The organism is Paenibacillus sp. FSL M8-0334 (assembly GCF_038000405.1).
GTDB lineage: Bacteria > Bacillota > Bacilli > Paenibacillales > Paenibacillaceae > Paenibacillus_AQ > Paenibacillus_AQ campinasensis.
In genome coordinates, this window is the sequence record NZ_JBBOCH010000001.1 from 1,555,731 (window position 1) to 2,017,103 (window position 461,373).

At 53.3% G+C, this 461,373-nt stretch carries 398 protein-coding genes, 1 tRNA gene, 3 pseudogenes, 2 riboswitches and 1 other annotated feature (2 of these 405 running past the window's edge); of the genes and pseudogenes, 122 read left to right on the forward strand and 280 right to left on the reverse strand.

Features of this window, described 5'->3' with window-relative positions; all coding sequences use genetic code 11:
* On the forward strand, positions 1-939 hold the 3' portion of the coding sequence (locus MKX64_RS06750) for a BaiN/RdsA family NAD(P)/FAD-dependent oxidoreductase (RefSeq protein ID WP_095398571.1). Its footprint begins 336 nt before the window's first position; 939 of the gene's 1,275 nt are visible here — the last part of the coding sequence; its start codon lies beyond the left edge, outside the window; its stop codon occupies positions 937-939.
* A 35-nt stretch (positions 940-974) separates the two neighbouring features.
* Here the strand turns inward: MKX64_RS06750 and MKX64_RS06755 are convergent, their stop codons facing one another.
* A complete protein-coding gene (locus tag MKX64_RS06755; protein WP_341035572.1) occupies positions 975-2,267 on the reverse strand; it encodes an ABC transporter permease in 1,293 nt (430 codons plus the stop codon).
* Positions 2,268-2,286: 19 nt separating this feature from the next.
* A complete protein-coding gene (locus tag MKX64_RS06760) occupies positions 2,287-3,018 on the reverse strand; it encodes an ABC transporter ATP-binding protein (RefSeq protein ID WP_341035573.1) in 732 nt (243 codons plus the stop codon).
* Positions 3,019-3,277: 259 nt separating this feature from the next.
* Between MKX64_RS06760 and MKX64_RS06765 the strand changes: the two genes are divergently transcribed.
* Entirely contained in the window at positions 3,278-3,739 is a 462-nt protein-coding gene (locus MKX64_RS06765) for a MarR family winged helix-turn-helix transcriptional regulator (protein WP_095265997.1), read from the forward strand.
* A gap of 27 nt (positions 3,740-3,766) precedes the next feature.
* Here the strand turns inward: MKX64_RS06765 and MKX64_RS06770 are convergent, their stop codons facing one another.
* From MKX64_RS06770 to MKX64_RS06820, 11 genes are all read right to left on the reverse strand, one after another.
* A complete protein-coding gene (locus tag MKX64_RS06770) occupies positions 3,767-4,822 on the reverse strand; it encodes a glycoside hydrolase family 53 protein (protein WP_445670818.1) in 1,056 nt (351 codons plus the stop codon).
* A gap of 165 nt (positions 4,823-4,987) precedes the next feature.
* Complete coding sequence (locus MKX64_RS06775; protein ID WP_095265995.1) at positions 4,988-5,866, reverse strand: carbohydrate ABC transporter permease; 879 nt, start codon at positions 5,864-5,866, stop codon at positions 4,988-4,990.
* Between the two features lie 23 nt (positions 5,867-5,889).
* Positions 5,890-6,780, reverse strand: coding sequence for an ABC transporter permease (locus MKX64_RS06780; protein WP_095265994.1), 891 nt, complete (start codon positions 6,778-6,780; stop codon positions 5,890-5,892).
* 346 nt (positions 6,781-7,126) lie between these two features.
* Positions 7,127-8,815, reverse strand: a complete 1,689-nt coding sequence (locus tag MKX64_RS06785) for an extracellular solute-binding protein (protein ID WP_095398568.1) — start codon at positions 8,813-8,815, stop codon at positions 7,127-7,129.
* 102 nt (positions 8,816-8,917) lie between these two features.
* The gene (locus tag MKX64_RS06790) at positions 8,918-10,549 is read right to left on the reverse strand and encodes a response regulator (protein WP_155618794.1); all 1,632 of its coding nucleotides are present in this window, start codon (positions 10,547-10,549) and stop codon (positions 8,918-8,920) included.
* A complete protein-coding gene (locus tag MKX64_RS06795) occupies positions 10,546-12,318 on the reverse strand; it encodes a sensor histidine kinase (RefSeq protein WP_341035574.1) in 1,773 nt (590 codons plus the stop codon). Before MKX64_RS06795 ends, MKX64_RS06790 begins: the two co-directional genes overlap by 4 nt.
* Before the next feature lie 277 nt (positions 12,319-12,595).
* Positions 12,596-14,146, reverse strand: coding sequence for an MDR family MFS transporter (locus MKX64_RS06800; RefSeq protein WP_341035575.1), 1,551 nt, complete (start codon positions 14,144-14,146; stop codon positions 12,596-12,598).
* 163 nt (positions 14,147-14,309) lie between these two features.
* Positions 14,310-15,950 carry an ABC transporter ATP-binding protein gene (locus MKX64_RS06805; protein ID WP_341035576.1) on the reverse strand — a complete coding sequence of 547 codons (1,641 nt, stop codon included), beginning with the start codon at positions 15,948-15,950 and terminating at the stop codon, positions 14,310-14,312.
* Positions 15,951-15,956: 6 nt separating this feature from the next.
* The gene (locus MKX64_RS06810) at positions 15,957-16,487 is read right to left on the reverse strand and encodes an ECF transporter S component (RefSeq protein ID WP_095266052.1); all 531 of its coding nucleotides are present in this window, start codon (positions 16,485-16,487) and stop codon (positions 15,957-15,959) included.
* A gap of 190 nt (positions 16,488-16,677) precedes the next feature.
* A complete protein-coding gene (locus MKX64_RS06815; protein WP_095398564.1) occupies positions 16,678-17,436 on the reverse strand; it encodes an energy-coupling factor transporter transmembrane component T family protein in 759 nt (252 codons plus the stop codon).
* Positions 17,437-17,455: 19 nt separating this feature from the next.
* Positions 17,456-18,037: a GNAT family N-acetyltransferase gene (locus tag MKX64_RS06820; protein WP_341035577.1), complete on the reverse strand. Its 582-nt coding sequence runs from the start codon at positions 18,035-18,037 to the stop codon at positions 17,456-17,458.
* A 372-nt stretch (positions 18,038-18,409) separates the two neighbouring features.
* Here MKX64_RS06820 and MKX64_RS06825 point away from each other — a divergent pair, with 372 nt between their 5' ends.
* Positions 18,410-19,414, forward strand: coding sequence for an alpha/beta hydrolase (locus tag MKX64_RS06825; protein ID WP_155617633.1), 1,005 nt, complete (start codon positions 18,410-18,412; stop codon positions 19,412-19,414).
* Between the two features lie 97 nt (positions 19,415-19,511).
* On the opposite strand, the gene MKX64_RS06830 is transcribed toward MKX64_RS06825, so the two are convergent.
* Positions 19,512-19,817 carry a hypothetical protein gene (locus MKX64_RS06830; RefSeq protein WP_095265986.1) on the reverse strand — a complete coding sequence of 102 codons (306 nt, stop codon included), beginning with the start codon at positions 19,815-19,817 and terminating at the stop codon, positions 19,512-19,514.
* A 208-nt stretch (positions 19,818-20,025) separates the two neighbouring features.
* On the opposite strand from MKX64_RS06830, the gene MKX64_RS06835 reads away from it, so the two are divergent.
* The gene (locus MKX64_RS06835) at positions 20,026-20,517 is read left to right on the forward strand and encodes a GAF domain-containing protein (protein ID WP_095398562.1); all 492 of its coding nucleotides are present in this window, start codon (positions 20,026-20,028) and stop codon (positions 20,515-20,517) included.
* Positions 20,518-20,593: 76 nt separating this feature from the next.
* Positions 20,594-20,959, forward strand: coding sequence for an AMP-dependent synthetase and ligase (locus MKX64_RS06840; protein WP_155617632.1), 366 nt, complete (start codon positions 20,594-20,596; stop codon positions 20,957-20,959).
* Positions 20,960-21,067: 108 nt separating this feature from the next.
* On the opposite strand, the gene MKX64_RS06845 is transcribed toward MKX64_RS06840, so the two are convergent.
* From MKX64_RS06845 to MKX64_RS06855, 3 genes are all read right to left on the reverse strand, one after another.
* Entirely contained in the window at positions 21,068-21,646 is a 579-nt protein-coding gene (locus MKX64_RS06845) for a hypothetical protein (protein WP_341035578.1), read from the reverse strand.
* Positions 21,647-21,822: 176 nt separating this feature from the next.
* Positions 21,823-22,581, reverse strand: coding sequence for a C40 family peptidase (locus tag MKX64_RS06850; protein WP_341035579.1), 759 nt, complete (start codon positions 22,579-22,581; stop codon positions 21,823-21,825).
* Positions 22,582-23,005: 424 nt separating this feature from the next.
* Positions 23,006-23,788 carry a pirin family protein gene (locus tag MKX64_RS06855; protein WP_095265981.1) on the reverse strand — a complete coding sequence of 261 codons (783 nt, stop codon included), beginning with the start codon at positions 23,786-23,788 and terminating at the stop codon, positions 23,006-23,008.
* A 259-nt stretch (positions 23,789-24,047) separates the two neighbouring features.
* On the opposite strand from MKX64_RS06855, the gene MKX64_RS06860 reads away from it, so the two are divergent.
* From MKX64_RS06860 to MKX64_RS06885, 6 genes are all read left to right on the forward strand, one after another.
* On the forward strand, positions 24,048-24,749 hold the full coding sequence (locus tag MKX64_RS06860; protein WP_095265980.1) for a response regulator transcription factor: 702 nt from the start codon (positions 24,048-24,050) through the stop codon (positions 24,747-24,749).
* Entirely contained in the window at positions 24,746-25,741 is a 996-nt protein-coding gene (locus MKX64_RS06865; protein WP_341035580.1) for a sensor histidine kinase, read from the forward strand. Before MKX64_RS06860 ends, MKX64_RS06865 begins: the two co-directional genes overlap by 4 nt.
* Before the next feature lie 112 nt (positions 25,742-25,853).
* Positions 25,854-26,624, forward strand: a complete 771-nt coding sequence (locus MKX64_RS06870) for an ABC transporter ATP-binding protein (protein WP_095265978.1) — start codon at positions 25,854-25,856, stop codon at positions 26,622-26,624.
* Positions 26,599-28,539, forward strand: a complete 1,941-nt coding sequence (locus tag MKX64_RS06875) for an ABC transporter permease (RefSeq protein ID WP_155617629.1) — start codon at positions 26,599-26,601, stop codon at positions 28,537-28,539. Before MKX64_RS06870 ends, MKX64_RS06875 begins: the two co-directional genes overlap by 26 nt.
* A 55-nt stretch (positions 28,540-28,594) precedes the next feature.
* Complete coding sequence (locus tag MKX64_RS06880; protein ID WP_155617628.1) at positions 28,595-29,206, forward strand: DedA family protein; 612 nt, start codon at positions 28,595-28,597, stop codon at positions 29,204-29,206.
* A gap of 61 nt (positions 29,207-29,267) precedes the next feature.
* Complete coding sequence (locus tag MKX64_RS06885; protein WP_095265975.1) at positions 29,268-30,107, forward strand: undecaprenyl-diphosphate phosphatase; 840 nt, start codon at positions 29,268-29,270, stop codon at positions 30,105-30,107.
* Positions 30,108-30,254: 147 nt separating this feature from the next.
* On the opposite strand, the gene MKX64_RS06890 is transcribed toward MKX64_RS06885, so the two are convergent.
* The 7 genes from MKX64_RS06890 to MKX64_RS06920 form a co-directional block, all read right to left on the reverse strand.
* Positions 30,255-31,073: a carbohydrate ABC transporter permease gene (locus MKX64_RS06890; RefSeq protein WP_095265974.1), complete on the reverse strand. Its 819-nt coding sequence runs from the start codon at positions 31,071-31,073 to the stop codon at positions 30,255-30,257.
* Positions 31,073-31,939 (reverse strand): carbohydrate ABC transporter permease, encoded by an 867-nt coding sequence (locus MKX64_RS06895; protein ID WP_095265973.1) that lies wholly within the window; start codon positions 31,937-31,939, stop codon positions 31,073-31,075. Before MKX64_RS06895 ends, MKX64_RS06890 begins: the two co-directional genes overlap by 1 nt.
* A 92-nt stretch (positions 31,940-32,031) precedes the next feature.
* Positions 32,032-33,252, reverse strand: coding sequence for an ABC transporter substrate-binding protein (locus MKX64_RS06900; RefSeq protein ID WP_095265972.1), 1,221 nt, complete (start codon positions 33,250-33,252; stop codon positions 32,032-32,034).
* 198 nt (positions 33,253-33,450) lie between these two features.
* Entirely contained in the window at positions 33,451-34,317 is an 867-nt protein-coding gene (locus MKX64_RS06905) for a transporter substrate-binding domain-containing protein (protein WP_095265971.1), read from the reverse strand.
* 331 nt (positions 34,318-34,648) lie between these two features.
* Positions 34,649-36,616, reverse strand: coding sequence for a methyl-accepting chemotaxis protein (locus tag MKX64_RS06910; RefSeq protein WP_095265970.1), 1,968 nt, complete (start codon positions 36,614-36,616; stop codon positions 34,649-34,651).
* Positions 36,617-37,035: 419 nt separating this feature from the next.
* Entirely contained in the window at positions 37,036-38,073 is a 1,038-nt protein-coding gene (locus MKX64_RS06915; RefSeq protein ID WP_341035586.1) for a lytic polysaccharide monooxygenase, read from the reverse strand.
* A 471-nt stretch (positions 38,074-38,544) separates the two neighbouring features.
* Positions 38,545-38,844: a hypothetical protein gene (locus tag MKX64_RS06920; protein WP_095265968.1), complete on the reverse strand. Its 300-nt coding sequence runs from the start codon at positions 38,842-38,844 to the stop codon at positions 38,545-38,547.
* Between the two features lie 189 nt (positions 38,845-39,033).
* Between MKX64_RS06920 and MKX64_RS06925 the strand changes: the two genes are divergently transcribed.
* Positions 39,034-40,464 (forward strand): NAD-dependent malic enzyme, encoded by a 1,431-nt coding sequence (locus MKX64_RS06925; RefSeq protein WP_095398556.1) that lies wholly within the window; start codon positions 39,034-39,036, stop codon positions 40,462-40,464.
* Positions 40,465-40,581: 117 nt separating this feature from the next.
* On the opposite strand, the gene MKX64_RS06930 is transcribed toward MKX64_RS06925, so the two are convergent.
* From MKX64_RS06930 to MKX64_RS07025, 20 genes are all read right to left on the reverse strand, one after another.
* On the reverse strand, positions 40,582-41,349 hold the full coding sequence (locus MKX64_RS06930; RefSeq protein ID WP_155617627.1) for a MerR family transcriptional regulator: 768 nt from the start codon (positions 41,347-41,349) through the stop codon (positions 40,582-40,584).
* Positions 41,350-41,561: 212 nt separating this feature from the next.
* On the reverse strand, positions 41,562-42,686 hold the full coding sequence (locus MKX64_RS06935) for an acyl-CoA dehydrogenase family protein (protein ID WP_413773594.1): 1,125 nt from the start codon (positions 42,684-42,686) through the stop codon (positions 41,562-41,564).
* A 221-nt stretch (positions 42,687-42,907) separates the two neighbouring features.
* Positions 42,908-45,577 carry a Tn3 family transposase gene (locus MKX64_RS06940; protein WP_155617626.1) on the reverse strand — a complete coding sequence of 890 codons (2,670 nt, stop codon included), beginning with the start codon at positions 45,575-45,577 and terminating at the stop codon, positions 42,908-42,910.
* 310 nt (positions 45,578-45,887) lie between these two features.
* Positions 45,888-48,086 carry a heavy metal translocating P-type ATPase gene (locus MKX64_RS06945; protein WP_341035587.1) on the reverse strand — a complete coding sequence of 733 codons (2,199 nt, stop codon included), beginning with the start codon at positions 48,084-48,086 and terminating at the stop codon, positions 45,888-45,890.
* Between the two features lie 197 nt (positions 48,087-48,283).
* Positions 48,284-48,658 carry an ArsR/SmtB family transcription factor gene (locus tag MKX64_RS06950; protein WP_095265962.1) on the reverse strand — a complete coding sequence of 125 codons (375 nt, stop codon included), beginning with the start codon at positions 48,656-48,658 and terminating at the stop codon, positions 48,284-48,286.
* Positions 48,659-48,763: 105 nt separating this feature from the next.
* Positions 48,764-49,183 carry a hypothetical protein gene (locus MKX64_RS06955; RefSeq protein ID WP_095265961.1) on the reverse strand — a complete coding sequence of 140 codons (420 nt, stop codon included), beginning with the start codon at positions 49,181-49,183 and terminating at the stop codon, positions 48,764-48,766.
* Between the two features lie 164 nt (positions 49,184-49,347).
* On the reverse strand, positions 49,348-50,556 hold the full coding sequence (locus MKX64_RS06960; protein WP_155617624.1) for a TraB/GumN family protein: 1,209 nt from the start codon (positions 50,554-50,556) through the stop codon (positions 49,348-49,350).
* Positions 50,557-50,655: 99 nt separating this feature from the next.
* Complete coding sequence (locus MKX64_RS06965) at positions 50,656-51,960, reverse strand: ABC transporter permease (RefSeq protein WP_155617623.1); 1,305 nt, start codon at positions 51,958-51,960, stop codon at positions 50,656-50,658.
* A complete protein-coding gene (locus MKX64_RS06970) occupies positions 51,953-52,855 on the reverse strand; it encodes an ABC transporter ATP-binding protein (RefSeq protein WP_095265958.1) in 903 nt (300 codons plus the stop codon). Before MKX64_RS06970 ends, MKX64_RS06965 begins: the two co-directional genes overlap by 8 nt.
* A 16-nt stretch (positions 52,856-52,871) precedes the next feature.
* Positions 52,872-53,774: an ABC transporter ATP-binding protein gene (locus MKX64_RS06975; protein WP_095265957.1), complete on the reverse strand. Its 903-nt coding sequence runs from the start codon at positions 53,772-53,774 to the stop codon at positions 52,872-52,874.
* 2 nt (positions 53,775-53,776) lie between these two features.
* Positions 53,777-54,178, reverse strand: a complete 402-nt coding sequence (locus MKX64_RS06980; protein WP_330163936.1) for a GntR family transcriptional regulator — start codon at positions 54,176-54,178, stop codon at positions 53,777-53,779.
* A 70-nt stretch (positions 54,179-54,248) separates the two neighbouring features.
* Positions 54,249-54,980 carry a hypothetical protein gene (locus MKX64_RS06985; RefSeq protein WP_330163935.1) on the reverse strand — a complete coding sequence of 244 codons (732 nt, stop codon included), beginning with the start codon at positions 54,978-54,980 and terminating at the stop codon, positions 54,249-54,251.
* A 200-nt stretch (positions 54,981-55,180) separates the two neighbouring features.
* Positions 55,181-55,645 carry a DUF420 domain-containing protein gene (locus tag MKX64_RS06990; protein ID WP_095265955.1) on the reverse strand — a complete coding sequence of 155 codons (465 nt, stop codon included), beginning with the start codon at positions 55,643-55,645 and terminating at the stop codon, positions 55,181-55,183.
* A 24-nt stretch (positions 55,646-55,669) separates the two neighbouring features.
* Positions 55,670-56,575, reverse strand: coding sequence for a cytochrome c oxidase assembly factor CtaG (ctaG, locus tag MKX64_RS06995; protein ID WP_095265954.1), 906 nt, complete (start codon positions 56,573-56,575; stop codon positions 55,670-55,672).
* Positions 56,576-56,673: 98 nt separating this feature from the next.
* On the reverse strand, positions 56,674-56,994 hold the full coding sequence (locus MKX64_RS07000) for a cytochrome C oxidase subunit IV family protein (protein ID WP_095265953.1): 321 nt from the start codon (positions 56,992-56,994) through the stop codon (positions 56,674-56,676).
* A 3-nt stretch (positions 56,995-56,997) separates the two neighbouring features.
* The gene (locus MKX64_RS07005; RefSeq protein WP_095398548.1) at positions 56,998-57,621 is read right to left on the reverse strand and encodes a cytochrome (ubi)quinol oxidase subunit III; all 624 of its coding nucleotides are present in this window, start codon (positions 57,619-57,621) and stop codon (positions 56,998-57,000) included.
* Positions 57,618-59,465, reverse strand: coding sequence for a cytochrome c oxidase subunit I (gene ctaD, locus MKX64_RS07010; protein WP_176475580.1), 1,848 nt, complete (start codon positions 59,463-59,465; stop codon positions 57,618-57,620). Before ctaD ends, MKX64_RS07005 begins: the two co-directional genes overlap by 4 nt.
* Before the next feature lie 83 nt (positions 59,466-59,548).
* Complete coding sequence (gene coxB / locus MKX64_RS07015; protein ID WP_095265950.1) at positions 59,549-60,598, reverse strand: cytochrome c oxidase subunit II; 1,050 nt, start codon at positions 60,596-60,598, stop codon at positions 59,549-59,551.
* Positions 60,599-60,986: 388 nt separating this feature from the next.
* A complete protein-coding gene (gene map, locus MKX64_RS07020; protein WP_095265948.1) occupies positions 60,987-61,742 on the reverse strand; it encodes a type I methionyl aminopeptidase in 756 nt (251 codons plus the stop codon).
* Positions 61,743-61,928: 186 nt separating this feature from the next.
* Complete coding sequence (locus tag MKX64_RS07025) at positions 61,929-62,117, reverse strand: hypothetical protein (protein ID WP_095265947.1); 189 nt, start codon at positions 62,115-62,117, stop codon at positions 61,929-61,931.
* 341 nt (positions 62,118-62,458) lie between these two features.
* Between MKX64_RS07025 and MKX64_RS07030 the strand changes: the two genes are divergently transcribed.
* From MKX64_RS07030 to MKX64_RS07045, 4 genes are all read left to right on the forward strand, one after another.
* Positions 62,459-63,481: a serine hydrolase domain-containing protein gene (locus MKX64_RS07030; RefSeq protein ID WP_095265946.1), complete on the forward strand. Its 1,023-nt coding sequence runs from the start codon at positions 62,459-62,461 to the stop codon at positions 63,479-63,481.
* A 101-nt stretch (positions 63,482-63,582) separates the two neighbouring features.
* Positions 63,583-63,858, forward strand: coding sequence for a transposase (locus MKX64_RS07035; RefSeq protein ID WP_095265945.1), 276 nt, complete (start codon positions 63,583-63,585; stop codon positions 63,856-63,858).
* A gap of 71 nt (positions 63,859-63,929) precedes the next feature.
* Positions 63,930-65,882, forward strand: a complete 1,953-nt coding sequence (locus MKX64_RS07040; RefSeq protein WP_341035588.1) for an electron transport protein — start codon at positions 63,930-63,932, stop codon at positions 65,880-65,882.
* A 111-nt stretch (positions 65,883-65,993) separates the two neighbouring features.
* Positions 65,994-66,332, forward strand: coding sequence for a DUF4870 domain-containing protein (locus tag MKX64_RS07045; RefSeq protein ID WP_095265943.1), 339 nt, complete (start codon positions 65,994-65,996; stop codon positions 66,330-66,332).
* A gap of 178 nt (positions 66,333-66,510) precedes the next feature.
* Here the strand turns inward: MKX64_RS07045 and MKX64_RS07050 are convergent, their stop codons facing one another.
* The 6 genes from MKX64_RS07050 to MKX64_RS07075 form a co-directional block, all read right to left on the reverse strand.
* Positions 66,511-67,875, reverse strand: a complete 1,365-nt coding sequence (locus MKX64_RS07050) for a nucleobase:cation symporter-2 family protein (protein WP_341035589.1) — start codon at positions 67,873-67,875, stop codon at positions 66,511-66,513.
* A gap of 34 nt (positions 67,876-67,909) precedes the next feature.
* Positions 67,910-68,479: a xanthine phosphoribosyltransferase gene (locus tag MKX64_RS07055; RefSeq protein ID WP_095265941.1), complete on the reverse strand. Its 570-nt coding sequence runs from the start codon at positions 68,477-68,479 to the stop codon at positions 67,910-67,912.
* A 146-nt stretch (positions 68,480-68,625) separates the two neighbouring features.
* Positions 68,626-68,726, reverse strand: a riboswitch (purine riboswitch).
* Between the two features lie 242 nt (positions 68,727-68,968).
* Positions 68,969-70,072, reverse strand: a complete 1,104-nt coding sequence (locus tag MKX64_RS07060; protein WP_196426402.1) for a metallophosphoesterase — start codon at positions 70,070-70,072, stop codon at positions 68,969-68,971.
* 55 nt (positions 70,073-70,127) lie between these two features.
* Complete coding sequence (locus tag MKX64_RS07065; RefSeq protein ID WP_095266050.1) at positions 70,128-70,430, reverse strand: hypothetical protein; 303 nt, start codon at positions 70,428-70,430, stop codon at positions 70,128-70,130.
* Positions 70,431-70,618: 188 nt separating this feature from the next.
* Positions 70,619-71,467, reverse strand: coding sequence for a TrmB family transcriptional regulator (locus MKX64_RS07070; RefSeq protein WP_155617619.1), 849 nt, complete (start codon positions 71,465-71,467; stop codon positions 70,619-70,621).
* Between the two features lie 91 nt (positions 71,468-71,558).
* Positions 71,559-72,341: a zinc ribbon domain-containing protein gene (locus tag MKX64_RS07075; RefSeq protein WP_095265938.1), complete on the reverse strand. Its 783-nt coding sequence runs from the start codon at positions 72,339-72,341 to the stop codon at positions 71,559-71,561.
* Between the two features lie 391 nt (positions 72,342-72,732).
* Here MKX64_RS07075 and MKX64_RS07080 point away from each other — a divergent pair, with 391 nt between their 5' ends.
* Complete coding sequence (locus MKX64_RS07080; protein WP_095265937.1) at positions 72,733-73,113, forward strand: hypothetical protein; 381 nt, start codon at positions 72,733-72,735, stop codon at positions 73,111-73,113.
* 174 nt (positions 73,114-73,287) lie between these two features.
* On the opposite strand, the gene MKX64_RS07085 is transcribed toward MKX64_RS07080, so the two are convergent.
* The 3 genes from MKX64_RS07085 to MKX64_RS07095 form a co-directional block, all read right to left on the reverse strand.
* A complete protein-coding gene (locus MKX64_RS07085) occupies positions 73,288-74,142 on the reverse strand; it encodes a M15 family metallopeptidase (protein ID WP_095265936.1) in 855 nt (284 codons plus the stop codon).
* A 431-nt stretch (positions 74,143-74,573) separates the two neighbouring features.
* A complete protein-coding gene (locus tag MKX64_RS07090; RefSeq protein WP_341035590.1) occupies positions 74,574-75,320 on the reverse strand; it encodes a hypothetical protein in 747 nt (248 codons plus the stop codon).
* An 88-nt stretch (positions 75,321-75,408) separates the two neighbouring features.
* A complete protein-coding gene (locus tag MKX64_RS07095; protein ID WP_341035591.1) occupies positions 75,409-78,510 on the reverse strand; it encodes a DEAD/DEAH box helicase in 3,102 nt (1,033 codons plus the stop codon).
* A gap of 222 nt (positions 78,511-78,732) precedes the next feature.
* Between MKX64_RS07095 and MKX64_RS07100 the strand changes: the two genes are divergently transcribed.
* A complete protein-coding gene (locus MKX64_RS07100) occupies positions 78,733-78,927 on the forward strand; it encodes a PLDc N-terminal domain-containing protein (RefSeq protein ID WP_095398542.1) in 195 nt (64 codons plus the stop codon).
* A 106-nt stretch (positions 78,928-79,033) separates the two neighbouring features.
* Here the strand turns inward: MKX64_RS07100 and MKX64_RS07105 are convergent, their stop codons facing one another.
* Both MKX64_RS07105 and MKX64_RS07110 read right to left on the reverse strand, forming a co-directional pair.
* Complete coding sequence (locus MKX64_RS07105; RefSeq protein ID WP_095265933.1) at positions 79,034-79,414, reverse strand: RidA family protein; 381 nt, start codon at positions 79,412-79,414, stop codon at positions 79,034-79,036.
* An 84-nt stretch (positions 79,415-79,498) separates the two neighbouring features.
* Positions 79,499-80,170 carry an NAD(P)H-binding protein gene (locus MKX64_RS07110; RefSeq protein ID WP_095398541.1) on the reverse strand — a complete coding sequence of 224 codons (672 nt, stop codon included), beginning with the start codon at positions 80,168-80,170 and terminating at the stop codon, positions 79,499-79,501.
* 414 nt (positions 80,171-80,584) lie between these two features.
* Between MKX64_RS07110 and MKX64_RS07115 the strand changes: the two genes are divergently transcribed.
* Complete coding sequence (locus MKX64_RS07115) at positions 80,585-81,076, forward strand: AraC family transcriptional regulator (RefSeq protein ID WP_341035592.1); 492 nt, start codon at positions 80,585-80,587, stop codon at positions 81,074-81,076.
* A 53-nt stretch (positions 81,077-81,129) separates the two neighbouring features.
* Here the strand turns inward: MKX64_RS07115 and MKX64_RS07120 are convergent, their stop codons facing one another.
* The 4 genes from MKX64_RS07120 to MKX64_RS07135 all read right to left on the reverse strand — a co-directional run bounded on the left by MKX64_RS07120 (position 81,130) and on the right by MKX64_RS07135 (position 84,159).
* A complete protein-coding gene (locus MKX64_RS07120) occupies positions 81,130-81,333 on the reverse strand; it encodes a CsbD family protein (protein ID WP_095266048.1) in 204 nt (67 codons plus the stop codon).
* 271 nt (positions 81,334-81,604) lie between these two features.
* Positions 81,605-81,814, reverse strand: a complete 210-nt coding sequence (locus MKX64_RS07125) for a twin-arginine translocase TatA/TatE family subunit (RefSeq protein WP_095265930.1) — start codon at positions 81,812-81,814, stop codon at positions 81,605-81,607.
* 87 nt (positions 81,815-81,901) lie between these two features.
* Positions 81,902-82,447, reverse strand: a complete 546-nt coding sequence (locus tag MKX64_RS07130; protein WP_095265929.1) for a RidA family protein — start codon at positions 82,445-82,447, stop codon at positions 81,902-81,904.
* 101 nt (positions 82,448-82,548) lie between these two features.
* Complete coding sequence (locus MKX64_RS07135) at positions 82,549-84,159, reverse strand: flavin monoamine oxidase family protein (RefSeq protein WP_095265928.1); 1,611 nt, start codon at positions 84,157-84,159, stop codon at positions 82,549-82,551.
* 274 nt (positions 84,160-84,433) lie between these two features.
* Between MKX64_RS07135 and MKX64_RS07140 the strand changes: the two genes are divergently transcribed.
* From MKX64_RS07140 to MKX64_RS07150, 3 genes are all read left to right on the forward strand, one after another.
* Complete coding sequence (locus MKX64_RS07140; RefSeq protein ID WP_095265927.1) at positions 84,434-84,685, forward strand: MerR family transcriptional regulator; 252 nt, start codon at positions 84,434-84,436, stop codon at positions 84,683-84,685.
* Positions 84,686-84,716: 31 nt separating this feature from the next.
* Positions 84,717-85,493 carry a twin-arginine translocase subunit TatC gene (tatC, locus tag MKX64_RS07145; RefSeq protein WP_095265926.1) on the forward strand — a complete coding sequence of 259 codons (777 nt, stop codon included), beginning with the start codon at positions 84,717-84,719 and terminating at the stop codon, positions 85,491-85,493.
* Between the two features lie 489 nt (positions 85,494-85,982).
* Entirely contained in the window at positions 85,983-88,892 is a 2,910-nt protein-coding gene (locus tag MKX64_RS07150) for a WIAG-tail domain (protein WP_155617615.1), read from the forward strand.
* Positions 88,893-89,009: 117 nt separating this feature from the next.
* Here MKX64_RS07150 and MKX64_RS07155 read toward each other — a convergent pair whose 3' ends face one another.
* Both MKX64_RS07155 and MKX64_RS07160 read right to left on the reverse strand, forming a co-directional pair.
* On the reverse strand, positions 89,010-90,071 hold the full coding sequence (locus MKX64_RS07155) for an NAD(P)-dependent alcohol dehydrogenase (protein ID WP_095265924.1): 1,062 nt from the start codon (positions 90,069-90,071) through the stop codon (positions 89,010-89,012).
* Positions 90,072-90,192: 121 nt separating this feature from the next.
* Complete coding sequence (locus MKX64_RS07160) at positions 90,193-90,732, reverse strand: GNAT family N-acetyltransferase (protein WP_155617614.1); 540 nt, start codon at positions 90,730-90,732, stop codon at positions 90,193-90,195.
* Between the two features lie 134 nt (positions 90,733-90,866).
* On the opposite strand from MKX64_RS07160, the gene MKX64_RS07165 reads away from it, so the two are divergent.
* Together MKX64_RS07165 and MKX64_RS07170 are read left to right on the forward strand one after the other, a co-directional pair.
* A complete protein-coding gene (locus tag MKX64_RS07165; RefSeq protein ID WP_095265922.1) occupies positions 90,867-91,436 on the forward strand; it encodes a 5' nucleotidase, NT5C type in 570 nt (189 codons plus the stop codon).
* A gap of 3 nt (positions 91,437-91,439) precedes the next feature.
* The gene (locus MKX64_RS07170) at positions 91,440-91,670 is read left to right on the forward strand and encodes a hypothetical protein (protein WP_095265921.1); all 231 of its coding nucleotides are present in this window, start codon (positions 91,440-91,442) and stop codon (positions 91,668-91,670) included.
* Between the two features lie 60 nt (positions 91,671-91,730).
* Here the strand turns inward: MKX64_RS07170 and MKX64_RS07175 are convergent, their stop codons facing one another.
* The 10 genes from MKX64_RS07175 to MKX64_RS07220 all read right to left on the reverse strand — a co-directional run bounded on the left by MKX64_RS07175 (position 91,731) and on the right by MKX64_RS07220 (position 105,689).
* On the reverse strand, positions 91,731-92,006 hold the full coding sequence (locus tag MKX64_RS07175) for a phage holin family protein (RefSeq protein ID WP_095265920.1): 276 nt from the start codon (positions 92,004-92,006) through the stop codon (positions 91,731-91,733).
* 229 nt (positions 92,007-92,235) lie between these two features.
* On the reverse strand, positions 92,236-93,264 hold the full coding sequence (locus MKX64_RS07180) for an ABC transporter ATP-binding protein (protein WP_095265919.1): 1,029 nt from the start codon (positions 93,262-93,264) through the stop codon (positions 92,236-92,238).
* The gene (locus MKX64_RS07185; RefSeq protein ID WP_095266047.1) at positions 93,257-94,342 is read right to left on the reverse strand and encodes an ABC transporter ATP-binding protein; all 1,086 of its coding nucleotides are present in this window, start codon (positions 94,340-94,342) and stop codon (positions 93,257-93,259) included. Before MKX64_RS07185 ends, MKX64_RS07180 begins: the two co-directional genes overlap by 8 nt.
* The gene (locus tag MKX64_RS07190) at positions 94,342-95,586 is read right to left on the reverse strand and encodes an ABC transporter permease (RefSeq protein WP_330163934.1); all 1,245 of its coding nucleotides are present in this window, start codon (positions 95,584-95,586) and stop codon (positions 94,342-94,344) included. Before MKX64_RS07190 ends, MKX64_RS07185 begins: the two co-directional genes overlap by 1 nt.
* 2 nt (positions 95,587-95,588) lie before the next feature.
* Positions 95,589-96,587: an ABC transporter permease gene (locus MKX64_RS07195; protein ID WP_155617611.1), complete on the reverse strand. Its 999-nt coding sequence runs from the start codon at positions 96,585-96,587 to the stop codon at positions 95,589-95,591.
* A gap of 124 nt (positions 96,588-96,711) precedes the next feature.
* Positions 96,712-98,721 carry an ABC transporter substrate-binding protein gene (locus MKX64_RS07200; protein ID WP_341035594.1) on the reverse strand — a complete coding sequence of 670 codons (2,010 nt, stop codon included), beginning with the start codon at positions 98,719-98,721 and terminating at the stop codon, positions 96,712-96,714.
* A 76-nt stretch (positions 98,722-98,797) separates the two neighbouring features.
* A complete protein-coding gene (locus MKX64_RS07205; RefSeq protein WP_196426401.1) occupies positions 98,798-99,832 on the reverse strand; it encodes a LacI family DNA-binding transcriptional regulator in 1,035 nt (344 codons plus the stop codon).
* Positions 99,833-100,149: 317 nt separating this feature from the next.
* The gene (locus MKX64_RS07210; RefSeq protein ID WP_095265915.1) at positions 100,150-101,724 is read right to left on the reverse strand and encodes a catalase; all 1,575 of its coding nucleotides are present in this window, start codon (positions 101,722-101,724) and stop codon (positions 100,150-100,152) included.
* A 387-nt stretch (positions 101,725-102,111) separates the two neighbouring features.
* On the reverse strand, positions 102,112-103,947 hold the full coding sequence (locus MKX64_RS07215) for an ABC transporter ATP-binding protein (RefSeq protein ID WP_341035595.1): 1,836 nt from the start codon (positions 103,945-103,947) through the stop codon (positions 102,112-102,114).
* Positions 103,944-105,689 (reverse strand): ABC transporter ATP-binding protein, encoded by a 1,746-nt coding sequence (locus MKX64_RS07220; protein WP_341035596.1) that lies wholly within the window; start codon positions 105,687-105,689, stop codon positions 103,944-103,946. Before MKX64_RS07220 ends, MKX64_RS07215 begins: the two co-directional genes overlap by 4 nt.
* Before the next feature lie 312 nt (positions 105,690-106,001).
* Here MKX64_RS07220 and MKX64_RS07225 point away from each other — a divergent pair, with 312 nt between their 5' ends.
* Positions 106,002-106,460, forward strand: a complete 459-nt coding sequence (locus MKX64_RS07225) for a DinB family protein (protein WP_095265913.1) — start codon at positions 106,002-106,004, stop codon at positions 106,458-106,460.
* Between the two features lie 161 nt (positions 106,461-106,621).
* Positions 106,622-106,744, forward strand: a complete 123-nt coding sequence (locus MKX64_RS07230; protein ID WP_255223038.1) for a hypothetical protein — start codon at positions 106,622-106,624, stop codon at positions 106,742-106,744.
* Positions 106,745-106,848: 104 nt separating this feature from the next.
* Here the strand turns inward: MKX64_RS07230 and MKX64_RS07235 are convergent, their stop codons facing one another.
* The 3 genes from MKX64_RS07235 to MKX64_RS07245 all read right to left on the reverse strand — a co-directional run bounded on the left by MKX64_RS07235 (position 106,849) and on the right by MKX64_RS07245 (position 108,644).
* A complete protein-coding gene (locus MKX64_RS07235; protein ID WP_095265912.1) occupies positions 106,849-107,307 on the reverse strand; it encodes an SAM-dependent methyltransferase in 459 nt (152 codons plus the stop codon).
* Positions 107,308-108,155: 848 nt separating this feature from the next.
* Positions 108,156-108,227: transfer RNA gene (locus MKX64_RS07240), tRNA-Thr, on the reverse strand.
* 111 nt (positions 108,228-108,338) lie between these two features.
* On the reverse strand, positions 108,339-108,644 hold the full coding sequence (locus MKX64_RS07245) for an MTH1187 family thiamine-binding protein (RefSeq protein ID WP_095265911.1): 306 nt from the start codon (positions 108,642-108,644) through the stop codon (positions 108,339-108,341).
* Positions 108,645-109,495: 851 nt separating this feature from the next.
* Here MKX64_RS07245 and MKX64_RS07250 point away from each other — a divergent pair.
* Complete coding sequence (locus MKX64_RS07250; RefSeq protein WP_155617605.1) at positions 109,496-111,829, forward strand: ribonucleoside-diphosphate reductase subunit alpha; 2,334 nt, start codon at positions 109,496-109,498, stop codon at positions 111,827-111,829.
* A 632-nt stretch (positions 111,830-112,461) separates the two neighbouring features.
* On the forward strand, positions 112,462-113,493 hold the full coding sequence (locus MKX64_RS07255) for a ribonucleotide-diphosphate reductase subunit beta (protein WP_095265908.1): 1,032 nt from the start codon (positions 112,462-112,464) through the stop codon (positions 113,491-113,493).
* A 168-nt stretch (positions 113,494-113,661) separates the two neighbouring features.
* Here MKX64_RS07255 and MKX64_RS07260 read toward each other — a convergent pair whose 3' ends face one another.
* Positions 113,662-114,432 (reverse strand): AAA family ATPase, encoded by a 771-nt coding sequence (locus MKX64_RS07260; RefSeq protein ID WP_413773591.1) that lies wholly within the window; start codon positions 114,430-114,432, stop codon positions 113,662-113,664.
* A gap of 259 nt (positions 114,433-114,691) precedes the next feature.
* Between MKX64_RS07260 and MKX64_RS07265 the strand changes: the two genes are divergently transcribed.
* Positions 114,692-115,951, forward strand: coding sequence for a cytochrome P450 (locus tag MKX64_RS07265; protein ID WP_341035597.1), 1,260 nt, complete (start codon positions 114,692-114,694; stop codon positions 115,949-115,951).
* Between the two features lie 415 nt (positions 115,952-116,366).
* Here MKX64_RS07265 and MKX64_RS07270 read toward each other — a convergent pair whose 3' ends face one another.
* Both MKX64_RS07270 and ssuE read right to left on the reverse strand, forming a co-directional pair.
* Complete coding sequence (locus tag MKX64_RS07270; RefSeq protein ID WP_095399076.1) at positions 116,367-116,957, reverse strand: AAA family ATPase; 591 nt, start codon at positions 116,955-116,957, stop codon at positions 116,367-116,369.
* 81 nt (positions 116,958-117,038) lie between these two features.
* Positions 117,039-117,587 (reverse strand): NADPH-dependent FMN reductase, encoded by a 549-nt coding sequence (ssuE, locus tag MKX64_RS07275; protein ID WP_095399080.1) that lies wholly within the window; start codon positions 117,585-117,587, stop codon positions 117,039-117,041.
* Positions 117,588-117,951: 364 nt separating this feature from the next.
* Between ssuE and MKX64_RS07280 the strand changes: the two genes are divergently transcribed.
* Positions 117,952-118,854 (forward strand): SDR family oxidoreductase, encoded by a 903-nt coding sequence (locus MKX64_RS07280; protein ID WP_095265905.1) that lies wholly within the window; start codon positions 117,952-117,954, stop codon positions 118,852-118,854.
* Positions 118,855-118,906: 52 nt separating this feature from the next.
* Positions 118,907-119,377, forward strand: coding sequence for a hypothetical protein (locus tag MKX64_RS07285; RefSeq protein WP_095399075.1), 471 nt, complete (start codon positions 118,907-118,909; stop codon positions 119,375-119,377).
* Positions 119,378-119,739: 362 nt separating this feature from the next.
* On the opposite strand, the gene MKX64_RS07290 is transcribed toward MKX64_RS07285, so the two are convergent.
* The 4 genes from MKX64_RS07290 to MKX64_RS07305 all read right to left on the reverse strand — a co-directional run bounded on the left by MKX64_RS07290 (position 119,740) and on the right by MKX64_RS07305 (position 123,196).
* A complete protein-coding gene (locus tag MKX64_RS07290; protein ID WP_141235870.1) occupies positions 119,740-120,018 on the reverse strand; it encodes a hypothetical protein in 279 nt (92 codons plus the stop codon).
* A 414-nt stretch (positions 120,019-120,432) separates the two neighbouring features.
* On the reverse strand, positions 120,433-122,232 hold the full coding sequence (locus tag MKX64_RS07295) for an NAD(P)H-hydrate dehydratase (protein WP_341035598.1): 1,800 nt from the start codon (positions 122,230-122,232) through the stop codon (positions 120,433-120,435).
* A 50-nt stretch (positions 122,233-122,282) separates the two neighbouring features.
* The gene (locus MKX64_RS07300) at positions 122,283-122,915 is read right to left on the reverse strand and encodes an NAD(P)-dependent oxidoreductase (protein ID WP_095265901.1); all 633 of its coding nucleotides are present in this window, start codon (positions 122,913-122,915) and stop codon (positions 122,283-122,285) included.
* Between the two features lie 77 nt (positions 122,916-122,992).
* Entirely contained in the window at positions 122,993-123,196 is a 204-nt protein-coding gene (locus tag MKX64_RS07305; RefSeq protein ID WP_341035600.1) for a hypothetical protein, read from the reverse strand.
* Between the two features lie 392 nt (positions 123,197-123,588).
* Between MKX64_RS07305 and MKX64_RS07310 the strand changes: the two genes are divergently transcribed.
* The gene (locus MKX64_RS07310; protein ID WP_095265900.1) at positions 123,589-124,509 is read left to right on the forward strand and encodes a hypothetical protein; all 921 of its coding nucleotides are present in this window, start codon (positions 123,589-123,591) and stop codon (positions 124,507-124,509) included.
* 298 nt (positions 124,510-124,807) lie between these two features.
* Positions 124,808-125,701: a hypothetical protein gene (locus MKX64_RS07315; protein ID WP_341035601.1), complete on the forward strand. Its 894-nt coding sequence runs from the start codon at positions 124,808-124,810 to the stop codon at positions 125,699-125,701.
* Positions 125,702-125,861: 160 nt separating this feature from the next.
* Here the strand turns inward: MKX64_RS07315 and MKX64_RS07320 are convergent, their stop codons facing one another.
* From MKX64_RS07320 to MKX64_RS07335, 4 genes are all read right to left on the reverse strand, one after another.
* On the reverse strand, positions 125,862-126,086 hold the full coding sequence (locus MKX64_RS07320) for a YezD family protein (RefSeq protein ID WP_095265898.1): 225 nt from the start codon (positions 126,084-126,086) through the stop codon (positions 125,862-125,864).
* Between the two features lie 136 nt (positions 126,087-126,222).
* Positions 126,223-127,086 (reverse strand): sulfate ABC transporter permease subunit CysW, encoded by an 864-nt coding sequence (gene cysW / locus MKX64_RS07325; protein WP_095265897.1) that lies wholly within the window; start codon positions 127,084-127,086, stop codon positions 126,223-126,225.
* 21 nt (positions 127,087-127,107) lie between these two features.
* On the reverse strand, positions 127,108-127,956 hold the full coding sequence (gene cysT / locus MKX64_RS07330; protein WP_341035602.1) for a sulfate ABC transporter permease subunit CysT: 849 nt from the start codon (positions 127,954-127,956) through the stop codon (positions 127,108-127,110).
* A 35-nt stretch (positions 127,957-127,991) separates the two neighbouring features.
* Positions 127,992-129,032 carry a sulfate ABC transporter substrate-binding protein gene (locus tag MKX64_RS07335; protein ID WP_341036269.1) on the reverse strand — a complete coding sequence of 347 codons (1,041 nt, stop codon included), beginning with the start codon at positions 129,030-129,032 and terminating at the stop codon, positions 127,992-127,994.
* Positions 129,033-129,532: 500 nt separating this feature from the next.
* On the opposite strand from MKX64_RS07335, the gene sleB reads away from it, so the two are divergent.
* Complete coding sequence (sleB, locus tag MKX64_RS07340; protein ID WP_230875614.1) at positions 129,533-130,138, forward strand: spore cortex-lytic enzyme; 606 nt, start codon at positions 129,533-129,535, stop codon at positions 130,136-130,138.
* A 241-nt stretch (positions 130,139-130,379) separates the two neighbouring features.
* On the opposite strand, the gene MKX64_RS07345 is transcribed toward sleB, so the two are convergent.
* Positions 130,380-131,432: a lactonase family protein gene (locus tag MKX64_RS07345; RefSeq protein ID WP_095399067.1), complete on the reverse strand. Its 1,053-nt coding sequence runs from the start codon at positions 131,430-131,432 to the stop codon at positions 130,380-130,382.
* A 272-nt stretch (positions 131,433-131,704) separates the two neighbouring features.
* Between MKX64_RS07345 and MKX64_RS07350 the strand changes: the two genes are divergently transcribed.
* Complete coding sequence (locus MKX64_RS07350) at positions 131,705-132,082, forward strand: cytochrome-c oxidase (protein WP_095265895.1); 378 nt, start codon at positions 131,705-131,707, stop codon at positions 132,080-132,082.
* A gap of 166 nt (positions 132,083-132,248) precedes the next feature.
* On the opposite strand, the gene MKX64_RS07355 is transcribed toward MKX64_RS07350, so the two are convergent.
* The 3 genes from MKX64_RS07355 to MKX64_RS07365 all read right to left on the reverse strand — a co-directional run bounded on the left by MKX64_RS07355 (position 132,249) and on the right by MKX64_RS07365 (position 134,586).
* Positions 132,249-133,625 carry a DUF4179 domain-containing protein gene (locus MKX64_RS07355; RefSeq protein WP_341035603.1) on the reverse strand — a complete coding sequence of 459 codons (1,377 nt, stop codon included), beginning with the start codon at positions 133,623-133,625 and terminating at the stop codon, positions 132,249-132,251.
* On the reverse strand, positions 133,618-134,145 hold the full coding sequence (locus tag MKX64_RS07360; RefSeq protein WP_095265893.1) for a sigma-70 family RNA polymerase sigma factor: 528 nt from the start codon (positions 134,143-134,145) through the stop codon (positions 133,618-133,620). Before MKX64_RS07360 ends, MKX64_RS07355 begins: the two co-directional genes overlap by 8 nt.
* A 249-nt stretch (positions 134,146-134,394) precedes the next feature.
* Positions 134,395-134,586, reverse strand: a complete 192-nt coding sequence (locus MKX64_RS07365) for a hypothetical protein (RefSeq protein ID WP_095268211.1) — start codon at positions 134,584-134,586, stop codon at positions 134,395-134,397.
* A gap of 352 nt (positions 134,587-134,938) precedes the next feature.
* Between MKX64_RS07365 and MKX64_RS07370 the strand changes: the two genes are divergently transcribed.
* The 8 genes from MKX64_RS07370 to MKX64_RS07405 all read left to right on the forward strand — a co-directional run bounded on the left by MKX64_RS07370 (position 134,939) and on the right by MKX64_RS07405 (position 142,625).
* Complete coding sequence (locus tag MKX64_RS07370) at positions 134,939-135,658, forward strand: MBL fold metallo-hydrolase (protein WP_095268063.1); 720 nt, start codon at positions 134,939-134,941, stop codon at positions 135,656-135,658.
* Positions 135,655-136,230, forward strand: coding sequence for a TetR/AcrR family transcriptional regulator (locus MKX64_RS07375; protein ID WP_095268062.1), 576 nt, complete (start codon positions 135,655-135,657; stop codon positions 136,228-136,230). The genes MKX64_RS07370 and MKX64_RS07375 overlap by 4 nt, the downstream gene beginning before the upstream one ends.
* 101 nt (positions 136,231-136,331) lie before the next feature.
* Positions 136,332-136,823: a CcdC family protein gene (locus tag MKX64_RS07380; RefSeq protein WP_095268061.1), complete on the forward strand. Its 492-nt coding sequence runs from the start codon at positions 136,332-136,334 to the stop codon at positions 136,821-136,823.
* 324 nt (positions 136,824-137,147) lie between these two features.
* Complete coding sequence (locus MKX64_RS07385; RefSeq protein ID WP_095268060.1) at positions 137,148-138,371, forward strand: cation:proton antiporter; 1,224 nt, start codon at positions 137,148-137,150, stop codon at positions 138,369-138,371.
* 43 nt (positions 138,372-138,414) lie between these two features.
* Complete coding sequence (locus tag MKX64_RS07390; RefSeq protein ID WP_095268059.1) at positions 138,415-138,924, forward strand: cation:proton antiporter regulatory subunit; 510 nt, start codon at positions 138,415-138,417, stop codon at positions 138,922-138,924.
* Positions 138,925-139,113: 189 nt separating this feature from the next.
* A complete protein-coding gene (locus MKX64_RS07395) occupies positions 139,114-140,865 on the forward strand; it encodes an alpha-glycosidase (RefSeq protein WP_095268058.1) in 1,752 nt (583 codons plus the stop codon).
* Positions 140,866-141,089: 224 nt separating this feature from the next.
* Positions 141,090-141,569: a DUF6530 family protein gene (locus MKX64_RS07400; protein WP_095268067.1), complete on the forward strand. Its 480-nt coding sequence runs from the start codon at positions 141,090-141,092 to the stop codon at positions 141,567-141,569.
* A 114-nt stretch (positions 141,570-141,683) separates the two neighbouring features.
* Positions 141,684-142,625: a helix-turn-helix transcriptional regulator gene (locus MKX64_RS07405; RefSeq protein ID WP_095399063.1), complete on the forward strand. Its 942-nt coding sequence runs from the start codon at positions 141,684-141,686 to the stop codon at positions 142,623-142,625.
* A gap of 230 nt (positions 142,626-142,855) precedes the next feature.
* On the opposite strand, the gene MKX64_RS07410 is transcribed toward MKX64_RS07405, so the two are convergent.
* Both MKX64_RS07410 and MKX64_RS07415 read right to left on the reverse strand, forming a co-directional pair.
* Complete coding sequence (locus MKX64_RS07410; protein ID WP_095268056.1) at positions 142,856-143,185, reverse strand: antibiotic biosynthesis monooxygenase family protein; 330 nt, start codon at positions 143,183-143,185, stop codon at positions 142,856-142,858.
* A 137-nt stretch (positions 143,186-143,322) separates the two neighbouring features.
* Positions 143,323-144,042, reverse strand: coding sequence for a Crp/Fnr family transcriptional regulator (locus MKX64_RS07415; protein WP_341035604.1), 720 nt, complete (start codon positions 144,040-144,042; stop codon positions 143,323-143,325).
* A 381-nt stretch (positions 144,043-144,423) separates the two neighbouring features.
* On the opposite strand from MKX64_RS07415, the gene MKX64_RS07420 reads away from it, so the two are divergent.
* Positions 144,424-145,509 (forward strand): Gfo/Idh/MocA family protein, encoded by a 1,086-nt coding sequence (locus MKX64_RS07420; protein WP_095268055.1) that lies wholly within the window; start codon positions 144,424-144,426, stop codon positions 145,507-145,509.
* 32 nt (positions 145,510-145,541) lie between these two features.
* Positions 145,542-146,381 carry a Gfo/Idh/MocA family protein gene (locus MKX64_RS07425; RefSeq protein ID WP_341035605.1) on the forward strand — a complete coding sequence of 280 codons (840 nt, stop codon included), beginning with the start codon at positions 145,542-145,544 and terminating at the stop codon, positions 146,379-146,381.
* 162 nt (positions 146,382-146,543) lie between these two features.
* Here MKX64_RS07425 and MKX64_RS07430 read toward each other — a convergent pair whose 3' ends face one another.
* From MKX64_RS07430 to MKX64_RS07450, 5 genes are all read right to left on the reverse strand, one after another.
* On the reverse strand, positions 146,544-147,278 hold the full coding sequence (locus tag MKX64_RS07430) for an ABC transporter permease (protein WP_095399062.1): 735 nt from the start codon (positions 147,276-147,278) through the stop codon (positions 146,544-146,546).
* 1 nt (position 147,279) lies between these two features.
* Positions 147,280-147,996: an ABC transporter permease gene (locus MKX64_RS07435; RefSeq protein ID WP_341035606.1), complete on the reverse strand. Its 717-nt coding sequence runs from the start codon at positions 147,994-147,996 to the stop codon at positions 147,280-147,282.
* Positions 147,993-148,907: an ABC transporter ATP-binding protein gene (locus MKX64_RS07440; protein WP_095268065.1), complete on the reverse strand. Its 915-nt coding sequence runs from the start codon at positions 148,905-148,907 to the stop codon at positions 147,993-147,995. Before MKX64_RS07440 ends, MKX64_RS07435 begins: the two co-directional genes overlap by 4 nt.
* A 233-nt stretch (positions 148,908-149,140) precedes the next feature.
* Entirely contained in the window at positions 149,141-150,577 is a 1,437-nt protein-coding gene (locus MKX64_RS07445) for a sensor histidine kinase (protein ID WP_095268051.1), read from the reverse strand.
* Positions 150,574-151,248, reverse strand: coding sequence for a response regulator transcription factor (locus MKX64_RS07450; RefSeq protein WP_095268050.1), 675 nt, complete (start codon positions 151,246-151,248; stop codon positions 150,574-150,576). Before MKX64_RS07450 ends, MKX64_RS07445 begins: the two co-directional genes overlap by 4 nt.
* Before the next feature lie 571 nt (positions 151,249-151,819).
* Here MKX64_RS07450 and MKX64_RS07455 point away from each other — a divergent pair.
* Positions 151,820-152,851: a LacI family DNA-binding transcriptional regulator gene (locus MKX64_RS07455; protein ID WP_095268049.1), complete on the forward strand. Its 1,032-nt coding sequence runs from the start codon at positions 151,820-151,822 to the stop codon at positions 152,849-152,851.
* Between the two features lie 209 nt (positions 152,852-153,060).
* On the opposite strand, the gene MKX64_RS07460 is transcribed toward MKX64_RS07455, so the two are convergent.
* Positions 153,061-154,107 carry an EAL domain-containing protein gene (locus MKX64_RS07460; RefSeq protein WP_095268048.1) on the reverse strand — a complete coding sequence of 349 codons (1,047 nt, stop codon included), beginning with the start codon at positions 154,105-154,107 and terminating at the stop codon, positions 153,061-153,063.
* 369 nt (positions 154,108-154,476) lie between these two features.
* On the opposite strand from MKX64_RS07460, the gene MKX64_RS07465 reads away from it, so the two are divergent.
* The 6 genes from MKX64_RS07465 (at position 154,477) to MKX64_RS07490 (ending at position 159,237) form a co-directional block, all read left to right on the forward strand.
* The gene (locus tag MKX64_RS07465; protein ID WP_341035607.1) at positions 154,477-154,863 is read left to right on the forward strand and encodes a VOC family protein; all 387 of its coding nucleotides are present in this window, start codon (positions 154,477-154,479) and stop codon (positions 154,861-154,863) included.
* A gap of 252 nt (positions 154,864-155,115) precedes the next feature.
* Positions 155,116-155,227, forward strand: a riboswitch (TPP riboswitch).
* Between the two features lie 113 nt (positions 155,228-155,340).
* Positions 155,341-156,384, forward strand: a complete 1,044-nt coding sequence (locus tag MKX64_RS07470) for an ABC transporter substrate-binding protein (RefSeq protein WP_095268046.1) — start codon at positions 155,341-155,343, stop codon at positions 156,382-156,384.
* A 21-nt stretch (positions 156,385-156,405) separates the two neighbouring features.
* Positions 156,406-156,699: an MTH1187 family thiamine-binding protein gene (locus MKX64_RS07475; RefSeq protein WP_095268045.1), complete on the forward strand. Its 294-nt coding sequence runs from the start codon at positions 156,406-156,408 to the stop codon at positions 156,697-156,699.
* Complete coding sequence (locus MKX64_RS07480; RefSeq protein WP_341035608.1) at positions 156,696-157,451, forward strand: ABC transporter permease; 756 nt, start codon at positions 156,696-156,698, stop codon at positions 157,449-157,451. Before MKX64_RS07475 ends, MKX64_RS07480 begins: the two co-directional genes overlap by 4 nt.
* A 52-nt stretch (positions 157,452-157,503) precedes the next feature.
* Positions 157,504-158,373 carry an ABC transporter ATP-binding protein gene (locus MKX64_RS07485; RefSeq protein ID WP_230875599.1) on the forward strand — a complete coding sequence of 290 codons (870 nt, stop codon included), beginning with the start codon at positions 157,504-157,506 and terminating at the stop codon, positions 158,371-158,373.
* 39 nt (positions 158,374-158,412) lie between these two features.
* Positions 158,413-159,237, forward strand: coding sequence for a TatD family hydrolase (locus MKX64_RS07490; RefSeq protein WP_341035609.1), 825 nt, complete (start codon positions 158,413-158,415; stop codon positions 159,235-159,237).
* 23 nt (positions 159,238-159,260) lie between these two features.
* Here the strand turns inward: MKX64_RS07490 and MKX64_RS07495 are convergent, their stop codons facing one another.
* Positions 159,261-159,437 (reverse strand): aspartyl-phosphate phosphatase Spo0E family protein, encoded by a 177-nt coding sequence (locus MKX64_RS07495; protein WP_095268042.1) that lies wholly within the window; start codon positions 159,435-159,437, stop codon positions 159,261-159,263.
* Positions 159,438-159,705: 268 nt separating this feature from the next.
* Complete coding sequence (locus tag MKX64_RS07500; RefSeq protein ID WP_341035610.1) at positions 159,706-161,070, reverse strand: helix-turn-helix domain-containing protein; 1,365 nt, start codon at positions 161,068-161,070, stop codon at positions 159,706-159,708.
* 330 nt (positions 161,071-161,400) lie between these two features.
* On the opposite strand from MKX64_RS07500, the pseudogene MKX64_RS07505 reads away from it, so the two are divergent.
* Positions 161,401-161,567: pseudogene (locus tag MKX64_RS07505) on the forward strand (IS256 family transposase); the annotation flags it as partial.
* A 681-nt stretch (positions 161,568-162,248) separates the two neighbouring features.
* Here the strand turns inward: MKX64_RS07505 and MKX64_RS07510 are convergent.
* Positions 162,249-162,413 carry a hypothetical protein gene (locus tag MKX64_RS07510; RefSeq protein ID WP_230875598.1) on the reverse strand — a complete coding sequence of 55 codons (165 nt, stop codon included), beginning with the start codon at positions 162,411-162,413 and terminating at the stop codon, positions 162,249-162,251.
* A 15-nt stretch (positions 162,414-162,428) separates the two neighbouring features.
* The gene (locus MKX64_RS07515) at positions 162,429-162,734 is read right to left on the reverse strand and encodes a helix-turn-helix domain-containing protein (RefSeq protein WP_095399056.1); all 306 of its coding nucleotides are present in this window, start codon (positions 162,732-162,734) and stop codon (positions 162,429-162,431) included.
* A gap of 247 nt (positions 162,735-162,981) precedes the next feature.
* Between MKX64_RS07515 and MKX64_RS07520 the strand changes: the two genes are divergently transcribed.
* Positions 162,982-163,503: a cysteine hydrolase family protein gene (locus MKX64_RS07520; protein ID WP_095399055.1), complete on the forward strand. Its 522-nt coding sequence runs from the start codon at positions 162,982-162,984 to the stop codon at positions 163,501-163,503.
* 152 nt (positions 163,504-163,655) lie between these two features.
* Here MKX64_RS07520 and nfsA read toward each other — a convergent pair whose 3' ends face one another.
* On the reverse strand, positions 163,656-164,396 hold the full coding sequence (nfsA, locus tag MKX64_RS07525; RefSeq protein WP_095264574.1) for an oxygen-insensitive NADPH nitroreductase: 741 nt from the start codon (positions 164,394-164,396) through the stop codon (positions 163,656-163,658).
* A 425-nt stretch (positions 164,397-164,821) separates the two neighbouring features.
* Positions 164,822-165,025 carry a copper ion binding protein gene (locus MKX64_RS07530; RefSeq protein ID WP_095264573.1) on the reverse strand — a complete coding sequence of 68 codons (204 nt, stop codon included), beginning with the start codon at positions 165,023-165,025 and terminating at the stop codon, positions 164,822-164,824.
* Between the two features lie 311 nt (positions 165,026-165,336).
* On the opposite strand from MKX64_RS07530, the gene MKX64_RS07535 reads away from it, so the two are divergent.
* The 6 genes from MKX64_RS07535 (at position 165,337) to MKX64_RS07560 (ending at position 172,770) form a co-directional block, all read left to right on the forward strand.
* A complete protein-coding gene (locus tag MKX64_RS07535; RefSeq protein WP_341035611.1) occupies positions 165,337-165,960 on the forward strand; it encodes a DUF5317 domain-containing protein in 624 nt (207 codons plus the stop codon).
* A gap of 265 nt (positions 165,961-166,225) precedes the next feature.
* Positions 166,226-168,067 (forward strand): bifunctional diguanylate cyclase/phosphohydrolase, encoded by a 1,842-nt coding sequence (locus MKX64_RS07540; RefSeq protein WP_095264571.1) that lies wholly within the window; start codon positions 166,226-166,228, stop codon positions 168,065-168,067.
* Between the two features lie 76 nt (positions 168,068-168,143).
* Positions 168,144-168,374, forward strand: a complete 231-nt coding sequence (locus tag MKX64_RS07545; protein ID WP_095264570.1) for a hypothetical protein — start codon at positions 168,144-168,146, stop codon at positions 168,372-168,374.
* 186 nt (positions 168,375-168,560) lie between these two features.
* Positions 168,561-169,661 (forward strand): ArnT family glycosyltransferase, encoded by a 1,101-nt coding sequence (locus MKX64_RS07550; protein WP_230875597.1) that lies wholly within the window; start codon positions 168,561-168,563, stop codon positions 169,659-169,661.
* 94 nt (positions 169,662-169,755) lie between these two features.
* On the forward strand, positions 169,756-170,538 hold the full coding sequence (locus tag MKX64_RS07555) for an ankyrin repeat domain-containing protein (protein WP_341035613.1): 783 nt from the start codon (positions 169,756-169,758) through the stop codon (positions 170,536-170,538).
* A 99-nt stretch (positions 170,539-170,637) separates the two neighbouring features.
* The gene (locus tag MKX64_RS07560; RefSeq protein WP_095264567.1) at positions 170,638-172,770 is read left to right on the forward strand and encodes an ATP-dependent helicase; all 2,133 of its coding nucleotides are present in this window, start codon (positions 170,638-170,640) and stop codon (positions 172,768-172,770) included.
* 177 nt (positions 172,771-172,947) lie between these two features.
* Here the strand turns inward: MKX64_RS07560 and MKX64_RS07565 are convergent, their stop codons facing one another.
* The 9 genes from MKX64_RS07565 to MKX64_RS07605 form a co-directional block, all read right to left on the reverse strand.
* Positions 172,948-173,403, reverse strand: coding sequence for a GNAT family N-acetyltransferase (locus MKX64_RS07565; protein ID WP_095264566.1), 456 nt, complete (start codon positions 173,401-173,403; stop codon positions 172,948-172,950).
* A gap of 161 nt (positions 173,404-173,564) precedes the next feature.
* The gene (gene asd, locus MKX64_RS07570) at positions 173,565-174,650 is read right to left on the reverse strand and encodes an aspartate-semialdehyde dehydrogenase (protein WP_095264565.1); all 1,086 of its coding nucleotides are present in this window, start codon (positions 174,648-174,650) and stop codon (positions 173,565-173,567) included.
* A 202-nt stretch (positions 174,651-174,852) separates the two neighbouring features.
* Positions 174,853-175,115, reverse strand: a binding site (T-box leader).
* A gap of 115 nt (positions 175,116-175,230) precedes the next feature.
* A complete protein-coding gene (locus tag MKX64_RS07575) occupies positions 175,231-176,430 on the reverse strand; it encodes a hypothetical protein (protein WP_341036270.1) in 1,200 nt (399 codons plus the stop codon).
* Between the two features lie 208 nt (positions 176,431-176,638).
* Entirely contained in the window at positions 176,639-177,361 is a 723-nt protein-coding gene (locus MKX64_RS07580) for a DUF1961 family protein (RefSeq protein ID WP_095264563.1), read from the reverse strand.
* 117 nt (positions 177,362-177,478) lie between these two features.
* Entirely contained in the window at positions 177,479-180,136 is a 2,658-nt protein-coding gene (locus MKX64_RS07585) for an exo-rhamnogalacturonan lyase family protein (RefSeq protein ID WP_341036271.1), read from the reverse strand.
* Between the two features lie 227 nt (positions 180,137-180,363).
* Complete coding sequence (locus MKX64_RS07590; RefSeq protein WP_095399049.1) at positions 180,364-182,718, reverse strand: cache domain-containing protein; 2,355 nt, start codon at positions 182,716-182,718, stop codon at positions 180,364-180,366.
* Positions 182,719-183,065: 347 nt separating this feature from the next.
* Complete coding sequence (locus tag MKX64_RS07595) at positions 183,066-184,613, reverse strand: extracellular solute-binding protein (protein ID WP_155617649.1); 1,548 nt, start codon at positions 184,611-184,613, stop codon at positions 183,066-183,068.
* A gap of 192 nt (positions 184,614-184,805) precedes the next feature.
* Positions 184,806-185,687 (reverse strand): carbohydrate ABC transporter permease, encoded by an 882-nt coding sequence (locus MKX64_RS07600; protein ID WP_095399048.1) that lies wholly within the window; start codon positions 185,685-185,687, stop codon positions 184,806-184,808.
* A 15-nt stretch (positions 185,688-185,702) separates the two neighbouring features.
* On the reverse strand, positions 185,703-186,683 hold the full coding sequence (locus MKX64_RS07605; RefSeq protein WP_413773590.1) for an ABC transporter permease: 981 nt from the start codon (positions 186,681-186,683) through the stop codon (positions 185,703-185,705).
* Positions 186,684-186,997: 314 nt separating this feature from the next.
* Here MKX64_RS07605 and MKX64_RS07610 point away from each other — a divergent pair, with 314 nt between their 5' ends.
* Both MKX64_RS07610 and MKX64_RS07615 read left to right on the forward strand, forming a co-directional pair.
* The gene (locus tag MKX64_RS07610; RefSeq protein ID WP_095264559.1) at positions 186,998-187,408 is read left to right on the forward strand and encodes a VOC family protein; all 411 of its coding nucleotides are present in this window, start codon (positions 186,998-187,000) and stop codon (positions 187,406-187,408) included.
* A 557-nt stretch (positions 187,409-187,965) separates the two neighbouring features.
* Complete coding sequence (locus MKX64_RS07615; protein WP_341035614.1) at positions 187,966-189,480, forward strand: MDR family MFS transporter; 1,515 nt, start codon at positions 187,966-187,968, stop codon at positions 189,478-189,480.
* Positions 189,481-189,607: 127 nt separating this feature from the next.
* Here the strand turns inward: MKX64_RS07615 and MKX64_RS07620 are convergent, their stop codons facing one another.
* The 3 genes from MKX64_RS07620 to MKX64_RS07630 all read right to left on the reverse strand — a co-directional run bounded on the left by MKX64_RS07620 (position 189,608) and on the right by MKX64_RS07630 (position 191,646).
* Entirely contained in the window at positions 189,608-190,438 is an 831-nt protein-coding gene (locus MKX64_RS07620; RefSeq protein WP_095264557.1) for an aldo/keto reductase, read from the reverse strand.
* Between the two features lie 149 nt (positions 190,439-190,587).
* Positions 190,588-190,959, reverse strand: coding sequence for a hypothetical protein (locus tag MKX64_RS07625; RefSeq protein WP_095264556.1), 372 nt, complete (start codon positions 190,957-190,959; stop codon positions 190,588-190,590).
* Positions 190,960-191,061: 102 nt separating this feature from the next.
* Positions 191,062-191,646, reverse strand: a complete 585-nt coding sequence (locus MKX64_RS07630) for a nitroreductase family protein (RefSeq protein ID WP_155617586.1) — start codon at positions 191,644-191,646, stop codon at positions 191,062-191,064.
* A gap of 338 nt (positions 191,647-191,984) precedes the next feature.
* Between MKX64_RS07630 and MKX64_RS07635 the strand changes: the two genes are divergently transcribed.
* Entirely contained in the window at positions 191,985-194,027 is a 2,043-nt protein-coding gene (locus MKX64_RS07635) for an alpha/beta hydrolase family protein (RefSeq protein ID WP_095399045.1), read from the forward strand.
* A gap of 536 nt (positions 194,028-194,563) precedes the next feature.
* Here MKX64_RS07635 and MKX64_RS07640 read toward each other — a convergent pair.
* From MKX64_RS07640 to MKX64_RS07685, 10 genes and pseudogenes are all read right to left on the reverse strand, one after another.
* Positions 194,564-195,475: a transposase gene (locus MKX64_RS07640; protein WP_155617585.1), complete on the reverse strand. Its 912-nt coding sequence runs from the start codon at positions 195,473-195,475 to the stop codon at positions 194,564-194,566.
* Positions 195,476-196,036: 561 nt separating this feature from the next.
* The gene (locus MKX64_RS07645) at positions 196,037-197,251 is read right to left on the reverse strand and encodes an asparaginase (RefSeq protein ID WP_095264547.1); all 1,215 of its coding nucleotides are present in this window, start codon (positions 197,249-197,251) and stop codon (positions 196,037-196,039) included.
* Positions 197,252-197,671: 420 nt separating this feature from the next.
* Positions 197,672-198,859, reverse strand: a pseudogene (locus MKX64_RS07650) (right-handed parallel beta-helix repeat-containing protein); the annotation flags it as partial.
* A 1,196-nt stretch (positions 198,860-200,055) separates the two neighbouring features.
* Positions 200,056-200,700 carry a hypothetical protein gene (locus MKX64_RS07655; RefSeq protein WP_095399231.1) on the reverse strand — a complete coding sequence of 215 codons (645 nt, stop codon included), beginning with the start codon at positions 200,698-200,700 and terminating at the stop codon, positions 200,056-200,058.
* 96 nt (positions 200,701-200,796) lie between these two features.
* Positions 200,797-201,642 carry a hypothetical protein gene (locus tag MKX64_RS07660; protein WP_095399230.1) on the reverse strand — a complete coding sequence of 282 codons (846 nt, stop codon included), beginning with the start codon at positions 201,640-201,642 and terminating at the stop codon, positions 200,797-200,799.
* Positions 201,632-202,171: an RNA polymerase sigma factor gene (locus tag MKX64_RS07665; protein WP_095399229.1), complete on the reverse strand. Its 540-nt coding sequence runs from the start codon at positions 202,169-202,171 to the stop codon at positions 201,632-201,634. The genes MKX64_RS07660 and MKX64_RS07665 overlap by 11 nt, the downstream gene beginning before the upstream one ends.
* A gap of 276 nt (positions 202,172-202,447) precedes the next feature.
* Positions 202,448-203,869, reverse strand: coding sequence for a sucrose-specific PTS transporter subunit IIBC (locus tag MKX64_RS07670; RefSeq protein ID WP_341035615.1), 1,422 nt, complete (start codon positions 203,867-203,869; stop codon positions 202,448-202,450).
* Positions 203,866-205,362, reverse strand: a complete 1,497-nt coding sequence (locus MKX64_RS07675; RefSeq protein ID WP_341035616.1) for a glycoside hydrolase family 32 protein — start codon at positions 205,360-205,362, stop codon at positions 203,866-203,868. The genes MKX64_RS07670 and MKX64_RS07675 overlap by 4 nt, the downstream gene beginning before the upstream one ends.
* Positions 205,363-205,535: 173 nt before the next feature.
* Positions 205,536-206,528, reverse strand: coding sequence for a LacI family DNA-binding transcriptional regulator (locus MKX64_RS07680; protein WP_095264540.1), 993 nt, complete (start codon positions 206,526-206,528; stop codon positions 205,536-205,538).
* 178 nt (positions 206,529-206,706) lie between these two features.
* The gene (locus MKX64_RS07685) at positions 206,707-208,110 is read right to left on the reverse strand and encodes an MATE family efflux transporter (protein WP_341035617.1); all 1,404 of its coding nucleotides are present in this window, start codon (positions 208,108-208,110) and stop codon (positions 206,707-206,709) included.
* Between the two features lie 158 nt (positions 208,111-208,268).
* Between MKX64_RS07685 and MKX64_RS07690 the strand changes: the two genes are divergently transcribed.
* Together MKX64_RS07690 and MKX64_RS07695 are read left to right on the forward strand one after the other, a co-directional pair.
* Complete coding sequence (locus tag MKX64_RS07690; protein WP_095264538.1) at positions 208,269-209,138, forward strand: helix-turn-helix transcriptional regulator; 870 nt, start codon at positions 208,269-208,271, stop codon at positions 209,136-209,138.
* A gap of 164 nt (positions 209,139-209,302) precedes the next feature.
* Positions 209,303-209,464, forward strand: a complete 162-nt coding sequence (locus MKX64_RS07695; protein ID WP_176475643.1) for a hypothetical protein — start codon at positions 209,303-209,305, stop codon at positions 209,462-209,464.
* A 513-nt stretch (positions 209,465-209,977) separates the two neighbouring features.
* On the opposite strand, the gene MKX64_RS07700 is transcribed toward MKX64_RS07695, so the two are convergent.
* From MKX64_RS07700 to MKX64_RS07745, 10 genes are all read right to left on the reverse strand, one after another.
* A complete protein-coding gene (locus MKX64_RS07700; RefSeq protein ID WP_095399228.1) occupies positions 209,978-211,579 on the reverse strand; it encodes a response regulator in 1,602 nt (533 codons plus the stop codon).
* On the reverse strand, positions 211,554-213,485 hold the full coding sequence (locus MKX64_RS07705) for a sensor histidine kinase (RefSeq protein WP_095399227.1): 1,932 nt from the start codon (positions 213,483-213,485) through the stop codon (positions 211,554-211,556). The genes MKX64_RS07700 and MKX64_RS07705 overlap by 26 nt, the downstream gene beginning before the upstream one ends.
* A 177-nt stretch (positions 213,486-213,662) precedes the next feature.
* A complete protein-coding gene (locus MKX64_RS07710; RefSeq protein ID WP_176475642.1) occupies positions 213,663-215,327 on the reverse strand; it encodes an extracellular solute-binding protein in 1,665 nt (554 codons plus the stop codon).
* 110 nt (positions 215,328-215,437) lie between these two features.
* Complete coding sequence (locus MKX64_RS07715) at positions 215,438-216,319, reverse strand: carbohydrate ABC transporter permease (protein WP_095264535.1); 882 nt, start codon at positions 216,317-216,319, stop codon at positions 215,438-215,440.
* Between the two features lie 18 nt (positions 216,320-216,337).
* Complete coding sequence (locus MKX64_RS07720) at positions 216,338-217,339, reverse strand: ABC transporter permease (RefSeq protein WP_095264534.1); 1,002 nt, start codon at positions 217,337-217,339, stop codon at positions 216,338-216,340.
* Between the two features lie 383 nt (positions 217,340-217,722).
* Positions 217,723-218,943: a multidrug effflux MFS transporter gene (locus tag MKX64_RS07725; protein WP_095399226.1), complete on the reverse strand. Its 1,221-nt coding sequence runs from the start codon at positions 218,941-218,943 to the stop codon at positions 217,723-217,725.
* Between the two features lie 274 nt (positions 218,944-219,217).
* Entirely contained in the window at positions 219,218-219,454 is a 237-nt protein-coding gene (locus tag MKX64_RS07730) for a cold-shock protein (protein ID WP_095264532.1), read from the reverse strand.
* 119 nt (positions 219,455-219,573) lie between these two features.
* Positions 219,574-219,774 (reverse strand): cold-shock protein CspD, encoded by a 201-nt coding sequence (gene cspD, locus MKX64_RS07735; RefSeq protein WP_006207896.1) that lies wholly within the window; start codon positions 219,772-219,774, stop codon positions 219,574-219,576.
* A 303-nt stretch (positions 219,775-220,077) separates the two neighbouring features.
* Complete coding sequence (locus tag MKX64_RS07740) at positions 220,078-220,554, reverse strand: pyridoxamine 5'-phosphate oxidase family protein (RefSeq protein WP_095264531.1); 477 nt, start codon at positions 220,552-220,554, stop codon at positions 220,078-220,080.
* Between the two features lie 28 nt (positions 220,555-220,582).
* Positions 220,583-221,797, reverse strand: a complete 1,215-nt coding sequence (locus MKX64_RS07745; protein ID WP_095264530.1) for an acyltransferase — start codon at positions 221,795-221,797, stop codon at positions 220,583-220,585.
* A 184-nt stretch (positions 221,798-221,981) separates the two neighbouring features.
* On the opposite strand from MKX64_RS07745, the gene MKX64_RS07750 reads away from it, so the two are divergent.
* The 5 genes from MKX64_RS07750 (at position 221,982) to MKX64_RS07770 (ending at position 225,660) form a co-directional block, all read left to right on the forward strand.
* The gene (locus MKX64_RS07750; protein WP_095264529.1) at positions 221,982-222,710 is read left to right on the forward strand and encodes an amino acid ABC transporter ATP-binding protein; all 729 of its coding nucleotides are present in this window, start codon (positions 221,982-221,984) and stop codon (positions 222,708-222,710) included.
* A gap of 27 nt (positions 222,711-222,737) precedes the next feature.
* On the forward strand, positions 222,738-223,589 hold the full coding sequence (locus MKX64_RS07755) for an ABC transporter substrate-binding protein (RefSeq protein WP_095264528.1): 852 nt from the start codon (positions 222,738-222,740) through the stop codon (positions 223,587-223,589).
* A gap of 116 nt (positions 223,590-223,705) precedes the next feature.
* On the forward strand, positions 223,706-224,320 hold the full coding sequence (locus MKX64_RS07760; RefSeq protein ID WP_425320434.1) for an amino acid ABC transporter permease: 615 nt from the start codon (positions 223,706-223,708) through the stop codon (positions 224,318-224,320).
* A 46-nt stretch (positions 224,321-224,366) separates the two neighbouring features.
* On the forward strand, positions 224,367-225,017 hold the full coding sequence (locus tag MKX64_RS07765; RefSeq protein ID WP_341035618.1) for an amino acid ABC transporter permease: 651 nt from the start codon (positions 224,367-224,369) through the stop codon (positions 225,015-225,017).
* Between the two features lie 199 nt (positions 225,018-225,216).
* Positions 225,217-225,660, forward strand: a complete 444-nt coding sequence (locus MKX64_RS07770; RefSeq protein ID WP_095264525.1) for a DUF6376 family protein — start codon at positions 225,217-225,219, stop codon at positions 225,658-225,660.
* Between the two features lie 116 nt (positions 225,661-225,776).
* Here the strand turns inward: MKX64_RS07770 and MKX64_RS07775 are convergent, their stop codons facing one another.
* The 18 genes from MKX64_RS07775 to MKX64_RS07860 all read right to left on the reverse strand — a co-directional run bounded on the left by MKX64_RS07775 (position 225,777) and on the right by MKX64_RS07860 (position 247,935).
* Positions 225,777-226,910: a hypothetical protein gene (locus MKX64_RS07775; protein WP_341035619.1), complete on the reverse strand. Its 1,134-nt coding sequence runs from the start codon at positions 226,908-226,910 to the stop codon at positions 225,777-225,779.
* 213 nt (positions 226,911-227,123) lie between these two features.
* Positions 227,124-227,750, reverse strand: a complete 627-nt coding sequence (locus tag MKX64_RS07780; protein WP_095399224.1) for a nitroreductase family protein — start codon at positions 227,748-227,750, stop codon at positions 227,124-227,126.
* An 18-nt stretch (positions 227,751-227,768) separates the two neighbouring features.
* Entirely contained in the window at positions 227,769-228,170 is a 402-nt protein-coding gene (locus MKX64_RS07785; RefSeq protein ID WP_095399223.1) for a DoxX family protein, read from the reverse strand.
* Between the two features lie 346 nt (positions 228,171-228,516).
* A complete protein-coding gene (locus tag MKX64_RS07790) occupies positions 228,517-229,746 on the reverse strand; it encodes a glycosyl hydrolase family 8 (protein ID WP_095264522.1) in 1,230 nt (409 codons plus the stop codon).
* Positions 229,747-230,342: 596 nt separating this feature from the next.
* Positions 230,343-231,254, reverse strand: coding sequence for an L-serine ammonia-lyase, iron-sulfur-dependent, subunit alpha (gene sdaAA, locus MKX64_RS07795; RefSeq protein ID WP_095264521.1), 912 nt, complete (start codon positions 231,252-231,254; stop codon positions 230,343-230,345).
* The gene (gene sdaAB, locus MKX64_RS07800) at positions 231,251-231,934 is read right to left on the reverse strand and encodes an L-serine ammonia-lyase, iron-sulfur-dependent subunit beta (RefSeq protein WP_341035620.1); all 684 of its coding nucleotides are present in this window, start codon (positions 231,932-231,934) and stop codon (positions 231,251-231,253) included. Before sdaAB ends, sdaAA begins: the two co-directional genes overlap by 4 nt.
* A gap of 201 nt (positions 231,935-232,135) precedes the next feature.
* A complete protein-coding gene (locus tag MKX64_RS07805) occupies positions 232,136-233,482 on the reverse strand; it encodes a hypothetical protein (protein WP_095399221.1) in 1,347 nt (448 codons plus the stop codon).
* A 224-nt stretch (positions 233,483-233,706) separates the two neighbouring features.
* Positions 233,707-235,323 carry a Na/Pi cotransporter family protein gene (locus tag MKX64_RS07810; RefSeq protein ID WP_095399220.1) on the reverse strand — a complete coding sequence of 539 codons (1,617 nt, stop codon included), beginning with the start codon at positions 235,321-235,323 and terminating at the stop codon, positions 233,707-233,709.
* A gap of 445 nt (positions 235,324-235,768) precedes the next feature.
* The gene (locus MKX64_RS07815) at positions 235,769-236,227 is read right to left on the reverse strand and encodes a RidA family protein (protein WP_095264517.1); all 459 of its coding nucleotides are present in this window, start codon (positions 236,225-236,227) and stop codon (positions 235,769-235,771) included.
* Positions 236,228-236,257: 30 nt separating this feature from the next.
* A complete protein-coding gene (locus tag MKX64_RS07820) occupies positions 236,258-237,421 on the reverse strand; it encodes a M20 family metallopeptidase (RefSeq protein WP_341035621.1) in 1,164 nt (387 codons plus the stop codon).
* 94 nt (positions 237,422-237,515) lie between these two features.
* A complete protein-coding gene (locus MKX64_RS07825) occupies positions 237,516-238,670 on the reverse strand; it encodes an alanine racemase (protein ID WP_341035622.1) in 1,155 nt (384 codons plus the stop codon).
* Between the two features lie 425 nt (positions 238,671-239,095).
* On the reverse strand, positions 239,096-239,764 hold the full coding sequence (locus MKX64_RS07830) for a helix-turn-helix transcriptional regulator (protein WP_095264550.1): 669 nt from the start codon (positions 239,762-239,764) through the stop codon (positions 239,096-239,098).
* A 553-nt stretch (positions 239,765-240,317) separates the two neighbouring features.
* Positions 240,318-241,535, reverse strand: coding sequence for a M20 metallopeptidase family protein (locus MKX64_RS07835; RefSeq protein ID WP_341035623.1), 1,218 nt, complete (start codon positions 241,533-241,535; stop codon positions 240,318-240,320).
* Between the two features lie 20 nt (positions 241,536-241,555).
* Positions 241,556-242,974: an aspartate ammonia-lyase gene (gene aspA / locus MKX64_RS07840; RefSeq protein ID WP_341036273.1), complete on the reverse strand. Its 1,419-nt coding sequence runs from the start codon at positions 242,972-242,974 to the stop codon at positions 241,556-241,558.
* Positions 242,975-243,259: 285 nt separating this feature from the next.
* Positions 243,260-244,174: a polysaccharide deacetylase family protein gene (locus MKX64_RS07845; protein WP_095264508.1), complete on the reverse strand. Its 915-nt coding sequence runs from the start codon at positions 244,172-244,174 to the stop codon at positions 243,260-243,262.
* Complete coding sequence (locus MKX64_RS07850) at positions 244,146-245,474, reverse strand: MFS transporter (protein WP_341035624.1); 1,329 nt, start codon at positions 245,472-245,474, stop codon at positions 244,146-244,148. The genes MKX64_RS07845 and MKX64_RS07850 overlap by 29 nt, the downstream gene beginning before the upstream one ends.
* Before the next feature lie 384 nt (positions 245,475-245,858).
* Positions 245,859-246,455 (reverse strand): TetR/AcrR family transcriptional regulator, encoded by a 597-nt coding sequence (locus tag MKX64_RS07855; RefSeq protein WP_155617571.1) that lies wholly within the window; start codon positions 246,453-246,455, stop codon positions 245,859-245,861.
* 31 nt (positions 246,456-246,486) lie between these two features.
* On the reverse strand, positions 246,487-247,935 hold the full coding sequence (locus MKX64_RS07860; RefSeq protein WP_230875613.1) for an MDR family MFS transporter: 1,449 nt from the start codon (positions 247,933-247,935) through the stop codon (positions 246,487-246,489).
* Positions 247,936-248,381: 446 nt separating this feature from the next.
* On the opposite strand from MKX64_RS07860, the gene MKX64_RS07865 reads away from it, so the two are divergent.
* The 5 genes from MKX64_RS07865 (at position 248,382) to MKX64_RS07885 (ending at position 253,700) form a co-directional block, all read left to right on the forward strand.
* Positions 248,382-249,293, forward strand: a complete 912-nt coding sequence (locus MKX64_RS07865) for a transposase (protein ID WP_155617570.1) — start codon at positions 248,382-248,384, stop codon at positions 249,291-249,293.
* Positions 249,294-250,194: 901 nt separating this feature from the next.
* Positions 250,195-250,632 carry a GAF domain-containing protein gene (locus MKX64_RS07870; protein ID WP_095264497.1) on the forward strand — a complete coding sequence of 146 codons (438 nt, stop codon included), beginning with the start codon at positions 250,195-250,197 and terminating at the stop codon, positions 250,630-250,632.
* Positions 250,633-250,651: 19 nt separating this feature from the next.
* Positions 250,652-252,280, forward strand: a complete 1,629-nt coding sequence (locus MKX64_RS07875) for a thiamine pyrophosphate-binding protein (RefSeq protein WP_341035625.1) — start codon at positions 250,652-250,654, stop codon at positions 252,278-252,280.
* 76 nt (positions 252,281-252,356) lie between these two features.
* Positions 252,357-252,698 carry a hypothetical protein gene (locus MKX64_RS07880; RefSeq protein WP_341035626.1) on the forward strand — a complete coding sequence of 114 codons (342 nt, stop codon included), beginning with the start codon at positions 252,357-252,359 and terminating at the stop codon, positions 252,696-252,698.
* 12 nt (positions 252,699-252,710) lie between these two features.
* Entirely contained in the window at positions 252,711-253,700 is a 990-nt protein-coding gene (locus MKX64_RS07885) for a ketoacyl-ACP synthase III (RefSeq protein ID WP_341035627.1), read from the forward strand.
* A gap of 148 nt (positions 253,701-253,848) precedes the next feature.
* On the opposite strand, the gene MKX64_RS07890 is transcribed toward MKX64_RS07885, so the two are convergent.
* Complete coding sequence (locus MKX64_RS07890; protein WP_095264499.1) at positions 253,849-254,319, reverse strand: DinB family protein; 471 nt, start codon at positions 254,317-254,319, stop codon at positions 253,849-253,851.
* A 295-nt stretch (positions 254,320-254,614) separates the two neighbouring features.
* Between MKX64_RS07890 and MKX64_RS07895 the strand changes: the two genes are divergently transcribed.
* On the forward strand, positions 254,615-254,875 hold the full coding sequence (locus MKX64_RS07895; RefSeq protein ID WP_095264489.1) for a DUF4181 domain-containing protein: 261 nt from the start codon (positions 254,615-254,617) through the stop codon (positions 254,873-254,875).
* A 278-nt stretch (positions 254,876-255,153) separates the two neighbouring features.
* Here MKX64_RS07895 and MKX64_RS07900 read toward each other — a convergent pair whose 3' ends face one another.
* From MKX64_RS07900 to MKX64_RS07930, 7 genes are all read right to left on the reverse strand, one after another.
* Positions 255,154-257,244, reverse strand: a complete 2,091-nt coding sequence (locus tag MKX64_RS07900) for an amylo-alpha-1,6-glucosidase (RefSeq protein WP_341036274.1) — start codon at positions 257,242-257,244, stop codon at positions 255,154-255,156.
* A gap of 130 nt (positions 257,245-257,374) precedes the next feature.
* A complete protein-coding gene (locus MKX64_RS07905; RefSeq protein ID WP_095264486.1) occupies positions 257,375-258,199 on the reverse strand; it encodes a carbohydrate ABC transporter permease in 825 nt (274 codons plus the stop codon).
* Positions 258,200-258,203: 4 nt separating this feature from the next.
* Positions 258,204-259,145, reverse strand: a complete 942-nt coding sequence (locus tag MKX64_RS07910) for a carbohydrate ABC transporter permease (protein ID WP_341035628.1) — start codon at positions 259,143-259,145, stop codon at positions 258,204-258,206.
* Positions 259,146-259,228: 83 nt separating this feature from the next.
* Complete coding sequence (locus MKX64_RS07915; RefSeq protein WP_095264482.1) at positions 259,229-260,467, reverse strand: ABC transporter substrate-binding protein; 1,239 nt, start codon at positions 260,465-260,467, stop codon at positions 259,229-259,231.
* Between the two features lie 178 nt (positions 260,468-260,645).
* On the reverse strand, positions 260,646-262,208 hold the full coding sequence (locus MKX64_RS07920) for a response regulator (protein ID WP_341035629.1): 1,563 nt from the start codon (positions 262,206-262,208) through the stop codon (positions 260,646-260,648).
* Positions 262,209-262,225: 17 nt separating this feature from the next.
* Positions 262,226-264,025: a cache domain-containing sensor histidine kinase gene (locus MKX64_RS07925; RefSeq protein ID WP_341035630.1), complete on the reverse strand. Its 1,800-nt coding sequence runs from the start codon at positions 264,023-264,025 to the stop codon at positions 262,226-262,228.
* 44 nt (positions 264,026-264,069) lie between these two features.
* On the reverse strand, positions 264,070-264,825 hold the full coding sequence (locus MKX64_RS07930; protein ID WP_095264476.1) for a helix-turn-helix transcriptional regulator: 756 nt from the start codon (positions 264,823-264,825) through the stop codon (positions 264,070-264,072).
* A 110-nt stretch (positions 264,826-264,935) separates the two neighbouring features.
* On the opposite strand from MKX64_RS07930, the gene MKX64_RS07935 reads away from it, so the two are divergent.
* Entirely contained in the window at positions 264,936-267,242 is a 2,307-nt protein-coding gene (locus MKX64_RS07935) for a glycoside hydrolase family 65 protein (RefSeq protein WP_341035631.1), read from the forward strand.
* Positions 267,243-267,294: 52 nt separating this feature from the next.
* A complete protein-coding gene (pgmB, locus tag MKX64_RS07940) occupies positions 267,295-267,972 on the forward strand; it encodes a beta-phosphoglucomutase (protein ID WP_095264472.1) in 678 nt (225 codons plus the stop codon).
* A gap of 199 nt (positions 267,973-268,171) precedes the next feature.
* Here pgmB and tnpA read toward each other — a convergent pair whose 3' ends face one another.
* Together tnpA and MKX64_RS07950 are read right to left on the reverse strand one after the other, a co-directional pair.
* Entirely contained in the window at positions 268,172-268,645 is a 474-nt protein-coding gene (gene tnpA, locus MKX64_RS07945; protein ID WP_341035207.1) for an IS200/IS605 family transposase, read from the reverse strand.
* A gap of 350 nt (positions 268,646-268,995) precedes the next feature.
* Positions 268,996-269,856, reverse strand: coding sequence for a helix-turn-helix transcriptional regulator (locus tag MKX64_RS07950; protein ID WP_155617566.1), 861 nt, complete (start codon positions 269,854-269,856; stop codon positions 268,996-268,998).
* 126 nt (positions 269,857-269,982) lie between these two features.
* Here MKX64_RS07950 and MKX64_RS07955 point away from each other — a divergent pair, with 126 nt between their 5' ends.
* Complete coding sequence (locus MKX64_RS07955) at positions 269,983-271,275, forward strand: Gfo/Idh/MocA family oxidoreductase (RefSeq protein WP_095264468.1); 1,293 nt, start codon at positions 269,983-269,985, stop codon at positions 271,273-271,275.
* A 77-nt stretch (positions 271,276-271,352) separates the two neighbouring features.
* Here the strand turns inward: MKX64_RS07955 and MKX64_RS07960 are convergent, their stop codons facing one another.
* The 24 genes from MKX64_RS07960 to MKX64_RS08075 form a co-directional block, all read right to left on the reverse strand.
* Entirely contained in the window at positions 271,353-272,591 is a 1,239-nt protein-coding gene (locus MKX64_RS07960; RefSeq protein ID WP_095264466.1) for an MFS transporter, read from the reverse strand.
* A 313-nt stretch (positions 272,592-272,904) separates the two neighbouring features.
* Positions 272,905-273,594 (reverse strand): PDZ domain-containing protein, encoded by a 690-nt coding sequence (locus tag MKX64_RS07965; protein WP_341035632.1) that lies wholly within the window; start codon positions 273,592-273,594, stop codon positions 272,905-272,907.
* Positions 273,594-274,451 (reverse strand): PDZ domain-containing protein, encoded by an 858-nt coding sequence (locus MKX64_RS07970; protein WP_341035633.1) that lies wholly within the window; start codon positions 274,449-274,451, stop codon positions 273,594-273,596. The genes MKX64_RS07965 and MKX64_RS07970 overlap by 1 nt, the downstream gene beginning before the upstream one ends.
* 18 nt (positions 274,452-274,469) lie before the next feature.
* Complete coding sequence (locus MKX64_RS07975; RefSeq protein ID WP_341035634.1) at positions 274,470-275,663, reverse strand: NAD(P)/FAD-dependent oxidoreductase; 1,194 nt, start codon at positions 275,661-275,663, stop codon at positions 274,470-274,472.
* Positions 275,664-275,769: 106 nt separating this feature from the next.
* Entirely contained in the window at positions 275,770-276,294 is a 525-nt protein-coding gene (locus MKX64_RS07980) for a hypothetical protein (protein ID WP_095264459.1), read from the reverse strand.
* An 83-nt stretch (positions 276,295-276,377) separates the two neighbouring features.
* Positions 276,378-276,827, reverse strand: a complete 450-nt coding sequence (locus tag MKX64_RS07985) for a 3-hydroxyacyl-ACP dehydratase FabZ family protein (protein ID WP_179292078.1) — start codon at positions 276,825-276,827, stop codon at positions 276,378-276,380.
* Positions 276,828-276,833: 6 nt separating this feature from the next.
* Complete coding sequence (locus MKX64_RS07990) at positions 276,834-277,280, reverse strand: 3-hydroxyacyl-ACP dehydratase FabZ family protein (protein WP_155617562.1); 447 nt, start codon at positions 277,278-277,280, stop codon at positions 276,834-276,836.
* A complete protein-coding gene (locus MKX64_RS07995) occupies positions 277,273-277,623 on the reverse strand; it encodes a cupin domain-containing protein (protein WP_095264453.1) in 351 nt (116 codons plus the stop codon). Before MKX64_RS07995 ends, MKX64_RS07990 begins: the two co-directional genes overlap by 8 nt.
* A 34-nt stretch (positions 277,624-277,657) precedes the next feature.
* Entirely contained in the window at positions 277,658-278,398 is a 741-nt protein-coding gene (locus MKX64_RS08000) for a class I SAM-dependent methyltransferase (protein WP_155617561.1), read from the reverse strand.
* 43 nt (positions 278,399-278,441) lie between these two features.
* Positions 278,442-279,095 carry a helix-turn-helix transcriptional regulator gene (locus MKX64_RS08005; RefSeq protein ID WP_095264449.1) on the reverse strand — a complete coding sequence of 218 codons (654 nt, stop codon included), beginning with the start codon at positions 279,093-279,095 and terminating at the stop codon, positions 278,442-278,444.
* Positions 279,096-279,397: 302 nt separating this feature from the next.
* On the reverse strand, positions 279,398-279,874 hold the full coding sequence (locus tag MKX64_RS08010) for a DinB family protein (RefSeq protein WP_155617560.1): 477 nt from the start codon (positions 279,872-279,874) through the stop codon (positions 279,398-279,400).
* A gap of 126 nt (positions 279,875-280,000) precedes the next feature.
* Entirely contained in the window at positions 280,001-281,731 is a 1,731-nt protein-coding gene (locus tag MKX64_RS08015; protein WP_341035635.1) for a CRTAC1 family protein, read from the reverse strand.
* Entirely contained in the window at positions 281,716-282,762 is a 1,047-nt protein-coding gene (locus tag MKX64_RS08020; protein ID WP_095264443.1) for a DUF1702 family protein, read from the reverse strand. The genes MKX64_RS08015 and MKX64_RS08020 overlap by 16 nt, the downstream gene beginning before the upstream one ends.
* A gap of 3 nt (positions 282,763-282,765) precedes the next feature.
* Positions 282,766-282,999, reverse strand: coding sequence for an acyl carrier protein (locus MKX64_RS08025; RefSeq protein ID WP_095264441.1), 234 nt, complete (start codon positions 282,997-282,999; stop codon positions 282,766-282,768).
* Between the two features lie 18 nt (positions 283,000-283,017).
* Positions 283,018-283,737, reverse strand: coding sequence for a 3-oxoacyl-ACP reductase FabG (gene fabG, locus MKX64_RS08030; protein ID WP_330163930.1), 720 nt, complete (start codon positions 283,735-283,737; stop codon positions 283,018-283,020).
* Between the two features lie 51 nt (positions 283,738-283,788).
* Positions 283,789-285,045 carry a beta-ketoacyl synthase N-terminal-like domain-containing protein gene (locus MKX64_RS08035; RefSeq protein ID WP_155617557.1) on the reverse strand — a complete coding sequence of 419 codons (1,257 nt, stop codon included), beginning with the start codon at positions 285,043-285,045 and terminating at the stop codon, positions 283,789-283,791.
* Entirely contained in the window at positions 285,042-285,896 is an 855-nt protein-coding gene (locus MKX64_RS08040) for a beta-ketoacyl synthase N-terminal-like domain-containing protein (protein ID WP_341035636.1), read from the reverse strand. Before MKX64_RS08040 ends, MKX64_RS08035 begins: the two co-directional genes overlap by 4 nt.
* A complete protein-coding gene (locus tag MKX64_RS08045; protein WP_341035637.1) occupies positions 285,896-287,041 on the reverse strand; it encodes a beta-ketoacyl-[acyl-carrier-protein] synthase family protein in 1,146 nt (381 codons plus the stop codon). The genes MKX64_RS08040 and MKX64_RS08045 overlap by 1 nt, the downstream gene beginning before the upstream one ends.
* Positions 287,042-287,046: 5 nt before the next feature.
* On the reverse strand, positions 287,047-287,754 hold the full coding sequence (locus tag MKX64_RS08050; protein WP_341035638.1) for a tetratricopeptide repeat protein: 708 nt from the start codon (positions 287,752-287,754) through the stop codon (positions 287,047-287,049).
* 128 nt (positions 287,755-287,882) lie between these two features.
* Positions 287,883-288,542, reverse strand: coding sequence for a helix-turn-helix transcriptional regulator (locus MKX64_RS08055; RefSeq protein WP_155617554.1), 660 nt, complete (start codon positions 288,540-288,542; stop codon positions 287,883-287,885).
* A gap of 261 nt (positions 288,543-288,803) precedes the next feature.
* Entirely contained in the window at positions 288,804-289,658 is an 855-nt protein-coding gene (locus MKX64_RS08060; protein ID WP_155617553.1) for an RnfABCDGE type electron transport complex subunit D, read from the reverse strand.
* A 96-nt stretch (positions 289,659-289,754) separates the two neighbouring features.
* Positions 289,755-290,537, reverse strand: coding sequence for an RnfABCDGE type electron transport complex subunit D (locus tag MKX64_RS08065; RefSeq protein ID WP_230875595.1), 783 nt, complete (start codon positions 290,535-290,537; stop codon positions 289,755-289,757).
* A gap of 215 nt (positions 290,538-290,752) precedes the next feature.
* The gene (locus MKX64_RS08070; RefSeq protein WP_095264392.1) at positions 290,753-291,772 is read right to left on the reverse strand and encodes a Gfo/Idh/MocA family protein; all 1,020 of its coding nucleotides are present in this window, start codon (positions 291,770-291,772) and stop codon (positions 290,753-290,755) included.
* Between the two features lie 181 nt (positions 291,773-291,953).
* Complete coding sequence (locus MKX64_RS08075) at positions 291,954-292,724, reverse strand: sugar phosphate isomerase/epimerase family protein (protein WP_095398236.1); 771 nt, start codon at positions 292,722-292,724, stop codon at positions 291,954-291,956.
* A gap of 137 nt (positions 292,725-292,861) precedes the next feature.
* Here MKX64_RS08075 and MKX64_RS08080 point away from each other — a divergent pair, with 137 nt between their 5' ends.
* The gene (locus tag MKX64_RS08080; RefSeq protein ID WP_179292073.1) at positions 292,862-293,731 is read left to right on the forward strand and encodes a helix-turn-helix domain-containing protein; all 870 of its coding nucleotides are present in this window, start codon (positions 292,862-292,864) and stop codon (positions 293,729-293,731) included.
* A gap of 161 nt (positions 293,732-293,892) precedes the next feature.
* Here the strand turns inward: MKX64_RS08080 and MKX64_RS08085 are convergent, their stop codons facing one another.
* The 5 genes from MKX64_RS08085 to MKX64_RS08105 form a co-directional block, all read right to left on the reverse strand.
* Entirely contained in the window at positions 293,893-294,765 is an 873-nt protein-coding gene (locus tag MKX64_RS08085; RefSeq protein WP_095264388.1) for a carbohydrate ABC transporter permease, read from the reverse strand.
* 18 nt (positions 294,766-294,783) lie between these two features.
* Positions 294,784-295,659 carry a carbohydrate ABC transporter permease gene (locus MKX64_RS08090; protein WP_095264386.1) on the reverse strand — a complete coding sequence of 292 codons (876 nt, stop codon included), beginning with the start codon at positions 295,657-295,659 and terminating at the stop codon, positions 294,784-294,786.
* Between the two features lie 44 nt (positions 295,660-295,703).
* A complete protein-coding gene (locus MKX64_RS08095) occupies positions 295,704-297,032 on the reverse strand; it encodes an extracellular solute-binding protein (RefSeq protein ID WP_095264383.1) in 1,329 nt (442 codons plus the stop codon).
* A gap of 95 nt (positions 297,033-297,127) precedes the next feature.
* Complete coding sequence (locus tag MKX64_RS08100) at positions 297,128-298,696, reverse strand: response regulator transcription factor (RefSeq protein ID WP_095264381.1); 1,569 nt, start codon at positions 298,694-298,696, stop codon at positions 297,128-297,130.
* A complete protein-coding gene (locus MKX64_RS08105) occupies positions 298,693-300,504 on the reverse strand; it encodes a cache domain-containing sensor histidine kinase (RefSeq protein WP_095264379.1) in 1,812 nt (603 codons plus the stop codon). Before MKX64_RS08105 ends, MKX64_RS08100 begins: the two co-directional genes overlap by 4 nt.
* A gap of 563 nt (positions 300,505-301,067) precedes the next feature.
* Between MKX64_RS08105 and MKX64_RS08110 the strand changes: the two genes are divergently transcribed.
* The 4 genes from MKX64_RS08110 (at position 301,068) to MKX64_RS08125 (ending at position 308,303) form a co-directional block, all read left to right on the forward strand.
* Complete coding sequence (locus MKX64_RS08110; RefSeq protein ID WP_095264377.1) at positions 301,068-302,690, forward strand: SWIM zinc finger family protein; 1,623 nt, start codon at positions 301,068-301,070, stop codon at positions 302,688-302,690.
* Positions 302,687-305,689 carry a DEAD/DEAH box helicase gene (locus MKX64_RS08115; protein WP_095264374.1) on the forward strand — a complete coding sequence of 1,001 codons (3,003 nt, stop codon included), beginning with the start codon at positions 302,687-302,689 and terminating at the stop codon, positions 305,687-305,689. The genes MKX64_RS08110 and MKX64_RS08115 overlap by 4 nt, the downstream gene beginning before the upstream one ends.
* 388 nt (positions 305,690-306,077) lie before the next feature.
* Positions 306,078-307,943, forward strand: coding sequence for a rhamnogalacturonan lyase (locus MKX64_RS08120; RefSeq protein WP_445670832.1), 1,866 nt, complete (start codon positions 306,078-306,080; stop codon positions 307,941-307,943).
* 195 nt (positions 307,944-308,138) lie between these two features.
* A complete protein-coding gene (locus MKX64_RS08125; RefSeq protein WP_176475541.1) occupies positions 308,139-308,303 on the forward strand; it encodes a hypothetical protein in 165 nt (54 codons plus the stop codon).
* A gap of 366 nt (positions 308,304-308,669) precedes the next feature.
* Here MKX64_RS08125 and MKX64_RS08130 read toward each other — a convergent pair whose 3' ends face one another.
* From MKX64_RS08130 to MKX64_RS08205, 16 genes are all read right to left on the reverse strand, one after another.
* A complete protein-coding gene (locus MKX64_RS08130) occupies positions 308,670-311,408 on the reverse strand; it encodes a carbohydrate-binding protein (RefSeq protein ID WP_341035640.1) in 2,739 nt (912 codons plus the stop codon).
* A gap of 39 nt (positions 311,409-311,447) precedes the next feature.
* On the reverse strand, positions 311,448-312,722 hold the full coding sequence (locus MKX64_RS08135) for a glycoside hydrolase family 125 protein (RefSeq protein ID WP_155617548.1): 1,275 nt from the start codon (positions 312,720-312,722) through the stop codon (positions 311,448-311,450).
* Positions 312,723-312,747: 25 nt separating this feature from the next.
* Positions 312,748-313,635: a carbohydrate ABC transporter permease gene (locus MKX64_RS08140; RefSeq protein ID WP_095264365.1), complete on the reverse strand. Its 888-nt coding sequence runs from the start codon at positions 313,633-313,635 to the stop codon at positions 312,748-312,750.
* 15 nt (positions 313,636-313,650) lie between these two features.
* Positions 313,651-314,541 (reverse strand): ABC transporter permease, encoded by an 891-nt coding sequence (locus MKX64_RS08145; RefSeq protein ID WP_095264417.1) that lies wholly within the window; start codon positions 314,539-314,541, stop codon positions 313,651-313,653.
* A gap of 85 nt (positions 314,542-314,626) precedes the next feature.
* Positions 314,627-316,264 carry an extracellular solute-binding protein gene (locus MKX64_RS08150; RefSeq protein ID WP_095264364.1) on the reverse strand — a complete coding sequence of 546 codons (1,638 nt, stop codon included), beginning with the start codon at positions 316,262-316,264 and terminating at the stop codon, positions 314,627-314,629.
* 184 nt (positions 316,265-316,448) lie between these two features.
* Complete coding sequence (locus tag MKX64_RS08155; protein ID WP_244908116.1) at positions 316,449-318,086, reverse strand: sensor histidine kinase; 1,638 nt, start codon at positions 318,084-318,086, stop codon at positions 316,449-316,451.
* A 12-nt stretch (positions 318,087-318,098) separates the two neighbouring features.
* Positions 318,099-318,809 carry a response regulator transcription factor gene (locus tag MKX64_RS08160; RefSeq protein ID WP_095264362.1) on the reverse strand — a complete coding sequence of 237 codons (711 nt, stop codon included), beginning with the start codon at positions 318,807-318,809 and terminating at the stop codon, positions 318,099-318,101.
* A 15-nt stretch (positions 318,810-318,824) separates the two neighbouring features.
* On the reverse strand, positions 318,825-319,910 hold the full coding sequence (locus MKX64_RS08165) for a glycoside hydrolase family 76 protein (protein WP_230875593.1): 1,086 nt from the start codon (positions 319,908-319,910) through the stop codon (positions 318,825-318,827).
* Positions 319,911-319,982: 72 nt separating this feature from the next.
* On the reverse strand, positions 319,983-321,047 hold the full coding sequence (locus MKX64_RS08170; protein ID WP_179292071.1) for a glycoside hydrolase family 76 protein: 1,065 nt from the start codon (positions 321,045-321,047) through the stop codon (positions 319,983-319,985).
* Between the two features lie 17 nt (positions 321,048-321,064).
* Positions 321,065-321,991, reverse strand: coding sequence for a carbohydrate ABC transporter permease (locus MKX64_RS08175; RefSeq protein ID WP_413773592.1), 927 nt, complete (start codon positions 321,989-321,991; stop codon positions 321,065-321,067).
* 28 nt (positions 321,992-322,019) lie between these two features.
* Positions 322,020-322,907: a carbohydrate ABC transporter permease gene (locus tag MKX64_RS08180; protein ID WP_095264360.1), complete on the reverse strand. Its 888-nt coding sequence runs from the start codon at positions 322,905-322,907 to the stop codon at positions 322,020-322,022.
* 27 nt (positions 322,908-322,934) lie between these two features.
* A complete protein-coding gene (locus MKX64_RS08185; RefSeq protein ID WP_095264358.1) occupies positions 322,935-324,212 on the reverse strand; it encodes an ABC transporter substrate-binding protein in 1,278 nt (425 codons plus the stop codon).
* A 331-nt stretch (positions 324,213-324,543) separates the two neighbouring features.
* Positions 324,544-325,728 carry a GntR family transcriptional regulator gene (locus MKX64_RS08190; RefSeq protein WP_095264356.1) on the reverse strand — a complete coding sequence of 395 codons (1,185 nt, stop codon included), beginning with the start codon at positions 325,726-325,728 and terminating at the stop codon, positions 324,544-324,546.
* Between the two features lie 225 nt (positions 325,729-325,953).
* On the reverse strand, positions 325,954-326,805 hold the full coding sequence (gene dat, locus MKX64_RS08195) for a D-amino-acid transaminase (protein WP_095264355.1): 852 nt from the start codon (positions 326,803-326,805) through the stop codon (positions 325,954-325,956).
* A gap of 168 nt (positions 326,806-326,973) precedes the next feature.
* Positions 326,974-327,750: an AraC family transcriptional regulator gene (locus MKX64_RS08200; protein WP_095264353.1), complete on the reverse strand. Its 777-nt coding sequence runs from the start codon at positions 327,748-327,750 to the stop codon at positions 326,974-326,976.
* 15 nt (positions 327,751-327,765) lie between these two features.
* A complete protein-coding gene (locus MKX64_RS08205; protein ID WP_095264351.1) occupies positions 327,766-328,350 on the reverse strand; it encodes a LysE family translocator in 585 nt (194 codons plus the stop codon).
* A gap of 236 nt (positions 328,351-328,586) precedes the next feature.
* Here MKX64_RS08205 and MKX64_RS08210 point away from each other — a divergent pair, with 236 nt between their 5' ends.
* Complete coding sequence (locus tag MKX64_RS08210) at positions 328,587-329,090, forward strand: DinB family protein (protein ID WP_095264349.1); 504 nt, start codon at positions 328,587-328,589, stop codon at positions 329,088-329,090.
* Between the two features lie 429 nt (positions 329,091-329,519).
* Here the strand turns inward: MKX64_RS08210 and MKX64_RS08215 are convergent, their stop codons facing one another.
* The gene (locus MKX64_RS08215; protein WP_095264346.1) at positions 329,520-329,711 is read right to left on the reverse strand and encodes a hypothetical protein; all 192 of its coding nucleotides are present in this window, start codon (positions 329,709-329,711) and stop codon (positions 329,520-329,522) included.
* Between the two features lie 30 nt (positions 329,712-329,741).
* Complete coding sequence (locus MKX64_RS08220; protein WP_095264345.1) at positions 329,742-330,596, reverse strand: helix-turn-helix domain-containing protein; 855 nt, start codon at positions 330,594-330,596, stop codon at positions 329,742-329,744.
* Between the two features lie 112 nt (positions 330,597-330,708).
* Here MKX64_RS08220 and MKX64_RS08225 point away from each other — a divergent pair, with 112 nt between their 5' ends.
* A complete protein-coding gene (locus MKX64_RS08225; RefSeq protein WP_095264344.1) occupies positions 330,709-331,860 on the forward strand; it encodes an epoxide hydrolase family protein in 1,152 nt (383 codons plus the stop codon).
* A 300-nt stretch (positions 331,861-332,160) separates the two neighbouring features.
* On the opposite strand, the gene MKX64_RS08230 is transcribed toward MKX64_RS08225, so the two are convergent.
* Both MKX64_RS08230 and MKX64_RS08235 read right to left on the reverse strand, forming a co-directional pair.
* Entirely contained in the window at positions 332,161-332,895 is a 735-nt protein-coding gene (locus MKX64_RS08230; protein WP_095264343.1) for a hypothetical protein, read from the reverse strand.
* On the reverse strand, positions 332,888-333,445 hold the full coding sequence (locus tag MKX64_RS08235; RefSeq protein WP_176475543.1) for an RNA polymerase sigma factor: 558 nt from the start codon (positions 333,443-333,445) through the stop codon (positions 332,888-332,890). The genes MKX64_RS08230 and MKX64_RS08235 overlap by 8 nt, the downstream gene beginning before the upstream one ends.
* 387 nt (positions 333,446-333,832) lie before the next feature.
* Between MKX64_RS08235 and MKX64_RS08240 the strand changes: the two genes are divergently transcribed.
* On the forward strand, positions 333,833-334,561 hold the full coding sequence (locus tag MKX64_RS08240) for a type II toxin-antitoxin system prevent-host-death family antitoxin (protein WP_095264341.1): 729 nt from the start codon (positions 333,833-333,835) through the stop codon (positions 334,559-334,561).
* Positions 334,562-334,871: 310 nt separating this feature from the next.
* Here the strand turns inward: MKX64_RS08240 and MKX64_RS08245 are convergent, their stop codons facing one another.
* Positions 334,872-335,462, reverse strand: coding sequence for a TetR/AcrR family transcriptional regulator (locus MKX64_RS08245; protein ID WP_095264340.1), 591 nt, complete (start codon positions 335,460-335,462; stop codon positions 334,872-334,874).
* Between the two features lie 170 nt (positions 335,463-335,632).
* Between MKX64_RS08245 and MKX64_RS08250 the strand changes: the two genes are divergently transcribed.
* Positions 335,633-336,568 (forward strand): ketopantoate reductase family protein, encoded by a 936-nt coding sequence (locus tag MKX64_RS08250; RefSeq protein ID WP_095264339.1) that lies wholly within the window; start codon positions 335,633-335,635, stop codon positions 336,566-336,568.
* A gap of 103 nt (positions 336,569-336,671) precedes the next feature.
* On the opposite strand, the gene sstT is transcribed toward MKX64_RS08250, so the two are convergent.
* The gene (sstT, locus tag MKX64_RS08255) at positions 336,672-337,901 is read right to left on the reverse strand and encodes a serine/threonine transporter SstT (protein WP_095264338.1); all 1,230 of its coding nucleotides are present in this window, start codon (positions 337,899-337,901) and stop codon (positions 336,672-336,674) included.
* A 285-nt stretch (positions 337,902-338,186) separates the two neighbouring features.
* Here sstT and MKX64_RS08260 point away from each other — a divergent pair, with 285 nt between their 5' ends.
* Together MKX64_RS08260 and udk are read left to right on the forward strand one after the other, a co-directional pair.
* Complete coding sequence (locus tag MKX64_RS08260; RefSeq protein ID WP_095264337.1) at positions 338,187-338,498, forward strand: YbjQ family protein; 312 nt, start codon at positions 338,187-338,189, stop codon at positions 338,496-338,498.
* A 278-nt stretch (positions 338,499-338,776) separates the two neighbouring features.
* A complete protein-coding gene (gene udk / locus MKX64_RS08265; protein WP_095264336.1) occupies positions 338,777-339,412 on the forward strand; it encodes a uridine kinase in 636 nt (211 codons plus the stop codon).
* 173 nt (positions 339,413-339,585) lie between these two features.
* Here the strand turns inward: udk and MKX64_RS08270 are convergent, their stop codons facing one another.
* Complete coding sequence (locus MKX64_RS08270; RefSeq protein WP_095264335.1) at positions 339,586-340,506, reverse strand: proline dehydrogenase family protein; 921 nt, start codon at positions 340,504-340,506, stop codon at positions 339,586-339,588.
* Between the two features lie 154 nt (positions 340,507-340,660).
* On the opposite strand from MKX64_RS08270, the gene pruA reads away from it, so the two are divergent.
* The gene (gene pruA, locus MKX64_RS08275) at positions 340,661-342,208 is read left to right on the forward strand and encodes an L-glutamate gamma-semialdehyde dehydrogenase (RefSeq protein WP_095264334.1); all 1,548 of its coding nucleotides are present in this window, start codon (positions 340,661-340,663) and stop codon (positions 342,206-342,208) included.
* A gap of 115 nt (positions 342,209-342,323) precedes the next feature.
* On the opposite strand, the gene MKX64_RS08280 is transcribed toward pruA, so the two are convergent.
* The 8 genes from MKX64_RS08280 to MKX64_RS08315 form a co-directional block, all read right to left on the reverse strand.
* Entirely contained in the window at positions 342,324-343,499 is a 1,176-nt protein-coding gene (locus tag MKX64_RS08280; protein ID WP_244908114.1) for an SGNH/GDSL hydrolase family protein, read from the reverse strand.
* A gap of 27 nt (positions 343,500-343,526) precedes the next feature.
* Complete coding sequence (locus tag MKX64_RS08285; RefSeq protein WP_095264333.1) at positions 343,527-343,898, reverse strand: MerR family transcriptional regulator; 372 nt, start codon at positions 343,896-343,898, stop codon at positions 343,527-343,529.
* Between the two features lie 74 nt (positions 343,899-343,972).
* Positions 343,973-344,284 (reverse strand): thioredoxin, encoded by a 312-nt coding sequence (gene trxA, locus MKX64_RS08290; protein ID WP_095264332.1) that lies wholly within the window; start codon positions 344,282-344,284, stop codon positions 343,973-343,975.
* Positions 344,285-344,650: 366 nt separating this feature from the next.
* Positions 344,651-345,487 (reverse strand): carbohydrate ABC transporter permease, encoded by an 837-nt coding sequence (locus MKX64_RS08295; RefSeq protein WP_095264331.1) that lies wholly within the window; start codon positions 345,485-345,487, stop codon positions 344,651-344,653.
* Entirely contained in the window at positions 345,487-346,359 is an 873-nt protein-coding gene (locus MKX64_RS08300) for a carbohydrate ABC transporter permease (protein WP_095264330.1), read from the reverse strand. The genes MKX64_RS08295 and MKX64_RS08300 overlap by 1 nt, the downstream gene beginning before the upstream one ends.
* A gap of 233 nt (positions 346,360-346,592) precedes the next feature.
* The gene (locus MKX64_RS08305) at positions 346,593-347,858 is read right to left on the reverse strand and encodes a sugar ABC transporter substrate-binding protein (RefSeq protein WP_341035641.1); all 1,266 of its coding nucleotides are present in this window, start codon (positions 347,856-347,858) and stop codon (positions 346,593-346,595) included.
* Between the two features lie 198 nt (positions 347,859-348,056).
* Complete coding sequence (locus tag MKX64_RS08310; RefSeq protein WP_095398257.1) at positions 348,057-349,016, reverse strand: LacI family DNA-binding transcriptional regulator; 960 nt, start codon at positions 349,014-349,016, stop codon at positions 348,057-348,059.
* Between the two features lie 280 nt (positions 349,017-349,296).
* Positions 349,297-350,931: a glutathione ABC transporter substrate-binding protein gene (locus tag MKX64_RS08315; RefSeq protein WP_095398258.1), complete on the reverse strand. Its 1,635-nt coding sequence runs from the start codon at positions 350,929-350,931 to the stop codon at positions 349,297-349,299.
* Positions 350,932-351,122: 191 nt separating this feature from the next.
* On the opposite strand from MKX64_RS08315, the gene nikC reads away from it, so the two are divergent.
* From nikC to MKX64_RS08340, 5 genes are all read left to right on the forward strand, one after another.
* A complete protein-coding gene (gene nikC / locus MKX64_RS08320; RefSeq protein ID WP_413773589.1) occupies positions 351,123-352,028 on the forward strand; it encodes a nickel transporter permease in 906 nt (301 codons plus the stop codon).
* An 18-nt stretch (positions 352,029-352,046) separates the two neighbouring features.
* A complete protein-coding gene (locus MKX64_RS08325; RefSeq protein WP_095264326.1) occupies positions 352,047-352,970 on the forward strand; it encodes an ABC transporter permease in 924 nt (307 codons plus the stop codon).
* 134 nt (positions 352,971-353,104) lie between these two features.
* A complete protein-coding gene (locus MKX64_RS08330; protein WP_095264325.1) occupies positions 353,105-354,118 on the forward strand; it encodes an ABC transporter ATP-binding protein in 1,014 nt (337 codons plus the stop codon).
* Positions 354,115-355,116: an ABC transporter ATP-binding protein gene (locus MKX64_RS08335; protein WP_095398261.1), complete on the forward strand. Its 1,002-nt coding sequence runs from the start codon at positions 354,115-354,117 to the stop codon at positions 355,114-355,116. Before MKX64_RS08330 ends, MKX64_RS08335 begins: the two co-directional genes overlap by 4 nt.
* A gap of 363 nt (positions 355,117-355,479) precedes the next feature.
* Positions 355,480-356,028 (forward strand): hypothetical protein, encoded by a 549-nt coding sequence (locus MKX64_RS08340; protein WP_244908113.1) that lies wholly within the window; start codon positions 355,480-355,482, stop codon positions 356,026-356,028.
* A gap of 58 nt (positions 356,029-356,086) precedes the next feature.
* On the opposite strand, the gene MKX64_RS08345 is transcribed toward MKX64_RS08340, so the two are convergent.
* From MKX64_RS08345 to MKX64_RS08355, 3 genes are all read right to left on the reverse strand, one after another.
* Positions 356,087-356,629, reverse strand: coding sequence for a hypothetical protein (locus MKX64_RS08345; RefSeq protein WP_095398262.1), 543 nt, complete (start codon positions 356,627-356,629; stop codon positions 356,087-356,089).
* 535 nt (positions 356,630-357,164) lie between these two features.
* On the reverse strand, positions 357,165-358,463 hold the full coding sequence (locus MKX64_RS08350) for an FtsW/RodA/SpoVE family cell cycle protein (RefSeq protein ID WP_155617534.1): 1,299 nt from the start codon (positions 358,461-358,463) through the stop codon (positions 357,165-357,167).
* A 7-nt stretch (positions 358,464-358,470) separates the two neighbouring features.
* Positions 358,471-358,800: a PadR family transcriptional regulator gene (locus tag MKX64_RS08355; protein ID WP_095264320.1), complete on the reverse strand. Its 330-nt coding sequence runs from the start codon at positions 358,798-358,800 to the stop codon at positions 358,471-358,473.
* 293 nt (positions 358,801-359,093) lie between these two features.
* Here MKX64_RS08355 and MKX64_RS08360 point away from each other — a divergent pair, with 293 nt between their 5' ends.
* From MKX64_RS08360 to MKX64_RS08395, 8 genes and pseudogenes are all read left to right on the forward strand, one after another.
* Positions 359,094-359,795: a dihydroorotate dehydrogenase electron transfer subunit gene (locus MKX64_RS08360; protein ID WP_095264319.1), complete on the forward strand. Its 702-nt coding sequence runs from the start codon at positions 359,094-359,096 to the stop codon at positions 359,793-359,795.
* Complete coding sequence (locus tag MKX64_RS08365; protein WP_095264318.1) at positions 359,776-360,708, forward strand: dihydroorotate dehydrogenase; 933 nt, start codon at positions 359,776-359,778, stop codon at positions 360,706-360,708. Before MKX64_RS08360 ends, MKX64_RS08365 begins: the two co-directional genes overlap by 20 nt.
* 120 nt (positions 360,709-360,828) lie before the next feature.
* A complete protein-coding gene (locus MKX64_RS08370) occupies positions 360,829-361,758 on the forward strand; it encodes an FMN-binding protein (protein WP_341035642.1) in 930 nt (309 codons plus the stop codon).
* 37 nt (positions 361,759-361,795) lie between these two features.
* The gene (locus tag MKX64_RS08375) at positions 361,796-363,646 is read left to right on the forward strand and encodes an FAD-dependent oxidoreductase (RefSeq protein WP_095264316.1); all 1,851 of its coding nucleotides are present in this window, start codon (positions 361,796-361,798) and stop codon (positions 363,644-363,646) included.
* Between the two features lie 40 nt (positions 363,647-363,686).
* Complete coding sequence (locus MKX64_RS08380) at positions 363,687-364,121, forward strand: hypothetical protein (protein ID WP_155617530.1); 435 nt, start codon at positions 363,687-363,689, stop codon at positions 364,119-364,121.
* 13 nt (positions 364,122-364,134) lie between these two features.
* Positions 364,135-365,145: a polyprenyl synthetase family protein gene (locus tag MKX64_RS08385; RefSeq protein ID WP_155617529.1), complete on the forward strand. Its 1,011-nt coding sequence runs from the start codon at positions 364,135-364,137 to the stop codon at positions 365,143-365,145.
* A gap of 98 nt (positions 365,146-365,243) precedes the next feature.
* The gene (locus MKX64_RS08390; RefSeq protein ID WP_155617528.1) at positions 365,244-366,470 is read left to right on the forward strand and encodes a PCYCGC motif-containing (lipo)protein; all 1,227 of its coding nucleotides are present in this window, start codon (positions 365,244-365,246) and stop codon (positions 366,468-366,470) included.
* Positions 366,471-366,633: 163 nt separating this feature from the next.
* Positions 366,634-367,765, forward strand: a pseudogene (locus tag MKX64_RS08395) (transposase).
* A 115-nt stretch (positions 367,766-367,880) separates the two neighbouring features.
* Here the strand turns inward: MKX64_RS08395 and MKX64_RS08400 are convergent.
* From MKX64_RS08400 to MKX64_RS08425, 6 genes are all read right to left on the reverse strand, one after another.
* The gene (locus MKX64_RS08400) at positions 367,881-368,315 is read right to left on the reverse strand and encodes a hypothetical protein (RefSeq protein ID WP_341035643.1); all 435 of its coding nucleotides are present in this window, start codon (positions 368,313-368,315) and stop codon (positions 367,881-367,883) included.
* 170 nt (positions 368,316-368,485) lie between these two features.
* Positions 368,486-369,277: an energy-coupling factor transporter transmembrane component T family protein gene (locus MKX64_RS08405; RefSeq protein ID WP_341035644.1), complete on the reverse strand. Its 792-nt coding sequence runs from the start codon at positions 369,275-369,277 to the stop codon at positions 368,486-368,488.
* A 35-nt stretch (positions 369,278-369,312) separates the two neighbouring features.
* Complete coding sequence (locus tag MKX64_RS08410) at positions 369,313-370,377, reverse strand: ATP-binding cassette domain-containing protein (protein ID WP_095398273.1); 1,065 nt, start codon at positions 370,375-370,377, stop codon at positions 369,313-369,315.
* Positions 370,326-371,222 (reverse strand): ATP-binding cassette domain-containing protein, encoded by an 897-nt coding sequence (locus tag MKX64_RS08415; protein WP_341035645.1) that lies wholly within the window; start codon positions 371,220-371,222, stop codon positions 370,326-370,328. Before MKX64_RS08415 ends, MKX64_RS08410 begins: the two co-directional genes overlap by 52 nt.
* Positions 371,223-371,240: 18 nt before the next feature.
* A complete protein-coding gene (locus MKX64_RS08420) occupies positions 371,241-371,786 on the reverse strand; it encodes a Gx transporter family protein (protein WP_425320433.1) in 546 nt (181 codons plus the stop codon).
* Entirely contained in the window at positions 371,770-372,150 is a 381-nt protein-coding gene (locus tag MKX64_RS08425) for a NusG domain II-containing protein (protein ID WP_341035646.1), read from the reverse strand. Before MKX64_RS08425 ends, MKX64_RS08420 begins: the two co-directional genes overlap by 17 nt.
* 150 nt (positions 372,151-372,300) lie before the next feature.
* On the opposite strand from MKX64_RS08425, the gene MKX64_RS08430 reads away from it, so the two are divergent.
* Together MKX64_RS08430 and MKX64_RS08435 are read left to right on the forward strand one after the other, a co-directional pair.
* Positions 372,301-373,359: an FAD:protein FMN transferase gene (locus tag MKX64_RS08430; protein WP_155617521.1), complete on the forward strand. Its 1,059-nt coding sequence runs from the start codon at positions 372,301-372,303 to the stop codon at positions 373,357-373,359.
* 259 nt (positions 373,360-373,618) lie between these two features.
* Positions 373,619-374,371 carry a Crp/Fnr family transcriptional regulator gene (locus MKX64_RS08435; RefSeq protein ID WP_095264305.1) on the forward strand — a complete coding sequence of 251 codons (753 nt, stop codon included), beginning with the start codon at positions 373,619-373,621 and terminating at the stop codon, positions 374,369-374,371.
* A gap of 260 nt (positions 374,372-374,631) precedes the next feature.
* Here MKX64_RS08435 and MKX64_RS08440 read toward each other — a convergent pair whose 3' ends face one another.
* From MKX64_RS08440 to MKX64_RS08455, 4 genes are all read right to left on the reverse strand, one after another.
* Positions 374,632-377,742: a beta-galactosidase gene (locus tag MKX64_RS08440; protein WP_341035647.1), complete on the reverse strand. Its 3,111-nt coding sequence runs from the start codon at positions 377,740-377,742 to the stop codon at positions 374,632-374,634.
* A gap of 236 nt (positions 377,743-377,978) precedes the next feature.
* The gene (locus MKX64_RS08445) at positions 377,979-379,340 is read right to left on the reverse strand and encodes an alpha-L-fucosidase (RefSeq protein ID WP_095398279.1); all 1,362 of its coding nucleotides are present in this window, start codon (positions 379,338-379,340) and stop codon (positions 377,979-377,981) included.
* A gap of 396 nt (positions 379,341-379,736) precedes the next feature.
* Positions 379,737-381,260: a DUF3502 domain-containing protein gene (locus MKX64_RS08450; protein ID WP_095264301.1), complete on the reverse strand. Its 1,524-nt coding sequence runs from the start codon at positions 381,258-381,260 to the stop codon at positions 379,737-379,739.
* A gap of 126 nt (positions 381,261-381,386) precedes the next feature.
* The gene (locus tag MKX64_RS08455; protein ID WP_095398280.1) at positions 381,387-383,663 is read right to left on the reverse strand and encodes a helix-turn-helix domain-containing protein; all 2,277 of its coding nucleotides are present in this window, start codon (positions 383,661-383,663) and stop codon (positions 381,387-381,389) included.
* Between the two features lie 472 nt (positions 383,664-384,135).
* Here MKX64_RS08455 and MKX64_RS08460 point away from each other — a divergent pair, with 472 nt between their 5' ends.
* From MKX64_RS08460 to MKX64_RS08470, 3 genes are all read left to right on the forward strand, one after another.
* Positions 384,136-385,062, forward strand: a complete 927-nt coding sequence (locus MKX64_RS08460; RefSeq protein ID WP_095264299.1) for an ABC transporter permease — start codon at positions 384,136-384,138, stop codon at positions 385,060-385,062.
* A gap of 36 nt (positions 385,063-385,098) precedes the next feature.
* Positions 385,099-385,980, forward strand: a complete 882-nt coding sequence (locus tag MKX64_RS08465; RefSeq protein WP_095264298.1) for a carbohydrate ABC transporter permease — start codon at positions 385,099-385,101, stop codon at positions 385,978-385,980.
* A gap of 555 nt (positions 385,981-386,535) precedes the next feature.
* Positions 386,536-389,337, forward strand: coding sequence for a glycoside hydrolase family 3 protein (locus MKX64_RS08470; protein ID WP_341035648.1), 2,802 nt, complete (start codon positions 386,536-386,538; stop codon positions 389,335-389,337).
* Between the two features lie 188 nt (positions 389,338-389,525).
* On the opposite strand, the gene MKX64_RS08475 is transcribed toward MKX64_RS08470, so the two are convergent.
* Positions 389,526-389,993: a VOC family protein gene (locus MKX64_RS08475; RefSeq protein WP_095398338.1), complete on the reverse strand. Its 468-nt coding sequence runs from the start codon at positions 389,991-389,993 to the stop codon at positions 389,526-389,528.
* A 433-nt stretch (positions 389,994-390,426) separates the two neighbouring features.
* Between MKX64_RS08475 and MKX64_RS08480 the strand changes: the two genes are divergently transcribed.
* From MKX64_RS08480 to MKX64_RS08490, 3 genes are all read left to right on the forward strand, one after another.
* Positions 390,427-390,960, forward strand: coding sequence for an RNA polymerase sigma factor (locus MKX64_RS08480; RefSeq protein ID WP_095398282.1), 534 nt, complete (start codon positions 390,427-390,429; stop codon positions 390,958-390,960).
* On the forward strand, positions 390,947-392,593 hold the full coding sequence (locus MKX64_RS08485; RefSeq protein WP_095398283.1) for a DUF4179 domain-containing protein: 1,647 nt from the start codon (positions 390,947-390,949) through the stop codon (positions 392,591-392,593). The genes MKX64_RS08480 and MKX64_RS08485 overlap by 14 nt, the downstream gene beginning before the upstream one ends.
* A 199-nt stretch (positions 392,594-392,792) precedes the next feature.
* Entirely contained in the window at positions 392,793-393,239 is a 447-nt protein-coding gene (locus MKX64_RS08490; protein ID WP_095398284.1) for a carboxymuconolactone decarboxylase family protein, read from the forward strand.
* On the opposite strand, the gene MKX64_RS08495 is transcribed toward MKX64_RS08490, so the two are convergent.
* The gene (locus MKX64_RS08495; protein ID WP_095398339.1) at positions 393,208-394,161 is read right to left on the reverse strand and encodes a sigma-70 family RNA polymerase sigma factor; all 954 of its coding nucleotides are present in this window, start codon (positions 394,159-394,161) and stop codon (positions 393,208-393,210) included. The two genes, MKX64_RS08490 and MKX64_RS08495, sit on opposite strands and share 32 nt — an antisense overlap.
* 252 nt (positions 394,162-394,413) lie before the next feature.
* Here MKX64_RS08495 and MKX64_RS08500 point away from each other — a divergent pair, with 252 nt between their 5' ends.
* Positions 394,414-395,763 carry a sodium-dependent transporter gene (locus MKX64_RS08500; protein ID WP_095264293.1) on the forward strand — a complete coding sequence of 450 codons (1,350 nt, stop codon included), beginning with the start codon at positions 394,414-394,416 and terminating at the stop codon, positions 395,761-395,763.
* 160 nt (positions 395,764-395,923) lie between these two features.
* On the opposite strand, the gene MKX64_RS08505 is transcribed toward MKX64_RS08500, so the two are convergent.
* The 8 genes from MKX64_RS08505 to MKX64_RS08540 all read right to left on the reverse strand — a co-directional run bounded on the left by MKX64_RS08505 (position 395,924) and on the right by MKX64_RS08540 (position 407,287).
* Positions 395,924-397,309 (reverse strand): MATE family efflux transporter, encoded by a 1,386-nt coding sequence (locus MKX64_RS08505; RefSeq protein ID WP_095264292.1) that lies wholly within the window; start codon positions 397,307-397,309, stop codon positions 395,924-395,926.
* A 233-nt stretch (positions 397,310-397,542) separates the two neighbouring features.
* Entirely contained in the window at positions 397,543-399,744 is a 2,202-nt protein-coding gene (locus MKX64_RS08510; protein WP_095398285.1) for an alpha-L-rhamnosidase-related protein, read from the reverse strand.
* A gap of 31 nt (positions 399,745-399,775) precedes the next feature.
* Positions 399,776-400,621 carry a carbohydrate ABC transporter permease gene (locus tag MKX64_RS08515; protein WP_095398286.1) on the reverse strand — a complete coding sequence of 282 codons (846 nt, stop codon included), beginning with the start codon at positions 400,619-400,621 and terminating at the stop codon, positions 399,776-399,778.
* A 15-nt stretch (positions 400,622-400,636) separates the two neighbouring features.
* Positions 400,637-401,533, reverse strand: coding sequence for a carbohydrate ABC transporter permease (locus tag MKX64_RS08520; protein ID WP_095398287.1), 897 nt, complete (start codon positions 401,531-401,533; stop codon positions 400,637-400,639).
* A 53-nt stretch (positions 401,534-401,586) separates the two neighbouring features.
* A complete protein-coding gene (locus MKX64_RS08525; RefSeq protein ID WP_095398288.1) occupies positions 401,587-402,894 on the reverse strand; it encodes an ABC transporter substrate-binding protein in 1,308 nt (435 codons plus the stop codon).
* Positions 402,895-402,915: 21 nt separating this feature from the next.
* The gene (locus MKX64_RS08530; protein WP_095398289.1) at positions 402,916-405,246 is read right to left on the reverse strand and encodes a glycoside hydrolase family 65 protein; all 2,331 of its coding nucleotides are present in this window, start codon (positions 405,244-405,246) and stop codon (positions 402,916-402,918) included.
* A 122-nt stretch (positions 405,247-405,368) separates the two neighbouring features.
* A complete protein-coding gene (locus MKX64_RS08535; protein WP_095398290.1) occupies positions 405,369-406,379 on the reverse strand; it encodes a LacI family DNA-binding transcriptional regulator in 1,011 nt (336 codons plus the stop codon).
* A gap of 65 nt (positions 406,380-406,444) precedes the next feature.
* Entirely contained in the window at positions 406,445-407,287 is an 843-nt protein-coding gene (locus MKX64_RS08540) for a MurR/RpiR family transcriptional regulator (RefSeq protein ID WP_341035649.1), read from the reverse strand.
* 195 nt (positions 407,288-407,482) lie between these two features.
* On the opposite strand from MKX64_RS08540, the gene MKX64_RS08545 reads away from it, so the two are divergent.
* The 5 genes from MKX64_RS08545 to MKX64_RS08565 all read left to right on the forward strand — a co-directional run bounded on the left by MKX64_RS08545 (position 407,483) and on the right by MKX64_RS08565 (position 414,215).
* A complete protein-coding gene (locus MKX64_RS08545) occupies positions 407,483-408,364 on the forward strand; it encodes a cell division protein FtsQ (RefSeq protein ID WP_095264290.1) in 882 nt (293 codons plus the stop codon).
* A complete protein-coding gene (locus tag MKX64_RS08550) occupies positions 408,357-410,315 on the forward strand; it encodes an ABC transporter ATP-binding protein (RefSeq protein WP_341035650.1) in 1,959 nt (652 codons plus the stop codon). The genes MKX64_RS08545 and MKX64_RS08550 overlap by 8 nt, the downstream gene beginning before the upstream one ends.
* A complete protein-coding gene (locus tag MKX64_RS08555) occupies positions 410,290-411,108 on the forward strand; it encodes an energy-coupling factor transporter transmembrane component T family protein (protein ID WP_095398293.1) in 819 nt (272 codons plus the stop codon). Before MKX64_RS08550 ends, MKX64_RS08555 begins: the two co-directional genes overlap by 26 nt.
* 55 nt (positions 411,109-411,163) lie before the next feature.
* Positions 411,164-411,952 (forward strand): PHP domain-containing protein, encoded by a 789-nt coding sequence (locus MKX64_RS08560; protein WP_095264287.1) that lies wholly within the window; start codon positions 411,164-411,166, stop codon positions 411,950-411,952.
* Between the two features lie 340 nt (positions 411,953-412,292).
* Positions 412,293-414,215 (forward strand): beta-N-acetylhexosaminidase, encoded by a 1,923-nt coding sequence (locus MKX64_RS08565; protein ID WP_341035651.1) that lies wholly within the window; start codon positions 412,293-412,295, stop codon positions 414,213-414,215.
* A 121-nt stretch (positions 414,216-414,336) separates the two neighbouring features.
* Here the strand turns inward: MKX64_RS08565 and MKX64_RS08570 are convergent, their stop codons facing one another.
* The 32 genes from MKX64_RS08570 to MKX64_RS08725 all read right to left on the reverse strand — a co-directional run bounded on the left by MKX64_RS08570 (position 414,337) and on the right by MKX64_RS08725 (position 455,765).
* Positions 414,337-415,317 carry a hypothetical protein gene (locus MKX64_RS08570; protein ID WP_341035652.1) on the reverse strand — a complete coding sequence of 327 codons (981 nt, stop codon included), beginning with the start codon at positions 415,315-415,317 and terminating at the stop codon, positions 414,337-414,339.
* Positions 415,314-415,805: an RNA polymerase sigma factor gene (locus MKX64_RS08575; RefSeq protein WP_095264284.1), complete on the reverse strand. Its 492-nt coding sequence runs from the start codon at positions 415,803-415,805 to the stop codon at positions 415,314-415,316. Before MKX64_RS08575 ends, MKX64_RS08570 begins: the two co-directional genes overlap by 4 nt.
* 139 nt (positions 415,806-415,944) lie before the next feature.
* Positions 415,945-422,277 carry a 5'-nucleotidase C-terminal domain-containing protein gene (locus MKX64_RS08580; RefSeq protein ID WP_341035653.1) on the reverse strand — a complete coding sequence of 2,111 codons (6,333 nt, stop codon included), beginning with the start codon at positions 422,275-422,277 and terminating at the stop codon, positions 415,945-415,947.
* A gap of 254 nt (positions 422,278-422,531) precedes the next feature.
* A complete protein-coding gene (locus MKX64_RS08585) occupies positions 422,532-423,485 on the reverse strand; it encodes an ABC transporter permease (RefSeq protein ID WP_095264282.1) in 954 nt (317 codons plus the stop codon).
* 4 nt (positions 423,486-423,489) lie between these two features.
* Positions 423,490-424,545: an ABC transporter permease gene (locus MKX64_RS08590; protein WP_095264281.1), complete on the reverse strand. Its 1,056-nt coding sequence runs from the start codon at positions 424,543-424,545 to the stop codon at positions 423,490-423,492.
* Positions 424,542-426,071 carry an ABC transporter ATP-binding protein gene (locus tag MKX64_RS08595; protein WP_095398298.1) on the reverse strand — a complete coding sequence of 510 codons (1,530 nt, stop codon included), beginning with the start codon at positions 426,069-426,071 and terminating at the stop codon, positions 424,542-424,544. The genes MKX64_RS08590 and MKX64_RS08595 overlap by 4 nt, the downstream gene beginning before the upstream one ends.
* A 138-nt stretch (positions 426,072-426,209) precedes the next feature.
* Positions 426,210-427,331: a BMP family lipoprotein gene (locus MKX64_RS08600; RefSeq protein WP_095264279.1), complete on the reverse strand. Its 1,122-nt coding sequence runs from the start codon at positions 427,329-427,331 to the stop codon at positions 426,210-426,212.
* 379 nt (positions 427,332-427,710) lie between these two features.
* Positions 427,711-427,905, reverse strand: coding sequence for a hypothetical protein (locus MKX64_RS08605; RefSeq protein WP_095264278.1), 195 nt, complete (start codon positions 427,903-427,905; stop codon positions 427,711-427,713).
* Between the two features lie 209 nt (positions 427,906-428,114).
* A complete protein-coding gene (locus MKX64_RS08610; protein WP_095264277.1) occupies positions 428,115-429,113 on the reverse strand; it encodes an SPFH domain-containing protein in 999 nt (332 codons plus the stop codon).
* A gap of 20 nt (positions 429,114-429,133) precedes the next feature.
* Positions 429,134-430,063, reverse strand: a complete 930-nt coding sequence (locus MKX64_RS08615; protein ID WP_341035654.1) for a TPM domain-containing protein — start codon at positions 430,061-430,063, stop codon at positions 429,134-429,136.
* The gene (locus tag MKX64_RS08620; RefSeq protein ID WP_095264276.1) at positions 430,063-431,097 is read right to left on the reverse strand and encodes a TFIIB-type zinc ribbon-containing protein; all 1,035 of its coding nucleotides are present in this window, start codon (positions 431,095-431,097) and stop codon (positions 430,063-430,065) included. Before MKX64_RS08620 ends, MKX64_RS08615 begins: the two co-directional genes overlap by 1 nt.
* Positions 431,098-431,127: 30 nt before the next feature.
* Positions 431,128-431,886 carry a PspA/IM30 family protein gene (locus tag MKX64_RS08625; RefSeq protein ID WP_176475545.1) on the reverse strand — a complete coding sequence of 253 codons (759 nt, stop codon included), beginning with the start codon at positions 431,884-431,886 and terminating at the stop codon, positions 431,128-431,130.
* 746 nt (positions 431,887-432,632) lie between these two features.
* Entirely contained in the window at positions 432,633-434,444 is a 1,812-nt protein-coding gene (locus MKX64_RS08630) for an ABC transporter ATP-binding protein (RefSeq protein ID WP_155617511.1), read from the reverse strand.
* A gap of 145 nt (positions 434,445-434,589) precedes the next feature.
* The gene (locus MKX64_RS08635; protein WP_095264273.1) at positions 434,590-435,084 is read right to left on the reverse strand and encodes a lasso peptide biosynthesis B2 protein; all 495 of its coding nucleotides are present in this window, start codon (positions 435,082-435,084) and stop codon (positions 434,590-434,592) included.
* A complete protein-coding gene (locus MKX64_RS08640) occupies positions 435,081-435,377 on the reverse strand; it encodes a lasso peptide biosynthesis PqqD family chaperone (RefSeq protein WP_095398301.1) in 297 nt (98 codons plus the stop codon). Before MKX64_RS08640 ends, MKX64_RS08635 begins: the two co-directional genes overlap by 4 nt.
* 44 nt (positions 435,378-435,421) lie before the next feature.
* The gene (locus MKX64_RS08645; RefSeq protein ID WP_095264271.1) at positions 435,422-436,591 is read right to left on the reverse strand and encodes a nucleotidyltransferase family protein; all 1,170 of its coding nucleotides are present in this window, start codon (positions 436,589-436,591) and stop codon (positions 435,422-435,424) included.
* Positions 436,592-436,609: 18 nt separating this feature from the next.
* Positions 436,610-437,947: a UDP-glucose dehydrogenase family protein gene (locus tag MKX64_RS08650; protein ID WP_341035656.1), complete on the reverse strand. Its 1,338-nt coding sequence runs from the start codon at positions 437,945-437,947 to the stop codon at positions 436,610-436,612.
* Between the two features lie 79 nt (positions 437,948-438,026).
* On the reverse strand, positions 438,027-439,403 hold the full coding sequence (locus MKX64_RS08655) for a sugar phosphate nucleotidyltransferase (RefSeq protein ID WP_095264269.1): 1,377 nt from the start codon (positions 439,401-439,403) through the stop codon (positions 438,027-438,029).
* A 2-nt stretch (positions 439,404-439,405) separates the two neighbouring features.
* A complete protein-coding gene (locus MKX64_RS08660) occupies positions 439,406-440,545 on the reverse strand; it encodes a glycosyltransferase (RefSeq protein ID WP_095398304.1) in 1,140 nt (379 codons plus the stop codon).
* Complete coding sequence (locus tag MKX64_RS08665; protein ID WP_341035657.1) at positions 440,545-441,738, reverse strand: glycosyltransferase family 4 protein; 1,194 nt, start codon at positions 441,736-441,738, stop codon at positions 440,545-440,547. The genes MKX64_RS08660 and MKX64_RS08665 overlap by 1 nt, the downstream gene beginning before the upstream one ends.
* Positions 441,735-442,922 (reverse strand): glycosyltransferase family 4 protein, encoded by a 1,188-nt coding sequence (locus MKX64_RS08670; RefSeq protein WP_095264266.1) that lies wholly within the window; start codon positions 442,920-442,922, stop codon positions 441,735-441,737. The genes MKX64_RS08665 and MKX64_RS08670 overlap by 4 nt, the downstream gene beginning before the upstream one ends.
* Entirely contained in the window at positions 442,888-444,075 is a 1,188-nt protein-coding gene (locus tag MKX64_RS08675) for a glycosyltransferase family 4 protein (protein ID WP_095264265.1), read from the reverse strand. Before MKX64_RS08675 ends, MKX64_RS08670 begins: the two co-directional genes overlap by 35 nt.
* Positions 444,076-444,124: 49 nt before the next feature.
* Positions 444,125-445,207, reverse strand: coding sequence for a glycosyltransferase family 4 protein (locus MKX64_RS08680; RefSeq protein WP_095398306.1), 1,083 nt, complete (start codon positions 445,205-445,207; stop codon positions 444,125-444,127).
* 50 nt (positions 445,208-445,257) lie between these two features.
* Positions 445,258-446,601 carry a lipopolysaccharide biosynthesis protein gene (locus MKX64_RS08685; protein WP_341035658.1) on the reverse strand — a complete coding sequence of 448 codons (1,344 nt, stop codon included), beginning with the start codon at positions 446,599-446,601 and terminating at the stop codon, positions 445,258-445,260.
* 14 nt (positions 446,602-446,615) lie between these two features.
* A complete protein-coding gene (locus MKX64_RS08690; protein WP_341035659.1) occupies positions 446,616-447,791 on the reverse strand; it encodes a glycosyltransferase family 4 protein in 1,176 nt (391 codons plus the stop codon).
* Between the two features lie 2 nt (positions 447,792-447,793).
* Positions 447,794-449,218: an O-antigen ligase family protein gene (locus MKX64_RS08695; protein ID WP_341035660.1), complete on the reverse strand. Its 1,425-nt coding sequence runs from the start codon at positions 449,216-449,218 to the stop codon at positions 447,794-447,796.
* Complete coding sequence (locus tag MKX64_RS08700; RefSeq protein WP_341035661.1) at positions 449,197-450,126, reverse strand: glycosyltransferase family 2 protein; 930 nt, start codon at positions 450,124-450,126, stop codon at positions 449,197-449,199. The genes MKX64_RS08695 and MKX64_RS08700 overlap by 22 nt, the downstream gene beginning before the upstream one ends.
* A 17-nt stretch (positions 450,127-450,143) precedes the next feature.
* Entirely contained in the window at positions 450,144-450,842 is a 699-nt protein-coding gene (locus tag MKX64_RS08705; RefSeq protein WP_095264260.1) for a sugar transferase, read from the reverse strand.
* Between the two features lie 8 nt (positions 450,843-450,850).
* On the reverse strand, positions 450,851-451,747 hold the full coding sequence (gene galU / locus MKX64_RS08710; protein WP_095264259.1) for a UTP--glucose-1-phosphate uridylyltransferase GalU: 897 nt from the start codon (positions 451,745-451,747) through the stop codon (positions 450,851-450,853).
* A gap of 323 nt (positions 451,748-452,070) precedes the next feature.
* Positions 452,071-452,712, reverse strand: coding sequence for a CpsD/CapB family tyrosine-protein kinase (locus MKX64_RS08715; RefSeq protein ID WP_095264258.1), 642 nt, complete (start codon positions 452,710-452,712; stop codon positions 452,071-452,073).
* The gene (locus tag MKX64_RS08720) at positions 452,693-453,436 is read right to left on the reverse strand and encodes a YveK family protein (RefSeq protein ID WP_095264257.1); all 744 of its coding nucleotides are present in this window, start codon (positions 453,434-453,436) and stop codon (positions 452,693-452,695) included. The genes MKX64_RS08715 and MKX64_RS08720 overlap by 20 nt, the downstream gene beginning before the upstream one ends.
* Before the next feature lie 358 nt (positions 453,437-453,794).
* The gene (locus tag MKX64_RS08725; RefSeq protein WP_155617504.1) at positions 453,795-455,765 is read right to left on the reverse strand and encodes a glycosyl hydrolase family 28-related protein; all 1,971 of its coding nucleotides are present in this window, start codon (positions 455,763-455,765) and stop codon (positions 453,795-453,797) included.
* Between the two features lie 229 nt (positions 455,766-455,994).
* On the opposite strand from MKX64_RS08725, the gene MKX64_RS08730 reads away from it, so the two are divergent.
* The 4 genes from MKX64_RS08730 to MKX64_RS08745 all read left to right on the forward strand — a co-directional run bounded on the left by MKX64_RS08730 (position 455,995) and on the right by MKX64_RS08745 (position 459,744).
* The gene (locus MKX64_RS08730; RefSeq protein ID WP_095264255.1) at positions 455,995-456,417 is read left to right on the forward strand and encodes a VanZ family protein; all 423 of its coding nucleotides are present in this window, start codon (positions 455,995-455,997) and stop codon (positions 456,415-456,417) included.
* A 139-nt stretch (positions 456,418-456,556) separates the two neighbouring features.
* Positions 456,557-458,506 carry an asparagine synthase-related protein gene (locus MKX64_RS08735; protein ID WP_341035662.1) on the forward strand — a complete coding sequence of 650 codons (1,950 nt, stop codon included), beginning with the start codon at positions 456,557-456,559 and terminating at the stop codon, positions 458,504-458,506.
* Between the two features lie 62 nt (positions 458,507-458,568).
* Positions 458,569-458,694: a paeninodin family lasso peptide gene (locus MKX64_RS08740; RefSeq protein WP_141235837.1), complete on the forward strand. Its 126-nt coding sequence runs from the start codon at positions 458,569-458,571 to the stop codon at positions 458,692-458,694.
* 102 nt (positions 458,695-458,796) lie between these two features.
* Positions 458,797-459,744, forward strand: a complete 948-nt coding sequence (locus MKX64_RS08745) for an aldolase (protein ID WP_095398313.1) — start codon at positions 458,797-458,799, stop codon at positions 459,742-459,744.
* A gap of 105 nt (positions 459,745-459,849) precedes the next feature.
* Here the strand turns inward: MKX64_RS08745 and MKX64_RS08750 are convergent, their stop codons facing one another.
* Together MKX64_RS08750 and pelA are read right to left on the reverse strand one after the other, a co-directional pair.
* Complete coding sequence (locus tag MKX64_RS08750; protein WP_095398314.1) at positions 459,850-460,305, reverse strand: Hsp20/alpha crystallin family protein; 456 nt, start codon at positions 460,303-460,305, stop codon at positions 459,850-459,852.
* Positions 460,306-460,556: 251 nt separating this feature from the next.
* Positions 460,557-461,373 carry the 3' portion of a pectate lyase gene (gene pelA / locus MKX64_RS08755; protein ID WP_095398315.1) on the reverse strand. Its footprint extends 149 nt past the window's final position, so 817 of the gene's 966 nt are visible here — the last part of the coding sequence; its start codon lies off the right edge, out of view; its stop codon occupies positions 460,557-460,559.

Consider the following 461,373-nt stretch of genomic DNA (forward strand, 5'->3'; position numbering starts at 1 on the left):
GTCGTGAACGCCCTGATCGGCAAAGTGAAAGAGCTCGGAACCGCCATTCGCACCCTCAGCCCGGTCAACCGGGTGCTGTATGAGCATGGCCGCGCGGCAGGAATTGAGCTGAAATCCGGCGAAGTGCTGTCCTCCGCGTGCGTCATTGTCGCCACAGGCGGACAATCCGTTCCGCAGACCGGCTCTACCGGTGACGGTTATCCGTGGGCGCAAGCGGCCGGGCATACCATTACCGAGCTGTACCCAACAGAGGTCCCGATCGTATCCACAGAGCCTTGGATTGCTTCGAAGGAGCTTCAAGGGCTGTCCTTGCGCAATGTTGAACTGTCGGTATGGAACCCGAAAGGAAAAAAGGTGATCGCCCATCAAGGGGATATGCTGTTTACGCATTTTGGCGTATCGGGCCCCATCGCCCTGCGCTGCAGCCAGTTCATACGCCAGGTCCAGCGGAAATTTGATACGGTGAATGTCGATATGGCCATCGACTTGTTCCCTGAACAATCGCAGGCCGAGGTAGAGACAGAGCTCAGAGAGCGTCTGGAAGAAGAGCCGAGAAAGAGCCTTAAAAACATGCTGAAAGGATGGCTTCCGGAGCGCTTGATCCCCCTGATCCTGTCCAAAGCCTCCGTCGATGCGGAGCTCGTATGCAGCCACGTGTCCAAAGCCTCAATAACCACACTGGCTGCCACGGTAAAAAAATTAATGTTTCGCGCCTCGGGCACGCGCTCTTTAAAGGAAGCTTTTGTGACTGGCGGCGGGGTCAGCTTGAAAGAGATCCAGCCGAGAACGATGGAATCCAAGCTGATGCCGGGACTATTCTTCTGTGGGGAGATTATGGATATTCACGGGTACACCGGTGGTTATAACATTACAGCTGCATTCTCCACCGGCTACACCGCCGGCAAATTCGCGGCTGAAGCGGCGGTGGGCAGTCGCTGATACAGCAGGTCAAGCCGCTTCAGGGCAGCCGAACGCTAATCATTAGCTTCGGCTGCCCTTTTGTTTACTGATTGGATTCCCCGCTCCTCCTTATACAGCGGCCAAGCGGTCAGACTCGGAACGACCCACACCGACAAGGCGGCAAGAACAAGTCCAGCCAGCAGTCCCAGAAGCGGAGAGAACATCGTCATGCCCGCTGTAACCCCATACACTGCAGCAGGAATTGCCAGGAGAGTGCCTGCTGCCAGTTTGCCAGCGCTCCGGAACTGGTCATTGCTGAATGGCAGCACCGCCACGAAGTCCGATTTGGCAAAACGCGCCCAGCTCGTATTCAGCCAATACGACATCATCAGCAGCAGGGCAGCAAGCACGATTAGCTTAATGATAGGCGGAGGCAGCCAGATAGCCGGAATGCCAAGCGCCGTAATCTGAATATACATGAGCAGACTTTCCGGATTTCGCAGCAAAGCCTTGATCCCTGCACTGGCCAGCCGCTTATCCGCGCCTCTGCTATACAGTCTGCCTGACTTTCGGAACAGCCATGGCTTGCTGCGTATACTCGGCGGTTTTCCGACCGCCTGGGTCAGCAGCTTTTCGGTCAGCTGCACCCGCACCTTGGCATCTTCACGGACATCCGTCAGGAAGGTGGCGCGAAGCCTTACCCGCATCCGGACGAGCAGGAGCAGAACGGGCACCAATATCGCAATCGCCCCCCACATCAGCCCTGGCCGGTCGCTGCCCCACGTCGCGACCAGAATATATCCCCACAGCGAGACGATCCGGGTGATGCCAGCCCACAGGCGGTGCCTCCAGCCCTTATAGCTGACGGCAATCATCCGGAACGCAACATTGGTGCACCAGGAACAGACGGCCGCAAGCGCCAGCAAAGAAATCAACGTCCCGATGCTCAGTCCGTAGGCTGCCATCAATACGGGAAGAATAAGCGCCGTCAGCAGCATTCCCCTTAAAGTGGACACCAGCTGGCTGTAGATGATCCCCCGAATCATCAAGCCTTTCATCCATGCAGGGTGTTGACGCAGAAACAGGACATCAGCTTCTTCCATAAACAGCAGCAGCCGTCCGGAGAACAGCAGCAGCAGGACCGCTGCCGCCCCCTGGAACGGAATAAGCTCTATCCAAGCAGGAAGAGGCCTCGTCAGAAAGTCACGATAAAGCCTGATCCCGAGCAGCAGCCCGGGAATGAGTATGTACAGCATGATGACCCAATCCACAACAGCGCCGATATTGGAGCGCTGGTAAGACCAGTGGGATACAAGCCGGCGCCGGAAGATCGCGTTCGGGCTGGCAATCCTCTTGTTCGTAGTCATACGCTTCTCCCCCCGTCCGTCATGTCAGCACATCGAAGCAGTCAAACAATGATCCCTGCGGCAGGCCGGCTGCCTCACGGATGTGCTCCAGTGATCCACGGGATGCAATCTGACCGCCTGATATGAGGATGAAGGAATCGCATATTTTCTCCGCTGTGTCCAGCACATGGGTGGACATCAGCACCCCTGCGCCCCGGCGGCGTTCATCATCCAGCAGGCGCAGAAAATCCCGGGTCGCTCTCGGGTCGAGCCCGATAAACGGCTCGTCCACGATATAGACATCGGGCTTGGCCAAAAAACCGATCATCAGCATCATCTTCTGCCTCATGCCTTTGGAGAACCCGTTCGGAAGGTCATGCTTCACCTTCTCCATATCGAATTGCCGCAGAAGGGCTGTCGCCTGCTCCTCAAAATCCTGATCGCCCATGCCAAATGCAGCGGCAGCCAAATCAAGATGCTCCCATAACGTTAAATCCTCGTAGAAGACCGGATGCTCAGGGACATAAGCGTATCTTGGCGGGTCGCCTGCGATGCTGACCTCGGCCTTGCAGTTTTTCAGCAGGCCCAGAAGCGCCTTGATCGTGGTGCTCTTCCCGGCCCCGTTAGGCCCGATCAGCCCCAGCAGCTGACCGCGAACGACATCAAAAGAAATATGATGGATGCGAGGCTTGCCAGGCTCATAGCCAGCCTCATCGATATGTACCTTCAGAACCGTTTCAGCAGACATGCTTGCTGCAAGTCCATCATGCATATATAGAAACCTCCCGGATGATCGATTGTGAGAGTGATGCTTCTTCTTATTTACGTTCGCTGTGCCGAATGGTTGCATTATGGACACCCGTTGGTACGCTTGCAGGTCATATAGAAGCCCCGGTTTTTAATTTTCAGGATTTTCGTAAATTCGTCCGCTGAATGTGACAAATCACATGTTGCCGCCCGGCCCTTCTGTCGTAAGGTTAAAGTAAATTATCATTCAGGGCGATAAGTCCGGAAAAAAGGCGGGAGAACGCATGAGTGTGTCACATGAAAGAGAGACGCAGTTTTCTTTACACCTGTATCGGGTGTTTGCCAAATCATTCAAAAGTGTCAGCACACATGTGGCAAACGGAGCTAGAATTGACGGTCTGAATCCGACAGCCTTTGCGGTGATGGAGGTTCTGTACAGCCAGGGTCCACAGCCCATCCAGCAGGTCGGAGCACAGCTGCTGCTGCAGAGCGGCAACGTAACCTATGTGGTGGATAAGCTTGAAGCTAAAGGGTATGTACGGCGCAGGCCATGCCGTGATGACCGGAGAGTGATCTTTGCCGACCTGACCAAAGCAGGAAGAGCGCTGATGGATCAATTGTTCCCTCATTATACGGAACAGATCCATACAGCGCTCAGCGGATTAAATGAAGCGGAGAAGTCAGAGCTGCTGACTCTGCTGAATAAGCTGGGGGATAGGGCTGAAGCGGTATCGCATCCATTGTGAGCGCTTTAGCTGCGACCCGTGATTCGATTAATCCCTGAATCCCTCCAGCGCCATTGTGGGTCTGCCGTCAGATTGCCAGGCCCCTTTGTTATATCCTCCATTATACCCGGGCACGGCTTGCGGCTCCCAATAGAACACACCCAGCCCCGTGCCTCCGGGTAATTCGCGAACCTTGGTTTTGATGCTGCTGATGAAGCTTTTTGCGGCAGCAGCCTGATCGTAATCCATCCCGATCTCGGTTATCATGATGCTTCTGCCATAATTCGAAGCCAGTTCCTTCGCGTTGGCAATCGTCTGATCCACCTTGGTTGCCCAGTCCCCAGCTTCCGGATACAAGGACATTCCGATCAGATCGAAATGGGCTCCGTGATTGATCAGTCCGCCGATATTCCAGTGATACAATTCGCGATCATAGCCGTTGGACAGATGGACAATGGTCCGTGTTTCCGGGTTTACAGCTTTCACCGCATTGTGCCCCGTATTAACCAGCCAGGCATAATTTCTCATATTTCTCGAAGCTCTTCCATCCTCCCAGAGCATGCCGTCATTCGTTTCATTTCCGATCTGCACCCACGCCGGAGTCACGCCATGCTGCTGCATCGTATTCATGACATACACGGTGTGGGCGTAAACCGCATCCATCAGCTGCTGAAAATTAAAGCTGCGCCAGGCGTACGGTTTGTTCTGCTGTCCCGGGTCCGCCCAGGAGTCGCTGTAATGCAGAGTGAGCATGATTCTCATGCCTTTATCCTGAGCCCGGCGGGCAAGCCGCGCCGCCTGTTCTGCATTCATGTATCCGTTCATATAGTCGTTCATGTTCGGATTCACCCAGACCCGAATGCGGGCTGCGTTGATCTGATAGTCCTGTCTCAGAATGTCCAGAATATCCCGCCTAACCCCGTTCTTGTCCCGCCAGCTGTAGCCCTGGGCTTCCATTCCGGCTACCCAGCTGATGTCCGCGCCCTTCACAAATGCATCCGCTGCGTTCAGCCGTTCACCATCCATGAACCCGAAGGATGAGGCCAGCATACCCAAACATAACACCATCTTAAGCCATACCCCTTTCTGCAGCCTGATTACCATTACCCTACCTCCTGAATGAATACAATTTTCCGGCCGGTAATTGTATTGTAAGCGCCGTCCATGCAGATCTACATGGCATTATGTTAACAAACAGGCTGTTTTCCCAATAAAAGTAACCCGTGGGACGCGCCTCCCGCCTTTGCATCCCCGGCATGAAGCTGAGCCTTATTCTTTCACAGATCCGAGCGTCATCCCTTTCACAAAAAATCGCTGCAAAAAAGGATACACAAGCAAAATCGGTGCTGCCCCGATAAAGATCTGTGCCGCATTGACCGTTGTTTGCGACAGCAGCTCCATCTCTTTCGGGCTCATGCTCATCGTGCTCATATCCTGCTGGATGATCACCGTCTGCAGGAAAGTCGCCAGCGGAAAGTCGCGGGAATTGTTTAAATACAGCAGCCCGTCAAACCAGGAATTCCAGTGAAACACCATGCTGAACAGCGCAATTGTGGCGATCGAGGGGAGCGACACCGGCAAATAGATGCGAAACAGCGTCTTGAAATGCCCCGCTCCGTCAATATATGCCGCCTCCTCCAGCTCCTTCGGAATCCCTCTGAAAAAGTTCAGCATCAGGATCACCAGAAACGTATTCACCGCACCTGGCAGTACAAGCACCCAGAACGAATTGATCAGCCCCAGCTTCTGGATCACGATATAGAAAGGGACCAGCCCCCCATTAAACACCATGCTGAACACAAACAGCCAGGAGTACACACTGCGGCTGGCGAACACGCGCCGTTCTTTGGACAGCGGGTACGCCGCCAGGAAAGTTATGGCCAGCGTAAGCGCGGTTCCAAGCACGGTTCGGGCCACCGATATCCAGATGGAGCGCAAGAAGGCCGGGTTGTTCATCGTTTTCTTATAAGCTTCAAGCGAGAAATCAACCGGCCACAATCCGATGAGGCCAGCATCCGCTGCCGCTTTGGAACTGAATGAAATGGCCAGCACATGAATCAGCGGAATGATGCAGAGCACGGCCAATAAGACCAGCAAACCGATATTGAACACGTTAAAGATGCGATAGGGTATCGTTTTGTGATACACCTGCGGACCCTCCTCTCAGCGGACTAGAATATACGGTAGCCTGCCCATTTGTAAGCCATCCGGTAAGAAATCAGAATCAGGATCATGCTGATTACAGATTTGAACAATCCGATGGCTGTTCCGAATCCCATCTCCCCGTTCAAGATAGCTGTACGATAGACAAACGTGTCGATAATGTCTCCTTTTTCATACACAAGCGGATTATACAGGTTAAAAATCTGATCAAACCCGGCGTTTAAGATGTTGCCCAGCGCCAGCGTGCCGACAACGACCGTAATCGGGAGCAGCGACGGCATCGTGATGTGCAGCGTCTGTTTCCACCTGCCAGCACCGTCGATTTCGGCCGCCTCATACAGCGTCGGATTCACCCCGGCGAGCGCGGCCAGAAACACAATCGTGTTGTACCCGAATTCCTTCCATACATCCGATACAATGACCGTAAACCGGAACCAGTCGTTATCCCCCAGGAAGAAGATCGGCTGAACGCCCACTGAGGCAAGCACCCGATTCACAAATCCGTCCACGGCCAGCATTTCGATCAGAATTCCGCCCAGAATGACCCAGGACAGAAAATGCGGCAAATACACCATCGTCTGAATCGTCCGCTGCAGAGCCCGCTTTCTTATTTCATTGAGCAGAATCGCAAAGCTGAACGGTACGAGAAGATTAAACACAATTTTGAGGACCGCGATAACCAGGGTGTTCCAGATCACCTGGAGGCTGTCCTCCCTCTCAAACAGATAGCGGAAGTTGTCCAACCCCACCCAGGCTGAGCCCTGAATGCCCTCCCATGGCTTGTAATCCTGAAATGCCATAATGATCCCCGTCATCGGCAGGTAACTGAACAGCGCCAGGCAGATCAGCGCCGGCAGCAGCATGAGGTGAAACGGCCACGTTTTTCGTAAATTTTTCATGCGGTTCCTCCCGTTAAATCGATCTACAACCTCATTATAGGGGCCCCTCCTGCCGCGCAGTAGCTCACAAAACCAACATTCATGGCACGATCCCAATCAAAATTGCCGGGGCCTCGGAAACACCCCGATTCCGAGCATGTCGTGCAGATGCAGCGTGATGCAGTCACCACCTCGCCGAAGGCAGATAGCGTTACAGTCATAAGGCGGTTCACGTTCCGTTTAAGGGCGGTTGGCGATAAAATAAGGGCGTTAGCAATACCAGCCCCAGGCGGTCGGCATGACAGCCAAAGGCAGAACAGGGCCTATAACGCCCGCATCGCTGCGGAACGCTAAGGCCCTGCTACCGTTATTTCACGCTCTGATACCACTCGTTCACCTCTTGGGTGATTTGATCCCCGCCTCCGCCTTTCCACGACTTGACGAAGGCGTCAAAGGAATCCAGCGGCTGCTTTCCGTATATGATCTCATTCAGCGCCTGATTCTCGATTTTGTTCAGATAATCCCATTTCGATTTCATCGTTGTTGTGACAGGCCCTGTGAACATGTCCTTCTTGGAGATGTCCTCCTGGGTCAAGAGAACCTGTGCCGCGGCCGGCGTATCCTTGCCGTAGTTGACGGCGACATCTCTCTCCAGGCGCGTCTCAGGCGTGCCGCCATCCGCCAGCTTCATCAGCGCCTGCATCTGCTGGTCAGGAATGCGCGCGCCGTCCCGGACCAGCAAGTAACGGACGACATTGACGTAACCGCCCTCGATCTGATCATTAGGCACCATTTCACCGTTCCCATCCAGCTCGTAATCATAGCCTTCAAACATGCCGTATTCGAATTCCCCGCCCGGCTTGGAGACAGCGAAGTTGTCAAACAGATAGTTCTGATAGGTGAAAAAGGCTTCCGGATGCTTCATATCCTTATGAATCAGCGTGACTCCGTTCGTGTAGTGCGTGCCGTGCCGCATCGCCGTTCCATCCGGACCGGTCGGAATCGGAATTGGCTTCCATACCGCCCCCGGAGCATTCTTGACCGTGTCCTGCAGCGGCCATCCGCTCATCCAGTACGGACCTGGAATGATGCCTGCTGTTCCTGCCACAGCCGGTTCGGCCGTCTTGTTCTCATCCCACAGCGCCGCTTCCTTCGGAATGTAGCCGCTATCCATCCATGATTTGAGCTTCTTGAGCCCCTCCTTCATCCCCGGATGAACGGAGCCGTACTCCAATGTGCCATCCTCGGATTCATTCCACTGCTGCGGCAGCGTGCCGTATGCGCCGAATACCCAGGACGGGTCTCCCATCCAGGTGTTCATGGACGTCTTGAATCCGATGCTCAGCGGAATGACCTTGTCCGGGGCAAGCCCATCCGGATTCCGGTTCTTGAATGCATCCATCAACTGCTCCAGCTCATCCAGCGTCTTCGGCTCGCTCAGACCGAGCTTATCGAGCCAGTCCTGGCGAATCCACAAAATATAGTCATGGTTATAGGCAAAGTCCAGTACCGGAATTCCCATCCTCTTTCCATCGCGCGTATAAGGATTCCAGACATTCGGATCCTGGTTCATCGCATCCTTCCAAGTCTGTGAGGCATACTGGTCAAACAGCGTGCCGACTTCCGCAAACATCCCCGAATCGATCAGATCCTGGGCAAGCTGGTTGTTCTCCGTGCCGAGCGTAACCACCTCCGGCATCTCCTGACCCGAAGACATGGCCAGCCGGAGCTTGGTCGCAAAGGCGCCGTTGGTATCCGTGATCGACCACAGCGACTTGATATTAATGCCGAATTTCTCTTTGGCCCAGCGTGTGGCTACATTGTTCTCAATCGTCTCTCCGTTCTTGAATTTCAATGTAGGATCAACGCCCCACACGGTGGTGATCGTAACTTCCGGCTCGTATTTCTCTTTGTAGGCGTTTACAGGTTGGTTCTCCTCAGGCGCTGCTCCCTCTTCACCGCCGCTGCCGCTGCCTCCGCCTGCGCATCCGGCCAGGCTTCCTGCCAGCAGAATCGACACCGCCAGCAGCTGCAGCCAGCCCTTTCTTACCCACATATCTACTCCCCCTTTGGCTCACGACTTTATAATTTCATTATAGAGGGACGCGGCCCGCACAGCCTATGTCACGAATCGAACATTTCTGCACCTTTGGCAACATCATTGCTCCCTGTACTCATGGGGTGTCATTCCATACAGCTTGCGGAACATTTTGCTGAAGTACTGCGGGTTCTGGTAGCCAAGCTCAGCTGTAATTTCGTATATTCGTTTGTTCGTATGCTTGAGCAGATAAAGCGCCCGTTCCATGCGCTTCCGGATAATATAATCGCCCAGCCCTTCGCCGGTCTCGCTTTTGTAGATCTTAGATAAATAGACGGGATGCAGATAGACTCTGTCTGCAATCGTTTTGACGGAGAGCTCATGACCGTTCTCGGCTGCCACCATGTCCTGTACCTGACGCACGATGCGGCTCTTGTGGCGCTGGTCCTGACCCGAGTCAATCTGGACCAGCTTGTCCAGCATGTCCAGGGACCATGCCCGAAGTTTACTCACCGATTGAATAAGCTGCTGAATATACAGCGGGTCCCAGCCGGCCTGGTCAAGCTGGTGAATTAAATATCCCTGCTTGTGTGCGATATACATATAAGCATTGCTTATGTGCAGAAACACCCCGTACAGCTGCGCTTGTCCGATGCAGGCCTGCTCCAGCACGGCAAAAACAGCTTCCAGCTTGCCGCGGGCATCCTCCCATTGCCTCGTCTCCAGCAGCTGATACAGGGCTGGCGGCTGGTCCAATTCCGCCACGGCTTGGATCAGCACTTCGCTTGAAGCTGCCGCTTCATTCATAAACCGGATTTCGCCGCGGTCGCTCTGGTCCAGCACATACAGCGATGACAGTGCCGAGCGATAAGTATCGGCCACGCCGCCGGGGAAGCGGAACATCGGCGTAACGAGCACCGAAATCTCCCCTTTCAAATAGCTGCTCACATGGTGCTGCAGCTGCTCGGCATACCCTTGCAGCAGCACCTCGGCCGGCTGTGTTCCGCTGCCGGCTGCCAGCCCCTGGCCATCCTGCCTCATCTGAGCCAGAAGAATCATGCAGTGATGAGGCGCCTTGCCGCACCATATGTGGAAGCGGTCCTTAAATACCTCTTCCGCCATATTCACGAGGGCATATTCCATCAAACCGGCCGAATGCTCATCCAGCCCCGTAAATCTGCTGCCTAGCTGAATGAGCAGCATCGCTGTATCCCGGTTCATATCGAAAGCGATTTCATATTCATTAAGCTTGGTTGTTAACATGGGAACAGAGAGCTCCCTGCCGAGTGCCAAGTCCTGCAGCAGCCGCGTCCTCAAGTGGCCAAGATCCGACTTCCAGCTGTGCAGCAGCTTGTAATAGCGTTCAAGCTCCATCCGCTCCTCCTGAATGGACCGGATCGCAGCCGCAATGCTATGGATGAACTCCCGGTCATCCACCGGCTTCAGAATATAGGCCGAAGCCTGCAGCTGGACGGCTTGCTTCGCATATTCAAAGTCCGAGTAGCCTGTCAGCAAAATGCAGCGGATATGCGGCCAGCGCTCCGTAATCGTCCCGATCAGCTCCAGGCCCGACATCTCCGGCATTCGGACATCCGTCACCACGATGTCAATATCCAGCTCCTCCAGCCTGTCAATTGCCATGAAGGCCGAGGAGGCTTGATACACCGCCTGAATGCCGATTTCATCCCAGGGAATCGTCTCCCTCAAGCTTTCGGTGACATAGCTCTCATCATCAACCAGCAATATATTCATCCGCTTCCTAACCTCCTCTGCTCCCGCTGTGCTTCAGCGGGCTGATGGTCCATCGCAACCGGCCAGTACAGCTCTGCCCTTGTTCCTCCCAGCGGAGAATTGCTGAAGCGCAGGCCGGCCTGTTCTCCATACCTGAGCCGCATTCGCTGATGGACGTTCCAGACACCACAGCCCATATTCTCATCCATAGGCCTGTTCATGCGGGCCTCAAGCTCCGCAAGCTGCCCGTCACGCATGCCGACCCCGTTGTCATCCACGATGACAACCGCCCTGCCGTCTTCCACCCGAAAGGAAACCTCGATTTCTCCCGGGCCTGCCTGAGGCTCGATTCCGTGCAGGACCGCGTTCTCGACAAGAGGCTGGATCACCAGCGGCGGAATCTCTATCGCCTGCTCCAGCGCATGCGATGCAATGCGATAGGTGAGACGATTCATCCGCAGCGTCTGAATGTTCAAATAATGAGAGACAAACTCCAGCTCGTCCGCAATCGGCACAAGCTCCCTCTCCTGCCGGGTCGTATAACGGAAATAGCGCGACAGACTATGGGACATGGCGACGACCGCCTCGTATTTTTTCAGCTTGGCCATGCTCGTAATGAACGAGAAGCAGTTATAGAAGAAATGCGGATTGATTTGCGACTGGAGCTGCTTCAGCTTCGCTTCCCGGACATGGATTTTCTCCAGGTACACTCGCTCGAACAGCTCTTGAATCTGCTCGACCATGGAGTTAAAACGGGCGGCCAGAAAGCTGAATTCATTCTTCCCCTTCACCTGCATCCGTACTGAATAGTCCCCGATCTGAAGCCTGCGAAACACATGAACCAGCTGTTTGACCGGCACCTGCACCTGGGAGTAGAGCAAGTAAGCGGTCACACAACCCATCATAAGCAAGGCTGCAATCGAGAGGTAAAACCGTTTGTTGGAGGTCATAATCGGCTGCATAATATCGGACAAGGGCAAATAATCGATCAGGTACCAGCCTGTCGCCTCCGACATCACGAGACTGACCGAATACGTTTTACCGTCCACCTTCTTGACACGGTTCTCCACCTTGTGCAGCGGCTCGCTGCTCAGCTCTGACAGAATGCTGCTGATCCGGTCCCGGTCAGCGGTCCGATTATAGATGACGCCGGTGCCCGGCTTGTAGTAAAACGGATCCCCTCTTCCGTCGCTTTTGAATCGATCCAGCATATCCTGAATGTTCGTGCTGTCGAATTGAACCTTCGTCACGGTGTTGTACCGGCCTGACATCGAGGAATACGGAGCGGCGGCATACCAGGAAAAAAGAAAGCGCTGCTCGCTTCCTTCCATATAAGAGGACACCTGCCAGCCCGGGGTCAAATGGCTCTCCAGCTCCGTATGGGAATAATAGCCGGCATCATTCTCTGTCACCACCCTGCCAAGAGACGGCGAATACACCGCCAGATGGCTGCGCCAATTCGAGGAGCTCTGCTGAAGACTCAGCTTCGTCTGAATCTGCTTGACCAGATTGATCGCGTCGAGGTTCAGATCATCGTCCTCCAGGTAAATTTCCCGGAAGCTTGAAATATCGGGATCATGCAGCAGCAGATTGGGCCATGAAGCCAGAATGTCGATGTCCGTGTTCACCTGATTTTGAAAAAAGACGAGCTGGTTCGTATTCGAAGCGCTCAATTCCCTGCTCAGCACCGTGGTTGTTGTTTTGTTGGAGTATAGATACAATCCCATAATCGGAATCAGCATCAGAAAAATAAACAGCACCATTTTGCGATACAAATTAAATCCGGACATTCAAAACATCCCCTGTTCCCCTATGGATGCGGACAGCATGCCAAATACGTTTATTATAATGGAGCAAGTCCTGGCGGCATACGGCATGATGACAAGGTTTTATGATGTTTTTGCAGCCAATTGACTTGAATTCATGAAAAAAGGTCTGTGATCAACCTGGAAGCTAGAAGCCCCGAACACAAATGCTTCATCCACGCAGCACGGCCTGCCAGCATTCATCACCCATCGGGTCATGGCGTGGCAGGCCGTGCGTTGACAATCGGCGCGCTAATGGCAATTACCGCTTCCGCTTCGGATCGGAAGTAGAAGTCTGAACTTCCGTTTCCGTCTCCCAGCCCTCCTCCGGTGCAGGCGGCCGGTTGCGGAAGGCCGCAACAATGAACAGCGTGAGCACGGCCATGCCTGCCATCACCATAAAGAGCGAGTGCAGGCTTCCCTCCAGCACCTGGCTCAATACACCGCCCGCGCCCTCAGGTAGCTCCGCCGCCTCGTGAGGAGACAGCAGCTTGTTGATATCCTCACTCGTAATGGCTGCAGCTTCCGGGCTGGCAGCAATCCCCTTGGCGATTTCGGCGTTGATCCACAGCCCGAACACAGCTACCCCCACCGTCTGGCCAAAGGTGCGGATGAAGGAATTCAGCGCGGTCGAGGCCCCGCGAACCTGATAACCGACCGAGGACTGGGCGATAATCTGGAACAAGGTGGAGATATACCCGAACCCCACGCCATATATGAATGTATAGACGAACAGCAGCCCCATCGGGGTGTCTTTTTGCGTGCTTACCAGCCCGGCAGCCCCGATGATCAGAGCGATCGTGCCGATGATGGCCGTCACGCGGGAACCGATTCGCGGAATGATCCGGCCGCTGATAATGGAGCCGATCAGCCAGCCGATCGACATCGGCGCCAGAGCCAGACCGGACTGAGTCGCATTTCCTCCTCGGACCCCTTGTATCCAGAGCGGCAGGTAGGTGCTGAGCCCGATAATGAGCGCGCTGACAAAGAGATTGGCAGCTGTGGACACCGCGATGTCCCGGATTTTGAACAGCCCGAGCGGCAGCATCGGCTCCTGCACCCGGCTCTCTACATATAGAAATGCCCCCAGCAGCGCGATCGAAGCGAACAGCAGTGCCAGCATGAAGGGCGAGGTCCAGGCATAGGTCTCTCCGCCGACCGCAAGGGCAAACAGCAGCGCCGTCGTTCCTACCGCGAACAACCCAGCTCCCGCATAGTCAATCGAAACTGAGCGCGGGCTGCGCTCTTCCAGAAAGTATTTATAGATCAGCCAGATCGACAATAATGCAAAAGGCACGTTAAACACAAAAATCCAGTGCCAGGATAAATAGTCCACAAAATAGCCGCCCAGAAGCGGACCGATCAACGAGGAGATGCCCCATACCGAGCTGATCATCCCCTGTACCTTGCCGCGCTCCTCCAGGTTATAGATGTCCCCGATAATCGTGAACGTCACCGGAATGACAGCACCCGCACCGATCCCCTGGATGGCGCGAAACACGATCAGCTGGGTCATGGACTGCGACAAGCCGCACAGGAGAGAGCCAATCAGAAATACCAGCGAGCCATAGAGGAATACCGGCTTGCGGCCATACAGATCGCTGACCTTTCCGAAGATCGGGGTGGTTACGGTCATCGTAAGCAGATACGCGGTAAAAATCCAGCTCATCAGGCTGACGCTGCCAAAGCTGCTGATAATGGCCGGACCGGCAGGCCCGACAACCGTTCCTTCAATGGCAGCCATAAACGTGGACAACAATAACCCTGCCAATATATAGCCGCGCTTGTCATGTTTTACTGTACTCAAGTCCATATACGCCCCTTTATTCTGTACGAGCCGCGGCTGCATCCCTATGTAAGTTCCGCCCCGCAAAAGGATTGACGACGAAGCTCTCGCTCCACCGGGACACAAATGCGGCCTACAGCATAAGAAGCCCTCCTGTACAGGAGCGCTTCCAACTTGTGTAATATTTCTATTATACTGTTTGCCCTGCCGGATGGGGAGTCTTGACTTTTCCGTCCTCCAGATGGAGGATACGCGCGGACGCTTCCTGCACCCAGCCGGGATCATGTGTGATCATGAGCACGGCGGCGCCTTCCCCGATTACAAATCGGCACAGATGGTTCACGCGGTCTATCGCCGCATAATCCATGCCCGAGGTCGGTTCATCCAGAATATACAGCGGCTTGGGGATGACAAGCTGGCTGATCAGGCTGAGCAGCCGCTTCTCACTCTGGCTCAGCAGATAGGGGGATATCTGCTCGCGCCCAACAAGGCCGGCCGCTTCCAGCAGAAAGCTTGCCCGCTCCAGCTGATCGCCGGCAAGCCCGGTTCTGTCCCGGCTATGCGCTCCCGCATGGAGCGCATAGACCAGCTCATCCCATACGGTCCAGGCGGTAAAGGTATGCTCCGGCTGCTGAAATACGTAGCCGATATGCTCTGCTCTCCGGTAAACCGGCAGCGCGGCCATATCCGCTCCCTGCCAGTACAAGCTGCCGGAATGTGCAGGCAGCAAGCCCATGATGAGGCGGCTGAGCGTGGTTTTGCCCGAACCGTTCTCCCCGGTGAGGAGCACCCATTCGCCGGGATATAGGCGAGCGTTTACGCAGTCAAGCGCCCTTCGGCCGCCGGGATACGCGAAGCTCAGCTCGCGTATGTCCAGCAGTGCCGAAGATGCGCCAGCGGCGGGCGATGCGGCGCCCGGCCCGCCCTTGGCCGAGGTGGCCGGGGCGTGTAATGCCCCGGCGCCGGAGGCCAGCGGCGGAGCGGCCGCTGGCGAAGCTGCCGCTTCCAGCGCGGCAGCTCGCGCCCCGGCGGCAGGCGGGGCGGCCATCGGCCCGCCCGCCGGGCCCGCGCCCCGGGAGCCTGCGGCCCGGGGCAGCACGCCCAGCTGCGCCAGCTGCTCACCGCAGCGGCGCAGCAGCTCCTCCGGCGGCGCGTCCAGCACCGCGCGGCCGCCGTCCAGGACGATGACGCGCTGCGCTGCGCGCGCGACATCGTCAAAGCGGCCGGACGCGGTGATGAGCGTCCGGCCCTCGGCCTGCAGCGTGCGGCACAGCTGCAGGAAATCCGCCTGCGCCGCAGCGTCCAGGCTGGCGCAGGCGTCGTCAAAGACGAGCAGCCGCGGCTTAAGCGCCAGCACCGCGGCGATCGCCGTCCGCTGCCGCTGTCCTCCGGACAGGCTGCGGACGGGGTCTGCGCGGCGGTCCAGCAGCCGGACCGCCTGCAGCGCTTCCTGGACCCGCCGCTCGATTTGCTCCGGCGGGACCCTCATGTTCTCAGGGCCGAACGCCACCTCGTCCTCGACAATGCCTTGGACGAGCTGGGCATCCGGGTCCTGAAACAGCACCCCCGCCGCCTCCGTTACCGCCGAGAGCGGCGCATCCTTCGGGTCGATTCCGTCCAGCTGTACCTGACCCGCCCGAACTCCGCCCCCGCTTCGGGGCAGAAGCCCGTTAAGCAGCTGGCACAGCGTTGATTTTCCGCTGCCGCTGGGGCCGACAATAGCCACCCATTCTCCTGAGCGGATGGCCATCGTTACGCCTTCCAGGGCTGGCCGCTCTTCTCCGTCATATGTAAATCCGAGCTCGGTACAGATGACCTCCGTGCCTTTCATACCGGGTTAACTCCGCGCCCCGGCCGCAAACCGCCGCAACAGCCCCGATTTGACGAGCGCGTCGCCAAGCACCTTCGTCAGCAGGCCGCACACCACAATGCCGCTGGCAATCCGGACAACAAGCGCAGCGCCAAGCACGCCAATCGGCCAAGCGGTATAACCGAACATGATCGAAGCAAACAGGAACCACAGCGGCACCATCGCGCCTCCTGTCAGCATCATTACGCCCGCACTCCAATTCCTGTAACGGAAGATGGCAAAGATCGCCTCTGCCACTACCATATAACAACCAGCGGCTACAAAGCATGATGCGATGCCGTAAACCGTTCCCGTTAAGGCCTGAATGGTTCCTCCTATGGCAAATGTCAGCACGGCCGTACCCGGCTTGCGGATGATGTAATAGGCCAGCAGACCGTAAACCATATAAATTCCGGTCGTTGTCGAGGTTGCAATCGGCCCCCCGAGGCTGGTGAGCAGCTTGTTAACCGGACCGATGTACACTGTGATCACCGCATTGACCGCAGCCAGCATCGCCATCAGGATAATCTCCTGGGTTGTAAACGAGAACCATTTATGATGGGTAGAAGCGGATGAAGACACTTGAACTCCTCCTTGAACTGCACTTCCCTTGCTTCTTCGGAAGTGTTTCACTGAATTTTGTTACTCTAGTATTTTGCCTTCTCCGATCCGAAACGTCAACCTATTTTATTAATTTAAGGTTAACAATTTAGACAATCCAGCACACAAGCAAGGTCAATAGCACGCCAGCTGCAGCCGACCACGGGCTCCACCAAGGAATCGTAACCGCTTTGCGAAACGTCCGATCCGGGAAAGCGCCGAAGCCTTTGCTTTCCATCGCTCCGGCCGTCTGCTGGACCCGCCGCAACGCATTCAGCAGCACCGCGGTGACAAACCGCCCCCACCAGCGGATGCGCCCCGTTATCCCTTTCGGCGGACGATGCCCCCGCACCTGATGGGCGGCCAGGATCTGGGTGCCCTCTGCCTCAAGCAGCGGAATGAACGTCAGGGCGGCCGAGATGCCAAAGGCGAACCGGTACGGCAAACGAAGCCTCACCACCATTTCTGTCACAAGCGCTCTTGGATCGGTGGTCACGATGTACACCAGCGACGACAGGAACAGCACAATCATGCGCAGCGACATTGCAGCGGCGGCATTCAGCGCCTCGGCGGTGAATGCAAGCGGCCCCCATGCGAGCACAACCGTCTCGCCCGATGCCGTAAGGCTCGTAAGTACAAAATACGGAACAGCCACAATCGCAATCAACCGGATGCCCCTGGCAATCCGCATCCATGACAGACCTGCAAGGCCGCGGGCTGCCGCGATGCACAATAGCAGCAGCCCGGCCTGATGCGAGAAATGATCCAGCACCATGGCCATCACCGCCACGCAGAACAGCACCGTCATTTTGCTAAGAGGATCCATTCTGTGCAGCAGCGTATTTCCGGTTTCAAATTGAATCAACACATCCAACAACTCCTAGCATCTAAGCCTTGGTCTGCGGCGGAAGAGCATTCCACTCCCTGCGCAGTATGGACAGGACCACCGCATCCACAGCGCCTCTGTCCGAGTAACGATATTCCCGCAGCGTCCCTTCAAGGACGAAACCCATTTTGTGAAAAAAAGCGGTCGCTCGCCCATTATCCCGGTCACAGTATGCCTCGATCCGGTTCAATTCCATCTGCGAGAAACCATAATCGATACATAGAGACAGCGCTTCTTGCATATAGCCTTGGCCCCAGTAGGCGCTGGCGAGCTCACAGCCGATCTCCCCGCGATACACCCCCTGCAGCTGCCACAAATTGTAGCCGCAGCTGCCGATCAGCGTTCCCGTCTGTCGCAGCTCAATGCCCCAGCGCAGCGCTTCATCCTCTTCAGCCAGCTTGTTCAGCGAAGCGATTAAAGCGGCGGCGGCCTCCGCCCCATTGATCGCCGGGATCTCCAGGAATCGAGCTGTTTGCGCATCCGCCCAGCACGCATACATCGCTCGTCCATCCGAAGGCTCCATCCTTCGGAGTCTGATTCGCTCCCCTGTCAGCTCGGGAATATCGCCTTGACAGCGGTACACAGGCATCTCTCCTTTTTCGGCTCATCAGAATCCGTGTTTGGCTTCCAGCAAGGCATGCGCTGCGGGGAATGAGGGAACTGGCCATTTACACGGAAGTTGGGCCTCTCAATTTTTGATCATCAGGAGTGGCAAACCTTATTTTCGGTGATACTACCCGTTGTCAGCTATTCGCAGCATGCGATTCCAGCCGCTTCCGGGTACAATATAGAGGAGTATAGGCAGCGTTCGTATCGATGAACAGCCTGCTATTCGATTAATCCTAGAACCCTCGTTGTGGAAAACAACCTTACAGCTATATTGATTCATCCGAAGCACTCCCGTCAATACTGCATCCACGCATGCATAACCGAAACAAGGAGGCCAAGTGTAAAGATGTACATTACTATCTCCATTCTGCTGGTTATTGTGATTCTTGCTGCCGCGATTACACAACTCGGATATTTGCAAATTACGAGAATGAGAGTAAGAAATGATCACCTTCTGTTCTCCATTCTGGAAAAAGCCGGGTTATACAGCAGGGAGCGTTATGAGGCGCTTGAGAAACAAGAGGTCGTGATCACCAGCTTCGACGGCCTGAGGCTGTGCGGAGACGCTGTGGAGCGTCATCCCGGCTCCAAGCGCTGGGTTATCGTCGTTCACGGCTACACTGGATCAAGGGCGTTTTCTACTCAATTTATCGATATGTTCGTGGAGGAAGGCTGCAATGTCCTGCTGATTGACCAGCGCAGGCACGGCAGAAGCGAGGGGCGCTTTACCACTTACGGATATTACGAAAAATATGATGTGCAGGCATGGGTTCGCTGGCTTACCCGGGAATACGGAGCGGATATCAGCATCGGACTGCACGGTCAATCACTGGGCGGCGGAACAGTGCTTGAATACTTGGCGATCGCCGACCCTCAAGTCAAATTTGTCGTTGCCGACTGCCCTTATTCCGATCTGACCGAGCTGCTAAGGCATCAGTTGACCACGCTGAACAAAATCCCTTCCATTCCGTTTCTGTCCTGGGTGGCCTCCCGCATCCGGCGCAAAGCAGGCTTCAGCGTAGAGCAGGTGAGCCCGATCCGCGCCGTGCGGGACAGCCGCATCCCGGTTCTCTTCATCCATGGCACGGACGACAACTACGTTCCGACCCGGATGAGTATGGAGATGTACGAGCAGAAGCCCGAACCGAAACGACTGCTGCTCATTAACGGAGCCATTCATGCCAACGCCTATCATGTCGATCCGGCACTGTATCGGTCCGAGGTGCAATCGTTCACCCGGACTTATATCGGATCGCCGGATCATGTTCGTTCCGCTGTCCCATCATCGGAATCCGAACCGTCCGGCTCAGGTTCAGGCACATCGGTTGAGAACCGCATTGCCCCGGCCTGAATCGCAACAGACAACACAACAGCCCTCCCTGACGGTAACTGCCAATGCAGCTTCCTTCCGCCAGGGAGGGCTGCTATTCTGTTCACATCTTAGCGTCTTAGACCGCCGAATCGGCCTTCTTCATCTTGACCGGCTTCAGCACGAGATCGACGAGTTCACCCAGCTTGCGCTGGATCTCCTTGAATTCCTCAATGCCTGCTCCGGTTATGCTGTAGCTATCGCCGTGGGCGGTCAGGAAATTGTCCTGTGTCAGCCGCTCAAGCTCCAGCTTGACCTCTCGGTCTGCCACCTTGTATCCTTCCCGTTCCAGCTCCTCCTGCATGCCGCTGATCGTAAGATCCTGCTCATGGGCACGGTATAGCATGTAGATGCCGATTAACAAGTTTTGCACGTCTGCCCGCATGTTTGCTTCTCTCCCTTCCGGTTCAGTGTAGCGAACGACCATTCAATGTTCATTACCCTTCCACCTGCAACCGGAATCACGGCCAGCCCTCCTTGCTTGGCTCCGTACGTTAGAGCCATGCTTGACGAACCCGTCACCATGTACTATCTTGGAGCATGGATACATCTGATATCATCAGCCATACTATACGGAAAGGCGGGATTTCGCCGTGTTTCAAAATATACCTTACGAGGGCACCCGAAGCGAGCAGCAGGCTCAGGTGCTTGGTCAATTAAAAGCTCTTATCCACGACGAACCAAGCGCCATTGCCAACCTGGCCAATGCGTCGGCGCTGCTTGGACATTTTCTATCCGATATTAACTGGGTCGGCTTCTATCTGTACGATGGCAAAGAGCTGGTGCTCGGCCCGTTCCAGGGACTTCCAGCCTGCATCCGGATTCCGCTGAACCGCGGCGTATGCGGAGCAGCCGCCTCACAGCGATCAACCGTGGTCGTCGAAGACGTCCATGCCTTCCCCGGCCATATCGCCTGTGATGCTGCTTCCAACAGCGAAATCGTTGTCCCGATGATCGTGAACGGCGAGCTGTACGGTGTGCTTGACATCGACAGCCCGCTTAAAGGACGCTTTGATGAAGAGGACCAGGCCTTCCTGGAACAATTTGTGCGCCTGCTCGAAGATCAGCTTTCGGTCCAGAATTAACAAACCCTGCATGTTTTTGTGTATTCCTCCACACACTAATCTGGGCCTGACCCAACATCACTTAGGAGGAATACACATGTATCAGAATCAATCGCAAATCGCCAGCCAGATCCGCCAATGTGAACAAATGATCCAGCAGCTGTCCCAGCAAACGCAGCAAGCGACCCAAATGTATCAGCAGCTTCTGCATCAGGAGCAGCAGAACGCCATGCGTCTGGAGGAGCTGGCTCAACGTGAGCGGCAGGCGGTTCAGATTATCCAGACCGCGCTTCAAGGTCATCAGCAGGCGATGCAGCAGTATCAGCAAATGTCCCAGATCGTCAGACAAGTAGAAAGCTCTGCCGCAACGCAGAACATCTCGCACATTCAGCCGAACTTCGGGCAAACCTCGCCAAATTCACATCAGCCATTCCCGGGTTCGTCCAACGGCGGATTTCAATAAACGATACTGAGGAACGGCAGCATCACAAAAAGAGCGATTATCGCAGCAAAACCCTGCGAATGATCGCTCTTCTTTCTATCGATTCGGGCTTCTCTCTGCGAGCTTGCCTCACTTCACAACGAACTCGATTTCCGTTGTCAGCTTGTATACATCGGGCGCTTCGGCTTCCCCTTCTATCTCCGGTGCCTGAACGAGAAAATCGGCAGACCCGTATACGACATAACGCCCTTCCGGAAATCCGTTGTCGAGCGACTTAATAAATTGCTTGTACGCATCGCTATCCTCGCCATTATAACCATACGCGCCCTTGTAATATTCGCGTAACGGCTCGCCCTTCTTGAGCGTCGTATGAAGCAAAGGCTCATTCATCCCGTAGGAAATGTCATATTCCCGGGTCAGTTCACGGATCGGAAACCAGAATGGAGATGCGGCATGCGATATCGTGATTTCGTCCTCTTCCCCTGTATATTCCAGCTCAGCATACAATTGCACCTGTTCCCCTGCAGCATATTCTCCTTGTTCACTGACCAACCGGTAGACAAAATCTCCTTCGACCCTCTCCGAGCGGCTCTCGCGAGCGGGCTCCTCCGTGTCCGGGACAGACGACGGCACCTCGTGCGCGACCTGGCCTGTGCAGCCTGCAAGGACTAACAGAAGCATCCATATGGACCATAGTGACTTTTTCATATTCATCACCTCACCTACCAGACGAGTGAACGAGAGGCAAGGTTGCAGCTATTCCGTTCGCTCAGACAAGCAAAAAGCTGCCCCCGGCGGCCAGCGCCGCTCCGGGGACAGCTTGTGTACATAATACATGCAGCTTGCGTATGTGAATAACCGTTCTTTCACGAATTCTGTCTATGTTACAGCACACTTCCGCCAAACAGGAAACGATGCTGCCACGAAGAACTGAAATCTCCAACCAGAACGCCTCCGGATTGCTTGGAGTAAGTATGCAGAAGCTTGCCGTCGCCAAGGTAAATGGCCACATGAGTAATCCGCTGCTTGGACTTGTCCACTCCAGCGTATGCGGATGCCGAAGAGCCTCTGTAGCTCATGAAGAATACAAGATCCCCTCGCTTCAATTCACTCAGCCTGTACACATCCGTTCCTTTATCCTTGATCCAGGCACCTTGGGTGCGGGAATTGCTCGGCAGTGTAATGCCTGCCCCTTCAATGAATGCACGGCGCACGAAATCCGAGCAGTCAAACGTTCTGGTGGAGCTGCGGTTAGAGCCGAACTCGTAAGGCGTGCCCAAATATTTCATCCCGGCATTGATCACTCTCTCAACCGCTGCGTTGGTGGCCGGAGCCTTGCTGCCGGAACTGCCGGAACCGGAAGATGTTCTTTGAGCCGTAATATATTTCGCCGAAGCATAGCCCTGATTGCCTTTCGAATCGACAATTCTATACCAGCTGGAATTGCTGGCCAGAATCCGAACATTGTCACCCTTGTACACTCTGGCTACAACCTTGCCCGAAGTCGAAGGCTGACTTCTCATATACACATTGGAGTTCGCAACTCCTGTAGTTACAGACTGCGTGGAAGCGGCTTGGACCGGACTTGTGAATCCAGGGCCGTAAGAACCTACAACAACTGCCGACAGTAGCGTCCCAGCCAACAACTTTTTGAAACCTTTTTTCGTAAGAATGGTTGATCTCCCCCATCTGGCATGATTAGAATTACGAACCCATCTCGTAATCCCGCACTCATTATAGCCAGCCTGTCCACCGGGACGCATGCTACTATATGCACAAATGGGTATGCCAACTATTGCCAAGAAGGAGGACTTTTGTCGCTTTTCCAACATAAATTTAGTATAAATAGATTAATTTGTATTCAAAATTTGGGGGATACTTCCAGGTGATTGAAAAATGGGAATGACAAATCCAGAGCCTTCGGAGAATGATAGGTCCTTCGTTGGGGGATTATGGTTAAACAACGGGGAAATCCATAAAAAAAGTCTGCCCTCTAATAATACCGAGGTACAGACTAAAGTCTAGCGCACGTTGCGCCCGGACTTCCACTACAATATTGTCATATTTTCAGGGGCGTTTGGCGTAGAGCGGGTAGCCCGGATCACGAGGAACGTCGATCAGAATCATCCGGATATCGTCTGAAGCCAGCAGGCTCCAGCCTTCCGGCCCCTCTGAGCCATGCTCGATCACCATAAAATCACGATGGAGAAATGGCAGCATGCTCCCATCATTTTCCGAATCCCTATACCAGACACCGCCGCCTCTTACAGCAAGGGCCGCCAGCATCCGTCCCGGCTTGAGCTCATAAGCAGCCTTATGTCCGGCCAGCACTTGCAGATCGATCATATGTACATCCACCGAGACGTCTACCGGCGATCCGTCACCGATAATTATTTTGCGGGAACCCCCGTCGAACGGAAGGACCGGCAGCTGGTCGGAGATATATTGGCGGCAGGCCGGATTCTGCTTCAGCGCATTGCGAAGATGCGGCTCCAGCCAGATCTGAAAGCCTTCGGCGTCCGGGCCCGTATACCATTCTTCATGCTGTATTCCCGAGCCTGAACGCATAAGCAGCAGATCGCCTGCCACCGCTTCCTTATGCCCGCTGTACTCATCCTGATGAACGGTCTTCCCCTGGATCATATAAGTCACGACTTCAAAACCTTGGTGGCGGTGCATCGGGGCATGCCCTTCCAGCGGCACCCCGAGCCAGGACCAGTAAAAAAGCGGGCCTACCCGCGTCACCGCTCCTCCCTCGCCGGAGAGTGCAATCGGCCTCAGCTCTATTATTCTCCCGTCATCCATCACACTTCTCCCCTGCTTGTCAGGTGTATATACTTCCCCCCTCATATTCCGCCTCCTTCGGTTGGACATCCATTTGTGACTATTCTGTGAATCCTCTCTCATCTTATCTCTAACTTAAGACGATATCAACGTTTCATAATTATCGTCTCTGCAATCGCTTCTCCATACACTGCATCAGCCGCTGAAGGCGAGGGATGATGCGTCCCGGGAAAGACGCGCCCCGTATTTCCGTTTAACGCTCTCGTTCTGCAATTTGGTACAATACAATCGGTACTGAATGTATATAAAGAAGGGATTTTACAATATGTTCAAAATCTTGATCGTTGAGGATGACGCCGCACTTGTCAGTCTGCTGACAGAGCATCTGCACAGATTCGGATATGACACGCTAGCCATCGATGATTTCGAAACCGTGCGTGCACAGTTCGAGGCCTATGAGCCGCATCTTGTTCTCCTGGATGTCAACCTGCCGAAGTATGACGGCTACTACTGGTGCCGCCAGTTCCGCAGCCTCTCCACTTGTCCGATTATTTTCATTTCTGGCCGGGACGGCAAGATGGATCAGGTGATGGCAATCGAGAACGGCGCGGACGATTATATGACGAAGCCTTTTGACTACGAGATCGTTATGGCCAAAATCAAAAGCCAGCTCCGGCGCGCCTATGGCTCCTATGCAGCCGGACAGAACGAACGGACGCTGTCAGTCGCCGGCCTCCTTCTCGACATAGAACGCCTGACCCTGTCATGGAAGGATAACCGGGTCGAGATCAGCCATACCGAAGCGATCATCCTGGATGAACTGATGAAAAAAAGCGAGCAGGTGGTTAGCCGTGACCGGCTTCTGGAGAAAATATGGGATGATCAGGCTTTTGTGGATGACAACACGCTCAATGTATATGTGACCCGGGTCCGCAAGAAACTCGCCGCGCTCGGCATCCATGACGGTCTGCAAACGGTGCGCGGACGCGGATACCGGCTGGTGCCGAACTGGGGGGATACACCATGAAGCTATTCCTGCAGGATCAGCGTCCGCTGATCCTTGTATATATAGGTCAACTGCTTGTCGTGACGCTCATCTATCGCCTGGGTGGATTCCAGAATACGTCGGTTAGCTTGTATGCCGTGCTGATCAGCATCCTGCTGCTCGCAGGTTATCTGATCTTCCGGTATGTAGCCAATCGCTCCTTCTATAAGCGTCTGGAGCAGGCGCATCGGCCCGATGGGCCGCTGACCGGCGAATCTCGCCCGGAGACTTCGCATACGCCGATGGCCGAGGCGCTGCATCTGCTCCTGAGAAGCCAGTTCCGTTATTATGCGACTGAGCTGGACAGCTACAAGGTTCGAATCGAGAACCATATCCGCTTCATTAACCAATGGGCGCATCAGATGAAAACACCGCTGGCTGTCATCCATCTCATCATTCAGGACGAGGATGATCACCGTTTTGCAGCGATCGCAGATGAGCTGGACCGGCTCAAGAAAGGGCTGGAAACGGTGCTCTACACCGCGCGTCTGGATACCTTCGAGCGAGATTTTTATGTGGAGAGCCTGCCCCTGGAGAGCATCGTCCGTTCGGTCACCTCCGAGCAGAAACGGCTGTTTATCCGCAGACGCATCTATCCGTCGATTCGTATAGACGCTGATCTGAAGGTGACCACCGATGAGAAGTGGCTTTCTTTTGTTCTTACCCAGCTCGTCACGAACGCAATCCGCTATACCCCTCATGATCAGGGAACCATTTATTTTGAAGGCTTTCGGCGGGAGCATCAGACCGTGCTGGAGGTGCGGGATGAAGGCATCGGCATCCCTCCGAGCGATTTGCCCCGCATATTCGAGCCCTATTTCACCGGGGAGAACGGACGCCGTTATCAGGAATCCACCGGCATGGGGCTGTACCTTGTCAAAGAAATATTGACCAAGCTGGGGCATGACTTTCAGGTGGAGTCCCAGGTGAACGAAGGCACCACATTCCGGATTCTATTCGCGGAGGACACTTGATTCCCTTTATAGAAACCTTACAAGGTTGTAATGCAACTGTAAGTTAGCAACATGGCCCGAGGGGAAAGGGCTGATCTACAATATAAGCATCGGACGTGAGGAGTGAAGAGCGATGCCGATTCTGGATGTCAGGCATTTATCAAAAATCTACGAGGGCAAAGTCGCTCATCAAGCGCTGCATAATATCCGATTCACGGTGGAGCAAGGCGAATTTGTCGGCATTATGGGGCCTTCAGGCAGCGGCAAAACGACGCTGCTCAATCTGATCGCCACGATGGACCAGCCTACCGCCGGGGAAGTGATGATCAACGGGCGCAATCCCCATCTGCTGAGCAGAAACGAAGCCGCCTTGTTCCGGCGCCGGGAGCTGGGCTTTGTGTTTCAGCATTTCAATCTGCTGGACACCTTGACGGTGGAGGAGAACATTGTGCTGCCATTAATGCTGGAGAGCGCTCCGCTGAACATGATGGAGGACAAGGTGAAGCACATCGCAGCGCAGCTTGGGATCGAGTCGATTTTGCCTAAACGGACCTACGAAATATCAGGCGGACAAATGCAGCTTGCGGCCATTGCCCGAGCGCTCATCCAGGAGCCCTCTCTTATATTGGCCGATGAACCGACCGGCAACCTCGATTCCAAAGCCTCCAGGGAAGTGATGAGCACGCTGTCTGCATCAAGCCGGGAGGCTTCCGCCACCATCCTCATGGTTACACATGACCCGGTAGCTGCCAGCTACTGCGACCGGGTGCTGTTCATTAAGGATGGGCAGCTGTATAACGAGCTGTACTGCGGCGATCATCGCCAGGCGTTCTTCCAGCGGATCATCGATATGCTTGCGCTGCTGGGAGGGAAGAGTCATGACCTTTCGACAATTCGCTTCTAGCAATGTGCTGCGGAACAAGCGCACGTATGCCGCTTATTTTCTGTGCAGCGCGTTTTCGGTCATGATTTTTTTCATATGCACGTTGTTTATATACCATCCGGAGCTTCGGCAGCAGATTTTCTATCCGGTCGTGGTGCAGGCGATGGCGGGAGCGGCGCTGATCATGTATGTGTTCTCGTTTTTCTTTGTGCTGTATTCGGTTGGCGCCTTTATGAACACACGGAAACGCGAGTTCGGCATTCTGCTCATGCACGGCATGACAGATCGTCAGCTTGGCAATATGCTGTTTCTCGAAAATATGATTATCGGCGTCAGCGCCATCGCAACCGGGATCGTGTCCGGCATCATTACAGGAAAGCTGTTTCTGATGGCCGGGTCGGCCTTTCTCGGCATCTCGCCGCTGCCGTTCCGTCTGCCAGCCGGCGCGCTCGGCCTGACCGCCGCCAGCTACGCCGTCTTGTTCATCATCATTTCATTGTGCATTCCATGGCTGCTCCGGTCGAAGAAGCTGATCGATCTCGTTCAGTCCGGACAGCCGCTTCGCCCGGAGCCCGGTGCTTCCCGGGGCTTGTCGGTCCTCGCCGTCGTTCTGCTTCTGCTAGGTTATGGTCTTGCAGCGACATCAACTGCTCCCACACTGACATACCGCATGGTTCCCGTGACATTGATAACCATTGCCGGCACCTATCTGTTTTACACCCAGCTGGGGGTGAAGCTCGTCGGACGGATCGCCCGCAGCCGCCCTTTTGCCTGGAAGCAAACGAACCTGATCTCGCTGGCAGGCCTCCATTACCGGCTCCGGGATCATGCCCAGCTGTTCTCGATCGTAACGGTCGTGCTGGCGATCTCCTTCTGCTCCGTCGGGGTCTTCGTCTCTATTCCGGTGCTTAGCAAGCAGTTCGAAGAGGACTTTCCCGCCGCGGTCGGTTATATGTCCAAGGAGGGAAACTCGCTGGATGCTGCGCATCTGTCCGAGATCAGCCAGGAGCTTGGGAGTCGAAGCATTCCATTTGAAGCGCTGACGCTTCCGATCAAGTATGTGCAGGCGCAGCCCTCAAGGGCTGACAGCCAGCCCGGCCATCTGCTCACCTTGATGTCATACTCCGACTACAAGCAGGCGGTGCTCATGTCCGGTCAGCCTCTGATCGACGAGCCCCCCGCCCGGGAGGAAGCGCTTGTGCTGGTGGCCTCACAGAACGACAGAACCTACCTGCGGGGAAGGAAGCTGACTTCGCATGTGCTCACATCCGGTCTGACGCTTCAAGAAACCCGGTACACGAAGCATGTGGCGGTTCCGGAATATTTGCTGCCGGACCTGGAGGACGAGCATATTAGCGGTCTGGTCGTTCATGACGAAGTGTTTGCGGAGCTGTCTCACACGCTGCAAACCGATCTCTATACCGGATTTTATGTGGAGGATTACAGGCAGACCGAGGCGCTCGTGCCCGAGCTGGCACCCGGCGGAAGCGTCCGTTACACTGAAGGGCTGCCTTACGCACTGACCGTCAGCGGAACCCTCTATTCCATGAGGGACAGCCTGTACAGCATTCTGCTGTTTGCAGCACTGCTCGTCGGCACCGTATTCTTCATTGCCGCCGGGAGCTTTCTCTATTTCCGCCTATATGCCAATCTGGATGCGGATCAGCGGCATTACGCAACGTTATCGAGGCTGGGTATTACGGACAGCGAATTCAGCCGGATTGTGACCGGTCAGCTCGGACTGCTCTTTTTTGTCCCGATCGGGCTTGCGATTGTACACAGCATCTTTGCATTTATCGCCCTCCAGAGCTACTTTTACTTATCGATAGCGGCCGAAATGGGCGTGGTGCTTGTCAGTTTTCTGATGATGCAGGTTGTTTATTTCTTTTTTATACGGAGCCAATATTTGCGAAAGCTGAGAAAGTCGATGGTATAATCGTCGAGTTTCCGATCGCTTAAATCGCTAAGCTTATCTAATTGAGGTGTTATCGTTGGAGAATTGGATTACAGATATCATGGAGCAGTTTGGCTATATCGGTGTTTTTCTCATGATTGCACTCGAAAATATTTTTCCGCCGATCCCCTCTGAAATCATACTGACCTTTGGCGGATTTATGACCACCTACACATCCATGACCGTGCCCGGCGTGGTCGCTGCGGCAACGCTCGGATCGGTAGTCGGCGCCGTCATCCTGTACGGAATCGGCCGATTGCTCGATGTTGAGCGGCTGGAGAAGATTGTCGAGCGCTGGGGACATATCCTCAGAGTGAAAAAAGAAGACATCCGCAAGGCGGACGCCTGGTTTGATAAATACGGGTACTGGACGGTGCTGTTTGGACGGATGGTGCCGCTCATTCGCAGCCTGATCTCCATCCCTGCCGGGATGTCCAATATGAAATTTGGCATGTTCCTGCTCTTCACGACGATCGGAACCTTGATCTGGAATGTTATTCTCGTCACCGTAGGCGCCATGTTGGGCGAATCCTGGGAGGATATTGTCGCCTTTATGGATGTGTACTCCCATCTTACGTATGCGGTTATTGCCGTGGCTCTCGTCGTGCTGCTGTTCCTGTTCTTCCGCAAGCGGAAGAAATCGGCATAGCCTTTCGTTTACGCCGCTTTTCGCGCTCACTTGAATTTATGAATGAAGGAGTATGTCGGCTATGGATTTTCTAACGATTCTGAAGGCGATTATTCTCGGCATTGTCGAAGGCCTGACTGAATTCGCCCCGGTCTCCTCAACCGGCCATATGATCATTGTGGATGACATGTGGCTGCAATCGGAGGAATTTCTGACCAAGTATGTGGCTAACACATTCAAGGTCGTCATTCAGCTCGGCTCCATTCTGGCTGTGCTGGTTGTATTTAAGGACCGCTTTCTCGATCTGCTCGGGCTAAAGCGCTTGAAGCAGGAGCAAGGGCAGCCCGTGCAGGGCAGCAGGCTCAAGCTGACTCAGGTTATCGTCGGCCTCATTCCGGCCGGGGTGCTCGGCCTGCTGTTCGAGGACTATATTGACGAGTATCTTTTCTCCACCGGAACGGTGCTGATCGGGCTTGTGCTCGGTGCCATTTTCATGATCATTGCCGACCTCCTCAGCAGAAAGAAGCCGCAGGTGTCCTCGGTTGACCAGATTACGTACCGGCAGGCTTTTATGGTAGGACTGATTCAGTGTCTGTCACTGTGGCCCGGCTTCTCCCGCTCCGGCTCGACGATATCCGGCGGGGTACTGCTCGGGATGAGCCACCGCGTGGCGGCCGATTTCACGTTTATTATGGCGGTGCCGATCATGTTCGGGGCAAGCTTCCTGTCTCTGCTGAAGAACTGGGAGTATTTCACGCTGGAGGCTCTGCCGTTCTTCATCGCCGGCTTTGTGGCCGCCTTTGTGTTTGCCCTCATCTCGATCCGGTTCTTCCTGAAGCTTATTAACCGGATCAAGCTGGTGCCATTCGCTATCTATCGGATCGTGCTGGCGGCCGTCATTTTTATAGTGATCTATCTGTAAACGATGGACACTTCAACAATAACGGAACTGGAAGACGTTATTCCCGGGATCGACAGGATGAATTTCGACCCGGAAATCAGCGCATCCAGTTCCGCTTCCTCATGATCAGCTTAACGCCACCACGACCTTGGTCAATCCACGCTCTGTTTACTTCACAGCCCCCTGCGTAATCCCGTTAATAATCCATTTCTGGGCAAACAGATAGATGATAATCATCGGCAGCATCGCCATCAAATAAGAGGCAAACGCCAGGTTGAAGTCGGTATTGAATTGCCCCTGGAAAATATACTGCACCAAAGGCAGTGTATAGGAGTCGGTGTCGCTAATGATGATGAGCGGAAGCAGAAAATCATTATAGGTCGACAGGCAGATCAGGATGCCGATCGTGGCGTTAATCGGAGCCATCATCGGGAAGATGATGCGCCAGAATGTGCCCCAGGTCGAGCCTCCGTCCACCCGCGCCGCTTCCTCCAGCGCCACCGGTATGGATTTGATATAACCTACATACACAAATACGTTGAACGCCAAGGCATATACCGTATGCAGAATGGTCAGTCCGACCAGATTGGTCATATTTAGTCCCGCCGCCAGCTTAACCAAGGGCAGCATAATAATCGGAAACGGAATGAACATCGCACTAATAAAATAAAAATACAGGCCTTTAAAAAACTTGCGATCCATATTGCGCGCGATGGCGTAAGCCACCATCGAATTCGTGAGCAGGGTCAGAATCACTGTGGCGGTTGTCACAGCCGCGCTGTTGCCCAGGGCATTGAAGAAGTTGGTCATTCTGACCGCATTGGCAAAGTTCTCAAACCGAAGCTCTGTTGGCAGGCCGAAGACGGAAACCAGCATGTCCTCCGGCGATTTCAGAGCGATGGTCATAGTCATGTATAGCGGAAACAGAATGAAAATGGTGCCGAGTGCAATCAGAAGCATAACGATCCAGTTCGTTTTGGTTCGCATTACATCTCCGCCTCCCTTCTCTGCAGAAACCGGATTTGAAGGATTGAAATGCCCGCGATCAGAACGAAGTAAAGCACCGAGTTCGCAGACTGGTAGGCAAATTCTCCTCCTTCAAAGCCACCGGTATAGATCAAATGCGATATCGATTGAGTCGCCCGGCCTGGACCGCCATTAGTCAAAGCCACGATCTGATCGAACACCATCAGCGAGTTTTTCATCGCCAGCACCATGTTGATCGTAAAGAACGGTGCAATCAAAGGAAACGTAATTCTCCAAAATTCCTGCCATCGGTTAGCCCCGTCGAGGTTCGAGGCCTCGTACAACGTCTGGTTGATCGTCTGCAGCCCGGCCAGATACAGAATCGTGTTATACGCGATGCCCTGCCATACCGCCACGATGACAATCCCGATCCAGGCATGCTGCTCGCTCCCGAGAATATTGGTGGAGAGCCAGCCGATACCGAGATTTTGCCCCCAGATTGTGAATACGTTCGAAAACAGATAATTGAATATGTACCCGACAATCAGCACACTGAGAATATTGGGCAGGAAATATATGCCCCGAAAGAAATTTCTCGCTTTGATCTTGGCATTCAGCCCCATCGCAATCAGCAGACTGAAAAAATTAATGAGAATCGTTACCACAACCGCAAACTTGAACGTGAACCAGTAAGCGTTGCCAACGTTATTGTCTTTAAACAGGTTGACATAGTTTTTGATCCCGATGAAATCAAAGCGGTCGCCAAAGCCGTTCCAGTTCGTGAAGGAGTAATACACCCCTTGCAGCGCCGGCAGCGTGAGAAAGACAAAGAACAGCACGACCGCCGGTATCGTCATGAGATAAAATGTCGTGAGCCGTTTGTTCATGGGAACCTCCTAAAAGTTTTCGAGGGTAACTACTATGAAATTACTGCGAGAAAACTCGCTTCGGAAGCGCAAACCGTGTTTTCTCCCATCCGTCAACGCCTGTCAGCCACCTTGTCCCATTCGGTGTCCAGCCTTCTCAAATAGGCGTCAATATCTCCGTTCTGCAAAAAGGATTGGACAATTGAGCTTAGCTGAACGGCTGCGGGAATATAGTGATCCGCAAAATCCACAACCCGTCCCTGTTCAAGGTACGGCTGGAGCTCCGCTACCGCCGGGTCATCCTGCTTGACCCCCTTCACGGTGGAGAACAATGTCTGCTCCGTAATGTACTGCTCACTATTTTCCGGCTCAAGCAGAAACTCGATGAACCGCAGCGCTTCTTCTTGATGAGGCGAATCCTCCGCTACTGCCAGCAATGTGTCAACACCTGAGATCAGTTTGTTCTGCTGTGGGTCATTGCCGGTCGGAAACGGGAAGAACCCAATCTCGATATCCGGATTCGACTTCCTGATCTCCGGAATCGCCCAGGTGCCCTGGATGTACATCACCGACTCTCCTCTGGCGAAGTCCCGGTTTCCATCGGCATAGCTTTTCCCAAAGTTATCTCCATGGCCGTAATCCATCAGCGCCAGCTGCTTCTCGGCCACCTCGCGATAGCGGTCTGCAAAGGTCACCTGATCTTCACGCCGCTGCAAATAAAACTCGATCCCCTCCAGATTCGAAGCCAGCGCATTAAAGGGAAGCACGGTCTGCCAGTCATCCTTGTACGTAAAATAAAACGGGATCTTCCCCTCATCCTTTACCTTTTGGGCAACGGCGAGAAGTTCATCCCATGTCTCCGGGACCGTCAGCCCCATCTCTTCAAATAATTGTCTGTTATACATAATGCCGTTTGCATTCGTAGAGAACGGGATTCCCGTGACCTCCTCCATGCCTGACACATCCTTGAGCATTTGTACATAGGTGGCGTCAACCTGTTCCAGAAGCGGGCTATTCGTCACATCCATAAAAATGCCGCTTTGCGCCAGCAGCGAATATGTATCCGTAGCTCCCATGCCAATAATGTCTGGAATATCATTCTTGACAACCCTCGTTTTCAGTACAGTTTCCGCATCCGGCGGATTAACCTGAATGACGGTAATGTCGGACTGGGACTGATTAAATTTATCCACCAGCGCATCGAACGTCCCCTTCGCTTCCGGCTTGTTCTGAAAAAATTCAATCTGCACCCGGCCGGTGTCCGCCTGACTGCTGCAGGCAGTCAGTGCGATGAGCAGCAGCAAGCCGCTTATGATCCTTACTCCGAGTCTCATCAGCAAAACCTCCGTTTCATGTCTAAGTTCGGCAAATGCTGACGCCTGTAGTATGTAATACCCTGTACGCTTGGTTGGTAAACGCCCGAGATCACGGCACCCGATCAGCAAGCCGCACGGGCAGGCATTAAAAAAAGCAGACCAGGCGTTATCTCCTGATCTGCTTCGGCTCTTGCTATAGGTGAGTAAGCTTACGGCCTACTCAAGCCATTTTTTCTCGATTTCTGCAAATCTGCCTTGCAGCTTCATTTCGTCCATCCACATTTCCAGGAAACTCGCATAGGCGAAGTCTCCACGAGGAATCATGTAGCCTTTCTCGTTGTTGGTGAACGGTGCGTCTGTCAATGCAGCATACAGTCTGGAATCAGCTTTGGCATACGTGATCGCCTCGATTGTATCGGTGATCATCACATCGTATGTACCGTCAGCTACCAGATGCGGAATGTCCAGGTTGTTCGGAACGACTGTTACGTTAGCTTTGGTCAGGTGCTGGCGAACGAAGACTTCGTTCGTTCCGCCCGGATTCACACCGATGCGAACGGTCGGCTTGTTAATATCTTCAATGGTCAAATACTTGTCTTTGTCTTCTTGACGGATCAATGGAGCTTTACCGAAGGACATGTAGCCTTGAGATACATAAGCTGTTTTTTGTCTGTCCGTGTTACGGGTAACTCCACCCACCGCGATGTCGAATTTGTCATCCAGCAAATCCTTCATCATTGTAGACCAGGAAGTCTGCACGAATTGAACCTCCACACCCAGATCCTTACCAAGCTCCAGCATAGCGTCTACATCATAGCCTTCATATTCATTCGTTTCAGGATTCAGGTATGTAAATGGCTTGTAGTCGCCGGTCATACCTACGCGAATGTAACCTCTTTTGATGATTTCATCAAGCTGAGATTGTTCCTGCTGTTGCTTCTTTACTTGACCCGGTGCATGGGATGCTGCAGATTTTGCACTTACGTCTGGCGTTCTCAGAACCTCATTTGCAGCAAATCCTGTTGCTACCAGAGACAAACTCAAAACCCCAGCAATAAGTCCTTTTTTCCAATTTTTAGCCATTTAGAATTCCTCCCGTATTTCATGTTGTAAATCCGAAGCTTCCTAACGCCGCCTTGAGCTGGTCCATGTCAGACCTCACTCTTACACCTCTTGATGTTCCGATGGGAGCCGTAACCCGCGACGGGGAATCCCCCCTGATGAACAGTGCATTCGAAGCATGGACAACAAGAAGTGGCAGCGTTATCGTATTCTCCTTGTTACATGCTCAGGATGAACCATGCGTCATCGTGCTGATTACAGCTCCGGCTTTCTCTCCTGGTGGCATCCCCCCTCTCCAGTTGCGATGAATCAGGCTCGCTTGCAGGCGAGACGATCAACGTATAGAGGGTGATTACAGCTTGAATTTGGCAAGCTCTTTGCGAAGCTCGCTCACAACCGATTCCAGCTGACTTACAGAACCGGAGATTTGCTGGATCGTTGCTACCTGTTCCTCGGCAGCCTCGGCCACGTTCTTCGCATCGTTCGAGGTCAGATTCGCAATCGACTTCAACTCCTCGACAGAGGCAGTGACCTGCTCGGAACCGGCTGACATCTCTTCAGATGCCGCGGAAACCTCAAGGATATGATCCGCTACATTGCGGGTAGCCTGGAGAATATTCGCGAATTTCTCCCGTACATCCTCGATAAGGGCCACACCTTCGCGCACGTCCTGACGGCTGACATCCATCACTTCCACCGCATTGAGTGTGTCTTGACGGATCTCCGTGATCAGCTGTGCGATTTGGTCGGTAGAGCTCTCCGATTGACCTGCCAGCTTCTTCACTTCCTCTGCAACAACCGCAAAGCCGCGTCCATGCTCGCCCGCTCTCGCCGCTTCAATCGACGCGTTCAGCGACAGAAGACGGATTCTGGATGTAATTTCGGTAATGAAATTCAATATTTCTTCAATCTGCATCGACCGCTCATTCAAACGCTCGATCGCCGATCCCACTTTCTCGGTGCCTTCCCCGATGCTGCCGATCTGCTTCACGGCCTGTTCCACAACGACAGACCCCGTCTCTGCATGGCTTGCCGCTTCCTGAGCAGCCTCAGATACCATGGAAGAGGTTTCGGCAATTTTAACGATGCCGCTTGCCATATCGCTCATCGAGGTTGCAATCTCGTTGGAGCTCGAGGCATGCGCATTCGCGCCTTCTGCAATCTGCTTAATGGAAGAACCAATCCGGTCCACGCTGTCCTTCGCCGTTTCCACGCCGCTGGCTACAACGCCGGTGACCTTCATGACTTCACTTGAGGAGCTGTTCACACCCTCTACCAGATGTTTCAAGTGAGATACGGTCTGGTTAAAGTCGCTAGAAAGCACGGCGATTTCATCCTTGCCGTCTACCTTGATCGTTTTCGTCAGATCCCCTGCCGCTACGTCCTTCACTGCCTCATTCAGTTGACGGATCGGCTTCAGCACTGTCGCCGTCAGCCAGGAGGCTGCCAAGATGGACAATACGAGAGCTGCTGCTGAAATCAGTGTCAGCGTGATCGTAAGCTCATTGATCGGAGCGTGGAGCTCCTTCGTTGGGGCTGTTACGAACACACCCCAATTCAGGTTCGAGGTCGCGTGGGCGGCGGTATATTGATTTCCGTCCATAACATAATCGAAATAGCCGGTTTCACCCGTTTTAACTTTCTCAAAAGCATTGGAGATCTCTGCGTTATCCAGATCCGAGACATTCTGTTCAAGGCCGAGCTCTTCATTCGGATGCCACATAATGGTTCCGGCAGCACTGAGCAAGAATGCAAATCCGGAATCTCCGAAGGTCAGGTCAGACACTTTCTGCTGAACCTCGTTAATCGGAAGTGTGGATCCCATATATCCATACTGCTTGCCGTCTTTCATAAGCGGAAGAATCATCGTTACGATGTTGTTACCTGTACGCTTGGACAATACCGGATCGGAAACTACAATCTTTCCTTCCCCTTTGCCTGCTTCCTGGTAGTGAACCCGGTCGGATACGTCCGTCACTTCTCCCAGAAAGTTAATGACATTCTTGCCTGTTAAATCATGTGAGAAGAAGAAGGTCTCGAATTCAGGATGCTGTTCCTGTGCTTTCTTAATAATGGCCAGGTCCTCATCCTTGTTTCCTGTAAGGAATTTACCTACGGCGTCCAGTTTGGCGATTTCCGATTCCATGAAATCGTTAATCGAACTCGCGAGGTTCTCTGCACTGAGCATCGCTTCCTTATTCAGGCTATTCTTCAGCAGATCCGACGATTCGCTGTAGCTAACCAAGAATACGGAGCCAAGGCTTAGCAGCAGCACAAGGCAAATCATGAAAATCATTTTCAGCTTAAGACTTTTTAGCATGCCGTAATTCCTCCCCGAAGATGGTCCTAGGGTCCTATCCGCTTTTCCTGCCTCTCTCTTTTTCAGGTCTCTTTTTTTCTGTAAGAGTCTGGATACTTACATCAAAAAACAAACAAAATTTTGAAAAATGTTGGCTATTTCAGGTCGGTAAGGCTCCCTCTTACATTATCGGCAGCATAGTTATAGTTTTTGAGTAGCAAATTCGATATTTTTCGCCATTGATTTACATAGTCTTTTATACATAGAGATTTCCTGAATAAATAGTCTTTAAGGCATGCTATGAAATGTTTTACACACTACCTTTAGTCCTGTTTTACTATATATTCCTTTAAAGATATCATGATCCACTACATACAGAAACGGACAGCATAAAAAACCGACAGCCCGAGGGCTGCCGGTTCGTTCTTCTATTCTCGTCGTTATGGAATCTGCATCCACACATAAGCGCTGCCTGGTGTTTCGCCAAGCGTCCACCATCTGGCTTCATAATTCAGGCCGTTATAGGTGACGCGGTCGCCGCCCCAGTAAGTGGTTGTCGCGCTCCATGCCGGATAGGTTGTTGAGCTGCCGGTCGTGGATACCGTTAACGGTGCCGAAGCCGCTGATTTGCTGCCTGCGCTGTTGACCGCCACCACGGTATAGGTGTAAGATGTGCCCGCTGCCAGGCCGCTGTCCGTATAGGAAGTCGATGTGGACGTTCCTACGAGCGAACCGCCGCGATAAACTTCATATCTGGCTGCTCCGGACGAAGCATTCCACGCCAGGGAGATGCTGGAATTCGTTCTGGCAGTCGAAGTGAGTCCTGTCGGCGCTTGCAGACCCGGATCCGGATTGCCGCCGCCGCCAACAAAGTTAACATCAATCACGTTGTAGAAGGCGTTCGCGGTATCTGCGACTTCCCATACGGCAAGGATCACATGATAGCCAGTTTTGGCCGGTACATTACAAGTCGAAGCATAGTTTGCCGGTGGTCTTACACCGCCGTAATCAATGGAGCAGAACGGCGTCAGATCGAATGAAGCTCTGCTCAGCGGTGCATTCGGATTCCATCCGTCTTTCGTAATATAGTATTTCCAGCTGGCCGTTGCATGTGCAGCAGTCAGTCTCCATTGGAAGGTTGTCGTGCCCGGGGTGATATTCACTTTAGCCCAGCGTGTCGAGGACTGCTCGTCAAGTTTCGGGAACAAGCCGCCTGCGCTCGCAATTTGTCCGTCAGCAGGGCCTGCATTCGGCCAGCCCTTCGGGGCTTCCAGGCTCTGCGGCTCATATATGATGTTTCCACAATCCGAGTTCTGCCCTTCCTTACACAGATATGCACGGCTCGCTGGCGATTCAACATATCCGTGGGCGGACACTTTGTCCGCAAAAATGACCATGATTACACCCATCAGAATCGTCATCAAACCTACGGCCACAAGTTTCTTCATCCAAGCTTGATTCGGCAACCTTAACGTCATATAATACTCTCCTCCTTTTGGATATGGGTTGTGACAAAAACCAAGACGGCTCGAGCTTCATTCGTCCCGTTTCCCACCTCCCTTCCTTGCAGACCCGGAAAGCAGATATTCATGATCGTCTCGCCCTACAGAGGTCCAGCTCTGCATTCCACCCATTCACATAAAAACCAATCACCCAGAACTGGACCTAACATTTACCAGTTCTATCATTATTGTATAAGATCATTCTCACAGTTCCCATAATACAAAACAACGATTTATTTCACATTTCAATGACGTTCAAAAAATATATAACATAATCCGTAATTAATAGATTCATATAATGATATTAATTCTAACAAACAAGCTTGATACTACATAAAAAAGCCCCCTGCAAGTTAACCGCCTAACAATCACGTGCGGCCTTCTGCAGTGAGGCTTCAAATCTCGAAATAATATTAACACCTGATGGATAAGGAACATGACCTGACGCTATTCAACGCCATCCTTGAAGTGCTTGCTGTAATGCTTATCCCCTTTATGCTCCAAATCCTCGACGGTCAGCTCCAGCGTCCGGACAACCTCTTCCTTGGCTTTCGCTAAGGTATCGTAAAACACACTTTCTTCCTGTCCGATGATCCGAACACCGCTGAGTGCCTGCATAGCTTGATATACCCGATGATGCTCGGCAAGATCATCAATGGCTTTCAGAGTATGCTTCATTTGAAGAAATAAATCCCTGTGCTGCTGTGTGGCCAGCCGCTTCTCCAGCGCCTCGATTCTGGCATTCATGTATCATCATCCCTTCACCTTGTAATCAACATCAATTATACCCACTGCCATTAAGTTTAACCATCGTGGGAAAAGCCTTTATTTTTTTGAATGAAACAGGAAAATGAACTGCCTGCCTAGAACAATGTTACACGGGCACGCTTAAATCTCTTGGCTATATCCACATAAACCATTTTTCGGAGGTACCTCATGGAGAAAAACAGTAGTCTTGGAAATGGGCTCGGGGGCAAAAGCATCATTCTGCGACTGGAGATGAACACCAAGGAAATCAAATTTGGGCAAGTGGCATCGGCCATCTTCGAGGCTGGCGGGGACATGGTCGCCATTGACGTCATTCAAGCCAGCGGCGATGTGACGGTTCGCGATATTACGATCACCGTAACAGACAGCGTCGATGTGCAGAACGTGACTTCCCGCATTCGCAGTCTGAAAGGGGTTCGTCTGGTCAACGTCTCGGATCGTACTTTCCTGATGCACCTGGGCGGCAAAATCGAAATTCAGCCGAAGGTGCCGATTCATAACCGCGATGACCTGTCACGGGTATATACACCTGACGTGGCCCGGGTGTGTGCAGCCATTCAGGAAGATCCCAAGAAAGCCTATACCCTGACCATAAAGAGAAATACGGTCGCCGTCATCTCCGACGGCAGCGCAGTGCTCGGGCTTGGGAATATCGGTCCTTACGCGGCCATGCCGGTCATGGAGGGCAAATCGATGCTGTTCAAGGAACTGGCCGGGGTAGACTCCTTCCCGATCTGCTTGGACACGCAGGATACGGAAGAGATCATCGCCTGCATCAAAGCGTTAGCTCCAGCCTTTGGCGGCATTAATCTGGAGGATATCGCCTCCCCTCGCTGCTTCGAAATCGAAGCCCGATTACGCGATGAGCTCGACATTCCCGTATTTCATGACGATCAGCACGGCACCGCTGTCGTACTGTACGCCGCATTGATCAATGCCTTGAAAATCGTCGGCAAATCGCTGGACAGCATCAAGGTTGTCGTCTGCGGAATCGGAGCTGCCGGGGTCGCTTGCAGCAAAATTCTGCTGGCCGCGGGCGTGAAGAACATCGTCGGTGTTGACCGAGAGGGAGCGCTTGTTGCGGGCAATTCTTATGCCAACTCCATGTGGGAGTGGTATGCAGAGCATACGAATCCGGAAAGGCTGCAAGGATCCCTGAAGGATGTAATTCAGGGAGCAGATGTGTTCATCGGCTTGTCCGCCGGCGGGATTCTGAGCCGCGAGGATGTGCAAAGCATGGCTGACCAGCCGATCGTATTCGCCATGGCGAACCCGGTTCCGGAGATCAAGCCTGAAGAGGTTGAGGATATTGTCGCGGTGATGGCTACTGGGCGTTCGGACTATCCGAACCAGATCAACAACGTCCTGTGCTTTCCTGGCATCTTCCGCGCCGCATTGGACTGCAGAGCGACAACAATCAATGAAGAGATGAAGCTTGCCGCAGCGGAAGCAATCGCCTCGGCCGTGTCGGATGAAGAGCGGAATCCGTCCTATATTATTCCGAGTGTATTTAATCAGAATGTAGTGAAAGCCATTCGCGAGCTTGTTGTCAAAGCTGCGATCGATTCCGGCGTAGCCAGAAAAATCCCTCGCGAATAGCCAAGCTATAGACGCCGTTCTGGTCGCTTGGGTTTCGCATCGTTTGAAAGCGCATACTCGCCTAATATGCCAATGCCTCCCGGCAGACATCATTCGTCGCCGGGAGGCATTGTTCGTTTACGCCTTATCGGTCTGTGTGTAGATCACGATAGCATCTCGCAGGAAGCGGGCAGTTCCCGGCTGCTCCTGATCATAGTAAGCAGTGAACCGCTCATCATCCACGTACATTTGGGCCAGCCCCGCATGGGCTTCCTTGCTGTAATCGTTCCAGAAATAAGTCAGCCATTGCTTATGCAACTCGGCCGCCTTCTGAGCCAGTTCGCTCCCGGGATCGCCTTCGACAAAAGCCTGCGCCAATGTGCGCTGAAGCTCCTCCGACAATCGGGTCACCTCGTCATGCTGCTCCTGCGTCATGTTCTTTACCAGCTCGTTCGAACGATTTATTGTCTCATCCCCATATTTCGCACGAACTTCAGCCCCGTATTGCTGTTCGTTATCCGCAATCAGCTTCTGCTTGAAACCTTCAAATTTCTCTTGATCGGTCATCGTCATTCTCCCTTCAGCGGAGGCGATCGTCTTCTCGACATTCGCGATCAGCGCCTCCAGTTGTTGTCGGCGGTCAAGGAGCTGCGAATGGTGCTGTTTAAGCGCATGAACCCGGTCATAGGATGGCGAAGACATGATTTCCTTGATGTGCTCGAGCTGCAGGCCAAGCTCCCGGTAGAACAAAATTTGCTGAAGCTGATCCACCTGCTGCTGGCTGTATATCCGATAGCCTGACGAGTTGACTCTGGCCGGCTTCAGAAGGCCAATCTCGTCATAATATCGCAGCGTGCGAGTACTGATCCCTGCCAGACGTCCAAGCTTCTGCACCGTATATTCCATTCCTTTCACCTCCTGACAAACTCACTGTACACCTTGACGCAACGTTAAGGTCAACAGCTTTCAAACAAATCATTCGAATTCTACAAAAAAACTGCCCGATCGGGCAGTTCATCTACGCTCTTCACGCACAAGGCAATCATGCTCGGCGAGCAGCGAGCGAGTGATGCCTCCCTTCTTGCACCGAACAGCATGACAAGGCTGAGCGGCCTGTCTCAATCGCCCCGCATCTCGTGAATCGCCCGGTCAGCCAGATTGTTAAGCACGATGTCATCCATCGGCGGGTTATGCAGCCCGGCCCGAACATCTCTGTACATTCGCTCCAGCGGAAGCTTACGGGACAGACTGAGGCCGCCCACGATCCGCATCGCCTGATCTACGATGCGGATTGCCGCATTGGTGGCCATATATTTCGCCAGGCCAAGCTCCGGCTTGAGGGCCGCGCGCTGCCCGACCTCCCGATCCCATCGGTCAGCCACCTGGTACAGATAACTTCGAGCCGTAATCCAATCGACCTCCATCTGGGCAATTTGCCGTTTGACGTTCGGTAATTCCGCAATTGGGACCGTTGTGGAATTCGGCTGGTGACGGCAGGCAAAATCAATAGCAAAGCTTCGGGCAGCATAGGCGATGCCGAGATAACAAGCCGGTATGTGAAGCAGCGCCGCTTCGGTAGGAACAGGCGCGCTCTTCTCAGCAGCATCCGCCCCCCGAATCACCTCGTCATCCGGTACAAATACGTGATCAAGAATGACGTCATGGCTCCCCGTTGCCCGCATCCCGAGTGTGTTCCACGTCTCCTCTATGCGAACCCCGGGTCCGCGGCGGATGAGAAACAGCCCGGGTCTGTCGCAGCCCTCAATCGCTGCTGTGACCGTGAATATTTTCAAAATAGGGCTTAATGTGCTGAAGGTTTTACGGCCTTGAATGATCCAGCCCCCTTCCGCCCGGGTCGCGGTCGTCTGCGGTCTCCCTCCCCGGCTGGGGCTCCCGGTTGCCGGCTCACTCGCCAGCTCATTCATGACGACACCTTGCTCAACGATGTCTCTGCACAGCTGCTCAAACAACGGCTTCGGCCAGGCATCGGACAGACGAAGCTGAAGCAGCATTCCGATATGCCAGCCGACCGCCAGCGCCGTGGAACCATCTCCCCTCGCCAGCCGCTCCTGAGCCAACACCATCTCATATACGGAGGCTTCATCCCCTCCATAAGCCTTGGGTACGGTCAGCTTCAAATAACCGGCTGCGCTCAAGTCATCGAAGTTCTCAAACGGAAACGAGCCCTCTGCATCATGCAAGGGGGCTCTGTCTGCAAACACGGAAGCCAGCTTGTCGGCCATTGCTGCAATGCTTGCTTCGCGTTCATTCCGGATAAACGGATCTATGATTCCAGACTGATCCAAGTCCGACTCCCCCTTCTTCATCAATCACCTGTATTCCGATCATGTTTTAACCGATTGTAGCAGCGATCATTCGGCGTGTCAATGAAGGGGAAGGCCCTGGGGCGTTCCCGGGCAACGTTCGCCGGCTGCCTCCTCATGGCGCTTCTCCGCGATCAAGGTTACGACTGCAGCATCAGATGCCCGCCATACCGGGGGGACACCTGGCTAAGCATTGCTTCATCCAGCTTTCCGGATGCCATAAGCTCTTGGGCGGACTTTTCCAGATAGACCGTATTCCACACGATAACGGCATTCACGATAAAACTGTTCGCCAGCGCGAACAGGGTATATTCCTCGGCGCTTCTGCCATTATAATTCCATTCCTCCTGCGGTATCAGCTGCTTGTTCAGCGCATTCATCTCCTGCCAGCGGAGCGAATCCCGCTCGATCCCTGCATGCAGCTCATTGGACCGAAGGAACTCGATGAAGAACAATGATTTCTCAATGCGGCCAATATCGCGCAACGCCTCATCCGCATCCTGCTGTGAACGAAGCTTTTCATATAATAGACTGGGCGGAACGCCGCCCGCTCTGACGGCATCCCTCGCCTGCCGGAGCGCCGTACTCGCTTCACGGATTACACGCGTGTTGATAAGCCCGGTTCTCATAAAAGGCAGCATCTTCTTCTTGTCAATTTGATATAACCGGGTGCTCTGGAAACGGTCCAGTCGAGGGATGAGCGGAATGCCAAGCAGATGGGAAAATCCAAACAGCCGATCCACATATCCGGAATAATGGCAGTAATGCCGCGCATAAGAGGAATCCTGACCCGTCGTTCCTTCAAGCAGGAACCCTGGCTGCGCATAATGGGTTATGCGGGTGGAGACAATCATCGATTGTTCGTTCATACAACGGTACAAATAGTATCGATCCGTCGTGTCAGCCCCCTGAAAGGCGCCTTCCGAAGACCGGGTGACCGGTACGCGAAGCAGATCGGAGGAGGTTCCGTAGGCTTCCGCCCAGATAGCTGCAAGCGGCAAACGCTTCTGAAACGCTATCATTTCCCGCTGCGCCTGCGCGATCGCCTCTTCGTTCACCCGCCATTGAAGCGTATTCATATATTGGCGGTACGTTCCGGAGGGTAGCTGGGCGATAGGCTTCACGCCGGTCATCGTACCGAGTCCGACCAGAAGGGACAATATCCGGTCCTTCTCCTCTTGCTCCGGCTCCCGCCGGGTCGTTACATGCACGAATTGATCCGTAAACCCAATCCAGCTATCCACTTCCTTGAGCAAATCCAACAAACAAATAGCCGGAAGACGGCTGTGAAGATAGGGATTCAAACGCCCGGACTGACCCGGGTGCCGGGAACGCAGCGGCATGGACCGGATCACGTAACCATGCGGGATACCGGTGCTGTGGGAGACCAGCGGCAGGCTTTCCGTCAACAGCCGTTGACGGTCTTGCAAATATGTATTCATTCGGTTGCCTTCGGGACAATCCGTTGAACCCCTTCCGGAATCGGGAAGCAGGTATGCCGTGTAAGGCTTGTGCAGCACGCTGCCATCCACCCATACATGGCCGGAACGAAGCTGGTTGCGAAGCTCCACCAGCACCGCCAGTTCATAGATGTATCCGTATACCCCGCCGCGATCATTCAGCAGCAGCCTCCGTCTTTTTCTCGGTACAAAATTGAGCATCGCTTCGGTAGGATCAAGGTGACGCTGCCCGTTCTCATGCATCTGGCGCAGCATCCGCACTGCTTCCAGCAGCGGCGCGGCGGAGTCGCTCCCTTGAAAATCCAGCAGCTCTAGCAGCACCGGCGCGTACTTGCGCAAACGGAAGAAGCGCTTCTTGAAGAGTGCACGGAACGCTGGAGTCAGGGCGGCATCCTCAGCCGGCGTCCTCTCTTTCTCCTTCTTGCGGTGCTGTCTCATGTCGGCGATAAATCGGGTAATCAAGCCGTCATGGATACGAATGGCCTCATCGATATAAGCCGATCGCAGCATCTGAAGATGAAGGGCAAGCAGCCCATACTTTTTCTCGGGGCGAAGTTTTTTGTATAGATGGGAGTCATACGAGCTGGCCATGCGGGTCACTTTCTGCAAACGTTTCGCAGGGATGCTCTCTGTATCTACACGGAGACCGAACTCGCTGAGGCAACGTATACGTTCTGCCACCTTCAGAAATCCTTCTGGCGAGCAGACTCCCGCCCCATCCCTCAACCAGCTAAGCGATTTGCGCATCTTTCCTTCCATAATGCCGTCAAGCAAGCTCTTCTGCTCTTCTGTAACAGCGGCACCCAGCATGGCATACATATGATGCTCTGCCCGGTGCATCGCCTCCCATATCATGCCCTCGATCGTAGAGATCGCCGGGAATATGAGCTTGTGCTCGCGAAGCCAGCCAACCGCTGCCGTCATCAGCACAACCGGATTGTCATCTTCCCATGCACGGTGATACAGCATGTCTGCAAGCGTGCGTTGATGCTGCTTCGCGAATCTCGCATAGCCATACGTTCTGCGGATCTCCTCCAGATGCTCCCTTCGGGTCGGCTCTCGTTTAGCATAATCGGAAAATACATCGGGCGATACGTGAATTTGCGAGGCTATATAGGCAAGGGTGGACTGCGGAATCGTTTCGTAGTGTAGAAGCGGCCAGCCTGGATAGGTGACCAGGGCCAGCTGCACAGCGAACCCTAAGCGATTATGATCTCGCCTATGATGTAGAATATGGTCCAGCTGTTCCTGAGTGAACGTGTAGTATTGCACAGCCTTCGGATCGTTTGCTTCGGGTATGCTTTTAAATCGTCTTCGCTGCTCCTGGGTTAACACTTCCTTAGCGTTCATGTATCCCACTCTCCTGTCCGCAGGCGGGCCTCTCCCCTGATGCAGCTGACAACAAATCAACAAGGCCGCTAAACCATAATTTTAAGATGGTAAAAATGTAAAAATTCCCCTCGTGATATTGTAAAACCAGTTGCTAAACCTGTCAAATGACTACAGGATATTACAGCGGCGCCGATGCTGGCACAATATACAAATCAACAGGTGACCATCCGTGTCCATCGGCCAGCCTAGACGCAAAAAAGAGCCGGTACCGGCTCTTTATAAGTTGCTTTCGATGATCTCGCGCCCCTGTTGTTGGATCATGCCGGAGTTAGCTCCGCAGTATGCGTGCTGCATTCAGCACGGCCAGCAGTGTGACGCCCACATCCGAGAAGACCGCCTCCCACATCGTGGCGATATCGAATGCGCCCAGCACAAGGAATATGGCTTTCACTCCTAGTGCAAACACGATATTCTGCCATACGATGCGTCTTGTCCGCTTGGCCACCTGAATGGCTGCCGGGATCTTGGACGGCTCATCGGTCATGATGACAATATCCGCAGCTTCAATGGCCGCATCCGATCCGAGTCCGCCCATCGCCATGCCGACATCGGCCCGCGCCAGCACCGGCGTATCGTTGATGCCGTCACCGACGAAGATGATTTTCTCCTTCGGTGATTTCTGCTGATCCAGCTTCTCGATCTCCTCGACTTTATGCTGCGGCAGCAGCTCGGCGTGCACCTGATCGATTCCGAGCTGGCGTCCAACCGCTTCGCCCACGGTCTTTGAGTCTCCCGTCAACATGACGGTCTGCTTGATCCCGAGCTCCTTGAGCGCACGGATCGTCTCCGCAGCATCCTCTTTCACTTCATCTGCGATCACGATATATCCGGCATACGCCCGGTTGATGCTAATGTGAACGATCGTTCCCGGATCTGTCGGCTGTTCAAACGGAATACGTTCACGGTTCATCAGCTTCGCATTGCCTGCCAGCACTTCGGTTCCTTTCACGTTCACCTGAATGCCGTGCCCGGATATTTCGTTATAATCCGATAGCAACGCTTCGTCGATCTCCTTGCCGTAGGCCGCCCGGATCGACTCGGCAATCGGATGGGTGGAATGCAGCTCTGCATAAGCCGCAGCTTCAAGCAGCTCCTCCTCCGAAACCGCACCTGCCGGCTGAATTCGGGTAACCGTAAATGCGCCTTTCGTCAGCGTTCCGGTCTTGTCAAAGACAACATATTTCACGTCGTTCAGCGCTTCAAGATAATTGCTGCCCTTCACCAGCACACCCCGCTTGGATGCAGCACCGATGCCGCCGAAAAATCCGAGCGGAATCGAGACAACCAACGCACAAGGACAGGAAATGACGAGAAATACAAGTGCGCGGTAACCCCAGTCCGCGAACGTCGCACCACTGATGAAGAGTGGGGGAACGAGTGCTAACAGTGCCGCAGCAATGACGACAACCGGCGTATAATAGCGGGCGAATTTCGTAATGAAATTTTCGGTTGGCGCTTTTTTGCTGCTTGCATTCTGTACCAGATCCAAAATTTTCGATACGGTGGACTCGCCAAATTCCTTGGCAACCTCGACGGTAAGTACACCATTCTTGTTAATAAAACCGCTCAGCACATCCTGCCCCGGCCCCACTTCCCTTGGCACCGATTCGCCAGTAAGCGCCGAAGTGTCCATGGCAGAGTAGCCATCTATAACTTTGCCATCCAGGGGCACCTTCTCACCCGGCTTGATCAGAATAAGATCGCCAACTGCCACTTCCTCGGGCGTTACCCGTCTCGTCTCATGGCCCACCTTAAGGTTCGCATAATCGGGCCGGATATCCATCAGCGAGCTAATGGACTTACGAGAACGATTAACGGCGATGCTCTGGAACATTTCCCCGACCTGGTAGAACAGCATGACTGCTACCCCTTCGGGATATTCGCCAATGATGAACGCCCCGAGCGTGGCGATGGTCATCAGAAAATGCTCGTCAAACACCTTGCCGCGAATGATATTCCGAGCTGCCCGCAGCACAATGTCTCCACCTATGATCAGGTATGCAATGAGAAAGAGTGCCAGTTCAATATATGCATAATCATAGTATATCGACGTTAGAATGGCGGCAGCGCCGATGCCGATCCCGAGCAGCAGCCGGGTCAGCAACCGTTTCGTACTGCCGGCGCCATGGTCATGCCCATGAGCATGGTCGTGGTCATGATGGGACTCGTGCTGATTATGAGTTTCCCCGTGGTTATCCTGCTGATGAGCCACCTTCGATCTGGAGCTTCCTTTTTCCAGGACGCGAATGTGCGGCTCCAGTTGCTTCACCTTCTGCTTGGCCTTTGTTACAATGTCCGTATCTCGATCCGGGTCGGTTTCCATCGTCAGCGTTTTGGTTACAAAATTAACGGAGCATGAAGCAACACCTTCAATTTTACTAACGCCGTTCTCAATTTTCATGGCACAGTTCGCACAATCGAGCCCTTCCAGGATAAGCTCTTTCTTCACTTTCTGCCGTGCTTGCATATCCAGCTCTCCTTCCCCATAACCATCGCATCAACATATGAGCAATTGTTCATATATTATCTACATCCATTATATGCACGTACCAAGATTGTTGTCAATCATGAAATATAAGTATTCCATCGCGCGCATGGACATTGAAATCAACTGGATGCCAAAAAAATAAAAACACCTACAGCGCGAGCTGCGGTGCTTTCATATTATTCACCATGCATCGTATGTTGAAGCGTCTGGGTAAAAATTTGCTCGATATGGGCATCATCCAACGAATAATAGACGGTTTTGCCGACTTTGCGCCGCTTTACAATCCTCATATTGCGAAGATACCGCAGTTGATGGGAGATCGCGGATTGCCCCATGCCCAGCAGCTCTGACAGATCGTGAACGCACAGCTCGCGCTGCAGAAGCGCATGAATCAGCTTTACCCGGGTAGGATCGCTAAATGCCTTGAACCAGTCGGCCACCTGCACAGCCGCATGTTCATCAATCAGCGCCGCCTTCACCGGCTTCAGATCCGTTTCTGTGCCCGCGCATGATGTATCACAATCTTCAGTCAACGGTCCTTTCTGCTCCATTCCGTAATCACCATCCTATTTTTACGCAATTACTATTTATTGTATAGCAATCGCACCAAAAACGAAAGGATTACGATTAAGGAGAGGGCCATGAAAATTCTTTCTCTAGTCATCACTCATGATTAGTTTCGTGTGAAGATATCCTTTGGACGTTTTAATGAGTAGAAGTAGTTTGTTGGAGGTATCTGTTATTTCGTGTATCCCATCTCCGGGTTTGAATAAAAATTCAGCATCCTGATTTTCAACACCAACATCTCCATCTTCTTTAACCATCGAATCAATGCCTTTGATTTCTCCGATTTGTTTTCCGATTCTATTCTTAAATACCTCTTCGTCCACTACCTCTGAACTTATTCCATAAAGCCTGCCATTAAAGTATAAAAATTCACTGTATTCCGACGACGGATTTGCTGTGGCAAAGTTCAATTTTTCAATATACTTATCGTTCTCATGGTTACATGCCATCAGAAGAAAAATTGCACAAATGCCGCAAAGCAGCATGAGGGATCGACATCGCGTATACATGGTTCATTCTCCCCCTATAATATTCGTTTTTTTCAAGCTTCTCTTCTTCAGGGCCAAATCCATCTTGTTGGCTGATTTACTACAAACAAAAAAGGGCAGAATAATCTGCCCTCATATGGTTAACGCTTGTAAGTGCCAAAACGTTTCCTATTTAATTCTAAACCTTACTTCCTTACCACTGTATATCCTTTATCCTCAAGCAGCTTAATGATGCCATAGTCGCCAAGGTAGTGAGCAGCGCCGACAACGATGAAATATTCTTCGTTGTTGCCGTTTTTCAGGTAGCCGTCGATTTTCTCGGCCATCTCAATGTTTCTGTCCACCAGCATCGCCTGATGATATTCAGGCTCCTCTTCCATGCTGCCAGTCAGCTCCAGCAGCTGCTCCTCATTGCCTGTCTTCCACATTTCGGCCATCTGATGAATCTCCTGATCCAGAAGCTCGAAGTGTTCCAGAATGGTATTCAGGTTCTTCTCCTGCAGCTCAAGCGAGAACCCGCTGAGCATTCCCAACTGGGATTCGTAGGACTCCAGCTCCAGAATTGGAATGTTTCGCTCGATCGCCTTTTGAGAGAAATACAGGTCGATGCCTGCCGTCGCATCATATCCGGACACCGTCATTTGCAGGTTGCTGATCATGACCTCCGCTACCCAAGGCTTGAATATATCCAGTGCATTGGGCTCCAGACCGAATTTCTCCAACGCTTCGCCAAGCTTGGCATAGGTGTCAGCCGAGATATGATCCTTCAAAGTCGTACCGTCCGTGTACATGCCCTTCTCCAGCATCAATCTCTGCTGCTGCTCATCCTCAGCTTTGGTCAGATCAATTTCCACGCCCAGATAATCCGCTTCGGCAAACGCCTCTTCAAATTCTGCACGCAGCGGGTAGAAGCTGTCATCAGCCACATGCATCGAGCCTACGAGATATACCGTATTCCCGTCATGCTCCACTTGCCAGAGGAAACCGCGCGCGCCTGTCTCCGCCGCTTCCTTGGAGAACAGAACTACCGTACGGGATGAAGCGTCCCAGCGAACCTCATAGCCTGCTGCGTCCCCAACAACCCGGATTGGCGCATAGGTCACGCCATTGATAACTTTCAGACTGCTTTTCAGCGTGATGGTCTGCCCGTTGACAACAGCCTGAATGATGCCGTCTTTCGCGCTTGTCAGCTGCCCATCCAGCGCCTGCAGCGTGCTTCTCAGCGGAACATAGGTTGTGCCTTTCTCAATGAGCGGAGCGCCTCCAGCATATTCAACCTGCTGATCATTGACCTTGATGTCCGGCTGGGCTGGACCAGCCATCACTGGCGTAGCCGTAGCCAGCAGCCCTGCGGAAATCATTACAGATAGCAGTGCCCGTGTCCATTTTTTCATGTTCATATCTCCTTTGGTATATAGAATAATGATGAATTGCTGCGTCTAAGAAAAAGCTAACCGGGATGTCTGTCTTGTTGTCTGTTGTCTTGCCGTCATTTACATCTTGTATGCCTTCATCGCCTTCATCAGTTCCTTGAAGGATGGACGCTTGCCGTACAGCAGAACGCCAGTCCGGTAAATCTTGGCCGAGAGCCAGCCAAAGGCTAGAATTGATACGATCAAAATGACCAACGATGCCGCTACTTCCCACATCGGTACATCGCCAAGTCCTACCCGCACCAGTATCGTTGTCGGCGAGGTAAATGGAATGAAGGAGGACACCTTAAGCAAGGTGGAGTTCGGTGTCGACAAGCTGAAGATCGCAATATAGAACGCAACCAGCGAGACCATCGTCAGCGGCATGATTGCTTGCCCGAGATCCTCCGTACGGCTAATAATTGAGCCGACGGCTGCATACAGTACCGCATACAGGAAGTAACCCAGGATGTAGAACACGAGCCCCAGAATCAAGAGCGCTGGATCGATCGCCGAGATATCCAGATTCAGGTCCTTCAGCACCTCAATATTATGCGGCAGCATCAGGTTAATCGCCACGACCACACCGAAGGACAAGATTTGAAACAATCCGAGCAGCAGCATGCCGATGACCTTGCCGAACATCTGGCTGAGCGGCGATACGCTGGTAATGAGAATCTCCATAATCCGGGAGCTCTTCTCCGTCGTTACCTCGGAAGCAATCATATTCCCTGTACTCATCAGCGTGAAGAAGAACAGAATCACCAGTGCGTATACCAGCACATAATCCATCGCTTCAGCGGAAGAGCCCGGGATTGCACCTTCTCCCTCGGCATCGCCAGCATTGCCTGCATCGAGACTCCGCGATTCGATCTGTACCGGGGTATTAATCTCGGTAATTTGCGCCTCCGTCAAGTTTAACCCTTGCGCGATGCTGCGCGTTTTAATAATCTGGAGCGCGGCCTGAAGATTGGATTGAAGCTCCAGCTCCATTCTGTCTTCGCCTGCTGTGTAGACAACCGCCGGGAACAGTCCGCCCTCCTGCTCCTCGAACTTCAGATACCCCTCAATAAGGCCATTGTCCATATCCTGGCTCAGAAGCTGCTGATCCTCTGTCTCATAAGGGATAAGCTCATAATTGGTAGTCAGCTGGCCCCAGGAAGACTCCAGCTCGGTCGCGAGCTCCTGCTGTTGACCATATACGAGTCCGATCCGCTCAGCTGACTTGCTTCCCGAATCCCCGTCTCCTGTGAACAGTTGGATCAGGTATGGAAGATTGATGCCGACGGAGAGAAGTATGGCAAATATCAGGGTGGTGACAAGAAAGGACTTCGTCTTGACCTTGTTCATGAATGTAAATCGGATTACGGTCCATGTATTATTCATTGGATTCACCTACCGCTTTAATAAAGATTTGGTTCAATGTCGGTTCCTTCACTTCAAACTTATGAATGACGCTTTGGGACATCGCTGTATTCAGAATGCTCTGGGCCGCTTCCAGCTCGCTGATGCGGATCAAATATCCTCCCTCGGTGCGCGTCACTTCCGTGACGCCTGACAGCTTGTCAAGGCCCTGCACTTCCCCTTCCGTGCCGAGCACAACCTCCTCACGCGGATAACGGGACTTGATCTCCTTCAGGTTCCCTTTCACCACGGTGTTGGAACGATGCAGAATCGTAATGTTCCGGCACAGCTCTTCCACATGCTCCATCCGGTGAGTCGAGAATAGAATGCTGGCTCCGTTATCCCGCAGCTCCTTCACCGTGGACTTCAGCAGCTCGACATTGACCGGATCAAGACCGCTGAAGGCTTCGTCCAGAATCAGAATTTGCGGGTTGTGAATGACCGCGGCAATAAAGCCCATCTTCTGCTGATTCCCTTTGGACAGCTCCTCGATTTTCTTGTCATAGTAATCCGGTACTTCGAACTTCTCGAGCCAATATTTGAGACTCTTGTCCGCTTCCTTGGCCGACATTCCCCGCAGCTGACCCAGATACGTGATCTGCTCGCTTACCTTCACCTTCGGGTACAGTCCGCGTTCTTCCGGGAGATATCCCATCAGACGGCGAAGCTCCTTGTTGTACGGCTTGCCATTGTACAGAATCTTTCCTTCGTCAGGGTAGATCAGGCCGAGAACCATGCGCATCGTTGTGGTCTTACCCGCACCATTGGCCCCCAGCAAGCCGTAGATCTCCCCTTCCTCCACTTCAAGCGAAATCCGGTTGACCGCGGTTTTGTCAGCATAAATCTTCACTACATCTTCCAATTGCAATCGCAGCATACGTCAATCTCCTCTCTTATTTCCTCATACCGGCAGGACTATAGCCATCAATCCACAATCCGAGCACTTCATCCAGTTCGAGCGACCGGGTCTGAATAAATCCGATCCCGGCGGAATGCAGAATTCGTTCCACTTCCAAGCATTCGGTCGTTATGAACGAGATCGTGCCTGCAGACTCCTGTCTGCTGCTTACGATGCCTGGCAAATCTTGCAGGATTGCTGCATCCTGAGCGACCCAGCATTCCTTCCAGTTATCCAGCAAGGAATCCTTCTCGACCATACCCAGCTGTTTTCCGTGATGCATCAGCACCACATAATCCGCCAAGCGCCGAATCTCATCCACAATATGGGTGGACAGCAGGATGCTCGTATCCGCTGTTCGCATGCATTTGTGGAGCTGCTCGATCATCAATTTCCAGGCAAAGGGATCAAGCCCCGACGACGGTTCATCAAGTATGAGCAGCTTCGGCCTCGGGGCCATTGCAGCAGCAATTTCAAACTTGCGCCGCTCGCCCTTCGACATTTTGGTCAGCCGGACTCCCCTCGGAACATCGAAGCGTGACAGCAGCTCATCGAATAAATACCCGTCCCAATTGTCATACCAGATCGATCGAAAGGCCGCTGCCTCATCTACCGTCAAATTCTTCTCTTCCAGGCTCAACTGTTCAGGAACAAAGCCGATCTGCTGTCTGACCGACACCGGCAGTCCATCCGGATAGGCTTGACCGAACCAGCTGATTTCTCCCTCGTCAGGAAACACCGTTTGCATAATCATATTAAGCAGCGTGCTCTTACCCGATCCGTTAGGCCCAACCAAAGCCACGATGTATCCTGATGGAATCGACATATCGATAGGACCGATGGTTTTGGTTCGCCGTCGCTTATGAATATTACGGAATGAAATCACATCCGGTTCCATAATCATACATCCCCCTTCGGTTGATATTTCTTTCGCACAATCTCGTTAAACAACTGAATCAGCTCGTGTTGTTCAAGCTTGACGGCCAGTCCCTTCTCAATAGCGGCTGTCAGCGCCTCAACAACCTCTTTCTTCTTGTATTGCTCTCTTTCCTCTGCTCCGACACCGGCGACAAATGTGCCGGTTCCTTGCCTTGTGCGAAGCAGCCCCTCATTCTCTAGATCCTGATACACTCTGCGAACCGTGATGACGCTGCAGTTCAGATTTCCGGCGAATTCTCTAATCGATGGCAAAAGTGTCCCCTCCTCGATCTGACCGCTAATAATGAGCGAACGCAGCTGTGTCTCAATCTGGTGATACAAGGGCTCTGCACTGTTTTCATTAATTTGAATAGGAATTCGCACCTCTATCACCTCACTTATTCAGAAACGATCCGATGGGAACCTCTCTCATTCCCCAAACTTCCAGATTCGTTCATGCCAAATCTCGCTTGTTCTTCAGCATATGCAGCGTCCGTCTCCCTAACAGCAGGAAAGTCCCCAACCCGATAATCAGCGATCCCCACATCACTGGCGATAACAGCTTCCAGCGCATGGCAGATTCGGCCGAGAATTTGAAAAGGCTAAATCCCATCATGCTCATCGATACGACTGCAATCGAGGTTATCAGAATGAGCAGTAACGCCCTGTGGAAATATGCCTTGCCGCTAACCATGAACTCCCAGTAAATGTAGAAGCCTGAGACGAGAAATCCTATCCCCTGCCATATCCCTACAAATGCAAGGTAACTCGGAATGTCCATAATCGCTCTCGTGGCGGGCGAAATCAGATAGATGCTGCCATAGTAGATCAACCCGTTAAAGAGAAATGCCATCAGCCCCATGATGAGACGGCTATACACAATGACGGGCACCGGAATCGGAAGTGTCCGATAATAATACAGCATCTGGGTGTATGAATCCTCGTTAAGATAACGGAATGAACGTCTGGAGAACCAGAGGCTCATCATCGGTACATAGAAAAACAATATAAAGTCCACGAAAGGAAAAACGTTGCCCAAATCCTCAAACTGCTGCCCGATTGTAATGCCGGTGACGAGAACCATATACAGCGTGAATAGGAGCGTCCACAATACTTGAAACTTATCACTGCGAAAGTCCTTCTCAATGATGTTCATCGCCATTCGAATGTTATGCAAGCTACTCACCTTCCCTGGTCGTTAACGTTATCTAATCGAAGTTGTTGCATATAAGAAACACTGTGCTTAGTGTGATTACTGTGCTCACTGTGTATATCTTTATACACAGTATATAGTGTGCTTCTTCCACTGTCAATTCCCCTCCGAAAATTTTCCGCTGCAAGAAAAAAAAGCACCTGTCAGATTCCTCTGACAAGTGCTTGTGTTACTTATATCCCGAATATGACTTCCCATACCGGCTTCGTATGTCCGCCAGGGTACAGCACATACAGCAGTGTGTATACCGCGACCCCTGTAATGGCAGTGAAGAACCAGATGACCGATGTCACTCGGCCCCATTTCCGGTGCTTCGCATATTTCTCCTTGAACCCAAGGACAAGCGTTGTAATCCCGAACACAGCTGCCACTGTAGCCAATATAATGTGGAACACAAGGAAAATCTGATAATAAAGCTTCAGATCATCCGGCCCGCCCCACGTCGTGTTCCCTACGAATATCGTACGGGACGAATAAATAATAAAGAAAATAATCGCTGCGATTGCCGCCCATATCATCACTTTCTTATGAGCCTCGCGCTTTCCCTGAATAATCAGTCTCCAGCCAATCGCCACCAGCACAGCGCTGATGACGATAAATGCTGTACTAATCGTGGGAAAGATCGTATAAATATCCATGCCTGTCCTCCTTCAGTAACCCGCTTACGCTTGATTCAAATTTCCAGGCGGGATGTCTCCCGGCAATGGATCATCTTCCTTGTTCTCTCGCTTATACCAATGGAAGAACACATAAGCCAGCATCGAAGCGAAAATGATCTCCTGGAAAAACTTCATAATAATACCTCCTACCCGCTGATCAATGAGCGGATCCAGATATCCGAAATCCTGCGGACCGCTGAAGCTTGTCAGAAGTGTAGAAGTATCCGAAACACAGTACCCCATCGCTTTCGCCCATACAGCCGGATCGCTGAAAGTCGCATACATCGGATGGCTTGAGAAAATAATAAGCGCACAGGCTGGCGTTAACAGCACCATGTTCAGAAAGATGTACGCCATTTTCATCAGGCCCGACGACTTGTCCTTTTCCGGGATCGGATTCAGAATCGCCCACCACATGAGCATTGAGGTGATGAACAGAATTAGGAAATATATTCTGTGCACCGTGAAATTGAGCATGACAAAGTCATGTACAACCGGAATATGGTAGAACGAGAACAAGCCGTTGAACACCACAGCCGACACAATCGGCCGCGCCAGGAACCCGAGCTTCCTGAACGGATTCACCCGGTCAAAGGCCCGCCACAACCATACCGGAATACCCAAAATGATCAGCGGTACCGCTACCAGATAGGACAAGGCCATGCTGATCATATGAAAAGAGAACATCATGTGCCCCAGCAGTTCAATCGGTCCGCCTTGGGCCAAGTAATAAGCAGCCATGCCGCTGACAAACAGCACCTTGCGGCCCGCCGATACCGGAGCGCTGCCTTCAAAGCGGCTGCTGAGCGGTCCAACAATCAGGAAGTAGACCGCCGTCAGAACCAGCATGAAAGCCAGGAACAGCGGACTCCATTTATCTGCGAAAGTAAAATATTCTAAGCCCAGCATTCGAAAACCTCCCCGAAACGGGTTAAATTCTGTCGATATTGTGACATATGTCCACGATTTAAAAAAAGAGGGGGCTTATTAGCCTCCTCTTTTTCATTTTACCACCAAACCCAGAACAACGCCATGACAATCGCCGTACTCGCTACGAAAAAGCCGCCGATCATAAACAGGATCGGCATCAGATGCCCCTTATCCTTCAAGTGCATCCAGTATCCCATCTGCACGAACACCTGCAGAACTGCCATCACGAGCAGCAGAATTACAGCAAACGTGGCATTTACTCCGCCAGCCATCACCGCCGCAAATGCGATTGCAGTCAGAATGATCGAGAAGATGAACACCAAAATGTGCTTTTCCGGGCCTTCCGGACGATGACGATGCTTCACAGTAACTTCATTAGATTGTTGATTTGCAGTCATTTCTTAGGCCACCTTTCCAAGAAGGTATACGACCGAGAAGATGAACACCCACACAACGTCGATAAAGTGCCAGTACATCGCAGACACATATACCTTCGGCGCTGTAACAACGTTCAATCCTTTTCTATACAGCTGGCCGATCAAAATTCCAATCCAGGCGACACCGAATGCTACGTGAGCGCCGTGAAATCCGACAAGGGTATAGAATGCGGACGAGAAAGCACTTGTCTTCATATCAAAGGATTCATGAACGATGTACTCGTAAAACTCATAAATTTCAAGACCCAGGAACGCGAGGCCGAGACCAACGGTTACGATCAGCCAGTTGATCAACGATTTCACATTATGGCGATGCATCGCCTGAATCGCGAACACCGAGGTCAAACTGCTGACAAGCAGGATCAGCGTTGCAACGGCTGTAATCGGCAGCGAGAACAGTTCACCCGCCGTCGGCCCTTCGTTATTCTGGTTGCGAAGCGCCAGAAACGTTGCGAACAGTGTTCCGAAGAGCACGGCTTCACCGCCAAGGAAGAGCCAGAAGCCCAGGACCTTATTACGGCCCTCCAGCGTTGCTTTTTCGGGCTCATGAGGAAGTTCGCCGTTTACATGTTCAGCGTGTGATGTCATGCTTTCCCCTCCTCTTCCAGTTCTTCAACTTCAATATGATAGCCGTGATCATCGTACAGGGAACGTGCAACCATAGCCGCAAAGGTGATTACAAGTCCGACAATCATAACGATGTATTTATTGAAGATCAGGCTCATGAATGCGTTGGAGAAGTCCTCCGTACTGAACATGAAGCCAAGACCCGCGATGAACAGCCCCACCGACATCACAAATGGTAGGATGCTCGGAGACGGCATATGAATCGGTCCTACCGGTTCAGCAGGCGTCATGCCTTTGTTGCCAGCCATCTTCTCTTTCCAGAATGCGTCGATACCGCGCACGAGCGGAATCTGCTTGAAGTTATATTCCGGCGGAGGAGATGGAATGCTCCATTCCAGGGTACGACCGTCTTCCCAAGGGTCGTTCGCAACACCGGCTGGCTTCTTCGTTGTCAGCACCACGTTCACCAGGAACAGAATGACACCGACACCCATCAGGAATGCGCCGATCGTACTGATCAAGTTGAGCGTATCAAAGTGCTGATTCGGCAAGTAGGATACAATCCGCCGCTGCATACCCAGAAGACCAAGGAAATGCTGTACAAAGAATGTCAGATGGAAGCCGATTGCAAACGTCCAGAACGTCCATTTACCAAGTCTTTCATCCAGAATGCGTCCGAACATCTTCGGCCACCAGTAATGCAGACCCGAGAACAGGCCGAACACCAGACCACCTACGATAACGTAGTGGAAGTGAGCAACAACGAAATACGTATCATGGAACTGGAAGTCAGCCGGAGCCGAAGCAAGCATAACCCCGGTTACACCACCCATGACGAATGTTGGGACAAATCCGATCGCGAACAAGTTCGCGCTTGTGAAACGAATCTGACCGCCCCACATCGTAAACAGCCAGTTGAAGATCTTGATCCCTGTCGGAACGGCAATCAGCATCGTTGCGATGGAGAAGAGCGCATTCGCAACAGGTCCGAGACCAGTTGTGAACATATGGTGAGCCCATACCATGAAGCCGAGGAAGGCGATCAGGATGGTTGCAAACACCATGGAGCTGTATCCGAACAGACGCTTGCGCGAGAAGGTCGGAATAACCTCTGAAATAATACCGAAGGCCGGCAAAATCAGAATGTATACCTCAGGATGGCCGAAAATCCAGAAAATATGCTGCCACAATACGGGGTTACCGCCAGATGCGACATCGAAGAAATTCGCGCCAAGCAAACGATCAAAGCTGAGAAGTACAAGTCCTACCGTAATTGCAGGGAAAGCAAACAAAATCATCGCCGATGTAATGAACGCCGTCCAAGTGAACATCGGCATTCTCATGAAGGACATTCCCGGTGCGCGCATCGTAATGATGGTCACGAGGAAGTTGATACCGCCGATCAGGGTGCCGAGACCGGCAATCTGCAAGCCGATCGTATAGAAGTCGACCCCTCGTGTCGTCGAATACTCCGTGGAGGAGAGCGGCGTGTACGCCGTCCAGCCCGCATCCGGTGCACCGCCCATAATCCAGCTCAGGTTAAGCAGAAGTCCGCCGAACAAGAATGTCCAGAAGCCGAGCGAGTTCAGGAACGGAAACGCAACGTCCCGCGCGCCGATCTGAAGCGGTATGATCGCATTCATCAATGCAAAGATGATCGGCATGACGCCCAGGAAGATCATCGTTGTTCCGTGCATCGTAATCAATTCATTGAATACCTGTGCGGAGACGAAATCGTTCATCGGCTTGATCAGCTGGATCCGGATCAGAATTGCCTCGATACCGCCGATGCCAAAAAAGAAAGCTCCCGCAAGCAGGTACAGTATTCCGATTTTCTTATGGTCGACGGTCGTAATCCAGTCCATCAACCCCGTGTAGCGTTTTACGCTATGGCCGTGAGCATGAGCATGAGCCAAGGTGTGTACCCCCTTTAAAAGTTCTTGCTGTATTAATAATCCAACTTATAATTGGCCAGGTATTCAGCAATCTGCTCGATTTCCTCGTCGCTGAATCCGAGATCCTTAGGATCAGGCATCGTGTTGCCAGGTTTAACAGCCTGTGGGTCCATCAGCCATTCCACCAGGTTGTCTTTTACCGGCTTGCTGCCCTCTGCGCCGCTTATATCGTTCAGCAAGATACTTGCTATGGTCTCACGCGATCCGATGCCGGTCAGGCTCGGTCCAATCGGACCACCTTGGTCGCCCACAGCGTGGCAGGAAAGACAGTTGGTTCTGAATTTCTCAGCAAGCTCCGTATCTGCAGGAAGCACGGCCGGCTGTTTGAATGCATTAACCCATGCATCAAACGTAGCATCATCAACCGCTTTCACCCGGAATTCCATATAAGCGTGAGACGCACCGCACAGCTCCGCACACTTGCCAATGTATGTATTCTCGTTATCGGCAATCAGCGTCAGGTAGTTCACTGTGCCCTCCGTATTCGTGTCTCTCTTACCGCCAAGAGATGGAACCCAGAAGGAATGAAGCACATCGTTTGTTTTCAATTGAAATGCAATTTTCTTGCCTACAGGAATAACAAGCTCCTGCGCTGTTCTGATATCATGGTCAGGATAATAGAATTCCCACCAGAACTGGTGTCCTGTAACCTCTACCTTCACGGCCTCCGGATCGTTCCAATCAATCTGGTCGTATGCAAATACCTTTTGAATGGTAGGAACTGCAAGGATAAGCACGAGAAGCAGCGGAATCGCCGTCCAAATCACTTCCAGTTTGAAGTTCCCTTCAACCTGTTCAGGTACTTCGTCTTGTCCCTTTTTTCTGCGGAATTTTACAAGTACGTAAGCAGCAATTGCAAATACCACAACCATAACGACAACCATGATCGAAATGGAGAGCTTAATTAAATCCAGCTGGCCCTGCGCTACCGGGCCTTGTGGTCTCAAGACCGACAGATCCTCGCGACCGCAGCCGGATAACACCAAAGCAAACATGGCTAACAAGGGAAGAAGACGCTTTACTGCCTGCCACCGTTTCATCATTGATCTACCCCACTTTTCGATTTTCGTAGACTACCATCCGGCGCAAACAGCGGTAATCTACCTGCACAATCACGGATGAAGTAATCCTGTCAATTAAAACAATCACTTATTAAATATAAGTTCATGGGTAACTTTTGTCAATCATTCACAGGGAATTCACAAATTGTTCGAAAAGTCGTCAAAGTCGCGCCAGACGCGGGTTTGCAATCGCTTCCACCCTCGATCCAACCCCCTTTTCGCCTTTTTTCGACATTCGTTTCTTCCTTTGATTGCCCTTTCACTGTTTACCCGAACTTTCGCTCCAGCAATCATAGAGCAAGGAGGGTCTTCTCGCCCCATAATCGGCACTGAAGATCCTCCTATTCATTATGCTATATTTTTCATCATCTTATAATCCCGTTAAGATGATGGGGCCATTTCTCGTCACGGCGACGGTATGCTCATATTGAACGCCGACGCTTCCGTCCGCGGACGTGATCGTCCAGCCATCATCGCCCCAGTATACAGCTCCTGTCGGACCGAGCGTAAATACGGGCTCCACGGTGATGACCATCCCCTCTTTCAGCATGAGCCCCTTCCCCGGTGTTCCAAAGCTCGGCACATCCGGCGGCTCATGCAGGCTTCGACCGATGCCGTGTCCGACCAGCGCTTTAACGATACCGTAGCCTTCCTCTTCTGCCACGGTCTCCATTGCATGACCGACATCACCCAGCGGAACGCCGTGGCGCACCTTCTCGATACCTTTGTACATCGCTTCCTTGGTCCGGTTCATCAGCCGCTTAACCTCCGGTGCCACCTGTCCAACCTCATAGGTCCAGCCCGAATCGGCCAGCCAGCCGTTCTTGTTCACCACAATATCTATCGTTACGACATCCCCGTCCGCCAGCGGGCGATCATCCGGAAAACCGTGGCACACCACTTCATTGACCGATGCGCAGGTCGCGAAGCGATACCCTTTATATCCCTTCTGCTCCGGATAAGCCCCTTCACGCTCCAGGTACTGCTCCACCAGCCGGTCGATTTCCAGTGTTGTCACCCCCGGCTTGATTCGCTTGGCGATCATCTGATGGCATGCCGCCAGTAAGGAACCTGCCTGCCGTATATAGCCGATCTCCTCCGCACTCTTCAGCGTTACTTTTCCCATGTTGACTTGCTTCCCCTCGCCTTCTGAATTGACTTCTAACCAATATATGCAAGGAAAAAGCAAAAAAACCGTTTCCAGGGCATTCACCCCAAAAACGGTTAACCATATTCAAGACCAAATGGTTCAAACCATAAAATCAATGTCTACATGATGCTTTCAGCGATGCTTATCCAGGTGCAATCAATATTACGAAACAGAGGAATTTAATTTACCCAACTCGTTCTCCACGACGAGAGTGAGCTCTTCTTCGTACCCTCCCATAATATGATATTTCCGGACGTACTCCTTTACAAATTTTTTCGGATCTTTAGGCCGGAAAATTCGTGTCATTTCCCGCAGACTTTCCTTTACCTCATTGTGACCTTTCGTTGCCATGATGGATCCCTCCCAAAACGTGGAAATAAACTGCTCCGTTTAGAGAATGCCGAAAAGATCTACCTTAAATTGAGTTGTGAAGCCTTACTGCAGTTCTTGTGGTGAACGATTAGGTTGATATTCAGCAACTTACCAATGCACCTGACACTACAATAACCTGAAAGCAAACAGCTGAATCATTAATTTATTGTATCATATTCTTCGGATTGTTTCATCTTTCCCAAAAAATGTTTTTCCAGGCTGATTTTTTTAGATCGGCATCCTATGCAAGCATTCAGCCGTCTTCTGGTTAAGATATGGCTAAGAATTGCCCAAGCCTGCAATCGGAAAGGAGGTTCATCATGGATGCTCCCAGCCCTTTATTCATCTGCCCTCCGGAGGCCGTCCCCTCTATTTCGTGTGCGGATCCAGAGGAATGCGCTGTCGATCGCCGCATGCTGGACAAGACCGATGCGCTCATCCATGAGCGTTATCCCCGTATGCGCAGCTTCCTGCTCATCCGCCACCGCAAGCTGATTTATGAGCGCTATTATGGCGGTCATGCGCTCGCTTCCCTGAATGATCTCCGATCAGCGACCAAAAGCGTGACATCCCTGCTTGCCGGTATTGCAAATGCACGCGGAGAGCTTCCGCCACTGGAGAAATCCGTCTCTTCCGTACTATCAAGGTTTGTGCCGCCGCACGCCTCGCCCATGCTCGGCCGGATTACGATCCGCCACCTGCTGACCATGACCTCCGGCTTCGCCTGGCAGACGGGCACCAAACTCGGCGAGCCGCTCATCCGCCGCTTTCACCGCTCCCGGAACTGGACAGCCTTCGCTCTGTCCCTCCCGATCCAGGAAGCGGAGATCGGCCAGTTCCAGTACCGCAGCATCGACTCCTATCTGCTGTCCGTTGTCATTAGCGAGAGCACAGGCATTCCCGCACACGCCTATGCGACCCGGCATCTGTTCAGCCCCCTCGGCATTCGCCACGCCGTCTGGTCCCCGAGCCCGGAAGGGCACTCGATGGGTCATGTTGGCCTGTATCTGACTTCAAGAGATATGGCCAAAATCGGTGTATGCTGCCTGGAGGGCGGTCGCTGGAATCAGCAGGCCGTCATCCCCTCCGACTGGCTCGAGGAAGCCCTTGCGCCTCAAACCAAAGGGTACGGCGCTTTCGGCGATTACGGGTATCAATGGTGGAACGGACAGCTCTCAGGGTTCAGATATGCCCTGGCCCACGGGCATGGCGGTCAGCAAATGTATCTCTTTCCGGAGCTGGACGCTGTTGTTGTTTTCACAGCCGACAGCAGGGTCAGCCGCTGGAGAAATCCGAGAATGCTGCTGGAGCGGTATATTTTGAAAGCCATGCAGCCTGATTGAGCTCCGGCATGGCTTTGAGCGGATATTAATGCTCCATTATGGTTACTTTATGCCATATATGATTTCTTTACTTTATAAATGAATGAGAGGAGTTTGATAACATGTCCGGTAAAGATAAAGATCTGCCCCCGATTTCACGAGATGAGGTTGAAGTTGACGGCACCTACACGAATGAGTGGGGCCGGGAACAATATTTGAAGCGCGGGGAGAGATTCCCGTTTGATCCACAGGGAGGGTCAACCGCTTGGCATCTGACCGAATACGATTTTGAGAACCACCATGAAGGAAGAACCGACGAACGTCTGGTCCGCAAAGAAAAAGGACCGGATACGCAAGTCAACGCAGAATCTCCAATGCGTCATGTTGAAGTGGACTAGCTCTTCTCGATCAAGGAACAGCAGAGCGTTCACACGATACGCATAAGCCTGCTTACAAAGGATGATCCGATATGAGAAAATCCAGATGGCTGTGGCTTATCGTCCCGGTACTGGCTATAGGCGCAGTCTGGCTCACTCTTTATCTGCTGGAACCTGAATATTCCTACACCCCTCCTATCGGCAAGCTGGAGAACAAGCCTGAGCTTCGCTCATCGCAGCATGGCCCGGTTAGGCAATTCGATGTCTGGGGCAAGTCGGTCAAGCTTCACGCGAACTCCCGGCAGCCCTCTCCTTCCTCACTGTCTCCCGACGATGGCGCCGTTGAAATCACCCCCGATATGCTTGAGCTTGGCCGAAAGACACTGTACGAGCAAACATTCGGCAATGAGATCTTTCTCTCCGATGTGCTTGGCATCGTCAGCGGTCCGTTAACGATCAAGAGCATCTCGAAGGCGATTGCCAAGCTGAAGGGGGCGGGAACGAGCAACCTGGAGGTAGCGCTGGAAGAAGATATTACAGTTGGAGGCCTTTCCTTTAAAAAAGGAGATATCATCAAGACCGGATTCGATGTGGCAAAAGGCTCCTATATGCCGGTCGGCCTGACCGTAAAGTATCAGGAAGGCCGCGTCAAGGTCGGCGTCACCTGCATGGCTTGTCATGCGACGGTGAACGACGAGACAGGGCGCTTGGTCGAAGGCGCCCCCAACGCCGATCTGAATCTGGGGCTCGTTCTTGCACTGGCACCGAATAGCGCCGCTTTTTTCACGCATACCGATGTTGACAATCTGGTCCAGTATGTAAAGGACTCCAGCCCTTTAATTCCCAACTCCAAAGGCGGGAAGGAAGCGCTGCCGGATGCCCAGCTGCTGGAGAAGGCCGTTGACGACAATCTCGTGAAATGGGCGCCGGGTTACTTTGACACAACGGTGGATTTGATCAGCGATATTACGCAAATTCCCGATATGTTCACCAAGGGCGACTATCCGTACAGTTGGAGCGGATTTGCCGCGATCGGCCCGTTCAAGGGGCTCAGCTCGTTCACGAACAATGTGCATGCCCAGAACACCGATTCGCTAAGCCAGATGGATGTCAGCGACAGCTTTTTTGGCATAGATAAAGAGGTCTATGTGGGCACGATTCTGCAGAATGCCGCCAATCCGAAATACCGATACGATCCGAAAAGCGGTATGAAGCCTTCGGTGTTTTTTGATACGCTTGACCCCAACCCGGGCACCGCCGGGGCCAATGAAGTCATCAAAATTCCGAATTACCCGAAAGTATCGGCGTTTGCCCCCAATGGTCTGTACGTCAACACGCCCGGCTACAAGGTCGGCGAGCAGGTGAACGCTATGTCCGCCTACCAGAACGTCATCAGACCTCCTGTGCCGAAACAAACACCCAAGCCTGAGACGCTGGCGCTTGGCAAGGAAATTTTCCGGAAAGCGCAGTGCATCACCTGCCACGCAGGAGACGCCTTCAACAACCACCGGATATTGCCGGTCAAGGAAATCGGCACGGAACCCGCCCGTGCGCGGGCATTCTTTCCGACAGAGAACGATTTCGGCAAGTCCCTGTTCTATCCTCCGGACACACCGGTGCCCCTGCCAAAGGATGCCAAAGTGGTTGAGGTGCCATCCGGGGATGTCGAACCGGACCAGCTGACGCTGGGGCTCGGACACAAGAACACCGGCGGTGGCTATAAAGTCAAGGGCCTGATCGGACTGCGTTGGTCCGCACCCTATCTTCATGACGGAGGCGTAGCGGTCGGTCCGGAATTGACGCAGGTGGGGGTTTCCGCAACCCTGATGAAAGGAATCTCCCCCGATCCCTACAACAGCCTCAAAGCGATGGTGGACAGAAACCTGCGCGAGCTCGTAGTGAAAGCCAACCGTGAGGATCAACGGCTGAAGGATACGAGTGTCACCGGGCAGGGGCATGAATATTGGGTGGATGAAACCACGGGGTACACGAAGGAGCAGCAGGATGCGCTCATTCAATACCTGCTCAACCTGAAGCTCAAGTAGAACTCGGAGCATAGGCCTTCAGCATATCATCATACTTTGTCCGACACGCTCATATGGTTAAGGTATAAGACTTGCCCTATGAAGTGTTCTAAAGACAAGGAGCTGGTATGAATGTCACCCTTTAAATCGTCCACAGGGCTTCCCGAAAACCTGGCGGCTGCACTATGCTATCTGTTCCCGATGGTCGGAGGGATACTGTTTCTTTCCCTTGAAAAAAGAAGCCGCTACGTCATGTTCCATGCCCTGCAATCCCTGTTCGCCTACGGCATACTGGGCATGGCCCACGTACTGGCCGGCGCCGTGCCGATTATCGGCCTGCTGGCCTCGGCGCTGCTCGCCCTGCTTGGCGTATTAATGTGGCTCATCCTTATCTTCAATGCGCTCCAGGGCAAATGGTTCAAGCTGCCCTGGATCGGCCCCTTCGCCGAGCAGCAGATCCAGCGGTTATAGCAGCCGCATGCCCAGGATGCGGCGATGGACAAACAGCACTTTCTTCTTCCCTCTTCAGGGTGAACGCACCCGGGTGAACACAGAGAAGCCGGCAGAACGAATTCTGCCGGCTTCTGGCCGTTCTCCGGTTAGGCAGGATTCGCCGAACCGGTATGTCTTACAGCGCCTGCTCGTGCCTTCAGGCTACTTTCCCCTCCAGCGCTTCCTCATCTTCCTTGCGGACAGGCGGCGTTGATTTGAGGCCGTTAAAGAGCAGGTTCAGCACGATCGCTGTGACCGTTCCTGCCACAATTCCGTTATCAGCCAGAATGCGAATCCAATCCGGCAGTTTGGCGAACAGTTCCGGCACGGTGGTCACACCCAGGCCGACGCCGACGGAACAAGCGATAATGAACAGATTCTCATGACGGTTCAGGTCCACCTGATCGCCCAGCATGCGGATTCCGGAGGACACGACCATCCCGAAGAGGGCAACCATCGCGCCGCCCAGAACCGAAGATGGAACCAGGTGCGTCAGCGCAGCAATTTTCGGGATAAGTCCGATCAGCACCAGCACGCCGCCGGCCACCACGATGACGTCGCGCGTTTTTACGCGGCTCATCTGTACAAGCCCGACATTTTGCGAATAGGTGGTGTACGGGAACGAGTTGAACAAGCCGCCCACCACAATGGCAATCCCTTCGGCGCGATAGCCGCGGGTCAGATCCTTCGAATTGATGTCGCGACCGACGATTTTGCCAAGCGCCATAAATACGCCTGTCGACTCTGCCACGCTGACAATCGCCACGAGAATCATGGTCACGATCGGCATCAGCTCAAATGTCGGCGTTCCGAAGTAGAACGGCTGCGGAGCGCGGAACCATCCGGCTTCCTTCAGCGGAGCAAGATCCAGCCCCCCGAACACAGCAGCCGCGAGCGTCCCCAGAATCAGTCCGATCAGGACGGAGATCGAGCGCAGGAACCCTTTAGCAAAACGATTCATAAGGATGATAAACAGCAGCACGCCAAAGCCGAGGGACAGATTCAAGGCGCTCCCGAACTCATCGCCGGCATTCTGGCTGCCCCCAAGATCCGTCAAGGCCACCGGAATGAGCGTCAAACCGATGATCGTCACGACCGATCCGGTCACGACCGGCGGGAACACCTTAATCAGCTTCCCGAACAAGCCGGAGAATAACACCACAAACAATCCGGATGCGATAATCGCGCCATAAATCGCCGACATTCCGTACTGCGTGCCGATGATAATCATCGGACCGACCGCCTGGAATGCACAGCCGAGCATCACGGGAAGCCCGATGCCAAAATATTTGTTCCCAAACACCTGCAGCAGGGTCGCTACCCCGCAGGCAAGCAGGTCAATCGCGATCAGGTAGGTCAGCTGCTCGGTCGTCAGTCCGAGGGCATTGCCTACAATCATCGGAACGATAATCGCTCCGGCATACATGGCCAGCACGTGCTGGATCCCGAGGGAAATGGTTTTGCCCGGTGCACGATTCTTATCAAAAATCGGTTCTGTCACCGCTTGCTTCGCTTCTTCCATGATTTCTTAACTCCTTCTGAATGAAATGGTTGGATTATGCAAATGTCACTTTCCCATCCTCAAGCGATGCAATACGGACCAGGGACTCGACACGATAACCGGCTTCGCTCAAGAGACGTCCGCCCGGCTGAAATGCTTTTTCGATGACAATCCCGATGCCCACAACCTCTGCGCCCGCCTGCTCCACGATCCGGGCCAGACCGAAAGCTGCCTCGCCGTTGGCAAGAAAGTCATCCACGATCAGCACCTTGTCGCCGGGATTGATGAATTTCTTGGAGACGGTAATTTCGTTGCTCTCCTGCTTGGTGAATGAGTACACCTTCTCGACATATATATCTTCACGGAGCGTCAGCGACTTCTGCTTGCGCGCAAAGATCAGAGGCACGTTCAGCTCAAGCGCGGTCATGATGCCCGGTGCAATACCCGAGGACTCAATGGTCAATACCCGCGTGACGTTGTGCTCCTTGAAGCGCTGTGTAAACTCTTTGCCCACCTCCCGCATCAACACCGGATCCATCTGGTGATTCAGGAACGAATCGACCTTCAGAACCTGATTGCTAAGCACAATACCTTCCTCTTTAACTTTGTTTTGCAGTAATTGCATGATGCTCCCCCTTCATCCTTGTCCACATTCCCAAAAGCAAAAAAGCCCATCTTCATCCTCTCCGTCTCCGAAAAAAGGAATCCATGGGCTAAAGCAGACACAACGGCTGATCCACACGAAGCCCGAAATACAAGGCTGCCGCTAATCGCCGCGCTGCAATATCCCGTAGTCCAATCATTTCCGGTGATCGGGTAGAAACATGCAGGCCAATCCCTGCACATATACGAGAAGATGTACTATTATGATAGAGCTTTAGATTACAACCTTGCTCTCATCGCTTAAAGTAACAGAACGTGTTATATCCGAATGAAAGAAGTATACCGCTTCTCTATGAATAAATAAAGTGAAAATTTGCGAAAACCATCTTTCCAAACTATTCCACACAAAAAAAGAAACCGCTTCTTAAGCCATAAAGGAGCACAGCCCCTAGGCCAAAGAAACGATTTCTTATCTTCCCGATAAACAATCGGTCCGTTCTATACATCAACGCTATCCTTCAAACGCAACCTGGATCATGACAATCTCCGATTGCGAACCGAGCCGAATCGGCGGCCCCCAGAAGCCGTATCCCGAAGTGACAATCGAATGAAACGATCCCTGCTGCATATAGCCGTAATCGTTCTCGAACAAGGCTCGGGTAATCAGATGAGCCGGGAAGACCTGGCCGCGATGCGTATGGCCGGAAACGATCAGATCGGCGCCCTGCTCTCTGGCCTCCTGCAGCGCATTCGGCTGATGGTCGAGCACAATCACCGGTTTCGACAGGTCCACATCCTGCATCAGCGTCGCCATATTAGACCGGTTACGATCCGAGTAGTCCTTGCGTCCGACCAGCGTCAATTGATCTTCCACCACAAGCGATTCATCATAGAGCACCGTCATCCCGCTGCGTTCCAAAGTGTCAATCAACGCTTGCATTCCAATCGGATCACGGTCGTGATTGCCTAGAGAAGCATACACGCCGTACCGGGCCTCAAGACCCGTCAGAACCTCGTCAATGCCCTGGCGCAAATACGCGTCCAGATCATCGTCGATAATGTCCCCGGGGAACAGGATGAGATCCGGCTGAAGGGCGTTGATTTCCTTCACCATCCGCTCTGCATGGCTTTTGCCCGAGAGCAGGCCAAAGTGCATGTCCGAAGCAAGGACAACGTTCAGATTGTCCAGCCCCCCTGCATTCTTCTCAATCTTCACTTCATATGTACGCACGACCGGGCTGTAGGCATTGTAGGATCCGTAGCTGATCAGGCCGATCAGCAGCACCAGCACGGCGTAGCCTGCGGCCTTCTGCACCGTATGTCTTGGCAGCGTGGTCAGCTTGAGCAGCAGCAGCACAATATGCATAACCGGTATCAGAATGATCAGCAAATAGAACACCGCCATCCAGTACGAGCCGATCATGCTTAGAAGCGGTACGCTCCCGATAAAGCGGCCTGTAATAAACGAGGTCGCCACCACGGTCAGAACCACCGCATAAATGATCTTCAACACCAGGGATGGACGCGGGTTCACCCACTTCCATACGCTTCGACCAACATAATAGACAAGCAGACCGTAAACAGCAAGCATTGCAATCGCTATAAATATAAACATCTCCATCTCCTTCCGCCAATAAATATTATATCAAAGAAGGCGGAGGAGATCATCTTTACAATCCTCTCTGCTTGGGCAGCAGATTATTCAATATCGCTTTGAGATTGCGGTCTTCCGTGTATTTCTCCTGACCCATATCCAGCTCGTTCACCCGAATCGAATGGTAGGTCTCATTCGAATTCACAGGCTTGAACAACAGCTCGTCCTGCTCATCGGGCACGACCTCATATTCCAAATCACGAAACATATCCAGCAGCTGGTCCGTGCTCGGCGCTTTTCCCTCATCAACGAAAATAAGTCCGCGCAGCTTCTTCGGCCCTTCTGCATGGTTCACTGTAAAACGGACGATGCATTCCATGTTGTATAACAGCTCCCTTCCTCTTCCAGTGTCCATCCCTATTCATGATCTCCTGCCGGCGCAGCGTTCATTCAGGGAACATGGGGCGAATCCCGCACAATTCCAGGACCGGTTCCCAGCTATATTCCCCTATACCCAGCATACGCTATAAAAAAGCAACTGGAAGTGACAAAAGTCACTTCCACGCTTCATTCCTCAGATTCTGTTTCTGCCGGTTTATCAGATCGCTGATCGATACCGCGGTCCTCCACAAAACCGGACGAGATATACTCGCGCTGGATGTTTTCAAAATTCGGGCCGTAGCGCTCTTCCAGCTCTTCTCCCATATCCTGCTCCAGATGGAACAGCACCATCTGTTGCGTGAAGTGATGCAGGAGCAGCTCCGCCATGACCGGATGCTCGGTAATGACCGCGCCGGTCTCCTGTTCTCCGCCGCGCATGCCGAGCATGCACCAGCTGCGGTCCACAACGAACGAGAACTTTCGCCCGCCGCGGCTCCGCGCACCCAGGTCATCCCAGCCGGACCAAGCCAGCGTCCGGGCCAGTCCGTGGTCCGGACCGTCGCAGGCCCAAACCACCCTAACCCCCCGGGATTCCGCCTCGGCAAGCGGTTCGCGAAGCAGCTCCGCTTCCTCCCGCCATACGTCCACGATAATTTCCCGCTTGGCACGTCCAATCTCGCGGGACAAAATATCGAGCACCGCCTTGTCCCCTTCCATGCTCAGAAACGGCGCTCCGGCTCCCCGGGGCAGGCTCTTCTCCACGAATGCGAGCGACGCTTCCACCCGCATCGAGATCGTCCGGGTCAGCTCCTCGGGCTTGAGCGCCCGGTAACGAAGCGGTTCCCCGGACATGCGCTCCAGCGCTCCCTGACGCTCCAGACGCTGCATGGCCGCATATACATTCGAGCGGGAAGCGCCAAGACGCTTGGCTACCTCGTAGCCTCCGGCCGGTCCATGCTCAGCCAGATCGACCATAATTTTCGACTCAATTTCGGTAAAACCCAGATTGCGCAAATGATGCAGTAGTTGTTCCATTAACCCAGTCCCCCCAAAGATGCTTGAACGCCAACTTCACCCGCACACACCGCTCGTGCTAGCTGCGCAATATGGCTGTCCCCGTTACCGCTCAGATCTGTTCCGCCCCGCAGCGCGGACACCATTTGGAGCCTTTGGCCAGATCAACGCTGCAAATCTGGCATTTCACCGTATCGCGCGCACTCTCCTCGTCCGGCTTCTGGTCCTGAAACTGATTGTTCTCCTGCCAGAAACGGATGCGGCGATCCAATTCCAGCTGCCGCTCCCGCTCCCGCTCAAGCTCCTCAAGGTGACGGCGTTCCCGTTCGCGTTCTTCCTCTTCTCTGAAGAGCTGCTCCGGATCGACCTCAACCTCCGGATCGATCTCGGCTTCCGGCTCTGCCGGCCCTGACACCGGACGGTATTCAAATCGCTCCTGCACCGCATGTTCTTCCTCATGCTCATGCTCATCCTCAAACGGAAGCACCCGCTCCCGTTCCCTCTGCACCGGCTGCGCCTCAGGCTTAGGCTCGTTTCTCGTCAGCTTCTCGAGCTTGTTCCCGCAGTATGGGCAGAAGTTGGCATCCAGTCCAACGACACGCCCGCACTCGCACAGCCGCTCGTTTTTCATAATGGCAATCCGGTTGCGCAGCGTGTGAATCTGCTCCTGCAAACCGTCACAGACCTGTGCCAGTTCAACCATTTCTTTCTCGGCGACCGACATATCCTGGGATCGGTAGCCCTCATAAAACACTTTGCCCATCTCTTGAAAATAAGCGTTCTTCTGTTGCTCTATTTCAGCGATCTGACTGTTCATTTTGTTGATTTCCACCACATGCTGCGCTTTCTCCGTCGCTTTATTGGCTCCATCCTTCAGTCTTTGCAAAATTTTCATCCGTCTCATCCCTTTCTATCGCTAGTCCGTTTCTCCAATATTCTCCGATATATGTTCGGTCTTATTTACATATTCCAGGCAATCACTTCAATTTCGATTCGGGCCGCTTCAGGCCAGATCAGACAGACGTACTGAATCGCCTCGCCTATCGCTGCCGATGGGAAGCCCACTGGTCATCATCCGTCATTTTTCCCGTAAAAATGCCAGACCCGAAGCTGCGGGGCTTTTCCGTGTACCTATCATACCAAATTTGCTTCCCGTTTGGAAAAAGGGAGGGATTCCCAGGCAAGCCGACAAGCATCCCCGTGCCACTTTCGCTGATTCAGCCCTGCGCGATTGCGTGTAAACATATACAAACCCATCGACAGATGCGGAAATGGAGGGATTTGATATGAATTACGAGAAAACGACCTATTATGTTTCGGTCAAACATAACTTAATCCAAGAAACTCCGCATGAATCCGTTGAATTTGTCGTCCGATTGAGCGAGGATGAGCTGACCAGGCTTCGCGATCTGCTGAACGATGTGGCAAAAAGCGACAAATACGCCTTTCGGCGCACCTTTGTCCCCTATAAGTCCGCAGATCATGATGATGCGGCCAAGCAGTTCGACGACCGGACGATCGAGCTGTACAGCTTCCTCTATGAGCATGGCGATGAGAACAGCCGCAAACTGATTAATGATATGAACATCATCGACAAAATGAACGATACCGGCTATGACCATCCCGGCTACGCCGGCTCACCGACGAACAAACCGCCGGAGAATTGAAAAAATCCCGGAGCGGATGCTCCGGGATTTATGACAGTTCAACACGTTCATATGCCCGAACCTTGCGGATTCCAATTCAACATTAGCGATTGAACAAGAAGACCGCAAGTACATAAAGTCCCTGATAAGGGTAGACTTCAGTCCCTTTTTCCATACAGTTCTTCGGACCTGGAATTACAGTTTGATATTCGACTCGTCGAAATACTCCTCCAGCGTCAATCCGCTGTCGGCAATATCTGGCGCAAGATCCTTTCCGACATATCGTATATGCCAAGGCTCGTACACGTAGCCGGTAATGCCTTCCTTGCCTTCCGGATAACGAATAATGAATCCGAATGCCGCCGCATGCTCGGCGAGCCACCGGCCCTCCGCTGAACGTCCGAATACTTCTTCCAGCGCATTGCCGACACTCGGGCTGGATACATCAATGGCAAGTCCCGTCTGATGCTCGCTCGTCCCCGGAACTGCACTTACGCGCGACGCCTCTTCCTCACCCTTGGTCCGCACATTGTTCTCATATATCACCTTCTGGCGCTCATAGGAGCGATAGCCGGACACGGCGCGAAGTTCAATGCCGTCGGCCTGGGCAGCTGCAAACAGCTCCTCCAGCGCCTCAGCCGCTTCCCGGCGCATGTGGCGCTTCTCATGCGCTTCGTCAAAGGAGAATGGCACATTCGGCTCTACCAGATCGCTCGGCGCATAGCCGTCCGGCAGGCTCCGCTGCTTGTTCACCACAACCGGGATCGCTTCAGCGTTGATAACGACCTGCTTGCCGCCTTCTTCCTTCACGGTAGCCTGGAGCGCATTCTCGGTCCGCTTCGCCATCACCGGATCGGACGGCACATCGTCCGCTCCTGCCTCACCCTCAGGGATCGTATTCTCCTGCTGCTCCCCGGCAGGCGACTGAAGCTCCTGTCCCTGCTCCTGCCCTGACCCGGCATCCTTCGACTGACAGCCAGCCAGCACCATTCCCGCTACCAGCAGCGATGACAGCAGCAGGGTTGTCCAACTTGTTCTTCTTGCGCTCATCTGCCGCTCTTCCCTTCAAAATGAATTGTTTCCTCTCCCCATTGTACCTCATATCGAAATGTGAGGACAAACCATCATTTCATGTCATTGATGGGCTCTAGCGGGCTGGGGAGAGGCGGGGGGCACGCGGGCCGCGTTGCCAGCGCATGGGCGCCGGGCACACCTGCGGCATGGGCGCCGAGTGCACATGGGCCGCGTTGCCGAGGCCGTTCAGCCCCGGGCGTACCTGCGGCATGGGACCGCGTTGCCAGCGCATGGGCGCGGGCACTCCTGCGGCATGGGCGCCGAGTGCACGTGGGCCGCGTTGCCGAGGCCGTTCAGCCCCAGGCGTACCTGCGGCATGGGACCGCGTTGCCGGCGCATGGGCGCCGGGCACTCCTGCGGCATGGGCGCCGCTCCCGGCCCTCGCGGCGCGGACCGCGAAACGGCGGTCAGTCGCCGTTTCGCGGCAGCTGGCGGCGCAGCTGCTCGGCCCGGGCCGCCGTCTGGCGGACCACCAGGCCGAGCGCCTTGGAGGCGCCGCGCACGCCCGGCAGCAGCCCGGCCCAGTCCCCGGCCGGGCGCAGCTCCTCCGGTGGAGGCGGCGGCGAAAGCCGCACCTCCACCTCATCCAGCTGCGGGCCGGGCCGGTGCAGCCGGCCCTCGGCCGCCGCCTCGGCCAGCCACTCGCCTGGAGAAGGGAGCGGCGCTCCCTTCTCCTTGGCCCGTGCGGCCGCCTCGTCGGCGGAGCCGCCTGCCGCGTTCCCGGCCGTCTGGCCCCAGGCGTCGTAGACGCCGGCCAGCAGCGCCTCACGCGGCAGCCCCAGCAGCGCCAGCCGCTGGAGCGGCTCCGCTGCCAGCCGCTGCCGTGCGGCATCCAGCACGGCGGCGGCATGGCTGCAGGCAGCGCGCCCGCAGGAGCAGCGCGCGGCCGATCCATCGCCTTCAAGCGAAGGCGATGGAAGCCCGGCGTCCGCCTCGGCGGCCGGACGCCCGGCAAGCAGGCGGTACAGCGTCAGCGGCCGAAGGCCGAGACGCTCCACCAGCGCCTGCTTGGCTTCCGGTGTCAGCACGTCCACCGGAACCTCCACCAGCGCCGATTCGGTTTCATCATCCGCGCGCTGAACTGCCCCTTTGATCAGACCTGGGGTGAAATCCAGCTTCACCTGTCCCCGCTCAGGGGCTTCCTGCTGCTCCATGGTGGCACAACCTCCTCTTAAGCTTCCAGGCACTCCTCTCGGGGCCTGGGTTCTACCGCTGCCAGAAGGCTCTTGCCTTCACTTGCAGCTACAGCCAATCCTGACTTTGCAGCTCGATCAATTCGCGCAGTTCACGGTCCGACATCTCGGTCAGCCAGGTTTCGCCTGACCCGACCACCTGCTCAGACAGCGCCTTCTTCTGCTCAATCAGCTCATCAATTCTTTCCTCCAGCGTTCCCTGGGCAATCAGCTTGTGCACCTGCACATCACGATGCTGCCCGATCCGGAACACGCGGTCCGTCGCCTGATTCTCCACCGCCGGATTCCACCAGCGGTCATAGTGAAGCACATGGTTGGCCCGGGTCAGGTTGAGCCCGACGCCGCCGGCCTTCAGGGACAACACGAAGAACTCGGAGCCCTCGCCCGCCTGAAAGGCCCGAACCATCTCGTCGCGGTCCCGCTTGGCTACGCCGCCGTGCAGGAAATGCGGCCGCTTCCCGTACCTCCGGGTGAGCACGCTGACCAGCAGTTCTCCCATCGCAACATACTGGGTGAATATAAGCGCCGATTCGCCTACATCGGCAATGCTGTCCAGAATCTCCAGCATCCGCTCCAGCTTGCCCGACTGCTCGATGCGTACAGTGCGGCTGTCCTCCCCGCGAATGAGCTGCGGGTGATTGCAGATCTGCTTCAGCTTGGTCAGCGAGGACAGCACCAGCCCCTTCCTCGCCAGACCTGTCCGATTCTCGATCTGCCCCAGCATTTCGTCGACGACCGCCTGATACATCGCCCCCTGCATCTCGCTCAGCCTGCAGTAGGACTTTACCTCCAGCTTCTCCGGCAGATCCTTGCGGATGTCCGGATCACTCTTCAATCTGCGCAGCATGAAGGGCGAGATCAGCCTGTGCAGTTCCCGCAGCCGCTCCTGCTGCCCGTCGCCTGCGGCGTAACGCTGCCGGAATCCGTTGAAGGAGCCGAGATAACCGGGGTTGAGAAAATGAAAAATCGACCACAGCTCGGCCAGCCGGTTCTCCACCGGCGTACCGGTCATGGCGATCCGGTGAGGCGCTGACAGCTTCATGACACTCTGCGCCTGCTTGGTCCGGTAATTCTTAATGTACTGCGCTTCATCCAGCACGATGCTCGACCAGGATACGGCTGCCAGATCACTACCGTCCCGCCCTGCCAAATGATAGGTCGTCAGCACAACGTCGTACTCCCGGACCTCCTCCTGGAACACCTCCCCCTTCAGGCGGCGGGTCCCATGATGGATATACAGCGACAAATCCGGGCCGAAACGTTGAAACTCCCGCTGCCAGTTGCCAAGCAGCGAAGTCGGACATACGATGAGCGCCGGTCCCCGGCCTGCAGCAGTCCTTGTACTGTCCAGCAGACAGGTAATAACCTGAACCGTCTTTCCAAGTCCCATATCATCTGCCAGGCAGACCCCGAATCCCATATCGCGCATCAGGCTGAGCCACTGAAAGCCGCGTTCCTGATAAGGCCTTAGCTCCCCGTGCAAGGAAGCCGGAACAGGTCGTTCCGGAAGCTCGCGCAAGCCATCGCCGGCCAGCAGCGAAGACAGCAGTCCTGTCGTCTCCAGCTCCTCGATCAGCAGCCCCTTCCAGATTCGCTCCCCGTCCTGTTCGGCGGCGAGATGGACCCATTCGGCCAGCTCCATTTCCCCCTGCTCATGACGCTTCATGAACCGGAGGACCTGGTTGATCTCCTTCAGGTCCACCTCAATCCATTCTCCCCGGAACTGCACGTACGGCAGGTTTTGCTGCACCAGCGCTTGCAGCTCTTCCCGGGTGATGGGCTGCCCGCCCATTGAGGCCGAGATCTGGAATTCCACGAGATGCTTCATTCCGAGCACCGGCCTTGCGCCTTCCTCCCCGGTCAGCCTCGCATCCGGCTGCATCTTCAGGGACAGTCCGACGCGGCGGCGGCCTTCTCTGGTCCACCTGGAAGGCATCTGGATCTTCACTCCCCCGGCCGTCAGCTGCGGAACTGATTCCTTCATGAAAGACGCAAGCCGGCCAAGCGGAATAACGACACCTTCGGGTGCCGGTCCGAATAGGCCCTCCGCGAGATCCGGGGCCTGCTCTGCCGCCTCGCCAAGCCTCATTAAATACTGGTCGCGCACGCTGCGGTACACCCGTCCCCGAATCATCCGATCCGGCTCCTTCCCGCCCCATATGCTTCGGGCAGGCAGCCAGACGCCTTCATCCTCCACGCTGCCAGCCCAGAACGAGATCCGCCACTCCTCGGCCCCAGGTTCAAGCGGAGGCTCCAGCCTCAGACCAAGCCGGAGGGTTCCGTCCTCAGGAGGCAATTCCTCTCCCTCCATATAAGGCATGCCCGCCTGGCTTACTTCCTCCACGCTGCTGACCAGCCCGCCGATCTCTTCCGGCGTTCCCTGAACGGGAATTTCCCGGCTGACCGTAAGCAGACTGTTCCACCACAGCTCGACCAGCGGGGATTGTCCCCGCCTGTAGGCAGCGAGATGAGCGGACAGCTTGCTCTCCAGCTCCTGCACCGATTGCCTGGATTCACTGTCGATGATCGCGCTCAGGAAAGAATGCAGCACGATGGCCCCCGCTTCTTCCCGGCTCGCCGGCTCGTGACCCGCAAAGGCCGCCGGGGCCCCCAAGCATATCGGCGGCATATTGGCTGCAAGCTGCAGGAACCGCTCCCGATCCTCCCCATCAAGCTGCGGTCTCCATACCGCCCGAATGCTCTCGGTTGATGTTCGGCGCCGGCCGGTAGGGCGCACCTCCGCCGAGGATGGCGCCAATTTGCCGCGCAGCAGCAGCTCCATCGCAAATTGGCTCGCCTTGACCCAAAATCGCATCTCCTCCCCCGTCTCCAGGCCCTGGCTTCTATAGTAATCGCTGTCCAAGAACAGCAGCATCCGGAATGCATCGGCAGGCGAAAGCGCCAGTCCTTCCAGCATGCGTCCGCCCAGCAGCTTACGTTCCGGCCGCCTTCCGTTTTTGGCCTCCATGGTCTGCAGCGGGTACCTCAGCTCGGCCAGCCGGAGAACAGCGCCTGTATAAGGACGGCTTCCGTCCTGAAGGCGAAGGGCCTTCACCACCCGGCTCCATGCATCGACCCGCGGCTCTGACACCTCGCCCGAAAAACAAAAGAATACGTCACCTAACCATACGCCATAAAGCGGTTGATTCATGATAGTCTCCCGTCTTTTCCTGCTTTTTAGATATTATTACTATCTTATACGATCACCGCCTATTTTCAAAACATTCCAGGACATTCTGCCGATAAAAAGATGATAAAGACCGTCTTCCGCAGCAACAAAGGCGCCGTGCTGTTCGGTTACAAATGCAACCTGATGTGGGATGATACGTATCCTTTTACAGATATGAACGAGAGGATTAGGGGGGGATGTAACATGGCGGTTATGTTTAGCTTGGGATTATTGATTATTCCTTTATTATTTCTTCTTCACATTGCCATTTGTATTTGGGGTTATAACGATGCACGCCGGATGGGACGGAGCCCGGAGTTCGCTCTTCTGGTCGTTCTCGGCATGCTGTTTTTCCCTGTCGTCGGCCCGATTATCTATCTGCTGATTCGCAACAGCTAGCGTCAGGATATGGCATGCAGGAGAATCGCCCGTCAGGCACAAAAAAGAAGCTCTCCGCGCGGCTATAAGCCTAACGCCAAGAGCTTCTTGATCATGCGTGTGATCATTACTTCTTAACGGCAATTACCTCAATCTCCACGAGTCCATCCTTCGGCAGACGGGCCACTTCCACGGCACTGCGCGCCGGATACGGCTCGGAGAAAAAGCTTCCGTACACTTCATTCACCGCTGCAAAATCGTTCATATCCTTCAAAAACACCGTCGTTTTGACCACTTGGTCCAGGCTTGCTCCGGCCGCTTCGAGAATGGCCTTCACATTTTGCAGCGACAGCTTGGTCTGCTCCTGCACATCGGCTCCAAATTCGCCCGTCTCCGGATTCAGGCCAAGCTGACCGGATGTGTAGACGAACCCGTTGATTTCCACCGCCTGGCTGTAAGGCCCGATAGCGCCTGGTGCACTTGAGGTCGAGATTATATTTTTGCTCATCCGTATTCCCCTTCCCTATTCAACAACTTGTACGTATTCTCATTGTAATCCCATCGGCATACCTTGGCAAACGACTTTGAACATTTAGCCTTCCGAACCGAGCACATGCAGCACTTCGTTCGTATATACATGGCTGCCGGATACATTCGACAGACCGATCACCACCATCGACCGGGCAACCTTGCTTGCAGGGATCGCCCGATAAGGCGCCAGCCTCGGCGTTCGAAAGACGACATCCAGCGACGTCATCAGCACAGCTGCCAGTCGCTCACCGAATCGTGTATCTGTCCTCTCCCCCAGAAGCAGCGACGGCCGAAACAGATGCAGCCCGCTAAATCCGATGCTGGCGAGCCCCTCTTCCATCTCGCCCTTCGTGCGAAGATAGAAATTGCGGACCTTCGGGCTTGCGCCCGCCGAACTGACCGCCATAAATTGACGCACCCCGCTTCGTTTGGCAAGCTGCGCCGTCTTCAGGACATAGTCCAGATCCACCTTGCGGAACTGCTCCTGAGAACCCGCTTGCTTAATCGTCGTTCCGAGGCAGCAGTACACACTATGAACATCCGCAAAAAACGCAGTATACATCTCGAGCCGATCCCAGTCGATCTGCATCACCTTCAGCTTGGGATGCGTCATCTCAAACGGCCTGCGAACCAGAGCGCGAACCTCCACAATTTCCTCCTGCTGCAAGAGCTCCTTCACAACAAGTCCGCCGACAAGTCCTGTCGCTCCCACCACAAGTGCAATTTGCCCCATAGCGCCTAGCATCCCCCTTTCCCCAATCGTTCCGAACACGGTCACCACCGCCAAGCAGGCCCTATGTATCATCAGCACGGAATCAGCATGGCCTGCATCTTGCTCTCCGACTCATTCTACACCGCATCCCCTGCTACAACAAACATGACCTGGCATGTCAGGCTACGCCAAGTCATCTGTCTACCCATCCGCTATTCATTGCCCATCCCATACTATTCGCCTTAACCCGGAAGATCACCTGCCGGGAAGAGGGGGGTCGCGATAAACTAATGGCAGGCAAGTCATCATTACCTCACGCCTGTCATTGCAATGAATAATTGTGGATGATTTTAAAAATTAAGGTCGTTTTTGGTTTTATAACATGTTAACTTACAGAGGAACGTTAACTTACTGGGGAAAAGGGGATAGAAAATCATGGAGATTCGATTCGAAAGATGGCCTTCCTGGCGCATAGCCTACATTCGGCGCAGGGGCCCTTATGGCGCTGGAAATATCCAGACCATGGAGGCGTTAAAAGGGTGGGCCCGAGCGCACAAACTGCTTCATCATTCGACTGCGATACTTGGAATCGCGCAGGACAATCCGGACATCACTCCACCGGAACATTGCCGCTATGATGCAGGGATAATTCTTCCGGACGCAGATTCAGACGAAGGCCGTCTTCTTTCAAAGGAAATTCCGATGCCGTGGGATGATCACATTCACCAAGGAAAGCTGGCGGAAGGAGAATATCTGGTGTGCAAAATCAAACATACGGCCGAACACATCGAACAGGCCTGGAAGCGGATCTTTCAAGCCGTGGAGCATCATGGTTACCGTATGGATCATAAACCAGTTATTGAACGTTATTCCGAGGATCTCGTGAGCGAAGGCTACTGTGAGCTATGCGTCCCGGTTACCGGATAAAAACAGCCGGGCTGAGGGGCATCTCTGCACCTCAGCCCGGCCACATCAACCGGTTAATCGCGATAGCGATCGGTCCATTCCATATATTCACGCTCTGCCGCATCCTTGGAGCGGCCGTAGCGCTCCTGGATTTTGCCTACGAGCTTTTCTCTCTCACCGTCGATGACATCAAGGTCATCATCCGTCAGCTTGCCCCACTGTTTCTTGGCTTCACCCTTCATCTGTTTCCATTTCCCTTTGAACACGTTGTTATCCATGATCATCAGTCCTCCTTGTAGAAGATGGTGTACCTCTCATCAGAGATCTCTTGTGCGCCTCCGGGGAAGTCTGCATGTCTATGCCCCGATTCATGACCATCCCTGATGGTCCATGTTCGTTATGGGCAACATCGATGCCTATGCTGTTTTTGTGCTGATCAGCGTCTACTCGTCTTTACCCGCATCTCCCCGTTCTGAATCGACATCGAACAGGCAGAACAGGCGCAGGCGGCCCGGGGAGCTTCCCCTGACCGCCTGCGCCTTTCAAACATTACCCTTTCAACTTAAGGACCGACGACTCGCCCTCATTCTCCTTCTCCTGCTCCTTATCATCGCCCACCAGTTCCCTGGCCGAGGACTTGAACTCCGACAGGGTGCGCCCCACCGCTCTTCCCAGCTCCGGGAGCTTGGAAGGACCGAACAGAATGAGCACGACCACCAAGATCATCATGATGCCGACGAAGCCAACATTTTGAAACATCGCTATCCTCTCCTTTCACCATTTCCGAAACATCTGATCCACACATCATGCGACAGCCTGCCTGCACAGCTAAAGTGAGGTTCTCTCTTATTTACTCGGATACACCGCAACCGCCTCGATCTCGATCAGCCAATCTGAATTAACCAGGCTTGCCACGCCCACCGTAGAGCGCGCAGGCTTCACCGGGTTCTGTTCATTGTTGAAGAACTGGGCATAAGCCTCAAACCAACCATTGTAATCAAAAGCACCATCCATCGCAGCATCAGGCGTTAGATAGGCCCGCAAATACACCACATCCTTCATGGACAGCCCCTGCTCCTTGAGCTGCCGCTCAATCGCCTTCAACGTCCCGATGGCCTGTGTCTTCGTATCGCCATACCGCCCGTACACCGTCTTCCCATTCCTGTTAATGACAGGCGGAACGGTGCCGCTCGTGTATAGATAGGCTGCGCCTTCAGGAACGATCACACCACTTGCGATAGATGAGGTCGGGCTGCCATAAAATATCGGCGGCGAACCTGCCGCAATCGACGGCTTCTCCGCCACATCGGAAGGCGAATCAGCATAAGCGACCATGCTGACAGCGCTGAACATCAAGGTCAGAAGGGCTATAGATCTCCATTTACGTTTCATTATAAAAAAACACTCCTCTCTTCATTAAACCAGGGTAGGATGCCCGCCGCCATGCGCCGCCTCTGCACCGATTTGTCCGGTCCAGTAACGACAGCCTGCTGTTAAGCCTGCATGACGCGTTGATGAATATCGCTCACCACCACCCTTGCCGACTCCATGGCTCCCGCCTGCCACGCAGTAATGTAGCTGATATGCTCGCCTGCCAGATAAATCCGGTTGTCCGGCTTGCACAGCGTCTTGTAGAAGGTCTGGCGATCGTCTGCGGAGTAGGACACCCATCCGCCTTCTTGGTACGGCACTCGCTTCCAGTCAATTGAAAAGGAAGCGTCAAACTCCTTCATATACTGCGGATGAATCTTCGCTCCTTGGGTCAGCGCAAGCTTCTCGCGCTCTTGATAGGACATCCCGCCAAGCTTATCTGCAATGCCGCCGTAAGCGTAATAACCGAGCAGAATTCCCTTTTTGCTGAAATAATCGTTGGACGGATAATAGATTTGCGTAATGTCCATATTGGTCAGGCTGCTGCCGCCGTACAGATGCTCATCCTCCTCCCAGAACCGGCGTTTGAACTGCAACCCGATCTTGCCTGCAGAGGCATAACGTGTACTGTTAATGGCCTTGGCCATGTCCGGGGAGAAATCAGCGGGGATTTTTTTGAGGACAGATAACGGGATGGTGCAAATGCAGTAGTCACCGGCAATCTCATGCTCCTGCTTGGTCGCCAGATCCTTGTATACGACGCGCACGCCGGATGCAGACTGGCGAATCTCCTGCACCTCGGTCCGGTATTTGATCCGGTCCCCGACATGCTTCTCGAAGGCTTTAACAATCGCATCCATGCCGCCAACGGGATGGAACATGAGCATCTGCTGATCGTAGCTGTATTCGTTGCTGAAATAGTTACCGAAGCCTGAATTCACAATGGACTTCAGATCGAACGGGTCACGACGCACACCGGCATCGAGCCGGCTGGCCGGCTCGGTCTTGTAGCCGCCGCGGGATGACCCCTTGTAGAACAGGTCCGGGCTCAGATCTCCCTCCGCCCGCAAATACTCCACCAGCTTTGCCTTTTCCTCGGGTCCAAGCGGCAGATCCAGCGCTTTCTGATCGACCGCCTTGGCGAGCATCTCCGCGACATACCCGCGCATATCCGCCTTGGCTGCACGCTTGGGCACACGCTGGCCGGACAGAGGCCCTGCATTCTCGTTATAGTAATAGCCGCTCTCATTCACATTGTTGAACGGCTCGATGGCCACCCCTAAAGTGCGGCAGTATTCCATCGTGACATGAAACTGCGGAATCCGCATCGGCCCGGCATTGAAATACAGTCCCGGGTCATTGTCGAAGCGGGCGATCTGAAGACCCGTGCCGATCTCACTGGCGGCCGTTCCCTTACGGATGGTCCAGCATCGTCCGCCGGCATGACCTTTCGCTTCCAGCAGCGTGCAGTCGTAACCAGCCAGTCCCAGCTCATAGGCGGCGGTCAAGCCTGCAATGCCTGCCCCGAGTATGATGATTTTCTGGCCGGTGCGTCCGCTTAGCTGAAGATCATTTCGACCGGGAGGCGTAAATTCAGCCGCCTTCAACGTTTGGGGAGTGAGAAGGCCCATCGTGCCCATCAGGCTGAAGACAGCGACGGAGCCGCCCAGCTTGCCCACGGTGTTCAAAAACTGTCTGCGGGTCATCTCTTTTGACTGTTCCTTTGTTGCCATCGCGATCACTCCTCGGCTATGTAGTCAGGTTATGAGCCGATATTAACAAAGAAAATGGGTTTTGACTTAAATATTGTCAGGATTTCTTACACAATTTTTATTTTTTGAAAAACAATTGCTTTTTTTAACCGTTTTTCATAAAATCAATGTCATAAAATCTTCCGCTAACAAGCGTTGACATCCACATCCTTATCAACCAGCTTTCAATTCGGTGTACTCCCCAAGCATTACGCTTCCGTTTGGGTTAATAATAGTTACACAGGAGGTAATATGAATGGAAAGTAAGGTCATGAGCATCGGGGTAGTGTGTGAGTTAACCGGGCTGTCGGAAAGGCAAATTCGTTACTACGAGGAGCGAAAGCTGGTATTTCCAGCCCGCACGAAAGGAGGGAATCGGCGCTATTCCTTTGAGGATGTGCAAAAATTGCAGGAAATCCACCAAAAGATGCAGGAGGGATTTAATACATTTGAACTGAAAGAAATAATCTCGCCAAAAACCAAGCGCTGTGCGCCGGCGTACCGCTGAAAACTGAAAATGATAAAGGAGGGAGAGCCTGATGGAGCACAACAAAACGATGACGATCCTGGAGCACATCGCCGAGCTTAGAAAGCGGATCCTGCTAATCCTGCTGGTGTTCGTGCTGTCGATGGGCATCGGGCTGGCTGCCGCGCCGCATCTTCTAAGCTTTCTCAAGCTGCACTCGCCCGCCTTTCAGGTGAATTGGAATGCCTTCTCCCCCTGGGACGGCCTTCGAATCTATATGAGCATTGCAATGGTGCTCTCGCTGGCCCCGACCCTGCCGTTTGCATTCTACCAGACCTGGCGGTTTGTACAGGAGGGCTTGAGCAGGCAGGAGAAGTCCGCAACACTGCGCTTTGTTCCGTTTTCGGCTGTGTGCTTCGTGGCCGGGATTTCTTTTGCTTACTTTGTCGTTTTCCCGATGAGTCTTGCCTTCACGGGCAGCATCAACGCCCAGCTGAACCTAGCTGAAACGTACGGGGTGTCCCAGTACTTCGGCTTCATGATCAGCATTGTGATTCCGCTGTCCCTTGCGTTTGAGCTGCCGGTCGTCGTGCTGTTCCTCACCCGGATCGGTCTGCTTCAGCCCGCGCTTCTCAGAACGATGCGCCGTTACGCCTACCTGGTCCTTGTCATCATCGCCGCGCTCATCTCGCCACCGGACCTGGTATCTCATCTGCTCGTCGCCATACCGCTAATCGCCCTGTACGAGCTGAGCGCCTGGCTGGCACACAGAATGCACCGCAGGCAGATCGCACGGGAGCAGTTGCAGCTGCAGCCGGATCCGGCCGATCATGCGGGTCAAACCGCATAGATTCAGCGGAGCATAAGACCCCGATTTGCTTTTTGAGCAGAGTATAGTGTATAATAAGTAATTGTTATCCGAAGTTTAACCCCGTAAGTTCCTCAACAAGGTTAATTCTATAACTATCACGAAGTGTAAAATTCCTATTTAATAACCCAACAAGTATGAGTTTTATTGGAACGTTTTCTGATTCACACTGGAGCGGTCATCGGAGCCGCAAGGACGAAAGAGAGGCAGGGCTTTTGTTGTTTTGGAAGCTGTCTTCCTGATATGAACTTCTAACACGGAACCGTCTGAACACCCGTCATGGGAGGGGCAGGGGTTAAATTTCATAGCGCATGGATAAGCGCAACATGCTGGACCCGGCGAATTCGCCGGGTCCTTTCATTTTATAAGTGGAAAATTATGAATATATGCGAGTTCCTCACGGTGACAGCGGCCCACTAGCGTGCATATGATACCGAAGATAACCGTATTTTCGAAAAGGAGCGAGCAGCCTTGAAAAAAAGAAAAAAGCAGAAGCCCTCTTCGGCCTCAACGCCAGATAAACGATATATCGTCGATGCCAATACAAGGGAGTTGGATTTTCTGGGCAATGGAATGACACCGGTCCATAGACAGGAGAAGCCTGCAAAGATTATGGGAGCGGCCGTAGCCGAAGAGCAGGTTGTCGAGCATGAACATTTCGACAATGAATCGGGTATTGGGTTCGATGTAAGTATACTAGACAGAGACCGGAGCGAATCCAAATCAGTTCTGAACCAGGAGGCGGAATCCGCGGTAGAAGGAGAGAAGCCGGTCCAAAAGATACTGGCTGAGAAACAAATGCCAGAGCTGAAGGAAGCTTTCATATTCACCGAGGATATCGGCGAGTTTGCCGTCACCGAGAGCCGAATCGCTCCCCATGCAATTTCTGCGTCAAAATTAGCGCCCGGGGCCATTGGCTCAGAAGCAATCCAAGATTATGCGATCACCAGCGTTCATTTAGCCGAAGGCACGATAACATCCGGGAAAATCGCTCCTTTGTCCATTTCGGGTGAACATATCGTTGACGGATCCCTATCCACTCGCAAACTTCGGGACAACTCGATTAACACAAGTAAAATAAAGGATAGCAGCATCACCTCTCAGAAGCTGGCAGACCGCGCCGTCACGGGGGACAAAATCGCTGACGGCAGCATTACCGCCCGTCATATCAGCCAATTGCTTATTACAAGCGAAATTCTGGATGATCAAGCCGTAACCAACGACAAAATCGCTTCGAGCGCAGTGGAGACACGCCATCTGGCAAACGGGGCGGTCCATAACTCCAAGCTCGCAGAACAGGCGGTAACGACCTCCAAAATTCGCGACTTCGCCGTAACCGGGGACAAAATCGAACCGGGAGCTATCGGCAGCAGCCATATTACGGCTCAATCCATCCATGGAGACCATCTTGGGCATGGCGCCGTGAACCGCGAGCACCTGGCTCCCGAATGCATCGGTCCGGCGCAAATAGCCGAGGAAGCCGTGCAATCCCCTCACATCCAGAACGGAGCCATTCAATCCGTCCACCTGGCCAAAGGATCCATCGGACCTGAACAAATTCAGAAGGGCTCGGTCGGTTCGGAGCAAATCAGCAACGAGGCCATACTCAGCAGTCATCTCGGAAATGCCAGCGTGACGAGTCCGAAGCTGGCGGATCAGTCCGTCGGAACCATTAAGTTGGTGGAGCATGCGGTAACAGCTTCGAAAATTGCCGACCAGAGCATTCTGCCGCAGAAAATTGCTAACGAAGCGGTTCAAGCCCGACATCTGGCCAAAGGATCGGTCGAGGCCGCCCATATAGCGCCGCAATCGATTCAGACTCAGCACTTGACAGTAAACGCAATCGGCTCTGCCCATATCGCCGAGGGAAGCCTTCTTCCGGCCCACTTCGGAAATAATAGCGTCAATAGGAACGCCATTCAGCCAAAGGCGATTGAAGAGCGCCACATCGCGGATGCAGCTATAGCCGACCAGCACCTTAAACAAGGGGCCGTCAGCGAAGATAAGCTCGCCTCGGGAAGTGTGACCGCCAGCAAGCTGGCTTTCGGATCCGTCGGTGGAACTAATATCGCTCCAGAAGGCGTCACCTCAGAGCACATCACTAAGCAATCCATCAAGGAACATCATCTGAACATCGGCAGTGTCGGCTCGGGTTCGATTCAGGAGCAGGCTGTGCAAGGGTGGCATATCGCAGACGAGACCATTGAAAGCCGGCATATGCAGCAGGGGAGCGTGAAGACCAGTGCGCTTGCCGACGGCTCGATCACCTCAGAGAAGATTTCGCTTGGCGCGGTTACGGAATCCCTGATTGGGGAGGGTGCTGTATTTCCGCGTCACCTAACAGATTATGCAGTCACTTCCTTGAAGCTGTCCCCGGAAAGCGTATCAACCGACAAGCTTGCCGATCTGGCCGTTACGTCCTCCAAGCTGGCAGAAGGCAGCATTACTAAAGACAAAATAGCCGCCCATGCGATCGAAGGCACTCACCTGTCTGCGGAATCTGTCGCTGGAGAAGCGATTCGGAACGGTGCAATCAGCTCGGATAAAATCGCTCCTCAAGCCGTGAACGGCAGCCATATCGAAAGGGAAGCCATCAGCGGAGCGCATATTGCACAGAACTCCATCAGCGGCCCCCACTTACAGAAGCAAGCCATCACCTTGGAGCACCTTGCCGATGAGCTTCGTTCTCCAGAGCATTATGCCGATGCCAGCATACAAGGAACTAAGCTTGCACCTCAGTCGATCTCGAACATCCACCTTTCCCTTGGATCTGTGGCTGAAGACAATCTGCAGGACCATGCTGTCAGCAGCGGCAAGATCCGTCCGGGCTCGATAGCCTCAGAGCATCTGCAAGCAGGCAGTGTGTTCTCCCCGCATATTGGAGACCAATCCATTATGGCTCAGCATGTGCAAGACGGGGAGATTAAGGATAACCATATTGCAGCCGGGGCGATCCAAGCCCATCACATGACAACAGGTACCGTTACGTCGCAGCATATATCCGAGGGAGCTGTCGACAGCAAGCATCTGGCAGAAGGTGCTGTATCCGGCCAGCATCTGAACAAGGGTATCGTTTCCTTCGAACACCTAACCTTCCCTCCTATCCGCAGTACAGCTGGGGGGCAGGCAAAGCTCCAGCAGTTCGGCATTACACCGTTTGTTCTGACTGGAACAGAAACTCAGATCAACGTAAACGTGAATTTTGATGAGCCTTTTGCAGACATCAATTATGTTATCGTTGGGATGAGCAATAGTCTTGGCTTCCAGTTCTCTATCAAATCTCAACACAAGCACACCGCAGAACTGGAGGTTGTACGGCAGCCGGACTGCAATCTATCCTATGGGTTTATCTCCTGGATCGCTGTCGGTCCCTGCTCATGACATCCTAAAGTAACAGGCATGCTTCCTTTTTTGGAAGCATGCCTGTTACTTTTATATCTAGGATTCAGCAATCGCTAGCAAGCTCACGTATCGAACCTCTTCCGTTCGTCTCTTTCGTCATGAAGTTGAATGAGGGTAGATCATCACCTTCACACTGCTGTCCTTCTGGGTTCTGGCAAGCTCGATCGCTTCCTTGATCTCGTTCAGCGAAAATTGATGTGTAATGATATCTCGAATCCGGTGACTACCGCCTTCCAGCATCCGGATCGCAGCAGGGTATGTGTTCACATAACGAAACACGCCGTGCACGTCCAGTTCGGCATCGACCAGCGCGCCGATATCCACGGGAATGGCATCCCGGGTCGGCAAGCCGACCAGCACGATCCGGCCTCCGCGATTGACATAACCGATCGAGCCTGCAATCGCTCCCGCATTGCCCGATGTCTCGATAACCAGGTCGATGCCCCCGCCGCCGGTTACTTCCTGGATCCGTTCGCTCACATCGTCTTGCTGCGGATCGATGACGCCGGCCGCTCCCATCTGCAGCGCCAGCTTCCGGCGGAATTCCACCACATCGCTGCCGTACACGGCCGATGCGCCAGCCATCCGGGCAGCCTGTATGGCAAGCAGGCCGATCGGGCCTAGGCCGAGCACCAACACCCGATCCTCAGGGCGTATGCGGCCCCGCCGCACCGCATGGATGCCTACCGAGAGCGGCTCCAGCAACGCCCCTTCCTCAAAGCTCATCTCATCCGGCAAGCGGAACAGGAAATCGCTTCGTACCGCAACATATTCCGCCCACGCCCCATCTACAGGCGGGGTAGCCATAAAGACAACGTCGGGGCACAGGTTATATCTTCCGCTTTTGCAATATGAGCATCTCCCGCAAGTAACACCTGGCTCTACGGCTACCCGGTCTCCAGGCGCAACGTTCGTCACGTTCTCCCCTGTCCGAACAACGACCCCGGCCAGCTCATGCCCTAGAATAAGCGGTTCCTTCACTTCATATCTTCCAATTCGTCCATGCTCATAATAATGGACATCCGAGCCGCAGATGCCAATACAATGGACCCGTATCAGCGCCTCGTCAGGCTTTGGCTCAGGAACAGGCACCTGCTTGACTTCGATCGACAACGGACGGTCAAGCACCGCCGCAGACATCATTGGTTGCTGTGACATACATTCCCCCACCTTTCGGTAAAGTAATCGCTTTCTTCTCCATTCTACACGATCCGGATTCACTTCGTCAGACTTGCGGCTTGCCTTGCGAAATCACGCCCCGGCATCGGAACGTTCTATCCTATCCTTGCAGCTGAAGCCACTCCTCCCGCAAAATCCCCATCCGGATCGAGTCATAGTAATGTCCGTTGTAATAACGGACTTTGCGAATTCTGGCCTCCATCTGCATGCCCAGCTTGTCTCCAACCCGCATCATTCGCTCATTGCCTGACCAGGTGGTAATGCCAACCCGAACCAGCGGCAATGTCCGGAACAAATGAGCCATCCATAACTTTAACGCCCGGGTTCCCAGTCCTCTTACCCATGATTCATTCTCATAGAGTACAATGCCCATCTCCAGCCAGCGGGAGGGCTCGTGCTCCCAATAATAAGAGACGGTCCCCCTGACTGCGCCGTCCACTTCAATAACCCAGAAATCGTCGGCCTGTACCCATTTGTCGGCAGAGGTCAGAAATTCTTCATAGCTCATCGTCTTATGCGGGTAATAGGGAGCATCCCATTTCTTCCACTCCGGCTGTTCTTCCTTATAGATTAAGGTCCATAGATGATATAAATCCGGCTCGCCGATCGGGCGGATAGTCAATTCTTGATCTGTATACATGAACTCTCCTTTAGATATACTATTCTCTCAACTCATGTATTTCATTATATCAGACAACGTTTGCCTTTGGTCTCTTCCATCCGTTACAATAACGGAAAATCACCATTATGTTGAGTTATTACAGGAGCGTAATTATGAGTAAAAAAATCGTGGCCATCGACATGGACGATACGATCTGCCACCTCATCCCGAAAGCGATCAGCTATCACAATGCCCAGTACGATCAGCCTCAGCTGGCCATGGAACACATTACAAGCTTCAACCTGCATGGCATCTGGCATCCGCAGTGCACCGAGGATGTGTTTTTCGGCAGACCCGGACTGTATGAGGAGCTCGACATATTTGATGAGCATACCGTAGAGGAAATTCGGAAGATGATGACCGACTATGATGTGATCGTCATCACCGCCGCGCGCCCGTCCTCGGTTCCCGAGAAGTGGAAATGGATGCAGCAGCACCTGCCATTTATTCCGTATGACAATTTTTTTGTAGCCAAACGCAAATATTTAGTTGATTTCGATCTTCTCATTGACGACGGTCCTCATAATGTGATCGCCGCCAGAGAGGCCGGCAAGCAGACTATCCTGATTCCGAGGCCGTGGAATGCGCATATCCAGAAGGATTATGTGCTCAAAGACTCGTGGGACGGCATGTATGAGCTGGTCGGGGAATTGCTGTCCGAGAAGCCGGACGGGAGGGAGTAAGCGATGACTATAGAGCGCAATGGCCAATACCTCTCGCAGGATATTCACTTTTTTACCGCCGCGCTGTCGGAGACGCTCGTTACGGTCTGGGAGGAAGACCCCGCAGGTGTATATATCGAAATCGAACGCGGCTTTATCGAAGGCTATTCCTCCGAAGTCGTGCATGTACGAAATGTGGCATCCGGCTCCCGAACAAGCTATAACCGTGACACCGTCATGTTTCAGCGCATCTAGCCCCTGTCCAAAAAGCGCGCAGATCCCTGCAGGATCGCGCGCTTTTTGTGCTTGCCGGTGCTATTTTCTTAGTCGGGTGATCGCTTCCGCCGTCTGCTTCACCGCCTGATGACCAAACACCGCAAAAGCCCCCGCAAGAATGCCTTGTATAACGCTCTCCACGCTCCAGCCGATCAGTTCGACTGTAAGCAGAATCGATACGATGATCACCACATAAACGATGCTCCAATTCGGAACTCTCGGTGTCTGCTTCAGCACATAACCGATAACCCAACAGGCGGCAACCACCATGAACAGCCGAGGATCAATCAATTGAAAGATAATGCCCCATTCCATCGGTATCCCTGCCCTTCTATGCCTTGAGTCTCTTCATATTCTATGCGGCAAAACTATCGTTTGTCCGAATAGATATCAGACTATTAGTAGAGTATGCGGAACCTTGGCGGGATTATTCCGAATTTTGATAGAAACAGGACGCTGGACCGGCCATCAATCCGTTTCCTCATGGTCGCCACCCGGCGAACATACAGTCCGAATACAACATAACCGGCTGCCTTATTACAGCTTATCCTGCTTCAGAGGTCACGTTCTCTTTGACTTGTTCATGGGTGCTGCGAAGCATCAGTTCCTCTGCATAATGGCATGCTGCCAGATGCCCTGGGGCAATCTCCCGCAGCTTCGGCTGCTCCAGCGCACAGCGCTCGGTCCGGTAGCTGCAGCGCGGATGGAACGAACAGCCGGACGGGGGAGCGGCCGGATTGGGCACTTCCCCGTCAAGCAGAATCCGCTCGCGCTTGCCGTCTGGGTCCGGAATCGGCACCGCCGACAGCAGCGCCTCGGTATAAGGATGTCGGGGTCTTGTGAACAGCTCCGATTTCGGGGCCAGCTCCACAATCCGTCCGAGATACATCACCGCAACACGGTCGGACAGATGCTCTACAACCGACAGATCATGCGAGATGAACAGGTAGGTCATCTGAAGCTGCTCCTGCAGATCCTTGAGCAGATTCATAATCTGAGCCTGGATCGAGACGTCCAGCGCCGATACCGCTTCATCACACACGACCAGCTTCGGATTGGTCACGAGCGCCCGGGCGATGCCGATGCGCTGCCGTTGACCGCCGGAGAAGGCGTGCGGGTACCGCTGCAAGTAGGACGGATTCAAGCCGGTCTTCTCGGCGATGGAGGCGACCCGCTCCTCCAGCTCGCGGCGGCTCAGCTTGAAATTGGCCCGCAAGGGCTCGCTAATAATATCAAAGACGGTCATTCGCGGGTTAAGCGAAGAGTACGGGTCCTGAAAAATCAGCTGGATGTCCTTGCGCACCCGTTTGAATTCCCGATGACCTGCAGACACAATATCGACAGGCGCGCCCTCCTCCGGATAATACATGCAGCGACCCTCGCTCGCCTTCAGCCCGCGGACCAGACAGCGGCCAAGCGTTGTTTTGCCGCAGCCGGACTCTCCGACGAGGCTGATGACCTCCCCTCGTCTAATATCGAAGGATACGTCCGATACCGCCCGAATCCATTCGGATCTGCGCTGTCCCCGGTACTGTTTCGTCAGCCCTTCCACTTGAAGCATCCTATCATTCATGCGGATTGTCCCCTTTCTTCTCCGGTTCGCTGTACAGGAAACAACGGACCTTATGTCCAGGGCCGGCATCACTCTCCGGCACATCCTGCCGGTTGCAGACCCCCTCGATGCGCTCGGAGCAGCGCTCATAGAAGCCGCACATCGGCGGGCGATTGAGCGGAAGCGGCACCGTGCCCTCAATCGAGGCGAGCCGGCCTCCGACGCCGCCGATGCGAGGAATGGAACGCATCAGCCCTTTCGTATACGGGTGCTTCGGATTGCGGAACAGCTCTCGCACCGGAGCGCGTTCCACAATCCGTCCCAAGTACATGACAGCCACTTCATCCGCCGTTTCCGCCACAACGCCAAGATCATGCGTAATGAACAGAATCGCCATGCCGAGCTCATGCTGAAGCTGCTTCATCAGCTCCAGCACCTGCGCCTGGATCGTCACATCCAGCGCCGTGGTTGGCTCGTCGGCAATCAGCAGCGCCGGCTGACAGGACAGCGCCATCGCAATCATCGCCCGCTGGCGCATCCCGCCCGAGAATTCATGCGGGTACTGATCAAGCCGCCGCTGGGCATTGCCGATGCCGACCCGCTCCATCATTTCCAGGGCAATGCTCCGCGCTTCCTTGCGGTTCTTCGTGCGATGCAGGAGAATATTCTCCATGATCTGGTCTCCAATCGTATGCAGCGGGGACAGCGCCGTCATCGGCTCCTGAAAGATCATCGAGATCAAGCCTCCGCGCACGTGGCGCATCTCCTTGCCGCCAGGCTTGAATTGGAGCAGGTTGAAGGAGCCGTTCTCGCTGCTGGCACGCAGCCTTCTATCCAGCTGTGCTTCTTGCCGTCCCGGCGTCAGCCAGATCTCTCCCGACACCTCGGCATGCTTCGGCTGCAATGCCATCAGTGCCCGCCCTGTCACGCTTTTGCCGCAGCCCGATTCCCCTACCAGCGCCAGCGTACGCCCGCGCTCGATCTCCAGATCAATGCCGCCGACAGCCTGAACCATGCCCTCCTCCGTAGGAAAGCCCACCCGGAGGTTTCTTACTTCCAGCGCCTTCCTTGCTCCAGGCAGGGGCGATGCTGCCCGCATTAGGCTGCCTGATTGTTGTGCTTCCGTTTGAACCATCTGCGCTTCTCCTTTCCCTTGACGGATGCCGGCCTATGACTGTGGCTGTGCGGGTCGGCCGCATCGCGCAGCCCATCCCCGAGGAAGTTGAACGCCAGCACCGTCATAATTACGAACAGCAGCGGAATCAGCTTCCACGGATACAGGGCCACATTTTCAATCTGCTGTGCCTCCTGCATCAGCACCCCCCAGCTCGTAGCCGGAGAACGAATGCCCAGGCCGAGAAAGCTCATTGCCGTCTCCCCGATAATCATGCCGGGAATGGCCAGCGTAGCCGCTACGACCAGATAGCTGATAAAGCCTGGAATCAGATGCACAAAAATGATTTTAATATCGCTGACACCCGCAATTTTCGCTGCGGCCACATAGTCCTCACCCCGGAGCGCGATGAATTTGCTTCGCACGACCCTCGCAAGCCCCGTCCATTCAATAAAGGCCATAATGATGGTGATATAGAAGAACATCTCCACCACCCCAACGCCGGGCGGAATCGCCGCAGCCAGCGCCATCCACAGCGGCAACGTCGGGAAAGAGCGCACGATGTCAATGAAACGCTGAATGACCGCATCCACGCGCCCACCCGCATAGCCCGATATGCCCCCGATCAACAGACCGAGTATAAAACTGATGCTGACGCCAACGAGCGGCACCGTCAGCGAGACCTGACTGCCGAGCACAACCCGGGAGAAGAGATCGCGGCCCATGCCGTCTGTACCGAACAGAAAGATTCTTCCCGGTTCTTCCACGCCGAACAGATGGATATCTGTCCGGAACAGGCCGAGGAAGGAATAGCTTTCCCCTCTGCTGAACAGCTTGATCTTGTACTTCTCGGATGTGTCCTCAACGAACCGCTTGCGAAGCGTCTCCGGATCACGCTCGGATTTCAGGCCGTACACAAAAGGCTGCCAATGAAATTTGCCTTGCTCATCCACAAACCGGACCTTGGTCGGCGGGCTGTTCATATACTCGCTGTTGTAGCTCTCCAGTCCCTGCGGTGCGATAAATGCGCCGAACAGCGCCACGGTATAGAGCGCAGCCAGCACGATCAGACTGATGCGGGCCAGCTTGTGGCGTTTGAGCTCGCGCAGCATGAGCCTCCAGTGGGACGCGTTGCCCAGTTCTTCGCCCGGCTTTCCGTTCAAGCCGTCTTGTCCGGTCTTGCGGTGATGTCTGCCCTGCCAGCGTTGTATCAACTTCAACTGTGCCACCGTTATGCCTCCTTCCGATCCAGCCGGATTCGTGGGTCCAGCCAGGCCAGCAGTATATCCGACAACAGGGTGCCAATCAGGGTGAATATCGCCATCAACAGCAGCCAGCTTCCCGCCAGATACATATCCTGACTGAGCAGCGCCCGGTGCATGACTGGCCCTTGGGTCGGCAGATTCAGCACAATAGCCGTAATCGTCGAGCCTGTAAAGATCGTTGTAAGCGACCACCCGATCGTGCTGATCACCGGATTCACCGCTGCACGCATCGAATATTTGAGCAGGATCTTCCACTCGGGAAGCCCCTTGGCACGCGCGGTCACGATATGCGGCTTGGACATCTCATCCAGCATCTGCCCCCGCATGACCCGAATCAGCTCGCATGTGTTGGACGTTCCGATCACGATGACTGGAATGATCATATGTTTCAGCAAATCCATCCATTTCGCGGCCGTCCACGGCGCATCGGCAAATTCGGGAGAGAACAGTCCCAGCATCGGATCGCCCCACCATTGAAAGGATAGGAACATCAGAATGATCGCAAACAAAAAGTTTGGCGTCGCCATGCCCAGGAATCCGACCCCGGTTGCGAAATAATCAAAAAAGGAATACTTCTTAACAGCACTTAGAATGCCGATCGGAATAGCAACCACGTACGTAAAAATCATCGTTGCCAAAGAAATAATAACGGTGATGCCCATGTACTGGCCGATAATCTCCGACACCGGACGGTTATAGCTCAGGGAGTATCCAAAGTCACCGCTGGTCAGAATCCCCCATATCCAGGAAAAATATTGCGTATACCACGGCCGATCCAGCCCATAGTTTTCACGGAGCTTCGCGAGCGCCTGCGCGTCCATCACTTCTCCGCTAGCCGACATTTTCGCTGCATAACCGCTGATAAAGTCTCCCGGAGGGAGCTGAATGATGAAGAAAACAATCATGGAAACTGCAAGTGACACAGGGATCATCACCAGCGTGCGCTTGGCAATATACCGAATCATAGGGGGCTATGCCGCTCCTTTCCTTACATCTCGTATTTCAAAAAAATCAGCCAGGGAGAAGAACATGCAGCCGCCTAAGCTGTAGCTCTCCCTGGCTTGTAGTTATTCGGTTAGACGAAACGAATTACTTCAGGAAGAACTGGGCCGGATGCGCATGGCCGATGCCGCGGAATTCATCCGAGAACACAAGCGAAGGCACGTTTCTCAGGTTGTTCTTAGCCACGACGAGCACCGGTGTAGGGCCGCTGTAGCCGATGACCCACTGGTTCTTCTGATGCAGCTTGACGATTTCGTCAGTCCACTCCTGAACTTCTTCTCTCGTCTTGGAGCCCTTGACCTTATCCCACAGTTCCAGAATCTTCGCAACATCGCCTTCAGGCTTAACCCCTTCCTTGCCTCCGGAAGACGTGAACAGTCCGTAATGACCGAACCAAGGCGTAATGACGCGAAGCGGAACCAGCTCGTCCGGACGGTAAGCCAGGCTTACAATGTTGACCGACTTGACGGATACCGGAATTTTATTGGCATATTTCAGATCAAAATAACTTCCCTGATCCACAATTTTGACATCTGTGCGAATTCCAACCGCCTGATAGTACTTGCGCAGCAGTTCGATAAACCGCGGATCATCTGCCGTATCTTCCTGATAGATGGTTAACGTCAGGTTCGATCCGTCCGCGAATGTGCGGAATTTGCGCTCCGCATCCCATTTCAATCCGATGTCATCCAGCAGCTGCTCTGCACGCGCCGTGTCGTATTCCGCCCACTGCTGCGCCCATCCTGCCTGCTCGTTCGGCAGCCCTTCCGACACCGAAGCCTGGATCGGCTCACCGAGACCGTTAGTGATCATCTCCGAAATTTCCCTGCGGTCCACCGCTACCGACAGCGCCTCACGGAAACGGATGTCCTGGAACAGCTCGCGCAGTTTCGGATCTTCTGTCGTCTGATTCAATTGCACGCCCGTGCTGGACCAGCTTGAGGTGGTCCATTGAATGACCCGATAGTCGCCTTTTTGCTCATTTTCTTTAAGCACCGTGAAATCCGTAAAGCCAAATGTTGTAATCTCTATCTTGCCGGCCATCGTCTCAAGCAGCTTATGGCTCGGATCTTGCATTTTCGTCAGGACAATGCGATCCATATACGGCAGTTGATTGCCTGCGGCATCCACTTTGAAGAAATACGGGTTGCGCTCCATAATAAACCGGTCGCTGTTCATATCGTTTTTGGCTACCCATGCGCGAAGGGTTGGACGCTGCGGGTAGAGCCAGTAGTAGTAGCCTGTCCACATGCCCAGGGTGTTCAGGTCCTCAAACCCGTATTCCTTGGCCACTTCCAGCGCCTTCTGCTCCCCGATGAACTCAGGAAGAACGGTTTTGTAATAATGCGCCGGAGCAAAGAACCATTTGTTATCAATTGCCAGGCGCTCCAGGAACATGACATTCGGATGCTTGAACGTCACTTTGACCGTGTAATCGTCCACTTTAGTTACGTCAGCGCGCGCTTTCTCGCCCGTCACCGGATCCACCGAATAGTAGCAGTCATACAGCGCTTTACTGAACGTCTCAGGAATCAGCATATGCTCCCAGTAGAACACGACATCATCGGCCGTAAACGGCACGCCGTCGGACCATCTCATGCCTTCGCGAAGATAGATCGTGAACTCGGTTGAATCCGCATTGACATCATAGCCTTTCGCTACGTTCGGCTCCACGCCGCTGCCGTCCTCCGTAAAGCGGAACATCGCTTCCTCGGTGGCCATGCCGATTCCCCACTTGTCATCCGGCCCGTTCCATGGGAAGTTCCACTCTCCGCCGTACTTTCCGATTTCCTCGTATACCGGCTCGATCATAATGTCCTCTTTAACCGGCATCCGTGCCTCAACCGGCTCCAAAGTACCGGCCTGGACCAGCTCGGCCAGCATTGGAGCTTCCTGGAAGCTTGTCAGCTCCGCCGCGCTCTTAATGTCCGGAATTTGAGCTGTGGCAGCTTCCGCCGTAGCGGTTGTATTATCAGTCTGCTGGCTTTCCACCGTGCTGTTGTTGCCTGCCGTTCCGCTGTCTCCGCCCATACAGGCAGTCAATGTGGAAAGCATCAGCAGTACAACCAAACCGATTAAGCTTAACTTTTGACGCAATTGAATCTCCCTCCCAATATGCATTGATTGAACTTATCTATTTTCACGTCGAGCTGCTCCACCAGGGCAGGGTAAGTCAGACGGGAAAACCTTGCTTAATCGGGCCGCAGGACGCCCGGAGCACGAGCCTGCTCTGAATGGTTACCTGCTTCACCAGCTTGTTCTTGGCCACCAGCTGCTCAATCAGCAGCTTGGCTGCCTCCTGCCCCAAAATCTCGCCATTGAGCTCCACGCTCGTTAATGGGGGATGGAATTCGCCAGGATATACGGTATCGTTGTTAAACGCAATCACCGACAGGTCATCCGGTATGCTTAGGCCCAGTTCCATCGCCGCCCGGTATACGCCAAGGGCAATCTGGTCTGTGTCCGCAATCACCGCCGTAATATCCGGGAACTTCTCCATCCATTTCATCACCGTGCGGTATCCGAATTCCGCCGAGCTTACAGCATCATCGCGATACACGATCAGTTCCTCATCCGGCGACAAGCCGCGCTTGCTGTATGACAGCATGAATCCGGCTTTGCGGTCCTGGCTCACGGTATGCTTCTTCACGGCATTAATCATCAGGATGTTCCGATGCCCCAGCTCCAGCAGATAGGATGTTGCCGTTTCCGCTGCCTGAACATTGTCGTTGTTCACATAAGGAAGCGCGGCTTCGTATTTACGCGGCGGTTTCCCGATGATCGTCATCAGCCGTCCGGACTTCACCCGCTCCTCCACACGCTCGTCCACCGTAAGCGGGTCCAGAATGATCTCCCCGTCTACCGGCTCCGAAGTCATCTGCGTCACCTTGTTGCGGAACGAGCTGGGGAGTGTATCGATCAACAGTCTGTAGCCCTGCGAGCTGCATTCCCGGAGCACGCCGTTGATGAACGACAAGTTGTACTGGTTAAACTTGACCTTTCGGCTGTCCATGACCAGCCCGATAATTCGCGTTTCCTTCGTCACCATGCTTCTCGCAAAGTAATTGGGCCTGTAATTCAGCCGATTGGCCGATTCAAGCACCCGCTGTCTCACCGCCTCACTGATCGAACGTTTCCCGCTAAACACATTGGATACGGTGCTCTTCGATACACCGGCATCTTTTGCTACGTCACTCATGTTTGCCATAACATTATTTTCCTCCACTTCGCTTTCCATATTAAACTGGTTTTGTAAATCCCGTGTTTTCAGAATGTTTATCTAGTTCAATTCACCGTAAAATTTGCAGCATAACTATTGCTTCATTTTGTAAACTAGTTTCATTGAGAAAAGCATGGTCTCAGGTGGAATCGTTGCTGTAACAAAGGTTTGTCCAGATGCTGCCATGACGGAAACAAACGTAAACGCCGTGCTTCCCGCAAACGACAAAAACCGCCAGGGAATATCCCTGACGGTGGGGTTGGTATGATCACCGGTACCGGTTCACGTTTCATTTAAGCCGATGCTTAATACGGATCAGCTTCCTTGCCTTTCTCATGCGACAGATCGACACCCTGCTGCGGGTCGATCTGGCCGCTTTCGATATCGCCCACGTTCTCCAGGCCTTCCTTTACACGGCGTCCGTATTCCGGATCGGCCTGGGTAAAGTAGGAAATCATCCGCTCGCGAATATCCTGCTTGCACTGGCTGAGCGCATCCACCAGGTTCGCAATCAGCTCATCCTGCTCCCATGGCTCGAAGGAGCGATACGTCTCACCCGCCTGACCGAAGTTGTTCTGACGGTCAATCGGCTCACGCACAAGTCTGGCGTTATATTCCGGCTCATGGTCTTTGCCTGGCTTAGGCGCCTCCTGAAGCCCGCCCATAGAAGACGGCTCATAGTTGACATGCGGGTTCTGGCCTGGCGCGCGATCGACCTTATACTGCATCTGTCCACCGCTTTGGTTCGTGGCCACATGCGTCTTCGGCGCATTGATCGGCAGCTGCAAATAGTTGGCGCCTACCCGGTAACGCTGTGTATCCGAGTAGGAGAATGTGCGGCCCTGCAGCATTTTGTCATCCGAGAAGTCCAGACCGTCCACCAATACGCCCGTACCGAACGCAGACTGTTCCACCTCCGTGAAGTAGTCCTCGGGGTTGCGGTTGAGCGTCATCTTGCCGACTGGCAGGAACGGAAACTTGTCCGTTGGCCACAGCTTCGTGTCATCCAGCGGGTCAAAATCCAGCTCCGGATGCTCTCCGTCCTCCATAATCTGAACGCACAGCTCCCATTCCGGATAGTCGCCGCGCTCAATCGCTTCATAAAGATCAAGCGTAGCATGATTGAAGCTCTTCGCCTGAATCTCATTCGCCTCGGCCTGGGTCAGGTTTTTGATGCCCTGCTTGAGCGGCTCCCAGTGGTATTTCACCAGCACGGCCTTGCCTTCCGCATTGACCCATTTGTAAGTGTTGACGCCGGAACCCTGCATCTGCCGATAGTTGGCTGGAATTCCCCATGGCGAGAACAGGAAGGTAATCATATGGGTCGCTTCCGGGCTCATTGAAACAAAATCGAAGAAGCGCTGCATATCCTGAACATTCGTAATCGGGTCCGGTTTAAAGGCATGCACCATATCCGGAAATTTGAGCGGATCACGGATAAAGAAAATCTTCAGGTTGTTGCCAACCAGATCCCAGTTTCCGTCCTCCGTATAAAATTTGGTAGCAAATCCGCGAGGATCACGCAGTGTTTCCGGGGAATGCCCCCCATGAATAACGGTCGAAAAACGCACAAAAACAGGCGTTTCCTTGCCCGCCTCCTGGAACAGCTTTGCACGTGTGTATTTGGAGACCGGTTCGTCTCCTACCTTGCCATAGGCGGTAAACACGCCATGAGCACCCGCACCCCGCGCATGGACCACCCGCTCTGGAATACGCTCGCGATCAAAGTGCGACATCTTCTCCAGAAAGTGATAGTTCTCCAGCGTGCTTGGGCCCCGATTGCCAACGGTCCGGATATTTTGATTATCCCGTACCGGATGGCCCTGTCTCGTGGTTAATGTCAGATTGTCCTCATCCTGCTTTGGTTTGTTACCATCCACGTGAAAATGCTCCTCTCATTTGGGATTCGATTGTTAGATTATGTTTATTAGCATCTATACTACAAGTAGTACACTAATTGTCCGAAATTTAAACCTTCCCATGACAATCGTTGATGGCAGCCCATAAACACGAAGGACAGGGAGGCTTGGATCAACCACCAGCAGCTAAAAAAGCCCCGACCCTTTCTGCCTAAGCAGGAGTGATCGGGGGCTATCTCGAGGCGGAAGAGAACGCCCTTCCGAACCGGTATACTTCTGACTTGGATTATCACCTCCTGTCATATCTAAAAAGCGGCCTTCCCCCGGGCTCGGGGAAAGGCCGCTAGATCCGTCATATACTGATGATGATAGGATATGGTGCCGTTCATATTTCACATAATGATTCACTTAGCTATTCACTTTCACCTTGCCTGGATCTTGCGCGTCCGGGACACCAGGCGTGCTTTCACCGGACGTCTTCTCGTCCGACAGCTCGCCGTCCCACAGCAGCCGCATCTCCTCGCTTGAGGCAAGGAGCTCATTCAGGCTGCCTTCCGCTTCGATCCGGCCGTCCTTCAGGACGATGATATGATCCGCCTTGGACAATGCCGCCCGGCGGTGGGATACGGCAATACAGGTGACGTCCTGCTCCCGAAACAGCCCTTCCCACACCTGCTGCTCTGTCTCCACATCCAGCGCGCTGGACAGATCATCGAAAATGTACAAGTCTGCGCCTGTCATCAGCATCCGCGCTGTCGCCGACCGCTGGATCTGTCCGCCTGACAGCATAACGCCCCTCGGCCCGACAAACGTCTCAAGCCCCCGGTCCAGATCGCGAATATCCTTATCCATGACGGACAGGCGGATCGAGCGTGCAAGCTCCGCTTCTGCATCGCCCTGTTTCCCTTGCACAATGTTCTCTCTGAGCGTATCGCTGAATAGACGCGGAACCTGCGGAGTATAAGCCGCTCTCGGCGGCATCAGGAACCTCGCCGGATCCACCTCATGTCCGTTCCAGCGAATGGAGCCCTCCTGCTTCGGCAGCAAGCCGAGTAAGGTCCGCACGAGCGTCGACTTGCCTGAGCCGATGCGCCCGGTTACTACGAGGAACTTGCCCCGCTCCAGCTGGAAGCTGATATCGGTAATCCCGTTATCCGATCCCGGGTAGCGGTAGGACAGTCCGCTGACCTCCAGACTTTGCAGCCGGTCCTGTGGCTCCCTGACGGAAACCGCAGGCTGCGGCGGCTCCTTGGACAGATAGGTCTCCCTGAATTCCATGATCATGTCCTCTTCGCCAGGCCGGAACAGCTTCCGCATCCGGTCAAACGACACCTTGAGCCGCTTGTGCTGAAACACCATGTAACCGAACAGCGAGATACTGAATCCGATGTTGGCCAGATAGGTCGTGAACAGTGCGAAATCCCCGACACTAAACCGCCCGGCCTGCATTTCGGATGCGCACATCAGCAGGATAAGTCCCGTAGAGATCGCAATCACATGCTGATTGAGTGACCTCATCCACTGCTTGAACAGATTGTCCTTGAGGGCCGCCTGCCGCCGGTCTTCGTTCAGCTTGGCAAAACGGTCATGTACCCGATCCTCCGCCTGACCCAGCTTCAGCGCCTGTACCGCACCGAATGTTTCCGCGATGAAGCTGGTGATCCGCCCCGTCGCTTCCCGGTTCATCTGCCCATAACGCCGCGCCCGGTTGCCGGACAGATTGTTCAGCATTGTAACAATGACGAGCGGCAGAACGGATACGAGCATAATCTGCCAGTTAATATTAGCCATAATGATCACGGACACGACCGCAAACACGAACCGCCCCCAGAAATCCACCCATGATTCTACATACTCTACCACTTCCTCGACATCATCGCGGAACCGACTCATCGCTTCCCCCGGCGAAGCCGGCAGGTTGCGTCCCGGCCAGCGCATAATGCCGGCCAGCATATTCGTTCTCAGAATGGCCTGGATATGATAGATATAGGTCACCCATTCATAGAACGCCGCAAAAAACGCACCGACCCGTACAAGCCTCACAGCAGCGATCATAATCAGCGGCACAGCCAGCCACATGTATGGCGTCGTATCTGTGCTCGCCGCGACTCGGTCGAAAAACCACTGCATCCCGAGGCCGATCGCCAGCGGCAGGGAATGGAATATGCACCACAGCACGCCGTTGATCAGAAACAACAGCGGCCGAAACCGAAATAAACGGCCGATAAAACCGGCAACCGTCATGCAAGCTCCTCCTCTCTTCCACTGGCCAGCAATCTGGCATAATGTGAATCCGGGTTATTCGCAAGCGCCTTGCGGTCACCGAATTCGAGAATCCGCCCATCGCCAAGCACCATAATTTTGTCCACTTGCTCCAGTGTCGCAAGACGGTGGGCAATCACGATCCCTGTGCACTGGCTCATCAATCGCTCTACCGCTTCCTGAAGCACGCTTTCCGTAGCTGCATCCAGCCGGGATGACGGCTCATCCAGAATGACCAGACTCGGCTGGGTCAGAAAGACCCGGGTCAAGGCGAACAGCTGCGCTTCCCCGGCAGACAGCGAGGCGCCGCCCGCCGCCAGATGAGTATCCAAGCCCTCGGGCTGTTCGTCAATCCAGTGACGCAGGCCAAGCTGCTCCGTCGTTTCCAATATATACGCATCCGGAATGTCGCTGTTAAACAGCGTCAGATTGTCGCGCAGCGTCCCATCAAACAGCTGCACGTCCTGCGTCACCATCCCCACCCGTTTATACAGGGCAGGAAGTTTCAGCTTCGTGATATCCGTTCCGCCGACCCGAATGACTCCGCGGTCGATGTTATACAGACGAAGCAGCACCCGGCTGAGGCTTGACTTGCCGCTGCCTGTGCGCCCGATAATGCCCAGGCGCTCACCCGGCTTCACAGTGAACGTAACGTCCTGCAGAACCGGTTTATCCTCGTTATAACGGAAGTGAACTCCTTCAAACTCCAGGCCAAGTGGACCCTCCGGCAGCTCATCCAGCTCCCCGTCCACAATCTCGCTCCGATTCGCCAGCAGCTCTCTGGAACGAAGCATGCCCGACTTCGCCTTCTGGAACTCCTGAACCTGATCGCCAAGCATCTCAATCGGATCATTCAGCATCTGGGTGTATTGGTAGATCAGAAACAAGGTGCCCAGCGTGAGTTCTCCAATAATGTAGTTGTGCACCCCGAGCAGTAGCACGGCCGTCACCGACAGCGCAAACAGCACGACGGTTGTATTCCACGGCACCACACGCAGCATCCACGCTTTGCGCCCTCGCAGAAATACCGTACGCATCAGGCGATGAAATCGATTCATCACATACGGCACATGGCCGTTGGCCTGAACATCCTCAATTCCGGCAATGCGCTCCTCGATCAGCCCGAAGAGTGAAGCGCTCGCCTCGCGCTCCGACTTCGAGGACTGCACTCCCAGATTGCGGATAAACATCATGAACAGCACCGCCGCAAGTGTGAATACCGTCATCACCAGGGCGATCGGCACATTAACGGTAAACATGAAGCCTAGGATGCCTGCAAGCAGCACAAAGCTTCCGATGACCTGAACAATAAACATCGCAAAAAAGTTCGAAATATTCGTAACATCTCCGTCAACCCGTTCAATCATTTCCCCTGGCGTTTTCACGTTGTGAAACCGCATATCCAGCTTCAGGCAGTGCCTGAGCAAATCACCGCGAAGCCGGTTCGTTGCCCGCCACGATACGTCGTTGCCGAGATAGCTGACCGCTACCGTGATCAGCTGGTTCACCACCGCCACTATCAAGAACAGGCCCGCAAGACGAAGCAGGATGGGCATCCCATCCCCGCCGACAGCCGAATCGATAAAGCGTTGAATAATCTGCGGATGAATCAGCTGAAGTCCGGTGGAGGACAGCAGCAGAATGAGCAGGATCGTCAGCCTGCCCTTAACCGGCTTTAAATACCGAAGCAGCCATGACATCGACAGCTTCTCTTGTTTGGGCATATCGCCCACCCCCATATGTATGCAAAATAGTGCCGGCTCTCCTTGTTGTCATAAAGCCGAAATTATGATCAGTCTACACGATAGCCGGTAACATTGAATAGGTAAAAAATAATTATGAACATTTTCTCCGATCGATGCTCCAGCTAAAGCGAGACTGTTGAAGCCTTTACCGAGCGGAGGGCATACCGCCCCCCAGTGGTTTCCATTCATTATAGCACATACGTTCGGTTTTGTAGAAGTGATCTTGCTATGTGACTTTGCCGTGTTCATTTGATAGAATGAGACTCAAATCATATTCCCAGGAGACTAAAGATGAACCTTTCAAGTTTCTTTCCTTATCGCAACGATGCTCGTAAAGTGCTTATTCCTTATTTGCAGCTGCTCAGCGAGGACCAATGGTATGCGGTGCATCGCGACCATCCGAACTCCATTGCATGGATCATCGAACATATCGCTCGCAGCGAGGACGATTGGATTCATGTCATTGGGCTGCAAGGGGAGTTAACGCTACCCGGAAAACTGGACACCCCCGAGCAGCTGCTTCAAGCCTATATCGATATCCGGCATCGAACCGATCGTGTGCTTGACTCACTCAAGTTCAGCGAATCCGATCCCGTCCTCCCCCTGCCGACTTACTCAGATGGATGGCAGCCGCCATCCCCGCCAACGATGCGCTGGATCTTCCATCATATCTATGACCATGAGACGTATCACATCGGTCAAATCGGCCTCATCGCCCGGTTAAATGGCTTTGGCGGTCCACTGTTCTAGCTGTATAGCAGTGCTGTAAGTCGTAAACATTTCTTCAGGCTGGGTGAGGACGAAGCGGTCTTTTTTCCGCCACCTTCTATTTGAATCTACGTATGGATATGAATAGAATAATGTCAATCTTCTACGAACCTGCTGCATCCAATTCAAAGCAAGGGGATGAGATGATGAAGTGGAACTGGAGAAAGTTTAACAGAGCGTGGGTGGAACGATGGGGCGATTACACCACCATCATTTTAGAAGCGGTAACCTATATACCGCGGTGGATTATGAAGCTGCTGAAATGAGGCATCAGCAAAAAAAGTGATCGCGCTAAAGCTCTGTAGCTGTAGCGGTCACTTTTTTTACTGTCATGCTCAGAGTAATGTCGCACCCTGCTATATCCCTGTGGTTACTCCCAGTAGCGTTTCATAATTTCGGTAGCCCAGTCCGGCTGTCTAATGTCGCCCTTCGGAAGAAACTCCTTCATCACAGGCTTGATGTCCACAACCGGGGTGCCGTCAATCGCGTCAAGCCCCTTCACGAACACCGAGCGCCCTTCTCTTCTGACCACTTCCACCATCGTTGCCCCCAGCTTGTTAGGACGGTTCTTGCCACGTTGTGCGAAGATGCCCACCTTGGGGAAGCTTTCGTTATTCCTCGGATGTCTGGCCGTGTATTGAATGCTTTCGTCTTTCACAAGATGAAACCTATAGAAAATTTCCAAATGGCTAAAGCTTTCAATGCCATCCAGACAGCTTTCCTCCCAATGATCATCAAGTTTGATCTCGGAAATGATATTTCCCCAGTGATCATCCTCTACCGCTTTTCTTTCATTGTAGACCGTTCCAATCGGCTGCATTTCAAACATCACGCGTCCTCCTTCAGTCACTTAGCATTTACTATCATGATACATGGAAAAAGAATCGGGGATCCGACTCTTCCAGATTATAACATGAATTGAGGTTCTGTTTGGGGTGGTTACGATTGGTAAATATAATCACATACAATAATTACTCGCAGCACTCGCAGCATATATGTAGAAGCTTCTCAGTATTTTGTGTTAGGTTCGTTCTAGGGTAAACACACTCGCAAGCAGGCTTATATTTTCGTCATCCGAGAAAAAGAAAAAGCACCCGAAGGTGCTTAATGAGAATCAGTGTGAACTGAAAGGATGTCCTAATAATCACAGAATGTCTTAGCGTGTGATGCGTAGCGTTTGATAGTACCATTAGCTATGTGACCATTTAGGCAGAATTGAGCCGAATCATATTCAAAAGTTCCCCAATACATGTAATCGACCGTCTTTTAGCAGATTTTACTCCGCATATTTAAACGTACACGCTGCGTGATGATACCGTAGTCTCCCATCCCATGCTATTCTCCGTAGAATTCACATTTCTGATATTACAGTGGGAGTTGTATAAAGATGCCGTTAAGAAATCCTATAAACTTGGCAGAGGATTCTCCGTCTCGCACAGTGAACAGTTTAGATAATGGCTATATTTTACTATACTTCCTCTGAGCATAAAACGAAAAAGAACCCTTCACGCGGGTCTGTCCCCATAATAAAAAACCTTCTACGTTATTCGTAGAAGGCTCCGTATTTTGACGCAAATTAGCACCGACGTTCGTCCGTTTTATGGCGGGGAGTGCGTAGCCCTACCGACAACCCTAACAGTACATTCAACGCTGACTTTGCGCGGTATTAACGTACAATGCTGGTGAAGGGAATTGAACCCCCGACCTACGCATTACGAGTGCGTTGCTCTACCCCTGAGCTACACCAGCAGGCGTTGCTTCTCGCCGAAACAACAAAAATTATTATAATACTTTGGTGCGAAAATGCAATACCTTTTCCGTGAAGAAAAATAGACCGGATAAACCCCGGGTTTAGCTTGATCAGCCGCCCAGTTTCTCCTGCACCGACTGCAGCTTCTGCTTGCTGGACGAGGCCCGGTCCCGGCGGTCATCGATTTTGACCGAAGTGGATACCCGCTTCGCCCCGGACAGAAAAGGCGCCTCATGCAAAGCCTCAATCGCCCGCCATACAAATGTCAGCTCTCCTTCAATAATGGTGCTCATCGAGGTGAGCTCGTAGGTAATGCCGTCCTGCTGCTCCAGGACACGCTGCATTTCAGCAACGTATGAACTCAAGCTCGTTGATGCGGTTCCGATCGGTATCACCGTTACCTCCGCGATTGCCATCACCACAACCTCCTTTATTGCATTACTTGTATTATTATTTCAATTTTCTGTATTTTACAACATTCAATCTTTATCCGATTCCTATTATAGACGAGCTCATTCCCATATTGGATGTCCTGGTCCACTACCCTTTATATAAAAACAATCCCATCGACTCATCTTTTGCAATGAGTTTATACGCAAATACACCGGTGCTTGCACCATGACTTTGGCATCATTTTTTGCAGGTTTGGTCAAATGATAATATAGGCGGAATCAGCGAAGAAATCGTCGCATTTGCTCACAATTGGGGGAATGTTACAGCCATTTACCGAATCAAATAGTGGCGTGATTGGGGCTCGTTTGCTATAATTCTCAATGCGTCTAATTTTAAGTTGGTTGTTTACAAACACAATATATTGGGTTACATTATAGAAGCGGTAACCAAATATAGTGTATACAGGTGCTAAGGCAGCCTACCAGTCGATCTAGCCCAAGTAAGGTAGATAGGGAGAATCGACCGCGAAGCGCCACTGTGTAGGCTTGCGGCTGCTCAAGGAAGCGGCCAAGCAGCTGGGCAACCTGCTGTGTTAGCTGACGAGATCCACGCTCGGAAGACACCAATCTTGCATAACCCAAGTCAGGAGACTTGCCTGTATACCCGACACCGATTCCTACTGGTTCATCTGGGAAAGTGTCCGTATACTTGCGCGCCTGTACATACCAGACTGCCAACCTCTTTTTGGCTTTCTCCGCTTGAGAATCGCAGCGTATGGACATTTTCAAGCCACTTTTGGCTTTCGAAAATGTTTTTTTCATCTTATTTCATCTTTATTTTTTATAACTTCCCCCCAGAAAGTGAGGAATTATTTATGCCACAACTGGTAGTTAAACCGAACAACCGTCAACTTGCCTTTGATGAAATCCGCTTGTCTGTCTATGCCGACCGGATTCTGAAGGACCTGGAGGCGCTCGATAAAGAACGTCTTCTTCGTGGTGTTAAGGCAAAATTGCGTGGTGATCAGGTGACCGGCGAGGAAATCAGCAGCGCCTTTACGATGTCCGCCCTGGAGCTCGTATCCAAGGAGGAACCGAACTGGAAGTTTGCAGCCGCACGTTCATTCCTTACTTCTTTATATAAAAAAGCAGCATACAACCGCCGCTACAAAGCTTACCCGGAAGAGCCGTACGGGGCCTTCTATCCGCTCATTAACGAGCTGGTTCAAAAAGGAATATACCGTGAGGAGCTTCTCACGTGCTATACAAAAGAAGAAATTGATGAGCTCGGTGAGTTCATCGATCCTAGCTGTGACCTGCTGTTTGACTATATCGGCCTGTTGACGCTGGCTGAGCGTTACCTTGCAACCGACTTCGACGGCCGTGTCATGGAGCTTCCGCAGGAACGCTACATGGTCATTGCCATGTATCTGATGCATAACGAGCCAGCAGACAAGCGTGTGGAGCTGGTTAAAGAAGCGTACTGGGCAATGAGCAACCTGTACATGACAGCTGCTACGCCAACGATGTCCAATGCAGGCAAAAAAGTGGCAGGCCAGCTCTCCAGCTGCTTTATCGACACCGTGGACGACTCGCTTGAAGGTATTTTCGACTCCAACACGGACGTTGCTCGTCTCAGCAAAATGGGCGGCGGCATCGGAGTCTACCTCGGCAAAGTGCGTGCGCGCGGCTCCGATATCCGCGGTCACAAGAACACCAGCTCCGGCGTCATCCCTTGGATCCGCCAGCTGAACAACACTGCGGTGAGCGTAGACCAGCTTGGCACTCGCAAAGGCGCGATTGCAGTATATCTTGATGTATTCCATAAAGATATTTTGTCGTTCCTGGATCTGAAGCTGAACAACGGTGACGAGCGCATGAGAGCGCATGACGTGTTCCACGGCGTATGCTTGCCTGACCTGTTCATGGAAGCTGTTGAGAACCGCGATGAGTGGAGTCTCTTCTGCCCGCATGAAGTGAAGAAAATTATGGGCTGGAAAGACGAGAACGGCCGTCCGCTCGGGCTGGAGGATTTCTACGACGAAGAGAAAGGCAAAGGCTCCTTCCGTGAGAAATATGCCGAAGCCGTCGCGAACCCGGATCTGCCGCGGATTACCGTTCAGGCGATTGACATCATGAAGCGGATTATGAAATCCCAGCTGGAAACCGGAACACCGTACATGTTCTATCGTGATACGGTTAACCGGGCGAACCCGAACTCGGCTCACGGCATGATTTTCTCGTCCAACCTGTGCACGGAAATTATGCAAAACCAGTCTCCGACTGTCGTAGAACAGGAAGAGCTGGTGACAAAAGACGGCCAGACCCGTATCGTCATCTCGAAAATTCCTGGCGATTTCGTTGTGTGCAACCTGAATTCCATTCACCTGGCTCGCGCAGTACCAGCTGGTGTGCTGGAGCGTCTCGTACCTATCCAGGTTCGCATGCTGGACAACGTGATCGACATTAACAACATTGAGGTTCTGCAAGCTCAATATACGAACAGCCAGTACCGCGCGGTCGGTCTCGGAACCTTCGGCCTGCACCATCTGCTGGCCCTGGAAGGCATTCGCTGGGAGTCCGACGAGGCGGTTGAATATAACGACAATCTGTACGAGCACATTAACTATCTGCTCATCAAATCCAGCATGGAGCTGGCTCAGGAGAAGGGCCATTATCCGAAGTTCAAAGGCTCTGACTGGGAGTCCGGCAAATACTTTGAGTTCCGCGGCTACACTGATGGCGAGCATGAAGGCAAGTTCGTGACGGCCGAGCAGTGGCGCGAGCTTCAGAAGCAGGTGCAAGAGAACGGTATCCGTAATGCATGGCTGTTTGCTATCGCACCGAACGGCTCCACCTCGATTATCGCGGGCTCCACGGCGAGCATCGATCCGCTGTACGAGCTTCTGTCCTACGAAGAGAAAACGACTTACAAGGTAGCGAACCCGGCTCCGGATCTGAACGAGAAAACGATCTGGTACTACAAAACGGCGTTCCTGATCGATCAGCATTGGTCCATTAAAATGGCGGCTGCCCGTCAGCGTCACGTTGACCAAGCGCAAAGCTTTAACCTGTATGTTCGTCCGGACATCAAGGCGTCTGAATTCCTGGAGCTGCATCTGCACGCTTGGAAGGCCGGTCTCAAGTCGACTTACTATGTACGCAGCCGTGCGCTGACGATTGAAGAATGCGAGTCGTGTGCCAGCTAAGATCGAACCCACCCAAACCCTCCCTTCCAAGGGAGGGCCCCAAGGGCTCTGCCCTTTGGATACCCGGAAATGGGGCAAAAGTGAGGTTGAGGGGCGCGTCTGAGTGACTAGCGGTGGTCGGAGCGCTGTCTCCCTTCGGGAACGCTGGAATGTGGCGTGGTGACGGAAGAGTTGGAGAGTGCCTCGTCCTGCTACTGATGCGGAGGGCCCGCTCTCCCTTCGGGATTCGCTTTACGTTTGTGCATAGACGGGGGCGCTACGGAGAGGGTTATCTTCTACTTCCTGCTTGGAGCGCTCTCCCTTCGGGATTCGCTTTACGTTTGTGCATGGACGGGGGCGCTACGGAGGGGGGATCTTCTACTTCCTGCTTGGAGCGCTCTCCCTTCGGGATTCGCTTTACGTTTGTGCATGGACCGGGGCGCTACGGAGGGGGGATCTTCCACTTCCTGCTTGGGGGCTCCAAGCAGGGCATGAAACAACTCACTAAAAAAGACTACAAGGGTAAGGGTATCCGGGCGGAAGACGCCTTTGGGAGCCCTTTGCCACCCTTTTATATAAATCAAGCAAAGGGCGGACAACAGCGGCTGGAGAACGGATACCCGCCCTACTATAAATGCAAGGAGAGAATGGGAATGCAATTGCAAAAAATATTCAACACCGAGGCGCCGAACCGGTCCACTCGGATCATTGAAGGTGAATGCTCAGGGATTCTGAACTGGAACGACATTCGGATGCCTCATATGTATAAGCTGTACAAGGTGTTGCTGCTGAACCACTGGATCGCGGATGAAATCCCGATGTCCAAAGATGCACAGCAGTTTCCGCTTCTGGATCCGGAAGAACAGCGTACCTTCAAAATCAACATCTCCCTGCTTGCTGTTCTCGACTCCATGCAGACGATGTTTGTCGGCGATGTGAAGCGTTATTTCACCGACTCGTCTCTCGAAGCGATCTCCGCGATCATCGGTCAGCAGGAGGTTGTGCATAACCAATCTTACTCTTACGTTCTGTCCTCCATCGTTTCCGAGCAGGAACAGAAGGAGATTTTTGAATACTGGAAGCATGATCCGGTGCTGCTGGAGCGCAATCAGTTCATCTCCAACATCTATCAAGGATTCCGCGACAATCCGACGCCGCAGACGTTCTTTGAATCGATGGTGGCTGACCTGATTCTGGAAGGGGTTTTCTTCTACAGTACGTTTGCGTTCTTCTACAACCTGGCTCGCGATCAGAAGATGATGGCCACCAGCCAGATGATTTCATACATCCAGCGGGACGAGAACCAGCACTGCTACTTCTTCGCGGAAGTGTTCAAGCAGCTGCTGAAGGACTTCCCGGAACTGAACACCAAGGAGAACATCGATTACGTATACCGTACGATCGATCGTGCGGTAGAGCTCGAAACGAACTGGGCGCATTATACGCTCAGCAAGGTTCGCGGCATCGATCTTGGCGAGCTGTCCGATTATATCAAATACATCGCCAACCGCCGCATTACGATGATGGGTCTGGAAAAAGCGTACGAAGGCGTGGACGTCAACTGCATGCCTTGGATCAAGCCTTTCTCCGACGAGGCGCTTAACGCGACCAAGACTGACTTCTTCGAAGCGAAGTCCCGTAACTATGGTAAAGTTGGGGACGATAACGGCTTTGATGATCTGTAAGTCGGTAAACGGTAAGATGCATAAGGTGTGTTGATTTGTAGAATCCTTAAGCTTTCGCAATATATAGAATAGAGCGATCATTCATCGGGGAATACACCGTGAATGATCGCTCTATTTGTTATGAATGCATCACGTAAAGCGGGCAGGCTCTTGTTTCCTCTGGGCGCTTCAATCGTCATCAGACAGCAGCTCCCGCAGCATAGCCTCGCGGTTATTAATAAACTCTTTCGTAATCATATAATGATCGGTTTCCTCCAGCTGACAGGTCTCAATGCCCTCCGGGGTCAGCTTGTAGATACAGGCGTCCGGATAGGCCATAATAATCGGCGAGTGGGTAGCGATAATGAACTGGGAATGTTCGTGAACCAGATCATGAATGCGCCGGAGCAGCGCCATTTGGCGGAACGGGGATAATGCCGCTTCCGGCTCGTCCATAATGTACAGCCCATGTCCGCTGAACCGGTTCATAAAGGTAGCGAAAAAGGATTCGCCGTGCGATTGATCATGCAGAGATTTGCCCCCGTACGATCCAAACGCCTGCAGGGCATCGACCTCGGTCGCCACGTTGTAGTAACTCTCCGCCCGGAAGAAGAAGCCATCCTTCGGCTTGCGCACGCCGCGCACGGTCCGAAGGTACTGGTACAGCTCGGAATGTGACTCCCTGGTGGCAAAATTAAAGTTTCGGGTGCCGCCCTCCGGGTTGAACCCCAGCGCCGCCGCGATGGCTTCCAGCACCGTTGATTTCCCCATGCCATTCTCCCCTACGATGTAGGTCACCTTCGGATGAAACTCAAGCTCATCGAGGGCAGACACGGCAGGCAGATTAAACGGATATTCCGAAAATGCCGGAACCCGCTCCTTCAGCAAAGTCACCGATCGCAAATAGGAATGCAATTTGGAAATATCGATTGTCCCATCCTCCTTCCATACGAAATCCACTTGTGACAGAACGTCACTTTCCTCCTTCTACTATAGCTTATTTTCCAGGCCGGCCCAACTTCACGATGCTTACGCCCAGAGCGGCAGTGCCTGAAGCTGGACGCGGCTCTCCGCTATGGATCTCGGCTATGGATCTGGCTATAGATCTGGCTATGGATCTCAGCTCCAGATCTGAGCAGCGAATCTAGCCTCCCAGATTCGCTGCATCCTCCATTGGATACATAAAAGGTATAAACGATATGGCGAAGGAGATATTCGGATGAGAGATACGTTACCGCAGGATCATAGCCTGGATAGCAGTCTTGATCTCATGACCGAGGGATACTCGTTCATTATGAACCGGGTCAAGCGCTATAATACTAACCTGTTTGAAGGCCGTCTGCTCGGGGAGCGTGTAATCTACATGCACGGGCACGATGCCGCCAGACTATTCTACGATACGGATAAATTCCAGCGAAAAGGAGCTGCTCCCAAGCGCATTCAGAAGTCCCTGTTCGGTGTCAATGCGATTCAAACGATGGACGGCGGGTCACATCTTCATCGCAAGCTCCTGTTCATGTCTTTGTTGACGCCCAGCCACCAGCACAGGCTGGCTGAGCTTGTATCCGAGCAGTGGCTTGCGTCGGCGACGCAGTGGGAACGGGAAGACAGCATCATGCTGTTTGAGGAAGCCAAGGCGCTGTTATGCCGGGTGGCGTGCGGCTGGGCCGGTGTTCCGCTGCCGGAAGAGGAGGTTCGGGCGCGCGCAGAGGACTTCTATGATATGGTCGATGCCTTCGGCGCTGTCGGCCCCCGGCACTGGAAAGGAAGACGTGCACGAACGAAGACCGAAGCATGGATCCGGAAGATGATCGAGGACGTGCGGGCCGGGCATCTCCAGGTGGATCGCGAGTCGGCCCTGGGGCGCATCGCGTATTATCGGGATGAGCACGATCAGCCGCTGGATGACCATATGGCCGCGATCGAGCTGATCAACATCCTGCGTCCAATCGTGGCCATCGCCACCTTCATCACCTTCTCTGCCCTGGCTTTGTATGAATATCCTGTCTGGAGAGACAAGCTCGCGTCCGGCGGCCCTGAGGAACGTGAGATGTTTGCTCAGGAGGTGCGGCGCTATTATCCCTTTGCCCCTTTCCTCGGGGCCAGGGTGAAGCAGGATTTCGTCTGGAAGGACGTGGCGTTCGAGGAAGGACGGCTCGTGCTCCTTGATATCTACGGCATGCATCATGACCCGGATATTTGGGAACAACCGGATGTATTTGATCCGGAACGGTTTCGGAACGGGAATGAAGACCCTTACCGCCTGATTCCTCAAGGCGGAGGCGATCCGGCCCAAGGGCATCGCTGTCCCGGCGAAGGGGTCACGGTTGAAGTGATGAAAGCCAGCCTGGATTTTCTGGTAAACCGGATCGAGTATGACTTGCCTGAGCAGGATTTGAGCTATCCGTTAAACCGGATGCCAACGTTCCCGGGCAGCGGATTCATCATGAACAACATCCGGCTTCGCCGCCCCGGCTAACCTGCCTTACGGATCGTCGGCTGATGTACAGGTTCCAGGTGGATGCGGAAGGCTGCTTGGTTTGCCGTACCCCAGGCGCAGGCAGGGCCGGGCTGGGAGGATTACGGACAATAGACCGGCATAGAACTAGAACCAGCTGCCTATGGCTCTGCGCAGTGGAGAGCCATTTCTGCACCGTGCGCAGAGTGTCTCTGTGGGCACGTGCCAGGTCGGCAGGTCGGGCATGCCTAGATGCTTGCAGGGCCGGACCCGATGCCGCGCGCTGAAAGCACGCGGGCCGAAGGGATGAGCTGTAACCAAAAAAGAGCGCTCATGGTGCCGAAAACTCGCGGTGTGCACCCATGAACGCTCTTTTATTGTATCCGGATAACAAAATCCGTTCCTTACAAGTCCCCAAACGTTTCCCGGGAAATGCCTACTCAGCTGCAATGAACTGATACAGCTCCTCCACCTTCTCCTCCGTCAAGGAGCCGCTATTGTCGAATACCTTGATCGCCGACTCGGGAATGTCCCAGTTAATCTCAGGCACAAAATCGACCCGTTTCTTGAAATCATCCCAATGGTCCAGCTTCCACTGGTCACGCTCGGTCTGACGGTCAATGATCCGCTCCTTCTGCAGGTCCATATCCTTCAGCGTCACGACGATGACTTTGACATCCACTTCGTTCTTGGTCAGGCCGGCGGATGTGATGACCTCTTCGATCCAGGCGCGGTTTTTGAGCTCGGCCGTAAACGGCGAGATCATGAACACATTCTGTCCGGCATTCAAATTCTCGATGCAAATGTCTTTGGTCGTATCGTACTCCAGATCGCGCAGATGCTCCTTGTAAAAGGAGGAGTCGCGGTCATTCGGGTCAAGCCCGTTGCTCTCCAGAAACTTCTCCACGAAACGTCCGCCTACCGTATCCCGATCCAGAAAGGCCGCTGGAATTCGGGCCGCCAGTTTTTTGGCTACCGTCGTTTTGCCTGTACCTGCCACTCCTACAAAAAATACCAGCTTCTGCAATGTAGTATCCCTCCGTTTTCTCAATGCCATGCTTCGTCAAACTTCACCAATTCACAAGCTCATGCTTCGCTTCCAAGGAAATCAGCTGTTGCGCTCAGCCCGGTACCGCGTTTCCAGCACCAGCTCGTCCAGCGCGGCATTCAGCCGCTCCACAAGCACCTCATCCATATCGAAACCTCCCTGCTCCGTGCGGGCTACCTGTGCGTCTACCGCATACACACCGCCCAGTATGTGCCGGGCTCCCATCGACGAAAGCACCGGCTTCAGGGAATAGTCAATGGACAAGAGATGTGCGAGGCTGCCGCCGATAAACAGGGGAAGCACGATTTTGCCGGCCAATCCCTTCTGCGGGATCAGATCAAGGAACGTCTTGAGCACGCCGGTGAACGAGGCTTTATATACCGGACTGGCCACAATGACCGCATCGGCTTCGGCTACGAGACCGTTCGCTTTCACAATCGACTCGCTCTCAAATTTGGTATGTATCAAGTCTTCAGCCGGCAGGCTGGATACGTCGATCCGTTCCACCTCGAAACCGGCATTCGTCAGCATCTGCTCACTGTGCGCCATCACCGCCGTTAAACGTGAACCGGGTGTGGGACTTCCGTTAATGATGACCGCTTTTGCCATCTTCATCACCTCTGTTTTCATAAGAATTCTAGAAAAAAAGACCTTACATTCACCCTGCAAAGTCCCTGTATCCGCGTCTAACAACATGGTTAATTCATAGAAATCTTGTCAGATTTATTTCATCGTATCAATCTGCCGCGGCAATTGTCAATACAAACCGGGCGCCTGCGCGCCCCTTCCTTACGGACATATCCGGCTGTGCGCTGTTCTTAGAGTCCCCTGTCCCCTTGCCGATGAACAGGCAGTCAGCCCTCCGCATCTACCCAGTTTCTCCACGGGAGAAGCGGCACCCTCTGCTGGGCGAATGCATAGAGATAAAGCATCACCAGGAACGTTCACCGTCCTAGATCATCAAGGAGGAATTATGAAAAATCCGATCCCTTATTACGGCAGCAAAACGGTCTGTGAAGAGCAGCCGATCGCTTTTCCGCCCCAGCATCAGGATTGTCAGCCTGGGCTAGAAAGCCTGATGACCCCGCGTCCCCTCTACGAGGACCCGAATTATTACGGCAGCTGCAAGCTCGAAGGGAAGGTCGCGATTGTCACCGGGGGCGACAGCGGCATCGGACGGGCAACGGCCATCGCATTTGCCAAGGAGGGCGCCGATCTGGTCATCCCGTATCTGTACGAGACTTCGGACGCGGAGGAAACGAAGCGCCGCATTGAACAGCTCGGCAGACGCTGCCTGATCATCAAGACCGATCTGCGCTACAAAAAAAACTGCTTCGAGGTAGTGCAGCTGACGCTGCGAGAGTTCGGCCGGCTGAACGTGCTCGTGAACAATCATGCCGTACAGTACGTCCAGAACAGCATTCTGGACATTACGGAGGAGCAGCTGCATCATACGTACCAGACGAATATTTTTCCGTTCTTCTTCATGATTCAAGCGGCGCTGCCGCATATGAAATCCGGGGATTCGATCATTAACGTCTCATCCATCACCGCCTATGAAGGCCATGAGAGATTGATCGATTATGCCTCCACGAAAGGCGCGATCGTTACGCTCACTCGCTCGCTTGCCCACTCGCTTGCCGGACAGGGCATTCGCGTGAACACCGTAGCGCCAGGACCGATCTGGACGCCGCTTATTCCCGCCAGCTTTCCGGCGGAGGACGTGGCCGTGTTCGGTACGGAGACCCCGATGAAGCGGGCGGGGCAGCCTTATGAGCTGGCTCCGGCTTTCGTTTACCTGGCGTCAGCGATCGATTCCTCCTACGTCACCGGCCAGACCTTGCATGTGAATGGAGGCAATATGGTCACCTCCTGATGACGCCAATAGGAGAGCTGACCGCTCAGCAAAAGCAGAGGGTGAAGGACTTATGAACTTCGAACATCAACGACGGCCACAACGCGCCAGCCGGATGGATGTCGGCGCCTATGCGTTAAGCAAGCTTGCAGGGGCAGGTGCCCTCCTCATGCTGCTCACCGCATTTTTCTGGCTGCTGCCGCTAGGAAAGAACGAACTGCTCGCCGCGCTCGGCGTATCCGGCATTCCGCTTGAGCATATAGTGTACGGTTATGCCATGACGGCCTCCCTCGTCGCAGACGCGATCACCTCCCTGCTCCGCATCCGAAGCCGAGCCGCCCAGGCAGCGCTGTACGCAGCATGCGGCCTGCTGTTCTTCGGCGGCTTCATGGCAGGCAGTTCGCCGGAGCTATGGCTGCGGGCTGCGACAGGAGCCCTGCTGCTGCTCGGCATGCGGTGGGGGAAGGAGCTGTTCTCGAAGCCAACGCTGTGGGTTCCTTTCTTTGCGCTGATTGTGCCGCTGGTTTGCGTGGTCTTGTATTAAAGCTTGTCGCGAGGCCTTCTTCGGGGGGCAGGGACACGAGGCACACGAGGCATATGAGGTATATGAGACACATAAGACACACGAAGCACACGAGGCATATGAGGCATATGAGACACATAAGACACAAGAAGCACATGGGCACAGCAAATAAGCCCCGCCTGCCATACTTCAAGCATAGCGCCGGGGCAATTCTCGAGATTTGAGTTGTCGCGGGTTCTCTTCGTTCGCAACCGATTCGCATCAGATTCTTGTCAGCCACCTCCGTTTAAACGACCGATCATGCAGTGTGCTGCAGGCAGCCGGGACCGGCTGCCGGGCAGCTCCTTAAGGACACGAACGCCGATCATGCCTTGCTAACAGGATCAATGGATCATAAAAATAACACAGACCGCGGATAAAAAGGATAGTGTGGACGCTCTGCTCAGTAACCTGGCATGCTGCGGAACGTTCTTCCGAAGATTCACGTTCACGATGCTATGCAGATAGAAGAACAGGGAAGCACCCACCACCCAAACGAGCAGGCTAAAGGCCCCTCCGTCCCCTAAGTGGATCATATGAAAGAGCAGGGCTGAGAAGTAGTACCACAGAAAGGCAAAACCAATGCCGAAGGCCAAGGCGACGGTAAATTTGCACTTCATCATATCCCCTCCCACGAATTCCATTTATATACACATCATACGATCTCATGAACTCAATATCAAACAGGCAAACGATCTACCGGCAAAATGATTCATACTGTCCCTGAGATAAGCTCAGGGAACAGGCATATGCGTCTACACCTGGCTTCATGCCGTGAGCAGCCCTGCCACTAATGCTTCGGCCAACGCCTATAGCATGCGCTATGCGTGTGCCACGGACATGCACCCCCTAGACATGCGCTATGGGCGTGTCTCGTGGACAGGTCCCCTTGGACATGCGCTATGGGCGTGTGCCATGGACATGCGCTCCTAGACACGCGCTATGAGCGTGTGCCTGCATCATGGACCAGGGCGGCCACTGTATGAAGTGCCACAGCTGCCAGCAGACGGCAAAGAGCCGTAAGCGGCCAAAGCCGCCTACAGCTCGTCAATGATGTCGCTGGCGATGACGGCGGCAGGATGCCCCCGGCGGAGCCCGGCGCGCTCTCCGGCCAGGCCGTGGAGCCATACGCCGAGCGCTGCCGCTGCCCCCGCGCTATACCCCTGGGCCAGCAGCCCGGCGATAATGCCGGTAAGCACATCACCGGAGCCGCCGGTGGCCATGCCGGGATGACCTGTGGTATTGATGTAGGCCGAGCCGTCCGGCAGGGCAACCACGGTGCGGGCCCCCTTGAGGACCAGCGTCACTCCTTGCGCAGCCGCATACCGCGTCGCACAGGCGATGCGATCCCGCTGCACTTCGGCTGTAGACAAGCCGGCCAGCCGCGCCATCTCACCCGGATGCGGCGTCAGGATCGTGTCCGCCGCGCGCCGGGGCCAGGCATGCGCATCCTCGGCTGCAGCCAGCATGTTGAGCGCATCCGCGTCGATGACAAGCGGGCCCTGCCACTCTTCCCATATGCGGCGCAGCCAGCGTGTATCGCCATCAAAGCGTCCCATCCCGGGGCCGACCGCCAGCACATCCCTGCTGCCCGCGAGCTCGAGAATCCGGTCTGCAGCGGATTCATTCCAGTATCCGCCGTCGGCGTTCGCATCGGCCTCGTCCGTGCCCGGCGCCAGCATCAGCTCGGGCGAGGCTCCTGCCAGCGGCAGCACCAGGGCCCCAGGCACCGCCCAGGTCACAAGCCCGCTGCCTGCGCGCAGCGCCGCCCGGGCGCATAGAAGGCCCGCGCCGCTCATCGTGCGGCTCCCGGCCACCGCAAGCACATGCCCGTAGGTGCCTTTATGGCCCTCGGGCTGGCGCGGGCGCGCCGGGTCGGCCCCGAGTTCGCTCCGCAGCACCTCCGGCGTCAGCAGATGCGTGCTGACGCCCTGCTCGCGGCCGAGCGAACGGGGGATGCCGATGGCGCGCAGGACGACCCGGCCGGCGGCCTCCGCGCCGGGGCACTGCACGAGGCCTCGCTTCAGAAACGCGAGGCATACCGTCACCGCCGCCCGGATGCAGGGCTCGTGCAGCGCGCCGGTATCGGCGTCCAGTCCGCTCGGAATGTCCGCGGACACAATCGGCAGGCCGCTATCATTCGCGGCCTGAATGAGCGCGGCGTAAGCGCCGCGGGGCGCGCCAGCCGCGCCCGTGCCCAGCAGCGCGTCCACGATGCCGGTGAACGCGCCCATGTCCACGGCGTCCGCGCCGTGGACCCGAGCCGGGATGCCGAGCGCTGCCGCGGCATCCCGCTGGAGCGCCGCCGCCCCCGCCAATGCGGATGGCTCGGCGGCGAACAGCAGCGTGACGCGCACGCCGGCGTCACGCAGGTGCCGGGCGGCGACCAGACCGTCGCCGCCGTTGTTGCCCTTGCCGACCAGGATGAGCCAATGCTCATCCTCGGCCAGCGCGGGGTCAAGAAGCGCATCGTCCTCCACCGGAAAGCCCGTCCGATACTGCGCTTCGTATGTATCCCTCTGTAGGCGTAGGCGTGCCTGCGCCTCGCTGTACGCGGAGGAATGCGCAGCTTCCTGCGGAGGGGGCCAGCCCGGACGCGCAGCGGTTGGAACAGGCGCTGGCTGATCCGTGCGCGCATCCGCTGCGAATGCACTCGCTCCATTCACGAGGGCGCGGCGGACACTGGCTCCGCCGCACCGCATCTCGCGGCACAGCTTCAGCACCTCCTCGGCAATCGCTTTTCCCGCGCTCTCCATTAATGCCACCGCAGGGATGCCCAATCGGTCGATGGTATAGGCATCCAGTGCTCTCATCTCTTCTGACGTCACTACATACATGAAGGCCCTCTCCTTTCCTTCATTCCATTCAAGCTCCAGCGAGCCCCTGACTAGTATGCCACTGTGAACCGTGCCCGGATAAACTGCGGATCCTCCAGCTCATCCAGCATCGCTACCGCGTAGTCTTCCGCCGAAATCCGGCTCTCTCCGCTCTCATCGGTCACCAGGCGATCCATGCCAATCCGGAAGAAACCCGTGCGCTTTCCAGGCTCGATAATCGCAGCCGGGCTGAGATAGGTCCAGTCCAGATCCGCTTCCTTATAGATATTGTAAGCATCGGCATGCGCTCTGGCGAGCGTCCGAATCTCCTCCGGAAAACCGGCGGTCTCCATCAGCGGAACGCCCTCATCGGTCAGCAGGCTTCCTGCGCCTCCCACGATCAGCAGACGGTTCACTCCGCCGCGGCGGGTACCTTCCACAATCGTGCGGGCAGCGGCCACCAGCTCCTCCTCCCTTCCGAACAGGGGCCCGAACGCGCTGATCACGGCATCATGCCCCTGGATCGCCTGCTCCAATGAAGCCGGGTCCATCACATCCGCCTGATGTGTGTTCAGCTTGTCATGCTCAAATTCCAGCTGCTCCGGATTCCGGGATATCGCCGTCACTTCATGCCCGCGCCGCAGCGCTTCCTGGGCAATCCGGGTTCCAATCGTTCCTGTCGCTCCAATCAATGCAATCTTCATATAGTTAAGCTCCTTTTCATCTCTGAATATAAAACCTGAAACCAGACCATTACTATACCATTTTCGATGCTATGAGGTTATTTTCTTTTTGCCACAAAAATCAGGCTCATATCGGAAATCCATGTATGACTTCCAGCAGTGCATGACTCCGAAGTATGCCTCTCGGGAATTGGAGCAGACTTTCGATCGCTCTTGCCCCCAGATTTCTTCTGTCCTTCATTCACCACCTCATCGGTTGAAATCAGGGACAAAGGCGCGGGCTTTACTTCGTTTTGCTCCATTTTGCTCCATCAACTCCCTGTCCTCTATTCGCTTCAAATCCGTTGGTAATATCAAGCACTGCTCATTAGTGTAATCCAAACATGATCCTTCTTATTACTTATCCCACTCACGCATAATAAAAACCTGCTATGATTCTCATTTTTAGAAATAACAGGTACTACAGACCCATGCCAAAACCATCCAATTCCTTCATTATTATATATAGACAAGTGCTTATTCGCGAAAAACACAACGTCATACCCTTGTATCAAGTCGTAATTATGTCGAATCAAGTCACCTCACGTCAAAAAATAGGTCCTCGCCCTTAGCCCGGCTGCACTATGCCTGGTCCAGTTTTTTATCGTGTGTATGACTCCACTTATTATAACGGTTAAAGGAGATCACCAAGTCAATGCTAAGCAGCACATTCCGCATCGTTGCTCTCTGTCTTATGAACTGTCTTTATTTGGTCAGCAGCCCGGTTCAGACGTTCATGCACGCGCCCGCCGAAACCATGACTACTGTAAAATCAGTCGATACCGAGTCCTACACCAGGGCCACCTGGCTGTGGAACACTGACATCATCCGGGAACAGAGGGAAGAGATCTTGTCCTTCGCGGCAAGTCAGCAGATCCATGTGATCTACTTGCAGATGAACCCGGACATCCGCCGGGAATACTATCACCAGTTTATCCGCGAAGCCGGCAAGCATGGCATCGAGGTGCACGTCCTGAATGGCGCGCCCGCCTGGGCATTAACCTCCGAGCGTCCGAAGCTTTCATATTTTATGGACTGGGTTGCCGATTATCAGGTGACAGCCGCGCCGGAGGAGCGATTTACCGGTATCCATGTCGATATTGAACCCCATGTATTGAAGGAATGGACAACCAGCTACGATTCGCTGATCAAACAGTGGCAATCCAACGTGCAGTATTTGGTGGACCGCGCCGGCAAGCTGGATTTGCCGATCACGGCCGACATCCCGTTCTGGCTGCATAAATATAGCGTGCCCGGTGAATCCGTCACCGTCAGCCGATGGATGATGGACAAGTTCGACGAAGTAGCGATCATGGCCTACCGCGATCAGGCCGACAACATATACAGCGTCGCTGCCCCCGAGCTGAAGGAAGCCGACGCTGCCGGTGTCCGGGCCATCGTTGCCATTGAGACCAAGGAAAGCTCCGAAGGCGCCTTCATTACCTTCCACGAGGAAGGCATCGAGTATATGGAAGAGCAGCTGGAGATTGTGGAGTCGCTTGCCAGCCAGCATCCATCGTATACCGGCATCGCCATTCACGAATACCGCTCGCTTAAGCAGCTTGCGGAGCGATAACGATCTCAGCACAGACCGCATCCCCTCAGGCTGCCAACAGAAGCAGAAGCACATACACAGCCGTTAGCAGCAGCCTGTGGGTCGGTGCGCTTTTCAAGTGGAATTCCATCCTTCCCTCATCCTTTCCTGAGCCTTGAATTGCCTGCATCTTGAATTTTTCCCTTAATCAACATTATTTCCCTTAAGCAAAAATGGTGACAGCGCTCAGCACGGTTGCAAGCCCATTTTTCCCTGTCGCTTGAAATCCCTTCCTTCTTGTGCAATAGTTGAAGATAGAACACTGAAGGAGGGATTCCGCTTGTCCCTTACGGATTGGATAGCGCGTACGTTCGGTTCCATGGAAGGGCTGGTGGCTGTTCTTCTGGCTGCCGCCATCTTCATCGGCTTATACATATACAGCGCCTCCCGGCTCCATCAGGCACGCCTGGAGGCGATTGATCGCATTCGGCAATCCCTGAGCCTGTACACAAGGCTCGCCGGAGCCCTTGACGACCGCATGAATGGCGGGAGCTCAGGACCGCTTGTGAACGAAAGTCTGACTGCTCTCGTGCAGGAGTGTAAGGCTGCTGACCGGCTCACCATCGATTTGCAGGAGCATCTGGATACCTTCCTGCGCGACCAGGATGAATCCCGGCTCGGGATGCTGCACCGCGCGCTTGAGCGGGAGATGAACCGGCTGATCGAGGAGCGCACTGAAATCATCCGCCGGGTAGAAAGCCCCGGCTGGGGAATGGGGCTGTGGCTGCTGCTGAAGCCGGCTGTTCCTGCCATCGCCCTGGGGGCTGCCATCGTCTGGACAGCCGAAATGGTCATTCGGCTGCGCGAGCCTTCGGCATGGCTGATGCCCGAGGTATGGAGTCTGTGGCTCACGAGCATGATCGCCACGGTGTCCTTCTACCGGCTGCTGATGGACGGCAAGCGCAAATCAAGTGGCATCATCATCCATATGCTTCATCTGCTCATTGCAGCCGCTGCCCTGCCGGGCTGGATCTGGCTGGAGGCCGCGCCTTACGTCCTGATCCTCCAGCTGCTCCTGTATCTGGCCGGCTTCCGGTTTACCGCGAAACGCCGGCGGCGCGAGCGTCCTTATGCCGGCCATCCGGACATGATGAAGCAGCTTCCGGCCGCTCCGGAGGCTATGGCCATGGATGAAGCGGCTTCCCCCGAGCCAGGTCCGAACACCCGCAGCTGACATACGGGCTGCTTCGCGCCGCCTGCCTGGACAGCTTATGGAACGAACACAGCGAAATTCACATCAAAAAGAAGCACTTCCCGGGTTGATGAGATCATTCCATCGCCTATCTAGGGAAGTGCTTCTATGTCGTTCTCTGTGCAGTCACCGCAATATTCGTCTATCTTGATCCCGCTCTTCGCTGCTGTTGCTGAGCTGCTCGGGACCCGCCTTGGTTTTTCCCTGTACCAGAGGCTGTATTCTCAAAACGTTTGCGTTCTGTACGCTCCATCTGCACGATCTGACCCTCATGCACGACAATCTGCAGCGAACCGAATTCCATGTCATTCAGAAGACCTGCAATGCGTTCCAGCCACGTGTCATCCACCTTCAAAGGTTTAGCCATGGATACCGCCTCCTCACCGGGCATAGGTAGGCCCATATGTTCTTATCTGTTCCGGGAGAATTGGCTCCTCCCGTCTATTCACCCTTTTCCAACCAGTATAGTATGAATTAACATTAGCATGGAATAAAAAGCACTGTCAATGTGCATTTTTTCGCGTCAGCAAATTTTTAATGAGCAGCGTGGCCAGCGCTAATAACAGAAGCAGCGAAGCGACTGCAAACGATGCCGAAAACTGATATTCATTATATAAAATCTCCACATGCAGCGGCAGTGTATTGGTCTCTCCGCGAATATGGCCCGAGACGACGGAGACCGCCCCGAACTCGCCCATCGCCCTGGCATTACACAATATAATGCCGTACAGCAAGCCCCAGCGAATGCTTGGCAGCGTCACTTTCCAGAACACCTGCCAGCCGCTCGCCCCAAGCGTGACGGCCGCTTCCTCATCCTGGGTGCCCTGCTCCTCCATTAACGGAATCAGCTCCTTGGCTACAAACGGGAAGGTGACAAACAGCGTGGCCAGCACGATGCCCGGAACTGCAAAGATGATCTTGATATCATGCGCCTCCAGCCAGGGGCCAAACCAGCCCTGACGCCCGAATACGAGCACGAAGATCAGGCCGCCGATCACCGGAGAGATTGCAAACGGAAGATCGATCAGCGTAGTGAGCAGCTTCTTGCCCTTGAATTGGAATTTGGTAATCGTCCACGCTGCCATGACGCCAAACACCGTGTTCAGCGGCACGGTTATTGCCGCAACCAGCAGTGTTAGACGAAGGGCGGCACGGGCATCCGGATCGCTTAACGCCGCCCAGTAGACATCGATGCCTCTCTTCAACGCTTCGGACAGCACCGTAACCAATGGAAGCACGATCAGCCACAGCAGCACGAGGCCTGCCAAGCCGACCAGGCTCCATTTGACCCACGGCTTCTCCACCGCTGCCGGTGAGGCCGGCGCCACAACCGACGAAGTGGCTCTGCCAGGTACAGTTCCAGCCATGTTCCTCCTCCTCTCCTTCGGCTACCGGGCGGTCTTACGCGCCCAATGTTGAAGTATGTTAATGCCGAGCAGCAGCAGAAAGGAGATGAGCAGCAAGAGCAGCGCCACCGCGGTAGCTCCGGCATAGTCAAACTGCTCCAGCTTGGACATGATCAATAGCGGTGCGATCTCGGTCTTCATCGGCATATTGCCGGAGATGAAGACAACCGAGCCGTACTCCCCGATCCCGCGGGCAAAAGCAAGCGCAAACCCGGTCAGCAGCGAAGGCACCAGCGTCGGCAGAATGACAGCGCGGAACGTGCGCCAGCGGCCGGCACCGAGCGTAGCCGCTGCCTCTTCGACATCCCGCTCCGCGTCCTGCAGCACCGGCTGCACCGTGCGCACCACGAACGGAATGCCGATGAACATCAGGGCGATCGTGATCCCCAGAGGCGTAAATGCCGCCTTGATGCCAAGCGGGGCAAGCAGCGAACCGATCCACCCGTTCGCAGAGTATATCGCGGTGAGCGCGACCCCGGCCACGGCGGTCGGGAGCGCAAACGGCAAATCAATGAGCGCGTCCCACAGCCGCTTGCCCGGAAAATCGTACCGCACAAGCACCCAGGCCAGAAGAAGGCCGAGCACGGTGTTCACCCCTGCGGCAATCGCAGCAGTGCCCAGGCTGATCCGATACGACGCCAGCACCCGGGGATCTGTAGCCACGCTCCAGAACTTATCCCAAGTCAGCCCTGTTTTATTCAGCAGCAGCGCCGATAGCGGGACCAGCACCACCAGACTCATATAAAAAACCGTGAACCCCATCCCCATTCCAAATCCGGGCAGCACCCGCCGTGCCGCCCTGTTGTTCTGCTTGTTGGCTACCGCCATCATTCTTCATCCTCCCTGCCTTCGGAGTGCCCCTCCGATCAGCTGCCCGGCACGTAAATCTGGTCGAAAATACCGCCATCATTAAAATGCTTGTTCTGGGTTTCCTCCCATGTGCCAAAAACATCTCTCAGCGTAAACAGCTCAATCGCCGGGAACTGCTCCTGGTATTTCTCGCTTACGCTGTCCAGCGTCGGGCGGTAATAGTTATCGGCTGCAATCGTCTGCCCTTCCTCGCTGTACAAATAGTTCAGATAGGCTTCCGCGACTTCCCTCGTGCCGCGCTTATCCACCACTTTATCTACAATCGCCACCGGCGGCTCCGCCAAAATGCTGACCGACGGATTCACAATCTCGAATTTATCGGGGCCAAGCTCGTGAATGGACAGGTACGCCTCATTCTCCCAAGCCAGCAGCACATCGCCGATCTCCCGCTCGACAAACGTCGTTGTCGCCCCGCGTGCACCGCTATCCAGCACCGGCACATGGGTGAACAGTTCCTTGACAAACTCCTGCGCTTTCGCCTCGTCATTGCCGTTGGCCTTGAGCGCATACCCCCATGCCGCCAGGTAGTTCCAGCGCGCGCCGCCGGATGTCTTCGGATTCGGCGTAATGACTTCGACCCCATCCTGAACCAGGTCGGGCCAATCCTGAATGTTCTTCGGATTGCCTTTGCGCACCAGGAATACGATGGTGGACGTGTATGGAGAACTGTTATGCTCAAATTCCTCTTCCCAGCCTTCCTCAATCAATCCAGCCTCGCGGATGGCGTCGATATCATAACCGAGCGCGAGTGTCACCACATCCGCTTCGAGGCCATCAATGACCGAGCGGCTTTGTTTACCCGACCCGCCATGAGACTGCTTGAAGGTCACCTTCTGTCCTTGGGTCTGCTCCCAATAAGCGGCAAAGGCCTTATTGTACTGATCATATAGCTCCCGGGTCGGATCATAGGAAACATTGAGCAGCTCTACGCTCTCCTTGCTCTCCTTGCTCTCCGAATCGGCGGGAGAAGCGCTGCCCGATGGACTTGCGGACGAACCCGTTGTCTGTGATCCGCAAGCGACCAGCGTCAGTGCCATCACCGCAGCCAGACCTGTCAGAACCCCTGTTTTTTATCCTCTTTTTCATATCCATATCCCTTCCCCACTTGTTCTTCTGGTCTTCACTAAACAGGCAGGAGTACGAAAAAAAGACAGAGAAAGCCCGGAGAATGAGGTCAAACCGGACGCATCCGTGCCTGCTTCATCCTTCGAGCGTTCCTCCGTCTGTACGGTTAGAACGAATCTTATAATTCCTACCTGTTTAGTAAGTTATATAGGCTATTGTAAAAGAGGTTGTTGCTGCTGTCAAACCTTTTTTTCAAAATAAAGGCAGCCGGTCCCAAGGTGCTTCCAGGGAACCATTTTATAGCTGAAACCCAAGGCTGCGTATGGATTTCCATATCCTGATGGTTGTACACCACTGTTTCCATCTTTATAATTCAACCCGAAAGGAGAGGATCAACATACGCAGTTTGAATGGGACAACGTTGTTGAAGCAGACTTGTACACGAACATTCATCACTTCTTTAGTGGTCATCATGCTGGCATTCCTTCCTGGGTTTGCCCAGAAGGCGGAGGCAGCTCCTTTGCTCAAGTCTGGCAGCACTGGCGGTGATGTATGGGACTTGCAGTATCGCTTGAGAACGCTCGATTTCTACACGCAGCCTCTGGATGGACAATACGGCCCGAATACGGCAGCTGCCGTCGCCCGTTTCCAGAAGGAGTATGGGCTCAGCCCTGACGGAGTTGCCGGACCGCTGACCTGGAGGCAGCTGAAAAAATATACGCTCAATCAACCGGAAATGGACATTATGGCCCGCGTCATCTACAGCGAAGCGCGCGGAGAGCCTTACACCGGCCAAGTCGCCGTCGGCGCGGTGGTCATGAACCGCATTCAGTCAAGCGAGTTCCCGAACAACATCCGGGACGTAGTGTTCCAGCCGCGGGCTTTCACAGCGGTGGACGACGGCCAATACTGGCTGACGCCCAACGAGACAGCCTACCGCGCCGCCCTGGAAGCGGTGAAGGGCTGGGACCCGACCTACGAATCCTTGTATTACTTCAATCCGGATACGGCCACCAGCGCATGGATATGGACCAGACCGCAGGTAGTCAAGATCGGCAAGCATATTTTCGCCCATTAACGGATGACGTCCATCGAGACTCAGCTTCTCCTGAATGTAGACGCGCCAAATGAGATGCAGGAGATCCCCAAGGATCTCCTCGTCCGTTGAAGCATCGCCTGTCTTCGTATTCGATTCCATGTTACGGATCGATGGACGCCGGATTGGCCCGAACGGTTAATGAATAGAGCAAAAAGCATCCGCAGCTTAAAGCCGCAGATGCTTTTTTTTAATATGTGGATAAGGTGTGGATTTCTCTTGCTTAGGCCTTTTCAATAGGACAGATGCAGACCGGACGCTTCACCTCCAGCGTGAAGCCGGTGGCAACCAGATTGCCTGTATCCGGGTCTATGCGGTAGCTGGCAATCACATCGCTGTCCTGATTGGCCGAGAGCAGAAAGCCGCCCGGCAGGATTTGAAAGTGACGCGGTGTTTTGCCGCCGGAAGATACCCAGTTCACCGGGCGCAGCTGACCGCTCGCTTCATCGATGACATACTGAACGATGCTGTCATGCCCCCGGTTTGAAGCATACACATAGCGTCCGCATGGGGATACCACAATATGGGAGGACGTATTGTCATCCACGGACGCATCCGCCGGAAGCGTCGCGCTATGCTGAAGCAGTTTCAAATCTCCGAACGTGCTGTCATACGCATAAGCGGCGACCGTGCTGTTCAACTCATTCGTGCCGTACATCCATTGTCCCGACGGATGAAAGGCTGTATGCCGCGGACCTGATCCAGGCGGCAGACTGATCTTCTTATGCGTAACCAGCTTGCCTTCCTCGAGCCGGTACAGATTGATTTCATCCATCCCGAGGTCGCTGACGAGCACATACTGGCGGTCCGGCGTCTCGTGCGACGAATGCGGATGCGCCTCGGACTGGCGGTCATCCCGAAGGCTGCGCCCGACATGGCGAACTTTCGAGACCACCTCTCCGACCCTGCCGTCATCCTCGATTGATAGCGCTGCAATATGCCCGTCGGTATATCCCGTCACGAACATCCGCTTGCCATCCCTCGAACGCGAGACATGACAGGCCCCCGACACACCTGCCGGAGTGCGGTTCAGCTCAGTCAGTTCACCGGTCTCCGGATTTACAGAGTAAGCCACCGCTTCGCTGACACCGATCTCGCTGATGGCATACAACACGGAGGACGCCTCATTGAAATCAAGAAATGTGGCGTTTTCAATGTCTGCCGTGCCGCCCAGCAGCCGAAGTTCGCCGGTGTTTCGGTCCATCGCTCCCCAATGTATTCCGTTTTCGTCCCTGGAACCGTAGGTTCCTATGTAGAAAATAACTTCGTCCCGCATATCCACCCGCTCCTTTTATTGTGAATCTTAACTTAACTTCATGCGCCCTCAGGTATCTTTTACCCGGTCCGCTCCCTTCATTAAACATAGGCCTTGCATCGGAGCCCCATCCTATCGCAGACTCCGATTGGAAGTTTTTCTCTATTCTACATCGGATTCGACGAGAATCACAGGGGTCGCCATCGAATGGTGAAAGCTTGTTCCCTTGCCAGGTCTACTTTCCGCTTGTACCACATACATCATAGTAGCACCCCTAGGAAGGAGGCTTTCGATTGGGCATTCAATTGATCAAAATTGCAGCGGTATATTTTTTCATCGGCATTCTGCTCGGGATGTACATGTCCATCAACCATACTTACAATTACTCTTCTATTCACGCGCATGTGAATCTGCTCGGCTGGGCGTCGCTCGGGCTTGCGGGCGTCATCTACCATCTGTTTCCGGCTGCGGGCGAGTCGATCTTTGGCAAGGTCCACTTTTGGCTGCACAATATCGGTCTGCCGCTGATGATGACAGGATTGTTCCTGCTCGTACACGGCTATGAAGCCGTGGAGCCGGTCATCGCCGCCGGCGGCATTCTGGTCACATTGGGTGTGCTGTCGTTCCTGTACACCGTGTTCACCAATATCGGGACGCGGCACGATAAGTAATTCACCGAACCGGCATGAAACGGGGCCTGACCTCATCATCCTGGATTGAACAAGAACGTCAGGTCCCATGTACGCGGGTAATGGGCCGAGGCTGCGGACTGACCGTTTGCCGCCGATAGCTCCCCGCAATGATCATAACAGGGAGCGACTTTGTCCCGATTCCTTCTTATTGCAGGGGAATTTCAATAGCCTTCACAATCGCTCCGGGATAGCTGCTCAGCTCAAATGTCAGCGGCTGCGGATAAGCCTGCGGCTTCAGGTAGATGTATTGGCGGATGATCTTGGCCCCCGCGTCCATGGAGGAGGTTGTCCGGGACCCGGCCTCTTCCCTTGGCGTATGCCGCCGCCCCTCTCCATCTACAAACTCAGGCTCGAAGGACACGCTGCCGAAAAGTCTCTCGTCCTCCTCACGATACTCCAGCACCAGCACATGATCCTCGTAGCTGCCAAACTGCATGCCACCGTCGGGCGAATGAATGACCTCTCCCTTCTCCGTATCCACAACAACTTGCATGGTCGAGGGATCCACAGCCAGCAGTCCCCCTGCTTTCAAAGTAAGGGATTCCGGCTGATCCAGTATGTTGCTGTCAAAAAAGTATGTCATTTGGCCGTCTTCCCCTGGTAAAAAGGCTCCCCGACTGGCAAGCCGTACCACCTCTCCGTCTATAACCGATTCTACATAAGGCTCCACCAATCCGGTTACCTTCATCGTATTGCTGTTAGGCACATTGGCTTTCACCACAATGCCCGCAGGGGATAATATCGCTTGCTCCACATCATATCGTTGCCCCTCTATCTCCAGCATCTGGTTTAGCGGGGTGACGGTCGTAAATTGACTTGAAATGCCCAGATCCAAGGAAATATCGACGTCAAGGCGTATTTCATTCTCGGCTTCCGTGGCATGGGCAATGTTCGTTGAATATGGGGCCACGGCGAAGGAAACGGTAATTTCATCCGCCAGCTGGCTTGCATTCTCCAGACGGATATCCAGCCATGAGCGGTGCACGCTCTGATCTGGCTCCGCGTAGAGGGACATTACGGAAAAAGACTCCAGCGGGATGTCCGATCCCGTGCGCTCAATATCCGTCCGCAGAAGCTTCATAGGCTGACCCGAGTGGTTCTCCAGCGTATAAAATATGACCAATTGCTGAGAGCCGACTAACACGCCGTTGATATTAGCCGTATAATCACCCTCGGATACGGACTGATGGACCGGCTGAATCAGCCCATGTGCGTTCGCAGCGTTCAGCGTAACATCCTCGCCAAAATCAAACCCTGTAAGCGGCGGGTACGGCCCTTGGATAGACTGCGCACGCTGCGGGACCAGGCTCTCCCAGCTCCATCCCATCATGAGCAGGACCAATGCGCAGGCGCCTGCCAGGGCAAAAAGACCTTGACGGCGTCGTTTCGTGCGCTGACGGCCTTGGCGAATACCGCTTCGGATGGCCGTATCCAAGGCGTCATCCGGGGTGGTCTCTGCTTGCGCTTTGTCAGCTGCATCCCTGCCCATCTCCCTCAGCCATCGTTCCTCGCGCTCAAACATCGAACAGCACCCCTTTCGATTCGATTTTTTGCCTCAGCAGCTTGAGCCCCTGATGCAGTCTTGTTTTGACTGTCCCTTCCGGGCAGTCCAATATTTTAGAAATTTCAGGCACCGTCATATCCTCATAATATTTAAGAATCAGGACATGGCGATATTTCGGCTTCATCCGGCGGAGGGCCTGCTCCAGATCCAGCTTGCTGTCGCTTACCATTTCTGCCGCCCCTTCCCTGCGGCTGATGTCCTCAACCGGAATCATTCGTTTCCTTCGCTTCTGCTCATCGACACAGCAGTTGATCAGAATACGAATCAGCCACGGTACGAACGCCTCCGGCGCTTTAAGCTTTCCGCGCTTCATCCACGCCCGGCAGACCGTCTCCTGCAGCACGTCCAGCGCATCGCTTTCATTGTGCAAATAGCTCCAGGCTATGGTATACAAGCGCCGCCTGTGAAGCGATACCAGGGCATAGAATGCCTCCTCGTCCCCTTTGCACGCCGCATGAGCCAGCTCGATTTCCTCCATTCCAGCTTTCCTTCCCCTCATTCATTTCTGCCTAGAAGATAACGCAACACTACCATTAAAGACGGGGGAGAGCCACCAATCGTTTTTTTTATTTTTTCGGCTCAAGGTCCGATATCATCAGCCGCTTGCCTCGAGCCAATAAAAAAAACGCCCACCCCAGCGGGGTGAGCGTGACGCATGACGATCAACTTACGGTTGCTTCGCACAGCACCGGTTCGAAGCAGCGGGCTTGCCACATCCAATCAGGCATCAGCCTCTCTTCTTGCGAGCACGATAAAAGTAATGATGACCTATATAAGCAATACCGCACAGAAGGAGCAGCAATGCCGATATCCAAATGACAGGAAGCAGATAGGGAGCATGGTCGCTGGCCACAAAAAGCAAAAAGCCCGACGCTGCATACATCACCAGCAGCATTGCGATGCGTCTGTACAACTGCATTGGACTCGCCCTTTCTCACAGTATAAATATGGATATTTACCCATTTTTCCGTATGGTTACTATGTTAACCGATAATGCAGTAATTTGCACTCAAATTATGGAAAAAATATTAATTTTTTATTCATCCTCCGCATTTCTGAGATTCATGTCCGATTGCCCTGACCGCGATCTGCGTGTCGCCGCCGCTCGCCTCTCAGCACTGGGATAACGCCTATCCTGAACTTGGGCTTGCACAAACTAATAATATTAGTTAATATACTAATATGGTTAGTTTATTAACTAATGACGCTGCGATTGCCACACTTGCTGGCGCTCATGTTGTAAATTCCGAAAGACAGGAAGGAGAAGCCTTATGCTTGCAACCACAGTGGATCAAGTAACCCAGCTTTCATTCATGCCTCGATTGTTTCCGGTCAATGTGTATTTGGTGGAGGAAGAGGATGGTCTTACCCTCATCGATACCGGCATGCCCTTCTCTATCAAGGGCACCCTTGCCGCGGCCTCATCCGCAGGCAAACCGATCCGCCGCATCGTGCTGACTCACGCCCATGGCGATCATGTCGGCGGGTTGGACGGACTGAAGCAGGCATTGCCTGAGGCAAAGGTATATATATCGAAGCGGGACGCGAAGCTTCTGCGGGGCGACGTGAGCCTGGAGTCCGGAGAACCGCAAACGCCCATTCGCGGCAGCGTCCCGAAGACCATCCATACTACGCCGGACATTCTGCTCCGGCACGGAGATTTCATCGGCTCGCTGAAAGCCATCGCCACACCGGGGCACACGCCGGGGCATATGGCGTTTCTTGATCAGCGCAGCGGCATTCTGATCGCCGGGGATGCGCTCCAGACCCGCGGCGGATTGGCGGTATCCGGCAAGGTCAACCCCTGGTTTCCTTTCCCGGCATGGGCCACCTGGAACAAGCCCGCCGCAATCGAAAGCGCCAAGGCGCTCACAGAGCTGGAGCCAGCCCTGCTCGCCGTCGGGCACGGGCCGATGCTGGCGTCGCCTCGGACCCGCATGCAAGAGGCGATTGCCGCGGCGGAAGCCCGACTGGGGAGGGAGACGCCATGAGCCCAAGACCCGGATTAGACCAGACGGCTGTCGTTCAAGCTGCCGCCAGGCTTGCCGACCGGGACGGATTCCATGCCGTCACGCTGGCATCGCTGGCAGCCGAGCTCGGGGTGCGCTCCCCTTCCCTGTACAATCATATTAACGGTCTTCCCGGCCTGCACGCGGCCCTTACCCTTCATGGCCTTCGCACCCTCCTTCAAGGGCTGATGAAGGCGGTTGTCGGGAAGTCCGGCGAGGATGCGTTGCGCCAGGCCTGTCTGGCGTATGTTGAATTTGCCCGAACACACCCCGGACTGTATGAGGCGGCCCTGCAGCCCATCGCCCCCGAGCAGACCGAGGTGATCCAGGCCGGAGACAGCGTGGTGGAGCTGCTGCTGCAAATTTTGACACCCTACAAGCTCACCACCGACGATGCGCTCCATACCGTGCGGTGCATTCGCAGCTTCTGTCACGGCTTCTGTTCGCTGGAGCGTTCCGGCCAATTCGCCATGAATCTTAATCGGGACGATAGCCTGGCCTTTATGATTGATGTGTTCATCCAGGGGATGAACCTGAAAGCCGGCGAAGTCTGAATCGCCGCAGCTTCGTCTGATTTTGCCAGAGCGCGGATTATGCTATAATCGAAGGACAATACTTAATATGTGCTATTTTTTATAGAAAGAGGTCCTGAATTGTGGTAGATCTGAATTCCCCAATTCTTCAAATAGGCTCTACGATTGCCATGCTGGTGATGGCGGTAACGGTCATCATCATTCGCATGAAGGCCAGTCACCGTCCGGTCACGGTCAGGAAGATCATCATTCCTCCCATCGCGATGAGCACCGGTTTTATCATGTTTGTGGAGCCGCAGGTTCATATTCCGCTGTGGTGGGGGGCGGTCGCCTTTTGCGTGGGATGGTTTATATTCTCGTACCCGCTCATCCGCAGCACCAAGTTTGAGAAAGTGGAGGGGCAGGTATTCGTGCAGCGTTCCCGCAGCTTCGTGTATATTCTGATCGGCATTCTTGCCGTCCGGCTGCTCCTGCACGGCTACATCGAACAGCATATTTCCATTCCGCAGACCGCTGCGTTGTTCTTCCTCCTCGCCTACGGCATGATCGTCCATTGGCGGATCTCGATGTATCGTCAGTATCAGAAGATTACAGGTCCGGAAGTGGTGGCCTGAATCCCGATGCTGGTCCTGTTTCGACAGGATCTCCCGGCTTCGGACAATCCCCCAAGCTCCAATCTTCATGAAAGAGTGAATAGCAAGCACACAACCTGGAAGCCGTATTCATACGGCGAAAGCTTAAGCTGTCCGGTTCCTTATCTCCATCCGAAGGATATCCGCCAGCTTCACGTGTGTGCTGATGCTTTCACTCTTTTTTTTGTGCAACCAAACGCTCGTCCAGTTATTTAATTTGCATTAATTTACAGAATATTTGTAATATTACGCATACTACGATACGATAGAAGTGATTGCAAAAAAAGCAGATGAAGGAGGTCTTCAATGCACGACATAATGTTCGAGGTTGGCACCGCCTTAATTTTGGTTGCCATCGCCTCCGTAATTGCCGGAAAGCTTAAGTTTTCCATCATCCCTTTTTTGATTGTGCTTGGTATGTTGGTTGGGCCCCACGCGCCAACGATCGGTATCTTTGACTTCAAGTTTATTGACAGTCAAGGCATCATTGATTTTCTAGGGCAAATCGGTATCTTATTTCTGCTCTTCTATCTGGGGCTGGAGTTTTCCGTGCAGAAATTAATCAAATCCGGGCGAAATATCGTTGTAGGCGGGACGGTATACGTGACGCTAAACTTTGCGCTGGGGCTGGCTTACGGCTTTATCGTCCAAATGCCGCTTTACGAAACGCTCATTATTGCCGGTATGCTCTCCGTCTCTTCCAGCGCAATTGTCGCCAAAGTGCTCGTCGATTTACGACGAACCGGGAACTCCGAAACCGAGCTGATTCTGGGCATGATTTTGTTCGACGATATTTTTCTTGCCGTGTTTCTATCAATCATGTCCGGCTTGCTGCTCGGTGGCGCTACCTCCATCGGGGCCACGCTGCTGTCGGTATGCATTTCCATCGGCTACATGCTGCTGTTCTTTGTCATTGCCCGCAAGGGCCCGCCGCTATTGAACAAATGGCTGCGAATTACGTCTAACGAGATCTTCATCATCGTTGTATTCTCCGTCATGTTTTTTATTGCTGGCTTCTCGGAGAAATTGCACGTGGCCGAGGCAATCGGCGCGCTTCTCTTTGGCCTGGCGCTCTCCGAAACGGAGCATGGCGAACGCATCGAGCAGCTGGTCGTGCCATTCCGCGATTTCTTCGGCGCTGTCTTCTTCTTCAGCTTCGGGCTGAGCATTGATCCGACCACGCTTGGCGATGCCTTCTGGCTGGCGATCGGCGCTGTGGTACTTACGATTATCGGCAATTTGGTTGCAGGTATGATCGCTGGTCGCAGGGCCGGACTATCGCATAAATCATCCCTTAACATTGGACTGACGATCATGGCGCGCGGAGAGTTCACCATCATCGTGGCCAATCTTGGCGTCGCCGGCGGCCTATCGGCCATGATCAAGCCATTCTCGGCGCTTTACGTATTGATATTGGCCATACTTGGGCCACTGTTGACCAAGGAGTCGAAGCATATTTACCGCGGCATTAACCGGATCTTCCGCTGGAGCTCTCCTGAAGAGAAGGTTAAGAGGCGGCAATCAGAATAGCCACTCGCAAGCTGATGTTCATTGTATGAGAGGAGGAACTTATATGAGTTTTATTCGCGAGTCCGAATTACCGGGTATCGGTAAAAAATTTCTTATTCAGACCCGATCGGGAGACAGGCTCGTTGTGATCATCCACAATGATGGCCGAAGAGAGATGTACCATTTTAACGACGATGATCCTGAAGAAACGATATCGCAAATCTCATTGGATGATGATGAAGCCAGACAAATTGCCGCGATTGTCGGCGGCATGGTCTACAAGCCTCAAGCGCTGGAATCCATCGAGGTGTCGGTGGAAGATTTGATCATCGAATGGATCCGCGTGGAGGCCCATTATGACGGTGCTGGCAAGTCGATTGCCGAACTGGAGATTCGCAAGCGGACGGGAGCCAGCGTCCTTGCGATCGTTGGGCGGCAGAACCGTGTCATTAATCCGGGACCCGAGCACATCTTTGCTGCTGGCGCAACCATTGTACTGGCCGGGGAACGGCAGCAGATCCGGAATTTCAAAGAGCTTCTGATCGGCAAACCGTCTAAAGCGACCGAGGACTAGATATTCGATTTAAATATCCTTCGGGCACGCTTGTGGAAGGGCCGCGAGTCTGTTATATTTTTAGTGAACAGATTTTCCAATCCATAATTTAAAGGCAATGTTATCTTGTTGAAGGTACAACCTCGGCGATTTCAAACCGGGTTGTGCCTTTTTTATTTGCCCGCAGCGGCATTAAGGAGGATTGATCTTATGTTTCTGGAAGCTGTGTATCACCGTCCGCGCAAAAACTGGTCCTATGCGTACAACGGCACCACCGTTCATCTTCGGATCCGCACCAAGAAAGACGACATGACCGCCGTCTATGCTCTCGCCGGTGACAAGTACATGTGGGACCACACGATGGAGTATGTCCCGATGACCAAGCTGGCGACAGACGAGCTGTTCGACTACTGGGAATGCGAGGTGACCCCGCCGTACCGAAGAGTGAAATACGGGTTTCTGCTGCAGCAGGGTCATGAGAAGCGCTGGATGACCGAGTATGATTTTCTGACCGAGCCGCCGGCCAATCCCGACCGACTGTTCGAGTACCCGTTCATCAACCCTGTCGATGTGTTCCAGCCGCCGGCATGGGTGAAGGATGCCATCTTCTATCAAATTTTCCCTGAACGGTTTGCCAACGGGGATACCCGCAATGATCCCGAAGGCACGCTGCCATGGGGGAGTGCCGATCCGACGCCAAGCTGCTTCTTTGGCGGTGATCTGCAAGGCGTCATCGACCACCTCGATCATCTGAGCAAGCTGGGCGTGAACGCCGTATACTTCACCCCGCTCTTTAAGGCAACCACCAACCATAAGTACGATACGGAGGATTATTTTCAGATTGACCCGCAGTTCGGGGACAAGGATACGCTGAAGAAGCTCGTAGATCTGTGCCATGAGCGCGGAATTCGCGTCCTGCTGGACGCCGTGTTCAACCATTCCGGCCGAACCTTCCCTCCCTTCGTTGATGTCCTCAAGAACGGGGAGAAGTCCAAATACAAGGACTGGTTCCATATCCGCTCCCTGCCGCTTGAGGTGGTGGACGGCATTCCGACGTATGATACCTTTGCCTTTGAACCGCTGATGCCCAAGCTCAATACCGAGCATCCGGAAGTGAAGGAATACTTGCTGAAGGCCGCGGAATACTGGATTCGCGAAACGGGGATCGACGGCTGGCGGCTCGATGTTGCCAATGAGGTGAGCCACCAGTTCTGGCGCGAGTTTCGCCGGGTGGTGAAGCAAGCGAACCCCGATGCCTATATTCTGGGCGAGGTATGGCATGAATCGTCCATCTGGCTCGAGGGCGACCAGTTCGATGCGGTGATGAACTATCCGTTCACCAACGCCGTCCTTGATTTCTTCATTCATCAAATCGCCGATGCCGAGAAGTTCTCCTTCATGCTCGGCAAGCAGCTTGCCGGGTATCCGCGCCAGGCCAGCGAAGTCATGTTCAACCTGCTGGACAGCCATGACACCGCCAGATTGCTGACCCAAGCGGATGGCGACAAGCGGAAGATGAAGCTGGCGGTGCTGTTCCAGTTCACCTACTTCGGCACCCCGTGCATCTATTATGGGGACGAGGTCGGCCTTGATGGCGGGCATGACCCGGGATGCCGCAAATGTATGGAATGGGACGAGACGAAGCATGACAAGGATCTGTTCGCGTTCTACCAGACGGTCATCCGGCTCCGCCAAGCTCATGCTGCTCTGCGCACCGGCACCTTCAAGTTCCTCACGGCCGAGAAGAACAGCCGGCAGATTGCTTACCTGCGTGAGGACGACCAAGATACGATCTTGGTCGTCATGAACAACGACAAGGCGGGCCACACGCTTACGCTGCCTGTCCGGCATGCACAGTGGACCCATCTGTGGAACGACGATGTCCTGACCGCTGCTCACGGACAGTTGACCGTGAAGCTCCCGGCTTACGGCTTTGCCGTGCTGAAGGCCTCATCCGATTGATCATCATGAGGGCGCCCTCCGTTCACTGCGATACACGCAGCCGAGCAGCGGGCGCCTCTTTTTGTCGCTCCCCCTCCTTCCCTTGACATGATGACATTGACTTGACCCGGTATGAACGTTATAATGCTCATGAGTTCAGTTATTTAGTAAATTAGTAAATTATAAATTTAGTGAACAATTGAGCTGCATGTCATTGAAATCATGAGAACTGGAAGGTGATCCGCTTGAAAATACCGACAACGTTAAAGCATAAACCTGTCATCGTGTCCGAGAACTATGAGAACATCGATGGCCGATACGCCTATGATTCAGATGCGAAGGGGCTCTCTCTGGGGCTTGCGCAGTGGAACGACCGGGGAAAAGTGGATATTTCCGCGAAAGTATGGAGACATACGGGCGGCAAATGGTCCAGGCAATCCGAGGAGCTTCCTCTCCACCGGGTGATTGACCTTGCGATTTTGATTTGCAGAGCCAAGCTCCATTTTCAAGAGGCCTACCGATATGATCATTTATATGATCCCGACAATCCCGTCATAGACCGGGTAGGGCTGCAAGGGGATGCCATGACGGTATCCGTATCCACCGATAACGAGCATATCCATGAAGATATCAAGCTGTTCAATCAGGCGCTGAGCGAGGATGGCGAACTGATTGGCGAAAGATTGCGCACACTGTCCCGGATGTTGAAGGAGATGGGGTATTAACACTTAGCGTTACCATCCCCGCGGCTAAACTGTTCATGCTTCTATTGATTCATGCCCTGAATCCGTTATGCTATGAATAATAGACCATGTGAACGCTTATAGGAGGATGACGTCATGACCCTTCACTGGATCAAGCAGGACATCGCCGAGTGCACGCGCAGGGGGATCGTATATTTCACATCCGAGCTGGAAATGATGAGCGGCCTTCCCTGCAAAATGTACCGGATCAACGAGGATTACGGGAGCATGTCGGATCATATGCACGACTATTTTCAAATCTGGTACGTTCGCCGCGGCGAGTTTGATCACACGATGGGCGGGCGTAAATACAGCGTCGTTCAGGGCGATATTGTGGTCGTTCCTCCCTACTGCATCCACCGGGTCGAAATGCTTCCCGGCCGGGAGCTTGAGGTGATCGGGTGTGAGTTCACGCCCGGATTCATCAATGAGCAGCTTGCCAGCCCCGAAGAGGGATCCAGGCTGTTTGACCAAGCCTTTATCGAGGCTTTTGTCGCTCCAGAGCATGAGATTCCGCCGAAAATCCCCCTGTCCGGCAGCAGTGATCTGGCCGCGCAGGAGCTGTTGAATGAAATGCTCGGCGAGTACAGCAGGCGTAGCCCCTGCTTCGAAATGCTGCTGAAGGCCAATCTGCTGAAGCTGATGATGATTGTGAACCGGGAACATGACGCCGCCTCCGCTCACGCCAGACCTGCGGGCGGCCAGTACCATGAGCAGATGCTTGGAGCGATTCAGTTCATCCATCAGCATTACGATCAGCCGCTAAGGCTGGAGGAGCTGTGCAGCATGACGATGATGTCGCGCACGAACTTCTGCCGCCACTTCAAGGAGATCACCGGCCGCACCTTCAGCCAATACGTAGCCAGCTATCGCATTCGCATGGCGATGAAGCTGCTGACCGAGCCGGAGCTGACCGTAACGGAGGTATGTTATAAAGTCGGGTTTAACGAGCTGCCCTACTTCTGCCGCATCTTCAAGAAATATACCGGAACGACCCCGGCCTATTACAAGAAAAATAGCGACCGGAGCAGTCGCTAGCATAACGGAACCATCATCGGGAATCGTCTTCACCCAGATTCGACATAGCAGTGGAAAAAATTCGTCACAGAATGAAACTCAGGCAGAGAGCTGGTATTGACTCCTCTGCCTGATTATATACATGGGCTTAGTAGGAAATTAGCCTAAAGCGACATCTCTATCCCTTCTGATTCAAGGTCAGACTTGAGCCATACCGCCATCTACGAACAATTCGACGCCGTTGAACGTCATCACGCATTCGTTATTTGACTTCCCCATTCGCCCTTCGGCTCTAACCAGCTGACGCTTCTATCCACAATTAAATCGCCCAGTATTCTTTCGTAATTCTTACGGTAGGGTTTAATAAACTCTTCCGCAAGCCAGCTATCTCTGGTGCCCTGCCATGTTTCATAAATGATCAAGTCATCCGGCTGATCCAGATCGTCTGAAACAATGGCGCTAATGAATGCCTTCTCGGATGACATCTCTTCAATAAGGGAATATAGCTCCTTGCGGAATTCCTCTTTCTTCCCTGGTTTAGCTTTGAATCGAATATTCAGTTGAACCTGTTGATTGGACATGGCTACTCCTCCTATAAGTTTCATATTTGCAGGGTTTCCGCTGCGGCATTTATCATAACGCTAGATGAATAATTCGTCAGTAATTTAGATTACGTTGAAAAGCATGCAATCGAAAGGAGATTCATACGGATCATGAATCAAGACAGCTCTTGCATCGCTTTTTCGATATGAATCATGACCATTCTACGGCTGGTCACGATAATACCTTCATTGGATAGCTCCTGTAAGGTAAGCGATACCGCTTCTCTTGTGGCGCCGATCATATTGGCCAATTCTTGATGAGTCAGGGGAATATCGATTTTCTGGTATCCATTTTCTTCTATTCCGAACTTCTTAGATAGTCGGTTGAGAAAGTAGAGCACTTTGCCACGCAAATCTCGAAAAACCAATTTCTCCACCAATTCATCCTGATCTCGCAGGCGTTTGCTTAGCTCCGATAGAAATCGTAAAGACAATTCAGAATACTTGACTAAAAGCGGTTCAAATTGTTCAGCCGGAATCGAAAAAACAATCGAGTCTTCCATCGTCTCCACATAAGTCCCTCTTGTGCTCAAGGAAAACGTTTCAACTTCGCCAAACATACCGCCCTCACTTAGGATGCAAACTGTATGTTGTTTGCCGGCCGAATTGGTTTTGTATAACCGAAGTTTACCGGCGATGACGAAAAACAAGCCATTCTTTTCATTACCGGGCGACTGAAGAATTGTGTCATTTGAAAGTTTATACGTATTTGATCTTGTTACCAATTGTTCGATTTCACGGATAATTTCTGCCGGAAGCGATTCAAATATTTTTATTTGTGGCAAAAATGAGGTTACTCTTTCCATTGTCTCATTCATCGTCTCATCGTGTAACATGGTGCTCCTCCTTTCCATGCTGCGAACGACAATCACTCGACTCGCTGCAATCATTAGTCCTCATATAACATAATCTATAGCCGGAATGTTACATTCATCATAAACCACCCTTATTTCCTCTTCTGTAACCCAGATTACAAAAGCTTCTGACATAGAACCCTAAGAAAAACAAGAACCTATACCCCTACAAATACTTACGACAACTTATGCTTTAAATTAGCCACTCCCCCGCCCACCTCTGTACGATAATCCAATAAAAAAACACGATAGTGAAATCGAGACCTATCCGCACCATGATATACTCTTGGCAAAACATAAGCTATATGCATTTTCGAAAGGTATCGTATGTTTTCAACTCTACGTGATGATGGAGGGAATATAATGAACAAAATTACAATCGCTGTCATCGGCTGCGGCACCATCGCCAACAGCGCACACATTCCGGCGTACATCGCCAATCCGGATGCCGAGATCAAGTACTTCTGCGACGTTCAGCTGGACCGGGCGGAGCAAGCTGTTACGAAATATGAGTGCGGACAAGCGATCGCTGACTACCGTGTCATTCTGGAGGACCCGGAAGTAGACGCGGTGTCGATCTGCACGCCGAATGATGTGCATGCCTCGATTACCATCGCTTGTCTTCGCGCCGGCAAGCATGTCCTCTGTGAAAAGCCCGCCGCAAGAACCTACGCCGAAGCGCTCGAAATGCAGAAGATCCAGCATGAAACCGGCAAGATTCTTAACATCGGTGTCGTGAACCGTTACAACGAAAGCGTGAACCGGATTAAGAAAATGATCGAAAACGGCGATCTGGGCGAGCTGTATCATGTGTATGCCAGCTTCCGCGCTCACCGCTCCATCCCAGGACTTGGTGGAGCTTTCACCACCAAAGCGATCGCCGGCGGCGGCGCTCTGATCGACTGGGGTGTGCATTTCCTGGATGTGGTCATGTACTGTACCGGCGACCCGCGCCCTATAACCGTATCCGGTCAGGCATACTCCAAGCTCGGCAAGGATATGGAGAACTATACGTATCTAAAAATGTGGGCCGGCCCGCCGAAGGTTGACGGCACCTATGATGTGGATGACTTTGTTACCGCCCTCATTCGGACCGAAGGGCCGACCATCTCGCTTAACGGTGCCTGGGCCCAGAATATCGGGGTCGAGGAAATGTTCATCGACTTCCTTGGCGACAAAGGCGGCATCCGCCTGAAATACGGGGCGGAATTCACGTTCTACACCGCCCAGGACGGCGCTTTGATTGAAACGACGCCGAAGTTCAACCTCGGCAGCATGTTCCAGAACGAAATCGACGGTTTCATCCGCTCGATCCAGACAGGAGAGAAGCAGCCATCACACATCGACACGGTTATCCTCTCATCGCAAATCATCCAGGCTATCTACGACTCCTCCGACAAAGGAGCGGAAATGTCCCTCCTGTCGGCAACAGCCGAGACCAATCGCTAAGCCAGCTCAAATCGCCAGGGAGGCTATCAGATATGAAGACCATCGGATTTATCGATCTCCATCTTGACCAGTTTCACGCGAACAAGTATCCGGGCTGGATTGAACAGGCCAGCGGCGGGAGCATGAAGGTGGCCTACGCCTATGCCAAGCAGGACAAGGAAGGCGGCAAGACTAACGAAGCCTGGTGCCGGGAATACGGCGTGCAGCAGCTATCCTCCATCGCCGAGGTGGTGGACAGAAGCGACTACCTGATCGTCCTGTCCCCGGACAATCCGGAGTATCATGAGGAGCTGTCCCAGCTTCCGCTCGCTTCCGGCAAGCCAACGTATATTGATAAGACGTTTGCGCCTGACCGGGACGCCGCCCTTCGCTTGTTTGATCTGGCGGCAAAGCATGGCACGCCGATGTATTCCACATCCGCCCTCCGCTTTGCCAGCGAGTACGCAGAGCTGAAGGCGGGGGACATCCAGACCATTAGCAGCTGGGGCCCCGGGACTTTCTCCAATTATTCGATTCATCAAATCGAGCCGATTGTTCACCTGATGGGCCCAAGCCCGAAACGGGTCATGTTCACCGGCACGCCGGAGTCCCCGTCCCTGTTGATTGATTTCGGAGAAGGGCGGCAGGCGAATGTGAATCATTTAGGCGACAACTGCCCGTTCACCCTTGGAGTGAGGTACACCACCGGGGATTTCAAGCAAGCTTCAGCGCAGTCCAATTTCTTCACTGCCTTCATCGACAATCTCGTTCACTTCTTCCATACTAGCGAGCCTGCCGTTGATCCGGCAGAGACCGTGGCTATCGTCACGATCATTGAGTACGGTTTAAAGGCTGCTGACACACCGTATCGCTGGGTGGAGCTGCCCGTATAACAGACATTGGACAGCTTTAAGGTCGAAGCACCTTCTATCATGATCAGGGTTCACAGCAAAAGAGCCGCTCTCCCTGGGACGATCCGTCCCGGGACAGCGGCCTTTGCTATTTCAAGGGGCATGTGGCGAATGAACAGGCAGGATCACACACACTGTTGTCCCCTATATCTCCTTGCGCTGAAAATATAGAAGCCCCGCCATAAAGAACAGTAGGAATCCGCCGACCACGACCAGCATAAGACTCTCAAACGGCAGGTTGAAGGCTCCGAAATCGGCGCCTCCGGTCGGCATCATAGCCAGCAGCGGCTGGGCCCACGGATAATAAGGCGCATACGTCGCCGAATTGGCAACCAGCATATTCGGAATCGTGAAGACCACATTCAGCGCAAGCGGTGCCGCAAAGCTGCTCCAGGCCGTCGATACGGCAAGCTGAAGAGCTGCCAGCGGCAGGCAGGCGATCCAGCCGCCAGCAAGGCACTGCAGCAGCATCCCCCACGGAATTGGCTCTGCATAGCGATTCACCACGCCAACCAGCAGCAATCCACCTAGGAACAGCAGCTGAATCACCGCCAGCAGAATGCATACGACAGAGAACTTGGACAGATACACCGCCCCCCGGGAGACCGGAAGCACGAGCAGCTGCTTCCATCCGCCGCCGGCATGCTCATATCTGCATACCATCGCACTGAAGACCCCCGTCATAATCGGCAGAAACAGCATCGCGTGGAGAATGCTCATCGTGGTTAAGGTTCTTTCCCAACGAAACGCCCCCACCTCCCTTCCATCAAGGATGCCGAGCAAGGTGGATGCTGCGATGCAGAGCAGGATTTGCAGCCATAGTCTGGACCTGGCCAGCTTCAGCCATTCGGCTGACAAGGCTCGGGTATAGGATGACATATCAGTTCACGTCCCTTCGGTTAAAATGAATCAGGCCCATCAGCGAAATGACGAGACCCAGACACAGACCGGCTCCGACCACCTTCACTTCGCCCGGACCAACATAAGCAAGTACTGGCCATTTCAGCGGCATCCAGTTGGGGAACTGGTACGTGAAGACAGACACAACCGATGCCGTAATCCCTATCCCGACAGGCATCCCCTGGTTTTTGAGCGTCATCGACATCCAGAGCTGAATTGCCAGCAACGGGATCGCGGCAAGCATCGGCGCGAAGCCAACTCGCGCCAGATCGACATAGGGTATCTCCTGCGGGGACATGCCGAGCAGAAGTCCAAGGACTGCCGTTCCTGCGGAGAGCAGAATGCAGGATACGGTCAGGAGCAGGAACGCCTGCACGAACTTGGCGCTGAATACCGCCGTTCGGGAAATCGGCAGTGCCAGCAGCTGCTTCCATGAACTGAGCTGGTGCTCTACATTCGCCATCAGCGAGCTGATCAGCGTGATGCCGAGAAACAGCGCAATCGGTACAAAATTCGCAATATTATGAAGCAGCCCGTCCCACGGGTCATCCGCATATTGATTCATCAGGTAATCATACCGCAGGCCAAAATTCAAGCCCTGCATCGCCACCAGCCCGATGGGGCCTAGCGCAGTCAGAAACCAGATCCCTTTGCCGCGGATTTTCATCCAGTCTGCAGACAGTGCGCGGAGCATCATATCCGGTTCCCCTCCCCGACAATCTGCATGAAAATATCCTCCAGCGATCTGCGCTTCTCCTCCACCCGATAAACCGCATGCTGATGCTCGACCAGCCGCTTGACAAGCAGCGCCACCTTCGCATCGCTCATGGCCCCAAGCTCCATCATTCCGCGATTCAGCACGCCGGAGCAGCCGAGCTCAAGCGCGTGCATCAGCGCCGCTTCCGGCTCAGAGACCGACAGGCGGAAGCCGCTCGACGCGGCAGCGGTCAGATTGGTGATCGTATCCTGATACACCAGCCGCCCCTCGCGAATGATGCCTACCTTGTCGGCCATCAGTTCCACCTCGCTGAGCAGGTGGCTGGATACCAGCACTGTGATGCCGAATTGACGCGGCATCTGTTTAATGAGCTCGCGGATTTCCTGAATCCCCGAAGGGTCCAGTCCGTTGGTCGGCTCATCCAGAATGAGCAGCTCTGGATGATTCAGCAGCGCTGCAGCAATGCCGAGCCGCTGCTTCATGCCGAGGGAGTAGCCCTTGACCGGCCGCTTGGCTTCCTTGGTCAGCGAGACGATGTCCAGCACCTCAGCGATGCGAGCTTTGGGCCCGCCCGTAATGCGGCGGATCGTCTCCAAATTTTCAATCGCGGTTAAATGCCCGTAATAGGACGGGTATTCGACCAGCGAGCCTGTCCGCCGCAGAATGTCCATCTTCTCCTTTTTCAAATCCTTGCCGAACAGATGGATGGAGCCGCGCGTTGGCTGAATCAGCCCGAGCAGCATGCGGATTGTCGTTGTTTTGCCCGCTCCGTTCGGTCCGAGAAACCCGTAAATGTCGCCGCGCGCGATTTCCAGGTTGAGATCCTCCACCGCTGCGCGTTTTTTGTACAATTTATACAATCCTTTTGTCTGTATGACCATGTCCGTCACATCAATCACCTCGAGAACTATCCTACCTGCCCCAGGTTAAATGACGGTCGCCCCGAAGTTTAAATTTGATTTAAACAAATAGCTTTCCAAGTCGGTTCACCCCTTCGGGCGCACAAAAAAGGCGATCTATCCCCGGCCCTACCGGGAACAAATCGCCGTATAATGCCCCGCACCGCTGTCCTCATGACGTGTTCGAGGACCTCGTGACAGGCTGTTCACTGTGTCTTGATCAGTTACAAGGAAGTGTCATCAGACGCAGCATTCGTCAGAAGGGGATTCGACTTCCGCCACACCCTTACCGCCGAGCCCGCAGCCGAGCTGACGATCTCATAGTCCAGCCCCATCTCTCTGGCAAGATGTTCAACGATGGCCAGGCCGATGCCTGTACCCTTGTGCTCGGAGTCCGCATTCATCCCAGGCCCTCTGTCCGAGATGACCAGCATCCGCTCACCGTCCTCACGCCCGGCCATTCGAATGCCGATATAACCTCCCGCTTTAGCGTGACGCACAACATTTTGGAACAGATTATCCACGATGCGCCGGAACCACAGTTCATCTACATCCCACACGACCGGCTCTCCTTCAAGGTCAATGTCAGGCTCAATCCCCGACTTCTCCCATACCGGATACCAGGCTGCCGCGCTCTCCCTCACCAGCCGCAATATATCCACCGGCGAAAGCTTCAGCTCAATCCGGCCGCTGGTCAGCAGATTATAGGACAACAGATTGTCAATCAGCTCCCCCAGATCCCCGATCTTCGATTCCATCAGCGCCAGTGACTCCTGCCCTTTCTCGCTCAGCTGCTCCTTCCCAATCGAAAAAATATGGCTTCGTATCACAGTGAGCGGCGTCCGCAAATCATGGGACAAATTGGCGATGAGCGCTTTGCGCAGCTCCTCTTCCTCACGCTGGCGGCGCAGGCCAATCTTCAGCTGCTGCACCATATCGTTATACCCTTCCTCCAGCTGGCCGATCTCGTCCCGCTTCGTGAGTTGAACCGGCTGCGGGATGCCCGTCTCAGAGTGCGGCGATGTCATCGCCTTGCGCAAGCGGATCAGCCTCCTCCGGATGCCAACGAAGAACAGCCAGGAGACAAGAATGAACAATAGCGACAATCCGGCCATGAAGGCGGCATAGATGGTCGTCTCACTGGCAAAAGGCTGCTGAACGCTAATATATTGTCTCGGAATCCGCATCACCATGAACCCCTGGCCGCTGCCCTCGTCGCCCCCGATAAAAGCCACCACCGTGAACGGATCGTTGCCCACGGCGGTCTTCATGAACTGCACCGTATACTCGGCACTCCATGTATCAGGGATATCCGGCTGTTCCGGGAGCTCGACCCTTACTTCATTCCGGGCGTCAACCCAGAGGATGGACAACTCCGGATATTCCTCTCGAAGTTCACCAAGCCTCTGACCGATGTGCTCCGCGGACGCGCCGCCGAGCTTCGCCGCTTCGGCATGCCACATCTTGACCAGCGGCTCACCGCTCGTATACTTCGCAGTTGGCACATAGACCGTTCTGGAGAAGGTGTCATTCACGAACCAGTAGAATACGGAGGCCAGCGGCATCACGATCGGCATAAACATCATCGCAGCCATAATCAGCAGCAAATACCGGGAAGTCAGCGAGTTGCGAAATCTCCCCTTGGTTTTCCGCCACTTCATGCTCTCACCCGGTACCCGAGCCCGCGGACGGTCTCAATAATGGCCGGAGCTGCCGGATCTCGCTCCAGCTTCTCGCGGAGGTAGCGAATATGCACCATCAGCGTTTTGTCTCCTTCGATGTAGGACTCGTTCCAGACCGCCTCATAGATCTGCTCCTTCGTCATGACCCGCCCCCGGTGCTGCAGCAAATACATGAAGATATGATACTGCTTCCCTGTCAGCACAATATCCTCTCCCGAGTCCATATTCACTATCCGGTTCTCCTTTACATAGATGCGGAGATGTTCGATCTCGACCGCTTCCTCGACGTGGGCCGCCGAACGGCGCAGCAGCACCTCGACCCGCGCTGCCAGCTCGTCAGGATGAAACGGCTTCGTCAAGTAATCGTCGGCGAATTCGAGTCCTTGAAGCTTGTCATCAATCGACGTACGTGCAGACAGCATCAGAATCGGCAGAACCGGACAAGCCTTCTTGATTCGCTGCCCCACCGTGAAGCCGTCAAGCCCCGGCAGCATCACGTCCAGGATGACAACGGCACAGTTATCCGCTTCCTCCACAGCACGTTCCCCGCTGGTAAGCCACGTGACGCTGTACCCCTTTTCCTTCAGAAACTCACTCACCCATTCGCCTATTTCACGGTCATCCTCAATATATAAAATGCTTGCGCTCAAGTAATCTCTCCCCTTCATCCCAAGCTTGTCCGCCGGGCGTCCCTCCGGCTCCTGTTGGCATTCATTGTATCATGAGCAGACCCGCCCTTAAAACGGGTGCTTCGTTTCGCCATTACGTTGTAACCTTGTCACCCAGCCTTTTCACTCAGCTATTCCCTCCAGCTACTTTCTCAAGCCATTTTCTTCGGACTACTTTCTTCGGACTACTTTCTCAGGCTACTTCCTTAAGCTGCATCCTTAGCCATTCCTCAACCCCCTCTCTTACGCCACTCTTTTCCGCCGCTCTCTCTGCTAATTCCCCCCTAATATTGTGCAAACGTTTGACTTCAATCGGGATTTTTGGAGAAAAAGAACCCCCTGATCGTGGATCGTCCCGCCTTCCTGCTGTTGCACAGTATATTTACAAGCACACCGTTTAACGTTAATATAGCAGTTGTAACCGTTTAACTCTATCTGTGCCAAAGGATTGGTTAAACCTTTAACACTATGGATCCGGACCGTATTAAATGGAGCCTGCTTCACGATTTTCTTCCATTTAATCAAGCAAACGGTTCCACAGGAGGTCCTTGTTATGAATGTAACGATTAAAGATGTTGCCAAACGGGCGGGAGTATCCCCCTCCACGGTCTCACGCGTGCTCTCCAATCACCCGAGAATCAGCCGCGAAACATCGCAGAAGGTTCGAGACATTATGGAGGAGATGGGCTATCACCCGAATATGATGGCCAAGAGCCTGGTGTCCAAAACGACGGAAACGATATGTGTCATTCTGCCCAAGCCCGCCGAGGAACTGTTTCTGAATCTGTTCTTCATGGAGCTTATCCGCGGCATCGTCACCCAGGCCAACCGTTCCGGCTATGATGTGCTGATCAGCTCGGGCGGCAGTGAGAAGGAAGAAGTTGAAGCGGTGTCCCGCTTGCTCAATGGCCGCCGTGTGGACGGAGCTATCCTTCTGTATTCCAGGCAGGACGACGCGGTCGTTGACTACCTGAAGGCGAATGAATATCCGTTCGTGCTTATCGGGCGCAGCGAGAAGTATCCGGATCTGCTGTCTGTCGACACGGATAATGTACAGGCCGCTTATGATGCGACCAAACACCTGATTACCTTCGGCCATGAGCGGATCGGCTTTGTCAGCGGGCCACCGAATCTGATGGTGTCCCAGGACCGCCTGAAGGGGTATGGCCAGGCATTGGCAGATGCCGGGCTGACCATGCGCAAGGAGTGGATCGTGGAAGGCGAGTTTCTGCAGGAAAGCGGCTATCGTGCGATGTCCTTTTTTATGAATTTGCCGGAGCGTCCAACAGCGCTTGTTATCGTGGATGACATCGTTGCCTTCGGGGTACTGCGGGGATTAAACGAGCTTGGGTATAAGGTGCCCCAGGATGTATCCATCATCAGCTTCAACAATATTTCGTTGTCCGAATTGTCCAATCCGCCGCTCAGCAGCGTGGACATCGGCATCTATAACCTCGGCTACACCGCTTCCCAGGCATTGATCCAGAGCATTCGCAATCCTAACGAGAAGGGCCGCCCAAGCCGCTATATTATCCCGCACCGGCTCATGATTCGCGAATCTTCGATGCACTCTGCCCCGAAGTAGTGGTGCATCGCTTTATTCAATCGTTTGCACATAAGCCGGTTGCTGCTGGATGCGACCTCTTATACCACCCTGCTGCAAGCTCAGGAGAAGTGCTTCCCTGGGCTTGCTCCCTATAAAGCTTTCAATCACACAACTATCCTGATAAATAAAAACGAAGGGAAGTTTCCTCCCCCTCGATCATTTTCCATATCATATGAATGTTGAATCCCTTAACATAGCATCAGTTGCGACTGGGGTCCCTTGAGCGGTCTTTCCGCCGGTTTCCCAAATAAATAGCCCTGGGCTAGTTCGATGCCGATCTGCCGGCAGTATTGGAACTCCTCACGGCGTTCTATTCCTTCTGCAAGCACCTTGGCCCCGAATTCATGGGCCGTTCGTGTAATCATCTGAAGCTGTTGTTGTTTCACACTGTTCTGCTCGCAATGGTCAATCAGGCTGCGGTCGATTTTGACATAATCGGGCTTCAGCAGCACCATCTGCTCCAATGTGGAGTATCCGGCGCCCACGTCATCCATGGCTAAGGAAATGCCGTGTTTACGATAGGTATCAAAAATCGCCTGGAGATGCTGAATATCATCAATTCTTTCCGTCTCAACAACCTCGAACACGAAATCGCACGGGTCCAGATGATGGCTCTCCAGCACGCGAAACGTCTGCACCAGCGATTTCTTCGGGTCCGAAATCGAGGAAGGCAGAAAGTTGATAAACCGCTTTACACCACTCGGCAGCCACTTGGCGCTGGCCTCAATGGCCGCATTGCGGGCTTCACGGTCCAGAAAATAATGCAGACCTGCACGTCGTGCTGTATCAAAGAGCCTCTGGGGAGGGAATGGCCTGCCGTTCTTAGCCGGACGCAGCAAAAATTCATAAGCCACAATCTGCTCGCAGCGGTCTACAATAGGCTGCATATGGCTCGTAAATTGTTGATCCAGGATAATATTCAGCATATCGCATTGATCATTCTCCGGCCCGAGCTGCTCGGCCATCGTCCACGGATGGTGCTGCTGTGGAGTCGCTCCGTCCATGATGCGGAAGCTGATCTCTTCCCTTGATCCATTCGGAAGTCCCCGAAGCAGCCGGATTAGCGATACCAGCTCATCCCGCCCCTGATAGCTGACAGCACACCCTTCGCGGGTATTGCGCACGGTGCCGCCCCACCCGTCAAGCAGATGAAGAAGCTCTGCGTAAGCTGGTCTGATCTGAACAATTCCCTGGTCCTCAAACGGTTCAAAGGTGCTGCGGTTGTCGCACAACATGTTCATCCCCCTCGGCAAGCTTTCACTAAGCTTCTTATCGGCATTTGGATATGAATTCTTTGTATAATATGCTTTTTTGTAATGAATATGTAAAACAAAACAATCAAAGTTAATCATTTGCATTATGTCTGACAAGCGTTGAAGCAATAAAGAAGAAGGGGAACGCGGCCCGCCCACTTTCGTGATCCCATGATTTATGTAAACCTTGCTGGTGCAAAAGGATTAAAAATCCATCTATAAATCATGATACTTTTCACCCATTAAAATGTAAAGAAAAGTTAAGCGAGAACATATATACCCACTTGACAGGTAGGAATTATATGTTAAGATGTGATTCAAATTGGACGAACAGGAAAGGATGTGGCCAGTATGCCATCTCATAAACGGCTCGATCATGTCGGAGTTATGGTGCGGGATCTTGAGGCGACCATCGACTTCTACACGAAGGTTGTCGGTCTTGAATTGAAGGATCGTGTCAAGCATACGAACGGGGTGATCGAACTTGCCTTCCTCGGCTTTAACGGCAGCGATGAGACCGAAGTGGAGCTTATACAAGGATACAACGACAGCCTTCCGGCTGAAGGAGCGGTACATCACTTTGCAGTGAGCACAGACCAGATCGAGGCGGAGTACGCCCGGGTTCAGAAGCTCGGCGTGCCGCATCTTGATGAGGAAATTGTGACGCTGCCAAACGGCTACCGTTATTTCTTCCTTCATGGGCCAAACGGAGAATGGATTGAATTTTTCCAGCGCTAAAAATGATTCCCCCGCGCGATCACGACGAGGCGAGGCTTTAGTATACGAGTCTCGTCTTTTTCGTATTGCTTCATCGATGCGATATTCAGCGCCCATGCCCATCGAGTCTGGCGAATGCAGCTGTTTGGGGGCTGGATATGATCAAAGACGAGCATCCCGCCTGGAAATAGTCCGGCTCTCTCTCATCCCGCACAAGCTGGACAGCTCCAGCCATTAGGTCTATAATAACGGTTAGTTAAGCCTATAACTTCATCATACTTACAGGGGAGCTGGAATCGGCCGGCTGAGAGTGTATCCCATCAAGATACTGACCCTTACACCTGATCTGGGTAATGCCAGCGTAGGAATCCTGACACTGCGGCTCGATATGGATGCCGTGGAATACTTACGCCGTCATGCGCCCCGAGATCCTCGGGGCGTTTCTTATTATTGTGAAGTCACAGGCAGCTAGAATGAAGATGAGGGAGAGAGAAGAACATGATTAAACCGAAATGGACCGCGTTATTGCTCGCATGCATGCTGCTTCTTGTCGCGGCCGGCTGCGGCACAGACAATCAGAAGAGCGGCAGTACGCCGAATCCGAATGATGCTGGCAACAGCGGGGAGACCGCGGAGGCGCCGCGCGATATCCAGCTGATGCTGGATTGGTCGGCCAATACCAATCATACGGGACTGTACGTCGCCAAGGAGCTCGGCTATTACGAAGAAGAAGGACTCAACGTAAGCATTGTGCAGCCGGGCGCCGGCGGCACGGATACGCTGGTCGCCTCGGGGAACGTGCCATTTGGCATCAGCTATCAGGAGGGCGTGACACTTGCACGGACGCAAGGGCTTCCGCTCGTGTCGATTGCGGCAGTCATTCAGCATAACACCTCCGGATTTGCCGCTCCGGTCGACCGGAATATCAAGACCGCAGCTGACTTTGAAGGCAAGGCCTACGGCGGCTGGGGCTCGCCGGTGGAAGAAGCCGTCATGAAATCCATAATGGATATCGACGGCGCTGACGTCAGCAAGGTGAACATCGTCAATATCGGGGATGCCGATTATTTTACGGCGGTTAAACGCGACATCGATTTCGCCTGGATCTTCTATGCCTGGACCGGGATCGAGGCAGAGCTTCGGGGAGAGCCGCTGGACATGATCTATGTGAAAGACTACTCGGACAAGCTGGACTACTACACCCCAGTGATTGTAACCAACGAAACGCTGATTCAGGAAGATCCGGAGCTGGTTAAAGCGTTCATGCGCGCCACGGCAAAAGGATATGAATATGCGATCAACCACCCGGAGGAGGCTGCCGATCTGCTGATCAAGGCCGTTCCGGAGCTGGATGCAGAGCTGGTGCTCGCCAGTCAGAAATGGCTGAGTCCGCGCTATCAGGACGATGCCCCTCGCTGGGGAGAGCAGAAGGCCGAGGTATGGTCCGGCTATGCCGAATGGATGTTTGAACGCGGCCTGCTGGACCAGGAGCTGGATGCGGACAGCGCGTTTACGAATGAATTTTTGCCGGATACCCCTTAATTAACGAAAGGAAGATTGCTCATGGCCAACACACTGTTAAGCATTCAAGTCATCCCGAAGACACCGGACGGCGGGGACAGCATCCCCTATGTCGACGAGGCGATCAAGGTCATCCAGGAATCGGGCGTCAAATATGAGGTGCACCCGCTGGAGACGACGATGGAGGGCGAGCTGTCCGAACTGCTGCAAATTGTCGAACGGATGCATGAAGCGCTCGTCAAGGCAGGCAGCCCAGGCATTATATCTCAAGTCAAAATCGCACACTATCCAGACGGCATCAGTATGGACAAGCTAACGGAGAAATACCGTCCATGAGAAGCTGGTGGAGCTTGATATGGCCGCCCGTGGGGGCGGTCCTATTCTTTTTGGTGCTGTGGCAGGGCGCCGTGTGGCTGTGGGATATTGAACCGTATATTCTACCTGCCCCTTCATCCATCGGGCTTGAGATGGTATCCGGCTCACCAGTGCTGCTGAATCATACGCTGGCCACCCTGCGGCTGACCCTGATCGGCTTCCTGATCGGAACAGGCACCGGCATTGTCATTTCCCTGGCGCTGCATCTTATTCCAATGCTTCGAAAGGCACTGTATCCGCTGCTTATTCTCAGTCAGAATGTGCCTACCATCGCGCTGGCCCCGCTGCTCATGATCTGGTTCGGGTTCGGGATGCTGCCCAAAATCATTGTCATCACCCTCGTCTGCTTCTTCCCCCTAGCGGTGGCTGCCCTGGACGGGCTGGCCCGGACAGACCGGACGATGTTGAATTATATGAAGATGACCGGGGCGGGCACCTGGCAAATCTTCACCAAGCTGGAGCTGCCTCACGCCCTCCCTTCGATCTTCTCGGGGCTACGGATCGCCGCCACCTATTCGGTCATGGGCGCGGTCATTGGCGAGTGGATCGGAGCTGACCGGGGCATCGGCTACTATATGATGCTGCAGAGAGCCGGCTACCGCACCGACCGGGTCTTCGTTGCCATTCTGATCATCGTGCTGCTCAGCCTGCTGATGGTGGCGCTGATCGCCCTGTTGGAAAAACGGCTCATTCGCTGGAGCCGCAAGTCATGAAGCCGGCGGGAAGCCCAGTCACTTACATGTCTATAGAAAGGAGATCCACCGCATGCGTGTGAACAACATGAACGACACCCCTTCTAGCTCCCCGGAGTTATCCGGGACATCCACCCCGGCACGGTCTGACTCTACGGATAATCCCGCACTTGAGGTCCGTCATATTCGCAAGGCGTTTCGTCAGCGGCGCGGGGAGATGCAGGTGCTGGACGATCTGTCGCTCGCTGTACAGCCAGGAGAATTCGTCTCCATTATCGGTCCCTCCGGCAGCGGAAAAAGCACGTTGTTCCACATCATCGGCGGGCTGATGCCTCCGGGTGCCGGTTCTGTTCATATGGACGGCCGGGACGTAACGGGCCAGAAGGGCCTCATCGCCTACATGCCCCAGCAGCCTGCACTGTTTCCGTGGCGTACGGTCGAAGACAACGTCATGCTGCCCGAGGAGCTTCGCGGCGTATCCAAAACGCAGGCGCGGGCGAATGCGCGCCAATGGATCGAGCGGGCCGGGCTCGGCGGCTTCGAGAAGGCCTACCCGCATACGCTCTCCGGGGGCATGCAGCAGCGGGCCTCCTTCCTGCGCGCCCTGATGAGCCCGCAGGAGGTCATGTGCCTTGACGAGCCGTTCAGCGCCCTGGATGCGCTGACCCGGAGCGAGATGCAGCACTGGCTGCTGGACATCTGGGAGGATACGAGGCGCTCTGTGCTGATGATCACGCACCATATCGAAGAAGCGCTGCTGCTCTCCGACAGCATTTATATATTGTCAGCCCGGCCGGGCACCGTGCTCCAGAAGATCGAGGTGCCGTTCCCCCGCCCAAGGCGGGAGGATATCTTAACCGATCCTGCGTTCCTGGCGCTTAAGTCTGACATCTCGTCCATCATGCGACAGGAACAGCAGAAGAGGCAGCAGGTCTCGACGTGACGGGTCTCTTCAGAAATAGAAGCCGAAGGGAATGAGAATATGAGTTCAATCGTGAACCACAAGGGTGGCGGCCCCCTCGCTCCATTGATCGACACGCATATACATCTGGACAGCTACCCGGAAGATATCGGCCTTGCCATTGCGGCCGACCTGGCGAACAGCGAGGTGCAGTCCGTCATCAGCGTGTCGATGAACCTGCCTTCCTGCAAGCGGAATCTGGAGCTGGCTCGCCTGTATAACGGCGGGATCAGACCCGCATTCGGCTATCACCCTGAGCAGCCGCTCCCGTCTGCGACAGAGATTCAGGAACTGCTGCAATGGATGGAGGTCCATAGCGAGGAGATGGTCGCCGTAGGAGAGGTCGGGCTTCCCTACTACACCAGGCTTGAAGCAGCTACCCGAGGCGAAGCATGGGATGATCAGCCCTATGTGGAGTTGCTGGAGACGTTTATTGCGTTTGCCGCAAAGCACAAAAAGCCCGTCATCCTCCATGCGGTCTACGAGGATGCGGAGATGGCCTGCGATCTGCTTGAGCGATACAGCCACCCGCTTGCCCATTTCCACTGGTTCAAGGGAGCGGAGAAGTCGCTGCAGCGTATGGCCGAACAAGGCTACTATATCTCCTTCACCCCCGACATTGTATATGAGGAGGAGATCCGCCGCATTGCGCTTAGGTATCCGGAGCATCTGGTCATGTCGGAAACAGACGGCCCCTGGCCGTTCGAAGGCCCCTTCACCGGGCAAACGACCCATCCGCGCATGACGTCGAGCGTGGCCAGCGCCTGGGCCGAGCTGCGCGGTATACCGCTTCTACAGGCCCGCAAGCAGCTGTATGACAATGCCGCCAGGCTATACGGCATATAAGCATGTTCAGAGCAGTTTAGGGCTTACTTGGCAGCAGAGCTTGTGCTCTTCAAGCTTATGAAATATTGATTGATCAGTTCATCAAGCAGCACGGACTGCCGCAGCACGACCGGATGGTTGAAATCCCGGTAATGTCGTTTCATCTGATGCAGTTTGCTTCTTTCTTGCTCAATGGTATATTGAATCCTCGCCGTGTTCATTATGAATAGCCTCCTTATACAAGGGATTTTATACTTTAATGTAAAATTATAGAATAATAGAGTTATGGCATCAGGAACTAAGACAAAAAAAGGGGCGTCTCCGAATAACGGAGACGCCTGAAGTGGTTGGTTATTTATGTATCTATATTCTCCCCGAACCCATGACCTAGAGGTTGTACAACTACCGGATTAGAATCAGTTGGAAGAGTAGGTATGAAACTTATGAGAGCCATAGAAATTGAGAAAGCGACTAAAAATAGTTTTTTCATCATTGGATGTTTCGAACCTCCCTTATTAATTCCTGATATTGAATTATGTCAGTTTCATCCGCTTTGTCCCGATATTGCTCGAATAGTGCCACACTTTTAATTATATTCCTTTTATTGTTTATCTCAATAGAAAACTCCAAAGATTGTAAGAGAATTTTTATTCCTTCGGTTTTTCCTCGACTCAAGTGGTACACAGCCATCTCACTTAAATAACGGGCATACTCGTCAGCATGAATCTGTTCATTATATTTACCGAACATTTCCTTAAACTTTTCATAAGAGACAAACAAGGAGAACTGATCCAAGTACTTGTCTACATTCCAGTTATGATGATTGGCAGCTTCAAGAATGTAGAAAATTGCCCTTAGTGTGAATACATCATCGTTTTGGGCTGATACATACTCTACATATTCAGGTAAACTATCATACTCCCCTGACATCAATTGACATAAGAGAGAGTTCGCTATGGCCCACTCCTGAAATTGAGTAATGGTGGCTCGTGCCTCTGGAGTGTCTTCCAGAATCCAATCTCCATTAGAATACCGGTTTATATAGTATTTCATTCCTTTGTAGTCTCGATTATGCTCGCATACAGTGGATCGAACCAAGTAAGAATACAAGATATAATAATATAAAGGTTTCTCCAGTATACTATTCTCTTCTTGTTGTTGAAGAAAAGATTTTTGCTTGTATAAGAGAGTTCCAATTCTATGCATCTCCTGAGCCATCAAATCCACTTTATCCCAGCGATGCAAAGATCCATAAACATGCGCCAGATGGCGATAAGCATCCAATTGATATGATGGGTCCAATCGCTCTACATAACCTTCAAACAGCGTTGCCGCTCTCAGATTCGCATCCTGATCGTTCCCAATCGAAATCAAGAACAGTCTGTACTGGCATATGGCCAGCCGTTCGGAATGCTGATATTTCTCGCTTGTGCTCACATGCTTGTACAATATGGCAGCGGCCGCCTTTTTTCCTTGGTGGAACAGTTCTTCTGCTGTCTCAAACAGCATCGGTGTGTAGGCAAGATTGTCAAGCAACGTAGTAACCACACGTTCAATACAATCCAGGCGATCCGTGTCGGCACAGCGAAACAGAAACGGTCTTAATCTTCTCCAGGTTGGTGTCCCGTTAAAGAAACATTCCTCGATGTACATCTCATAGAAATGATCCGTAGGAAGGTTCAGACCGGATGTAATTCGCTCAAGCTGCCCCATAGAGATCGGCTGCTTCTGACTAAGAATTCTGCTGAGTGTTCCGGAGTTCACACCGGATATATTCGCAAATCGGTTGATGTTCATCCCGTTCTGCTCAATGTAATCTTCTATGTGATCTCGAATCGTCGTTTTTTGCGCCATATTTCCACACCCTCTTCCATATACCAATAAATAGGAAAATATTATAATCTATTCTAAGTTATAATATTACAGCGGTCAATAAAGACGAAAAACTAGAATCCGCCCCTGCCCCCGGGATAAATCTAGAAGTATTAAAACACTTCCCCTAAGAAAAGAACAGTCAGCGATTGTCAAAATCAAAAACCGGACCCTAGGGTAACTATCCCTGCGAATCCGGTTTACTGTTCCAATGGAATATAGAGGCCTATGTCTTTCTTCGCTCCGGTCTCAGCTTCCGCGCTCCCATTCGGGTTTCGGTTAAATAGTATTTGGTCAGCTCGCTCAAGAACTCCTGAGATCCGCAAACTCATCTACACCACAAATATGATTGAGAAACGCTCTATCTGGCCACGATAGATGTGACACGCAAATGGACAGGCCTCGTCCAAAACTGGGGACAGATGCTGCTCCAGCTTTCGGTCTTCTTTCCGGATCGGGTCAGCAACTACTTACGTTGAATGCAATCGACAGCGCCTTAAGAAGTAACTTTTTCAACCTTTAATTTTTAGTTTGAGCCCTTTTTAAATTAAAAAATTTTACTAGCAGAGCAACAAAAAAAATAAAAGTTATCATCGCAAAATATGAACTCAGACCATTCAACCATGTATATTTTTCAATTAAGAAAAACAATTCTGTTATATTCTCTTTAGAGGACACTGAGAGTTTACTTGATAAATTTTCAATTTTGAAGATGCTCCAAATTGCAATTGATGCTAACAAAAGATCTGTCAACAAAATAACAATAATGGAAATTTTAATATTTCGTTTGTTCGAAATAAACTCATTTATATGTTCTGAATATATCCAGAAAGCAATAATAAAAAGCATAACTAAAAGAAATTTAACTAAAGAAGGGAAACTCGTTATGTAAATTATACTGATCACAAAAAAAGAAAAAACAATAAGCAATATTCCATTTTTCACATTAATCACCATACTTTTTGCTCATCATTCTAAATGAATCTGAAATAATTGCAAGAGTAATTTAATTATTTCCATGTTCATCTCTCTCCATTAATTCAATAAAAAAATCATACGTTTCTTTTGAAAGATCCATATCATAATATTTCAATGTAGAATCGTTGCTCGTTCTTCTATTTTACGGAGAGAGAAAAGTGTGTCTCTTTAACATTTAAAGGTCAATTTAACAAGCGATACTGGCATAAAGCCAGCCGCTCGGAGTGCTGATACTTCTCACTCTCGCTAACCAGTTCATACAGCAGAGCTGCTGCCGATTTACTGCCGCGATGATACAAAGCCTCGGCAACCTCGAACAGCTTTGGAACATAACTTAGATTGTCCAAGAGATATCGTGCTGCCTAATCGATGCAATCCAGCCGGCCAAGCTCTGCGCAGCGGAGCAGAAACGGGTGCAGCCTCCTCCAAGAAGAAGCGGAATAATAGAGACATTCGTCAATGTATAAATGAAAGAAATAGTCTTCAGGCAGATTCATGCCAGATGTAATTCGCTCCAGTTGCCCCATCGATATGGACTGCTTATGGTTGATAATTCTGCTAATAGTTCCTGAATTCAAACCTGTCCTGTTAGCAAACTGATTGATCGTCATCCCATTGCACTGCAAGTACTGTGCCAAATGATCGCGAATTGTAGCTGCTGCCTCCATAGGCCGCACCTCCTGACATTACATACAACTTGCTTTCATAGTAAGTAAATATATGGAATCGATCAATAGAAATCTACTTTCTTCCAAAGCTCAGGTTGTCAAAGCATGCGAAAAGAGCTAACTTATTGATAAGGAGTGAGCATCCATATTGAATATAAAGCCGATTCCGTGGTTCATATCGCTTCTCATGATCGGATGAGCTCCAAAAGCGACAGTATTATTAATTTAATGGATAAGGAGATATACGATGACACAACAGGCACTGCTCGTCATTGATGTTCAAAACGGAATGTTCCAGGAAGGAAATGCCGTATACAACGGAGATCAGCTGCTGCACCATGTGAATGAGCTATTAGCTAAAGCGCGTTCCAAGAACATTCCTGTCATCTACGTCCAGCATCAAGAGGCAGCCGGAGAACCTCTGGAATACGGAACCAGGGACTGGGAAATCCACCCTGATATCGCGCCTGCCCCGGATGACATCATCATTCATAAGAAAACGCCGGACTCTTTCCTTCATACTCCACTGGATGAGGAACTCAAGAAGCTTGGCATTGAGCATGTCATTCTCACGGGAATCCAGAGCGATCTCTGTGTGGATACCACCTGCAGAAGAGCATTCAGCATGGGATACAAAGTGACTTTAGCCTCGGATGCGCACAGTACGTGGGGCCATGAAGATATGACGGCAGCTCAAATTATCAGGCATCACAATGAAGTGCTGCGCTGGTTTGCCCGGGTCTGCCCAAGCGAGGAAATTGTGTTCTGATTCCACAATAAAACCGGACGGCAAGGAGGCCACCTCCTTGAATCCGTCCGGTTTCTTTCGTTCACATAAAGCAAGCTTCTCTTGCTCAGCCTCAGCGGCGGCGAAAGGCCTGCTGCCCATCCATCCGCCCGTTTACCTTGCTTCATCCCACATTACCGCTTCATAAACCCTTTCTGCTTCAGAAAATCCTGCATATGCAGTCTGACAGGCTCTGCGAGCCGCTTGGCCATCAACTGGGACCACGGCGCGGTGTTCGCACCATTCGTGCGCTCGGCCAAATAGGCCGAGGAGATCTCGTCATACGTCTTCACTTCCGCAAGCGCCCCCGGATCATAGCGATCCCGATGGAGCACCGCTGGCTGAGGAAGCCGCGGACGAAGTCCCGGTTCCTGGTCCGGATAGCCGAGGCACATGCCGAACACCGGGTAGACAAGCTCCGGCAGCTCCAGCAGCTCCGAGGCTTCGGCAATCGCATTGCGAATTCCGCCGATGTACACGATTCCCATGCCGAGCGACTCGGCGGCAACTGCTGCATTCTGCGCAGCCAGGGCGGCGTCCACCGTCGCCACAATGAAGTTCTCCGTCGAATCTTCATATGTCGGGCTGTCCCCCAGATGCGGCTCCGCACTCTTTTTCAACCGATACAGGTCCGCGCACCATACTAGGAATACCGGGCATTCCACGATATAGGCCTGATTTCCAGCCAGTCTGGACAGCGCCTGCTTCTTATCCGAATCCGTCACCGCAATCACGGTATAGGCCTGCACGTTGCTGGAGGTGGATGCCATTTGCCCCGCGGCCACAACAGCAGCCAGCTGCTCCTCGCTCACCGGCTTGTCCGAATATTTGCGGATCGACCGATGATTCATCAGTAATGCCAGCGTCTCATTCATCGCCAAACTTCCTCCTTCACCATATCACATTTCATATTGTAACAAGGGACACCTGCCGCGCAGGTGATTGTATCTTGCTCTTTGACTTACTCATTTATTATGAAACGCGGGCCCCGCTAGTGCAACTTCCCGCATCTGTCGGAAAGGGCTTTCATATTTCCTGCGCGCCCGGACCTATAGAACCAGGAACGCTGAGCTACCCATCCCTCCCCGCCTCGTTCCGGAGAACAAAAGCCCCCAACCGCCATAGTCCCCCATGACGCCTTGTTCGTTCCGGGCAAGCTCAAAATAAAATATACTCTGCACTCCCCTGCCCAGCAGAAAGGATCGGAGCTTAAAAAAACGGTGCAAAAAAACCGGCTGGCTGGATCAGCCACGGCCGGTTCATATGTCGAAAATTGGAGTTGTTGATAAATGTCGAAATATCAGGAAACGACGTCGTAGCCTTGTTCTTCGATAGCTTCCTTGAGCGAATCCAGACTCAGCTTCGACTCGTCGTACTCTACGGTTACCGTCCCCGCTGCCAGATCGACCTTGCCGGTTGCCCCCGCTTCCTTCAATGCGCCTTCAACGGAAGCTACGCAGTGATTACAAGACATCCCTTCCACAGTCAATGTCACCTGTTGCATGATGGTTTCCTCCTTGTTTCAAAGATTTAAGCTACTCCCACTGTACTATACCCCCCATAGGTATGTCAAAAGAAACAAGGACTATAGACTGCCTGTTTCTGAATTCTAAAAACACGAAAAAAGTAGGAAGATTTATCCTTTGTCCATGATATAATGATACATAAATCGCTAGATTTCTTGCTGATTATCCATTTTTTATAATTTTACCCTATCGAAATCCATCTCTATAATCGGATGCTGCTGCAGGAATTGCAAACCCGTTGTCGAACCTTCTATAACGAACACATGAAAGTTGAAAGTAGGAATCGATTATGGTCTTTGACGGCATTATTCTTGGATTATTTGTCGGATTGATCCGAGGCGGCCTCCGCCACGGCTTGCAGCAATTCAGCAGAATTCGCCTTAAGGGCGGCTTCATCTTCCCGATCCTTCTGATCGTACAGCTGCTGATCTTCCGATTCCAAGACAATTACGACTGGCTTGCATTAGCTAGTGGCTATGTTTTTATGCTGATTTACATTTTTGGCATGCTGTTTCTCTGGCTGAACAGAGAGCAGAAAGGCTTCTCCAGCATTCTGGCTGGTGTATTTCTGAATTTTCTGGTTATGGCTGTCAATGGTGGCAGAATGCCCGTATCCATCCAAGCCGTCGAAGCGGTCCTTGATCCGTATTATGTGGAAATCTTGCGCAACGGCTCGACCGTTACCAAGCACTATTTAATGGATGCTTCTACACGCCTGGCCTTTCTTGGTGACATTATCCCTCTGGCTCCGCCCTATCCAAGAAGACAGGTGATCAGCATCGGGGACATCATTATGAATATCGGCATCTTTATCTACTTCGTGAACCTGATGACATCCGGCAAGAATGCCGCTGCAAAGACGCTGAGCCGAACCCCTGATCGCTCTGAACATGCTGAACCACAAAATTTATAATACATCATACCAAGTTGAAGGGAGGGAAATACGAATGAAAAAACTTGACCAGATTAAATATTCCCGCATTGTCATCAATGCGATCATCGTGGCTTCCGTAGTCATCGCACTGACTTCCGGTTACAGATTGGGAGGCGCTATGTGATCCAGGAAGAAACAGGCTGGTCTCTCAGCCTGTTTTTTTACGTCTTTAGCGTTGTCTTGCCGCCCAATATACCTTAAAATGTGGAGAAAAACCATTGCACTTTTTGAGGAGAAATCATTTATGTCCATTCTGAAGCGTCCACAAATCGCAGGACAATTGTACTTCGTTTTTATTTCTCTAATGGGCTGTCTGATATTTGTATTCATGCATCGAGGAGAATTTCTCCACTATACCCCATCTCAGTGGGTCTGGGTATATGCAATGCTGGGCGCTGCCATGATTCTGAACTATTTTACGTTTCAGCTCCCTCCCGAAGGGAATTTGCAGTCCATGGATTCTTCGATCTATCTGGCCTGCATCTTTATATATGGTGCCCCTTTTGCCCTGACCATCATTCTGTTTAATACGGTGGCAATGGCGTTATATGACCGGAAAATTCCCGTTTGGAAGCATTTCGTAAATTTTTCGATATACACGCTCATGATTGCCGGCTCTGCGCTGATCTTTCAGGCTGCAGGCGGAATCACCGGGCCTATGGTCAACGACAAGTTCGGCGCTTATCTCGCAGCGCTGCTCGTATATTTCCTTATTAACGTATTCCTCATCGGATTTTACTACTACTTGCTGTACCGTGGATCTTTATATGACATTCTTAAAAATTTCATGAAAGATACCCTGCTTGTCTATTTGAGCACCCTGATTCTCTCACTTGTATTATCCGTGCTTATTGTGCACAACGGCATCTTCGGGCTTGCGCTGTTCATCGGGCTGAGCGTGATGCTCTCCTATTCCTTCAAGCAGCTGTTCAGCATGTACAACGAAGCCCAGGAAAAAGCCATCAAGGATCAGCGCACGGGCTTATACAACCACAGCTATTTCGAAAGCCTGCTGGATGCGGAGATCAAGAAAGCGACCGCTTCGAATACTGCACTATCGCTGGCTATGATCGATATCGATGACTTCAAAAAATACAACGACCAGTTCGGGCATCTGAAAGGCGACATGCTGCTCGGTTTCCTTGGCAGTTTTCTGAAAAAAGAATGCAAGGTTGCGGAAGTGGTCGCTTCCCGCTTCGGCGGCGAGGAATTTACGATTCTGATGCCGGGATACGATGAGAAGCATGCGGGCTTGTTCATCAATCGGCTGCGCAAAAAGCTCAATGACACTTATTTTGACGGTGTAGAGATTTTTCCTTCGGGATGCCTCTCCTTCTCGGCTGGTGTCGCCACGTATCAGGTCGATATTCATGACAAGTCCCAGTTCGTTGATCTGGCGGACCAAGCGCTCTATTATGCCAAGAAGCAGGGGAAGAACATCGTCCATGTTTACGGCAGCGCCTCCAAAAAGGAGTCCGAAATCGACTTCACCGAAGATGTGCGGGACATTGAACAACAGCTGAAGCTGTTCCTGTATAAAGACGTTGACACATTCAAGCATTCGAAAAGGGTGTTCCGCTATGCCATGGATATGAGCGAGGTTCTCGGGCTAACGAATACGGAACGGCGCAATTTTGTGCTTGGCGCTCTGATCCATGATATCGGCAAATTGGAGATCCCTTGGGGGATTCTGAATAAAAAGGACAAGCTCACGCCGGCGGAATGGGAAACGGTCAAGCGTCATGTAAGCTGGGGCAAACGCATTGCGGAAACCAACGACAGATTTAAAGAACTGGTGCCGTTTATCGAGCTTCATCACGAGCGTTATGATGGCCATGGATACCCGCATGGCTTCAAGGGCAAACAGATTCCGAAGCTGTGCCGGATGCTGACCATTATCGATTCCTTCGACGCCATGACCACCGAGAGACCGTACCAGAAAACGAAGACGTTCGAGGAAGGCATTGCCGAGCTGCGCCTCTGTGCAGGCACCCAGTTCGATCCCGAGCTCGTCGAGCTGTTCATCGCTTATATCGAGCAGCGCAGTTTGGAGCGTCAGGAGCCTGCTGCCGGTGCGGAAGTGTAATCATCTGCTTCCCCCATGTTTGAGCCGCCTCAAAAAAAGGTATAAAGGTAGTATCAACGGTAAATGAGGTGAGATCATGGCTGAGCATAAGAAGGATCTTCCACTGGATAACGGGCCGGGCAACCGGGACCATCCGGAACAGTACCCGACTGAGAAGGAAAGCCTGTTTGACAAATTCGAGAGCGAGCAGCACGTCGATCCGATCCCGATGGAGGATGTCATGCTGGAAATGGAAGAAGAACAGCAGCGCGATGGCACTTCCAAGAACCGTTCTTCCAGTCCTGCCAAGTACAACCGCGGCTTTTGAGGATACACAGCCGACCGTGAAAGCGAATCATTCGGGACTCCGTGTAATGCGGAGTCTTTTTATTTTCTTCATTTTTCATTAATATAGAAGAGCGTAATACCATCAGTTCCATAATCGAAATGTCTTCACGATAAAAATAAAGAGTGGAGTGGAGCAACTTTGTTTTCCATATGGACGCTAAACCGAATGCAGCGAAAAATGCTGTTTTCGCTGATTGCTATTGTCCTTTGCATGTCTTTCCTGCTCGTCCTGACCGGCAGAAACAGCAGCTCCTACGATGTCAGCCGGGTCATGGAACAACGCTATATCGACAGCGCGGCATTGATCAGCCATTCCCATAGCAGCGATATCGATCTTGCGACAAGCGTCATGCCCGGTGTGCCTCTCATCATCGCGGGGCTTACCGCCCTCATTGGCAGCACCAGCAAAGCCCTGGTCGCGTACCAGCTGCTGCAGTGTCTGCTGCACGCACTGTCGGTGTACCTGGTCTTTGTACTGTCCAGGTATATGTTCAATCCGAGAATCGCCTTTCTGGCCTGCCTGATCTATGCGCTATACTGGCCTGCCTATGGAGCCGTCCGGCTGATCTTGCCTGACATTACGATGCAGGCGCTGATGCTGCTGCTCGTCTGCGCAGTCATCGGCGCACTTGAGCTGAAACAGGCGGGCTGGTATGTCGTCGCCGGAGCGCTGACTGCATTCATGGCCTGCTACAACCTGCAGGCGCTGCTCTATCCGGTCCTGTTCGTCGCCTTCTGGATCAGATACAGAAGTCCGCTCAAGGTGGTCGCCGGAGGCACGCTGCTGATTCTCGCCGGGTATGTCATCATCATGTCCCCCTGGCTATTGAACATCCCGCTATTGAATAAGTTGAAGGTTCTTCCAGGTCCGTGGAACCTCGCGCCGCTGTGGGTGGAGGCCCGCTATCTCGGCGAGCACACATTCACCCATCTGTACCGCAGCATCTTCGGAGGCCACACGACCCGCTACGCCAGCTCATTCGGGGATGAAGAAGCCCGCCGCGTCATGCAATCGGCGCTCGATGCCGTACGGCTGCTGCTGCTCTATATCGGCGTGGGCGGCATCGTCTGGACCCTTTGGATGTACCGGCTCAAGCGCCAGCTGCCGGTGCTGCTAACGCTGCTGTATTTTCTGGCAGCCGAGTGGATGGTCCCTAGTCTGGACGGAACCGGCTTTCCGTATGCGGTCTTCCTGCTTCTCTATACCGCTTATTTGGCAGACAAGGCCATTCTGTATGCTCATAAGTCCAGGCTGCTGCGCAGCTGACCGATCCCGGTAGAGAATATTTCTCGCACCGGGATTTCTATGTTATGGTATATTATGGATTCCTTATATTCTGAAATAGATGGAGGTTGGTATTGTGAAGAAAAAATGGACGACCGTTCCTAGCTTTGTGCTAGGTGCCGTGGTCGGAACGGCATTAACGGCAGGAACAGCCGTTGGAGCAGCCTATTATTTGAAAGCGGTTCCGTCAGAAATCGCTGTAGTCGTTGACAACGAAGAGGTCAAGCTGTCTGTACCGCCGGTTGTCATTGATAACAAGCTGTATGTACCGGTTCGTGAGTATTCGAATGCGCTCGGTTATCGGGTCAGTTCCGTCCAGTCCGATCAGATCGGCATAGTGAAAGAGGAGGGCCCAGAGAGCTCTGTTTCAGCCCCAGCATCCGATTCCCCGCCGCCTTCCTCTTCATCCTCGTATTCCCCTTCCGCGCCAAGCAGCCTTTTTGAAAGACAAATCGTGAGTGATTTAGGAGACCGGTTGAAGGTTAACGGTGAAATCATCATCGAGAAGATCTTTCTGATGGTTGCTGCCGGGGAAATTACGCTCGTGTCCAAGGACGAAGCGACAGGCAACGGCCTGCTGCATTACATCATCATGAGTGAGAACGAATCTCTCTACGAACCTGTCGTGAACCTCGACGGACAGGCTGGCAATCTGGATTATAACCTGCGCAATCTGGAGGGGCAGACGCCGCTTCATATGGCCGTTATCCATCAGAGCGACTTCTATCTGGATAAACTGCTGAACGTGCACCAGGTCGATGCCACCATCAAGGATGCGCACGGCAAGACGCCGCTTGATTACGCCGACAAAGGGAGCGCGATCTACGAGAAGCTAGAGAAATATCTCACCTCCCGCTAAGTTCTTCCCTTCCGGCGCATAATCCGTTACACTGGGTAAGCATGTCTTTGAACAGGCCTGTACTCTCGATTTACATATCACTTTTGATTGGTGAGTTTCATGACATCTAACCCTTTTTATAAACGCCCATACGGCAGTATTAGCAGAAGTATCCCTTTTGCGAAGCTGGCTTCGAGCGAAACGAGCAGAACCATCCTTCGCGATGACGAGCCGGACGCTTCTTTCTTCCGCGGTCTGGAGTCGGCGGGCCTGCACCTGAACCGAGCGCAGCTGCAGGCCGTTCGGCATCTGAACGGTCCGCTGCTGACCCTGGCCGGAGCCGGATCTGGCAAAACCTCCGTTCTGGTCAGCCGAACGGGCTATTTAATTGCATGCGGGAACGTGGACCCCGCCTCTATTCTGCTCGTGACCTTCTCCTCCAAGGCAGCTGCCGAGATGAAGGAACGGATTCTGTCCCTGCCCGGGCTGAATTCATCCGACGCCAGCAAGGTGACGGCCAGAACTTTTCATTCCTTCTTCCTGTATTTACTGCGTACACGCGGCTACAGGCAGAAAATACTCAGCAGTTCGCGCCATCAGCAATTCATCATCAAGATGATATTGCGGGAGATGGGGCTGCAGGACAGCTATGATGCCGAAACGCTGCTCTCCCTATGGTCCGCTTATCGCATGAATATGGTCGGTCTGGATGAACTGACTGTGAAGACGCCGGCAGAGGTGGAGCAGAAACAGATTTTTGCCCGCTATGAGGCCTGGAAGCAGGAGCATGAGCACATGGATTTTGACGATATTCTGGTCTGGTCCTACCAGCTGCTGTCCACGGACGATCGGCTTCTCTCTTCCTTGCAGCGGCGTTTCCGGTATGTGATGGTGGATGAGTTCCAGGACACGGGGCTGCTGCCTTATGAGCTGCTCAAACGAATCGTAGCCCAGCACCGCAACCTGATGGTGGTCGGGGACGATGATCAGACGATCTACAGCTTCAACGGGGCACGCAACGAGTTCATTCTCGAGTTTGACCAAACCTTCCCGGGCGCCAGAATCGTCACGCTGGATACCAACTACCGTTCTCTCTCCTCGATTGTCGGGCTCGGCAACGAGCTGATCCGGTTCAATCAGAAGCGCCGTCCGAAACAGCTGCGCTCCACCCGCAAAAGCAGCAGCGTGCCGTTATATGTGCGTCCGGAGGACCCGGACCGGGAAGCCGAGTTGCTGCTGGCCCATATTACAGACCAGGTCAAGGAGCATGGCCGGTCCTTCCGGGATTTCGCCGTGCTGTACCGGACGGGCAATGACAGCCGCGCCTTCTTCGAGCAGCTGGTGATGCGCGAAATTCCGTTCATTCATTACGAGCACACCGAGCTGTTCTACGAGCAGTGGATCGTCAAGCCGGTGATGGATCATCTGCGCCTGTCGCTTCATCGGCGCAATTTCACCGCGATGGAGGGCCTCATCCATACATTGTACATCAACCGCGATGCCGGGATGTCGTTCATTCGCGAGAAGGACGCGCCAAGGCCGAAGAAAGGGCCGCTCGCCCATCTGCTCTCTTATCCGGGGTTGAAGCCCTATCAGATCGAGTCGATCCGGGCAAGATTGAAGCTCATTCGCACGCTCCATGCTCTCGCTCCGGTGGATGCGATCAAGGAGATCCGACTGCGATTTTACAACAAGTTTCTGGAGGCGGACGAGCGGCAGGAAGCTACGCTGCATAAAGAATTTATTCAGGAGAGTCTGGACGAGCTGGAGGCATCTGCCAAACGATTTGAGCGTGTGGAGGACTTTGTGGAGTTTGTTGACCGCCTGATCGTGGTGCACCGGGAGATGGCAGCCATGAAACGGGATGAAGACGCCGACGCCATCAAGCTGATGACGATTCATAAGTCCAAGGGGCTCGAGTTCCCGTCCGTCTGTCTGATCGGCGCGTCAGAAGGCATACTCCCCCATTCATCGGCGCTCCATGCCGAGAAGCTGGACGATCATCACCCGCTGGCCAGCAAGGAGGAGAAGGCCGCAGCGGCGCTGGAAGAGGAGCGGCGGCTGGCCTATGTGGCGGTCACCCGGGCCAAGGATGAGCTGATCATCAGCTCCCCGGCTTACTGCCGGGGACGCAAGACTGAGGTATCCCGCTTCTTCCGGGATGTCTTCGCCCGGGATGAGCAGCGTGAAGAATCAGCCGCTGCCGTCCGGCAAACGGCTGCTTCCTCCTCGAAAGCCACACTTTCCACCTGACATAGGAAGAGGAAGACCAATAAGCCCAACAGCGATTGCTGTTGGGCTTATTGATTTCATCCCCGGTATAGGTTGATTAACCAAGGGGGCGAACCATCTAGTGGTGAATGAGGCGCCGGGAGAGCTTCGAGGTCGAGGAAGGACCATCAAACTCTAACGGCTGCGGCCCTGCGGCAGCTACAGCACTTTGGTCATAAACACACTGTTCGGGTCCGCTTCATAGTCTGCAAACGGGTCACAATAGGAAAAGCCGAAGCTTTCATACAATCTGCGCGCCGCGTCAAAAGCCTCCATCGAGCCTGTCTCCAGGCTCACCTGACGGTATCCGCGCTGCCGCGCTTCTTCCAGCAGATGGGCGAGCATATGGCGGGCGACACCTTGTCTGCGATGTGCGTGAGCCGTACGCATCGATTTGACCTCGCCATGCTCGCGACCCAGTTCCTTGAGCGCGCCGCAGCCAGCCAGCTCCCCCTCGATCCAGAGGCTCCAGAACGTGACGTCCGGTTTCTTCAGCCCTTCCAGATCAAGGGCATGCACGCTTTCCGGCGGAGAGGTCTCAAACATATGATGCAGGTGCTCGCTAATAAGGGCCCTGATTTCCGACCCGCTTAAATCATCCCGTCTGATTTCCATGTCATGTTGGCTCCATTCTATTTCATGTCAGGCTGGGCGCCTGCTGTCTTTCCACCACCCTTAGCACCATTATCCCTTTGGTTCAGGGAGAAGCCTGATCAAACGGCATCATCATCATGCTAAGGCTGAGTCTCCGGACGCGAGTCCGCGTTCCCGCGCCCTTACTTCGGCTGAATGTAACCTTCCGCCTTCAGCAGCTCGGCAATCAATACCGCACCGCCTGCGGCGCCGCGCAGCGTATTGTGCGACAGCCCGACGAATTTGTAATCATACAGCGTATCTTCGCGCAGACGGCCTACCGAGACGCCCATGCCGCGCTCAATGTCGCGGTCCAGCTTCGTCTGCGGTCTGTTCTCTTCCTCGAAATAGGTGATGAACTGCTTCGGTGCGCTTGGCAGCTCCAGCTCCTGCGGTCTTCCTTTAAACTGGCGCCAGCGATCGATAATCTCATCCTTCGTCGGCTTGTTGTCAAACGAGACAAACACGGTCGCCAGATGGCCATCGGTAACCGGAACCCGAATGCATTGGGTCGTGATAATTGGCGAGCTCGCTTTCACAATCTGGCCGTTGTCAATGCTGCCCCAGATGCGCAGCGGCTCCTGCTCACTCTTCTCTTCCTCGCCGCCGATGTACGGAATTACGTTGTCCAGCATTTCAGGCCAGTCGTTGAAGTTCTTCCCGGCCCCGGAAATCGCCTGGTACGTAGAAGCCACCACATTCACCGGCTGATACTCCCGCAGCGCGTGCAGCGCAGGCACATAGCTTTGAATGGAGCAGTTCGGCTTCACCGCAATGAATCCGGTTTTCGTCCCCAGACGCTTGCGCTGCGCTTCAATGACCTCGATATGGCCGGGGTTGATCTCAGGAACGACCATTGGCACGTCCGGCGTCCAGCGGTGAGCCGAGTTGTTGGAGATCACCGGCGTGCCTGTTTTGGCATAAGCCTCTTCCAGCGCTTGAATCTCATTCTTCTTCATATCGACCGCGCAGAAAATAAAGTCAACGCCTTCAGCGACCTCTTCCACCTTGGAAGCATCCTGAACAACGATCGATTTCACGTTCTCCGGAATCGGTGTATCCAGTTTCCATCTGCCTTGAACAGATTCCTCATACGTTTTGCCCGCCGAGCTGCTGCTGGCAGCAATCGCGGTCACTTCAAACCAAGGGTGGCCGTCCAGCAGCTGGACAAACCGCTGCCCCACCATTCCTGTTCCGCCGACAATTCCGGCTTTTAGCTTTTGAGACATATCAGTTCATTCCTTTCCTCTATGTGTATTTCATGATTCGCCTGTTCCTTCAGCTGTTGTTCGTCTGATCCGACTTCGCACGATTCCTTCTACTAGAACACTATTCCGACGGCAAGCCTGCGGTGTGTGTTCTCTCCTGAAGTGTGCTGCATTTTTCCATTTCATGATCCAAATAAAAAAATCCCACCCCCAAGACCGCGGTCTTAGGGACGAGATCGGATCCTCGTGGTACCACCCCAGATTTGCCAATATGTCACCATATTGACCTCATCGAGTACGGCATTTCTTCAGCAATGCATAATACTCTAGCTCTGTAACAGGAGCTCCTGTCACACCATCCCTGCTCACAGTTCCGATGTGCTGCTCAGAGGCTTTATTCAATAATGAGTTCTTTACTCCTTCCCAGCTGACCGGAGCTCTCTGCAAAAGAAAATCATTATCTACTCATCTCGTCATCGCATTTATTACAATTATAATATACAAGAAAGCCGTCCGGGGCAAACATTTATTTCTGGATATTGCAAAAATATCGGACCGAACCGCTTCCCGCACAGCCGATCAACAGCGCGCATAAAACACCCTATCTTGCTCCATATTCCCCGCCAGGATACAGTGTGGAGTGGGACAGCCGCTTCGGCTGCGGCAGCGGTGTGCCTGACGGCGGGGCTGCCGGATCGATGGGGCTGCTCGCGTAAATGGCCGCGACCGCATCGGTATAGACAATGACCTGCTCTGTCTCCAGCCCAAAGATCGGACCATGAACGACATATCCATCCAGCGGAAACTCGGCCACCACGTTCATAAACCCGTCATACAGCGAGGGATGGACCCCGCCGCCGCGCCGGTAGGCCAGGATGTAATCCGGTGCATCCGCGCTCCAGCGGCTGAGCGTCTCGGCGATGGTGAGCCAGCCGCTCGTCGATCTCGCTTCCTTCCACAGTTCCCGTCCCTGCTCATCCAGCAGGAAGAGCGCATCCTTGCCCTTCAGCCCTTTGCCGTCATCCTCGCGGGTGATCCGGTCGAGCCCGACAATCTGCAAGCCAGGCAGGTCGGTGCGGAACTTACCAAGCGCAATATGCTGGGATTCCACCGAGCCCTCGTACCGCCACAGCTCGCTGCCGTTTCGGTCGTACATCACCGTCACACTGCCGCCGATCACCAGCTCCGGCTCGCCGTCCCCATTGACGTCGCCAACCCAGATGCAATCCGCATGGTCGTCCAGGTTCCGGCAGGACCAGCGCAGCCTGCCGGTGTGATCCAGCAAATCGTAGCCCGCCATAACCTCGTCGTATCCGTCGCCATCCAGATCGTACACCCAGGGGTAGTGGCCGACATTTCCCTTATGTGTCCACAGCACCTCTCCGTCGCGATTCAGCGCCCACATGCGCTCATAACGGTCCTTCAGCAACAGATCCGAGGCATGCGCTTCGCCAGAAAGATTGGCAACGATAATGCAATCATGGGCGTGCGGATCCGGAAGCAGAAATGACGATTTCACACGCCCGGTGGCGCCATCGAGCATTTGCAGTCGGCCATCCATGACGCAGAGCACCTCCAGCGCGCCGTCTCCGTCAATGTCGTAGATTTGCGCCGGGTAATCCGAGCCCGGGCTGCCGGCCGTTTCGCTCGGCGTCCCGTGCTGCCACAGCAGGCGGCCGCTCAAGTCATAAGCCGTTAGGCACTGCACCTGATGCGGAATATACCGCACATCCTGCCGGTCGTCCGGCTGGACCAGCAGCATCTCCATCCGCCCGTCTCCGTTCAGGTCTCCCAGCAGCATTTTGCATCTGGGCCCGGCGGCGGATATATCCACCTTGGCAATCTCGTAGACTTCCTTCACCTAGCTCATCCTCCTTCATTCGTTGGAATTCGTTGTATGAATCGCATGTGTGTTCGTGGGACCAGAAGTTATGCCTCTCAAGCACCCGCACCGCAGTACTTAAACCGTTGAACGCTCAAATACGCCAAGTTCCCCTTACCCTATGCCTCTATGTCACCTCATAGACTGTCAGATTGGCGTATTCCGCTATGAGCGGGGCCATCTGGCGGAACCCGACTCTCCCTCCCGCCAGCGGCGGGCCATAACGGGCCCCGTCATCCATCCAGGAGAACACCTGCAGTCCGTTGACAGAGAACGTCACCTGTGCGCCTTGCTTGAGCGCCAGCAGCCGGTACGGCCCTGCGGCATCGGCCGTGCCCGGGATCGGGTCGGCCCCCTGGGCAACGAGGTGAAAGCCGTAACTTTTGCGGAAATTGCATGTATGAAAGCTTCGCTCCTCCGGCCACCGCCGCCGAAAATAGGAAATATGCAGCGCATGCATCTCTCCATGATGATACTGCTCATACACTCCCGTTCTTGGCGCCAGTACAGGATCGAACAGATCCCGCCCCCCGGCGCCTACAGCCGCCAGAAACATGATAGCAAGCCCGGGCTCGCGGATCGGCCAAAACTCCCATGTAATAGCAATATCAGGCGGGAACTCCTCCGGGCACCAATACACAAAGTTGGCCTTCTGGCCTTCCTCCGCCTGACGGACACTTTCCAGGCGCATCCGCCCCAGCGGAAAAGTGACCGCCCCCGCCCCCTCCATCCGGAAGCCAGCAATGCAATCCGGCGAATGGAGCGGGTTATGATACAGGAGCTTCCAATTGTCAGGCACCGTTTGGTGTGCCTGAGATGATGAATGATCCGTTTCATATGGGGTATCCATGCAGCTCCGCCTCCCTTAATACACAAGTTGAAACGACCGGCGATACGCATGCGGTGCGATCGGTGATACACCATGCTGGTGTGACCGGCAGCACACATGCGATGCGACCGGCTGCGTTTATGCCCGGCTAAGCTGATCCGCCAAAGCCGCCGCTTCCTCCAGCTTCTCCGGCAGCGAATTGCCGATCAGCTCCAGGCTGATGATCGTGTTCAGCGACCACTGCGAGGCTTCGTTCGTATTCATCCAGTCAATTTCCCGCAGCTCCCGTACATGGGTTACCAGCTGCTCCTTCTCTTTCAGATCGGTCTGGCCGAACGGATTGCCAAGCAGAATCGACCAGCAGCGCGCCGCCGTTGCGGCATGGTTGCGGTAATAGGCTCCGTAAGCGGCGATGGCCACGCTCAGCACCGGGTGCTCGAACCGCAGCGGCTCGCCGGTGATCACGCCATTGGTCAGGGCTGATTTCTCCTCGGATGGCAGGTTGTAGAATACGCCGAACTCAGCCAGCATATCCTCCCATTCCGGGTCCTCCAGCATTTCGGCCAGCTCGAACCACACCTGCGGTCCGCCCATGCAGATCGCCAGATGGCGGCCCCAGTTGTCATCGCCCATGCCCGTCAGCACTCCCGTCTTCGGATCGTAACCATACGTCGGGCCTGACAGCAGCCGGAAATTCGCCTGCTTAATGCTGTTGATGCCAGTTATGATTTTGTCCCTGTATGCCGTGTCGCCATGCCGCTCCCACCAGGTCATCCAGTTCGAGCTGAACGCTGCCCAATCCGGCCCCACCCGAATGTGCGTCGGGAATTCATCCTTGGGAAAATAAGCGCGCATCGGGTCCAGCGTGACCGTAGCGTAATCCGCGTCTCTGACTTCGTCCATGATATCGCCGATCCGCTCGTCGGCCGTCAGGTAGTAGTAATAACGGTGCAGGCCTGCCATAGCAATTCTCGCTTCCTTGCAGCCACAGCCCCAGTGCACCACATTATGCCTGGAGCCAAGCCCGGCGTATTCTCCAAAATGGTACACGTCCACCTCGCTCGTATGCCGCGTCATCGCCTCTGCCAGCCGGAACACGTCTTCCCTTCCGGAGCGGAGGAACATGTACCAGAGCCACATATTCGGCGCAAGCTCCGTGTTCTGCCAGGCACAGCCCCCTAAATCGTAATTCCACACATGCCGGACCGGGTCATAGCTGTGCATGAAATCGCCATAATCCCAGAAGCCGTACCATCTGCGCTGCTCCGCCTCACGCTGGTAGTACGCGATAATGCCATCCAGCCGGTCCTCCAGATAAGCCTTTACCGGCGTGCTGCGATCCGGCAGGCTCCACGGCCCAAAAGCCCGGGTATCGTGATAATGCTCCGGGGTGCATACCAGCTGCGGCGGACGCGCTGCCGCTTCGGCCAACCGCCGCAGCTCGTCCTCCCCGGGTGTATCGGCCGTGCACCACAGTATTAGCTCGTGGGTATTCGCAATCCCGTACGGCGTGGCACGCAGCTCCTCTGCCCCTTCATAGGCGGATTCCACATGCGTCTTCGTATCGTAATGTCGCAGATCCATGCGCGGCGCTTCCGGCGACCAGAACCAGGCGGTGAAGCGGGCGCTGCCACCCGCCGGAACCGTTGCTGCTTCCACTTCCAGCCCGGCCGGATGCTTCTGCCAGAAATCCTTCATCCCGACCGATAGCCCCCCGCCTTCGCCGCCCAGATACCCGATGCCGCATGCCCGCCTTCCTTCCGCTGCCTTCACCGCACTGCAGCCTGCTTGCGTCCGTTTCGAGATTCGGTAATGATCGGCGGAGGCTTGCACTAGGCTGAAGCTGTCCCACTGCGCCGAATCATCCAGCAGCCCGAGGAAGTAGGCATCGTCCTCCGGCGTGAAGCTCACGATGCGCCCTGCCGTCTGATCCCGATACAACGCCAGATAACGGCCTTTGGTACGGCGGGTATGGAGCGACTTCGGTGACTCGCTGAATATCCCCGTATCGCCGCCGAACCGGATATGCCGATTGTACAGTTCACCTCGCATCGGGACGCTAAACACCATCCCGAGCCCCCGAATATAATCCTCCGCCGGGTTGCCGTCATAGTGAAAGGTATGGACCATCCGGATCGAGTCCAGCCCAGCATAGAAATACAGCCGCAGCGAATACGGCAGCCAGGCGCGAGATCCGCTCCGGGAGCGATGCCTTCCCTCCAGCTTGATCACCGCCCGTACGGGCCCTGCCTGCTCCAGCTTCGCCCGCAGCGTCTCCCCTTCAAAGCGCTCCTGCTGCAGCGTCGTAAGCCCGGTGACGCCGCTCTCCTTCTCCCGGATCGCGACAAGCCGCCCGCCGCTGCAGATGTCGCGGCCTTCCCGGACGATCCGGTCGATGATCCCCGGCCCCTGCTTAGGCACGCGGCAGGTGATCACCCCGGTATCGACGATGTATGCCTCCGGCGTATCGCGCACCAGCACGCCCCGGCGGCCGGCCTCGGGCTTATCCAAGGCCCCTTCCGGCGCTGAAGCCAAGGCCAGCCTGTAGCCGGAGGGAGCCGGGCGCTGGCATACCGCTGCATGCGCCGACCATTTGATGCTGCCGTCAGGCCAGAAGGCAGCCGGCCAGCTCTGCACCTGATGCCGCTCGGGCTCGCCGGACGCCTCCTCCAGCTGCAGGAGTGCAAGCTGCTGCTTAGACAACTCCCCTTTTTTCCATGGAACTCCCCATGTTACACCGGTCGCCACCTCCGGCTGTGTCAGCCAACGCAGATCGATGGATACTGGCGAAACCATTCGTGCCTTCATCCCTATCATCTCCCGTCTCAGAGTCGTACCCCCAGTGTAGAAGGCCCCGGGCTTGCAGGCAATTGGACTTTCTTGCGCATACCGCCGTGCGCTGCGGCCCTTTGCTTGCACATTTTTATCCGCTTTGGACATTATTGTCCGGTGGATTTCGGGATCGTTCAGCCTGACTCCGGACAAAAAAATAACCGGCGCTATGTGCCGGCCATCGCTGCAATCTATGGAGAGGACATACCGTCATACTGGCTCAGCTCCCGGTATTGGGTCGGGGTGATGCCCTCTTGTTTTTTGAATATCCGGTTAAAATAGCTGTGCTGATACCCCACCTGCCCGGCCACGTCGCATATGCGCATCCCCGTGTCCCGAAGCAGCTCCTTCGCTTTGTCCATCCGCAGTCCGGTCAAATAATCGATGAAGTTCTTGCCGGTTACCTGCTTGAAGGCTTTGCTCAGGAAGAACGGGTTCGTCCCGATATGATCGGCACAGCTGTCCAGCGAAATATCCTGCATATAGTGCTGCTGCATGTAAATCATCGCCTGTTCGATGAGCATCTTGACGCCGCCGTCTGCCCGGTCGGCCAGCTCCTGCATATACGGAGACACCACCTTCTCCCGGAACCAGCTTCCGATCAGCTCGGGCTCCCGGATTTCCGACAGCGCCTCGTACATGTTGACGCCCTTGAACAGTCTGCCCGGCTGAATCCCGGACACCATCATCGCATGCTGAACGCTGCCCAGTAGATGCAGCATGCCCTGCTGCACCTCCATCGCTTTCGCACCGCCCGCTCCAAGAACGGCCAGAAATTCGTCCAGAATCCGGAAGGCCTCCTCCCGCTGCCCTGTCCGCAGCGCCTGGATCAGCTCCCGCTCCAGCGTGAAGGAATACCGCGGCTCGGTATCGTAAACCCCGTCCCGGTCCAGCTCGCTCATGTCGATCAGCTGATTGTCGCTCCCGAACAGCCGATGGCTTGCCGCCTGCTGCGCGGCCTCGAATACGAGCGGAATCTCGCTGACCCGGGTCACGGGCGGGCTAAAGGCGGCGGTAACTCTCAGCCTCAGTATGCGGTTGATCGTATCCGTCAGCTCCCCGCCGAAGCGAAGCACCTTCTCCCGGATGGGCGGGCCGCTCGGAAGAATGAGCAATAGACCGGCTGTAAGGTCATGAAAGTTGATCACGTCCGATTGGCCGAACTGCTGCTCTGCCAGCTCGCGGACGATATTCGCGGATGCGTAGGAGACGAGCCCCTCGTCTCCGGTCTGGAACTTGCCGTCCAGCCGGGTCATTCCGGACAGCTGTATATACATCACCACCAGACAGTGGTCATCCAGCGTCCATTTGAAATGCGCCATCCGGCTGCGCAGCTCCTGCTCCGAATAGGCGGACAGATATCCGAGCAGCAGCTGGTGCAAGAAGCTCTCCTTCACATGCGGCAGCTGTTCGGTCAGCTTCCGCTGCAGGTCATGGCTCTCCCAGTGCAGATGCTGCCACTGCCGCTCGATCAGCGTGAATTCGTCGTCCCGGCCGCCGGCGTTCATCTGCTCAGGCAGCAGCTGCTGCAGCAGTCTTCTTACCGGGGAGTACATTTTGCGGGAAGCCAGCCAGGACAGAATGCCGGCCACGATCAGGGCGCTGGCGCTGACGGCGAAGATCAGCTTCGATATGAACACAACCGGCATCGTAATGCTGCTGATCGGCGCGGCCGACACATAGTTCCAGTCCGCCGCAATCCGGGAGAACGAGCCGTAGGTTACCGTATACGTCGCGCCGTCCCAGTTCATGAAGAAGGATGTCCTGCTCCCCGCCTCCCGCGCCGCGATGCTGCTTCGCAGCGCCGTCACCAGCGCCCCATCGCTGCCGCTGCCGCTGGCCGAGGCGAACAGCTCGCCCCCGGTCTCCACCAGGAACGTCTCGCCGTCATTGTACGGCGTCATCGTCCGCAGCATGGCTGCAACCTTCTGCGGGTCCATGCGTATCAGCAGCGCGCCGAACGGCTGCTGGCTTCCGCCGGGGATATGATGGACCAGCGTCAGCTCCTTCACCGCCGGACGCTTCGGGTCAAATACCCACTCGGTCCAGTACATGCTCTGCTCACTCTCCAGCAGCCTGCCGTATTGGCGACTAAGCTCGCCCAAGGCGATCTCCCCGTACTCGGGATTGAACAGAATCGGCTGCTCCTCGGCCAGATACAGCTCCACCTGCTTCACCATCGTATTGGAGCCCTGCATGACCAGCAGCGTCTTCGTAATGTCCCGCGACCGTTCGAAGGCCAGCTTGAAATCAAGACCGCTGAGGCTGTAATCAAACTTGGGATCAAACGCCCAGTGCGCCAGCATCAGCTCCAGATTCGAGAGCTGTTCGTTAATGTTGGCCGCCCGCTGTTCAATCTGGTCATGATGCATCTTGAGCAGCTCCGCTTCGAGGCGCCCTCCCGCCATCCAATACAGCAGCCCGGCCGTAATCAGCCCCGGGATGGCAGAGACCACGAGCATCATGATCAGGCTGCTGCGATAATATTTTCCCCCGCGATGGAACAGCCGACGGGGCTTCAACTGCTGCAGGCTCAGGATTCGCATGATCTCACCAACCGAAATGATTTTTTGAGGACTTCTATCATCCTAACCAATAATCACCGACTTTTCCTTCTATTGCATAATTAGAATGTAAACGCATTCAATTTGAAATACAAGGTTTTTTCCGCTTCTTTTTTTGTTTGATCGGAGATTTGTCCGGAGATTTAATCAGGGATTTGTTCAGGGAACCGAGAAATGACGGTACAGAAAGAAGGCTCTTCCGTACCGTCATGATTCAGCGATATCGATGGCTCAGGCTGCAACAGGGAAAGGCCCCTGCGCCTGGCTGGCTGCGAGGCAGACCAGCTGCCTGATGCAGCTATGAATGGGTGGACATTTACGAATGTTGGTTAAGGCGCGGCCTGACTGTACAGCTCGTTCATCTCCTCAATCAGCTCGCTTCCGCCGGTGTTGCGCCATACTTGGAATGCCGATTGCAGCCCGGCCTCATCGATCTGTCCGACGATATACTTGATCCGGGCATCATTGATGATGTTATCAAGCTGCGCGCCCTTCTGCGTGTATACGGTGGAGATGAACGGCTCGGCCGGATTACTGACAATGAACTCCTCGTTAGCCTTCTGCACTTCCTCCTGCTTGATCCGAAGCGGTGTCTGCTTCACCTTCCTCCCCTGGTCCATCGGTATAAAGGTCAGCATCTGGTTCAGCCCCTCCACCTCCGATTCCAGCAGCACCGTATCCTTAACCGGCACAACATGCTCGCCCTCCAGCGTGTAGTGCGTCCCTTCCAGGCCGAAGCCGAGCAAGGTCTGCAGCTCCGGCTCATTCAGCTGGTCCAGGAAGGCCAGCACCCGCTTGAACTCCTCCTCGCTCTTGACCGTCGATTTCGGGATGGCCAGCATGCCGGCGAACCCGGAGGTTGGCAGTGTGCGCAGCTGTCCGTCGCTTCCGGCAACAGCGCCCACTACATCCATGTAGTGCTCGCCTTCGGGAAGCTCCTTTCCTTCTTGGGCAGCCGCGGCCTTGATTCGGTCATCAATCCGGGCCGCAGTATCCACGACGTCGACAATGACCCCGGCCGTGCCGTTTACAATCGGGTCATTCCACTTAGCGCTGTCCATCACGGCAAAATCCGCATTTATCAGCTTCTCGTCATACAGTTTCTTCATGAATTGAAGCGCTTCCACATACTCTGGGAATTCATGCTCTGGCATAAGTTTGCCGTCCTGAAGGCCCCATTTGTTCGGGACACCGAACCACAGCTTCATAATATCGAAGCCGCTGGCCCATTGACCGGTCCATTTGACCAGCACCATGCCGTACGTGTCGTCCTTGCCATTTCCGTCAGGGTCTTGTTCCTTAAAAGCCTTCAGCACATTATAGAAGTCATCGATCGTCTGCGGCGGCTCAAGTCCGACATTCTCCAGCCAGTCCTTGCGGAACACCACCCCGTTACGGCCCAGCACGCGGCCGCGGTAGATGCCGTAATTCTTCCCTTCAATCGAGGAATTTCGGAGAATGACTTCATTGGCCTGGCTCAGGTTCGGGTAATCCTTCAGATAAGGCCCCACTTCCCAGAAGGCTCCGGATTTGGCCGCGCTGACAAAGCTGGATGCCTTAGCATCCGGAACGTACATAATGGTCGGCAGCTTGCCTGAGGCCAGCGTAATATTAAACTTGTCAGTATAGGATGCATTCGGCACCCATTCCAGATGAATGCGGGTGTTGGTCCGCTGTTCAAGCTCTGCTACGACCGGGCTTCCGTCCTTGGGATAATTCGTCTTGAAGATCGGAAGCATGATCGTCAGGTTCAGCGGTTCCTCCGTCTGCTCACCTTCATTCGGCGTAGGCTCGTTCCCGGAGCCCGGGGTTTCGGTCGCCGCAGGCGCTGATCCGCCGCATCCGGCCACCAGCAGCAGGACCATGGCCAGCAGCATGGCCAGCCAGCTTCTTCTGTTCCATCGTTGCTTCACTTGTCCTTGATACCTCCTTCTTATTTCGGAAAAAGTTGGATATAGTTACACCGACAGCTGTTCCAGCACTCGCAGCCATAAGGCCAGGGCAGGGCACGGACAGGACCGGTGCAGTTCCCTCAAGCTGAATTGATGAAGACGCTGAGCTGCAATACGCTAGCCCTTGATCGACCCGAGCAGCACCCCTTTGGCAAAATGCTTCTGCAAGAACGGATACACGCACAGGATCGGCAGCGTACCAACCACGATGACCGCCATCTTGACCGACTGCTCCGGCGGCGGCACAAAGCTCGGGTCCATCGACGTGATGTCCCCGGCCGACTGGGACAGCATGACAATCTGGCGAAGCATGACCTGCAGCGGCCATTTCTCCGGATCATTGATATAGAGCAGCGCCGAGAAGAAGTTGTTCCAGTGGCCCACCGCGTAAAACAGCGTAAAGGTCGCAAGCACGGGCTTCGAGAGCGGAAGCACGATTCTCCACAGCAGCCCCAGCTCGTTGCAGCCGTCAATGCGGGCGGCCTCCTCCAGCCCCGGCGGAAGCTCCTGGAAGAAATTTTTGACAATGATCAGGTTAAAGGCACTGATGGCGCCCGGAATAATCAAGGCGTTCAAGGAGTCGAGCAGATTCAAGTCCCGAATGACCAGATACGTCGGTATCATTCCGCCGCCAAACAGCATCGTGAAGATGACCAGGTTGAGAATGAGATTGCGGCCCATCAAACCTCGCCGGGCGAGCGGATAAGCCATCGTCACCGTAAAGATCAGGTTGACGATCGTGCCCACCACCGTGACATATACCGACACCCCGATGCTGCGCAGGATCGTGTCTGTGGAGAAGATGAATCGATACGCATCCATGGAGAAGGTGGAGGGAATCAGGAACACGGCTCTTTTGGTAATTTCGGCATCAGTGGCAAAGGAGCCGGACAGGACAAAAATAAACGGGAGTACCGCCAGCAGGCCGAACAAGCCGAGGAAGACGTAGTTAAGCAGATCGAAGACGGTGCCGCCCGCGGTTCTGTAATGCTTCGTCACCGCATTCCCTCCTTTCTAATAGAGTCCAGACTCGCCGAATTTTTTGGCCAGCCAGTTGGTGCCGACCACGAGAATGACGCCGATCACCGATTTAAACAGGCCGACCGCCGTACTGTAGCTGAACGCCCCCTGCGTGATGCCAAGCGTGTACACATAGGTGTCAAACACTTCAGCGACCTCACGGTTGAGCGCATTCATCATCAGGAAGATCTGTTCAAACCCGTTATCGAGAATGGAGCCCATCCGCAAAATGAGCAAAATGACAATCGTGCTTCGGATCGCCGGCAGCGTAATATGCCATATCTGCCTCCAGCGGTTCGCTCCATCCACAATCGCCGCTTCGTACTGCTCCATATCGACGCCCGCCAGCGCCGCCAGGAAGATGATCGTTCCCCATCCGCTCTCTTTCCAGATGGTCTGGATAATGATCAGCGGCCGGAACCAGTCCGGATCGGACAGAAATTCGATCTTTCGCCCTGTAAACGCATACAACAATTCGTTGATGACGCCGCCTTCGGTGGTCAGCAGCACATAGGTGAGGCTCGCGACGATAACCATCGAGATAAAATGCGGAACATACAGCATCGTCTGGATCGCTCTTTTGTAAAAGGAACGACGGATTTCGTTCAGAAGAATCGCCAGGATGATCGGGGCAGGAAAGAAAAACACAAGATTGTACAAGGACAGGATCAGCGTGTTGCGCAGCAGCATATAGAAGTCCGGATTTTGAAAGAACACCCGGAAATGCTCAAAGCCTACCCAAGGGCTGTTCCAGAACCCGACAAAGGGCTGATAATCCTTGAAGGCCAGCAGCACGCCCCACATCGGCACATATTTGAATATCAGGAAGTACAGCAGGCCGGGAATTAGCAAAATGTACAGCCATTTATCCCTTCTCAGCCGTCGTAGCTTCACCCCCCGGGGCGTGCCCGGCCCCTTGCTTGTCTTAAAGCGCTCCCCGTTCACAGCGGCCTTCGGCGCTGCGGCTTGATTCACCTCATTCACCTCCGTATTCTAAAAGCGCTGGTTGTTGTTCTGATGTAGATTTTATTATGGGTCAGCAGGCATTTTCCGGCAATTGGACTTTCTTGCTATTCGCAGAAAATGCCGCCGCGCAGGGTCCGCTCAAAAAAGTGCAAACCGGCCAAAACAATGCTAACGGCGAGCAACCTCCAGGGATTGACGTTGTCACTAGAGGCGGTTGTCAAAATGTATTGGAAGCGGATACAGTTAAAGGTACAATAGGAAGCAGGGATATGCCGATGATGGTGTAAACAGCCCTAGCGTTTACCTTTGGGAGGGGATATAGGATGAAGATCAAGCAAATTGCGCACCTGGCCTTTGATGTGGCCGATATGGAGCAGTCGCTGCATTTTTACTGTGATGTGCTGGGGTTCACCCGGGCCTTCGATATTCGGGATGATCAAGGCAATCCATGGATTGAGTATATTAAGGTGACGGAAGGACAGTTTGTGGAGCTGTTTTACGGCGGACGCGACAAACCAGCCGCCCCTCCTCGCCCGGTCGGTTTCTCGCACTTGTGCCTGGAGGTGGAGGATATCCATGAGACGGCAGAACACCTGCGGCGCCATGGCGTGAAGCTGGATGTGGAGCCGGTGAAGGGAAAGGATCACAATTGGCAATGCTGGGCCAAGGACCCGGACGGCAACCGGATCGAATTTATGCAGCTTGATCCCAGCTCACCGCAGATGAACTGCTGAGCAGTAGTTAAACGCCAACTGATCGCACATAGACTGCTGGGCAAGCATTCAAGATCAACGGTTGGCTGAAAGTGGTCAGCACCGGACGCCAGAGATGAACTGCTGAATAGCAGCTCTTACACCGGACGTAGATAAACTGACGAATAGCAGCTCTATCAACGGTCGCTGATGGGCTGCTGATTAGCAGCTCTAACATCGGTCGCTGATGGACTGCTGAATAGCAGCTCTAACATCGGTGCAGATGGACTGCCGAATGTTGGCGGGTTGACGACTGCCACCATGCGGGGTGCCCCCCGTGCCCGCTCCCGCGCCTTGAAGAGCGCGTTGAGGGGGCACATTGTCAACCGCCCGTACTAGGAAGTCAATGCAAGAATCCGCTCCTTCGGCTGCGGGTTCTTTTTTACTTCTACGACGGCCTCCCGCCTCCAGCTGCTTGCTGTGCTGCCCTTCGGAACCCACCTTGCCAACATCTGTTAATCGAACTACAATATAAACATCGTGACGTTATGTACGTTTTGAAATATACAACCCTGAGACATTAAAGGAGCATCCATTACATGAATGCACAGCAAAGCAATATTAAGCTTGTCGTTGCCGGGCTATTGCTTGGTATTTTTATGGCCGCCATCGACAATACCATCGTCGCGACGGCCATGCCCACCATCGTTCGGGATCTGCAAGGTTTTGAACAGTTCGTCTGGGTGACATCTGTGTATATGGTAGCCGTGATGGCAGGAACGCCGATCTTCGGCAAGCTATCCGACATGTACGGTCGGAAGCGATTCTTTATATTCGGGCTGATCGTGTTTCTGATCGGTTCGGCGCTGTGCGGAATGGCCGGGAGTATGACACAGCTCATTATATTCCGCGCCATCCAGGGCATCGGGGGCGGAGCGCTCATGCCGATTGCCTTCACGATTGTATTCGACCTGTTTCCGCCAGAGAAGCGCGGAAAGATGACCGGCCTGCTCGGCGCCGTCTTCGGCACCTCCAGCATTATGGGGCCGCTGCTCGGCGCGTTTATTACCGACAGCATTGGCTGGGAGTGGATTTTTTACGTCAATGTGCCGATCGGGATCATCTCTTTCATCCTGATTCTGACCGCATACAAGGAGACGGTCTCGACTCGGAAGCTGCGCATTGACTGGACTGGGGCTACCACGCTTGTCGGCGCTGTCGTCTGCCTGATGTTCGGGCTGGAGCTCGGCGGCCACACGTTTGCATGGGATTCTCCGCAAATTATAGGCCTGTTCGCCGGGTTCGTGCTCCTGTTCCTTGTGTTTCTGTTTGCCGAGACCCGCGCCAGCGAACCGATCATTTCCTTCGAGATGTTCCGCAAGCGGCTGTTCGCTTCCAGCAACCTGGTCGCCTTATGTTACGGTGCAGCCTTTATCGTGGCTACCATCTACATCCCGATCTTCGTCTCCGGCGTCTATGGCGGCTCAGCCACCAATGCCGGACTCATCCTGATGCCGATGATGCTGGGCAGCGTGGCCGGAAGCCAGGGAGGCGGCCTGCTGGCCACCCGAATCCCGTTCCGGAGCATTATGCTCCTGTCGGTGGCCTGCTTTATTGCCGGCATATTCTGCCTCAGCACCATCGGACCGGAAACGCCGAGACTGCTGCTCACCGCCTATATGGTGCTGACCGGCTTCGGCGTCGGCTTCTCGTTCTCTGTCCTGAGCATGGCCGCCATCCATAACTTCGATGCCCGGCAGCGCGGTGCAGCCACATCGGCGAACTCGTTCCTGCGCTCGCTTGGGATGACGGTTGGCATCACCGTCTTCGGCATCATTCAGCGCAACATTCTGAGCGGGACAATGGCCGATGCAGCCGCCGCTGGCAGCTGGCCGGAAGGGCTTAACGTCAGCGCCGATGACGTGCTTACGCCGGAAGTGATGGCGACGATTCCGCCGGACATCCGCCAGCAAATTGTCACCTCGCTCGCCGGCTCGATTGCGGATACGTTTATGTGGGCCCTAGTACCGGCAGTTCTGGCGCTCGTCTTCATTCTGATGATGGGCGGCGAGCGGGTCACGGTGCAGCGTAAAGCCAAGCAGGCCCCGAATTAAACCGAGGGGCTGGCAAAGCCGCATCCCCTGATCAATGTAGAACGGTGCACGTCCCTTATAATAGAAAAGCGAGCGTGACCTGACATCAGGTTGCGCTCGCTTTTTTCTATACATCGATGGTCTTCAATTAGAACAGGAATTCGCTCGGATTCGGACCAAAGCGCTTGTTCTCGTTCAGGCTGTCAATTCGGGCCATATCTTCTGCGGACAGTTCAAAATCGAAAATGTCAGCATTTTCCCGAATCCGATGCTCTTTGATCGACTTCGGAATGACGATGATGCCGTTCTGAATGTCCCAGCGCAGGATGACCTGAGCGATGGTCTTGTTGTACTTCTGGGCGATCTCAGCCAGCACCGGCTGATCCAGGTTGCCCTGCATGAGCGGGCTCCACGCCTCAAGCACAATGTTGTTCTCCTTGGCATACTGCAGCAGTTCCTTCTGGGAAAGCAGCGGATGCAGTTCCACCTGGTTCACCACCGGAACGACGCCGGAATCTTCAATAATATCTTGCAGGTGATGAACATGGAAGTTGCTGACGCCGATAGAACGGACGTAGCCTTCTTGTTGCAGGTGGATCAGCGCCTTCCATGTTTCCTTATATTTATCCTTGCCAGGCCAGTGAATGAGGTACAGATCAATCACATCCAGCCCCAGCTTCTTGCGGCTGGTCTCGAAGGCCTTCAGCGTCTTGTCGTAACCCTGGTCTTCGTTCCACACCTTCGTGGTGATGAACAGCTCATCCCGGGAAACACCGGATTCCCGAATGGCTTGTCCTACGCCTTCTTCATTTCCGTAGATGGCAGCTGTATCGATACTGCGGTATCCGGCAGCAATTGCCGATTTGACGGCATGGATTACCTCTTCTCCCTCTTTGGTTTTCCATACGCCAAGACCCAGCCATGGCATAGCCACCCCGTCATTCAGCGTAGGTCCGGCAGTAAATGGTTGATTGGCCATTCTGAAAATCCCTCCTGGTTTATGTAAATCTCAAGAAAGGCGGCACGAAAGCCGCCTCCTCAAGTATATCAAATTCCTATTATTCCGCTCAAGTTGACATGATATACATTCCAAACCGATACAAGCAAGCCAACACGGCTCCCTGCAGGCTACAGTCTGCGTCTGAATATCCCAAAAGTCAAAAGCCCGCACGCCACCATAAACAGGTACGGTCCTGCCCCGGCTCCCCTGACGGTCTCTCCGAAGAAATCAACCGTCTTGGAATTAACAAACATGGCCGTGAAGATGACGGCTAGAAGGGCAAGTATATATCCGACCAGTTTATTTAATGGCTTGTCACGCAGCACCTGCACAAGCGGATAGATAAAGCACAGAAAAAAGAACACGCCTCCTTGAGCAAAGCCGTTCTCCGTCGCGATCCCAATGTCCAGCCAATTAAAGAACAAGGAAATCAGCGCTATGCCGGACGCAATAAATATGAACTTGCCCCCGAGGTCCCACTCGTTGAATCGAAGCTTCACAAACTACACTCCCCTTGGTATGTCTGTTGCCAACAAGGCGGATGCCTTCCGGCAAAACTTAGGGTTTATTATACCGAAAAGCAGCCGATAAGGATAGACGGATTACAGATCCGCCGTGCTGTTCAGCCACACCGTTTTGCTGGCGGCGCTTTGTCTGCGCCCCGGCTTCGGCTCCATGTCGGGATAGCCAAGGTAGAGGAAGCCCAGCATCTTGTCATCCGGCTGCAGCCCGAATGCCTTGTTCATCAGCTCATGGAAGCAAGGCTCCCCTGTTCTCCATACCGCTGCGAGTCCAAGTGCATGGATTTCAAGCAGCATGTTCTGGATAGCGGCAAACACCGCGCCATATTCCTCCAGCTCAATCACCTTCGGATCCTTCGACGGCTGGACTGCCACACCGATGACAACCGGTGCCCGGTAAGCCTTAATGCGTCCCGACTCCCTAGCGGCCGCGATCGCTGCTTCGCTTGTGTCGCCGGCATTCGCGGCCTGAATATCGCCGAGTGCATTGCCCAGAATATCGCGTCCTTCCCCTTGCATGACATAAAACTTCCAAGGCTCCGTAAGCTTGTGGTTCGGTGCCCATGTTCCGGCTTCCACAATTTGTTCTATCATCTCTTGAGGCACTTGGTCGGGCTTGACTTTACCAATACTCCGACGCGTGCGGATCGCTTCACTAACGTTCATCTTCCGATTCCTCCTCTATGATCATGGTTCCATTGTACTCCTAATTGAGAGTCTATCTCAATTATAACAAATAGATGGAACGACTGCGCTCTCTCGGAGAAAATAACAGACCCTGATTCGATGCCCGCACCGTAAGATTAGATCTTTGTAATAATTGACCCCTTGATAATTAATCTGCTGAATTTCTTACAGCCTAAATTCTGATATCCCGTAATATGTAAGCATGATGATAGACATAATGAACAAGCGATCGTTTACCCCTGCACTTTTCTCTGGATTTTCGTACCATAATCTAGCATAATGAGATTTAACCTTAACCAAGATTAGGAGGAACCCTTATGACTGCGAAACGACTGATCACCCCAGAAGACTTGTATCGGATGCACTGGGTTAACGACCCCGTCGTCTCTCCCGCTAGTGGAGCGATTGCTTATGTACATAAATCGGTCAAGAAGGAGATTGACGGCTATACCTCCCATATTCGCCTGCTTCACCCGGATAACCATAAGGATACTCCTTTCACTTCCGGCGAGAATGACTCCTCGCCTGCCTGGTCCCCAGACGGATCTCAGCTTGCCTTCCTGCGGAAGAAAGGCGACAAGCCACAAGTATGGACGATCCCTGCTGACGGCGGGGAAGCGCGCCCTGTAACCGATCTGAAATACGGCGTCAGCGCTTTTAAATGGTCGCCGGATGGAACGCAGCTGCTCGTCCGAAGCGAGGTATCCGAATCGGATGGCACCGACCAGGACCAGAACACAAGCAACGCGAATAACAGTAACGACAACAACGGAAATAACGGAAACAACGGGAGCAAGAAGCTGCCTGAAGAGGCGATCTACGACCGGATTAAATATAAAGGCGACGGCATCGGCCTGTGGAATGGCCGCCGCGCTCATCTATTTCTTATTAACCTGGCAACGGAAGAAAGCAAGCAGATCACTTCCGGCGAGTTCCAGGTGGGCAGCTTTGACTGGTCGCTTGATGGCTCCAGCGTCGCTTACACTGCCAGTATTTCGTCCGAGCAATATCCGGACCCGGATCTGCGCCTGACGAACGATGCGTTCATCCTGAATGTCCAGGACGGCTCCGTACGCCAGCTGACCGAAGGCACGCATTCCATCTACACGGTTGCTTATACGCCGGACGGACAGTCGCTGCTTATGCTTGCCAGCGATCTCTCCTGCGGATTCGCCACCTTGGCGCGCATTCATCTCATTGCCCTCGCAGACGGACAAGACCAGGTGCTGTACACCGATATGGATGTGCAGCTCGGACATGCTGCGGTCAGTGATATGAGAGCCAGTGCAGGCACGCCTCCACTGTTCAGCAAGGATGGCACATCGGTATACCTCCAGCTTAACCAGGATGGCGGTGTCCACATCGGCCGGTTCGCTCTGGATGGCTCCTCGTATGAGCTTGTGCTCGGCGGCGAACGTGAAATCTATCAGTTCGCCTTGACGCCGGAGGAGAATATTGTGTTTGCGGCGGCTGACCCGCTGCAGCCAGGCGACTTGTTCGCATATAGTGCATCCCTTAAGCAGGAGCAGCGGCTGACCAACTGCAACGAGGAACTGTGGAACGAGCTGAATTTAAGCGAGCCGGAGGTGTTCACGTTCCAGACCGGGGACGGCTGGACGATCCAAGGCTGGATGATGAAACCGACCGAGTTCACGGAGGGCAGCAAGGTGCCGGCCGTACTGGAGATCCACGGCGGTCCTCAAGCGATGTATGCCCATACATTCATGCATGAATTTCAGCTGCTTGCGGCTGCAGGCTATGCGGTAATCTACACCAACCCGCGCGGCGGGCACGGCTATGGGCAGGTTCATGTCAATACCGTACGCGGCGACTACGGTGGCCGGGATTACCATGATCTGATGGAAGCCGTCGATTATGTACTGAACACCTACTCCTTCGTGGACGCTTCACGCCTTGGCGTAACCGGCGGCAGCTACGGCGGCTTCATGACGAACTGGATCGTAGGCCATACCGATCGCTTCAAAGCTGCAGTAACTCAGCGCTCGATCTCGAACTGGATTTCCTTCTATGGGGTCAGCGACATCGGCTACAACTTTACCGAAGACCAAATTTGGGGCAACCCTTGGGACGATCTGGAGAAGTTGTGGAAGCATTCTCCGCTCGCCTACGTCAAGGAAATCAAGACCCCGCTGCTCATCCTGCACGGGGAGCAAGACCTGCGCTGTCCGATCGAGCAGGCCGAGCAGCTATTCACAGCCCTGAAGCGTCTGGGCAAGGACACCCAGCTGATCCGCTTCCCGGGAGCGGACCACAATCTGTCCCGAAGCGGTCATCCATACCTGCGCGTCAGACGTCTCAGCCATATCGTGCGCTGGTTTGTCGAGCATATTGAAAGATAAATAAGGAACTCATGATTTCATATCTATGATTAAAAGCGCCCCTGCCGAAATGTTCACTGGATGCGAGTTACTTGTCCAATGAGCGCGGCAGGGGCTTTGTCTGTTAGATACTTGCCAACTACTTGTCAACTACTTACCAACCTCAAGCCTTGCACCATTATCCCGTTTGATCAGGGAACGCAAAAAAGACAAAACAGAAGGTAAATACGCTGCCCGACCTATTCACTCGAAAGCTAATCTACAATTCAATACATCTCTCCTATTACAGGTTTGCTGTCGGTAGGATTGTTTGTGGATTTTCGCCGGTACCTTGGCATGCTGCTGTGAGGAAGAGGAAGAACAAAAACAAAAACGAATATACCGTAACTTCTACTTCAATCCAATGTCAAACCATCCAACCCTGTCAACACTTGCACTGTTTAACGCGGAAGTATGCGAATAATGTTCCACGAGCGAAATCCGACAGTCATATTCATCCTCCGCCCCCTCTCGTCAAACTATCCTCTCGCTTCCACCCTCTCGCATCCAGCCTTCGCTCAGGCTGCGGCTAAGGCGTTCTCTAAGGGCCGATCCGGCTGACGGGCGATCAGCTGGCAGTAGGAGAGGCCAGGGATCGCGATGCACATCTGCAGCAACTTCTGCCTCATCGACTCCGCCGTTCCGGACACGCGAAGCCAGCGGCGTCCTGTGAATTCATTCAGATACGCCTGCAGATGCTTCCTCCCCAACGCACCATATGTATTCTTCAGCGATACCCACGCCTCTCTTACCACGCTCCGCAAAGGGGCGTACAATCGAAAAGCTTGCGTGGACAACTGGACTTCGGATGCAAGGCGATCCACGTGCTCATCGATGAATGCGGTTAGATCGCGGCGAGAGGCCCTAGTATCGGTTCCTCGGCTCTGCGGCAACAGGCGGATCTTGACCTGCTGCGGTTCACCGGCCTCATCGATCGTACAGCCAGCGACAATTGCTGAGGCATGCGGATGCGAAACCGCACATCGGGAGGGATTGCGGCCGTACTGATCGCTGTTCACCTTCACGTCGCCGTAGAGCAGCTCCTGCGCATCGAAGTGAAGGGCAGCATGGCGAATTTTGTGCAGCATTAACCAGGCGGTCTTGTAAGTGACGTCAATCACTTGACTGAGCCGCAGCGCCGAGATGCCGTCCGGGAGCAAGAACAGATCCAGAGCCATGAACCACTTGAGCAAGGGCAGCCGGGTTCCTTCGAAAATCGTGCCCACCAAAGCCGATGTCTGATGCTTGCACCGTCCGCACTCGAACAATGGAACACGCCGGGAGTTCAGACGACTGCACCCGGTATGGTCACAGCGAGGGCAAACGAAACCGTCTGGCCACTTCATCGCGATCAACGCCTCCATGCAGGCTTCCTCGCTGTGGTAACGGCTGTGGAATGGTTGAAGCACTGTCTCCTCACGAAACTCCATATCTGCTCATCCTCCCGAACTCGAAATTCACGTACATATGTTCGTTTTCTCCTATATTATACCAAACATACGTTCTGTTTTCAACGAAAACCGCCAATTTGTTATCTATTATTTTCCTGCAATCCTTTATATCAATCTGTCCTTACTTGCTCCCTTACTTGCTCCCTTAAATGCCCCTGTTCTCTAGGCTCCTCACGCCCTCTCGTCCTCTTCGCATCCCCCCCTTAACCCTGAACAAAAGGGATAATCATGAAAAGATGTCACAACAGAGTATAGGGCAAGAGTAACGAACAACGAGTGATGAGCCACAGATAGTTGGGACAGGTGATTGGAACGGGCGAACAGCAACGAACAACGGGTACTGGGCAAAGAGCAATTGCAACGAACGGCGGTTAACGGGCGATGGGTAATGGACAACCGGTAATGACAATAAGTAATGACGATAGGCAATGGGCAAGAAAAAAAGACCGCCAGGGCAGCCCTGGCGGCAACAATATATAGGAATAAGAGGAAGGAACTACAATTAGATCATTAAGCAAGTATCCACAACCAATGTATGAATCAAACTTCCGGTGTCCCGTAAGTTTCAAACCAACCTTTGATGGTATCGAAATCCTTAGTGAAGGAAAGCGAGAGCAGAAGCAGTACCCGTGCCTGCTGAGGGCTCAGATTATCACCAGAGATAATCCCTTCACCGCTGCTGTACACACTGCCCGATCCGGTGCGCGTCGTCGATACGAAGATAACGCCCTTCTCAATGGCTTCCCTGCGGGCTGCACTCATGTCTCGCGAGATGCCGCCTGCACCGGTTCCAGCGGTTACGATACCTTGTGCTCCGTCAGCTACAAAGCCTCGAATCGCGCCGCCGCCAGCTTCCTGATAGGAAACGGCGATCTCCACCTTGGCCAGATCCTCTTTGGAGATTTTCGACAAGTCGAAGACCGGTTTACCTTCTCCCTCAGGGAGTGTCACACGTTTTGGAGCGCGATAGATGCGGATGGTCTTCTCATCAACATATCCGATAGCACCCAGCATTGGAGTCTGGAAAGTGTCCATACGGTTAGCATCGGTTTTCGTCACACCGCGAGCAGGATGAATCGTGTCATTCAGCATGAGCACCGTTCCGAACGATTCTGTCCGTCCGCTGGCAGCCAGCTTGATCGCGTTGTACAGATTGGCCTGGGCATCGGAGCCCACCACCGTCCATGGTCTCATGGCGCCTGTAATAACTACCGGTTTGTCGCTCTGAACGGTGAGATCCAGGAAATACGCGATCTCCTCCATCGTGTCCGTGCCTGTCGTGACCACTACGCTGTCATACACTTCGAGCGCTTTGTCAACCGTCAACGATAAGTCGTACAGGTCATTAAACGTATAGGAGCCTGATCCAGCGTTGCCGAATTGGAGCGTGCTGACGTCCGCCATTTTATCCTTGTCCGGAAGCTCATTCACCATGTCTTCAATCGCCAGCGTACCCGCCCTGTAGGTCTGGAAACTGGTAGCATCCGTCGATTGCCCCGCAATCGTTCCGCCGGTGCCAATGACGAGCACGTTTGGACGCTGGGACTGCTTGAAGGCATCCAATAGCGGAGGAATGGTCGTATTCCGAACCGGGCCTGCTGGTGCCGGAGGCGCTACTACGGTTGCTGTTCCCTTCACTTCCGTTACGGTTGCGGCCTGTGCCGTGTAAGCCCCAACAGGGGACACCGAGATCATCAATGCCGCCAAGGCTGCCGTGCTCCATACGGCCAGAGGATGTTTTGTGCTTTTCTTCATGTACGCTCACTCCTTGATGTTATGTAAGTTTTTATTACGCGAAAACCGGTATGAATGTAAATTCATTGTATTTAACGTCAGTTATTATGACAAACTTGACATCAATAAGGGAATCCGCTTTCAAATTAAGAATATTAGAGATATCCCATTATTTTCATTCGTTTTTGAGTATATATAAGAAAAAGTTGGCAATGTCATTCCCAGTAATCTTAGTTTATCTACCGAACCATTATGTTATAAAACATTACATAAATGCGGAGGGCGCTATGGGGATCGCGAGCTTGAGACACACACAAGCCACCTCATGTTACAAAAACACCACCGGGAGCACCCAGTTTCACAAATGAGTGGCACTCTCCGGTGGTGTACGTTATGTTCTTCGATCGTCATAATATGGGAAGGACCCCGACTTGCATCCCGCTATCTCGGGAAGCGTGCTCCAATATCTGTCCCTGCCGGCGTTCCTGCACCTTTCAGGCTGCTGCTGCCGGTCAGCTGCAGGAAGCCGCCAATGACGGGAGCGCCGTTAGCATCGCGGCTGACCGTTGGGATCAGGCTGATAAAATCCGATGCGGTTACCTTCAGGTTTTTGGCATTCTGACTGCCTTTCGTATTGTGCCACCACAGGTTGGAACCGTCGATATCCGTGCTGCTCGCGTACTTGTCGCTTGACGAGGCTTCGAACGATAGGTTATTCGCGAACAGATGCGTGCCTCTGTCAAAAGCGAAATTGCTGCCTGATCGGGTCCCGTTATTCCAGCTCGTATTGTTGGTCATCGTAATCGAACCCGGGTTGCTGTTGTAGGTGAATCCATGCTTCTTGTTGCCAAACGCCATATTGTTCTCGACAATATGGTTGACTGGAATATTCGAGCCGCCCAGCTTGAACCCGTTACCGTCGCTGTTGGAGGTGGAATGGCCGCCTTCGGTCGAACCGTTGTTGTATGCGATGCTGTTGCGGATAATGACAGGGTAGATGGCACCGGTGTCACTCTTGGTGTAAAGGTCCCAACCGTCATCGACATTATAGGCGGCAATGCACCCGTCGAACACGTTGCCTGGACCGGATGTCAGCTTGGCCGCAAAACCGTCGGCGTCCTCTCCGTCGTCCGGGTCATAGTTGTTATGGGAGTAAACATTAATAATTTCGTTGTAACTAGGCCACTCGTCGCGTGTGGCGGAAGAAGAATAGCGGGAAATTTGCAGACCGGTGTCTTTGTTATGATGGGTTTCCACATTTTCGATTCGATTGTAATTGCCACCGATAAATATGCCGTTATCCCCGGCCTCCTTAACCTCAATTCCTTGAACATGCCAATAGTGGCCGTTAATCTGGAGACCGCGGTTCATCGGATCGAACGCTTGGGCTGAGAAGTCCAGAACAGGCTTTTCACCGTTGTAGCCTACAATGCGTTTACGCGCTCCTTCCAGTCCGTTGTTGCCACGCTCGATCAACACCGTCTCGCTGAAGGCATAGGTGCCGCCGCGCATATAGATGGTCCGTCCGGGCTGAATGCGCGTAATGGCGGATGTCAGCGTGGTCGGTTGATTCAGGGTGCCGGGGTTACCCTCCTGTCCGTTCGGTGCCACAATAAGATCGCCTTCTGCAGGCTCTGGTGCCGGACCGGGATCCTGTGGATGACCCGGGTTAGGATTCGTGCCCGGATCAGGACTGCCAGGGTCTGGGTCTGGGTCTGGACCTGTACCTGGATCTGTTCCCGGATCGGGGGTGCCTGGGCTTGGTCCCGGCCCCGGATCTGTGCCTGGATTGCTGCCGCTATACACGTACAGATTATCGATGTATTGACCGATTGTCGGACTGTTCTGGGAATAGATCTTCAGGCGCTGCACCTGAGCTGCGGAGGTCGAAGCAAAGTTAGCCTGTTCCAGCTTCAGCTCACCGTTAACGTACGTATCAACCTTTTTAGTATCGGTATTCATCACGATATTGAAGCGGTACCATGTGTCCGGGGCAAAGTCGGTAACAAGCAGATGATGTGTACCGTTAACGGTTTGGGCTAGATGCCGTCCGCCGTCACGGGTCTGAATTTCGACGATCGTAGTTGAAGAGGACTCGGAAGCAGAGGAGAAAATCTTCATCGGACGAAGCGAGCTAGCACGCGCGTTTCCTTCGTGGTACCAATCAAATTGTACGGTTACCATGCCTGTGAGCGGCTGTTCCAGTTGGCGAATGAGCTGAGTTTGAGCAGAAGAAGAGCGATCCTCGATGTAAAGCGCGTGACCGCTGCGCTGGGGAGCAGCTGCTACCGTCACTTGATTGTGGGCGGTGGAAGGGCTTGGAGAGACGATATAGCCGCTTGGCGGCTGTCCGACAGGTTCGGAATCGAAATCGTCCTGCACTGCGTAGAGAATGTCAGCGCTTACATAATTCGTCGAGCCAAAGGCAGTCCAGGATCCCGTCTGAATTAGCAACAACAAACACAATAGCAGGGACAGCATCGTCACTTTCGGCCTTTTCCTTGTTCTTGGACAAGGGGGGTTACCTTCTGTCTTTAGCATCAGCATACCATCATCATCCTCCCGAACTTATAATATTGCACGCTCACCTCTTCCTACCGAGTATCATTACTTCATGTTATCGATGAAAGCGCCCCTTAAATTTACATAAATACCAGGATAACCACAATAATCATTATCTTAGATATTCTAAATTTTAAGCCGTTCAGGAACTGTGAGCAGCAACTTTACGTCCCAAATCCCCTTCTGCGCTTCGTCTACCGAGCTGGTCCAAAGAGGTATGGAATCTTTTCGGTGAGGCTTAGCGAAATAAAAAAAAGGGGCGGTTAATCCGCCCCGGCTGGGTACTCCATTGCATTCTCTTCGGTCTTCCAGTAGGTCATGATCTGGTCTTCGACGACATGATGCACATAAAACTCCTTGGCCACATCCCCGTCGAGCATGACCATGAGCTGAGCCCGCATCTGTCCGCTCGTCAGGCCCTCGATATCTACAGCGTTCACCTCGGAATCAAACCGGTACCCTTCCTCCGCAAAGTCATATCTCCATGCTGTGAAGCCCGGAAGCTTCTCAACAGCCGACGGTTCACCGAACATCGCTTGAATTTCAGCTGCTGGCTTGCCCAGAATCGGCTGCTCCTTCAGCGAATCGGCTGTGTACATGCCGGCATCATCATTTGAATTCTCCGGCACAGGTGTCCCGGCGTCCTCCGTTCCCGCTGTTTCCTTATCGCTTCCTTCCGAGTTGCCTTCCTTTGCTGGACCGTTATCGTCAGCTCCGTCCTCCGGCTCCGCCACTGCCGGATCATCGACTTCCCCACGCTCCGACTCTGGCAGCGTGATATCGATTCCCTGCTCGCCTCCTGGACCTCCAACCTCTTCAGCAGGCGCTTTGCCTTCCCCGCTGCAGCCACCCAATACCAATGCGCCGATCATGGCGATCACAATCCCAATTCCAATTCGTCTGTTCATATGGTTATGCTCCCTTCCATTCACCTTGTTTTATCGTAACACGTTCCCTGTCAATGTTCACTCATTTACTCTGATACTCTCCGACATTTACCTTGGTTACTGTGGCGGCGCTGAACCCGTAATATAAAACTCCTTCATCATATGATAAAATCTCGCTCCGTAACCTTCCGAAGCTTCAAGGAAATAATGCTGCTTCACGATGAAGCTGCCTCCCTGCTCGTTATCAAACACATAGTAACGGATCACCGGATCATCCCATTCCTGTCCGCCGCTGCCGCCAATGGCGCGCACTTCCCATCCCTGGACAGGCTCTTCAATCGATTGAGCCTCCAGTTTAGGATAATCCTTGAGCTCAGCCTGAAGCTGCTCAGCCACAGCTTGAGGGGCTTCATTCCGCTGGCTGATCTCCATGTACACTTCCGGATAGCGATCATCCTCCGGCTTCTCCTTCGGCTCGATCCGGTCTATCCCGTCTCCATGAATCATCTGGAACCAGCTTTCGTCAATGTAGACGACATAGTCACTGTTTGCCCCTTCATACAGCGAATTCTCGCTGCTCTCCGGCATTCCTTCTATTTCCTGCTGCACCTCCTTCTGAGGAGCGAACCACGCCTTCACCTGATCGAACCACGCCTGGACCGGCGCGCTCTGAAAATTCAGACCGACCCATATGGACGCCGCCACCGCCGTCGTCAGCAGAAGGAGTCCTGCACGTTTGCCAGCACGGGAGCGTCCGCGGCCCCTCCGTGTTCCGCGTGCTCTGAATGTTGGCTCCTTCGAGCCGGGAACGGCCGACTCCTTGCTATTCGCCTGACCATCCATCCGCTCTTCTTCAATGCGTCCCTTGATCGCTGTCCAAATTTCCTCTTTGTAGCGAAGGGCATCCTCTGTCCCTTTTTCCAAATCGTCTTTCAGCTGCTTGTCAATGTGTTCACGAGCCATGAAACTCCCCTCCTCTATTCAATACCCATTCCTTCAGCTTCTTCCTCGCCTGAAACAGCCTTGACTTCACCGTGTTCACATTCAGATCCATCAGCTCGGCGATATCCTTCTCCGCCAGGTCATTCAAGTATTTCAGGATGACGGGAATGCGATGCTTGTCATCCAGCTGCTGAACCATTTCATACACCTCGCCGTGGCGATCAAACTCGTAAGTGTCCGTCTCCGAAGGAAGATCCTTTTCCTCCGAAATTTCCGAGGGCACCATTCTGGCCTGCTTCTTTAAATAACGATTGCACTCATTATAGAGAATCCGATAAAACCAAGGCTCAAACGGTCTGTCCAGATCATAGGAGCCCAAATTGCGGTATACCCGGATAAACGTCTCCTGCACAACATCCGCGGCACTCGCCGCACTGCCGGTAATCGCTGCTGCCGTACGGATCGCACGATCCGCATACAGCCGGTATAGCTGTTCAAACAACTCATCACTGTATTCCTGTTGTAATCGTACGATAAGGTCGTGTTCCAACCGTGCTGCCTCCTTTCCAATTGGCCAATCACTTACAATACCCGGCATGGAAACGAAAAGTTTTAATTTATTTTATTTTCTCATATTGTGGGGGCCATGCAAAAATTGGCTGGTGAAAAGCAGCCCCCGCGATCTAGCAGCACGAGCTCCTTGTCATGTGCCCCCTGCCTGCAGCAGCGCGGAACGGCTGCCAACAACAAAAAGGCGCCTTCTCCCGGGTGGTAGACCCGGCGAAGACGCCTTGCACATGCTTGCTCATAGGCTATTTCACGCTTGTTATTTCGACTCTGTCTTTACTTCATCCATCATTTTATCGTTAAAGCCGAACATCCAGGTAAGGACAAAGGCCACCGCCATCGCGGTCAGATTGCATAGGATGTAAATCGGCAGCTGGCTGTTCAGATACAGCAGTGTGCCTGGAATCACCGTAATCGCCATGCCGGTCGCCGCCAGGTTGAAGATCGAGGCCATGAAGCCCCCGATGCCTCCGCCGATGAGACCCATAATGAACGGCTTCACATAGCGCAGATTCACCCCGAATATCGCAGGCTCCGATATGCCGAGAAATGCGGAGAACGAGGATGGCAGTGATAATGCTTTCAGCTTCTTGTTTCTCGTTTTCATGCCGACAGCCAGACAAGCTGCGCCCTGTGCCGCCATAGCACTGGTGACAATGGCATTAAACGGATTGCGCCCTGTCTGCTCCAGCAGCTGGATTTCCAGGAAATTAAAGATATGATGAACTCCCGTTACAACAATGATCTGATTAAAGAAGCCGATCAACAGTCCCGCGATACCAAACGGAAGATCAAGGAGGTAGATGATCGCACTCAGAATGACATCTTCAAGCGAATGGAAGATCGGACCGATCGCGAACAGACCGAGCAGGATCATGACCAGTAATGTGACAAACGGAGTAACAATCAAATCGATCGCATCAGGAATGCGCTTTCTTAGGAAGCGTTCGAACTTCGCTCCGAGCAGCCCCATGAAGAACGCGGGCAACACCGACCCCTGATAGCCAACCACCGGGATAAAACCAAACATGATCAGTGCTTCTTCAGACCCGTTGGCTACGTTGTAGGCATTGGGCAAGGCCGGATTGACAAGCATCAGGCCAAGCACGATGCCCAGCACCGGGCTGCCCCCGAACACTCTGAAAGTTGACCAGGCCACCAGGGCAGGCAAAAACGCAAATGCCGTGTCCGTCAGCACCTGGGTGAACATGAGAAAGTTGGCCGAAATATCGTCCGGCGCCATCCCGAACCAGTCGAGCACCGTCTCCTGGGTCAGCAGCCCTCGAAGTCCCATGAACAGTCCCGTCGCCACCAATACCGGAATGATCGGGACGAACACGTCACCAAACGTGCGGATCGCGCGCTGAAACACGTTGCCTGATTTTTTGGCCTCGGATTTCAGCGCTTCGGTACTGGTGCTCTCCAGCCCGAGTTTCTCCACAGCTTCAAAGATTTGATTGACGGTACCGGTACCGAAGATGATCTGATACTGACCGGCGTTGAAAAAAGCCCCTTTTACCTTGTCGATATTCTCAACCTTCTTCTGGTCGATCTTCTGCTGATCGTGAACCATAATACGAAGCCGGGTTGCACAATGCGCGAAAGAGGCGATATTCTCCCTGCCGCCGATGGCTTCAATGACCTGTTTAGCAATCTCCTGGTTGCTTGCTGCCATGCTCATTCATTCCCTTCCATATCATTTACGGCCTGCGCCACGTCCCATTGGACGACCTTCAGACGGGCACTGCCGTTATTGGCAAAAAAGCGAATTTCTGTACTGTCCGGATGTGGAAAGATCCGGCTTGTAAACACCTCTTCCCCATCATTCACAAACAGTTCCACCGAGGAGGTGTCCACAAACAGATGGAGCTTGAGGCGCTTCGCCTCCAGCCTGCATGAGCGGGTCGAGCCGTGCGTGCTGTCAATCATCGCCCCGGCCTCCGAACGGTCAAGCGTTAACGTTCGCCGGACCGTGTCATAATGAATGACGGTCCGCTCCGCCCCCGCCGCCCGGAATTCGATTCCTACTGCTTCCGCATCGATCTCATCGAACTCGCCTATAAGCTCAAATGCAGTGCCGCTGACACCTGCATAAGACTTTTTCTCATTGGTTATAGTGTCCTGAACCTCACGCTGCTCTCTTCTCAGCTTACCCAGCTCCTCAACCGGCTGCTGCACCAGCTTGCCGCCTCGAAGCTCCAGCGTTCTCGGAATGGTCAGGCAATGTGCCCAGCCATGCGCATCCGTCGGATAACCGATCTCCGCCTGCCCCAACCAGCCGACGAGAATGCGGCGTCCTCGTTCATCCACCATGGTCTGCGGCGCATAGAAATCAAAGCCCCTGTCCAACTCCTGAAAGGCGCCATGCTCAAACGCCAGCGTCTCCCGGTCCAGCGGCTGACCTGTCAGGTAGCCGGATTGATAAATATTTCTGAACTGTTCTCCTTCTGGCGCAATGCCCTGCGGACAGAACAGCAGGACTCCCTGACCATCCAGTTCAAAATAATCCGGACATTCCCACATGTAGCCAAAATGCTTCAGCTTCGTCTGGATCTCCCCGACGAACTGCCATTCCAGAAGATCCAGAGACTCATACATTACGGCAGTTCCCGTAGCGTCCACCCGCTGAGCACCGATCACGCACCGATACCTATCCTTATCCTTCCACACCTTCGGATCGCGAAAGTGCTCGGTGTACCCCTCCGGCACATGGTCAATGAGCGGCTCGGCCAGCTTGGTCACTGTCCCATTCGCATCCATCACAGCCATGCACTGATAGGAGCGCCTGTTCCAGTTCCGGTCCCTGGCATTGCCCGTGTACATCAGATACAGCTGGTCATCCTTTACGATGCCGCTTCCTGAATAAGCCCCATACTGATCATACGGCTCCTTCGGCTCGATGGCGATGCCGGCATTGCGCCAGAAGACCAGGTCCTTCGATGCCGTGTGGTACCAATATTTAAGCCCGTGGTAGGCGCCCAGCGGGAACCATTGATAGAACAGGTGATACTCACCTGCGTAATAAGCAAATCCGTTCGGGTCGTTCAATAGGCCGGTAATCGGCTGAATGTGATACGTCTGCCTCCAGACGCTATCCCTCACCTTCTTCCTCAAGTCCGATATTTCTTCGGGAGAAGCCTGTTCCAGGCGGCGGTATTTCTGTTCTCTGTTCATATCCTTCTCCTTACTGAATGAGTTGTGGCGGCACGAAACACCAACGATGAAACAGCTAAAACAACACCTTGGTTGGAACCGGTTCCAGTGAATAGTAAAAATAATGAACACAGTTCCAAAGAGGCGTTTCACCATATTGGAACCGGTTCCGTTTGATTAGAGTATAAAGGATGTTATTTCCGATTGTCAACGCTTTCCCGCTCCATAAATTCATAGGACAATACGGTAAGCGGATCAACATGCTCCTCCTGGACCAGCTTGATGACATGCCGGGCCGCCAGACGGCCCGCCGCTGCATAGCCATATTTGATGGTGGTCAGACCGGGATGAATGACTTCGGTCACATCGTAACCCCCGAAGCCTGTAACCGAGATATCCTCCGGAATCCGGATTCCCCGCATATGGGCTGCCTTCATCACCCCAAGGGCAATGTTGTCGGTTGCGCATACGATCGCTGAAGGCTGCCGGTCACGGCTGCCCAGAATGTCAGAGGCCGCTTCGACCGCTGCCGACATTCGAAACCCGCTCTCATAAAAGTCGGCCGAAGCCCCCCCATGCTCCTTGAGCGCCTGTTGAAATCCAAGCTTGCGCTGGACTCCTACGGCCACGTCCTTCTCGGTTACTCCTAAATATGCGATATCCCGGTGCCCTTTGGCTAAAATATACCGGCCAATATCATATCCCGCCGCGAAATCATCATAAATAATGCTGTGGACATCCTGATGCTGTTGACCGAGTAGAATAACGGGGATTCCGATTTCCTCAATCGCCGTCAGGTGAGACGTTGTGATCTGTGTAGCAAATAAGACGATCCCTGATATTTTCTGCCTGGCGAGGTCATATAATGCCTCGATCTCCCGTGACAGATCCTGGCTCGTGTTGATAATAAGCAGCTGGTAGCCGCTCTCCCGCAGCGCTTCGTCCATGCCGGTCACCGTCTGGGATGAAGCGAAGGAATCAAGCCGGGGCACCACCGCACCAATCATGCTGGTCTTCTTCGCTTTCAAGCTCTGGGCAAAGGAGTTCGGGATATATCCCGTTTCCTTGATGACATGCTCGATTTTCCGCCGGGTTGCCTCGCTGACCGAACCGCCGTTCAAGTAGCGCGACACCGTGCTTTTGGCCACACCCGCGATTTTTGCAATATCTGAAATGGTATTCTTCATATTATCCTCCGTGAACCTTATCCAAGGCCTGTCCTGCCTGAAGGACGGGACATCTTATCTGCAAGGCAGCACACTCATCCGATCCTCACTTGCATTCTAAATATAACATGCAGGCAGGTTAGCAGGAAACCAAGGACCTGATCCGTCCGTACCGGACCAGGTCCCATCGCTTAATAGGTTACACACCCGCAGCTGCAACCGGTTCTCCCGGCTTCTTCACGGCATCTGCCGGAACAGCTCCGTCCGGATTCTCTGCCTTCCGCAAGTACTTCTGACCGCGCCAACGAAGATATGACAGCGCGCCACGCAAGTATTCGTCAGCAATCATACAGGAGTAGATGCCGATCAGTCCCCAGCCCAGCCGGATGCCCAGCACATAGGACAGGACCGTCGCCACAATCCACATCGAGCCGAGCGAGATATACATCGTGAACCGGGTGTCGCCCACTGCGTTCAGCGAGTTGCCAAGCGCCATGTTGATCATTTTGCCCGGCTGCAGAATCAGATTCATCCCGAGCAGGGATGCGCCAAGCGCAATAATCGCCGGGTCACTCGAGAACAGACCGAGCAGCTGTTTGCCGAACACATACAGAATGAACGCGTTCACGACGACATAGATTAGCCCGAACCCCAGCGCCCGGTAAGCACTCCGGTATGCTTCGCGGATGCGGCCTTCCCCGTACAGATGCGCAATCTGAATCTGGGCAGCCATAGCAATCGAGGAGCCAAGCAGGAAGCAGAACGACTCCAGCGTGTTCATATAGGTTCTTGCCGCCAGCTCCGTCGCTCCAAGAGTCGCGATGAAGGCGTAAATGATCAGCTGCGAGAACACCCAGCAGGACAGATTGACGCCAAGCGGCCAGCCAATTCTCAGAATTTCGCCGAACAGCGGGCGATCAAAGACTTTGAATTCACGCCATTTGATCCGGTATTCAAACGACCGCAGGAACATGTATATCAGCAGCAGCACCGCCAGCAAACGGCTGGCCACCGTAGAGATCGCCACACCCGCCAGTCCCCACTCCGGGAACCCGAACGCACCAAAAATAAACCCGTAGTTCATAATCACATGAATGATGTTCATGCCAATCGCCACATACATCGGCCCGCGCGTATTGCCCGTGTTGCGAATGACCGTGCTCAGCGTGGACATCATGGCAACCAGTACCATGCCCCCGCCGACGATGGAAATATACGTTCCTGCCAGCGGCAGCAGATGCTCCGGCATTTGCAGGACCGAAGCAATCGATTCGGGCATGACATGCAAAACGACGCTGCATGCAATCCCGATGATCGTTGTCGAGCTAACCGCCATAATCGCGATGATTCGTGCATCGCCAGACTTGCGGGAGCCGAGCTTCTGGGCGATCAGGATGCCCGCACCGCTGGCCACCGTCACGAACAGGGTCGTCATCGCCTGAAACAGCTGGTTGGAGAATCCGACCACGGCCACCGCATCATCCGATATCCGGCTGACCATCAATGTATCAACTGCCCCCAGCAGAAACTGCAGGAACAGCTCAATAAATATGGGCCATGCGAGTACCCATAACGTGAATTTTTTAGTATCTTTATCCAACATTCCAACCTCCAGTGAAGTATAGAGCAATTCTGTCTGACTTGGGCCAAACCGCGTTTAGCCTTAACACATTATAGATGGTATACTGGAGATAAAATATCAGTTTACGAACGTAAATTTTAAATATTCAAACCTCGAATTTACGAAAGGGCTTTCTTTTTATGACACTGCTGAACTTCCGGGTTCCCCCGCTTCCGGAATACATTCATAGCGGGATGACCCATGCTCCCATCGGAGCCGGACATCCGAATCGCATCAATATCGGCATCTTCGATCTTCTTGTTGTGAGAAGAGGACAGCTGGACGTCACCGAGAATGGCCGTCCGTATGAGATCAAGCCGGGCATGTTCCTTATTTTGCGGCCGGATACCCACCATTACGGGACCCGAGGATGTGTGGTGGATACCGATTATTACTGGCTCCACTTTCAAACTTCAGGCGAGTGGAGCGCGGACGAGTCCGGCACACTCCTAAGGAAGGAAGAGATTACGGAGCTCAAGGCAATGACGCCTAACTATTTCACGATCAAAATCCCGCTGTTCGGCACCCTGCCCCAGCCTGCGAAAGCGCTGGAACTGCTGGCCGCACTGTCCTCGCTCGCCCAGCATGGCCATCAGCCGAAGTCGCTGTGGCGGCAGCAGGTCGTTTTTCAGGAGCTGATCGAGCAGCTGGCCGCGGCGCTTGACACGCCCGCCGCCTCTCCTTCATCGGCCTGCGCGGAGAAGGCTGCCGCTTATTTGCGCCAGCATTACCGGGAGGACTTCAAAGCTCAGAGGCTCGGGGACAGCATCAATTTTCACCCGGTCTATATCGCCAGATGCATGCAGAAGGAATTCGGCTGCTCCCCTGTCGAATATTTGCAGCGCTACCGGATCGAACAGGCGAAAATGCTGCTGCTGCAAACCGACATGAGCATCAGCCGTGTTGCGGAAGAGGTCGGCTTCAATCACGCGGCCTACTTTACATCCTCTTTTGCCAAGATCGAAGGGATTTCCCCGCGCCAGTATCGACAGCGTTTCTTTATGAAATAATGCGTTCGGCTAAATAATCCTACAAAAAAACTTGCATTTGACCGGGAAGTCGTTATAATGAAGGTAGTTATATGATAATGATTATCATTACCGGACAAGTGAGAAAGCACTGAGAACGTGCCCCCTTGACTGCGAGTTTATATAAAAGGAGAGCCGGATGCCCGATGAAAACCACTTTTAAGCGTAGTTCTCTGCAGATTGACGATTACCTGGACCTGTTGAATCTGGCGATTCAGCTTGGCGATGAGAAATGGCAGAAGGAAATCACCCGCAAAATGACGATGAACCTGTCCTGCATGGAGTCCGCCGCTACAGCTGGGCAATAAGATAGAGACTTGTCGTTTGACGAAAGATACGTTTACTCCACTATGCAGCGCGTGCCTCTCAGGCACGCGTTTTCTATTGGGCCTTAGCGTTAGCCAGCCGTGCAGTCGGTGCAGTCATGCGGTCGCTGGAGTCCATGCAGGCCATGCAGTCGTGCGGTCGACGGGGTTCATGCAGACCGTGCAGTCATGCGGTCGATGGGGTCCATGCGGGCCCCGTGCAATCGTGCGGTCGTGGCCGAAGCACGGACTCGCTTTACCGTGGGCTTAGCATCATTATCCCCTTTGATCAGGCAGCTACCTTCCTGAACAAAAGGGATAATGATGCTAGGGAGGTACGGAAAGGCAACAAACACGCATCAAGATGGCAAAAAGCAGCCCCCCAATGAAGAGAGGACTGCTTCTTCTCCATACTATTTAAGGCGTGGGTGTGTGTGCCGCAAGGCTCCTTCCTTTGCTTTCCTTCCCAGAACATCAACATGGTTCCCAAGGCCTGATAAGCTGCAGGGGAATGTCCTAGCTGCAGTCCGAATCGCTGTTCAAGCTCGCTTCGATCTGCAGCTTCAACCGGTACTCATGCGGGGAAATGCCCTCCAGCTCCTTGAACACGCGGGAGAATTGCTTGGAATTCTCGAAGCCGACCGCCTTGCCGATATCCATCGTCTTCATCGATTCTTTCTCCAGCAGCTCCTTGGCCTTAGCGATTCGCAGCTTCTTCAGGTAGACCACAAAGTTCTCCCCTGTATGATTCTTGAACGCCTCGCTGAAATACGAATAATTCAAAGATACATGATTGCTCACCATCGCCATATTGAGCGGCTTATGGTAGTTTTCCTCCATGAAGGTTATCGCCGCTTTAATCTCCGAATGCTCGCTGTGGGCGGTGCGAACGCCTTTAATGTAATCATTCACCCCCAGCAGCAGAAACTCCAGATTGCGATAGTAGTCATGGAAATGACGGAAGTTGTCCATCGTGCCGACTCTGCGGTACAGCTTGAGCACCTCGACCAGCGACTCCCCATACTTGCGGAACACCTCGTCAAATACTTGTTCATTGATCCGCCGGCTCACCCGCTCCAAATACTCGATGTCCACATTCGGCATATCCTCTATGTGAAAAATTTCCGACAGCAGAACCTTCAGATCGCGCTCTCGCTCCGTGCCCAGCAGGTTGCCCAATCTGCGTATTCCCTCTTCCGGCACCGGATAGCTGCGGCGCTGCCCCTCAATGTCCTTATGCTTCATCAGCCGGATATTCGGATAGATAAACGTATAGCTCAGCGCTGTAAACGCCTCTCTGTAACATTTCCGAATGTCCGTATACTCCCGTCCTTCCCTGCTGATCCCCAGGAACAGTCCGTCCAGCTCTCTTACTGCAAACGTCCGGGACAACTCCTCGAACATCTCCATGGAGCTGCCAACCATGACAACTCTTCCGGCTCCGTTATGAAAACAAGCATTTACCTTGCCTAGCGATCCGTCATGCAGGTTCTCCACCAACTGCTTCAATTCATCCCGATTCATAACAGTGCCATCCATATACTTGTATTTCATCACGGCGACCCAGAACGGCTTCGTAAAGGCATCGAATCCAATCGCTCCCTCACCGTTCTCCTCATTCATCTCCTGACCTTCCGGAAGCTCCAGCAGCTCTTTCAGACGCTCGATTCGAAGCTGCTGCAGATACATTTCGCTTTCCGCCACTTTCTTGGTCATATCCGCCTGTCGGCTCAGCGCTTCCTCCGACTTTCGGAGAGCGGCAAACAGCTCATCCCTCCGGATCGGCTTCAGCAAATAATCCTTGACTTGATACTGGATTGCAGCCTTCGCATACTCAAAATCATCATATCCGCTCAGAATAATCACAATCGGCCTTATCCCTCGCCCGCTTCCGCTCTCCATATCAGCCAGGGACTTAATCAGCTCGATTCCGTCCATCACAGGCATACGAATATCCGTTATGACAATATCTGCCGCATGTTCCTGGTAAATCCCCACAGCCTCTCGTCCATGAGCGGCCATACGGATATCATACATGTCCGGAAATTCTCTTTCGATCATCGTCTTCAGTCCGTACCGGATATTACGCTCGTCATCCACGATCATCAGACTTCTCATCTATTATGCCCCCTCTTGAAATTAACACCTTTGGAAACGTGATGGTGACCATGGTGTACTGCCCTTCCTCGCTGCTTACGTCAAGACCGTATTCTTTGCCATAAAAGAGCTGGATACGCTGATGAACATTTCGCAGACCTATGCCCTCTGTCCGTTGATCACTGCGGGCATATCCCGCCTGCGGCAGCTCATGAAACTCCGACATCCGGATATTCTCGTTCAGGCGGCCAAGCCGATACGGCTCAATTCCGATCCCGTTATCGGTCACATATATGGTGATCTCATCCTCCTGCCAGGCCACGACCTCGATCTTAATCTTGCGCTCTCCGTCCTCAATACCTGGCCATGCATGCTTCACTGCGTTTTCCACGATCGGTTGCAGCGACATCTTCAGCATTTCCAGCTCCATGAACTCTGATGGAATGCACAGCTCGAGCCGGATCGGCTCGTCGAAACGGATGTTCATCACATCAATATAATTGCGTATATGCTGGATCTCATCCTTCAGCTTGACGTACTCACCTGACCATTTAAAGTTATAGCGCATCATCCCTCCAAGGGAAGTCAATGCATCTGATATCGTCCGCTGACCCTCGATCTCCGCCAGCATCTTAATATTTTCTAGTGTATTATACAGAAAATGAGAGTCGATTTGGCTATGAAGCGTGCGCAGCTCCGCTTCCTTAGTCACAGCCTGCTTGCGAACGCCCTGGGCGATCAGCTCGTGAATGGTATGGATCAGCTTGTTGAAATGATGGGCCAGCTCCCCGATTTCTCCGCCGCCGCGAATATCGATTCGGGATTCCACCTCACCCCTTCTGACACGCTTCATCGTCTCCGTTAATCGACGCAGATTTTTCAGAATAAACGTATTCATGAAATACGTAATGACTGAGAGCACACCGATCAGAATGACAAATGCGGTAATAATCTGCTTCTGCGCCCCGGACACCTGATCAAGCGCCCCCTCCAAAGACACCACGTTGAGCACATCCGCCTGAAGACGTTCAAGAGACGTGGTGATCAGCAGATACGGTTCTCCCTCCACCACAAACCGGGTATGGACGATATCCTTGCGCTCCTCGTTCTCCTCGGCCTGCTCCTTCAACATGGCTAATTGTGACAATACTTCCTGCTGAAGCGCTTCATTATTCGCCATAAACGACTGGTTGCGGTCCATGAACAACCGGCCCTCCCGGTCCACAATCGCCATCTGAGAGCCCTCATCGTAGATGCCAGCGAACATTTTCGGAGCAAAATGCATCATAAGCATATCAACCTGGAGAATACCGGAGTACGCCCCGATGTCCATCTCGCGAATGAGCGATACTTTCGGCCGCTCCTCGAACACGTCGGTTGCATTCCGGCGCAGCAGATCCGGGTCCCGATGATTGAACACCCACATCTCTCGCCCATCCAGCTTCTTGGCATCGGCATACCACTGCTCCTGAATAATGCGCCGCTCCTGAAAAATCACCGGCCAGATCTCCATCACAAACGGATTGTTCGTATGCAGTCGCAAATGCAAAATATTCGGATTATTTGTCTGGATTCGCTCGATATCCTTGATCGGCCCTCGTGCCAGATCAATCAGGCCAGCCGGTTCAAGCTCGTCATCGGTCTTCAGGTATTCCTTGATGGCCGAATCTGAAACCGCTAGCAGCGCCGCCACTTCCATCGCTTCAATCTGGCTTAGCATATTGATTTTTTCCATTTCCAGCAGAAACGAATTCTGATTCAGCGCATCGCTGATATACGTGTCCTGAATCTGGGTAAAGAAGTAATTCGACACGATGATGCTAGGAATCAAAAGAATGACAATATACGTGGCCACCAGGCGGCTTTGCATCGATCTGCGCCCGAACCAATATCGAAAATCTTCAACCATTGACGCTATACGATTCATGACGGGTCACTTCCTGTTGTTTCTTGGACTTCTACCGGCAAGTAAGACCCGCCGATACGTGATAACATCACTATCATAGCTCTTCACGCGGCAAAAGGCACCCCTTATCCGATTTTATTCGGACACGAGGTACCTTGCAGCCGTTAATTTCCTATTGCATTCCCACGGGGAGAGGGATTACTGAAGGAATTCCTCCAGCTTCTGCACATTCTCTTCATACTTCTTCTGTCTATATTCTTGTACCTTGGCGTAGCCCAGGGAATCGCGCTTCGCCAGGAAGTCACCCCAGATCTTATCAAACTCAGCCTCGGATGAAGCGAGCAGCAGTTTCGGCAGCGCCTTGCCCCACTCGATCAGCACTTTATCATTGATAATTCCCTCTTCACTGCTGCCATCTGGATCAATCAGGTCGAATTGGGAGAAGCTTTGCGCTTTGCCGCGTGTCCAGTCTTCCATCTGCTTGAACGGCTCTACGGCAGGCGGAGCCCAATCTACAGTCATGTTGTTGTCCATCATCATCCAGAACGTGTGGGATGCGCCATATTCCTTGTCAAAAGTGCTGCGGTCGCTGTTCAGCAGCTCGGCAATCTCAGGCAGGAACTGATCCTTGCCGTCGATGGTATCCCAAGTTACGCCTTTTTTACCCAGGTACGTGTCACGTTGTCCTTCTTCCGAGATCAGGTAGCTCAAGAAGCGGATGGCACGTGCCTTATCCTTAACATCCTTGGAGATCAGCGTTACGGTCCAGCCGGAGATCGAAGGACCCGACAGCGTTGGTTGATCCAGGTTGGAGTTAGCCGGACCGTCTACAGCAATATATACGGAATTCGGGTCATTAGCATACAGAACGTTCTGCTGAGCTGCCATGTCGCTGCGCTGGAACAGCATAGCGAAGTAGCGGCCTTGAGCGATCTTCTCTTCCATCTGCGGACGCTTATCTACGAAAATGTCTTTGGACAGCAGTCCTTTTTCATTCGCTTGACGGAGCGTCTTCAGCCATTTCACATAATCTGGGTGAGTAATGCGATCGAACAGCTGGCCGTTCTCATCATAAGGGATGGCCAGGAAGTTTTGCAGGTAACCTTCGAGCGAGCTGTTTCCTTTATCATGGAAGTCATGCAGACCAAGCGGAATCAGCGGCTGACCGTTAACCTCTGGGAACATCTTCTTGGCATCCTCAAGCGCTTTCAAAAATCCTTCCGGTGTGCGCATATCCGGGCTGCCAATCGCCTCGTACATGTCCTTGCGGACAAGGAACGTCTGGTTGGACGTAATATTGTCGCCAAATTTCTCGTAATCCTTCGGCGAGGAGGAAGCATTCGGATAGCCGTAAATGTTGCCGTCCTCCTGCGTATACCAGGATACCTTCGCCGGATCTGTTGCTTTGAAGAAGTAAGGGTCATACTGCTCGGCCAGCTCGTTCAGTGGCAATACCAGATCCCCTTCAATCATCTTCTTAACCGCGTCCTCATACCAGCCGAGGGTAATAAAGTCAGGCAGGCTGCCGGATGCAATCATCGTATTCATCTTCTCGGCTTCATTACCAGCCGGTACGATGAAGTTAATGTTGACGCCCGTCTTCTCCGTCACGTATTGGGAAGTGATGTCCTCACCCCATTTGCTAGGGAACCAGGCGAAGTTAATATACCAGTCAAATGTAATCGGTGAAGTGTCGACTTGCCAGCCCGGCTGATCTTCAGTCAGCTGTACGTCGTTTGCCGGCGCTTCTGGCTCTTTCTCGGAAGCGGTTGTGCCGCCACCCGACGAACATGCCGTCGTAAAGGCCATCACAAGCGCAAACATCAACAACAGAAGGCTTTTTGGCTTAAGCATCTTGCTCATGTTTTTTCCCCTTTTCTTGTATTAAAATTATTATTTATATCATGTCAAGACATGCGCTGTCCACTTGCAGCATTTACTGAAGCGGACAGCCCCGGCAATCGCCGGATCCATTAGCCCTTGATTGAGCCAATCATCATGCCTTTGACAAAATATCGCTGCAGGAATGGATATACAAACACAATCGGCAGTGTGGTTACAACCATCGTAGCCAGCTTGATCGACTGCGAGGTGACCGTCTTGGCCACACCGCCCGGAACCTGAGCCATCATCTGGTTGGAGCTTGACTGGGCAACAACCTTGTACAGATAGGTCTGTATCGGCTGCAAGTCGGCATTGTTGATATAAATGACACCGGTAAAGTAATCATTCCATTGATACACGCCGTGGAACAGCGCGATCGTCGCGACAACCGGCATCGATACCGGCAGCACAACCCGGAAGAAGATCGACCAGTCGTTGGCCCCGTCAATTCTCGCTGCTTCCTCAAGACCATCGGGAATATCCCGGAAGAAGGTCATGAAGATTATGAGATCGAAGAAGCTGAACATGGCCGGAATGATATATACCATAAAGCTGTCAAGCATATTCAAATCCCGAATCAGCAGGTAGGTCGGAATCAATCCGCCGCCAAAGAAGAGCGTGACCGTCCCCATCAAAATGTAAAACTTGCCAAAGATCAGCCCTCTGCGGGAGAAGGCGTACGCGACCATCGCGGTGAACAGCACGTGCACCACAACGCCGATTACCGTCTTGGCGACAGTCACTCCCATCGCCGTCATAATGCCGGAGCTCTGGAATACAGCCTCGAAGTTCTCCAGGCTGAACACCCGGGGCCACCAATAGATGCCCCCGCGCATCGCATCCTGCCCTTCGTTAAAGGCATTCACAAGCACGTACCAGATCGGATAGATGGTGATAAAGCACACAATCAGCATGCCGAAGTTGTTAAATAGGTCAAAAACCGCTTCGCCTTTTGTTTTTCGTTTAAACATACAAGGCACTCCCCTTCCCTAGAATAGCGATGTGTCGTTCAGCTTCTTGGTGACGCGATTCGCGATCAGGAGCAGAATGATGGCAATCACCGATTTAAACAATGCGACCGCCTGCGCGTAGGAGTATCGCCCGTTCTGAAGCCCTGTGTGATATACAAAAATGTCGATAACGTTGCTCGCGCTTTCATTGAGCGGATTGCGGAGCACGAGAATCTGATCGAAGTTGGAGTTAAGCACACCGCCAATGGCGAGAATGAACAGAATCGAGATCGTCGCCTTGATGCTCGGAAGTGTAATGTACCACATCTTCTGGAAGCGGCCAGCTCCATCAATCGTCGCTGCCTCATACATCTCCGGCGACACACTCGCAATGGCCGCCAGGTAGATGATCGCCGACCAGCCGAGCTCTTTCCATATATCCGAGGCGATGACAATGCCCCAGAAATATTGCGGTTCCGCCAGATACGTGATCGGCTCGTTAATCAGGTTCAGCGTCAGCAGCAATTTATTGATCACCCCGACGTCGGACAGCCAGGTGATCAGGATCCCCCCGAGAATAACCCAGGACAGGAAGTGCGGCAGATACGATATCGTTTGAATCGTTCGCTTGTAGCGTACCGATCGGACTTCGTTCAAGAAGAGCGCAAAGATGATCGGCAGCGGAAATCCAATGAACAACTTGAGCAAGCTGATGCCCAGTGTATTCTTCATGACCACCGCAAAATCATCGTTGGAGAAAAACTCCCTGAAGTGATCCAGGCCAACCCACGGGGCTTCGCTAATGGATTTGATGATATTGAATTCTTTGAAAGCGATGATAATCCCGTACATCGGAATATAGTTGAAGACGAACATCCAAGCGACACCAAGCAGCGCCATAATCTGCAGGTGGCGCTGACTGTACAGCTTCTTGAGCCACTGCTTTCTGGCCTGCCGCTTGTCCTCCGGACTTGGCCCCGGCTTGGCCGCCGGATCGATGCTGATGTCGGGTAAAGCCCCAGCTTGTGGTGTGTTCTGCATAATTCTAACCTCCAGGTGAGCACTGTCGAATGTAAACCCTTACAATGTTGATGTGTACTTTGATTTTATACTCCCTTCACCCTTTATGTAAGGTTTCAGATTTCGTATTAGGGATCGCTTTTTCGGGTTATAGGAATTTGGTCCATATGACCGCTCTCCTGGTGCTTGTCAAAAAGCATCGTATGCTGTCCGTTGCAGCTCACTTCGGCTCGGCCCTTGCACCAACAGCCATGTCATCAGGCCTAAATTCTTCATCTGCCGAACATCCGAACGCCGAAGCGCCGTGTGCAGGTCATAAACAAACAGACGAACAAACCCCGATCAGCAGCCAGGCGATCGGGGTTTCCTATATGCACACTATCCTTATATCGGGTTAAACCGGATTATCGCTTCCGCCGCACCATGCCCAAGTAGCAGAGAACCGCCCCCAGCTCACAGGCAGCAATCACGATGCCAAGCGGCAATGCCGTCGATTTCCCGCCCAAGCCGACGAGGGGAGCAGCCATACCGCCGATAATGAACGTTAACAGTCCGAGCAGCGCAGATGCGCTGCCGGCATTATGTCCGTGGTTGCGCAGCGCCAGTGCCATACCGGAAGTGCTGACAATGCCGGCGCTTGCTATGGCCAGGAACAGCGGCGGCAGCACCAGGTACAGCTCGCCTCCAACAGCCAGCGCACCAAGCAGCAGCACCCCGCCGATGGTGGCCAGCGTCACCCCGGCCGGGAACATCTTCGCTTCATCGACTCTGCCGGCAAGCCGTCCGGTCACTTGGGCAGCAGCAATAATGCCGAACGCGTTCAAGGCAAAAATCAAACTGAACATCTGCGGTGATACGCCATAAATATCCTGCAGCACGAATGGCGAGCCTGAAATATAGGCAAACATCCCCGCCATAATGAAGCCCTGGGTCAAGGCATAGCCCATAAACACCCGATCCTTCATCAGATTGCCAAACGTCTTGAGCGTCGCCTGGATTCCGCCCGTCGAGCGGCGTTCGGGAGACAGTGTCTCCTTCAGTCCGGCAATTACACATACGAGCATCAGAAGCCCATAAACGCCCAGCACGATGAATACGATCGGCCAATCCGCAAACAGCAGCACCTGCGCGCCGAGAATCGGAGCTAGTATCGGCGCTGCTCCATTGACAAGCATGAGCATGGAGAAGAATTTGGTCAGTTCCGTCCCTTCATACATATCCCTTGCCATCGCGCGTGAGAGGACAATTCCCGCAGCGCCCGCCAGTCCCTGAATAAACCGAAGCAGCAGGAACACCCAGATGCTGCTCGTGAACACACACAGCACCGATGTTACGGTGTAGACCATCAGTCCCACGAGCAAGGGGCCCCGTCTTCCCTTCACATCGCTCAAGGGGCCTGCGAGCAGTTGGCCCAGCGCAAGTCCCAGCATGCAGGCGGTCAAACTCATCTGAGCCAGTGAAACGGTCGTATTCAGATCGTCGGCCAGCTTGGGAAGGGCCGGCAAATACATATCCAGCGACAAAGGCCCGAACGCTGACAGGCTTCCGAGCAAGAAAACGATCCACAGCTTCCTCTGCTTGGGTGCAGGGAGAGCTTCTTTATTCGTGATGATTGTTGGTTCCATGTCTTCCCCTTTCATTCAGCGGATGAGTATTTTAACAGCTTAACCTTTCGGACACAGCTCTTGCTGTACGTTCATCTCCATAGGCATCTGTCATCTCCGGTCTTTCATGCCGGCTCCCATCAAAAAAAAGCGAGCTGTCATCAATATGACAACCCGCCCGCTATGACGCGCTCCTCCAGAGCTCCGAGGTCATCCGGAACTCTGGGATCAGCGCGATTTCGTTAACGTGATTTCGTAACGCGATGTCCGCTTGTAGTACGCATTGGCGGCTATGCTATTTACGCTCGATCTGAATCCCTTTTCCAAGGGATTTCTGTTGTTTGTTCGTGTTGACAAGCAAGGGCAGAGTTCTTGTTTCCTTGATCATGGGGGATTGGCACAGGTGACACACAGGCTCCACTTCAAACGCGAAGTCATCACGCATCCATCCTTTGCAATCATCCTGTGTGCATGACCAAACCTCCGTTAATTCCTCTGGAATACTTTCCATTGAATTTTTACGTGAATACATGAGCGCTCCTCCATTCCTTGTCTGGTTAAACAATCGTCCCCAGCGTTTTTTTTGCGGATGCAAATAAAAGAAAGACTGCTCTTAATGTCGCACATTAAGAGCAGCCCAACCTCATATCATTACAGCTTTACAACGTTCTCAGCTTGTGGTCCACGGTTGCCTTCAACAATGTTGAACTCAACGCGTTGGCCTTCGTCCAGCGTTTTGAAGCCGTCGCCTTGAATCGCGCTGAAGTGAACGAATACATCGTTACCGCCTTCAACCTCGATAAAACCGAAGCCTTTCTCTGCATTGAACCATTTAACAGTTCCTGTTTGCATGGGATATGTCCTCCTTTAAACTATATTTATATGACCTTTTTTCTTCACAGACGGAATAAAAAAATTCACATATTGCACAAGGTTACCGGAAATGACAACCCTCTACAATATGTGAATTCAGGTCGATTTCGATATTCCTATATTACCACAGTTTATGTCCGATAGCAAACACTCGGCACTTCATTTTCGATATTCTTTTTTTCGAAGCCGCCTCAAGGCCGCTTCCTATAACTAAGTATATACCGATTGTCCCAATTTTATGACAAGCAAGGAGGTTCATGGGAAGGAAAAATTCCAGAGCGCTTAACGCGCCTCCTCTTCCCGCAGCTCCGCAATCGTCTCGCTCCACCGCTTGAGCACTTCGGCAGGGTCATGGAGCCGGAAGGTGACCCCGCTCAGCACCTCGGCATACTTCGCCCGGTCCTCGCGCACATGGACAACGTCGGCTGCAAAACGCTGGCGTGGATGGCGTGCCCCCTCGACGTCAGGGAGCGCCTTGACCCGGAGCCGAATGGAGTGGACCGCACCATCATGAACGGTAACCAGCGTCGCCTGCCCGGTCCGCTTCATATTGCCGGCCGTCACCGTCCCCGGCCACAAAGCCAGACGAAGGCGGCCTCTATCCAGCGCAATGACCTCGCCCGCACTGATCATCGCCGTATGCGGCCATCCATCCTCCGTCACCGTGAGCAGCACCATCGCGGTATCTGACTTGGATTCCAGATCCCGGCCGTTCAGCCACTCGCACAGTCCTTGCGGCAGCTCCTTGTTCTCGCTCATTTCCTTCCACACTCCCTTCATCATGCAGTTATCCTTGCAGCGTGCTCGTGCTGCTTCCGTCCGGAACCGGCGTCTCGGGGACTGGTGCCCCTGATCCAGGTGCATTGTCCCTGCCGCGAGGACGGGTGTTGCCAGGCAGCCGGCCGAACAGCGCCCATGTCCATCTTCCCATATGGCTCATCCCATAGACAAGCAGAGCGGAGATGCCCACCGCACTAACCAATCCTCCTGCATACCAGCCAAGCTGAATCCAGGACTGCTCCGATACCGGAGGAAATTTGCGATAGACGAACAGGACGAGCGGATGAACAAGATAAACGCCAAACGAATAAACGCCAAGCCAGCGAAGCCCTTTGCCCCACCAGGTGCTGACATCTCGCAGCCAGAGCGCTGTCTGCACCATCACAAGCGCCGTAGCCAGCGTATGCACATTCCAGAACGCGTCAAACAGCAGCGGATGATACGCCATCTCATAGAGGCGTTCCCGATATCGAAGTACAACATGGGTTATGCCTGCAGCCAGCCAGGCCATCCACAGCGCCGCCCAGCCAAGCTGCCGGAGCCACGGCCGGGCCGCATCCCGGGTATCCTGCAGCCATATTTGAATACGATCAAAGTAAATGCCAAGCCAAGCCCCGAGAAAATAGTAGGACAGAAAAGACAAGGACCAGCTGTTCCGGTTCGTCACATCCCACCATGCGTCATTGGCTGTATAGAACAGCCACTGCAGCGCTATCCCGATCCATACGCTCCATGCTGCCGCCCACCGATAGCGTCTTAGCAACAGGAGAATAACTGGAAACAGAAGGTAGAACTGTATATTAATGAAGATAAAATACAAATGCGTGTAGGCTTTGCCCGTCAGCAGTTTAGGCCAGAAGTCTTGAAGCATCGCCGCAGCCTTCCACTCCAGCCCCCTGTCTGCCCAGGTCAATATAAAAAACAGCACCGAAAACAACACATACGGCACCAGGATATACATCAGCCGATTGCGGTAAAACCGGACAAAAACCTCCTTGTCCAGCGGACGGCGGAAGTAGTTGTAGAACAGCACAAAGCTGCTCAAAAAAATAAACGTTGTGGTTCCAACTTTGGAAAAAATGTTTAAAAAGTTATATAGCCCAAAAAAGCGGTCGCCCCGCATCTGGACCGTGGCAAAAGAAGTCGCATGAACCATCATAACCCCCATAATAGCCATGCCACGAACCATATCGAGTTCATGCAGTTTCGCTCGTTTCTCCATCCTTCTCCCCTACCTTCATGACATGTATTATACATCAAACCCCTAAACTCTTGCTAAATTTATCTGAAATTGGTATGGTACAGACAGGGTTAACCATATTTGTTTAATAAGGTTAACACCTCCATATTAATGAAGCTCACACATAGGTGACGCTAAACTAACATATTTTAGGAGGCGATTCTGACTGATTGAGTTTAAGCATGTCAACAAGTATTTTGGCAGTTTTCATGTACTGAAGGAGATCAACCTGACGATTCGCCAGGGAGAAGTGGTCGTCATTGTCGGCCCCTCAGGCTCCGGCAAAAGCACGCTGCTTCGCTGCATCAACCGGCTCGAGACGATAACCGACGGAGAACTGGTTGTCAATGGCGTCCCCCTCCACAACAAGAAGATCGACATCAATCGTTTCCGCCGGGAAATCGGAATGGTGTTCCAGCACTTCAATCTGTATCCTCACAAAAAAGTCATCGATAACATCATTCTCGCCCCTGTCAAAGTGCTTGGAATGTCCAATGCAGAGGCCAGGGAGAAAGCCATGACCTACCTGAACCGGGTCGGCATTGGCGACAAGGCCGACAGCTATCCTTCCCAGCTGTCCGGCGGACAGCAGCAGAGAGTGGCGATTGCCCGCGGATTAACGATGAACCCGAAAATTATGTTGTTTGACGAGCCGACCTCCGCCCTTGATCCGGAAATGATCGGCGAGGTGCTGGATGTGATGCGCTCACTGGCCCATCAAGGGATGACGATGGTGATTGTTACGCATGAAATGGGCTTTGCCAAGGAAGCGGCCGACCGCGTCATATTCATGGATGAGGGACGGATCGTCGAGGATGCCACATCCGAAGACTTCTTCAAACAACCGAAGGAAGAGAGAGCCCGCACGTTCCTAAGTCGTTTGCTTCATCATTAATCATCCTATTTCAAGGGGGACTTATACATGAAGAACGGATTTACAAGAACATTCAAGCAGAGTGTAGCTATGCTGTCACTCATCTTCATTCTCGTGCTTGCCGCATGCGGCAACAACGCTACGGGAGGCAACGCATCCGAAGGAGGAAGCTCCTCCGAAGCCGGCGGCGCAACGCTCGCGGCGATCAAGGAACGCGATAAGCTGATTGCCGGGGTGAAATATGATACCAAGCTATTCGGCCTCCAGGATCCGGCTACCGGCAATGTTGAGGGCTTCGATATCGACATTGCCAAAGCGCTGGCCAAAAAAATTCTGGGTGATGAAACGAAGATCGAGCTGCGGGAGGTCACTTCCAAGACGCGCATCCCGCTCCTGCAAAGCGGTGAGATCGACATCATCATCGCCACGATGACCATTACGGATGAACGCAAGCAGCAGGTGGATTTCAGCGATGTCTATTTTGAAGCGGGCCAATCCTTGCTCGTCAAGGTGGACAGTCCGATCACCGGACTGGAAAGTCTGAATAAAGATACGAAGGTGCTCGCTGTTAAAGGCTCGACTTCCGCGCAGAACATCCGAGAGAAAGCGCCGGATGCCCAGGTGCTGGAATTTGAGAATTATCAGGATGCCTTTACAGCCCTGCGAGCCGGTCAAGGGGATGCGCTCACGACCGATAACGCCATTCTGCTCGGCATGCAGCAGCAAGACCCGAACTATCATCTTGTTGGCGGCAATTTCACCGATGAACCGTACGGCATGGCGATTAAGAAAGGCGAGACCGAGTTCGTTAACGTCGTGAATGAGCTGCTGAGCGAGATGAAGGAAAGCGGCGAATACGACCGACTGTATGAGCAGTGGATGGGTGTAAAACCCGAATAAACGACGGGATGGTATCACCGAATACCGATATAACACCGCAAACTTAGAGCAACAGGAGGTGAATGTGATTGGTCATATGGGATTCCAGCGTGCTGTTTGACCATTGGGACCGCTACATGCAAGGATTCGGTCAGACCGTGCTGGCAAGCCTTCTTGCCCTGATCGGAAGTCTGATCATCGGCACGATCATCGCGATTTTACGCATTTCGCCCTATCGCTGGCTGAATGTGTTCGGAGCGGCCTATGTCGAGTTTTTACGGAATATTCCACTTTTGGTTGTCGTCTTTTTCTTCTTTCTCGGCTTGCCTTCTCTAGGCATTCCGCTGGACGGATTCTCTTCCGGCACGATCGGCCTGATGGTGTATACCTCCTCGTTCATTGCGGAAGCCATTCGGGCTGGCATCCAGGCCGTGCCCAAGGGACAGACCGAGGCTGCCCGCTCCTCCGGGCTGAGTTATGTGCAGAGCATGTGGCATGTCGTCCTGCCGCAAGCAGTTAAGGTAGTGCTGCCCGCAGTAGGCAACCAGATGATTAACCTGGTGAAGAACTCTGCCATTCTCGGCGTCGTAGCAGGGCTTGACCTCATGTACTATGCCGACCTGATCAGTTCGGACACGTTCCTGCCGATCCCGGTCTATACGTTTGTCGCTCTGTTCTATCTTGTACTTACCGTACCGCTTAGCATGGCGGTTCATTATATGGAACGCCGCTTTGCCCGCAGCAATGCATGAATCAAATAGTCCATTCATGAAATGACAACAGAGGAGGTGGGGCGAGTTGGATTTTGCCGGTGCTTATTCCTGGCCCAATCTGCGCTTTCTGCTGCAGGGCTTCTGGATGACGCTGCAGGTTGCCGGGCTTGCGATTGTGTTCAGCTTTATTCTCGGCGTGGTGCTGGGCACGATACGTTATGCCCGCATTCCTGTGCTGTCGCCAGTCATCGCTTTTATCGTAGATACCATCCGCAACCTGCCGCTTTTGCTAATCATCTTTTTTATCGGGATTGTTCTTCCACAAACAGGGCTACGGCTCCCCGTATTTTGGGCCGCCGTCGTTGGGCTTAGCATATTTGAAGGCGCAATGATTGCCGAAATCGTACGCAGTGGTCTCTCATCTGTGGACAAAGGCCATGTGGAAGCGGCCCGGGCTTCTGGGTTAAGTTATATGCAGACCCTCAGGCATATCATTCTGCCGCTGGGCCTGCGCCGCATGTCGCCGCCGATGGTCAGCCAGTTTATCGCCCTGATCAAAGACACATCGCTGGCAGTGATCATCTCACTTCCGGAGCTAATGCGGAACGTGCAAGTATTGAGCGGCTCAAGCTTCGCTTACGTCATTCCAGCACTTATCTTTGCCTCATTACTATATTTTACCGTCAATTACTCGCTGTCTCTGGTCGCGAAACGGCTTGAAGCCAGACAGACCTGATCAACGGAGCATCCTACTTACAATTGAATCAGTACCAACGAATCCCCTCCCGTCTCTCCCGAGCGCGAGAGGGGGTTTTTTATTATCCGCCCGATCTGTTAGAATAGCGCTAACGCGATCATAAAAAAAAGATAAACCTTCATCGCGGGTAATACGTATTAAGGAAGAACGCACAATCCAGAAAGACAGGAGGTCTATCATGTTGCGTAAATGGATGAATGGATTATGGGTCGCATGCATCGTTGCCGTCTTATCCGGCTGTAATGTCCTGGACACGGTCAACGAATCGCTTGATTATACCAATGAGGCCGGCACTTATATCAATGAAGCATCCCAATTTGCCCAGTCCTTGCCCGATTTAGCCCGACAAGCCGCAACCGATCCACAGGCGAAGGAGGCGCTCACGCAGGAGCTGGAACAGATGAAAAACCGCATCGCCGAGTTCAATGGGCTGGAAGCCCCTGCACTCGCCCAAAGTATCCATGAGCAGCTGACCAGCTTGAATGATACACTGTTAACAGATATTAACGGCTATATGGAACAGATTCAGAACGGCGTTACCGAGTTCCAGAATTCCGGAATCATGCAGACGATCGATAAAATCAATGAAACGATGAACTTGCTGGAAAACCTGCAGCCATAAACAGAGGAGGCGCAGCCGCCAGCTGGATGTGCTGGATATAACAAGAAGAGGCCCCGAACCAGCCTTATCAGCGGATCGGAGCCTCTTTTTCATTCGGGATATGTTATTCAGCTGCTCTACCTTAACTGCGCTTTGAAAGCATCGTTCAAGAAAGGATCCAGCTCTGTTGTAAAGGCTTCTCTCACCACATAGCGAGTGGCATCGTTGTTCGGGGTCAGAATCCAGTACGTCCCGCGGTGCGCATACCGATCATCCGGATCCATTGCGGCTACAAAATGCCAGTCCGGCCCAAAACGCCCGTCATACTCTGCGGTATACTCCGCGTTCAGATGGGTGCGGGCCAGCTCCTGGATCGGAAAAGACAGGACACTGCCGAACTTGCTCATCCACTGGGTGAATTCCAGCATATCCCCTGCACGGCCGCCTGCAAAGAATCCTTCCTCCCCTCCGCATGCAGCAAAAAAAGCCTCCTCATTCCCCTCCTGCGCAGCCTGGTAGATAAGCGCTACCGTCTGTACCGGAGTGAACAACGGGGTTTTATGCTTGGATGCAAGGAATTGTCGATCATCAATCAATTTCAGGATGCTTGCCTGAACCAGCTCTTCGATAGAAGCATTCCTTCCTAACTCATAGGCCCCCGGGTAAATGGTGCTCTGGTCCACAACCTTGGCTCCGTCCGGAAATATCGTCACAATCCACACGTGCCGATCCCCTTGGCTGAGCTCCTCCAGCACAATTTCAGCCTGACTGCCATAGGTGATATCGAGCAGCTCGCGGCTCTCTTCATCCAGCTCCTGCTTGCCCAGCAGCTTAAAGCGATCAGCATGCGGCTTCCGCTTGCGAGCTTCATCAAAAAGTGCCTGTGTCTTCGCCGGAGAATGGCGCATTTCCGGAATGTCCGCCAGCTTGAGATACGCGGGCTGATTCCCTGCCTCCAGCGCCTCATACATCTGAGCCACAACGTCCACCGCCTGCTCGCTCAGCTTCGCTTGGCTGCCACCGCCACGGCCTTCCCGCACCCCCGAGCCGCCTTCGGATACCCCAAGACTAACCGCTTCCGATCCTTCCTCTTCATTCGCCAGCGCTTGTGTATTAATCGTATCTATATGCGCTGAAGGCTGTTCAGTCTGAGCTGCCAATGAGGTTTCCTGTACAGATGCATTCTCCAAATTGCCGCAGGCAGCAATGATGAGCAGCAGAAGCAGGCCTGCAACTCTGGCCAGGCAATTTCCTCTTATATGACTGATCAATCCTTCCCCCTCCTTGACCGTTACGATAACCACTGCAGCACCGGACCAACTGTCCGATCCTGTCCTCTATAATCATCATCGTCATTCAAGGCGGGATTGTTTATGAATTTGATCGATTTACGAAGAAATTGCCCTTTACCAGCGTGCAGCACCCTCTTCAGAACGCCTGTTCATGATTTACAGTGGTCTTACAACCGTCATGACAGTGCTAAATTATTGAAATTGGTTATAGCTCACAAATTCCGCAACAGGCTTGCGATATCCGCGCGGACGCGCCTTGGTGCTATTCTCCTTGCCGATGGCAATGAGCATTGCCGGAACATAAGGGTCCGGAATCTTCAGTTCCTGACGCAGAGCTTCCGGGTCAAACCCGATCATCGGGCAGGTGTCCCAGCCCTTGTCTTTAGCTGCGAGCATGAACATCATCGCCGACAGGCTTGCATTCCGGATGGCCTCTTCCTGCATAAACGTCTCGCCCCGCTCTTCATAGAAGCTTTGGATGGAAGCCACCGTCATATCGTACTCCTGCTTGTCGATGACACCGAGGCTCATCAGACCCTCGTGAATTTTGCCTGCATCCCGGTAGGCCTCCCGATTCCCGAGCACCGCGATGACGGCCGATGCGCTTTGAATTTTATACTGCTTGAAAGCTGCTTCATACACCTTGCTCTTCACCGCGGCATCTTTGACCACGATGTAATGTGCATGCTGCAAATTAAACGCGGAGGGGGCATATTTTACAACTTGAAAGATTTCTTCAAGATCCCTGTCCGGAATGTCGACACCTTCGAGAAAAAGATTCGACGATCTGCGATTTTTAATTAATGTTGTGAATTCCAACCGTGAGCGCCCCTTTCCTTAGTTAAACATGACCGCATCCAGCGAATAAGCGCCGGCACCCGTTAAAGCAATCGCAACAGCCACCGCAATAATAAGCAAATTCATCTCATAACCGTTGGCCGATCCCCAGTAACCGTTGCTCCAGTGCACCTTCGCGATCGCTCCCAGCATCGGGATAATGATCAGAATCGAGCCCAGCACGGTCAGGAAACCGAGTGTGAACAGCAAGCCGCCGAGAAGTTCCATCAGTCCGACTACAACCGCCGCGGCAACGCCCGGCTTCAGGCCGAGCGACTCCATGAAGCCGCCAGTCCCCTTCGGGCCATACCCGCCAAACCAGCCAAACAGCTTTTGCGCGCCATGCGCCATAAACGACAAACCGACGACCAACCGAAGAATCAACAAACCAAGCTCCATCATCTATAACACTCCTTTAAATTAAATATATAATTTTGTATTTATCTCGAAATAAAGATATATTTTTAAAAAAATTGACACCCCGCATCTAACGCTTCTTCAACGTCCTGACTCCTTTCCGTCAATAACTAACTTTTATCTAGTTACTAATCTTTATTCAAAGATAAAGCAAGTTAGAACTGCTGTCAACCCTGTTATGTAAAAATAAAAAAAAGGCCACCCCAACAGATTCTGGCTAACCTGAAATACGAAAAAAGCCGTCTCTCGGGTTACTGTACCTAAGAGACGGCTTCTATGCTGTACCGCAGCTTTGTAGCTTTGTAGCTTTGTCGAATGACTGACGCTTCGCTCAGCCCTCGTATGTCCACCAGTTGCCTGACATCACCATCAGCGAGAACAGCTTGATGCTCTCTTCATAATACGCTTCCGTTGATGCATTGACGGTATAGCTCCACACCGAATTCAGCCAGGCCTGATGGCTGGAAGAGATCATGGCACTGACGCCAAACGGTGCATAGAACGCCCCGCTGTTGTAGGAAACAAGCGCTCCTCCGCTCAGCAGATAGCCTGCCCTCACATTAGCCGGATTGCCATTCGTCGTTGATTTAATGAACGTGTTCAACTGGTTCAGCTGCTGCAGTGCTCTTGTATCGCCAGTCATCAGATAATCGGTTGCAATCCGCCAAGGAACCCGGGCCGAATTGTAATAGTAGTTGCCGTCGTTTGGCCCCTCCAGGAATCCGGCCCCTGCCGGCTGGTAGCTCCCCCCTGAGCGCACGACGAAATCCGGAAGCAGTCCGGTATTCGGGCTGTAGCCGTTATATATTGATTGGATGATGCTGTACGTCTGATTGATCACATTGTCCCATCTCGCATCCCCTGTGGCCTGACGAAATGCCTTCATATGATTCAGCATAAAATCGGACGGTCGCGTCGCCGTATTGTAATTGCCGCTTGTTGCCCAGTCACCGAGACGCAGTGTCCACTGCGTTTGATTGACATCATGGCTCATGATCGCATTGATGATGTTGCGGGCTGCCTGCAAATAATTGATGGAGTCGTTGCTGCCCCACTGCTTGTCCGCCAGCAGCAGAGCATAGGCGATATCCATATCGCCATCCGTCGCCGAGTTCGCGCCTTCGATATTTTGGAAGTTGCTGTTCTGCTTCCACGCCATCAAATACGGGTTATTGTTGCTCGGATGTGCCCGATAGTAGCGATACAGCCCATCAAAATAAGTCTTCGCATTCGGGTCGTCCCCTGCCATCAATACGGTAAGGATCATCCCGTAGCCATGCGCCTCGGACACCGTTTCTCCGGCAGCATTATACTGTACGTAATATTGCCCGGTTCCCGCAGGCTTGAGGAAGGAATTTTTCCAGCTGTTCCACTTGCTTCTGACCGCATCATCCATCGCCGCCTGGGTGACATGATTCGGCTTGATCGAGCCGCTCGTATACGAAGTATGCTGCGGGAAAGGCTTGTTCGCTCCAAGCGCAAAGCCTGCCGGGGTGATCATGAGGACAACACAGAGCATCGAGACACATTTGTGAAACAATGACATTCGAACATTTCGCATTCATCATCGCTCCTTTGTTTTTTCGATTCGGATCCTTCAGGCGCATGCTTCGCCCCCTGCGGTAACGCCTGGTGTACGGGCAAGCCTCCTTTCGGAGCGACTAATTCTACGCAGGATATGGAAACCGCGCCTTGCTTTACACTGCCGCCTCAGCCTGGGCTCAGCGGGTCTGCTTGCCAATGCCGAGCACGGACTGCTGCATACTAGGAAGTAAAATCACGAGCGTTAGAAGGTGGCTGCCTAGGAGGAGACAACATGACTTTATGACAGATCTTCAGGTGCGGATGCGTGAATAAGGTGGGTTAGTCCAAGTATACGTGAGCTGTATATTTTTGTAAATCGTACTTTATGCACATAAATCCAGGCTTGCCAAAAAGGCTTCCCCGATCGGGAAAGCCTCTGTTCATGCCGTATATCCAAGTCGATGTCTTATCGCTGCACACGGTTAATTCCGGATATTCGCGATCACTTCGTTCAGGGCCGCGTGGTCAAGCCGACCGCCTTCATACATCAAGCATCAAGGCTTCGCGTACCGGAAGCTGCACGCGGTGCGACAGTGTCGGTGAGACAATGTCGGTGGACCAAGGCTGCCTCCTCTACTGCTTCGCGCCCTTCTCCCTGACCCGCTTGCCGTCCTTGCCGTACAGGTCACGCAAAATCTTCTTCCCTGTCGGCGTTTGCGCCAGCCCGCCCTTGGCTGTCTCGCGATGCTTGGAAGGCATAGCCGTCCCCACCTCCAGCATCACATCAATCACTTCATCGGAAGGGATGACGCTGCGGACGCCGGCCATCGCCATATCCGAGGCAGCCAGCGCCGTCACGGCGCCGAAGCCGTTGCGGACAATGCACGGAATTTCGACCAGACCGCCCACCGGATCACAGATCAGGCCGAGCGAGTTCTTCAGCGCCAAGCCGACCGCATGCACGGCCTGCTCCGGCGTGCCCCCTCTCAGCTCCGTGAGCGCCCCGGCCGCCATGCCGATCGCAGAGCCGACTTCGGCCTGACAGCCGCCCTCGGCGCCAGAGATGAAGGAATTGTTGGCGATGACATAACCGATCGCACCGGCGCTGAACAGCCCCATCACCATGTCGTCATCGTCCCAGCCATAGCGCTGCTGCGTGCTGACGAACACTCCCGGAATAATGCCGCAAGAGCCGGCTGTCGGCGTAGCTACGATGCGTCCCATTGAGGCGTTCACCTCGGAAACGGACAAGGCGTAAGCCAAAGCGGTGCAGGCTTCTTCACCCAGTGCCGGAACGCCGCTGGTCATGAACTCGTGAACACGGACGGCATCCCCGCCGGTCAGACCGCTGCGGGATGGAACCGGTTCATGAATTCCTCTATGCACCGCTTCCTTCATGATCGCATAGTAATCCTTCATCTGCTTGAACGTTTCCTCCCGGCTCTTCCCGGTCTCTCTCACCTGCTCGCGCAACATCAGCTCGCCGATCGTCACCTGATCTGCGCTGCACATTTCGATGATCTGCTGCAGTGTAGAAAACTTCATGACTGCCCCTCCTTCGATGTCAAATCGGCGAACACGACGCGGCGCACGCTCTCCAGGCCTTCAATATGCGCGATCAGACTCGCCGGCACGACCTCATCGGACTCGACCACCGTAATGGCATCTCCGCCGCGTCCCTTACGATCCACATCCATATAGGCGATATTGACGCCCCCGCCCTCCAGGATGCGGGCGATATGCGCAACCATGCCCGGCACATCATCATGGAATACAAGCAGCACCGGATAATTCATCGTGAATTTGACATCAAATCCGTTCACCCGAAGCATCTCCACACTGCCGCCGCCGATCGAGGCTCCCGCAATCGTATCTTCACGCTGCCCGTCCTTCAGCTTCAGCATCAAGGTGTTGGGATGGAATGCAACATTTTGAGCGGTTTTAAAGGTCAATTTCATCCCTGCCGCCTCCGCCAGCTCAATGGAGCTGCGAATTCGCATATCATCTGTATCATAATCCATCAATCCCCCGACCACCGCCAGATCGGTCCCGTGCCCTCTGTACGTCTCTGCGAACGAGCCATAGAATATAATTTCGGCTTCCTCCGGAAACGCTCCGAATATACGCCGGGCCGCTCTGCCGATTCGCACCGCTCCTGCGGTATGCGAACTGGATGGTCCCACCATGCTGGGTCCGATTATGGAAAAAACATCTTTAAACCGCATACGCGATTGTCCCCGCTTTCTTTCTGTATATGCCCTCATTGTATCAGTCCGTCACCGATTGTTCCAGATGACCGCGCGAATCATCTGCTCGTCCCGCTGTTCCAAGAAGAGCCTCTGTCATATCATATTAACATTGCCTGCTGCGTTGTGAATCGCCCGGTAACAAAACGGCTTGATCTCCCTACATAGCAGTCCTCAAGGCTACTCCAGAAACGAAAATTTAAAAATTTGCCGAGGCCTGCCCCGCGGTACCTTCTCAATGCCCGAAATCTCGACCAGATCATGATCTGACCACAGCTGCAGCAGCCGGTGCGCGCTGCGGACCGTAATGCCGAGCAGATGAGCCAGCTCGTGCACCTTGTATTCATATTTCCCGAACCGGGCGCGCTGATGCAGCAGCTTGCTTAGATAGGCACTGGCCATGCCAGCTTCCTCCGCCCGCTTGATGAATGAGGCATCCGTGAAGGACAGCGCGTCTCGTTCCGGCTCAGCCATCGCCAGCGGCCCGATCAGCGTGCGATCCTCCCGGATGATGAAGCAGGCGTTGCCGCCAGCCTCCTTCGACTTGCTAAGCGCGATTCGAGCGTTCGTGCCCGCGCTGCTCGCGGAATGGCCGAATCCGATGCCGATGCTCAGCGAAATGCCATAGGTCTTATTCACAGCCTTTGCCAGCGGAATTGCTTTATAGCCCCCGGTCTCCCGCCTGAAAACGCTGCGCGTGGTGAAGAACATATACTCGTCTCCTCCCAAGTGGCTCAGGCAGCCGTCCAGCGACTCCACATAATCCAGCATCATACGATGGATATCCAGTTTCAGCTTCTGCACCTCATGCTCGTTGTTGCGCTTCAAGGCCTGGGCAGCAAAATCGTCGATGCGGATCATGCCCACCACCATCTGCCCTTCCCTGCTGCGGCGCGAGACGGCGGACAGCATGGCCTGCTCCAGCGACATCTGAATATCCTGGTCCGAAGGGAGCACACGCTCATGCGGGATGCCGCGCTTGCTCAGCTCTCTGGCTACTGACTCAATGCCGGTTAACGCAACGGAGCATGCTCCCGAGTCATACCAGGCCTGATGGAAATCCGCGATGCGCTCACCCGGGGCACTAGTCCCGGGTTCCCGTTCAGGTCCAGCGTATATCACTGCCTGAACATTCGATAGATCCAGCGCCTGCATCACCTGCCTCACCACACCCTCCGGCATCGTGTCAACCGAGATGCCGCCGGTGAGCTTCCCCTGGCGCTCGGCAGCGAACAGCGCCCTGTAGAATCCGGCCTCGTTCACCGGGACGGGATACACAGGCAGCGGCAGCCATTCGCCTGTCGCCAGCTTGCGCTGAGCGAGCGGATCGGCGAGCAGCATAGCCTCCATTTCTCCTTGCATGCGATCCGTCAGCTCAGGAGCTTCCTGCTCCTCCGAAACAACGACCGGAACCGGAGCAAAGACGGGGAAGGAAGCTATCACCTTCATAATGCGATCAACAATGGTTGAGGTGCCATAAATGCCAATACGGATCTGATGAATAGGTAACTGATGATGTTCAATCATCCTCTCCACTCCCCTTCATTCTCTTATCCGCAAGCGTGTCTGCCCACCCCCTGAGGCAGGAACGGATACCTAAAATCATACTCGCTCCCGCCATTTTCGCAACGTCACCAGCTTTGTCAGTTTTTTTCATTGCTGTATTCAGACAAAAAACGCCGCCCTCCCTCAAACAGGAACAGGCGGCGCTGAAATGCGTTGCTGAAATCATGTTATTGAAATCCCAGGAATTAAGCTTCCTCATGCTGGACGAATTGGGCGATGTTCTTGCTATGGTCCCCAATCCGCTCCAGATTGCTCAAGATATCCAGATACACCGCCCCTGAATTGCCAGAACAGAGATTCTGGTTCAAGCGTTGAATATGACTTTTGCGGAATCGAACCTCCAGCTCATCCAGCTCAAGCTCGTAGGATAATACCTCTTCCGCAGCCTTCAGGTCGTTGTGCTCCAGCGCGTAGAGCGCCCGCTCCACCGCCTTGTCGGCCAGGCTGAGCATTTCCTTCAGCTCGCGCTCGGCTTCGCTCGAAAATTCCACTTTATTGTTGATGCTGAATTCCGACAGCTCAACGACATTTTCCGCATGGTCGCCGATGCGTTCAATATCATTGACGAGCTGGAACCATCCGGTTGCCTTCTCCGACTCGGCTTCGGACAGGCCGCTCTGATGGATTTTCACCATATAGTCCGTAATCTTGCGGTTCAGTTCGTTGATCAGCTCTTCCTTCTGCAAGGCTAGCTCGCCCACCTTCGGGTCTCTCTCGAAGAAGAAGTCTGACGCGTCATTCAACGCTTCGCGAGCATATTGACCCATCCGCAGAATCTCATGCTGGGCTTGTCCGAGCGCCACGTTAGGCGTTGCCAGCAGCCGATCATCCAGATACTTGGGTTTGAACTCAAGCTCATACATATTCCCTGGAATCACCTTCGTCACAATCCACGCCAGCACAGGAATGAGCGGCAGGAAGATCAGGGTATTCAAGGAATTGAAAATGCCGTGCGCATAAGCAATCTGCATCCGGATATTCACGCCCTCGCCGATCCACATTATCAGGGAATGGACCGGATGCAGCAGCAGCGTGAAGATCACGGCTCCAATGACGTTGAATATGACGTGTACAAGAGCCGTGCGTTTCGCAGCAACTGTAGCCCCGATTGAAGCAAGTACAGCTGTGATGGTGGTACCAATATTGTCCCCGAACAGAATCGGCAGCGCTCCGATCAGACTCACCATGCCTTCATCCGCAATCGTCTGCAGAATACCGATGGTGGCACTCGAGCTTTGCACAATCGCCGTGAACACAGTACCCACGAGCAGCCCCAGCGCCGGCTGGTCCGCCAGATTAATCATGAAATCGGTAAAGGCAGGCAGTTCCCGCAGCGGCTTCATCCCGTCGCTCATGGTAGACAGACCCAGGAACAGCGTCCCGAATCCGAATATAATCTGTCCGATGTATTGATAGGTTTTCTTGTTTAAAAAGAATAAAAAGAATCCCCCCAACGCGATGATAGGCAGCGCATATTCCTCAATCTTGATCCCTACAATGAATGCGGTCATGGTTGTACCGATGTTGGCCCCCATAACCACGCCAATAGCTTGTCTAAGTGTCATCAGCCCGGCATTCACCAATCCGATGGCCATGACCGTCGTTCCGCTGGAGGACTGGATCAGAATCGTGACCCCGATGCCGACCAATACGCCAAGAACCGGATTTGACGTATATTTTGCAAGTAACCCCCGCATTTTGTCACCAGCTGATTTTTGCAGCCCGTCCGACATGTACTTGATGCCGAACAGAAAGATACCCAGACCCCCAATAAACTTAAACAATATATCCTGCCAATCCAAGCGAGAATCCTCCTTCTAGTGTGCGCCTAATATATTGGTTTAACCGAAATAACTGTGACCGGCGGAACTTCCGGCAGGCCTCTCCGTCCGATCTGTAAAAAACCCTCTAATAATTTATCATAATATGTTACTTAGAAACAGCTATTTAAATTAATACATATTCAATCTTTAGCTGGAAATGATAGACAACCTCTATGTTCAGGTGTAAAAAGCTCCCCTTCAGCCCGGGGTTAAGCCGCGTTAACCTCCATAGCCAAGGAGAGCATCGAACGAGTATATTAATGAAGCTTTTATTGGATTAATCGAATCTTCATGTCGGAGAAGTGGGTAACAGTACGCTAAGATCGCATGCTCCGTCTGGAATATATTGAATAGAGGCTAACTTCCTGGGTGCCGCCATGCTTTGTGACATTTCAGTGTCTATTATTCGTTCGCAGGATAGAGGCTATTCAACCTCGACAATAATTTCCACCTCGACCGGTGTATCGAACGGCAGTTCATTGGTCCCGATGGCCGAACGCGCGTGGCGGCCCTTATCGCCAAAAACGTCAATCAACAGATCGGAGGCGCCATTCAACACATAAGGCTGATCTTTAAACCCTTCGGCGCTTTGGATGAAGCCAAGCATTTTCACCACTTTGGTGACCCGGTTCAGATCCCCGAGATGCGCCTGCAGTGATGACAAAATGTTGATGACACAACGGCGCGCCGCTTCCTGCCCCTGTTCAATCGTGAGATCTGATCCCAGCTTGCCCGTTAGAATCAGTTCCCCGTTCTTGCGGCAATCATGGCCGGATGTATACAGCAGATTTCCCGTCTGGGTTACCGGAACGTATGAGAATTTGGGCGTGCCGACCTCTTCAAGTTCAATGTTCAATGCCTTTAATCTGTCCTGAATTGTCATTTTATATTTCTCCTCCTGATCAAAAGTCGATTATTGCAGTATGCCGATCGCCAGATTCCCGTAAATTCTCGCTGCCTGAACGATCTCGATTACCGGAACATATTCATCTTTCACATGAGCTTGCAGCAGCGACCCGGGCCCGAAAATAACCGTCGGGATCCCCAGATCCCCGCTTAGAAACGGAGCTTCGCAGAAAGCTTCGAATACGCCCACTACCGGGGTACTGCCACGCACAACCTGGACCGCATCGGCAAGTCCAAGCACCAGTGGATGATCCTCCTCGATTAAGGTGGCAGGGAGGAACAAATAATCCTCGATTTCGTAATCAAAATCGCTGCCTCCCGCCGCAGCGGTCAAAGCATCGTTCAACTGTTTCAGCACACGCTCCCGCGTCTCTCCTGGAATCAAGCGGCGATCAATTTCGATCTCACAGCTTTGCGGAATAATATTCGGAGCTGTGCCTCCCTTGATCTGGGTCACATTCAGCGCCGGGCTGCCCAGAATGGGATGAGATTGCGTTTGAAGATGGCTTCGAAGCGGCTGCAGCCCCGCGATCAGGGCGGCCATTTTCGGAATGGCGTTGTCCGGAGACTTCACCTTCCCCGCGTGAGCCGCCGCGCCAGAGGTGCGGACCCGGTACCGCCCAATCCCCTTATGCGCTATGCAGATGTCAAGCTCTGTCGGCTCGCCGATGACCGCGTAATCTGCGTGTATCGGGTGTTCCACGAAATGACGCATTCCAAGGTTAACCCTCTCCTCATCGGCATTAAAGAACAGGATCAGTTCGCCGGCGAACGGATTGCCCGACCGCTGCAGGCAAATAGCAGCATACAGCATCGCCGCTACCCCTGACTTCATATCCGCGGCCCCTCTGCCGATCAGAAAGCCATCCTTTATCGTCGCTGCAAATGGGTCTACACTCCAATCCTCTCCGGCTGGGACCACATCAAGATGCCCGTTCAGCAGCAGCCTCGGACCCGGCCGCTGTCCCGTCAGAACTGCCGTCAGATTCGCCCGTCCTGGCGCGGGCCACTGAAGCTCGGCCTGTATGCCCTCTCGCGCAAGCAGCTCCTTTATGTATCGTGCCGCCACTTCCTCATGCCCTGGGGGATTTACACTTTGGCATCGGATAAGACCGGAGGTAATGTCAAGCAGCTCCTGCTCGTCAAACACGTCCTCCCAAGAACGTTTCATTGTCAGACCACTCCTTTCCCATGTGTAGTTAGCCGTTAGCTGCTCTTGCCCCTGACTGCTCTTGCCCCCGCTCTCTTGCCCTGCTCTCTTGCGTCTAGCTACTCTTGCCCCTCGCATCGATCTTGATGCTAAGCACGACCTCGCCGTCCCGAACGCCCAGCACCTCATCGCACAAATTCGGAATCACGCAGGCATGATTGGGGATAATCGTCAGCTGCTGGCCAATCCGAACCGAAAGTTCAGGCGGATAACGCAGAAAGCCGTGCTCCTCGTTCAGCTTGAAAATCTCGATCTCCGGATGCTCGACAATATATCCGTAGCCCTTGGAGAAGGGCATTGTGTCTGTTGTCAGCGTCTTCGATCCAGCATCGATGATCGCTCTGCCGGGAGCCGGAGTGCTGACCACCGTGGTCACGACCCGCAACGCGCAATCTTCAACGCCGACCATGCCCATCGACAGCTGGCCCACATCGTGGAACAGATAGTTCCCGGCACGGACCTCCGTCACGCCGTCCAGGTCCTGGGCAAACTTCGAAGAGAGCGATGAGCCGCCGCTAACCACCGGCAGGGTCATGCCGTTTGCGCGGATCATATCGGCCGACTGCTGCAGCAGACACGCTTCCTGCTTCGCCATCTCCCGGATATCTTCTCGGGATTGTTCGGCATAGATTTGCCCCGCATACGACAGCACCCCGACAACCTCAATCCCCGGCAGATCACAAATTTGCAAGGCAAATTCGGCCGTATCCTGCCCCGGCTGACGCCCGCAGCGGCCAATCCCCCCATCCACCTCGATGTATAGCGGAATTGTGCGCTGCAGACGCTCGCCAACTTGCGATACCGAGACGGCCGCTTCCAGGCTATCAGCTACACATGTAACCTGGGTATGCTGCGCCAGGCGAAATAGCCGCTCCTGCTTGTCCGCTCCGATAATCGGAAAAGCGATGAGAATATCATCGATGCCAGCCTCGGCCATCACTTCAGCTTCGCCAAGCTTGGCGCATGTAATTCCCGCACACCCGGCCTCAAGCTGCTTGCGCGCAAAATAAACCGACTTGTGAGACTTGATATGCGGACGATGGCGGATACCGGCACTCCTAACAACGTCGGCCATTCTCCTGATATTGCGTTCGGCAATATCCAGATCAACAACGACAGCGGGCGTAGATACGTTCATCTGTTCACGATCCTTTCCGGAAGCATTCCAACCAAGAACCTGCTCCACCGCAATCCGGCCTTTTATTGGCATCCGTTCTTTCTACAAGAAAAATAATTAGATAATAAAAATATTTTTTAGATTAATCAAATTATGAAGGGTGCCCGATCAATTTGTCAATCATAAATCGAGGGGTGACAGGGGGATGTTAGGCCCCTGCTTCGAGGACGCCATTGCCGATGATCTATTCGTACGGCGGGAGCATGCGAAGCGATAGGGGCACTATAGAGGCATCTAAGGTGCCTAGCACTTTTAGGCACCTAAATACACTGGTAAGCACTTTTGAGGCACCACAGGCACTTTTTCAGAGGTACTTTTGAGGTACTATAAGGTCTTTCAGAGGCACTTAGGCCTTTCAGAGGCACTTCAGATTCAGATGCACCATAGGCAACTTCAGAAACCTCGGGACTGCGGGACTTCGGGAGTCTTTCATGTATCTGCCCTTGCCTGCGCGAGGATTAAAGCAGATTCTCCGAAGGGGTCTTGTCCTTACCGGCTCTGACTTCATCGAGGTAGTTGTACAGTGTGAACTTCGAAATGTCCAGAAACTGGCACACCTTGTCCCCTGCTTTTTTGACCAGGAACGCGCCGCGCATATCCAGGAACTGGATCGCCTTCAGCTTATCCTCCTTGTTCATGTGAGATACCGGCTTGCCGATCTCCTTCTGGCACTCCTGCAGAAGATATTCAAGCAGATCGTTCACGTCATTCACGAATACTTCCTTAACCTCTTGATCAAGGCTATGCATCGTAAGCGACCGCAGCGTATTCTCCGCCACCAGAAAATCCGAGATATCAAAATTAATGCACAGCGCACCTATTGTTTCGCCCTTGCTGTTCTTGAAGTACGTGGACGATGACCGCAGAATCTTCCCATCCTTCGTCTGGGTGATATAGTTGTACCGATCGCCTTCGGTCACAGTCCCCCGGAGCACTTCCAGCCCGAGATTGCTTCCGCAGTCCCCCACCTTTCTGCCCGTAATATGCCCGTTCTCGATCGCCACAATCGTGCTTTCATAGCCTTGGCTCAGATCGTGAAGCACCACTTCACATTGGTTGCCAAACTGGGCAGCGATACAGCGCACAACCGGCAGAAGCACATTCAATTCGTCCTTGATATTTTCCATCATTCACACACTTTCTGCTTTGATTTCGTCAATTTGGTGCAAATCACCTTGGTACAAGTGTTTTTGTACAATCTATAGAATCATGTTTGGAACTGTCACAGTTATCGCTCTTAGTGTCCTTAATGTTCAGCGCTTTGTCAAGCGAATGAGATGCGCAGTACGAGCAACGCTTTATCCCCTTTCCCTCATACATCCTCACTCTCTCCCCTACCCCTTGCATGATTATCCCTTTCGTTCAGGGAGACAGGGGGACAGAAGTATACGAGTATATGATGATGTGAGGATGTGAGGATGTGAGGATGCGAGGGTATGAGGATATGAGGGTAGAATGATGGTTGGGTATGTTGTCAGGAAGGCAGGTGAGCAGGAAAAGAAGAAGGCAGATAGGCGGAACAGGCAAAAAACTCCTGATCTAACGGGATAATCATGCAAGGCTCTCCCGGCACAAGTCCGAACTGCACAGCACAGTCCGCACTTCACCAGCAGACGCCGCACTCCACAGTCCGCACAGCATTCCACGAGTCGGACTCCACCGCATAGAAGCCCCATACCGTTAAGGTATGAGGCGATTAATGTTTACTCTCCCTTCGTTCTCTAATAGAGCATATCCCCGTACAATCTCAATAAAAGCCTTCTGCATAATCAGCAGCGCCTGCTCGTCAAAATCAAACTTCGGATGATGATGCGGATATTGGGTGGACTCATGTTCATTTCTGGCGCCGACCTTGAAGTAGGTTCCTGGCTTCTCCTTCAGAAAATAAGCAAAATCCTCCGCCCCCATGCTCGGCTCCATCTCCATCATTGCATCTTCCCCGAATGATTCGGCCAGTAGCCTTCGAGTCGCCTCCGTCGCCTCCTTATGGTTAAAGAGTGCCGGATAGCCGCGCAAATAGTCTATGCTGTACGAGGCATGCGCCCCGGACACGATGCCATCCACGATCGAGCGGATCTCCTCTTCAATCAAGTCGCGCACGCCTTCATCGAAGGAGCGTACCGTCCCTTCAAGACGAGCTGTGTCGGCGATGACATTAAAGGCCGAGCCAGCATGAAACTGGCCTACCGTGACAACACCTGCCTGAAGCGGGCTGATTCGGCGGCTGACGATCTTTTGCAGCGCCCCGACAATTTCACTGCCGATGACAATGGAATCAATCGCTTCATGCGGTCTGGCGCCGTGGCCCCCTTTTCCATGGATCACGATATCAAATTTATCCACCGCGGCCATCTGGTAGCCCGCACCGACCGCGATCTTACCGACAGGCACATCGGTTGCGAGATGAATAGCGAATACCGCATCAACCTCATCCAGAATTCCTTCCTCGATCATTGCCTTGGCGCCGCCAGGAGGAAGCTCCTCTGCAGGCTGGAATATGAAATGGATCGTTCCCTTCAGCTGATCGCGATATCGGGACAGCACCTTCGCCGTGCCGAGCAGCGCCGCCGTATGGCCGTCGTGGCCGCAGGCGTGCATTACGCCATCATACCGTGACTTGTACGGCACCTCCTTCTCGTCGGCGATCGGCAGCGCGTCAAAGTCTGCTCTGAGGGCGATTCGCTTGCCTTCCTCCCCGCCCTTCAGCACAGCCACGATCCCATAGCCGCCAATGCCGGTCCGAACCTCCAGACCAAAGCTTGTCAGCTTGTCCGTGATGAACGCCGCTGTATTCTGCTCCTGAAAAGACAGCTCCGGATGCTGGTGCAAATGCCGTCTCCATTCCACCACTGTCTGAAATCCCTCTTCAATCTCCTTGAACATCGCTTGGATATCCATCTGGTCTCCACCTCACTCGCCTACTGATTCAGCAAAAACTCCTCGCCTGCGATGCCCGGAGACGTCATATGATACGGGTCTAGAATCACATTGATCTGTTCTTCGGTCAGCAGGCCCTTCTCCAGAATGATTTCCCGAATACCCTGGCCCGTCTGCTGCGCTTCCTTCACCAATCTGGAAGCCACATCGTAGCCCAGATGCGGATTCAATGCTGTAATAATGCCGTAGCTGTTATCAACATAATACTTGCAGCTCTCTCTGTTCGCCTTCAGGTCAATCATCAGGTTTTTATAAAATACATCCATGCCGTTCTTCAAAATCTTCAGGGAATGCATCAGATTGTTGGCTGCCACCGGAACCATTACGTTCAGCTCGAACTGCCCTGCTTCGCAGGCCAGGCTGATCGTATGATCGTTGCCGATGACCTGGAATGCAATCTGGTTCATCACCTCAGCCATAACCGGGTTTACCTTGCCCGGCATGATCGACGATCCCGGCTGCCTTGGCGGCACGTTGAGCTCGCCCAGCCCTGCCCGTGGCCCTGACGCCATCAAGCGGATGTCATTACACATCTTCGATATATTGACGGCACATACTTTTAGCGCCGCTGACAATTCCATATACGCATCGGTGTTCTGTGTCGCATCGACCAGATCATCCGCTTGCCTGAGCGAGAAGCCGGTCAGCTCGTTCAAATGCTGCACGACGCCGCGCATGTAATCCGGTGTGGCATTCAGCCCGGTACCGACAGCCGTCGCCCCCATATTCACAACCAGCAGCCCTTGCGCCGCACGTTCAATACGGGCTATATCCCGCTCCAACACGTTGGCGTAAGCACCGAACTCTTGTCCGAGACGAATCGGAACCGCATCCTGTAGATGAGTGCGCCCCATCTTGATGACATCATCAAACTCTTCGGCCTTCGCCCGGATTCCTGTCACCAATGTGCGGAACACCTGAAGCAGATCCTGCGTCAGTCGAAACGAAGCGATCCGGATCGCTGTCGGGATTGCATCGTTCGTGGACTGGGACATGTTCACATGGTTGTTTGGACTGCAATGGAAATACTCCCCTTTTTGCTGGCCCATCAGCTCCAGCGCACGGTTGGCCAACACCTCATTCATGTTCATGTTGATCGAGGTGCCTGCACCTCCCTGAATCGAGTCCACGATGAATTCCGAACGAAGATTGCCTTCAATAATCTCGTCGGCTGCCTCCGAAATGGCGTTACCGATCCGCTTCGGAAGCCAGCCCAGCTCCATATTGGCGATTGCAGCCGCCTTCTTCACTTCGGCAAGCGCCGTGATCAGCTCGCTGTGGATCGGCACGCCGCTGATCGGAAAGTTCTCAACAGCCCTGACCGTGTTAATTCCGTAGTAGGCCTCCAATGGAAGCTGCTTTTCCCCCAGAAAATCCTTCTCAATCCGAAACTGTACCATGGACAACATCACCGCCGCCTTTGTCTGTATTTGTCGGGATTATGCGCCGAACGACTCCCAGTGCATCAGAACATAATCCTCTTGTAAAGTGATCCTGTTAATATCCAGCATTCCCGGATATATAACAATTCTCCTTGGACTGTCTCTTTTCCTTTTTCTTATCTTATCTCTAATGTACGTCCGACATCGCCCGGAATCGACGGATAGGTGCGCACTTTCTGTCATAAAAAGGCGATCGTCCCTCCTCGTAAGGACGACCGCTATAGTTGCGGCCTGACAGCCACCTTATTTAGCGATCAGCACCTTCATCAGCTTCACTGCCGACCGCCCGCGAGGGCGCCGCAAATATCGCTCGACATACCGGTAGTCTGTCAAAATCACCTTCGCATCTTTCATAGCATAGGCAAAATCATCATCAAACAAAAGCCGGAATTCCCATATCCGCTTGTCCCAGTTCGGAATCGATGCCTGCATCCATTCATCCTCCGCGCCTGGATGAACGTACGTCTCGCACACGCCTTCCGGCAGCTTGTACAGCCTGGCGATGATCGACTGCTTGAAGCGATCATACCTCTCCCCCTCCACAATCCGGTAAGGGTGGGACAGCAAATAATCCGGGATCGGTACGCCGAAGGCATCGGCCAGTCCGGAAGCCAGCGCCACCGGCCGCTGGATATTCGACAAGGTGCTGAGCAGCGGATCGCTCGGATCAATATAGCGGAACAGCCTGGCCGGCAGCCGCCAGCGCCTGGCTTTCCACAGCATTTGCGGAATCAGGCTACGGCCGGTCTCCACACCATACAGGCTCCCCATATGGTTATCGATATGGCTAAGCCGGATTCCGGATTTCCGGGCCAACTGATATTGGGCCTCAAGTTCCTTCATCACTGCGCCAGCAGCTGCACCAGTCTCGAACTCCTGCACAGTCCGGTATTGATGGCCAGTCTCATCATGAAGCGACGGGTGTCCCGTCAGACTGGCCCACCGAAGCGCCTCAAACTCGCTGGTCAAGGTCAGATGAAGTCCCACATTGGGCTGCTGCCTGCGGGCACACCAGGACGCAGCTTCTTCATAACCGGGCGCAACCGCCATGACTGTTGCCGACGATACCTTGCCCTCTTCCAGCAGGTGGAAGATCGCTTTGTTTGCTGCCGGGCTCTGTCCAAAATCATCACAGTTGATGATCAGTCTTCGTTCCATGTTCGAGTTCCCCTTTTAGTGTGTTGTTGAAATCCATTTTGACCATAAAAGATATGAGGAAGGCGATTCCAAGCAGTATCAGCGGAACCACACTTGTCAGGTACCGGAAGGTCGCTTCCGGATTGTTCCCCGGGTTGTCGCCACTTTCATATCCGAATATGATGCCTACGATCCAGAAGGCAATGGCCGAGATCAACCCGCTTGAACGTGTAATAAATCCACCCACAGCCGTATAGATCCCTTCCCTGCGCAGCCCGGTTCGCGCCTCATCCTCATCGATAATTCTCCCGCTGACGATCGCTGGCGTAACGAGAAAGCCAGCCAGGCCGAATCCGACCATAACGCCTGCCAGAATGCCGCTGGTCAGATCCTGACCGAACCAGAGCGGGATGACGGATAGCCCGTAAGCTGCCAGCGACAGCCGCCATGCCTTCACGCCGTCCATCGTGCGAATAATCCAGTACCACACAAACACGAGCGGGATGACAGATACAAAAACCGAAGCAAGCAGCACCGATACAAGCGCCTCCGGTATGCCAAGCACATATTTGGCGTAGAACGGAATCATCGAGCTAATTAGTCCGTTAACCGTCTGAGCAAATGAATTCGATATATGAAACACCCAAAACTTGCGGTTGTTCAATGTTTCCCGAAATGCCCGCACCAGTTTAAGCGGCTTCTGTTGAGCGTATGTCTCGTTTTCCCGTACCGATAACATGCAGAGCAGCATGAATATTCCGAACAGGAACGCATACAGGACAGCCATGCGGGAAAAGCCTATCGCGTCAAACAAAATGGGGGTCAGCGCCGTTCCGATGAGCAGCGCCACCACCTGGTAGCCCTGCTGGATAGCGGAGGCTTTGGCACGCAGCCGATCTCCTCTGAACAGCTCGGGGAATAATGCGCCGTAGTTTACCCACAGCACCGTAGCCGCTGCCTCGAACAGCAGCAGCGCGATCAAGAACCACGCGAACAATCCGCCTTGGGCAAGTCCCGACGGAGGCGAGAATACCATGATGAACGTTAGCATGAACACCGGCATCGCGCCAAACACCCACGGTCTTCGCCGTCCGAAGCGCGTCCGGGTCCGGTCGGACCAATAACCCATAAGCGGGTTGTTAACCGCATCCCAGATCAGAAAGATCATTCTTGCCAGCGTGGCCAGCCCGATGCCCAGACCTAGCTTCTCTACATAAAAGTAGCTATAAAAGGAACTGAAAGCCTGACTCGGCACCATCATCGCAAACATGCCGAGCGAGAATGAATACGGTGAATTGATCCAGCGGCGCAGGCGATGCATAGCGCTTCCCCCCATAAGGTCCATGTCCGGATGCTTTTGTTGTACAGTATTCTGCAAGGAAGAAGAATATACCTGCCCGCCCAGGAGCTGTAATAAGTTAAATCTCCATGCGAAAAGCCGGACCGCCAGGGATTATCCCCTGCACGGTCCGGCTCTTGATTGCCAATTGGCGGACAGCTCTGTTTTGTATGAAATGCAAGCCGATCAAGCTTAGGCCGCCTGATCACTAACGATAGTACTGGCATTAGCATTAGCATTAGCATTAGCATTAGCACTAGCATTAGTCTAGCCTTAGCCTCAGCCTTAACACTGGCACTAGCCTTAGCATTATTAGCATTAGCACTACCTTAGCCTAACACTAACACGAGCAACGTTAGCTGTATTTCAACGGCTTATAAACAGCGGATCCACAAAGCTCCGGCAATATTGCTCTGCAATATCCTCGGCACTATGTCCATGATCCCGAAAATACAAAATGACGTCAGCACGTGGCAGAGAAGCAAGCATGATGGACGTAAACCCCGGGTCAACCGGCATCAGTCCTTCCTGTTCGGCAGCTTCCTCCAGTAGTCCTTGGATCTCCTTTTGCAGAAAATCAAAGGGTGGGGACTCACACACATTCTTCTTGGTTTCCTCCAGCCTGTCGGCAGTCAGCATCACACGAAGCCATTCCAAATCCTCATTGAAGTGAAGAATGACCCGGGTCAGCACCGTCCGCAGCCGGACCGCCACCGGAAGTTCCCCATTTGATTCGAGGTAGGCCTTGATTTCCTTCATAAAGCGGTCGATCTTCGTTTCCATTAGCGAAAAGCAGATTTTGCTTTTGCTCGGATAGCGCCGGTACAATGTTCCCTGACCTATGCCGACGGTCTTTGCGACCTGATGCATGGAAACATCCTCAACCCCGTATTTGTCAAACAAGGCCTGTGCCGTATCCAGAATTTTTTGACTCAGCTCATCATTCTCTTTTCTTATCCGCATGCTTGTTTCCCCTTCTGAACCATGCTTGGAGTTACGCAGCAGACTTCTCCTCACTTGTAGGAGAGTACGTCCGCTTCACGAACAAGCCCAGCACCAAGGCGATCCCGGCCATAACCAGACCGACGATAAACGCATTATGCAAACCTGCAACCATCGCTTCCACAGGATTCAGATCTCCGGTTGTGACCGCATAATTTCTCGCACCAGCTGTCATGATGCTGATGAACAGCGCCATCCCGACAGCCCCGGCTACCTGCTGCAACGTATTCATAATCGCCGTCCCGTGCGGGTACAACAGACGCGGCAGCTGATTTAGCGCCGTTGTCTGAGCCGGCATCATAACCATTGAAATTCCCAGCATCATCATAACATGGATAAAGATGACGTTACCACCGGTCCAAGAAGAGTCGATACGCGAGAACAGGAACACAGCAATCACCATCAGACTGAGTCCTGGGATGACAAGCACCCGAGGTCCGAATTTGTCAAACAGCCTGCCTGTAATCGGCGCCATCAGACCGTTGACGATACTGCCCGGCATCAGGACGAGACCGGCGGCAAGTGCCGTCAATCCGAGCGCATTCTGAAGGAACAGCGGCAGCATGATCATGGTGGAGAACATGCTCATCATCAGAACTAGCATCAGCACCGTTACAAGTGCGAACATCGGATATTTAAAGGTGCGCAGATCCAGCATTGGCTCCTTCACCGTCAATTGACGCCAAACAAAGAGCCCCAAGCCAATCACACCGGCAAGAATGCACCACGTCACGAGCGGATCCGACCAAGAACCTTCACCCGCACTGCTGAAACCATATACGATACCGCCGAAGCCAATCGTCGACAGAATAATCGAGAGGTAATCCACCTTCGGTTTGGTCAGCACCGACACGTTCTTCAAATATATCGCTGCGAACACAATCGAGAAGAGCGCCAGCGGAATAACCAGATAGAACAACCAGCGCCAGTTCAGCGCCTCTACGATGAAACCGGAAAGCGTCGGGCCGATCGCCGGAGCCGTCATAATCACGAGACCGATCATTCCCATTGCCGCACCGCGGTTTTCCGGCGGATAGATACTCAGAATTGTATTCATAAGAACCGGCAGCATTAGCCCTGTTCCGACCGCCTGTAAGATCCGGCCAAACAGCAACATGCCAAATACCGGCGAAAATCCACAAACAATCGTACCGATCAAAAACAGGCTCATCGCCCCAATAAACATCTGCCTTGTCGTAAACCACAGCTGAAGCAGCGCCGTTACCGGCACCAAAATACCAACCACCAGCAGGTATGACGTTGACAGCCATTGTACCGTAGCCTCTCCGATCCCGAATTGGGTCATCAAAGCCGGAAATGCAATGTTCAGCAGCGTTTCGTTCAGTATGGATACGAACGCCCCGATAATTAACGCCGCCACGATGGGCCCTCTCTTTATCTTGCTTAAATCAATGTTGGCCTGCCCAGGCCCCACTCCCATATCCAAGACCTTAATCCTCCTTTATATCTATGTATTGCCGGACAATTGTCCGGCAACGCTGTTCTATTGTAACGGACAATTGTCCGGTCGTCAATTCCTTTAAATTTTATTATTTTCACACGCTTCGTAAGTGATAGATCACGCTATTAACAGCTTGTTATCGCCTTTGTCCTCGTGCTCTCCTGCTGTTGGTATCCCTGCCTCCTCCCCCTTTCACGATTATCCCTTTCGTTCAGGTTTAGCGGTTGAGCGCTAGGACAGCTTCCAGAATAACGGGCAAATGCAAAAAGGTCGAAGAAAGCGATAGAATGCGACTTTTCTATGCTAAAGATACATTTTTTGTGCTGAACTAATAATTTCATTTGATAACAGAACATACGTTTGGTATAATATAGGAGAAAGGGAACGTATGTGCGTGGATTTCAAGTTCGGGAGGATGAGCAGATATGGAGTTTCGTGAGGAGACAGTGCTTCAACCATTCCACAGCCGTTACCACAGCGAGGAAGCCTGCATGGAGGCGTTGATCGCGATGAAGTGGCCAGACGGTTTCGTTTGCCCTCGCTGTGACCATACCGGGTGCAGTCGTCTGAACTCCCGGCGTGTCCCGTTGTTCGAGTGCGGACGGTGCAAGCATCAGACATCGGCTTTGGTGGGCACGATTTTTGAAGGAACCCGGCTGCCCTTGCTCAAGTGGTTCATGGCTCTGGATCTGTTCCTGCTCCCGGATGGCATCTCCGCAATGCGGCTCAGTCAAGTGATTGACGTCACTTACAAGACCGCCTGGTTAATGCTGCACAAAATTCGTCATGCTGCCCTTCACTTCGATGCGCGGGAGCTGCTCTACGGCGACGTGAAGGTGAACAGCGATCAGTACGGCCGCAATCCCTCCCGATGTGCGGTTTCGCATCCGCATGCCTCAGCGGTTGTCGCTGGCTGTACGGTCGATGAGGCCGGTGAACCGCAGCAGGTCAAGATCCGCCTGTTGCGGCAGAGCCGAGGAACCGATACAAGGGCCTCTCGCCGCGATCTAACCGCATTCATCGACGAGCACGTGGATCGCCTTGCATCCGAAGTCCAGCTGTCCTCCCAAGCTTTTCGGTTGTACGCCCCTTTGCGGAGTGTGGTAAGAGAGGCGTGGGTATCGCTGAAGAATACATATGGTGCGTTGGGGAGGAAGCATCTGCAGGCGTATTTGAACGAATTCACAGGACGCCGCTGGCTTCTCCTGTCCGGAACGGCGGAGTCGATGAGGCAGAAGTTGCTGCAGATGTGCATCGCGATCCCTGGCATCTCCTACTTGGAGCTGATCGCCCGTCAGCCGGATCGGCCCTTAGAGAACGCCTTAGCCGCAGCCTGAGCAAGACACCCTGAAACGTTGGGGCTAGACGAATCCCGTTCATATTTATCCTTCATTTCTAAACCAGCCTGTATCGGTTCGCGAACCTGAGTCCTTCGTCTGCAACTGTTCACATGATATTGAATTCATTCTTCTGCCTCCACTCGAATCACTCTTCTGGCCACTTGAGCGCACTATTGCTCTACTTAAATCGCTCTATCGCTACGCCTGAAGCAGGATATTGCTCTACTTGAGTCGCTCTACCGCTACGCCTGAAGCAGGATATTGCTCTACTTGAGTCGCTCTATGGATACGCCTGGCCTGAGGCACGCTATTGCCTCCACGCCGAACTGTCGAGTATAACCACATATAGTCGGCTTTCGAATGTGTCTGCTCCTGAGTTTCTGCGCTGCCTGATCAAAAGGGATAATCATTCAAAGCACACCCGAAACAAGTATAGATCAGCGGCCACCTTTCATTTTGCAAAATTGGGATCTTATTCTTTGTGAAAAAAATATGAATTTACATACAATTTACATAAAACCCATGAAAAAACGATTCCCCGAAACCGATATAAAAGGTGTATTACAAGCTTGTATAGGATTGCGGACCCGGCTAAATCTCCGTAAATAAAGTGGAAGCCTGACACCGAGATAATCACCCTACTGCCCACTATTGGTCACGGTGTGTCATGTCCGGAGATGTTGCCTGCACTTTTTTTGCCGTTTTACGCCGCCCGCACCAATGACAACGAGAGGAGGATCTGCTTTTACACGGAACATAAAGACTTCGTTATATGGTTAGAGACCGGCCAACTCTAAGGAAGCAAGCCCAGGTTCTCCAGAAAGCTGAATCGAAACGACGAAGGCACGAAAACGCATGGCAACGACAACTTATTTAGAAATAAGGAGGAGAGCCCGGTATGGAGCGTTTGCACTTGCTTTTTGAACAGCTTGAGCGTCTGACGGGCGTAGCCGATATCGCCTACCACGAAATCAGGGAAGGCCGCCTATGTCCGGTATTGAAAACGAAGACCGACCATCTCGGCGTGGAAAAGTGGAAAAGCGTCCATGCACAGCATCCGGTCTACATTCAGCAGGATCGCCTCTTGAGGGAAATGCTGGAGCAGGAACTGCCCTCACCCACCGTTGTGCAGGACGTCAAAAATGATCCGCGCTCTGCCGATGAGTTCTTCTTATTCGGAATCGACAGCATTATGGTTGTGCCTGTCATACAACTCGAAACCGTAATCGGAATCGTTGTTGTCGCTTCAATCGGGAAGCTGCATCATTTTTCGGAAGACGAGATTTCACAGGCAGAACAGTTGGTCAAGGAATACAGCGACGCATTCCAATTCTAGTTCAAGGGGGATTCCGCACATGAATATAGCCGAAGCCATATTGAAGTATTTGAGAGAAGTTGGAGTGGATCATATATTCGGGATTCCTGCAGGAATCATCGGGCCGATATACGACGCGCTGATCGATGTAGACATGAAGCCCATCATTACTAAGAACGAAGCCGGTGCGGCGTACATGGCCGCTAGATATGCAAGCACATCCGGCAAGCTGGCTGTCTGCGCCGGCGCTGGTGCCGTCGGGGTCGGCAACATGATGAACGGAATCGCTGACGCCATGCGCGCCAAAGCGCCCCTGCTCATCATCACCGGTTATGTGAATCGCTGGCAGATCGGCAAAGGAGCCATTCAAGAGATGGACGCCCAGGACATCGTTCGGCCGATCACCAAGTACAGCAACACCGTCATGAATGAAGCGGATGTGTTAGCTGAACTGGATAAAGCGGTAAGGATCGCGCTTACGCCTCCATTTGGCCCAGTGCATATTTCGATTCCAATTGATGTGCAGCGGATGGAAGCGCCTAATGTCCTTCCGGAGGCCCCAAACCTGGCTGATCTCCAAGTCGTGCGCTCTAATCCGAAGGAGCTGGAAGACGCAGTGTCCCTCCTGAATGAGGCAGAACAAGGAATCATTATGGTCGGACGCGGCGGACGGGCTGTGGCCGAAGAAATCATGCAGCTCAGCGAACGGCTGCAGTGGCCGATCATTACGACACCTTCGGCTAAAGGCATCATTCCCGGCGATTTTCCGCTTAACTTAGGAAACTACGGGTTTTCCAGCACCGATGCGGCCATGGAATACGTCACCACCTCCCAGTCTTCCTGCATTCTGATTCTGGGTACGAGCCTTGGTGAAGCCTCTACGTGCAACTTTAACGACATGCTCGTGGAGGGACGCAAGGTGATTCATGTTGATCGTGACGCCAGGGAAATCGGCAAAGTGTTCAAGACGGACGCACCTGTCCTCGCCGATCTCAAGGATGCGCTCCCTTATTTCCTTGAGCATGCCAAGCCATCCTCGGCTTCGTATAAGAAGCCATTGCCGCTGAACGAGGCTTACGAGCGCAATCATACTGGCTTATCCCTGCGCCTCTTCCTTGAGAAGTTGAGCAAGGTGATGCCGAATGATACGCGTTATGTGTGCGATATTGGGGAGTTCACCAATTTCGTGCTGAAGTATTTGGAAATTCCAGCCGGAGGAGACTTCGAGATTAATCTGAACTACGGAGCCATGGGATCAGCGATGGCCGGAGGGCCAGGATTGTATTTGGCGGATTCCTCTCGTCCGGTTGCTGTCATTGCGGGAGACGGCTCGTTCTTCATGAATGGAACGGAAGTGCTGACTGCCAAGGAATACGAGCTGCCTGTCATTTACTTCATCATTAACAATGCCATGCTATCCTACGTTGACCGTGGGCAGAAGTTTCTGTACAACCGCACGATGCCGGATTACAAGCAGGATCGGATCTCCATCGCTGACATGATGCGCATCGCCGGAATTCCATCCATGTCTGTGAGTCATCTGGAAGATATGGACGACATTCCTGGCTTCGTCCGGGAGAGAGTTGGACCTTGCATCATTGAGGTGAACACGGACGGCAGTGAACCTGCGCCGATCCTGGATCGACTGAAGGCACTCAAACATAAATGATCCTATTTTATCTATTTCAAACGAAGCACTATATAATACCAAAACCATTTCTAGTTCATAGGAGGATAACAAAATCATGGGAAGCTTTAACATCAAAATCGATCAAGCTGCAAAAGTATTTTATGCCGAGGTGGAAGGCACCTTTTCTCCGGAAGACGGCATGGCTGCCATGGAGGGCTACAACAAAGCGATCTCAACGATTTCCGCACCGGAATATGAGATCCACATCGACTGCACGAAGCTGAACGTCTCCGCGCCGGAATCACTCCCGCTGCTGGAAGGCTGCTTCGGACTGTACAAGAAGGACGGCTTCAAGAAAGTAACACTACGGATTTCCAAAAACCCGATTCTGAAGATGCAGCTTGGTCGCGTTGCTCGTGGCGTACAGCTGGACAACTGCGAAATTATCGAACAATAAGGAGAGATGGCCATGAGAGGGGTACAAATTCGCGATATCGAAATTTACCATCCGTCCAAGGAAGTAGACAATGAATATTACATTAACTATTTTGCGGAAAGAGGCACGGATGTTACCGGGCTTGTAACCGCTCTGGGCCGTAACAAACGTTTTATTATCGATAATCAGGAAGAAAATACGTTTACGATGGCTGTCGAAGCATCCAAGCGGGCACTGGACAAAGGCGGACTATCAGCCGCAGATGTGGACCTGATCATTTTCACGTCCCAAACGCCGGAGTATTTGCTCCCCAGCAACGCGCTGAAGCTGCATCATGCGCTTGGAGGCGATCTGTTGACCGCCTGCTTCGACATCAATGCCAATTGCGCCGGCATTCTTGTAGCGGTGGAGCAAGCCGCGCGCTACATGGCTTCCAACCCTAGAATCGAACGGGCGCTTGTGGTCGGAGCTGATTACTTGTCCGTCCATAGTCCGGAACAGCCGGTCTATTATTCCAATTTTGCCGAGTCAGCGGTTGCTGTTATTTTGGAGCAGGTCGAAGGGACGCGCGGTCTGATCGACTCTATCTACCAAACCGATACGTCCGTGATCGACAATTCCCTGTTCCCTGCTCACGGATTATCGAATCTGTACCGCGAGGAATTTACATCTAAGGACGCTCAGGTTCAATTTACGCCTTTCGATGATTCGGTATGCGCTGAATCTGCAGTTAACTCGATTCGGATCCTGCTGGAACGCAACCAGATGACTACTGACGATATTAAGGGCTTTATGTTCTCCCAGTTCACCACGGGCAATATTAAGCGAGTGTCCGAAGAACTCGGCATTGATCAGGACAAAGTTCCTTACATCGGAGACAAATACGGTTACACTGCCACGACCAGCCCCTTCCTGGCCCTCTATGAGGCCATTCAGGCCGGGCAAGTGAAACGCGGTGACTACCTGGTCTTCTGGACCGTCGGCGCCGGTTGGCAAAACGTTAGTCTGCTGATGCAGTACTGATCTTTCTTCCCCGGTTGTCATCCCATTCCCACAACTCCAGAATGGGATGAGCATCTATATTAGAAAAAAAGTCCGTCTCCTCGGCCGAGGGACGGACTTTTATAATTGTCATCTATGATCTACTGCCCTGTCATCTATTCTGCTTTATCTATTCGAATAGCGGCACATTCGGGTCCTTTCCGCCGCCGTGAATCAGCATCGTGTGCAGTTGTCCACGGTGGTGATACAAGTGCGCCATAATTTCAAGCAGCCACTCATACCGCGTATACTTCACACCCCAGTAGGCGGTTACTTCACGCTGGAGCTCCTCCTCGCTCATCGCATGGAATTCCTGAAACAGGTAGGAATAGCCTGTAAGCAGCTCTGCCTGGATGTCTTTCAAATTGTCCAACGCGATACCCGAGTAGAACGCGCTCATCTCCTCCTCTGTCGCCCCTTCGGATATACGAAAATCCGCCCGACAGATGACAGCCATATGGGTTAGCAGTTCCCCTACGGAACGCTTGCCTTCCATTGACCTGATGTGCAGGTCCTCCTCCTCGAGCTTATCGATGATCGCAACGACGGACAGAATCGCTACTTCGATCTGATGCAGCGCATATCGGCAAAATGGATTCATCGCTTTCCTGCCTTCCTTATCATTCACGATATGTATATTTTATCCCCTAAAACATTATAGAACATATGTTCTCCAACATTCAACTGTAACCATCTGCAAGCCGGAAATTCCCACAAATTGGGTGGAGTGGGTGGTATACTAAGATCTAGAGGTTGCCTGAATGAGGTCATCTGACTTTATTTTTAATCATATTTAGGAGCGAACACATGATAATCCTGTATTCTCTTCTTAGTTTGGCCGCCGTCATCTTACAGTCATTCTTACAAAGGTTCATGTGTACTATGATGCGGAGGACATGAAAGACTCAGATGTCTATAGAAGATTTGTTGGCGTATCCATGCTCTTGATACTACCGGGGATCGCTACGATTTGGTTTCTGGATCTTAGCGAGCCGCAGCCGCTGCTTGCCCAACTGCTGGGACTGCCTTACTTCTATCGTGGGTATATGGAGTTTACCCACATTAAAGAATCCAACCGGCATAAAGTATCGTTTATTCTAGCTTTTTATTTCCTTGGTGCTACCATCGTGCTGGAATTACTCCGACTGTCAATGTAAAGAACCACAACAACCTTGGCCCCAGCCTAACGGCCTAAAGGGTACCAAGGTTGTACATTGGGGTAGAGCTATTTGGATAGGGCTTACTTGGATAGGGCTTACTTGGGTGGAGCTACTTGGTTACTCGGGTAGAGCTACTTGGCTAAGTTTACTTGGTTAGGCCTTGGTTCAGTAACGCATACTGCGTAGCGCTTCGTTTGGTTAGCTCTTCGTTTGGGTATCGCTTCGCATAAGGGCTTGGTTAGGCCACCCTTCGTTGCGGTAGCGCTCTGACGAATTTACAGCGATGCTCCTGCTAGCGTGTAGCCGGTTGTGTTCTCCAGCACCTCTACCTTGAACGCCACATTCGTTTCGGCATCCGCTTCGCGAACAACACGAACAGACAGATGCCCGCTGCCGATGGCAATATGCCCGGCCTTCAGTTCGTTCATCCCTTCCGGCAGGAAAGGTGACAGCGCAATTTCCTTCTTGGCGGCGTTCGGGTAAAGACCCAGCATCGCTTGAAGGAATACAATCGCTGTGCCGGCTGCCCATGCCTGAGGGGAACATGTCGTCGGATACGGCACCGGATAACCCAGCTCTGCATCGTACCCGCAGAACAGCTCCGGCAGGCGCTGGTATTCAAAATGCCCGGAAGCCTTAAGCAAGCCGGATATAACGCTTCCCGCCTCTTCCCGGAATCCCATCTTCCCGAATCCGAGCAGAATCATGCCATTGTCATGCGGCCATACACTGCCGTTATGATAGCCCATTGGATAATAACCTGCCGAGCGTGTGCTCATCGTGCGGATTCCGTAGCCGTTGAACATGTCCTTCTCCAGCATCCGGCCCGCTTGCGCCTTGGCGCGCTGCTCCGATGGCAGCCCGGTCATCAGCAGATGCCCCGGGTTAGAGGTGACGCTCCGCACCTGGCGCAGATTCTTGTCCAGCGCGATGGCATAGCAGGACTCCTCCTCCATCCAGAACGCCGATTCAAATCGCTCCTTAAGCGCTCCGGCGTCTTCCTCCAGCTTCCGGGCAAGCTCCGCATCCCCAAGCTCCGTGAAGATCGGTACCAGCGATTTCAGTGCCTGGTAGACGTATCCCTGAACCTCCGACAACGCAATCGGAGATTCGGCGAATTCACCCGATTCATGAATGATCGAATTCGCGGAGTCCTTCCAGCCCTGATTCGGGAACCCCTTCTCCGCCTCTTGCTTATAGGCCATGAAGCCCGAGCCAGCTTCAAGCTCGGCATCCATATATTCAAGGGCCCGCATGATGTTCGGCTTCAGCTCCTCGGCCAAGGAGAGATCCCCTGTCCAGCGGTAGTATTCGCCGATCAGCATAAGGAACAGCGGCGTCGAATCAATCGTTCCGTAATACGGTGCGAACGGGGATTGCTTGGTCGTAACCAGCTCACCGTAACGGATCTCATGCATGATTTTGCCCGGCTGTTCATCCCGCCACGGGTCGTACTTCTCCCCTTGATAGGCGGCAAGCGTACGCAGTGTCCCTATGGCAATCTGCGGATTCACCGGCAGCATGAACAAGGCGGTAATCAGGCTGTCCCGCCCGAACGGTGCGGCAAACCACGGCAGACCGGCCACCGTCATACTGCCGAAGCCCACATCGGTGGTCAGCATTCGAAGATCCTGCACACTGCGCTGGAACAGGCCGTTAAAGTGCGGGGAATCGGACTGGACGCGGGCGCTGCCTTCATACCACGCCTCATAAGAAGCTTCCAGACGGCGCAACCCCTCTTCATAGCTAAGTGACTGAGCTGGCTCCAGCTGCTCCGACACTGGCATTATGCAGAACGTAATCACCTGACGCTGCTGCGGTTTCATCGGCAGCGAGAACGTGACGCTTCCACTCTCGTCTGCCTTGCCTTCAGGATGATCCCAGGCGATTCGAGTCTGTCTTCGCATCTGGTCTGCCCCAACATACGAGAACGTCAGCTCGCGCTCGCCGAATTGGGTTCCCTCCATGGCGCCAACCTCACCCGTCCGATACTTCCGGACAAGGAACATGTCCTGAAAATCCGCATCAAAAGCGACAGCAAACTCGATATTAGAATCATAGGTGAAGTAATTGGTGAGCTCCATGCGTTCATACAGCACGCCGTCATAGATGAACCGCTCCCGCAGCACTTCGATGGCGCCGTCATCCTTGGCTTCCTTCATCAGCCGGATGCTGGCAATATAGCTTTTATCCCCAGCGGAAGACAGCAGCGACGGCTTCTGCCCGTCAACGAACACCTCCATCCGGCTTAAAAAGCGGGTATCCTTCGTATATAATCCATGGCCCTGCTCATTCCCTTGAGCAATGTCCCCATCAAGTCCGGTAAGAAAGAACAGATCGCCTTCTTTAATCACACGGTATTCCATCATGTATCCCCCATCTGTATGATGTATGCTTCATTCAGTGTTTCTCCATCCCGGAACAAGTATCCTTCCATCAGCTGAATATCGGTGAACATCTGTCTGTCTGAATAAATTTCTGCTGTCGAGATGAATATCAGCCTTTGACCCCTGCGCTGGAGATCCCTTCAATATACTGACGCTGGAACAGGAAGAAGAACAGAATGATCGGCAGCGTGGACAGCACAACCCCCGCCATAATAAGCGGCGTATTCTCGAAGAACATATCCTTGACACTGTTAAGACCAACTACCAGCACATACATCTCCGGTGTGTTTGCCAAAGTGCTCGGAATGAGATAGCTGTTCCAGGTGCCCGAGAATGCAAGAATGGACATCGTGATCAGCGATGAACGAGCCAGCGGATACACAATTCGCCAGAACGCCCCCATCTTGGTCAGACCGTCGATTCGAGCAGCCTCCAGAAACTCATTGGGCACGGAAATGAAAAATTGACGCAGCATAAAAATGTACAGCCCTTGATACAGAAACGGCACCGTCAGTCCCAAGAACGTATTCAGCCAGCCAAGCTGGGCGACATTCACGTACACCGGGATCAGGATCATATGGTACGGCACCATCATGGTCGCAACCACAATCCAGTAAATCACCGTTTTCCCCCGGAAATTCAGCTTCGCCAGTGCAAAGCCGGCCATCGGGTTAATGATCAGGTTGCCAACCACCACGACGCCTGTCATGATGACGGTATTCAGGAACCATCGCGGAACATCATAAGCCGGATTCGTGAAGAAGATTTTAAAGTTGTCCAGCGTCCAGTTCGCCGGTGACGTCAACGTGTTCACAAACCGCATCGGAATGATGGACGAGTACAACGTGTAGAGAAAAGGAAGGGCGAATAGGAGCCCCAGCAGAATCGTCCACAGATACATCAGCGGACGCTGAACGTTCGTACGGGTCATCATACTCTCACTCCTTCTCGTCCAGGAATTTTTTTTGCAGATACGTAATGAGCATAATAATGATAAACAACAGCACAACCGCCGCACTGCCGTAACCGATGTTCATATACCGGATGCCGTGCTGGTAGAAATACGTGACGACCGTGCTGGTCGCCCCTGCCGGCGAGCCTAATGCGCCATACCGAGAGATCGCGGCAATCTGGTCATAGATCTGAAAACCTGCGATCGTGGACACGGACACGATGAAGAACGTAATCGGCTTCAAGTACGGAACGGTGATATAACGGAATTTATTCCATTTAGAAGCCCCGTCAATTTCTCCTGCCTCGTACAGATCCTTCGGAATCTCCTGCAGACCGGACAGATACACAATCATCGTGAATCCCGCTTGCTGGAAAATAAACAGGATACAAACGAACAGCAGCGCATAGCTCGTATCTGCGAACCAGGTCACGTTGCCGAACCCGAACATCCCGAAAAACTCGGTCAGAAACGTTCCTTTCTTGAACAGCATCATAAAGACCGTCGTAATCGCAATCTGCGACGTAATATACGGCAGAAAGAACACCGTCCGGAAGATGCCCTTCCCTTTCAATTTCTGATTCACCAGGATGGCCAGCAGCAATCCGAGCAGCGTCTGGATCGGAATCGAGATGGCCACGATCTGCAAGGAGTGAAGCAGTGCGCGGAAGAACTCTTTATCCTGAAGAATCTGGATATAGTTCTGCAGTCCGATAAACTGCGCTTGATCCAGCGCCGCAAAGTTGGCATCCTGAAAGCTTCGAACAAATGACTGAATAAACGGATATAAGAACCACCAGGCCCACAAGATCAAGAAGGGCAAGGAAAACAACCAGCCCAGCGTCATATCATGATCGGCCAGCGACCGAAACCAGGACTGTCTGATCTTGTTGCCGCCTATGCCGGCTTGTTTGCTGTAATTGGACATCTGTCTCCCCCCGTCCATGCTTTTATACAAAAATCGGGCCGCTCCCTCTGTTTCAGAAGCGGGAGCGGCCTGACCCTGCGCTTTTATTGGAACTGACTTTGAATATCATCAAGAATTTGCTGCGCCGTCTTGCCGGAGCCGCCAAGAATCAAGCCCTCCAGCTCTTTCACAAGCTCATCGGTAAAACGCTTCGTGTCGGTTGGATACCCGTAATCCGTGCTGTACTCCAGCGCCGGCTCGATGGCCTTGAACTCCGGATTTAACTCGAAGTATTGAGCCGACAGCTCCGGAATCGAAGGGTTGAAGCCAAGCTCCATAAACGCGGTTTGCGTAGTGTCATTGGTCATGTAATATGCCGCCTGAAGCGCGGCTTCCTTGTTCTTCGCGTCCTTCAGCACCATGTAGGCATCAGAGCTCATCGTGCTGCCGTTCGTCGTTCCCTTCGGAACCGGAAGTGCCACATAGTTCAGGTCTGGATTTGCATCCTTCAGGTAGCCCTTGTACCAATAACCACCGGTGCTCATCGCCCCCAAATTGTTGGCAAACACTTCGCCGTCCCAGCCGAAGCCGACCGATTTCGGCGTAACTGCAATGCCTTCTTCATACATGTCGATGATCATTTCCAGGGCCTGTACGTTCTCCGGGGAATTGATCGTTTCGCCATTACCCCAGCCGCCGCCAAAGCTTTTCACATAGTTCGTAATATGGAATGCGTCGAGGTTCACGATGATCCCTTTCACATCCCCTTGATTCAGCACTTTCGCTGCTTCAATCACTTCATCCCAGGTGGTCGGATAATCGCCGAGCCCAGCATCCTGCCACATCTGCTCGTTAATAACAAACATCGCCGGCATGTCGCTGTTCGGGATGCCGTATTGCTGACCGTCCACACTCCAGATGTTCTTGGAAGCCTCCATGAACCGGTCCATGTCCACACCGGTCGTCTCAATCAGCTCGTCGAGCGGAGTGAACAAGCCCTTGTTAATATACTCGTACGCGCCTTCGTTGGACATTTTAATGAAATCCGGGGCAACGCCGGCCGCAATCTCGCCAGGCAGTGTATTCCAGAACTGCTCGCTGCTCGGATACTGCTTGATCTTGAGTTCAATATTCGGATAGGTCTCGGAAATCGCATTCGCTGCTTGCTGATAAATCTCCAAGTCCTGCGCCGACCCCCAGAAGCCAAAGTTCACCGTGATCTTCTCGTCTGCGCTGCCTGCCCCCTTGTCAGCGCTGTCACCGCTCCCGCAAGCGCTTAGGCTCACAACGAGAGCCAGGCACAGCACCAGGGTGGTATATAACTTTTTGTGCACTTTCATCATCACGTCTACCCCCATCAAAGAATGTCATCTTCTGTTTACATGCTCTATCATATCGACCCGCACAAACAAAAAAAATTAATCAAATAATGATTAATTTTTTGAAATTGACTATTTATCTAATCGTATCTATGCCGCAATTTTCCGTGTTTTATCACAGATTGCACTTTCTTTTCTTAAATCACACTTCTTCTTTCCGATATTGCTTTGGCGAGACACCGGCATACTTCTGGAACACAATCGCAAAATGCGCTTGATTATGAAATCCGACCATCTCGGCCACATCGTAAATTTTGTAGCGGTAATCCTTCAGCAGCTCCTTCGCCTTCTCAATCCGCAGCGCGTTTATATAATCGAACAGCCCCTGTCCAACCTCCTGCTTGAACAGACGGCTGACATAATTCGGACTGACATGAAACTGGTCACCGAACAATTTCAAAGACAGGCTATCCTTATAATGCTCTTCCGCATAAGCGATAATGTTGCGGGTCAGCTGGCTGTAGCCCTTGTGCGCCTTGCGTTCCCGGGAACCGAGCCGATCCTCGAAAATAAGGCGGTAATACGCAGACAGCTCGCGGAAACTCTCAATTTCCTCAACGCTGCGCATCGGTCCGTCACTGCCAACAGCCGTGCTGTCTGCGGCTCCCTCGCCCATCATAAACAGCAGACCTTCATACACCTTCTTGACATCCTGAGGGTCCATGCATGCTCCCTGCAAGAGCAGCTGCTCCCAGCGGCCAAGCAGATCCAGAAATTGGCGGCTGTCCCCGTCACGAAGCGCCGACTTCATCTGAACAACCGCTTCATCGGCCTGTCTTCGCACCTCGCTGCTCCCGACCTTCAAATGCTGGTAGTAGAACACCGCATCATCCGGACGGTAGAAATAATGAGACAGCGCCTTGGATGCCTGCTTGTAACCGCGGGCGATCTCTGTGAAATCAGCACACCAGTCGCTGATGCCAAGTATGATATCAATATTCACAAATCGCTTCAGCGCCGAGCTGATCATCTGGACGACATTGTTCACCCGGTTCAGCGAAGCGAGCAGGCTCTTCAACTCACTGTTGCTGATCAGCACGGCGTTCATCTCCCGGCTGAGCCGAAGATATTCAATTTCCTTCTCACTGGACAGCATCTCCTGAATCACATGCTGGATCGTGCTGGGCAGCACCATTTCCGAGCCCTCGGAATACCTCTTCATGACACTGTGATACTGTTTCACGCGGAACAGAACGACATAGATATTTCCTTCTTTAAGGCTTGTCCCGGACAGATCGAAGCTATGGCCATGCAGCGCATCGTACAGTGCCTTGTCCTTGCCGGATGCAGCTGCATCCGCTGCCATCCCGGGCGAAGCCGGGACATGGCTCACCCCGAACTGCTCCCGAATGCTGTTCAGCATGGCCATTAGCTCCTGTTCATTCATATCCGGTTTGTGAAAATAATCAAACGCCCCGAGCTTCATCGCTTCCTTCACATAGACCATCTCATCAAAGCTGCTGAGCACTACGATTTTCGGCGGCAGCTGCCGGTCCTTTGCCACCCGCAGCACCTCGATGCCATCCATCTTCGGCATTTTGATGTCCAGCAGCACGACATCCGGCGACAGCTCTGTCATCATCCGCAGCGCCTGCTCCCCGTCTTCGGCCTCCCCGACAATCTCGGCTCCGTGAGCCTGCCAATCAATCGCGGATTTGATCCCGATCCGGACAAGCGGTTCATCGTCTACGACCAGTATTCGCACTTGTTATCCCCCTGCCGTTATTCCTCTAGGATGATCGGAACCCGAATCGTGACGACCGTTCCGCCCTGCGCTCTTCTGTCGATATGCAGGTCGTACTCCGGCCCGAAATGAAGGCGGATTCGGTTCCGTATATTGGTAAGTCCGATGGAATTAAACCCATCGCTTGGCCCGGCGGCCGGCTTCTCCAGCTGCCCTTGCTCCGGAAAACCGCGCCCGTTATCCTCAACCTTCATGATCAGCGCCCCGTCTTCTTCATAGATGGAGACCATCAACAGCCCTTTATAGTCAATGCCTTCAAATCCGTGAAAAACCGCATTTTCCACCAAAGGCTGGAGCAAAAATTTGAGCGTCCGGTATTCCGTGACCGCCGGGTCGATATTGTATGTGACATCAAACTTGTTAAAATAACGGAAATCCAAAATTTTCGTATAGTTCTGCAGGAACTCCACCTCTTCAGCCACCGTCACCACATGTCCCTCTTTCTTCGCCGTGAACTTGATGACCGACGAGAAGGCTTGCAGCGCCTCTTCAATGCCGGCGGCTCCCTGCATTCTGGCCAACCAGCGGATGACATTCAGCGTATTGTATATAAAATGAGGCCGGATCTGCGATTGCAGCGCATTCATCTCCAAGCGGCGCTTCTCTTCCTCCTCGACATAGATCCGGCTGATCAATCCTCGGATCTCCTGCAGCATCTGATCCACCGTGCGGCTAATATCACCAATTTCTCCTTGCAGTCCCGTATCGAAGCTTACATCAAGCTGTCCTTGGGAGACAAGCTTCATTTTGTGATTTAGCACCGACAGCGGCTTCATAATCGTTCTCGCGATGCGGACAGAAGTGAAGATCAGCAGCACCAGCAGCAGGATCAGGATGAGGGCAAGCACCGACACCATGAGATACACCATGGAGAACAGATCCTTCTTCGGCACAACCGTCACCGCCTTCCAGCCCGTGAGCGCAGAGGACGAGGAAATCGTGTACACATCCCGGGACACCCGCGTGACAGCTCCGCTATCATCATCATGAACCTCCGCATCGCTGCCAAGCACGTCTGCCACATGCTGGCCGATCTCTTCCGGCTGCGCACTGTGAATAATGCGCTGGTCCTCGTCGATCAGATAAAATCTGGTTTGCTCCGAGAACGCCGTCTCGCTCCAGAGTGTCTTCAGCCTGTCCGCGGAAATGTTAAACAGGATAAAGCCGAGATCCTGCTTGGTGTACGGGTCCAGAATCGCCCGGCCGACCGACACCACCTGCTCGCCTCGGGCGGACAGCAGTTCATCCCGATGGATGCCGATGGGCACGAAATGCCCTTTGCTCTCCCTGATCGTCTGAACGAACGGCTCATCGATGAATCTCTCCTGAAAGTAAGCATAATTCATATATTCCAGATTGCTTCTTCCCACAATAAAACGGTTATTCTCATGGTAAATGGCAACCGAGTCAATGATATCGGTATACAGCATGATGCCGCTCTGAATCAATCCGTTCACTCTGTCAAAATCCTGGCCCTTCTCCAGTAGCGGATTGGATACCTCGTCATAGTTCTTGCGCATGATCTGGTACAGCGTTGCATCCTGAATCGGAAACATCGACAGCCGGAGGAGCGGCTGCAGTGAAGTATCGATGTTTTTAATAATCTGCTTGTTGTTCTCCACCGCAGCTTCGATCACCGTGCTTCGGTTCTGGTCCACATACACCCAGGAGATGATCCCTCCGATCAGGATCAGCGGCGCGATAATAAAACAGGAAAAGGCTGCGATCAGCTTTTTCTCCAAATTCCAGTTGCGTATTCTATGCTTCAGACCGTTCATGATTTCATCTGCTTTCTGTAGTATAGGATGATTCGGGACATCCTTTAGTCATGGATGCTTGTGGCCTCGTGATGCCTGAACTGCCTCGGGGTCATGCCGGTAAATTGCTTGAACACCTGCGTATAGTAGCTTTGGCTGCAAAATTTGAAGGTGAAGGCAATCTCCGAGATCGGCTGGTTCGTGTGGATGAGCAGATGCTTCGATTCCTCGACTTTCCTTCGGTTAATATAGCCGGTCAGCGACACGCCCGTTTCACGCTTGAAGCGGTCAGACAAATAGCTCGGATTAACGCCAAGCACCTCGGCGATTCGTTGCAGCGATAGCTCCTCAAAAATATGTTCACGAATATAATATATCGTCAGGTTCACAATATGGGAGTAGGAGAGATCTTCCTTTTCCCGGCGAACCATAGCCACGAACTGAACCAGCATCTCGTATTCAAAATGCATCAGCCGCTCGACGTCGGTGATTTTTTCGATTTCCAGTATGATGGTATCGCTGAGATGGAAGGCAATTTCCGGATCGACGCCCCCCCGGATGATCGCTCGGGTATAGAGCGTGCAGGAAGCAATCAGCGCATTTTTCTTCGAACGAAGCGGATATACAGCCAATACGGCAGCTTCCAGTTCGTTGATCTTCCGCAGCATATCCATCGCCCGATTCTCATCGCCTAGCCGGATCGCTTCCATCAGCTCGAACTCGTAGTCAAACGGCGGATGAATGAAGTTTTCGCGCAGATATTGCATGCGGGAGGACAAGTAATGCGGCTGCTGATTTCCGGTACGGGAAGACGCTCTCATAATTTCGCCACCACCTAAAAATATTGATAAAAAAACAAATATTTTAGTATAATCTTAGCCCTTCCCGAACTAAAATTCAAACATAACCACGCTAGGAGGAAATATAGATAATGACCTGGATGATCTCTAACCCTGAACTGACTCAGCAGGAACTGCTGAATGCGGAAAGCTTGTTCGCGCTAGGAAACGGTTACATCGGTGTGCGCGGCAATTTCGAGGAGGGCTACGGGGACGCGATGTCCACGATTCGCGGCACCTACCTGAACGCTTTTCACGATGTCATTGAAATTCCTTACGGCGAGAAGCTATTCGCCTTTCCCGATACACAGCAAAAACTTGTAAACAACATTGATGCCCAAACCATCATGATCTATCTGGGCGACGAGCAGGTGCCGTTCCGTCTCGACCAGGGCACCATTACGGCCTATGAGCGCCGTCTTCATATGGACAAAGGCTTCTCGGAGCGCGTTGTCCAGTGGAAATCGCCTGGCGGCAAGGAAGTTCGCTTCGTCTTCCGTCGCCTCGTGTCCTTCCGGCATCGGGAGCTGTTTGCGATCCATGTCCGGATCGAGCCCGTCAACTATAACGGCCCTGTGACCATCGTGTCCACCCTGAACGGGAAGGTGAAGAACTACACCAATCCGAAGGATCCCCGGGTCGGAGCAGGGCATGCCGAGCGCATGACCGTGGTGGATACCGGTGTAAAAGACAGCTACGGCTGGGTTGTTGACGAAACGATGTCTTCGCGCCTTCGCGCCTCCTGTGTGACCAGTCACCGTCTCGATACCGAGGCCGATGTCCGTCTGGATGCATCGCCGGAACAAGGATTGATTACGTACACGGCTGCATTCACGCTCACGGAAGCCGTCTCCCTTACGAAGTACAACGTGTACACAGACAGCATGCGCCACGGCGATCATATCACCGACACGGGCGCCGAGCTGCAGGAAGGCCTGGCAGGCCTGTCCTTTGACGATCTTGTTGCCGAGCAGACGAAGTATCTGAACGATTACTGGAGGTCGGCGGATGTCATCATTCGCAATGACGACAAGCTCCAGGAAGGAATCCGGTTCAATCTGTTCCAGCTGCTGCAGTCCGCCGGACGCGACAAGCACAGCAACATTGCCGCCAAAGGCCTGAGCGGCGAAGGCTATGAAGGACATTATTTCTGGGATACGGAAATTTACATGTTCCCTGTGTTCCTTATGACACAGCCGGATATCGCCCGTCAGCTGCTGCTGTACCGCTATTCGACGCTGGAGCAGGCCAGAGACAGAGCCCGCGAGATGGGACACAAGAAAGGCGCGCTGTTCCCTTGGCGGACCATTGCCGGAACTGAATGCTCGTCCTTCTTCCCTTCGGGCACAGCCCAATATCACATCAGCGCTGATATCGCCTACAGCTACATCCAGTATTATCTGGCGGAGCAGGACCAGGACTTCTTGCTGAAATACGGCGCCGAAGTGCTGATTGAAACCGCACGCCTGTGGGCGGAGATCGGGCACTACTACGGCGGTGCCTTCCACATTGATGAGGTGACCGGTCCGGACGAGTACACCTGCTGTGTGAACAACAACTACTACACCAACGTCATGGCCAAGCACAACCTGAAGTGGGCAGCCAAAAGCGTATCGATTCTGAAAGCATTCAACGAAGCTGCTGCTGCCGAGCTGCTCCAGCGCCTGGGCGTCACGGAAGAGGAGGTATCGGCCTGGGAGAAAGCCGCTGCCGCGATGCTGCTTCCATATGACGAGACCCTCGGCATCAATCCGCAGGACGATACCTTCCTGCGCAAGGCCGTGTGGGATTTTGAGAATACGCCGAAGGAGAACTACCCGCTGCTGCTGCACTACCATCCGCTGACCATTTACCGCTATCAGGTATGTAAGCAGGCGGACACGGTGCTCGCGCATTTTCTGCTGGAGGATGAGCAGGATCTGGAGACGATTCGCCGCTCCTATGATTACTATGAGGGAATTACGACGCATGACTCCTCCCTCTCGTCCTGTATCTTCAGCATTATGGCTTCGAAGATCGGCAACATGGACAAGGCATACGATTACTTCATCGAGACGGCTCGTCTTGATCTGGACAACACGCATGGCAACACCAAAGACGGCCTTCACATGGCCAATATGGGCGGAACGTGGATGTCCATCGTGTACGGATTTGCCGGCATGCGCCTGAAGGAGAGCGGCCTCTCCCTCTCGCCTGCGATTCCGAAGGATTGGGAACAGTACGCCTTCCGTCTGACCTTCCGCGGCCGCTTGATCAACGTGCGGATCAAGAATGACGGCGTGACGCTGGAACTGGTGGAAGGAGATGCGATTGAGGTCAAGCTGTACGAAGAGACCGTTGTGCTGGAGGCCGGCAAGCCGATCGAGCGTCAGCTTGCGGCAGCCTTGAGCGGTAAGTAAGACACTTCGTTCCCATCAACATATCGTCCATAGAAAAGGAGTACTGATTAACATGGTTGCGAACCAAACTTTGAAAGCTGTCATTTTTGATCTGGATGGCGTAATTACCGACACAGCCGAGTACCATTACCTGGCCTGGAAGGCGATTGCCGAGGAACTCGGCATTCCGTTCACCCGTGAATTCAACGAGAACCTGAAAGGCGTATCCCGGATGGACTCCCTGAAGCTGCTGCTCAGCCAGGCGGAAACGCCAATCGCATATTCCGATGCGGAGCTGGACCAGCTCGCAGACCGGAAGAACAAGCTGTACGTGGAGCTGATCGAGAAGATCACCCCGGCTGATCTGCTGCCGGGCGTGACCGATTTCGTGAAGGAGATCCGCAGCAGCGGTGTCAAAACCGGCATCGCCTCAGCCAGCAAAAATGCGCCAACCGTCATCCATCGGCTCGGCATTGAGGATCAATTCGATGTGATCGTGGATGTGAACACACTGAAGAACAACAAGCCTGATCCTGAAATTTTCCTGACAGCTGCCGCGGCCCTCGGCGCAGATCCGGCAGACTGCATCGGCGTCGAAGACGCCGTCTCTGGCGTGGACGCCATTAAGGCTGCCGGCATGTTCGCTGTAGCGATCGGCAATGCCGCTCACTTCCCGCATGCCGATGTCGTGCTGGACAGCACATCGCAGCTGAACTTCGGCGTGCTGAAGGCGAAGTTTGAGGGGCAATAACGCTCGCATCAACACCTTGCATCTACGGATCGTCTTAAGCGATCCTCCCTGTATTACAATCATGACCACCCGTCCAACGGGTGGTTTGCTCTTGGGGTATAACCCCTTGTTGCCAAACTGCGCCTAAAGACGCTAGCCTGACAATAAAATTGTTCAGGCTCAGTGTAATTTGTCACTTTCACTTACCCGTTAAACGGGTTTACTTCTTTTTGCTACTGTTTCTGCTAAATGGATCTTCATACTCTTTCACACTCAATTTATCTATTGCTTGGTCATGTGCTTCTTGTTCACGGATATATTTTGCGACGGTTGCCTCATTCAATCCCACTGTACTGACGTAGTATCCCTCCGCCCAAAATTTTCGATTGCCATACTTATACTTCAAGTTGGCATGCTTCTCGAATATCATAAGTGAGCTTTTTCCCTTCAGATATCCCATGAACGATGATACTGATATCTTTGGGGGAATGGCTACCAGCATATGTACATGATCTGGCATCATGTGGCCTTCTATGATCTCTACTCCCTTGTATTTACACAATCGTTTGAAAATTTCGATTAAATCTTTTCTCACTTGATTATAGATCTCTTTCCGTCTATACTTCGGGGTGAACACAATGTGGTACTTGCACATCCACTTCGTGTGAGCTAGACTATAGCTCTTGTTTGCCATCTAAGACCATTCCTTTCATTTTATTGAGCCTGAACATCTCAATTTTATCGGAATGGTCTGGATGGTCAAACCCTCGATCCCTCCACCCGCATAGCGGGTGGTTTTTTGTTTCGCACGCTTCGCGAGCTCAACTGGCTAAAGCCATAACAAGAATGTCCCTGGGCTTTTCGCAGCCAGGGACATTTCAACTGATTCGGTCAGCCAGATACGACTATGGGCTGGCCTATTCTCATATGTACGAATAACATAGAGGCCATTCGAGCAACTCCGGCCAGATCCATGAAACTTGAACGAGGCGCATTTCCCGGCTGGCGCCAATCATTATTCCCCTCGTTACCTTCTCTCCTCTCTCATCGCCTGTACCTCCGCCGATACTCCCGCGGCGAAGCGCCCACGGTTCGCTTGAACATCTTGCCGAAGTGGGAGAAGTTGCCGAAGCCCGCGCTCCATGCGATCTCGGTGACGGCAAGGTCCGTCTCGCGCAGCAGACGCTGGGCCTCCCGGATGCGGAGCAGGTTCAGATAGTCGCTGAAGGCAAAACCTGTCGTTTGTTTAAACAGACGGCTGAGGTAATACGGACTGATCCGGAACGTACCGGCCACCTCGGTCAGCGCCAGCGATTTTCTATAATTATCATTCACATAGCGCACGATCGCCTGCATACGAGGGTGAACAATCGGCGGCCCATCTTCAGCATTGCCGACCCTCCCCGCCTCCCGGTTCCGGTAAGCGTACAGCAGCAGCTCCAGCGTCCGATGCCGAAGCAGCATACCGCTTCCTTCTCCCGGATGCAGCAGCTCCCCAAATATATCATCGATCTCCCGTGCCAACACCTCGTCCTCCGGCGAAGGCAGCCGCAGAATCGGGACATCCCACCGGAACGGCTCCAGGAGCATTCCTGCCAAGTCGTCAGAGCAGGCTCCCTCGATCAGCTCCGGCTCAATATAGAACACAATCCGGTCATGATCCGGCCTTCCGCTGTCCAGCGTTCGATGCACCGTGTTCCGATCCACAAACACCAGATCGCCCGCCTTGATGCGGTATGAGCGATCCTTGATGAAATACACCCGCTCCCCGGACATCAAATAATACAGCTCATAGTGTTCATGCAAATGGGTATCCGTCATGCTGAAGTGGCCGACGCGGCGGTCATATTCGATCCCAAGCTTTCCGTCAGGATCATGGTACTCCGCTTGAAACGGCTTGGTCATGGACGCCCCTCCCTTTTCCTTGAATTATAGCAAAATAAGCGGGTTTTGAAAGCGGTTACGCATAAAATGCGGAGAAATAAATGCTCCATTGTTATAATCTGAGCCTATATCAAGGAGGCGATTAAGATGAGCACGAAGAGGAAGCGTTATGTACTCGTAGGTACAGGCGGGAGAGCAGAATTTTTCTACGGGGCGATAGCCGCGCGGTTTCGGGAGAACTCCGAGCTGGTTGCCTTTTGCGATATAAACCAGACCCGGATGAACTACGCCAACAAGCTGCTGCGGGATAAATACAGCCATCCTGAAATCGCTACGTACACTGCCGATCGGTTCGACGACATGATTGCTGCCGAGAAGCCCGATATTGTCATCGTTACCAGCGTTGACCGGACACATCATAGATACATCATCCGGGCCATGGAGCTTGGCTGCGATGTCATCACAGAGAAACCGATGACCGTGGATGCGGAGAAATGCCAGGCGATTCTGGATGCCGCCAAGGAAACCGGCAGAAACATCAGGGTGACGTTCAACTACCGCTATGCTCCTCACCATACGAAACTGCGGGAGCTCATTATGAATGACACGATTGGCAAGGTGACATCCGTTCATTTCGAATGGCTGCTGAACACTCGCCACGGCGCAGACTATTTCCGGCGCTGGCATCGGGACAAGCGCAACAGCGGCGGCCTGCTCGTTCATAAATCCACACATCATTTCGATCTGGTCAATTTCTGGATCGGGTCCCAGCCCGAGAGCGTGTTTGCCTTTGGCGATTTGATGTTCTATGGCAGAGAGAACGCGGAGGAGCGCGGCGTCACCCAGTTTTACAACCGGGCTACCGGCAATCCGCTGGCCAAGGAAGATCCGTTCGCCCTTCATCTCGATGACAATGCCCACCTGAAGGCCATGTATCTGGATGCGGAGCCGGAGGACGGCTACCAGCGCGACCAAAGCGTGTTCGGAGACGGCATCAACATTGAAGATACGATGGGCGTGCTGGTGAAATATCGCAATAAAGCGATTTTGACCTATTCCCTTGTTGCCTATCAGCCGTGGGAGGGATACCGCATTGCCATCAACGGCACCAAGGGCCGGATCGAGATGACGACGGTGGAGCAGTCCTATGTCAATTCCGGCGGGGACAAGAAGCTCGAAGGCGCGTTAAAAGGCAAAAGCCTGCAAGTTCTGCCGATGTTCGGAGCACCTTATGAGGTTCAGGTTGAGGAAAAGGAAGGCGGACACGGCGGCGGAGATCCTGTGCTGCTGAATGACCTGTTCGGCGAACCGGAGCCGGATCCGTTCGAGCGGGCCGCGGACCATATCGACGGCGCCCGGTCCATCTTGACCGGAATCGCGGCGAATCGTGCCATTGCCACCGGCCTGCCTGTCCACATCGACAGTCTCGTACGCTTCTAAGTCATGCTCCATTCTCCCGGTTTCATATAAGGCTGCGTCCATGACGCAGTCTTATTTCTGTTTCAGCTCCCGGGTAACTAACCGTCTGAGGACATCGTGGAGCTTGGCTGAGCCGTATGCTGCTGAACGCTGCGCAAATTAAACAACAGAAACAGAGCACCTGTCACCGCGACCAAGGCAGACAGTATGAAGAACAGAGCCGGGAAGCCATACTCATCAACGACCGAACTTAGCACGGTTTGCGTTCCGGCCAGCAGGAGTGTAAACAGCAAGGATTGCATGGACAGCACCGTAGCCCGTCGGTTAGAAGGGATCATGCGATTCAGCATAGTGGTAAGTGCCGGTCTTAGCGCCGAGGAACAAAACCCCATCAGTGACAACACAACAATTCCCCATATGACCGGAACGAATCCTGCAACAGCAAGGCACACCGTCATTATGACTGGCAAGAGGAGCAGAATTACAGGGTCTTTCATTCCTTTCGTAAGCCGATGGGACAAGGCTGCACCGGTGATGCTGGCAAGACGAAGCAGTAGAATAACCGTTCCGACCCACCCAACACTAATGCTGCTGCTGAGCACATATGGTTGAACAAAGAAGAACAGGAGCATAAACGTAGGGAGCGAAAGGATTGTGGAGAACATAATGAAATTGCGCAGTGTATTCAACTGGACGCTAAGCTGGAGCGCATCCTTCAATTCGGCCAACATGCCCCGGCGCTCCTTGGAGGGCTGTTCCACAGGGGGTTCGCGAAATTTAAACAGCAGCAGCCCCCCGACAATGCAAGCCATTCCACTCCACATAAATGGTTGAAGCATGCTGTAATTCGCCAGGAAACTTCCGATCAGCGCAGCCGCCGCTTGCGTTCCTTGTACAATAGCTGTATAGCGGCCCATAACTTTGGAATATTCTTGTTCACGGCCGGCATGCTTCAGTCCATCATACAACATGGCAACATCCGTCCCGCTAAAAAAGGTCTGGGCCACGCTCCACATAATATGTATGACAAAGAGCAGAGGAACCCAAGATACGATCCCGTACAGAATCGTCAGGACACCAAATGCCGCCGCGCCAATGAACAAGGATACCTTTCGTCCGTATCTGTCGGCAATAGCACCTGCGGGCACTTCGGCAATCGCCGCAATGACAAATCCAACCCCTTGCATAATGCCGATCAGCCCCAGACTCATTCCCCTGACCTGCTGCAGGAAAATGATCCACATCGGAAGCCATAACAAAAAGTTAACCAAAACCGTATGGGCGTAAAACCTCCCTAATTGAAACGGAACATGGGATGCGGAACGCGTTGACGCCATTTGGAAAGAACCTCCTTCTTGTTGCAGTCTATCGATTCAGGAAGTCGTTTCATCGCAGTTTTCATAGACTGATGATGATAGATTTGAACGGAAATGACCGAGAATAATAGGGGCAGGCCCCATATACTTGGAGACACCCCAGCCCGTCCTCACTGTCTGCACGAGCGAAGCTTGGCAATATCCCCTCGTATGAAATGGAGTGACCTGCTTTCATTTCATACGAGAAGATCCCCCATCTTCTATCTTATTTTGGTTAAAACATTCACAATATGGAAATTTCATTTTATAGATCATATCATAAAATATTTCCAGTCTATTCGTCCACCCATTTTACAATCGTGCGATGAATCGATCCTTCCCGTTCGTATTCCAGCAGAACTGCCGATTTGCGCAAGGTGCTCCGCGCCAATTCCCGAACAAGCGCTTTGTGAGTTGTTACGGGACGTTGCTCAACCGATACGATCATGTCTCCTGCCCGCAATCCGGCCACATCCGCCGGACTGCCTTGAAAGCAGTGAAGAATCCGGTTCCCTTGCCCTGTTCCCGTATTTAAAATGCCAAGGCGGCGATAGCCGAATAGCGCCTGGCGCACATCAGTCCCCAGTTCAATCACACTTTTCAGGTTGAACAAAGTTCTGCCCCAGGTTTCGTCCATCAGATCCCTAACAAACAAATCATCGGGCTGCTGGCCAAATCCCCTGACTTCCACAATGACGGTTGTATAGAGCGCAGAACGCTGGAGAAAGAACGTCGTCGTGAGCGGATATTCTTGGCCGGAAATTGTGTAAGCATGCCTCCACTGCAACTCCTGGTATTTATCCAGCACGATTACTTCAACACGATTGCGGATCCCTCCGTATTCCATCACGATCTCCTTGCCCTGCTGCGTCCCGCTGTCTGCAAAAAAAGACAAATACCCTTCCAGCGTGGACACATAGCGCCAAATCTCCTCCAGGTCCCCTCTAATCTGAATCTCATTTCTGCAACTGTTTGAGCTTTCCATCAGGCTCCCTCCTTATCCTGGCTCCTCTCTCTTTTTAGTCGCTGCAATTCTTCTTTGGACTGGGCGTCCACAAATCCGGTAAAACGTTCATCATAAGACAGGTCAACCTCGGTTTCATGCACCTGCTGATCTCTGGCATAAACGACCTTGATCGGCTTCCGTTTGTTATACTGCCTGGACAGGGCAATAACCAGCTCCTTATAAGCGTTCACTTCGGTTCCATTTACAGACAGAATGACATCCCCGCTTCGGAGTCCTGCCCTGTAAGCCGGCCCTTGAGGGAAGGCTTGCATAATGTAATTCCCTTTGCCAGCAGGCATGCCTGTCTCGGCAGCATAGAGCTCCGAATGACCTGTATTGGTCACACCCAGCCGGGGATAGCCGAACAGATTAAATCGGAGATCCAGCCCCAGCTCAAGCACGCATTTCAGATTGATCAACGACCGGCGCCATCCGGTTTCCATGCACTCCCGCAGCCACATATCCTGCGGCTGATTGCCGTATCCCTCAACTTCAACCGTCAGCATAACAAAAGGCCCAATCGGTTCAATCGTGAATGTAGTCTGCAGTTTGTACTCCACCGTGTCTCCATTGGAAAGGATTGAGACATAGGAATCCGCGAGCTTGTACAGGTGTGGAAATTGCGATTCCAGACACACCGTCTCGTTCTCGATATCTCCGTAAGTAAAACGAAACTTATCCCCTGCCTTCGGCCAGTCCGGGTCTCCTGTCGTACTCCCGAAATCGCTAAGGTAGGCATTCGAGCCTGCAACCGTAGAAATCATCTTCCACACTTCCTCGGGCGTGGATTCCAGATGAATCACGTTCACTGTATGTCTTTTATCCTCACTAAGCATATTGGCTTCCTCCTCCGTTTATATTGTCATCATTTGCTTGAGCTGCTTGTATCTCTCGTCACCCAGCAGATTCACAACCTCTTCCACCTTCTCGGCCAAGTCGTAGGCAAGCCCCGGAAACGTGCATAAAGCCTGCAGCCACCTTAGTTTCTCGCTATCAATTGGCTGATCTGCCCGGCTCATCGATACTTGGGCTCCATGCATTTGCGGTCTGATCAAGGTATCACGCCCCGCCTGATAGTCCCCCATGGCGTCCGTCCAGGACATCTTTCCGGTAAAAGTATCATCCAGCGCGTTGGCCAATAGCTCGGCGCTTCTTACTGCATTGTCCATGCCTGATCCGGTGACCGGATGCACATAAGCCCCCGCATCCCCGACAAGCGCCCAACCGTCTCCGTAGGCCTCCTTGAGATACATCGGCCTTGCGCCAATGCCCCGCACCCGATCCGCCAGCTCAGCCTGCTCCATCCGCTCGTTCAAGCCCGGAATTTGGGCCACACTTTGAAGCAGCATATCTTTAGGACTTCTCATCCAGCGCTTTAACTCAGACATGGGCGGCATCACCAGCACCGTATGAAGACCCGCATCCGTCGGATTGCAGAAAATGATGTCGTTCTCGTTCCAGAACCATTCCACAGCCGGAACAGGCAGTGGTTTGACGTTTCTGAAGTAACCGTAATAAGCAGGTCTCATCAAGGGAGAAGACTCATAAGACTGGGCATTCACCGCATCAGCCACGAGGGAGTAATACCCGTCCGCGCCGATCACCACTTTAGCGTTCAACTCTTTCTGAACCACGCCCTTGCGAAGCCGGACTCCCCTTACAACCCCATCGTTGTGGATGAGTCCTGTAACCAGGCTGCCTTGTTCGACATCTACGGTCGGGAGGGCGTCCGCTGCCTGAATAAGAATGTGATCGAAATGATATCTCCGCAGCCCAATCGCCCTTGATGTCACGAGCATATCCGACTCCAGGCTGTTGCTGCCCAGATGAACATGCATTCGGCGGAGCGCAGGCGCTCCCGCAGATTCCAATTGTTCCAGCACCCCCAGCTTCTTATATATCTCGATCTCTCCGGTGACATGGGTGGACGTCGTATGGCTTGGAAATGTATCCCGATCCACCAGAGCGACCCGGTACCCCTTCTTCCCAAGGAAAATGGCAAGGGCTGCTCCTGCACACCTGGCCCCTACGATAACGGCATCATACATTTCGGATGTCTCCTTTCGAAAAATATCGACAAATCAGTCCGAAGACTGATTTGTCGACGCTTTAGAGCAGAGCGTTGAATCAAGCTGTTTGCCTTATCGGGAGATATTAGGTTACTTGAGTGCAGGCATACAGCGTGCCGGCGAATTTGCCTTCAAGCTGGTCGTACAGGGAGATCACATCTTGGGAAGAAAACTCCGTTGCTTGAGGCGGAAGGCCTTTCACAGTACCGGTCATATGAATCGGAGTTTGGTTGACCAAGGTTCCCTCCGGCGTTTCAATATTCCAGTAAAGCCAAGTCTCGCCCGGAACACCGTTTGCCACCGTTTTGCCAAGAGGGATCTGAACTTCCCCTTTCAAAGCTTTGCCTGTAGAGGCGCTTCCACCGCGAACGTATACCTTTTGTCCTGGCCACAGCACCTCGGATGTCGCAACCAAATCCACATTTTTGATATCCAGCTCCACATTGATTCCGGATTTCATCGAAAACTCGGAGTCCGATACCGTGAATTCCGTCGGTCTGACTTGAGAGAAATAGAGCTTTTCGGAACGTCCGTCAGCAAGTTCCAGCACCGTAGTACTGTTCGAGTTAGGCAGCGTCATGGTTGCTTTTTTAAGAAGTTTTGTAAGCATGTTCTTAACCTCCGTTTATAGGTTTGTTACTCCGGCCGAAGTACAATTCTATTATCCGTCACCCCGCCGGTAGCCGCTCTGCTTCATCCACTCAGATTCTCGGCTTTTATTTCCCCAAGATTGCAGGCTGCTTGGAACGTAAGCACCACCTTAGCATCCACAGTACCCGTGGCTGAGATCCGGCCGAAACTCCCCTTCTCGGATGATCCTTGAACAGTGATATCGTATCTGATAACATCTCCCGGCACGGCCGGGGTCAGAAAGCGCACCTGCATATCCCGGAGCTCTATAGCATGAGGATCAGGCGTGCGCCTGGATAGCCACAAATACAAGCTCTGCCGAATGCCTTCAATGAGCAGGACACCTGGGTACACGCTGTAATGCTGGAAATGTCCCTGCAGAAAATAATCGCTCGCACTGATCAGCTTGCAGGTGGATATTTGCGCAACAGAGACCGTATCCAGCACCCGGTCCACCAGAATCCAGGGCTTGGGTCCAGGCAAAATATGACCGGGTGTGAAAATACTCCGCACAGGCAATCAGCCCCCTTTGGTTAAAGTTTGAATTTTGGCCAGGCTCAGCTCTCCTTCTGCAACGACTTCACCAGCGGCATAGGCCGTTGCCCCTATTCTGGCCTGGGAAGCAAGCAGACGAATCGGCTTCACCTCATACCTGAGGGTTTCATGCCAGGCTACCGCCTTGGACTGACGCATGAATAACGAGCCCAGTATCGGAACCTCTCCCTCGCGAAGCGGTCCGGTCTCCAGCTGCACAAGCAGCACGGCGGACTGAGCAAGCCCTTCCATAACACATGCCTCGGGAAAAGCGGGCAAGCTCCTCATAGGTCCTCTAACAGACTGCAAGCGGATGGAGGCCAGAAGAGATTGGCCGGCTTCATACCGGTCAATCTGCTCCACGAACCGAAACGGGGGCCGTTGCGGCAGCTGCTCAATCATCCGCACATAGGCGTCACTGGGATTAGTCATCGCTGTCTTCTACAATTTCAATCGGTTCTTCAATGACAATGAAGAAGATAACGCCGGTATCGGTGCGGATATCATGAAGCTCGCCCGGGCCTGCCGTAAGGAAATCGCCCTGCTCCATTGGCTCACCGCCTGCCAGCATGCGGCCTTCGAGAACGTAAGCATACTCACGCCCGGGGTGATTATGAACCGGAATGAAGCCTCCCGGATTCAGCTTGACGATAAACGCTTCGGTCCTGCTCTTCTCGGTTCGTTCCTTCCACAGCGGCTGGTACTCCGAATTGTGAAACACGCCTTTTTTCCACTGTCGGTCCCCGATTTTGGATATAAAATGCTGTTGTTTCATCTCTTATCCCTCCTGGTTGAATTTACGAATTCTTTCACGGTTTGATGGCGGACAGCACCATCCTCGGACTGGTCAATTCCAGCGGCTTACGGTCCAGGCTCCCGTATACCCGAACATCCCTGAAACCGGCCTCTGTCAGCATGCGGGTCAACTCTGTCGCCGAATACAGCCGGACGTCCAGAACCGAGGAGTGAATATTCCGATCTCTGAACCACCGGATTTTCTCCACCCAGCGGCCGGAGGAGGGATAATAGTGTCGCTCTGACCATACTGGCACACCGTTCATATCATCCCATCGCCGCGGTGTATACCCGGCTATCTTGAAATCCCGGTTTTCCGTTTCAACAAGAAACGTTCCTCCCGTCTTCAACGCCTTGAACACACGCCTGAACGCAGCATAGTCGTCTTCCTCCTCAAGGTAGCCGATAGCGGTTCCGATATTCAGAGCAGCATCATATATCTCACTGCCGTCCAGATCCTTCATTAATCCTCTGACAAACTCAATATCTGCACCGGTTAATCCGGCCGCTTCTTCTTTCGCCCGGATCAGGGATACCTCGGAATAATCGAGTCCCGTCACACGATATCCCATCTGCGCTAAAGGGATGCTAAGACGTCCGTAACCGCAGCCCAGATCGAGAATAGAAGCGCCCTGATCAAGGCTAAGCCAGTCAAGGATATGCTGAATTTCTGCCGCCGTCCGTTCCGGTGTCATAATGGCCTGTGACAGCAGCAAGTAGTCCTCTTTAAAAAAATCTTCGAGACGATCTAGCATTGGCTGCGCCTCTCCTTTCCATTTGAATTGTCCGTATCGGATTTCATACTGTCTTCCGCTGGTGAGCCGTCCGGTAGACGGAAGGATTCATTCCTATTAGCCGCCGAAAGGTTCTGGTAAAATGGGTCAAGTCCCCGTATCCCACGGCAAGACATACCTCGGTTACCGAGGATCCTCCTTCAAGCAGGGACTTTGCCAATTGAATCCTGCGCTCCATCACATACTCGCGAAACCCTTTGCCTCCATACTTCTGAAATATTCGGGAGCAATAAGAGGTGCTGATGCACAGAAAAGAAGCAAGCATGTCCAGCGTCAATTCGTTGTTCCCCAAATGTTCCTCAATGTACAGCAGCGCTTTTCGATAAAGCTTGGCCTGCTCCGATCCGTCAGAAGAATAAACAGCATCAACACGTTCCATGACCTCGAACATGCCGATGAACGTAATCAGATCCGGCAGCGCCGTGCTTAAGATTAGGATGACAGGGGTATGCGCCATGATCTGCTCCAGCCTCCAATGGGGAGGCAGCTCACGCGCTTTGGAGATGATGAACACCATCTCGTATTCCTTCACTGCCTCAGGTGTCAATTCGAGCCCTTGCTCTGAGGAGAGGATCACCTCACTGTAGGACTCCATCTTCTCCTTGAATAAGGTGCTTTCTCTTTCCTCATACTCGTGAAGTACAACTAATCGTTCCAATGCCTACTCCTCCCTCCGGATGAATTGAAATGATAGAGGGACTGCAAACCATAGCATTGCTGATACCATCACCCCCGAATGAATAGTTGCTGACAGTTCCTTAAAGAACTGCAGCTTTTGTTCCATCGTATACGAGCTGGAAGCTTGTTACTCTGCACATTTGAACGAAAGATCGGCTTTTGTTGACGCGTTACGTTAGTGTGCAAGACATGACAATACAAAAAAGACTCTGCTTTCATATTTGAAAGCAAAGCCTTGGTTTCAATGGCTATTCATGTGCTATTCTTGGCGCAATCAGAAGCCTACACCCGCTGATGGTTTCGAATCTGGTTTTTGATGGCCAAAAGGGCGCCCATATGAAGACCCTCATGGAAGATGGTTCTCACAAGCACCTGCTCCAGGGTATGCATCCCCATATCCGTGGGCGGGAAATCCTCCTCCAGGCGATCCCGGTACTGCTGCTCTATGAAGCGAGGCTGCTCCTGAAGGAGCGAGATCAATTCTGAGAATGACGGGGTTTCATCCGTAAAATTCGAGGGGTTGGTTCCGTAACCGAACCATTGATTAAAGCTCATCGGAACCGGCATATCCTCTTTCGTAAGCACACGTATCCATAAGTACTGATCGAGGAGCACATGCCCTAGATTCCATCTGATATTGTTGTTAAAACCATCCGGTACAATCTCAGCCTCAGCTTCGGACACGTCTTCAACCACATCCAATAGCACCTTTCGGTATGTATGCAGCTGCTCAAACAACACTTCATGTCTTCTTTCCATCGAACCCCTCCTAGATATTGATATATAATATAATTATATGAAAAAATATAAAATCCTTTTATTCCACAAAAATAGGAGCGCCATACATGCGCCCCGTTAAGCCAATCGAACATATCTTTGCTCTAATTAATCACCAGACTCCTCGATTTGCAAAATTCGGTCTCCCTCTACATTTTCAAGTGTCTGGGTGCGGCCGCTCGGCCACTCAATCACAATGCTGTCCACCTTGCTATGCTGCCCCAGTCCAAAATGAATTCTCGGATCGCTCTGGGCGCCATGGCTGTTTCCTCCGTCCTTCTCCACAACGGTCTTCACGCCATTTACTTCAAAGGTTACTCTTGCCCCTACCGCATCACGATTGCTGGGAAAGGTGCCGATCAGGTCCAGCTTGATCCAGTGATGGCCATTGCTGATTTCACTCTTATATACCTTCGTCGGAGCTCCTTGATTCGCGAACACCAGGTCGTTGACACCACGGTTGAACAGATCGACGGCTGCCACGCCCCTGCTGTCTTCCGTAAAGGTGATGCCAACGTCCTTGGACACGTCGGTGAACACTTTGCCATCATTCAAGTATAAAGGTTTCGATTCGTAGCCCGACATGCTCTTGTTATGAAACGCAGGCCAACTCGCTGCATCTTCAACGATATAACCCGGTGTCGTCGCAAGCGTCCCCATGTCGAACCAGTACTCTTCGTTCTCATCAGCCGATATAAAGCCGTTTGTCACCATCAAGCTCATATTCCCGCTGTTATCCGCATCAAAGAAGCGAGCTCCCCAGGACCAACCCGATTGCTGAATGCCCATTTCCTGTGCTCGGTCGACATACTTCCCGTTCTCATCTTCATGCCATAACTGATTTCCTTCCAGCAAATATCTTTCCTTACTAATGTTTGTTACAAAATTGGCAAGTCTGCCATCATGAAATACATCAGCAAAGTCTACATTCATGCCTTTGAAGGTGTCGTCACCGATCCCTCTTTTTTGAACGACGGCTTCAAACCCTTGCCCTTCTTGGTTGATCAGGAGAGTATCCGGCCCAAAGTCGTTGGCATTGTATAGATCCGGCCACCCGTCCCCGTTCAAATCGGCAGCTCCGGAAGCTAATGTCCAGCCGGGATCATCAACATTCATTTCTTTGGAAACATCCGTAAATGTATTGTCCCCGTTGTTGCGCAGCAGCACGTTCCTTCCACCATTACGCGCCCGCTCGAAATCATTATGCATGATCTTGGTCGTGTCCAGATTCCACAAATCATGCTCCTCTCTGAAATAACAGCTTAAATAAAGATCCAAATACCCATCGCGATTGTAGTCAAGGGCAATGGCTTTGCTGACATACCCTTCATATCCTGCCCCGGACGAGTCCGTAATGTCCGTGAAGGTCCCGTCTCCGTTATTTTTATACAACCGACTTTTCCCCCATGCCCCTACAAACAGGCTCGGATGCCCGCTGTTATCCATATCAAACCACAGTGCGGTTTCCGATATTCCCTCCACATTGACGTCAGCCACACCCGCTTCCTCGGCAACTTCCGTAAATGTGCCATCTCCGTTGTTGCGGTAAAGTTTATTTTTACTGTTCTTCTGCGAATTCGTATAATAAAGATCCATATATCCGTCTCCGTCATAATCTCCTACGGCCACAGCCGCTCCGGTCGCTGACAGCCATGGCATGATATTACTGAGCTTGGGATCAAAGGTTTCCGTCAGATGCGTAAAATCAATACCGGCACTGACGCTGATTTCCTCATATCGGAAGCCGCGGTCCACAGGCGTGGCCGAGTCCCCGATGGCGCAACCGGCTAGCAGGAACAATGAAAACGGAACACACCATTTTTTTACGATCTTAAACATGTCAATCCTCCCAACACATCATAATCTTTCATCAACTGGCGGGTTTTGTCCATCCACCGGACATAATGCATCTCCGGGCTGTGCCGGCCAGCAAGTTCCCTCGCCAAATGAACGACCTGAACACCTTCCTCCATTTTGCCGCGCCATACAGCGTCAAAGGTACTTGTCATCTCGTCCCAATAGGTCTTGTTCTGGCGCTTTCTTGCCTCCCAGCCAAATGCCATCCCTTGCCGAAACGAGGCTTGGTAAAGTACGGGCATCATCCGGTAGATGCCTTGAACACGACCGGGATTGTCGAACAAACTGTAGGCAACAGCCAAGCCCACACCGCTGATTACATCCTGACGAACCTCTATCGGGGCATTTTTCAGAACGCTCAGCACCGGCGCAATTTCATACCTGCACTGAAACCATAGGCATCTGCCGTATCCTTGACATCCGATCCTCAGAGCACTGGATCCCATTCGTCCCAGATGATCAAAAAGAGAAGCGTTGATCCCGTAATCAAATAGAGCCGCTTTAAAGCCAACACCATCGTAAAGCATAGGGGCATAATAGGGATCCATGGTGCGCATCCATCGTTGATAAGGCTCGGGACGAAAACGATATATGCTGTAGAGCCACCATCCGAGCCCCACGTAGTACTGATAGATGTGTGCCGGATCCAGTCGGTACACATATCTTTCAAACGCCCGGCCGCGCCTGCCGGGACGGAGCATTGCCCTTGCTCCGAACCCCATCCCGGTTCCTTCGTAGGCAAAGCCCCGATAAAAGCTGTCAAACTCCGCTTCCAGCTTCGAGCGGATGGCCTTCATGGGCACCAGCCGATTCGCTGCGAGATTATGGCCGCGTAAGAAACCGTGCAGTATTCGACCGAAGCGGATGCCAAAAGCACTTGAATCCTCACCGGTGAAACGCTGCTTCATCAGGGGGATATTCTGCCTGATAACAATCCGGTACAGCACCGCTATGCATAAGCCGAAGCATAGAATAAGGAGAGCAGCGCCTAGCATTATTCCGCTGAATTCCATCGCCTATTCCTTTCGCTCTTCGGCAATGGCGACGATGTCTTGCAAGTGCCGGATCGCCCCCAGATCCTCCTCGGTCAGCCGGACACCGAATTCGCGCTCCAAATATACGGCCAGTTCCAGCGCCATCAAAGAGTCGATCCCAAGCTCTTCAAAAGACTGGGATAAAGCATCCTCCGTCAGCTCCCGTTGTGTCATCTCCTCCACCAGGCCTATCATTCTCGTGCGCAAAGTTTCCATAAGAATTCATCCTCCCGTTTATACAAGTCCTCCGCTTATGCCAATTACTTCTCCGGTAATATAGGCGGAATGCTCCGATAATAAGAACAATATTAAATCTGCAACCTCAGCCGATGTGCCAAACCGCCTTAAACAGGTAGATTGCGCCAGCCTTCTTCTCCGGTCTTGCGTCATCTCCTCTGTCATCGGCGTCTCGATATAACCCGGGGCAACACAATTAACTCTGACTCCGAGCGGTCCAAGCTCTTTCGCCAACGCTTTGCTGAATCCGATGATCCCCGCTTTCGATGCCGAATAATTGGCCTGCCCTGCCATGCCGATCTGACCGGAAACCGAGGTAATATTCACCATCGTCCCCCGGTTCACAGCCAGGTGCTTCACCATCGATCGGGATAACTGAAACAAGGCTCGTAAGTTAACCTGGTACACATAGTCCCATTGTTCGTCTGACATGTTGTAGAGGGAACTATCCGCCGTGACGCCGGCGTTGTTCACAATCATATCAATGGGGCAGGCCTGACGATCCGTCAATCGTTCGGTCAGGCGCTGAATATCAGCTGCCGAGGAGAAATCGCATTGCAGTTCGTTGACCGTATGCCCCTCGGAAGCCAGCTGCTCTACCAGCTGGCGTGCTGCCTCACCGGAGCGGGAATACGTAAAATGAACAACGGCTCCGGCACGGGCCAGCTTGACTACCGTCTCTCTGCCGATGCCTGTCGAGCCTCCTGTAACTAACACGTGGTCCCCCTTAAAATTCCAATGAATGGAACCCACCGACTTCCCTCCCTTCTATGTCGATTGTTCGAAAACCCCGGCGGCGAGAAAACCGCCAAACGCGGAGACAGTCTTGATTGCCGTACGTATATTGGATCGCTCCCATTGCGTGACCATGGGTATATCCAGCTTGAAATTATGACTTTCGTAATTGGCGGCCGGAGGAATGCTCCCCTGCGCCATGCTGTGCAGCAAGCATACGATTTCAACAAGGGAGTTCGCTCCCAAGGTATGGCCAAAGTATCCCTTCAAAGCTGTCATTCGCGGCAGCGGAATGTTCAATTCGCCAAACGCTCGCACGATCTCCGCCATTTCGTACGCATCCCACATCGGCATGCCTGTCCCGTGCGGCACCAACAGGTCGGGAGGGCCTTCTCCCAGAAGCCGCACAGCCCGGGTAATAACCTCCGCATAGGAATGCGAAGTCACATGGGGCAGCGAGAGATTCCAGCCGTCTTGCCGGAAGGCCCCTCCCACATACCGTCCCAGCTCCGGAGTAAACGCGTCCACAAAATCAGGGTGCCTTAGCACAACGGCTGCAGCACCATCCCCCAGCACCGACCCGTCTCTGCCCGAATCGAACGGTTTCAGCACTTTCTTGGGTGAATGAAACCCTTTGTCCCCGAGCCATAAATACTCCGTCGCATGAGCGTAATCTGCGCAAACCACGACTGCGGACTCCGCTTGTCCCTGATGAATAAGCTGTCTTCCGAGCTCCAAAGCGTACAGGCCGGAAGCGCAAGCATTGTTCGTGATATAGGAAGCGCCTTGAATATTCAGTGCTTTGGCCAGATAGAACAGATAAGGAAAGGTCTGGAGGCGAAAGAAATCCTGCTTGTACTGACTAAAGGAAACCAGAGGTTGTTCATCCTGCTGAAAGATGCGCTGTCCGGTTTGAAGGATTTTATCGATCAGGCGATTGATGCCCGGATTCTCATGGCCGATCACCAGCGCTGCTCTGCTCCGTTCATCCGGAGTGAGGCCGGCGTCTTCCATCGCCAATTGGGACGCAACCAGCAATAATAGAAAATCCGGGTCCTGATGGAGTCCCTCTTGCTCTAACCAGCGGCAGGTGGAACGTGGAAGCCAGTCCCTCATATGAATCGGAGGAATTTCATAGACAGGGAATGCAATAATCGAGCCGTCATACAATTCATAGCTGCGAACTGTGGGCATAAGCCTCGCCGTTCGCATGCCTTCCCATACCGCATTCCTGCCTATCCCGGGCGCCCCGAGCACGCTTGCCCCGGCAATGGAGACATGTGCATTCATCTGGAGTGAGCCCCCTTTAAGCCGTCAACATCGCCATTGTTAAACCGCAGCTTCAGCAAATCGCCGTTCTGGAATCTCCCCAGCATCACCTCTTGCTCCGCCAGGCGCTCCTCCTGTATCAACTTGATCAGTTCCACGTCCATTCTCGGGGTAACATCCGGCGACAGCGCCATGTACAGACCGTTTGCTTTTGTCAGTTCCCAGTCCAGGGCATACTTTCCGTGCGTGCCGACTCCTGGCCGCTCCAGCAGCAGCGCTGTAATTCTCTCCTCCTCAGGAGGGAAGGAACCCTCCTCTTCATCCTGACGTGTTGCTTTCTTCGCGGACGGAAGCAGATGAACATGGCACACCACCACCCGGTCATGTCTTCCCTTCGCTAACAGCCTTAATCCGTACAGTATCGCAGCCGGTACAGTGCTTGTGGCTCCCGACAGCGTTGTATTCGTCCCTTTTATATTGACATGTATTGCGATGTACCCTGCCAGTGCGTTATAAACCGTATTCGGAAATATGGCGGGACTGACCCGATTCGGGCCGTAGATCTCCGCTTCCCTCTGCAGCGCTTCAATCGGGCGGACGCTTGAATCATTGTTTCCTACCACAAGAGCGGTTCTTTCCGACTCTTCACTTCTCACGGCAAACGGCACGGTGAGTCCTGCTTCAAGCAGAACCTGGCTCACCACGGCACAGCAGGCCTTAGCCACATCAGGAACCCGTGGCAGTTTGGGCAGATGGATATTTTGTATGCTTTCCTCCGTTATAAACGGGGATGATGCGGCCTGATCCCGATTGGTGAGTGTCTTGAAGCCGCTAGGGGATAGCCAGGCAGATCCTTTAATATAGGCATGCATTATGATCCCGCCTTTCCAAGGACGATGGACGAATTAATGCCTCCAAAGGCATAAGCGTTGGAGAGAATATAATTCGTCTTTTTACGAAGGGGCTGTCGAGCAATCACGCGCACACGACATTCCGGGTCCAACTGTTCCAGGTTCAGCGTATGGGGAAGCCAGCCGTACCGCAGCATGTTGACACTGGCTACAGCCTCAATCGCACTCGCAGCCCCCAAGGTGTGGCCTATGTGCCCTTTGATCGAACTGGTCAGCATATGCTCACCGAACAGATCGGCTAACGCCTTGGCTTCCGTCCGGTCGTTGGCTGGTGTTCCTGTTCCGTGCGCGCTTACATAACCAATATCCTCCAGTGTCAATTCAGCCATCCTTAACGCCTCCAGCATGGCGCGCATGGCGCCTACAGCTGCCGGATCAGGCTGGGTAATGTGGTAAGCGTCACAGGTCAGACCATAGCCCAGCAAATAAGCTAACGGGATCGCCCCCCGGGCTCTCGCGTCTCGCTCTCTTTCTAATATGAGCACCCCTGCGCCTTCGCCGAGCATAAGCCCTTTCCGATTAACGTCAAAGGGGCGGCACCAGTCATCAGACATTGCCCTCAAACTGCCGAATCCCGTAAATGCCGTCCAGGACAATGCGTCCACCCCGCCTGCAATCATACAATCTGAGTTGCCGCTTCGAAGCTCGTCCATCGCCTGGGCGATTGCAAAATTCCCCGCCGCGCAGGCATTGGTCATCGTCCATCTCGGTCCGCTCAGGCGAAGCAGGTCGGCAACGAGATCCGCGATCACATGCGGACCCTGTCGATCGCTATCCTTGCGTACAGAACCCGGCTCTCCCATCGTTGTACCTACGCATATCCCGACCCGTGCCTGTTCCCGCTGCGTCAGCCTAGCCTGATACAGAGCATCTTCCGCAGCCGAAAGATACATCGCCGTAGCCTTTCCGACACCTTCATACATCGCTTCGGAATAGGGGAAAACACGGTTCACTTCGCATCCCCGCTTCACCGTATGCTCAGAGACGTCAAAGGACATAATCTCCCGGGTACCCTGTGTGCCTGCAAGCAGGTTATGCCAGAATTCATGAGTATTGCCCCCGATTGAGGTAACAACCCCCATCCCGGTAATAACAATCCGCTCCATAATACTCACCTCCTCCACAATTTGCGAATATCGGATATGGCTGGGTCAGGTCGTGTGAACCCATCAATGCCTCGTTCCCGCCTGACGATGTCGTAAGCCTTACTCTCGTCAGCTCCTGCTCTTTCTGCCAATGCCTCCTCATCCGGATATTTGGCATATCCTTCTTTCCATGCACGGATGCCGGCCGCAGCATCCCCCGACTTGACAAGCGCATCCCCAAAAGCAACATAGATATCCGGCCAAAAGGCAAAATCCCATTCAGGATTCATCTGCTCAACCGCAATGCAGAATGCGAAATCCTGGACAGCCCGCTCCGCTCTTTTCAACCCTTGAGGCCAGTACAGATGATTAAGGCCACGAGCATAATGAGCAGGGACATCATACGGATTGTCTGCGATGAGATCGTCCAGCAAACGGATGGACTGCGCCGATCGTTGTCCCAAGGCTGCCGTTCCCAGATCCAGATCCTGCAGCATATCCACATAACCGAGCGCTTGTTGAAGCACGATATCCGATGTAGGCTCCACCTCATCCATCATGTCTATAAATTCTTCCATTCGAGAATGTTGGGTCATGCGCAGCCGAAGTTCGGTAGAATATACAAGGTTATCAGGGAATTGCTGAACCAGAGCCAGCAGTTCATCCTCTGTCATATCCGACCTCGGCACAGGCGTGTCTCTCTCAAGACTGAAGTCGAGGTTATAATCATTCATTGTAAGTGCCGGATCCAGCTTCGGCAGATCATAAGGCTTCGTCCATTGCCAATAAGAGAATATTCCAATAGCCGCTAGAGCAGTGACAGTACAACAAGAAATTATTACAGCTCGCTTCCATCGTTTCTTCATGAAACTCCACCCCACTTTGATATTGGCTCGCGTCCTCTCCACTTTTGTCTGAAGATTGAGGGATTGACCCCCACGATTCGTTTAAATATTTTCGAGAAATGAGTCAAATCATTGTAACCAATCGCGTAACATACTTCAGTCACGGAATGTCCATGTTTCAGCAGCGTCTTGGCCTTGGCTATTCTTTTTCGCATAATGTATTCCTTGAATCCCATACCCACGTGCTTCTGAAACATCCTGGAATAATAATGTCTGCTTACATAAATTTGTGAAGCGGCTTTTTCAAGAGATAAATCCTGATCGCATAAATGACGATGGATGTAAGCAAGAGATTTACTGAACATAGAATTTCCTTCTCCCAAACTGGAGTTCTCGACTTCCATCGTGCCGATGATCGGCAACAAAAGCTCAACCGGAACCATCCCTCCCGTTAAAATCAAGGTGGGAGCGAGGGATAAAAATTGCTCAAGCTCCCATGAAGAAGGAAAAGAATCATTCACCGTATAGAGCACATGAAATTGGTAACGGTTCGATTCGGCCGCCTGTATAGCGCTCCTGAAATCTGTCGTGACCCGGATATCCGCTTTTTGGGCAATTGATTGAATCGCTTGAGAACTTTCCTCTTCCTGCTGGCAAAAAATAACGAGAACATTCATGTAAATCTCCTTTCTTCGCTAAAGTTATGTTAGAAACAGACTTTGATAAAACGAGCCTAATTACATGCTACCAACGACACAAAAATACTTCTTATGTAAAAATTGTTTAAAATTTTGTTTTTTTCACTTATTTGATCAAATAATCCTGTTATTCTGCTATTACAATGAAATGTTTTTACATAAATTGTTATTTATTTAGACAATAAAAAAACCAAGCGATTCCCCTTGGTACAGGAAAATGCTTGGTCACCTGTCTCTTGCTCACTTGGTTGGTGCAGACGCTGCCTCCCCGTTTCGGTCGGCTTGACGCGCGATCCAATAACGATACGGGATAATGAAGAGCAAACTGATCGTAAACAATGCGTAGAACTGAGGGTTCGGCACGCGTTGAATCCGGAAGACAGCATCCATGAGCGCAACCAGAAATGCAAACAGAATACGGGCTCTTCGGGTAGTCGGAGTGGACTTCGGATCGGTCATCATAAAAAAGGCAAACAATTGTAGACCGGCCCCCATCAGAGGACCAAGCGCTGCGAACAGCGGAGCGCCAAACCATAAATGCCTTAACAATGCAAAAAGCGTGAAGCTGCCCAGGAAGGTGAGTACGGAATCCAAACGGTTCGCCATATAACACACTAGGATGCCAAGCAGCATGATCATCAGCATGACTTCAATTCCGTTCGTCCACTGCTTGGGCGTGCTTACGGCAAATTGGGGCAGCAACACAAGGACAATGACCATGGCCACGTTGTTCGGATTAAAAATATGGGCCCCTTTAAATCGCAGCGCATACTTTAGCGCAATCGAGATCACCGCTGTAACCGCATAGATCCACAGTACGTTGGAGCTTAGCAAAAGGCTCACGCCAATACCAGTAATGATGCCGCTGAGCGGGAACGACCAGCTTCCCTTTTTCCAGCGAGACAAGAACAGCTCCGTCAAGGTTGTACAGGCAACCGAGATGAACACCGCTTCCCACCGTTGAAAGAACCCGAGGTAGACCTGTCCAAGGATCGCAAACAGAGACAGAAAAATGAGGATGAAATACCTCGGGTCCAGTCTGTAGTCCTCCCAATGCACGACAGGTCGCAGTTTCGTCCGAACTTCATTTTTCATGGGTAACCTCCCAGCCAGAATTGTTTTCTTCTTCATTATTGTGAATAGAAAGGCTCGAAGGCTCGTGGAAAATGTGGATGATTTGGGTGTTATTCGTCATCCATGCGATGGACCGCGAAGCTTCCACAGACGAAGCGGCAATCCCATCAGCAAGGTGACCAGAAAAGCGGCATAGAACAGGGAATGATTGACCTCAGCTACTCGCAATATGGCGTCAGCCATAGCGATGAACAGGCCAAAGGTGATACGACTACTTCGGCTTTCGGGGGTGGTTCTGGGATCTGTAATCATGAAGAAGGTAAATAACTGAAACGCAGCTCCCAGCATCGGGCCAAAGGAAAAAAAGAACGGCTCGCCAAGCCCCCAATGACGCAGTGCTGCAAACAGGGCAAATCCCGTTGCAAACGAAAGGACCGTGTCGATCCGTTTGGCCTTGTAGGCAGCCAGGAATCCGAACAGCAATATAATCACCATGACCTCCATGCCGTTCGTCCATTGTTTAGGGGTACTGACCGCATATTGCGGGAGAAAAAACAGCATGAGGACCATGGCCACATTGTTCGGATTAAACACATGGCGATTGCCGATTCGTACTGCATGCTTGATCGTTATAGCCAAAACGGAGGTTAGAACATAAGGCCAAGTAAGATGAGAGCTTAACAGCAAACCGATGCCAAGCCCGGTAATCAGAGCACTTAAAGGAAATTTCCATGTCCGATGCTTCAAGCCTACAATCATAAATTCCAGCAGGACTGCTGTGACAACGGAGGCTATAATGTCCCTCCATCCTTGAAAGAAACCCAGATAGAACTGGCCGGCGAGTGTAAAACTCATTAAAAACAGCAGTATGAACATCCGCGGATCATTCAGCATTCTCATGAAATTACCTTCTCCTTTATCGTGGAATGCCTATAACTTAACGCGGATCCCGCTTCCTCGCTCGGCGAATATTGCCCTTTTACACACGTAAAAATACGGGACTCGGCTATCTCCCTTACCAGGAAACGCCTCGTCTGCAGCCAAACCTAACAAAAATGACCCCTGAAGATGAAGACTTCAGAGGTCATTTTATATTTATTCGATCATATTCCTTATTACAGCTTGACGACCTTGCCGTTCGCCTGAGATTCGAATGCGCCCAGAATTACGTTCAGGGAGCGCAGTCCTTCTTCACCGGAGATTCTTGGAGGCGTGTTGGTCACGATGCAATCAACGAACTCATCAATGACACCGCTTGGTACTTGCTTCTCGTTCGTTGCCATCGCGCCGACTTTGTAGGTTTCCACAGTACCATTGGTCAGCTCCACGATAACCTCGTCGCCTTCCACTGTACCGATCTTCATAACGCCATGCTCACACCAGAGAACCGTACCGTTATCGCCGCCGCGGTAGTGCGTCCAGCTCGCCATCAGCGTGCCGACAGCGCCGCTCTTCATGCGAACGATGCAGGTTGCGTTGTCGTCCACATCGGTTCCTTCTTTATGAACGGTGCCGATGAAGCCTGCCACCTCGACGATCTCGTCGTTCAGAAGATAGCGGATAAAGTCGGATTTATGCACACCAAGGTCACCCATCGCGCCCATGATCGCTTCATCCTTGCGGAAGAACCAGCTGTCGCGTCCGTCCACGCTCCATCCTTCCGGACCGCCATGGCCGAAGGAAGTACGGAAGATCAGAACTTTACCGAGCCGGCCGGAATCGAGAATTTCCTTCGCTTTCACATGCGGAGGCATGAGGCGCTGATTGTGGCCAACCATCAGGAACACATTGTTCTTGCGGGCAGCTTCGATCATTTGCTCGCCTTCTTCTGTCGTTGCAGCCATTGGCTTCTCTACCAGCACATGCAGCCCGGCATTTGCCGCAGCAATTGTCATCGGCGCATGCAGATAGTTCGGTGTACATACGCTAACCGCATCCAGCTTCTCGTTCTTCAGAAGCTCCTCATAGTCGGCATAAGCCTTGCCGCCATACTGTGCAGCCATCTCTTCAGCACGTGCAATAACCGGATCGGCAAAAGCGACCAATTCAACATTTTCATTTGCTGCATATTCAGGAATATGTCTGCGCTGGGCAATAGCACCACAGCCGAATACTGCTACTCTTACTTTGCTCATGAATCAATCTTCCTTTCCGATTAAAGGTTCGTTTGTTTAATTAAGCGCGGACATGCTGTCCAGGGGCCTAGCATGATGATCCCGCTTGGTCAGGCAGCTTCCTGAACCAAAGGGATCATGCTGCTAAGCGGTTAGATGAGACAACAACACACATCAAGCACTGATCGTGGTCCCTGAACCATTAAAATTGGTTCAGGTAGTTCTGTTTCAGCCAGTTCATGCTGTTCTCAACACTTTGAAGCGGCGGGTTCTGACATACATCCTGCTCCACGATAAGCCATTCCGTGCCTGCGTCAGAAGCAGCCTGGATAACGCCTGGAAGGTTAACAGAACCTTGACCAAGCTCCAGCGTCTTCATGCTGCCATCAGCTTCCTTGCTGAAATCTTTCAGGTGAAGGAGCGGCAGACGGCCAGCATACTTGGAGATGTACTCCAGCGGATCCTGTCCGGCAAATTGTACCCAGCATACGTCCATTTCCACTTGCACGGCATCCGGCGTTGTGGCTGAATACATCGCGTCGAACACAAACTCATCTTCTACCTTGGCTTCGAATTCAAAGTCATGGTTATGATAACCGAAGATCAGTCCCTGCTCGCGAGCCAATTCTCCCACTTCCTGAAGGTACGGGAACAAGCGCTTCCAATCTTCAACCCCGCGCTCCTCCGGAGCCACATACGGACACATCATGTATTTAGCGCCGATGGTCTTCAGATAATCGATTTCCTTCTGAGCGTCCTCGCGAAGCAAATGCAGACCTACATGGCTGCCGATCGCTTTCAGACCGAGTTCTTGAAGAAGCGTTTTCATTTCTTCTGCGGGAATGTCGCCGTATCCTGCAAACTCTACGCCTTCATATCCGAGCTCGGCTACCTTGCGCAGTGTTCCGCGGAAATCCTTCGCTGTTTCATCGCGCAGCGTGTACAGCTGCAGACCAATGTTCATTCTTCTCATCTATTACGCACCTCAATTCAAAAAATGAGTAACTGCTCTATCTGCTACTATCATACATGCATATAGGCTAAAATGAACATAAACAATATGATTGCAACATGAACTATTTGCTCATATTTTTACTGGAGGTAATTTCCATGTTGGATGCAAGGCTGCTGATCTGTGATTACTCCTACCATTTTCAGCAATTCAGCAACAGTCATCGGGGCGGCCTGACGACCTATCTGTTCCGTCTCCAAACCGAGGGCGCCTGCGAAATCTATTGCAACGGAACGGTTCACCAGGTACAGGGCGGCGACCTGCTGCTTCTGCAGCCTGGGGATGAATATGAACTGCGAGTCAAGGACGACGCCCAGGACGGTCGGGTGTCCAGCGGAGATTATTATTTATTCTGCGACGGGGAATGGATCGATGAGTGGTGGGGGCGCATGAACCGCCCTGTCGTCAGCCATGTCGGTCTGGACGATCATCTGCTGGGGTTGTGGCGGCAAATGCTGCTGGAGAAGCGCCGGGGACTTGAGGAGGAGAACAGCGAGCTGGCCGGCTATTTACTGCGCAGTCTCTGCCTTTGTCTGGACCGGACGATTATGGAGACCAAGCCGGCAGACCGCCTTGCTTTCACCGCCCTGCGGCTGAAGCGGTTCGTGGAGGAGCATGCAACGGTAACGTTCAAGCTGGAGGAAGCCGCCGCTTCAGTCGGCCTCAGCCAGTCTCGGGCCGCGAAGTTGTTCCGGGAATACTATGGCAAAACGATGATCCAATATGCGCTGGAGATCAGGCTGAATGCCGCGATAGAACGGATGAAATACAGCACCATGACGCTTGAGGAAATCGCGGAAACCTGCGGTTTTGCCAGTTACTCCTACTTCCACCGCGTATTTCGGGCCAATTACGGCATGTCGCCAATGAAGTTCCGGGAAACAGCCGCCGTACCGGACACCTTTCCCGACTGGGATGATCACCTGATTACGGGCAGGCAGAGCTCGGACAGCACAAGGCCGCAATAACAGAATTGTCATGCTCCCCGCGGATAAAACGACTATATTAATGAAATAAACAAAAGCAGCAGGAGCAGGCCTTCATCAGGCCCTGCTCCTGCTGCGAGGGAATTCGTTCATGTGTTAAATGGTTTATAAGCTTGGTCATTCATATGCTTCATTACGATCGCTTAGCCCTTGATCGATCCGGCCACCATGCCCTTCATGATCTGCTCCTGCAGGATCAGATACGCTACGATCGTCGGAATGACCGCAATGGCCATCGCGCTCATCGTGAGGCTGTAGTCGGTGCCGAAGCCGTCCGAGAACAGGGACAGGCTCAGCGGCAGCGTCTTCAGGGACTGCGTATTGATGAAGACGAGTGCAAACGAGAAGTCGTTCCAGAACCTGAGGAACGCCAGGATCGAGACGGTGGCCACAATCGGCAGGCAGAGCGGAAGGATCATTCTGCCGAAGATCCCCCACCAGCCGCTGCCGTCAATCATGGCCGCCTCTTCAATTTCCCTTGGGATGGAAGACATGTAAGCCATCCCGAGAAAGATTGCGATCGGCAGCTCAATCGCCGTGTAAGGCAGAATTAACGCGCCATAGGTGTCCAGCAACCCGATTTTGTTCATCATGATGAATAGCGGAACCAAGGTGCTGTGAATCGGAATCAGCAATCCGACGGTGAAGAGCATCACGATGACTTTTTTGAGACGAAACTGAAATCGGGATAACGCATAGGCTGCAAGCAAGCTGAATATGATGGTCAGCACCATCGCAGCCAGCGTCACGATGGTCGAATTTAGCATCGCTCTTCCCATATTTCCGAGCTCCCAAGCCCGGAAAATATTGTCCGTCATCCACTCGGTCGGCAGACCGTAAGGATTGGAGAAGAAATCCTGATTGGTCTTGAACGCGCTGGAGAAAAGCCAGTACAAGGGATAGAGCGTAACCACTGCATAGACGAACAGCAACAGCTTTCCGAAGCCGGACAGTCCCTTAAGCAGCGTCTTCTTGCTGAAACCGGAATTTCCGGAACCGGTCGTTAATGAACTCATATCGCTCCCTCCTTCATGTTAGCTGGGCTTTCTGCGCGTGATGATATAGTTCAAGCCGATCAGCAATGCGCTGATCACCATAATCATGGTGGAGACGGCCGAGCCGAAACCGTAACGGTACACCGCAAAGGTGCTGTTATACATGTAGGTGGCCAGCAGCTCCGTAGAGCGGGCCGGTCCGCCGCCGGTCATGATCATGACATGGTCGAATGCTTTCAGGCTTCCCGAGATACAGAGAATGATGGTTACCACCACCGTGCCCCAGATCATCGGCAACGTAATGCTCTTCAGCTTGTTCCATCCGGCAGAGCCGTCGATTTTCGCCGCATCATGAATCTCGGGTGAGATGTTCTGCAGGGCGGCGATGAAGATGACCATATACGGGCCGATGTTGGCCCAGTTGATCGGAATCGAAATCGCCAGCATGTTCACCTTCGGATCGGACAACCAGGCCCGGGTCCAGGATTCCAGTCCGAGCAGCTCCAGCACGTAGTTGGCGATGCCAAACTGCGGATGGTAGATGTAGCCCCAGATCAGACCGACAACTACGGTGGACAGCACCATCGGCATGAACACAGCCGACCGGATGAAGCGTGTAAAGAACGAATTTTTAGACAACAGGATGGCCAGGATTAGGGCAACCGGAACTTGGCCGATGATCGATGACACGACCAGAATCAGGTTGTTTCGGAGCGCCCGCCAGAAGACCGGGTCCTTTAACATTTCCGTATAGTTGTCAAGCCCGATAAAGGTGGCGTCCCCGAAGCCCTTCCAGCTAAAAAATCCGTAGTATGCCGACCAAAAGACCGGTACAATGACAAATGTCAGAAAAATCAGAAGCGCGGGAAGCAGCGCTATCGCTATAAATCCTTTGCTTCGCATGGCTGTAGGCATGGCAGCCTCCTTCCTAATCCTCGTGCGTGATCATCCAAGATGTCTTATGGAGTAGCCGATCTGGCCTGCGCGTCCTGAAGCCGCTGTGCGACTTCCTCGACAGAGCCGCCCATCATAATCTCCTGCAGACCGTTGTTGATCACCTCAGCCGCTTCCGCAGACAGATAAGCATCATACACCGGCGTAATTCCGCTTGATTTCACCAGATTAAAGGCTTTGTAGTACAGAGGCGTAACTTTGGATTCGTCAATCTCGGTGTCGTACATTACCATGGAGTTGCTCTCTGCGATCGCCTTCTGCGCTTCCGGACCACTCATCGTGTAGATCAGTTCCAGCGCCAGTTCTTTCGCTTTGCCTTCGGTTCTGCTGCTGAGGGCCATGCCGCCGCCTGCGCCGCCCGTAATCGTATTGGCTTCCCCTCTGCCTTCCGGAATCGCCGGAACTACAGTAACTTCAATATCCTTCATTTGCTCTTCCGTAGCTGATGCAGCGAGGTTTGTCAATGTCCACGCACCGCTGATCATCATCGCTGCATTGCCCTGGATGAAGTATTGCTCAGCCTGCGTATTGTCGATGCTGTTTGCACCTTCCTGGAAGGCATTGTTGTCTACCAGCTGTTTGAAGTAACCCAGCGCTTCGATAAACTCAGGATCAGTAAATTTCGCCCCTTGCTGTGCAACAGCATTGACGAACCAGTCAGTTCCGGTTACCCGGTCTGCAATGGCGCCAATAATGGTCGATTGAGCTACCCAAGGCGCTTTGTTGCCAAGTGCAATCGGCGTTACGCCGTTATCATTAAAGGTGTTAATGGCTGTCATCAGCTCATCCCACGTTGTCGGTACCTCTACGTTATGCTGTTCGAACAACGCTTTGTTGTAGAACAACATCGAGGTTGCGGACATCGCAATCGGAGCGGAATAGAATTGACCTTCTTCGAATTCATACGGGTCAAACGCTCCATCCAGGAAGCTGTCTCTCCATTCCGGATGCGCATCCAGAATTTCCGTAATCGGCTGAATCAGGTTTGCTTGATGAAATTCGGCAGACTGACTTCCCGCGTATACAAGAAATACGTCCGGCATTTCATTAGCGGCTGCCACGGTGCTCAGGCGTTGACGGTAACCGTCGGTTGGAATCGCCTGCGCATCCAGCGTTACCTCTGGGTGCTCTGCGGCAAATTGGTCGATAAAACTTCTAACTGTTTGGGCCCGAAGATCGTCACCCGCAAAGTTGTGCCAGACCGTCAGCTTTACCTTTTCCTCGCTAGTTGAGCTTCCGCTGCCTGTCTGATTGCTGCTCTGCCCGCCTCCGCAGGCTGCAAGAATCAGTGTCATTATCAGCAGTACAAGACCTATTTTCCGTTGTGGTCTCATGGTCAATCCCCCTTTTTTTTAGTCGATTGCAGTTAATGTCTAGCTGATTAGTCCAAGTATATAAGAGCCTGCACCCGCTACACAGGGGATATAATTCAGTCGATAGAGGGACAAAATTCAGAACTTGTCCGATATTCGGAAGGTGTCTGACCTGTAAACTTCTTGAATAAGCGGTTGAAATACTTGATATCCTCGTAACCGACATCGTTGGCGATTTCGCTCACTTTGGCTGGCGTTTCCTTCAGCAATATCATCGCCTTGCGCAGTTTGGCCTGGGTCACAAATTCGATGTAATTCTGCCCGGTCTCCTTCTTGAACATCTCACTAAAATAGTTCGGATTCATATGAACATGCCGTGCAACCTGCTGCAAGGACAGGCTTAACCCCAAGTGCTCGTGGATATACTCCACCGCCCGCTGCACGGGGCTCGTAGCTGCCGACATCTCGCCATACTGCTTCATGATCCGCTCCAGGGCCTGAAATAGCAGTTCATCCGGACGGCTGTTCAGCTCGCGAATATTCAGCGCGTCCTGCTGCTGCAGCGGCTTGGTGTAGCCGATCGAGGCAGCCGCGCGCTCCAGCCAGCGCTGGGCAGCGACAAGCAGTGAGTTCAGATAGGCTTCCGCTGAGCCGGGCGTCGCCTCCTTGCTGCTTCGGATACGCTCAAACAGCTCGGCCACCCATGCCTCGAGTCTGGCCCGACTGCCTGAGCGCAGCAGGGACGACAGCTCGGATTCTTCCTCTACGCTGCATACGGTCCGTATGCCCTTTCGTTTTCCGATATCCGCATAGCGAATGCTTTGCTCCCCGCCAAGCAGCCACATGTACGAGCTGGCCTGCACCGCCGTATCCAAGGCTCGCGGAAGCTCCCCAAGACGGCTTACCGACTCACCGCTGGCCGATATGATCTGATAGCCGGTGCTCGGCTGCACCTTGCGGATGGCCGCGTCCATTCTGCTCAGCGCACCGGGCTCTTCAACCCGCGTCAACACGAGCAGCATGCCGCTCCACTCCAGCCATGCACAAGGCACCGATTCAGCCAGACAGCCTCCGATCAACCCCAGCAAGTCCCCGCCGGGGCTGCCGTCTCCACTGTGCTCCGGCAGGCGTATCGACAGCATCCATACCTGGAGCTGTCCCTGTCCCTCATCCATGCGCAGATCAGGGAACCGCTCCTTGAACTCCTCCTGAGCCTGTTCATCAGGGGACACGCCGGATGCGAGCAGTCGCCGCAGAAAGCCGCGATTCACCACCATCTCCTGCGCTTTGCCCTGCGCCTGGCTCTGACGCCGCTTCTCCAGCCGGTCCTTCACCTTCAGAGCAGCCTGGACGATTTCTCCAGGGCGGCTCGTCTTCAGCAGATAATCGCGCACCCCTTCGCGCATCGCCTGCTGGGCATACGTAAATTCGTCAAAACCGGAGATGACAATGATCTCGATCCCCGGAAATTGCTGTTTCACCTCATGAGCCATATCCAGGCCGCTGATTCCCGTCATCCGAATATCCGTAAAAATAATGTCCGGCATTTCATCCGGGATACGCTGAAGCGCCTCCTCGGCCGAGGCAGCCGGCGGCAGCATCGTGAAGCCGTAATCCGACCACTTGATCACCGTGCTCAGACCATTGCGTATAATGACCTCGTCATCGACAATCAACACCTTCATTGCCCATCGCCTCCCTCGTCTATGAGTTCTCGTCCGCCATTCCCTTGAATCTCCGCGGAAATGGTGAACGCAATTCGGGTCCCAACACCTTCCGTGCTGTCCACATGCAGCCCTGCGTTTTTGCCATAGTGAAGCATCAGTCTTCGGTGCACATTGCGCAGGCCGTAGCTGCGGCGCACCCCTCGCTCCTTCGCGTCCTGAACCGGCGGCTCTGCGAGCCCTTCTCGCAGCCATCTCAGTCGCTCGGGACTCATCCCGATGCCGTTGTCCTCTACCACGTAACGGATAAGATCGCCGCTCTCCTTCTCGACACGGATCACAATCGTTCCTTCACCGTCCCGTTTCAAGATGCCATGCAGCATCGCATTCTCCACCAGCGGCTGCAGCAGAAGCTTCAGCATCCTCCGGTCAAGCAGCTGCTCATCCACATGAGCCTCGAACCGGAATTTATCCGGATAGCGGATCGACTGAATGTTGACATAATGGCGCACATGCATAATCTCCTGCTGAATGGTGCAATATTCCTGACCGCTGTTGAGACTGAAGCGCAAGAAATCGCTGAGCGACCCGACCATCTCGGCAATCTTCACATCCTGATTCATCAAGGCCAGCCAGTGAATGGAGGAAAGCGTGTTGTAGAGAAAATGCGGATTGATCTGCACCTGCAGCGCATGCATGTCTGCCTCCTTCTTCAGCGATTCGTTCAGCTTCACTTCATCGGTCAGCTTCACAATCCGCGAACTGAGCCGATTGTAGCTAATGATCAGCTGGCCTACCTCGTCCACCGTCTTGACCGGCAGCACGGGCAGCGGCTCTTCCGGGCTGGAATTCTTCAGGAACCGGGCCAGCACGGTTAGCGGATTCGTAATCTTCTGAATCAGGAACAGCACCAGGATGATAACCAGCAGCACGGCCACCGTCACCGCAACTGCCGTTAAATTCAGAAAATACTGGTTCTGTGAGCGATACTCCTGGGTCGGAATGATCCCGACCAGCATCCAGCCTACGCTTGGCATTTTTTTGTACAGCACCGTCTTCTTCCCGGCACCCTCGCCATAATCAAAATTGCCGCTTGTCCCGTGAAACTCGCCCATGGATGGATAATAGTCAGCCAGCGTCAGATTCGTCTCCAGCTCCGGCGGGCCGGCGATAATGCGCTGATTCTCATCCACCAGCACGACAAAGCCTGTCTGCTCCAGCGCCGCTTGCCGAACATGGGTCGCAATCACGTTCTGATCGAGGTTGATCTGCAAATTGCCAATCGGCCTGTACTTGTCCGTGCTGCGAATCGGCCTTGCCAGCGTAATTACCTTCCTTACGCCCTCGGAAGTCCATTGCCTGTGCACGACCGACCACCACTTGGCATGCTCCTCATAATAGCCAGGCTCTTCCTGCGCAATATCCGTGAACTCCGACCGCACAAGGGTCCGAAAGGAAATCGAATCCTTATCATCCAGCGGCTCCACAATAATGTTGGCGATATAGTCTTTGGAGAAGGCCAGATTCGTTAGAAAGTTAAAAATCGCCGTCTGCTGGATGTAATTGCTCTGACTGCTCCTGAGATATGACTGCACTTCCTTGTGACCGATTAAGAATACCGATATATTCTCGGCATCTTTCACCGTTGTACCCAAGTACGCCTCCAGTTGGCGCAAGGTGTTCATTCCTGAAATTTTGGCCTTTTCCTCCGTGAAGCTCTCCGCCATTCGAAAAGAAAAAATGCCCAGAAACAGCAACGGAACCAAAGTTGCAATAATAATCAGCAGGGAAAGCTTGTGCTTGAGAGACTTGCCGAACCATTGCCGCATATTCCCACCTCATCGCTAGACCCTGCAAGAAAGGGTATGTGATATTACCTAACATTGAATGCGTTTCCCTGAATAAAATACGACATTTTTTTCGATTTTGTGTCAGATTTACTCCTATCTTAGAGGATACTTAAGTCTTAAGTAAATGGTAATAAAGTCCTATACATTAAAATTTATGCAGAACATAAATGCGAAAGACTGGTAGAATCGCTAACTTTTCGACGTCATTTCTAAGCGGACGGGTGAGGGTAACTCTTCATAAATATGAAAGCTCCTACGAAAGCTGCCGGTGACAAGCTGTAATCAAAATGAAAGAAGTGAAATCTGGAGATTCCATTTCAAAGTCAAGACAAACGAGGAATCGATGTTAAGACCATCCAACATCACGTTCAGTGTGATTATTCATACCATTCAAATCAAGCTGTTCTCTCCTTATAAATAGAAAGAATAGCGCAGCTTGTCCATCCCCTCTGTTAAAACCTGCTTCACCATGTTCCTTCGACTTATCGAATATGGTAGATTTAATGGATACCCAGAACTTTTTTTGCGCGGGGGACGACCTTATGAATTCAATACCGACAATAGATGACGCACAGTGGCAGCAGCTTATTCAGAGCACTGCGGAGCACTTCAGCGATGTGACGATCAAGCAGGGCTTCCAGTATTTCAAGCTGGGGCGAGTCCGTTCGACCGACACCGGAGAGGATGGCGTCATTGACGCCGAGGTTCAGGGGAAGGAACTCTATCGTGTTCGTCTGAACTGGAACTCCCTGGAAGATAGCGAATGCAGCTGCCCTGTCAGCAAGGACTGCAAGCATATTGTGGCCGTGATGATGGCGTATGCCCAGGCGCTGGGGCGCTCGGTGCACGCTTTGGCCAATGCGCACGCTGCCGGGTTTCGGTCTGCGGTTTATGCCGGGCAGGCGGCGGAAGAGCAGCGTCTGCGACAGGCCGAGTCGGTCAACTGGCGGGAGAAGGCCGAACAATTGGCAGAGCAGCCGATCAGCGCCTGGTACGAGCTGTTTGAGCTGTGCACCGCCTCGCTCGGGGCCAATGCCAACAATTCCTTTTACGTTAAAAATGCGCTCTCCTCCCTCCATCACATCAAACCGCCGCTGCCAGCGGCGTTGGATCCGCTGTATGAGCTTAACGCTCATCTCTTTGTCCTTGGAAAGCTGCTGAAGCAGCCGAACGCCTGGGCTTCCTCTGGAACCTATCTCGGCTATCATACCCACATAGCTGCTGACCAGCTGCTGCGGGTAATCGGACAGATTATGGCAGGCGGGCTTGCGGCGGCTGAAGCGGAAGCCTATCGACCACGGCTTGATGAAACCTTGAACCGCATTCGGCAGCATATGCTGGTGGAGCCGCGAAACCGCAAATATTATGCCCACACCTATATCCAGTTCTGGCTGCATTGGAAGCGGCCGCTTCACCCGGAGCCTGCCGCCTATGAGGACGAGCTGCGGCATCTGCAGGCCGCTGAAGCGGAACTGGGCACAGCCTTGTCGAAGACGCACTGGCTGATCGCGCAGGGGCTGATGCACTTCTATTTAAACCGGGATGACGAGGCGTTGGCAGCCATGGAGGAAACCCGTCACCAGGGTGATCTGCCGGCAGGCCCTATCCTTCATTTCTTCCAGGTTCTCTATAATGAGGCACAGTGGGAGCGTCTCAAGCGATGGCTGATCCGGCTCGGACCGATGCTGGAGAGCAACATCACCGATCATATGCGCGGCTACCATGCCTACTGGCAGGCGGTCGTGGAGCAGTCGCCAGACGCGCTCGGGGATATGTGGGATACCCTTCGCAAGATGCTCCCTTACTCGATGGACATCTATCAGGAGGCCCTGATTTACTACGAGGAATGGAGGCTGTGGATCGATTTGCAGCTAAGCCTGAAGAAAGAGCCGCTGCAGTTTCGGGTCAGCGAGCTTCAGCCGATCGAGAAGAACGCCCCTGAACTCCTGCTGCCCTTCTATCATCAGGCTGTCGAGCGCTATATCCTTCACAAGAACCGGGACGGCTACAAAGCGGCCGTCAAGCTGCTGAAGCGGCTGGCCAAGCTGTATAAACGACTGAAGCGGCAGGAGCGGTGGGACCTGTTCATCACAGGGCTATCGGTCCGTCACAGCCGTCTTCGGGCATTTCAGGAAGAGCTGCGGAGAGGAAAGCTGTTATCATGAGCCATTACACAGATACGATGAAAATCCATGTCGCTTTGACCGAATACGGCGATGCGCTGATCTACGGCTCCACCAGCATGCGCAGCACGCTGCCGGGCATGGAGCTGAAGCACCTACTGTTCGCATGGCATGAGGAATCACTGTACGGGACTGAACTGGCGGTCGAGGCCGTTGACGAGGTCGAGGTGATCATCCTGCCGGCAGAGCAGGTCGTTTCGTTCTTTGCAGAGCTCCGGCTGCTGGAGCATATCGAGTGGACTTGGGATGAGGAAACCGCCATGTTCATGAAGCTGGCGGCCCGATTTGCAGCTTGGATCGAAGCGCAGAACTATGTGCCGAGCCTTGACGCTTTCCGGCAAGGCAAGCTGAGCTGGACCTGGGATGAACGGGCACTGGAGCCCGACGAACGCGAGATGATTAAGCTGTTGGCAGACAGCCCTTACTACAAAGAAGGACTCGAAGCGGCCTTCTCGGCTGCGGTGGATCGGCTGCGTTATACCGACGAAGCGGCTGAAGCCGATCTGCGCCGGGAATACCCGCTGCTATTTGCCGCCGACCGGTCCGCGGCAGATGGCATGGATCAGCATGCCTGGCTGATCCATATCGGATGGCGGCCGGATACGGCACCGTTTCGCCCGCTGCTTCAGCTGCTGGAGCCGGACGAGGAGGCGCACGATTGGCGGCTCTTGCTTATGCTCCAGGACAAACAGGATGCCGGGCAGCTGATCCCGATCGGCCTCAAGGATGGCGGCTCGGCACTTGGCTCGTGGCCCGAAGCATGGGACACTCACATCCATGAGCGTGCCGCTGCCTGGCTCACAGGCCTGCGCGCAGCGCTCCCGGCGGACATGCTGGTCGAGGGCGGGAGCTTCCTCGGCCAGCCTTTGTCCGATGAACAGGCATGGCGGTTTCTGACCGAGGTCAGCCATCGCCTGCTGCAGACAGGCTGGCAGGTGCTGCTCCCAGCCTGGTGGGAGGCAGCGCGCCGGAAACAGCCGAAGCTGCGGGCCAAGCTGCGCGCCGGCGAAGGGGGAGAAGGCGCGCAAGGCGGCCGTTCGATGTTCGGGCTCGATTCGCTGATCAGCTTCGATTGGCGTATCGCCATCGGTGAGACGAGCCTGACCGAGGCCGAGTTCAAGGAGCTTGTAGCCCGGGGCGAGCGGCTCGTCCGCTTCCGGAACGAGTGGATTCCGCTTGATCCGGCGCTCGTCGCCCAAATCCGGCAGATGATGGACGGCATGAACCGGGAAGACGGATTGTCCTTCCAGGATATTCTGCAGCTGCATCTGCTGGAGTCCGAGGGGGAGCGCAAGTACTCCGGCGCGCCGGCGCGGAAGGATGATCCGGAGAAGCAGCTGCAAACGCCGGAACGGGTGAAGCTCGCCGTCGAGCTGAACGAGCATTTCGCCAAGCTGCTCGGCCAGCTGGTCAGGCAGAAGGAATGGCCAAGCGTTCCTGTCCCCGACGAGCTTAAGGCCACGCTGCGCACCTATCAGCAGGAGGGCTTCTCCTGGCTTGCCTTCATGCGCCGTTACGGCCTTGGCGCCTGTCTGGCAGACGATATGGGTCTCGGCAAAACTGTCCAGTTTATCGCGTACCTGCTGCATGTCAAAGCGTGGGCGGTCCGGCCGAACGAGGTACGCCTGCCGTCCCTTCTTATCTGCCCGACCTCGGTGCTGGGCAACTGGCAGAAGGAGCTGGAACGGTTTGCGCCTTCCCTCAGGGTGGTGCTGCATTACGGCAGCAGACGCAAAACCGACGAGGCGTTTTTCAGAGAGGCACACGATGCGGATATCGTGCTCACCTCGTATGCAACGGCCGCCCTGGATCAAGAGATGTTAAGAGAGATGAAATGGGAAACGATCGGCATCGACGAAGCACAAAATATTAAAAATGCGGAAACCCGGCAGTCCATAGCCGTGCGCAGCCTCCGGGCCAGACACCGCGTGGCACTGACGGGCACGCCGATCGAGAATCGGCTATCGGAGCTGTGGTCCATCTACGACTTCATCAATCCTGGCTATCTCGGCAGCCTGCGAGGATTTAGCAGCCGATTCATCCAGGCGATCGAGAAAGACCAGGACGAGCAGCGCATGGCCGATCTGCAAATGCTCATCAAGCCGTTCATGCTTCGGCGCAAGAAGAAAGACCCGGCCATCCAGCTCGATCTTCCGGAGAAAAACGAGATGAAAACCTACATTCATCTGACTGCCGAGCAGAGCGCGCTGTACGACCAGACCGTACAGGAGCTGCTCCAGCGGATGGAGCAGCTGGAGGGAATCGAGCGCAAGGGCGCGATACTCGCAGCGCTTACGCAATTCAAGCAGCTCTGCGATCACCCGATCCTGCTGACGAAGGAGCCTTTGCCGGAGCTGCCCGCGTCAGCCAGACGATCCGGCAGCGAAGAGATGGGTGGCCCCCTGATCGACACCGAGGCAGTCGTCAGACGCTCGGCCAAGCTGGAGCGGCTGCTGGCCATGGTGAAGGAGCTGCGTGAAGAAGGCGACCGCTGCCTCATCTTCACGCAGTACATCGGCATGGGCGAGATGATACAGCGAGTGCTGCAGCAGGAGCTTCAGGAGCCCGTGCTCTATCTGAACGGCAGCACGCCGAAGCGAACGCGCGACCGAATGATTGAGCAGTTCCAATCCCGCTCCCTGCCGCCGGAAGCACAGCCGAATGTGATGATTCTCTCGATCAAGGCAGGCGGTGTCGGCCTGAATCTGACCGCGGCCAACCACGTGTTCCATTTCGATCGCTGGTGGAACCCTGCGGTGGAGAATCAGGCGACCGACCGCGCATACCGGATGGGACAGACCAAGGATGTTCAGGTCTACAAATTCATCTCCATGGGGACGCTGGAAGAGCGCATAGACGAGATGCTGGAAAGCAAGCAGCAGCTCAGCGATCAGATTATTTCCAGCGGCGAAGGCTGGATTACCGAGCTGTCCACCGATGAGCTTAAGGACCTGTTCACGCTGCGCCGGGACTGGGCATAATAAGAATCCTGGATTCCCGTCCTCCCTGCGGGGTACAGATCTCATGGGACATGTTGCAGCACGTCTATAGCAGGTGGTTCCGTGAATCTGGATAGGAAAATAGAAAGAAGCACTGAAGGGTCATTTATTCATGATTCTCCAGCGCTTCTTTTTTTGAGCAAAGATTACACTCAGCATCGACATTTTTATAGGAAATAATAGTAAAATATTACATTATGATGTAATCTATAGATGTGGTAATGCCTTGCTGTGTGGAAGACGGGTCTGCCCTCAGCGGTGTCCATCCGCCGTTCTCCAGCGGGCATAAATAAGCCCAGAAGGGAGATGACAACCTATCGCAAAAAAAGCATCATCAATATCATTTTATTGAAAAAGGAGGTTTCTCATGATGTTTAGTAAGCGGTTACATCATTTCTGGCGAGTGATGCTGGGGCTGGTTGTTGTTGTATCCACGATCGGGTCGGTGTTTCTCCCGGTGTCCACAGCGTCGGCTGCACCCAGACAGGCGGAGAACATTAGCCGCGGCCTGGTAGCGGTGAAGGTAAGCAGCGGCGTGTTCATCAGCTGGCGGCTGCTTGGGACGGAGCAGCTCTCGACTTCCTTCAATGTATATCGGAACGGAACTAAAGTGAACGCCGCCCCGATTACGAACAGCACGAACCTGCTGGATACTGCGGGCACGACTTCTTCCACTTATACGGTCCGGGCCGTCGTCGGCGGCGTGGAGCAGCCGGCCTCCCCCGCCGTCCGCGTGTGGGCAAACAACTACCTGGATGTCCCGATCCAGGCGCCTCCCGGCGGGAGAACACCGGATGGGGTGAACTATACCTACAGCGCCAATGATGCCAGCATCGGAGACCTAGATGGCGATGGGGAATACGAGATCGTGCTCAAATGGGACCCTACGAACTCCAAGGACAATTCCCAAGGCGGCTATACGGGCAATGTTTACCTGGATGCCTACAAGCTTAATGGCACGCGGCTGTGGCGAATCGACCTGGGTCGAAACATTCGGGCCGGCGCGCATTACACACAGTTTCTCGTTTATGATTTTGACGGAGACGGGAAGGCGGAGATCGTCTGCAAGACGGCGGACGGCACCGTTGACGGCACGGGCATCACCATCGGCAATGCCAATGCCGATCATCGCAACGCGAATGGTTATGTGCTCTCCGGGCCCGAGTTCCTTACCGTCTTCTCCGGTCAGACAGGCAAAGCCTTAACGACCATCGACTATGTTCCGCCAAGAGGAAATGTATCCAGTTGGGGCGACAATTACGGCAACCGTGTGGACCGCTTCCTGGCCGGAGTAGCTTATCTTGATGGCGTCCACCCCAGCATCATTATGGCACGCGGGTATTATACCCGGACCGTTGTTGTTGCCTATGACTGGAATGGCCGCGCACTGACCCGAAGATGGACATTTGACAGCAACAGCTCCACCAATCCCGGAACAGCCGGACAAGGCAACCACAGCTTAAGCGTCGCCGATGTCGACGGGGATGGCAAGGACGAAATCATCTACGGCGCTCTGACCATCAACGACAACGGGGCCACACTGTACAACACCAGACTCGGGCATGGCGATGCGCTGCATGTAGGAGATTTCAATCCAAACCGGCCTGGACTTGAAGTATTCAAAGTTATGGAGGATGCCAATGCACCTTACGGTGCTGCTGTATGGGATGCCGCTACCGGGCAGATTCTGTGGGGGGTGCGTACCGGCAGGGACACCGGCCGGGGTATGGCCGCGGATATTGACCCGAACCATCCAGGGGTAGAGGTATGGGCCAGCGGCGGCGTCGGGCTGTATTCCATTACAGGCACCAAAATCAGCAATAACACGCCTTCGATAAACTTTGGCATCTGGTGGGACGGCGATCTGTCCCGAGAGCTGCTGGACGATATTCGGATCGACAAGTGGAATTACAACAACAACACCATGTACAATCTGCTAACCGGCTCTGGCGTCGCCTCCAACAATGGCACCAAAGCCACGCCAACGCTGCAGGCCGATCTGATCGGCGATTGGCGCGAGGAGGTCATCTGGAGAAAATCCGACAACACCGCGCTTCGCATCTACACAACTACCGATCTGACCAATCATAAGATATACACGCTGATGCATGATCCGGTATACCGGCTGAGCATCGCCTGGCAGAACGTCGCCTACAACCAGCCTCCTCATACAGGCTTCTTCCTGGGGAGCGGTATGGGGCCGGTTACGAAACCGGATATCTATGTCGTTCCATAACGAAACAGCAAGCCGTGACATGGCTTCATGTCACGGCTTTATTGTCGGCTTGCCCGTCCGCTCCGATGTGTCTCTGCCAACCTTATGGCCTGCACGCGTGTTGTTATTATTGGAAATAGACTCACGAAGAGCAGGCGCATAATGGCGCCGGTTCCATCGTATCGTCCATGATTGCTAATTTAAGGAGTGCTGCTGATGCTTACCGTTATTCTCATTCTCCAGCTTGTCATCATCGGATATCTGTTTGTCATTAACGACAAGCTTCCCAAGAGGGATTTCGTCCAGGAGGCGCTGGACCGGGACGAGAAGCTCCGCGAACAAAGAGAGAAGCCGCGTTACAACCATGATGCTGATTCGTAATGCTGTACATAACCGGCAAAGCTCCCCGGCTTCTGCCCATTTAAAGGTTTATTCAGTTTATAACTCCTGGAGGCTTGGAAGTCCGCCTATTCCAAAATAATGATTCTTCCAATAATCACGCCTTCTTCATCCCGGGAAAACTGCATCGCTTTATAAGTCGTGCCGTCCCCGCTGAAATGGACTCTGTCGGAATCACCGGTCTGACCTTCCCTGAAAAAACTCGGACAGCGGTTCACCGATATGCAGGCATAATGAGGAGAAATCCCATACCTACACAGCCCCCGGGGCGACACTCATGAAAAATGCAGGCATAGAAAAAACCAGACCGGTGCGTCCGTCTCATCGGCACCTCGGTCTGGTTCATGTTTATTTACCTATTAAATTGTCCAAACGAACCGTGTATCCTTTGGACACATTTCCGGAATGGTCCACGGCTGTGAAGGTAATCGTATGGTTCCGGGGATTCTTCACCTCCGGCAGGAGCGCGGTCTGGATTCCGCGTCTTATTTCCAACGTTTCTCCGACTTGCTTTTTGTTCTTGAGCAGGCGGATTTGCACAAGCTTGCCATCCAGATCGTACGGTCCATCCCAGTACAGCCGGATGTGCCCGTTCTCTCGCACCGCCCGCACATTCTCCACCTCGCCCGGAGGCACTTCATCCGTCACCGGCTCTGGCGGTGCGGTTGGAGCTGTGAATACGTCCGGATCACCGAACGTAAATTTATCCAGGTTATACAGCCAATCCGAGCCTTTGAAGATCAGGAACACGATATGCTTGCCGGTGACGGGAGTCGTAACGTCCGCCGAGAACACCTGGAAATTCTGCCACCCTCCGGTTCCGTTCACCGTCGCGGTTGCCATCAGCGGCCCGTTCGGGCTATCGAGCCTCACTTCAATCGTACCGCCGCTGGTGTCACTGGCCGCATGAACATGGAACTGTTCCGGGCTCGTGTCGCCAAAGTCGATGTAGTTGTACATGGCATAAGGCTGATTCGGTCCATACATTCCTGCAAGGTATGTCTGGCCTCCGCCCTGCTCCGTGCCGAACCCGTCGCCAATCGTATAGTGTTCCGCTTCCAGTTTGCCGAAGGCATCCCGCGCCGAGCCTTTGACCGTCGTAAAGCTGAACCAGTCCAGATTGCACGGGAAGTTCTGACCATTCGTACCGTGAAATACGAGATACACGTCATGGATGCCGACAGCCTGTTCATGATCGATCACCGCCATCAATTCAACCCACTGGTCCCAATCGCCCAGGGCCGGAACCTGGACGACACCGACGCTTGGTCCGTCCAGGCGATCCAGCTTCACCTCGATTGTTCCGCCCTGATGGCCGCTAGCCACGCGCATCGTCACCCCTGCCGCACCACTGTCGCTGCCGAAGTCAATGCCGCGATACAGCGCATGAGCGCCATTGGCAATGCCCTCCAAGTAACCGTGCTCAGCGTTCACGCTCAAGCCCGAGCTGCCGTCCAGACCATCAGCGCGCAGTTTGGCATACGCGTGAGTCTGGGTCGGATCGGTCTTCGTGAAGCGGAACCAATTCAGGTTAAACAAATATTCATCATCCGCCTCGGTAAACACCAAGTACACGTCATGGGTGCCGGTAACGGTCACCGGATTCCCCTGCTCATCCTTGAGCACCGCGACCGCATCGATGAATTGATGCCATCCGCCGGTACCCTCCACGCGGACGTTGCCTACCAGCGGGCCATCCAGTGCGTCGAGCCGGACTTCGATGTTGCCGCCGCTCGTTCCGCTGGCAGCCCGGGCGATAAATCCGGTCGCGCCATCCGAGCCAAAATCCACGTTCTTATAGGCGGCGAAGTGCCCGGCCTGGATGCCGCCAAGCTGAAGCGTGCCCTCCGCACTGCCCTCCAGCACGAACCCTTTACCGATGTTGTATCTTTCCGCTTCGATCTTGTCATAGGCGCTCCTGGCCGGATAACGCAGCGTGACCTCCTGCGGCTCCACCACCGTAAGCGCCTGAACCGCACCAGAGGATGACCAAGACTCATAGGTGCCAGAGCGCAGTTGTCCGACCCAGTTGCCGTCGACAATTCCCTCCTCGTTGCGGTGACTCCAGGCCATCGCTGTATTGAAGGCCAGCCAGGCATCGAATTCCCGTTCGAACTCGTCATAGAGGCCGCTCCCCTCATGGTCCAGCGCTTGCTGCAAGTATGCCAGGTTGCGGATCAAGATCGTTTTGCCGCCCTTCAAATCTCCGTTCGGCCCTTCATAATTAAGCAGCCGATTGTTGTCCACCAGCCGGTCCATCGTAAACCGGGCGCCCTTCACAGCATCCTCCAGATATGTCTCGTCCCCGGTTACCCGGTACAGTCCCACCGCCGAACCAACGAATGTCCCTTGATTGTAATGTGTTGAATCCGGGATGGGGCCGCGCGCCACCTCGATCCGGTCGAACACTTTGCCCTCCCCGTCGGTCAGCATCGTTTTGCTCCACCGATAGATGCGGGTTGCCGCCTCAAGATAATGCGGATCGCCCGTAAGTTCGTACAGGAAAACAGCCGTTTGGGCCGCCGGGAAATTAATGCAGGCGTTCTTCGTATCATGCTCGCTGTTCAGCCACCAAATGCCGCCGCCCGCAAACTCATCATCCCACTGGGTATCGTATACAAAATCAAAGTAATATTGTGCTCTCTCCAGGTACCTGGCTTCGCCGGTAATTTGATAGGCCCGCGCGCTCCCCATGGCCCACCACATAATGTCGTCATTAAACGGATTGTTCGTCCAATCCTCTCCGTACTTGGCGACTGTGCCGTCAAAGATGTCGTCAATCTGAGTGCGAAGCTGCGCCTTCAGCTCCGGGTCCGAGGTGTGAAGATACGCGTCCATCACCATCTCCCACAGCTCGGCTTCAACCCAGAAGCTCTGGTAGTTGTCGCCGCGGTTCGAGTCCGCCCAGAAATATTTGGCCTGCGGGTCCCAAAACTTGGCGTTGAACGCCCGGATCGCCGCATCCGCCGGGCCGAACGAAGCGGCCTGAACCGGAGCCGCCCCGATTACCGATGTGAATAGAAGCGCCACAACCAGCGGCAGCGCCAACAACCTCCGTAACGACCTTGTTCCCAGATTCCTGTTCACAGCATAACCTCCATTTCGAACGTTTGATTTTGTCCCATCCTATCGCATCTTGATTTCAAGACCACACAGACTTAATACGAACTCCACAAACATGGCGTTGGACCAGGAGAACCACTCCCGGGTATACTGCGCCGGGTTATCCTTATGAAATCCTTCATGCACCAGCCCCGTGCCGGCGTCCGTTCGCTCGAACATATCCAGAATATCCAGCTTCTCCGCCTCCTCTGCGGCGGTCATGCCCTGAATAGACAAGGCGATATGCCAGATATAGTCCTTCGGCGTATGCGGACTGCCGATGCCCTTGGCGTAGGAGCCTTCGTAATAATATGGATTGCGGCGGCTCAGGATGAGCTTGCGTGTATTCATATACACGGGATCATCCTTGGCGCAATAATCGATATAAGGCAGTGACAGCAAGCTCGGCACATTGGCATCATCCATCAGATTGACCCCGCCGAGACCGTCGACCTCATAGGCGTATACCGGGCCGAATTCCGCATCCTCGATCAAGGCATGGCGCTCAATGCCCTGCCGGATATCCTCCCGCAGCGCACGGACCTCCTCCGCAAAATGCGCATCGCGGTAAACCTGCTCATTCACCTCCAGCAAATATCCCAGTACCACAACCGCAAACATGTTGGACGGCACCAGGTAACCGTACTCACAAGCATCATCGCTTGGGCGAAAGCCAGACCAGGTCATGCCGGTATAAGCGGTCTTGCCGGGAAGGGTATTGGTAGGGCCGCCACCCGGCCGCTCAAAGGTATACGGCGACAATTCCTCATGCCGCTGCTCCGTTCGCCATGTCTTGAGAACCAGCTCGGCTGCCTGCTTGAATTCGGCGGTGAAATGGCGGGTTTCCCCAGTATTCTTCCAATATAGATAAGCCAGTTGAATCGGGTAACACAGCGAGTCGACCTCGTACTTACGCTCCCAGATCCATCCGGACATATCGGTGAGATCGTCATGGTGACCGCGGAAATTCTCAAATTCATTAAATGCGTTGGCGTAAGGGTCACGCAGGATACATTCGCACTGCCGCTTCAGCACGCCTTCGATGATTTCCCGCAGGCCCTGGTCCCCGGCAGCCGGGATCAGATAAGGTCTTAGCTGATTGACGGAGTCACGCAGCCACATCGCCGGAATGTCGCCGGTCAGCATGAACACAGTCCCGTCCTCGTGACGACGAATGGTCGTTTCCAGCGTGTTATCGTAACAGCGTTTGAACATATCCACGATTTTCGGGCGATGCCCCATCGTCTGTTCCACCAAGGCAATCAAGTCCGCCTGGGTAAGGTGCTCTGTTATGGTCATTCTCCTCTGCTCCTCTGCTTGCGATTTACTCCTTTACCGACCCCAGTACGATCCCGTGAATGAGATACCGCTGCAAGAACGGATAAATCAGCATGATCGGAATCATCGACACCAGGATTTTGGCCGAGTTCAGGGTCGTATTGGATACCTTGTTGTATTGCTGTAATTGTTCAACCGTCATATTCTGCATTTGGTCCCGGGTCAGGCTTAACTGCTGCAGATAGGTCTGCAGCGGGATTTTGTCGCTGTCATTGATCAGCACGATCCCGTCGAAGAAGTTGTTCCAGTGCCCTACGATGACAAACAGCGTGATCGTTGCCAGGCTGGGCAGGGAGACAGGCAGGAAGATATGCCTCAGAATCCTCAGCGGCCCCGCGCCGTCGATAAAGGCGGCCTCTTCCAGCTCCTTCGGAATGCCGCGGAAAAAGTTCATCAGCAGGATCACGTTAAACACCGGCACCGCCCCCGGAAGCACCAGCGCCCAGATGGTATTGATCAAATTCAGCTCACTGATGACCATATACCAGGGCACGATCCCTCCGCTGAACAGCATCGTGAAGATAATGATCCACATGTAGACATTGCGCGACCGGAACTGCGAGACGTTGCGCGACAGCGGGTACGCCATCAGTACGGTGAGCAGCATGTTGATCGCGCCGCCCAGAACGACCCGCTCAACCGATACGGTAAACGCCTGCCAAAATTTCGTATCGTTTAGGATTTTGACATAGGACGAAAAGTTCAGATCGACAGGAAAGAAATACACCTGCCCGGCATTGACCGCGGTGCTGCTGCTGATCGAGATCATGATCGTGTTGAGCATCGGCGCCAGCGACAGAAATGCGATGACCGCGAGCGTGAACAGGATGAGCGCGTTGGCGAGCCGGGCCCCTATTGTTTGTGACTTTACCATAATGACACCGCCCCCCTAAAAGATCCTGTACCCGGCATATTTGGCCGCCAGCCTGTAAGAAATAATAATCAGCACAAAACTGATCACGGACTTCATGAGTCCAATCGCCGTCGCGAACGAATACTGCATGTTGATCAGTCCCATCCGGTACACAAACGTATCAATGATATCGCCAGTCTCGTATACAAGCGGGTTGTACAGGTTGAACACTTGGTCAAAACCCGCATTCAGCACATTCCCCAGGCTGAGCGTGCCCAGCAGCACGATGGTTGGGAAAATCCCCGGCAGGGTGATGTGCAGCATCTGCTTCCAGCGGTTCGCTCCGTCAAGCGCCGCTGATTCGTACAGCGACGGATTGATGCTTGTCAGCGCCGCCAAATAAATGATCGTTCCGTATCCGAATTCCTTCCATGTATCCGTAAAGATCAGGAGCGGGCGGAACCAGGTGTTGCTTGCCAGAAACATAATGCGCTCCAGCCCCAGAAACTCCAGCAAATTATTGACCATGCCATCGTAGGAAAAGATCATCGTTAGCATCGTCCCGAGCACAACCCAGGACATAAAGTGAGGCAAATAAACGATCGTCTGCACGGTGCTCTTAAACAGCTTCAGCCGCACTTCATGGAGCAGCAGCGCAAATACGATCGGCACGATGAGACCCAGCACGATTTTGCCTACGGCGATCACAATCGTGTTGATGAAGATCTGTTTGCTGTCCGGCAGCTGGAACATGTAAGTGAAATTGGACCATCCGACCCAAGGGGAGCCGAAGATCCCCTTGGCCGGAATGAATCTTTGAAATGCCATCACGGCGCCAAACATCGGTATGATCGAGAAGATAAACAGTGCAATCATGCCGGGCAGCAGCATCAGGTGATACGTGAGCCCATCCAGGCGCTTTCGCATTTTACGGCTGTTCGCCGGCACCTTCGTGCCGCGCTCTACACTTGCTTCAGTTTGAGCCATCTTATATCACATCCCGGGTTCCAAGTTATCGACCATTGATTTCAGCCATAATTTCGTCCCCGCCAGTGCGGTGCCAGGTGTCAACGAACTTGTCGAATTCGTCCAGCCCGGTTTCGCCCATAATGATTTTGAGGATCGTTTCCTCTTCCATCTTTCTCAGATTGGCCCACTTCAGCTTCATCGTTTCGGTCGTGCCGTAGAAAGCGCCCGGTATGACTTCGAGGTTCGGGTTGTTGGCTTCCCGCTGTCCTTCGATCCGGGAAAGGTATTCCCCATACGTGTTGGCATCCACGTCGTTGCCCTTCTCCTTAAACTCCTGGTAAGCGCGCAACGAGACAATCCGGTCTTCCTGAATCGACGAATCATCGCCGGATTCCTCCGCTTGCATAATGTCTTCATAGTAACGCTTCAGCACGTCATCATAGTCCACCTGCATCGGAATTTGCGTCGGATCGTTGTTCCAGCGGCTGTTGTCTGTCAGCAGCTCATCCGGATGATCCTTCTTGTACTGGACAGCGTCCTCGGTGAGCGAGTACAGGAAGTCCGTCGTCAGATTGATCGATTTCATAATCGCTTCCGGGTGCGGGTAATCCTTCTTCACCACCACGATCCCTCCGCCAATCGGATCTTGACGGATCGTCTTGAATTTCCCGGCATCATCGACAGGTGCGGATACAGCAACCCATTCCGCCTCCGGTGTCTGCTTGATCGATTCCTTGTAGTTGGTATAGCCGATCCACCATGGATTAAAGAGCATGCCAACCTGGCCGTTGATGACCAGTGCTTCCTTCTCTTCATTCGAGCGGACCGCAAATTGTTTGTCGATCAACCCTTCCTTGTAACGCTCACTTAGGTCCGCCAAAGCAGCTTTCATCTCCGGCTGCACCGATCCGTACACGGTCTGTCCGTCGGCGCCCTTGATCCATTGTCCCGGGAAAGCATTATAGACGGCGAACACCGGCGAGAAATTCATCGCATTCTGGTCCATGATGAAGCCGCCGGTTTTGCCGGTGCCGGAAGCGTCCTTCTCCATGAAGGTACGGGCCAGGTTCCAGACATCATCCAGCGTCTTCGGCAGCTCGGCTCCGACCTTATCAACCCAGTCCTTTCTGACCCACAGCAGTTGGTGCTGGTTGCCGATGTTGGTCATCGGCAGACCCATAATTTTGCCGTCAACCTTGACCTGCTCCAGCAAGAAATCGCCATAGGAGCCGTAGATCTCTTTAATGCCTTCCGATGCCGTCTTCTCATAGACCTCGGTCAAATCGGCAATCAAATCGTTGTCCACCAGCTGGTTGAAGATTTCGCGGTCCACCAGCATGACATCCGGCAGATCGCCGGTTGTCATCGACAGCGACAGCTTCTGCTTCATATCATCAGTCTCCCAGGCTACCTTCGCTCTAACACTCACCCGGCTCTCTACATAGCGCGTGGCCAGGTTGTTCTCAATCGTGTCCCCTTCCGGCAGGTTGTTGACATGGTTCGTATTGCGGCCGATCGTAAACTCAACAGGCGTCTCATACTTGCCGTAAGGTTCAAAGTTCGGCGCGTTATTCTCCTGTACCGCTTCCTCGCCGCTGCCGCTGTCCCCTCCGCTGCAGCCGGCCAGCAGCATGCTGATGCAAACGGTGAAGATCAGCGCGATTTTCCAGGTTTTCTTCATATCTCTAACCCCTTTTCGTGTGATAGCTCGATTGTATCCGTTTTCAAAAGGGGCGACTATGCAACGTTTTTCGGATTTATAGCAAGATTTGCATAGCTTCATCGGGACATGACTGCCCGCTGCGGATCGTGAAGCTTCAACCAGGAGATAGAGCGATGGAAGGCATAATCAACCGACAGCCACCCTACTGTCCGTAAGGTAGCGTGATCGTGACCGTCGTGCCAAGCTGAACCTTGCTCTCCACGGTGAGCCCGTATTCCTGGCCGTAGTACAGCTTGATGCGGTCGTTGACATTTTTGACGCCGCAGCCGCTGCTGCCGCCCTCTGCAAGCAGCAATCGTGCCGCCTTCTCCGGAGGCATGCCGACACCGTTGTCATGCACGCTCAGCTTCAGCTCCTGACCCGTGCGATAGACAGAGATCAGCAGCAGCCGATCCTCATCCGCCATATCCGCAAACCCGTGCTTGATCGCATTTTCTACGATAGGCTGCAGAATGAAATGAATGATCTCCTGACCGAGCAGCTCCTCATCAACGTCGTACTCAGCCTCGAAACCGCCGTCATGCATAATCAATTGCAGATCGATGTAGGCCTTGATATTATCCAGCTCGTCCCTGACCCTCACCCTGGTCTTGCCTTTGTTCAGCGTGGTGCGGTAGAACTTCGCCAACGCCGAAACGATGTAGCTTGTTTCGATATCCTGTTTCTTCACCGCCCGCCAGTTCATGAACGATAGCGTATTGTACAGGAAATGCGGATTGATCTGCGCAATCAGCTGGTTGTACTCACTCTCCCGCTTGGCGATTTCCGCCTCATAGACCCGCTTGATCAGACAGTTGATCCGGCCGAGCATTTTGGCAATGCCGTTGGTCAGTTCACCGATCTCATCTCTGGAGGAGCTGTAGATGACGACATCGAGATTGTTCTGCTCGACTTTGTCGACCTTGTTCTTCAGCCGGACGATGCGGCGGGTGAAGTTGCTGGAGAAAATATAGATCAGACAGAACGTAATCAGCAGACTGAGCATAATGACAAAAAAGGTGATTTTAAAAATCGTCAGCGCATTCAGATAGGCATTGGCATGCGAGATCGTGTACTCCACCGTCCAGTCGACGTTGTGCAGCGGCTTGCGGAGAACGGTCGTTTCCCGCGTATCCATCGGCAGCGCACTGACATACACCGGCCCACGGTCCCCGCTGATGATGCTGACCGAGATATGCTCGGACAGCCGGCTCAAATCGGCAAACAGGCTGTCGTGATGGATCGCAATCACCATATAATTGCTTTCTCTCCTGTTGCTGATCAGCTGCTGCAGCAAATAGACGCGCCCGTCATGGACGATCCAGCGTCTCCCCTTCTCCCCGTCATACCAAGGCTGCTGCTTCAATTCCGCGAGCGGCAGAATGTTCCCGCGAATCCCGAGCAAATCCCCGGACACATAGAACGTAATATCTTCAATATCTTCATCCATCAATTTCGTCTGCGCAATCAGCGGGTCTACGACATCCCGCAGGTCAAGGTACATCCGGAAATAGTTGCTGTCATAGTCCTTGAGGAACACGGCAGAGAACTCCCGGTTCAGCACGAGGAACTCGCACAGCATGTTATAGCGGTTGATTTTATAGTCGAGGATGCTCGCGACCTGGTCCAGGCTGGACCGGGCTTCATTCTCCAATTCTTTCATCTGGGCATGGTATGACTGGTAAAAAGACAGCGTGCCCAGCAGCAAAATGGGAATCAGCGCAATAATCAGGTGGGAGAGCAGCAGCTTGCCGCGAAATTTCAAATCATTGAACATGCTCTTGATCAGGCGTATCATCATCGTTTGACCGCTTTATCTTTCCCGGTATTGCAGCGGGCTGACGCCGTACTTGTTGCGGAACAGCTTGCAGAAATACGACGGATTGTCGATGCCGACAAAGGCCGCAATATCGTTGATTTTCATGTTGGAATGGAGCAGAAGATAATCGGCTTTGCGCAGGCGGTAATCCGTAAGGTATTTGGAGAAGTTAACGCCGGTCTCCTTTTTGAACAACAGACTCAAGTAGCCGGGAGACAGATAAACCTCATTCGCCGCCTCGGACAACGAGATGTCCCGTTGATAATGGTCCTTGATGAACTGCTTGACCTGCCGGATCACCTTCGATTCCTCCGTCTCGTGGTCGGGATCGGTATGCGGCTTCTCCTGGGTCACTTGCTCCATGACCTCCAGAAATTCGTCGATGTCCAGCGGCTTGAGCAGGTAATTGACGACCCCGAGCTTGATCGCGCTGCGGGCATATTCAAACTCGCCGTACCCGCTGCAGATGACAATCTGCAGGTTTTCCTGCGTTTGTCGGGCCAGCTTGCTCAGCTCCAGGCCGTTCATCATCGGCATCCTCACATCCGTAATCAGCAGATCCACGGCATAAGATTTAAGGATTTCTCCGGCTGCGGAGCCGTTGTCCGCTTCGAGGACATGACAGGGGAACTTGTATTGATGGATCAGGTTTTTGATCCCTTCCCGTTCCGTTGCTTCATCATCAACGACCAGTACATTCATCATCCCGAAACCTCCCTCTTACGGTTGATCACGCACGCGCTCAAGGGCAGCAGCTGCCTCAAGCAGCATCAATCCGCTAAGCTGGACACTGAGCTGCACCGGCAGCTGCGGTGGCGCATCCCAGCCCGGACCGCACAGCAGCGGCGAAGGCTGCATGCCTGCCTGCCACAGACGTTCCGCGTTGGCCAGAATGATGCTGCGGACACGCGGAACAGCCGGGTCGAAACGAAGGAGCTCCATCAAGTAGCGGATCAGGATGCCCTTGAACAGTCCGGTATCATCGATGCCTTCATCGGGCAGCAGCCCGCTGTCCGGGTCGGCAAGCACCTCGAAGCAGGCCTGCGCCGTCCGCCGGGCGTCCTCCATGTAGCCGGCTTCGCCGGTGCACAGATACAGCTCGACTCCAGCGCTGATGAACACACCCTGGCAGTAGGTAAACTTCCAGTCCTTATCGATGCGGCCATCGCCCAGCCGATTGACGCCATCCCAGACAAAGCCTGTCGACGGATCGACGAGATGGGCCTTATTCCAGTCGTAAATGCGCATGGCCCAAGCCAGGTCCGCTTCATCGCCGAAACGCCGGAACAGCCGGGCCGCCAGTATGGCGGCCGGCGCGTTGGCCGGGGTGTTCTTGTAATCCAGCTGATCCTTCTTCCAGGCCATCCCGCCGCCGCAATGCTCGTTCCACGCCGTCTGAATATCCAGCCACAGCTCCAGCGTTTTCTCCTTGTACCACGGATCGCCGAATGCATCATATGCCCGCAGCAGCGCCAGCGCTGTCCATTCCATATCGTCATAATAGTTATGCTTGAACGTGCCTCCGTTATACTTCTCCAGACTGCGGCAGAAACGCCCGATTTGCGCCGGCAATTCCGGATCGCCACTGCGCTCCCAGGCGTCTACCAGAACGTCGAGGACATGGGCTTGCCACCAGTAATAGAAGTTGTCATCCGGCCGATTCTCCGTGCGCGGATACCATTGATCGAGAATTCCTGTGTCTTCATTCATGTAGCAGGCAAACAGGTCCCGATGCATTCTGGCTGCCCGATCTGCCCAGACGCCCCCTTGCGAGGATGTCAGGTGCTCGTCTTGCATTCCTTGCATTCCTTGCATTCCTTGCATTCCTTGCATTCCATGCATTCCATGCATTCCCTCCATTCCAGCCGCTCCCTTCCCTTACGCCCGTGGCGCAGAATTCAGCGCCGCCGCTTCCAGCAGCATGACACCGCTGAGCTGCGCGCTCAGCTGAACGGCCTCTCCCGATGCCGGCTTGCGGCCCCAATCGGTGCCAAAGAGCGGCAGTTCCTCCGTCGTCCCCTGCGCCTGCCATGCCGACTCTGCCTGGCCGAGAATGAACGCAGCCACATCCGCAGAAGCCGGGGCCGTCTTGGCCAGCTCCGCCAAATAGCGAATCAGAATGCCCTTGAACAGCCCGGCATCCCCTCCGCCTTCATCAGGGAGCAGGCCTGTTTCAGGCGAAGTGAATTCGCCCTGCACCACGCCGAACGTTCGCATCGCTGCTTCAAGATAAGACGTCTGTCCGCTCACCTGATACAGCTCCAGCGCCGCTCCGATGAATACCCCCTGACAGTAGGTGAACCTCCAGTCTTTATCAATCGTGCCATCGCCGGTCCGGTTCATGCCATCCCACACCAGTCCGGTTGCCGGATCAACCAGATGAGCCAGCTGCCAGTCGTAAATCCGCTGCGCCCACGCTAGATCATCCGGACTGCCAAACGCCTTGTACAGCCGTACGGCCAGAATCGCAGCGGGCGCATTGGCCGGGGTGTTTTTGTAATCGAGCTGGGACTTCTGCCAGGCAATGCCGCCGCCCATCTGCTCATTCCAACCGGTCTTGATGTCCTCCCATAACGTCAGCACAGCCGCTTTGTACTTCGGCTCGCCCGTCGCTTCGTAAGCCCGCAGCCAGGCCAGCGCCATCCATTCCATATCGTCGTACAGCTCATTGGGCCAGCGACCGCCGTTGCGCTCCAGAATACCCTCATGGAAATCCCGCAGCCGCTGTGCATACCGCTGATCTCCGGTTCGCAAAAGCCCGTCAACCAGCACGTCAACCGCGTGAGCCATCCACCAGTAATGAAAAATATCGTTGCACAATCCGTCCTCGCACGGCGTCTGAATATTGTACATGCGAATGCCGTCATTCCAGAACAGCTCGTCAAGCGCGCGCTGCGCCCGGTTGGCCCGTTCCTGCCACACTTGTGTTGTTGTTATGTTCATCTTATCTCTCCTATCTCCTATCCCTTAATTCCGCTAAACGCAATGCCTTGAATGAAATATCGCTGCAGCATGAGGAAAAGCACCAGTATCGGCAGAATCGCGACCAGCGCGCCCGCCATCATCGGCCCGTAATCCGTCTGATAATTGTATGAAAAAGCCTGCAGCCCCATTTGGATCGTCGCTTTGGCCGGATCGTTCAGCACGATCATCGGCCACAGGAAGCTGTTCCAGCCTGCCTGAAAGGTGAAGATCGCCAGCGTGGCCAGCGCCGGTTTCGTCAGCGGCAAGTATATGCGCCAGAAAATCCGGAATTCCCCGCAACCTTCAATCCGCGCCGTCTCCATCATGTCACTCGGCAATGTCAGGAAGAACTGGCGCATGAAAAACACCGCAAACGTTCCCGAGGCGCCCGGCAGAATGATGCCCCAAAACGAGTTCATCAGACCGTAACCGCCGCTGCCGAACAGATCGTTACCGCCGGCAAACGGGATATGCCGCAGCACATACACGCTCGGAATCATCGTCACAATGCCCGGAACCATCATCGAGATGAGCAAAATCCGAAAGAACGGCTTATTCATCCTGAAGTTCAGCTTGGCAAACGCATAGCCGCTAAGCGACCCGAAGAACAGATTGAGCAGCACACCGGCCGTGGCCAGCACAAAGGAGTTCCAGAAATACAGGCCAAACGGCACCGTCGTAAACGCGTTGTAATAGTGCTCAAACGTAATGTTGGTCGTGATCCATTTGATCGGCATGCTGAACATCTCGTTGTCCGGTTTAAATGAGGTCAGCACGCTCCAGTAAAAGGGCAAAAACATCACGACGGCAATCACGCTGCAGATCACGTAAAAGATGATGTTCAGCCCGCGTTTTCTCATAGGCACGCCCAGCCGCTCGGGCTGGGGGTTACTCTTCGTTTGCGGAACACTGTCTGCCGTCATCATCGTCGACCTCCCTTCAGCCGACCGTTCATACGATCGGCTCCTCCGCTTTGGTAATTCTCATGCTGATGATGGAGAATACAAGGATCGCCATCGCCAGCACAAACGCCTGTGCCGAAGCATAGCCCATCTGCAGCTGATTGAAGCCCTGCTGGTAAATCAGATACACCGGCGTCTTGGTGACATTGGCCGGACCGCCCTGGGTCAGGACGAACGCCTGGTCGAACAGCTGCAAGGCCCCGATAATGGCCATGACGCTGACAAGAAATGTCGTCGGGCGAAGCTGAGGCCAGGTAATGTAGCGGAAACAGGCGAATCGTGACGCCCCGTCCAGGCGGGCCGATTCATACAGATGCTCCGGCACGCCCTGCAGTCCCGCCAAATAAATGATCATGTTGGAGCCGACCGATTGCCACAGCGTCATCACGATGATCGACAGCATCGCCGTCTCCGTCTGGGACACCCAGGCCGGGCCGGTAATGCCGAGATAGGCCAGCAGGCCGTTGATCAGGCCGTATTCCGGGTGCAGCATCCAGATCCACACGGTCGCCGCAGCGACGGCCGAGGTCAGTGTTGGCAAGTAGTAAAAGGTGCGGAAGAGCTTGACCCCGACCTTCCGTTTGTTAAGCAGCATCGCCAGCAGCAAGGATATTAGCAGATTCAGCGGCACGAACACGACCGCATAATACATGACGTTCAGAAACGTCTGCCACAATAGCGCATCGCCGGCCAGGCGCCGGTAATTGTCCAGCCCGACCCAGTCATGGCTGCTCAGCACGTCATAATTGGTGAAGCTGAGATACAGGGCCATGACAACAGGAATGACCATAAACACGGCAAACAGCAGCATGGTTGGTGTGATGAACAGATAGGCCATTCGGGCCTGATGCTGTCCAAGCTTATTGACGGATGCCATACTTCCCTCTCCTTTCGGCGGGGCTTGTTACTCTACCACCGCGTTGTCTGCAAGTAGTTTGTCACCTTGCTCCTGGGCTTTGTTCAGCGTATCGTCCAGGCTCTGCTTGTTCTGCATGAACAGCTCCAAATTCGGGATCACCGCGTTCTCCTCCATGACGGAGTAGCCCGGATGCGTCGGACGTGTCTTGGCAAACTCCAGCGTCTCCGTAAATGGCTTCCACAGCGGATCTTCGGTGAAGAATGGATCTTCCAGCGCCGGCTTGAAGCCAGGCATGTTCAGGCTCGTTTTGGCCCACAGCAGGGCGTTGTCCTTGTTCGCCGTCCACCATTTAATGAATTCCCACGCTTCCTCCGGATGCTTGGAGCCCTGCGGAATGACCAGACCGAAGCCTCCCATCACACTGCCCTGTCCGCCATTTGGCCCGCTCGGCGGCGGCACGATGCCGTAATCGAGATCCTGGCCGTATTTGTTATACGTGCTCATCATCCACGGGCCGGTGTACAGCATCGCCACTTTGCCGGTCACAAACGCATCGGTGCCTTCCCCGAGCCCTTCCTCAAAGCCGATTTTGTACACCTTGTGCTCGTTCAGCAAGCGCTGCCAAAACGCCAGTACCTGTCTGCCCTGATCGTTGTTGAAATTCGTCTTCCCATCCTCAGTCATCATCTGGCCGCCAGCCTGCTGCAAGTACATGTTAAACAGCCCCGGATCGCCCATTGAGAAGCCGGCCACCTCCAGCTTGCTGCCATTCCATACCGTAAGCGCCTTGGCCGCCTGCTCCAATTCATTCCAGTTCGTCGGCGGCTCCAGCCCTGCGTCTGCAAACATCTTCTTGTTATAGAACAACGCCCGGGCGTCTACCGTTAACGGCAGACCGTAGAGCTTGCCGTTATGCGTAAGTTCCTTTAACGATTCCTCGTAAAAATCCCCTTCGTTCAAGCCGTCCCTGGTCATGTATTCGTCAATAGGCCGCAGCACGTTCTTCGGTGCATAAAGCGAGGTTCTCCAGCGGTCCCAGAACAGAATGTCCGGCGCTCCACCGCTCGTGGCAGCGGTCAGAAACTTCGTGACCATGTCCTGCTGCAGCACGTATTTGACCTCGATTCGATCCTGCGATTTGTTGAATGCATCCACCATCGTCTCAAACTGCTTCTGGCCTTCGCCGCCCCAATCGCCCCAAAAGGTCAATTGAACCTTGCCGCTGCTGCTTCCCTCGGCTCCACTGCCACCGCTGCCTCCGCAGCCTGCCAGCAGTCCGCCGAACATCACCACCGTCAGCATCATGATCAGCCACTTTCTCATACATAAACCTCCCCTTGATTTAGGCTTGATAAATATAAAGCGCTTTCAGTAAATATAGTATATTGGCATGATATCATTATGTCAATAAACAAAAACGAGCGGTTCACTGATATGAATACATATATCATCTAGTCGAATCTGAACGGCCCCGCACATTTAGCGGACCAACGCAAAAGGACCTCAATCTCCACGATACTGTGGAATTTGAGATCCTTTCCGTTCTATATTGGCATGTGCTCATGTCCTACGGTCCTACGACGACTGCGCAGACAATCCCCTTGGATAATCATGCTCCATAGTGGGACAGGCATGGAGCATGGTCTCAGCGCCGCTACTTGTTGTGGTGACGGGCCGGGCCTGTGGATTCCCCCTGCACCAGCTGAGCCGGAAGCTTGATCTTGTTCGCAGCCGGCTCCTGCTCCATGATGGCCAGCACGTTCTCCACCGCCAGCTTGCCCATGCCTTCTTCGTTTTGGCGCATGTGGGTGAAGGCGTATCCTTCCCCGATCCGAAATGGCGGGCTGTCGAAGCAGATGATCGAAAGATCTCCCGGGATGCTTAACCCCAGGCGTGTTGCAGCAGCCTTCGCCAGCAGAGCAATATAATATTCAATCGCAAAAATCGCCGTAATCGATGGATGCTCCTGAAGATGCCGCATAATTCTGCTAATATCCCGCTCAATATTCTCATCATTGAAGGAGTTCGGCAGCGTGGAAGTCAGATCGCTAATCCACAGGCTGCGGTCCACCGCCACGCCGCGTCCGGCATGGGCCTGGACGAAGCCCTCAATCCGGTCCTCGACCGCAGACGTATCCACCGGCGGCGGGGACAAGAGGGCAATATGCGTATGCCCGAGGTCGAACAGATGCTCGGCCGCCACAGAAGCCGCCTTCGTATTGTCTGTGCTGATCGAGGCCGCAGCCACCCCTTTGATCTCCCGGTCGATCAGGACGAGCGGAAAACGCTCAATGACCAGCTTGAGAATTTCGGCGTTAAAGAACTCTCCCTGTGCCGGAAACACGATCAGCCCGTCGACGCCAAGCTGAAGCAGCTTGCGAATCGTGGCCTCTTCGTTCTCCTGGACGCCGAATGTCCGCCGCAGCACCAGAAAGCCGTCCAATTCCCGCGCGGCATCCTCCATTCCATAGATCAAGCGGGTGCCGTAGCTCCCGGCAAAATCGGTCAGGACCACGCCGATCAGCTTCCCGGCCTGCTCTTGCCCGGCCCGTTTCATTCCCGCGCTGCCTTCATGCTGCCCGCTCACCGCCGCATCCCCCAAGTCAGCCTCCGGGTCTGCCACGAACGAGCCGCGCCCCGGCTTTCGCACGATCATCCGCTCGGCCGCCAGCAGCTCCATCGCCTTCTTGCTCGTGATTCGGCTCACATGATACGCTTCGGCCAGCTCCTTCTCCGAAGGAATCCGATCCCCTGGCTTATAGTCCTGCGACAAAATCTGCCGCTTCATATCATCAAAGATCTTCTCGTACATCGGTTTGGACGAGGTCGTGTCACTCATGATAATCCTCCCGCATATCCTCCAAAAGGACTTGATATATATTATAATATATCATGATATATTGCCAATGTCGAATCATGTACAACAACGATTAGACATGACCAGGAAATAGCGTGAGCTGATGGAGGTAACACAGGCATAATAAAAGCCTGCTGAGCGCGAACGGTCTCAACAGGCTGAACTCCTTCCCTGCTCCAGGAAAGAAGGTTTAAATTTACGTGCTAGTCAGCGCAGTCCCGGCGCTTCGGCAAGCCCAATCTTCTGCTCGAATCCGTTCTGCAGCAGCTGGGTAATGACGCCGGGAATCCCCGACCCCACCTGCGTACCGTTAATGATCGTAACCGGCATCACTTCCTTGATCGTGCTGGTGATAAACACCTCGTCGGCCTCCAGCAGCTCCTCCAGGGTAAAGGCGGTGTTCTGGTATGGAATACCGCTTTGCTTCGCCAACCGCTCAACCACCTGCTTCGTAATGCCGTCCAAAATCCACGGTCCGTTCGGATGGGTGTAGATTGTTCCGTTCTTGACCATCATCACATTGGATGAAGTCGCTTCTGTCACCCGTCCGTCGCGAATGAGAACCGCCTCTTCGGCTCCGGCCTCGGCCGCTTCCTGACGCGCCAGCGTGTTCGCCAGCAAGTTCAGCGATTTGATATGGCATTTGTGCCAGCGCTCATCTTCCAGGGAAATGACGGCAATGCCCTTTTTCAGCTGATCCACCGGCCGTGCAGCCTCTTCGCAGTATCCCAGCATCACCGGCTCAGCCGCTTCCGGAAACAGGTGCGAACGCTTGGCCACCCCGCGCGTGATCTGCAAATACAAAATGCCGTCCTTCCTGCCAAACGTCTCCGCCAGAGATGTCAGCATGCCAACCAGCTGTTCCTCATTCCATGGAATTTCTATACGGATTTCGCGCAAGCTCTTGAACAACCGGGTCAGATGGGCCTGCACCTCAAACAGATGACCGTCATAAATACGGAACACCTCATATATTCCGTCACCGAAATAGTAGCCGCGATCCAGGTAAGAGACCTGAATTTCATTGTCCTGCACGAGTCTGCCATTCCATAACAACATGATCTCCACTCCTGTCATCGTGATTTTGGGAAGTGATAAAAGAGTTATTTCCCCTAATTAAAGGACGTTTGCCCTCGATCGTCAACTGTTAATTTTAGCGAGTGTCCCCGAATAAGACCACTGGCGCTGATACTCCGACAGATCATGGAATGGCGAACGATGTAGCGGCTACTCAATATACGACAGATACTCCATGGCCGTGATGCCGTATACCCGCTTGAAATGGCGGTTGAGATGCGACAGGTCGACAAACCCGCAGGCGGCAACAGCCGAATAGATGTCCTTCTTCTGCTCGATGATGCGCTTGGCATGTTCCAGCTTGCTGTTCAAGAAGAAACGATACGGCGAAATGCCCGTGCTCGCTTTGAATGCCCGGATGAACTGGTACTTGGTCATGCCAAGCTCCCTGGACAGCTCATCAAGCTTTAACACGTCATTCAGACTGGCGTGGATCATGTCCTTCGCTCGCGTGATCAGGCGGTCGTTCCTCCGGGGCATGACCTGCATATCGATGTCTGAGAAATGATGCGCAATCCGGATCAGCATCTCGCTGCACACCGCTTCATCCTGATCGCTGAAGATGGCGCGAACCAGGCTTAATATGCTATGCTCCAGCCTGCGGTTATACACGATGGGTGCATCGAATTTGACGATGTCTTTTTTGCCGAGCAGATCCAGAAACAAGCCGGGCTGAATGTAGATCATCACGTAGTCGATGCCGCTTCGGTCCTGGGCTCTTCCGTCATGCACCTGCTCCGGATGGAACAGCATGACGCCGTCCCGATAGGAGGACTGGAAGCTGCCGTCCAGGTTGTACTGCTGCACACCGCGCAGCGTCACGCCCATGGCATATTCCTCATGGCAGTGCTTGACGTAAGTGAAGTCGGCCATGCTGGCAGTCAGCGCCGTGATGCCTGCTCTTTTTTTATAGATAAATTTATCCATGTCGACTCCCCCCATTTACCTCAGCAGTCCTGATACCTCGATCGCCGAATACACCAGCAGCAAAGCCAGGACGATGTTCGTGGCCTTCTGATGCCGCTGCAAAAATTGTTTAAACACCATGCCAAACAACGCCCAGGTCATAAACGCCATAAAGCCGATCACTGTAATGACGACGACAAACAGCGATAAAGCCGCCGCTGAATGATAATAGGGCATGACATAGCCGGGGATGACGGTCGTTGTGAACAGCCAGATTTTCGGATTGACAAACTGCATCATGTACCCGGATTTAAAGGTCGCCGCCTGCGTGTCCGCATCCCCGGACAGCTTCATCGTACTTACCTGATAAGCCAGATAGAGCATATACAGACTCCCGATGATCTGCATTACGACGATGATTTTGGGCAGCGCAGCCACCATCACCTGGTTGAACAGGGCAGATACCGCCAGCAGCATGCCGAAGGCAGCCGTCGCTCCGAACATGTATCGAAAAGCTTCTTTTATTCTAACACGATGCGCAATGGATAAAATGGCGATGTTGGTTGGCCCCGGTGTAAAGGTGGCGATAACACAATACGTTAGAAACGATAATAAGCTCATGACTGTACCTCCATGCATTTTCATGCATGATACACCTGGAGGCAACTTTCGGTATAGTACGATATTGCAGCGAGACAGCATCCTTTAGTCCAAACATCGAATTCGGCAAATTTAGCACGGAGATTGGAACCATTTCCCCATTGAAGTACAATATTCACGGGCCTTACTCGGGGAAAGTTGCGAGCATTAAGGGGTTCCCTATAAAAAGGATTGTGATGAAAGGAGAAATGTAAATTATGTATGCAGCTATCGAGCAATTTCTGAACGATTGGAAACAGGAGGCTGAGCTGACACTTGAAGTGCTGGACAAGCTGACAGACGCTTCATTAAACCAAGCGGTGTCAGAGGCCCAGCCGCGCACGCTCGGCGATATCGCATGGCATATCACCCAGAGTGTCAGCGTATTCTTTAGTCAAATCGGGCTGGAGCAAGAGATTCCTTCTCCTGAGGGATCTGCCGCTGCCATCGCTGAGGCTTACCGCCGTAGCAGTGAATCGGCCATTACCGAACTCCGCAACAAATGGGCAGGACAGGACGAGAAGCTGCAGGAGCCGGTAAAGCTATTTGGCTTCATTGAAACCACGAATGCCGGGGTACTGAATACCCTTGTTCGCCACCAGATCCACCACCGAGGCCAGCTCACCATCCTGATGCGTCAGGCCGGACTGGCAGCGCCAGGCGTGTATGGGCCGAATGAGGAAGAGACGGCTGCAATGAGCGCCGCGAGGGAGCAGTCGTAGAACTGACGGTAAGGGGCTGCGTAGCGGAAACTCGTTAAGGCTGCCAGAGAGGCTGTTGAGCTGAGTTATTGGATCGAATATTATGAATAAGAGCACAAGGGGGCTCCTGGTATCCCCGCTCACGACCTTTGCATGATTATCCCTTTCATTCAGGGAGCAGTGAGCGAGGATCTGGAGATTGAGTTGGGGGAGGGGATCATCACTCGAGAAGGGAACTTAACCACGCCAAAAAGAGACCGCCCTTCTAACCCCATGGCCGCCTCTCACAAACTTTGGATGTGGCCATGCTTTGGCCCAAATCGACATCCTCCTTCACTCCAACTTAGTTCAGCACATTTTAAGATAAGGAAATATCGTGGATGATTCAGATAACGTACTTAAGCACATGAATAATTAAGCTGTATATCTAAGTGGAATGGACGCTTTGATCTACTTCTTCATTTTGACATACCTTACGAACCAGTATAGAAAAATCCAAGGAAGCACATACAAGGTTGCCCACTCCACGAGACGAATGAAACCACTCACATCTATACCGTCTTTAAAAGTCTGGGTAGCCACAACACCAATAATAAAAATACCGATCATCAACAGAGACAACTTTAGCGGGTTTTTGAACATAAGAATTCCTCCTTCCTAGACCAGCCTCGACTATTGAACATTCGAAAATTTGCGAGACATTACCCGATATGCCGTCGGCGTCATCCCGCGCTTGGATGTGAATTGTTTGATGAAATAGGTGTCGTACTCAAATCCGGTGGCCAGGGCGATATCATTCAGGTTCATGTCCGTATGTGTCAGCAGATCAGCCGCCACCTTCAGCCGATGGGAGAGTAAATAACCGATAGCTGTAGTCCCGCATCGTTCCTGGAACAGCTTGTTCAACGTTACCCGATTCAAATGGGCACACTTCGTCAATTCCTCCAACGAAATTTTTCGGGAATAGTGGGTGTGGATATATTCCAGCGCCGCATCAACAGGCGATTGTTCGCTACCGTGACTCAAATCCTCCAGCAATCCGAATATTTGGATGAGGTATTTTTTGATCCTGCATGCCCAGCGCGCATCACTTTGCGCATGTACTTCCGTGCCGAGGATGAAGAACCACTCAAATAATAAGGGGTAGGCTTTCTCGGTAATGCGCGGGACACCTGTATGTGATCCATCTCTTCGAAACAAGGCCAGTCCCGTTTGTATGCTTGGAGTCTGCGGAAAGTAATGCTGCGTTTCGGATAATTTAACAGAATGGAGAAAGTCGCGATGGAAGCGAAAAGATTGCGCAGCAACGTCTTGCTTCTCCATCACCTTCAGTTCATCAGCTTCGGACAAGCACAGGATGCCGGGAGCGGCAACGGAGATCGGCCGTTCATTCAAGATCCCGTTCAGCTTTCCGGACGTGATGAATACAAGAGACAGACGGTCAGGGTCAGGAAGCGCACGAAAGTCCTCCACAGCAAAAAAATCAATGTTCACCACACGATTTTTGAATCGGTCGATTTGCGGCATAGCAGTCACCTATAGTCAGATAGTATAGTTAAAAGCTTCATTTATGCCAGTGTACCATACCTGCATCAGGGATATAATGACGACGATGGAACAGACAAGGAGGGTGCTCAAGATGGCTATTGAACGATTTCATATTCACATCGCCGATGAGGTTCTGGATGATCTGAAATACAGACTGCATCATACCCGCTGGCCGGACACATTGGACAACTCAGGCTGGGAACGAGGCACGGAATTAAGCTACCTGAAATCGCTCGTTACGTACTGGAAAAATCATTATGATTGGCGAAAACACGAATCTGAGCTGAACAGCATGTCCCAGTTTATCTGCCATATGGACGGGATGGATGTGCATTATGTACTTGAACGCGGCAAAGGGCCTAACCCTCTCCCCCTCATTCTTACCCACGGATGGCCCGACAGTTATCTTCGGTATCACAAAGTCATCCCGCTGCTGACCGATCCAGCCAGCTACGGCGGTGACCCCGAGGATGCCTTTGACGTCATCGTCCCTTCATTGCCCGGATTCGGGTTCTCCAGTCATCCTGAATATCCTGGCGTCAACAATTCACGCGTTGCCGAGATGTGGGCTGCACTCATGACCGAGCAGTTAGGCTACTCTAAATTTGCCGCCGCGGGCGGAGATATGGGCTCCGGGGTGACCCGATATTTGGCCGCCAACTATCCCGAAGTGTTATACGGCATCCATTTAACCGATATCGGGATTATTCGTGATCTTCTGGCTGCCACGGATCTGACCCAGCTCTCAGAAGAAGAGCTTCATTACAGGGACAACGCTTCGGCATGGATCGCACAAGAGGGCGGCTATATGTCCATTCAATCAACGCGCCCCCAGACGCTGGCGTATGGACTTTCCGACTCGCCGGCTGGTGTAGCAGGGTGGCTCCTCGAGAAGTTCCGGTCATGGAGCGATTGCAACGGCGATCTTGAACAGAAATTCAGCAAGGACGAGCTTATCACCCATATTATGATGTATTGGGTCACAAACACGATTGGTTCGGCAGCACATATGTATTATGAGAATACGCATTCTCTGCCGCCACTGAGCCGTATCGAGGTTCCGACAGGCCTTGCCCTATTCCAGGCTGATGTCTTACTGCCCCCTGAGGAATGGGCCAAACGCAACCTGAATATTACCCGCTGGACTAAGCTGCCACGGGGCGGGCATTTTACCGCTTTGGAAGAGCCGGAGCTTTTTGCGGAGGATATCCGGGCATTCTTCAGACCTTATCGAACGACATAACATGCAGGGAACGCGCGATGGTTTCGAGAGAAGAAAAGTCGGCCATAAAGAAGAGGCTAACCGGTCCGGTTAGCCTCTTCTGGATTGGGTTCGTGTCTCCCTGACCACACACGTCCGATCTCCATTGCGAGCCAAAACACCGGGTTCAGTGTCCCGTACTTTGGTGTGCATATGATAGGTGAGATTATTCTAACGTTTAAGTTGATAGTTGCCGTGCCCCTTCACCACTTCGCTCACTTCAACTGTTATCTGATCCGCGCCAAGCTTTCGCCAGCCCGTAATATACCAGGCTAACGCAGATCATCGTGAATCCCGTTCCTCGAACTCATCAAGCGGCGTTCCCATGTCATCAGTAGTCATCAGCTCAATCCAAGTGATCATCCGGGTATCATTAGACACCGTGACCTCAATCGCCTCTTCATAGACCATCGGAATCGAGTCCCGCAGCATCAGACGAAGCTCGTAGACGGTGCTCCCCGTATCTGGATTGTCCATCTCGATGTTGTCCTTGATGGAGTTAACCTCGTCCACGTACACCTCGTACACCCAAGGGCTGGACACATCATAGCGCTCAAGCGGTTGTTTAACGTCAGGAGCCGCCCAAATCTCCGGCGACGGGCCGCCCCAGATGCCAATCTCCCGTTTCATAAGCGCGGCTGCCAAGGTTACGATAGTGCGGTCGCTGCCCTCCCTGGTCTCATTCTCCGGGGAGCCCCACCAGTCGTAATTACCACCGTCTCCGGGCTGGATGCCAGTCTGAATCGTTCCTCCCCCCTGATGAACCGGGCCAGGGCCAGGAGGATCCGGAGCGGTAACATATGCGGCATGGCTCCCGAACCAGATCCCCACACCAAGCAGCACCAGCATGGCAGGTAGGACAAACGCAGCCGTCCGGCTCCATCTGCTCCGCAATCGGCTCCGTTCTGCAGTCCGGATCCGTTCCTCCACCCGTTCCATCATCTCTATCCCAAACCGCCGTTCCTTAAAAGGAGGTTGACCTAACCTCTTATCCCATTCCGGCTTCCATTCATGCATCCTTATTCGCTCCTCTCCAATCAGCGGCCGCCTTCTGCTTGGCCCTGTAGATTCGGGACTTCACCGTCCCTGATGAAAGACCCGTTATGGCGGCTATTTCATCCATGGACAGCTGGTGGTACACACTCAGCACCAGCGGATCGCGAAATTTGGCAGGCAGCTTCAGAACCTGCTGCCATAATTCATCCACCGCCTCCCGCTCCAAGTATTCGGACTCCGCCGATGGGGACGACGGCATTCCTGACGAGCCAGCCTCTCCTTCGTTCGGCGTCCGCTCCCCAAGCAGCACCACTCTGCGCAGAAACGCCCGCTTGAGATAGGAAAAGGCGGTGTTGCGTGTAATTGTGAGCAGCCAGGTCTTGACCGAAGCCTCCCCGCGAAAGGAGCCGTAACGTTGATAGGCTTTAATAAACACATCCTGCGCTACGTCATCCGCCGTATGTGTATTTCGGGTGATCGCATAAGCATAATTCCAGACGTCCTCGCCGTAAGCTTGCATCAGCGTCCGGATATCCGACAAACTCAATTCCCCGCCACGCTGAAACTCCATCTCCTTCAAGCCGCTCTCCTCCCTTTACCTAAACAGACTCCGCATAGAGGGGGAAAGTTCCCGAACAATATAAGTTGAACTGAAAAACGTTGTATTAAAAACGCGTCAACCAAAAAGCTAGAATGAACATGGACCAGTAAAAAAGCCAAATCAATAAATCCGCAGATGAGGCAAGCCCAGCATCCCTAAGATGCCGTAAGACTACCCAGCGGTACATTTTACCGATATCTCTGCATAGTTTGTGAAATCCAGAACAAATATTAGCTAATATGCCCTTATGGAATCATTGTTTTCATCTTAATTATAGTATATCTGCCTATTTTTCATTGATACCCACGTTTAAATTAGCTAGAATGAAATAAAGTTAGCTAAATTGAGGTGGATGTTATGCGAGTGCCTTCAACCGATATGCAAAACAATTTCGGAAAGTATCTAAAGTTTGCAGAAGCTAATGAGGAAATCATCGTGACGAGGAACGGCAGAGATGTGGCGCGATTGACAGCTTATACCGAAACGGATGAACTTGTCCTAAGGGAGGGAGCTGTGAAGTATTCAGCTGACAAGAACGACAGAGTCACCTACGAGGAATTCCTGGAACTGACGGAAGCGTCAGAACAGCGGTACGAGCTGATCGACGGCGTCGTATACAACTTGGCCTCCCTTTCGTACAAGCACCAGCATGCGGTACTTGTACTGCTTGGCACATTTTACAACTGGTTTAAGGGTAAATCCTGCACACCTCTAACTTCTCCATTCGATATTACTTTGAAGAAGGAGGAGGACAATATCTGTGTTGTGCAGCCGGATCTGGTTGTCATCTGTGATAAAGATCAAATCGATGAGAAGGGTAAATACAAGGGTACACCAGACCTGACCATCGAAGTGCTGTCTCCTTCCACGCGCAGCAGGGACATGATCCCGAAGCTTGATCTGTATCGGCAATGCGGCGTTATGGAGTATTGGGTTGTTGACCCGATTAAAGCTCAAGTCATTGTGTATTCCTTGTCAGACGGCGATATCTCCGATGTGAGCTATTACGCTCAAGGCCGTGACCCTTATGCGGAATCCCAACTGTATCCGGGTTTGCAAGTTTCAATCCAAGACCTATTCGCGTGAGGGGTATGATGCGGACAGCTTACTACTAAATACTCCAGCTCAGCTTACCGTTACAAACTTGCAGGTTACGGTTGGCAAGTTAACAGCCTGCGGGGGGTGCAACATAAAACTTACAGCTTGCACCTTGTACCTTGCAACCTGCGAACAGCCGCCCCCCAACGAACCTGGTGTCCACCCCGGTGTCCACCCCCAACATCCTAGCACACCACGATCCAGCTGGAAGGCGGCTAAGCTTGTTCCACACAATCATCTCAGGTGGATTCGTCTTCGGCTGATCCTTGTCATACCCCAGGCTTCAGTTTCAATACTGTCATGAATTCCTGTTAATGAATAAGTGACTCCCCTGTACAGTCAAACCCCGTTCCAGGCTTGCCAGCAGCAGAAGCACCTGATCCACCATTTCTTCCGGCTTGCAAGGCATGGAATGGACCATCCACCACTCTAGCAAACCGGTAATTCCTACGCTCAGAAACTGCACCATGACCTCCTCGTTAACACCAGGGTTGAGATCGGATTCCTTGATGTATTGCTCGACCCCTTGTTTGGTCATCTCCATCATCCGGTTGCGGAACACGGGCACGCCTTGGCCCGAGATCAGCACAGAGTAAATCGTAGCATTCTGCTCTAGAAATTCAAATGTGCTAAGCAGCAGCTTTTTGGAAGGAACCCTGTTCAACGCCCCGTCAGGCATACAGCTTTCCTCAAGCAAGTGCAGGTATGTTTCTATGCACTGATCCAGCAGATTGTACTTATCGGTAAAATGAAGATACACGGTTCCCCGGTTTACATTCGCGCGCTCCGCGATTTCGTTAATCGTTATTTTCTCAAAACTCTTCTCCCCCATCAGCTCGATAAAAGCTTCAAAAATGGACTGTCTCGTTTTGGCAATACGTCGATCCATATGAACCTCAGCTCCTTTTCTTAGACACGATGACCCCAATATGTTGAAAATTGAACAAAATCAACAATTTTAGCGATTGATCCGCCGTTTGCGCTGATGCTACTGTAATTGTAAATCAACAAAAGTTAATTTTTCAACAGATGTTTATTTAGAGAGAGCGAGGAGAACAAATGAGAATATTGATTTATGGAGCGGGCGTACTAGGCAGTTATCTGGCGCATGTGCTGGTGCGGGGCGGCAATGACGTCACCATGCTGGCGAGGGGGAAACGAGCTGAAGAACTGAAGCAGGATGGGCTCGTCATCCGACATCATATACAGCGGAAGACAACGGTGGATCGAACGCATGTGATTGAATCGCTGGCAGATCATGATAGCTATGACCTCATTTTTGTCGTGATGAAATATACCGATTTCCCGGCAATTCTGCCGATTCTGGCAAAGAACCGCAGCCGCAATATCATACTGGTGGGTAATAATACAGATGCACATCAGATGGAGGAATACCTTCAAACCCATAGCGACACGTCCAAGCATATCGCCTTCGGATTCCAAGTAAGCGGCGGCCGACGCGAGAAAGATCGAATGGTCGCTGTCCGCTTCGGCGCCGGGGAGATGGTGATTGGCGGATTGAATGGGGATATTCCTTTTAAGGCCGTGCTTGACCAGGCTTTTGCCAAGACAAAGTACAAGCTAACCTATCACGATCAGATGGACGCTTGGCTTAAGAACCACATCATCCCGATACTAGGGCTCAATATCGCCACCCGCATTCATGGTGGGCAGATGAATAAGGTCGCTCGCGACACCAAGCTGCTGCGCCTCGCCATCGAAGCAGTAGATGAAGGATTTCAAGTGCTGGAGACGCTAGGCTATCCCCTTGTTCCAGCCAAACAAGCCCAATTCATACGCAACCGCAAATCCATGATGCTTGTGCTGCTAAAGATCTATCATCGGTTGTCAGTGAGCCGAATGATCGACGGAAATTTCAGTGAGATCGAGGCGCTCACCCGTGTGTTCAACGATTGGAAAAACGAAGCAAGCATTCCGACACCCGCTTGGGACCAGCTTCAGCAGCTGCTAAAGGACAAGACAGGGGCTGTGTAAGTATTAAAAAGAGGCTGTTCCTTATGGAACAGCCTCTTTAGCTGTCTGCGGCAAGCAGAACGCAGCGGATGTTAGGTGCAGCTTGCTGCAGGGACGAAATGGCTTAGGCATTCACCAGCGGTTGATTGCCTTCCTTGCGCTGCTTCGCGCGCTCCGCTGTTGCGGTAAACAGCACATCCGATGAGGAGTTCAGCGCCGTCTCGAAAGAATCCTGCAGTACGCCGATGATAAAGCCTACCCCGACCACCTGCATCGCCACATCATTGGAAATGCCGAACAGGCTGCACGCAAGCGGAATAATCAGCAGCGAACCACCGGCTACGCCGGAAGCGCCCACGGCGGATACTGCCGATACTACACTGAGAATAAGCGCCGTGCCGAAGTCCACTTCGATCCCGAGCGTATGCACCGCCGCCAGGGTCAGCACCGAGATCGTCACGGCCGCTCCCGACATGTTGATGGTAGCGCCGAGCGGGACCGATACGGAGTACGTATCCGGATTCAGCTTTAACTTTTCGCACAAACGCATGTTAATCGGTATGTTCGCCGCCGAGCTGCGGGTGAAGAACGCCGTAATGCCGCTTTCCTTCAGACAAGTCAGCACCAGCGGGTACGGATTCTCACGCAGCTTCACATAGACGATCAGCGGGTTCATAACCAGCGCCACGAACAGCATGCATCCGATCAGCACGAGCAGCAGCCGGCCATAGTCCAGCAAACTGGCAAGCCCATTGGTCGTAATGGAATCAAACACAAGTCCCATAATCCCGAACGGCGCAAATTGGATCACCCATTTCACAATTTGGGACACCGCATCTGCCCCGCTGGAGATCAGGCTTTTCGTGCCTTCCTTCGCATTTCGCAAAGCGATGCCAAGCAGAATGGCCCATGCGAGAATACCGATGTAATTCGCATTCATCAATGCGCTGACCGGGTTATCCACGATGTTAAACAACAGCGTCTCGAGCACCTGCACGATCCCTTCGGGCGGGGTAAGGTCTGTTGAACTTGTAACCAGCGATAGTCTCGCGGGAAAAATAAAGCTGGCAATCACCGCCACGAGTCCTGCAAGAAACGTGCTGATCCCATACAGCACAAGAATGGACTTCATATTGGTCTTGCGGCCCTTCTGATGGTTCGAGATCGCCGACATGACCAGGAACAGGACCAGGACAGGAGCAACGGCTTTGAGCGCCGATACGAATAGCGTGCCGAACAGACTGAAGCCTGTCGCACCCGGAACGATCAGGGCCAGCACCACCCCTACAATAATTCCTGCCAGAATCCTTTTTACAAGACTGATTCGGTTCCACTTAAGCATGAGTTCTTTCATCGTATTCCTCCGGATCCACAATAATATCACTAAGCACCGTTTCGACGCTGTAATGAGCTATAGCGTTAGTTTATCATGTAAAGGGTCTGTTGTGTGAGACTGGAATATTATGTATTCTTAAAATAAATTCTACTATAACTATTGCCGACAGAACAGTCCCATAAATTCGTGGAACCCCTCTTGCTGCATCAGCGTAATAGAAGACAATACCGAAGCTTTCTGCTTTAGCACAGTTGTACCGATCTTCAGGCAATAACAAATCGATATGAAAGAAGGAAAATTGCTATGATTATTACGACGACATCCACCATTGAAGGTTATCCGGCTCGAAGATACATCGGTGTTGTGACCGGGGAAGTCATTATGGGCGCCAATGTGGTGCGGGACTTCCTGGCGTCCATTACCGATATTGTCGGCGGGCGCTCCGGCGCTTATGAGAACAAGCTGAGCGAAGCCCGAGATGCCGCACTTGCCGAGATGGAGGAGCAAGCGGTGCGTCTTGGAGCCAACGCGATCATCGGCGTGGACATCGACTACGAAGTCATCCGGGAAGGAATGCTGATGGTCGCCGTCAGCGGAACCGCTGTCGTAGTGTAATCCTGGATCGCATTCGCACTGCGTGCAGCCCGAGCGTGCGGTGTTAGGCTGCATGACGGCGGCCGGTCGACCACATGTGACCTTCATATGTGGTCGCTCCGCACACGCCAACACGTGCCAATATGAGCTGTTCTCAGGCGAATGATGCTTACTCAATCTTCACTTCCGCACTTTCCAGATCAACTCCCAGCTTTTGCCCTATCCCCTATAGTGAAAATAAGAGCAAGCTATGCTACAATAATGGAATTGTAATGTTTAGGGAGGGTAATGGATTCGCCATGCTCATCATTGGTATCGCCGGCGGCACCGGATCAGGGAAAACGACAGTAGCCCGCTCCGTCATTGACCGACTCGGATCAGATAAAGTAACGTTCATTTCACAGGACAATTATTACAAGGATCACCAGCATCTCAGCTTGACCGAAAGGGAGACCATCAACTATGATCACCCGTTCGCGTTCGATACGGAGCTGCTGATCGAGCATCTGCAACAACTGAAAGCCGGCCAGACCGCGCAAGCCCCCGTCTATGATTTCACCACGCACTCCCGGTTCCCGGACAGAACCGTGGAGCTGAGACCGAATCACATCGTCATCATCGAAGGGCTGTTTGTGTTGTCCGACGAGAATCTCCGGAAGCTGCTGAACATCAAAGTGTTTGTGGACACCGACCCGGATGTGCGCATTCTGCGCCGGGTGGTACGGGACATCGAGGAGCGCGGGCGGACGATCCAGTCCATTCACCAGCAGTACTTGTCTACGGTGAAACCGATGCACGAAGCCTTCATCGAGCCTTCCAAGAAATACGCCGACCTGATTATCCCGGAAGGCGGGGAGAATGAAGTCGGCATTCAGCTGCTGTCCATTCTGACAGAAAAATATATAACGGGGGATCATTCCCTCTCCGGCGAATAAGCCGGAGCGAAAGCCATACCAAGCGAGCATCCGCCGTGACGCTTCCGCTTAACTGCAACCTCTTCCCGATTCGCTTCAGACCTTGTGAAGACTGAGCCGAACGGGAGGGGGTTTATTGTTGTCTGCCGGTTGATCATTCTGTGAGGGTATATCCGCATATCTGCTCCAGACAATCATTTAAACATATTCTTCAGCACCATCATCAGATTGGCCGGCTTCTCCGCCAGCCTGCGTGTAAAGTACGGGTACCACATCGTACCATAAGGCAGATAGCAGCGCACCCGGTAGCCATCTTTGGCAAGCGCAGCCTGATCATTCATGCGCAATCCGTACAGCATCTGGAATTCAAAAGCCTGTTTATCAATGCGCTGCTGCTTCGCAAACACCTTGACCCAGTCGATGATCTTATCATCATGGGAAGCAATGGCCGTGTACACGCCTTGGTCCAGGTGAAGCCGGATGATCCTTTTGTAATTTTCGATAACCTCATCTTTCTTCTGATACGCAATCGAGTTCGGCTCCTTATATGCCCCCTTCACCAGACGCAAGTTGACCCCGGCCTTCATAAGCGCTTTCACATCCTCCTCCGTCCGGTGCAGATAGGCCTGCATGACCGTCCCGACATTCGTCAGCCCTTCGGCATGGAGCCGAAGCGTCATGTCTATTGTAGCCTGGGTATACGGCGAGTCCTCCATATCGATACGGACAAAATTGCGATGCTGCTTCGCTTTCTGCACAACGGCTTTTATGTTCTCGTAAGCCGCCTTCGGGTCCAGCCCAAGTCCCATCTGGGTCGGCTTCAGCGACACATTCGACTTGACCTTTCTGCTGGCGATGCCTTCAATCAGCCGCAAATACTCTTCCCGGTAGACCGCCGCCTCATCCAGACTCGTGATCCCTTCGCCGAGGTGGTCCAGCGTGACCATAATCCCCTTCTCGTTCAGCCGCTCGATTTCATCCAGCGCCTCATCCAGCGTATCGCCGGCAATAAATCTTCTCGCCAGCTTCTTCCCATATTTAATGGACAACCATTTTACAACCCTGTTCCCGGACACCGTCAGCACAATTTTGCGGTAAAACTCGGTACCGTCCATGGCCAAGCTCCTCCTTTGCAAGGTAAGAAAAGAAGCCCCTTACTTCCTTCACGGGTGTAAAAACCTCCCCCTTAACACATATGCAAAAATCATGTCGTCATGCAAGAAGACATACATATCAACATAGAGTAACTCTTATCAAGGAGGCCTCCTTATGCGATCAGCTTATCACAATGAACCGTTTCTCGATTTCAGCGACGATTCCGTCAACCAGCAGTACGATAGCGCACTGGCTCAAGCCGAGGCGAACCTGGGGCAGCATTATCCGCTCGTGATCGGCGGAGCCAAAATCCGTACAGAACGCTCCCACAGCTCGGTTAACCCAGCCCGCAAAAGGCAGGTCATCGGCACGGTGTCCCAGGCGGACACTGCATTGGCAGAGCAGGCGGTTCAAGCAGCGGCGCTTGCTTTCGAATCCTGGAAGAATACCGATCCGAACGAAAGGGCCCGGTACTTGTACAAGGCTGCTGCCCTAATGCGTCGGCGCAAATTCGAATTCTCCGCCTTGCTGACACTCGAAGCCGGGAAGACGCGGGCTGAGGCGGATGCCGATACGGCAGAGGCGATTGATTTCATGGAATTTTATGCTCGGGAGATGCAGCGTCTCAGCGACCCTCAGCCGTTGATACCGCATGACGAGGAGGAGAATCATCTCTACTACATCCCGCTCGGAGTCGGAATTGTAATTCCGCCCTGGAACTTCCCGCTCGCCATTATGGCAGGCATGACATCGGCCGCCCTCGTGTCCGGCAACACGGTCGTGCTGAAGCCGGCCAGCGCCACACCGGTCATCGCCGCCAAATTCGTCGAGCTGCTGGAAGAGGTCAGCCTGCCGCCGGGCGTAGTCAACTATGTGCCGGGGCCAGGGCACGAGATCGGCGATTTCCTGGTGGATCACCCGCTGACGCGGTTCATCAGCTTCACCGGCTCCCGTGATGTCGGGCTCCGCATCCAGGAGCGCGCAGCCAAGATCCAGCCGGGGCAACAATGGATCAAGCGCGTTATTGCGGAAATGGGCGGCAAGGACGCCATTATTGTCGATGAGCACGCCGATCTTGAACTCGCCGCAGACGCGATTACCGCCTCCGCGTTCGGCTTCTCCGGACAGAAATGCTCGGCCTGCTCAAGAGCGATCGTGCATGAACAGGTCTATGCGTCAGTATTGCAAAAGGTCGTGGAACGATCCAAAAAGCTCGTCGTAGGCAATCCCGCCTATGCCAAAGTGCAGGTGGGGCCTGTTATCGATGAATCGGCGTATCGCAAAATCTTGGAATATGTGGAGATTGGAAAACAGGAAGGCAAGCTGGTGCTGGGGGGATTTCCGGGGGACCCGGAGGGGTATTTCATTCAACCGACCATATTCGCCGATGTGGACCGCGCGGCCCGCATATCGCAGGAGGAAATATTCGGCCCGGTTGTCGCCTTTACGAAGGCCGGCTCATTCGAAGAAGCCCTGGCCATGGCCAATCAGACCGATTACGGTCTGACCGGCGCTGTCTTCTCCAACAACCGTGCACATCTGGAGCTGGCCAGGAAGCAGTTCCATGTCGGCAACCTTTATTTCAATCGTAAATGTACCGGAGCGCTCGTAGGCGTTCATCCGTTCGGCGGCTTCAACATGTCCGGAACGGATTCCAAGGCCGGAGGCCGGGATTATCTGCTGCTGTTCACGCAGGCGAAGCTCGTATCGGAGCGGTTCTAGCTTCCCGGCCTGCCTACCTGCTTCTGTATCTGCGGCTGCAGCTGAAGCTGAAGCTGAAACCACAGCGGCTAACTTCAGCGGCAGCGGCAACTCCGACTGTGACTTCCCGCTTCGCTCACTGATAAGCAGCTGCGAACCATTTCAGGAACGCTTCCGCCACCACTGCGCCAGCGAGGCCGCTCGGGTGCGGATCATCCGCATTACTCATATACTTCGGCTCAATCCGGTGTTCATCCGGGGCCGGGCAGGACAGCAGTTCAGCGAAATCAAACACCGCATCCACCCCTTCAGGAGGACGGGTCCGAATCACCTCATTGACGGTGCGCCATACCTTTTCCCGATCCCCGGTAAAATTGAACGGAGGCACGGTGAAGAGAATGACCTGGACTGCCGACCCGGCATCCCTCTTCTTCTGCTTCAACCGCTTAACAATTGCGGTTAAATCACCCAGAAGCTCTTCGGAGCTTCTGGCTCCAATATCGATGTCGTTCACCCCGAGCGCCACAGCCACAATATCCCCCTCAGCCGCCTTCGCGAGCCAGGGGCCGTCAGCCGAGGCATCATACGCTCTGGCCCAGCCGGAACCAAGATTCCATACGCTGTAATCGGGCCCAAGGCCATCCGCGATGCGGGCCACCCAATACGTATAGCCATCCTTAGCCGTTCTGACACCCTGGGTAATGGAGTCCCCCAGGAAGACGATCCGCTGCTTCACCGGCTCGGCCTGCGGCTTGGCATATCCTATAAAGGCAGGCATGACCAAGCGATTCGCCGCCGGGATGAACTTATCGTGAGGCCCGTCCTTTGCCTGATTCCCCTCAGCCTCATACGCTGATACGAGCAGTCCTTCGGTATTGTATGGCACCGATGCACCCGAAGAAGATGTTGTAATGGTCCAAGTAAAGGCCAGATCATGCCCCTCGGACAGTTCGATCTGCACCGGGTCACTCCAGAATGTCTCGCTTGGCGCGACCTCCTTGTCCGGCTGCCCGCCGAACATAACCTGAACGCTGGTCCCTGGTACAACCTGCCCATTGCGGTCTGTGCCGCCATCCGCGACATAGGCTGCTTCAATGCGCCAGGAACCGCCCGGCATACTCCCTTTGGCGACCGCGCCGACATCCCATGTGGAATCGACAGCATTGCTGTGCCACAGCCTCAGCTCAAGGGGCCCCGATTCACGCGGTTTGATATAAGTGCGATAGGTCCGGGTGCTTGTGTCTTCCTCCACCAAAATATAGTTCGTTGCCGTTGAAACTGCACTTATCGATGCGTAGTTACCTCTCACCATGTCTCACCTTCAACCTTAGGATAAATGTTAGTGCTGTCCCGCCAGTCCCCCGTTTTCCTCCAGAATCGAATGCACCCGCTCTTCCAGATTCGATTTAATCATCGTCAACAGCTGAATCTGCTCATTCAGCTCGGCAATTTTCAATTTGTACATCGGAAGGATCTCGCGACAGAACGATTCCTTGTTCTGGAGGACGCAGTGGAGAAAACCGGCAATTTGCTCGGTAGTGAAGCCAAGGCCCAGATATAGACGAATCGTCTTCACCTGCTCGACGGCAAACGGACTGTACTCTCGATACCCGTTATCCAGGCGTACGGGCGTGATGAGCTTCTGCTGCTCATAATAACGCAGGGAACGAATGCTCACACCCGTCTTACGGGATAATTCGCCGATTTTCATACCGATCACCTCCTGTGGATGTCTGGCCTAACTCTCATTGTAGATCAAACCGGCAACATTGTGTTCCATTTTCGTCACATCTGCTTCGATAAAAGCCCCTTCAGCGCCTCTTTGGGGCGGAAGCCCACCACTTTATCTACCGCCTCGCCATTCTTAAACACGATGAGTGTCGGGATGCTCATGACGCCGAAGCGGCTTGCTGTTTCCGGATTGTCATCGACGTCCACTTTCACGATTTTCAGATCGGGCATCTCCTGATCCAGTTCGTCTAATATCGGGGCAATCAACTTGCAAGGAGGACACCATGTCGCCCAAAAGTCTACAAGCACGGTTCCTTTCTCTATTTCACGGTCAAAGCTCGCATCAGTAACATTCACAATAGCCATTGTTAGTACACCCGCCTTATCTTTTTTTCTGTCATGCCTATCCATGACGGTGATCCCACTATAACACCTGACATCGGTGTCAGGGTCAAGTGCATTCTATGCTTACCGGTTGCTTGCTTACCGGACGCTTTGCACCGTTATCCCCTTCGGTCAGGTGGCACAGAAACAGCAACTTCGGCATTTCACATACTCTTCCCATCGCCCCTCCCTCGTCCCTCAACTTCCTGAGTAAAAGGGATATTCATGAAAAAGAAAAAAATAGGAATACCGTTCCAGACAACCGACACCCCATAATAAAAAAGCCTGCCCCTTCATCAAGAAGGAGCAGGCTGCATAGCATGTTGACTGCCCACCACACCATCCGGATTACTTCACCGCACCCGCGGCGATCCCTTTGATGATGTACTTTTGAGCGAACATGTAGAAGATGACAACCGGGATAATCGTCAGCGTCAATCCCGCCATCGCTTGGTTCCACACAATCGTGAACTGTCCGAAGAAGTAGAACGTGGAGAGCGGAATCGTCCGCAGTCCGACGTCGGACAAGGTCAGGGACGGCAGCAGGTAGTCGTTCCACAATGCGATCACGTTCAGGATAGCTACGGTCACCGTGATGTTTTTCAACAATGGGAACACGATTCGCCAGAACACGCCGAACTTGGAGCAGCCATCGAGCGTTGCCGCCTCTTCCAGCGCGACCGGCACGGACTTGATAAATCCATGGTACAGGAACACCGCCATACTGGATGAGAATCCGACGTTCATGTAGATCAGACCTTCATGCGTATTCAGCATCGGAATGTGCAGCGTGCTGCGAATCCAGTCCATCACCTGCATCAGCGGCATCATCAGCGTCTGGAACGGAATGAGCATCGTTGCCACGAAAGTGAAGAAGATGATCTTGCTCAGCTTGTTGTCTGTTCTGACGAGCATCCATGCGGTCATGGAGGCCAGGATGATCACGATAATAACCGAGGTAATCGTGACGTACAGCGAGTTGCCAAGCGCCGTGAAGAAGTTCATTCTCTCCATCGCCGACCGGTAATACTCAAAGCTGAAGGACGATGGCAGCGCCAGTACGTTCTCATACAGCTCCGCGCGGTTCTTGAACGAGTTGATTACCATAATGAAGATCGGGGACAAGAATACCAGCGAAAAGAGTAACAGCAGAATATCAAGTGCCCACTTGCCTGTTTTCTTCATTACATCTGCACCTCTCTTCTCTTCGTCACGATCACTTGGGTTAATGTCAGTCCGGCTACAATCAGGAAGAAGATAATCGCTTTAGCCTGACCGAGTCCGTAGTTTCCGTAAGCAAAAATTTCATTAAAGATGTTCATCGCAAACATCTCGGTCGCATTGTTCGGTCCGCCCTTGGTCAAGGACAGGTTCACATCGTAAATTTTGAATGCTCCGGACAGCGTCAGGAACAAACAGATCGTAAAGGAAGGCATCAAGAGCGGGAATACGATCTTCCGCAAGCGCTGACCCATGTTCGCGCCATCCACCTTGGCGGCCTCCATCAATTCATCCGGAATCCCTTGAATACCGGCAATGTAGATAATCATCGTATAACCGGCAAGCTGCCAAGCAAAAACAACGACGAGCGCATACAGCGCAAACTGCGGATGCAGCAGCCAGTTGAAGAAGATGCCTCCCCAGCCTGTCATTTCACCCATATTTCTGAACGCATCTGTAAAAATAAACTGCCAGATGTAACCGAGAATCAGACCGCCGATCAGGTTCGGCATGAAGAACATCGTGCGCGCGGCATTGCGGCTCCGAAGCTTCGTCGTCACCAGAAGGGCAAAAGCCAGCCCGAGCACGTTCACCAATATCAAAGCCAGCAGCGTAAACTGTACCGTATGCCATGCCGACATCAAAAACCGTGTATCTTGAAACAGCTGGACGTAGTTATCCAGGCCAACAAATACCTTCGGATTCGCCGGGATGCCATCCCAATTCACGAAGGAATATATAATACCGATAATGAACGGTATAATGACCACGGTTGAAAAAATAAACAGTAGCGGTACTGTAAATAGGGCGAACCAAGCTTTGTCTTTTCTATGCATAACCCATACCTTCCTTCTCGCTAAGTTCGTTTTAAATACAATCAAGCCTCGAGTTTCGGACCAAGGAGCAGTTCCCCTATCCTTCCCTTACAAGAACAAGGGCATCAAACCTTGATTGCATTTAAAAAGCTCTGATTTGTGTGTTTCAGACTTAGAAAAAAAAGCAAAAGCCTAACGCTCCACCTAACAAGCGAGGTTAGGCTTTTGTCTTTTTATAAAGGGTGTTACGTTACTTAGCTTGCTGCTCTCGCCCACACTTCATCCAGCTTTTGCAGATATTGCTCACCGGAAATGCTGCTATCCATGAAGAACTCCTGTGTTGCCGGAGCCAGGTCATTGGTGATGATACCAGCCGGGAAGTAGTTCAGCGCCCAAGGAATCGTTTGTCCGCTGGAGGTTGCTTCATGCACCGCTTCGGACAGCGGGTCCAGGTTGCCTGCTTCAATGTTGGTCAACGCCGGGATGAATTTGAAATCGTCTACAATCGCTTTTTTACCGGTTTCACTTGTGAACAGCCAGTTTAGGAAAGCCTTTGCAGCTCTGGCTTCTTCAGCATCAGCCTGGTTGTTAACAACCCAGTAACTTGCTACGCCAACCGCAATCTTGTCGTTTCCGGCCAGCGGGAACGGCATCATGCCAACATTGGAACCGAAGTCTTCAAAGTCTTCAAGCATGGTGAAGCTCCAGTTACCTTGGTGAACCATCGCTGTTCTTCCTGTAGCAAAGTCACCCATTTGAGTGTCATATTTGATTTCCATCGGGTTGGTAGCATGTGCGCGGATCGCTTCCATGAATTTTGCCCATTCCTGGAATTCCGGCGTGTCTGCCATCTTCACTTCGCCTTTGTTCAGCTGATCGATAAACTCAAGCGGCTCCTGTTGAAGCGCAAACGGCGTATTCAGGATGTGCCCAATCAGGAAGTAGGCTTCTTGGGACAAGCTCAGTCCGTTCTTGCCTTCAGCTTTCATCTGCTCCAGGAACTTCGTGAAGGAATCCAGGTCCGTAATATCCGAAGGATTCACCAGCTCATTATTGTATACAAGACCGAAGCCTTCTACACCGTAAGGAATGCCGACAATTTTATCCTCGTCTTTAAGTTCCATATCCGGCGCGATGTTCTGTACGAACTCTTCATCGCTCAAATCGGTCAGATACGATTTCAGTCTCTCCGCCTCAGGGCCCTGAGCTACGCTGAAAATGGTAGGACCTTGGTTACTGCCCAGTCTTGCGACCAGCTGCTGCATGTAAGCGTCACCCGCAGCTCCCCAAACCTCCACTTCATTGCCTGTCTCTTGCTGATATGTCTTTGCCAATTGCTCCAGAGGCTCCGTAATTTCTACTTTAGATTGGAAGATCGTAATCTTCTTAAGCTTCTCACCGTCCGTGTTACCCCCGCCATTCGCAGCTCCCGTATCATTCTGAGGTGAACCGCAGGCCGCCAACGTTGCCACTAAAGCTGTAGCTGTCAATAAGCTCAGCATCTTCTTTACTTTCTTCAACTTGTATGCCTCCCCCTATGGTCGTTTTTTTTAGTAAAACAGTTTAGTAAAACGTTTACATAACAATCATATGGTCATTTTATCTCAATGTCAATAAAAATGTACCCGTTTTCATAAAAAATTAATTAACCGTAAGTAAAATTATACGATTTTTTTACTAAAAACACCACCTTTTTTTACAAAAAATTTGAAGCACTGTTATTTCACACTTTTTCTCCACTGAATGGTGGCATTAAGCTTGAACGGCTCTTTCCTCGCCGTCCCCTTGATCATCTCGAGCAGCTCCTTGGCTGCTAAATACCCGCTTTCATATCGTGGAATGGATATTGTAGTCAGGCCGGCCATAGCCGCCGCATCCGAATTGTCGAAGCCGGTGATCGATATATCCTCTGGTACCCGAATTCCATGCTCTTCAAACGCCTTGATCGCGCCCAGCGCCATATTGTCATTAGCACATACAAGCACATCTGGAAGGGTGTTGCCAAGCACCAAAATTTTGGCTGCCTGGTACCCGCTGTTCTCGCTGTAATCGCCATGGAAATAGTTCCGGCTGTCAAATTCAATCCCGTTCTTCTTCAGCGTATCGATGAATCCCGAGTACCGCTCCTTATGGTCAAGCGTATACTCCAGGCCTCCGATAAACCCGAAGCGTTTGAAGCCTTTGTCTACCAATGCCTGCACCATCTCACACATCACCGGGTAATTGTCAACGATGACACTTTTAGTATTAGCGAAATCATTGTCAATGATGCGGTCCATGAGCACAATCGGAAACTGCGGCGTTGCGACCGAGATCAAATCCTCGTCTGTCATATGCCGATCCAGGCTTATGGTACCGCTTGCAAATTTGCTCCGCATAAAATTCGCACTTGATTTGTTCGTGCAAATGATCAGATCATACCCATTCTCATTCAGACAGTGGCTGATTCCCTTAATAATTTTCAAATAATAATCGCGGTCAAAGTCACTGAACACAAATATAATGGTGTTGCTTTTATCGGATTTTGATGATTTGCTCGCGAAATACCCTTGCTCTGAGCAGATTTGCAGCACACGCTCTCTCGTTTCCCGGCCTACGTTCTTCCGCCCGTTAAGCACATTCGATACGGTAGACACCGAAACGTCAGCAAGTCTGGCAATTTCCTTTAAATTCGCCATACACGCGATCCTCCCTCACTCGTGTTAGTAAATTCAATATAACATTTTTAATAAAATTTACAAACTGTATCTGTCACCCAGTTGAAGTGAAATAGAGGAAATTCATGGTGGTTATTGGGATTGGAGGATGATTTTTTTGGGGCCACAATAAAAAAAGACGGCGCAGGATTCGCTCCTGTACGCCGCCATCTGCCGTTGTCACAACGCGTTATCACAAGCTATAGCCTGCCAGCCTTCCCTTCACATGATGAATCATTCAGCAGGTGAATCTCCTTTCACGTCAAGGCTGAATGGAAACGTCATGCAGCATCATGATGCCGTTCGGATGTCTCCAGAAGCCCTCGACCTTGCTGCTGACACCATTCAAGTACTCCTGGTGATGGATGTACAGCATCGGAGCAATATCAACCAGCTTCTCCTGTGCCTCTTTATATAGAGCCTTCCGTTTCTCCGGGTCGCTCTCTCGCCGGCCCTCCTCAAGCAGCTGATCCAGCTCGCTGTCCTGGGTAAAGGTCCGGTTGCCCGGTTCGCCAACATTCACGGAGTGGAACACCTGGTACAACCCGTAATCAGCATCAGCCGTAACGGTCGACCATCCGAGCACAAACATATCATGCTGCCCTTCGGCCGTTTGGGACAAGTATGCGGTCCATTCCACCACCTCGATTTTCACATCGACGTTAATCTCCTTCAATTTCGACTGTACGTATTCGGCCACTTTCACGCGGTCTGGATTGTCATTGGTCCACAATGTGGTGGAGAATCCCTGCTCATACCCCGCTTCGGCCAACAGCTGTTTGGCCTGCTCGATATTGTAGCTGATCGGCTGAACCGAAGGGTCATAACCGAACACATCGGGAGCTAAAGGACCGACTGCCGGAATTCCCGTCCCCTCAAAAACACCCTCGATAATCTCATCTTTGTTGATCGCCATGGACAGCGCCTGCCGCACCCGCTTATCATCAAACGGCTTCTTATCCATGTTGAATCCGATGTAGGACAGGCTAAGCGAAGGCTGGCGGTTCAGCTCAAGGCCGTCGATGCTTTCAATGCGGCTGATGCTGCTTGGCGACACCGGATCAATGATGTGTGCATAGCCGGTCTCCAGCTCGGCAATCCGCGTGCCTTCCTCCGTGACCACCTTAAAGATCACGCGTTCGACCTTCGCTTTAGCTCCCCAATAATCAGGATTGGCCACCAGTCTCACTTCCTGACCCGGATCCCAGCTTTCCAGTTTGAATATGCCGGTGCCGACCGGATTCTGAGCGAGATATGCGCCTGCCTTCTCACCCGCTTCTACCAGCTCATAGTCCTTCTTGATGGCCTCCGCGCTGACCATCCCGACACCGGAGTGTGCCAGATGGGCAAGCAGCGGCGAATAAGGATATTCCGTTGTCAGCTGTATAGTATCATTGTCAACCACCTTGATCTCACTGATCATATCGACGAGTGAAGCCCGCGGCGAAGCGGCCTTCGGATCCAGCAACCGATCCAGATTCGCCTTGACGACCTCGGCATTAAATGCCGAGCCGTCCGTAAAGGTAATGCCCTGCTTCAGCTTGAACTCCCAGGTCAAGTCATCAATCTGGTTCCAGCTCTCCGCCAGGCCAGGCTGTATGTTCAAGTCTTTGTCGTGCACCACCAGCGTGTCATAGATATGCGTTGTCATCACACTTGTCTGCTGGTCGGTCGACATATGAGGATCCATGGACGGCGGGTCCGACAGCCATGCGATCACAAGCTCCTGCGGCCCTTCCTGGGCACCTTCTCCAGGCTCAACCGTACCTGTATCAGCAGGCGGAGGACTTGTGCTTGGCGGCTCCGAATTCCCTCCCGAGCCCGCGCAAGCCGACAACAACAATGCAAGCATCACGAGGATGTATGAAAGACTCTTCCATCTGTTTGTAATCATCATGTTAAGTTACTCCCCTCTTCCTTCGAAAATTGGAAAATATTTTACCCACAGTAAACATATATTTTACTATTTGATATTTATACCTAATAGAGATCAGATTCCCGCATCCTCATTTACGCTATCCTCTCTTCTCTAACACCATGGGCGAGACTTACGGCAAGAAATCTAACATTATTCAAGCAAAAGAAAGGATGATTCTCGTGATCAACATGCCTGCTGAAACCGGAACCTTAAAGGATGGAACACCTGAATCCCGCACAGGGCCCTGGCGCTCCCTGTGGCAGCGCATGAGAACCAACAGGTCGGTGCTGATCGGCGGCGGCTTTCTGCTGCTGTTGATCCTTGTTGCGGTGTTCGGCCCGCTGCTCACGCATTACGATCCCTCGAAGGTGGACTATTCTACGAAATTTCTCAAGCCTTCGGCTGCGCACTGGTTCGGGACGGACCACAATGGAAGAGATATTTTCACCAGGGTGATCCACGGGATGCGGCTAACCTTGTCCGTCGGGTTCATCTCCGTCATGATCGGAGCCGCCTTCGGCATCGTTCTTGGCATTATATCCGGCTATTATGGCGGAAAATGGGACACGATCATCATGCGAATCACTGACGTGATGCTGGCATTCCCGGGGATTCTGCTGGCACTGGCCATCGTCAGCGCGTTAGGCAAAAGCTTGTTCAACGTCATTATCGCCGTCAGTATTTTCTCGGTCCCCACGTTTGCCCGAATCGTTCGGGGCTCCACGCTGGCTGTTCGCAAACTGGAATATATTGATGCCATGCGCACGCTCGGCGCCAGTGACAGCCGGATTATATTCCGGCACATCCTGCCCAACATCACCTCCCCTATTATCGTACAGGCTACGCTGCGGATTGCCGTCGCGATCCTGACGGCCAGCGGCCTCTCCTTCCTCGGGCTTGGCGCACAGCCGCCAACGCCGGAATGGGGAGCCATGCTCAACGACGGCCGGAGCTACATTACCGAGCACCCGCATGTGGCGCTGTTCCCAGGACTGTCGATCGTTATCGTGGTCATCGCCTTCAATCTGCTGGGGGACGGATTGCGCGATGCCCTCGACCCGAAGCTGAAAAAATAACGAAAGGAGCTGCGGTCCATGCTCATCTATACGATACGACGGTTGCTGCAGACGATCCCGGTTATCATTGGCGTTACCATCATCGTCTTCCTCCTGATGCATCTCATTCCGGGGGACGCCGCCCAGGCCATCATCGGAGAGGGGGCTCCGCGAGAGCAGGTAGAGCAAATTCGGGAGAAGCTCGGGCTTAATGACCCGCTCCCCGTTCAGTACTGGAACTATGTCAGCGATCTGCTGCGCGGCGATCTCGGCGATTCTATACGCAGCAATAGGCCAATTGCAGACGAAATCTTCAAAAGCCGCTTCTGGATTACCGTAGAGCTGGCAGTGTACAGTACGATCCTTGCGGTTTTCCTCGGCATTACCGCCGGCATCATCTCTGCGGTCAAAAAAAGCACCCCGGCGGATATCGGAGTCATGATTGTTGCGCTGTTCGGCTTGTCGATGCCAAACTTCTGGCTTGGGCTGATGCTCATTCAGTATTTTGCCGTCGATTTCGGGTGGTTCCGCCCATCGGGCTGGGGAGACTGGTCGCAGACCGTGCTGCCTGTCGTTACGCTTGGCACCGGAGGCGCAGCGATTATCGCCCGGATGACCCGCTCCAGCATGCTGGAGGTGATCAGCCAGGACTATATTCGCACAGCCAGAGCGAAGGGCGTCCGCGAGCGAATCATCATCTACAGACACGCGCTGAAAAACGCCATGATCCCCGTGATTACCGTGATCGGACTGGAGTTTGGCGGCCTGCTTGGAGGGGCCGTGCTGACTGAAACGGTATTTGCCGTCAACGGGCTCGGGCGGTATGTCATCGACGCCATCCGAGCGCGGGACTTTCCGGTTGTCCAGGCCACCGTGCTTGTGATGTCCCTTATGTTTGTGCTTGTCAACCTGCTCGTGGACATATCCTACCGGTATTTCAATAAACGGATTGATTTTGATTGACTGTCCCAAGCGCGGACGTGCATCGAACGTTTCTCGTCAGCTAACCGGAACTTTACCTGCCGAATTGGCAGGATGATGCAGCGTGTGCAACTCCAAATCAGGCCATCCGTCAGATGAAAGGAGCGAGGTATACGATGAAGGAGTCCTCCAATGTACTGGAAATTAATAATCTGCAAACCTCTTTTTTCACCAAACAAGGAGAAGTGAAAGCTGTGGACGACGTCAGCCTCAAGGTTCGCAAAGGCAAGACGCTCGGCATCGTCGGGGAATCGGGCTCGGGCAAGAGCATCCTGTCCCTGTCGATTTTGCGGCTTATTTTCAAGCCCGGCCAAATTGTCGGCGGTGAAATTATCTATAATGGCGAGAACCTGCTGGATAAACCCGAGCGGTATATGCGAGGCTTGCGCGGCAATCAAATCTCAATGATTTTCCAGGAGCCGATGACGTCGCTCAACCCCGTCTTCACGATTGGGGAGCAGATTGCTGAAGCCTATCGAATTCACGAGGGTCTTGGCTCAAAAGAAGCGCTCCGAAGAACCGTGGACATGCTGCGGCTTGTCGGCATTCCTTCTCCGGAGAAACGCGCACGGCAATACCCGTTCCAGCTGTCCGGGGGAATGCGGCAGCGGGTCATGATTGCCATGGCGCTGGCCTGCAATCCCGATCTGCTGATTGCCGATGAGCCGACAACGGCACTGGATGTGACCATCCAGGCCCAAATTCTGGAGCTGATGAAGGAGCTGCAGCAGAAGCTGCATATGTCCATCATCATGATTACACATGACCTGGGGATCGTGGCCGAAACCTGCGATGATGTTGCGGTCATGTACTGCGGCAAGATCGTGGAGTACGCCGATGTCCGGACGCTGTTCCGGCAGCCGAAGCATCCCTATACCATCGGGCTGCTTAACTCCCTTCCCCGGCATGACATCGACCAAGAGGAGCTCGAGCCGATCACCGGCTCGGTGCCCAGCCCTTTTGAGGAGCGGGCAGGCTGCAGCTTCGCCCCCCGCTGTCCTCATGCCGCGCAGCAATGCTACGAGAAGCTGCCGGATCTGAAGATGCTCGATTCAGGGCAGCAGCAGGTCCGATGCTGGATGTACACAGACCAGTGGGAATCCGGGACGGAGGTGCATGGGGAATCATGAAGAACGAGCTGCTCGTCGTGAGGCATTTAAAGCAATATTTTCCGATCAAGGGCGGGATCCTTGGAAGAACGGTCAACGTGGTGAAGGCGGTTGATGATATTACATTCTCCATATATGAAGGTGAGACGGTCAGCATTGTCGGGGAATCCGGCTGCGGCAAATCAACGACCGGGCGAGCCATTCTGCGCCTGGATGAGCCGACTTCCGGCGAGGTGCTGTTCGATGGCGTCAATCTGCTGTCACTCAGCAAAGGACAGATGAACCGGAGGCGCAAAGAGCTGCAGATGATTTTCCAGGACCCCTACGCTTCTCTCAATCCACGGAAGACGGCGGCACAAACGCTCGAGGAGGCGATGGAAATCCAGAACATCGTGCCGAGGAAGGAGCGGCGGGCCAGAGCGATTGAGCTGCTGGAGACCGTCGGCTTGTCCGCGTACCAGGCTGACCGCTATCCCCATGAATTCAGCGGCGGCCAGCGACAGCGGATCGGCATCGCCCGCGCCCTGTCCGTCAATCCGAGGCTGATTATCAGCGATGAGGCCGTGTCTGCACTCGACGTATCCATTCAAGCCCAGGTGCTGAACCTGATGAAGTCGCTGCAGAAGGAGTTCAAGCTGACGTATCTGTTCATTTCCCATGACCTCGGGGTTGTCCGCCACATCTCCGATCGCATCGTTGTCATGTACCTCGGCACCATCGTGGAGATTGCGGATAAGCACTCCCTGTTCCGGCAGCCCCTGCATCCGTATACGCAGGCGCTGCTGTCCGCCATTCCGAGACCGGACCCTGAACATAAAAAAGAGCGGATCATCCTGAAGGGGGATGTCCCCTCCCCGATTGATCCGCCGTCCGGCTGCCGTTTCCACACGCGCTGCATGTATGCCACCGTCCGCTGCCAGAGCGAGGTGCCCGTGCTCCGCGAAATTGATCCGGGCAGCGGCCACCAGGCGGCATGCCATTATGCCGAGGATATTATGACGGGAGCCAAAGGTTCATAACTCGATAACCCGCCCGCCCAGTGGACCGTAGTCGATCACGAATGTCCGGGGCCGCGGCGGCACTGACCATGGAAGAACTCCTTGAAGAGATTGCGTTCGCAATCGAGAGCAAGGGGCTAACAACGAGATAACAACCAGATAGCAATGGGCCTCATGACATCCAGCATCCAATGAAGATCAAAGACCTGCCTGAATATCGGGCAGGTCTTTATATCTTGTAATGCTCATGTTCATATAACCATTATGTGTAATCTATGTGGCTATATCTGTAAAGTGTGACTCTTATATTGAGATAAGAAAATCCGATAGTTATACTACTTGAAACATAGCTATGCATCACAATCAACGAAAGGAAGTTGCAATTTGAAAATCAAACTTGACATTAGTAATGCGCGTTATGATGAAATCAAATCTGCACTCGAAGAACGAGGAATTGAAATAGATGATACAGCCGACTTGGTATTAAGTGAAACCAACAGCTTCATTGATAATCTGATTGTGAGAGAAAAAGGAACGAACGCACGGATCATTCTATCTGTGGAGGATATTGATGTAGCTTTGGAAGATTTAATAGCATTAGGTGTTATCCATTATTGTGTTGTGAAGGACAACTTTATTGATAATGAATATGCCAACGTATTTCTATATAAGAGCAATAATACCTTTGATGATTTTACACTTCAGGAAGAGGAAGTAGCCGGGATCGCTAGGGCAAAATTCAAAGATTTTACTGACCTATGGTTTGGTGCTAAAAAAGAAATTGAAATCAGTGGCTTCGAAATAGATAAGGATGGAAAAAGGGTTGTTTTCAAAGAACATGTGAGTAGAGATAAATTCGTACCGCATCAAATCGCATTTTATAAAGAGGTCATCCTAAAAATCCAGCAAGAGATTCATCCTCACTTTGTATAGCCGCATTTCCTGTCGCCTTGCTCGGCGATTCATTGGCATAGTTCGGGCTGGCACCACGCTACCGCTTCGAATGATCAGCTGTAGAAGGTGCGTTTCCATCGATTGGCATTAGGCTATGAACGGCCTCTGTTTCTTTAGGGGAAAGCCGAGCCCCCTCTAGAAGCTTGCTTTCGTACTTGGCAAGTTCATCGTTCTTAGCATAATTCTCATACAGATCCATGAACTTCACGAATGCTACGATTTTATCCATATCCTCCTCAAGGAATAGGTCGAAGGCTGTTCCCAGCGACATGACATATCGTTGATAATCGGCATTGTCAAAATCGGTGGCAAGCTTTTCTCCCGTATCAAGCAAATACTGCCGAGCAACAAGCTCAATCGCTTCCTGGTGTTCTATGAACCCCCTTGTCCTAGCTTCTTCAGGACTTCCGGATGGCGTTTCATAGTATCGAATGTCCGAAGCACGGAGTCCATTGCTATTGCTGGACGCCTTCTCTGTTCCTGGCGGCTGTTCTTCTCGCTTGGCTTGCACGCTTCCCAATAGGGTTAAACATAGTGCAGCTATACCGACAATGAACCAGCTCTTATTGAACTTCACCATGCGTTCGCCTCCATTCTACACAGATTTCTTGGAACTGTTACCGCGCCTAATTTTAATGTTACATACGTGAATGTACGCTGAAAAGTTGCGGTAGGTTGTCATAATTCCCCTGCAGTGAAACCGCTACGTTGTGAATGGAGTATTATAATTAAGGAAACGAACAAGAAGGATGAGATACGAATGGCAAGGATATTAAAAGAATCCGCGATTATGGCGGGTGTAATCTTTATGTTTAATTTGATCATTAAACTGGTTATTAACCCCGATCGTATCGTGAGAACATTCGATCGGGGAGTTGGAATGGGACTAGGTGTTTTTTTCACCTCGTTTGTGTTGCTCTTCCTCGTGATATGTATAATCCTTACGATAAGCAGATGGATTGCTAGACGGAAAAGCTCATAGGCTCTGAATCTGCCGCTAGCGTGCATAGTAAGACAGATGAATCGCTCCTTGTGAATTTGATTCTACGATTCTGCGGGCGCCTCTGATCGGTACGGATCTATGGTACCGGCAGAGGCGGTGTGCCATGCTATGATTAAACGACCCTGGCGGGAAGCATATTTTTACGTCGATACATCGATACAAGCAGCCCTAGCAGCGCTAAATCCAGTACCTGATTCGCACCGCTGAAAGACAGGAATGGCAGGTCCAGTCCAAGAGCGGGAACGAGCCCCAGCCCCATCAGGATCGGCCAGATCAGACGAATGCCCAGCACATAGATTACGACGGCAGCAAGATGATGAGCATACGATTCCTTCAGCGACACCGCGATCCTCCACATCCTTGCAAGAAACAATCCGACCAGCATCATAAGCATCATTCCGAAGCTCCACCCGAAGCAGTAAATGAGGTACACGAACGCGGAATCATTAAGAATATTCGGAAGAGCCGCATTAGGCTCAGCAAAACCATGCCCGAACCACCCGGCCGTTCGAACAGCTTCAGCCGACACTTTCGTGAAATACCCGTCCAAGCTGTCCGGATACAGGAATCCGCTCAGCCTTTTCAAGATATAATCTCCGTTGATCCAGAATGCTATAGCGCAAGCAGCGACAACTGGCATGGACGCAATCGCCAATATGCGCCCAGATCTTGTCATTATCCAGGTTAAGAGAAGAAAACCAAGCACATACAAGACCGCAAATGCATAGGAGCCCCCAAGGCAAAAAAGTACAACTGGCAGAGCCCCTCGATACATACCGTGCAGTACACTCTTAATGATTCCTTGCTTATGTTCAAGGGACAGCCCGGCTAGCGCAATCAACAGCACTGGAAGAGCTACCATATGATAATTTATAGAAACCGGTCCAAAGTTCACGTACAAACCGCTACCGTTCACTGTAGTCCCTCCGGTGATTCCAATCCATGCCATTATACTTAACGTCACTAGAAACAGCGTGCTGGAGTATTTTCTCAGCCGCTGGTAGTCTGCAAAACAGAGCATAACAAAGACCATAAAGCCTAGCCCAAGGTATACAGCCTTATATGCGTATATTCCGCTGTACATATGCTCACTGTAACTTGCGTTGATACTCGCAAATACTCCCAGCAGCGCAAACAGCATAACCAGAATGATCAGTTTCCAGTCTGTCACCGGCCTGTGAGCCGCATGAAAATGACGGCCAATTCCCTCCGGTTCCCCCATCTGCCTTACAGCTTCCCCGATTGCCTCTTCTTCTGTACTCCCCGCCGAAATCAGCGCCTCTGCACGCTCTTCAATATGCCCAAGCAGTTCTTCCCGGATGTCGTCATGCATGGAGTTAGCTCCCACCTGTCTGCACACCCGCTCCAGAAAGCCTCGGACGACCGCATAATCTTCGATTCTACGTCTCATCTTTCCGCTAGCTCCCTTCCCCAATAACGGAATCGACGGCCGTTCGAAAACGAACCCACTCCTTGGTCTTCTCCTCAAGCATGCTTCTTCCCCGATCCGTAATGCGATAGTATTTCCGCTTCCGGCCGTCATGCTGACGCCAGTACGATTCCAGCATCTCTTCCGCCTCAAGTGTATGTAAGATCGGATATAACGTCCCTTCCTTCATTAGGAACACACCGTCCGAGCTTAGCTCGATTTCCCTGATTAGCTCGTATCCGTACATCTCCTTCTTGCTGAGCACTTTCAACAGAAGGATGACCGTACTCCCCTTTAACAGTTCCTTGTTGATTGACATCCCATCTTCACTCCAATACCTCGTAATCCTATACATCGGAAATCTATGTATAGGATACACCAATATATACCATCACAAGCACCCAACCACCTTATTCCGAACACACTCATAAGCGATACATCCCCTGAGGCATTCTTGGGTCATCTACCCTCGATCTGCCCCTCCTCTGCTTTACTTTCTACCTCTCCCGTTAAATATGAGAAAGTTCACAGGTCGAAACAATCGCCTATGATACGGTATCAAAGAACCGCGAACGACAACCACGAACTGCCTTATTGAAAGGAGGACCGCCTGTGGCAAAAGTACTAAGCAACATGCCCCTGGCCCCCGGCATTTATCTGCTAACCGTCGAAGGAACCTACCGCGCCCGAATGGGGCAATTCTATATGCTTCGCTGCTGGGATAGCTATCCCGTGCTATCGCGTCCTATCAGCGTGCACGACATCAGCCCGGAGTCGATATCCTTTCTGTACCGGGCTGGGGGGATCGGTACGCATCTGCTGGCGAAGCTTCAGCCCGGCGATTCGCTGCAGCTTGAAGGGCCAATGGGCCGGGGCTTCCCGGAGCCTGAAGGCCGGACGGCAATCGTAGGCGGGGGAATGGGCACCGCCCCCATGCTGCTGGCTGCCAGGCAGCTGCCGGAGGCACAGGTTTTTCTCGGCTTCAAGGACGCGCCCTTCGGCGTATCCCGCTTCCAGGACATTCACTCGAATGTCACCGTCGTCAGCGGCGGGATGATCGCAGATCATATCGACCCCGCCTGCTATGATACGATCCTTGCCTGCGGCCCGGTGCCCATGATGGAGGCGCTTGCCTACAAAACCGAAGGCAGCTCAGCCAAGCTATACGTTTCGGTGGAGAAGCGCATGGGCTGCGGCATCGGCGCCTGTAACAGCTGCGCGGTGACCATAAACGGCACGGTGCGCAAGGTGTGTACCGACGGGCCGGCATTTCCCGCAAAGGAGGTGAATTGGATTGATCTCCTTAGCCTGTGAGCTGGCCGGAGTCCGCTTCGCCAACCCGATCTGGGCCGCGTCAGGCACGTTCGGATTTGGCAGACCCTATGCCGACCTGTATCCGCTTCGTAAACTGGGCGCCATCGTCTCGAAAGGATTGACCGTCCGTCCCCGCACCGGGAACAGCGGCACCCGCCTGTACGAGACGCCATCCGGCATTATGAACAGCATCGGGCTGGAGAACCCGGGCATTCGCGCTTTTCTAGAGCGGGAATTGCCCGAGATGACCACTTACGGCACTGCCGTTATCGTAAACCTGGGGGGCAGCTCTATCCCGGAATATGTCGAAGGGGCCCGGCTTCTGGACGACTACTGCCAGTGGCTGCAAGCTTCCGGCCAGAAAGCAGTAGATATGCTTGAGTTGAACATTTCATGCCCGAACGTCAAGGAGGGCGGCCTGGCCTTTGGCCTCGACACAGAGCAAGCGCGCAAGCTTGTGAAGGAAGTAAGGCAAGCGACCTCCCTCCCCTTGATCATCAAGCTGGCGCCGGGCGCGCGGGATTTAACAGAGATGGCCCGCATGTGCGAATACGAAGGCGCGGACGGCGTCTCCCTGATCAATACGATCCAGGCGATGGCGATCGATATTCGCCAGCGGCGCAGCGTATTCGACCGGGCGTACGCCGGGTTATCAGGGCCAGCGATCAAACCGATCGCGCTGCGTATGGTCCATCAGGTGGCGCGGGCCGTATCGATTCCCGTGGTTGGAGTCGGCGGCATCAGCAGCGCATCCGATATTGTGGAATTCGTAATGGCCGGGGCAACGGCCGTGCAGATCGGAACTTACAATATGATGAATTTACGGGCCGGCGATACCTTGGCCGAACAGTTAATCGACCTGATGAACGAGGAAGGCATTCAGTCGCTGGAGGAAATCCGAGGAATCATTTAGCTAGATGTGATTTTTTTCACGGATATTCCCTTATTTTCGTCATAAAATGAGGTCAGAATCATTGTTTTGTGAACTTATTCACAATAACTGGACAAATGTCACTTAGGAGGTAACACAGAAATGAAAAAAACATTATCTCTAACCCTTTCCGTGCTGTTCATGCTTGCGATCCTCGCAGGCTGCGGCGGCGGAAGCAGCGAGGAGCCGACGGCCCCGGACACCGCTGCAGAGAACCCGGCGGCAAATGACACCAACCAGGAGCCGGCAAGCGATGATCCAGCACCGAGCGACAGTACCGGCAGCCTTCAGGATGGACTTTACTATGCTGAAGGGGAGTTCGATGAGAAGTCCGGCTGGAAAGAGATCGTTGCTCTGAAAGTGGAAGGCGGCAACATTGTGAGCGCCAACTGGAACGGCCTGCACAAAGACGGCGGATTGGACAAAAAGACCTCCTCCGAAAAAGGCATCTACGGCATGAAGGAGAAATCCGGCGCACAAGCTGAATGGCACGAGCAAGCCATCAAGATGGAGGAATACCTCGTAGCTAATCAGTCCGTGAACAGCCTGGTACTGAACGATGAGGGACGTACCGATGCCGTATCCGGCGTATCGATCCACATCGACGGCTTCACCGAGCTTGTTGATAAGGCGCTTGCCGCAGGGCCTGTGGAAGCTGGTCCATACAAAGACGGCACTTACTATGCCGAGGCCGACGATTTCGACGCTAAATCCGGCTGGAAGGAAACCGTCACCGTGACCGTCATCAACGGCAAAATTACCGCAGTGAGCTGGAATGGCCTCCATAAGGACGGCGGCACTGACAAGGTGACCCGTTCGAAAGACGGCGAGTATGGCATGAAAGCGGCAGGCGCCCAGGCTGAATGGCATGAACAGGCGTATCAAGCCGAACAGTACCTCATTGAGAAACAAGATCCACAGGCGATCGTGTACAACGAGGAAGACGGCAAAACCGACGCCATCTCCGGCGTATCCATCCATGTTGACGGATTCGTGGAACTGGCAGCCAAAGCGCTTGAAGGAGCCAAATAACGAAACAGGACTATATCATCCTTGAGGGGAGATTCGCATGAAACAGATCATCGTGCTGGGCGGCGGATACGGCGGCGTGCTCACGGCCAAGAAGCTGGCTAAACAGCTGCGCAAACAAAAGGATATACGGATCACGCTGATTGATCGCCGTCCCTACCACACCCTGCTGACCGAGCTGCATGAGGTGGCGGCCAACCGGGTCGAGGAAGACTCGATCAAGGTCGACTTGAAAAAAATATTCGCCGGCTTCCGCAATGTGGATGTGGTGCTGGACGAGATCGGCAGCATCGACTTTGAAAGCCAGACGCTTGTAGGGGACAAACGCAATTATAACTATGACTATCTCGTCATCGGCACAGGCAGCAAGCCGACCTTCTTCGGAATACCGGGCGCGGATCAGTATGCCTTCACCCTCTGGTCCTATGATGACGCCGTCCGGCTGAAAGAGCATGTTCTGAACATGTTCCGTCAGGCCGCGCTCGAGCGCAATGAGCAGGTCCGTCGGGAAATGCTTACCTTTGTTGTCGTGGGCGGAGGCTTCACCGGCGTGGAAATGATTGGTGAGCTTGCCGAGTTCACAGAGGAGCTGTGCCGGGAATTCCACATTGAGCCGGACGAAGTCAAACTGCACGTGGCCGACATGGTGGACAAAATATTGCCGATTCTGCCAGAGCCGCTCATCCGCAAGGCTGAGAAACGGCTGCGCAAGATGAATGTCAACATCATCACCGGCTCCCGGATCACGGAAGTGAAGCCGGATGGCGTAACCGTTGGCGACAGCGATATCCGCTCGCGCACAGTGATCTGGACGGCAGGTGTTGAAGGCTCGGACGTCGTAGGCAGCATGGACGTGGAGCAGAAGGGCAGAAAACGGATTTTGACCAATGACAAGCTGCAAATCCCGGCGCATCCCAACGTATATGTGGTAGGGGACAACATCTTCTACATTCCGGAAGGGGCAGCTGCACCGGTTCCTCAGATGGTCGAGAATGCGGAGCTTGCAGCACCCGTCATCGCCTACAATATTACGGCCGAACTGCTCAACAAACCGCAAAAATCTTACAAACCGACGTTCCACGGCACGATGGTCTGTATCGGCAGCCGTTACGGGGTTGCCAATGTCGGTCTGCCCGGCAAAATGATGCGGCTAAGCGGGTTCCCCGCCATGGCGGTCAAGCATCTGATCAATATGGTGTACCTGTTCCAGGTATGCGGATTCAACAAGGTATATCACTATCTGCTGCACGAGTTTTTCCACGTCAAGAACAATCGCAGCTTCCTGGGCGGCCATTTCGCCAAGCGATCGCCAAATTTCTGGCTCGTTCCGCTCCGCATTTTTGCAGGGTGGATGTGGTTCGCGCAGGGCTGGGACAAAATTCATAAAATCATGAAGGACCCCGGCCATATTTTCCTTATTCCCGCCAAGTCCATGGATGGAGTCAGCGCAGCTTCGGCTGCCGGAGGCGACGCTGTCACAGCCGCTTCCTCCTACACCCAGGACGCTGTAACCGCGCTGCCGGTCCCTGATTTTCTGAAATCGATTGTTGACTGGTCCATGGATTTGATGTTCTATACAGGCGACGGCGGCTACACGTCCCTTGCCTATGTGTTCCAGACCTCCATGGTGCTCGCCGAACTGGTCGTCGGCGTACTGCTGATCGTCGGACTGTTCACGGCGCCAGCCGCCATAGCCAGTGTGGCCATGGGCGTCATGGTATGGGTGTCCGGCATGGCACCTAACGAAATGCTGTGGTATCTCGCTGGCGGCGTCGCGCTCATCGGCGGCTCCGGAAGCACCTTCGGCCTTGACTACTACGTTTATCCGCGCCTGAAGAAGCTGTGGAGACGCATTCCGTGGGTCAAACGCTGGTACTTGTACACCGATTAATGCGCTGTGCATCCGTTTCATCAGGAAGGGGGAAACCAAGATGGATATGAACCTGCTGCAGGATACAATCGCCATGCTCCAACAGCATATTGATGCCGGAACCGAAATTGAGCTGACCGACATGGACGGCGCTCCGGTGCAAGACATTGCCAATCTGCTGAATGCTTATGAGCTGGCCTACTCCCGGAAAATGACCGTGCTCGCCTGCTGCATGCTTATTCATGCGGCTATTACGAGACACAAGAAGCTCGCGGTCCAGGACAATTCCAATCTGACCCGAAGCATTCTGGACGGGGATTATCTGACAGGTCTTCTCTATCGGCTTGCGGTTAAGCGCAAGGAGTGGAAGCTGCTGTCCAGGCTCCTCCCCTTCCATAAGCGGGTGCAGCTCGCACTGTTAAAGGATCCATCACCCGATAGGCTGTTCCGAGAGCTGGAGCATGAAATCGACGCTTACCTGAAAAGGAGCGCATAAGGAGCGAAGCCATATGAACCTTCACGACAAGCTGGGCACAGACCTGGCGGCTATCAATCGAGTGCTGCGTTCTGTCGTAGAAACCGACAGTGATCTTCCCCGCCCTTCAGTTGTCCGGGACAGCGTTCTGAAGCTGATCGACGCCGGAGGAAAAAGATTGCGACCTCTTATGGTCATAGTCGGGAGCCGTTATGGCAAGGAAATGAACGACTCCCTGGTCCTGCGCACAGCCGTCATGCTGGAGTATCTCCATATGGCTTCTCTCGTTCACGATGACATCATCGATCAGTCGGACATGCGCCGCGGTGAACCAACGCTTCATGCCGCAACGGATATCCGAACCGCCGTGCATGTCGGCAACTACATGATCGCCAGAGCAATGGAATGGGCCGCCGGCAAGCCGGAGCACACGCAGCCCGCGGAGGCTCCGCTTCCGGAGCTTCGCGAGGAGGATGCTTATCGCCTTGCCGAGCTGGCTGCCATGGTCACCGAGCTGTGCATGGGAGAATACGATCAACTGCATAACCGCTTTAATTACGATATGACACTGGAGCAGTACCTGAGCAAGACACGCTTCAAAACCGCTTTGTTCATGGCCCACTGCCTGAAGGCTGGTGCCGATGCTGCTCAAGCCGATCCGGATACCGCTCAGCTGCTCTTCGACTTTGGCGAATCGCTCGGCATGGCGTTCCAGATCCAGGATGATCTGCTTGATTTCACACACACTCGTGAAACCATTGGCAAGCCAGCGGGAGCCGACCTGCGGAGCGGCAATGTGACGCTGCCGGTCATCTTCGCATTGGAGGATCCTTCCCTCGCCCCGTCAATTCGCCAGCTCGATGCACATGCTTCTTCCGATGTGTTCGGCGAAGTCGTGTCGCGTATCGCAGGCAGTCCTGCCATCCCGAAATGCCGGGCCTTGGCCCGTCAGTACGGTGAGCAGGCATGCCGCATTATGGACCAGCTGCAGGGGCATCCGGCACAGGGCGATTTGAGGATATTGGCGGAATACTTTCTTCAATAACAAGGATACAACCACACATCTGAATCTTAACATCATTCTACAACAGGGATCGTTCACCTTGAACGCATCCCTGTTCGTCCGATTAGGAGGCTGATGATATGAACATGCGTGCACCGCGGAAGCCGCTATGGATTACAGCTGCTGCAATCCTGATCCTTCTGATTGTTGGTGCTTCCATCTGGGCTGTCCGCTCCTCTCAGCTCTCGTCCTCGAACGAGGGCGATGCTTCCGGGAATGTCGAGACGCTGGCTCTATTCTCACTGAAGGGCTGCGGAAGCTGTACCGATGCGCTGGTAGTGATGAAGCAAATTGAGGGGGAGTATCCGGACTACCGTTACGAATATTTCAGTATTATTGATGACACAGAAGCGGTGAATCGCTATGGCGTTACCGAGCATCCGAGCCTGATTTTTCTAACGGGGGACGATCGTGAACTGGGGAGAATCAATAAAAAATTCACACCCGAAGACGTGGCCAGCAAACTGGAGGAGATCCGCTCCGCAGGGGGAAGCCAGGAGGCACAGGCCGGACACCCATCCAGCGGCAGCGTCTCAACAGGAGAAGGCGATGCAGCTGCTCCACAAGCGCCTGTTCAGCTGACCTTGTATGCACTGGACTCGGAGACCCATGCGTTTACACCGGTAACCCAGTATTTCCATAGCAAAACCAATGTTCGGTATCCAAAGGTCAGCGCACTGCGCATGCTCGCGGAATTATCCGACAAGCTCCCTGCCAGCCTGCACAGCGCTATCCCCGAGCAGGTGTCCTTTGTCGAAATTCGAAGCGATGGCTCCGAGACGATTGTGGAGCTATCCGAAGAGTTCAATGCTTTTGCCGGATCGGATGAGGGCACACGGGCAGAACAGGCCATTGCGCTGACGCTGCATCATTTCGAGGACGTTGATGGCGTTCGGATCGTCACCAATAGCTACCGAAGCGATCTCATCGCCAGCCGCGAGCTGACCTCCCTGATCGGCGAGCGCAACGAGTTCGTTGCTGCCTCATCGGATGTATTGGAACGGATGACGCGTACGGAATTGTACAACGCTGCTGTTCTGCACAGCCACGATCTCGAGTTCCTGCCCTGCTATTGCGGCTGCGGAGACGCAGGACATCACAGCAACAGAGACTGCTATTTCAGCCGGAGCGATGATGGAAGACTTACGCCAACGCTTCATGCAGAATTTTGCCAGGTCTGCTTGGACATAACGCATCAGTATCTGGACGCCAGAGATCAGGGCAACAGCTTGCCGGACATTCGGCGTGCCATTGAAGACACCTACAAAGGGGCAGTGCCAACCAACACACCAACTCCACTCGGTTAAAGTCGGAACTACACTGTGATCTGATCACCGGCCCAGGAACTGCTGGCGGAACTGCCAGCTGTGTCCATGGCCATCACAGATCACAGGCAACATGCGGTTCAAACGGCTAAACTCGGTTGAGCAAGGCATCATATGACCCTGCCATGCTGCTGGGGAGGAAGACATTCCACAAAATCACGTTGTTCGCATCATCAACGATGCTGTTAACCGAATCGACGGCAAGATCTTCGAGGCCGCTTACTCCGGAGGCGGCCGCCCTAGCTTCCACCCAAACTCATGACGAAGATCATCATTTACGCCTACAGCCAACGGATCTATTCATCCTGTCAAATTGCGGAGGCTGTACGGGAGAACATCCAATTCATCTGGCTTGCCGCCCGGCAGCGCCCGAACTTCCGCACCATAAACCGATTCCACTCAGAGCGGATGAAAGACGTTCTCGAAAGAGTTTTCACGGCTGTGTTAGAACTGCTTGTGGAAGAGGGCTTCGTTAAGCTAGAGCCTTACTTCGTCGACGGTACCAAGATCGAGGCGTATGCCAACCGCTATGCGGATGAAAGAAGACCATATGCGAAACGGCCAACTTAAGCCAGGATACAACGTTCAAATCGGTACGGAAAACCAATTTATCGTCGGCTACTCCTTGCACCAACGGCCGACGGACACGCGCTGCCTCATTCCCCATCTAGAGAAAGTAAAGAAATGCTGTGTAAGTTGCCAAAGACCATCATTGCAGACGCTGGTTACGACAGCGAAGAAAATTACGCGCGCTTAGAGCAGGAAGATTGCAAGGCGCTTGTCAAATACAACACCTTTCACAAAGAAAATTCGAAAAAGTGGAAGCCAAGTCATCAGCAAGATCGACAACTGGACTTACCGGCAATAGTCTACTTGGTTGTGTCCGAATGGCTGTGCGCTCCACTTCCTGCGAGTGCGAAAGAAAAAGAACCAAAGCAGATATGAGCTGCAGGCACGCCATTATCGGAGTGCTGACTGTGAAGGCTGTCCATTCAGAGAAAGATGCAGTAAAAGCGAACAGGAACCGAGAGATCGAGGTGAGCATGGCCTTTCTTCGCTACAAGGCAGAAGCAAGAAAGAAGCTTCGGAGCGAGGAAGGACGAGAGTTACCCATCCGTCCCATGATTGAGGTTGAGAGTGTGTTCGGACAAATGAAAAACAACCGTGGATTCCGGCGATTCCTGCTTCGAGGCTTGCCGCAAGTGAGCACGGAGGTAGGGTGGCTTTCGCTTGCCCACAATCTGCTCAAGCGAGCGACATTGAGTCAAAAAATTTGAAAACGGTCGGTCAGGAATAGACTCCTGACCGACCGTTTTTCAATGTCCAAAGCAGGGATTACGTTCTTTAATCCCCTTTGGAGACAGCCACTCTTTATATCACGTTCATTGTACGTTATTCTTCCCTCTTATTCACTTGAAAGCGATCAGTCACCATTACCTCTTGCCCTTGCTCCGTGGCGATCACAACGCTCATATCCGACCGCTGGAGCAAGACCCGGGTCGGGTTAGCCATGGACACATACAGCTCGCCTTCCGCATTAGGCACAAAAAGCGTTTCGTCCTCGATCGCGCCTACCCTGACCTGCACGTTCTCCTCGGGGCCGAACACAACTGCTCCCTCGACGGCAATCGTATATCGCTCATCAGGATTAAGCCCGTCGGCGGTTACGATAATATCCGCCATACCGGCATCAAATACAAGTGTGGCACTGCCCGCCCCATCCTGAAACGGCAGCACCTGGATTTGCTGATGTGCTGCAACCTGAATCACCTTATCCTCGGTACTCTCCGGCTCAGTGTTCTCCTCTACAACAGTACAGCCTGACATAAGAATGAAGCCACACAAGAAAAGAAACGCATAGCGCAATCTGCTCACCTCACAAGGGCCAATTCCTCACCATCATCGTTGTCCTTAGTATAAGACAGTCTCCCTTGAGAATAAAGCTAAGCCACGCGGCAGGCATCCACAACCGCTTGAAGAACTCCCGGCGCTGCCAGCTAGAGCAGACCCAGCGCCGCGATCGGAAGCAGGAAGGAGCCGAGGAACAAGGTGTCGGTCCGGCTCCAGGACAAGGCCCGCAGCAGCGTACGCTCCGCCCCCAGGCGGTATCCTCTCGCTTCCATCGAATCGGCTAGCCCAAGGGCGCGCCGGAAGGCCCCCGCGGTCACGGGCACAAGCAGGGCAATTGCCAGCCGGGCCTTCTCCGATAACGGCCTCCCCTGGAAGCTCAGTCCCCGGGACACCTGGGACTTCCACAGCCGCTCCGCTTCCTCAAATATCGTTGGGATAAAGCGCAGTGAGATCGACAGCATCAGCACCAGCCGATCTGTCGGCACCCGGATCGCCTTCAGCGGACGCAGCAGGAAGCCCAGCCCTTCCGCCAGCCGGTCCGGCACCGTGGTGAACGTCAGCAGTGCAGCGAACATCACGAACAGCAGCATGCGCGAAGCGGACACGACGCCTTTCTCCAGTCCGCCGGCATACAGCTTGAATGCCCCCACATCCAGCAGCTGAGTCCCCCCAGCCCCGTAGAACAGATGGAATAGAAAGATAAACACCAGCAGAAACATCAGCGGCTTCACCGCCCTGATGAAGTATCGGAGCGGTATTCCCGATCCCTTCATGACCGCCAGAGTAAACAGCAGCAGCGCCAGCACCCCTGCGTAGTTATTCACCATAAACACCGCGGTCATGAACAGCAGCATAGCCACGGTCTTCGCCCGGGGGTCAAGACGGTGCACCCAAGAATTGCCCTCGATATATCTTCCGAAAATCATGCGCTGCTGCATGTCTGTTCTCCCCTTTCTCCAATCTGTCCGAGCAATTACGTGGTCACGCCGCGCTGCTCCAGCAGCTTCACACACCAATCCGCCATGTCCGAGGCGTCCAGCCCGATTTCCGACGGGTATGCCGCTGCGGGCTGTCTTTGTCCAGCATGGATCTGCATCCCGGAAGCACCGAATGTCGCTGCTATGACATCCGCCGTACGTTTTGCCCGTGGCGGCACGATCCCTCCAGCTTCAAGCGTATCCGGGGAATCCAGAAGCTGCCGGACATCGCCCTGGAAGATCACGCCCCCATCCTTCAACACGACAAACTCGTCTGCATAAGCAGCCGCTTCTTCCAGCCGGTGCGTGACGATCAGAACCGTCTTGCCCTGCTCCGTGCACAGGCTCCGCAGCAGCTCCATCAGCTCCTGACGGCTCACCGGATCGAGCGATGCCGTCGGCTCATCTAGAGCAATCACATCGGGATCTGCCGCCAGGACAGCAGCCAGCGCAACTTTGCGCATCTGTCCGGAGCTTAGACGGAACGGGCTGCATGTCAGCAGCTTCTCATCCAGACCGACAGAGGCTGCTGCCTGCAGGGCAGCTTCCCTCGCTTCCGCCTCCGACATCCCGAAATTGAGCGGAGCGAACATCAGCTCCCTCTCCACCGTCTCCTCAAACAGCTGCTGCTCGGGGTATTGGAAGACGAGCCCTACACGCTGCCGAAGCTTCTGAATATTATGGTGATTGTCGTGCTTCACATCCCGCTCGCTCTTCTTGGATCTCTCCTGTCCATACGGCTGTCCTTGCAGCAGTCCTTGCTCTTGCTCTTTCTTTCTGCCGCCAGCCCCGCTTCGTCCCCATCTCCATTTCCGCCTTCCCGGGCGCTCGCCGCTTCCCGCGGCCTCGATCACGTAATCCATAATTTGAATCCGTCCCTTATCAGGCCGAATCAATCCGTTCATATGCTGAAGAAGGGTAGACTTTCCGGAGCCTGGAGCGCCGAGCACCGCTGTCATGCCCCCTGCCTTCAACACAACATCCAGTTCGTCCAGGCCGATGACGGGTGTCATCCCCCGGTCCCGGTAGCGATACGATACCCGTTCAAATGATATGCCCATAACGCCTCTGCCACCTCGCTTTCCGACAAGCAGTCACCGATCTCAATGCCCCTTTGCCTCAGTTCCCGGCTCAGAAGAAGCGGATAAGGCGGCTTCAGCCTGCACATTTGCAGCAGTTCATCCTGCCCTAGCAAATCGCGAGGGCTTCCGTCAGCAACAATCCCACCGTCATGAATCACCAGCATGCGGTCTGCCTGCGCCATCTCCTCCACGTCATGGGTAACGGAGATCAGCGTATAGGCGCCGGATGCTCTCATCTCCTGCATAATTCCGAGCAATTCCTGCTTCGACCGCTCATCGAGCATGGAAGTGCCCTCGTCCACAATGACAATTCGAGGCTCCATCGCAAGCACGGCGGCCAGTGCCGCTCGCTGCTTCTGCCCGCCTGACAGGGTGGCCGGATGCCTGCGCAGCAAGTGCTTGATCCCAAGGCGCTCCGCATAACGCTCAATCCGCTCCTGCATTTCCTCCCGCCGCAGACACAAATTCTCCAGGCCAAAAGCAATATCGTCCTCCACCGTTAACCCGACGAACTGATCATCGGGATTCGCGAACACCATACCAACCCGTCTGCGAATCTCCGGGCAGGTATGGGGCGTCAGCTTCAGGCCGTCGATCACAATCCGCCCCTCGCTATGCGGGAGCAGGCCGTTCATGAGCCGGACAAGCGTCGATTTCCCCGATCCGTTCCGGCCAGCGATACACACCCATTGCCCTTCCGGTATCGTAAGCGACAGATCAGACAGCACCCGTTCTTCGCCGCGCCGGCACTCCACATGCTCCATCCTGACAGCCACTCTTGATGCATTACATGAATCTGCGCCTGCCTTCAGCTCCCTGACCATGACAGCTCCTCCTTCGCTTCAACTTTCCGTCTGAAAAACGCCTCCGTGATCGATCCGCGCGAGCGAGCTGATGAGATGCCGCGCCGCCATGCCGACAAAGATCCCGGTGATCAAGCCGGTCAACACCAGAACCGGAAAATAGTAAAAGATTTTCGTCGTCCCCAGCACCATGGCGGCGGCCAGCAGCTGACCTGCGTTATGCGCGACCCCTCCGGCTACGCTCACCCCAATCAGGCTGAAGCTGCTCCTTCCCAGGCGCAGCATCGCAAACATCAACAGGAGGCTGCACAGAGAGCCGAGCAGACTGAACATAAAGGTCGAGAAGGTGCCAAGGATGAAGGCGGTCAGCAGTGTTTTCAGCAAAACAAGCCACAGCGCATCCCTTCCGCCCAGCGTGACCAGACAGGTCAGTACCATAATATTGCCCAGACCGAGCTTCGCTCCCGGAATCGTAACAGCAAAAGGAATGAGCGCTTCAAGCACCCCTAGAACGACGGAAAGCGAAGCGCAGATGGCGATGATCGTCAGCCTGCGCAGCCCTTGCGGATCATGAAGCTGTGCCATCGACATCCACTCCTTGCCCGTCCGAAGGCTCAATCTCGATAAACATATGGTTCGGCAGACATACGATCGTGTCGCCCGGCGTATGCACGTGGCCAAAGCCGATGCACAGCTGGTCCGGACAATCCGCCTTGACTATCTCGATCCCGCCCTCGGATATTTTCAACCGATTATAGCCCCGCTCCGTACGAATCTCGATCTCCTGCACCTCTTCTGTCAATTGAACGGTCCGATACAGCTCCCCGTTGACCTGAATGCGGGCTACCGCCGCTTCAGCCGTCTGGGTGCCCCCAAGCAGCCGTGGAACTGCGAACAGGGCAACCGCAGCCAACAGCACAACGCCAATCCATACATCGCCACGTTTCATCGGTCCTCACCACTTTCTCTTTATATGTTCATTATCAACCGCCAAAGATGCGCCAGAAATGATATTTCTCACATGCAGCCGCATCATCGTCTGGTACGCTGGGATCATCAAAACAGATCATCAGCCTTGAGCTTAAAAGGAGATGCTGCTATGTTTCGTTATCGCAGATGCTTGGGGATCATCGTGATCATTCTCGCGCTTCTGGGATCCACCGGCTGCGGTGCCCAAGCGGGTTCAATCGAATCCGAGTCCCGGCTGCCGATCTCCGATCACTACTTTATTTTTGATACGATTGTCAACCTCCGCGTATATGATGAGCGCATAACGCCGGAGCATTTTGCCGAGATGAAGGAGCTGCTGGATGGCATCGACGGGAAAATGAACCGTTTGCGGGAGGGCAGCGAGCTGGACCGGGTCAACCAGAACGCCGGGCGAAGCCCGACACCGGTGTCCGATGAAACGTATCGGATTGTAAGCACGGCCCTGCAGTATGCTGCAGCCTCCGGCGGACATTTCGATCCGACCGTCGGCCCCCTGGTCGAGCTCTGGGGGATCGGCAGCGAGTCAGCGGCCGTTCCCGACCAGCAGCAGCTGGCAGACGCCCTGCAGCTGATCGATTACACCTCCGTCTCGCTGGATGAGAGCAGCCATTCCATCTCGCTTCCGCAGGCCGGAATGTCGCTGGATCTTGGCGCGATCGCCAAGGGGTACGCCGCCGATGTGCTTGCAGCTTATTTAAAGGAGCAGGGATTCGAGTCCGCCATCATCGATCTCGGCGGCAATATTCTTGCGCTGGGAGCCAAGCCGGACGGCTCCTCCTGGAGCATCGGCGTGCAGGATCCGGAGCAAGCGCGCGGCCAACACCTTGGCGTTCTGAAGGTCAAGGACAAAACGATCGTCACCTCCGGCGTCTACGAGCGCTTTTTCGAAGAGCAGGGAAAGGTGTACCACCATATTCTAAGTCCATTTGACGGGTATCCGGTGGACAATGACCTGCAGAGCGTCACGATTGTCACGGAGGGCTCCATGGATGCGGACGCGATGTCGACCGCAGCCTTCTCGCTCGGGATGCAGGAAGGGCGCAAATTCATTGAGCGTCTGGAGACCGCGGAGGCGATCTTTGTTACGAAGAATCGGGAGATCTATGTTACCTCGGGACTCAAGCAGGGTTTTCAGCTGACGAATGATACTTATCGGCTCATGAACTAAGGCACCCCGGACGCCGCAACATTCATATCCACGGCATCCGGTCAAAGCAGCCCTGCGTGTGCTTCACTCCGTTAATCATTCACGGCATTTATTATGATCATCAGCGAAGCTTGATCTGCCATTCATGTCTTCAGTTCCTTAGTTCCTTATCACGATGCCCATGCCGCACACCGCACACCATCGCTGAAGTACGATTCATGTTGAAGTACAGCTTCGATCGAAGAGAAACATTCAACCTGTATCAGGGAAAGGAGAGCCTATGAAAAAACACGCACAAACACAGACACGCTCGCGCAGAGAAACGCTGCCGCCTGCGGGTGGATCCACGGCCGTGTTCTCCCCGGCGCACCTCCAGACATTGCAAGATATAGCCGAGCCGGTTCGGCTGCTTGCCGGGGACTATCTGTACCGGGAGAACGACCCGGCCAATCGCTTGTATCTGGTGAAGAAGGGAAGCTTCAAAGTATCCAAATTGCTTGCGGACGGCGCCGCTGTCACCTTGTCGCTTCATATTCCCGGCGATTTGTTCGGCGAGCCCGATCCCGAGCAGACCGCTGTTCACCGCTTTGAAGCCCGTGCTCTGGAGGACGCCGAAGTGCTGATCGTGCAGCGTGAGGATCTGGACAAGCTGATCGTTACCAGCGGTTCTTTTGCCTTGGAATTCACGAACTGGATGGCACTGCTGCACCGGACGACCCAGGCGAAATTCCGAGATCTGCTGCTGTTCGGTAAATCCGGCGCCCTCTGCTCACTGCTGCTCCGGCTATGCAATATGTACGGGACCTCCAAGGGGGATAGCGATTCCGCCATGATGATCAGCAAACGCATTACCAATGCGGAGATGGCCGAGATGATTGGCTCAACTCGGGAGAGCGTAAACCGGATCTTGAACGATCTGCGCGGGCTCGGCGTCATCACCACCGAGAAGGGGCGCATCATCCTGAAGAATCCCGAGTATTTGCGCAATATATGCCACTGCGAGGACTGTCCCAAGGAAGTCTGCCGCATGTAAAATACGACAGCCCGTCAATAACGAAGCCCCTCTTGGAACATGGATGAACCGATCCACATTCCCAAGAAGGGCTTCTATTCTGCATTTCTATACCGCCCGGGTCATCCACGAACGGAACTTCTCTATAGGATTGCTCGTCTCTTCCCCTGTCCCGAGGCTCACCATTCCCTTGTTAGCCTTGGGCCTACTGTACAACAGGAGCATGAAGCGAAAGTGCTGTCAGGTACTTACTCGTCCTCGTAGAGTTCGCCTCCCGCCCCTTATCTGCGGACAGCCTGGATGGAAACCTCCTCCGGCCGGTATACCGTCCGGACGCGCCCATCCCCATCCGTCGTAAACATGACGGTGCGTTCACGCTCCAGCGTAAAGGCATACGCCGTTCCCGTCACCGGATCACGAACTTCAAGCTCCGCGCTCGCTCCATACTCGGATACAAAGATATACAGGCTTCCTTCATTAAATGTCAGCTTGCGGCCGTATACTCCTGGTAATCCGGCACCCTTAAGCCATTCCAGCTCCGGCTCCGCTCCGGCAGCCTGGATCGCTTCCTTGTACAGTGCCTGGATCGGCTCCCAGCGTTCGTTAAGCTCGACCGGCAGCGGACACCAGATGAATTGACCCGCGCCAAGCGATACCGTAACCGGCGCCAGTGCGCCTTCAGGGCGGTCAGGTGAGCGATCCACGGCCAGTGTGTTGATCTTCCGCTCCCCGAAGGAGACCGGATAGCTGCCTTCAGCCAGCATCAGCATCTCTTCCCGCACAATATTCCCGTTCACGGTCTCGCCGATCTCCTGCTTCAGCCGCTGCCCGGCATCGCCCCAGTACGCATCTGTACGAAGCGGGCCTGTCCACAGGACCGTGCTGCCCTCCTTCGCCAATGCGATCAGCTGCTCGAAGGCATCGTCATCGAAGTTATGAGCGCTCGGGACAATGATCAGCTTCGCCGGATAACGCTTCAGGTCCTCCAGCTGATATTCGCCGATGCCCCGCGGATGCACGTTCATGCCGAAGGTCAGCGTCCGCATCGCCCGGGTCGTAGCCTCATAGGCGAATTTGCGGCTGGAGAAGTCATTGGAGTACGGGAACACCACCGCGATATCCTCCAGCCTGCGGTCGCCGAACAGCTCCGCCGCCTCCGCCATAAAGCGGCCAAAATCATATGACACATCCGCTTCCGGTTTCTGGGTTCCATCTGCACGCAGCGCACCGATGTTCGATTCGTTGGCATTGTCCATGAAATAGTTAATGTTCCATATCCACTGCACCGCTCCTGCGCCGCCTGTCGAGAAGGCATACGCATATTTCCGTTCCAGAATATTGCGCAGCTCTTCCTCCGTACGCTTGGCGATGCCGTCAGCACGCTGTACATGCATGATGCCCGTCTCCTGAATCAGGTTGGGCTTGTCCGGCGTCTTGGTGAAGATACCGTCCCAGGCCAGATGATCGTTCTGCCACCAGGAGTGCACGGTCGTATAGTCCACGGCAGGGCCATAGAAGGACGGGGACGGACGCTGGGAGCAGATGCCCTCATCCTGCCCGACTGTCACAAGCTGATCCGGATCTGAGCGGCGAATCGTGCCGATCAGTTCCGAGGCCCACCGGTTGTGCATATCCATTGAGAAGAGCGTGAAATCGAGCCAAGGTCCCCATTTCTTCGGTTGAAGCACACTGTTGAACAGCTTGTCGTCCGGACTTGGCGCTTTGGCCGCTTCGAATGTCGGCAGTTCGTCCGGCGTCATGTTCCAGCGCTCCTGGAGCAAGCCGATGTCCCCGTTGTAACGCGCATGCAGCCACTCGGCCCACGCCTTGCGCTCAAAGCGGTCGCCAACCGAGACCGGGCCTTCGAAGATGCGCTTCGGATCAAACAGCGACGGCTCGTTGATCAAATCCCAGTGTACGTTGGTCGTCCCTTTGTGCCGCGTCACAATCGAAGCGATGAAGCGCTTCTGAGCCTCAACCGAACGCGGATCAAGGTACGGATTGACCCCTTCCCAGGCTTCCGGCGCAAACGAGAAGAAGGTAAACGTCACCTCGATTTCATGCCGCTTGGCTGTCAGGATGAAGGCATCAATCGCCCGCATGACATCCTCGGCCGCATGCCCGTCGGCAAACATGATCATGCGATACCCCGTCCAGATTCCCGTACGGATCAGATTGATCCCGGCCCGCTTCATTTCCGCCATATCCGCATCCCAGCGCTGCACGTTCGGCAGATGCAGGAATTTACGCGCCACATCAGAGGTCATATACGTCATGCCAACAATCGGCACCGGCTTTCCGCCCCGATAGAAATAGTCGCGACCGCAAGTAAGCCGTTCACCCGATTGCAGGAGCGGACGATCCACGCCCCAGATCGCCTGGGTCAATATTCTGCGTTCCCCGGCCTCCGACTTCGCTTCGCACACGATCCGGTACAGCCCTGCTTCCAGCGCAACCGGAACGGCCAGACGCAGCTGCTGTAAGTCCCGCTGATGCGGGCCTGCTTCACATTCCACCCGGGTTGACCACGCTGCCTTCGGAGCCCCTTCCTTCAGCACCGTCACCTGGAAATGCCAGGTTGTGGCTGGCGCTGATGTGCGGGACAGCGACTGCAGCTGAATGGTCACGACCGGCTGCTCGCCCGGCTCGTAGGAAGCATAGTTTGGCTTAAGCCATAGCTCTGTCACGCCGGTTGCTGCATACTGCGCCAGCTCCTTCAGCACCGCAGCTCCCTCTTCGTTCCAGAACGGCGCCCCGAGCTGCTGATGGATCAGAATCCAGCGGCCTCCGGCATAATCTCCCTTGTTCTGCTCCAGCATCACCACAGGGGCACTGCGCTCCCGATTGTCCTTGTCCACCCCGATAACAAGCGGAGAGATCACCGCATCCATCGGGCCGCAGGAACCCATCTCTGCCGGAATATCGCTCGATTTGGTCGGATGCAGCGTCAATCCCCAGGTCGGCTCGATCTCGAAGAGATGTTCGCGGCCCTGCAGGATTGGGAATTCGAACGACGCTCTCAAATGTCGAACGCGGGATACATCAACCGCGAGCGCGTCATGAATGTCCATCCGCTGATGATAACCGACCTGCTCCCGTTCGACGAACCACTGACCGTCCACTTTCCGCACCGGTTTCCGGAACGGGACGCCGCCGGCATAGACCAGCCCCCCGCCCTCCTTCAGATACGACTCGATGGCTGTCCAAGCCTGCTTCGGAAAATATGGACCGTGCAGGTGAATGAGCGCATCCCATCCGCCCTCCTGAATTCTCTCGGCAAGCTGCTCCGCATCGGCGAGATCGGCCCAGCTCTGAATCTGGTTCAATACTTCTGCAGTCGGGCGCATCCCGTCATATGGAAATTTCTCATCATAAAATAACAGCATTTTCATCGACTATTCATCCCCTTGATTATGTTGTCCGTGATCCTCCTGCGCTGCTCGGACGACGCCGCAGTCATCCCATCAAGCCGCGCAATTCGAGGGCGCGGCTTGGTCTGCTCGTGCCAGATATGCAGCGAGCGCGACATGCGGATTTCCGGAAGCCGCTTGACCGCCCCCAGCGTCGGCCCCCGTCCCAGCCCGCTGCTGATAGGGATCGGAGTTATGGGCAAGCTGTCCGGATAGACTTACCTCGGCTGTCCATCGACATAGACGGAGGTTCCCCGCGACCGGGCCCAGTCCGCAATTCTGGCCGGGTCTCCCGTCCACAATCGCTCACGTCCCCACTGATTCGTCTCCGGTCTGCCCTCACACTCGATACGGATCACCGGAAACAGCGCGGTAGGCCGCTCCTTCGGCAATCCTTCGATCCACAGCACATCGCCCTCCTGGCGGAATTCGAGCTTCTGCCCTGTCGTAAGCAGCGTAACGCTGCGGACAGGCGTTACCAGATCCGCCAATCGAAGCACAGGTCTGCCATCCCAGAAGCGGATGATCAGATACAGATAATTGTCCTTCATCGTCTGGCGTCCGTACGTGATGAACTCGGTCAGATTCCCGCCGTCAGAGCCATAGATCGCTTCCCCGTGCACCTCCAGCCATTGTCCGATCTGAAGCGCACGCTCCACAAATTCCGGCGGCAGCTGGCCGTCTGGCTGAGGCCCGACGTTCAGCAGAAGATTGCCTCCTGAAGCTCCGCCCTTCTCCGCGCATTCGCACAGCATATCCAGCAGCAGATCAGCCGGACGCCATCGTTCGCCATTCGTATAGCCCCACAGCCGCCAGGTCGTCACCTGGTTGGATTCCCACAAGCGGTGCTGGTCAGGCTCAATCACATGCTCCGGTGATCCGAAATCGCCAAGGACGTCGGAATCTCCGGAGCCTCCGCCGCCATCGGCATGCGCCTTTTCTTCCGGAGAGAGGCCCAGACGATTGTTCACCAGAATGTCCGGCTGAATCTGCTTCATTCGTTCCACCAGTCTGATGCTGTCCAGATCCTCCGCACTTCTTGGCCATACCCCGTCAAAGAAGAAATGGTCAATCCGGCCATAGTTCGTTACCAGCTCCTCAACCTGGGCATGCAGATAGTCCTTCATCACCGCCCAGCCCTCAGGGTCCTTCTCAGGTCCGTCAAAATAGGCCGGTATCCGCCAATCAATCCAGGAATAATAAAGGCCCACCCGCAGTCCTTCCTTCCGGAACGCCTCCGTAAACTCGCGGACAAAATCCCGGCCCGCTGCCTGCTTGGCACTGGAGTAATCGGTTGTCTTCGTATCCCATAGACAATAGCCATCATGATGCCTTGTGGTCAGGCATGCATATTTCATTCCCGCCTTGCGAGCGGTATATGCCCATAACTCTGCGTCGAAAAAAGCAGGGTTCCACTCGCATGCCTGGCGGGCGTATTCCTGCTGGTCCAGGTGCTCCCGGAACAGTACCTGCTCGCCCCGCCCGTACTGGGCATAAGGCCCAAAATGAATAAACATGCCGTAACGGCTGTCTGTGAACCACTTCCATCCCTCTCTGAACGTTCGCTGCTGTTCTGTCATATGTTATCCTCCTTCAGATGCACGCGCGCACCCTTTATGAACTCGCCGCTGACAACAGGGCCGCTATCATCTTCACAAATTTCATTTCCGCTTCGAACCTGCAAACTTCATCCCTTGCATATACAAACCTCATCCCGATCATTACGGGATCTAGGCATGGTTATGCCCATACTCTAGCTTGAACAGGGCCGGTTTGAACAGTTTACTTTTGAGGGAAAACTTCAATTTTGGCAAATCCCCGTAAATGCAACATAATCCCCGATTTTGAAGTCGATTCTGTGCCTGTGCATCCCCTCTTTGCACACGATAAAAAAGGGCGCTTGCCGTTGTAAGAACCGGCAAGCGCCCTTCGTTATGCATTCATCCTGATGCTATCATGTCGTTAAGCTCCAATTATTATTGGCTTGCTTTCCATTCTTCGAACTGGGTTCTGAATTCATCGACCACTTCATCCAGTCCGGCAGCCTTCATTGCCGACATCATTTTATCGTAGTTGTCCTCATAGCTTACAACACCGTGCATAATCGGATATACACTGGTCTTCAGCTCAGCCACAACGTTGGCATATTGAGACGCCACTTGTGTCGGGTCGAAGGTGAAGCCGATCGCCACACTGTTGACAGCATCATCAGCGATCGTCGTTCTGCGCTCCAGACGAGCCTTGTCCATATTGCTTGGATAACGGTTCATCTCAACATGACCAACCAGCCAGTAAGCCAGCTCATAGGCCGGAGATCCATTCTCTGTCTTGGCAAGAATGTCCTTGGTGTTCTTGCCTGTGTCCTCCCAGTGCACGCCCTTTACGCCGCTTTGTACAATATCCATGTTCTCCTGGCTGCTATACACCCAGTTCAGGAACTGGATCGCAGCTTCCGGATGCGGGGACGTTGCCGACACACCGTTCGAGTTGCGGATGGCATAGGATCTGAACTTCGGCTGATCTGCCAGATAGTAAATGTCCAGTTGGGCATTCGGGAACGACTCGCGAACGGTATCGCTAAGTCCCACATCACCCGGACGGAACAGGTAGCGCCCTGCCAGCTCTTCCTGGTTGATGACCTCGCCCGGTGTTGTCAGCAGGTCGCTCATGATCAATCCGCGGCGATACGCCTCGTTCATGAACGCTGCATCTTGTTTGAACTCCTCGGTTTCCAGCCAAGACTGTACATTGCCCTGCTGGTCAATGTAGATCAGGTTGTCGATTACTGCAAACGGGAACGTATCGTACGTCCGGTGCAGGAAATATGCTGGCTCCTCCAGCACTTTCATGTATACATTCTTGTTGTCCTGAGGCCAATTCTTCTGGATCGCCTCAGCGGCATCCAAGAGCTCTGCCGGCGTAGTTGGCGCTTCAAATCCGTTGTCCTTCAAGAGATCCGTCCGGATGGTGAACATGCCATCGTTAAACGCCGTATCTGCCCAGAAGTTAGGCACATAGCTGATTTTGCCGTTAATCTTCGAGGACTCCCAGATCCACTCTGGCATGGAAGCCTTCAGTTCGCTTCCGTATTGATCCAGCAGCTCGTCGATTGGAATAATTCCTCCGTTACCGGCAAGCACCGTTGGTCCTTTGGTATCATGCATGATGGCAATCAACTCAAATTCCTCGCCCGTCGACATCATCAGGTTTGTCTTCTGGTCCCATACATCCCATGGAATGTAGGTTGGCTCATAGGTCAGATTAAGACCGTCCGCCTCGAGCTTCTCGTTAATCGCCTTAACCGCGGTATCCAGATCCTGTGGAGCTGAACCCGGAAGCAAATAGCGAACCGGCAGCTTGGCACCGCCACTGCCATTGTCACCGTTGCCGCCGCTGGCCGAGCTGCCGCTTCCCGCGTCGCCCCCTCCGGAGCATCCTGCAATTACAGTGGCCAACATCAAGACAGCTAACAAAAGTACTGACACTTTCCTTTTTTTCATGCCTGTCTCCCCCTGACTTCAATTTTGTTTGACCTGCGGTACGATTCCTATCATAAGGAGACAACTTTAATTACGTATACTTCAAAATCGTGAATTTCTCGATTTTAAAAACGGCGAATATGTTCACTACTGCGCTTTTTTGGCGGCTATCGCATGTTGGCTTCGGAATTGCGCGGGCGAGATCTGATAGTGCTTTTTAAACAGTGTGTAAAAATAGGTCGTATTCATAATACCGACCTGTTCACTGATCGATTGGACCGATTCCTCTGTCGTGGTGAGCAGCTCCTTCGCCTTCTCCAGACGAACCGCATTCAGGTAATCGTTGAAGGACAGCTCGCAATGCGCTTTAAACAGTTTGCCGACATAGCTTCGGGAGAGCTTGACCTCCCCAGCGACCTGCTCGAGCGACATATCCGGCCGGGAATAGTGTTGCTGCACATAGGCCTGGATGAAATCAACAACCTCCGCATGCCGCACCGCCCCGGATTCCTCGGACAGGCTGCAGATTCGGACAGCAAGCTCCTTCAAGGCAGCTGCCGTCTCCTGCAACGTCTCAAAGCGTGTAATATCCCGGGTAAATTCGAGAAACAGCTCGGCACTCTCCCGGTTTTTTACGGAATGCACATTCAACTGCTTGTACAGACCGCCGATGAACTGATTGATGAAAAACATCACCTCATGGTAGCTGTATCCGCGAATGTCCTTCACCCACAAGTCGATTTCCTTCTCCAGCTTGTCCAGCTGCTGCAGCTTGATCGCCTCGACAATCCGCTTCTCCCGCTTATCCGGATATATCGCCTCGGTCTGACTGTCTTCCTCCACCACCAGCGGGTCACAGTGGAATACCTTGCCCTTTCCTTCAAAAAACCGCTGGCGGAAGCAAGACTGCGCATATCTGAACGATTCGCGGAGCTCATCGTAATTCTCCGCCACCGAACCGATTCCAATCGTGACCGACAGTCCAAGCGTGCGTGCAATTTCCCCTTGCAGATCCTCCAGCATCCCGACCAGATGGATCGGGAGATGCTGATGCTTCAGCGGCAGAATGACAGCAGCCGTGCCTTCTTCCACCGCGGCCACACTGGCCCCTTCGGACTCCAGAACCTGCTGAGCAAGGCGTGATATGGCTGCACAGGAATATGACTTCCGTCCTTCTTCGTCTCCTGCCGGCAAGCCGTCCTCACTATCAAGCAGAATGGCAATGGCCACGAAGCAAACGCCTTGACTGTGCTCCACCAGACGCTGGAACATCCGCTCATCGCCGCCCTTGAGCAGCCGCAGCACCAGCGCTTGTCGGGCGAGGGAGGCTTCCGATTCCATGGACCGCATCTTCTCGGTCAGCTCGGCATAGGTGGTGTCCAATAGATCGAACTCGTTGATCTGGCGGCGAACCCCCTTGGATTTGGATATGGACGTCATTTTCTCAAGCAGCTGACGGATCGGATTATAAGCGTTGTTCGTCAGCCAGAACGACAGCAGAATGCTGATCGCGAAACAAGCGAATGCCAGGCCAAGCGCAGCCTGCTTCAGCGCCTGCATGTTGAACAGCACATTCTGATATTTATTGACACTCATAAAGATCCAGTTTAAATCCTTGGATTTCACATAGGTGACAATGCTTTTGCGCCCGTCAATCGATTTGGTGAAATAGCCGCTCTCCTTATCGGAAGCCAGGATGGTCTGTACATAAGGCTCTTCCGACAGGTTATCGATGGAGGTTTCTTCCGAGTGGGTCATCACGTTGCCGTGATCGTCAATAACGTACAGGGAGCCGATCGCCTCATTTCTGTAGCCCCCGATCAGATCCTGAAGTCCGCTTGTGCTCATGTTGATGACGATGGCGCCTTTGGCAGACAAGGGGGAATAGTAGCTGGGAAGCAGGACAAATGTCAGTACATCCTCTTTTCCTTTGCCCATCGCGGCCATCGATAGCTGACGGCGGAACAGCTGGAAGTACGACGCATTCTTGCTGTTAATCTCCCCGAGCAGCTCTTCCTCCTCCTCAAGCGTGATGCCCTTGGTATTCAAATACGAGTGAGTGGAGCCATTGTATATGCCGATCGAATGAATGAATGGGTACGTGGACTGAATCTGGCCCAGCTTCGTGAATACCCCATACTGCTTCAGCGGTGTAGCTTCCTTGTCCAATAGGGCATTCACGATCTCCTGATCGCTAAGCAGCAAATTGCCGACATTATACACCTGCTCCCGAATGACGCTGGAGACGGCACTGTTCTGTTTCAGCATGGACTCGGAGATCTTTCCTACTTCTTTCGCCGTACTCCAGGAGAACAACACAAACAGGACTACAGTCACAAGAGCAATCATGGCCGCCGTAAGCAATACAAAGCTGAGAAACATGTTTCGGTACACAGCATAACGGAATAATCTCTGTCTGATCATTTTCTCCCCCCCTTGCTATCTTCGTTGAAGTTTATTTGCCGCCACTTTATTCTCTCTATAGTTGACAACAAACGTAAGTTATGAGTTAATTTCATGTAACTTCAATGTAACTACTATCAAAGTGAGATGGAGTATGGATCCGGTTGTGCTTTACTCTCATCTTACAATTGCTTATCCCATTGGGCAATATGAAAACGCATTCTAAAAAATGTCGGATATTGGCGACAAAAACGGGACACTCCCTCAAGAATGCTGTTATATCAAGGTCTTTCGGCCCATATTCAATATGTGAACCCCGTTTTTTGATGCTCAAATTTGAAGTTTTTATCGATTTTTAAAGTGATCTTTCTTCCCTTCCAATCCGCTCAAACCCTATTTTCATAGTTTACTGCTCACGGCAACTCTCTTTACACTGAAAGCAGAAACTTCGACCTGCAGACGACATACTCAAGTGAAAGGAAGTGCCTAGTTCATGAAAAAAAACCGCACCGGCCTTCTGCGGGAACTCCGCAATAATGGCTCAGCCTATCTGTTGGTCATTCCGGCTGCAATCTACACGCTGGTATTCGGTTATTTAACCCTCCCTTACATGCTGATTGCCTTTCAGAAGTTCAACTTCAAGACAGGAATCTTCAATTCAGAATGGGTGGGCCTCGATAACTTCAAGTTCTTCTTCTCGTCCCCCCGGGCGTGGGAGGTTACCTTCAATACGTTGAAGCTGAATTTCCTGTTCATTGTCGTCGGCACGCTGGCCGCGATGGCGCTCGCCATTTTATTTAACGAGCTTCGGAGCCGCTGGTTCTCCAGAGTGACCCAGTCCACCATTTTGTTTCCGCATTTTCTGTCTTGGGTCATCGTCAGTTACATTATTTACAGTCTGCTGTCCACCGATTACGGCATTATCAACCGGGTTCTGGCCATGTTTAACATTTCGCCGGTCAACTGGTACGCTTCTCCGGAATATTGGACCTGGATTCTGACCATTGCCGCTGTATGGAAAGACCTCGGGATGAATCTGGTCATATATTTGGCCGCGATTACCGGCATTGATGACAGCTATTATGAGGCAGGTCGAATCGACGGCGCGACACGCTGGCAGCTTATTCGCCATATTACGATCCCGTTGATGCTGCCGACGATCTCCATCCTCACCTTGCTGGCGCTCGGCAAAATTATGTACGGCAGCTTCGACATGATCTACGCTATCGTCAAGGACAACGGTCTCTTGTATCCGACGGTCGACGTCATCGATACCTATGTGTTCCGCTCCCTCCGTACGATCGGCAACCCGGCCCAGGCAATGGCCGTTGGTCTGTATCAGTCCGTCGTCGGCTTCATCCTGGTATGGGGCAGCAATAAAATCGTGAAGAAAATCAATCCGGATCATGCATTGTTCTAATCGATCCGCAACAGCTCGGAGAGGAGTGAGAACCTGATGACATCCACCAGACCTAAATTATTTGATGCCGTCAATGCGGTTATCATCGGTCTTATATCATTGCTGTGCATATTGCCTATGCTGCTTGTGCTCATGGTTTCCTTCACGGATGAAACCAGCATCCGGCAGTTCGGCTATCAGTTGTTCCCAAGCGAATTTTCACTAGATGCCTACAAGCTGCTCTTGCTTGGAAGCACCCCGCTGTACCGCAGCTATATGATCTCGATCTTTATTACGGTCGTCGGTACGCTCTTGGCTGTCACCATTACGGGGATGGCCGGGTACACGCTGGCCGCCAAGCATATCCGCTATCGCAACGGCCTCGGATTGTTCTTCTTCATTACGATGGTGTTCAACACCGGGCTCGTTCCGTGGTATCTGATCAACTTGAATCTCGGGATTAACAACACGATCTGGGCACTCATTATTCCGTCGTTGGTGTTCAATCCATTCAACCTGTTCCTGGTCCGCAACTACATGTCACAGATCCCGTCAGCGATGACGGAAGCGGCGAAGATTGACGGCGCGAGCGATTTCTATATCGCCTTCCGCATCTTCTTCCCGCTCTGTATGCCCGTACTGGCAACCATTACGCTTTTCTACGGGATCGGCTACTGGAATAACTGGTTTAATGCCATCATGCTCGTCGATAACGAGAAGCTGTATCCGCTGCAATACCTGCTGTTCAAGCTGAACTCCGAAATCAGCATGATTCAGCAAATGCAGAGCAGCGGCGCGCTGGTCGGTGTCGAGGCGCTGCCGCAGGAATCCGTGAAAATGGCCACGGCCATTCTGACCATCGGTCCGGTCGTGCTGTTCTATCCATTCCTGCAAAGATATTTCATCAAGGGACTGCTGATCGGCTCTCTGAAAGAATAGCAGCAATCCCGCAAAAATAGCTTCCTATTATATAATAGGCTCATGACCCCGTGCTTAATTTTCGACGAGATATGTGCCTCTGCGGGAATAAGGGGGGACTTCCGATGCTCTTGCCCTCATATTTCTTCATTCACCGCCTCAGCGGTTGAAATCCGGGGGCAAAGGCGAACGCTCTGCTTCACGAGTCCCCCTCTTCCCCTCCGCTTCTAATGATGAAGGCACACACGGATGATGAGACTCAAGCTCAATCATAAGGAGAATGGCTCTCCTGTCGTAAAGTCATATTGCAGCTCTCACCCGCCCGGATAAGGTGTCCACCTTTCCTGGCGGGTGTTTTTATGAGAACTACGCTTCCGCTTCTATCAAGAGTCGAAATTTCCACATGAAAACGGCGCTAATTATCCCGGTATTATTTTGCGCTTAAAGCCATTATGCTAAAGTTGCCTATTCTTATTTCTGTCGGGAATGTGACAAGAACCGACAACCTTCTTATATATGATAGCGTTTACAAACAAATACCGCTACACATTTATTGAAGAAATGAGGTTTTCGACGATGAATTATCCTTTTCAAAATCCTGACCTTCCTCTGGAGGAGCGCGTTTCTGACCTGATTTCCCGCCTGACCCTCGAAGAAAAAATCGAGCTGATGTGCCAATACCAAACGGACATTCCGCGTCTTAGCATTCACAAATACAAGCACGGTACAGAAGGTGCGCACGGGGTAGCCTGGCTCGGTGAAGCCACTGTATTTCCGCAAAATATCGGGCTTGCCTGCACATGGAACCCTGAACTGATGCACCGTATCGGCTCGGTCATTGCGGATGAAGCCCGCGTCTATTACCAGCGCAACCGGGAGATTAACGGGCTGACGATCTGGTCGCCGACCGTTGATATGGAGCGTGATCCGCGCTGGGGCAGAACCGAGGAGGCTTACGGGGAAGACCCGCATCTGACCGGCGTGCTCTCGACTGAATTGGTAAAGGGAATGCAGGGCGACCATCCTTTCTACTATAAAACGGTAGCCACACTCAAGCATTTCTACGGCAACAACAACGAAGTGGATCGCGGGAGCGCCTCGGTCAGTATCGACCCGCGCAACAAGCGTGAATATTATCTGAAAGCCTTCGAACCCGCCTTCCGCGAAGGCCGCGCCGGGTCCATGATGACTGCCTACAATGGCATTAACGGCACCCCGTGCAACCTGAATCATGAAGTGAACGACATCGTGAAAAAGGAATGGGGCATGGACGGCTTCGTCGTGGGCGATGCGGGCGACGTGCTCGGAACGGTGATGGATCATGGATATACCGCATCCTACGCCGAGGCGGTCGCCGGATCCGTGAAAGCCGGCATCGACAGCATCACCGACGACCAGGAGATTTCCTTCCAGGCTCTTCGGGATGCACTGGCCCAGGGCTTGCTTGCAGAAAGCGACCTTGACCATGCGTTGTCCAACACGTTCCGGGTCCGCATCCGGCTTGGCGAATTTGATCCGGATGACCGGAACCCTTACAGCCATGTGCCGGAAGAGAAGCTGTGCGCACCGGAGCATGCCGCGCTGTCGCTGAGAGCCGCCCGGGAATCGGTGGTGCTCCTGAAGAATGAGGGCTTGCTTCCGCTGAAGCCGGACATCTCCTCTGTTGCTGTGATCGGCCCGCTCGCAGACGAAGCATACACCGACTGGTACAGCGGTACTCCGCCTTACCGTGTAACGCCGCTTGCCGGCATGATGGAGAAAATGGATGGACGCAGCGTTCATTTCCATTCGGGTCTTGACCTTGTCCGTCTTCGCTGTGCAGCCACCCGAAAGTATGTTGTTGTCTCCGGCGATGAGAAGCAGCTGGTAACCGCTGTCGATGATTCTGCGCAGGCTTCGATGTTCGAGCGCTGCGACTGGGGCTGGGGCAGCGAGACGCTGCGGGAAGTCACCTCTCGCCTATATGTGACAGAGAGCGAAGCCGGCCTCCAGGCCACGGCGGAAGAAGCGCGCGGCTGGTTCGTCAAGGAAGCCTTCCGCTTCCAGACGCAGGAAGACGGCACTGCAGCCCTGATGTCGTGGGAAGGCAAACCGGTACTTGCAGACGAGCAAGGACGGCTCCTCGTGGCAGATCACAAGGAAGCCTCTGGCGCTTCGTTCATCGTGGAGCGGGTACAAGACGGCATCGAGCAAGCTGCCGCGGCTGCAGCGACTTCTGAGACCGCTGTTATATTCGCAGGCAACAGCCCGTTCATTAACGGCAAGGAGACCATCGACCGGCCGGACATTACGCTTCCGCCGTCCCAGCAGGCGCTGATTCAGGCTGTATACGCGGCCAATCCGAACACCGTGGTGGTGCTGGTAGGGAGCTATCCATTCGCGGTGAACTGGGAACAAGCGCATGTCCCTTCCATCTTGTACACTTCACACAGTGGTCAGGAACTGGGCCATGCGGTGGCTGACGTGCTGTATGGGGACTACAACCCGGCCGGACGGCTGAACATGACATGGTACAAGTCCGTTGATCAGCTGCCTGACCTGATGGACTACGATATTATTAAGGGCAAGCGGACATATCAATATTTTGACGGAGAGGTGCTCTATCCATTCGGACACGGACTTAGCTATTCCCGTTTCACGTATACCAACCTGCAATTGAGTGCTCCGCGAATCAACGGGGATGCTCACGTAACCGTATCGGTTCAGGTCCGGAATGAAGGTCCGATGGACGGGGACGAGGTTGTTCAGCTCTATGTGAAGGCCCAGCAATCCCGTGTTCCGCGTCCGCTCAAAACATTAAAAGGGTTCCGTCGCCTGCATCTTGCAGCCGGCGCCTCCGAGACCGTCACCTTCGAGCTGCGCGCACAGGAGCTCGCCATATGGGATGTGACACGGGAGAGTTATTGTGTCGAAACGGGCGCGTACACCGTCATGATCGGCTTATCCTCGGAGCAGATCGCGGAAACTGTCGTTCTTCATGTCGATGGCGAGACCATCCCTCCGCGTTTGCTGTCGGAGCCTGTCAGAGCGGTCAATTATGATAACTACAGCGGCGTATTCATTGATGAGTGTCGTGAAGGCGGCGAAAGTATCCGTCTCGCTCAGGACAACGGCTGGATCGCTTTCCATGACGTGAATCTCGGCGACTCCCCGGCAACATTCGAAGCGAGAGTATCCGGCCATATTAAAGGCGGAGAGATCGTCATTACAACCGGCAGCCCGGACGGCCCCGTCGCCGGAACCTGCAAGGTTATCCCAACCGGAGGACGCCAAGCTTGGACCACTGTTCAAGCGGAGCTGACGGGATTATCCGGACAGGCTGACGTCTTCCTCACATTGAAAGGCGAAGTGCAGATCAGCTGGTTCCGCATGGTTTGAGCAGAATACGTTATGCAGAAGTACGTTGACGCCTACGTCGACTTTTAAAAAAGAGGGCAAGATCAAGTTAAGGATGGGGTTCTGTAGCTGTCTTAATTGGTAAATACGTTTTATGATTTGGCTATGTTAAATTCAAATGTTGATTCTGGGTGAAAAATGAACCACCCTCCTTAGAAGGTGGTTCAATCTCATCTCAAATCATTATTCATAAGTTTTTCCCATTCCTCAAAAGACAACTTATCAGTAATTTTTTTAAAGTCATCTGGAACTGGAACATAACATATTAATTCTAAACTGTTACCATCTGGGTCATTAAAATAAACGGAAGCGTTACCTTGATTCGGACGAATAAATGGCTCTACAGATGTTCTTCTGCCAAACGGTACAGCTTCAACTTGAATAGATTCTAACCATTTTAAAGACTTTTTCAAATCTTCATATGATACTCCAAAAGCAATATGTCGTAATGAAGGATGGTAAGGAGTCTTATACTCATCTCCTTGCCATAAACCTAGCCAACTTTTTCCCTCTTCTATCCAAAAGAAAGCAGTGTCATCATCACGCCAAGCAAAATTTAAACCCAATTTTTTATAAAATTCTATCGAAACTTCTAAATTTCTTACTGGTAAATGTGCTTCATATAATCCTTTAATCATTTCACACACACCTTTGTTATTATGAATTTTCACAAGCATCGTCAGTTTATTCAGCAAGATAAAGCCGACAGTCACAGTTTGTTGTTCGTTGCGGTATCCCATAACGATTATTATATTCTATCACAATATGGATATTGGCGACCGATAACAGATTGATATCGTGCCTTATTGTATGAATTGCTATACTCTGAGCGTTTGGAGAACGGTATTCAGGCATGGCAGCCACCGACCCAGGGTACGAGCATGACGATGGCTTCTAAGCCTATCCACAGATCCACAGAACCTCTCTCCTTCTTATACGATGGGCAGAGGTTCTTTTTTGTTAGAATGGAATCAATACATAGCAAGGTATGTGATCCTTCAAAAAAAGATGAACCCTTTTCCGGGGTCAATTGTCTATAAGGCATAACGAAAAAGAAAGGGGTGCCTTGGATTGACGGAACGCGAGTTATTCGATGCCTATAACAAGGATGTGTACCGCACCTGTTATTACATGCTGCGAAATGCGCAGGATGCGGAAGATCTCTGCCACGACGTCTTCGTGACCGTATTTCGTCAGGATTGGAGAAATGTCGGGCATATCCGCGCCTGGATTATGCGGATCACGATGAACCATTGCCTGAACTTGCTTCGAAGGAATCAGACCCAGCGGGAGAAGCAGAGCCAAGTCGAATGGCTGCATGAGCAGACCGCCGCTGCGGTGAAGTCGGTGGATACTGTCGTGCTGGAAAGAGCAGCGGCGGCGGAATGGGAGCATCTGCTGCGGCAATTGCCAGACAAGCTGATGTCTGTCATCACACTCCGCTATATCGGAGAGCTGTCGATTTCAGAAATTGCCGAAACGTTGAACATTCCTGTCGGCACGGTGAAGTCAAGAATTCATAAAGCATTGAAAATTATGCGAAAAAAGCTCGAACGCCATAACCGCTATGGGGTGAAGGGAGAGGAACAATATGGAACGCCTTGAGAACAATCTGAAGCATCAGATGAAAACGGCCAATCATGTGCCGGAACCTGATTTTGACCGGATGTGGAGCAGCATCGAGCAGAACGAATTGAAGGTGGCAGTGGGTGAATCGCTTCCGCCTCGTCTGCGAAATCGCAAACGGATTGCCATCATCACGGGAATCTCCGTCGCCTTGATGGCAACACCTGTCTATGCGGCCTTGAACGTTGACTGGTCCAATATTCTATCCTACAGGGCCGGAATTCAAACTGCACTGGAGAAGGGGCTTGGACAAACGATTGAGCAATCTGTTACGAAGGACGGCATTACCTTAACGGTGCATACGGCGTTTATCGATGAGAACCGAACCTTTCTGCTGTACAGCTTGAATCCAGGTGCACAGACGGATGGTCACGCTGCCTTCGATCACATCGGGCTTAGAGATCAGGATGGGCAGTTTATCGAGGGCCGTTATTTCCATCAATGGAATGAGGAACTGGGCGTATTTCAGGGATATTTCGAAACCGATTGGGTTGCTGATGGACAGATGGCGGATGTGGCCCTTGTGATCGAGAATATCCATTTTACCGATGCTGGGCGGCAGCCGCTCGACTATGACCCTCACAACCCGAATACGCAGGTATTCACTATTCAGAAGGATGGCATTGACAACGTGACCCTGCAGTCATTCGACCAGCCCGATGGACAGGTAATGATTCAATCCGCGGTTACGTTTACCGATGCCAAGATGAAGGACAGAAGCTGGGTACGGATTGAGGTTACGAACGATAAGGAAGGTATCATCAAGGAAACACAGACCTCTGTATTTGGAACACCGGGAGCCTCCGGGGAGTACTTGAGTCAGCAAATATTCAAATCTAAGTCCTTGCAAGCGGAGGGGACAACGTTCCAGCTGACCTATGATCGAACACTCGAAACCGCGGACGGGACCTGGGGATTAAATATGGCCCTTTCCAAGAAACATATGGATAACAGCACCTTTAAGCAGACACTGAATATCCCTGTAGATCAGGTCGCTGATGGGACCATGATTCATGAAATGATCGTGACGCCGACCCAAGTCCGGCTCGTTCTGACGCACAAAGAAAAATATTCGCGTCTTCCGTATATGAACTATCAGCTGGACGTTGGCGGAAACATGCTAAGCGGAGGAATATGGCTTGTGGAGGGGAAAAATTACCAGACGGAGCTGCGCTTTGAAATGGCGGGACTCGATGCCTCCGATCTAGCGGATCAACCGGTATCTCTCGTTGCCAAGCACCGCGTCGATGAATATGCCGGTGACACGAGTCCGATCCGTCTAACCGATATTTCAGCTGAACGTCAAAGCTTCACGTCCAGCATTGCCGGTTATCCGATCACATGGACCTATTACATGAAGGATAATAACCTCTATGTGGAGTCCTTGAGTTCCGACCCCGACTTCGGCGGCGTCAATCAAACCTATTATTTGGACGGCAAAGAACGAAACTATGGCATGCCAGCCATGATCGGTATACTGGGCGATGACAACAATAAGCATATGGATGTCTATGAGAATTTCAACAAAACTGAGCTCGAGATCTATATTTGGAACTATACCACCCATAAACGTGACGATGTTCTGCGCATTCCGATTAAAGCGGAAAAGTAGCTTGTTAACGTTGCAAATAACAAGAACCCTCTTGGAGACCAGGAACGTATCCGGGACCGCACCTGACGGTGCTTTCCTGCTCGGATGTTCCGCTCAGCCTCCTGGGGGGCTCTTTTTTTTCGCTAGCATGTCACAATACGCTCCTGTCGGTTGTCATATGGGTGATCATCCACCATTTTACCGTAAAGGAGACATTACTATGAATCTTCGAATCAATTATCGAAAGCACAGCCCCGAGTCCTTCAAAGCGCTGCTGAGCTTAGAACAGTTCGCTGCGGGCACCGGTCTGGATCACAAGCTGTACGAATTGATCAAGCTGCGGGCCTCGCAGGTGAACGGCTGTTCCTTCTGCGCGGATATGCACGCCAAGGACCTGTTGAATCTGGGCGAAAGCATGGACCGGCTGCTGCTCCTGCCCATGTGGCGGGAGGTGCCGATCTACTCAGATGAAGAGCGAGCCGTGCTGGAGCTGACCGAGTACGTAACCTCCATCTCCGAGGCTGGTGTGCCGGATGAAGTGTATGCAAGGGTGCGTCAGTTTTTCGACGAAAAACAGTATGTTCATCTGATCATGGCCATCATCACGATCAATGCCTGGAACCGAATCGCTATCGCTAACGGTATGTTCCCGGGCTGCTTTGATTAAATTGTCGCAGCTTGTCCGGGTTTAACACCATGTAAATCGTCCGTATGCGGGAGCCTTCGGGCTCCCTCTCTGTGGTGATCACCATGGTGACCACGCCATCATCCCGCCTCGCGATTCCCGGCTCCCCATTGATGGAAACAGCCTCAAATCCTTCGCAGAATACCCCCTTGGCTGCAAGCCCCTCATAAAAGGCTCGCACCCGGTCAATCCCCCGAATCGGATTGAGTGCTGCCCGCACCTTGCCCCCGCCATCTGAGAGGAGTGTCACCTCATCCAGCAGCAGGGACAACAGCGGCTTGAAGTCCCCTGTGTCGCATGCCCTCAAAAATGCCTCAACAAATTGCTCCTGTGATTCCGTCGGCGTATCAGCCATCCGTGTCTGCTCTTCATGCTCCGTCGCTTGTGCTGTCTTCCGCCGCGTTCGGTTCGGCTTGTTATCCGTAGCTTCCAGCAGCTTGTTCCTCGCTCTGCTGAAGATCTTCCTGCAGTTCACCTCTGTCTTGTCGAGCATACCCGCGATATCGCGATACTCGAATCCCAGAGCCTCCCGGGATAAATATACAGCCCGCTCCAACGGACTTAAACGCTGCAAGAGCACAACATAGGCATACCCGATGTTTTCCCTGCGCTCCGCAAAATCATGCGTGCCCGTCCCGACATCAGCAGGCAGCGGCTCTGGAAGCCAGGGCCCCATATAAGCTTCGCGCACGCGTCTTGCCGACTTCAGCAGGTTGAGACAGCGGTTTGTTGTCATTTTGGCAAGGTAGGCTCTATCATTCACAATCCCGTCTCTATCCATCTGCATATATTGCGAGAACACATCCTGAACGATATCTTCTGCGTCTGACACACTCCCCAGCATACGGTAAGCGATATGGAACATGAGCGGTCTATGTGTGATATAAATATGATCGAGCATCAGAATCTCCCATCCTGTTCTTGAATTTGAATGCATGGCTCCAGCTATTCTTCAGACAGATCATGGTCCTATATTGTGACAATAGAGAATCATGCCATCTAAAATTCACTTTACCAAAACCGGAATCATCTTTTATGATATCAGTTATACAAGTTTGTCATGAGCATGTGTTCGCTTTCATCATTTTTTTATGCCTTTCATCCCAAACTTGCAATATAATAGAAGCACCTTGTATAAAAATTCGGGAGGTATTGCATGAATTTATCCAAATCCAAACCATCATCCGGGAGGAACGATCGCTTCTCATCGACCGGCTTTATACTGGCCGCGATCGGAAGCTCCGTGGGCCTGGGGAACATGTGGAAGTTCCCTTATATTACGGGCGCTAACGGCGGAGCCGCCTTCTTCCTGCTCTTCATTATCTGTCTCATCCTGGTGGGACTGCCGCTCCTGCTGGCAGAACTGGCCATCGGACGAGCGGGCCGCGGCAGTGCCGCCACATCGTTCGTGAAGGCTGGGGGTGCGAGAATCTTCGGCAAGCTAGGCTTCCTGCAGGTACTGGCTCCCTTCCTGATCCTGACCTTCTATGTGATCGTGGCGGGATGGACGCTTCATTATGCGGTGCTGTCCTTCAGTGGAACGCTGTACGACAACACCGATTTCAGCGGGCAATTCAACACCTTTGTCGGCGGCTATTTGCCGATAATCTGGCAGGTTATCGCCATTCTGATCACCTCGTTTGTTGTAGCCAAAGGCATTTCCGGCGGGATTGAACGATTCAACAAAGTACTGATTCCCGGGCTTGTCATTCTGTTGATCGTCCTGATGATTCGCGCGGTCACACTTCCGGGCGCAGGCGAAGGGGTATCCTTCTTCCTGAATCCTGACTTTTCAAAATTAAGTCCTGAAGCCGCCCTGGTTGCGCTAGGGCACGCCTTCTTCTCCCTCTCCTTGGGGATGGGGATTCTGCTTACTTATGGCGCATATGTGGACAAGCGTCAGTCCTTGGGTTCGGCTACGCTGGCCATCGGGGCAGGCGACTTGATCTATGCCCTGATCGCCGGGCTGATCATATTCCCGACCATCTTCTCGTTTGGCATTGAGTCGGATGCGGGACCATCTCTTGTCTTTATGGCGCTGCCGGCCGCCTTCTCGGCGATGCCTCTGGGCGCATTCTTCGGCGGACTATTCTTTGTCCTGCTAGCGATTGCGGCACTGACCTCGTCCGTTTCCCTGTTCGAGGTTCCGGTCACCTATGTGATGGACCGCTTCGGATGGGGCCGGGGCAGATCGGTGCTGGTGATCAGCGTCCTGGTGCTTCTGGTCGGCATCCCTTCGGCATTGTCCTTTGGCATCGCTCCTGCACTTACCAGTATGGGCGGCAAAAATTTCTTTGATTGGCTGGACTTCATTACCTCCAACATTCTGCTTCCGCTTGGAGGTCTGATCACAACCATCTTTGCCGGCTACTTCTGGAAAACGGCTGCCGAGGCAGCCGGATTGTCCACCCGCTGGTTCAGCATATGGCTGTTCATGCTGCGGTACGTTGCACCGATCCTGATGCTGCTCGTGCTGCTGCATACATCCGGTTTGATCTCGTTCTAATTCACCTGAAAAAAAGGCAATCTCAAGAGGTTCTATCGACCTTTTCGAGACTGCCTTTTTTTGCGCTCTGCAACCGGAACAATACGGCATAGGAATTACCTGCGTCACCTATATATTCAGATTGTAGCCATTATTGCTATTCCCTTTATCGTAAGTCACATTATATCAGCTTGTGCTCATACCACTTCTTGCCCCGGAAGCGCCACAGGAAGATGGCCCCCCGCACGCCCCATTCACAGTTCATCGCCAGCCATACCCCGAGAATGCCGAGGCCCAGCGTAATGCCAAGCACGTACCCGAGCACCACCCGGAACAGCCACATCGTCAACATGGACGTGATGGAGGTGAATTTGGAATCCCCTGCCGCCCGGAGCGCCGAGGGCAGAATAAAGCTGATAGGCCACAGCGGCACCTGGATTACAGCGTTAATCAGCAGAATCAGAAAAATATCGTCCACAATCTCCGCCGGCGGATCGAACAGGCCGACAAGCAGCTTGAACATCGGCATCAGAATTAAAGCAATGGCAGCAAGCAGAATGGAGCCGAGCCAGAGAAACGACTTGATGAACTTGCGCGCATCCTCGATGTGGCCGCGACCGATGCATTGGCCAACGACCGTCACCACGGTCAAGGAAAGCGCCACGGCTGGAATCTGGAACACCATCGCCAGTGAGCCGCTGATCGCATTCGTTGCGATGGCATAGGTGCCAAGACTGACGATAAATACTTGTGTCAGCAGCTTGCCACCGTTAAAGAACATCTGCTCCGCGGCAAACGGCAGGCCGATAAACATAATCTTACGCAGCATCGACAACGGAAAATGGACCAGATCCCGAATTCTCAAATGCAGTGAGGCATCGATCCGGAACAGATAGTACAAGGCGCATATCGCACCGACAAATCGTGCGATGTTCACCGCCACCGTCATACCGATAACGCCCATATTGAGCAGCGTAATAAATACGATGTTAAGCAGCACGTACAGCAGGTTCATGATCAGGGACAAGGCCAGGGACGCCCGCGTCCTGCCGATGCCCCTAAGCGCGGCGCACACCGCCTGAACAACCGCCAGCCCGACAAAGGAAATGCTACTGCCAAGCAAATAGGTCCGTGCACTGTCCAGCACATCCGGAGAGGCGGAGCCGAACAGAACCTGCAAAATCGGATTGTGGAACCCGATAATCAGAAGACCGATCGCCAGCGACAACAGCGTGACCGAAGTGACGGTTCCGGCCGCAGCGCGAGACACCATCCGATCATTGCCGTTGCCTTTATACTGGGCCACCACCACGGTTCCTCCGGTGGCGACCGCCACAAACACATTGATCAGAAAAATGTTCAGCGCATCCACCATATTCACGGCGCTGACCGCGGCCACCCCCGATGAGCTGATCATCGCGGTGTTCACAAGATTCAAACCGATAATAAATGACTGATCAATCAGGATGGGCAGGAACAAAGCCATAATCTGCCGATAATCCATCGTCTCTCCGGACAAATGCTTCTCCAGAAAGCTGTTCCTCTGCTCTCGCAAGCGAAGCTGCATAACATCATCACATTCTTTTCTGTTATATATTTTCTTTCATATGAAATCTGGGGATAAATCCTCTTCATTATAGACCTATAACCCGATCATGCATAGGCGAATACGTCCTTGCAAAAATAAAAAAACCGGAGGAAGCAAGCTTGTATGCTTGTCCCTTCCGGTTTCGAACCTTTGCTCATCCCAGTAAATGGCTGGTCGTGTTGAGGGGTCTGATCCTGCGAATTCGTGTTCATTCAGCTGACCAGCCACTCCATGTGATGATCCGAGCTTTCCAGTCGTTTACCATTCCAATCGAGCATAATATGCCATCCCTGCTTGTTGGCAATCGTTATCCGCTGTTCACCTTCTTGCTCGCCCGGGGCAATCCGGATATCCAGCTCAGCCTCCCCGATTCGCAGCCCGCTCAGGCTGCAGCTCCTGTCCCGCCACACCTTCGGCAGGCTGGGCTTGATCAGAACACGCTTCCTGTAGGCATCAGGCTTCACACCGAAGAAATGCCTGATCATCGGCACCGCGAACGCATAGATCGTCCAGGCCTGCACCACACAGCCATAATCGGGAGACATCTCGGTGAAGGAGCCTGGCAGCACCTTGGAGAATGTTCCCAGCATCTTTCGGAGCAGCTCCAGCGCTTCGTCCGGGTTCCCGTTAGCCGCCTCGGCAACTGCGTGAACGCCGGTCGATATCGTCATCGTCCCCTGTTGATATATTCCTGCCAGATAGGTGCCGTGCTCCCCAACAAAGGTGCTCGAGCGCATCTCCTGAAGCGCGCGCTTCGCCTTCTCCGGATCAGCAATCCCCGTCTCCATCGGAGTAACAATGACCCAGTTTTTGTTCAGCAGCCAGCCTTGCTCTGCCTCCGGATCCGATGCCGCCTCCAGCATCCGCTCCAGGTATTGGCGGTAGCCTTCAATGCCTCGCTGGTCTGCTAGCAAGACCATGTCATCCACCTTGCCGATCATATCCTGCTTGGATGCAACTGCATCGGCGTACAGCCCTTCCTCTTCACGCCAGAACACATCGTTCACTCCACGTACCGCCCGCCTGGCAAGGCTAGCGTATCGTTTGGCACCATCCTCGTCCCCGAGCTGAAGACTCATATCCACCATCGCCTGAAGCGCCTTTGCCGTATACACGGCACTGTCGATTAGCTCCATGTTCAGCCCGGCGATTTCGATAATGCCGTATCCGGAAGGAAACAGGTCTCCGTCAGGGTCCATTTCGGTCAGTAGCCAATCCATCCCCTTGACGCAGTAGCTGTAATGACGGCGCAGCAGGTCCTCGTCCCCCGTCCACTGGAACAGATCCCACACCATCGCGATATAATGCGCGGTTTCCTGAGTATTGCCTGGATTCGCTACCGCTCCCATCGTTGTGATCTCATGGACCATCCTGCCGTTGCCGTTGACCTCCTCCGACTTGCGAAGCAACAGATCCATTGTATCCTTGGCCAACCTGGCATCGCCGATGGCGAGGACACCCTGCAGGGCGTACGTATTGTCACACCCGAACCACCACGGATAGGTCGGACCTCCCCCGGTGAGCCCCCGGCCGATTCCGTCCACCGACTGCACCAGCCACTGATTGTTCCATTTTGCCCATTTAAACGCTTCGTTCAGTAGATCTTCTCCGTCAATCTCCAGCTTCGCATGGCCTTCAAGCTCGTGATAGAACCTCTGCTTCTCCCCAAACAATGTCTCATGTTCGGAGACAAGTCGGTCATATACCGCACTGCATTCCTCGCCAGAACGATAGGACCCGGCTACAAACAGACGGAAATTCAGTTTCTCATCCGGTGCAAGGAGCACTTCACCCTGGAAAGAAACACCCATTCCGGAGCCTGCCGTAAACTCAGGGCCGTACACCTTGCCCCCGGTCTCCACGATCCGGCCCGGCAGGTCTGAACCGATCTCGACATACCAGTCGTTGCCGCTGTCCTTCACCTTAACCCGCCGCTCGGCAAGGGCAATCACCTCATCCTGCTCCCCGTCCTCAATGCCTAATTGCTCGGAGAACCATACGGGCCTCAGATCGGTCCTCGCCAGCAGCTCCAGCTGCAAACGAACATCATCCCGCCCGTAGTTGCGCAGCGTATAATACACGATGAGGCCCTTTTCCTGCTCGGGTGCGAATTGAATACGCTCGAGCTCCACCGGAATATGGCCAAGGCCATGGTCATAGTGAAACCGACTCCCCCACGCCTCGTTCGTAAATCCGTCCGCTCTGGACCAAACCGCTATTTTTCGGTCTACATCGGTTATTTTCAGCCAAAATCCGTCCAGCAGCTTGATCGGGTGCAGCCAGACTCCCCCCATCTCATTGGGAACGTGATGGCCAAAATCAGGGAAGTAGCCATCCTGTGCTCCGCAGATTTTAATATATTCGCCAGCATTGTAATACAGATTGAACGGATGTCTGCTTGTTATTCCTGCCATATGGGCCTCCTATCTTTCTCTTTCCACCCCGTCAGCCTTTGATGGCCGAGGAAATCGAAATACCTTCAATAAAGTATTTTTGGGCTACAAAAAACACAACCAGCGCCGGCAGCATAATGAGAATGGTCGCCGCCATCAGCATGTTCCATTCAACATTGTACAGCCCTTTAAACATGGACAGCCCCAGTGCAAGCGTGTATTTGTCGTTGGAATTCAAATAAATGAGCGGGCCTTGGAAATCGTTCCATACCCCCATAAACGTAAAGATCGACACCGCAATGAGCGGCGGCATCGACAGCGGAAGAATGATGCGGCTAAAAATTTGAAACCGGCTCGCTCCATCCACGAATGCCGATTCATCCAGGTCACGCGGAATGCCGCGCATAAACTGCCGGATCAGAAAGATGTTAAAGGCTCCGCCTCCGAAAAACGCCGGCACGATCAACGGGAGGAACGTATCCACCCAGCCCGCTTCCTTAAACATAATGAACATCGGAATCATCGTTACCTGCGAGGGCAGCATCATTGTGGATAACAGCAGCAGAAACAAGGTGCGTTTGCCCTTGAACTGGAATCTGGCAAATCCATACGCGCACAGAGCAGAGGAGAACACGGTCCCGATCATGACCGGAATGAGAATAATGACCGTGTTTTTCAAAAATGTAAAGAAAGGCACCGCCTGCACTGCATCGCTATAATTCGTCCAGCGCCACACTTCCGGAACGAAATTGTCCTTGAACACTTCGGCCGGACTCTTCAGCGACGTGAAAAACGTCCAGAGCAGCGGGACGATCACGATGGCGGCACCCAGGATCAGAACAGCCATGGACAGCATATGCGGCACATTCCATCTCCGTCGTTTGACCGATTGATTCATCCTAATCCCTCCTTCTTAGTCCTTGTCGTCATCGCCTTGATAGTACACCCACATGGAGGAACTCCGGATCACGATCAGTGTAAAAACGAGGATAATGACGAACAGAATCCAGGACAGGGCTGATGCATAGCCCATTTCATAATCTTGGAACGCCTTGTTGTACAGATACAGGTTATAGAATAAAGTGGAGTTGAGCGGCCCGCCGTTGGTCATGACAAACGCCTGCGTGAAGTATTGAAATCCTCCAATGATGCCCATGATCAGATTAAAAAAAATCGTTGGTGAAATCATGGGAAGCGTGATGCTGACAAAACGGCGGAACCGGCCAGCCCCATCCAGTTCAGCCGCTTCATGCATCTCCTCCGGAACGCTCTGAAGACCGGACAGGTAAATAATAATTGTGTTTCCGACACCCCAGATCCCCATCACAATGAGCGCCCCCAGGGCATACGACGGGTCCTGCAGCCAGGCCGGCCCTTGGATGCCGAACCAGGACAAAGCCTGGTTCAAAATACCGTATTCCGGGTTGAAGATCATCACCCACATCATCGAAACTGCGACGACCGGAATGACCGATGGCATGAAATAGATCAGGCGGAACAGCTTCATGCCCCTGCTGCGCATATTAAGCAGCAATGCGATCAACAGGGATACGATTTGATACAGCGGCACGGAAACAAGGGCAAAAATAAACGTGACTTTCAGGGACTGGTAAAACAACTCATCCTTCAGAATCGCTTGGAAATTGTCCAGACCAACCCACTCGATGGACTGAACGCCAGTAATAATGTCCCACTTGCTGAATGCCAGAATGAATGAAAACAGCATCGGTCCGATCGTGAACAACAACAGGCCCAGAAGCCATGGCATGATGTACAGGTAGCCGGTCCAATCCGATTTCGTTTTTTGCATAACAGCCTCCTTGATGAAGCGGGTGAAGCACAGGAGCGCTTCACCCGGAAGTTTTACTTGATTTTGCTATCCACGTTCTTCGCCGCTTCATCCAGAGCGCTCTTAACGTCCTGCTGATCCAGCAAGATCTTCTCCATCGCCTTGGAAAATTCCTCGACAAAAATCGGGCCATGGGCTGAACGCAGCGTCACCGGCTTGCGGGCGTAATCCATCATGGCAATGACCGGCTGGTCCGACACTTCATTCGCTTTGACTTCCTCCAGTTCGGCAACGGTCGCTGGCAGCACCTTGTTGTTATCCGAACGCAGCTTCTGTGCCTCCGTGCCGGACAGCCACTTCACAAGCTCATAAGCCTCCTCCTTATTCTTGCTTGCGGCATTGATCGCCCAGCCTGCACTGGCGATAATGCTCGTCCGGGTCCCATCCTCCCCTGCAGGGATCAGTGCAGAGCCATACTCCACATCCGATTTATCCAGGTCGCTCTTGATCCAGCGGCCGGTAACCATCATCGCGAGCTTGTCCGTCATGAACATCGATGCGTCGCCGCCCAGCGTCTCGGTGTCCATCGGCGTTGGAGATACCCGTTCTTCTCCTTTGGACAACGCGACATATTTTTCAATGGCAGCCACCGTCTTCTCGCCGTTCATATAGCCCTCGGCCTGTGTGCCGTCTTCATTCGCAATATCGGTGCCGTGATCCCACAGGAACGTGTAGATCGGATACTCCCATTTGCCGGCATTGAAGCCAAACTGGGTATATTTATTACCTTCTTTATGGGTCAGCTGTTTCGCGGCCTCGATGAGATCATCCCAGGTCCAGTCATCCGATGGATAGGCGATTCCCGCCTCGTCAAACATCCGCTTGTTGTACCATAGTGCGAGCGGATTGAAGTCCTTGGGCAGGTAATACTGTTTGCCGTTGATATTCATGCTGTCAATCAAGTCCTTCTGGAAAATATCCAGGCTGAAAGAGCTATCGTTGCTCAAATAGTCATCCAGCGGCTCGACCACACCCTTATCCACATATTTGTAGTAGTCGCCCTCGCCGATCAGGAAGACGTCCGGTGCTTGTCCGGCCGCCAGAGAAGTCGTTAATTTGGTTCCGTACCCGTCGCTTGGAATCGGCTCGAACTTCACCTGAATGTTCGGGTGGGCCTTGTTGAACTCGTCAGCCAGCTGCTGTTCGTTCGCCCCCGTGTTTACGTCTCCCCAGACAGTGAAGGTTAAATGGACCTTTTGGCCTTCATTGCTGGTGTCGTTTGCGCTGCTGCTGTTTCCGCCGCCTCCCCCGCAGGCTGTTAATACAAGCGGAATCATGACGACTAAGTTAATCATTTTTGACCATATCCAATTTCGTTTCATTAAAAATATCCTCCTGTCATCTTAATAAGATAGCTGAAGCGCTCCGGTCAGCTTCACAGGATTGCCCCCGATGATAAGGGTGAGCTCCTCCTCAGAGTCGGTGTTAAGTGAAATGCGGGTCCGGTCCAGATGGACCTCAATTCGGTGCCCGCGCCAATACAGCGGGAAGGATACTTCCTCCCAGGCCTCTGGAAGGCGCGGATTCATATGAAGCGCTCCGCCCAGCATCCGCACACCGGCAAAGCCCATCACGATGCATTTCCAGATTCCGCCCAAGGAAGCGGAGTGCACACCGGCATCGGAAGAATGCATGTACGGCCCCAAATCAATTTCAGCGGCTCTCCTGAACAAGCGGTAAGCCAATTCCCTGTCGCCGAGATCATTGGCCAGAATACAGTGCGTGGACAGAGACAAGGAAGAGTCATGCAATGTTTTCTCTTCGTAGTAGTCATAGTTAGCTTTCTTCACATCCAGCGGGAATTGATCCTCCAGCAAGAAGAACAGCATCATGATGTCCGCTTGCTTGGATACTTGCATCTCCCCGACCTGATCCAGGTTGTAATCATCGAATATGCTACCGACCTTCGCCTGGGATTTGTACGGTGTCAGGTCGACGAGCTTCTTCTGCAAATACGTGTCGTCCTGCGGGATAATACCATCCTGATTGGGCTTTGGCAGATAGATCCTCCCGATCTTGTCCGACCACTCGTCCATCGCCGCTTCCACGCCTAGCTTCGAGTTCAGCCTATCGAACAGGGCAGGCTTCTGGACACGGAGCTCCTCGGCATACGTCATCGCCAGCCGAATGTTGAAATGCGCCATGTAGTTCGTAAAAGCGTTATTGTTGACATGCTCCTTGTATTCATCAGGACCTACCACATTGTTGATATGATAGGTTTGCTGTTCCTCATTCCACTCTAGACGGCTGGCCCAGAACTTCGCCGTATCCAGAATCATCTCGTAGCCGAAGCTGTCCATGAATTCCTGATCCCCGGTCGCCATGTAATAATGCCATACAGCATAAGCGATATCCGATGTAATATGCTGCTCGATCACCCCGGACCAGATCCGGGTCTGCTTGCCGGTGACAATATCCACTTGTCCCCATTCCGGCGTTACCTCGCCATCGCTTGGCCAGGCTGCCTCCCAAGGATACATTGCGCCGGAATAACCATTCTGCAGCGCCTTGGATCTCGCCCCCTCCAGCCCCAGGTATCGATACTCAAGCAACGAGCGGGCAACCGGAGGATTGGTATAGATATAGAATGGAAGAATGAATATTTCGGTGTCCCAGAAAGAATGCCCCTTGTATCCTTCCCCCGTCAGTCCCTTCGCTCCGATGCCCATCCGACGGTCATGAGACGGCGTCATAATGACAAGGTGGTAGATCGCAAACCGGACCGCAAGCTGGTCGAACGGTTCTGCCGACTTGATGGATACCCGGTACTGGTCCCATACCTTCTCCCACGCCCGGCGGTGGTCTTCAAATCGCCGCTCGTAACCGGCTGCATGCTGCTCCTTCAGCGCTGCCAGCATCATCTCGCGGATGTCGTCAAGCCGGGGACCTTCGGCAAACTCGAGGTCGCGGCTCGTGAATACGGCCGCGGCCTTCTCGAATTCCAGCGTCTGTCCTTGTTCCAGATCGACGGTATAGGTCACGGCTACCCTGCGTCGGTCGATGTCCATCTTCGGTTCAAGGTTGGCCTCCGTGCCGCCAATGAATAACCGGTGAGCCGCGCCCAGTACAAAGTCGATCTTCGATTCGGTCGTCGTCTGAATCAGTTCAATGTACGTTTTATCGTAGATTCGCTTCTCACCCTCGTGAAAGTGCTGGCTGCCGCTGTTGCTGACCTGCCCGTCGATGCCGGAGGTTACAGACAACGATATGCGGCCGTTTAGAGGCGTCACGGTCATCCTCATGCCAATTTCATGCTTGTGAGCAAGCGAAACATAGCGGCGGAATTCAAATCGGATCCGCTTCCCCTGGTACTCCCACACAAAACCACGCACCAGCTCGGCATCCCGAAGGTTCAGCAGCCGCCTGTACTCTCGCACCTCCCCGCGCTCCAAAGAGAAGCGCACGCCGTCTATGCGTATGTCCAGCCGAGTGATATCCGCTGCGTTGGGTAGCTCGGTCACCTCGTATTGATCAAATTTATTAAAGGTTCCATTAATGAATAAATTTCGCTTCTCTCCGATGTAAGACTCTTCTGCCGCGGAGCGCAGTCCCATATATCCGTTGCCCAGTGACATGATGGATTCGCACTTTGCAAGTGCCAGCGGGTCAAATTCCGTTTCGGAAAAAGACCAGTGCTTCAGTTCTTCCGGCTCTGTCGTGTTGTAATGCATCATGGATTCTTTCTTTCCCTCCTACCCTTGTAAGCGTAACCTAAATCGTTTTCGAAAAGGATATAAAACGATTTCGATTACAGTAAAAAATAAAAGACGATGCTTCGAAAACGTTTTCGATCTCATTATTGCATCTTTATCGTCTCCCTGTCAACAATTTCGAATGACAGCAGTTTATGATAGCCGTGATTGCGGTTCTCCAGCATGCGCACCACCTCTTCAAAAGCTGTGTAGCCGATTCGGTTAAAATCCTGCTTGACGGTCGACAATTTTGGGGTCGTATAATTCGACAGCACAATATCGTCAAATCCCATAATCGACAGATCCTCCGGTATGCGGATATTCATCTCCCTGCAGCGGGCCATGAAGCCAATCGCCATCAGATCACTAGCAAAAAATACCGCCGTGACATCCGGGTGTTGTTCTAGATAAGGAACCGCCAGACTGTACGCCTCCTGCTCGCTAAAGTTCGCCTCCATCACACGGCTGCTGTCATAGTGGAGGCCCGCCGTCTCCAAAGCTTCCCTATAGCCTTGGTGGCGGAGAATGCTAACCGTAGCGAAACCATGACCGTTAATCATTCCGATATTGCGGTGTCCCTTGGAGATCAAATACTCCACCGCTTGTCTGGCTGCCGTCACGTTATCCGTGATCACCGAACCGGTATGGGGACCGACGATATCTGCATCGACCACCATGCAAGGAAGCTCGCTGTTAACCAGCTCCTGAAAGTACGGGTCCGTCGTCCGGAGACCGGAGATGACGACACCGGCAATTTTATTCTCCTGGCAAAACTGCCAGTACGACTTGTCCTGTTGCTCCGACAAGCTCCGTGTATAGATGACAACCTCGTACTGAAAATTCTGGGCAGCGGCATACACCCCGCTCATAATCTCAAACATCACCCCATCCTTCCCGCTCGTCTGCTCGAAGTTAGAGAAGATCAGCGCGACCGTTTTGGTAACTTTATGCTTGAGATTCTTAGCCAGCTTGTTCGGAAAATAGTTCAACTCCTGTGCAGCTTTCAGCACTTTCTTCCTGGTGGACTCGCTCACATCCGTATAACCGTTCAGCGTCTTGGAAACTGCCGACACCGATACGTTCGCGAGCTTGGCCACATCTTTAATCGATACCACTTCTAATCACCACTATGTTTTAGATTTACTTCCTATTGTAACAAAACCTTCTAGGATGAAAAGGGCTATACCTTCCCCCGCGGAAGCTTATCCGCATAACGGGCCCGCAGCTCGCCCAAATAGTCGAGCTTGTTCAGCACCTCTTCGCGGCTCATCAATCCGATGCTGAGGATCAGCTGCTCCACCAGCAGCAGTGGGGTTACCATCGAATGAAATTCGCCCATATCACCCCGGCTGACGCAGAAGGACACCTCAGCCGAAGTACCGTACCGCAGATCTTCCCGGTCCGTAATCATCAACGCCGGGCAGCCGACTCGGCTGGCACAGTCCAGAATGACCTCCGTTTCAGGCAGCATACGGGTGAAGCTGAAGACCAGCACAGCATCCCTTTTCTCCAGATTGACCAGCGATTCGAGGAGCTCGTGGCCGCTGCCAGCCATCATCCGGACCGAGATGCCAAAGCGGGACAGCCGGTAAGCGATCAGATCGCCGAGCGATAGCGAAGGGCCTGGAGCATACACATACAGCCTTCTCGCGCCGGCGATGATACCTGCCGCCTGCTCCACTTCATCCGGCCGGGTCTTCTCCGCGGTCGTCTGCAGGTGCTCCATGACCTGCTCCAGCATGACAAGCGGCAGACTCGACGCATCCATGCGCGACATCGTATTCTCGAGCTTGAGTGCCGGCGTAATGTCCGAAGCGTTCCGGAGCTTTAACTTGAATGCTTTGGCATTGTCATAGCCAACGGCTCGCCAGAACCGGGACACGGTAGCGATGCTCATCCCCAGCCGATCCGCAATTTCCTGCTCGGTCATAAACAGCATTTCTTCAGGGTAACGCTCTATAAAATCGGCGATTTTAAGCTGACTGGGGGACAGCGCGGATTTATCCGGAAACAGGTTGATCACAGCAATTGCACTCCTTTGGAATGTAGATTCTGGTTTGATAAGTGACAATGAGAAGGATACTTCATATGTAAATTTTATTTCATTTATATCCTAATGTAAAATTTATTACAGAACGTTGACATACTCCAGCGTCTGTTTTAATAAAGGGTCTCTATACTGAGAGCAAATTCCTATTCAAGGAGGCTGTTCTCTCAAATGGCTAATCAATCGAATCTGTACACCCTTACGTCCTCGCAGAAAATGATGATTTTTGTCCTGTCCATGTCCCTGTACGGCTTATCGAACATGTTCACCGAACTGATTCCTGCACTTCAACTGGGGCCTATTGAGCTGTCTGTTGAGTATTTCGCTTTTATTCCCCTGACCTTGTGCATGCTGTTCCACCCTGTCTACGCTGCGGTGGGCGCATCGGTCGGCGAAGTGATCTTCGGCGAGCTGATGCTCGGTCAATTCGGCGGACTGGGCGAGCTTGAAAAATTCCTTACCTTCTCCTTCGCCATGTATGTCGCCGGCCGCATGGTCAGAGACCCGCTTAACCGCAGACAAGTCGGCATCGCAGCGATGACCGGCGTGATCATTCACCAGCTGTGCAGTGCGCTCGTCGATATCGGCAAAGTGTGGATAGGCGTCGAGGAATTCGAAGCCGTGCCCGGCCTCGCTCCGAGCGTCGTCATTGTGGAGGGCGTAAGCTTCCTGAATGACGTGCTGTTCTCCGGCACACTGTTTGCCCTGCTGCCTACATTATATCTGGTTCCGAGACTCTATGGAAAAATTGAACCGCTGCTCGGGATCAAACCACGTGTAAAATCTACCAAATACGAGTCCGCAGGTGTGATCACACCGAAAGTTGTTATCACCGGGATCGTCCTGGCTGTCGTCGCCTTTGTTGCGGAGTCGCTGTCCGAGACCGACTGGAACTTCGGCGAATGGGATAGCGGATTCGAGGACCGCTTCGGGGTTGGCGCGATCTGGCTTAGCCTTGCCGCAGCGGCTGTTATTGCTGCCATTACCATCATCATCATGCGCGCCCGCGCCGAGAAACGCAGCCGCAACTCCGGAGATGCGCCGCATGCATAACACAGCTACGGAATCGGATCTGGCTGTTCGTCTAACAGATGTGACCTTTGTGTACCCCGGCTCGGAGGAGCCGGTGCTGAATGGAGCATCCCTTGCGATTGAACGCGGGAGCTTCACTGCGATCATTGGCGGCAACGGCTGTGGCAAGTCCACCCTCTGCAAACTGTTTAACGGGTTAATCCCCCACTATTATGTCGGCGATTTCTCCGGGGAAGTAGAAATCTGCGGGCAGCCGGCAAACACCCAAAATGTAGCAGAGCTGTCCCGCATGGTCGGATACGTCTATCAGGACTTTGACAATCAGCTGGTGCGTCCGACGGTGCTGGATGAAGCCATGTTCGCCCCGCTCAATTACGGGCTGCCCGATTACCGCGTGATGGGCCTGCAGGCGCTTGAGATGTGCGGGCTGTCTCACCTGCAGGATCGTTACATCTGGGAGCTGAGCGGCGGTCAGAAGCATCTGCTCGCCCTCGCCGGAGCGCTGTCCCTGTCGCCCGACATCCTTGTCGTGGATGAGCCGGTGTCCCAGCTGGACCCGCAGCATGCGCGCCAGGTGTACGAGGTGCTGCGGAGCCTGAACGAGCACTATGGCAAAACAGTTATCGTCATCGAGCATCATACCGAGTTCATTGCCGACTACTGCAAGGAAGTATGCTTGATGGAGAACGGGCAGGTGCTCTGGCAGCTGCCCGTTGCCGATGGGCTGAACCGCCTGGACGATCTCGCGCGGCTGTCCATCCAGCCGCCGGAAGTAACGCAGGCCGCTGTCCATCTCTCCTCGCTGCTGCGGAAGGAGAATGGGGCTGCTTCTCCCGACCAGCAGGATTGGCCGGAGGATGCGGACGGACGAGGCTTATCGAGTCCTCCGGAATCCGCCAAATGCATGCCTGGGCTTCATCCCGATAACGCCCCGCGCCTTGGCCAAGGTGAGGTCCGCTATCCCGTCACGACCGATGAAGCGGTCGCTTACTTCAGCGGCATGCTGGGCGGGCGTGCCGATCTGCCGGGGGCTCATAACTCCTCCGAAGCAAGCGGGGGACATTCCCGCCCTGGCAGCAGATTGACTGAAAGCGGGCCGGAGGATGCCCAAGCCCATCCTGTTGTTGAATTCAAGCAGGCCCGTCTAAGCTACCGGACGATTCGCCGGGCCGAGCGTGAAGTGCTGCGCGGAATCAACCTGAGCTTGTATGAAGGGGAGCGCATTGCGCTTGTCGGGAACAACGGTGCGGGCAAATCCTCCCTCTTGCGGCTTATTGCCGGGATTGCCAAGCCTTCAGCTGGCGCGGTAGAGGTCATGGGCGAAGATACGAAGCACCAGTCCATCGAGCAGCTGTCCTCTCATGTGTCGTATGTGTTCCAGAACCCGGAGGATATGTTCATCGAGGACAATGTCTATAAAGAGGTGGCGCACTGCCTCAAGAGCAGAGCCTATCCCGATGCCGAGCAGCGGATCAGCCAGATGCTCGAAAGCTTCCGGCTGGAGTCCCTGAAAGACCGGGATGCGCGGCTTCTCAGCGGCGGGCAACAGCGCCGAGTCTCCCTTGCGATCGGTGCAGCGGTGCTGCCCCATCTCATTTTGCTGGACGAACCGACAGCCAATCTCGATTTGGCGACCCGTGAAGAATTGCTCGGCACCCTGCAGGATCTGGAAGGATTCGTGCGGACGGTCGTCATCGCCACCCATGATATGCAGCTCGTCCAGCAGTGGGCCACTCGGGTCATCGTGCTCACCGACGGTACAGTTGCCGGAGACGGCTCCGCCGCCGACATTTTTGCCGATCATCATCTGATCAGCCGCGCCGGACTGGCACCCACTCAGATCATGGACACAGCCGCACGGCTGGACCTTCATCTGACGGGCAGCACGCCTGCCGAGTTCGCACAACTCGTCCATGCCATATTGACTGGAAAGGAGGTGCCGCATCATGCAGCTTGTCCGCAGCTGGCTTAACAAAATCACGATCGAACGGATTCAGCTGGAGCTGATGAATACCGCCTATGGCAGCGGGCACGCGTCCCTGTCCCGGCTTGATCCTCGCTGTCTGTTGATATGGTATCTGTTCTTTGCGATTGTGCCGTGGTTCATTTCGGATCTGACCGTTCTGGCAGGCATGTTCCTGATGATGGTGGTCACCACCATTTTGTCGCGGGTTACCCCGTTTATTATCCTGGTCTTGTGCCTTGGGCTTATCGGGCAGGTCGGATGGCTGTTTATTCTGTCGCTTTTCTTCGGCGGAGATATCAGCTCTGCGCTGCCGCTGCTGAAGCTGACTTTAAAGCTGTCCGTTGTTTCCCTGGCAAGCATCACGGTCTTCTCTGGCATGGACCCTGAGAAGATAAGCGACGGTCTGCTTGCCCTAGGCATGCCCGCCGCCTTCTCATTCAGCCTGTCTTACGGTTATCGCATACTTCCGGTGCTGTTCGAGGAATTCCGGAATGTCCTGCTCTCCTACCGGCTCCGGGGCAAAGCACCGGAGGAACCCGGAGTCATGTATTGGAGAATGGCAGCGTATTATTTAAAACTGCTGGTGTTGTCCTTCTTCCCGCTTATGCTTGCAACTGCCAAGCGATCCCGAACGACAGTGGAGGCTTTGGAAACGAGAGGCTTCTCCTACGGCATGAAGAATCCGGCGGCCAAAAAACTGAAACTGGCCCATCTGAAAGTATCGACCCGCGATATTATGTTTCTGTCCGGATCGGCTGTCTATGTATCGTTATTATTCTGGATCAGCGGCAGACTGTAAACCGCAGGCGTCACCTGCTCCGGCAACCTATAGATGATGAAGGAGTGTTGAACCTATGAAAATTGACCTGCATACCCATGCCAAGTTGTCGAAGGCGTCTGACTTTTCGCCGGAATATTATGAGGAGATGCTGCGTGAGGCCAAAGATAGCGGGCTGGATGCGCTGGCGCTGACCGAGCATTTTAATACCCGCAACTTCTACGAGGTGTATTCGGAGCTGGATCGCCTGTTTCCGTACCAAGGGGACTATTATGAGGCGTATGGGCTGAAGATTTTCCCCGGGATGGAGGTGGATATATTAGAGAACGGGCATATTCTGCTGATCGGCAGCAAGTGGTCCATTCTTGAGGTGCGCCGTAAGCTTGACGGGTATACCGATAAGGGCGCCTTTATCCCCTTTGATCAGCTGATGGATATCGCTGAAGCGTATCCTTTGCTCAAGATCGGTGCACATCCATTCCGTGATAGCACGCCGCTGCATCATCTCAGCCCACGTCAATTGGCACGGCTGGACGCCTTTGATCTCAATGCCAAAGATATGTACCAGTACGGCTGCGACAGCAATCAGGAACAGGTACAGCGCTTTGCTTCCGAGCTGGGCAAGCCGGTCACCGCTGGCAGCGATACGCATCAATGCCTGCAATTCGGCAGCATCTTCAACGAGCTGGATACCCCATGCGAATCGGCGGTTGAGCTTAAGGAGGCTATCCTGCAAGGGAAATACAAGCTTCATGTTTCGAATGATCTCGAGATCAAAGTAAAAGCCTCCGTCATGCTGAAAAAGCTGATGAAGCGGATGGTCCGGCTGGAGCAAGCACTTTCCACCGGCATGAGCTCCAGCTGACTTCCGTGCGCTGACAATTCACCCTTGTCTGCTGGAGCTTGCGTCAGCAAAGCGCCATCTGCCCGGCACTGGCCCCGATCCTCCACACGGACGGGGCCGGTGCTACGTCAATAGGCAGCTGCATAGCTGCCTATTGACTTTCGTGTTATATCCCGCTGCGCTGTGACATATTTCCGCATACGTCCCCTCCTTTCGCACCGACACTATTTTTCGACAATAGGCTCCCTTAATTATTCAAGTTAAAAGTGAAAAGTGAGGTTGCTTTCCCCATCGGATTGCAATAAGATTAAACATTATAATGATATAACGTTTTGATGATCGATAAAGGATGTGGATAGGAATGAAGCTGCGTTTCGAAGGGGATATACAGGAGCTGTTAGCAGGGATCCAGCGGCTGTTGCCTGAACTGGACGTACAATTCAGCGAGGACGGTATCCCGGTGCTTGTAGAAGGACCCCTGGATACCCAGGACGATGCACTTGAGGTCAGTTATGAGCGCGGACAAGGCATGATCAGGTTTAGCAAAAAACATCAGTTTTTCAGGGGGCTTGGGCTGCTGGTCCAGCATCTTCGTTCCGGCGATGATTTCCGCGTCCTGGAGAAGCAGCAGTTCGATCAAATCGGTCCGATGTTCGATCTGTCCCGCAATGCGGTATTGACGGTAGACGGGTTCAAGGCCATCCTGAACAAACTCGCCCTGATGGGCATGAACACAGTTATGCTCTATATGGAGGACACGTATGAAATCGAGGGAGAACCGTACTTCGGTTATATGCGGGGCCGTTACACCAAGGAGGAGCTTAAAGAAATCGATGATTATGCCGACAGCTTCGGCATTGAAGCATTCCCAAGTATCCAGACGCTTGCTCATCTGGAGGAATTCCTGAAGTGGGAGCCTGTGAAGTCCTACCGCGATACCAAAGGGGCGCTGCTGGTTGGCAGCGAGCAGACAGACAAGCTGATCGAGAAAATGATCGAGTCGGCTACCGCACCGTTTCGCAGCCGCAAAATCCATATCGGCATGGACGAAGCCGAAGAGCTTGGGCGTGGAAAATACCTGGATCTGAACGGGTACCAGGACCGCTTTGACATTATGGTCTCGCATCTGGACAACGTGCTGGCGGCAGTGCGCGCCCGCGGGTTGAAACCGATGATGTGGAGCGACATGTTCCTGAAGCTTGCCTCCGGCAAAGGCGATGATTATTACGATAAAGAGACGACGATCCCGGAGGATATGGCTCGTCGAATCCCGAAGGATGTCGACATGGTGTATTGGGATTACACCCATACCGAGCCTGAGGACTATACGAAGGTCATCGACAATCATCGCCCGCTGGGCTGCAACCTCGTGTTCGCGGGCGCCGTATGGATATTTAATACGTTCGGCGTGAACTACGGTCTATCCTTGAACGCCTCGGATGTGGCCCTCCAAGTGTGCAAGGAGGAAGGCATTCGTGAAGTATACGCCACCATGTGGGGAGACGACGGCAACGAGGGCAACCCGTTTGCAGCCCTCCTCGGTCTCCAGCTGTACGCAGAGCATGCCTACACAGAGGGGACGCCGAGTCAGGCGCAGCTTGCGCAGCGGGTGAAGCTGTGCACTGGCGTGGAGATGGAAGCTTTCCTGCTGCTCAAGGATCTGGACGAGATTCCGGGGCAAGAGCCGAACAACGCCAAGCAGAGCAATCCGTCCAAGTTCTTGCTGTACCAGGATGTGCTTCTCGGTCTGTTCGACAAGCAGATCGAGGGGCTGGCGCTAAACGACCACTACGCCAAGCTGGAGCTGGCTATTCAGAACAAGCGAGACAAGAATGCGGCACTGGATTATCTGTTCGAAATGCCGGAGAAGCTGAGCGCTGTGCTGAAGCGCAAAAGCGAAATCGGCATCCGGCTGAAGCAGGCTTATGACACGCAAGACCATGCCACCCTGCGGCATATTGCCGAAGTGGAGCTGCCCGCCATTGCCGCGGCCGTCACGGAGCTTCGCCTTGCCCACCGGACACAGTGGCTTCGCATGTTCAAGCCGTTCGGTTGGGAAGTGATCGATATTCGCTATGGCGGCGTGCTGACCCGGCTCGATACGGCCGCAATGCGCATCCTCGATTACGCCGAAGGACGTATTCCTCGCATCGAGGAGCTGGAGCAGGAGCGGCTCGTCTACAGCACCACCAATCGTTGGAACCATAAAGGTGTCGGCTGGTGCAGCCATTATTACCGGATGGCATCGCCAAACGTGTTTTATCATGTGCTGAATCCTTTTTAAGCTTCATCATTCTAACAGAGTCAGCTTCTGTTAGTGTTCATGCCTTGAGGCCTAGGCCTATTCTCCATGCAGAGTAGCCCAACCTGAACTTGTCAGGTTGGGCTACCTCTATATAAAGACACTATTCCATGCTGTCCCACAGCGCATTAAAAACGGCATCCTCCACCTGAAGGAAAACAGGGGTATGGCCGTATTTGGCATAGTTCCCGCTCCCCAGCTTGAACAAGCGCAGCTCTACCTCTGTCTCATCCTCCAGTTTCAAATACAGAAACTTCTGCTCGCTGCTCGCATACGGCTCCTCTCCCAGCGCCTCTTCCGCCACCGGACTGGCTGTATGCAGCGCGGTCACGAAAGACGAGAGGGCATCTGCCGCCTGAACCGCCTGCAGGCGGTTCTCGCCCATGTTCCAGCTGTCAAAGCTCTGCCACTGTGCGGTCTGAATCCGATCCTTAACATTCAGCTTCCCGATCAAGTCTTCCCCTGTTGCAATCGCAATGCCATTCAGGTGGTCGTAGAACTCGGCATAGACCTGACCGTCAATGACCTGGTATGACATAATACGGAAATCGGTATCGTAGCCTTTGACAGCGTAAATATCGGTCTCGCCAATCGTAGAAGCCAATTCGGTATAATCCGAAGCATCGCTCCACTCCGTAATGCCCGCCTTGGATCTGCCGAGCTTATCTCCGAGCAGCTGCTCAGCTGCCTCCGGTGTAATGCGTGTACTCGACTGAGTGTAGATATTCCCTTGGTACACCACAAGCCCGATCATGTTCGCTTGAATCCCGTTGTCCCCAGGCAGCTCAACCTGCGGGATGGTTACTGGCTCCGTAGCCACCTCAGATGGATTAGCCGAACCGTGCTGCCCGGTCCCTTCGGGCTTAACGGCTGTAAGCGCCTGATCGTCTGCACCGCGCTCCCACGTGAACGTGACAACCGCACCGAGGCCCAATACCGCGGCCAGGCTGACCATCGCGACCGCCCTGCGGCTCCATCTTGTCGACTGCACTTTTCCTTTATTCATTCGTTCCATCATCCGTTTCTTCACTCCTTCATCCGGTTCTATATGATCCATCAATTTTTTGTACGCATTCCTGTTCATGCCTCATTCTCCCCTTCCAGTTCCATTCGCAGCAGCTCCCTGCCCCGTGCAAGCCGCATTTTGACCGCAGATTCGCCGATCTGCAATATATGGGCAATTTGCTTCACCGAATAACCTTCATAGTAATACAGGTGAATCACCGTCTTATATTTAAAAGGCAGACTCATCACCTCATCGATGAGCGCCCGGTCAGAAGGCTCCGCAAAATACGCCTGCACATCATCCAGCCTCGTCACCCGCTTTCGCCACAGGCTGCCGCGCATATTTTTGCATTGATTCGTAAGGACGCGGATCAGCCACGCCTTCTGGTGCTCGCTGTCATTGAAATGCGGCGCTTTATCTATCAGCTTGAAGAAGGTTTCCTGGAGGGCTTCCTCCACATCCTGCTTATTCCCTAGATGAATCATCGCGATTTTGAAAAGCATGCTTCCATACAATTCGTAAATCTCGCCAATATCTCCGCCCGGCCGGAGCGAATCGCTTTGCATCGTGTTGTGCCTCCTTTTACCTATAACACAATGCTGGACGTGTATTGGTCACATTTGGTTGCTATTTTTTTCATTAGATAAAAAAAACAGCCCCGGCCCGAGATCATCTCAGGCCAAGACTGCTGCTTCGATCCAAACCCTATTTCGAATACGTCAGCTTCCCGATCATGCGATTCAGCACAGCCGCGCTCTCCGCACGGGTACTGCTGGACTTAGGCATCAATCGATTCCGCTCGTCTCCGTTCATAATCCCCATGCTGCCTAAATGCTGTACTGCTTCTGCTGCCCAGGCACCGATCCGTTCCTGATCCGCAAAGCGCAGGGAGGAACCTCCGCTTGCCTCATATCCGGTCGCCTCCAATGCCTTGAACACCATGAGCGCCATCTCTTCCCGCGTAATCGTCTGATTCGGCCGGAAAGTGCCGTCAGCATATCCACTGACAATGCCCGCTCTGACCGCCGCTTTGATATACCCGGCATGCCAGTCGGATGCAGCGACATCCTTGAAGACAGCTCCCTGTCCTGGCACCTGTCCCTGATCTGCGCCCTGACCGCTCGGATGGCCAGCCAGCCCCAATGCCCGTGTCAGCAGTGCTGCGAATTCGGCACGGGTGACCTCATCGTCAGGAGCATATCGAGTTGCCGTACGCCCGGTTACAATGCGTTTGGCTGCAAGCGACTCGACGTCCCCTCTGGACCAATGCGTCGCGATATCTTCAAAGGTTACCGGATTGTGAAGCGCCAGATAGGTGCTATTGGTCTTGCTGTAGATTACAATGGCATCTCCTTCAGTAATAAATGGAACGGGGGTATAAGCAGCGCTCGTCCCCTCATCACCATCGATCCGCACGACAGCAAGGCTTGAGGTCGAGTGAGGCCGCCCTGCCTTCATCGTCCGCTTCACATAGGAATCGAACGATTCCAGCATGACGCTCTCGTCCGCGGTCCGGACTGCTACGGTATAATCCACCGCCTGAAGCCCACTGTAGCCCCTCGCTGCAGCTGACTCTAGCGCATCTTGGTTCAGCGCAAGGGTGAACACAAGCGCAAGACCGCCCCCCTCTGAGCCCAGCTTCTGTGCTAACGACGGGAGATGAATCTCCTTCTTCGGAAGCTCATAGCTGGCATATGGCGTCACAATCGCCAGTACACCGGCCCCAGCCTGGGCAAGCCATGCTTGCAAGGCCCCGCTGCTGATCGTAACCGCTGCAGAGGTGAGCGGCTGGCTACCTGGGCTTGTCACCTCAATCCTCACGGTTCCGTTATGCGGCTCTTTCAACGCTTGCTGCATCGCAGCTTCGGTAACGGTGGCTGCTGCCTCGCCATTTACTGCTTGCACTTCAAGCCGGACCGTGCCCGGAGCGGCAGGTGTACCCGTGCCCGGCGTACCCGGTGCAGGTCCAGGCACTGGCGGCGTCCCTGGCCCAGGAGCTCCAGGGGTACCAGGGGAGCCCGGTGTGCCTGGTGTGCCCGGTGAACCAGGGGTTCCGGGTGCTCCCGGCTCTCCAGGCGTTCCAGGCCCCGGAACCTCTGGCAGCGGCGCTCCCTTCAGATCGGTGATCCGCCCCTCAACCGCAGCGGTGTCGGCTGTGATCGTGCCTACTTTTTCAATATAATTGGAGAAAACCTCATAGTCCGGCAAATACAACAGATTCACACGGCCTTCGAGATAAGCCTGCTTCAACGACTCATAGAAGTCTCCGCCCTGGGCAGTAAAGACGTTGGTCGCCATCACATACGACTGACTCAGATCGATCGGCTCATAGCCGTCCGCTCCCCTTACCTCCATCCGCAGCACGCGCTCGCCTGCCGGCTTCGTGGAATCATAGATGAATCTCATGCCCGAGACATGCGGGAAGCGCCCATCAGCACTCGGGATGCGGGAGACGCCGTTCTCCAGCGCCTCCTTGATCTCCTGACCGGTCAGCGTCATCGTCACGAGATCGTTATTAAACGGCAGCACCGTCAGCACGTCCCCCATCGTGATCGGCCCGGCTTCAATCGACGCCCGGATGCCCCCGCTGTTCTGCAAGGCCATTACAGCACCCGTACCAGCCGCCCTCGCCGCATCCAGCATTCCGTCGGCAATCAAGTTGCCAAGGTTCGTCTCCTTGGTGCGCACATCGGCACGCTCGCCGTTCAGCAGCACCTGCGTCCGTCCGACCTGTGTTCCTTTCAGCTCCTCAACGCCCGGTTTGTATTTGGTATTAAGTAGGTGAAGCGCCTCCGGGTCAGGGGCAATGACATACTGGTCATGGCCGTCCTTCTCATCGACCGAGATGAGGCGTCCGTCCCACTCCTTAAGCACACCCTCCTCATCAAATACCACTTCAAGCCGGCCGAGGTACTGCCCCTTCTCCCCGGCCTGCACAATCAGCTTCGGCTCGCTGTCCGAGCGATCCACAACAGGCTCATCCAGCTTCGTATGGCTGTGACCGCCTACGATAATGTCGATGCCCTCAACCTCTCGCGCCAGATTGGCGTCAGCGTCATAGCCGAGATGGGAAAGCACGATGATTTTGTTAATCCCTTCGCGTTGCAGCATTGCAACCGTATCTCGCGTTTTCGCTACCGCATCCTCAAACGTGACAAGGCCCGGAGAGGAGATGCTCGCTGTATCCTCTGTCGTCAGTCCAATCAGGCCCACCTGCTCCCCGTCCATATCCATGATGATCGCCGGATATACAGAACCCGCCTGAGCATCGCGCGTCACCTCATCCTTGAATTTGGAGCTGAGCACCGGATCGGCCGAGAAGTCCACGTTCGAAGAGACAAAAGGAAACTGTGCCTGCTCGATATAATCACGCAATACCTCGGATCCTTTATCAAACTCGTGGTTGCCGAAGGTCATCGCGTCGTAACCTACAAGATTCATGAACTCCAGATCAGCCAATCCCGAATATTTATTAAAATAGAGCGTACCCGAGAACACATCCCCGGCGTCCACAAGCAGCGGGTTCACCGAAGCTGCCCGCGCTTCCTTGATCGCGGTCACCCGGCGCGCGATGTTGTCCGGCGAGCTTGTGGTATCCAGATTCGCATGCGTATCATTGGTATGCAGAATCGTCAGCGGGAAGCCGCCCTCGGCGCTTCCTCCAAGATCAATCGCGGCAACGACCGGATCATGGTCTGACACGCGGCCTCGGGAAGGCGGAAAGTCCGCATTCAGATGGACGACATCGATTTGGGCGGTGCGCGTTAAATTTTTGCTGACCAGAATATGATCGAGCACCTGCGAATTGCCGTCATAGGTATACGTGTATTGCTCTCCGAGCGGCAGCTTCTCAATCAGATTGTCCAGCTCGCTGCCTTTGAGGATCGCTGCGGTTTCCGTGAATTGGAAATCATTCAAATCGCCTAGCACAACCACGTTGGCCTCCGGATTGCCCGACACAACCTCCTTCACAAATCCGTTCACAACCGCCGCGATTTGATGACGCTGCAATTCACTTGACAGCGCAGGCGGCTGGGCAGCCCCGAAAGGCCCCTGATCCCCCGACTTGGAGTTGAAGTGATTGACAATCACAATCACCTTCTCGCCCCGGAATTCGAACTGGGCCGCCAGCGGCTTGCGGGAGGATGCAAACGCCGGGTTCAGCGGATCGATCCGGCCCGGATTGTAGGTAAGCTGATCCACGGACGCATCATACTGCGTCGCTTCGGTGGACGAGCCCTTGCGCTGATGCACGCTATCCGCCAGCTTCACCCGCTCCGGATTATAGAGGAACCCTACCCGGATATTCGCTCCCGGCGCGCCGCCGTCGCTGTTGTTCACCGGCTCGACATCGGTATAGCTGTATACAGGTCCCCCGGCTGCTTCAATAGCATCGACGAGAACCTGATAGCTGTGATCTGCAGCGGTCGTGCCGTCATTGCGCTCGCCGTTATTGTCCTGCACTTCGACCAGGCCAATAATATCCGGGGATTTCAGATGGTCTGCAATCGATTCGGCCAGCTTGTTGATCTTGGCAGCACCGACACCCGGATAGAAATTCTCAATATTGTACGTCGCCACCGTCAACTGATCCTCGCCGGCCCGGATCGTGGATACTTCCTGCTCGAACGGGCTGCTGATCAGGCTCGGCAAACCGTCCTTGGGCGGAATCACCTTGAAGTTGCCGCTGTTGTATCCGATGACACCGATCACATCCTCGGTGAACACGTCCCCTGTACCGACTTCCTCGCCCGGATTCCCGTACGCAATCAACAGGCGCTGCGGGTTGAGATTGCCTTGTTCCTTCAGCACAAGCCCGCCCGGCGGCGTCAGTACATCCTCCACATCGTTCTCCACGCGAACCGGAATGTTATACGTTCCGGCGCTGGTCCAGTAAGGACTAATAATTGTCGGCTGCGGCAGTCGAACCCGCATGCCCTCCAGCGACTCATAGAAGTCGATCGCGTCTTCCTCCGGATCGAATTCAGCGAAGCTGTCATTATCAATGATTGCTGCCTGGAGCGGCAGCCCTTCCTTGCCCAGCGTAACCGGCTCCGGCAGCGCGTCAGCCGGCCCCAGACGCTCGTAGCGTTGAAGCTCGATCTGCGTGGTGGTCAGATTGCTGGCACTGCCCTCGTTATATTCCGAGACTCTGCCCGTCACGGACACGGTCTCGCCGATATCCGGCAACGTGGCATTCGGAGCGTAGACGAATATGGCATCCGATGTTCTCGGATTGTCATCCGGCTCAGGGTCCTGAATATAGAAACCTTTATCATTGCCGTTAGAAAACGTATATCCGTACTGAGTTACGACTCCCTCAATATCTTGAACCGTCTGTCCGTTGTATGGTGAAACGTGCGTCTCACCCTGGATATCTCCGATCCGCGGCTGCAGGGCGGCCCGGTAGTCAAACGCAAATACCCGGCTCTGCTCCCCACCCGCAACCACAATCGCTTTGATCGTGATATCCCGGTCAATCGGGATCGGGGTGCTGTACAACGCACTGGATACCGTAGGTTCCGTGCCGTCCGTCGTGTAATAGATGCTGCCCCCTTCGGCAGGCGTCGTCAAGGTCACCTTTTCTCCCGGCACGATCGGCCCCGGGCCTGGGCTGGCGATGACGGACAGCCGCTCCTCCACCAGGGAAGCCTCATTCAGCGGAATCAGCTCATAGATATCTCTGTACTGCTTGACTACGCCCGTAACGCGGCTGAACACTTTGCCGACTTCAAGCTTTGGCAGGCTTGAGTAAATGATAAATTCATGGCCATCCTGAACCGCCGTATACTCGCCCGGCCGATTCTGGGCCGTAATAGCCACATCCTCCATATAGACAAGCCTTGCTTCGTATGCCTCCCCTTGATCCGGTGCCAGATCAGCTCCGCTGATGCGGATCGGCTGCGGCACACCCGCATTCCTCTCCGTCACCTCATAAGGCAGCAGCGGATGCGGCTTCAGCTCCTGAAGGTTGTTGTAGATATCCATGACACCGGCCGCACTGACCCTATCGCCCACGCTCGCATCCAGCGGATAGTCATAAAGCACGATGCCGGCCGTATCATCCTGAATGTAAATCTCTCTGCCCTCAATATGCGTAATAATTCCTTCAGTCCATGCATGCTCCGATCGTTCCTTTGTGCGAGCTTCGGCTACCGGAACCGGAGACAAAATATCATACACAAACGAAACGGTCGGTCCGTTATCAAGGCCTTCCATGGCAGCATAGGCTTCGATACGAATCGGCTCCTGCAGTTCAATCGGCCCATCGATCAGACGAAACCCTGAACCGTTGTTCGTGCCCGAAGCGTACACATCCGCATAGACAGAAGCCCCGACGACAGGCGGCGCCAGCGTAATGGCCGTTCCGGCCGGCCAAGCATTCGGCTCCGGCGCGGCCGTTACTTCCCCAAGCTGACTCCCCGGTTGCTCCGGAGCGCCTGTGAAGGCCGTATTGCGCGGATCCGGCGCTGTGACGGTGAAATCATTCGCATTGTTATCCGTATCCAGCCCCCGATTGCCTGCCGGACCTCCAGGCAGCTCCTTGCGGATGGCTGCGGTTGCATTTGACAGCGAACGCGTCGGCTGACCCTCGGCTGCCGATGCCGTACTGCCATACCCTACAAAATCAACGACCGCCCCAGTGGCATCCACCAAATCGACCTTGCCATTCGTCCCGCTCAGATCGATGTTTCCGGTCAGATCAGCTGCCGGTAAAGCATTCCCGTTCCCTGATTGTCCCCCTCTCTGCTGAATTAAATAATACTGGTGAGGTCCGAGTCTCCCGCTCAGCTCCGTCACGTTGTTGAACGTGCCCGTTGCACTGGCATAGCGCACCTTCCAGCCTGCAAGGTCAACATAGGAGTTCGTAGGATTATAGAGCTCGATAAAATCATGCGTATACACTGCGCCACTGTTGCCACCCCCGCCATAGACCTGGCTGATCACAACCTGGTCATTGCTCGGAGAAGCCTCCGCAAGCCGGACAAAGCCGGAAGGAAGAATCATCGTGACAACCAACATGATGGCAAGAAACACACTTCCTAGCTGTTTGCACCTATGCAACCCCGACAACATCTTAACTTTCACTCTCCTTTTCTATTAAATTCTGCACTCATTAACTATATATACCAGAATTGTTTTGAGAGAGCTAATCCAAAGGGGGTTTTATGTAAAAAAACCTCTGAGCAGATCAGAGCCCGATCTTACGGGACTGACCACTCAGAGGCTGTCATGTGAAGGAGAGCGCGATCTCTGTCTCAGATCAGCACATCCCTATCATGCTATGAATCTTATCGTTTGCCGGAATCAAACGGCTCCCCAACCGCTCTTGGTGCATGCGAAGACTTCGAGAATATAACAAGCGCGATCAAGGTCACGACATAAGGGAAAATCTTCAGCAGCACCGGCGGAATGACCGCAAGCGACGGAATGACCTGCGATACGTTGGCAATCGTGCTTGCAAAGCCGAAGAAGAAGGTTGCTGCCAGAATTCCGAGCGGCTTCCACTGGCCAAAGATCAAGGAAGCCAGCGCCAGGAAGCCAAGACCGGCTACATTGCCGTTGAACTCACCGGAATAGGTGAGCAGAATTGCCGCTCCGCCAAGACCCGAGAACGCACCGGAAATGAGGACGCCCACATAACGGACTCTTCTCACCCGGATGCCCGCGGCCTCCGCCGCATGCGGATGCTCACCGCAGGAGCGCAGGCGCAGCCCGAATGGCGTCTTATAGAGCATAAACGTGCTGATCAAGAGCAGCGCAATAATAAACAAGGTCGTCGGATACATTCGGGTAAAGAACAGATCCCCGATGACCGGGATCTTTGACAATACCGGAAAATCAAATGACTTGAACCCGCTGGTCACCCGGATATTTCCGCTGCCCGTAATGTTGCGGGCGAGGAAGATCGTTAGTGCGCCAGCGATCATATTAATTGCCGTACCGCTTATAATCTGGTTGGCATTCAGGTTAATGCTTGCAAAAGCATGCAGCAGGGAGAACAAGGCGCTCGCTGCTGCCGCGGCCAGAAGACCGACCCACAGCACCCACCAGGATCCCAAATATTGCTCCTGAAGCTTGGATACTACAAAAGCTCCGATAAAGGAACCGACAATCATCAGCCCGTCCAGACCGATGTTCACAACCCCGCTTCGCTCACTGAACAGCGCGCCCAAGGCGGTAATCAAAAGCGGAATCGTGAAAACGATGGCATACGGGAATATCTGTTCAATCGTTGTCCACATGTTCTCAGTCCTCCTGCTTTTTGTTTGCCGAACGGCGCAGCCGCAACTTTCGGATCAAACGCTCAATCAGTATGCTTGTCGCCGCAAAATAGATAATGATGGCGATAATTGTATCCGCAATTTCCGGCGGAATGTCGGTCATCGCGTTCATGAACCCTCTTCCGGAATACAGCAGTCCGAAGAACAGGGCCGAAGCCAGTACGCCAAGCGGCGCGTTGGCACCGAGAAGCGCAACCGCGATGCCGTCGAAGCCCTGGCTTGGCAGAATCCCGATCTGAATGCTGGAAGCATTGCCCGTATACTGGGCAACCCCGGCAAGACCCGCGATGCCGCCAGCGATAAACATCGACAGCACGATGCTGCGGTTCACGCCAATGCCGGCATATTCGGAAGCGTGGCGGTTGAAGCCCACCGCCTTCAGCTCGTAGCCCAGCGTTGTTTTATTGATCAGGAAAGCCACGATGATGACCGTTAGCACCGCAATGAAGAATCCAAGATTGATGTAAGAGCCCTGGAACATATCGCTAAGCCATGACTCGCGGAGCATCGCATTGGCCGGAAGCTGCCGCGACTCTGTCTCCACGCTGTCCCCTTTGAAATACGCCGGGATCACATAGTAAACCGTCCAGTAGGCAATCCAGTTCATCATAATGGTCGATACCACTTCGTGCACATTATAACGTGCCTTCAAGAAGCCGGGGACGACCGCCCACAGCGCGCCGCCGATAAATCCGGCCAGCACCATCAGCGGCAGCAGCATACCGCGCGGAAGATCCAGTGACAGACCGACCGCTGTCGCGCAGAAGCCGCCAACCAGCATCTGTCCAGCCGCTCCGATATTAAACAACCCGGTGCGGAATGCAAAAGCGACAGACAGTCCCGTCAGAATGAGCGGCGTTGCGGTCGCGAGTGTATTCCCGATCCGCTCCGGATTTTTCAACCCACCTTGAACGAGATATTGATAGCCTTCAATCGGATTATGACCGGTCAGCATCATCAGCACGGCCCCCGCCAGCAGTCCGAAGAGGACGGCGAGTAACGATTTCACACTGTTATTCATGACGTGCCCTCCTCCTTATGAATCCCGGCCATCATAAGCCCGAGCTCCTGCTCGTTCGTCTCGGAGGCGTTCACAATGCCTACCAGTTCGCCGTTGTTAATGACCGCAATACGATCCGACAGGTTCATCACTTCATCAAGCTCAAGCGAAACGAGCAGCACGGCCTTTCCTTTATCACGCTGCTCCACGAGACGCTTGTGAATGTATTCAATCGAACCCACATCAAGACCCCGCGTCGGCTGGACCGCAATGAGCAGATCCGGATCGCGCTCGACCTCGCGGCCAATAATGGCCTTCTGCTGATTGCCGCCGGACATGGAGCGCACAACCGACCTGGCGCCGGTGCCTGAACGGACATCAAAGCTCTGGATAATCTGCTCCGCATGCTTGCGAATGACAGCGGGCTGAAGAATTCCATGCTTTGAGTAAGGCTGCTTGTTATACACCTGAAGGATAATGTTCTCCTCCAATGTGTAATCCAGCACCAGCCCCCGCTTTTGCCGATCCTCAGGGATATGGCCGATTCCGTTCTCATTGCGCTCTCGCACAGACAATCCGGAAATCTCTTGACCATTCAGGCGGATGCTTCCGCTCTCGGCCTTCATAAGTCCGGTTATCGTCTCCACCAATTCGGACTGACCGTTCCCATCCACACCAGCGATGCCAACGATTTCGCCTGCCCGCACATCCAGCGTGAACGCTTTGAGCGCATCCACCTTCTTGCTGTTCTTGACCGTAAGGGACTGAATCTCCAGCACCGGTTCACCCGGCTTGCTCTCGACCTTGTCCACTTTAAAGGAAATGCTGCGGCCGACCATCATCTCCGCCATTTCCTCGCGGCTCGTCTCCGCCACATCGACCGTGCCGATCGTCTTGCCGCGGCGAATGACGGTGCAGCGATCCGCTACCGCCTTGATCTCCTTCAGCTTGTGCGTAATCAGAATAATCGACTTGCCTTCCTTGACAAGGTTCTTCATAATGTTCTGCAAATCTTCAATTTCCTGAGGTGTCAGCACAGCTGTCGGCTCGTCAAAAATCAGCACCTCGGCATCGCGATACAGCATCTTCAAAATCTCGACACGCTGCTGCATCCCCACCGAAATATCCTCAATTTTCGCATAAGGATCCACATTCAGCCCATATTTCTTGGACAGCTCCTCGACCCGCTTGGCAGCGGTTCTTACATCGAGCATAAAGCCAAGCCGGCGCGTCTCGCTGCCGAGAATAATGTTCTCGGTCACGGTAAACGGCTCTACCAGCTTGAAATGCTGATGCACCATACCGATGCCAAGCCTGCTCGCCACGTTCGGGTTCGTAATGCGCACCTCTTTGCCACTCACCTTGATCGTTCCACGGTCAGGTTGATACATGCCAAACAAAATGCTCATGAGCGTGGATTTGCCGGCCCCGTTCTCGCCAAGCAATGCGTGGATTTCTCCCTTTTTCAGCCTGAGTGTAATGTCGTCATTTGCCACAATACCCGGAAATTCCTTGCGGATGCCCACCATCTCGACAACATAGTCCATGGTCTTATAGGGTCCTCACTTTCTATGGATTAAATGCCTCACTTGAGCCTTACTCATAAAAAGAAGACGGATGGCATCCGTCTCTTCTTAGCAAACACGTCTTTCTCTACTGTCGAAGCACCCCAAGGGATCTTCCTCTTACTTGATCAGATCGCCTTGTTCTGCACTCACGGTCACTTCGCCGGACTTGATCTTGTTAAATACTTCGTCCACCTGGCTCAGCACTTCCTCGCTCAGGTTCGGGTTCTCTTCCGGAAGGCCTACACCGTCACTCTTCGCATCCAATGTGATCGTTTGTCCGCCAGGGAAGTTGCCGTCGAGTTCAGCTTTGATCATATCGTAAGCTGCAGCGTCGATTTTCTTCACCGCGGAAGTCAGAACAACCGACTTGTCCCCGTCATAGATTCCGTCGCTGTATTGGTCAACGTCAACGCCGATGATCCAGATGTCTTCGCCTTGCTCCGCACGGCTCTTCGCTTCGGTAATTGCACCGACGCCTACGCCGCCAGCAGCTGCAAAGATAACGTCCACACCGTTGTTATACATTTGGGCAGCCAGTTGGCCACCTGCCGCTACGTTGTCAAAGGAGCCCTGATACACCACGTTCTCCTTGTTGATGACAAGATTCGTGCCCAGATTCTCATTCGCGTAATTCACGCCTTGCTGGAAGCCCCAGTTAAACTTCTGTACTGGTGGAATTTCCAATCCGCCGATGAAGCCAGCTTGTCCTTCCTTCACGTGAAGGGCAGCAGCTACACCCGCAAGGAAGCCGGATTCATGCTCTGCGAAGAAGATGGATACCGTGTTCTCCTTCACCACAGGCTCTGCTCCAGGCTCGCCGGAGTTCGGCGCTCCGTCAATCAGTACAAATTTGGCATCTGTATATCTGTCTTGTGCCTTGAAGATCGCTGTCTCGAACTTGAAGCCCGGTGTTACGATAAACTTGAAGCCCGCATCATACAGGTTCGTGATTTCTTTCGTATAATCCGCTTCTGTCTCGCCGCCCGGCTTCAGATATTTGTGCTCCAGACCAAAATCCTCGCTGGCCTTTACAATCCCTTCGAACGTGCCTTGGTTGAAGGATTTATCGTCAATGGTGCCCGCATCCGTAACCATTCCGACTTTGAAGTTTGCTTTCGGTGTCTCTTCGCCTGCACTGCCGCTGCCGCTCGGCTCTGTTCCTGTATTCGAAGAACCGCAGCCTGCCAGCATCGTAACAGACAATGCCAGACTTATTAATGATATGACCCCTTTTTTCATTTCAGGATAACCCTCCTAGGAATAATACTGATTGCTATTTTTACAGACTCTTTACTATAACAATATATTAATAAAACTGACCCTTTTCAACAAAAATTTAGCCCATTTCAACCAGCTGCTTCTGTAGCGCGGTAAAACAATTAAGTGGAATATTCCTCCTTGGAAAGGGGATGAAAGGTTTACAGAAATGGACATGCATTGATAGATCAACAATAATAAGTAACACAAGCATTACAGCGGGTGTGAAATTAGGGGTGGTATGTCGGCGGAGCCTTATTTTCCGTGGAAAAAATAACATTCATTTTCCCTTTACATATGTCAAATGAATGTTAAGTTCGAGCAGTTTTAGCCAGCTGTGCAAGCTGTTGAAACTCGTATTTTATTTTCTTTTTCGATTTTGGCTCGTGAATCGGCCATATGTGACAAAGGCAGCAATGATCATCGCGATAAAGCCAATATCGCTCGCGGTATTCTGCGCCAAGCCGAGCAACAGACACACATTCGTCACCAGATTGTTCGTTAGCAGCGCGATGGCAATGAGCAGTATCGGTCGCCATATGTTATATCGTCTCATATTCTAGCAACACTCCTGACCGGTTCTTCCTTGAATCTCTAAGGATAAGGTTAGATGCATTATATCATGAAATTGAAGCGCATACATTGAAAAGTTATAAAAAGAAACAGCCTGTTCGGAATAATTTCCTCCCGATCCAGGCTGCTTCATCCCCGTCTTGCGGGTCCGTTCGTCCTTGCAGACAAGCGCGCTTCTGCTGTCTTTAACCTTTATCCCAGCTTCTGACCACAATTCGGACAGAAGTTGGCGCCTTCGTTCTTCGTCCCGCAGTTCGGGCAGAAGTTCGGCTTTTGTCCGCCGCCGGAGGCTGCACCGCCGCTCGGCGGTTGCGGTGTATTCGAGCCGGAAGACGATGACCCGCCATTCTGGTTCATATTCTTCATCATTTCATTCGCCAGATTCATGCCCATCATCATGCCTGCCATGTCGGAGGCGGCGCCGCCGCCCTGAACCTTGCCGGAAGCAATGCCGTCGGTCATGCTCACCTGCTGGTATTTCTGCAGGTTGCCGATCATCTCATGCGATGCGGTCTTCGTAATCATATCCTGAATTTCCTTCGGGTAATTGAAGCTCATCACCTGGAAGCCTGTAATGGAGATGCCGTTGTCCATCACCTGCATATCCAGATCATCGCGGATGCCTCGGGCGATATCGTCCGCATTGGCCTGAAGGTTGAACATGTCCTTGCCTTCCCGGCTGATCCACTTCATAAGCAGCTGATCCAGCACGGACGTGATGCGAATCTTCACATCCTCGACCAGATAGCTGTTCTTGATGCCGGCGATCTTGTCAATCAGCGTGACGTAGTCGCTCACTTTGAAATTGAAGGTGCCGTTGGCACGTATCGGCATGCCGCCTGGCAGTTGCGGCGTCGGGATCAGAACCGGGTTCTGCGTGCCCCAGCGCACGGTGAACTCCTTCGTGTTCACGAACAGCACTTCGACCCGCATGCCGCTGTTGAACCCGAATTTAAAGCCTTTTAACGTTGACAGAAACGGGATGATCTCCGAGTCGATGTTGTACACGCCCTCATCCTTGAAAATGCCCTCGATTTTGCCATTATTCACAAACACAGCGTCCTGTCCGGCCCGGATGACAAGCTTGCTGCCCTTCTTAATTTCCTTATTGCTCCACTTCCAAAAAATCATGTCGTCCCGAAATTCATCCCATTCCACCACATTGGCGAACTGGTTTCTAAAGAATCCCATCGATACTCCCATCCCTTCTGTTAAAATGAACCTCTGCTGCCGCTGTGCGAATGCCCGCCGGAAGTCCGGCCCCCGCCGCCACCTCCGAAGCCGCCACCGCCAGAGTTGTTGTTTCGTTCGATTTTCCTTTTGGTTGTTGTCGTATGAAGATATTGGTCTCTGCGGGCCCGTACGCCCGACACGCTTGAGTTCTCATAAGTGCGGCCATTGACGGTGACCCGGCCTCCGGCATTGTAAAGCATCAGTCCGACCACAACGCCGCCGATGACAACGGAGATGCCAATCTGAACCCAGATATTATTAAAAATGCTGTCGTCAGCCTCACGCGATGGGGAATACGCCGAACCGGAACCGCCGCCTCTACCGGAACTCGAACTGTTCCCTCCGCCCGAGCCTGTGCCCGAGCTGGTTCCCGAACCCATACCTGAATTCGAATCCGTGCCCATATCCGGTTCCGGGGTTATGCCCATGTATTCATATACATCCTCGATGTACTTCTGGAAGGCAAGTTTATAGTCGCCGTTCGCCATATCGGGCGTAATGTGATCACGAATCTCGTCCGCCCTCTGATTGTTCACATATTCCTCCGCCTTCTTAAAACCGGCAACATAAAACTCGCGGTGGTACATATCCACCATCAGGATGGCCGTGTTTCCGTGAGGCTGATCGTAACCTGGCGCATATTCATCATAAAAGTCCTGTGTCATCCTCATCACATCATAGGCATCCGGACCATCCACCGTCAGGATCATAATGTCCGTCTCTCGTTCAGCCGACCGTTCATTTGCCAACTGATTCAGCTCTTCATACTCCTCGGTTGTGAGCAGACCGGCATCATCAAAGATCAGCTGTTTCTCATCGGCCCTGGCCTCCGTCGCCCAGGAAAGAGCCCCTGTCACGATCATCACGGTGAAAAGAAGGGAAGCCAGCAGGATCCGAGCTCTTCTCATTAGGAACCACCTCCCTGTATGATGAGTGATATCAGCTGTTGAACGAGGAATGCTGCTCCCGAGATGCCGGTGAACCACGCAGTCACTTTCAGCTTGCTGATCGGCGGCCTCCCTACCACCTTTCCGGTCTGTCCGTTCATAGCGAATATATAATTTTTCTTATTATAGCTGTAATTGACCATCCATACCGGAAGCAGCACATATTCCGCATGCTTCGCTCTGGTATCGATATCGACATCGGTATAGCTTACCGTGGAATAACCCGTTACCGTGGATGAAATATAGGAGTCGATAAAACTTCTGATTTTGTCCTTGGCCCGAGGCAGCAGCTGACTGTCGGTGTAGCTGTATTTTTCAGCGATGTAACCGGCCAGATAAGGGGTTTTAAACTGCTCAAGCTTGCTGTAAGGGAACGGCTCCAGCTTATCCATGAGCTCGTCGTTCATTTTCTCCGAAGCGTCAATCGGCACCTTCACGTATTCCAGATGAATGTCCCTGTATATGCTGTAATGCTTCGTTTCCGTATACTCATAATCGCCCAGTCTGTAGATCCGGACCTTCGTCGCGCGGCCATGGACCTCTACATCGCTCTTCAGATCATAGAGCCAGAACGGAACGTACACCCCGGTGATGCTCTGCACCCGATTGGCCGTCATAAATCCGCTTGGGGTCAGCAGCCCTTTCCTGCACCATTTCCGAAAAGCCTCCATCGCCTGCTCCTTGCTGATCGAGAACGGAATGATCTGCGCCGGAGCAAGCTTTCCCGCAAGCCGGTCGCCAAGCACAACGGCCGACCCGCAAAAGGTGCAGTTCGTTGCGCTCGTCTCAGGCTCTGTCATAATGACGGCCCCGCAGCTGTTGCAGTGATATTCTCTCGTCCTGTCCTCCTCGGAAAACACCACGTTCGTGAGGGGATCAGAGATAGATTCAATATGATCTTGTCGTCCGCAGCTTTGGCAGGATAATGCTCCCGTATTCGCATCAAACACCATACCGCTGCCGCAGTTCGGGCATTTATACTCAATTACCGGCATTTGTTCACCTCGATCAGCCTATCTATGCGGCTATTCCTTTGGATTTAATCTGGCCTTTAATGCGGCCAGTTCGTCTTCAGCGCTCATCGTCTTCGGTCCATCAACCTCGCTGCTGGAGCCAGTACCCGCATTAACCCCCGCGTCGGGTCCAGCGTTCGACCCACCTGCACGCTGCTCCTTCTCCAGCTGTGCAATCAGGTCATCCAGATCGTCTTCCTGGGCTCCTCCCCGCAGCTCAGCCAGCGCCAGCGCCTCGTTCAGGGCCAGGCTTGCTTTCTCCTCCATGGCGGACAGCGCCGCATGCGCTCCCCCGGCGCCCGCGCCTCGCTCGTTCAGTTCCTGCTGCGACTTCGCCGCGGCCAGCTTGCCCTTCAGCTCCGCATAGCGGGCTTCCAACTGGCCGATATCCTTCACCAGCTTCGCTTCCATCTCCTTCATCTTGGCCAAGTTCGAGGCGGCCGCATCATAGGCTTCCTGAAGAGGCGCAAGCTTCTCTGTTTCCAGCGCCTTGCGCTCCAGAAACTTGAGTGCATCCTCGTCTTTGCCTTCCATCGCCGCTTTCTCAGCATACCGCTGCAGCTTGCGCACGTCAGCCTGACCTTCGTCCAGCGCCCGCTTCGCTCTTCTCTCCTGGGCAACCTGCGACTCCGTTTCGGCCTTCACCTGACCGAGGTCGCTGCGCAGGGCCTGCATATATTCCTTGATCGTCTTCTCCGGGTCTTTCGATCTATCCAGCCAAGCATTCACGTTTGCTGCCATAATATCCCTGAATCTCGACAAAATCGTCATCACGAACCTCCTTAAAAAGGATGATATGTCTCCTAATAATACATGATAAATGGGATGAAGGTTTCATTTTAGGTGAATTTGTATCTATTTGTCAGAAATTAATCGTTTATTGTGAAAATAATCACTTATTGTGGTGTGGCCCGTGAACTGCAAAAAGAACGCCCCGATCACTTCTGCTCAGGCAGATAGATCGAGGCGTCCTTCGAACTACAGGATGGCTGTGTGCGTTGCCACTTCGTACTTTAGTGACTTTGTGTGATTTATCATACAAAGCCTAGGCTAAATCCAGGGATGACCAGCCATTTGTACGAATCATCATACAAATTCCCTCGTCATCCCTCCAGGCTTCTAATTTTATATGAAAAATCATACAAAATCGGCCATTTTACTGAATATTGGCTTGATTTGTACGAAAAATCATACAAGTCCTCCCCTTATGTTATTCCTGTACATGTAATTGGTACATGCAATTGGTAAATGTATGGGGATACAAGCATCTACAACCGCCTGCCATGGCTTACATACGCAAAAAAGCGAGCCGAAGGAGCTCTTCCACTCTCAGCTCGCTATACTTCTTACTCCTTACTTCTTGCCATACTTCTCCGTCCTTCTCCGTACTCCTTGCTTCTTACCTCGTACTTCTTACTTCTTGCTTCTTACTTCTTGCTTCATACTTCTTACTTCTTACTTCTTGCCTCTCACTTAAACACCAATGGTTAACCAGACAACTATAACCCATCCAGCGCCTACAACGAAGAGCCGGTCTGATAATTCAGCAGCTGCCTGAAGGTGCCCTTGCTTTCCTGGGCCAGCTGCTGATAGCCCCCCTGCTGTACCACCTGTCCCTGCTCCAGCACGATCACCTGATCGGCGTGGCGAATCGTGGACAGCCGATGAGCGATAACAATGACGGTCATGCTGCCCTTCAGCTTATCCAGCGCCTCCTGAATCCGTCTTTCATTGTCGCTGTCCAGAGCGCTTGTCGCTTCGTCCAGCACAAGAATAGATGGCCGTTTCAGGATGGCTCGGGCCAGCACAATTCGCTGGCGCTCTCCCCCGGATAAACGTATTCCCCGATCGCCGATCACCGTATCCAGACCCTGAGGCAGCCGCCTCACAAAATCATCGGAGGAGGAAAATTCCAGTGCCGCCCACAGCTCCTCATCGGTCGCTTCCGGCGCCACCAGTTTCAGGTTATCGCGGATGCTTTCATTGAACAGAAATGGATCCTGCGCCACATAACCGACCGCATTTCTTAGCGCCATCAGCTGTGTCTGGTCCTTGAGGGATCGGCCATCGACCAGAACCTCTCCGCGTTCAGGCTGAATCATCCCCATCACAAGGTCGATCAGCGTGCTCTTCCCTGCGCCGGATTTGCCGACAATGGCCGTCATGCGGTTGGCGGGAATGAACACACGGATTCCGCTTAATGCGTACTCGGCCGAGGAAGGATCATAACGGTAATCGACATCCCGGCATTCAATCCCTTCCTGCATATGAAGCCGCGGAGCGACCGCGGCGCTCACCGCCCCTGTCATCTCCCGCTCCGCTTCGTACTCCTGCTGCAACTGCCGCATGGTGCGAAAGGCGGGAAGATTCGATACGAGCTGCTCGGAGCTCGTCTGAATGCTGATGAACCTCGGCCATAGCCGTGTAAAAATAAGCACCACCACAAGCAGCGATTCGGCCGGCGTGCGTAGCACCTCCAGCGCCAGAAACACAAAGCCGGCAATCAGCACCACCGAGGACAGCCGGTAAATAAGCTGTGACAGCGCATTGATCCGTCCGAACCGGATGAAGTTCTCCTCCATCTGGCCCGACAGGCGGCTGAACCAGCTCAGATGCGACTGCTCCAGCCGGTTGCTCTTGATATCCTTGATCCCGCTAAAATGGTCCGTAATCCCCGCAAAATAGCGCTTGGACAGCTCGGACGTCTGTTCGCCGATCGACTTCGATTTCCGGATGAATCTGCGTCCGAACAGTGCCAGCAGCCCGCCGCTGATCAGGACGGTCAGCGTAAGTACCGGCGACAGCCAGAAGGCCAGCACGATCTGAACGAGCGTGAACAGCAGAGAAGATATCATCTGGAGAAACAGGAAGGTGCCCTGGTTCACGCGGCCCAGCTCATTGGACATCACATGATGAAAGTCGGACTTGCGCTTGCGCAAGAAGAACGCCCACTTGGCATGCAGCAGGCCTTCATAGGTTTCCATCCGAAGCGTGCGAATGAATTTCTGCAGAATGGCTGCATTTAGGATCGACTGACTCCGGGTCAGGAGAGCCTGCCCGCCGACAATGATCACGAACAGGATCAGCACACTTGTCAAACTCGGCTCCCACGACCAGGAACGGAGCAGCTCAAGCAGATGGGACACAAGCGGCACGCCGCCCATATCGCCCTGGAATACCCCGACCAGGCCCAGAAGCGGAATGATCAGGTATAAGCCGATCCCTTCCAGCAAACTGATCAGCAGAATCAGGAACATATTGAGATATAGTCTGCCTCCGGCGATCTGACGCAGTTTACGAACATAATAGAATAAATCCTTCACGGTCATAACTCCTTATACGCAGTAGACACCCTATGCCTTCACTCACCCAATGCCTTTCCCCATCTTCTTCCTTCTCCCACGCCATGAACTTCACGCACCTTCATACATGCACTTCCTACATGCAGTTAGACATTTTCATGCACGATATCGGCTATATGCGCTGGCGCTTGACGGCCGCCGCTGCCCTGTTCCTCGCGCTATCCTTGCCAAAAATACCGACAACGGCATATCGCTCATGCCCTTCCTTTCCTGTCACGATATACGAGCCGCTGCGAAGCCAGGCGTGCGCAGCCATCTTGCCGTGGTCATCCCGGCCGCTGCCGAGATACAGCGTGCATGCCAGACCTCTTCGCTCCAGCATTTTCATCGCTGCCACCGCCTTGACCAGACACTGGCTCTCCCACCAGGTCACCCGGCTCATCGTATGGATCGCCCTGGAAATTTGACGAAGCAGCCGCTGCTCCTGCTCTGTACAGCCGCTGATTGGCGTCTCCTTCATATATTCGCCAAGGGTATGTCTGACCTTGTGGAAGGGAAGCAGCTTGAATATCCTCCCCCAAGCCAGGAACAGATACGCCTCGATGAACATGAACCGCATAGGCCATGGATAGGATATGAACCGGCGCGCTTTTCGAAGCAGGCTCATTCCGCTCTTGTCACCCGGATCAGGCCTTCGGTTGCCAGCTGGTTCACAAACCTCTCCACCTGCTGTCTGCAAGTGTCCGGCTCGATCTCATATTCGGCTACCAGCTGCTCCACCATCCCCGTGACCGAGATCGGCGATTCGGCCAGCTCCCAGATCCGCCCGCCGATCCGGCCCAGGTTGTAATATTTACCGCTTTCAATATTGAGCATCACTTTCTCGCCATCCATTTCGCTGACCAGAAAGCCCTCAGACTGCACAATCAGATCCTCGGCAGTGATAATCTCCGTGTTCATCCATCGTTCCCTCCTTCGGTGATAACATCAGACAGCCATCAACATCATAGTGACGGTTGTTTCATCCGCCGCCAGAACCATAGAAACGGCCGCAACGGATAATAAAGAAAGCGCAGCGGCTTGGGCAAAGGAAGCATCAACGCGTCCCTTGAGCTCGGGAGCAGCTTACCGGCAATGTAGGCTACGCGCTGCTTGCCTGACATAAGCAGGAACAGGTAGCGGTGATAATGCCAAGCGACGCTTTTCTCCGGCACCGGATTCAATTGGACCATTCGTTTTATATAATGAAGAGCCATTCCGGCGAGTCGATAAGAGCGCACATTCACCGTCTCGTCCGCTAGCGCTTTCGGAACCGCCGCAGACAGCAGCTGACCTGACAGCAGCAATGCCTGGCCTATATAGTGCCGGCCTCCATGCAGCTTAAGATGAGCGATCATATTCGCGCTGCTTGATTGTGGCAGCAGATCCGCGATATCCAGAAGCCACCGCAACCGGAACCATCCGTGCCTGGCGCCATGCTCCGCAAGATAATGCAGCAGGTCCTCGCCTCCAATCCCGTAGAAGGACTGGCCCGACAGCACGATTTCCTTTCTCCGCGACCACAGATCGTCGAAGGTGCAGTCCTTGCCGGAATGCGGACTTAACTGCCAGTGAATTTCGACCTGGACCCCGTGCTCCGGATGCTCCATCGACAGATGATGGCTTTTCCTTTTCCAGTTGTTCAGGAGCCATTCCTCCTCCGGCACATATCCCAGCTCGATCAGAATTTCCCGGGCCTTCTCCACATCCCGGTCGTCCACAAGCACGTCCAGATCCTTGGAGGACCGGCGTGCCATATCCCCATACAGCTGTAAGGCCAATAAGGGGCCTTTTAGCCAGAGGCTGCGTATGCCGCTGTGCTCGAATGCCTCGCGGACCTGACTCATCGCCCTGCCCAGATGCAGCATCTTCATCATGTTCTGATGATAATGGCGGTGCAGAAACGGAATAACATGTTCCGGAACGAGCGCCGAATGCTCTTGCAACGCCAGATACACCGGCGGGACCACCCGATGATGGACCACCAGCTTATTGAACAATGCCCAGTCGAGGTCCGCGGTTAATGGCCTTAACGCTTCCGTATCCAGCTGGCGCTTGCCCAGTAGATGAAGCAGCAATAACAACTCCCTGGACAGATCGTGGACGTATAGCGCATCAGCAGTATTGGTCATCATGATTCACCTCGCCTGCTGTCATAATGACAATAATGGCGCCGGTTCCTTCAAGCCGCTGTTCATGCCCGGGCGTCCGACGGAATAGTACACGATATTCGTGCCCGAAAGCTGCTCTTCTTCATATATATTTCTGCCGTCGATCAGGTATGGCGATTTCAACCAGCCTTCAACCTCCAGCGGCTCCAGCTCCTGAAATTCCTTCCACTCCGTCAGGATGCAGAGGGCATCCGCTTGCCAGGCGGCCTCCCGCGCAGTGCTGCAGTATACAATGCCATCCGAACCGTACTCTTTACGAAAATTGTCTGCAGCAACGGGATCGTACGCCTGTACCTGCGCTCCCCTTTTATGCAGCTCGGCAATGATTTCAAAGGCCGGGGCGTCCCGGACATCATCCGTCTCCGGCTTAAATGCCAATCCCCATATGCCGATTGTGGTGCCAGCCAGGTTGCCCAGCAGCCCTTCCAGCTTGCGGATCACATTATAACGCTGCTCCCGGTTCACATCGACCACCGATTTGAGCAGCTTGAAGTCATAATCCATCTGTCCGGCAATTTGAATGAGCGCTTGGGTATCCTTCGGAAAGCAGGAGCCGCCATATCCGATCCCGGCCTTCAAGAAGGACGAGCCGATGCGCTTGTCAAAACCCATGCCATAAGCCACCTTGGTCACATCAGCTCCGACCTTCTCGCATATGTTCGCAATCTCGTTGATAAATGAAATTTTCGTAGCGAGGAACGCATTGGATGCATACTTGATCATTTCAGCACTGCGTATATCGGTGACAATCAGATGATCCGTCAAGCGGCTGTTCAGCTCTACCAGGCATTCCGCAGCCCTTGCACTATCCGTGCCGATAACGACGCGGTCCGGATTCAGTGTATCCGAGACGGCAGTCCCCTCCCGCAGGAATTCGGGCACCGATGCGATGTCAAACACTTCCTCCGTATGCTGACGGATCATATCTCTGATGCGCTCATTCGTACCAACCGGGACCGTGCTTTTGGTCACGATGATTTTGTAGCCGTTCATCGCCTGACCAATCTCCGCAGCGGCTTGCTCAATATAGCTAAGATTCGCCTGTCCGTTCGGCAATGATGGCGTCCCTACGGCAATGATGACAAGCTCGGACGCCTCTACGGATGCACGGAGATCGGTGGTGAAGCTCAGCCGTCCAGCCTCCCGATTGGCGCTGATGAGCGGCTGAAGCCCGGGCTCGTAGATCGGCACTTCGCCCCGGTTTAGCTGATCAATCTTGGCTTCCATTTTATCTACACAGATGACCCTGTTGCCAAGCTCTGCGAAGCAAACCCCGGACACCAATCCGACGTAACCCGTACCGATTACCGTTATTCTCATTGTTTTCACTCCTACTTTAAAAGATTTACCGGATATCCTGTCAAACTTGCTTCCAGAGCCGGAGAACGGGACATGTGCGTCAGCTCATCACAATCTCCTTGATCTCTTCCCAGTCCATCGCAAGCCTGACAATGTCATCCTCAATCAATTGACTTCCGGTCTGTACCTCGATGATTTCTATATCCGTAATCGCACGCAGGCTGTGCTTGGCCTCCGCCGTAATGAGCACCACGTCTCCCTTGCCAATGATGCGGACATCCCCGTCCAGAATCATCTCGCCGTGCCCGGACACGACCGTCCACACCTCGCTTCGCAGCAGGTGGTATTGATAGCTCAAATTTTTGCCCTCCAGCACACAGATCCGTTTCGTCAGCACCTCGTTGCCGTTCGGATACTTCGTGTAATCCAGTACACGGTAGCGCCCCCAGCGCCGTTCTTCGTACATCGGACGCTGATCGCCGAACTGAAGCACTTCCTTGATCCGTTTGCTGGCATGTTTATCGGACACGAGGATGCCGTCAGGGCTTGCCGCAACAATCAAATTGGGAACTCCGATCACCGTGATCGGTATGTCCAGCTCGTTAATGACATGGGTGTTAACACAATCTGTGGTGAGCGTGCCTTTCCCCACAAGCGGCACTTGGATTTCCTCGGTAAGCACATCCCAGGTGCCAAGATCCTTCCACATCCCCTGATACGGTAAAGCGACAATCTTGTTCGCCTGCTCTACAACCGCGTAGTCAAAGCTCGTTTTCTCGATCTGACCGTACTGCTTGAGCAGTTCGTCATACTGAATAGGCAGGGAGCGATCTTCCAGATACTGAATCACGTACCCGAGCCGGAATGCGAATACGCCGCAATTCCACAGCGCAGACTGCGACATCAATTGCCTGGCCAGCTCTTCATCCGGCTTCTCCACGAAGTGGCTGACCTTGAAGTAGCCGGTGCCATCCTCCAATTCGGAGGCTGCTTCAGGGACGATATATCCGAACTTGGAGGACGGGTGATCCGGCGACACCCCGATCAGTCCCAAATCAGCGTCCGTGCCTTGCATCAGCTGCTCCAGTTCCTTCACTTTCTCAAAGAAATGGTTCTCGACATAAGGGTCAACGGGAAGGACAACGATAATATCCCGCAGGCTTACCCCTTTAACGGAATATAAATAACAGGCGGATAATGCAATCGCCGGAAGCGTGTCTCGGCGCTCGGGCTCCACGATGATTTCCGCTTCATACCCGAGCTGATTTTGCAACAACTCGACCTGCGATTTCCCGGTGGCAATGACCGACGATTGCTGCAGATTCATCTCGCCGAGCTGCCCCCATACCCGCTGAACCATGGACACACGGTCACCCGAGCGGGTGTTCAGAATTTTCAGAAACTGCTTGGACCTCGTTTCATTCGATAGCGGCCACAGCCGGTTACCGCTGCCTCCGGACAATAAGACGACTTGCACGCTTACCAGCTCCCCTCCGCTTGCGTAATCTTCGCTTCTCTTTCTTTGGACTGGAGCAGCCGGTCAATGCTTGAGTACAGCTGCTCCATGAATACTTCCTCACCGAACTTCTCGGCATGCTCACGAATCCTTGATGGATTCCATTCATATTCATCAAAGCGGCTGAGGACGTCAGCCAGCGAATCGACGGTTTGCGCCTCAAAGAACAGCCCCGTCTGCCCGGCCAGCACCGTGTCCAGCGCTCCACCTTCGCGGTAAGCAACGATCGGCCTGCCGCATGCATTCACTTCCAGCGGCGTGATTCCGAAATCCTCAATCCCGGGGAAAATGAGTGCCTTGCAGCGCTGCATATAGCCCACAACCTCCTCATCGCTTCTTCTTCCGAGGAAGACGACACCCTCTCCTGCCCGTTGTTCCAGTCTAGCCCGGTCAGGGCCATCGCCGATTACAATCAGCTTGTGCCCCAGTTTCGTGCAGGCCTCGACAGCCAGATCGATTCGCTTGTAGGACACCAGGCGGGACACAACGAGGAAGTAATCCTCCGGCGCCTCATCGGAGATACCGAAGCGGCGGATTTCGACGGGAGGAAAAATAATCGGGGCATTCATGCCGTACCACTGCCGGATTCGCTCTTTCACAGCCGTGGAGTTAGCAATCAAGCGATCCACCTGTCTGGAATTGCGCCGATCCCAGGCTTGCAGCGGGAGCGTCAGCCATTTGGCGATCCGCTTCAAAGCGCCAGGAACCTGGACGCCTTCCATATAGGACTCGAAGTTCCATGCAAAACGCATCGGGCTATGGCAGTAGCATACATGCAGCGCTCCCCGTTCCTTGCGTACGCCTTTGGCATAAGCGCTGCTGGAGCTGAGAATAAGATCGTACCCCTTCAGCCTCATCGACCCTACCGCGAAAGGATACAGCCAGAAGAACAGTTTGAACCTGTGCAGAATTCCCGGGATGCGCTGCATCCACGTCGTGTGAATGACAGCGTCCTGCAATTCGGGCATCAGTTTGTCCCGGTCGATAATCGTCGTATAGATGGGCGCCTCAGGGAACATCTTGTGCAGCACGGCCACCACCCTTTCGGCGCCCCCCATCTGATTGAGATAATCGTGGACAATCGCCACTTTCAGTTTCTGCATTACATCATCTCCTTTGCCTGCTGGCGATCCATGGCCGGAGCGCTGGAGCTATGCAGCAGCTGATGGTAAATCCGCTCCACCTTGCGGGATGTCTCTGTAATGGAGAACATGGCTTCTGCTCTTTCTTGTCCGTTCTGGCTCAGCTTCAGCCACAGTGTCTCGTCATCCAGCACCCGCCGAATGCAATGAACAAGCTCGTGTATGCTCCCGCTGTCATACATCAAGCCGCTTTCGTTGTGCTCTATAATCTCGGGCACGCCTCCGCCGCGTGACGCTACGACCGGTGTTCCCTGGGACATGGCCTCGATGATGACCCTGCCAAACGGCTCGTTGTCCGAGCATAATAAAAGGAGATCCGCTCCGCAGCAGATCTCCAATATATCTTCTCTAAACCCAGTAAATACCACCCGCTCCTCAAGTCCCAGCGCACGTGTCTTCGCTTTCAGCTTGGCGAGGTAGCGCTCGTTCTCCTGCCGGAATTTGGCCTCTCCAACAATCCACAAGACGGCGTTACGCCCCTCCCGAACTAGCCTGGACAAGGCCTCAAGCGCATCCTCCTGCCGTTTCCACGGCGCGATCTGACCAATGATCGCCAGCACCTCCGCATCCGGCGGGGTTTGAAGCTGCTTGCGGATCCTGTCCCCGATCTCCCGCCTCCGGCTAGGATCAACCGCTCGGAGCTCGACGCCATTGTGCACGAGATGGACCCTGTCTACGGGCGCCGCATGCGATATGCCTTGAATGACCGGCTCGGAAATGCCGATCAGCGCCTGGGCCGTGCCGGCCATTCGCCCGACGACCCGCCCGATCACCCCTTGGGGCGGCATATCTCGGATATGCCATACCACCAGCAGCCGGTGATACCAACGAAATAGGCTGGCCATTATGCCGGCCCTAATCGAGTTCGCGTGAATCAGATCGACTCCGCTTCTTCTTATCGTCCGGGCCAGCTTCCAGCCCGCCCACCAGGTCCCTGCCGCATAAACGGCCAGCATTACCGGGTTGCGGGTCATTCTGGCCCGGAAGCTCGGAAGCGGACAGACCTCGATGCCATAGCTTCGCGCCTTCGCCAGCAGCTCGCCTTCCGGGGCGAACAGGACCGGACTGGCCTCGGTCATATGTTTGGCTGTCAGCAGCAGGCTAATCTCTGCACCGCTGATCGTGCTTGTATGGTTATAGAAGGCTATTTTCATGATCGGAATACCTTCCTCTTATCAACTTCTTCCTTGAACACCTCGGTCACCGCTTCAGCCACCCGGCTCCAGGTGTACTTCTGCAATACGAATTCCCGGCATGCTTCCCGGGACGGAAGGAACGACTCCTGATTGAGCACGTCGATAATCTTCCGGCCAATTGACTCTGAAGTGCCGTCTTGAAACATCAGCTCATCCGAAATCTGGTGCAGGATTTCCCTTGTCCCGCCGTATGGCGTCCCCAGCACAGGCGTTCCGCAAGCAAGCGACTCTACGGTAATCAGGCCGAATCCCTCAAGGGTAAGCGTGGGGACGATGCTGATATCCGCAGCCTGATAGCGCCTGACCAGCTCTTCGTTCGAAATTCTTCCAAGCAGCTCGACGTTCGCGGACAGTCCCAGCTGCCGGATCAAGGTCTCGTATTCAGCGCGCATCGGCCCGTCTCCGCCAATCCACAGCTGCGTGCCGGGATGATGGCGGACCACTTCAACCATGGCCTGAATCAGCCGGTCGATCCCCATCCGCTTCACCAGCCTCCGTATGCAGAACAGCACCGGCTGCCCAGGCTTGATGCCAAGCTCAGTCCTCAACTGGTCACGATCCGTATGCGGACGGAACAGCTGATGATCCACAGCACCCGGGATGATGTGAACCTTGCTCGGCTCCACACCATAGGTTTCCGTCAATATGTCGCGGAAGTATTCGCTGAGCACAATAAATCCGTCTGAGCGGCGGTAGGTCAGCTGTTCCACCTGTTTTTTCACCCAGTACTTCGCACCTTTAACCACCCCGGCCCTGGCCTTCTCCTCCACCCTGGACTCCATCGCCCACGGCCCGTGGAAATGGGTAACGATCGGGATATGAGCAGGAATATGCTGCCGTGTCACCATCGTGGTATAAAAGGCAAAATGCGGGTTGAACACATCGGGCTGAAAGCTGCGAATCGCTTGGACCGTGTGCCTTTGAACCGACCTCATGCGCGGGAGAAAGTGGCTGGCCTCAAGCTCGCCCGTGGCGTTATGAATATTGTGTTCCTTCGGCAGCTCGGCTCCCTTGGGGGCTACTACTAGTCCCAGCCCTTGATGGCCGTATTCCTTCATCGCTTTTGCATAATCGGCAAAATACCGGTTCAATCCGCCATGCTGAATATCAATCCATCCCATTCCGGTCGATAGCACATTCATGGTTATCTCTCTTTCCTCCATAAGTTTGGGCAGGCTGGGCCCTGTAGTTAACAGCCATTTGATAACATGCCAAGCGGGCTCTGGCAGCATTATCCCAAGTGAAGCTCTGCGCCGTATGATAGGCGTTATATCGCAGCTTCGTCAGAAGCTCCGGGTGATTGATCAGCTTTTCCAATGCCAGTACCATATGCGCCACGCTGCGTTTAGGGATGAGAAGTCCATCCTCGCCATCGGTTACAATGTCGCCTGGACCCGCGGTATCCGTCGTCACAGGAGCCAGCCCGCATGCCATGCACTCGATTAGCGTCTTGCCGAACCCTTCGGACAAGGTAGGAAACAGCTTAATGTGGTACCCCTTTAATAAATTCGGGAGGTCGCGATGGCTATACGACCGGATAACCGTGACCCGATGCCGCACCTCAGCGTCAAAATCAGACAGCACCCTCTCCTCCTCGCATCCGGTTCCCATAAAAGCCACCTCGACATTCGGATACCGGGCGAGAATCTCTCCCAGCGCTTGGGTGCTATACATAATGCCTTTTCGATGAATGTAGCTGCCCACCTGTGCGATTCGAATGACGGACGTATTCTCCATCCCCATCTCATCCAATGGCGGGTTCAACAAGTAATCCGGGATGCCATTAAACACCGCCTTCACTTGCCTCAAGTCCTTGTCTAACTGATGCTGGACGAAGCCCTCGTCCTGGGAATTCAGGACAATCGAGTAGTCCGCCCTTTTAATGGACTGGGATACCTCCCAGATGCGGTAGCCTCCCCAATAGACAAAATACTTGTTGCTCAGCTTCAAATGACCCAGCCGGTTCTCCTCCAACACTTCCTCATGCGCCAAATGCTCAAGACCATGACTGCTTGCGACAATCGCCGGACGTTTATGGAAATAAGACAGTACCCAGCTGTCGCCCGAAGCGATATCAAGCACATCATACGCCCGCCATTTCGACCGTTTGGAAGCGAGTCTCCAGGGGAATATCAATTTGTCGAGAATGCCGCCCTGAAACACTTTTAAGTCATCCATAAAATAGGTGTCCACATGGACCCCCAAGTTCCTTAATGCATCTGCAATGGCAAGCCTCGTTCCGGATACGCCGGAATTCAAGTTATGATCCGTATTGGCAATCATTGCTACTTTCATCGGATTCACTCCAATTGCTTAATGGTGAAGCTTCCAAAGCTTCAATCACTCATCCTTGCTCGGAATTGACTAAACGGTTCTCACGGACCAGCAGTTCCTCATAAATGCGCAGCGTTTCTTTTGCAACCCGCTCGACCCTATAGAAATCCAGCCCCTGCTGGGCAGAGCGCTTGTATTCTTGACGCAACTCTTCATCGCTTAACATGGTAATCAGCGCCTCTGCCAGCTTATCCGGCGACTGTGGGGGAACCAGCATTCCTGACTGTCCAAAGTCCAGCGCCTCCGGTATCCCGTCCACCTCCGTGGCCACGATGGCACAGCCTGACTCCCTCGCCTCCAGCAGAACGAGAGGAAACGGGTCCTTATGCGAGGCCAGAACGAATACATCGGACGAACTCATATACCGCTTCGGATCGGTTTGAAATCCTTCAAAGTGAATTTTGTGCCGGCTCGCCGACTGGGCAGCCTGCTGTTTAAACCGTTCACTTTCCGGTCCATCGCCCACAATATACAGCTCCGAATCCGGGCATCGCGCCGATACGATCTCAAACGCCTCGATTAAATCGGCGATGCCCTTCCGCTCGTTAAGTCCGGCCACCGTCACGATGGAGCGGCCTTTAAGCTGCACGGCCTCCAGATCTTCACTCCTTCTGCTGCCGATCGTTCCATTAAGCACGACCCGCAGCTTCTCCTCCTCAATGCCGCGCCTCGCCATCGACTCAGCCACCGCCTGGCTTACGGCGATGACGGTGTCGCCCACCTTCATAAAGTCCGCACTCTTCTGGAATTCATTATGAACATGCGTTACGATCTTGTATTTCCGAAATCCCCTCAGATACCGTGAAAGGAGCGCGCCCGTCATCATGTGGGCATGGATGACATCAGGCTGAAACTGTTTGGTAATGCGCCGAAAATGAAAAAAAGCCTGCAGCAATTGCCACGGCTTTCTCGTTTGATCCAACCTGTAATGTTCGACTTGATGCCGCTTCAGCAGCTCTATGTATTCCCCGCCTTCCGAAGCCACAGCCACGCGATGCCCGAGCATGGCCTGCTCGCAGGCCACGTCAATCATCACATTCACAATCCCGTTTCCTGACTGCTTTACATGATTCGCAATGTGCAAGATATGCAAAGGTTCCCCTCCTTATGGCTCTCTCCGCTTTTTTCTCCTCTTCTCCATGGTTACATCGCGGCACTGCCGTGCTCTTTCTGCCTCCGTACCCGGTCGATCAGCCAGACAACATCACTTTTGGAGAACATCCAGTGGCGAAGCTCCACACGATGTTTGAACGTATACAGCAGAAATATGACCATCAGTTCGATCAGCGCCGTAGTCAATAAAGAGATCGCTGCGCCTTGTACGCCTAACCGCGGGATAAGCACATTCATGAATACAACATTGAGGCCCAGTGTTGTCGCCCGAATGATGGTTACCGTTCCCGGCCTTCCGATCGACATGAAGCCTTGAGAGAGTATCCAGCATACGCTCGTGATCGCCGTTTGGAAGAGCAGTATCCGAAATATGCCGATCGCCTCGACAAAGGATTTCCCATACAAGATCACCAGCAGATACGGAGCTATGATAAAAACACCTGCGCCGACAATCAATGTAACGATCGTGCTGATCCGGAACACTTTAAACGTCAGCTTCAACGCTTCCTCGCGCTCAAGACCCGAGGCTTTCGGGAACAGCACCGAGGTGACCGCGCCCTGAAGCGTTCTTAATATTTTGGCAAGATTCAGGGATACAACATAAAGACCGAGGCTGCTTGGCGACAGCAAGCCGACAACTAGAATTTGGTCAATATATCCGGATAACGTCCCGGCCACATCCGTGCCATAGGAGCGCACACCATAGCTCAAAAGCGTTTTGCCGGATTTCACCTTGTTCTTCTGTCTGATCTTGTACTCCGAAACAAGCTTGAACGTAATCCATGCCGTGACCGGAAGTACAGGGAACAGATACGCCACCGACGTATAGAACGGGTTGATGCTTCCTGTCACAACCAGGCCGCACAGGATTAGCAAGGTGCCCACCACCGGCAAATATCTGGTCAGATTGTAGAGATGATACTCCTCCCGCGACTGAAGTGCCGCGGTATTGATCGTACCGATCATCGTAATCGGCGACATGATGAGCGCCCAGACTGCAAAGCTGATAACCTCCTGGGAGTAGTCCTTCATCCAGAACGGGATCAGCACGGCTCCCACACCCATCGCCACGAAGCCCAGAATCACGCTCAAATACAAGGAAGTCATGTAGAGAGAAGCCTGATCCTCGCCCTTCTTCTTCATGTAATAGACAAGGGCTGCCGGGATGCCCAGCGTAAGGCAATAGGCCAGGAACGAGGGCCACATGATCATCGCGGCTTGTTCCCCCCGCCCTTCGGGCCCGAGAAACCTGGCGATGATCACGCCCGTCCCTACATTAAGTCCAAGGATGAATATATTGGAGGCAAATACCTGCAGTACATTGGCTAGACTGCCTCCGCTTCTTCTCAGCTTCATCAAATTTGTGATCGCCATTTTATTCTGTCCCTTCAGGTCTGTTTACTGGTATGGAATTTCACCCTAGAGGTTTCTTGAAACAAACTTAAATATTGAATCGACATCCTCCCCCAGGAGTTCCGTCCAGCATCCTCCCTCGCTTTTTGCGCCATAAGCTGGATGCGCTCATGGTTGTTAACCAGTTCCCGAAGTGCGCTTACCAGCGCCTGCGTGTCTTCGGGATCGTCCATTACAACCGCCGCGTCTTCGGACAACAGCTCCACAACCCCGCATCTGCTGCTCGTAATCACCGGCAAGCCCGTCGCCATCGCCTCCAGGATGACAAGGGAGAACGGCTCATACCTTGAGGGAAAAACAAACAGGTCGGAAAGGGACATAATGTCCGCAATATCCTTCCTATAGCCGAGAAAAACAACACGTTCGTTTAATCCGAGCTGCTCCGCCAGCTTCGGATAAGGGCTCTTATCTACATCGCCCAGGACGAGCAAATGAATATCCGGAACCTCGGCGAGCGCCTTGAGCACGGTGTCCAGATTTTTTCTTTTGGACTTGAGATCGCCCGCGAATAGAGCATATATCCTGTTCTCTTCAAGCTGAAAGTCAGCACGGTTAACAGATCTCGGATAAAATTCGTTCAGATCCACGCCGTTTGGCACCACCGTAATCCGGTCGGCTGCGATACCCGCATCCTGCACAAGCTCCTGCTTGACCTGCTCCGAAACCGCTATAATGTGCCTTGTTCTTCTCAGGAAGATCCGCTCCAGAAAAGCGTTCAGACTGTTGTATACCAGTTGGTACAGGCTGTGTATCGTTTTCCGCTCCCGAAACGGATGGTACTTGGATTTCACCCATGCACTATGTACAAAATGAATGCAATTAATGTCCGATCCAGCATAGGTAATGAATCCGTTAACGACCACCAGATCGATGCGACTCCGGCGAATCCACAGCGAGATTGCAGACCATATGGCGAAGGCCTGGTATCTTAACAGGAATGTTGGCACCCTTCGCACATGAATCTGAACCCATTCCACCCTGGGGTCAGATCTCAGATCTTCCGATAATTCGGACGAGATAACGATAATCTCATGCCCTTGACGAAGGGCCTCGATGATGACCTCATAGTTGACTCGCCCCTGCCCATCGCCTTTTTTCACTTTATGTGTCACAAAACAGATTTTCATCGGCTTACCTCTTTCAACAGACATACTCATCCCCCATCCTGGATCTCCGGCTTTGGAATAAAGCCAAGGGCGGTGATCCATAGCAGAATAAATCCGCTAAAACCCAGCAGCACGTTGCTGCCTAGCAGGAGAAAGAGCAGGGCGCTGCTCCCTGCAAACGAAATCGGCGAGAACTTTTTCTCGCTCTTGCTGGCTTTGAAGCCATGGATAAACAGAAATATCACGACAGAAATCAGGGCCAGGCCAAACGGCAGGCCAAAGGTATAGAACAGATTCAAATAACCGTTATCGAACACCTTGACCACATTGTCGCTTTGAGCAAGCTTGGCTCCCAGGCCGGAGCTTCCCAGTCCCATGCCGACCGGATTCCCCATAACCATCGACATGATATGGGTGGAGAACACCAGTCTTTCGTTGAAGGAATGATCCTCATCCAGCGAGCCGAAGGTTTCGATTCGCGAGGAGACTTCGCCCGCCCCTGGCAGCAGAGGAAGCAACAATTGATAAGCCATCACGATCAGGGCACCTAATAGTAACAGCTGCAGTTTGCTTTTCAGCTGCGACCGAAGGAAATACGCTGCGATCATAATGACATATGCAATCCAGCCCACGCGGACCAAGGTCAACAGCAGCGCAAAGGCGACGATCAGGATACCCACCATGCCAAAAGCGCGCCATTTCCTCTGCACTGTCATCAGCGCCAAGGCAGCGGCCAGAAACACACCCGCAGGCCCCGGAGAATTCAGCAATGAGAACAGCCGGAATTTCTGAGGCTCTGGCTGACCTATGGAGTTCATCTCGGAGGATATCATCCAGAATTCATCCCAGGGCGGCAGTGCCAGATATTGATATATGCCGTATGCCCCGACTATCACGGCAAGGAATGAGAACCATTTCAGCCACCTGTCTCGCACCTCGCTGCTAAATGGCGTAACACTCACGTAGATCATGACCAGAAACGGCACCGTATAATTTAATAGATCATAGACAGAGGAGAACCCATATTTCAGAAACCCCAGGCAGAATCCGTAGGCTAATGCGGCGCATAAAATTTTCAGCACCAGGCTAATCTTCGGATCCAGCCGCTTAATATGCTTGGCAACAGGCACAATCATCACCAGGCTGACACAATAGGGAATGAGAATGATGATGGAAAGGTCGGTGTACGATTGAAACGACCAATCCAGCAGCCGCCTGATCTCCGGGCTGATGACCCATAGCAGCAAGGTATAGGATATGAGCATGTGAGGTCGGTTCAAGCAGAGATATAGCGCCATCAGCATACTGAGGAGCAGGAGGGTAAATTCCAGCATGCGCATGTGAAGCGAGCCTATAGAGCTGGCCAGGCCTACCATTACGCCGAGAATGACAATCCCCGCCAAGATGAGCACCATCTCGGCCCATCTTCCAAGGCGAGACTTGAAAGCGCCTAATCCAAAGAGCCTCTCCATGTTCTCCATCCTCCCCATCTGCCTTTTAAGGCGAGCCATGCCTTCTTGAACGCCGTGCCCTTCTGCGAAGGCAGCATTCGAATGCACTGCAGAAGACCAGGGGAAGACTTGCTGCCAACGATGATGATCCACAGAACATACAGAATTCTTCGAGCTCCGCTTAAGTGCTTCAGCAGGGAGTAGGTTTCGTTGTGCGACATATTCAGAAAGGCGGTTTCGTTAAAAGCATTGCGCTTGTCTTCATCAAACCGCTCCGCCGGATAATGATCCACGCACACTTCCGGATCGTAAATCAGCTTCCAGCCCTGTTTCTTCACCGATAGGCTGAATTCCAGCTCATTATGGACCTGCGCCCCGGTGCCTTTTAAATTTTCATCAAACCTGAGGCCCTCAATGGCCGCTCTTCGGTAGCTCATATTGGCGCCCTTCAGAATGTCTACCTCCCGAACGCCTCCGAGTCCGACATGATGATTGCCTATGATCCGGCCGTACGGCTTAATGACGCCAACCTCCTGCCTCTGGGCCGGAATGGGCTCCCCGCGCAAATGGACAATATCGCGCCCCCCGATTCCACCGACCTCGGGACGCTGTATATAGTGCTGCTCAATCTTCTCCAGCCAATCGGAATGAGGAATCGTATCATCATCAGTCAGCACAACAATCGCTCCGGTGCTGTGCTGAACCCCTGTGTTCAATGCCTGAATCAGACCTGACTTCTCCACAAGGGCGATCGTTTGATTCGGCAGGTTTCGCAGCGACAGCGCTTGAAGCGTATCGTCATCCGTGCTTCTTACGACAAAAATGATTTCATCAGGGTATCGGCTTTGCTTCAGAAGACCATCCATACAGTTCATGAGTGCCTCAACCCGGTGATACGTCGGAATGATCACGCTTATTGTCATATTCATGTTCTACACAACTCCATTTAGTAGGCTGAGTTCGGGAATACCATCACTTTGACGGTACGCAGCATCACCTTGATATCCAGCCACAAATTTCTTCGCTCAATGTACTCCAGGTCCAGCTCCAACATTTCCTGAAAACTGAGATTGTTGCGTCCGCTGACCTGCCATAAGCCCGTGCACCCCGGGCTGACGCTTAAGCGCTGTTTGTCATAGCTCGTATACTGCATCACCTCTCGCGGCAATGCCGGCCGCGGTCCTACGAGCGACATATCCCCGCGCACCACATTCCACAGCTGAGGGAGTTCATCAATGCTGGTTTTGCGAATGAATTTTCCGATCTTCGTAATGCGAGGGTCCTCTTTCATCTTGAACATGGCGCCGCCCACTTCATTCTGATCCAGCAGCTTCTCCAGCAGCTCCTCTGCGTTGGACACCATCGAACGGAATTTGTACATCCGAAACGGCCGCTCGTTCTTGCCAATGCGTGTCTGGTAAAAGAAAACGGACCCTTTCGGGTCCTCCATTTTAATCAGCAGGGCAACAAGGATAAAGAGCGGAGACAACAGCACCAGCCCGATGAGCGCGAGCATAACATCCATGATCCGTTTGATCACCAGATACGAAGCTTTGGAATCTCGCTCTTCCAATGCCGCCTTGGCATATTCCGGGGCGCTTTTGAAAACGACATCGACTTCGTTTCGTTGCGGATTAGGATACATCCTTTCGTTCACCTCATCAGCGTTTTGTTTTGGATTTTCTCGCGTTCAAGAATCGTCTCCATGCCTTGCAACAGCGGTGTTCGTAGCTCCTCGTATTGAAGTGCAAAATCCAGGGTCGTCATAATGAAGCCGAGCTTCTCGCCGACATCATGGCGGGTTCCCTCGAAATCATAGGCGTATACCCCGTCGCGCTCATTCAGCCTCTGGATCGCATCGGTCAGCTGAATTTCTCCACCGGCGCCTTCCTCCTGCCGTTCCAAGAAATCAAAGATTTCCGGCGTTAATATATACCTGCCCATAATAGCCAACCTTGAAGGCGCGTGGCCTTTCGGGGGCTTCTCGATAAAATAGTCCACCTTATATAAGCGGTCGATCTTTTCCAGCGGGGAGATAATCCCGTAACGGTGGGTCTGGTCTTCAGAAACCGTCTGCACCCCGATCACCGATCTCTGAACCTGTTCGAACTGCTCTGCCAGCTGCTGGATGCAAGGCACTTCGGACTTCACAATATCGTCCCCAAGAAGCACTGCGAACGGTTCGTCCCCTATAAAGTTGCGCGCACACCACACAGCATGTCCAAGACCTCGCGCTTCCTTCTGTCTTATGTAATGAATATCCACGTCGGAAGAGCGGCGCACCTCATCAAGAAGATCAAACTTCCCTTTACTGAACAAGTTATGTTCCAGTTCAAATGCATGATCAAAATGATCCTCGATGGAGCGCTTGCCCTTGCCTGTCACAATGATGATATCCTCGATACCGGAGGCAACCGCTTCTTCAACAATGTACTGAATCGTCGGCTTATCCACGATCGGAAGCATTTCTTTCGGCATGGCTTTTGTCGCTGGCAGAAAACGTGTTCCGAGTCCCGCTGCGGGTATAATGGCTTTTTTCACTTTCTTCATTTCTTCACTCTCCAACTCTTTTTATTTTTTACATGCCAAAATCATTGTGATGGTGAATCAGAAGGGCTTAGCTATATGCTCTTCCGCTGAAAAAAACATAGCTAAGCCTTCTATAGACCATAGGGCATTCAACCCATCCTCACATTACACCCTCGACAATCATGTCTAAGGTCCGATCAAGACCCACAGCGTAACCGAGTGCCTACAGTGATAAAGGTGCAGTAGACATTACCTGATTCAAGCTTGCCGAAGGCGCCTTCCATCCCATTCCGGATTGTTGTCTAAGGCAGGCCTGATCCTGACGGGCATCTATTTATGGCGCGTTATTGCGCGCGATTCAGCACGATCCCCAATAGGCGGGCATTGACGTGATCCAGCTGTTCCTTCGCTTTCCTCAGATTATGCTTCTGCACTTTTCCGGCTGCGGCCACGATGATAACGCCATCGCATAGCGGACTGACGATCGTGCTGTCCGAAACCGACAACATCGCTGGCGTATCGACAAGAATCACGTCATAATCCTCCTTCAATTGCGTCAGGAGCTCACGCATCCCCGGGGAGTCGATAAGCTCGGACGGATTCGAAGGAACCGGCCCGGAGGGAAGGAGGTACAGGTTGCTAATATCTGTCTCCGCAATGGAGTCCTGTATATTGCTGTGGCCCGACAACAAAGTGCTCAAGCCGCGGTGGTTTATCATGGAGAACATTTTGTGAAGGGAAGGTTTTCGCATATCGGCATCGACCAGCAGCACCTTCTTGCCCTCTTGAGCATACGTAACGGCTAGGTTGCTAATGGTGGTCGTTTTTCCTTCCCCGGGCTGGGAGGATGTCACCATTACCGTTTTCAGGTCTTGATCTTTGGAGAAGAACGGAATTTTAGCACGAAGCAAGCGATAGACTTCGGAGATAGGGGACTTCGGGTTAAGAGAAACAACGAGACTGTTGCTATTGATTGAGCGGCGCATACTGGTTTTCACCTACCTTTTGCTGTTTCATGGCCTTCGGCTGCTTGGGTTTCTTCATGTCGCCTTTGGAGATGCGGCCCACCACGGCGAGCACTGGGACATCCATGAGTCTAGTAATCTCTTCTTCCGTCTTGAGCGTGTCGTCCAGATAGTCGAGAAGAAACACAAAACCGATCGCCAGCAGAAATGACACCACGAAGCTAATCAATATGTTCATCAAAGGGTTAAAGTTAATAGGGGCGGGGGATATGCTCGTATCTGCCTCGCTCAAAATCGTGATGTTATCGACATTCATGATATGAGGGATCTGCTCCTTAAACACCATCGATACGGCATTGACCACATTGGCGGCCTTCTCATAGGAGATGTCCTGGTACATCAGGTTCATAACTTGCGAATTGTTAGCAGCCGAGACCGACACCTTCGCTGCCAGACTCGCCGAGCTTTCTCCTAACTCGGGATACTGCTCAACTACCTTGTTCATCACTGCCGAGGACTTGATAATTTCCTTGTACGAGTTAATGAGAAATATGCTGGTCTGGATCGTGCTGGTGTTGAGTCCGTCGCCTGAGGACTGGTTCACAATCAGCTTGGCATTTGCGGAATATACCGGTGTCGTAAAATAGAAACTTTTGATCCCTGCCGCCGCCATGGCTACGATCACAATGACTGCGATGATCCACCATCGCTTCTGAATCACCCGAAAATAATGCTTAAGCTCCATCTGTTCGCAACCCCCCGCGCTTAATGTAGATTCCTAATCATGCTTGTTTTGGAGTCCACTGAAACCCGTGACTTTTCATACTCGCACAATCCTCAATCCCAAATTGCTACGATTTGTATAGTTCATATCCCATAATTTACGATACAGATTGTATCATGTCAACGGTAATTTTCATGACTTTTCATAAGCGACGACACATTTCGTAGCAACGATTCCCCTAGCCATACCGCTTGTTAACGCTTACTCGTCTTGGATTTTGCCCCAAAAAAATACGGCCTCGTTAATCAAGGATTAACGAAACCGCAGATTGCACAAATAAGAAAAGCCCTTGTTATCACTATGGTACTGGGGGATAGCTTCAATTCATTTTCGTAATCTGAATATTGCCGTTCGCCATGGATAACAAGTATCGCTCCTGAGTGACCGAATCGGTTAGAATCACTCCGCTGCCTTGACCGCCAATTTCGAGTGAACTCGTCATATAACTATGCGGATAAGGCGAGTAGGAGCCGATATGGTCCCAGGTGACCATAACCCCGGCAATATAAGTGTCGCCTGATTTGGGAATAAATCCGATGCTGAAGTCGTAGAGAAGGCCGGTTTTGCTCGCGATCTCCCTCCCCCGTTGATGCTTCCACTCTTTATTTTGCCAACTGGAAGCGTCGTTGAAGATATACTCGTGGTTTTCCCCGCTGATACGTCCAATCGTTTTATAGTAAGGAGGGGTCTCATATTCTGTTTCCAGAATAAAATATTGCATCGCCAAGTTCCGGCCCGCATCCCCCCGATAAGGCAGTCTGTCCGCGTTAAATTTAATACTTACCGTCGGCGACCTGTCGCCGTCCGGCGTTACCTTCAGAATGACCGGGTCTGAACCTAAAATCTGTTTCATCTCGTTGCTGATCGGCACGGGCACTTGATCCGCCCGCACCAGACTGAGCGAAGCGCCATTCGTGGCTGTCCAATTGGACAGCACCTCCGGATTTCGAAGCAGATTGGGCGCCGAGACAGGCATTAGAGCACGATGCTCCCTTTCCATCATGCGGGTATGCAAGTCCTCGTTACGGTATATCGATGAAACTTTTCGCCGAATAACGACATCTGCCATTTCGAGTCCGGAAAGATCCGAGGCCTGATACCCGGTCAGTGTATCGATAAACGCGGTGCCTCTCGCACCCGGAGCAGACGATCTCCGCAGTTTTCCCAGATGCTCACTGATGGTGACCGGAGCCTGAACCGTGCCAAACCATGCAGCATACTGCTGCTTCTCCTCCCGGGGCTTCAATGTATCCGGCAACGGATAAGCCCAGCCCGAATGTTCGGGAGGGTAGTCCAGAACAGACCATGAGAACCCGAAGCCGAACATCCTCAAATTGGAGGTAAGCGACTTGGTCAGCAGTTTAATCGCCGCTTCTCCGCACTGCTCAAACTGGGCGTTTGTGAATATGCCCCTCAGTCCCAATACCGAAGGAGCACGGTTATAGTCGTCCAGACCGCCATCAATACATTGATATATTCCATAAGGCGCAAACCCCATATGCACTCGATGCAAATTCACTTCGATTCCGCCGCGATGACCTGCATGCAGAATCGTACCGAGCAGGATTCCGCAAAACGCTCCTGTAATCATGCCGCCTTGATACAGATAATCCCCGGAGTTGATCCGGCAGTAGACGCCAACAAGCCCTCCCCAGTTGCAGTCATACGAATAGATATGTCCGTTGGTGCTGTTTAGCAGCTGTCCGACTTTCACGCCTAGCGTGCGGATGTTTCGGAATATCGGTTGAGCTCTGCCTGCGATTTCGATCCCCGCCGGACCCGGGGAGAACATCTCATACAGCCCTTGTTCGAACCGCTCCTTGTCGACCCAATTTGCCAGGTTCTTGGGCGTATAGCTTGTCTTTCCAGACACGGTGAAGTCCTCAAAGACCGCATGGATGCCAGCATCCTGGATTCGTATGCACGGAAGCAAGTCAGCTTCATTATCCTCCGGATCCCAGATGATTCTGCTGCCCGCCTGGGCACCATCTACATAGGAGGCCACCCCGAAAATCCCCCGGCTATGATTCTCGATCGTCTGCCGAACCAGGTAGTCCCCGGCCGGGATAAACAAGCGGTATCTCTTGTCGCAAGCTTGCATCGCCGCCTGAAAGGCCGCCGTGTCATCCGTTATCCCATCCCCAACCGCACCGAACCATTTGACATTAACGCCCTGATCCTTCAGCGATTCATCGATCTTCATGAAATTGGAATTAAGCTCCTCCGGCTCTAGCGGATCAGCCTTTGACCCTATATTCATCCTCAAATTGTCTGTGAGCTTATCGGACATTCCTCATCCCTCCTTCCTACATAGTAGTCAATGGTGAAGAAATGGGTTCATTCATCTGCCTACTCTGCTGCTCGGATCACACCCATTTATGAAATTTCGAACGATTACGCTATTGAAACTAACGCCAAGCTGATATAATATACTATCCCAATGGATACATAATGTATCGAAAATCTTCTCATCGGTGAACATCTATATTATAGAAGCGTTTTCATAAAGGAGCCGTGCCATGCGAATGTTGTTAACTGTGATATGGGCTGCTGTCCTGCTCATATTTACCTGCTCCCTGAACTTTAACCTGCTCATCCGTTACCACATCATCAACTTCCGCTTTAATCCGTCTCCGGATTGGTCAGAGCTGCTCAGGCTGGATTTGTATTGGTCCGAGGTGGGATGGATCATACGCAAAATAGGACACTTCATCGGTTTCTTCATCCTTGCTCTCCTGGCATCCAACTTCGGCAAAATACGATCGGCCTTCCTGTGGTGCCTCGTCTACGCGGCCTTCACCGAGGTTCTCCAGCTCTTCTTCTTCCGCGGAGGACGAATATATGATGTGGTAAATGACGGACTGGGCATTCTGCTTGCATATCTATGCTGTGAACTGCTGTTCTCTGCAAAGGAAAAGGCGTCCATCCAGCCTAAGCAATAATGCCCATAACACTGTCACGAATACCTAAAACCAAAATTAGCTGTTGCTACATTACGTATACACATTATATAATTGGGTAGATACATTTTGTATCGAAGTAGATGAGACAGGAATGGAGTCCTAAACGGAGGAGCAGACAATGAGTGCAATTGCCGGTATTTATCGTGGCTGCAGGGAACCGATTCCTTCCGAGGATATTCATCGCATCATGGGCGCGCTGGGGAAGTACCCCGCTGATCGAACCGATGTATGGCATAAGGACCATATTATGCTGGGCAATCATGCGCAGTGGGTGACGGTCCAATCCCATCATGAACAACTCCCGTTCTATGACGCCCGTCGCGGCCTTGCGATTACCGCAGATGCCATTATTGACAATCGTGATGAGCTTATGGAGCTGCTGCAAGTCCCGCCCGGGAAGAGAGCTCACTTGACCGACAGCGAAATCATTCTGCTGGCGTATGAAGCGTGGGCAGAACGAACGCCGGAGCGGCTGGTTGGGGATTTTGCGTTTGTTATCTGGGACGAACAGCAACAGCTGCTGTTTGGAGCCAGAGATTTCTCGGGGGCCCGAACGTTGTATTACTATCATGATGCCGAGCAGATGGCCTTCAGCACGATGATAAGCCCGCTGCTCTCCCTTCCCTATATACATAGAAAGCTTAATGAATGTTGGCTGGCCGAGTTTCTGGCCATTAGCGGCGTGTTCGAACCGCCAGATCTTTCAAGGACGATCTATGGATCAATCTACCAGCTTCCGCCTTCCCATACGTTCAAGGTGCAGGACCGGAAACTGTCCATCCAACGTTACAATAGCCTGTCGGATATTCAGCCATTAAAGCTTGGCAGCACAGAAGAGTACGTTGAAGCCTTTCGGGAGGTGTTTCACACCGCTGTCACCTCCAGATTACGCCGGACCCGCCTGAATGTCGGCGCTCACCTTAGCGGCGGCCTGGACTCTGGCTCTGTTGTCAGCCTGGCAGCCCGGGCGCTGCAGAAGGAGAATCGGACATTGCATACCTACAGCTACGTTCCTGCAGATGGCTTTGTCGATTGGACGCCCAAGCGAAGACTCGCCGATGAGAGCCCGCTGATCAGGCAGACGGTTCAATATGTCGGAAATATTAACGACCAGTACTTGAGTTTTCACGACAAAAATCCCTTTACCGAAATCGACGACTGGCTGGATACGCTAGAGCATCCCTACAAGTTTTTCGACAACACATTCTGGCTGCGGGGAATTTACGAGCAGGCTCAGCTAGAGAAGGTCGGCATTCTGCTGAATGGAGCGCGAGGTAATTACAGCATATCCTGGGGCCCGGCGCTCGATTATTATGCCAGGCTGTTCAAGAAGCTCCGCTGGTTGCGGCTGTCGCGGGAGCTGGGTCAGTATGGGAGGAACGCAGATATCGGGCGCAGACGGCTGATCTCCGTTCTAGTTCGCAAAGCCATTCCTGCGCTGGATCGATGGAAACCCGCCGCTTCCCACCCGGCGATTCCGCAACTGATCAATCCCGATTTTGCCAGAAGAGCAGGAATTGAAGAGAAGCTTCAAGACCCTGCATTTACAGGCATCGGCTCCATGGCGGATCTCTCGCCAGACCCCCTTGAAGCCCGGCAGCAGCATTTCAACCGGGTAAATGTCTGGAGCACGACCGGGACAACCAACTGCAAGCTCTCTCTTCGCTACTCGGTATGGAGTCATGATCCGACCAATGACTTGCGAGTCATCCGCTTCTGTCTAGGCACACCGATCGAGCAATTCGTCAGCAACGGCATGGACCGGGCACTCATTCGTCGCTCGACTGAGGGCTTGCTTCCGGACTCGATACGCCTAAACCAGCGAACGAGAGGCATTCAGGCTGCCGATGCTGTGCAGCGCATGAACAAGGACTGGCCACAATTTCTGAATGAGCTTGATCACATCAGCAAGGATTCCCGTATGCAGCAATTCATCAACATGCCGGTGTTCCAATCGGCGCTCGACGAGGCTCGTCACGGGCTGGAACCGAACCAGGCCTACAGTCCGACGATAAAATTGCTCATGCGCAGCACCATCCTGCACCGATTTCTGAAGAAAAACTTTTGAATACAGATAGTCAGGCTCTGTGCCTTGTCTATAGATATATTCTAATAAGGAGGTGAAACCATATGAAAAAGGAATGGAGCACACCTACTTTGGAAGTACTGGACATGAAAATGACGATGGCTGGTCCCGGGAGCTCACTTCCGGATGCCGTTCAGCCGGATCCGGATGAAGTGGTTCACTACAGCTAATTCACAAACATTATCCTCCAAAAAAAGAAAGCCCTTATACCACTCGGGGTATACGGGCTGACTTTTTTTATTCTCCACTATAAAACAAATGGAGTGAGTGCGATGTTCCCAGCCTTGAAGCAGCCGGTCTACCAGGCCTTCGGCTTAACGATACAAAGCGAGCTGCCCTTGCCTGAGCTGCAGCCATCTCCCCATAACCGTCCTGCCGATATAGCCGTTCTATATGCCGACCTTAGCGATATGTGGTCCGCTCATTCAGACGGCCGCAAGTCTTACCATTGCTCCCCGCATCGCATCGTGTTCCGGGTGCCCGGGCTTGCCGTCTTCGCGGTGGAAGATGGTACCTCCATCCGGATCTCCCCGGAGGAAGCCATTTACGAGGATCACGAGGATAAACTTCGCCTCTATGTCCTCGGAACCTGCATGGGAGCCGCACTGCTCCAGCGGAGAATCCTTCCCCTTCACGGTAGCGCGGTGGTTATCGGACAACAGGCGTATGCCTTTGTCGGCCATTCGGGTCATGGCAAATCCACACTGGCGTCAGCGCTGCTTCAGCGCGGCTGTCATCTGTTAAGCGATGACGTCATTGCCGTCAAGCTGGGGGATCAGGATAAACCGTATGCGATGCCAGCCTATCCGCAACAGAAATTGTGGCAGGAAAGCCTCGATGTCTTCGGGCTCAGCTCGGACGAGTACCGTCCTTTATTCGATCGTGAGACCAAATACGCCGTTCCGGTGGCGTCCCGCTTCACCAATGAAGCCCTGCCGCTGGCAGGTGTATTTGAACTTGTGAAGGCTCATGCTGGCGAGGTCAGCATTCGGCCGGTGAACAAGCTGGAGCGTCTTCCTCTCCTGCACCGCCATACTTATCGCAATATGTTTCTTGAGGGCAGCGGTTTGACGAAATGGCATTTTGATGCCACAGCCCGAATGGCCGCTCACCTCGACATGCATCAGCTTGTTCGCCCGGCAGAAGCCTTAACGGTCCAGCAACTGACTGAACTGGTGCTTCACACCGTTGGCGAAGCTTCGATGATGCTGGACAGATGATCCAGGATCAGACAGACCGGCCTGCCTGACCGGGCTCGAAGCGGCTCCCCCATAGACAAGTCCCGCTTCTTCAGCTCTGTCTGCCTCGAATGCTTGCCCCCCTGTTCATCGTGATCCATGGTCGTCGCGGATCTGAATACGCTTGGCGCGGGATTGTGCAAGCTTCGGCACCTCAAGCTGCAACACCCCGCGCTTCAGGGAGGCAGCAATTCCGTGTTCATCAATGCCCGGCATATACAATCTGCGCATATATTTTCCGAAGCGATGCTCTTTCCGGATGATATGATGCTTCGAGTCCTCCATAGTGGCTTCTTCACTTCGGACCGCTTGAATGACCAAATAAGGCGCTTCATATCGTATATCGATGTCCTCCTTCGGAAAGCCAGGCAGCTCCACAGCAATCCGGTATGCCTTCTCCGTCTCCTGGATGTCTGTCTTGAAGGACAGCGCCGCACCGTGAAATGAGGACAGCCAGTCCTGAGCGAGAACATCCTGAAACGATGGGATCATCCGATCGATGGATTCTTCTCCACGTTTACGAAACGGTGTCCACCCCAACATATTCCCTCTCCCCTTTATTTGACGTTATCTGACCTTTATAATCATCATATGCGGCAGATGGAGGATTGCCAAAAACGGCAGGAACGAAATTCACCTGAATTCAGGACACATCCGGCAATCATTCGAAAAAGAGCTCTCGCTGTTCCAGTTTGGGCAGTTTGTTACGACATGCTTGTCATGGAGAGGCAGTCGCATCCCAGCAGCAAAAGAGCACCGCAACAAGCGATGCCCTTACACTGTATCCTCAGATTCTAGAAAAGACTCGCTGGCCAATTGCCGTACCAGCTGTAGCCGGTTCTCCGTTCCTGCTCAATCTCACTGAGCCTGTACTTTACGATGCCGTCACGACCGACGAAGATAGGTCGGTTGGTTCCAATTTCATAGAACCTCGCCCAGATCGGCGTGGTTACACTCGGATCTTCAACCACGATGACATCATCATTGGTTTTCACTACACGAATCCCCGTGATCTTCACCGTCTGGAACCAGGCTTCGGCGGCTTGAATGGAGGCTCTGATCTGTGAGGTTTGAGGTCTTGTTTTCAGAAAACGTACAATGCCTGTGCTTTCACTTGCTGTAAGGGAAGGCACTTCATAGGAGCGCGCTCCCGCTGGCGCCAGACTTACAGAGTCATGCTGCTGTCCCCATGCAGTCAACCGGCCGCCTGCAACGACCTGGGTTCGTAATATACAATCTACTCCTCGAGTAACCGCTGCTCTACTCTGATCCGCCAAAGAAGTGTTCACAAAGGCGAAATCGCCCCTCCGATTGGCTACATCATCCAGCAGCATCATCACGTTAATCATCGCATTATCATTGTACGTAATATGGCGGTGATAGCCTGTGCCCTGATAAATTTGCGGCCAGCCGCCATTCGCATACTGCATATTCAAGAGGAAGTGGATCCCTCTTACCGCTGCGTCCGAATATCGGCTATCCCTCGTTTTGGTGTATTCTGCTGCCAATCTTCTGATTTCCGTATAGGTTGCTTTATTGTCTATTGTGGACTTTGCCCACTCTCCGCTCGTTACAGAATAATCCTTCCGCCAACCGCCGTCCGGCCTCTGA

Excerpts from the sequence above, each read along its gene's own strand:
- MKX64_RS06755 (WP_341035572.1), bottom strand. The coding sequence starts at position 2,267 with ATGACTACGAACAAGAGGATTGCCAGCCCGAACGCGATCTTCCGGCGC.
- MKX64_RS06760 (WP_341035573.1), bottom strand. The coding sequence starts at position 3,018 with ATGCATGATGGACTTGCAGCAAGCATGTCTGCTGAAACGGTTCTGAAG.
- MKX64_RS06765 (WP_095265997.1), top strand. The coding sequence starts at position 3,278 with ATGAGTGTGTCACATGAAAGAGAGACGCAGTTTTCTTTACACCTGTAT.
- MKX64_RS06770 (WP_445670818.1), bottom strand. The coding sequence starts at position 4,822 with ATGGTAATCAGGCTGCAGAAAGGGGTATGGCTTAAGATGGTGTTATGT.
- MKX64_RS06780 (WP_095265994.1), bottom strand. The coding sequence starts at position 6,780 with ATGAAAAATTTACGAAAAACGTGGCCGTTTCACCTCATGCTGCTGCCG.
- MKX64_RS06785 (WP_095398568.1), bottom strand. The coding sequence starts at position 8,815 with ATGTGGGTAAGAAAGGGCTGGCTGCAGCTGCTGGCGGTGTCGATTCTG.
- MKX64_RS06790 (WP_155618794.1), bottom strand. The coding sequence starts at position 10,549 with ATGAATATATTGCTGGTTGATGATGAGAGCTATGTCACCGAAAGCTTG.
- MKX64_RS06795 (WP_341035574.1), bottom strand. The coding sequence starts at position 12,318 with ATGTCCGGATTTAATTTGTATCGCAAAATGGTGCTGTTTATTTTTCTG.
- MKX64_RS06800 (WP_341035575.1), bottom strand. The coding sequence starts at position 14,146 with ATGGACTTGAGTACAGTAAAACATGACAAGCGCGGCTATATATTGGCA.
- MKX64_RS06805 (WP_341035576.1), bottom strand. The coding sequence starts at position 15,950 with ATGAAAGGCACGGAGGTCATCTGTACCGAGCTCGGATTTACATATGAC.
- MKX64_RS06810 (WP_095266052.1), bottom strand. The coding sequence starts at position 16,487 with ATGGCGATGCTGGCTGCGGTCAATGCGGTGATCACAGTGTACATCGGT.
- MKX64_RS06825 (WP_155617633.1), top strand. The coding sequence starts at position 18,410 with ATGTACATTACTATCTCCATTCTGCTGGTTATTGTGATTCTTGCTGCC.
- MKX64_RS06830 (WP_095265986.1), bottom strand. The coding sequence starts at position 19,817 with ATGCGGGCAGACGTGCAAAACTTGTTAATCGGCATCTACATGCTATAC.
- MKX64_RS06840 (WP_155617632.1), top strand. The coding sequence starts at position 20,594 with ATGTATCAGAATCAATCGCAAATCGCCAGCCAGATCCGCCAATGTGAA.
- MKX64_RS06845 (WP_341035578.1), bottom strand. The coding sequence starts at position 21,646 with ATGAAAAAGTCACTATGGTCCATATGGATGCTTCTGTTAGTCCTTGCA.
- MKX64_RS06855 (WP_095265981.1), bottom strand. The coding sequence starts at position 23,788 with ATGAGGGGGGAAGTATATACACCTGACAAGCAGGGGAGAAGTGTGATG.
- MKX64_RS06860 (WP_095265980.1), top strand. The coding sequence starts at position 24,048 with ATGTTCAAAATCTTGATCGTTGAGGATGACGCCGCACTTGTCAGTCTG.
- MKX64_RS06865 (WP_341035580.1), top strand. The coding sequence starts at position 24,746 with ATGAAGCTATTCCTGCAGGATCAGCGTCCGCTGATCCTTGTATATATA.
- MKX64_RS06870 (WP_095265978.1), top strand. The coding sequence starts at position 25,854 with ATGCCGATTCTGGATGTCAGGCATTTATCAAAAATCTACGAGGGCAAA.
- MKX64_RS06875 (WP_155617629.1), top strand. The coding sequence starts at position 26,599 with ATGACCTTTCGACAATTCGCTTCTAGCAATGTGCTGCGGAACAAGCGC.
- MKX64_RS06885 (WP_095265975.1), top strand. The coding sequence starts at position 29,268 with ATGGATTTTCTAACGATTCTGAAGGCGATTATTCTCGGCATTGTCGAA.
- MKX64_RS06890 (WP_095265974.1), bottom strand. The coding sequence starts at position 31,073 with ATGCGAACCAAAACGAACTGGATCGTTATGCTTCTGATTGCACTCGGC.
- MKX64_RS06895 (WP_095265973.1), bottom strand. The coding sequence starts at position 31,939 with ATGAACAAACGGCTCACGACATTTTATCTCATGACGATACCGGCGGTC.
- MKX64_RS06900 (WP_095265972.1), bottom strand. The coding sequence starts at position 33,252 with ATGAGACTCGGAGTAAGGATCATAAGCGGCTTGCTGCTGCTCATCGCA.
- MKX64_RS06905 (WP_095265971.1), bottom strand. The coding sequence starts at position 34,317 with ATGGCTAAAAATTGGAAAAAAGGACTTATTGCTGGGGTTTTGAGTTTG.
- MKX64_RS06910 (WP_095265970.1), bottom strand. The coding sequence starts at position 36,616 with ATGCTAAAAAGTCTTAAGCTGAAAATGATTTTCATGATTTGCCTTGTG.
- MKX64_RS06915 (WP_341035586.1), bottom strand. The coding sequence starts at position 38,073 with ATGACGTTAAGGTTGCCGAATCAAGCTTGGATGAAGAAACTTGTGGCC.
- MKX64_RS06920 (WP_095265968.1), bottom strand. The coding sequence starts at position 38,844 with ATGAATGCCAGAATCGAGGCGCTGGAGAAGCGGCTGGCCACACAGCAG.
- MKX64_RS06925 (WP_095398556.1), top strand. The coding sequence starts at position 39,034 with ATGGAGAAAAACAGTAGTCTTGGAAATGGGCTCGGGGGCAAAAGCATC.
- MKX64_RS06930 (WP_155617627.1), bottom strand. The coding sequence starts at position 41,349 with ATGGAATATACGGTGCAGAAGCTTGGACGTCTGGCAGGGATCAGTACT.
- MKX64_RS06935 (WP_413773594.1), bottom strand. The coding sequence starts at position 42,686 with ATGGCCGACAAGCTGGCTTCCGTGTTTGCAGACAGAGCCCCCTTGCAT.
- MKX64_RS06940 (WP_155617626.1), bottom strand. The coding sequence starts at position 45,577 with ATGAACGCTAAGGAAGTGTTAACCCAGGAGCAGCGAAGACGATTTAAA.
- MKX64_RS06945 (WP_341035587.1), bottom strand. The coding sequence starts at position 48,086 with ATGCAAGCACGGCAGAAAGTGAAGAAAGAGCTTATCCTGGAAGGGCTC.
- MKX64_RS06950 (WP_095265962.1), bottom strand. The coding sequence starts at position 48,658 with ATGGAGCAGAAAGGACCGTTGACTGAAGATTGTGATACATCATGCGCG.
- MKX64_RS06955 (WP_095265961.1), bottom strand. The coding sequence starts at position 49,183 with ATGTATACGCGATGTCGATCCCTCATGCTGCTTTGCGGCATTTGTGCA.
- MKX64_RS06960 (WP_155617624.1), bottom strand. The coding sequence starts at position 50,556 with ATGAAAAAATGGACACGGGCACTGCTATCTGTAATGATTTCCGCAGGG.
- MKX64_RS06965 (WP_155617623.1), bottom strand. The coding sequence starts at position 51,960 with ATGAATAATACATGGACCGTAATCCGATTTACATTCATGAACAAGGTC.
- MKX64_RS06970 (WP_095265958.1), bottom strand. The coding sequence starts at position 52,855 with ATGCTGCGATTGCAATTGGAAGATGTAGTGAAGATTTATGCTGACAAA.
- MKX64_RS06975 (WP_095265957.1), bottom strand. The coding sequence starts at position 53,774 with ATGGAACCGGATGTGATTTCATTCCGTAATATTCATAAGCGACGGCGA.
- MKX64_RS06990 (WP_095265955.1), bottom strand. The coding sequence starts at position 55,645 with ATGGATATTTATACGATCTTTCCCACGATTAGTACAGCATTTATCGTC.
- ctaG (WP_095265954.1), bottom strand. The coding sequence starts at position 56,575 with ATGCTGGGCTTAGAATATTTTACTTTCGCAGATAAATGGAGTCCGCTG.
- MKX64_RS07000 (WP_095265953.1), bottom strand. The coding sequence starts at position 56,994 with ATGACTGCAAATCAACAATCTAATGAAGTTACTGTGAAGCATCGTCAT.
- MKX64_RS07005 (WP_095398548.1), bottom strand. The coding sequence starts at position 57,621 with ATGACATCACACGCTGAACATGTAAACGGCGAACTTCCTCATGAGCCC.
- ctaD (WP_176475580.1), bottom strand. The coding sequence starts at position 59,465 with ATGGACTGGATTACGACCGTCGACCATAAGAAAATCGGAATACTGTAC.
- coxB (WP_095265950.1), bottom strand. The coding sequence starts at position 60,598 with ATGATGAAACGGTGGCAGGCAGTAAAGCGTCTTCTTCCCTTGTTAGCC.
- map (WP_095265948.1), bottom strand. The coding sequence starts at position 61,742 with ATGGGAAAAGTAACGCTGAAGAGTGCGGAGGAGATCGGCTATATACGG.
- MKX64_RS07025 (WP_095265947.1), bottom strand. The coding sequence starts at position 62,117 with ATGGCAACGAAAGGTCACAATGAGGTAAAGGAAAGTCTGCGGGAAATG.
- MKX64_RS07030 (WP_095265946.1), top strand. The coding sequence starts at position 62,459 with ATGGATGCTCCCAGCCCTTTATTCATCTGCCCTCCGGAGGCCGTCCCC.
- MKX64_RS07035 (WP_095265945.1), top strand. The coding sequence starts at position 63,583 with ATGTCCGGTAAAGATAAAGATCTGCCCCCGATTTCACGAGATGAGGTT.
- MKX64_RS07040 (WP_341035588.1), top strand. The coding sequence starts at position 63,930 with ATGAGAAAATCCAGATGGCTGTGGCTTATCGTCCCGGTACTGGCTATA.
- MKX64_RS07045 (WP_095265943.1), top strand. The coding sequence starts at position 65,994 with ATGTCACCCTTTAAATCGTCCACAGGGCTTCCCGAAAACCTGGCGGCT.
- MKX64_RS07050 (WP_341035589.1), bottom strand. The coding sequence starts at position 67,875 with ATGGAAGAAGCGAAGCAAGCGGTGACAGAACCGATTTTTGATAAGAAT.
- MKX64_RS07055 (WP_095265941.1), bottom strand. The coding sequence starts at position 68,479 with ATGCAATTACTGCAAAACAAAGTTAAAGAGGAAGGTATTGTGCTTAGC.
- MKX64_RS07060 (WP_196426402.1), bottom strand. The coding sequence starts at position 70,072 with ATGTTTATATTTATAGCGATTGCAATGCTTGCTGTTTACGGTCTGCTT.
- MKX64_RS07065 (WP_095266050.1), bottom strand. The coding sequence starts at position 70,430 with ATGGAATGCATCGTCCGTTTTACAGTGAACCATGCAGAAGGGCCGAAG.
- MKX64_RS07070 (WP_155617619.1), bottom strand. The coding sequence starts at position 71,467 with ATGGAACAACTACTGCATCATTTGCGCAATCTGGGTTTTACCGAAATT.
- MKX64_RS07075 (WP_095265938.1), bottom strand. The coding sequence starts at position 72,341 with ATGAAAATTTTGCAAAGACTGAAGGATGGAGCCAATAAAGCGACGGAG.
- MKX64_RS07080 (WP_095265937.1), top strand. The coding sequence starts at position 72,733 with ATGAATTACGAGAAAACGACCTATTATGTTTCGGTCAAACATAACTTA.
- MKX64_RS07085 (WP_095265936.1), bottom strand. The coding sequence starts at position 74,142 with ATGAGCGCAAGAAGAACAAGTTGGACAACCCTGCTGCTGTCATCGCTG.
- MKX64_RS07090 (WP_341035590.1), bottom strand. The coding sequence starts at position 75,320 with ATGGAGCAGCAGGAAGCCCCTGAGCGGGGACAGGTGAAGCTGGATTTC.
- MKX64_RS07095 (WP_341035591.1), bottom strand. The coding sequence starts at position 78,510 with ATGAATCAACCGCTTTATGGCGTATGGTTAGGTGACGTATTCTTTTGT.
- MKX64_RS07100 (WP_095398542.1), top strand. The coding sequence starts at position 78,733 with ATGGCGGTTATGTTTAGCTTGGGATTATTGATTATTCCTTTATTATTT.
- MKX64_RS07105 (WP_095265933.1), bottom strand. The coding sequence starts at position 79,414 with ATGAGCAAAAATATAATCTCGACCTCAAGTGCACCAGGCGCTATCGGG.
- MKX64_RS07110 (WP_095398541.1), bottom strand. The coding sequence starts at position 80,170 with ATGGGGCAAATTGCACTTGTGGTGGGAGCGACAGGACTTGTCGGCGGA.
- MKX64_RS07115 (WP_341035592.1), top strand. The coding sequence starts at position 80,585 with ATGGAGATTCGATTCGAAAGATGGCCTTCCTGGCGCATAGCCTACATT.
- MKX64_RS07120 (WP_095266048.1), bottom strand. The coding sequence starts at position 81,333 with ATGGATAACAACGTGTTCAAAGGGAAATGGAAACAGATGAAGGGTGAA.
- MKX64_RS07125 (WP_095265930.1), bottom strand. The coding sequence starts at position 81,814 with ATGTTTCAAAATGTTGGCTTCGTCGGCATCATGATGATCTTGGTGGTC.
- MKX64_RS07130 (WP_095265929.1), bottom strand. The coding sequence starts at position 82,447 with ATGAAACGTAAATGGAGATCTATAGCCCTTCTGACCTTGATGTTCAGC.
- MKX64_RS07135 (WP_095265928.1), bottom strand. The coding sequence starts at position 84,159 with ATGGCAACAAAGGAACAGTCAAAAGAGATGACCCGCAGACAGTTTTTG.
- MKX64_RS07140 (WP_095265927.1), top strand. The coding sequence starts at position 84,434 with ATGGAAAGTAAGGTCATGAGCATCGGGGTAGTGTGTGAGTTAACCGGG.
- tatC (WP_095265926.1), top strand. The coding sequence starts at position 84,717 with ATGGAGCACAACAAAACGATGACGATCCTGGAGCACATCGCCGAGCTT.
- MKX64_RS07155 (WP_095265924.1), bottom strand. The coding sequence starts at position 90,071 with ATGTCACAGCAACCAATGATGTCTGCGGCGGTGCTTGACCGTCCGTTG.
- MKX64_RS07160 (WP_155617614.1), bottom strand. The coding sequence starts at position 90,732 with ATGTATACAGATCAAGAATTGACTATCCGCCCGATCGGCGAGCCGGAT.
- MKX64_RS07165 (WP_095265922.1), top strand. The coding sequence starts at position 90,867 with ATGAGTAAAAAAATCGTGGCCATCGACATGGACGATACGATCTGCCAC.
- MKX64_RS07170 (WP_095265921.1), top strand. The coding sequence starts at position 91,440 with ATGACTATAGAGCGCAATGGCCAATACCTCTCGCAGGATATTCACTTT.
- MKX64_RS07175 (WP_095265920.1), bottom strand. The coding sequence starts at position 92,006 with ATGGAATGGGGCATTATCTTTCAATTGATTGATCCTCGGCTGTTCATG.
- MKX64_RS07180 (WP_095265919.1), bottom strand. The coding sequence starts at position 93,264 with ATGAATGATAGGATGCTTCAAGTGGAAGGGCTGACGAAACAGTACCGG.
- MKX64_RS07185 (WP_095266047.1), bottom strand. The coding sequence starts at position 94,342 with ATGCGGGCAGCATCGCCCCTGCCTGGAGCAAGGAAGGCGCTGGAAGTA.
- MKX64_RS07195 (WP_155617611.1), bottom strand. The coding sequence starts at position 96,587 with ATGATTCGGTATATTGCCAAGCGCACGCTGGTGATGATCCCTGTGTCA.
- MKX64_RS07205 (WP_196426401.1), bottom strand. The coding sequence starts at position 99,832 with ATGGCAAACATGAGTGACGTAGCAAAAGATGCCGGTGTATCGAAGAGC.
- MKX64_RS07215 (WP_341035595.1), bottom strand. The coding sequence starts at position 103,947 with ATGACGGTTGCCGGTTTTATCGGCCGTTTATTTCGGTTTCGGCCGCTG.
- MKX64_RS07220 (WP_341035596.1), bottom strand. The coding sequence starts at position 105,689 with ATGCCCAAACAAGAGAAGCTGTCGATGTCATGGCTGCTTCGGTATTTA.
- MKX64_RS07225 (WP_095265913.1), top strand. The coding sequence starts at position 106,002 with ATGAACCTTTCAAGTTTCTTTCCTTATCGCAACGATGCTCGTAAAGTG.
- MKX64_RS07230 (WP_255223038.1), top strand. The coding sequence starts at position 106,622 with ATGATGAAGTGGAACTGGAGAAAGTTTAACAGAGCGTGGGTGGAACGA.
- MKX64_RS07235 (WP_095265912.1), bottom strand. The coding sequence starts at position 107,307 with ATGTTTGAAATGCAGCCGATTGGAACGGTCTACAATGAAAGAAAAGCG.
- MKX64_RS07245 (WP_095265911.1), bottom strand. The coding sequence starts at position 108,644 with ATGGCAATCGCGGAGGTAACGGTGATACCGATCGGAACCGCATCAACG.
- MKX64_RS07250 (WP_155617605.1), top strand. The coding sequence starts at position 109,496 with ATGCCACAACTGGTAGTTAAACCGAACAACCGTCAACTTGCCTTTGAT.
- MKX64_RS07255 (WP_095265908.1), top strand. The coding sequence starts at position 112,462 with ATGCAATTGCAAAAAATATTCAACACCGAGGCGCCGAACCGGTCCACT.
- MKX64_RS07265 (WP_341035597.1), top strand. The coding sequence starts at position 114,692 with ATGAGAGATACGTTACCGCAGGATCATAGCCTGGATAGCAGTCTTGAT.
- ssuE (WP_095399080.1), bottom strand. The coding sequence starts at position 117,587 with ATGGCAAAAGCGGTCATCATTAACGGAAGTCCCACACCCGGTTCACGT.
- MKX64_RS07280 (WP_095265905.1), top strand. The coding sequence starts at position 117,952 with ATGAAAAATCCGATCCCTTATTACGGCAGCAAAACGGTCTGTGAAGAG.
- MKX64_RS07285 (WP_095399075.1), top strand. The coding sequence starts at position 118,907 with ATGAACTTCGAACATCAACGACGGCCACAACGCGCCAGCCGGATGGAT.
- MKX64_RS07290 (WP_141235870.1), bottom strand. The coding sequence starts at position 120,018 with ATGATGAAGTGCAAATTTACCGTCGCCTTGGCCTTCGGCATTGGTTTT.
- MKX64_RS07295 (WP_341035598.1), bottom strand. The coding sequence starts at position 122,232 with ATGTATGTAGTGACGTCAGAAGAGATGAGAGCACTGGATGCCTATACC.
- MKX64_RS07300 (WP_095265901.1), bottom strand. The coding sequence starts at position 122,915 with ATGAAGATTGCATTGATTGGAGCGACAGGAACGATTGGAACCCGGATT.
- MKX64_RS07305 (WP_341035600.1), bottom strand. The coding sequence starts at position 123,196 with ATGGAGCAAAACGAAGTAAAGCCCGCGCCTTTGTCCCTGATTTCAACC.
- MKX64_RS07310 (WP_095265900.1), top strand. The coding sequence starts at position 123,589 with ATGCTAAGCAGCACATTCCGCATCGTTGCTCTCTGTCTTATGAACTGT.
- MKX64_RS07320 (WP_095265898.1), bottom strand. The coding sequence starts at position 126,086 with ATGGCTAAACCTTTGAAGGTGGATGACACGTGGCTGGAACGCATTGCA.
- cysW (WP_095265897.1), bottom strand. The coding sequence starts at position 127,086 with ATGGCTGGAACTGTACCTGGCAGAGCCACTTCGTCGGTTGTGGCGCCG.
- cysT (WP_341035602.1), bottom strand. The coding sequence starts at position 127,956 with ATGATGGCGGTAGCCAACAAGCAGAACAACAGGGCGGCACGGCGGGTG.
- MKX64_RS07335 (WP_341036269.1), bottom strand. The coding sequence starts at position 129,032 with ATGGCACTGACGCTGGTCGCTTGCGGATCACAGACAACGGGTTCGTCC.
- sleB (WP_230875614.1), top strand. The coding sequence starts at position 129,533 with ATGCTGGCATTCCTTCCTGGGTTTGCCCAGAAGGCGGAGGCAGCTCCT.
- MKX64_RS07345 (WP_095399067.1), bottom strand. The coding sequence starts at position 131,432 with ATGCGGGACGAAGTTATTTTCTACATAGGAACCTACGGTTCCAGGGAC.
- MKX64_RS07355 (WP_341035603.1), bottom strand. The coding sequence starts at position 133,625 with ATGTTTGAGCGCGAGGAACGATGGCTGAGGGAGATGGGCAGGGATGCA.
- MKX64_RS07360 (WP_095265893.1), bottom strand. The coding sequence starts at position 134,145 with ATGGAGGAAATCGAGCTGGCTCATGCGGCGTGCAAAGGGGACGAGGAG.
- MKX64_RS07365 (WP_095268211.1), bottom strand. The coding sequence starts at position 134,586 with ATGCAGTTGTACAGACGCATCGCAATGCTGCTGGTGATGTATGCAGCG.
- MKX64_RS07370 (WP_095268063.1), top strand. The coding sequence starts at position 134,939 with ATGCTTGCAACCACAGTGGATCAAGTAACCCAGCTTTCATTCATGCCT.
- MKX64_RS07375 (WP_095268062.1), top strand. The coding sequence starts at position 135,655 with ATGAGCCCAAGACCCGGATTAGACCAGACGGCTGTCGTTCAAGCTGCC.
- MKX64_RS07385 (WP_095268060.1), top strand. The coding sequence starts at position 137,148 with ATGCACGACATAATGTTCGAGGTTGGCACCGCCTTAATTTTGGTTGCC.
- MKX64_RS07390 (WP_095268059.1), top strand. The coding sequence starts at position 138,415 with ATGAGTTTTATTCGCGAGTCCGAATTACCGGGTATCGGTAAAAAATTT.
- MKX64_RS07395 (WP_095268058.1), top strand. The coding sequence starts at position 139,114 with ATGTTTCTGGAAGCTGTGTATCACCGTCCGCGCAAAAACTGGTCCTAT.
- MKX64_RS07405 (WP_095399063.1), top strand. The coding sequence starts at position 141,684 with ATGACCCTTCACTGGATCAAGCAGGACATCGCCGAGTGCACGCGCAGG.
- MKX64_RS07410 (WP_095268056.1), bottom strand. The coding sequence starts at position 143,185 with ATGTCCAATCAACAGGTTCAACTGAATATTCGATTCAAAGCTAAACCA.
- MKX64_RS07415 (WP_341035604.1), bottom strand. The coding sequence starts at position 144,042 with ATGTTACACGATGAGACGATGAATGAGACAATGGAAAGAGTAACCTCA.
- MKX64_RS07420 (WP_095268055.1), top strand. The coding sequence starts at position 144,424 with ATGAACAAAATTACAATCGCTGTCATCGGCTGCGGCACCATCGCCAAC.
- MKX64_RS07425 (WP_341035605.1), top strand. The coding sequence starts at position 145,542 with ATGAAGACCATCGGATTTATCGATCTCCATCTTGACCAGTTTCACGCG.
- MKX64_RS07430 (WP_095399062.1), bottom strand. The coding sequence starts at position 147,278 with ATGTCATCCTATACCCGAGCCTTGTCAGCCGAATGGCTGAAGCTGGCC.
- MKX64_RS07435 (WP_341035606.1), bottom strand. The coding sequence starts at position 147,996 with ATGATGCTCCGCGCACTGTCTGCAGACTGGATGAAAATCCGCGGCAAA.
- MKX64_RS07445 (WP_095268051.1), bottom strand. The coding sequence starts at position 150,577 with ATGAAGTGGCGGAAAACCAAGGGGAGATTTCGCAACTCGCTGACTTCC.
- MKX64_RS07455 (WP_095268049.1), top strand. The coding sequence starts at position 151,820 with ATGAATGTAACGATTAAAGATGTTGCCAAACGGGCGGGAGTATCCCCC.
- MKX64_RS07460 (WP_095268048.1), bottom strand. The coding sequence starts at position 154,107 with ATGTTGTGCGACAACCGCAGCACCTTTGAACCGTTTGAGGACCAGGGA.
- MKX64_RS07465 (WP_341035607.1), top strand. The coding sequence starts at position 154,477 with ATGCCATCTCATAAACGGCTCGATCATGTCGGAGTTATGGTGCGGGAT.
- MKX64_RS07470 (WP_095268046.1), top strand. The coding sequence starts at position 155,341 with ATGATTAAACCGAAATGGACCGCGTTATTGCTCGCATGCATGCTGCTT.
- MKX64_RS07475 (WP_095268045.1), top strand. The coding sequence starts at position 156,406 with ATGGCCAACACACTGTTAAGCATTCAAGTCATCCCGAAGACACCGGAC.
- MKX64_RS07480 (WP_341035608.1), top strand. The coding sequence starts at position 156,696 with ATGAGAAGCTGGTGGAGCTTGATATGGCCGCCCGTGGGGGCGGTCCTA.
- MKX64_RS07485 (WP_230875599.1), top strand. The coding sequence starts at position 157,504 with ATGCGTGTGAACAACATGAACGACACCCCTTCTAGCTCCCCGGAGTTA.
- MKX64_RS07490 (WP_341035609.1), top strand. The coding sequence starts at position 158,413 with ATGAGTTCAATCGTGAACCACAAGGGTGGCGGCCCCCTCGCTCCATTG.
- MKX64_RS07495 (WP_095268042.1), bottom strand. The coding sequence starts at position 159,437 with ATGAACACGGCGAGGATTCAATATACCATTGAGCAAGAAAGAAGCAAA.
- MKX64_RS07500 (WP_341035610.1), bottom strand. The coding sequence starts at position 161,070 with ATGGCGCAAAAAACGACGATTCGAGATCACATAGAAGATTACATTGAG.
- MKX64_RS07515 (WP_095399056.1), bottom strand. The coding sequence starts at position 162,734 with ATGGAGGCAGCAGCTACAATTCGCGATCATTTGGCACAGTACTTGCAG.
- MKX64_RS07520 (WP_095399055.1), top strand. The coding sequence starts at position 162,982 with ATGACACAACAGGCACTGCTCGTCATTGATGTTCAAAACGGAATGTTC.
- nfsA (WP_095264574.1), bottom strand. The coding sequence starts at position 164,396 with ATGAATGAGACGCTGGCATTACTGATGAATCATCGGTCGATCCGCAAA.
- MKX64_RS07530 (WP_095264573.1), bottom strand. The coding sequence starts at position 165,025 with ATGCAACAGGTGACATTGACTGTGGAAGGGATGTCTTGTAATCACTGC.
- MKX64_RS07535 (WP_341035611.1), top strand. The coding sequence starts at position 165,337 with ATGGTCTTTGACGGCATTATTCTTGGATTATTTGTCGGATTGATCCGA.
- MKX64_RS07540 (WP_095264571.1), top strand. The coding sequence starts at position 166,226 with ATGTCCATTCTGAAGCGTCCACAAATCGCAGGACAATTGTACTTCGTT.
- MKX64_RS07545 (WP_095264570.1), top strand. The coding sequence starts at position 168,144 with ATGGCTGAGCATAAGAAGGATCTTCCACTGGATAACGGGCCGGGCAAC.
- MKX64_RS07550 (WP_230875597.1), top strand. The coding sequence starts at position 168,561 with ATGCAGCGAAAAATGCTGTTTTCGCTGATTGCTATTGTCCTTTGCATG.
- MKX64_RS07560 (WP_095264567.1), top strand. The coding sequence starts at position 170,638 with ATGACATCTAACCCTTTTTATAAACGCCCATACGGCAGTATTAGCAGA.
- MKX64_RS07565 (WP_095264566.1), bottom strand. The coding sequence starts at position 173,403 with ATGGAAATCAGACGGGATGATTTAAGCGGGTCGGAAATCAGGGCCCTT.
- asd (WP_095264565.1), bottom strand. The coding sequence starts at position 174,650 with ATGTCTCAAAAGCTAAAAGCCGGAATTGTCGGCGGAACAGGAATGGTG.
- MKX64_RS07575 (WP_341036270.1), bottom strand. The coding sequence starts at position 176,430 with ATGCTGCTGGGAGACCTGAACGGAGACGGGCGGATGGAGATGCTGCTG.
- MKX64_RS07580 (WP_095264563.1), bottom strand. The coding sequence starts at position 177,361 with ATGGATACCCCATATGAAACGGATCATTCATCATCTCAGGCACACCAA.
- MKX64_RS07585 (WP_341036271.1), bottom strand. The coding sequence starts at position 180,136 with ATGGTTTCGCCAGTATCCATCGATCTGCGTTGGCTGACACAGCCGGAG.
- MKX64_RS07590 (WP_095399049.1), bottom strand. The coding sequence starts at position 182,718 with ATGCGAATCCTGAGCCTGCAGCAGTTGAAGCCCCGTCGGCTGTTCCAT.
- MKX64_RS07595 (WP_155617649.1), bottom strand. The coding sequence starts at position 184,613 with ATGCTGCTGGCCATGGTCCTGCTGCTGGTGGCCGGATGCGGCGGATCA.
- MKX64_RS07610 (WP_095264559.1), top strand. The coding sequence starts at position 186,998 with ATGAAGATCAAGCAAATTGCGCACCTGGCCTTTGATGTGGCCGATATG.
- MKX64_RS07615 (WP_341035614.1), top strand. The coding sequence starts at position 187,966 with ATGAATGCACAGCAAAGCAATATTAAGCTTGTCGTTGCCGGGCTATTG.
- MKX64_RS07620 (WP_095264557.1), bottom strand. The coding sequence starts at position 190,438 with ATGGCCAATCAACCATTTACTGCCGGACCTACGCTGAATGACGGGGTG.
- MKX64_RS07630 (WP_155617586.1), bottom strand. The coding sequence starts at position 191,646 with ATGAACGTTAGTGAAGCGATCCGCACGCGTCGGAGTATTGGTAAAGTC.
- MKX64_RS07635 (WP_095399045.1), top strand. The coding sequence starts at position 191,985 with ATGACTGCGAAACGACTGATCACCCCAGAAGACTTGTATCGGATGCAC.
- MKX64_RS07640 (WP_155617585.1), bottom strand. The coding sequence starts at position 195,475 with ATGGAGTTTCGTGAGGAGACAGTGCTTCAACCATTCCACAGCCGTTAC.
- MKX64_RS07645 (WP_095264547.1), bottom strand. The coding sequence starts at position 197,251 with ATGAAGAAAAGCACAAAACATCCTCTGGCCGTATGGAGCACGGCAGCC.
- MKX64_RS07655 (WP_095399231.1), bottom strand. The coding sequence starts at position 200,700 with ATGAACAGACGAATTGGAATTGGGATTGTGATCGCCATGATCGGCGCA.
- MKX64_RS07660 (WP_095399230.1), bottom strand. The coding sequence starts at position 201,642 with ATGGCTCGTGAACACATTGACAAGCAGCTGAAAGACGATTTGGAAAAA.
- MKX64_RS07670 (WP_341035615.1), bottom strand. The coding sequence starts at position 203,869 with ATGAGCATGGCAGCAAGCAACCAGGAGATTGCTAAACAGGTCATTGAA.
- MKX64_RS07675 (WP_341035616.1), bottom strand. The coding sequence starts at position 205,362 with ATGAACAGAGAACAGAAATACCGCCGCCTGGAACAGGCTTCTCCCGAA.
- MKX64_RS07680 (WP_095264540.1), bottom strand. The coding sequence starts at position 206,528 with ATGAAGAATACCATTTCAGATATTGCAAAAATCGCGGGTGTGGCCAAA.
- MKX64_RS07685 (WP_341035617.1), bottom strand. The coding sequence starts at position 208,110 with ATGTTGGATAAAGATACTAAAAAATTCACGTTATGGGTACTCGCATGG.
- MKX64_RS07690 (WP_095264538.1), top strand. The coding sequence starts at position 208,269 with ATGACACTGCTGAACTTCCGGGTTCCCCCGCTTCCGGAATACATTCAT.
- MKX64_RS07695 (WP_176475643.1), top strand. The coding sequence starts at position 209,303 with ATGAAAACCACTTTTAAGCGTAGTTCTCTGCAGATTGACGATTACCTG.
- MKX64_RS07700 (WP_095399228.1), bottom strand. The coding sequence starts at position 211,579 with ATGAGAAGTCTGATGATCGTGGATGACGAGCGTAATATCCGGTACGGA.
- MKX64_RS07705 (WP_095399227.1), bottom strand. The coding sequence starts at position 213,485 with ATGAATCGTATAGCGTCAATGGTTGAAGATTTTCGATATTGGTTCGGG.
- MKX64_RS07710 (WP_176475642.1), bottom strand. The coding sequence starts at position 215,327 with ATGAGCAAGATGCTTAAGCCAAAAAGCCTTCTGTTGTTGATGTTTGCG.
- MKX64_RS07715 (WP_095264535.1), bottom strand. The coding sequence starts at position 216,319 with ATGTTTAAACGAAAAACAAAAGGCGAAGCGGTTTTTGACCTATTTAAC.
- MKX64_RS07720 (WP_095264534.1), bottom strand. The coding sequence starts at position 217,339 with ATGCAGAACACACCACAAGCTGGGGCTTTACCCGACATCAGCATCGAT.
- MKX64_RS07725 (WP_095399226.1), bottom strand. The coding sequence starts at position 218,943 with ATGGAACCAACAATCATCACGAATAAAGAAGCTCTCCCTGCACCCAAG.
- MKX64_RS07730 (WP_095264532.1), bottom strand. The coding sequence starts at position 219,454 with ATGTATTCACGTAAAAATTCAATGGAAAGTATTCCAGAGGAATTAACG.
- cspD (WP_006207896.1), bottom strand. The coding sequence starts at position 219,774 with ATGCAAACAGGAACTGTTAAATGGTTCAATGCAGAGAAAGGCTTCGGT.
- MKX64_RS07740 (WP_095264531.1), bottom strand. The coding sequence starts at position 220,554 with ATGAGCGAGAACAAGGAGCTGCCGCAAGGACTGTGCGAGTGGCTGAAC.
- MKX64_RS07745 (WP_095264530.1), bottom strand. The coding sequence starts at position 221,797 with ATGGAGAAACGAGCGAAACTGCATGAACTCGATATGGTTCGTGGCATG.
- MKX64_RS07755 (WP_095264528.1), top strand. The coding sequence starts at position 222,738 with ATGAAGAACGGATTTACAAGAACATTCAAGCAGAGTGTAGCTATGCTG.
- MKX64_RS07760 (WP_425320434.1), top strand. The coding sequence starts at position 223,706 with ATGCAAGGATTCGGTCAGACCGTGCTGGCAAGCCTTCTTGCCCTGATC.
- MKX64_RS07770 (WP_095264525.1), top strand. The coding sequence starts at position 225,217 with ATGTTGCGTAAATGGATGAATGGATTATGGGTCGCATGCATCGTTGCC.
- MKX64_RS07785 (WP_095399223.1), bottom strand. The coding sequence starts at position 228,170 with ATGATGGAGCTTGGTTTGTTGATTCTTCGGTTGGTCGTCGGTTTGTCG.
- MKX64_RS07790 (WP_095264522.1), bottom strand. The coding sequence starts at position 229,746 with ATGCGAAATGTTCGAATGTCATTGTTTCACAAATGTGTCTCGATGCTC.
- sdaAA (WP_095264521.1), bottom strand. The coding sequence starts at position 231,254 with ATGAAGTTTTCTACACTGCAGCAGATCATCGAAATGTGCAGCGCAGAT.
- sdaAB (WP_341035620.1), bottom strand. The coding sequence starts at position 231,934 with ATGCGGTTTAAAGATGTTTTTTCCATAATCGGACCCAGCATGGTGGGA.
- MKX64_RS07805 (WP_095399221.1), bottom strand. The coding sequence starts at position 233,482 with ATGATTGAACATCATCAGTTACCTATTCATCAGATCCGTATTGGCATT.
- MKX64_RS07815 (WP_095264517.1), bottom strand. The coding sequence starts at position 236,227 with ATGACAATTCAGGACAGATTAAAGGCATTGAACATTGAACTTGAAGAG.
- MKX64_RS07820 (WP_341035621.1), bottom strand. The coding sequence starts at position 237,421 with ATGAAACGTTCTTGGGAGGACGTGTTTGACGAGCAGGAGCTGCTTGAC.
- MKX64_RS07825 (WP_341035622.1), bottom strand. The coding sequence starts at position 238,670 with ATGCCAATAAAAGGCCGGATTGCGGTGGAGCAGGTTCTTGGTTGGAAT.
- MKX64_RS07830 (WP_095264550.1), bottom strand. The coding sequence starts at position 239,764 with ATGGAAAATATCAAGGACGAATTGAATGTGCTTCTGCCGGTTGTGCGC.
- MKX64_RS07835 (WP_341035623.1), bottom strand. The coding sequence starts at position 241,535 with ATGGATATCCAAGCGATGTTCAAGGAGATTGAAGAGGGATTTCAGACA.
- aspA (WP_341036273.1), bottom strand. The coding sequence starts at position 242,974 with ATGGTACAGTTTCGGATTGAGAAGGATTTTCTGGGGGAAAAGCAGCTT.
- MKX64_RS07845 (WP_095264508.1), bottom strand. The coding sequence starts at position 244,174 with ATGGAACGAAGACTGATCATCAACTGTGATGATTTTGGACAGAGCCCG.
- MKX64_RS07850 (WP_341035624.1), bottom strand. The coding sequence starts at position 245,474 with ATGCATCGCCTGCGCCGCTGGATCAATTCACCGTATTCATTCTCGCTC.
- MKX64_RS07855 (WP_155617571.1), bottom strand. The coding sequence starts at position 246,455 with ATGCGGATAAGAAAAGAGAATGATGAGCTGAGTCAAAAAATTCTGGAT.
- MKX64_RS07860 (WP_230875613.1), bottom strand. The coding sequence starts at position 247,935 with ATGGGAGTGGGGCCTGGGCAGGCCAACATTGATTTAAGCAAGATAAAG.
- MKX64_RS07865 (WP_155617570.1), top strand. The coding sequence starts at position 248,382 with ATGGAGTTTCGTGAGGAGACAGTGCTTCAACCATTCCACAGCCGTTAC.
- MKX64_RS07870 (WP_095264497.1), top strand. The coding sequence starts at position 250,195 with ATGGAGCGTTTGCACTTGCTTTTTGAACAGCTTGAGCGTCTGACGGGC.
- MKX64_RS07875 (WP_341035625.1), top strand. The coding sequence starts at position 250,652 with ATGAATATAGCCGAAGCCATATTGAAGTATTTGAGAGAAGTTGGAGTG.
- MKX64_RS07880 (WP_341035626.1), top strand. The coding sequence starts at position 252,357 with ATGGGAAGCTTTAACATCAAAATCGATCAAGCTGCAAAAGTATTTTAT.
- MKX64_RS07885 (WP_341035627.1), top strand. The coding sequence starts at position 252,711 with ATGAGAGGGGTACAAATTCGCGATATCGAAATTTACCATCCGTCCAAG.
- MKX64_RS07890 (WP_095264499.1), bottom strand. The coding sequence starts at position 254,319 with ATGAATCCATTTTGCCGATATGCGCTGCATCAGATCGAAGTAGCGATT.
- MKX64_RS07895 (WP_095264489.1), top strand. The coding sequence starts at position 254,615 with ATGAAAGACTCAGATGTCTATAGAAGATTTGTTGGCGTATCCATGCTC.
- MKX64_RS07900 (WP_341036274.1), bottom strand. The coding sequence starts at position 257,244 with ATGGAATACCGTGTGATTAAAGAAGGCGATCTGTTCTTTCTTACCGGA.
- MKX64_RS07905 (WP_095264486.1), bottom strand. The coding sequence starts at position 258,199 with ATGATGACCCGTACGAACGTTCAGCGTCCGCTGATGTATCTGTGGACG.
- MKX64_RS07910 (WP_341035628.1), bottom strand. The coding sequence starts at position 259,145 with ATGTCCAATTACAGCAAACAAGCCGGCATAGGCGGCAACAAGATCAGA.
- MKX64_RS07915 (WP_095264482.1), bottom strand. The coding sequence starts at position 260,467 with ATGATGAAAGTGCACAAAAAGTTATATACCACCCTGGTGCTGTGCCTG.
- MKX64_RS07925 (WP_341035630.1), bottom strand. The coding sequence starts at position 264,025 with ATGAACGGTCTGAAGCATAGAATACGCAACTGGAATTTGGAGAAAAAG.
- MKX64_RS07930 (WP_095264476.1), bottom strand. The coding sequence starts at position 264,825 with ATGAGAGCGTCTTCCCGTACCGGAAATCAGCAGCCGCATTACTTGTCC.
- MKX64_RS07935 (WP_341035631.1), top strand. The coding sequence starts at position 264,936 with ATGACCTGGATGATCTCTAACCCTGAACTGACTCAGCAGGAACTGCTG.
- pgmB (WP_095264472.1), top strand. The coding sequence starts at position 267,295 with ATGGTTGCGAACCAAACTTTGAAAGCTGTCATTTTTGATCTGGATGGC.
- tnpA (WP_341035207.1), bottom strand. The coding sequence starts at position 268,645 with ATGGCAAACAAGAGCTATAGTCTAGCTCACACGAAGTGGATGTGCAAG.
- MKX64_RS07950 (WP_155617566.1), bottom strand. The coding sequence starts at position 269,856 with ATGACCAAGCCGTTTCAAGCGGAGTACCATGATCCTGACGGAAAGCTT.
- MKX64_RS07955 (WP_095264468.1), top strand. The coding sequence starts at position 269,983 with ATGAGCACGAAGAGGAAGCGTTATGTACTCGTAGGTACAGGCGGGAGA.
- MKX64_RS07960 (WP_095264466.1), bottom strand. The coding sequence starts at position 272,591 with ATGGCGTCAACGCGTTCCGCATCCCATGTTCCGTTTCAATTAGGGAGG.
- MKX64_RS07965 (WP_341035632.1), bottom strand. The coding sequence starts at position 273,594 with ATGGAAAGCTCAAACAGTTGCAGAAATGAGATTCAGATTAGAGGGGAC.
- MKX64_RS07970 (WP_341035633.1), bottom strand. The coding sequence starts at position 274,451 with ATGCTTAGTGAGGATAAAAGACATACAGTGAACGTGATTCATCTGGAA.
- MKX64_RS07975 (WP_341035634.1), bottom strand. The coding sequence starts at position 275,663 with ATGTATGATGCCGTTATCGTAGGGGCCAGGTGTGCAGGAGCAGCCCTT.
- MKX64_RS07980 (WP_095264459.1), bottom strand. The coding sequence starts at position 276,294 with ATGCTTACAAAACTTCTTAAAAAAGCAACCATGACGCTGCCTAACTCG.
- MKX64_RS07990 (WP_155617562.1), bottom strand. The coding sequence starts at position 277,280 with ATGACTAATCCCAGTGACGCCTATGTGCGGATGATTGAGCAGCTGCCG.
- MKX64_RS07995 (WP_095264453.1), bottom strand. The coding sequence starts at position 277,623 with ATGAAACAACAGCATTTTATATCCAAAATCGGGGACCGACAGTGGAAA.
- MKX64_RS08000 (WP_155617561.1), bottom strand. The coding sequence starts at position 278,398 with ATGCTAGATCGTCTCGAAGATTTTTTTAAAGAGGACTACTTGCTGCTG.
- MKX64_RS08010 (WP_155617560.1), bottom strand. The coding sequence starts at position 279,874 with ATGGAAAGAAGACATGAAGTGTTGTTTGAGCAGCTGCATACATACCGA.
- MKX64_RS08015 (WP_341035635.1), bottom strand. The coding sequence starts at position 281,731 with ATGTTTAAGATCGTAAAAAAATGGTGTGTTCCGTTTTCATTGTTCCTG.
- MKX64_RS08020 (WP_095264443.1), bottom strand. The coding sequence starts at position 282,762 with ATGGAATTCAGCGGAATAATGCTAGGCGCTGCTCTCCTTATTCTATGC.
- MKX64_RS08025 (WP_095264441.1), bottom strand. The coding sequence starts at position 282,999 with ATGGAAACTTTGCGCACGAGAATGATAGGCCTGGTGGAGGAGATGACA.
- MKX64_RS08035 (WP_155617557.1), bottom strand. The coding sequence starts at position 285,045 with ATGAATGCACATGTCTCCATTGCCGGGGCAAGCGTGCTCGGGGCGCCC.
- MKX64_RS08040 (WP_341035636.1), bottom strand. The coding sequence starts at position 285,896 with ATGCATGCCTATATTAAAGGATCTGCCTGGCTATCCCCTAGCGGCTTC.
- MKX64_RS08045 (WP_341035637.1), bottom strand. The coding sequence starts at position 287,041 with ATGGAGCGGATTGTTATTACCGGGATGGGGGTTGTTACCTCAATCGGG.
- MKX64_RS08050 (WP_341035638.1), bottom strand. The coding sequence starts at position 287,754 with ATGAATGATTATAACCTCGACTTCAGTCTTGAGAGAGACACGCCTGTG.
- MKX64_RS08055 (WP_155617554.1), bottom strand. The coding sequence starts at position 288,542 with ATGAATGTTCTCGTTATTTTTTGCCAGCAGGAAGAGGAAAGTTCTCAA.
- MKX64_RS08060 (WP_155617553.1), bottom strand. The coding sequence starts at position 289,658 with ATGAAAAATGAAGTTCGGACGAAACTGCGACCTGTCGTGCATTGGGAG.
- MKX64_RS08065 (WP_230875595.1), bottom strand. The coding sequence starts at position 290,537 with ATGAGAATGCTGAATGATCCGCGGATGTTCATACTGCTGTTTTTAATG.
- MKX64_RS08070 (WP_095264392.1), bottom strand. The coding sequence starts at position 291,772 with ATGAGCAAAGTAAGAGTAGCAGTATTCGGCTGTGGTGCTATTGCCCAG.
- MKX64_RS08075 (WP_095398236.1), bottom strand. The coding sequence starts at position 292,724 with ATGAGAAGAATGAACATTGGTCTGCAGCTGTACACGCTGCGCGATGAA.
- MKX64_RS08080 (WP_179292073.1), top strand. The coding sequence starts at position 292,862 with ATGTTGGATGCAAGGCTGCTGATCTGTGATTACTCCTACCATTTTCAG.
- MKX64_RS08085 (WP_095264388.1), bottom strand. The coding sequence starts at position 294,765 with ATGAGTTCATTAACGACCGGTTCCGGAAATTCCGGTTTCAGCAAGAAG.
- MKX64_RS08090 (WP_095264386.1), bottom strand. The coding sequence starts at position 295,659 with ATGCCTACAGCCATGCGAAGCAAAGGATTTATAGCGATAGCGCTGCTT.
- MKX64_RS08095 (WP_095264383.1), bottom strand. The coding sequence starts at position 297,032 with ATGAGACCACAACGGAAAATAGGTCTTGTACTGCTGATAATGACACTG.
- MKX64_RS08100 (WP_095264381.1), bottom strand. The coding sequence starts at position 298,696 with ATGAAGGTGTTGATTGTCGATGACGAGGTCATTATACGCAATGGTCTG.
- MKX64_RS08105 (WP_095264379.1), bottom strand. The coding sequence starts at position 300,504 with ATGCGGCAATGGTTCGGCAAGTCTCTCAAGCACAAGCTTTCCCTGCTG.
- MKX64_RS08110 (WP_095264377.1), top strand. The coding sequence starts at position 301,068 with ATGAATTCAATACCGACAATAGATGACGCACAGTGGCAGCAGCTTATT.
- MKX64_RS08115 (WP_095264374.1), top strand. The coding sequence starts at position 302,687 with ATGAGCCATTACACAGATACGATGAAAATCCATGTCGCTTTGACCGAA.
- MKX64_RS08120 (WP_445670832.1), top strand. The coding sequence starts at position 306,078 with ATGTTTAGTAAGCGGTTACATCATTTCTGGCGAGTGATGCTGGGGCTG.
- MKX64_RS08125 (WP_176475541.1), top strand. The coding sequence starts at position 308,139 with ATGCTTACCGTTATTCTCATTCTCCAGCTTGTCATCATCGGATATCTG.
- MKX64_RS08135 (WP_155617548.1), bottom strand. The coding sequence starts at position 312,722 with ATGACCATAACAGAGCACCTTACCCAGGCGGACTTGATTGCCTTGGTG.
- MKX64_RS08140 (WP_095264365.1), bottom strand. The coding sequence starts at position 313,635 with ATGGTAAAGTCACAAACAATAGGGGCCCGGCTCGCCAACGCGCTCATC.
- MKX64_RS08145 (WP_095264417.1), bottom strand. The coding sequence starts at position 314,541 with ATGCGAAAGCGCCTGGATGGGCTCACGTATCACCTGATGCTGCTGCCC.
- MKX64_RS08150 (WP_095264364.1), bottom strand. The coding sequence starts at position 316,264 with ATGAAGAAAACCTGGAAAATCGCGCTGATCTTCACCGTTTGCATCAGC.
- MKX64_RS08155 (WP_244908116.1), bottom strand. The coding sequence starts at position 318,086 with ATGATGATACGCCTGATCAAGAGCATGTTCAATGATTTGAAATTTCGC.
- MKX64_RS08160 (WP_095264362.1), bottom strand. The coding sequence starts at position 318,809 with ATGATGAATGTACTGGTCGTTGATGATGAAGCAACGGAACGGGAAGGG.
- MKX64_RS08165 (WP_230875593.1), bottom strand. The coding sequence starts at position 319,910 with ATGCAAGGAATGCAAGACGAGCACCTGACATCCTCGCAAGGGGGCGTC.
- MKX64_RS08170 (WP_179292071.1), bottom strand. The coding sequence starts at position 321,047 with ATGAACATAACAACAACACAAGTGTGGCAGGAACGGGCCAACCGGGCG.
- MKX64_RS08175 (WP_413773592.1), bottom strand. The coding sequence starts at position 321,991 with ATGACGGCAGACAGTGTTCCGCAAACGAAGAGTAACCCCCAGCCCGAG.
- MKX64_RS08180 (WP_095264360.1), bottom strand. The coding sequence starts at position 322,907 with ATGGCATCCGTCAATAAGCTTGGACAGCATCAGGCCCGAATGGCCTAT.
- MKX64_RS08185 (WP_095264358.1), bottom strand. The coding sequence starts at position 324,212 with ATGAGAAAGTGGCTGATCATGATGCTGACGGTGGTGATGTTCGGCGGA.
- MKX64_RS08190 (WP_095264356.1), bottom strand. The coding sequence starts at position 325,728 with ATGAGTGACACGACCTCGTCCAAACCGATGTACGAGAAGATCTTTGAT.
- dat (WP_095264355.1), bottom strand. The coding sequence starts at position 326,805 with ATGTTGTTATGGAATGGCAGACTCGTGCAGGACAATGAAATTCAGGTC.
- MKX64_RS08200 (WP_095264353.1), bottom strand. The coding sequence starts at position 327,750 with ATGGATAAATTTATCTATAAAAAAAGAGCAGGCATCACGGCGCTGACT.
- MKX64_RS08205 (WP_095264351.1), bottom strand. The coding sequence starts at position 328,350 with ATGAGCTTATTATCGTTTCTAACGTATTGTGTTATCGCCACCTTTACA.
- MKX64_RS08210 (WP_095264349.1), top strand. The coding sequence starts at position 328,587 with ATGTATGCAGCTATCGAGCAATTTCTGAACGATTGGAAACAGGAGGCT.
- MKX64_RS08215 (WP_095264346.1), bottom strand. The coding sequence starts at position 329,711 with ATGTTCAAAAACCCGCTAAAGTTGTCTCTGTTGATGATCGGTATTTTT.
- MKX64_RS08220 (WP_095264345.1), bottom strand. The coding sequence starts at position 330,596 with ATGCCGCAAATCGACCGATTCAAAAATCGTGTGGTGAACATTGATTTT.
- MKX64_RS08225 (WP_095264344.1), top strand. The coding sequence starts at position 330,709 with ATGGCTATTGAACGATTTCATATTCACATCGCCGATGAGGTTCTGGAT.
- MKX64_RS08230 (WP_095264343.1), bottom strand. The coding sequence starts at position 332,895 with ATGCATGAATGGAAGCCGGAATGGGATAAGAGGTTAGGTCAACCTCCT.
- MKX64_RS08235 (WP_176475543.1), bottom strand. The coding sequence starts at position 333,445 with ATGGAGTTTCAGCGTGGCGGGGAATTGAGTTTGTCGGATATCCGGACG.
- MKX64_RS08240 (WP_095264341.1), top strand. The coding sequence starts at position 333,833 with ATGCGAGTGCCTTCAACCGATATGCAAAACAATTTCGGAAAGTATCTA.
- MKX64_RS08245 (WP_095264340.1), bottom strand. The coding sequence starts at position 335,462 with ATGGATCGACGTATTGCCAAAACGAGACAGTCCATTTTTGAAGCTTTT.
- MKX64_RS08250 (WP_095264339.1), top strand. The coding sequence starts at position 335,633 with ATGAGAATATTGATTTATGGAGCGGGCGTACTAGGCAGTTATCTGGCG.
- sstT (WP_095264338.1), bottom strand. The coding sequence starts at position 337,901 with ATGAAAGAACTCATGCTTAAGTGGAACCGAATCAGTCTTGTAAAAAGG.
- MKX64_RS08260 (WP_095264337.1), top strand. The coding sequence starts at position 338,187 with ATGATTATTACGACGACATCCACCATTGAAGGTTATCCGGCTCGAAGA.
- udk (WP_095264336.1), top strand. The coding sequence starts at position 338,777 with ATGCTCATCATTGGTATCGCCGGCGGCACCGGATCAGGGAAAACGACA.
- MKX64_RS08270 (WP_095264335.1), bottom strand. The coding sequence starts at position 340,506 with ATGGACGGTACCGAGTTTTACCGCAAAATTGTGCTGACGGTGTCCGGG.
- pruA (WP_095264334.1), top strand. The coding sequence starts at position 340,661 with ATGCGATCAGCTTATCACAATGAACCGTTTCTCGATTTCAGCGACGAT.
- MKX64_RS08280 (WP_244908114.1), bottom strand. The coding sequence starts at position 343,499 with ATGGTGAGAGGTAACTACGCATCGATAAGTGCAGTTTCAACGGCAACG.
- MKX64_RS08285 (WP_095264333.1), bottom strand. The coding sequence starts at position 343,898 with ATGAAAATCGGCGAATTATCCCGTAAGACGGGTGTGAGCATTCGTTCC.
- trxA (WP_095264332.1), bottom strand. The coding sequence starts at position 344,284 with ATGGCTATTGTGAATGTTACTGATGCGAGCTTTGACCGTGAAATAGAG.
- MKX64_RS08295 (WP_095264331.1), bottom strand. The coding sequence starts at position 345,487 with ATGAAGAAAACAGGCAAGTGGGCACTTGATATTCTGCTGTTACTCTTT.
- MKX64_RS08300 (WP_095264330.1), bottom strand. The coding sequence starts at position 346,359 with ATGCATAGAAAAGACAAAGCTTGGTTCGCCCTATTTACAGTACCGCTA.
- MKX64_RS08310 (WP_095398257.1), bottom strand. The coding sequence starts at position 349,016 with ATGGCGAATTTAAAGGAAATTGCCAGACTTGCTGACGTTTCGGTGTCT.
- MKX64_RS08315 (WP_095398258.1), bottom strand. The coding sequence starts at position 350,931 with ATGATGATTACAAACAGATGGAAGAGTCTTTCATACATCCTCGTGATG.
- nikC (WP_413773589.1), top strand. The coding sequence starts at position 351,123 with ATGATTCTCGTGATCAACATGCCTGCTGAAACCGGAACCTTAAAGGAT.
- MKX64_RS08325 (WP_095264326.1), top strand. The coding sequence starts at position 352,047 with ATGCTCATCTATACGATACGACGGTTGCTGCAGACGATCCCGGTTATC.
- MKX64_RS08330 (WP_095264325.1), top strand. The coding sequence starts at position 353,105 with ATGAAGGAGTCCTCCAATGTACTGGAAATTAATAATCTGCAAACCTCT.
- MKX64_RS08335 (WP_095398261.1), top strand. The coding sequence starts at position 354,115 with ATGAAGAACGAGCTGCTCGTCGTGAGGCATTTAAAGCAATATTTTCCG.
- MKX64_RS08345 (WP_095398262.1), bottom strand. The coding sequence starts at position 356,629 with ATGGTGAAGTTCAATAAGAGCTGGTTCATTGTCGGTATAGCTGCACTA.
- MKX64_RS08350 (WP_155617534.1), bottom strand. The coding sequence starts at position 358,463 with ATGAGACGTAGAATCGAAGATTATGCGGTCGTCCGAGGCTTTCTGGAG.
- MKX64_RS08355 (WP_095264320.1), bottom strand. The coding sequence starts at position 358,800 with ATGTCAATCAACAAGGAACTGTTAAAGGGGAGTACGGTCATCCTTCTG.
- MKX64_RS08370 (WP_341035642.1), top strand. The coding sequence starts at position 360,829 with ATGAAAAAAACATTATCTCTAACCCTTTCCGTGCTGTTCATGCTTGCG.
- MKX64_RS08375 (WP_095264316.1), top strand. The coding sequence starts at position 361,796 with ATGAAACAGATCATCGTGCTGGGCGGCGGATACGGCGGCGTGCTCACG.
- MKX64_RS08380 (WP_155617530.1), top strand. The coding sequence starts at position 363,687 with ATGGATATGAACCTGCTGCAGGATACAATCGCCATGCTCCAACAGCAT.
- MKX64_RS08385 (WP_155617529.1), top strand. The coding sequence starts at position 364,135 with ATGAACCTTCACGACAAGCTGGGCACAGACCTGGCGGCTATCAATCGA.
- MKX64_RS08390 (WP_155617528.1), top strand. The coding sequence starts at position 365,244 with ATGAACATGCGTGCACCGCGGAAGCCGCTATGGATTACAGCTGCTGCA.
- MKX64_RS08400 (WP_341035643.1), bottom strand. The coding sequence starts at position 368,315 with ATGTCAGGCTGTACTGTTGTAGAGGAGAACACTGAGCCGGAGAGTACC.
- MKX64_RS08405 (WP_341035644.1), bottom strand. The coding sequence starts at position 369,277 with ATGCAGCAGCGCATGATTTTCGGAAGATATATCGAGGGCAATTCTTGG.
- MKX64_RS08410 (WP_095398273.1), bottom strand. The coding sequence starts at position 370,377 with ATGGGCATATCATTTGAACGGGTATCGTATCGCTACCGGGACCGGGGG.
- MKX64_RS08415 (WP_341035645.1), bottom strand. The coding sequence starts at position 371,222 with ATGGTCAGGGAGCTGAAGGCAGGCGCAGATTCATGTAATGCATCAAGA.
- MKX64_RS08420 (WP_425320433.1), bottom strand. The coding sequence starts at position 371,786 with ATGGCACAGCTTCATGATCCGCAAGGGCTGCGCAGGCTGACGATCATC.
- MKX64_RS08425 (WP_341035646.1), bottom strand. The coding sequence starts at position 372,150 with ATGAAACGTGGCGATGTATGGATTGGCGTTGTGCTGTTGGCTGCGGTT.
- MKX64_RS08430 (WP_155617521.1), top strand. The coding sequence starts at position 372,301 with ATGTTTCGTTATCGCAGATGCTTGGGGATCATCGTGATCATTCTCGCG.
- MKX64_RS08435 (WP_095264305.1), top strand. The coding sequence starts at position 373,619 with ATGAAAAAACACGCACAAACACAGACACGCTCGCGCAGAGAAACGCTG.
- MKX64_RS08440 (WP_341035647.1), bottom strand. The coding sequence starts at position 377,742 with ATGAAAATGCTGTTATTTTATGATGAGAAATTTCCATATGACGGGATG.
- MKX64_RS08445 (WP_095398279.1), bottom strand. The coding sequence starts at position 379,340 with ATGACAGAACAGCAGCGAACGTTCAGAGAGGGATGGAAGTGGTTCACA.
- MKX64_RS08450 (WP_095264301.1), bottom strand. The coding sequence starts at position 381,260 with ATGAAAAAAAGGAAAGTGTCAGTACTTTTGTTAGCTGTCTTGATGTTG.
- MKX64_RS08455 (WP_095398280.1), bottom strand. The coding sequence starts at position 383,663 with ATGATCAGACAGAGATTATTCCGTTATGCTGTGTACCGAAACATGTTT.
- MKX64_RS08460 (WP_095264299.1), top strand. The coding sequence starts at position 384,136 with ATGAAAAAAAACCGCACCGGCCTTCTGCGGGAACTCCGCAATAATGGC.
- MKX64_RS08465 (WP_095264298.1), top strand. The coding sequence starts at position 385,099 with ATGACATCCACCAGACCTAAATTATTTGATGCCGTCAATGCGGTTATC.
- MKX64_RS08470 (WP_341035648.1), top strand. The coding sequence starts at position 386,536 with ATGAATTATCCTTTTCAAAATCCTGACCTTCCTCTGGAGGAGCGCGTT.
- MKX64_RS08475 (WP_095398338.1), bottom strand. The coding sequence starts at position 389,993 with ATGATTAAAGGATTATATGAAGCACATTTACCAGTAAGAAATTTAGAA.
- MKX64_RS08485 (WP_095398283.1), top strand. The coding sequence starts at position 390,947 with ATGGAACGCCTTGAGAACAATCTGAAGCATCAGATGAAAACGGCCAAT.
- MKX64_RS08490 (WP_095398284.1), top strand. The coding sequence starts at position 392,793 with ATGAATCTTCGAATCAATTATCGAAAGCACAGCCCCGAGTCCTTCAAA.
- MKX64_RS08500 (WP_095264293.1), top strand. The coding sequence starts at position 394,414 with ATGAATTTATCCAAATCCAAACCATCATCCGGGAGGAACGATCGCTTC.
- MKX64_RS08505 (WP_095264292.1), bottom strand. The coding sequence starts at position 397,309 with ATGCAGCTTCGCTTGCGAGAGCAGAGGAACAGCTTTCTGGAGAAGCAT.
- MKX64_RS08510 (WP_095398285.1), bottom strand. The coding sequence starts at position 399,744 with ATGGCAGGAATAACAAGCAGACATCCGTTCAATCTGTATTACAATGCT.
- MKX64_RS08515 (WP_095398286.1), bottom strand. The coding sequence starts at position 400,621 with ATGAATCAATCGGTCAAACGACGGAGATGGAATGTGCCGCATATGCTG.
- MKX64_RS08520 (WP_095398287.1), bottom strand. The coding sequence starts at position 401,533 with ATGCAAAAAACGAAATCGGATTGGACCGGCTACCTGTACATCATGCCA.
- MKX64_RS08525 (WP_095398288.1), bottom strand. The coding sequence starts at position 402,894 with ATGAAACGAAATTGGATATGGTCAAAAATGATTAACTTAGTCGTCATG.
- MKX64_RS08530 (WP_095398289.1), bottom strand. The coding sequence starts at position 405,246 with ATGATGCATTACAACACGACAGAGCCGGAAGAACTGAAGCACTGGTCT.
- MKX64_RS08545 (WP_095264290.1), top strand. The coding sequence starts at position 407,483 with ATGGCTAATCAATCGAATCTGTACACCCTTACGTCCTCGCAGAAAATG.
- MKX64_RS08550 (WP_341035650.1), top strand. The coding sequence starts at position 408,357 with ATGCATAACACAGCTACGGAATCGGATCTGGCTGTTCGTCTAACAGAT.
- MKX64_RS08555 (WP_095398293.1), top strand. The coding sequence starts at position 410,290 with ATGCAGCTTGTCCGCAGCTGGCTTAACAAAATCACGATCGAACGGATT.
- MKX64_RS08560 (WP_095264287.1), top strand. The coding sequence starts at position 411,164 with ATGAAAATTGACCTGCATACCCATGCCAAGTTGTCGAAGGCGTCTGAC.
- MKX64_RS08565 (WP_341035651.1), top strand. The coding sequence starts at position 412,293 with ATGAAGCTGCGTTTCGAAGGGGATATACAGGAGCTGTTAGCAGGGATC.
- MKX64_RS08570 (WP_341035652.1), bottom strand. The coding sequence starts at position 415,317 with ATGAACAGGAATGCGTACAAAAAATTGATGGATCATATAGAACCGGAT.
- MKX64_RS08575 (WP_095264284.1), bottom strand. The coding sequence starts at position 415,805 with ATGCAAAGCGATTCGCTCCGGCCGGGCGGAGATATTGGCGAGATTTAC.
- MKX64_RS08585 (WP_095264282.1), bottom strand. The coding sequence starts at position 423,485 with ATGTGGACAACGATTGAACAGATATTCCCGTATGCCATCGTTTTCACG.
- MKX64_RS08590 (WP_095264281.1), bottom strand. The coding sequence starts at position 424,545 with ATGAATAACAGTGTGAAATCGTTACTCGCCGTCCTCTTCGGACTGCTG.
- MKX64_RS08595 (WP_095398298.1), bottom strand. The coding sequence starts at position 426,071 with ATGGACTATGTTGTCGAGATGGTGGGCATCCGCAAGGAATTTCCGGGT.
- MKX64_RS08600 (WP_095264279.1), bottom strand. The coding sequence starts at position 427,331 with ATGAAAAAAGGGGTCATATCATTAATAAGTCTGGCATTGTCTGTTACG.
- MKX64_RS08605 (WP_095264278.1), bottom strand. The coding sequence starts at position 427,905 with ATGAGACGATATAACATATGGCGACCGATACTGCTCATTGCCATCGCG.
- MKX64_RS08610 (WP_095264277.1), bottom strand. The coding sequence starts at position 429,113 with ATGGGATTCTTTAGAAACCAGTTCGCCAATGTGGTGGAATGGGATGAA.
- MKX64_RS08615 (WP_341035654.1), bottom strand. The coding sequence starts at position 430,063 with ATGAGAAGAGCTCGGATCCTGCTGGCTTCCCTTCTTTTCACCGTGATG.
- MKX64_RS08620 (WP_095264276.1), bottom strand. The coding sequence starts at position 431,097 with ATGCCGGTAATTGAGTATAAATGCCCGAACTGCGGCAGCGGTATGGTG.
- MKX64_RS08625 (WP_176475545.1), bottom strand. The coding sequence starts at position 431,886 with ATGACGATTTTGTCGAGATTCAGGGATATTATGGCAGCAAACGTGAAT.
- MKX64_RS08630 (WP_155617511.1), bottom strand. The coding sequence starts at position 434,444 with ATGACCGTGAAGGATTTATTCTATTATGTTCGTAAACTGCGTCAGATC.
- MKX64_RS08635 (WP_095264273.1), bottom strand. The coding sequence starts at position 435,084 with ATGAGCCTGCTTCGAAAAGCGCGCCGGTTCATATCCTATCCATGGCCT.
- MKX64_RS08640 (WP_095398301.1), bottom strand. The coding sequence starts at position 435,377 with ATGAACACGGAGATTATCACTGCCGAGGATCTGATTGTGCAGTCTGAG.
- MKX64_RS08645 (WP_095264271.1), bottom strand. The coding sequence starts at position 436,591 with ATGATGACCAATACTGCTGATGCGCTATACGTCCACGATCTGTCCAGG.
- MKX64_RS08650 (WP_341035656.1), bottom strand. The coding sequence starts at position 437,947 with ATGAGAATAACGGTAATCGGTACGGGTTACGTCGGATTGGTGTCCGGG.
- MKX64_RS08660 (WP_095398304.1), bottom strand. The coding sequence starts at position 440,545 with ATGCAGAAACTGAAAGTGGCGATTGTCCACGATTATCTCAATCAGATG.
- MKX64_RS08665 (WP_341035657.1), bottom strand. The coding sequence starts at position 441,738 with ATGAAAATAGCCTTCTATAACCATACAAGCACGATCAGCGGTGCAGAG.
- MKX64_RS08670 (WP_095264266.1), bottom strand. The coding sequence starts at position 442,922 with ATGAATGTGCTATCGACCGGAATGGGATGGATTGATATTCAGCATGGC.
- MKX64_RS08675 (WP_095264265.1), bottom strand. The coding sequence starts at position 444,075 with ATGAAAGTAGCAATGATTGCCAATACGGATCATAACTTGAATTCCGGC.
- MKX64_RS08685 (WP_341035658.1), bottom strand. The coding sequence starts at position 446,601 with ATGGCGATCACAAATTTGATGAAGCTGAGAAGAAGCGGAGGCAGTCTA.
- MKX64_RS08690 (WP_341035659.1), bottom strand. The coding sequence starts at position 447,791 with ATGTCTGTTGAAAGAGGTAAGCCGATGAAAATCTGTTTTGTGACACAT.
- MKX64_RS08695 (WP_341035660.1), bottom strand. The coding sequence starts at position 449,218 with ATGGAGAGGCTCTTTGGATTAGGCGCTTTCAAGTCTCGCCTTGGAAGA.
- MKX64_RS08700 (WP_341035661.1), bottom strand. The coding sequence starts at position 450,126 with ATGAATATGACAATAAGCGTGATCATTCCGACGTATCACCGGGTTGAG.
- MKX64_RS08705 (WP_095264260.1), bottom strand. The coding sequence starts at position 450,842 with ATGTATCCTAATCCGCAACGAAACGAAGTCGATGTCGTTTTCAAAAGC.
- galU (WP_095264259.1), bottom strand. The coding sequence starts at position 451,747 with ATGAAGAAAGTGAAAAAAGCCATTATACCCGCAGCGGGACTCGGAACA.
- MKX64_RS08715 (WP_095264258.1), bottom strand. The coding sequence starts at position 452,712 with ATGCGCCGCTCAATCAATAGCAACAGTCTCGTTGTTTCTCTTAACCCG.
- MKX64_RS08720 (WP_095264257.1), bottom strand. The coding sequence starts at position 453,436 with ATGGAGCTTAAGCATTATTTTCGGGTGATTCAGAAGCGATGGTGGATC.
- MKX64_RS08725 (WP_155617504.1), bottom strand. The coding sequence starts at position 455,765 with ATGTCCGATAAGCTCACAGACAATTTGAGGATGAATATAGGGTCAAAG.
- MKX64_RS08730 (WP_095264255.1), top strand. The coding sequence starts at position 455,995 with ATGCGAATGTTGTTAACTGTGATATGGGCTGCTGTCCTGCTCATATTT.
- MKX64_RS08735 (WP_341035662.1), top strand. The coding sequence starts at position 456,557 with ATGAGTGCAATTGCCGGTATTTATCGTGGCTGCAGGGAACCGATTCCT.
- MKX64_RS08740 (WP_141235837.1), top strand. The coding sequence starts at position 458,569 with ATGAAAAAGGAATGGAGCACACCTACTTTGGAAGTACTGGACATGAAA.
- MKX64_RS08745 (WP_095398313.1), top strand. The coding sequence starts at position 458,797 with ATGTTCCCAGCCTTGAAGCAGCCGGTCTACCAGGCCTTCGGCTTAACG.
- MKX64_RS08750 (WP_095398314.1), bottom strand. The coding sequence starts at position 460,305 with ATGTTGGGGTGGACACCGTTTCGTAAACGTGGAGAAGAATCCATCGAT.